At 58.3% G+C, this 455929-nt stretch carries 428 protein-coding genes, 8 tRNA genes, 2 rRNA genes, 1 other RNA gene, 10 pseudogenes and 1 riboswitch (2 of these 450 running past the window's edge); of the genes and pseudogenes, 204 read left to right on the forward strand and 245 right to left on the reverse strand.

What is annotated here, in order from left to right; translation table 11 throughout:
- From AB9N64_RS21005 to AB9N64_RS21025, 5 genes are all read left to right on the forward strand, one after another.
- Positions 1-1704 (forward strand): 23S ribosomal RNA (locus AB9N64_RS21005); it begins 1188 nt to the left of the window's first position.
- Positions 1705-1860: 156 nt separating this feature from the next.
- Positions 1861-1976 (forward strand): 5S ribosomal RNA (rrf, locus tag AB9N64_RS21010).
- A 191-nt stretch (positions 1977-2167) separates the two neighbouring features.
- Positions 2168-2827, forward strand: a complete 660-nt coding sequence (locus AB9N64_RS21015; RefSeq protein ID WP_014716779.1) for a paraquat-inducible protein A — start codon at positions 2168-2170, stop codon at positions 2825-2827.
- Positions 2814-3437, forward strand: coding sequence for a paraquat-inducible protein A (locus AB9N64_RS21020; RefSeq protein ID WP_019817033.1), 624 nt, complete (start codon positions 2814-2816; stop codon positions 3435-3437). The genes AB9N64_RS21015 and AB9N64_RS21020 overlap by 14 nt, the downstream gene beginning before the upstream one ends.
- Positions 3430-5733, forward strand: coding sequence for a PqiB family protein (locus AB9N64_RS21025; protein WP_019817032.1), 2304 nt, complete (start codon positions 3430-3432; stop codon positions 5731-5733). The genes AB9N64_RS21020 and AB9N64_RS21025 overlap by 8 nt, the downstream gene beginning before the upstream one ends.
- A gap of 186 nt (positions 5734-5919) precedes the next feature.
- Here AB9N64_RS21025 and mksF read toward each other — a convergent pair whose 3' ends face one another.
- The 3 genes from mksF to mksB are packed head-to-tail and all read right to left on the reverse strand — an operon-like array spanning position 5920 to position 10731.
- Complete coding sequence (gene mksF, locus AB9N64_RS21030; protein ID WP_014716782.1) at positions 5920-8760, reverse strand: Mks condensin complex protein MksF; 2841 nt, start codon at positions 8758-8760, stop codon at positions 5920-5922.
- Positions 8757-9464 (reverse strand): Mks condensin complex protein MksE, encoded by a 708-nt coding sequence (mksE, locus tag AB9N64_RS21035; protein ID WP_014716783.1) that lies wholly within the window; start codon positions 9462-9464, stop codon positions 8757-8759. Before mksE ends, mksF begins: the two co-directional genes overlap by 4 nt.
- Complete coding sequence (gene mksB / locus AB9N64_RS21040; RefSeq protein ID WP_014716784.1) at positions 9454-10731, reverse strand: Mks condensin complex protein MksB; 1278 nt, start codon at positions 10729-10731, stop codon at positions 9454-9456. The genes mksE and mksB overlap by 11 nt, the downstream gene beginning before the upstream one ends.
- Positions 10732-10918: 187 nt before the next feature.
- On the opposite strand from mksB, the gene AB9N64_RS21045 reads away from it, so the two are divergent.
- Both AB9N64_RS21045 and rimI read left to right on the forward strand, forming a co-directional pair.
- Positions 10919-11665, forward strand: coding sequence for a hypothetical protein (locus AB9N64_RS21045; RefSeq protein WP_014716785.1), 747 nt, complete (start codon positions 10919-10921; stop codon positions 11663-11665).
- The gene (gene rimI / locus AB9N64_RS21050) at positions 11658-12110 is read left to right on the forward strand and encodes a ribosomal protein S18-alanine N-acetyltransferase (protein ID WP_003188286.1); all 453 of its coding nucleotides are present in this window, start codon (positions 11658-11660) and stop codon (positions 12108-12110) included. The genes AB9N64_RS21045 and rimI overlap by 8 nt, the downstream gene beginning before the upstream one ends.
- A gap of 119 nt (positions 12111-12229) precedes the next feature.
- On the opposite strand, the gene AB9N64_RS21055 is transcribed toward rimI, so the two are convergent.
- Positions 12230-12634, reverse strand: coding sequence for a hypothetical protein (locus AB9N64_RS21055; RefSeq protein WP_014716786.1), 405 nt, complete (start codon positions 12632-12634; stop codon positions 12230-12232).
- A gap of 138 nt (positions 12635-12772) precedes the next feature.
- Here AB9N64_RS21055 and can point away from each other — a divergent pair, with 138 nt between their 5' ends.
- Positions 12773-13417 (forward strand): carbonate dehydratase, encoded by a 645-nt coding sequence (gene can / locus AB9N64_RS21060; protein WP_003188288.1) that lies wholly within the window; start codon positions 12773-12775, stop codon positions 13415-13417.
- Here can and AB9N64_RS21065 read toward each other — a convergent pair.
- The 4 genes from AB9N64_RS21065 to AB9N64_RS21080 all read right to left on the reverse strand — a co-directional run bounded on the left by AB9N64_RS21065 (position 13414) and on the right by AB9N64_RS21080 (position 18667).
- Complete coding sequence (locus AB9N64_RS21065; RefSeq protein ID WP_014716787.1) at positions 13414-13929, reverse strand: hypothetical protein; 516 nt, start codon at positions 13927-13929, stop codon at positions 13414-13416. The two genes, can and AB9N64_RS21065, sit on opposite strands and share 4 nt — an antisense overlap.
- Positions 13930-14064: 135 nt before the next feature.
- Complete coding sequence (locus tag AB9N64_RS21070; RefSeq protein WP_020301435.1) at positions 14065-15234, reverse strand: hypothetical protein; 1170 nt, start codon at positions 15232-15234, stop codon at positions 14065-14067.
- Between the two features lie 119 nt (positions 15235-15353).
- Complete coding sequence (acpA, locus tag AB9N64_RS21075; RefSeq protein ID WP_032902204.1) at positions 15354-17054, reverse strand: acid phosphatase; 1701 nt, start codon at positions 17052-17054, stop codon at positions 15354-15356.
- A 194-nt stretch (positions 17055-17248) separates the two neighbouring features.
- Positions 17249-18667 (reverse strand): short-chain fatty acid transporter, encoded by a 1419-nt coding sequence (locus AB9N64_RS21080; protein ID WP_032902206.1) that lies wholly within the window; start codon positions 18665-18667, stop codon positions 17249-17251.
- Between the two features lie 186 nt (positions 18668-18853).
- Between AB9N64_RS21080 and AB9N64_RS21085 the strand changes: the two genes are divergently transcribed.
- The gene (locus tag AB9N64_RS21085; protein ID WP_020301437.1) at positions 18854-20143 is read left to right on the forward strand and encodes an MFS transporter; all 1290 of its coding nucleotides are present in this window, start codon (positions 18854-18856) and stop codon (positions 20141-20143) included.
- 3 nt (positions 20144-20146) lie between these two features.
- On the opposite strand, the gene AB9N64_RS21090 is transcribed toward AB9N64_RS21085, so the two are convergent.
- Positions 20147-21517 (reverse strand): gluconate:H+ symporter, encoded by a 1371-nt coding sequence (locus AB9N64_RS21090; RefSeq protein WP_054921773.1) that lies wholly within the window; start codon positions 21515-21517, stop codon positions 20147-20149.
- Between the two features lie 217 nt (positions 21518-21734).
- Between AB9N64_RS21090 and AB9N64_RS21095 the strand changes: the two genes are divergently transcribed.
- From AB9N64_RS21095 to AB9N64_RS21110, 4 genes are all read left to right on the forward strand, one after another.
- A complete protein-coding gene (locus AB9N64_RS21095; RefSeq protein WP_038448769.1) occupies positions 21735-22640 on the forward strand; it encodes a cation diffusion facilitator family transporter in 906 nt (301 codons plus the stop codon).
- Positions 22641-22749: 109 nt separating this feature from the next.
- Positions 22750-23976 (forward strand): TolC family protein, encoded by a 1227-nt coding sequence (locus tag AB9N64_RS21100; RefSeq protein WP_014716793.1) that lies wholly within the window; start codon positions 22750-22752, stop codon positions 23974-23976.
- A gap of 19 nt (positions 23977-23995) precedes the next feature.
- Complete coding sequence (locus tag AB9N64_RS21105) at positions 23996-25102, forward strand: efflux RND transporter periplasmic adaptor subunit (RefSeq protein ID WP_103451378.1); 1107 nt, start codon at positions 23996-23998, stop codon at positions 25100-25102.
- An 18-nt stretch (positions 25103-25120) separates the two neighbouring features.
- Entirely contained in the window at positions 25121-28264 is a 3144-nt protein-coding gene (locus tag AB9N64_RS21110) for a CusA/CzcA family heavy metal efflux RND transporter (protein ID WP_073453485.1), read from the forward strand.
- Positions 28265-28323: 59 nt separating this feature from the next.
- Here AB9N64_RS21110 and AB9N64_RS21115 read toward each other — a convergent pair whose 3' ends face one another.
- The 3 genes from AB9N64_RS21115 to AB9N64_RS21125 form a co-directional block, all read right to left on the reverse strand.
- Positions 28324-29784 carry a heavy metal sensor histidine kinase gene (locus tag AB9N64_RS21115; protein ID WP_020301442.1) on the reverse strand — a complete coding sequence of 487 codons (1461 nt, stop codon included), beginning with the start codon at positions 29782-29784 and terminating at the stop codon, positions 28324-28326.
- Positions 29781-30455 (reverse strand): heavy metal response regulator transcription factor, encoded by a 675-nt coding sequence (locus AB9N64_RS21120; RefSeq protein WP_014716797.1) that lies wholly within the window; start codon positions 30453-30455, stop codon positions 29781-29783. Before AB9N64_RS21120 ends, AB9N64_RS21115 begins: the two co-directional genes overlap by 4 nt.
- Before the next feature lie 337 nt (positions 30456-30792).
- Positions 30793-32112 (reverse strand): OprD family porin, encoded by a 1320-nt coding sequence (locus tag AB9N64_RS21125; RefSeq protein WP_038448772.1) that lies wholly within the window; start codon positions 32110-32112, stop codon positions 30793-30795.
- A gap of 226 nt (positions 32113-32338) precedes the next feature.
- Between AB9N64_RS21125 and AB9N64_RS21130 the strand changes: the two genes are divergently transcribed.
- The 4 genes and pseudogenes from AB9N64_RS21130 to AB9N64_RS21145 all read left to right on the forward strand — a co-directional run bounded on the left by AB9N64_RS21130 (position 32339) and on the right by AB9N64_RS21145 (position 34720).
- On the forward strand, positions 32339-32671 hold the full coding sequence (locus AB9N64_RS21130; protein WP_014716799.1) for a DUF2790 domain-containing protein: 333 nt from the start codon (positions 32339-32341) through the stop codon (positions 32669-32671).
- A 186-nt stretch (positions 32672-32857) separates the two neighbouring features.
- Positions 32858-33496, forward strand: a pseudogene (locus AB9N64_RS21135) (PAS domain-containing protein); the annotation flags it as partial.
- Positions 33497-33652: 156 nt separating this feature from the next.
- Positions 33653-34084, forward strand: a pseudogene (locus AB9N64_RS21140) (methyl-accepting chemotaxis protein); the annotation flags it as partial.
- 60 nt (positions 34085-34144) lie between these two features.
- Positions 34145-34720: a flavin reductase family protein gene (locus AB9N64_RS21145; protein WP_072434132.1), complete on the forward strand. Its 576-nt coding sequence runs from the start codon at positions 34145-34147 to the stop codon at positions 34718-34720.
- Positions 34721-34851: 131 nt separating this feature from the next.
- Here AB9N64_RS21145 and AB9N64_RS21150 read toward each other — a convergent pair whose 3' ends face one another.
- Together AB9N64_RS21150 and AB9N64_RS21155 are read right to left on the reverse strand one after the other, a co-directional pair.
- The gene (locus AB9N64_RS21150; RefSeq protein WP_014716802.1) at positions 34852-35088 is read right to left on the reverse strand and encodes a DUF6124 family protein; all 237 of its coding nucleotides are present in this window, start codon (positions 35086-35088) and stop codon (positions 34852-34854) included.
- 445 nt (positions 35089-35533) lie between these two features.
- Entirely contained in the window at positions 35534-36343 is an 810-nt protein-coding gene (locus AB9N64_RS21155) for an AraC family transcriptional regulator (RefSeq protein ID WP_014716803.1), read from the reverse strand.
- Positions 36344-36505: 162 nt separating this feature from the next.
- Between AB9N64_RS21155 and ddlA the strand changes: the two genes are divergently transcribed.
- Complete coding sequence (ddlA, locus tag AB9N64_RS21160) at positions 36506-37603, forward strand: D-alanine--D-alanine ligase (protein WP_038448779.1); 1098 nt, start codon at positions 36506-36508, stop codon at positions 37601-37603.
- 22 nt (positions 37604-37625) lie between these two features.
- Here the strand turns inward: ddlA and AB9N64_RS21165 are convergent, their stop codons facing one another.
- The 6 genes from AB9N64_RS21165 to AB9N64_RS21190 all read right to left on the reverse strand — a co-directional run bounded on the left by AB9N64_RS21165 (position 37626) and on the right by AB9N64_RS21190 (position 42081).
- Positions 37626-37940, reverse strand: a complete 315-nt coding sequence (locus AB9N64_RS21165; RefSeq protein WP_019817027.1) for a DNA-binding transcriptional regulator — start codon at positions 37938-37940, stop codon at positions 37626-37628.
- On the reverse strand, positions 37927-38169 hold the full coding sequence (locus AB9N64_RS21170) for a hypothetical protein (RefSeq protein ID WP_197986766.1): 243 nt from the start codon (positions 38167-38169) through the stop codon (positions 37927-37929). Before AB9N64_RS21170 ends, AB9N64_RS21165 begins: the two co-directional genes overlap by 14 nt.
- A gap of 272 nt (positions 38170-38441) precedes the next feature.
- Entirely contained in the window at positions 38442-40271 is a 1830-nt protein-coding gene (gene ggt / locus AB9N64_RS21175) for a gamma-glutamyltransferase (RefSeq protein ID WP_371359656.1), read from the reverse strand.
- A 38-nt stretch (positions 40272-40309) separates the two neighbouring features.
- The gene (locus tag AB9N64_RS21180; protein WP_020301448.1) at positions 40310-41089 is read right to left on the reverse strand and encodes a PhzF family phenazine biosynthesis protein; all 780 of its coding nucleotides are present in this window, start codon (positions 41087-41089) and stop codon (positions 40310-40312) included.
- 128 nt (positions 41090-41217) lie between these two features.
- Positions 41218-41294: transfer RNA gene (locus AB9N64_RS21185), tRNA-Met, on the reverse strand.
- A 235-nt stretch (positions 41295-41529) separates the two neighbouring features.
- On the reverse strand, positions 41530-42081 hold the full coding sequence (locus tag AB9N64_RS21190; RefSeq protein WP_014716807.1) for an RNA polymerase sigma factor: 552 nt from the start codon (positions 42079-42081) through the stop codon (positions 41530-41532).
- A 264-nt stretch (positions 42082-42345) separates the two neighbouring features.
- On the opposite strand from AB9N64_RS21190, the gene AB9N64_RS21195 reads away from it, so the two are divergent.
- The 11 genes from AB9N64_RS21195 to sctU are packed head-to-tail and all read left to right on the forward strand — an operon-like array spanning position 42346 to position 52486.
- The gene (locus tag AB9N64_RS21195) at positions 42346-43410 is read left to right on the forward strand and encodes a TyeA family type III secretion system gatekeeper subunit (RefSeq protein ID WP_014716808.1); all 1065 of its coding nucleotides are present in this window, start codon (positions 42346-42348) and stop codon (positions 43408-43410) included.
- Positions 43407-45500, forward strand: a complete 2094-nt coding sequence (gene sctV / locus AB9N64_RS21200; protein ID WP_038448783.1) for a type III secretion system export apparatus subunit SctV — start codon at positions 43407-43409, stop codon at positions 45498-45500. Before AB9N64_RS21195 ends, sctV begins: the two co-directional genes overlap by 4 nt.
- Positions 45501-45537: 37 nt before the next feature.
- Positions 45538-46437 (forward strand): FHA domain-containing protein, encoded by a 900-nt coding sequence (locus AB9N64_RS21205; protein ID WP_038448786.1) that lies wholly within the window; start codon positions 45538-45540, stop codon positions 46435-46437.
- Entirely contained in the window at positions 46434-47792 is a 1359-nt protein-coding gene (locus AB9N64_RS21210) for a FliI/YscN family ATPase (RefSeq protein ID WP_014716811.1), read from the forward strand. The genes AB9N64_RS21205 and AB9N64_RS21210 overlap by 4 nt, the downstream gene beginning before the upstream one ends.
- A complete protein-coding gene (locus AB9N64_RS21215) occupies positions 47779-48207 on the forward strand; it encodes a YscO family type III secretion system apparatus protein (RefSeq protein ID WP_014716812.1) in 429 nt (142 codons plus the stop codon). Before AB9N64_RS21210 ends, AB9N64_RS21215 begins: the two co-directional genes overlap by 14 nt.
- The gene (locus AB9N64_RS21220) at positions 48204-48662 is read left to right on the forward strand and encodes a type III secretion system HrpP C-terminal domain-containing protein (RefSeq protein WP_014716813.1); all 459 of its coding nucleotides are present in this window, start codon (positions 48204-48206) and stop codon (positions 48660-48662) included. Before AB9N64_RS21215 ends, AB9N64_RS21220 begins: the two co-directional genes overlap by 4 nt.
- Positions 48659-49672, forward strand: a complete 1014-nt coding sequence (locus tag AB9N64_RS21225) for a FliM/FliN family flagellar motor switch protein (protein WP_014716814.1) — start codon at positions 48659-48661, stop codon at positions 49670-49672. The genes AB9N64_RS21220 and AB9N64_RS21225 overlap by 4 nt, the downstream gene beginning before the upstream one ends.
- Positions 49669-50322, forward strand: coding sequence for a type III secretion system export apparatus subunit SctR (sctR, locus tag AB9N64_RS21230; protein WP_014716815.1), 654 nt, complete (start codon positions 49669-49671; stop codon positions 50320-50322). The genes AB9N64_RS21225 and sctR overlap by 4 nt, the downstream gene beginning before the upstream one ends.
- Positions 50323-50329: 7 nt before the next feature.
- Complete coding sequence (sctS, locus tag AB9N64_RS21235; RefSeq protein WP_014716816.1) at positions 50330-50593, forward strand: type III secretion system export apparatus subunit SctS; 264 nt, start codon at positions 50330-50332, stop codon at positions 50591-50593.
- 10 nt (positions 50594-50603) lie between these two features.
- The gene (gene sctT, locus AB9N64_RS21240; RefSeq protein ID WP_014716817.1) at positions 50604-51392 is read left to right on the forward strand and encodes a type III secretion system export apparatus subunit SctT; all 789 of its coding nucleotides are present in this window, start codon (positions 50604-50606) and stop codon (positions 51390-51392) included.
- Complete coding sequence (gene sctU, locus AB9N64_RS21245; RefSeq protein ID WP_020301452.1) at positions 51389-52486, forward strand: type III secretion system export apparatus subunit SctU; 1098 nt, start codon at positions 51389-51391, stop codon at positions 52484-52486. The genes sctT and sctU overlap by 4 nt, the downstream gene beginning before the upstream one ends.
- Here the strand turns inward: sctU and AB9N64_RS21250 are convergent, their stop codons facing one another.
- The 19 genes from AB9N64_RS21250 to AB9N64_RS21340 all read right to left on the reverse strand — a co-directional run bounded on the left by AB9N64_RS21250 (position 52487) and on the right by AB9N64_RS21340 (position 66980).
- A complete protein-coding gene (locus AB9N64_RS21250; protein WP_240961761.1) occupies positions 52487-52852 on the reverse strand; it encodes a transcriptional regulator in 366 nt (121 codons plus the stop codon).
- Positions 52849-53052 (reverse strand): HrpT family type III secretion system protein, encoded by a 204-nt coding sequence (hrpT, locus tag AB9N64_RS21255; RefSeq protein WP_371359658.1) that lies wholly within the window; start codon positions 53050-53052, stop codon positions 52849-52851. Before hrpT ends, AB9N64_RS21250 begins: the two co-directional genes overlap by 4 nt.
- The gene (gene sctC / locus AB9N64_RS21260) at positions 53049-55190 is read right to left on the reverse strand and encodes a type III secretion system outer membrane ring subunit SctC (RefSeq protein WP_014716821.1); all 2142 of its coding nucleotides are present in this window, start codon (positions 55188-55190) and stop codon (positions 53049-53051) included. Before sctC ends, hrpT begins: the two co-directional genes overlap by 4 nt.
- A 14-nt stretch (positions 55191-55204) precedes the next feature.
- A complete protein-coding gene (locus AB9N64_RS21265) occupies positions 55205-55597 on the reverse strand; it encodes a hypothetical protein (protein ID WP_014716822.1) in 393 nt (130 codons plus the stop codon).
- Positions 55598-55813, reverse strand: a complete 216-nt coding sequence (locus tag AB9N64_RS21270; RefSeq protein WP_014716823.1) for a hypothetical protein — start codon at positions 55811-55813, stop codon at positions 55598-55600.
- A 90-nt stretch (positions 55814-55903) separates the two neighbouring features.
- Positions 55904-56497, reverse strand: coding sequence for a type III secretion system stator protein SctL (gene sctL, locus AB9N64_RS21275; RefSeq protein WP_014716824.1), 594 nt, complete (start codon positions 56495-56497; stop codon positions 55904-55906).
- Entirely contained in the window at positions 56475-57056 is a 582-nt protein-coding gene (locus AB9N64_RS21280; protein WP_236598424.1) for a type III secretion protein, read from the reverse strand. The genes sctL and AB9N64_RS21280 overlap by 23 nt, the downstream gene beginning before the upstream one ends.
- Before the next feature lie 13 nt (positions 57057-57069).
- Complete coding sequence (gene sctJ, locus AB9N64_RS21285; protein WP_014716826.1) at positions 57070-57870, reverse strand: type III secretion system inner membrane ring lipoprotein SctJ; 801 nt, start codon at positions 57868-57870, stop codon at positions 57070-57072.
- A gap of 2 nt (positions 57871-57872) precedes the next feature.
- Positions 57873-58238: a type III secretion protein gene (locus AB9N64_RS21290; RefSeq protein WP_371359659.1), complete on the reverse strand. Its 366-nt coding sequence runs from the start codon at positions 58236-58238 to the stop codon at positions 57873-57875.
- Between the two features lie 117 nt (positions 58239-58355).
- Complete coding sequence (locus tag AB9N64_RS21295; protein ID WP_014716828.1) at positions 58356-58580, reverse strand: hypothetical protein; 225 nt, start codon at positions 58578-58580, stop codon at positions 58356-58358.
- Between the two features lie 243 nt (positions 58581-58823).
- Positions 58824-59747: a sigma 54-interacting transcriptional regulator gene (locus tag AB9N64_RS21300; RefSeq protein ID WP_014716829.1), complete on the reverse strand. Its 924-nt coding sequence runs from the start codon at positions 59745-59747 to the stop codon at positions 58824-58826.
- A 321-nt stretch (positions 59748-60068) separates the two neighbouring features.
- Positions 60069-61169, reverse strand: coding sequence for a redox-regulated ATPase YchF (gene ychF, locus AB9N64_RS21305; RefSeq protein ID WP_014716830.1), 1101 nt, complete (start codon positions 61167-61169; stop codon positions 60069-60071).
- A 22-nt stretch (positions 61170-61191) separates the two neighbouring features.
- Positions 61192-61776, reverse strand: coding sequence for an aminoacyl-tRNA hydrolase (gene pth, locus AB9N64_RS21310; RefSeq protein WP_010213318.1), 585 nt, complete (start codon positions 61774-61776; stop codon positions 61192-61194).
- 167 nt (positions 61777-61943) lie between these two features.
- On the reverse strand, positions 61944-62543 hold the full coding sequence (locus tag AB9N64_RS21315) for a 50S ribosomal protein L25/general stress protein Ctc (protein WP_003188351.1): 600 nt from the start codon (positions 62541-62543) through the stop codon (positions 61944-61946).
- Positions 62544-62680: 137 nt separating this feature from the next.
- A complete protein-coding gene (locus AB9N64_RS21320; protein WP_003171603.1) occupies positions 62681-63622 on the reverse strand; it encodes a ribose-phosphate pyrophosphokinase in 942 nt (313 codons plus the stop codon).
- A 46-nt stretch (positions 63623-63668) separates the two neighbouring features.
- A tRNA-Gln gene (locus AB9N64_RS21325) sits at positions 63669-63743 on the reverse strand.
- A gap of 37 nt (positions 63744-63780) precedes the next feature.
- Positions 63781-64584 (reverse strand): 4-(cytidine 5'-diphospho)-2-C-methyl-D-erythritol kinase, encoded by an 804-nt coding sequence (ispE, locus tag AB9N64_RS21330; RefSeq protein ID WP_178114207.1) that lies wholly within the window; start codon positions 64582-64584, stop codon positions 63781-63783.
- A 49-nt stretch (positions 64585-64633) separates the two neighbouring features.
- On the reverse strand, positions 64634-65251 hold the full coding sequence (lolB, locus tag AB9N64_RS21335; RefSeq protein WP_003188354.1) for a lipoprotein insertase outer membrane protein LolB: 618 nt from the start codon (positions 65249-65251) through the stop codon (positions 64634-64636).
- A 4-nt stretch (positions 65252-65255) separates the two neighbouring features.
- Positions 65256-66980: a tetratricopeptide repeat protein gene (locus AB9N64_RS21340; RefSeq protein ID WP_014716833.1), complete on the reverse strand. Its 1725-nt coding sequence runs from the start codon at positions 66978-66980 to the stop codon at positions 65256-65258.
- 244 nt (positions 66981-67224) lie between these two features.
- On the opposite strand from AB9N64_RS21340, the gene hemA reads away from it, so the two are divergent.
- The 6 genes from hemA (at position 67225) to AB9N64_RS21370 (ending at position 72590) form a co-directional block, all read left to right on the forward strand.
- A complete protein-coding gene (hemA, locus tag AB9N64_RS21345) occupies positions 67225-68514 on the forward strand; it encodes a glutamyl-tRNA reductase (protein ID WP_003188356.1) in 1290 nt (429 codons plus the stop codon).
- Positions 68511-69593, forward strand: a complete 1083-nt coding sequence (gene prfA / locus AB9N64_RS21350) for a peptide chain release factor 1 (RefSeq protein WP_014716834.1) — start codon at positions 68511-68513, stop codon at positions 69591-69593. The genes hemA and prfA overlap by 4 nt, the downstream gene beginning before the upstream one ends.
- Complete coding sequence (prmC, locus tag AB9N64_RS21355) at positions 69594-70424, forward strand: peptide chain release factor N(5)-glutamine methyltransferase (RefSeq protein WP_069868928.1); 831 nt, start codon at positions 69594-69596, stop codon at positions 70422-70424.
- Positions 70418-71173 carry a molybdopterin-synthase adenylyltransferase MoeB gene (locus AB9N64_RS21360; RefSeq protein ID WP_014716836.1) on the forward strand — a complete coding sequence of 252 codons (756 nt, stop codon included), beginning with the start codon at positions 70418-70420 and terminating at the stop codon, positions 71171-71173. Before prmC ends, AB9N64_RS21360 begins: the two co-directional genes overlap by 7 nt.
- Positions 71166-71960 (forward strand): glutamate racemase, encoded by a 795-nt coding sequence (gene murI / locus AB9N64_RS21365; RefSeq protein ID WP_014716837.1) that lies wholly within the window; start codon positions 71166-71168, stop codon positions 71958-71960. Before AB9N64_RS21360 ends, murI begins: the two co-directional genes overlap by 8 nt.
- A gap of 111 nt (positions 71961-72071) precedes the next feature.
- A complete protein-coding gene (locus tag AB9N64_RS21370) occupies positions 72072-72590 on the forward strand; it encodes an acyloxyacyl hydrolase (RefSeq protein ID WP_073453465.1) in 519 nt (172 codons plus the stop codon).
- A 141-nt stretch (positions 72591-72731) separates the two neighbouring features.
- Here the strand turns inward: AB9N64_RS21370 and AB9N64_RS21375 are convergent, their stop codons facing one another.
- From AB9N64_RS21375 to AB9N64_RS21430, 12 genes are all read right to left on the reverse strand, one after another.
- A complete protein-coding gene (locus tag AB9N64_RS21375) occupies positions 72732-73034 on the reverse strand; it encodes a YkgJ family cysteine cluster protein (RefSeq protein WP_003188364.1) in 303 nt (100 codons plus the stop codon).
- A gap of 54 nt (positions 73035-73088) precedes the next feature.
- Positions 73089-73580 carry a DUF2878 domain-containing protein gene (locus AB9N64_RS21380; protein ID WP_371359660.1) on the reverse strand — a complete coding sequence of 164 codons (492 nt, stop codon included), beginning with the start codon at positions 73578-73580 and terminating at the stop codon, positions 73089-73091.
- Positions 73573-74844, reverse strand: coding sequence for a cyclopropane-fatty-acyl-phospholipid synthase family protein (locus tag AB9N64_RS21385; RefSeq protein WP_020302482.1), 1272 nt, complete (start codon positions 74842-74844; stop codon positions 73573-73575). Before AB9N64_RS21385 ends, AB9N64_RS21380 begins: the two co-directional genes overlap by 8 nt.
- Positions 74831-75640, reverse strand: a complete 810-nt coding sequence (locus AB9N64_RS21390; RefSeq protein ID WP_371359661.1) for a DUF1365 domain-containing protein — start codon at positions 75638-75640, stop codon at positions 74831-74833. Before AB9N64_RS21390 ends, AB9N64_RS21385 begins: the two co-directional genes overlap by 14 nt.
- On the reverse strand, positions 75637-76884 hold the full coding sequence (locus AB9N64_RS21395) for an NAD(P)/FAD-dependent oxidoreductase (protein WP_032903980.1): 1248 nt from the start codon (positions 76882-76884) through the stop codon (positions 75637-75639). The genes AB9N64_RS21390 and AB9N64_RS21395 overlap by 4 nt, the downstream gene beginning before the upstream one ends.
- Positions 76881-77663: an SDR family oxidoreductase gene (locus AB9N64_RS21400; protein ID WP_032903982.1), complete on the reverse strand. Its 783-nt coding sequence runs from the start codon at positions 77661-77663 to the stop codon at positions 76881-76883. The genes AB9N64_RS21395 and AB9N64_RS21400 overlap by 4 nt, the downstream gene beginning before the upstream one ends.
- Positions 77660-78082 carry a nuclear transport factor 2 family protein gene (locus tag AB9N64_RS21405; protein WP_020302485.1) on the reverse strand — a complete coding sequence of 141 codons (423 nt, stop codon included), beginning with the start codon at positions 78080-78082 and terminating at the stop codon, positions 77660-77662. The genes AB9N64_RS21400 and AB9N64_RS21405 overlap by 4 nt, the downstream gene beginning before the upstream one ends.
- Positions 78075-79517 carry a deoxyribodipyrimidine photo-lyase gene (gene phrB / locus AB9N64_RS21410; RefSeq protein ID WP_014716845.1) on the reverse strand — a complete coding sequence of 481 codons (1443 nt, stop codon included), beginning with the start codon at positions 79515-79517 and terminating at the stop codon, positions 78075-78077. The genes AB9N64_RS21405 and phrB overlap by 8 nt, the downstream gene beginning before the upstream one ends.
- Positions 79518-80447: a MerR family transcriptional regulator gene (locus AB9N64_RS21415; protein WP_014716846.1), complete on the reverse strand. Its 930-nt coding sequence runs from the start codon at positions 80445-80447 to the stop codon at positions 79518-79520.
- A 3-nt stretch (positions 80448-80450) separates the two neighbouring features.
- Entirely contained in the window at positions 80451-81410 is a 960-nt protein-coding gene (locus AB9N64_RS21420; protein ID WP_014716847.1) for a DUF523 and DUF1722 domain-containing protein, read from the reverse strand.
- Between the two features lie 112 nt (positions 81411-81522).
- Complete coding sequence (locus AB9N64_RS21425; RefSeq protein ID WP_014716848.1) at positions 81523-81738, reverse strand: TIGR02450 family Trp-rich protein; 216 nt, start codon at positions 81736-81738, stop codon at positions 81523-81525.
- Positions 81735-82721 carry an NAD(P)/FAD-dependent oxidoreductase gene (locus AB9N64_RS21430; protein WP_014716849.1) on the reverse strand — a complete coding sequence of 329 codons (987 nt, stop codon included), beginning with the start codon at positions 82719-82721 and terminating at the stop codon, positions 81735-81737. Before AB9N64_RS21430 ends, AB9N64_RS21425 begins: the two co-directional genes overlap by 4 nt.
- Before the next feature lie 212 nt (positions 82722-82933).
- Between AB9N64_RS21430 and AB9N64_RS21435 the strand changes: the two genes are divergently transcribed.
- On the forward strand, positions 82934-83833 hold the full coding sequence (locus tag AB9N64_RS21435) for a TIGR01777 family oxidoreductase (protein ID WP_014716850.1): 900 nt from the start codon (positions 82934-82936) through the stop codon (positions 83831-83833).
- 14 nt (positions 83834-83847) lie between these two features.
- Positions 83848-84873 (forward strand): ferrochelatase, encoded by a 1026-nt coding sequence (gene hemH / locus AB9N64_RS21440; protein WP_014716851.1) that lies wholly within the window; start codon positions 83848-83850, stop codon positions 84871-84873.
- Between the two features lie 143 nt (positions 84874-85016).
- On the opposite strand, the gene AB9N64_RS21445 is transcribed toward hemH, so the two are convergent.
- The 4 genes from AB9N64_RS21445 to algW all read right to left on the reverse strand — a co-directional run bounded on the left by AB9N64_RS21445 (position 85017) and on the right by algW (position 90009).
- The gene (locus AB9N64_RS21445; protein ID WP_371360382.1) at positions 85017-85853 is read right to left on the reverse strand and encodes an IS3 family transposase; all 837 of its coding nucleotides are present in this window, start codon (positions 85851-85853) and stop codon (positions 85017-85019) included.
- The gene (locus AB9N64_RS21450; protein ID WP_014717988.1) at positions 85850-86152 is read right to left on the reverse strand and encodes a transposase; all 303 of its coding nucleotides are present in this window, start codon (positions 86150-86152) and stop codon (positions 85850-85852) included. The genes AB9N64_RS21445 and AB9N64_RS21450 overlap by 4 nt, the downstream gene beginning before the upstream one ends.
- Positions 86153-86642: 490 nt before the next feature.
- Positions 86643-88736, reverse strand: a complete 2094-nt coding sequence (locus tag AB9N64_RS21455) for a TonB-dependent siderophore receptor (protein ID WP_371359662.1) — start codon at positions 88734-88736, stop codon at positions 86643-86645.
- Positions 88737-88848: 112 nt separating this feature from the next.
- Positions 88849-90009 (reverse strand): Do family serine endopeptidase AlgW, encoded by a 1161-nt coding sequence (algW, locus tag AB9N64_RS21460; protein ID WP_003188388.1) that lies wholly within the window; start codon positions 90007-90009, stop codon positions 88849-88851.
- Between the two features lie 101 nt (positions 90010-90110).
- Between algW and AB9N64_RS21465 the strand changes: the two genes are divergently transcribed.
- The 3 genes from AB9N64_RS21465 (at position 90111) to cysN (ending at position 93947) form a co-directional block, all read left to right on the forward strand.
- Positions 90111-90869, forward strand: a complete 759-nt coding sequence (locus tag AB9N64_RS21465) for a Nif3-like dinuclear metal center hexameric protein (RefSeq protein ID WP_014716853.1) — start codon at positions 90111-90113, stop codon at positions 90867-90869.
- Between the two features lie 252 nt (positions 90870-91121).
- Positions 91122-92039 (forward strand): sulfate adenylyltransferase subunit CysD, encoded by a 918-nt coding sequence (cysD, locus tag AB9N64_RS21470; RefSeq protein WP_016971196.1) that lies wholly within the window; start codon positions 91122-91124, stop codon positions 92037-92039.
- Between the two features lie 9 nt (positions 92040-92048).
- Positions 92049-93947, forward strand: a complete 1899-nt coding sequence (gene cysN / locus AB9N64_RS21475; RefSeq protein ID WP_003188392.1) for a sulfate adenylyltransferase subunit CysN — start codon at positions 92049-92051, stop codon at positions 93945-93947.
- Between the two features lie 193 nt (positions 93948-94140).
- On the opposite strand, the gene AB9N64_RS21480 is transcribed toward cysN, so the two are convergent.
- From AB9N64_RS21480 to AB9N64_RS21490, 3 genes are all read right to left on the reverse strand, one after another.
- Positions 94141-95040 (reverse strand): acyltransferase, encoded by a 900-nt coding sequence (locus AB9N64_RS21480; protein WP_014716856.1) that lies wholly within the window; start codon positions 95038-95040, stop codon positions 94141-94143.
- On the reverse strand, positions 95041-97140 hold the full coding sequence (gene pta / locus AB9N64_RS21485) for a phosphate acetyltransferase (protein WP_003188396.1): 2100 nt from the start codon (positions 97138-97140) through the stop codon (positions 95041-95043). It abuts the gene before it with no gap.
- A gap of 79 nt (positions 97141-97219) precedes the next feature.
- Positions 97220-97507 carry a DUF3565 domain-containing protein gene (locus tag AB9N64_RS21490; protein WP_102666761.1) on the reverse strand — a complete coding sequence of 96 codons (288 nt, stop codon included), beginning with the start codon at positions 97505-97507 and terminating at the stop codon, positions 97220-97222.
- Between AB9N64_RS21490 and AB9N64_RS21495 the strand changes: the two genes are divergently transcribed.
- Positions 97506-97991 (forward strand): peptidylprolyl isomerase, encoded by a 486-nt coding sequence (locus AB9N64_RS21495; RefSeq protein WP_003188398.1) that lies wholly within the window; start codon positions 97506-97508, stop codon positions 97989-97991. The genes AB9N64_RS21490 and AB9N64_RS21495 overlap by 2 nt on opposite strands.
- 86 nt (positions 97992-98077) lie before the next feature.
- Here AB9N64_RS21495 and AB9N64_RS21500 read toward each other — a convergent pair.
- Both AB9N64_RS21500 and rpsT read right to left on the reverse strand, forming a co-directional pair.
- A pseudogene (locus tag AB9N64_RS21500) lies at positions 98078-98164 on the reverse strand (outer membrane lipoprotein carrier protein LolA); the annotation flags it as partial.
- Positions 98165-98270: 106 nt separating this feature from the next.
- The gene (rpsT, locus tag AB9N64_RS21505) at positions 98271-98549 is read right to left on the reverse strand and encodes a 30S ribosomal protein S20 (RefSeq protein ID WP_003188401.1); all 279 of its coding nucleotides are present in this window, start codon (positions 98547-98549) and stop codon (positions 98271-98273) included.
- 253 nt (positions 98550-98802) lie between these two features.
- Between rpsT and murJ the strand changes: the two genes are divergently transcribed.
- From murJ to ispH, 6 genes are all read left to right on the forward strand, one after another.
- Positions 98803-100341 carry a murein biosynthesis integral membrane protein MurJ gene (murJ, locus tag AB9N64_RS21510; RefSeq protein ID WP_014716857.1) on the forward strand — a complete coding sequence of 513 codons (1539 nt, stop codon included), beginning with the start codon at positions 98803-98805 and terminating at the stop codon, positions 100339-100341.
- A 119-nt stretch (positions 100342-100460) separates the two neighbouring features.
- Positions 100461-101399, forward strand: a complete 939-nt coding sequence (gene ribF, locus AB9N64_RS21515; protein WP_003188404.1) for a bifunctional riboflavin kinase/FAD synthetase — start codon at positions 100461-100463, stop codon at positions 101397-101399.
- Positions 101400-101413: 14 nt separating this feature from the next.
- Positions 101414-104245 (forward strand): isoleucine--tRNA ligase, encoded by a 2832-nt coding sequence (ileS, locus tag AB9N64_RS21520; protein ID WP_019817502.1) that lies wholly within the window; start codon positions 101414-101416, stop codon positions 104243-104245.
- Complete coding sequence (lspA, locus tag AB9N64_RS21525) at positions 104238-104750, forward strand: signal peptidase II (RefSeq protein WP_014716859.1); 513 nt, start codon at positions 104238-104240, stop codon at positions 104748-104750. The genes ileS and lspA overlap by 8 nt, the downstream gene beginning before the upstream one ends.
- A 7-nt stretch (positions 104751-104757) precedes the next feature.
- Entirely contained in the window at positions 104758-105195 is a 438-nt protein-coding gene (locus AB9N64_RS21530; RefSeq protein ID WP_169855857.1) for a peptidylprolyl isomerase, read from the forward strand.
- Positions 105196-105376: 181 nt separating this feature from the next.
- Positions 105377-106324, forward strand: a complete 948-nt coding sequence (gene ispH, locus AB9N64_RS21535) for a 4-hydroxy-3-methylbut-2-enyl diphosphate reductase (protein WP_003188409.1) — start codon at positions 105377-105379, stop codon at positions 106322-106324.
- On the opposite strand, the gene AB9N64_RS21540 is transcribed toward ispH, so the two are convergent.
- Positions 106278-106859, reverse strand: coding sequence for a GspH/FimT family pseudopilin (locus AB9N64_RS21540; RefSeq protein ID WP_019817501.1), 582 nt, complete (start codon positions 106857-106859; stop codon positions 106278-106280). The genes ispH and AB9N64_RS21540 overlap by 47 nt on opposite strands.
- 196 nt (positions 106860-107055) lie before the next feature.
- Here AB9N64_RS21540 and pilV (AB9N64_RS21545) point away from each other — a divergent pair, with 196 nt between their 5' ends.
- From pilV (AB9N64_RS21545) to thiO, 5 genes are read left to right on the forward strand one after another with little or no spacing between them, the layout of a single operon-like run.
- On the forward strand, positions 107056-107538 hold the full coding sequence (pilV, locus tag AB9N64_RS21545; protein WP_014716861.1) for a type IV pilus modification protein PilV: 483 nt from the start codon (positions 107056-107058) through the stop codon (positions 107536-107538).
- Positions 107535-108242: a PilW family protein gene (locus tag AB9N64_RS21550; protein WP_014716862.1), complete on the forward strand. Its 708-nt coding sequence runs from the start codon at positions 107535-107537 to the stop codon at positions 108240-108242. Before pilV (AB9N64_RS21545) ends, AB9N64_RS21550 begins: the two co-directional genes overlap by 4 nt.
- A 5-nt stretch (positions 108243-108247) precedes the next feature.
- Positions 108248-108778, forward strand: coding sequence for a PilX N-terminal domain-containing pilus assembly protein (locus tag AB9N64_RS21555; protein ID WP_019817500.1), 531 nt, complete (start codon positions 108248-108250; stop codon positions 108776-108778).
- A gap of 11 nt (positions 108779-108789) precedes the next feature.
- Positions 108790-109194 carry a type IV pilin protein gene (locus AB9N64_RS21560; RefSeq protein WP_014716863.1) on the forward strand — a complete coding sequence of 135 codons (405 nt, stop codon included), beginning with the start codon at positions 108790-108792 and terminating at the stop codon, positions 109192-109194.
- A 59-nt stretch (positions 109195-109253) separates the two neighbouring features.
- On the forward strand, positions 109254-110363 hold the full coding sequence (thiO, locus tag AB9N64_RS21565) for a glycine oxidase ThiO (protein ID WP_014716864.1): 1110 nt from the start codon (positions 109254-109256) through the stop codon (positions 110361-110363).
- Here thiO and AB9N64_RS21570 read toward each other — a convergent pair.
- Together AB9N64_RS21570 and AB9N64_RS21575 are read right to left on the reverse strand one after the other, a co-directional pair.
- Positions 110350-110583, reverse strand: coding sequence for a PP0621 family protein (locus AB9N64_RS21570; RefSeq protein WP_014716865.1), 234 nt, complete (start codon positions 110581-110583; stop codon positions 110350-110352). The genes thiO and AB9N64_RS21570 overlap by 14 nt on opposite strands.
- 127 nt (positions 110584-110710) lie before the next feature.
- Complete coding sequence (locus tag AB9N64_RS21575) at positions 110711-111736, reverse strand: outer membrane protein assembly factor BamD (RefSeq protein ID WP_003188421.1); 1026 nt, start codon at positions 111734-111736, stop codon at positions 110711-110713.
- Positions 111737-111885: 149 nt separating this feature from the next.
- Here AB9N64_RS21575 and rluD point away from each other — a divergent pair, with 149 nt between their 5' ends.
- From rluD to AB9N64_RS21610, 7 genes are all read left to right on the forward strand, one after another.
- Positions 111886-112848, forward strand: a complete 963-nt coding sequence (gene rluD / locus AB9N64_RS21580; protein ID WP_003188422.1) for a 23S rRNA pseudouridine(1911/1915/1917) synthase RluD — start codon at positions 111886-111888, stop codon at positions 112846-112848.
- Complete coding sequence (pgeF, locus tag AB9N64_RS21585) at positions 112845-113570, forward strand: peptidoglycan editing factor PgeF (protein WP_020302967.1); 726 nt, start codon at positions 112845-112847, stop codon at positions 113568-113570. The genes rluD and pgeF overlap by 4 nt, the downstream gene beginning before the upstream one ends.
- Positions 113571-113705: 135 nt before the next feature.
- On the forward strand, positions 113706-116270 hold the full coding sequence (gene clpB, locus AB9N64_RS21590) for an ATP-dependent chaperone ClpB (protein WP_014716867.1): 2565 nt from the start codon (positions 113706-113708) through the stop codon (positions 116268-116270).
- Between the two features lie 295 nt (positions 116271-116565).
- Positions 116566-116641 (forward strand) — tRNA-Asn (locus tag AB9N64_RS21595).
- A gap of 9 nt (positions 116642-116650) precedes the next feature.
- Positions 116651-116727: transfer RNA gene (locus tag AB9N64_RS21600), tRNA-Pro, on the forward strand.
- A 5-nt stretch (positions 116728-116732) separates the two neighbouring features.
- Positions 116733-116808: transfer RNA gene (locus tag AB9N64_RS21605), tRNA-Lys, on the forward strand.
- Between the two features lie 188 nt (positions 116809-116996).
- A tRNA-Pro gene (locus AB9N64_RS21610) sits at positions 116997-117073 on the forward strand.
- 169 nt (positions 117074-117242) lie between these two features.
- Here the strand turns inward: AB9N64_RS21610 and xerC are convergent.
- Both xerC and mobH read right to left on the reverse strand, forming a co-directional pair.
- Positions 117243-118562, reverse strand: coding sequence for a tyrosine recombinase XerC (gene xerC / locus AB9N64_RS21615; protein ID WP_008432853.1), 1320 nt, complete (start codon positions 118560-118562; stop codon positions 117243-117245).
- Entirely contained in the window at positions 118559-120445 is a 1887-nt protein-coding gene (mobH, locus tag AB9N64_RS21620) for a MobH family relaxase (protein ID WP_008432854.1), read from the reverse strand. Before mobH ends, xerC begins: the two co-directional genes overlap by 4 nt.
- A gap of 205 nt (positions 120446-120650) precedes the next feature.
- On the opposite strand from mobH, the gene AB9N64_RS21625 reads away from it, so the two are divergent.
- Both AB9N64_RS21625 and AB9N64_RS21630 read left to right on the forward strand, forming a co-directional pair.
- Positions 120651-121139 (forward strand): hypothetical protein, encoded by a 489-nt coding sequence (locus AB9N64_RS21625; protein ID WP_019821334.1) that lies wholly within the window; start codon positions 120651-120653, stop codon positions 121137-121139.
- Between the two features lie 235 nt (positions 121140-121374).
- Positions 121375-121698, forward strand: coding sequence for a hypothetical protein (locus AB9N64_RS21630; RefSeq protein ID WP_008432855.1), 324 nt, complete (start codon positions 121375-121377; stop codon positions 121696-121698).
- 32 nt (positions 121699-121730) lie between these two features.
- Here the strand turns inward: AB9N64_RS21630 and AB9N64_RS21635 are convergent, their stop codons facing one another.
- Genes AB9N64_RS21635 through AB9N64_RS21655 form a run of 5 tightly spaced genes read right to left on the reverse strand, consistent with a single transcriptional unit; the run spans position 121731 to position 126379 of the window.
- On the reverse strand, positions 121731-123245 hold the full coding sequence (locus AB9N64_RS21635; protein WP_371359663.1) for a conjugal transfer protein TraG N-terminal domain-containing protein: 1515 nt from the start codon (positions 123243-123245) through the stop codon (positions 121731-121733).
- Positions 123242-123622 (reverse strand): hypothetical protein, encoded by a 381-nt coding sequence (locus tag AB9N64_RS21640; protein WP_008432858.1) that lies wholly within the window; start codon positions 123620-123622, stop codon positions 123242-123244. Before AB9N64_RS21640 ends, AB9N64_RS21635 begins: the two co-directional genes overlap by 4 nt.
- Before the next feature lie 8 nt (positions 123623-123630).
- Entirely contained in the window at positions 123631-124992 is a 1362-nt protein-coding gene (locus tag AB9N64_RS21645; protein ID WP_024073345.1) for an integrating conjugative element protein, read from the reverse strand.
- Positions 124993-125012: 20 nt separating this feature from the next.
- Positions 125013-125954 (reverse strand): TIGR03756 family integrating conjugative element protein, encoded by a 942-nt coding sequence (locus AB9N64_RS21650; RefSeq protein WP_008432863.1) that lies wholly within the window; start codon positions 125952-125954, stop codon positions 125013-125015.
- Positions 125951-126379 carry a TIGR03757 family integrating conjugative element protein gene (locus AB9N64_RS21655; RefSeq protein WP_008432865.1) on the reverse strand — a complete coding sequence of 143 codons (429 nt, stop codon included), beginning with the start codon at positions 126377-126379 and terminating at the stop codon, positions 125951-125953. Before AB9N64_RS21655 ends, AB9N64_RS21650 begins: the two co-directional genes overlap by 4 nt.
- Positions 126380-127327: 948 nt before the next feature.
- On the opposite strand from AB9N64_RS21655, the gene AB9N64_RS21660 reads away from it, so the two are divergent.
- From AB9N64_RS21660 to AB9N64_RS21680, 5 genes are all read left to right on the forward strand, one after another.
- Positions 127328-127660, forward strand: a complete 333-nt coding sequence (locus AB9N64_RS21660) for a DUF2790 domain-containing protein (protein ID WP_008432869.1) — start codon at positions 127328-127330, stop codon at positions 127658-127660.
- Between the two features lie 217 nt (positions 127661-127877).
- Positions 127878-129203, forward strand: a complete 1326-nt coding sequence (locus AB9N64_RS21665) for an OprD family porin (RefSeq protein ID WP_008432871.1) — start codon at positions 127878-127880, stop codon at positions 129201-129203.
- Between the two features lie 219 nt (positions 129204-129422).
- Positions 129423-129698, forward strand: coding sequence for a metal/formaldehyde-sensitive transcriptional repressor (locus AB9N64_RS21670; RefSeq protein ID WP_024073346.1), 276 nt, complete (start codon positions 129423-129425; stop codon positions 129696-129698).
- 11 nt (positions 129699-129709) lie between these two features.
- The gene (dmeF, locus tag AB9N64_RS21675) at positions 129710-130675 is read left to right on the forward strand and encodes a CDF family Co(II)/Ni(II) efflux transporter DmeF (protein ID WP_008437453.1); all 966 of its coding nucleotides are present in this window, start codon (positions 129710-129712) and stop codon (positions 130673-130675) included.
- A gap of 43 nt (positions 130676-130718) precedes the next feature.
- Positions 130719-130916, forward strand: a complete 198-nt coding sequence (locus AB9N64_RS21680; protein ID WP_008437450.1) for a DUF1289 domain-containing protein — start codon at positions 130719-130721, stop codon at positions 130914-130916.
- Between the two features lie 303 nt (positions 130917-131219).
- Here the strand turns inward: AB9N64_RS21680 and AB9N64_RS21685 are convergent, their stop codons facing one another.
- From AB9N64_RS21685 to AB9N64_RS21705, 5 genes are all read right to left on the reverse strand, one after another.
- Entirely contained in the window at positions 131220-131687 is a 468-nt protein-coding gene (locus AB9N64_RS21685) for a DUF411 domain-containing protein (protein WP_008437448.1), read from the reverse strand.
- A 162-nt stretch (positions 131688-131849) separates the two neighbouring features.
- Positions 131850-132902 (reverse strand): copper resistance protein B, encoded by a 1053-nt coding sequence (locus AB9N64_RS21690; RefSeq protein ID WP_008437443.1) that lies wholly within the window; start codon positions 132900-132902, stop codon positions 131850-131852.
- The gene (locus AB9N64_RS21695) at positions 132874-133119 is read right to left on the reverse strand and encodes a hypothetical protein (RefSeq protein WP_024073347.1); all 246 of its coding nucleotides are present in this window, start codon (positions 133117-133119) and stop codon (positions 132874-132876) included. The genes AB9N64_RS21690 and AB9N64_RS21695 overlap by 29 nt, the downstream gene beginning before the upstream one ends.
- 12 nt (positions 133120-133131) lie before the next feature.
- On the reverse strand, positions 133132-135036 hold the full coding sequence (locus AB9N64_RS21700) for a copper resistance system multicopper oxidase (RefSeq protein ID WP_008437439.1): 1905 nt from the start codon (positions 135034-135036) through the stop codon (positions 133132-133134).
- Positions 135037-135213: 177 nt separating this feature from the next.
- The gene (locus AB9N64_RS21705; RefSeq protein ID WP_019821302.1) at positions 135214-135420 is read right to left on the reverse strand and encodes a co-regulatory protein PtrA N-terminal domain-containing protein; all 207 of its coding nucleotides are present in this window, start codon (positions 135418-135420) and stop codon (positions 135214-135216) included.
- A gap of 386 nt (positions 135421-135806) precedes the next feature.
- Between AB9N64_RS21705 and flgB the strand changes: the two genes are divergently transcribed.
- On the forward strand, positions 135807-136220 hold the full coding sequence (gene flgB, locus AB9N64_RS21710) for a flagellar basal body rod protein FlgB (RefSeq protein WP_008437437.1): 414 nt from the start codon (positions 135807-135809) through the stop codon (positions 136218-136220).
- A gap of 30 nt (positions 136221-136250) precedes the next feature.
- On the opposite strand, the gene AB9N64_RS21715 is transcribed toward flgB, so the two are convergent.
- The 5 genes and pseudogenes from AB9N64_RS21715 to AB9N64_RS21735 all read right to left on the reverse strand — a co-directional run bounded on the left by AB9N64_RS21715 (position 136251) and on the right by AB9N64_RS21735 (position 140317).
- On the reverse strand, positions 136251-136451 hold the full coding sequence (locus AB9N64_RS21715; RefSeq protein ID WP_008437435.1) for a heavy-metal-associated domain-containing protein: 201 nt from the start codon (positions 136449-136451) through the stop codon (positions 136251-136253).
- Positions 136452-136562: 111 nt separating this feature from the next.
- Entirely contained in the window at positions 136563-138920 is a 2358-nt protein-coding gene (locus AB9N64_RS21720; protein WP_024073349.1) for a heavy metal translocating P-type ATPase, read from the reverse strand.
- 2 nt (positions 138921-138922) lie between these two features.
- Positions 138923-139168: a DUF2933 domain-containing protein gene (locus AB9N64_RS21725; protein ID WP_032899631.1), complete on the reverse strand. Its 246-nt coding sequence runs from the start codon at positions 139166-139168 to the stop codon at positions 138923-138925.
- A 94-nt stretch (positions 139169-139262) separates the two neighbouring features.
- Positions 139263-139799 (reverse strand): plastocyanin/azurin family copper-binding protein, encoded by a 537-nt coding sequence (locus AB9N64_RS21730; RefSeq protein WP_008437431.1) that lies wholly within the window; start codon positions 139797-139799, stop codon positions 139263-139265.
- A gap of 165 nt (positions 139800-139964) precedes the next feature.
- Positions 139965-140317, reverse strand: a pseudogene (locus AB9N64_RS21735) (co-regulatory protein PtrA N-terminal domain-containing protein).
- Between the two features lie 205 nt (positions 140318-140522).
- Here AB9N64_RS21735 and AB9N64_RS21740 point away from each other — a divergent pair.
- From AB9N64_RS21740 to AB9N64_RS21775, 8 genes are all read left to right on the forward strand, one after another.
- Positions 140523-141218 carry a heavy metal response regulator transcription factor gene (locus AB9N64_RS21740; RefSeq protein WP_008437429.1) on the forward strand — a complete coding sequence of 232 codons (696 nt, stop codon included), beginning with the start codon at positions 140523-140525 and terminating at the stop codon, positions 141216-141218.
- On the forward strand, positions 141215-142603 hold the full coding sequence (gene copS, locus AB9N64_RS21745) for a copper resistance membrane spanning protein CopS (protein ID WP_008437425.1): 1389 nt from the start codon (positions 141215-141217) through the stop codon (positions 142601-142603). The genes AB9N64_RS21740 and copS overlap by 4 nt, the downstream gene beginning before the upstream one ends.
- A 359-nt stretch (positions 142604-142962) precedes the next feature.
- Complete coding sequence (gene copC, locus AB9N64_RS21750) at positions 142963-143346, forward strand: copper homeostasis periplasmic binding protein CopC (protein ID WP_008437424.1); 384 nt, start codon at positions 142963-142965, stop codon at positions 143344-143346.
- Between the two features lie 3 nt (positions 143347-143349).
- Positions 143350-144288 carry a copper homeostasis membrane protein CopD gene (gene copD, locus AB9N64_RS21755; protein ID WP_008437423.1) on the forward strand — a complete coding sequence of 313 codons (939 nt, stop codon included), beginning with the start codon at positions 143350-143352 and terminating at the stop codon, positions 144286-144288.
- A gap of 74 nt (positions 144289-144362) precedes the next feature.
- The gene (locus AB9N64_RS21760) at positions 144363-144704 is read left to right on the forward strand and encodes a hypothetical protein (protein WP_073844967.1); all 342 of its coding nucleotides are present in this window, start codon (positions 144363-144365) and stop codon (positions 144702-144704) included.
- A gap of 99 nt (positions 144705-144803) precedes the next feature.
- Positions 144804-146060 (forward strand): TolC family protein, encoded by a 1257-nt coding sequence (locus AB9N64_RS21765; protein WP_008437421.1) that lies wholly within the window; start codon positions 144804-144806, stop codon positions 146058-146060.
- Positions 146057-147541, forward strand: coding sequence for an efflux RND transporter periplasmic adaptor subunit (locus tag AB9N64_RS21770; protein WP_008437420.1), 1485 nt, complete (start codon positions 146057-146059; stop codon positions 147539-147541). Before AB9N64_RS21765 ends, AB9N64_RS21770 begins: the two co-directional genes overlap by 4 nt.
- Entirely contained in the window at positions 147538-150696 is a 3159-nt protein-coding gene (locus AB9N64_RS21775) for an efflux RND transporter permease subunit (protein ID WP_008437418.1), read from the forward strand. Before AB9N64_RS21770 ends, AB9N64_RS21775 begins: the two co-directional genes overlap by 4 nt.
- A 105-nt stretch (positions 150697-150801) precedes the next feature.
- Here the strand turns inward: AB9N64_RS21775 and AB9N64_RS21780 are convergent, their stop codons facing one another.
- The 22 genes and pseudogenes from AB9N64_RS21780 to AB9N64_RS21885 form a co-directional block, all read right to left on the reverse strand.
- Positions 150802-151485 carry a DsbA family protein gene (locus AB9N64_RS21780; protein WP_008437415.1) on the reverse strand — a complete coding sequence of 228 codons (684 nt, stop codon included), beginning with the start codon at positions 151483-151485 and terminating at the stop codon, positions 150802-150804.
- Entirely contained in the window at positions 151482-151778 is a 297-nt protein-coding gene (locus AB9N64_RS21785; RefSeq protein ID WP_008437414.1) for a hypothetical protein, read from the reverse strand. Before AB9N64_RS21785 ends, AB9N64_RS21780 begins: the two co-directional genes overlap by 4 nt.
- Positions 151775-154738 (reverse strand): conjugative transfer ATPase, encoded by a 2964-nt coding sequence (locus tag AB9N64_RS21790; RefSeq protein ID WP_024073351.1) that lies wholly within the window; start codon positions 154736-154738, stop codon positions 151775-151777. The genes AB9N64_RS21785 and AB9N64_RS21790 overlap by 4 nt, the downstream gene beginning before the upstream one ends.
- Positions 154738-155166: a TIGR03751 family conjugal transfer lipoprotein gene (locus tag AB9N64_RS21795; RefSeq protein ID WP_008437412.1), complete on the reverse strand. Its 429-nt coding sequence runs from the start codon at positions 155164-155166 to the stop codon at positions 154738-154740. Before AB9N64_RS21795 ends, AB9N64_RS21790 begins: the two co-directional genes overlap by 1 nt.
- On the reverse strand, positions 155144-156634 hold the full coding sequence (locus tag AB9N64_RS21800) for a TIGR03752 family integrating conjugative element protein (protein WP_024073352.1): 1491 nt from the start codon (positions 156632-156634) through the stop codon (positions 155144-155146). Before AB9N64_RS21800 ends, AB9N64_RS21795 begins: the two co-directional genes overlap by 23 nt.
- Entirely contained in the window at positions 156624-157526 is a 903-nt protein-coding gene (locus tag AB9N64_RS21805) for a TIGR03749 family integrating conjugative element protein (protein WP_008437410.1), read from the reverse strand. Before AB9N64_RS21805 ends, AB9N64_RS21800 begins: the two co-directional genes overlap by 11 nt.
- Positions 157526-158179 (reverse strand): PFL_4703 family integrating conjugative element protein, encoded by a 654-nt coding sequence (locus AB9N64_RS21810; RefSeq protein WP_020302977.1) that lies wholly within the window; start codon positions 158177-158179, stop codon positions 157526-157528. Before AB9N64_RS21810 ends, AB9N64_RS21805 begins: the two co-directional genes overlap by 1 nt.
- The gene (locus AB9N64_RS21815) at positions 158176-158556 is read right to left on the reverse strand and encodes a TIGR03750 family conjugal transfer protein (RefSeq protein WP_008437403.1); all 381 of its coding nucleotides are present in this window, start codon (positions 158554-158556) and stop codon (positions 158176-158178) included. The genes AB9N64_RS21810 and AB9N64_RS21815 overlap by 4 nt, the downstream gene beginning before the upstream one ends.
- Positions 158557-158569: 13 nt before the next feature.
- A complete protein-coding gene (locus AB9N64_RS21820) occupies positions 158570-158908 on the reverse strand; it encodes a TIGR03745 family integrating conjugative element membrane protein (protein WP_008437401.1) in 339 nt (112 codons plus the stop codon).
- 18 nt (positions 158909-158926) lie between these two features.
- Entirely contained in the window at positions 158927-159166 is a 240-nt protein-coding gene (locus tag AB9N64_RS21825) for a TIGR03758 family integrating conjugative element protein (protein ID WP_008437400.1), read from the reverse strand.
- Positions 159163-159471: an RAQPRD family integrative conjugative element protein gene (locus AB9N64_RS21830; protein WP_178110642.1), complete on the reverse strand. Its 309-nt coding sequence runs from the start codon at positions 159469-159471 to the stop codon at positions 159163-159165. Before AB9N64_RS21830 ends, AB9N64_RS21825 begins: the two co-directional genes overlap by 4 nt.
- 157 nt (positions 159472-159628) lie before the next feature.
- The gene (locus tag AB9N64_RS21835) at positions 159629-159940 is read right to left on the reverse strand and encodes a hypothetical protein (RefSeq protein ID WP_008437393.1); all 312 of its coding nucleotides are present in this window, start codon (positions 159938-159940) and stop codon (positions 159629-159631) included.
- Between the two features lie 75 nt (positions 159941-160015).
- The gene (locus tag AB9N64_RS21840) at positions 160016-161494 is read right to left on the reverse strand and encodes a UvrD-helicase domain-containing protein (protein ID WP_008437391.1); all 1479 of its coding nucleotides are present in this window, start codon (positions 161492-161494) and stop codon (positions 160016-160018) included.
- Between the two features lie 9 nt (positions 161495-161503).
- Positions 161504-162259, reverse strand: a complete 756-nt coding sequence (locus AB9N64_RS21845) for a TIGR03747 family integrating conjugative element membrane protein (RefSeq protein WP_008437388.1) — start codon at positions 162257-162259, stop codon at positions 161504-161506.
- 18 nt (positions 162260-162277) lie between these two features.
- Complete coding sequence (gene traD / locus AB9N64_RS21850; RefSeq protein ID WP_098949604.1) at positions 162278-164494, reverse strand: type IV conjugative transfer system coupling protein TraD; 2217 nt, start codon at positions 164492-164494, stop codon at positions 162278-162280.
- A gap of 3 nt (positions 164495-164497) precedes the next feature.
- Entirely contained in the window at positions 164498-164908 is a 411-nt protein-coding gene (locus tag AB9N64_RS21855) for a hypothetical protein (protein ID WP_008437384.1), read from the reverse strand.
- Positions 164868-165152 carry a hypothetical protein gene (locus AB9N64_RS21860; protein WP_024073354.1) on the reverse strand — a complete coding sequence of 95 codons (285 nt, stop codon included), beginning with the start codon at positions 165150-165152 and terminating at the stop codon, positions 164868-164870. The genes AB9N64_RS21855 and AB9N64_RS21860 overlap by 41 nt, the downstream gene beginning before the upstream one ends.
- A 7-nt stretch (positions 165153-165159) precedes the next feature.
- A complete protein-coding gene (locus tag AB9N64_RS21865; protein WP_008437383.1) occupies positions 165160-165663 on the reverse strand; it encodes an integrating conjugative element protein in 504 nt (167 codons plus the stop codon).
- Positions 165660-166175, reverse strand: a complete 516-nt coding sequence (locus tag AB9N64_RS21870; RefSeq protein ID WP_371360396.1) for a lytic transglycosylase domain-containing protein — start codon at positions 166173-166175, stop codon at positions 165660-165662. The genes AB9N64_RS21865 and AB9N64_RS21870 overlap by 4 nt, the downstream gene beginning before the upstream one ends.
- A 27-nt stretch (positions 166176-166202) precedes the next feature.
- Positions 166203-166955, reverse strand: coding sequence for a TIGR03759 family integrating conjugative element protein (locus AB9N64_RS21875; RefSeq protein WP_024073355.1), 753 nt, complete (start codon positions 166953-166955; stop codon positions 166203-166205).
- A gap of 40 nt (positions 166956-166995) precedes the next feature.
- Positions 166996-167712, reverse strand: coding sequence for a hypothetical protein (locus AB9N64_RS21880; RefSeq protein WP_024073356.1), 717 nt, complete (start codon positions 167710-167712; stop codon positions 166996-166998).
- Between the two features lie 159 nt (positions 167713-167871).
- Positions 167872-168103, reverse strand: a pseudogene (locus tag AB9N64_RS21885) (DEAD/DEAH box helicase); the annotation flags it as partial.
- A 191-nt stretch (positions 168104-168294) separates the two neighbouring features.
- On the opposite strand from AB9N64_RS21885, the gene AB9N64_RS21890 reads away from it, so the two are divergent.
- The 5 genes and pseudogenes from AB9N64_RS21890 to AB9N64_RS21910 all read left to right on the forward strand — a co-directional run.
- Positions 168295-168600: a transposase gene (locus AB9N64_RS21890; protein ID WP_093235877.1), complete on the forward strand. Its 306-nt coding sequence runs from the start codon at positions 168295-168297 to the stop codon at positions 168598-168600.
- Positions 168597-168932, forward strand: a complete 336-nt coding sequence (gene tnpB, locus AB9N64_RS21895) for an IS66 family insertion sequence element accessory protein TnpB (protein WP_024073357.1) — start codon at positions 168597-168599, stop codon at positions 168930-168932. The genes AB9N64_RS21890 and tnpB overlap by 4 nt, the downstream gene beginning before the upstream one ends.
- A gap of 61 nt (positions 168933-168993) precedes the next feature.
- Positions 168994-170301 (forward strand): annotated as a pseudogene (locus AB9N64_RS21900) (IS66 family transposase); the annotation flags it as partial.
- Between the two features lie 578 nt (positions 170302-170879).
- Positions 170880-172541, forward strand: a complete 1662-nt coding sequence (ltrA, locus tag AB9N64_RS21905) for a group II intron reverse transcriptase/maturase (RefSeq protein WP_024073359.1) — start codon at positions 170880-170882, stop codon at positions 172539-172541.
- Positions 172542-172645: 104 nt separating this feature from the next.
- A pseudogene (locus AB9N64_RS21910) lies at positions 172646-172867 on the forward strand (transposase domain-containing protein); the annotation flags it as partial.
- A 38-nt stretch (positions 172868-172905) separates the two neighbouring features.
- Here the strand turns inward: AB9N64_RS21910 and AB9N64_RS21915 are convergent.
- Positions 172906-173868 carry an arsenic resistance protein gene (locus AB9N64_RS21915; protein WP_098949603.1) on the reverse strand — a complete coding sequence of 321 codons (963 nt, stop codon included), beginning with the start codon at positions 173866-173868 and terminating at the stop codon, positions 172906-172908.
- A gap of 93 nt (positions 173869-173961) precedes the next feature.
- Here AB9N64_RS21915 and AB9N64_RS21920 point away from each other — a divergent pair, with 93 nt between their 5' ends.
- The 4 genes from AB9N64_RS21920 (at position 173962) to AB9N64_RS21935 (ending at position 178212) form a co-directional block, all read left to right on the forward strand.
- On the forward strand, positions 173962-174396 hold the full coding sequence (locus AB9N64_RS21920; protein WP_024073361.1) for a helix-turn-helix domain-containing protein: 435 nt from the start codon (positions 173962-173964) through the stop codon (positions 174394-174396).
- 265 nt (positions 174397-174661) lie between these two features.
- Positions 174662-174793, forward strand: coding sequence for a hypothetical protein (locus tag AB9N64_RS21925; RefSeq protein ID WP_024073362.1), 132 nt, complete (start codon positions 174662-174664; stop codon positions 174791-174793).
- Positions 174794-175307: 514 nt separating this feature from the next.
- A complete protein-coding gene (locus AB9N64_RS21930; protein ID WP_024073364.1) occupies positions 175308-177767 on the forward strand; it encodes a heavy metal translocating P-type ATPase in 2460 nt (819 codons plus the stop codon).
- Positions 177768-177813: 46 nt separating this feature from the next.
- Positions 177814-178212 (forward strand): zf-TFIIB domain-containing protein, encoded by a 399-nt coding sequence (locus AB9N64_RS21935; RefSeq protein ID WP_073844972.1) that lies wholly within the window; start codon positions 177814-177816, stop codon positions 178210-178212.
- A 124-nt stretch (positions 178213-178336) separates the two neighbouring features.
- Here the strand turns inward: AB9N64_RS21935 and AB9N64_RS21940 are convergent, their stop codons facing one another.
- Complete coding sequence (locus AB9N64_RS21940) at positions 178337-178618, reverse strand: DUF411 domain-containing protein (protein WP_181125140.1); 282 nt, start codon at positions 178616-178618, stop codon at positions 178337-178339.
- A 233-nt stretch (positions 178619-178851) separates the two neighbouring features.
- Here AB9N64_RS21940 and AB9N64_RS21945 point away from each other — a divergent pair.
- Positions 178852-179696 (forward strand): annotated as a pseudogene (locus AB9N64_RS21945) (IS66 family transposase); the annotation flags it as partial.
- 761 nt (positions 179697-180457) lie between these two features.
- Here AB9N64_RS21945 and AB9N64_RS21950 read toward each other — a convergent pair.
- On the reverse strand, positions 180458-181132 hold the full coding sequence (locus AB9N64_RS21950) for a heavy metal response regulator transcription factor (RefSeq protein WP_019818115.1): 675 nt from the start codon (positions 181130-181132) through the stop codon (positions 180458-180460).
- A gap of 495 nt (positions 181133-181627) precedes the next feature.
- Positions 181628-182971 carry an OprD family porin gene (locus AB9N64_RS21955; protein ID WP_024073368.1) on the reverse strand — a complete coding sequence of 448 codons (1344 nt, stop codon included), beginning with the start codon at positions 182969-182971 and terminating at the stop codon, positions 181628-181630.
- Positions 182972-183363: 392 nt separating this feature from the next.
- Here AB9N64_RS21955 and AB9N64_RS21960 point away from each other — a divergent pair, with 392 nt between their 5' ends.
- The 7 genes from AB9N64_RS21960 to AB9N64_RS21990 all read left to right on the forward strand — a co-directional run bounded on the left by AB9N64_RS21960 (position 183364) and on the right by AB9N64_RS21990 (position 193191).
- Positions 183364-184635, forward strand: coding sequence for a TolC family protein (locus AB9N64_RS21960; RefSeq protein WP_131672237.1), 1272 nt, complete (start codon positions 183364-183366; stop codon positions 184633-184635).
- A 67-nt stretch (positions 184636-184702) separates the two neighbouring features.
- Positions 184703-185947 (forward strand): efflux RND transporter periplasmic adaptor subunit, encoded by a 1245-nt coding sequence (locus AB9N64_RS21965; protein ID WP_024073370.1) that lies wholly within the window; start codon positions 184703-184705, stop codon positions 185945-185947.
- Between the two features lie 24 nt (positions 185948-185971).
- On the forward strand, positions 185972-189124 hold the full coding sequence (locus tag AB9N64_RS21970; RefSeq protein ID WP_024073371.1) for a CusA/CzcA family heavy metal efflux RND transporter: 3153 nt from the start codon (positions 185972-185974) through the stop codon (positions 189122-189124).
- 149 nt (positions 189125-189273) lie between these two features.
- Positions 189274-189600 (forward strand): DUF2790 domain-containing protein, encoded by a 327-nt coding sequence (locus AB9N64_RS21975; protein WP_019818112.1) that lies wholly within the window; start codon positions 189274-189276, stop codon positions 189598-189600.
- 789 nt (positions 189601-190389) lie between these two features.
- Positions 190390-190809: a GtrA family protein gene (locus AB9N64_RS21980; RefSeq protein ID WP_024073372.1), complete on the forward strand. Its 420-nt coding sequence runs from the start codon at positions 190390-190392 to the stop codon at positions 190807-190809.
- Complete coding sequence (locus AB9N64_RS21985) at positions 190775-191758, forward strand: glycosyltransferase family 2 protein (protein ID WP_024073373.1); 984 nt, start codon at positions 190775-190777, stop codon at positions 191756-191758. Before AB9N64_RS21980 ends, AB9N64_RS21985 begins: the two co-directional genes overlap by 35 nt.
- Positions 191752-193191 carry a glycosyltransferase family 39 protein gene (locus tag AB9N64_RS21990; RefSeq protein ID WP_019818109.1) on the forward strand — a complete coding sequence of 480 codons (1440 nt, stop codon included), beginning with the start codon at positions 191752-191754 and terminating at the stop codon, positions 193189-193191. Before AB9N64_RS21985 ends, AB9N64_RS21990 begins: the two co-directional genes overlap by 7 nt.
- A gap of 187 nt (positions 193192-193378) precedes the next feature.
- On the opposite strand, the gene AB9N64_RS21995 is transcribed toward AB9N64_RS21990, so the two are convergent.
- The 4 genes and pseudogenes from AB9N64_RS21995 to AB9N64_RS22010 all read right to left on the reverse strand — a co-directional run bounded on the left by AB9N64_RS21995 (position 193379) and on the right by AB9N64_RS22010 (position 197681).
- Entirely contained in the window at positions 193379-193609 is a 231-nt protein-coding gene (locus AB9N64_RS21995) for a hypothetical protein (protein ID WP_019818108.1), read from the reverse strand.
- 592 nt (positions 193610-194201) lie between these two features.
- A complete protein-coding gene (locus tag AB9N64_RS22000) occupies positions 194202-195617 on the reverse strand; it encodes a heavy metal sensor histidine kinase (protein ID WP_019818107.1) in 1416 nt (471 codons plus the stop codon).
- On the reverse strand, positions 195614-196288 hold the full coding sequence (locus AB9N64_RS22005; protein WP_019818106.1) for a heavy metal response regulator transcription factor: 675 nt from the start codon (positions 196286-196288) through the stop codon (positions 195614-195616). Before AB9N64_RS22005 ends, AB9N64_RS22000 begins: the two co-directional genes overlap by 4 nt.
- A gap of 486 nt (positions 196289-196774) precedes the next feature.
- Positions 196775-197681, reverse strand: a pseudogene (locus AB9N64_RS22010) (cation diffusion facilitator family transporter).
- A gap of 854 nt (positions 197682-198535) precedes the next feature.
- On the opposite strand from AB9N64_RS22010, the gene AB9N64_RS22015 reads away from it, so the two are divergent.
- Positions 198536-199270 (forward strand): NADPH-dependent F420 reductase, encoded by a 735-nt coding sequence (locus AB9N64_RS22015; RefSeq protein WP_032873293.1) that lies wholly within the window; start codon positions 198536-198538, stop codon positions 199268-199270.
- Between the two features lie 485 nt (positions 199271-199755).
- Here AB9N64_RS22015 and AB9N64_RS22020 read toward each other — a convergent pair whose 3' ends face one another.
- The 17 genes from AB9N64_RS22020 to AB9N64_RS22100 form a co-directional block, all read right to left on the reverse strand.
- On the reverse strand, positions 199756-199980 hold the full coding sequence (locus tag AB9N64_RS22020) for a hypothetical protein (protein WP_019818103.1): 225 nt from the start codon (positions 199978-199980) through the stop codon (positions 199756-199758).
- An 83-nt stretch (positions 199981-200063) separates the two neighbouring features.
- A complete protein-coding gene (locus AB9N64_RS22025) occupies positions 200064-200669 on the reverse strand; it encodes a DUF3275 family protein (protein ID WP_019818102.1) in 606 nt (201 codons plus the stop codon).
- Positions 200670-200746: 77 nt separating this feature from the next.
- The gene (locus AB9N64_RS22030) at positions 200747-201082 is read right to left on the reverse strand and encodes a hypothetical protein (RefSeq protein WP_019818101.1); all 336 of its coding nucleotides are present in this window, start codon (positions 201080-201082) and stop codon (positions 200747-200749) included.
- Positions 201083-201156: 74 nt separating this feature from the next.
- Complete coding sequence (locus tag AB9N64_RS22035; protein WP_019818100.1) at positions 201157-201654, reverse strand: hypothetical protein; 498 nt, start codon at positions 201652-201654, stop codon at positions 201157-201159.
- 108 nt (positions 201655-201762) lie between these two features.
- Positions 201763-202299 carry an STY4534 family ICE replication protein gene (locus tag AB9N64_RS22040; RefSeq protein WP_019818099.1) on the reverse strand — a complete coding sequence of 179 codons (537 nt, stop codon included), beginning with the start codon at positions 202297-202299 and terminating at the stop codon, positions 201763-201765.
- Between the two features lie 95 nt (positions 202300-202394).
- A complete protein-coding gene (locus AB9N64_RS22045) occupies positions 202395-202646 on the reverse strand; it encodes a hypothetical protein (RefSeq protein ID WP_008437363.1) in 252 nt (83 codons plus the stop codon).
- 1535 nt (positions 202647-204181) lie between these two features.
- Complete coding sequence (gene pilM / locus AB9N64_RS22050; protein WP_019818097.1) at positions 204182-204622, reverse strand: type IV pilus biogenesis protein PilM; 441 nt, start codon at positions 204620-204622, stop codon at positions 204182-204184.
- Positions 204623-204679: 57 nt separating this feature from the next.
- Positions 204680-205117 carry a hypothetical protein gene (locus tag AB9N64_RS22055; protein WP_124356003.1) on the reverse strand — a complete coding sequence of 146 codons (438 nt, stop codon included), beginning with the start codon at positions 205115-205117 and terminating at the stop codon, positions 204680-204682.
- Positions 205050-206366, reverse strand: coding sequence for a shufflon system plasmid conjugative transfer pilus tip adhesin PilV (pilV, locus tag AB9N64_RS22060; protein WP_019818096.1), 1317 nt, complete (start codon positions 206364-206366; stop codon positions 205050-205052). Before pilV (AB9N64_RS22060) ends, AB9N64_RS22055 begins: the two co-directional genes overlap by 68 nt.
- Positions 206356-207297 (reverse strand): ATPase, T2SS/T4P/T4SS family, encoded by a 942-nt coding sequence (locus tag AB9N64_RS22065; RefSeq protein WP_008437359.1) that lies wholly within the window; start codon positions 207295-207297, stop codon positions 206356-206358. The genes pilV (AB9N64_RS22060) and AB9N64_RS22065 overlap by 11 nt, the downstream gene beginning before the upstream one ends.
- Before the next feature lie 10 nt (positions 207298-207307).
- Complete coding sequence (locus AB9N64_RS22070) at positions 207308-207823, reverse strand: type 4 pilus major pilin (RefSeq protein ID WP_019818095.1); 516 nt, start codon at positions 207821-207823, stop codon at positions 207308-207310.
- A 25-nt stretch (positions 207824-207848) separates the two neighbouring features.
- Complete coding sequence (locus AB9N64_RS22075; RefSeq protein WP_019818094.1) at positions 207849-208988, reverse strand: type II secretion system F family protein; 1140 nt, start codon at positions 208986-208988, stop codon at positions 207849-207851.
- On the reverse strand, positions 208978-210537 hold the full coding sequence (locus AB9N64_RS22080; protein ID WP_019818093.1) for a GspE/PulE family protein: 1560 nt from the start codon (positions 210535-210537) through the stop codon (positions 208978-208980). The genes AB9N64_RS22075 and AB9N64_RS22080 overlap by 11 nt, the downstream gene beginning before the upstream one ends.
- Positions 210538-210549: 12 nt before the next feature.
- Positions 210550-211122, reverse strand: a complete 573-nt coding sequence (gene pilP, locus AB9N64_RS22085) for a type IV pilus biogenesis protein PilP (protein WP_008437355.1) — start codon at positions 211120-211122, stop codon at positions 210550-210552.
- Positions 211112-212443 (reverse strand): type 4b pilus protein PilO2, encoded by a 1332-nt coding sequence (gene pilO2 / locus AB9N64_RS22090; protein ID WP_024073376.1) that lies wholly within the window; start codon positions 212441-212443, stop codon positions 211112-211114. The genes pilP and pilO2 overlap by 11 nt, the downstream gene beginning before the upstream one ends.
- Positions 212444-212446: 3 nt before the next feature.
- Positions 212447-214261 carry a PilN family type IVB pilus formation outer membrane protein gene (locus AB9N64_RS22095; protein ID WP_019818091.1) on the reverse strand — a complete coding sequence of 605 codons (1815 nt, stop codon included), beginning with the start codon at positions 214259-214261 and terminating at the stop codon, positions 212447-212449.
- Positions 214261-215418, reverse strand: coding sequence for a TcpQ domain-containing protein (locus tag AB9N64_RS22100; protein WP_019818090.1), 1158 nt, complete (start codon positions 215416-215418; stop codon positions 214261-214263). Before AB9N64_RS22100 ends, AB9N64_RS22095 begins: the two co-directional genes overlap by 1 nt.
- Positions 215419-215874: 456 nt before the next feature.
- On the opposite strand from AB9N64_RS22100, the gene AB9N64_RS22105 reads away from it, so the two are divergent.
- The 5 genes from AB9N64_RS22105 to AB9N64_RS22125 are packed head-to-tail and all read left to right on the forward strand — an operon-like array spanning position 215875 to position 219319.
- On the forward strand, positions 215875-216225 hold the full coding sequence (locus AB9N64_RS22105; protein WP_008437351.1) for a metalloregulator ArsR/SmtB family transcription factor: 351 nt from the start codon (positions 215875-215877) through the stop codon (positions 216223-216225).
- 22 nt (positions 216226-216247) lie between these two features.
- Positions 216248-217537, forward strand: a complete 1290-nt coding sequence (locus tag AB9N64_RS22110; protein WP_008437350.1) for an arsenic transporter — start codon at positions 216248-216250, stop codon at positions 217535-217537.
- Positions 217538-217546: 9 nt separating this feature from the next.
- The gene (locus AB9N64_RS22115; RefSeq protein WP_008437349.1) at positions 217547-218017 is read left to right on the forward strand and encodes an arsenate reductase ArsC; all 471 of its coding nucleotides are present in this window, start codon (positions 217547-217549) and stop codon (positions 218015-218017) included.
- Positions 218017-218751, forward strand: coding sequence for an arsenical resistance protein ArsH (arsH, locus tag AB9N64_RS22120; protein ID WP_008437348.1), 735 nt, complete (start codon positions 218017-218019; stop codon positions 218749-218751). The genes AB9N64_RS22115 and arsH overlap by 1 nt, the downstream gene beginning before the upstream one ends.
- Before the next feature lie 19 nt (positions 218752-218770).
- The gene (locus tag AB9N64_RS22125; protein WP_008437347.1) at positions 218771-219319 is read left to right on the forward strand and encodes an arsinothricin resistance N-acetyltransferase ArsN1 family B; all 549 of its coding nucleotides are present in this window, start codon (positions 218771-218773) and stop codon (positions 219317-219319) included.
- A gap of 255 nt (positions 219320-219574) precedes the next feature.
- Here the strand turns inward: AB9N64_RS22125 and AB9N64_RS22130 are convergent, their stop codons facing one another.
- The 22 genes from AB9N64_RS22130 to AB9N64_RS22235 form a co-directional block, all read right to left on the reverse strand.
- Positions 219575-221530 (reverse strand): DEAD/DEAH box helicase, encoded by a 1956-nt coding sequence (locus AB9N64_RS22130; RefSeq protein WP_024073377.1) that lies wholly within the window; start codon positions 221528-221530, stop codon positions 219575-219577.
- Entirely contained in the window at positions 221527-223407 is a 1881-nt protein-coding gene (locus AB9N64_RS22135; protein ID WP_019818088.1) for a hypothetical protein, read from the reverse strand. Before AB9N64_RS22135 ends, AB9N64_RS22130 begins: the two co-directional genes overlap by 4 nt.
- Positions 223408-223517: 110 nt before the next feature.
- Complete coding sequence (gene topA, locus AB9N64_RS22140) at positions 223518-225422, reverse strand: type I DNA topoisomerase (RefSeq protein WP_008437341.1); 1905 nt, start codon at positions 225420-225422, stop codon at positions 223518-223520.
- A gap of 99 nt (positions 225423-225521) precedes the next feature.
- Positions 225522-225719: a CrpP family ICE-associated protein gene (locus tag AB9N64_RS22145; protein ID WP_073845721.1), complete on the reverse strand. Its 198-nt coding sequence runs from the start codon at positions 225717-225719 to the stop codon at positions 225522-225524.
- A gap of 178 nt (positions 225720-225897) precedes the next feature.
- On the reverse strand, positions 225898-226323 hold the full coding sequence (locus tag AB9N64_RS22150) for a hypothetical protein (RefSeq protein ID WP_008437339.1): 426 nt from the start codon (positions 226321-226323) through the stop codon (positions 225898-225900).
- Positions 226324-226433: 110 nt separating this feature from the next.
- Positions 226434-226898, reverse strand: coding sequence for a single-stranded DNA-binding protein (locus tag AB9N64_RS22155; RefSeq protein WP_008437336.1), 465 nt, complete (start codon positions 226896-226898; stop codon positions 226434-226436).
- 15 nt (positions 226899-226913) lie between these two features.
- Entirely contained in the window at positions 226914-227453 is a 540-nt protein-coding gene (locus AB9N64_RS22160) for a DUF3158 family protein (protein ID WP_008437334.1), read from the reverse strand.
- A 5-nt stretch (positions 227454-227458) separates the two neighbouring features.
- A complete protein-coding gene (locus AB9N64_RS22165) occupies positions 227459-228184 on the reverse strand; it encodes a PFL_4669 family integrating conjugative element protein (protein WP_008437331.1) in 726 nt (241 codons plus the stop codon).
- Between the two features lie 68 nt (positions 228185-228252).
- A complete protein-coding gene (locus AB9N64_RS22170; RefSeq protein ID WP_183043793.1) occupies positions 228253-228741 on the reverse strand; it encodes a hypothetical protein in 489 nt (162 codons plus the stop codon).
- 305 nt (positions 228742-229046) lie between these two features.
- Positions 229047-230348, reverse strand: a complete 1302-nt coding sequence (locus tag AB9N64_RS22175; RefSeq protein ID WP_019816979.1) for an STY4528 family pathogenicity island replication protein — start codon at positions 230346-230348, stop codon at positions 229047-229049.
- On the reverse strand, positions 230345-231040 hold the full coding sequence (locus tag AB9N64_RS22180; protein WP_008437329.1) for a DUF2857 domain-containing protein: 696 nt from the start codon (positions 231038-231040) through the stop codon (positions 230345-230347). Before AB9N64_RS22180 ends, AB9N64_RS22175 begins: the two co-directional genes overlap by 4 nt.
- A 28-nt stretch (positions 231041-231068) precedes the next feature.
- Positions 231069-232835, reverse strand: a complete 1767-nt coding sequence (locus tag AB9N64_RS22185) for a ParB family protein (RefSeq protein ID WP_008437328.1) — start codon at positions 232833-232835, stop codon at positions 231069-231071.
- A complete protein-coding gene (locus AB9N64_RS22190) occupies positions 232832-233068 on the reverse strand; it encodes an Arc family DNA-binding protein (protein ID WP_008437327.1) in 237 nt (78 codons plus the stop codon). The genes AB9N64_RS22185 and AB9N64_RS22190 overlap by 4 nt, the downstream gene beginning before the upstream one ends.
- A 33-nt stretch (positions 233069-233101) precedes the next feature.
- Entirely contained in the window at positions 233102-234103 is a 1002-nt protein-coding gene (gene yejK, locus AB9N64_RS22195; RefSeq protein ID WP_008437326.1) for a nucleoid-associated protein YejK, read from the reverse strand.
- The gene (locus tag AB9N64_RS22200; RefSeq protein ID WP_008437325.1) at positions 234103-234342 is read right to left on the reverse strand and encodes a type II toxin-antitoxin system HicA family toxin; all 240 of its coding nucleotides are present in this window, start codon (positions 234340-234342) and stop codon (positions 234103-234105) included. Before AB9N64_RS22200 ends, yejK begins: the two co-directional genes overlap by 1 nt.
- Positions 234339-234860: a hypothetical protein gene (locus tag AB9N64_RS22205; protein WP_008437321.1), complete on the reverse strand. Its 522-nt coding sequence runs from the start codon at positions 234858-234860 to the stop codon at positions 234339-234341. The genes AB9N64_RS22200 and AB9N64_RS22205 overlap by 4 nt, the downstream gene beginning before the upstream one ends.
- A gap of 180 nt (positions 234861-235040) precedes the next feature.
- The gene (gene dnaB / locus AB9N64_RS22210; protein WP_008437319.1) at positions 235041-236390 is read right to left on the reverse strand and encodes a replicative DNA helicase; all 1350 of its coding nucleotides are present in this window, start codon (positions 236388-236390) and stop codon (positions 235041-235043) included.
- A complete protein-coding gene (locus tag AB9N64_RS22215; protein WP_008437317.1) occupies positions 236387-236605 on the reverse strand; it encodes a hypothetical protein in 219 nt (72 codons plus the stop codon). Before AB9N64_RS22215 ends, dnaB begins: the two co-directional genes overlap by 4 nt.
- Positions 236589-237308 carry an HNH endonuclease signature motif containing protein gene (locus AB9N64_RS22220; protein ID WP_020301295.1) on the reverse strand — a complete coding sequence of 240 codons (720 nt, stop codon included), beginning with the start codon at positions 237306-237308 and terminating at the stop codon, positions 236589-236591. The genes AB9N64_RS22215 and AB9N64_RS22220 overlap by 17 nt, the downstream gene beginning before the upstream one ends.
- On the reverse strand, positions 237305-238006 hold the full coding sequence (locus AB9N64_RS22225; protein WP_008437315.1) for a DUF2786 domain-containing protein: 702 nt from the start codon (positions 238004-238006) through the stop codon (positions 237305-237307). The genes AB9N64_RS22220 and AB9N64_RS22225 overlap by 4 nt, the downstream gene beginning before the upstream one ends.
- Positions 238003-238761 carry a hypothetical protein gene (locus tag AB9N64_RS22230; protein ID WP_008437314.1) on the reverse strand — a complete coding sequence of 253 codons (759 nt, stop codon included), beginning with the start codon at positions 238759-238761 and terminating at the stop codon, positions 238003-238005. The genes AB9N64_RS22225 and AB9N64_RS22230 overlap by 4 nt, the downstream gene beginning before the upstream one ends.
- 1 nt (position 238762) lies before the next feature.
- Positions 238763-239623 carry a ParA family protein gene (locus AB9N64_RS22235; protein ID WP_008437313.1) on the reverse strand — a complete coding sequence of 287 codons (861 nt, stop codon included), beginning with the start codon at positions 239621-239623 and terminating at the stop codon, positions 238763-238765.
- A 242-nt stretch (positions 239624-239865) separates the two neighbouring features.
- Between AB9N64_RS22235 and AB9N64_RS22240 the strand changes: the two genes are divergently transcribed.
- Together AB9N64_RS22240 and AB9N64_RS22245 are read left to right on the forward strand one after the other, a co-directional pair.
- A tRNA-Pro gene (locus tag AB9N64_RS22240) sits at positions 239866-239942 on the forward strand.
- A gap of 294 nt (positions 239943-240236) precedes the next feature.
- On the forward strand, positions 240237-241178 hold the full coding sequence (locus AB9N64_RS22245; protein ID WP_172832683.1) for a transposase: 942 nt from the start codon (positions 240237-240239) through the stop codon (positions 241176-241178).
- Between the two features lie 60 nt (positions 241179-241238).
- Here the strand turns inward: AB9N64_RS22245 and AB9N64_RS22250 are convergent, their stop codons facing one another.
- The 3 genes from AB9N64_RS22250 to AB9N64_RS22260 are packed head-to-tail and all read right to left on the reverse strand — an operon-like array spanning position 241239 to position 243455.
- Complete coding sequence (locus tag AB9N64_RS22250) at positions 241239-242537, reverse strand: NAD(P)/FAD-dependent oxidoreductase (RefSeq protein ID WP_014716868.1); 1299 nt, start codon at positions 242535-242537, stop codon at positions 241239-241241.
- 60 nt (positions 242538-242597) lie between these two features.
- The gene (locus AB9N64_RS22255) at positions 242598-242771 is read right to left on the reverse strand and encodes a DUF3094 family protein (RefSeq protein ID WP_014716869.1); all 174 of its coding nucleotides are present in this window, start codon (positions 242769-242771) and stop codon (positions 242598-242600) included.
- Positions 242772-242825: 54 nt separating this feature from the next.
- Positions 242826-243455, reverse strand: coding sequence for a DUF1780 domain-containing protein (locus tag AB9N64_RS22260; protein WP_003188431.1), 630 nt, complete (start codon positions 243453-243455; stop codon positions 242826-242828).
- 129 nt (positions 243456-243584) lie between these two features.
- Here AB9N64_RS22260 and AB9N64_RS22265 point away from each other — a divergent pair, with 129 nt between their 5' ends.
- On the forward strand, positions 243585-244274 hold the full coding sequence (locus tag AB9N64_RS22265; protein ID WP_038448869.1) for an energy-coupling factor ABC transporter permease: 690 nt from the start codon (positions 243585-243587) through the stop codon (positions 244272-244274).
- Positions 244275-244338: 64 nt separating this feature from the next.
- Positions 244339-244554 carry a hypothetical protein gene (locus AB9N64_RS22270; protein WP_003171680.1) on the forward strand — a complete coding sequence of 72 codons (216 nt, stop codon included), beginning with the start codon at positions 244339-244341 and terminating at the stop codon, positions 244552-244554.
- Here AB9N64_RS22270 and yacG read toward each other — a convergent pair.
- The 4 genes from yacG to AB9N64_RS22290 are packed head-to-tail and all read right to left on the reverse strand — an operon-like array spanning position 244551 to position 247439.
- The gene (gene yacG / locus AB9N64_RS22275; protein ID WP_003188437.1) at positions 244551-244751 is read right to left on the reverse strand and encodes a DNA gyrase inhibitor YacG; all 201 of its coding nucleotides are present in this window, start codon (positions 244749-244751) and stop codon (positions 244551-244553) included. The two genes, AB9N64_RS22270 and yacG, sit on opposite strands and share 4 nt — an antisense overlap.
- A complete protein-coding gene (gene coaE / locus AB9N64_RS22280) occupies positions 244748-245371 on the reverse strand; it encodes a dephospho-CoA kinase (RefSeq protein WP_032903992.1) in 624 nt (207 codons plus the stop codon). The genes yacG and coaE overlap by 4 nt, the downstream gene beginning before the upstream one ends.
- A complete protein-coding gene (locus AB9N64_RS22285) occupies positions 245368-246234 on the reverse strand; it encodes an A24 family peptidase (RefSeq protein ID WP_371359664.1) in 867 nt (288 codons plus the stop codon). Before AB9N64_RS22285 ends, coaE begins: the two co-directional genes overlap by 4 nt.
- Complete coding sequence (locus tag AB9N64_RS22290; RefSeq protein ID WP_019816978.1) at positions 246231-247439, reverse strand: type II secretion system F family protein; 1209 nt, start codon at positions 247437-247439, stop codon at positions 246231-246233. Before AB9N64_RS22290 ends, AB9N64_RS22285 begins: the two co-directional genes overlap by 4 nt.
- A 201-nt stretch (positions 247440-247640) precedes the next feature.
- Here AB9N64_RS22290 and AB9N64_RS22295 point away from each other — a divergent pair, with 201 nt between their 5' ends.
- The 3 genes from AB9N64_RS22295 to AB9N64_RS22305 all read left to right on the forward strand — a co-directional run bounded on the left by AB9N64_RS22295 (position 247641) and on the right by AB9N64_RS22305 (position 248649).
- On the forward strand, positions 247641-248054 hold the full coding sequence (locus tag AB9N64_RS22295) for a pilin (RefSeq protein ID WP_014716874.1): 414 nt from the start codon (positions 247641-247643) through the stop codon (positions 248052-248054).
- 64 nt (positions 248055-248118) lie between these two features.
- Positions 248119-248194: transfer RNA gene (locus tag AB9N64_RS22300), tRNA-Thr, on the forward strand.
- Between the two features lie 149 nt (positions 248195-248343).
- Positions 248344-248649, forward strand: a complete 306-nt coding sequence (locus tag AB9N64_RS22305) for a DUF6388 family protein (protein WP_014716875.1) — start codon at positions 248344-248346, stop codon at positions 248647-248649.
- Positions 248650-248698: 49 nt separating this feature from the next.
- Here AB9N64_RS22305 and nadC read toward each other — a convergent pair whose 3' ends face one another.
- Positions 248699-249547, reverse strand: a complete 849-nt coding sequence (nadC, locus tag AB9N64_RS22310) for a carboxylating nicotinate-nucleotide diphosphorylase (protein WP_014716876.1) — start codon at positions 249545-249547, stop codon at positions 248699-248701.
- 246 nt (positions 249548-249793) lie between these two features.
- Between nadC and AB9N64_RS22315 the strand changes: the two genes are divergently transcribed.
- From AB9N64_RS22315 to AB9N64_RS22335, 5 genes are all read left to right on the forward strand, one after another.
- On the forward strand, positions 249794-251941 hold the full coding sequence (locus AB9N64_RS22315; protein WP_019816976.1) for a DUF1631 domain-containing protein: 2148 nt from the start codon (positions 249794-249796) through the stop codon (positions 251939-251941).
- A 61-nt stretch (positions 251942-252002) separates the two neighbouring features.
- Complete coding sequence (gene ampD / locus AB9N64_RS22320) at positions 252003-252566, forward strand: 1,6-anhydro-N-acetylmuramyl-L-alanine amidase AmpD (protein ID WP_014716878.1); 564 nt, start codon at positions 252003-252005, stop codon at positions 252564-252566.
- The gene (gene ampE, locus AB9N64_RS22325; protein WP_371359665.1) at positions 252563-253399 is read left to right on the forward strand and encodes a regulatory signaling modulator protein AmpE; all 837 of its coding nucleotides are present in this window, start codon (positions 252563-252565) and stop codon (positions 253397-253399) included. Before ampD ends, ampE begins: the two co-directional genes overlap by 4 nt.
- Positions 253400-254876: 1477 nt before the next feature.
- Entirely contained in the window at positions 254877-255581 is a 705-nt protein-coding gene (locus tag AB9N64_RS22330) for a methyl-accepting chemotaxis protein (RefSeq protein ID WP_370694795.1), read from the forward strand.
- Between the two features lie 125 nt (positions 255582-255706).
- Positions 255707-256135: a hypothetical protein gene (locus AB9N64_RS22335; protein ID WP_032903996.1), complete on the forward strand. Its 429-nt coding sequence runs from the start codon at positions 255707-255709 to the stop codon at positions 256133-256135.
- Here the strand turns inward: AB9N64_RS22335 and AB9N64_RS22340 are convergent.
- Positions 256082-256858: a TatD family hydrolase gene (locus AB9N64_RS22340; protein WP_032903998.1), complete on the reverse strand. Its 777-nt coding sequence runs from the start codon at positions 256856-256858 to the stop codon at positions 256082-256084. The two genes, AB9N64_RS22335 and AB9N64_RS22340, sit on opposite strands and share 54 nt — an antisense overlap.
- A gap of 2 nt (positions 256859-256860) precedes the next feature.
- Positions 256861-257856 (reverse strand): catabolite repressor/activator, encoded by a 996-nt coding sequence (gene cra / locus AB9N64_RS22345; protein ID WP_371359666.1) that lies wholly within the window; start codon positions 257854-257856, stop codon positions 256861-256863.
- A 284-nt stretch (positions 257857-258140) separates the two neighbouring features.
- Here cra and ptsP point away from each other — a divergent pair, with 284 nt between their 5' ends.
- The 4 genes from ptsP to AB9N64_RS22365 all read left to right on the forward strand — a co-directional run bounded on the left by ptsP (position 258141) and on the right by AB9N64_RS22365 (position 265373).
- The gene (ptsP, locus tag AB9N64_RS22350) at positions 258141-260999 is read left to right on the forward strand and encodes a phosphoenolpyruvate--protein phosphotransferase (RefSeq protein ID WP_371359667.1); all 2859 of its coding nucleotides are present in this window, start codon (positions 258141-258143) and stop codon (positions 260997-260999) included.
- Positions 261000-261920 carry a 1-phosphofructokinase gene (gene pfkB, locus AB9N64_RS22355; RefSeq protein ID WP_072434169.1) on the forward strand — a complete coding sequence of 307 codons (921 nt, stop codon included), beginning with the start codon at positions 261000-261002 and terminating at the stop codon, positions 261918-261920.
- A gap of 11 nt (positions 261921-261931) precedes the next feature.
- Entirely contained in the window at positions 261932-263641 is a 1710-nt protein-coding gene (locus tag AB9N64_RS22360; RefSeq protein ID WP_014716885.1) for a PTS fructose-like transporter subunit IIB, read from the forward strand.
- A 190-nt stretch (positions 263642-263831) separates the two neighbouring features.
- Positions 263832-265373 (forward strand): alkaline phosphatase, encoded by a 1542-nt coding sequence (locus AB9N64_RS22365; RefSeq protein WP_014716886.1) that lies wholly within the window; start codon positions 263832-263834, stop codon positions 265371-265373.
- Positions 265374-265496: 123 nt separating this feature from the next.
- On the opposite strand, the gene AB9N64_RS22370 is transcribed toward AB9N64_RS22365, so the two are convergent.
- Entirely contained in the window at positions 265497-268022 is a 2526-nt protein-coding gene (locus AB9N64_RS22370; protein ID WP_371359668.1) for a PepSY domain-containing protein, read from the reverse strand.
- Between the two features lie 123 nt (positions 268023-268145).
- Positions 268146-270446: a TonB-dependent siderophore receptor gene (locus tag AB9N64_RS22375; protein WP_137270422.1), complete on the reverse strand. Its 2301-nt coding sequence runs from the start codon at positions 270444-270446 to the stop codon at positions 268146-268148.
- 205 nt (positions 270447-270651) lie between these two features.
- On the opposite strand from AB9N64_RS22375, the gene AB9N64_RS22380 reads away from it, so the two are divergent.
- On the forward strand, positions 270652-271332 hold the full coding sequence (locus AB9N64_RS22380) for a Fe2+-dependent dioxygenase (protein ID WP_003188464.1): 681 nt from the start codon (positions 270652-270654) through the stop codon (positions 271330-271332).
- 2 nt (positions 271333-271334) lie between these two features.
- Positions 271335-272078, forward strand: a complete 744-nt coding sequence (locus AB9N64_RS22385) for a tetratricopeptide repeat protein (RefSeq protein ID WP_014716889.1) — start codon at positions 271335-271337, stop codon at positions 272076-272078.
- Positions 272079-272199: 121 nt separating this feature from the next.
- Here the strand turns inward: AB9N64_RS22385 and AB9N64_RS22390 are convergent, their stop codons facing one another.
- The 5 genes from AB9N64_RS22390 to AB9N64_RS22410 all read right to left on the reverse strand — a co-directional run bounded on the left by AB9N64_RS22390 (position 272200) and on the right by AB9N64_RS22410 (position 277257).
- On the reverse strand, positions 272200-273363 hold the full coding sequence (locus AB9N64_RS22390; RefSeq protein ID WP_014716890.1) for a type III PLP-dependent enzyme: 1164 nt from the start codon (positions 273361-273363) through the stop codon (positions 272200-272202).
- Positions 273364-273807: 444 nt separating this feature from the next.
- Positions 273808-274965 carry a betaine/proline/choline family ABC transporter ATP-binding protein gene (locus AB9N64_RS22395; RefSeq protein ID WP_014716891.1) on the reverse strand — a complete coding sequence of 386 codons (1158 nt, stop codon included), beginning with the start codon at positions 274963-274965 and terminating at the stop codon, positions 273808-273810.
- The gene (locus AB9N64_RS22400) at positions 274962-275615 is read right to left on the reverse strand and encodes an ABC transporter permease (RefSeq protein ID WP_003188473.1); all 654 of its coding nucleotides are present in this window, start codon (positions 275613-275615) and stop codon (positions 274962-274964) included. Before AB9N64_RS22400 ends, AB9N64_RS22395 begins: the two co-directional genes overlap by 4 nt.
- A gap of 12 nt (positions 275616-275627) precedes the next feature.
- Positions 275628-276521, reverse strand: a complete 894-nt coding sequence (locus AB9N64_RS22405; RefSeq protein WP_282398970.1) for a glycine betaine ABC transporter substrate-binding protein — start codon at positions 276519-276521, stop codon at positions 275628-275630.
- Between the two features lie 19 nt (positions 276522-276540).
- Positions 276541-277257 carry an ABC transporter permease gene (locus AB9N64_RS22410; RefSeq protein ID WP_004372306.1) on the reverse strand — a complete coding sequence of 239 codons (717 nt, stop codon included), beginning with the start codon at positions 277255-277257 and terminating at the stop codon, positions 276541-276543.
- Between the two features lie 331 nt (positions 277258-277588).
- Here AB9N64_RS22410 and AB9N64_RS22415 point away from each other — a divergent pair, with 331 nt between their 5' ends.
- Together AB9N64_RS22415 and AB9N64_RS22420 are read left to right on the forward strand one after the other, a co-directional pair.
- Entirely contained in the window at positions 277589-279172 is a 1584-nt protein-coding gene (locus AB9N64_RS22415; protein WP_003188476.1) for a peptide chain release factor 3, read from the forward strand.
- A 226-nt stretch (positions 279173-279398) separates the two neighbouring features.
- Positions 279399-279659: a hypothetical protein gene (locus tag AB9N64_RS22420; protein ID WP_032904007.1), complete on the forward strand. Its 261-nt coding sequence runs from the start codon at positions 279399-279401 to the stop codon at positions 279657-279659.
- A gap of 73 nt (positions 279660-279732) precedes the next feature.
- Here AB9N64_RS22420 and AB9N64_RS22425 read toward each other — a convergent pair whose 3' ends face one another.
- From AB9N64_RS22425 to AB9N64_RS22480, 12 genes are all read right to left on the reverse strand, one after another.
- Positions 279733-281991 (reverse strand): TonB-dependent siderophore receptor, encoded by a 2259-nt coding sequence (locus tag AB9N64_RS22425; RefSeq protein WP_371359669.1) that lies wholly within the window; start codon positions 281989-281991, stop codon positions 279733-279735.
- A 392-nt stretch (positions 281992-282383) separates the two neighbouring features.
- Positions 282384-283355, reverse strand: coding sequence for a peptide ABC transporter ATP-binding protein (locus AB9N64_RS22430; RefSeq protein WP_014716895.1), 972 nt, complete (start codon positions 283353-283355; stop codon positions 282384-282386).
- Entirely contained in the window at positions 283355-284323 is a 969-nt protein-coding gene (locus AB9N64_RS22435) for an ABC transporter ATP-binding protein (RefSeq protein ID WP_014716896.1), read from the reverse strand. Before AB9N64_RS22435 ends, AB9N64_RS22430 begins: the two co-directional genes overlap by 1 nt.
- Positions 284324-284333: 10 nt before the next feature.
- Entirely contained in the window at positions 284334-285245 is a 912-nt protein-coding gene (locus tag AB9N64_RS22440) for an ABC transporter permease subunit (protein WP_003188486.1), read from the reverse strand.
- A 10-nt stretch (positions 285246-285255) separates the two neighbouring features.
- Positions 285256-286266 carry an ABC transporter permease subunit gene (locus AB9N64_RS22445; RefSeq protein ID WP_003171721.1) on the reverse strand — a complete coding sequence of 337 codons (1011 nt, stop codon included), beginning with the start codon at positions 286264-286266 and terminating at the stop codon, positions 285256-285258.
- Between the two features lie 76 nt (positions 286267-286342).
- Complete coding sequence (locus tag AB9N64_RS22450; protein ID WP_014716897.1) at positions 286343-287941, reverse strand: ABC transporter substrate-binding protein; 1599 nt, start codon at positions 287939-287941, stop codon at positions 286343-286345.
- A gap of 80 nt (positions 287942-288021) precedes the next feature.
- Positions 288022-289416 carry an OprD family outer membrane porin gene (locus AB9N64_RS22455; RefSeq protein WP_014716898.1) on the reverse strand — a complete coding sequence of 465 codons (1395 nt, stop codon included), beginning with the start codon at positions 289414-289416 and terminating at the stop codon, positions 288022-288024.
- A gap of 171 nt (positions 289417-289587) precedes the next feature.
- Positions 289588-291192 (reverse strand): ABC transporter substrate-binding protein, encoded by a 1605-nt coding sequence (locus AB9N64_RS22460; protein WP_032904009.1) that lies wholly within the window; start codon positions 291190-291192, stop codon positions 289588-289590.
- Positions 291193-291497: 305 nt separating this feature from the next.
- Complete coding sequence (locus AB9N64_RS22465; RefSeq protein ID WP_014716900.1) at positions 291498-293126, reverse strand: ABC transporter substrate-binding protein; 1629 nt, start codon at positions 293124-293126, stop codon at positions 291498-291500.
- 258 nt (positions 293127-293384) lie between these two features.
- Complete coding sequence (locus tag AB9N64_RS22470) at positions 293385-294986, reverse strand: ABC transporter substrate-binding protein (protein ID WP_014716901.1); 1602 nt, start codon at positions 294984-294986, stop codon at positions 293385-293387.
- A gap of 103 nt (positions 294987-295089) precedes the next feature.
- The gene (locus AB9N64_RS22475; RefSeq protein WP_371359670.1) at positions 295090-298437 is read right to left on the reverse strand and encodes a dermonecrotic toxin domain-containing protein; all 3348 of its coding nucleotides are present in this window, start codon (positions 298435-298437) and stop codon (positions 295090-295092) included.
- A gap of 180 nt (positions 298438-298617) precedes the next feature.
- Positions 298618-299331 (reverse strand): SIMPL domain-containing protein, encoded by a 714-nt coding sequence (locus AB9N64_RS22480; protein WP_014716903.1) that lies wholly within the window; start codon positions 299329-299331, stop codon positions 298618-298620.
- 205 nt (positions 299332-299536) lie between these two features.
- Here AB9N64_RS22480 and AB9N64_RS22485 point away from each other — a divergent pair, with 205 nt between their 5' ends.
- The 3 genes from AB9N64_RS22485 (at position 299537) to AB9N64_RS22495 (ending at position 303176) form a co-directional block, all read left to right on the forward strand.
- Complete coding sequence (locus AB9N64_RS22485; RefSeq protein ID WP_003188495.1) at positions 299537-300799, forward strand: ATP-binding protein; 1263 nt, start codon at positions 299537-299539, stop codon at positions 300797-300799.
- Positions 300792-301352 (forward strand): response regulator transcription factor, encoded by a 561-nt coding sequence (locus AB9N64_RS22490; protein ID WP_003171731.1) that lies wholly within the window; start codon positions 300792-300794, stop codon positions 301350-301352. Before AB9N64_RS22485 ends, AB9N64_RS22490 begins: the two co-directional genes overlap by 8 nt.
- A gap of 99 nt (positions 301353-301451) precedes the next feature.
- Positions 301452-303176: an ABC transporter ATP-binding protein/permease gene (locus AB9N64_RS22495; RefSeq protein ID WP_058409861.1), complete on the forward strand. Its 1725-nt coding sequence runs from the start codon at positions 301452-301454 to the stop codon at positions 303174-303176.
- A 195-nt stretch (positions 303177-303371) separates the two neighbouring features.
- On the opposite strand, the gene AB9N64_RS22500 is transcribed toward AB9N64_RS22495, so the two are convergent.
- Positions 303372-303809: a YhcB family protein gene (locus tag AB9N64_RS22500; RefSeq protein WP_003171734.1), complete on the reverse strand. Its 438-nt coding sequence runs from the start codon at positions 303807-303809 to the stop codon at positions 303372-303374.
- Positions 303810-303955: 146 nt separating this feature from the next.
- On the opposite strand from AB9N64_RS22500, the gene AB9N64_RS22505 reads away from it, so the two are divergent.
- From AB9N64_RS22505 to zapE, 3 genes are all read left to right on the forward strand, one after another.
- Complete coding sequence (locus AB9N64_RS22505) at positions 303956-304585, forward strand: alpha/beta hydrolase (protein ID WP_014716905.1); 630 nt, start codon at positions 303956-303958, stop codon at positions 304583-304585.
- A 16-nt stretch (positions 304586-304601) separates the two neighbouring features.
- On the forward strand, positions 304602-305957 hold the full coding sequence (locus AB9N64_RS22510; protein ID WP_019816965.1) for a tryptophan--tRNA ligase: 1356 nt from the start codon (positions 304602-304604) through the stop codon (positions 305955-305957).
- A 79-nt stretch (positions 305958-306036) separates the two neighbouring features.
- Positions 306037-307131, forward strand: coding sequence for a cell division protein ZapE (zapE, locus tag AB9N64_RS22515; protein WP_014716907.1), 1095 nt, complete (start codon positions 306037-306039; stop codon positions 307129-307131).
- A gap of 138 nt (positions 307132-307269) precedes the next feature.
- Here zapE and AB9N64_RS22520 read toward each other — a convergent pair whose 3' ends face one another.
- Positions 307270-308190, reverse strand: coding sequence for a GlxA family transcriptional regulator (locus tag AB9N64_RS22520; RefSeq protein ID WP_173647476.1), 921 nt, complete (start codon positions 308188-308190; stop codon positions 307270-307272).
- A 220-nt stretch (positions 308191-308410) separates the two neighbouring features.
- Here AB9N64_RS22520 and AB9N64_RS22525 point away from each other — a divergent pair, with 220 nt between their 5' ends.
- The gene (locus AB9N64_RS22525; RefSeq protein WP_019816964.1) at positions 308411-309547 is read left to right on the forward strand and encodes an acyl-CoA dehydrogenase family protein; all 1137 of its coding nucleotides are present in this window, start codon (positions 308411-308413) and stop codon (positions 309545-309547) included.
- A 144-nt stretch (positions 309548-309691) separates the two neighbouring features.
- Here AB9N64_RS22525 and AB9N64_RS22530 read toward each other — a convergent pair whose 3' ends face one another.
- On the reverse strand, positions 309692-310732 hold the full coding sequence (locus AB9N64_RS22530) for an NADP(H)-dependent aldo-keto reductase (RefSeq protein ID WP_014716910.1): 1041 nt from the start codon (positions 310730-310732) through the stop codon (positions 309692-309694).
- A 250-nt stretch (positions 310733-310982) separates the two neighbouring features.
- On the opposite strand from AB9N64_RS22530, the gene rplM reads away from it, so the two are divergent.
- The 8 genes from rplM to AB9N64_RS22570 all read left to right on the forward strand — a co-directional run bounded on the left by rplM (position 310983) and on the right by AB9N64_RS22570 (position 316780).
- Positions 310983-311411, forward strand: a complete 429-nt coding sequence (rplM, locus tag AB9N64_RS22535; protein WP_003188508.1) for a 50S ribosomal protein L13 — start codon at positions 310983-310985, stop codon at positions 311409-311411.
- Between the two features lie 14 nt (positions 311412-311425).
- A complete protein-coding gene (rpsI, locus tag AB9N64_RS22540; RefSeq protein ID WP_002555064.1) occupies positions 311426-311818 on the forward strand; it encodes a 30S ribosomal protein S9 in 393 nt (130 codons plus the stop codon).
- A 266-nt stretch (positions 311819-312084) separates the two neighbouring features.
- The gene (gene petA / locus AB9N64_RS22545) at positions 312085-312678 is read left to right on the forward strand and encodes a ubiquinol-cytochrome c reductase iron-sulfur subunit (protein WP_003188524.1); all 594 of its coding nucleotides are present in this window, start codon (positions 312085-312087) and stop codon (positions 312676-312678) included.
- A complete protein-coding gene (locus tag AB9N64_RS22550; protein ID WP_003188526.1) occupies positions 312678-313889 on the forward strand; it encodes a cytochrome bc complex cytochrome b subunit in 1212 nt (403 codons plus the stop codon). The genes petA and AB9N64_RS22550 overlap by 1 nt, the downstream gene beginning before the upstream one ends.
- On the forward strand, positions 313889-314668 hold the full coding sequence (locus tag AB9N64_RS22555) for a cytochrome c1 (protein ID WP_014716911.1): 780 nt from the start codon (positions 313889-313891) through the stop codon (positions 314666-314668). Before AB9N64_RS22550 ends, AB9N64_RS22555 begins: the two co-directional genes overlap by 1 nt.
- Before the next feature lie 148 nt (positions 314669-314816).
- Positions 314817-315434, forward strand: a complete 618-nt coding sequence (locus AB9N64_RS22560) for a glutathione S-transferase N-terminal domain-containing protein (RefSeq protein WP_003188529.1) — start codon at positions 314817-314819, stop codon at positions 315432-315434.
- A gap of 17 nt (positions 315435-315451) precedes the next feature.
- Positions 315452-315871 (forward strand): ClpXP protease specificity-enhancing factor, encoded by a 420-nt coding sequence (locus AB9N64_RS22565; protein ID WP_014716912.1) that lies wholly within the window; start codon positions 315452-315454, stop codon positions 315869-315871.
- Between the two features lie 159 nt (positions 315872-316030).
- Positions 316031-316780: a FadR/GntR family transcriptional regulator gene (locus AB9N64_RS22570; RefSeq protein WP_003188534.1), complete on the forward strand. Its 750-nt coding sequence runs from the start codon at positions 316031-316033 to the stop codon at positions 316778-316780.
- Between the two features lie 141 nt (positions 316781-316921).
- On the opposite strand, the gene AB9N64_RS22575 is transcribed toward AB9N64_RS22570, so the two are convergent.
- Entirely contained in the window at positions 316922-318079 is a 1158-nt protein-coding gene (locus AB9N64_RS22575) for a phospholipase (protein WP_275967783.1), read from the reverse strand.
- A gap of 233 nt (positions 318080-318312) precedes the next feature.
- On the opposite strand from AB9N64_RS22575, the gene kdgD reads away from it, so the two are divergent.
- From kdgD to AB9N64_RS22600, 5 genes are all read left to right on the forward strand, one after another.
- Entirely contained in the window at positions 318313-319224 is a 912-nt protein-coding gene (kdgD, locus tag AB9N64_RS22580) for a 5-dehydro-4-deoxyglucarate dehydratase (RefSeq protein WP_003188537.1), read from the forward strand.
- 54 nt (positions 319225-319278) lie between these two features.
- Complete coding sequence (locus AB9N64_RS22585; RefSeq protein ID WP_371359671.1) at positions 319279-320724, forward strand: aldehyde dehydrogenase family protein; 1446 nt, start codon at positions 319279-319281, stop codon at positions 320722-320724.
- A gap of 183 nt (positions 320725-320907) precedes the next feature.
- A complete protein-coding gene (locus tag AB9N64_RS22590) occupies positions 320908-322272 on the forward strand; it encodes an MFS transporter (protein ID WP_014716915.1) in 1365 nt (454 codons plus the stop codon).
- Positions 322273-322282: 10 nt separating this feature from the next.
- Positions 322283-323836 carry a galactarate dehydratase gene (gene garD, locus AB9N64_RS22595; protein WP_019816962.1) on the forward strand — a complete coding sequence of 518 codons (1554 nt, stop codon included), beginning with the start codon at positions 322283-322285 and terminating at the stop codon, positions 323834-323836.
- 187 nt (positions 323837-324023) lie between these two features.
- Positions 324024-324965 carry an AEC family transporter gene (locus AB9N64_RS22600; RefSeq protein ID WP_003188544.1) on the forward strand — a complete coding sequence of 314 codons (942 nt, stop codon included), beginning with the start codon at positions 324024-324026 and terminating at the stop codon, positions 324963-324965.
- Between the two features lie 124 nt (positions 324966-325089).
- Here the strand turns inward: AB9N64_RS22600 and AB9N64_RS22605 are convergent, their stop codons facing one another.
- The 6 genes from AB9N64_RS22605 to gatC form a co-directional block, all read right to left on the reverse strand.
- Entirely contained in the window at positions 325090-325473 is a 384-nt protein-coding gene (locus AB9N64_RS22605) for a carboxymuconolactone decarboxylase family protein (RefSeq protein WP_014716917.1), read from the reverse strand.
- Positions 325470-326549 carry a calcium/sodium antiporter gene (locus tag AB9N64_RS22610; protein WP_014716918.1) on the reverse strand — a complete coding sequence of 360 codons (1080 nt, stop codon included), beginning with the start codon at positions 326547-326549 and terminating at the stop codon, positions 325470-325472. Before AB9N64_RS22610 ends, AB9N64_RS22605 begins: the two co-directional genes overlap by 4 nt.
- 26 nt (positions 326550-326575) lie before the next feature.
- Complete coding sequence (locus AB9N64_RS22615) at positions 326576-326947, reverse strand: septal ring lytic transglycosylase RlpA family protein (protein WP_014716919.1); 372 nt, start codon at positions 326945-326947, stop codon at positions 326576-326578.
- Between the two features lie 157 nt (positions 326948-327104).
- The gene (gene gatB / locus AB9N64_RS22620; protein ID WP_005784800.1) at positions 327105-328550 is read right to left on the reverse strand and encodes an Asp-tRNA(Asn)/Glu-tRNA(Gln) amidotransferase subunit GatB; all 1446 of its coding nucleotides are present in this window, start codon (positions 328548-328550) and stop codon (positions 327105-327107) included.
- A 10-nt stretch (positions 328551-328560) separates the two neighbouring features.
- The gene (gene gatA, locus AB9N64_RS22625) at positions 328561-330012 is read right to left on the reverse strand and encodes an Asp-tRNA(Asn)/Glu-tRNA(Gln) amidotransferase subunit GatA (RefSeq protein WP_014716920.1); all 1452 of its coding nucleotides are present in this window, start codon (positions 330010-330012) and stop codon (positions 328561-328563) included.
- 16 nt (positions 330013-330028) lie between these two features.
- A complete protein-coding gene (gene gatC / locus AB9N64_RS22630) occupies positions 330029-330316 on the reverse strand; it encodes an Asp-tRNA(Asn)/Glu-tRNA(Gln) amidotransferase subunit GatC (protein WP_003188556.1) in 288 nt (95 codons plus the stop codon).
- A gap of 210 nt (positions 330317-330526) precedes the next feature.
- Between gatC and mreB the strand changes: the two genes are divergently transcribed.
- The 8 genes from mreB (at position 330527) to tldD (ending at position 341684) form a co-directional block, all read left to right on the forward strand.
- Positions 330527-331564, forward strand: coding sequence for a rod shape-determining protein MreB (gene mreB / locus AB9N64_RS22635; RefSeq protein WP_002555108.1), 1038 nt, complete (start codon positions 330527-330529; stop codon positions 331562-331564).
- Between the two features lie 169 nt (positions 331565-331733).
- Positions 331734-332771 (forward strand): rod shape-determining protein MreC, encoded by a 1038-nt coding sequence (gene mreC / locus AB9N64_RS22640; RefSeq protein ID WP_020301269.1) that lies wholly within the window; start codon positions 331734-331736, stop codon positions 332769-332771.
- Positions 332771-333259 carry a rod shape-determining protein MreD gene (mreD, locus tag AB9N64_RS22645; RefSeq protein WP_003188558.1) on the forward strand — a complete coding sequence of 163 codons (489 nt, stop codon included), beginning with the start codon at positions 332771-332773 and terminating at the stop codon, positions 333257-333259. The genes mreC and mreD overlap by 1 nt, the downstream gene beginning before the upstream one ends.
- 50 nt (positions 333260-333309) lie before the next feature.
- Positions 333310-333906 carry a nucleoside triphosphate pyrophosphatase gene (locus AB9N64_RS22650; RefSeq protein ID WP_019816960.1) on the forward strand — a complete coding sequence of 199 codons (597 nt, stop codon included), beginning with the start codon at positions 333310-333312 and terminating at the stop codon, positions 333904-333906.
- Positions 333907-333976: 70 nt separating this feature from the next.
- On the forward strand, positions 333977-335434 hold the full coding sequence (rng, locus tag AB9N64_RS22655; protein WP_003188562.1) for a ribonuclease G: 1458 nt from the start codon (positions 333977-333979) through the stop codon (positions 335432-335434).
- Between the two features lie 78 nt (positions 335435-335512).
- Positions 335513-339328, forward strand: a complete 3816-nt coding sequence (locus AB9N64_RS22660) for a YhdP family protein (RefSeq protein WP_020301267.1) — start codon at positions 335513-335515, stop codon at positions 339326-339328.
- A 48-nt stretch (positions 339329-339376) separates the two neighbouring features.
- Entirely contained in the window at positions 339377-340225 is an 849-nt protein-coding gene (locus AB9N64_RS22665; protein WP_014716924.1) for a carbon-nitrogen hydrolase family protein, read from the forward strand.
- Positions 340226-340241: 16 nt separating this feature from the next.
- Positions 340242-341684, forward strand: a complete 1443-nt coding sequence (tldD, locus tag AB9N64_RS22670) for a metalloprotease TldD (RefSeq protein WP_003188566.1) — start codon at positions 340242-340244, stop codon at positions 341682-341684.
- A gap of 45 nt (positions 341685-341729) precedes the next feature.
- On the opposite strand, the gene yjgA is transcribed toward tldD, so the two are convergent.
- Positions 341730-342251 carry a ribosome biogenesis factor YjgA gene (gene yjgA / locus AB9N64_RS22675; protein ID WP_003188568.1) on the reverse strand — a complete coding sequence of 174 codons (522 nt, stop codon included), beginning with the start codon at positions 342249-342251 and terminating at the stop codon, positions 341730-341732.
- Positions 342252-342359: 108 nt separating this feature from the next.
- Between yjgA and pmbA the strand changes: the two genes are divergently transcribed.
- From pmbA to AB9N64_RS22705, 6 genes are all read left to right on the forward strand, one after another.
- Positions 342360-343706, forward strand: coding sequence for a metalloprotease PmbA (pmbA, locus tag AB9N64_RS22680; RefSeq protein WP_371359672.1), 1347 nt, complete (start codon positions 342360-342362; stop codon positions 343704-343706).
- A gap of 147 nt (positions 343707-343853) precedes the next feature.
- Positions 343854-344249, forward strand: coding sequence for a hypothetical protein (locus AB9N64_RS22685; RefSeq protein ID WP_003188570.1), 396 nt, complete (start codon positions 343854-343856; stop codon positions 344247-344249).
- Positions 344242-345618 carry a class II fumarate hydratase gene (locus tag AB9N64_RS22690; protein ID WP_371359673.1) on the forward strand — a complete coding sequence of 459 codons (1377 nt, stop codon included), beginning with the start codon at positions 344242-344244 and terminating at the stop codon, positions 345616-345618. Before AB9N64_RS22685 ends, AB9N64_RS22690 begins: the two co-directional genes overlap by 8 nt.
- Before the next feature lie 27 nt (positions 345619-345645).
- Entirely contained in the window at positions 345646-346074 is a 429-nt protein-coding gene (locus tag AB9N64_RS22695) for a hypothetical protein (protein ID WP_014716928.1), read from the forward strand.
- A gap of 1 nt (position 346075) precedes the next feature.
- Complete coding sequence (locus tag AB9N64_RS22700) at positions 346076-346687, forward strand: superoxide dismutase (RefSeq protein ID WP_014716929.1); 612 nt, start codon at positions 346076-346078, stop codon at positions 346685-346687.
- Positions 346688-346719: 32 nt separating this feature from the next.
- Positions 346720-347613, forward strand: coding sequence for a ZIP family metal transporter (locus AB9N64_RS22705; RefSeq protein ID WP_014716930.1), 894 nt, complete (start codon positions 346720-346722; stop codon positions 347611-347613).
- A gap of 113 nt (positions 347614-347726) precedes the next feature.
- Here AB9N64_RS22705 and AB9N64_RS22710 read toward each other — a convergent pair whose 3' ends face one another.
- From AB9N64_RS22710 to AB9N64_RS22755, 10 genes are all read right to left on the reverse strand, one after another.
- Positions 347727-347999, reverse strand: a complete 273-nt coding sequence (locus AB9N64_RS22710; RefSeq protein ID WP_014716931.1) for an HPr family phosphocarrier protein — start codon at positions 347997-347999, stop codon at positions 347727-347729.
- A gap of 16 nt (positions 348000-348015) precedes the next feature.
- Positions 348016-348873, reverse strand: a complete 858-nt coding sequence (gene rapZ / locus AB9N64_RS22715; RefSeq protein WP_019816957.1) for an RNase adapter RapZ — start codon at positions 348871-348873, stop codon at positions 348016-348018.
- 2 nt (positions 348874-348875) lie between these two features.
- Positions 348876-349340, reverse strand: coding sequence for a PTS IIA-like nitrogen regulatory protein PtsN (gene ptsN, locus AB9N64_RS22720; RefSeq protein ID WP_014716933.1), 465 nt, complete (start codon positions 349338-349340; stop codon positions 348876-348878).
- A gap of 10 nt (positions 349341-349350) precedes the next feature.
- Positions 349351-349656, reverse strand: coding sequence for a ribosome hibernation-promoting factor, HPF/YfiA family (hpf, locus tag AB9N64_RS22725; protein WP_014716934.1), 306 nt, complete (start codon positions 349654-349656; stop codon positions 349351-349353).
- A 75-nt stretch (positions 349657-349731) separates the two neighbouring features.
- Positions 349732-351225: an RNA polymerase factor sigma-54 gene (locus AB9N64_RS22730; protein WP_014716935.1), complete on the reverse strand. Its 1494-nt coding sequence runs from the start codon at positions 351223-351225 to the stop codon at positions 349732-349734.
- 184 nt (positions 351226-351409) lie between these two features.
- On the reverse strand, positions 351410-352135 hold the full coding sequence (lptB, locus tag AB9N64_RS22735) for an LPS export ABC transporter ATP-binding protein (protein ID WP_003188582.1): 726 nt from the start codon (positions 352133-352135) through the stop codon (positions 351410-351412).
- Positions 352135-352668, reverse strand: a complete 534-nt coding sequence (gene lptA, locus AB9N64_RS22740) for a lipopolysaccharide transport periplasmic protein LptA (RefSeq protein ID WP_014716936.1) — start codon at positions 352666-352668, stop codon at positions 352135-352137. Before lptA ends, lptB begins: the two co-directional genes overlap by 1 nt.
- Positions 352655-353227 (reverse strand): LPS export ABC transporter periplasmic protein LptC, encoded by a 573-nt coding sequence (gene lptC / locus AB9N64_RS22745; RefSeq protein ID WP_014716937.1) that lies wholly within the window; start codon positions 353225-353227, stop codon positions 352655-352657. The genes lptA and lptC overlap by 14 nt, the downstream gene beginning before the upstream one ends.
- A gap of 8 nt (positions 353228-353235) precedes the next feature.
- Positions 353236-353760 (reverse strand): HAD family hydrolase, encoded by a 525-nt coding sequence (locus tag AB9N64_RS22750; protein WP_014716938.1) that lies wholly within the window; start codon positions 353758-353760, stop codon positions 353236-353238.
- Complete coding sequence (locus AB9N64_RS22755) at positions 353761-354735, reverse strand: KpsF/GutQ family sugar-phosphate isomerase (RefSeq protein WP_014716939.1); 975 nt, start codon at positions 354733-354735, stop codon at positions 353761-353763.
- A 310-nt stretch (positions 354736-355045) separates the two neighbouring features.
- Here AB9N64_RS22755 and AB9N64_RS22760 point away from each other — a divergent pair, with 310 nt between their 5' ends.
- The 10 genes from AB9N64_RS22760 to hisC all read left to right on the forward strand — a co-directional run bounded on the left by AB9N64_RS22760 (position 355046) and on the right by hisC (position 363073).
- A complete protein-coding gene (locus AB9N64_RS22760) occupies positions 355046-355855 on the forward strand; it encodes an ATP-binding cassette domain-containing protein (protein WP_003188590.1) in 810 nt (269 codons plus the stop codon).
- On the forward strand, positions 355855-356652 hold the full coding sequence (gene mlaE / locus AB9N64_RS22765; protein ID WP_003188592.1) for a lipid asymmetry maintenance ABC transporter permease subunit MlaE: 798 nt from the start codon (positions 355855-355857) through the stop codon (positions 356650-356652). Before AB9N64_RS22760 ends, mlaE begins: the two co-directional genes overlap by 1 nt.
- The gene (gene mlaD / locus AB9N64_RS22770; protein ID WP_003188593.1) at positions 356652-357119 is read left to right on the forward strand and encodes an outer membrane lipid asymmetry maintenance protein MlaD; all 468 of its coding nucleotides are present in this window, start codon (positions 356652-356654) and stop codon (positions 357117-357119) included. The genes mlaE and mlaD overlap by 1 nt, the downstream gene beginning before the upstream one ends.
- 11 nt (positions 357120-357130) lie before the next feature.
- The gene (locus AB9N64_RS22775; RefSeq protein ID WP_014716940.1) at positions 357131-357778 is read left to right on the forward strand and encodes a phospholipid-binding protein MlaC; all 648 of its coding nucleotides are present in this window, start codon (positions 357131-357133) and stop codon (positions 357776-357778) included.
- On the forward strand, positions 357775-358080 hold the full coding sequence (locus AB9N64_RS22780) for a lipid asymmetry maintenance protein MlaB (RefSeq protein WP_003188596.1): 306 nt from the start codon (positions 357775-357777) through the stop codon (positions 358078-358080). Before AB9N64_RS22775 ends, AB9N64_RS22780 begins: the two co-directional genes overlap by 4 nt.
- A gap of 114 nt (positions 358081-358194) precedes the next feature.
- Positions 358195-358434, forward strand: a complete 240-nt coding sequence (locus AB9N64_RS22785; protein ID WP_003188597.1) for a BolA family protein — start codon at positions 358195-358197, stop codon at positions 358432-358434.
- Positions 358435-358457: 23 nt separating this feature from the next.
- A complete protein-coding gene (gene murA, locus AB9N64_RS22790) occupies positions 358458-359723 on the forward strand; it encodes a UDP-N-acetylglucosamine 1-carboxyvinyltransferase (protein WP_003188598.1) in 1266 nt (421 codons plus the stop codon).
- Between the two features lie 213 nt (positions 359724-359936).
- Entirely contained in the window at positions 359937-360572 is a 636-nt protein-coding gene (hisG, locus tag AB9N64_RS22795) for an ATP phosphoribosyltransferase (protein WP_003188599.1), read from the forward strand.
- 128 nt (positions 360573-360700) lie between these two features.
- Positions 360701-362017 carry a histidinol dehydrogenase gene (gene hisD, locus AB9N64_RS22800; protein ID WP_014716941.1) on the forward strand — a complete coding sequence of 439 codons (1317 nt, stop codon included), beginning with the start codon at positions 360701-360703 and terminating at the stop codon, positions 362015-362017.
- A 3-nt stretch (positions 362018-362020) separates the two neighbouring features.
- Positions 362021-363073, forward strand: a complete 1053-nt coding sequence (hisC, locus tag AB9N64_RS22805) for a histidinol-phosphate transaminase (protein ID WP_371359674.1) — start codon at positions 362021-362023, stop codon at positions 363071-363073.
- Positions 363074-363200: 127 nt separating this feature from the next.
- On the opposite strand, the gene AB9N64_RS22810 is transcribed toward hisC, so the two are convergent.
- Both AB9N64_RS22810 and upp read right to left on the reverse strand, forming a co-directional pair.
- Positions 363201-364475, reverse strand: coding sequence for a uracil-xanthine permease family protein (locus AB9N64_RS22810; RefSeq protein ID WP_003188606.1), 1275 nt, complete (start codon positions 364473-364475; stop codon positions 363201-363203).
- 2 nt (positions 364476-364477) lie between these two features.
- Positions 364478-365116 carry a uracil phosphoribosyltransferase gene (upp, locus tag AB9N64_RS22815; protein ID WP_003188608.1) on the reverse strand — a complete coding sequence of 213 codons (639 nt, stop codon included), beginning with the start codon at positions 365114-365116 and terminating at the stop codon, positions 364478-364480.
- A gap of 164 nt (positions 365117-365280) precedes the next feature.
- Between upp and AB9N64_RS22820 the strand changes: the two genes are divergently transcribed.
- The 3 genes from AB9N64_RS22820 to AB9N64_RS22830 all read left to right on the forward strand — a co-directional run bounded on the left by AB9N64_RS22820 (position 365281) and on the right by AB9N64_RS22830 (position 366696).
- Positions 365281-365838 (forward strand): hypoxanthine-guanine phosphoribosyltransferase, encoded by a 558-nt coding sequence (locus AB9N64_RS22820; protein WP_153838886.1) that lies wholly within the window; start codon positions 365281-365283, stop codon positions 365836-365838.
- Positions 365839-365841: 3 nt separating this feature from the next.
- Positions 365842-366309, forward strand: a complete 468-nt coding sequence (locus AB9N64_RS22825) for a WbuC family cupin fold metalloprotein (RefSeq protein ID WP_020301262.1) — start codon at positions 365842-365844, stop codon at positions 366307-366309.
- Positions 366310-366408: 99 nt separating this feature from the next.
- A complete protein-coding gene (locus tag AB9N64_RS22830) occupies positions 366409-366696 on the forward strand; it encodes a PA4642 family protein (RefSeq protein ID WP_003188614.1) in 288 nt (95 codons plus the stop codon).
- Positions 366697-366805: 109 nt separating this feature from the next.
- Here AB9N64_RS22830 and mqo read toward each other — a convergent pair whose 3' ends face one another.
- Positions 366806-368314 carry a malate dehydrogenase (quinone) gene (gene mqo, locus AB9N64_RS22835; RefSeq protein ID WP_014716944.1) on the reverse strand — a complete coding sequence of 503 codons (1509 nt, stop codon included), beginning with the start codon at positions 368312-368314 and terminating at the stop codon, positions 366806-366808.
- Between the two features lie 728 nt (positions 368315-369042).
- Positions 369043-369276, reverse strand: a complete 234-nt coding sequence (locus AB9N64_RS22840; RefSeq protein WP_014716945.1) for a hypothetical protein — start codon at positions 369274-369276, stop codon at positions 369043-369045.
- A gap of 182 nt (positions 369277-369458) precedes the next feature.
- Between AB9N64_RS22840 and AB9N64_RS22845 the strand changes: the two genes are divergently transcribed.
- Positions 369459-370043, forward strand: coding sequence for a YajG family lipoprotein (locus AB9N64_RS22845; RefSeq protein ID WP_014716946.1), 585 nt, complete (start codon positions 369459-369461; stop codon positions 370041-370043).
- A gap of 60 nt (positions 370044-370103) precedes the next feature.
- Here AB9N64_RS22845 and AB9N64_RS22850 read toward each other — a convergent pair whose 3' ends face one another.
- Positions 370104-370313 (reverse strand): hypothetical protein, encoded by a 210-nt coding sequence (locus AB9N64_RS22850; protein ID WP_014716947.1) that lies wholly within the window; start codon positions 370311-370313, stop codon positions 370104-370106.
- A gap of 182 nt (positions 370314-370495) precedes the next feature.
- Between AB9N64_RS22850 and AB9N64_RS22855 the strand changes: the two genes are divergently transcribed.
- Positions 370496-370753 carry a hypothetical protein gene (locus AB9N64_RS22855; RefSeq protein ID WP_014716948.1) on the forward strand — a complete coding sequence of 86 codons (258 nt, stop codon included), beginning with the start codon at positions 370496-370498 and terminating at the stop codon, positions 370751-370753.
- A gap of 180 nt (positions 370754-370933) precedes the next feature.
- On the opposite strand, the gene AB9N64_RS22860 is transcribed toward AB9N64_RS22855, so the two are convergent.
- Positions 370934-372097, reverse strand: a complete 1164-nt coding sequence (locus AB9N64_RS22860) for a 1-acyl-sn-glycerol-3-phosphate acyltransferase (protein WP_371359675.1) — start codon at positions 372095-372097, stop codon at positions 370934-370936.
- A gap of 132 nt (positions 372098-372229) precedes the next feature.
- On the opposite strand from AB9N64_RS22860, the gene AB9N64_RS22865 reads away from it, so the two are divergent.
- The 4 genes from AB9N64_RS22865 (at position 372230) to AB9N64_RS22880 (ending at position 374302) form a co-directional block, all read left to right on the forward strand.
- A complete protein-coding gene (locus tag AB9N64_RS22865) occupies positions 372230-372412 on the forward strand; it encodes a CPXCG motif-containing cysteine-rich protein (RefSeq protein WP_014716950.1) in 183 nt (60 codons plus the stop codon).
- Between the two features lie 32 nt (positions 372413-372444).
- The gene (locus AB9N64_RS22870) at positions 372445-372705 is read left to right on the forward strand and encodes a putative signal transducing protein (RefSeq protein WP_014716951.1); all 261 of its coding nucleotides are present in this window, start codon (positions 372445-372447) and stop codon (positions 372703-372705) included.
- Positions 372706-372742: 37 nt separating this feature from the next.
- A complete protein-coding gene (locus AB9N64_RS22875; protein WP_014716952.1) occupies positions 372743-373363 on the forward strand; it encodes an SOS response-associated peptidase in 621 nt (206 codons plus the stop codon).
- A 120-nt stretch (positions 373364-373483) separates the two neighbouring features.
- Entirely contained in the window at positions 373484-374302 is an 819-nt protein-coding gene (locus AB9N64_RS22880) for a M48 family metallopeptidase (RefSeq protein WP_200599245.1), read from the forward strand.
- A gap of 231 nt (positions 374303-374533) precedes the next feature.
- Here AB9N64_RS22880 and AB9N64_RS22885 read toward each other — a convergent pair whose 3' ends face one another.
- The 3 genes from AB9N64_RS22885 to AB9N64_RS22895 all read right to left on the reverse strand — a co-directional run bounded on the left by AB9N64_RS22885 (position 374534) and on the right by AB9N64_RS22895 (position 377372).
- Entirely contained in the window at positions 374534-375118 is a 585-nt protein-coding gene (locus AB9N64_RS22885) for a TMEM165/GDT1 family protein (protein WP_371359676.1), read from the reverse strand.
- An 88-nt stretch (positions 375119-375206) separates the two neighbouring features.
- Positions 375207-375326: riboswitch (yybP-ykoY riboswitch) on the reverse strand.
- Between the two features lie 51 nt (positions 375327-375377).
- A complete protein-coding gene (locus AB9N64_RS22890; protein WP_014716955.1) occupies positions 375378-376376 on the reverse strand; it encodes a class I SAM-dependent methyltransferase in 999 nt (332 codons plus the stop codon).
- Positions 376377-376406: 30 nt separating this feature from the next.
- On the reverse strand, positions 376407-377372 hold the full coding sequence (locus AB9N64_RS22895) for a 2-hydroxyacid dehydrogenase (RefSeq protein ID WP_058409900.1): 966 nt from the start codon (positions 377370-377372) through the stop codon (positions 376407-376409).
- 84 nt (positions 377373-377456) lie between these two features.
- On the opposite strand from AB9N64_RS22895, the gene AB9N64_RS22900 reads away from it, so the two are divergent.
- The 4 genes from AB9N64_RS22900 to AB9N64_RS22915 all read left to right on the forward strand — a co-directional run bounded on the left by AB9N64_RS22900 (position 377457) and on the right by AB9N64_RS22915 (position 383636).
- A complete protein-coding gene (locus AB9N64_RS22900; protein WP_014716957.1) occupies positions 377457-378089 on the forward strand; it encodes a LysE family translocator in 633 nt (210 codons plus the stop codon).
- A 265-nt stretch (positions 378090-378354) separates the two neighbouring features.
- The gene (locus tag AB9N64_RS22905) at positions 378355-380037 is read left to right on the forward strand and encodes a fatty acid--CoA ligase (RefSeq protein ID WP_014716958.1); all 1683 of its coding nucleotides are present in this window, start codon (positions 378355-378357) and stop codon (positions 380035-380037) included.
- A gap of 332 nt (positions 380038-380369) precedes the next feature.
- Positions 380370-382229 (forward strand): DUF1302 domain-containing protein, encoded by a 1860-nt coding sequence (locus AB9N64_RS22910; RefSeq protein WP_003188640.1) that lies wholly within the window; start codon positions 380370-380372, stop codon positions 382227-382229.
- A 42-nt stretch (positions 382230-382271) separates the two neighbouring features.
- A complete protein-coding gene (locus tag AB9N64_RS22915; protein WP_371359677.1) occupies positions 382272-383636 on the forward strand; it encodes a DUF1329 domain-containing protein in 1365 nt (454 codons plus the stop codon).
- Positions 383637-383712: 76 nt separating this feature from the next.
- Here AB9N64_RS22915 and AB9N64_RS22920 read toward each other — a convergent pair whose 3' ends face one another.
- Positions 383713-383877 (reverse strand): hypothetical protein, encoded by a 165-nt coding sequence (locus AB9N64_RS22920; protein WP_153649474.1) that lies wholly within the window; start codon positions 383875-383877, stop codon positions 383713-383715.
- Between the two features lie 89 nt (positions 383878-383966).
- On the opposite strand from AB9N64_RS22920, the gene AB9N64_RS22925 reads away from it, so the two are divergent.
- Positions 383967-386696, forward strand: a complete 2730-nt coding sequence (locus AB9N64_RS22925) for a LuxR C-terminal-related transcriptional regulator (RefSeq protein WP_282398687.1) — start codon at positions 383967-383969, stop codon at positions 386694-386696.
- Positions 386697-386705: 9 nt separating this feature from the next.
- Here the strand turns inward: AB9N64_RS22925 and AB9N64_RS22930 are convergent, their stop codons facing one another.
- From AB9N64_RS22930 to AB9N64_RS22945, 4 genes are read right to left on the reverse strand one after another with little or no spacing between them, the layout of a single operon-like run.
- On the reverse strand, positions 386706-387263 hold the full coding sequence (locus AB9N64_RS22930) for a membrane integrity-associated transporter subunit PqiC (protein ID WP_019816952.1): 558 nt from the start codon (positions 387261-387263) through the stop codon (positions 386706-386708).
- Positions 387264-387277: 14 nt separating this feature from the next.
- Positions 387278-388927, reverse strand: coding sequence for an intermembrane transport protein PqiB (locus AB9N64_RS22935; protein WP_014716962.1), 1650 nt, complete (start codon positions 388925-388927; stop codon positions 387278-387280).
- On the reverse strand, positions 388908-389552 hold the full coding sequence (locus AB9N64_RS22940; RefSeq protein WP_014716963.1) for a paraquat-inducible protein A: 645 nt from the start codon (positions 389550-389552) through the stop codon (positions 388908-388910). The genes AB9N64_RS22935 and AB9N64_RS22940 overlap by 20 nt, the downstream gene beginning before the upstream one ends.
- Positions 389549-390139 carry a paraquat-inducible protein A gene (locus tag AB9N64_RS22945; protein WP_014716964.1) on the reverse strand — a complete coding sequence of 197 codons (591 nt, stop codon included), beginning with the start codon at positions 390137-390139 and terminating at the stop codon, positions 389549-389551. The genes AB9N64_RS22940 and AB9N64_RS22945 overlap by 4 nt, the downstream gene beginning before the upstream one ends.
- Before the next feature lie 821 nt (positions 390140-390960).
- Here AB9N64_RS22945 and AB9N64_RS22950 point away from each other — a divergent pair.
- A complete protein-coding gene (locus AB9N64_RS22950) occupies positions 390961-391326 on the forward strand; it encodes a CopG family transcriptional regulator (protein ID WP_200599243.1) in 366 nt (121 codons plus the stop codon).
- Between the two features lie 375 nt (positions 391327-391701).
- Here the strand turns inward: AB9N64_RS22950 and AB9N64_RS22955 are convergent, their stop codons facing one another.
- From AB9N64_RS22955 to AB9N64_RS22975, 5 genes and pseudogenes are all read right to left on the reverse strand, one after another.
- Positions 391702-393345 (reverse strand): DUF262 domain-containing protein, encoded by a 1644-nt coding sequence (locus AB9N64_RS22955; protein WP_200645859.1) that lies wholly within the window; start codon positions 393343-393345, stop codon positions 391702-391704.
- 259 nt (positions 393346-393604) lie between these two features.
- Entirely contained in the window at positions 393605-394354 is a 750-nt protein-coding gene (locus AB9N64_RS22960) for a hypothetical protein (RefSeq protein ID WP_371359678.1), read from the reverse strand.
- Positions 394351-395520, reverse strand: coding sequence for an AAA family ATPase (locus AB9N64_RS22965; protein ID WP_371359679.1), 1170 nt, complete (start codon positions 395518-395520; stop codon positions 394351-394353). Before AB9N64_RS22965 ends, AB9N64_RS22960 begins: the two co-directional genes overlap by 4 nt.
- Before the next feature lie 135 nt (positions 395521-395655).
- On the reverse strand, positions 395656-395979 hold the full coding sequence (locus AB9N64_RS22970; RefSeq protein WP_234452001.1) for a tyrosine-type recombinase/integrase: 324 nt from the start codon (positions 395977-395979) through the stop codon (positions 395656-395658).
- Between the two features lie 37 nt (positions 395980-396016).
- Positions 396017-396133 (reverse strand): annotated as a pseudogene (locus tag AB9N64_RS22975) (site-specific integrase); the annotation flags it as partial.
- A 668-nt stretch (positions 396134-396801) separates the two neighbouring features.
- Here AB9N64_RS22975 and AB9N64_RS22980 point away from each other — a divergent pair.
- Together AB9N64_RS22980 and AB9N64_RS22985 are read left to right on the forward strand one after the other, a co-directional pair.
- On the forward strand, positions 396802-397446 hold the full coding sequence (locus AB9N64_RS22980) for an MBL fold metallo-hydrolase (RefSeq protein WP_371359680.1): 645 nt from the start codon (positions 396802-396804) through the stop codon (positions 397444-397446).
- Positions 397447-397624: 178 nt separating this feature from the next.
- Positions 397625-398395: an OmpA family lipoprotein gene (locus AB9N64_RS22985; protein WP_019816951.1), complete on the forward strand. Its 771-nt coding sequence runs from the start codon at positions 397625-397627 to the stop codon at positions 398393-398395.
- A gap of 203 nt (positions 398396-398598) precedes the next feature.
- Here the strand turns inward: AB9N64_RS22985 and AB9N64_RS22990 are convergent, their stop codons facing one another.
- The 4 genes from AB9N64_RS22990 to AB9N64_RS23005 form a co-directional block, all read right to left on the reverse strand.
- Complete coding sequence (locus tag AB9N64_RS22990) at positions 398599-399180, reverse strand: BON domain-containing protein (protein WP_003188655.1); 582 nt, start codon at positions 399178-399180, stop codon at positions 398599-398601.
- Entirely contained in the window at positions 399177-399770 is a 594-nt protein-coding gene (locus tag AB9N64_RS22995; RefSeq protein WP_007904374.1) for a phosphoheptose isomerase, read from the reverse strand. Before AB9N64_RS22995 ends, AB9N64_RS22990 begins: the two co-directional genes overlap by 4 nt.
- A gap of 93 nt (positions 399771-399863) precedes the next feature.
- Positions 399864-400235, reverse strand: a complete 372-nt coding sequence (locus tag AB9N64_RS23000; protein WP_014716967.1) for a YraN family protein — start codon at positions 400233-400235, stop codon at positions 399864-399866.
- Positions 400235-402046, reverse strand: a complete 1812-nt coding sequence (locus AB9N64_RS23005; RefSeq protein WP_014716968.1) for a penicillin-binding protein activator — start codon at positions 402044-402046, stop codon at positions 400235-400237. The genes AB9N64_RS23000 and AB9N64_RS23005 overlap by 1 nt, the downstream gene beginning before the upstream one ends.
- A 176-nt stretch (positions 402047-402222) precedes the next feature.
- Between AB9N64_RS23005 and rsmI the strand changes: the two genes are divergently transcribed.
- The 18 genes from rsmI (at position 402223) to lpxC (ending at position 421748) form a co-directional block, all read left to right on the forward strand.
- Complete coding sequence (gene rsmI, locus AB9N64_RS23010; protein ID WP_020301255.1) at positions 402223-403128, forward strand: 16S rRNA (cytidine(1402)-2'-O)-methyltransferase; 906 nt, start codon at positions 402223-402225, stop codon at positions 403126-403128.
- A 96-nt stretch (positions 403129-403224) separates the two neighbouring features.
- An RNA gene (gene rnpB, locus AB9N64_RS23015) (RNase P RNA component class A) lies at positions 403225-403578 on the forward strand.
- 355 nt (positions 403579-403933) lie between these two features.
- A complete protein-coding gene (mraZ, locus tag AB9N64_RS23020; protein ID WP_003171868.1) occupies positions 403934-404389 on the forward strand; it encodes a division/cell wall cluster transcriptional repressor MraZ in 456 nt (151 codons plus the stop codon).
- A complete protein-coding gene (gene rsmH / locus AB9N64_RS23025) occupies positions 404386-405333 on the forward strand; it encodes a 16S rRNA (cytosine(1402)-N(4))-methyltransferase RsmH (protein WP_003188661.1) in 948 nt (315 codons plus the stop codon). The genes mraZ and rsmH overlap by 4 nt, the downstream gene beginning before the upstream one ends.
- On the forward strand, positions 405330-405623 hold the full coding sequence (ftsL, locus tag AB9N64_RS23030) for a cell division protein FtsL (protein WP_003188663.1): 294 nt from the start codon (positions 405330-405332) through the stop codon (positions 405621-405623). The genes rsmH and ftsL overlap by 4 nt, the downstream gene beginning before the upstream one ends.
- Entirely contained in the window at positions 405623-407365 is a 1743-nt protein-coding gene (locus AB9N64_RS23035; RefSeq protein ID WP_019816949.1) for a penicillin-binding protein 2, read from the forward strand. The genes ftsL and AB9N64_RS23035 overlap by 1 nt, the downstream gene beginning before the upstream one ends.
- Positions 407365-408828, forward strand: coding sequence for a UDP-N-acetylmuramoyl-L-alanyl-D-glutamate--2,6-diaminopimelate ligase (locus AB9N64_RS23040; RefSeq protein WP_019816948.1), 1464 nt, complete (start codon positions 407365-407367; stop codon positions 408826-408828). Before AB9N64_RS23035 ends, AB9N64_RS23040 begins: the two co-directional genes overlap by 1 nt.
- Positions 408821-410191: a UDP-N-acetylmuramoyl-tripeptide--D-alanyl-D-alanine ligase gene (gene murF / locus AB9N64_RS23045; protein WP_020301254.1), complete on the forward strand. Its 1371-nt coding sequence runs from the start codon at positions 408821-408823 to the stop codon at positions 410189-410191. Before AB9N64_RS23040 ends, murF begins: the two co-directional genes overlap by 8 nt.
- On the forward strand, positions 410191-411273 hold the full coding sequence (gene mraY, locus AB9N64_RS23050; protein WP_003188670.1) for a phospho-N-acetylmuramoyl-pentapeptide-transferase: 1083 nt from the start codon (positions 410191-410193) through the stop codon (positions 411271-411273). Before murF ends, mraY begins: the two co-directional genes overlap by 1 nt.
- A gap of 6 nt (positions 411274-411279) precedes the next feature.
- Entirely contained in the window at positions 411280-412626 is a 1347-nt protein-coding gene (murD, locus tag AB9N64_RS23055) for a UDP-N-acetylmuramoyl-L-alanine--D-glutamate ligase (protein ID WP_073843275.1), read from the forward strand.
- Complete coding sequence (ftsW, locus tag AB9N64_RS23060; RefSeq protein WP_003188673.1) at positions 412623-413846, forward strand: putative lipid II flippase FtsW; 1224 nt, start codon at positions 412623-412625, stop codon at positions 413844-413846. Before murD ends, ftsW begins: the two co-directional genes overlap by 4 nt.
- The gene (gene murG / locus AB9N64_RS23065; RefSeq protein WP_166406441.1) at positions 413836-414906 is read left to right on the forward strand and encodes an undecaprenyldiphospho-muramoylpentapeptide beta-N-acetylglucosaminyltransferase; all 1071 of its coding nucleotides are present in this window, start codon (positions 413836-413838) and stop codon (positions 414904-414906) included. Before ftsW ends, murG begins: the two co-directional genes overlap by 11 nt.
- On the forward strand, positions 414899-416347 hold the full coding sequence (gene murC, locus AB9N64_RS23070) for a UDP-N-acetylmuramate--L-alanine ligase (RefSeq protein WP_003188677.1): 1449 nt from the start codon (positions 414899-414901) through the stop codon (positions 416345-416347). Before murG ends, murC begins: the two co-directional genes overlap by 8 nt.
- On the forward strand, positions 416344-417300 hold the full coding sequence (locus AB9N64_RS23075) for a D-alanine--D-alanine ligase (RefSeq protein WP_014716974.1): 957 nt from the start codon (positions 416344-416346) through the stop codon (positions 417298-417300). Before murC ends, AB9N64_RS23075 begins: the two co-directional genes overlap by 4 nt.
- A gap of 4 nt (positions 417301-417304) precedes the next feature.
- Positions 417305-418174 (forward strand): cell division protein FtsQ/DivIB, encoded by an 870-nt coding sequence (locus tag AB9N64_RS23080; protein WP_032893516.1) that lies wholly within the window; start codon positions 417305-417307, stop codon positions 418172-418174.
- Between the two features lie 15 nt (positions 418175-418189).
- Positions 418190-419452: a cell division protein FtsA gene (gene ftsA / locus AB9N64_RS23085; RefSeq protein WP_014716976.1), complete on the forward strand. Its 1263-nt coding sequence runs from the start codon at positions 418190-418192 to the stop codon at positions 419450-419452.
- Between the two features lie 75 nt (positions 419453-419527).
- Positions 419528-420724: a cell division protein FtsZ gene (ftsZ, locus tag AB9N64_RS23090; protein ID WP_014716977.1), complete on the forward strand. Its 1197-nt coding sequence runs from the start codon at positions 419528-419530 to the stop codon at positions 420722-420724.
- 112 nt (positions 420725-420836) lie between these two features.
- On the forward strand, positions 420837-421748 hold the full coding sequence (gene lpxC / locus AB9N64_RS23095) for a UDP-3-O-acyl-N-acetylglucosamine deacetylase (RefSeq protein WP_003171886.1): 912 nt from the start codon (positions 420837-420839) through the stop codon (positions 421746-421748).
- Between the two features lie 173 nt (positions 421749-421921).
- On the opposite strand, the gene AB9N64_RS23100 is transcribed toward lpxC, so the two are convergent.
- The 6 genes from AB9N64_RS23100 to AB9N64_RS23125 all read right to left on the reverse strand — a co-directional run bounded on the left by AB9N64_RS23100 (position 421922) and on the right by AB9N64_RS23125 (position 431536).
- Positions 421922-423418 (reverse strand): diguanylate cyclase, encoded by a 1497-nt coding sequence (locus AB9N64_RS23100; RefSeq protein WP_014716978.1) that lies wholly within the window; start codon positions 423416-423418, stop codon positions 421922-421924.
- Between the two features lie 102 nt (positions 423419-423520).
- A complete protein-coding gene (locus AB9N64_RS23105) occupies positions 423521-424843 on the reverse strand; it encodes an OprD family porin (protein ID WP_014716979.1) in 1323 nt (440 codons plus the stop codon).
- Positions 424844-425223: 380 nt separating this feature from the next.
- Positions 425224-426588 (reverse strand): heavy metal sensor histidine kinase, encoded by a 1365-nt coding sequence (locus AB9N64_RS23110; RefSeq protein WP_019816941.1) that lies wholly within the window; start codon positions 426586-426588, stop codon positions 425224-425226.
- Positions 426578-427270, reverse strand: coding sequence for a heavy metal response regulator transcription factor (locus AB9N64_RS23115; RefSeq protein WP_014716981.1), 693 nt, complete (start codon positions 427268-427270; stop codon positions 426578-426580). The genes AB9N64_RS23110 and AB9N64_RS23115 overlap by 11 nt, the downstream gene beginning before the upstream one ends.
- A 7-nt stretch (positions 427271-427277) precedes the next feature.
- Positions 427278-430373: a multidrug efflux RND transporter permease subunit gene (locus tag AB9N64_RS23120; RefSeq protein WP_014716982.1), complete on the reverse strand. Its 3096-nt coding sequence runs from the start codon at positions 430371-430373 to the stop codon at positions 427278-427280.
- Complete coding sequence (locus AB9N64_RS23125; RefSeq protein ID WP_014716983.1) at positions 430370-431536, reverse strand: efflux RND transporter periplasmic adaptor subunit; 1167 nt, start codon at positions 431534-431536, stop codon at positions 430370-430372. The genes AB9N64_RS23120 and AB9N64_RS23125 overlap by 4 nt, the downstream gene beginning before the upstream one ends.
- Before the next feature lie 213 nt (positions 431537-431749).
- Here AB9N64_RS23125 and AB9N64_RS23130 point away from each other — a divergent pair, with 213 nt between their 5' ends.
- Both AB9N64_RS23130 and AB9N64_RS23135 read left to right on the forward strand, forming a co-directional pair.
- Positions 431750-431983, forward strand: coding sequence for a hypothetical protein (locus AB9N64_RS23130; protein ID WP_014716984.1), 234 nt, complete (start codon positions 431750-431752; stop codon positions 431981-431983).
- A 162-nt stretch (positions 431984-432145) separates the two neighbouring features.
- Positions 432146-432928 carry a transporter substrate-binding domain-containing protein gene (locus AB9N64_RS23135; protein ID WP_014716985.1) on the forward strand — a complete coding sequence of 261 codons (783 nt, stop codon included), beginning with the start codon at positions 432146-432148 and terminating at the stop codon, positions 432926-432928.
- A gap of 71 nt (positions 432929-432999) precedes the next feature.
- Here AB9N64_RS23135 and AB9N64_RS23140 read toward each other — a convergent pair whose 3' ends face one another.
- From AB9N64_RS23140 to AB9N64_RS23160, 5 genes are all read right to left on the reverse strand, one after another.
- On the reverse strand, positions 433000-433743 hold the full coding sequence (locus AB9N64_RS23140) for a YkgJ family cysteine cluster protein (protein WP_019816937.1): 744 nt from the start codon (positions 433741-433743) through the stop codon (positions 433000-433002).
- Between the two features lie 108 nt (positions 433744-433851).
- Positions 433852-434334: a GNAT family N-acetyltransferase gene (locus AB9N64_RS23145; RefSeq protein ID WP_038448969.1), complete on the reverse strand. Its 483-nt coding sequence runs from the start codon at positions 434332-434334 to the stop codon at positions 433852-433854.
- Positions 434335-434337: 3 nt separating this feature from the next.
- On the reverse strand, positions 434338-435240 hold the full coding sequence (locus AB9N64_RS23150) for a chemotaxis protein CheV (RefSeq protein WP_014716988.1): 903 nt from the start codon (positions 435238-435240) through the stop codon (positions 434338-434340).
- A gap of 135 nt (positions 435241-435375) precedes the next feature.
- A complete protein-coding gene (locus AB9N64_RS23155) occupies positions 435376-436350 on the reverse strand; it encodes a D-glycerate dehydrogenase (protein WP_014716989.1) in 975 nt (324 codons plus the stop codon).
- A gap of 84 nt (positions 436351-436434) precedes the next feature.
- Entirely contained in the window at positions 436435-437403 is a 969-nt protein-coding gene (locus AB9N64_RS23160; RefSeq protein ID WP_014716990.1) for a LysR family transcriptional regulator, read from the reverse strand.
- Between the two features lie 181 nt (positions 437404-437584).
- Here AB9N64_RS23160 and AB9N64_RS23165 point away from each other — a divergent pair, with 181 nt between their 5' ends.
- From AB9N64_RS23165 to AB9N64_RS23180, 4 genes are read left to right on the forward strand one after another with little or no spacing between them, the layout of a single operon-like run.
- Positions 437585-439096 carry an efflux transporter outer membrane subunit gene (locus tag AB9N64_RS23165; RefSeq protein ID WP_371359681.1) on the forward strand — a complete coding sequence of 504 codons (1512 nt, stop codon included), beginning with the start codon at positions 437585-437587 and terminating at the stop codon, positions 439094-439096.
- 10 nt (positions 439097-439106) lie between these two features.
- Positions 439107-441284 (forward strand): FUSC family protein, encoded by a 2178-nt coding sequence (locus AB9N64_RS23170; protein ID WP_014716992.1) that lies wholly within the window; start codon positions 439107-439109, stop codon positions 441282-441284.
- Positions 441274-441474, forward strand: coding sequence for a DUF1656 domain-containing protein (locus AB9N64_RS23175; protein WP_003188711.1), 201 nt, complete (start codon positions 441274-441276; stop codon positions 441472-441474). Before AB9N64_RS23170 ends, AB9N64_RS23175 begins: the two co-directional genes overlap by 11 nt.
- A gap of 10 nt (positions 441475-441484) precedes the next feature.
- Positions 441485-442345: an efflux RND transporter periplasmic adaptor subunit gene (locus AB9N64_RS23180; protein WP_371359682.1), complete on the forward strand. Its 861-nt coding sequence runs from the start codon at positions 441485-441487 to the stop codon at positions 442343-442345.
- Positions 442346-442802: 457 nt separating this feature from the next.
- Here the strand turns inward: AB9N64_RS23180 and AB9N64_RS23185 are convergent, their stop codons facing one another.
- From AB9N64_RS23185 to AB9N64_RS23195, 3 genes are all read right to left on the reverse strand, one after another.
- Positions 442803-443729, reverse strand: a complete 927-nt coding sequence (locus tag AB9N64_RS23185; protein WP_060766558.1) for a hypothetical protein — start codon at positions 443727-443729, stop codon at positions 442803-442805.
- A gap of 105 nt (positions 443730-443834) precedes the next feature.
- Complete coding sequence (locus AB9N64_RS23190) at positions 443835-444236, reverse strand: nuclear transport factor 2 family protein (RefSeq protein ID WP_122299224.1); 402 nt, start codon at positions 444234-444236, stop codon at positions 443835-443837.
- Positions 444229-445416: an MFS transporter gene (locus AB9N64_RS23195; protein ID WP_020301245.1), complete on the reverse strand. Its 1188-nt coding sequence runs from the start codon at positions 445414-445416 to the stop codon at positions 444229-444231. Before AB9N64_RS23195 ends, AB9N64_RS23190 begins: the two co-directional genes overlap by 8 nt.
- A 111-nt stretch (positions 445417-445527) precedes the next feature.
- On the opposite strand from AB9N64_RS23195, the gene AB9N64_RS23200 reads away from it, so the two are divergent.
- Positions 445528-446385, forward strand: a complete 858-nt coding sequence (locus AB9N64_RS23200) for a LysR family transcriptional regulator (protein WP_014716996.1) — start codon at positions 445528-445530, stop codon at positions 446383-446385.
- Here AB9N64_RS23200 and AB9N64_RS23205 read toward each other — a convergent pair.
- The 9 genes from AB9N64_RS23205 to algG all read right to left on the reverse strand — a co-directional run.
- The gene (locus tag AB9N64_RS23205; protein ID WP_122299225.1) at positions 446382-447194 is read right to left on the reverse strand and encodes an SDR family oxidoreductase; all 813 of its coding nucleotides are present in this window, start codon (positions 447192-447194) and stop codon (positions 446382-446384) included. The two genes, AB9N64_RS23200 and AB9N64_RS23205, sit on opposite strands and share 4 nt — an antisense overlap.
- A 14-nt stretch (positions 447195-447208) precedes the next feature.
- Positions 447209-447673 carry a hypothetical protein gene (locus AB9N64_RS23210; protein WP_014716998.1) on the reverse strand — a complete coding sequence of 155 codons (465 nt, stop codon included), beginning with the start codon at positions 447671-447673 and terminating at the stop codon, positions 447209-447211.
- A 273-nt stretch (positions 447674-447946) separates the two neighbouring features.
- Positions 447947-449398 carry a mannose-1-phosphate guanylyltransferase/mannose-6-phosphate isomerase gene (locus tag AB9N64_RS23215; protein ID WP_032903349.1) on the reverse strand — a complete coding sequence of 484 codons (1452 nt, stop codon included), beginning with the start codon at positions 449396-449398 and terminating at the stop codon, positions 447947-447949.
- A 186-nt stretch (positions 449399-449584) separates the two neighbouring features.
- On the reverse strand, positions 449585-450241 hold the full coding sequence (locus AB9N64_RS23220; RefSeq protein ID WP_014717000.1) for an alginate O-acetyltransferase AlgF: 657 nt from the start codon (positions 450239-450241) through the stop codon (positions 449585-449587).
- A gap of 16 nt (positions 450242-450257) precedes the next feature.
- Positions 450258-451430 carry an alginate O-acetyltransferase gene (locus AB9N64_RS23225; protein ID WP_014717001.1) on the reverse strand — a complete coding sequence of 391 codons (1173 nt, stop codon included), beginning with the start codon at positions 451428-451430 and terminating at the stop codon, positions 450258-450260.
- An 11-nt stretch (positions 451431-451441) separates the two neighbouring features.
- The gene (locus AB9N64_RS23230; protein WP_014717002.1) at positions 451442-452974 is read right to left on the reverse strand and encodes an MBOAT family protein; all 1533 of its coding nucleotides are present in this window, start codon (positions 452972-452974) and stop codon (positions 451442-451444) included.
- 189 nt (positions 452975-453163) lie between these two features.
- Complete coding sequence (locus AB9N64_RS23235; protein WP_014717003.1) at positions 453164-454273, reverse strand: mannuronate-specific alginate lyase; 1110 nt, start codon at positions 454271-454273, stop codon at positions 453164-453166.
- An 8-nt stretch (positions 454274-454281) separates the two neighbouring features.
- Positions 454282-455730 carry an alginate O-acetyltransferase gene (locus AB9N64_RS23240; protein ID WP_014717004.1) on the reverse strand — a complete coding sequence of 483 codons (1449 nt, stop codon included), beginning with the start codon at positions 455728-455730 and terminating at the stop codon, positions 454282-454284.
- Between the two features lie 11 nt (positions 455731-455741).
- Positions 455742-455929 carry the 3' portion of a mannuronan 5-epimerase AlgG gene (algG, locus tag AB9N64_RS23245; protein WP_014717005.1) on the reverse strand. The gene runs 1381 nt beyond the window's last position, so 188 of the gene's 1569 nt are visible here — the last part of the coding sequence; its start codon lies beyond the right edge, outside the window — the gene reads right to left on this strand; the stop codon is at positions 455742-455744.

Raw genomic sequence — 455929 nt, forward strand, 5'->3', positions numbered from 1 at the left:
TGTAAGCCTGTGAAGGTGAGTTGAGAAGCTTGCTGGAGGTATCAGAAGTGCGAATGCTGACATGAGTAACGATAATGGGTGTGAAAAACACCCACGCCGAAAGACCAAGGTTTCCTGCGCAACGTTAATCGACGCAGGGTTAGTCGGTCCCTAAGGCGAGGCTGAAAAGCGTAGTCGATGGAAAACAGGTTAATATTCCTGTACTTCTGGTTATTGCGATGGAGGGACGGAGAAGGCTAGGCCAGCTTGGCGTTGGTTGTCCAAGTTTAAGGTGGTAGGCTGGAATCTTAGGTAAATCCGGGATTCTAAGGCCGAGAGCTGATGACGAGTTACCTTTCAGGTAACGAAGTGGTTGATGCCATGCTTCCAAGAAAAGCTTCTAAGCTTCAGGTAACCAGGAACCGTACCCCAAACCGACACAGGTGGTTGGGTAGAGAATACCAAGGCGCTTGAGAGAACTCGGGTGAAGGAACTAGGCAAAATGGCACCGTAACTTCGGGAGAAGGTGCGCCGGTGAGGGTGAAGGACTTGCTCCGTAAGCTCATGCCGGTCGAAGATACCAGGCCGCTGCGACTGTTTATTAAAAACACAGCACTCTGCAAACACGAAAGTGGACGTATAGGGTGTGACGCCTGCCCGGTGCCGGAAGGTTAATTGATGGGGTTAGCTAACGCGAAGCTCTTGATCGAAGCCCCGGTAAACGGCGGCCGTAACTATAACGGTCCTAAGGTAGCGAAATTCCTTGTCGGGTAAGTTCCGACCTGCACGAATGGCGTAACGATGGCGGCGCTGTCTCCACCCGAGACTCAGTGAAATTGAAATCGCTGTGAAGATGCAGTGTATCCGCGGCTAGACGGAAAGACCCCGTGAACCTTTACTATAGCTTTGCACTGGACTTTGAATTTGCTTGTGTAGGATAGGTGGGAGGCTTTGAAGCGTGGACGCCAGTCTGCGTGGAGCCATCCTTGAAATACCACCCTGGCAACTTTGAGGTTCTAACTCAGGTCCGTTATCCGGATCGAGGACAGTGTATGGTGGGTAGTTTGACTGGGGCGGTCTCCTCCTAAAGAGTAACGGAGGAGTACGAAGGTGCGCTCAGACCGGTCGGAAATCGGTCGTAGAGTATAAAGGCAAAAGCGCGCTTGACTGCGAGACAGACACGTCGAGCAGGTACGAAAGTAGGTCTTAGTGATCCGGTGGTTCTGTATGGAAGGGCCATCGCTCAACGGATAAAAGGTACTCCGGGGATAACAGGCTGATACCGCCCAAGAGTTCATATCGACGGCGGTGTTTGGCACCTCGATGTCGGCTCATCACATCCTGGGGCTGAAGCCGGTCCCAAGGGTATGGCTGTTCGCCATTTAAAGTGGTACGCGAGCTGGGTTTAGAACGTCGTGAGACAGTTCGGTCCCTATCTGCCGTGGACGTTTGAGATTTGAGAGGGGCTGCTCCTAGTACGAGAGGACCGGAGTGGACGAACCTCTGGTGTTCCGGTTGTCACGCCAGTGGCATTGCCGGGTAGCTATGTTCGGAATAGATAACCGCTGAAAGCATCTAAGCGGGAAACTAGCCTCAAGATGAGATCTCACTGGAACCTTGAGTTCCCTGAAGGGCCGTCGAAGACTACGACGTTGATAGGTTGGGTGTGTAAGCGCTGTGAGGCGTTGAGCTAACCAATACTAATTGCCCGTGAGGCTTGACCATATAACACCCAAGCAATTTGCGAACTCGAGAGAGACCAGATTGCGGTGTGTGAAGACGCAATGAACCGAAAGTTCGACGCTCACAAAACACCACGATCTATCACATACCCAATTTGCTGAAGCGAGGCCAGCTGGCCACGACTCAGTACCCGAATTTCTTGACGACCATAGAGCATTGGAACCACCTGATCCCATCCCGAACTCAGCAGTGAAACGATGCATCGCCGATGGTAGTGTGGGGTTTCCCCATGTGAGAGTAGGTCATCGTCAAGATTAAATTCCGAAACCCCAATTGCGAAAGCAGTTGGGGTTTTGTTTTGGGCGCTCGAAAAGTGTCCGCCTTGTCCCCGCACGCCTGTCCGCCCCCACCTGCGACCTGACTGGCCCGACAAATTTGCACAGTTATTTCTGAGCGACACCACTAGAATAGCCACCTAACCATTATTAGAGTCAGAGCCCTATCTATGCCCGATCCGGTTGATGCCCGCGAGGTGTCGGATTTACCGCTGGACGACCTGGTGGCATGCCATGAGTGCGACTTGCTGATGCGCAAACCAACGCTCGCCCTCGGCGAAAAAGCCCAATGCCCACGTTGTGGTTACGAGCTATACGCTCATCGGCACAATGTGGTCGAGCGCAGCCTCGCCTTGGTACTGGCAGCCCTGCTGCTGTACATCCCCGCGAACTTTTTGCCCATCATGCAGCTCAATCTACTCGGGCAGTCCTCGGAGGACACCGTGTGGAGCGGCGTGGTCGGCCTGTTCGATACCGGTATGCAAGGCGTTGCCGCCGTAGTGTTCCTGTGCAGCATGGGCATCCCCTTGCTTAAGCTCCTGTGCCAATTGGCAGTGCTGCTCAGCATTCGCTGGAACATCGGTCGCAACTACGGGCTGCTGCTATACCGCATCTACCACCACATGAAGGATTGGGGGATGTTGGAGGTCTACTTGATGGGTGTGCTGGTGGCGATCGTAAAGCTCGCCGATATGGCCTCCATCACCATTGGCCTGGGTCTGGTCTGCTTCGTCAGTTTATTAATAGTCCAAGTTCTGCTTGAGGTGGTGATGTCACCTCATCAGATCTGGCAAGCGCTGTCAGGAGAGGATGACCATGCGGGCGATTGATGCAGGCATTCTGATTTGTACCGAATGCCATGAGTTGAACAAGCAGGAAGCGGATACCGATGAGCAACTCTGCACCCGTTGCGGCGCGTTGATCCATGCCCGTCGCCCTAATAGCCTTACACGCACCTGGGCACTGTTGATCACCGCCGCAATCCTGTATATCCCCGCTAACCTGTTACCCATCATGACGGTCAGCTCCCTCGGCCAAGGCGACCCCAGCACCATCATGTCGGGTGTCATCCAATTGGTGCAGCACGGGATGTTTCCTATCGCTGCCGTGGTGTTCATCGCCAGTATCCTGGTACCGACCTTCAAGTTGGTCGGCATTGGCTTGCTGCTGTTCTCGGTGCAGCGTCACCAGCCACTGTCCGCGCAACAACGCATTGTGATGTATCGCTTTATCGAATTCATTGGGCGTTGGTCCATGCTGGATATTTTCGTGATCGCCATCCTGGTGGCGGTCGTTAACTTTGGGCGACTCGCCAGTGTCGAGGCCAACCTCGGCGCTGCGGCGTTCGCCAGTGTGGTGATCTTGACGATGCTTGCCGCAGTAACTTTCGATCCCCGACTGATTTGGGATAACACGGAGTCGGACGACGACCATGAGTGATTTGCCTAAAGCTAAAACCCGCCCAGCCTCTAACTGGTCGGCCATTTGGGTGTTGCCCCTGATTGCCCTGATCATCGGTGGCTGGCTGGGGTGGCGTGCCTATTCCCAGCAAGGTATCGAGATTCAAGTTCGCTTTGAGAGCGGTGAAGGCATTCAGATCAACAAGACCGAAGTGGTCTACAAAGGCATGACCGTGGGCAAGGTCAAAACCCTGGCCCTGGATGACGAGGGCAGCAATCGCGGGGTGATCGCCACCATCGAGATGAACAAGGACGTTGAGCAGTACCTGAAGACCAACACCCGCTTCTGGTTGGTCAAGCCCAGCGTCAGCCTTGCCGGCATCACCGGCTTGGAAACCCTGGTTTCAGGTAACTACATCGCCGCCAGCCCCGGTGACGGCGAGCCCACGCGCAAGTTCAAGGCGCTCTCCGAAGAACCGCCGTTATCCGACGCCAAGCCCGGCTTGCACCTGACCCTCAAGGCCGATCGCCTGGGCTCGCTGAACCGTGGCAGCCCGGTGTTCTACAAGCAGATTCAGGTCGGCCAGGTTAAAAGCTACCTGCTGTCTGAAGACCAGAGCACCGTCGAGATCAAGGTCTATATCGAGCCGACCTACGCCAACCTGGTGCGCAAACACACGCGTTTCTGGAATGCCAGCGGCATCAGTATCGACGCCAACCTTTCCGGCTTGAAAGTGCGCAGCGAATCCCTCTCCAGCATTGTCGCCGGAGGTATCGCCTTCGCCACTCCTGAAAACCGCAAAGACAGCCCGCCCACCGACCCGAGCCTGCCTTTCCGCCTATACGAAGATTTCGATGCCGCCGCAGCGGGGATCAAGGTCAAGGTCAAGCTCACTGACTTTGAAGGCCTGCAGGCCGGGCGTACGCCGGTCATGTACAAAGGCATCCAGGTCGGCAGCCTGAAAACCCTGAAGATCGATCCGGACCTGTCCAGCGCCAGCGCCGAGCTGACCCTCGATCCATTGGCTGAAGATTACCTGGTCGAAGACACGCAATTCTGGGTGGTCAAGCCGTCCATCTCCCTGGCAGGCATCACTGGCCTGGAGGCCTTGGTCAAGGGCAACTACATCGCGATTCGCCCAGGCGACAAAGGCACCCCGCCACAACGCGAATACGTAGCCCGCGCCAAGGCCCCGCCTTTGGACCTGCGTTCCCCGGGGCTGCACATGGTGCTGCTCACCGACAGCCTGGGCTCGTTGGATGTCGGCAGCCCGATTCTGTACAAACAGGTCAAAGTCGGTTCGGTGCAGAGCTACCAGTTTTCACGCAAGAAAAAACAGCTGGTGATCGGCGTTCATATCGAGAAGGAATACGAAAGCCTGGTCAACGGCTCGACGCGCTTCTGGAATGCCAGCGGCGTCACCCTTACGGGCGGCCTCACCGGCGGCATCCAGGTCAAAAGCGAGTCCCTGGCCAGCCTGATGGCGGGTGGTATCGCCTTCGAAACGCCGGAACCGAATGTGCCATTGAAACATCGCATCCCGCGCTTTCGCCTGTATGCCGACCGTGATGCCGCCAACCAGCACGGCACTCTGGTGACCATCAAAGTCGACCGCGCCGACGGCCTGAGCGCCGGCACACCGGTGCGCTTCAAGGGGTTGGATGTCGGCAAGATCGAAAGTGTCGACCTCAGTGCCGACATGCAGTCGGTGCTGCTCAAGGCGCGTATCACTCAGGTCGCGGACCGCATTGCGCGTACGGGCAGTCAGTTCTGGGTGGTCAAGCCGGAACTGGGCCTGATGAAGACGGCTAACCTGGAGACCCTGGTCACCGGCCAATACATCGAAGTGCAACCGGCCGCGAAAAATGCCGGCCCGCAAAAGAGTTTTGTCGCCCTGGCCCAGCCGCCCGAAGCGGTGCATCAGGAGGCTGGCCTGAGCCTCACACTCAGCGCCGCCCGCCGTGGTTCGCTGAAGGAAGGGGTACCGGTCACCTACCGTGAAGTGACGGTGGGTAAAGTCACCGGCTACGAGTTGGGCCAGACCGCTGACCGCGTGCTGGTGCACATCCTGATCGAACCCAAGTACGCGCCGCTGGTACGCAGTGGCAGCCGCTTCTGGAACACCAGCGGCTTTGGCCTCGACTTCGGCTTGTTCAAGGGCGCGACCGTGCGTACCGAGTCCCTGGAAACGCTGGTGGCCGGCGGGATCGCCTTTGCCACCCCGGATGGCGAGCGCATGGGTAACCCGGCACGGCCGCAGCAGACGTTCCCGTTGTTCGACAAGTTTGAGGATGAGTGGCTGACCTGGGCGCCTAAGATTCCACTCGGTAAATAAACCGAGGCGCGGCTATCGCGGGCAAGCCCGGCTCCCATAGTTGGAATGCATACTTGCTGAAAATGCATATCCCTGTGGGAGCCGGGCTTGCCCGCGATGAGGCCCACAAACACACCGCAAATCCCAAACCGAAAAAAAGGCCGCGATCCAAAGGATCGCGGCCTTTTTGCCTTTCAGTACAACCCGTCAGACCTCATCCAGCTCCGGCTCGTCCGCCTGTACATTCATCGTCGCCTTCACCACATCATGGCGACGGATGTACTTCCAGTCCGCCTCATCGATGTAGATCCCGTTCGGCCCGCTGCCGCCTTCCAGGTCAATCGCCACCTGGGCAGAGACCTGCGGCTTTACACTCGCCAGGATCGGCACGAAGCCCAGCTGCAAGCTGGTTTCCAGCAAGGCGGCCTGGTTCTTCTCATCGATGTCTGCCGCTTCATCGAGGTAGTACGGCAACCGTACGCGACCGGCCTGGTCGCGGTCCATCAAGTGCAGCAACAGGTACATGTTGGTCAGCGCCTTGATGGTCATGGTGGTGCCGTTGGACGCAGCGCCGTCGATGTCGGTATGGATCACCGGCTGGCCGTTGACCTTGGTGATCTCGAACGCCAATTCGAACAAGTCCTTGAGGCCCAACTGGTTATGGTTGGCGGCTACCAGGCGAGCCAGGTATTCCTTGGCTTCTTCGTTCTTGTTGTCCTGTTCGGCGCTCTGGCTGAGGTCGAACACCGAGAGGGTCTCGCCTTCTTCATACTGACCGGCACTGTGGATGATCTGGTCGATATGCTTGAGGGCTTCCTTGTTCGGCGCCAGCACGATGCGAAAGCTCTGCAGGTTGGACACCTGGCGCTTGTTGATCTCGCGGTTGAACAGCGCCAACTGGTGTTCAAGGCTGTCGTAGTCGCTGCGGATATTGCGCAGGGTACGGGCGATATCGGTGACCGCCGCACGACGTGCCTTACCAAGCGTCAACGCCTCATCGGTGCGGTGCGCATAAGCGTTGATCAGCAGCTGCAGGCGACGCTCCATGTCATCTTCGCTGTCGAACTTGGCCACGCCCTTGAGACGCACCTGGGCGTACAGCGCTTCGATCTGGCCATCGGCGCGCAGCAAGCCCTGCCAACTGTCCTGATAGTCATTGAGCAGCGGCAGCAGGTTGTCCATGGAGTCGTCGACCGGGTCCATGAATGGCGTGCCGAACGGCAGGTCCGCCGGCAAGAGCTGACGACGGCGCAAGGCGTCATCCAGCGTGCGTTGCTTGGCTTCCATATCGCCGATCTGGCGGCCGACCAATTGCAGCTTGGCCGACAGTTGCTGGACGCGCTCGGTAAAGGCATCGCTGGAACGTTTCAACTCGTCCTGGGCGGCTTCCATCTGCGCCAGGTTTTCCAGCTTCTCGCCTTCTTCGGCGCTCAGGGTCTGGGTGCGGCGGAAGTCTTCCAAAGCCTTCTGGGCGTCCAGCACCTGCTGGTACAGCGCTTCGGTCTGGGTCTTGCTTGCAGCGCGGTCGGACGCCACGGCCTGCTGGGTTTTCAGTTGCTTGAGTTCTTTTTCCAGACGTTCTTTCTGGTCACGCAACGCGGCGCGGTCCGCCAGGGCTTGCAGTGCCGGCGGCTCGATGTGGGAGATATCGATGGACAGCCCCGGCACTTCAAAACGCTCGCCCTTGAAGCCATCGAGGATCTGCTCCAGGGATTTGACCCACTGGCCGTCCTCGTCCAGCGTGATGCCATGTTCGCCCAGCGGCAGGCTGAACAACGAGCTGTTGAACAGGCGCATCAGGCGCTCGACATCCTGCTGCGAGAACTCTTCGCGCAGCTTGGCGTAGCTGTTGTTGTCCGCGTGATCGAGCTGCTGCTTGACCGACTTCAAGCGCTTTTCCAGGTCGCGCAGGCGCTCGTCCAGGTCCTCGGCGCTGAACTGTCGCGACTGCGCCAAGGCGCCCGCCAGTTCATCGTGGGCGTCTTTGGCGGCGAGCAGTTGTTGCTCCAGCATCTTGACGTCATCCACCAGGGCAAAGCGATGCTTGAGCACCGACAACTCGCCCAACCAACGCTGGATGCCGCTGATTTCGCGCTCCAGGCGCATCAGCTCCTGTGTGCCGCCGCGCTGGTCGTTTTGCAGCGCGTCCTGCTCGTTGCGGTAGTGTTCGGCCTGGATGGTCAGCTCTTCCTTGCGCGCACTGGCGTAGTCCGACCAAGTGCCCAGCAATGAATCCAGCAGTGGCGACAGGCGATGCAGTTTGCCGCGCAGGGCGTCGCGCTGTTTCACGCCATTGGCCAAGGCTTCAACCAAGGGGCCGGCTGCCACCAGCGAGTTGTAGTCCTGCTCCATGCGTCGCACATCGCGGAAGGCTTCTTCACAGGCTGCGATGTAATCGACACTGCCCGAACGCAGGCTGTGTTCGAAGGCATCAAGGAACAGTTGCTTGAGCTTGGCCGCGGTGATTTCGCGCATGTGTAGCAGGTTGATAAACAGCGCGCGGAACGTCTTCAGGCTCTGCTCGCTGGTGGAGCGCAGCGGAATCAGGGTCAGGTCCAGCGGGATCGACGTATGCCCGCCTACCAGCAAGCGCCGCAGCTCATCAGGCTTGAGTTCGTAGGCTTTGAGGCCCTCGCGCTCAAGGTTGGTGAACAGCTCTTTCTGGCGCAGGCAGGTGTCGTTTTTCTGGTAGTGGGCCAGGTCCAGCTTGCCGGCGTAGGCAAAGAACTGGTGACCAAAGCCGCCGCCCGGGCCGCGGCCGACCACGCCGATGACGTGGGGGCCGTGGGGCAGCGAGACTTCTACCAGGATGTAGCTGGTGTCGGTGGCAAAGTAGAAGCGCCGTGATTGTTCCAGGGTGTACTTGCCGAAGCTCATGTCCGACATACGTGCCAGGATCGGGAACTGCAAGGCGTTGATCGAGGCGGATTTACCCAGGTTGTTGGCGCCGTACACCGACAGCGGTTCTTCCAGCGGGAACAACCCCAGGCTGTAACCGGCGGTGTTCAATAGGGCGAAGCGGCGGATGCCGTAGCGTTCCTTACTCATGCGTCGGTCTCCTGTTCTTCGGCAATGGCACGGGCCAGGGCATCTTCTTCGCTTTCCTCAGTGAAGGCGCTCAAATCCAGCGGGTCATCGGTCTTCAGCAGTTTCTCATCGCTGTCTTCGTCGATAATCACCGGTGCTGGCAGTGGCAGTACGCTGTGCACGCTGGCGGCGAGGTCGCGGTCTTGCTGCACCGACAGGCATACATCCAGGAAGCGGTGCATCGGCGGCAGGAAGCGGTAGATACCGTTGTCTTCGCTGGCAAAACCCAGTTGGGTCATGCGGCGCATGATTTTTTCTTCGAGTTCTTCCTGGGTTTGCACCTCGGCCTGGATAAACAGGTCACGGTATTTCTCCAGCAACGAAGGCAATTCATCACGGCCCAGGCTGCCGCCGTCGAGCACGGCAACCGGGTCGCGGCCTTGGTCGGCCAGGTGTTCGACGATGATGAAAGTAAACAAGGCCAGGCGCTGGGCGGTTTTGTTCACCTGCGCGGCAGCCACGGCGGTGTCCGGGACGAAGTAGTAGAAACCGCGGGTATCGCATACCAGCTCAAAGCCCAGCGCCTTGAACAGCGTGCGGTACTGGTCCTGGAAGTTCGACAATTGCGCGTACAGCTCCGGGTCGCGGCGGCTGACGTGGTAACCCTTGAACAGCTCGCGAAAGATCGGCGCCAGTTGGGACAGTTCGGATAGATCAAGATGCATAAGGCGTGCTCGCAGAATTCTCGGTGGCATCGACGCCGGCCGGGAGCAGGGCGAAGGAGCGCAGGCTGACCTGGTGCTCGTGGGTGTGGTAATCGCGACGTTCCAGGCGCTCGCGCTTGAAGCGTTTTTCCCGGGACAGGCGCGAGAACCAGTACAGCAATTCATCGGTGGCGCCGTCCGGTTCCTGCTCCAGCAGCCAGGTCATCAGGTCCGGCATTGGCAACGCGTCTTCGCAGCGTTCAAGCATTTCCTTGACCGTACGCGGTGCGCGCGGGGCTTCGCCTTTGTGCGACTTGTGCGCCTTGGGGAAACGCGCCGGTTTCGGCTCGAAATTCGCCAAGGCGTACACATAGGCTTCGACCTGGCTGGCACTGCCCAGGAAGGTACTTTGCGGCCGCGTGAACATCGGCATCGCCGCTTGCGGCACCGCGTCCAGGCCTTTGCGGCGAATCGCCGACAGGGCCAGCGCCGCACCGCGAGTCACGGCGTTATGCCGGCGTGCTTCTTCACGCAGCGGCAGCAGCAACTCCCGTGCATGGCGCAAGGTCAGCTGGGCGCTGGTTTGCATTTCGAGAATGCGTGCGTGGGTGCGCAGCAGCATGTCGTCGTCCACCAGGTGGCCAAGACGCTGTTGCTCGGTGAGCATGCGCAGCAGCACGTTTTCCACCTTACGCACGCCTTGCTCGAAGGCGCCGTCGGCGTTCACCAACTGGATCATCGGCTCGACGTATTCGTCCCAGGTCGCCAGTACTTCGGCGTAGCGCTGGCGCAACGGAATCTGGCGGTCGCTGGTCTTGGCGCGGTCAGCCACGGCGGCGAGGGCCTGTTCGTCGTTGGCAAGTTTTTTCAGCACGTCGCGCACGCGCATATCCAGCAGGCGCAGTTGCCGAGCCAGGTCATGGCCGTCGCGGATGTCGAAGGCGTCCTGGATATAACCGGCCAGGCGCTCCAGGTGGCGCAGGTAGGCTTCGATTTCCAGGCACAGGCCAAGCCGGTGCTCCTTGCGAAGATAGGCGAGGAAGTCGTGGATCTGCGCGTTGAGCTCGAAACGGTTCGGGCTCTTGGCGACAGGTACCAGGATATCCAGGCGAATCCACACGTCCAGCAGGCTGGTGATGTCCTGGGGCGTGCTGTCCAGTTGTTGGGCGGCCAATTGCGCGCGCAGCTCGCCCAGGCTCAGGGTGCCTTGGTCGAAGTGTTCGCACAGAGGCTCAAGTAAGGCCCAGTGTTCGGCGAGGGCGCGCAGGACGCGCTTGGGTTCGATCATGGGAATGGCCGGCTGGTTGGCGATTAAAAGTCGCGATTGTACTGCATCAGGCGCGGGATTTATCCACAGCCGGTCAGTGCGCAGTGGGCGATTGTGGCCGAACAGCGGTAGAATCCCCGCTCTTTACTTATCCACAAGTGGCCGAGCTGTGCTTATCGAGTCCCGACGTCGCGCTTACTTGACCGCCATGCAGGTGGTCAACTGGCTGCCCCGCACCGAACTGCCGTTTGCCGCACCATCGCGGCCCGAGTTGTTGCAGGCGCTTGAGCCCTACGAGGCGTTCGAGTCGTCGGGAGAAGAGGCGGCCGCGCCCGTGGCGGTGGTCAAACCCACCCCAGAGACGCGCCCGGCGGTCGAGCGGGCCAAGATCGAAGTGCCGCGCCCTGCGCCGGCGACCAAGGCTGCCAAGGTGGTGGAGGAGGCTGCGCCGGTGGCCAAGGCGCCCGTGGTGCCGCCGCCACGCTTTGCCCTGCAATTGCTGCGGGCCGGGCGTTGCCTGTTGCTGGTGGAACTGCCGACCGGCGAGCGTTTCCAGTCCCGCGACCCGGCCTACCTGTTGCTCAAGGACATGCTGCGCGCCGCCGGCCTGCCTGACAGTCCTCAGATAGTCGGTGAGCCGGTGCGCTGGCCGCTGCTGGTGCGCGGCACCATGGACCAGGGCCCGGAGGCCGCACGAGATTTCGTCCAGGGGTTTGTCTCGGCACGCCTGGAAGACGAGCCCTGCGTGTGCCTGTGGCTGATTGGCCTGCCCGCCGTGCGGTTTGCCGGTGAAGCCAACGCTGAGGCCTGGTACCGCGAGCTGCAGGTTGAAGGCCTGGGGTCGGTGTGGGCCCTGCCGGGCCTGGAATTATTAATGGAAGAGCCACAGCGTAAGGCTGATGTCTGGCAAGCCATGCGCCGGCTGATGGCGCGCTGGAAAACAACTGATGAGTGAGGCTTTATCCTTTCGCCCGATGACCGAGGCTGACCTCGACGCCGTGCTGAAAATCGAATACGCGGCGTTCAGCCACCCCTGGACCCGCGGGATTTTTCTCGACGGGCTGGGCAAGTACCAGATCTGGCTGATGTTCGAAGGCGAGCAGCAAGTGGGGCATGGGGTAGTGCAGATCATCCTCGATGAAGCGCACCTGCTGAACATTACCGTGAAACCGGAAAACCAGGGCCGTGGTTTGGGCCTGGCGCTGCTGGAGCATTTGATGTCGCGTGCCTATGCCGCCAATGCGCGAGAATGCTTCCTCGAAGTGCGGGACAGCAATACCGGCGCGTTTCGCCTGTATGAGCGTTATGGCTTCAACGAGATCGGCCGTCGCCGGGATTACTACCCCGCTGTGGGTGGCCGCGAAGATGCAGTCGTGATGGCCTGCACCCTGGTTGATTAAATACACAGCCCCCTATGTGCAGAGCCTCTGTGGGAGCAGGGCTTGCCCGCGATGCAGGCACCTCGGTTTTCAAGTAACGCCGCAGTGATACCATCGCAGGCAAGCCAGCTCCCATAGGGTCAGCGCTTGCCGTTCAGTGGGTCCAGATCAGCCAGTTCCGCCTCATCCAGCCCACTCCCGCCGCCAATGTCATTTTCTCCCACGACGCTCAAGTCATAGTCGGCGGCATTGTCTTCGCCTTCCTCCTGCGCATCTCGTGCGCCGTCCTCACGGATCAGCGTCTGCGGGCTCATATCGTCATCGGTGGATTCATGATCATCCGTCGAAGCGCCGGTCAGCCCGGCTTCGCGCACCCGTTCGTCGGGCATCAGATGGTCGCGCTCACGGCGCGGCAACTCGTCGCCGATTTCCGCAGTCTGGTCCTGCTCGTCAAAATCCAGCTCGCGCATCTCACCCATGCGGTCTTCGTTGTCATCGATCGGTTCCGGCTGTGTTGCGCCGTAGGGACGTCGTGATTCAGTCATGGCCAATCCTCATACTGTGGGGCTTATAGTGTGTGGACAGGCATGGCAGCCAAAAAATTCAAGCTAATTAGCGCCTGGCGTGACCCGGACGAGGGCTTGTCAGTCACAAACCTGCGCATCATTCCTGAGGCTTCCCTGATGAACGAACTACAAGACCTGCTTGATAACAACGAACGCTGGGCGGACGCGATCAAACAGGAAGATCCCGAATTCTTCGCCAAGCTCGCCCGCCAGCAGACCCCGGAATACCTGTGGATCGGCTGCTCCGATGCCCGTGTACCGGCCAACGAGATCGTCGGCATGTTGCCCGGTGATCTGTTTGTGCATCGCAACGTCGCCAACGTGGTGCTGCACACTGACCTCAACTGCCTGTCGGTGATCCAGTACGCGGTGGACGTGCTCAAGGTCAAACACATCCTCGTCACCGGTCACTACGGCTGTGGCGGCGTGCGTGCGTCGATGCAGGACCGCCAGTTCGGCCTGATCGACGGCTGGCTGCGCACCATTCGCGACCTTTACTACGAAAACCGCGATGTGCTGGCCCAGTTGCCGACCGAAGAAGAGCGTGTGGACCGCATGTGCGAGCTCAACGTGATCCAGCAGGTGGCCAACGTCGGCCACACCAGCATTGTGCAAAATGCCTGGCATCGTGGGCAGAGCCTGTCGATCCATGGCTGCATCTATGGCATCAAGGACGGTCGCTGGAAGAGTTTGAACACCACCATCAGTGGCTTCGAGCAACTGCCGCCGCAATACCGCCTGCGTCCGTTGGGCGAAGCCTAGAGCCGTTTGTTTTCGTGCCACCAGGCCAGGCCTTGGGCGTTCAACGGCTCTTTGCTGCCGGTGATCCAACCCCGGCAGTTCAGCTCGCCGCAATGGCAAGCGAACTGCCGGTACAGCGCGTCTTCGGTTATGGCGTAATCCAGGGTCAGCAGGCTGCCTGCGGTAATGGTGTTCAGGGTCCATAGTTCCATGTACGTGGTGTCCAGGAGCACGTTGGGCTTGCAGGAGTGCCGTATCAGGCCGCAGAACCAGCTATCGTACAAGTGGATACGCGACGACAGTTGCAGCGTATGCGAGCGGCGCTCGCTGACTGCGTAGCCTGAAACCAGGGCGATGCGTACTCGACTGTCAAAGTCGATGCGCGCCTTGATTCCACCCCTCTTGCCATTAGGGTATCGCACGACCTTGAATTGTGCGGTCGAGGGGTAACCCTGTTCCACCTGCAGCGTCTCAAAGGGATAGAGGCCGTCATTCACAGCCGCTTTAGCCTTATCCATGGCTCGAGTTTTCATCACTCTCCTGAACGGGGCTGCATGGACCTGCGGACCTGGCGGCCAGTCTTGCAGCAAATGGGCGCGGCCCAAGATTCGCCGAAGTGGGATCCGATTTCTACTGTCAAAGTTGACAGTAGAAACGGTTTATTCACCTTAAAGCGCAGGGGCCGTGACGGTGGGGGCGGGGGCGGCATTTCTCAGCTGTTTCAACTGCGCCTTGATGGGCGCTGTGGCGCACTTGGCGTTGGCCTGCTCGGGTGTCAGGTGGCGCACCGAGGTGTAGAACAACTCACACGTCTGCTCCTTGCGCGTGACCTGCCACGTGTTCTGGCAGGCCTTGAGCAATACATTGGCATCGCTGGCGGGCTTCTGGCCCATGCCGGCTTGCCAGCAGGCGGCGCTCAAGTCCTGGCCCATCACTTTCAAGCCGGCGTCGTCGGCTTTTTGCTCGTCACCGTCATAGCTGTCGGGGCTGGCGGCATACCAAATGTAGCTGGGGTGGTTGGCGCCCAATACCGAGACGGTTTTGCCAGGCTCCGGGCTGATCTGCGCCAGGCTCAGCACGCCCACGGTTTGCCCGTATTGTTGCTGGATCCAGCTACGCACCGGCGCGCCGAAGGCCACCATCGGCAATGCGCCGCCAGGGCGCAGGCTCAGCTCCTTGACCATGCGGGTCTGGTAGTCGGTGAAATACCCGTAGACGGTTTCCAGGTCTTTGCCGGCATTGGACGGCGCAGCGATGGGCGCGATATCGATGATGGTCTGGTACGCCGGCGTTTCCGTGGCCGGTACGCCATTTTCGCTTAACAAGGTGGCCCAGCGGTCGGTGGTGGCCGATTCCAGGTAATCCTGAGCCTGGGTCAGCGAGTAATCCGGAGGGAAGTGCAACAGCTCAATGCTTTTGCGGTTTTCCAAGGCCATGCCTAACGGCAGGAACAGGTACCAGTTGTAGGCCCATTTGCCATCGCTGTTGAGCTGGCGCGCACCTTGGTAAGCCAGGTCGGCGGTATTGAGCAGCGTGGTCAGTGGCTGGCCGTAACCGTCTGGCACGCCGCTGAAGGTCGCCATGACCTGACCGTCGTGGGTCTTCACACTGACCTTGGCCCGGCTGTAACCATCACGTTGCAGGCTCTGGTTCAAATAGTGTTCGGCGGTCTGCTCCAGTGACCATGGCCGAAAGCAGATCACGTTGCAGTTATTGGGGTACGCGAACAACTGGGTGACGCGCTGCGTGCTGCCCAGTGGCACCTCGATGTCGGCCTGTACGACCGCACTCGCCAGTAGTGCGGCGAGGGTGAAGGACAGCCTGGTCGGTTTAAACATAGTCAATTCCTTGTCAGCGAAGCCCGTCTGCGCGGGATGGAAGCCCACCTGCACACAGTAGCGGCTGACCAGGAAAATCGCGTGTTAAATCGCCCGGCATGTCGTTATTGGATAAGCCCCTACAGGCTGAACTGCAGAGCATTGCTCAGATCGCCCATGGGCTTCTGGCCGCGCGCGATCATCGCGTCATCACGCTGCTTGAGGCCGTCCAGGGTCTCCAATTGGAACACCCGGGTGATCAAACGCAGGATCGATGCCGTGTCGTACACCGTATGGTCCACCGTGCCTTTGCGGGCAAACGGCGACACCACCAGCGCCGGCACCCGCGAGCCTGGGCCCCAGCGGTCACCCTGGGGCGGCGCCACGTGGTCCCACCAGCCGCCGTTTTCATCCACGGTCACCACCACCACCATGTTTTTCCACTGCGGGCTTTCTTGCAGCACCTTCAAGGCGCGGGCGATATGGCGGTCGCCCGAGGCCACGTCGGCATAACCGGCGTGCATGTTCAGGTTGCCCTGGGGTTTGTAGAAGCTCACGGCGGGCAGCTTGCCGGACTGGGCGTCGGCGAAGAACCGGTTGGTGCTCGACTCATCGCCCAAGCCACCGTCGCGCAAGCGCTTGGCACGTTCTGCGGGGTTTTGCGGCCCTTGCTGTTTGAAGTAATTGAACGGCTGGTGGTGGTACTGGAAATTCGGGATCTTGGGGATGCCGCCGGAGTCCTTGAACTGCTCCAGGGTGGCTTGCCACGCACCGGCGTACCAGGCCCAGTCGATGTTCTTCTTCGACAGCTTGTCGCCAATATGCTCGTGGGTTTGCGGCACCAGCACATTGGGCAGGTCGGGCTTGGAATAATCCGGGTTCTGCGGGTCGCGGATCCAGGTGGGCCAGTAGGGCGGGGCCAGGGTGTTTACCCCGTAACCATCGGGTGTCAGTGCGCTGGGGCCGAATTGCGGCGGGCCGGTCATGGCGCTGGCCGGTGACGTGTCCAAGGGTTTGAGGCGTGTGCCGCGAGGGTCATCGCTTTGCAGCGTGGCGATCTGCGCTTTGGCCACCGACTGCGCGGCATTGGGATAAAACGGCGCGGTGGCGCTGATCAGGTACTGGTGGTTAAGGAACGAACCACCAAACGCGCCCTGGAAGAAGTTATCGCACAGCACAAACTCCTTGGCCACGTCCCACAGGCGCAGGGCATAACGGCTCTGGGCGTAATGGCCCATCACCAGCCCACCGGAATCACCCCAGGCGACAAAACCATCATTCTTGCCGCCGTTGATCTGCATCTGGTTCTGGTAGAACACGTGCCACAGGTCGCGGGTCACCAGGCTCAATGGCAGGTCTTCGCCCTGCGGGCCTTTGAGGGCGAAGGGTGCGTTGGGCAGGTTTTGCTGAAATTGCACTTCACTGGGGTAAGTCACCCCGTCCACCGTTTGCGGGCCGACCTGCAACACACCGCCCCAGCTCGGTGGCAGGGCAGGCAATACGCTGCCATCGCGGTCGCGCTGCTGGAAGTCCTTGGCGGTTAACGCCGACAGCGGTTGCTCCACCCCGGGGAAATCTGCAAACAGGTTGTTGAAGCTGCGGTTCTCGGCGTAGATCACCACCACGGTCTTCACCTGCTCGCGCAATGCCTTATCCAACTCCTGAGGCGTGAGCGGCCGGGTCACGGGTGGGCTCGGTGCTTCGCTGGTATTGCCGCAGGCACTCAAAGTCGCACCCACGCCCAACACCGCCGCACCGCCGAGGAAGCGCCGGCGGCTGGTGTCTACCGTCGGTTGGATGGCGGAATCGGAGGAGGGAAGGTCTTCGTGCTCATCACTCATTGCGGGGGAGTCCTTGGCGAGATGTTGCAAGATATTTCGCAGGACGGTAGCAACGGAATGTGACGGAACAAAGACAGGTTTAAGAGCGCTACAAAACAAACTGTGGGAGCGGGCTTGCTCGCGAATGCGATGGATCAGTTAATGAATCCGCTACTGACACTCCGCATTCTCGAGCAAGCCCGCACCGACCCCTTTTAAGGCATCACAGGCGGCAAATACTTCAGCGTCGTTCCCAACGCCCACAGCAGAAACAACACCAGCGGCGTATGCACCAGCAACTGCACAAATGAAAACCCGATCAAATCCCGCGCCTTCAGGCCCAGCACACCCAGCAACGGCAACATATAAAACGGGTTGATCAAGTTCGGCAGCGCCTCGGCGGCGTTGTAGATCTGCACCGCCCAGCCCAGGTGGTATTGCAGGTCATTGGCCACTTGCATCACATACGGCGCTTCGATGATCCACTTGCCGCCACCCGAGGGGATGAAGAAGCCCAGCACTGCCGAGTACACACCCATCAGCAGGGCGTAGGTGTCGTGGGAGGCGATGGAGGTGAAGAACGTCGAGATATGGTGCGCCAGGGTCTGGCCGTCGCCTCCCTTCACCACCGTCATCAGTGCGGCGATCGAACCGTACAGCGGGAACTGGATCAGCACGCCGGTGGTGGTCGGCACCGCACGGGCCACGGCATCGAGGAAGCTGCGCGGGCGCCAGTGCAGCAGCGCGCCCACCATGATGAACAGGAAGTTATAGGTATTGAGCCCCGAGATGGCGCTGATTGCCGGCTTGGTCGAGAACTCATGGAACAGCCATCCGGCCGCCAGCAACGCCAGCAGAATCGTCAGCAACGGGCTGTGTTCCAGCCATTCACCGGGGCGCGTCGGCGCCTGCGGCTTGGGCAGGTTGAAGGCCGGGTCAATGCCGCAGGCCTTGGCATCCCGGGCGCTGTTGGGGCCAGGCGCGGTGGCGTAGGCGATGATCAGCGACACTACGATCAGCGCCAGCAACAGCACGCCGGATTGCCACAAAAAAATGGTCTCGGTGAACGGGATCATCCCAGTGATCGACAGGATCGACGGCGGCAAGCTGGCCGGGTTGGCCTGCAACTGCGCGGCCGACGACGACAGCCCCAGCGCCCATACGGCACCCAGACCCAGGTACGCCGCAGCGCCAGCGGCGCGGTAGTCCATGCGCAAGTCCGTGCGTCGGGCCAATGCCCTTACCAACAAACCGCCGAACACCAGGGACAGGCCCCAGTTAAGCAATGAAGCCACCATGGAAATCAACGCCACCCAGGCCACGGCCGAACGGCCATTCTTGGGAATACGTGCCAGGCGGTCGATCAATTTTATTGCGGGTGGTGAGCTGGCGACCACGTAACCGCCGATCACCACAAAGGCCATCTGCATGGTGAACGGGATCAGGCTCCAGAACCCATCGCCAAATGCCTTGGCCGCTTCGGCCGGTGCGGCGCCCATGCCCAGGGTCGCGACGGCGACGATAATCACGGCAAGGGCGGCAAACACCCAGGAGTCAGGAAACCAGCGCTCGGCGAAGTTGGAGCAACGCAGGGCAAATCGGGCATAGCGGCTGTCTTCGATAGCATCGGCCACGAGTCTTTCCTCTTGTAGTTATTATGGGGTTTGGCAGTTTTACGGCATGTTCCTCTACGGCCATTGATTTGGGAATGTAGTTATCTTCAACGATCAATGAGGAAAACAAATATATCCGCCGCGATTGCCATCGATGGGCTCAGCTCATAACCTGCACGCCATTTTGTTTGTCTGCCGAGCCTGCACATGACTGCCACCTTTTCCCCACGGGCGCAGCGTTTTTCCCGCTCCGACTACAAAACCCTGGGCCTGGCCGCCTTGGGTGGAGCCCTGGAAATCTACGACTTCATTATCTTCGTGTTCTTTGCGCTGACCCTCAGCCAACTGTTCTTCCCCCCAGAAATGCCCGAGTGGCTGCGCCTGCTGCAAAGCTTTGGCATCTTCGTCACCGGTTACCTCGCCCGTCCACTGGGCGGCATCCTGATGGCGCACTTTGCAGACCACCTGGGACGCAAGCGCGTCTTCAGCCTGAGCATTCTCATGATGGCCTTGCCCTGCCTGCTGATCGGCGTCATGCCGACCTATGCGCAAATCGGCTATTTCGCCCCGCTGATCCTGCTGGCGCTGCGCGTGCTGCAAGGCGCAGCGGTGGGCGGCGAAGTGCCCAGCGCCTGGACCTTCGTCGCCGAGCACGCGCCGCGTCACCATCGTGGCTATGCCTTGGGTTTTTTGCAGGCCGGCCTGACCTTCGGTTACCTGCTGGGGGCGCTGACCGCCACTTTGCTCGCGCAAGTCTTCACCCCCGCCGAGATCCTCGACTACGCCTGGCGCTTCCCCTTCCTGCTCGGCGGCGTATTCGGCGTGATCGGCGTATGGCTGCGCCGCTGGCTCAGCGAGACCCCGGTATTCCTAGAGATGCAGGCGCGTCGCCAGGCCGCTGCCGAAATGCCCTTGCGCACCGTGCTGCGCGACCATCGCGCCGTGCTGCTGCCGGCGATGATCCTCACCTGCGTGCTGACGTCTGCCGTGGTGGTGCTGGTGGTCATCACCCCGACCATGATGCAGAAAACCTTCGGCATGAGCCCCAGCCACACCTTCGCTCTGAGTGCCCTGGGCATCGTCTTCCTGAATATCGGCTGCGTCCTCGCTGGCCTGCTGGTGGACCGCATCGGCGCGTGGCGCGCGGTATTGGTCTACAGCCTGTTGCTGCCGGTGGGCATTGCGCTGCTGTACGCCAGCCTGATCGCCGGCGGCGTGTGGCTCGGCGCGGCGTATGCCGTGGCGGGCCTGAGTTGCGGCGTGGTGGGCGCGGTGCCGTCGGTGATGGTCGGGCTGTTTCCGGCGCAGGTGCGGGTGTCGGGCATTTCCTTCACCTACAACATTGCCTACGCACTCTGGGCAAGTACTACACCGTTGTTGTTGATCGCGCTGATGCCAACCAGCCCGTGGATCTGCGTGGGGTATTGCGTGGTGATGGGGGCGGTTGGGGTAGCGAGTGTGGCGCTGTTTGGCAAGCGCCACACCTTGGCCGCCTGAGGGTCAGGTCAGGAAGTGCCAGAGCAACAAGGTACCCACCAACCCAACCACCGAAACAATCGTCTGCAGCACCGACCACACCCAGATCGTCTGCTTCAACTGCAAGCCAAAGTACTCACGCACCATCCAGAACCCGGCGTCGTTGACGTGGCAGAAGAACACCGAGCCGGCGCCGATGGCCAGGGCGACCAATGAGCTTTGAGTCGCCGCCAACCCGGCCATCATCGGCGCGAGGATGCCGGCGGTCGTGGTGGTGGCCACGGTGGCCGAACCGGTGGCCTGGCGCAGGGCCACGGCAATCAGCCAGGCCAGCAGCAAGTAGGGCATGTGCGCGCCTTCGGCGACTTTGCTGATGGTCTGGCTGACGCCGGCGTCCAGCAGGGTTTGCTTGAGGCCGCCGCCGGCGCCGATGGTCAGCAGCAGTACGGCGATAGGCGCCAGGGCTTTGCGCAGGGTGTTGCCGACGTCGGCGCGTGGCATGCCCGCCGCCCAACCCAGGCAGACGACCGCGGCGATTACGGCCAGGCCGAGGGCGACCAGCGGTTCACCGAGGAATTTCAAGGTCAGGGCGAGGGTGCTTTCCGGCGCCAACGCGACTTTGGCCAAGGTGCTGCCGAGCATCAGGATCACCGGCAACAGAATGATCAGCAATGACACACCGAAGCTCGGCTGGCGCGGGGCCTTGGGCGGTGCGCTGAACAAGGCGCCGATATCCGCCGGTTCATCCACGTGCAGGCGCTTGGACAGCCAGTTGCCATACAGCGGCCCGGCCAGGATCACGGCCGGCACCGCCAGGCAAAAGCCCAGCAACATGGTCAGGCCCAGGTCGGCGTGCAATGCGCCCACGGCGATCAGCGGCCCCGGATGCGGCGGCATCAAGGCATGCAGGGTGGTCATGCCCGCCAGCGCAGGGATGGCGATTTTCAGCAATGGCTGGTTTGAACGCTTGGCCATCACAAAGATGATCGGCACCATCATCACCAGGCCCACTTCGAAGAACAGCGGCAGGCCGATCACCATGGCAACCAACGCCATCACCCAGGGCAATGACTTGCCTTTGCCCAGCCCGAGCAACGTGGTGGCAATACGGTCGGCCGCGCCGGATTCGGCCATCAGCGCGCCGAGCATCGCACCCAGGGCAATGATGATCCCGGCTTCGCCGAGAATCGCCCCGGCGCCTTTACTGAACGCCTTTGCCACTTCTTCCGGCGGCAGGCCGGCGCCGACCCCGGCGATAAAGGTGCCGATCAAAATCGACAGGAAGGGCGGCAGTTTGGTCGCGCTGATTAGCACAATGATGCTGGCGATCGCCAACAGCACGCAGAGCATGAGGCGGGTGTCGTGAACCATCCACGCGGCAGTCGATAACTCCAAGACGGGACTCCTTATCGAGCAGGTTGGCTAATGTGTTTCTTTTTGTTTCAGCCTGAAAAGCATACCTGATAGCGCTCCCCCAACGCGTGCATGAACGATTTTGGTGCGCCCGAAGCTAACGACGCTCTGGCGCTCAGATGACAATTTTGCAAACCATGCCAGTGGAACTGGCCTATAGCTCTATGATCCGCCCCATCCCAACCCACGAGGACATTTCATGAGCGCAGGACACAGCCACGCCCAAGTACGCGCCGGCCACGAACGCAAGTTATGGATCGCCCTGGGGCTGACCGGCAGTTTCATGCTGGCCGAAGTCATCGGCGCCTTTGTCACCGGCAGCCTGGCGCTGTTGTCCGATGCAGCGCACATGATGACCGACGCCCTGGCCCTGGCGATTTCCCTGGTGGCGATCCAGGTCGCCAAGCGCCCGGCAGACCGCAAGCGCACCTTCGGTTATGCGCGGTTCGAGATCCTGGCGGCCGCCTTCAATGCATTACTGCTGTTCGCCGTGGCGTTCTACATCTTGTACGAGGCTTACCAGCGGCTGCAGGTGCCCGCCGAAATCCAGTCCACCGGCATGCTGGTGATTGCGCTGCTGGGGCTGGTGGTCAACCTGATCTCCATGCGCCTGCTCAGCGCTGCCAGTGGCGAGAGCCTTAACGTCAAGGGCGCCTACCTGGAAGTCTGGAGCGACATGCTGGGCTCCGTCGGCGTGATCATTGCCGCGCTGGTGATCATGTTCACTGGCTGGGGTTGGGTTGACTCCGTGGTCGCGGCCGCCATCGGCTTTTGGGTATTGCCGCGCACCTGGACGTTGCTCAAGGCGAGCATGAACATCCTGCTGCAAGGTGTGCCGGAGGGTGTGGACATCGAGCAGGTGGAGCAGGCCATCCGCAGCGTGCCGGGGGTCAGGGACGTGCACGACCTGCATATCTGGGCCCTCACCAGTGGCAAGAACGTGCTGAGTACGCATCTGGTCGCGGATGCGTCCCAGGGCACTGAGCAACAGATCCTCAGCCGAGTGACGGAGTTACTGCACGAACAGTTCGATATTTCCCACGCCACGATCCAGGTCGAGGGCGAGGGTTTTCAACATGACGATCACGACGAAGTGCATGCCTGAGCCTGGCTAACGGATTTGTAATCTTTCGCCCACGGCCCTGATAAGTACCGAAAGCTACATTGCCCCCGCTGGGAAACCTCAGCGACTTCATGGACGTGGAACTCTCGTTATGGCAATTTTTGTTAGAACACTGTTGGGGGCGGCGGCATTGGTAGTGTGGATATCCGCAAACGCCGCCCAGACACAACCCCTCACCCTCGATGCTGCCTTGCAAACCGCCTTCGCCAACAACCCGGACCTGGCGGCCGCACAATGGGAAATCGACATCGCCGAAGGCGGCCGCCAACAGGCCGGCTTGATCCCCAATCCGGTGGCCTCCTGGGACGCCGAAGACACCCGCCGCAACAGCCGCACCACCAGCATCAAACTCAGCCAGACCCTGGAACTGGGCGGCAAGCGCGGTGCGCGTATCGAAGTGGCCACCCGCGCCCAGGATGCCGCCGCGCTGACCCTGGAGCAGCGCCGCAACTTGTTGCGCGCCGAGGTCATCGACAGCTACTACGGCGCCCTGCGCGCCCAGGAACGCCTCGACCTGGCGCAACGCTCCATGACGCTTGCCGAACGCGGCCTGGTGGTCGCCAACGGGCGCGTCACTGCTGGCAAGTCGTCACCCGTGGAAGCCACTCGCGCCCAGGTGCAGGTGTCGCAAATCCGTCTGGAATTGAACCGCGCACAGATCGGCCTCACTGACGCCTACCGTCGTCTGGCCACCAGCACCGGCAGCGCCGCCACCGACTTCCAGGTCGTCGCCACGCCAAGCACTTCCGTACCGGCGTTACCCGCCGCCGCGCCATTGTTGGCACGCCTTGAGCAGACCGCCGAATTGCGCCTGGCCGAACTCAACATTGTGCAGAACGAAGCCAGCGTGGGCCTGGAAAAAGCCCAGCGCATTCCGGACCTGGACGTGTCCATCGGCAGCCAATACGACGCCAGCGTGCGCGAACGGGTGAACCTGGTGGGCGTGTCGATGCCGATCCCGTTGTTCAACCGCAACCAGGGCAACATCCTCGCGGCCACCCGACGCGCCGACCAGGCCCGCGACCTGCGCAACGCCGCGGAGCTGCGCCTGCGCACCGAAACCCGCCAGGCCCTGGACCTGTGGCAGACCGCGAATACCGAAGTGCGCGCGTTCAACCAGCAGATCCTGCCCGCCGCACAAAGTGCGGTAGACAGCGCCACCCGTGGCTTCGAGATGGGCAAGTTCAACTTCCTCGACGTGCTCGACGCCCAGCGCACCTTGATCGCGGCCCGCACCCAATACCTTGCGGCCACCGCCCAGGCCACCGAGGCCTGGGTACGCATCGAACGCATTTACGGCGACCTCGCCCGCTTTTGATTTTTCCTGGAGTCTCCTGATGAACAAAAAACATGGCATGGCGCTCGCCGTCGCCCTGGGCCTGATGCTTTCCGGCTTCGCCCACGCCGAGGAAGAAGAAGGCAAGCTCGAACTCACCGAGCAGCAGATTCAAGCCGCCGGCATCCAGTTGGCCCAGGCGCAACCGCGTGCCATCAGCACCGTGCTGACGCTGCCGGGCGAGGTGCGTTTTGATGAAGACCGTACCTCCCACATCGTGCCCCGTGCGGCGGGCGTGGTGGAGGCGGTGAAGGTCAACCTGGGCCAGTCGGTGAAGAAGGGCGAACTGTTGGCGGTGATCGCCAGCCAGCAGATTTCCGACCAGCGCAGCGAATTGGCCGCCAGCGAGCGCCGGGTCGAACTGGCGCGCACTACCTTCAAGCGCGAGCGTCAGTTGTGGCAGGACAAAATCTCTGCCGAACAGGATTACCTGCTGGCGCGGCAAACTCTGCAAGAAGCCGAAATCGCCCTGAACAATGCGCGGCAAAAAATGACTGCGCTCAGCGGCACTGCCGTATTGGCCGGCGGCAATCGTTATGAACTGCGTGCGCCCTTCGCCGGTGTGGTGGTGGAAAAACACCTGGGGGTGGGCGAGGTGGTCAGTGAAACCAGCAATGCCTTCACCCTCTCGGACCTGTCCCAGGTGTGGGTCACCTTCGGCGTATTTCCCAAAGACTTGAACAAGGTTCGCGTGGGCAAACCGGTGAAAGTCAGCTCGACGGAAATGGGCACCGAAGTGCTGGGTACCGTGGCCTATGTGGGCAACTTGCTCGGTGAGCAGACGCGCACCGCTACCGTGCGGGTGACGGTCCCCAACCCTGACGACGCCTGGCGCCCGGGCTTGTTCGTGGCCGTGCAAGTGGCCACCGATACCTACCAGGCCAAGGTGACCGTGCCGCAAACCGCTATCCAGACCGTCGAGGACAAACCCTCGGTGTTTGTGCGCACGGCGGACGGCTTTATCACCCGCCATCTTGAACTGGGCGTCAGTGAAAACGGTTACGTCGAAGTGCGTAAAGGCCTGGAGGCCGGCGCGCAGGTGGCGACGGCTGGCAGCTTCATCCTCAAGTCCGAACTGGGCAAAGGCTCGGCCGAACACGCCCATTGATCCTGCGAGTGATTCCCCATGTTTGAGCGCCTTATCCAATTCGCCATCGAGCAGCGCATCATCGTGTTGCTGGCGGTGCTGTTGATGGCCGGTGTCGGCATCGCCAGCTATCAGAAACTGCCCATCGACGCGGTACCTGACATCACCAACGTACAGGTGCAGATCAACTCGGCGGCGGCCGGTTTTTCGCCGCTGGAAACCGAGCAGCGCGTCACCTTTCCCATCGAGACGGCCATGGCCGGCCTGCCGGGCCTGCAGCAGACGCGTTCGCTGTCGCGTTCCGGTTTGTCCCAGGTCACGGTGATTTTCAAGGACGGCACCGACCTGTTCTTTGCCCGCCAACTGGTCAACGAGCGTCTGCAAGTGGCGCGCGAGCAATTGCCCGACGGCATCGAAACCGCGATGGGGCCGATTTCCACTGGCCTGGGGGAAATTTTCCTGTGGACCGTCGAAGCCGAGGACGGTGTGCGCAAAGAGGACGGTACGCCTTACACCCCCACCGACCTGCGGGTGATCCAGGATTGGATCATCAAACCGCAGCTGCGCAACGTGCCAGGCGTGGCCGAGATCAATACCATCGGCGGCTTCGCCAAGGAATACCAGATTGCGCCAGACCCCAAGCGCCTGGCCGCCTACAACCTGACGCTCAACGATCTGGTCACGGCGCTGGAGCGCAACAATGCCAACGTCGGCGCCGGTTACATCGAGCGCAGCGGCGAACAGTTGTTGATCCGCGCGCCGGGCCAGGTGGCGTCTATCGACGACATCGCCAACATTGTCATCACCACCTCGGACGGCACGCCGATCCGCGTGCGCAATGTGGCCCAGGTCGACATTGGTCGTGAGCTGCGTACCGGCGCCGCCACCGAAAACGGCCGTGAGGTGGTGCTGGGCACGGTGTTCATGTTGATCGGCGAGAACAGCCGCAGCGTGTCCCAGGCGGTGGCGAAAAAGCTGGAGGAGATCAACCGCTCGCTGCCCGAAGGTGTGGTGGCCGTCACCGTCTACGACCGCACCAACCTGGTGGAAAAAGCCATCGCCACCGTGAAGAAAAACCTCTTCGAAGGTGCATTGCTGGTGGTGGCGGTGTTGTTCCTGTTCTTGGGTAATATCCGTGCAGCGCTGATCACGGCGATGGTGATTCCGCTGGCGATGCTGTTCACCTTCACCGGCATGTTCACCAACAAAGTCAGCGCCAACCTGATGAGCCTGGGCGCGCTGGACTTCGGCATTATCGTTGACGGTGCGGTGGTGATCGTCGAGAACGCCATCCGCCGTCTGGCTCATGCGCAACACCGTCATGGCCGGTTGCTGACCCGCAGTGAACGCCTGCACGAAGTGTTCGCCGCGGCCAAGGAGGCGCGACGCGCGCTGATCTTCGGGCAGTTGATCATCATGGTGGTGTACCTGCCGATCTTCGCCCTCACGGGCGTGGCCGGGAAGATGTTCCACCCGATGGCCTTCACGGTGGTGATTGCCTTGCTCGGCGCGATGATTTTGTCGGTGACCTTCGTACCGGCGGCGATTGCGTTGTTTGTCACCGGCAAGGTCAAGGAAGAAGAAAACATTGTGATGCGCAGTGCACGCCGGGTGTATGACCCGGTGCTCAACTGGGTGATGGTGCGTCGGCCCTTGGTGTTCGGCCTGGCCGCACTCACCATCGTCGTCTCGGGTCTGGTTGCCAGCCGCATGGGCAGTGAATTTATCCCCAGCCTCAGCGAAGGCGACTTTGCCCAGCAGGCGCTGCGTGTGCCCGGCACCAGCCTGACCCAATCGGTGCAGATGCAGCAACAACTGGAAAAAACCTTACTGGCCCAAGTGCCGGAAATCGAGCGGGTGTTTGCACGCACCGGTACGGCGGAAATCGCCTCCGACCCGATGCCGCCGAATATTTCCGACAGCTACGTGATGCTCAAACCCAAGGACCAATGGCCGAACCCGAAGAAGTCCCGCGAGGCAATTATCGCTGACATCCAACGGGCCAGCGCGATTGTGCCGGGCAGCGTGTATGAGCTGTCGCAGCCGATCCAGTTGCGTTTCAACGAGCTGATTTCCGGAGTGCGCAGCGATGTGGCGGTGAAGGTGTTTGGCGATGATATGGCGGTGCTCAACCAGACTGCCGGGGAAATCGCCGAGACCTTGCAGAAGCTCAACGGCGCCTCGGAAGTGAAGGTGGAACAGACCTCCGGCCTGCCGGTGCTGACCATCAATATCGACCGCGACAAAGCCGCTCGCTTTGGCCTGAATGTGGGTGATGTGCAGGACACCATCGCCGTCGCGGTCGGTGGGCGCCAGGCCGGTACGCTGTACGAGGGTGATCGGCGTTTTGACATGGTGGTGCGCTTGTCCGATACGTTGCGCACCGATATCGACGGCTTGTCACGCCTGTTGATCCCGGTGCCGGCGCTGGCGAGTAGTACCTCGGGGCAGTTGGGCTTTATCGCCTTGTCCCAGGTTGCCAGCCTCGACCTGGTGCTGGGCCCCAACCAGATCAGCCGCGAGAACGGCAAGCGCCTGGTGATCGTCAGCGCCAACGTGCGCGGGCGCGATATCGGCTCGTTTGTCGAGGAGGCCGAAGCCGCCATCACCACCCAGGTGAAAGTCCCCGCCGGTTACTGGACCACCTGGGGCGGCCAGTTCGAACAGTTGAAGGAGGCTTCTGAACGCTTGCGCATCGTGGTGCCGGTGGCCTTGCTGTTGGTGTTCGGGTTGCTGTTCATGATGTTCAACAACCTCAAGGACGGCCTGCTGGTGTTTACCGGCATCCCATTCGCGCTCACCGGCGGGATCATGGCGCTGTGGCTGCGCGATATTCCGTTGTCGATTTCAGCGGGGGTGGGCTTTATCGCCTTGTCGGGCGTTGCGGTGCTTAATGGCCTGGTGATGATCGCCTTCATCCGAAACCTGCGCGAGGAAGGTCGCTCATTATCGGTGGCGATCCACGAAGGCGCGTTGACCCGTCTGCGCCCGGTGCTGATGACCGCGCTGGTGGCGTCCCTGGGGTTTATCCCCATGGCGCTCGCCACCGGCACCGGTGCCGAAGTGCAGCGCCCATTGGCGACAGTGGTGATTGGCGGGATTATTTCTTCGACCTTGCTGACCTTGCTGGTGCTGCCGGCGTTGTACCAATGGGCTCATCGCCGCGATGAAGAGACCGCCTGACAACCGTGAAAACGCCGCAACCCCCCTGGGGGAGCGGGCTTGCTCGCGAATGCGCCGGGTCAGTCGATACCTTTACTGACGGATACACCGCCTTCGCGGGCAAGCCCGCTCCCACAGGGGGCCAACGGTGCTTCCAGAGCCTGGGGAAACACCAGGCTGAACCGCGTAAAACGCCCAGGCTGGCTGGTGACATGAGCATGCCCCTGATGCAAATGCATGATCGATTTCACGATGGCCAGCCCCAGCCCGGTGCCGCCCTCGGCACGGGTACGGCTGCTGTCGGCGCGGTAGAAACGTTCGAACAGGTGCGGCAGGTGGTGCGCTTCAATGCCTCGCCCCGGGTTGCCCACCGACAGCGATACGCTCTGCTCGTAGGTCTCCACCAACAGCAACACGGTAGAGGCCTCGGGTGTGTGGCGAATGGCATTGGAGAGCAAGTTGGAAATCGCCCGCTGGATCATCAGCCGATCGCCCGTCACCCAGGCATCGCCGCGCAGGCTCAGGGTGATGTGTTTGTCTTCGGCACTCAGGGCAAACAACTCCATCACCCGCTGGGCTTCCTGCGCCAGGGACACCTCGGTGAATGAGGCCCGGGCCGCCGGGTGGCTGACCTGCGCCAGAAACAGCATGTCGCTGACAATCCGCGCCAGGCGTTCGAGCTCTTCGGTGTTGGATTCCAGCACCGCCTTGTATTCCTGCGGCGGGCGCTGGCGCGACAGGGTCAACTGGGCCTTGCCCATCAGGTTGGTCAAGGGCGCGCGCAGTTCGTGGGCCAGGTCATCGGAGAATTGCGAGAGTTGCTGCACCCCGGCGTCCAGGCGGTCGAGCATCACGTTGATGCCGTGGGCCAGTTCACCCAGTTCGTGGGGCAGGTTGTCCACAGACAAGCGATGGGTGAGGTCTTGGGTGGTGACTTTCGCCGCCACCTGGCTGAACTGCTTCAACGGTGCCAGGCCCCGTTGCACCAGCCACCAGGCGCCCATGCCAATCAGTATCAGCAGTAGCGGCAACGCAATCAGCGTGGCGCGCAGGTAGGCACTGAGCAATGCCTGGTCGTCCATGCGGTCCAGGGACAGCAGCACCCGCACGCGTTCACCGTTGGCCAGGCGCATCAAGCTGGAGGCACTGAGTATCTGGTTGCCGTAGCTGTCGACCCAATTGAGGTAGCCCAGGGTTTCCCGTGGCTTGAAGTCGGTGAGCAGTGGCTCCTGGGGCTTGCTGCCGACGTTCAGCAGCACGCTGTTATCGGGCGCGGTGCCGACGATGGTCAGGTGGAAATTGTCGTGGCCGATCACCAGGTCCATCAGCGAGTGCGGCCGGCCGCGAATGGCGTGGGCGTCCAGGCCCAGGGCCAGGCTGTGCTGGATCTGTTCCATTTTGCTTTCCAGGTTCTTGCGCGCGAGTTTTTCCAGCTCATGGGTGAGGGCCAGGTAGGCCAGGGTCGCCAGCAGTAACACCAGGCCCGCGCCCATCAGGCTGACCGTCAAGCCCAGGCGCATCGACAGGCTGCCGGTCTTCATGGGCGCGCTTCCAGCACGTAGCCCACGCCGCGAATGGTGTGGATCAGCTTGACCTCGCTCTGGTCATCCACCTTGGCGCGCAGGCGGCTGATGGAGACTTCGACCACGTTGGTGTCGCAGTCGAAATTCATGTCCCAGACCAGGGAAATAATCTGTGTGCGGGTCAGCACTTCGCCGGCCTGGCGCATCAGCACTTGCAACAGGGCGAACTCCTTGGTGGTCAGGTCGATGCGCCGGGTGCCGCGATAAGCGCGGTGGCGGCGCGGGTCCAGTTCCAGGTCCGAGACGCGGAACACTTCCGGCTGTGGAATGTGCTCGCTGCGACGCATCAAGGTGCGCACGCGGGCCAGCAGTTCGGGAAACTCGAACGGCTTGACCAGGTAATCGTCGGCGCCCATGTCCAGGCCCTTGATCTTGTCAGCCAGCCGGCCACGGGCGGTGAGCATCATCACGCGCTGGGTGCCGTTGCGGCGCAATTCTTCCAGTACTTGCCAGCCATCCTTGCCCGGCAGGTTGACGTCCAGAATCACCAGTTCATAGGCGTGTTGCCCTGCCAGGTGCAGGCCGTCGACGCCATTGGCGGCGCAGTCGACCACGTAGCCACTTTCGTTCAGGCCCTGTTGCAGGTAGTCGGCGGTTTTCTGCTCGTCTTCAACCACAAGAATACGCATGGGGGTTACCTCTTGAATTAGGGGGAGAGAAGGCGCCCATGTCCCTATGGCGGCGGTTTCGGAAGTGGGAAAAGTCTGAAGGCTAAAGTAGCTTTAGGGTCAACTGCGACCGTCGGTCGCATGTGTCGCAGGCAAAAAAAACGCCCCAAGCGGGGCGTTAAAAATTCATCTCTTTCCAAAGGAGCTACACAAAAGCTTCAGAGATGAATGTGCTCGGGTGAATAAGTTGAAGCGAGTATAGAAAGTTCCACTTAACGAGAAGCTGAGGCCAATATTACAATTTTGATAACTGGCTATTTGTGAACAGATGTTAGTTAATCGCGAGCGAATGTAAGGGCTACAGCACGACCAATGGGTATTCGGCAATCAGACGAACTTCTTCCAGGTCTGACTCGAACGCACTGGAGCGCACGGTGGCCTGGCGCAAGCGCAGGGACAAATCTTTCAAACGCCCACTTTGCACCACGTACTTGGCCTCGATATCCCGTTCCCAACGGCGTTGATCGGTCAAGGGGTTACCCGCTGCATCACGGCGCATATACACGGCATTGGCGTTGCTGTAGTCGGCGCCGGTGCCTTTGCCGTAGCGGGTCATGAACGACAGGCCGGGAATGCCGAACGCCTGCATGTCCAGGTCGTAGCGCAGCATCCATGAGCGCTCCTTGGGCGCGTTGAAGTCGCTGTACTGGATGGAGTTGTTGAGGAAGATCGAGTCTGACTGGCGCAGGTAATCAAAATCATCGTCGCCGTTGTTGCGCTGGTGCGACACGGCCAGGCTGTGGGCACCGACCTTGACCCCGAGCCTGGCGCTCCAGATGTTGTTGTCGAACTCGCCGAGCCGTTTCTGGCCTTCGTCCACGGCCTTGTAGTAGTTGAAGTCGCCGAACAATGACACGTCGTCGGTCAATGCGTAATTGGCATTGCTGCCGAAGTAGTACTGATCCCAGGCGTCCTTCAAGCGGCTGCTGTACAGGCTAAAGCCCAGATGGCTGTTGAGCTGGTAGTCACCGCCGAAGTAGGCGATCCAGGGCGAGTCGACCTTGCCTGCATAGAAGGTGGCAAAGCCTTTGTTCATGCCGCTTTCACTGGGCTGGCTCATGCCGCTCAGGCGCCCGCCTTGCAGGCTCAAGCCTTCCAGGCTGGTGTTTTGCAGGGTGACGCCGCGAAAGCTCTCGGGCAACAGGCGAGAGTCGCCGTAGGCCACCACCGGGGTGAGTGGGAACACGTCGCCGGCCTTGATCACGGTGTCCAGCACGCGCAGTTTCGCCGCGCCGCCGATTTTGCTGTAGCTGTCTTCCGGCTGGTTGTCGCTGTTCACCGGCAGCACGCCGAACGAGCCTTTGCCGCCGCTGCGGCCGCTGCCCGAGTCAAGCGTCAGGCCGTACATGGCGAACGCGTCCAGGCCAAAACCCACGGTGCCCTGGGTAAAACCGGATTCGAATTTGCCGATAAAGCCCTGGGCCCAGGCTTCGGAGTAACCATTGCCAGTGGGGCTGGACTGGCCTTTGCGGTCATCGCGGTTGAAGTAGAAATTGCGTGCCAGCACGTTGATGCGGCTGCCCTCGATAAAACCTTCGGGCTTGTCCTCCACCGCCAAGGCGGCCATGGGCAGTGCAGCCATCAGTGAAAAGGGAAGGGTGTAATGACGAATGCTCATGATGCGCTCCTCGGTGATGGCAGTTATCGGCTTCTTATAGAGGCGGGCGTTTTTATTGATCTGGCCCTGGCTGATAGTTGCAAACGACGGATAACAGCTGCATGGCGCGAAGATTACAATTCTGGAAACTAACGGCCATCTAACAAATAAGTAATGTTCTGGTGAACCTGGCGTCAGGGTGGGTTGGTTAATCTCGACACTGAACTTTTCAGTCGAGGAAACCGCGATGAACTTTTATAAAGCAGGTTTGGCTGTATTAACGGCTGTGTTGTCATTCGGCGCACTGGCCGAAGGGGGTGGGGATCGCACCTTTGCCCTGATGATGGAGCGCAATGAGAAAGCCATGGCCGCCTACGCCATCAAAAAAGGCAAGCCGGTGCCCGAAGTCCAGGCGTACCGCTATGGCATGGACCTGGACATTGCCAAGGTCGTCAACGTGACGCCGCCGATCCGCTCGTGCAACGCCGTGCCGTCGCGCATGACCTACGAAGACTCCAGCGGCAAGCTCAATACCCTGGAGTATCAGGTCATGGGCGTGTGCCGTAACAATGGCGGTTGAAAATATAGTTCGGCCCAGGGCTCAAGCGCTCTTCAGAAAACCCCGGCAGCGCCGATGCAAGGGAGTACACCCACCTCACTTGCCTAACGGTGCCCCATGTTCAATACCCGCCTGAAGCAGGAGCTGACCGCTCTGCGCGAAGAATTGTCGAGCTTGCTTCAGGTGAAAGAGAGCCTGGAAAGCGAAATGCTCTGCCTGACGCTGGACCCTGAAGGCCGTGTGGAGTGGGCCAATGCCAACTTCCTGCAGGAGCTGGCTTACTCGCTGGGCGAGATTGTCGGGCGCGCGATCGAAGACCTGGTGCCGGCCCACGTGCGCCAGGACGAGTTCCAGCTGCGCTTCAAGCACGCGCTGGCCCGCGGCGAACACTTTGCCGGCGCCGTGCGCCTGATGCGCGGCAATGGCAAGGAAGCCTGGTTGCGCTCAATCGTGCAGCCGGTGCGCAGTTCTGAGGGGCGCATCAAGCAGTTTTCGATGTTCTCCAGCGACCTTACTCGCACCATCGAGAGTTCGCGTGAACATGAAAACCTGATCACCGCGCTGATGCGTTCTACCGCGTTGATCGAGTTCGATCTGGAGGGGCATGTACTCACCGCCAATGACCGCTTCCTCGGCGCCATGGGTTACAGTCTGGCGCAGATCGAAGGCAAACATCACCGTATGTTCTGTGAACCACAGGAATACAACAGTGCCGAATACCAACAGTTCTGGAAGCGCCTGAACGCCGGTGAGTTCGTCGCCGCGCGCTTCAAACGCGTGGACAGCCACGGCCGCCTGGTGTGGTTGGAGGCCACCTACAACCCGGTGCTGGACGCCAATGAGCGGTTGTACAAAGTGGTCAAGTTCGCCACGGTCATTACCGACCAGGTCAACCGCGAGCAGGCGGTGGCCGAGGCCGCCAATATTGCCTACAGCACCTCGTTGCAAACCGACGACAGCGCCCAGCGCGGTACCACTGTGGTCACCCAGGCCGTGGACGTGATGCGCGACCTGGCCCAGCACATGCAGCAGGCCGGCGAAGGTATCGAGGCGCTGAATGCCCAGTCCCAAGTGATCGGCAGCATCGTCAAGACCATCAGCGGCATTGCCGAGCAAACCAACCTTTTGGCGCTCAACGCCGCCATCGAAGCGGCGCGTGCCGGTGAACAGGGGCGGGGCTTTGCGGTGGTGGCCGATGAAGTGCGGCAATTGGCGTCACGCACCAGCAAAGCCACCGAGGAAATTGTCGGTGTGGTGCGCCAGAACCAGGACATGGCCCGCGACGCGGTGGCCTTGATGGCCGACGGTCGTGCGCAAGCCGAGCAGGGCCTGGCCCTGGCGGCGGAGGCGGGTACCGTGATCGTCGAGATTCAGGACGGTGCGCAAAAGGTGGTGAGTGCGGTCGGGCAGTTTGCCAATCAGCTGTCGAGCTGACCTGTCGGGCTTGTGCTTGAGGTATCGTAGGTCTTTTCTCGCTTACAGAGCTGATCGACCATGAGCCCTACGTTCCGTCGCCCCGTCCCATTGTCCAAGGCTTACCGTTTGCTCAACCACGGGCCGACCGTGTTGGTGAGTGCAGCCCACAACGGCCAGCGCAATATCATGGCCGCTGCCTGGGCCATGCCGTTGGATTTCGAACCACCGAAAGTCGCGGTGGTGCTCGACAAGGCCACCTGGACCCGCCAACTACTGGAAGGCGCCGGCACTTTTGTGCTGCAGGTGCCTTGTGTTGCGCAGGCTGATCTGGTGCAGACGGTGGGCAATACCCGCGGCGTTGAAACCGACAAATTCGCAGCCTATGGCCTGCACACTTTCAGCGGTGAGCACACCGAGGCGCCGATGCTGGAAGGCTGCGTGGCCTGGCTGGAATGCCGCCTGCTGCCCGAGCCGCATAATCAGCAGGCCTATGACCTGTTCCTGGGCGAAGTGGTCGCGGCCTATGCTGATGAGCGGGTATTCAGCGAGGGGCGCTGGCATTTTGAGGGGCATGATGAACTGCGCACGTTGCACCATGTGGCGGGCGGAAACTTCCTGGCCATTGGTCAACCGGTTGTCGGGCGCCAGCTCTGACAGAGGCGCAAAGCCACGAAGATCAACTGTGGGAGCTGGCTTGCCTGCGATGGCATCACCTCGGTGTACCTGATGTACCGAGGTGTCTGCATCGCAGGCAAGCCAGCTCCCACATGGGGTTTATGGTGTCTTCAGGTTCGTGGCATGCACTCGAGGGTGCGGTTTACTACGGTCTTGGCCATCTCCAGCAAGTGCCATACGGCATGGATTCGGGCGCGGTCGTGGGGTTGCAGGTGATCGCAACAGTCCCACACCGTGGCCGATGCGCTGTTGATCAGATGGGAAATATAGAGTTGAGCGTCTTCGAAGCTGAGTTCTTCATTGACGACTAGGCAATCCATGGGTGGATCGGGAAGTGCTTTGGTCATGGTGTAACTCCTGATTGAGGCAGAAGCCGGCCCAGTCGCGACTAAACGAAGGGTGGCGGCTGTACGCAGGTTAGTCGACCGGCTAATCAGGAAAATCCGGCGCACCCGAGGGTGCCCTGCGCACAGCCACCATAAAACCTCATGGAGGACCATGCGCCTGATTAGAGTCCGGGCGACTAAACCCGATCACTGAAAAGGCAGTGACGGGCCGAAGACTAGCCATCGATTCCAACAGGCACAAGGCGGCAGGGATTGTCTCGGAAACGTCCAGCAATTTAAAGGGACGCAGCTTGCTGGCCCTTTACAAACCATGACCAAATGCCAGCAACGCCACCTCATCCAACTGTGGGAGCTGGCTTGCCTGCGATGGCATCAATAAGGTGTGTCTGATACACCGCGGTGTCTGCATCGCAGGCAAGCCAGCTCCCACAGTCCAACCCAGTACTCAGCGTCCGAGCATTTTCACCCAACGCGATGGCGGCATGCCGTAGGTGCTGCGAAATTGGCGGGTCATGTGGCTTTGGTCGGTAAAGCCTGCGGTCATCGCCGCATCCACCAACGATTGGCCCTGGGCCAACAAGTGGCGCACCAGGTCCAGTCGGCGCATGGTCAGGTAGCGGTAGGGGCTGGTGCCGAATAACAAACGAAAATCCCGCGATAACGCCCACCGGTCGCGGCCGGCGTGGTCGGCAATTTCATCCAGGGTGATGCTGCGGCCCAGGGCGCTGTGGATGAATTCACGGGCGCGTTCGGCCGCGATGTAGTCGAAGGATTTACGGCGGATGATGGCCCCTGACGCAGCGCTCAGCGCGTGGGCCAGGTCGAACATTGCGTCTTGCTCTTGCATCGGGTCTATCGGGCAATCCAGGCTCTGCAGCAACACTTCGCTGGCGCGGTGCAGCCGTGGGTCGGTGGACAAGCCGCCGGGGATAAACGGCAACGGCTGGCCACCGAGGATCTGCTGGATCAGCGCCGGCTCCACATAAATCATCCGATACTTGAAGCCTTCGTCGCTGCCGGCGCGACCGTCATGGGTTTCATCGGGGTGGATCACCATGGTGGTGCCAGGCAGGCTGTGGGTCGTGCCGCCGCGATAATGAAAACTCTGTACGCCGAACAACGTGCGCCCGATGGCGTAGGTGTCATGGCGATGAGGGTCGAAGGCAAAGCCGGCAAAGTACGCCTCGATACGGTCAAGGCCACTGGCGTGGGGCGCGCGGTGCAGCCAGTCGAGGGAGTGGATGGGGTTGCCCATGGTGACTTGTCACAAAAGGAGGTGGAAACACGTTAACTGAGTCTGCACCGGTTGTCTGCTGGGGTCTTGTACGATTGTGCAGGTATTGGGCAATGCACATCGGGTAGCGAATCGCTGACCACCCATGGTAAGAAGCCTTACTTTCAACAGTGAGGCCGGGTCATGAGCAAGGTGCGGGTAGGGATTATTTTTGGGGGGCGTTCGGCTGAGCATGAGGTCTCGCTGCAATCGGCGCGCAACATTGTCGATGCCCTTGATCGCTCACGCTTCGAGCCGGTTTTGATCGGTATCGACAAGGCCGGTCACTGGCACCTCAATGACACCTCGAACTTCCTGCTCAACCAGGAAAACCCGGCGCTCATCGCCCTCAACCAGTCCAACCGTGAATTGGCCGTGGTGCCCGGCAAGGCCAGCCAGCAAGTGGTAGAGACCTCTGGCCAGGGCGTGCTGGAACACATCGACGTGATCTTCCCGATTGTCCACGGCACCCTCGGTGAAGACGGTTGCCTGCAAGGCTTGCTGCGCATGGCGGACTTGCCCTTCGTCGGTTCCGACGTGCTCGGCTCGGCGGTGTGCATGGACAAAGACATCAGCAAGCGCTTGCTGCGCGACGCGGGCATTGCGGTCACGCCGTTCATCACCCTTACGCGAGCTAATGCGGCGCGCACCTCTTTTGAAACGGCCGCTGGCAAGCTCGGTGTGCCGATGTTCGTCAAGCCCGCCAACCAGGGTTCGTCGGTGGGGGTAAGCAAAGTCGGCAGCGAAGCCGAGTACCGCGCTGCCGTTGAACTGGCGTTGGGGTTTGATGAGAAGGTGCTGGTGGAATCCGCCGTCCAGGGCCGTGAGATCGAATGCGCCGTGCTGGGCAATGACGAGCCCATCGCCAGCGGTTGTGGCGAGATCGTGGTGAGCAGTGGTTTCTATTCCTACGACAGCAAATACATCGATGGCCAGGCCGCCCAGGTGGTGGTGCCGGCGGCGATCAGTCATGACGCCAGCGAGCGGATCCGCAGCCTGGCCATTGAGGCGTTTGAAGTGTTGGGCTGCGCCGGGTTGGCGCGGGTGGATGTGTTCCTGACGCAGGACGGCGAAGTGCTGATCAACGAGATCAACTCACTGCCCGGTTTTACCCGCATCAGCATGTACCCCAAGCTGTGGCAGGCGGCAGGCATGAGCTACAGCGAGCTGGTGAGCCGGTTGATCGAGCTGGCGCTGGAGCGGCATGCGGGGCGCAAGGGCTTGAAGATCAACCGCCAGTGATTGGCCCGAAGCAGTAACGCGATCAGGCGTTACTGAGTACTTCGCGAAAAACGTCCGGCCTTATGGCCGCAATATGCAGTAGCGAACGTGCTGCTCCGGAAGGTGCGCGACGCCCTTGCTCCCATTCTTGAAGGGTTCTTACTGACACGCCCAGAAGCTCGGCAAATTTGGGTTGTGAGAGCCCTGTCTTGCTTCTTGCTTCGGCAGCCTGAGTGACCTCAACGTGCTGCACGGCACCGTAACGTCCCGCTTTGACATCCTGAATGGCTGTGAGTAGTTCTTCGCCTATATTGCGTTTGGCGTCACGTTCCTTCAGTTCTTTATCAGTGAGTGGCATGGTTCATTTCCTTTGCGATTTTGTACAGGATATGTGCCGGAATATTCTCCGTGGCGCTCTTGCCATAAATCAGTAGCGCGACGACTGCTCCGCACTCCAGTTGTGTGGTGTAGATGACCCGCACTGATCCACTTTTACCCCGGCCCTCCATGCTCCAGCGTATCTTTCGGCAACCTCCCGAGCGCGGAATGACATTTCCAGCATCAGGATGGCTGGCGAGAAACGCCATGAAGATACCTTTTTCATCTTCAGTCCAATAGTCAGGCCATTGCCTGCTGAAGAGAGGGGATTCTATGAGAGTGAACACGCGAAATTCTACGTCTTTGACGTAGCCTCTGGCAAGAAAGGGCGGGCCAGAAAATCGCAGGTGAGATGGGGCTGCTCAAGAAGGTTTTTATCGCAAAAGATGACATGGCACTTTGAGTTCTGGCGCTCCGCGTAGGATTTAAGGCGTAAGGGTGCAGGTCTTTTTTTATAAGCCTGTACGGATAGATCAACACCTTAATCACCCAACGCCTCACCTTCACGCCGAGGGTCCGCGCCACCACTGAGCGTCACCTTACCCTGGGCATCCCGTGTGCGCACGATGGCCTGCACGCCGCTGGTCATCTCGATCTCGCTCAGGGCGTGGCTCTTGTCCTTGAGCGCCTGTTTCAGCGCCGGACTGAACAGCCCAGCTTCCAACTCGGTAGCACCATTGCGACTGCCAAAGTTGGGCAGGCTGATGGCCGCCTGCGGGTCGAGCTTCCAGTCGAGCATGGCCACCAGGGATTTACTCACGTACTCGATGATCTGCGAGCCGCCGGGGGAGCCGACGGTAGCCAGCAGTTCGCCCGAGTTGCGGTCGAACACCAAGGTCGGCGCCATGGCCGAGCGTGGGCGTTTGCCCGGTTGTACGCGGTTGGCTACAGGCTGGCCGTTTTCTGCGGGGATGAACGAGAAGTCGGTCATCTGGTTGTTGAGCAAAAAGCCCTGGACCATCACATGAGAGCCGAATGCTGCTTCAACCGTGGTGGTCATCGACACGGCGCCGCCCTGGTCGTCCACTGCCACCACCTGTGAGGTGGAGATGCGCAGCGGCGAGCGGTCTGGCGCATACGCTACCTGAATACCGGCGGGTTGGCCGGGCTTGGCGATGCCCATGCTGCGTTCGCCGATCAGCGTGGCGCGCTGCGCCAGGTAACTCGGTGCGACGAGGCCGGCGACGGGTACGGGGGTGAAGTCTGCATCGGCCACGTACAGCGCGCGGTCAGCAAAGGCCAGGCGCCCGGCTTCGGCGAGCAGGTGCACGGCCTCGGGTGTCGGCTCAAGCCCGGCCGGCGAGGCACTCTTGACCGGTGTCATAGGGGCGATGGCCAGGCGCGGGGTGCGGGTTTCCAGCGCCTGCAGTGTCCCGAGGATCTGCGCCACGGCAATGCCGCCCGAGGACGGCGGTGGCATGCCGCAGACCTTCCATTGTTTGTAGTCGGTGCACAGCGGTGCGCGTTGCTTGGCGGTGTAGCTCTTGAGATCAGCCTGGGACAGGCTGCCGGCATTGCGATGGCCCTGCACCTTGCGTGCGATCTCATCGGCAATCGATCCTTGGTACAACGCATCCGGCCCTTCCTTGGCGATGCGCTTGAACACCGCGGCCAGAGCCGGGTTTTTCAACAGCGTGCCGGTGGCTTTTGGCGAGCCATCGGCATTCAGGAAGTACGCCGCCATGTCGGGCGATTGCGCGATAAAGCGGTCAGCCGCGATCAAACTGTGCAAGCGTGGGGAAATGGCGAAGCCTTGCTCCGACAGGCGAATCGCCGGTTCAAACAGCTTGGCCCATGGCAAGCGGCCGCTCTTTTGGTGCGCCATCTCCAGGGCGCGCAATACCCCTGGAGTGCCCACCGAGCGCCCGCCAATCTGCGCATCCGTGAACGCCATGGGCGTACCGTCGGCCTTCAGGAAAAGACGCTCCGTGGCCCCGGCCGGCGCAGTTTCGCGGCCGTCATAAGCCTGCACGTTGTGCCCATCCCACAGCATGATGAACGCACCGCCGCCGATGCCGGAAGACTGCGGTTCCACCAGGGTCAATACCGCTTGCATGGCAATCGCCGCATCAATGGCTGAACCGCCTTGACGCAGCATTTCACGCCCGGCTTCAGCGGCCAGCGGGTTGGCGGCGGCGGCCATATGGCGCTCGGCGTGGCGGGTGCTCAGGTCGGTGCGGTAGCCCGAGCCCAGCTCTGGCGCCGGAGGCTGTTCGTTGACGGGCGTGTGGCAGGCGGTGAGGGCCAGGGTTGCGGCGATGACTGTCAGGCTGCGGCGGGAAATCAAAAACACGCGCTGAACTCCGTTCATGTTGAGAAGGTGCTGTGGTCCTTGGGCTACTGCGTTGTTTACAGGTAAATCGTGCCTTGCATGTACAGCACGGCCTTGCCGGAAATAATCACCCGGTCACCCTGCAGTTCACAGCGCAGCTGGCCCTTACGCTGGCCGCCTTGCTCGGCGCTCAATTGCGATTTGCCCAGGCGCTCGGCCCAGAAAGGTGCCAGCGACGTGTGCGCCGAGCCGGTAACCGGGTCTTCATTAACGCCCACATTCGGGCCGAACCAGCGCGAGACAAAATCAAACCGAGTGCTTTTAGCGGTCACCGCAACCCCGCGTTTAGGCAGGCCTTTGAGCCGCGCAAAGTCCGGTGTGAGAGCCGCCACCTGTGCTTCATCTTCCACCAGCACGATGTAGTCGTCGGTGCCAAACACCTCGGCGTTTTCAAGCCCCAGGGCGCTCAACATGCCGTGGGGCGGCTCGCAGCGTTCGGGTTTTTTGGCCGGAAAATCCATCGCCAGCTCATCGCCGTTGCGCGTTACCCGCAACTCGCCGCTACGGGTGGCAAAGCGCAGAACCTGCGGGGCGTCCGCCAACTTGTGGATCAATACCCACGCGGCTGCCAACGTGGCATGGCCGCACAGGTCCACCTCAACTTCCGGCGTGAGCCAACGCAACTCATAGAACTCGCCACGGGGTACAAAGAACGCGGTTTCCGAAAGATTATTCTCGGCTGCAATCTGCTGCAGTTGCTCGTCGGCCAGCCACTCAGTGAGTGGGCACACCGCTGCCGGGTTGCCGCCGAAGGGATGGTGGCTGAAAGCGTCGACTTGGTAGATGTCCAGTTGCATCGGGGCACTCCGTGTTTAGGGGAGGCAGGACACTAACAGTGGGGTTGGGGGGCGTCAAAATACAGTTGGGGAGTTTTTTTGCGCGCATAAAAAAACGGCCTACCTTTCGGTAAGCCGTTTTTAGTACTTGGTGGCTACACAGGGACTTGAACCCCGGACCCCAGCATTATGAATGCTATGCTCTAACCAACTGAGCTATGTAGCCAAGTGGCGCGCATTATTCGCTTGGAACGGCAATGCGTCAAGCGTTTTTGTTGAAAATTTTTCTACGCTTTCAACTGTTTAAGCCAAAGCGCTGATTTTGGCGACGGGCGGTGGCGAATGCACCGTGCATGAGGGGAGCGCAAGCGCTAAGCGTCTTCGAGGGTCTACTCACGGGCCCAGTCCGACAGTGTTGGGCAGATATCCCTGTCGCCCAACGCTTGACTGGCTAGTTCAACTTACTGATGCAGTGGGGTGTGGGTGACGCGCTTGAGCTGTTCGCGTGCCCGTGACAGGCGCGAGCGCACGGTGCCGATAGGAATGTCCAGTACGTCGGCGGTGTCCTGGTAACTGCCGTCGGTTTCCAGGGAGGCATACAGTGTTCTGCGCATCTCTGTGGGCAAGTGATCAATTGCGCTCAGGGTATTTTCCAGGCGTCGGTTGACCTCGAATTCCCAATCCAGGCTGTGGTTTTCTTCATGGCCATGCCACAGCGACTCGTCGAATTCGCAATGAGAGGGCTTGGCATACAGGCGCCGGAAGTGATTGCGGATCAGGTTCTGCGCGATACCGCACATCCAGGTGCTGAGCGTCGCGGTACCACTGAAGCGCTCGCGATTGCGCCAGGCCTCCAAGTAAGTCAGTTGCAATAGATCATCCGCGTCTTCCGGGTTGAGGACCCGTTTGTGAATGAAGCGCCGCAGTTTTTTCTGTTGATCGTCTGTCAGATGGAGCATGAATTGAGGCGAATTGCCACCAAGGTGAACTAAGGCTTCAATAGGGATATTCATGATTTTTTCCTTAAGGTAGACGCAGTCGAAAACGTATCGACAGGAACCCGATTGCACTGCGTGTGCCAAAGAGAAAAAATCGTTTAATAGCTTGATATACATAGATAAATATTTTGAATGGAGGTGTTTTTACGCAGACTTTTGCACGGGGGAACAGGTGCCTGTGCAAGTCTTTTCAAACCCGGCTCAGCCTCAAATTTCTATGGAACCGTATGGGTGGGCCTCGCCACACAGGGAAAACACTCTTCCTGAACTGGCCTGTCCATGAAAGTCGAATCTCGCAACGATGTGCAAACGGTCCAAAGCTCGGATCAACCTGTTATCAACACTGGCTCCGTGCCTGCACCTGCGAAGGGTGTCGACGAACTGGCCCATCTGTTCAATCAGGAAGTGGAGCTCAATAAGCTCCCGCTGGCCCATCGGCAAATGGGCGTGCGCGTGCCTGCGGCTGAAAAGCTGGTGGAGCTTTATGACCAGTTGGGTCACCCGGCCCAGGCGAGCATGGCTTCGGTTTCACGCCGAATCAGGATGCAGTTGCTGCAAAGCGCCAGTCTCGAAAAATTGCTCGACCTCGCCGGAGGCGACCCGGCGCGTGCTTTCGTGGTGCTCAAGCATGTGGTGAGCGAGGCGGACGCTGAAGTCCGTAAATCCGAAGCGGCCCTTGCACACGCAGCCATCGCCAAGCTGGAGGCGCGTTTCAAGGGCGAAATCCAGGCCGGCCTGAACATCGCCTTAACACTGCAAGCCGCCAGCGTGGACCCCGAGGAGCGCCAGGCCCTACGTGCGCTCTACTACGCCAGCGTGGTCACGCGCCAATCCCTGGCAACAATGATGCAAGCCCTGCTGGGTGTATACGGCGGTGATGGGTTTCAAGAAGGGCTTAACGTGATGCGTAAAGCTCTGGCAGACGATATTGCCGCCTTGGTGTCCTCGGTGCCTACACCATTGCTGCGCTCCTTGCTGGTGGGGCTGCGAAGCTGCGGGCAGTTGAGCGCAGTGCTGGCCAGTTGCGTGACGTGCAAGCAGCGCCTGGAGATGGAGGATGAGGCCGTTACGCTGCTGCAGCGCCTGCTCGGATATGCCAGCAGCGGCATAGGCGCCGATGAAATTCTGCGGTTGGGGAATGAGATGGGGAGTGGTTCGCCTACCAGGCAATTGACAGCTCTCAACGCGCTTTACCCTCTGATCCGGCAGTTACCTTTGGCCTTGTGGCCTGACACCAGAGTCCGTGAGGAAACCTTGTTCAAGTTTGTAGCGGTGATGGACGAACTGAACCGGATCGATGGCGGAACCCAGCGTTCTCCTGAGCTGGCCGAGGCTATGACGTGACTCTGCTGTCGACCATCAATGGCTTACTGCTCAAAGTGGCACAGCGAGCTGAAGTGCTGGGCGCTGTGGTGGTCATGGCCATTATCTTTATCTTTATCGTTCCACTGCCGACCTGGCTGGTAGATATTCTGATTGCTCTCAATATCTGCATATCTTGCCTGTTGATCGTACTGGCGCTTTATCTACCGGGCCCTTTGGCGTTCTCGTCGTTCCCGTCGATCCTGTTGTTGACCACTATGTTTCGATTGGCGCTGTCGATCGCGACCACGCGCCTGATCTTGTTGGAACAGGACGCCGGTGACATCGTTGAGGCGTTCGGTAATTTTGTGGTGGGGGGAAACCTGGCGGTGGGGATGGTGATCTTCCTGATCCTGACCCTGGTCAACTTCCTGGTGATCACCAAGGGTTCGGAGCGGGTTGCCGAGGTCGCGGCGCGATTTAGCCTGGATGCAATGCCGGGTAAGCAGATGTCTATCGACAGCGATTTGCGTGCCGGGTTGATTGACGGTGTGCAGGCGCGCGACAAACGCGATCAGCTGTCGCGTGAAAGCCAGCTGTTTGGGGCCATGGATGGCGCCATGAAGTTCGTCAAAGGCGACGCCATCGCCGGTTTGATCATCGTCGTGGTCAACCTCTTGGGCGGCTTCTCCACGGGCATGTTCCAGCACGGGTTGAGCGCTGCCGATTCCATTTCGTTGTATTCGGTGCTGACGATTGGCGATGGCCTGATAGCACAGATTCCAGCGCTGCTGATCTCTCTGACTGCGGGCATGATCATCACCCGCGTGGCGCCGGATGGACGCAAAGGCGTCAGTAACATGGGCGTCGAAATTGCTCGGCAAATGACCAGCGAGCCCAAGAGCTGGGTGATTGCCTCGGTGGGAATGCTTGCGTTTGCCCTAGTGCCGGGCATGCCTACCCTGGTGTTTATTCTTATCGCGCTGATCACCGGCTGTGTGGGTTACTACCTGGTACGCCAGCGTCAACGACAGGCAGAGCCCGCCAACGAAGCCGCCGAGGTCGTTCGACCTGAAGAGAACGGTAAAGAGGACTTGCGCGGATTTGATCCGTCGCGCCCCTACCTGTTGCAGTTTTCCCCCGTGCTGCGCGGAACGCCTGAGGTGACGGACCTGATTCATGGGATTCGCCAGGCGCGAAACTCGCTGGTCGCCAATATCGGCCTGACATTGCCGCCGTTCGAAGTTGAACTCGATGATTCCCTGGCCGCCGATGAAATGCGCTTTTGCGTGCATGAGGTGCCCATGGTCAGGGCGTCAGTGGTCAACCATGTGGCTGTTGAGCGCAAGGCGCTGACGGTTGAGCCTGAGCACGCCATACCGGGGCTGGCTGAGCGGGATGAACAGGATTGGCTCTGGTTGCCTCCTGATGACCCGCTGCTGGAGGACCCAGAGCTGGAGCGCTTCACGGCTACGCACCTGATCCTGGAACGCATGAGGCAGGCAATGATGCTCAGCGGGCCGCAGTTCCTGGGGATTCAGGAGAGCAAGTCGATCTTGAGTTGGCTTGAGCATAACCAGCCGGAACTGGTGCAGGAACTGCAGCGCATCATGCCGCTCTCGCGTTTTTCGGCGGTGTTGCAACGCCTGGCCAGTGAAGGCGTACCGCTGCGAGCAGTGCGGCTGATTGTCGAGTCGCTGATCGAGTACGGGCAGCATGAGCGTGAGCCGGAAGCCCTGGCCGACTATGCGCGCATTGCCCTCAAGGCACAGATCTACCACCAGTACAGCGAGGCCGATGGCCTGCATGCCTGGCTGTTATCTCCGCAGAGCGAAAACATCCTGCGCGAGGCGCTGCGCCAGACCCAGACCGGCGTGTTTTTCGCGCTGGACGAGAACCACAGCGCGGCCTTTATCAGTTTGCTCAACCAAGCCTTTGTACTAAGGGCCAAGAGAAAAAGTGTGATGTTGGTGGCGCAAGACTTGCGCAGCCCATTGCGGACCTTGCTGCTGGAAGAGTTCAACCATGTACCGGTGCTGTCTTTCGCTGAGTTGGGAAGCACATCCAAGGTCAAGGTCCTGGGGCGCATAGACCTGGGCCAGGAAGCCTTGATGCGGGGGGCGGCGGCATGAGCCTGCGGCCATGGTTAATACGAAGGAGGGCTCGATAATGTATGAGCTAAGGGTGCTTGATGGCCAGCGCCAGGGCGCTGCGTTGCCGTTGTTTGGCGAACAATGGAGCATTGGCGCCCAGGCAGATGCTGACTTGGTGCTGAACGATCCAGGGGTTGCCGAGCAGCATGCGTTGCTGCGCTTTTTTGAGGCTAACTGGTCGGTGCAGGCCCAGGCGGAACTGTTGTACGGGGCTGCTGGGCAAGCCATGGCGCAGATCCCGAATCTGGCATTGAACGTGCCCTTTCTGGTGGGCAGCGTAAGGTTGTGCGTCACCCTGGCGGATCAACCGTGGCCCGAGCCTGTGGCGCCGGCGGCCGCAGCGGTGCCATCGCCGGATGAACCCGTGCAGGCACTGATGTTGTCCGCCATTGCGCCCTCGCAGCAAAAGCGCTTGATCAGCCTGGTGCTGGTGATGGCGATCATCATCGCCGTAGTGGGCATGGTCTCGACAGGGGAGCATGAGGCCCAGGCTTCGCTGATGCCTGCGGTGGCTGGAAAACAGGAACTGGCCTCACCGATTGATGTGCGCCAACAGTTGGTGAAGATGCTTGGCGAGCGTGAGTTGAACCCGCGCATCGGCTTGCAGGTGATCAACGGCCAAGTCGTGCTGAGCGGGGATGTTTCCCAGGAAGATGTGGAGTTGGTGTCGCGGATGCTCAGCCGTTTTGGTGAGCAATTCGACAGTGCGGTGCCGGTGATCAGTCGTGTCCGTGTGCGCGATGAGGCCTTGCCGTTCAGGATTGTGCAGATAGTGGGCGGACCGAACGGCCACGTGGTTCTGGAAGAGGGCAGCCGGCTTTTTCTGGGGGATCAGATAGACGGCCTGCGCCTGGTGCTGATCGACAACAGCAAGGTGGTTTTCGACGGTGCGCAGCGTTATGAGGTGCTTTGGTGAGTACGCAATTGCAAGCGCGTCTCGACGCCTGGCAACAGCGCCAGGCCCAGGCGCTGAGCAGCTTTGCGCCAGTGGCGATGCGTGGTCGCATCCAGCGCGTCAATGGCATGTTGCTGCAATGCCGATTGCCTCAGGCGCGCATCGGCGATTTGTGCCAAGTGGAAAAAGGGCCGGGCGATTTCATGCTCGCCGAAATCATCGGCTTTGATCAGCAGGATGCAGTACTCAGTGCCCTGGGTAATCTGGAAGGCGTACGAGTGGGCGCTGGCGTTGAGCGCCTGGGCGTTTCGCATCGTGTGCAGGTCAGCGAGGCGCTGTTGGGCCAAGTACTGGATGGTTTCGGGCGACCGATTACGGGGCAGGGCGCCAGTGCGTTTGTCGAAGCTGAACTGCCCGATACCAGTGCGGTGCTGTGTGAAGCGCCGTTACCCACCGAGCGCCCGCGGATCAACCGTGCCCTGGCCACTGGGGTGCGTTCCATTGATGGCTTGATGACGCTGGGTGAAGGCCAGCGCGTCGGTCTGTTCGCCGGGGCCGGTTGCGGCAAGACGACCTTGTTGGCCGAGATCGCCCGTAACGTCGAATGCGACGTCATCGTGTTCGGCCTGATCGGCGAGCGAGGCCGCGAGTTGCGTGAGTTTCTCGACCATGAGCTGGATGAGCAACTGCGCTCCAAAGCGGTACTGGTGTGTGCTACGTCTGATCGCTCCAGCATGGAGCGCGCTCGCGCTGCATTCACCGCCACGGCGTTGGCTGAAGGTTTCCGGCGCAAGGGGCAACGGGTGTTGTTGCTGATTGATTCCCTGACTCGTTTCGCCAGGGCCCAGCGCGAAATTGGCCTGGCTGCCGGTGAGCCCCTGGGACGCGGTGGTCTGCCGCCTTCGGTGTACAGCTTGCTGCCGCGTCTGGTGGAACGCGCCGGGTTGACCCGTGACGGTGTGATCACAGCGATCTACACGGTGCTGATCGAGCAGGACTCCATGAACGACCCAGTGGCCGACGAAGTGCGTTCGTTGCTTGACGGCCATATCGTGCTGTCGCGCAAATTGGCCGAGCGTGGGCACTATCCGGCGGTGGATGTGCTGGCGAGCCTTTCACGAATATTGAGCAACGTCGCAGAACCTGCGGATATCCAGGCGGGCACGGCGTTGCGGCGTTTGCTATCGGCGTACCAGCAGATTGAGTTGATGCTCAAGCTGGGCGAGTACCAGCCTGGCAGCGATGCCCTGACGGACCTGGCGGTGAACAGTCGCCAAGCGGTGGATGGTTTCCTGCGCCAGGATTTGCGTGAGCCGACACCGATGGCTGTCACGCTGGAGCAACTCAAGGAGCTGACCGCCCATGTCCCATTCTGACGTACTGCTCGGTGAGGTGGAGACGCTGCGGCGCCTGCGCAGGCACCGGGCCGATCGGGCCGAGCGTGCCCTGCGTGAGGCCAAGCGTGCGCAGCAGGCCCTGCTTGCGCACATCCAGCAGGCCCAGGAAGCACTTGAACAGACTCGGCAGGAGGAAGCCCGGCAAAGTGCGCAGTTGCTCAGTCAGCATCAGGGCCAGACCCTGACCTTGAAGGGGCTGAAATCCTGGCGCGCGCAGGAACACTCCTTATCCGCCAGCACCCAGCGAGAAGAGGGGCAGCTTGAGGCGTTGCGCAGCCAACGGCCAGTAAAAGAAAGCCACGTTGGCAAAGCCCAGAGGCAAGCCACCGAATGCTTGCGACAGGTTGAAAAGTTACAGGAGTTATCACTTTTACTGGCACGGGAGCCGGCATGACTAAGGTTGCTAATAAACCCCCTCAAAGACCGCCCCTGCGTGAGCCTCGGGAAGAACGTGAGCCGGGAACAGCGGGCGTGGTGCCCTGGGAACAAGGGCGACTGTTTGCGCGGCTGTTTGCTGATGAGCGTGAGGGCACAGGGACGGGAGCCTCCTTATCGGGAAAAAAATCAGCATCCGGTATCGCCATGATCGAGGCGCTCGCCGAACAGCTGGCGCCGCGTGTATTGGCCGGTTCGCAATGGCCGTTGCAGGCAGTGTTGTACTTGCCACGTCTGGGACGGATCAATGCCAGCGTGCGCCGAGAACAGAGCGCCTGGACCATTGAGCTGGAAGCTGAACAGGGCGCCACGGCACGCTGGCTCAGTGGCGTACGACAGCAGTGTGAGGAACGTTTTGCGCAAGCGCTGGGGCGGCCAGTCAGCGTACTTGTGCCAAGCGTCGGCAACCTATGATCGTACCGCTACTGACATTCCCGTCGATCAAGAGCGACTTGGTTGCCGCACGCAACCGACTGGGGCGCGGCCTGTACCTGCCGTTCCATGTCGCGGGTCAGGCCGGTGAGCTGCGGCTTGAGCCTGGACGTGCGCCAGTTGGCAGTGAAGCGGTGTGCTTTGACACGCAGTGCGGCGTGCTGGCGCTCGCTAAGGCAGGGCCGTTGCTCAGCCTGATGGGCGAGTGTCCGGTGACCCTCGCTGGGGCCGACAACGAACCAGACTCCTGGTTCTGGGCGTTGTTCCAGTATTACCTGAGCCCCGAAGTGCGGTCGTTGTTGGGTTATGTGAGATTGCTGCACACCGAGCGACCAAGGGGGTTTGGCTGCCGCCTCACCGTGACCCTGGGGGCATCCTGGGCTGAGGGTTATGCCTGGTTGAGCCCCGAAAGCTTTTTGGCCTTGCACGAGGCGAGTTCCTGGCGGGCCACGGCTGCGCCACTGCCGTTGTCGTTTCAATTGGCAATTGCCGTGACCCTTGGGCGGTTGCGGTTACCGATTGTACAGGCCAGTAGCCTGCGGACCGGCGATGTGCTGGTGCTTGAACAGACCTTCTTCCAGGCCCTGGGCAGCGGCTATGTGCAGGTTGGCAGAGAGCGCCTGCACGGGGGCATTGACGATGACAACGGGCGGTTACGTTTCATTCTTACTTCTATCGAGGACATGTCCGTGGACGAAGATTTAGCTGTACCTCATTACTCGGGGCATGAAAACGATGAACCTGTCATGGACGTATTCGGCCCCGAGCCGTTCGATGAGTTGAGCATGACGCTGAACGTACGCTGCGGAACACTGAACCTTACCCTGGGGGAGCTGCGTAACCTCGTGCCCGGCTCGGTATTGGGCATTGCCGGTTTCGCCCCGGGCACGGCGGGACTGTATTACGGTGATCGACCCATCGGCCAGGGACAGTTGGTGGAAGTTGACGGGCGTCTGGGGTTGCAGTTGTCCCGAGTGGTGTTCGGTCGATGATTCTTCAGGGGCTGGACCCGGTAGTTCTGGCGGTATTTCTGGGGGCGTTGTCGTTGATGCCCATGCTGTTGGTTGTCTGCACAGCCTTCTTGAAAATCGTGATTGTGCTGATGATTACCCGCAATGCCATCGGCGTACAACAGGTGCCTCCAAGCATGGCCATCAACGGAATCGCCCTGGCTGCCACCTTGTTCATCATGGCGCCGGTGGGTTACGAGATCGCCGAGAACCTCAAGGCTTCGCCTCTGGACATGACCAACGTGCAAACGTTTCTGAGTACCGGCAATGAGGCCATCAACCCCTTGCGTGCCTTCATGCTGCGTAATGTGGACCCGGATGTGCTGACCCATCTATTGGAAAATACCGCACGTCTGTGGCCAGCGAAAATGGCGCAGGAGGTGCAGCGTGAGGATCTTATCCTGCTGATTCCGGCCTTTGTGCTTTCGCAATTGCAGGCGGGGTTCGAGATCGGGTTCCTGATATATATCCCCTTCATCGTGATCGACCTTATTGTTTCCAACCTGCTGCTGGCGCTGGGTATGCAGATGGTCTCGCCGATGACCATTTCCCTGCCGCTCAAGCTGCTGCTGTTCGTGCTGGTGTCTGGCTGGTCGCGGTTGCTCGACAGCCTGTTCCTTTCTTATCTCTGAGTGGCGTATGGAACCTATCGTGCTGTTCAAGCAGGGCATGTTGCTGGTGGTTGTACTGTCGGCGCCGCCGCTGATCGTGGCGGTGGTGGTGGGGGTACTGACTTCCCTGGTACAAGCACTGATGCAGATCCAGGACCAGACATTACCCTTTGGTATCAAGCTGGTGGCGGTGGGTGTCACATTGATCCTGACGGGCCGCTGGATTGGCGTTGAGTTGATCCAGCTGATCAACCTGACGTTTGAAATGATCGGCCGTTCGGCCCTGAACTGAGGCGTTGCCTGTGCTGCTTTATCTTGACTACCTGCCCAGCCTGGTGATTGGCATGGCGCGTATTTACCCCTGTGGCATTTTGGTGGCGGCGTTTTGTTTTCAGCACGTGCGAGGCCTGCCTCGGCACACCATCGTGATGGTCCTGGCGCTGCTGCCCGCGCCGGGTATTCACGCAGCTTTGGCAGGGCAGGACCCTTCAGCAATCATGCTCGGTGCGCTGATGATCAAGGAAGTGGTCCTGGGGTTGCTGCTCGGGGTGTTGCTGGCGATGCCGTTCTGGATGTTCGAGTCGGTCGGGGCACTGCTGGACAACCAGCGTGGAGCCTTGGCAGGTGGCCAACTTAACCCGTCACTGGGGCCGGACGCGACACCGATCGGGCACATGTTCAAGCAACTGGCGATTTACCTGTTGATGGCCGTTCTGGGGTTGGGCACGCTGACCCAGGTGATCTGGGACAGTTATCTGATCTGGCCACCCACCGTGTGGTTTCCGTTTCCAGCGGCTGATGGCATGAGCGTATTTGTCGGGATGCTGAGTGACACGTTCATGCACATGATGCTTTACGCTGCGCCCTTTATTGCCGTGTTGTTGCTGTTGGAGTTTGGCATCGCGTTGCTGGGCGTCTACAGCCAGCAATTGCAAGTGAGTACCTTGGCGCCACCGGTCAAATGCCTGGCGGGAATCGGTATTTTGTTGCTGTACTTTGCATTGTTGCAGGATCTTATTGTCGGGCGTATGAGCCAGCTGGGTGACCTTAAGCACTATCTGGGGCTTTTGTTCTCGGTCTCGGCATCGTGAGTGATTCGGGGGAAAAAAAGCACCCGGCGTCCGCCAAGAAACTGCGTGACCAACGCAAGAAAGGTCAGGTCGCGCAAAGCCAGGATGTGAGCAAGCTGTTGGCACTGACGGCTATCAGTGAAGTCGCCTTGTTCACTGCCGAGACCAGTTTGCAGCGCTTTCAGCAACTGATGGTGTTCCCGATGTCGCGCTTGAGCCAGCCGTTTGTGCGAGTGCTGGAAGAAGTACTGGTGGAGGGCCTGGTCATGTTTTTCTCGTTCTCTCTGCTGATGGCCGGGCTTGCAATTGCTGCGAAGCTGATTGGCAGCTGGATGCAGTTCGGCTTGTTGTTCGCCCCGCAAACGCTCAAGCTGGATTTCAATCGCCTCAACCCTATCAGCCAGATCAAGCAGATGTTTTCTGCCCAGTCTTTGATGAATCTGTTGATGAGCATAGCCAAGGCGTTCCTCCTGGGCCTGATTGTGTACGTGGTGGTTTGGCCCTCTTTGGGGGCGTTGATCAATCTTGCCAACAGCGATCTGCAGAGTTACCTACTGGCGCTGATCGCGTTGTTCCGTCACTTGCTGCATGCCTGCCTGGGGCTGTTGCTGGTGTTGGCGTTGATCGATCTGACGTTGCAGAAGCACTTCTTCGCCAAGCGTATGCGCATGACACAGGTTGAGGTCGTCAAAGAATACAAAGACATGGAAGGCGACCCTCATGTGAAGGGGCAGCGCCGTCAGTTGGCGCAGCAATTGGCCCAGGAGGAACCGAAGGTCAAACTGCCCAAGCTGGAAGAGGCAGACATGCTGGTAGTCAACCCGACGCACTTTGCGGTCGCCCTGTATTACCGTCCTGGCAAGACGCCTCTGCCCCTGCTGATCAGTAAAGGCACGGACGACGAGGCGCGAAAACTGATCGCGCGCGCGAAGGCCGCCGAGGTGCCCGTGATTCAGTGTGTGTGGTTGGCGCGTACGATCTACACCAAAAAGTTGGGAGCCAGCATTCCTCGCGAAACCCTGCAGGCCGTGGCGTTGATCTATCGCACCTTGCGCGAGCTGGACGATGACGCCAAACGCGAGACGCTGGAGCTCCCGGAGCTTGACCAGCGCTGATCAGCGAGTGGATCGTGGGTCCAGGACACTGAGACCTGCCAGCGAGAGCATCCGGCTCAGCGTCCTGTCCAGATTGCCGGGCGGTGTTGGCAGCGCGTGCCAGATCACCATGGCGCCCTGGGCATCGAGGTAGACAAAGCACCCCTCGAAGACCAGGGCCTGCTCAAAGCGGCGCTGTAATATCCGTTGCAATTGCCCGGCTTGCAACGCTTCGCGAGCGACATGCAGAGCCAGCCCCGGGCGATTGCCCGCCTGCAACGTGCACACTTTGATACCGGGCGCGAGGGACTGGTGAGCGGCAGCGCCGCTCACCAGGTCGTTCAGCACTACCTGGGGTTGGTTGCCGGGCATTTGCGTCGTGCTCATCGCTCCAGCGATACCGTCTGGTAGTCCGCGCGCTCCCCGGATGGTCCAGTCTGGACGCGCATGTGCGATGGCCACCAGATCACCATCTTCTGCGCGGTCGACTGCGGGCGTGAGCAGGAGTCGCCTTTGCATGTTGGGGTACAAGCGCTGACGAGCAGCGCCGCACCGATCAGGGTGACGCACAACAATTGATGCTTCATGGTCGGGCCTTTTTGACAGGAGTAATCAAGGTAGGGCGCGGTACGCTGAGGTGTTCATCCTTCTTCACCGGGCGCATGGCGATAAAGACTTCGGCTTCTTCTCCCGGCTTCAACCAGGCGCGTGGCCACACGGTGACGGCCAAAGTCTGCGAGTTGCTGCATTCTTTTTCATCGATGCGCACATTGCGGTTGAACTGGTTGCGCATCACCACGACGGCGACGTTGTACTCGGGGCCTGCGTACCATTGGCTGCGCTCGGTGTTCAGCGCCAGCAAGTCGCGGGGGCTGCACAGCGTGTTCAATCCCAGGGGCATGGGCGCCAACTTGAAGGCCTTGGGCACTTCTCCCGTCACCAGATGCGCCAACGTGCTGATGATGTCGCTACGCTTGATCTCGGGCTGGTGAGGGGCGTTGCGCCTGGCCAGTGGTGCAAGGGCCGTCTGCAACTCGGCCTGGTCTGCCTGAGGCAAGTAGCGGGACGGATCGGCCTGGTCGCCGATGACGCGTGGGGTGATGATGAACAGGCGTTCACGCCGATTGTTCTGCCGTTCGCTTGAAGAGAACAACGCCTTGCCCAGCAGTGGGATATCGCCCAGCAGCGGCACCTTGTTGTGCTTGTCGGTGCTTTCCGTGACATGGAATCCGCCCACCACCATTGAGCGTTTTTCCGCCATGACCGCCTGGGTACTGACGTTACCGCGGCGCACATCCAAGTTATTGAGGTCACGATTGGGGTTGGACTCATCGAACGTACCGTCCTCGATATCCACCACCAAGTGAATCTGATGGCTGCCTCGGCTGGTGATGACGCGGGGCACGACCTGCACGCTGGTACCCACGGTGACCGGCAGGATGGTTGCGTTCTGACGACCGGGTGTCAGGTACTGAGTGCGGTTGAAGTCGATCACCGCCGGTTGGTTTTCCAGGGTGAGCACGGAGGGGTTGGACACCATGGTCGCCAGCCCCTTGGCTTCCAGGGCGCGTATGTCAGCATAGAAACGGTCGCGATTCTCGATCGACAACTGCTGCGATGTGCCGGGCGCCATATTTGCACCACCACGGAAACGGCTGTTCTGAAACCCCCAGTTCACGCCGAATTCACGCAATTGGGTGCGCTCGATATCCAGAATGATCGTATCGATTTCCACCAACTTGCGCGCCACATCGAGTTGAGCGATCAACTCGCGGTACATGGCCTGGCGCTCTGGCAGGTCATAAATGAGCACCGCGTTATTGCGCATATCGGCTTCGACGCGAATGCGACTGGTGGGTGCCGGCGCCCGCGGGGTGAGTGTGGCGCCAATATCCATTGGCATGGGAGTGCTGTTTGTAGCGAGCATCTGCCCCAGCAACGGGTTGCTCAAGCGGGGAACGTTGGGTACGAGAGGGGCGGGCTGTGAGGCGGGGCGCTGGGCTAACGCAGGGGGTGTCGCGTTGGAGCGTGGCTCCAGTAAGCCCCGCACAATGCTGGAAACACCGGCAATGGTGATCTTCTGGCCGCGATAATCCACGTGGCGATCCGCTGCATTGGCAAACTTCAGCGGGAAACTCAGCACGCTCTGTTTTTCGTCCACCGAGCGGCGTTGGCTGCTGAACTGTTTGACTTGCTCGATATAGCGCCGAGGCCCTGAGACCAACACGATGCCATCGTCGGGCAACTCACCCCAACCGAAGCGGCTGTCGAGCAGGCCGATATCAGTGAGGGCTTGCTTGAGGTCGGCAATGGTCTCGGAGGAGACCTCCAGGCGCGCTGACTCTTGCTGGTCCAGAGTACTGACGTAGAGCGTGTTGTTGTACAGGTACCATTGGAAGCGATGCTCTACCCCCAGGCGGTCGAGCAATGACTGCGGGGTGTTAGCGCGTATCTTGCCATTGACGATGCCTTCCAGCAGGCCCTCGATCTGCAGCTGTGTACCGAAGGTCTGGGCGAAATCTTCGAGTACCTCGCGCACCGGCTTATGCTCGGCTTCATAAGCGTAGGCGGTGTTTTTCCATTCCGAAGGGATGGCGGCCAGCGCGCTTTGTGCTGAAACCAGCAACCAGGAAAACAAAAACACATTCCGCCAGTGGGTTCTTTTGGCTGTAACGGCAGGCGAGCCAAGGTACGAGCGATTGCCCTTATGGGTCTTGTTAGACATAGACAGTTCTCTGATTAGTACGAACGTGAACTTAGCGGGGTGGGTTTGAGGTTTTGAACTGGGCGAGCAAGTCGTGCATTGATTGCGCGCCATGTGTCGCGTTGGTTGAGCAGGGCTTCAAGGCAGCCAAGCAGGCCGGCTTCTCCACGGTCGGCGCGCAGGCTGTTAATCACCCATAGCGCTCCCGTGTCGGCTTTTTGAGCCAATGCACCTTGAAAATGATTCAAGCTGGCCGCGCCCAGGCGCAGCCAGCCTTGCAAGGCTGAGTTATCGGGTAGAGAAGAGGTCAGTTGAGCCCCCAATAAAACGGTGTCTCCCTGACGTTGCAGGGTGACTTCGTCGTCGCCCTCAAATAGAGCGATTTTTTCCTTTCCGCTGCTCAACCAGTCACTCACGAGCGCCTTCATCTACTGGAAGCTTTCAATAGTTGTTTTAAGCATTTGGTTGACGGTTTTACCGTGCTCGTTATAAAGCGCAAAGGTGACCTCTCTACGCGTTACCAAGTTGTGAAAGAGTTCGCTGTCTTCGGCGGCCAGGCTTTCTTCGAAGCCGGCTTTGAACTCCTTGTATGTCGATGTTTTATTTCGGGCAATCGAATGAGTCAGTTCTTTGAAAAAATCCATGATTTTTCCTCGGTTTTCTATTGTCGATGGATGAATTTAAACAGTCAGCTCTGAGTGATTAACATAAAGAAAGTCTCTATGTTCGTAGGATTAAATCTCGATCAAGTACTCTTTATCCTGCTTGAAAAAAGTGTCGAGCATGGCGTTCCAGCTGATACGGAAGTCGCCCTCATCTGTTTTCAGTACGAGGGTCTGAAGATGAACTGTGTCGTCGGCGCTTAACTTCCAGGCGTTGCTCTTGTGGCGTGCAAGGCTCTGCCTTATTTCCTCAAGATCAAGGGGATGACAGAGCAGCGTCGCGCTGACTTCCTGAACTTGGCTCTCCAGCAAGTGCTTTAACAGTGCTGCGAGCCTTTGCGGGGCAGTCGTCTCGCCGAGCAAGCAGCGAATGGCCTGGTTGGTTATGGAGGTCGCATAGTGTTCAAGGTTGTCGCGCATCGTTTGACGGTCGCGTTCCCATTGCTTGAGTTGTGCATCTGCGCGTTGCCAGATTTCCAATGAGGCTTGTTCAAGCATGGCCTCGCATTTTTTCTCGGCCATACTTATCAATTCGTCGGCCTGTGCCTTGGCGTGGCTCAAGAGGTGGTTGGCGTGTTCCCAATGGGCAAGCTCTTCGCGCTTGATAAGGCTTCCTCGTGCGCCGGATGCGTCATTGCGTAACTCAATAGTATGTCGGCATAACATTACTGTTTTCCTCACCTGTGCGAGACAGGGGCGTGTTGCCGCTCGCCATGGTCGTGACGCGCCAGACGACGGCCTGCCAGAGAGTGTTCAATCGGCCGCTTGCATGTTCGAGTGGGGCGTTTGCTATTTCAGCCTCGCTCACACGTGTACGGGGAAAGCGCAATCGAAGACGCTGCCAGATAGCCGGTTCAACCCAGCTATGAAGCAGTCGCAGTGGATCGGAATGTGGGGGCAGCATGGAGGGGTGCAGTGCCATGGAGAGGCGCATGCACCACTGGTGATGACTTTCACTCAATGGTGATGACGCTTCGGGATTGAATATGTGCGTGACCAATGCCAGCCCCAGGTTCAGTTGATCCGTCGTGGCCAGGGCCAACCGAAGCACGGTAGCGTGAGGCGCAGCAGGCAAGCAGGCTTTAAAACCCGTCAGGTTGTCGGGCACTGACCGGCCGTTGTAAAAAAGCCTTTCAATCGCACGATACTCCTCACCTCGCCAGTCTTCGTGGGCCTGCTTCCAGGGAAAAGCCCACCACTGAGCCCAGGCCAGTTGTTCACGCATGAGGGGGTCGGGTCTAGGTGCCATGCGTTGACCCCGCTGAGTCGCCTTTAATGGCCGGCTCCTGGGAGTGACGCTTGCGCCGCGCTTGGAGGAAGATCATGGCGGCCACGGCCGAAACCAGAGCGAGCAGCACAATCATTATGCTGGTTCGCCAGAAGCCGAGATCGTCGCCAGGCACCAGGAAGGGGCCGAAATACACCAGGCGTTGCTGTTCCTGATAAGTGGAGGCAGGTACAAACACCACAGTGAGTTTTTGCGGGTTATCCACCGCTGTGGTCATCCCGGGAATACTGCTTGCCACCATTCTGCGGACCCGCGCACGGATGTTGTCGGGATCCAGGCGTGGATCATGCTTGATAAACACGGAGGCAGATGCAGGTTGGACCGGCTCTCCTGGCGCAATGCGCTCGGGCAACACTACATGCACGCGTGCGACAATAACGCCATCGATCTTGGACAAGGTGGTTTCAAGCTCTTGGGATAAGGCATAGATGTAGCGGGCACGCTCTTCCAGGGGGGTGGAAATGACCCCTTCCTTGCGAAATGTATCCCCCATGGTGGTCCGGGCAAGTCGAGGAAGGCCTGCCGCTTCCAAGGTACGTACGGCGCGCCCGATGTCGTTTGTATTGACCGTTACGACGACGCCATCTTTGGCCGGGGTCTTTTGCGCACGAATATGTTTATCAGCCAATTCGGCGACGACCTCATTGGCTTCTTGCTCGGACAATTGGCGATGAAGTTCCACTCGGTCACCGCATCCGCTCAGTATAAAAGCCATGATCAAAACTAAAACGACACGCAGAGAGTTATTCATGCTCAGGACTGCATGTTACTGATCTTGTCGATGCACTGTGTTGTCTTGGCCAGACATTTCACCATGAGTTGTGATGTGAGTTGTGCGCTATATAACTCTCGTGGGTAAGTACTGATGGCCTCAACATCTATACCTTTTTTAGTTGAGCGGATTATTTTTGCGAAGCCATCTCTTGAGTGACTGAGGTGCTTTGAGGCCTCTGTCAAAAGGAGCGAGACTTCAGGCTTGGCAGAAGTCGTGTTGGTGGGGCGTTCAAGCATCGATGTGAAAAAACTGGCATCCATACCGTCTGGCGACTGTTCCTTGGCTGCACGGGTATGTTCCGTACTGCTGCCTTTCTGTGAGAAAGGGTCGTTTGCTATTCGCATGGCGGTTTACTCGATCAAAGTGGGCGCAGCTTTACAGGCGTACACACTGGCCTGTCGGGAGGGGGGATGATTACCTTTCGGACTAGAGAGCCTGAAAGGTAATCGATCACCCGATAATTATTGACCGGACCCCGACCGGATCAACCCTTGAATGTTTTTCACTTCAGCGCTTCTCCAGCCGTTTTTTATGGCATCAGCCTTCATCTTTTCGAAGATGCCTTCGGCGCCATCTTCGCCACCTCCAGCAAATCCGTCTCCTGTGCCTCCGTTAAATTTAGTGAATGGGTTAGACGTGTTTGCCAACGCTTGTGAATAGATCGAACCTGAGGTAATAGTTGACATATAAGGGTCCTTTGTGAATTAAGAATTGTATTCGCTGCCCGTAACATCATCATAGATATGACGCTGTTGACATATTTTGCAGCTATAATTGTGTGGCCTATAAAACGGATGCGTTCCAAAAGTTTTGAGCGGAGGTGTAACGAAATATGATCCTCAATATTTGAGAAACTATCAGCTCTTCATGTGCTGGCTCGTATCATTGAGGTTTTGACTATAAGATTTTTGAACCGGGCGTGATCAAGCTTATGCCAATGATATGTTCAATTGTTTCATTCTGTAATACAGCGTGCGCTTCGCAACCCCCAGCTCAATGGCTACGGTATCCACACAGTGTTGGTGACGGTACATCGACTCTTCAATCAACGCTTTTTCAATTTGTTGAAGGCGTGCCTTCAGGTCCGTCTGAGGGGGCGGCTGACGGCAGGCGGGCGCTGAGAGCGGCGGGAGGCCCAGGACGAACCGTTTCGCCGCCGAGCGTAGCTCGCGAACATTACCCAGCCAGGGGTGGCAGAGCAGTTCATGCAACAGGCCGTCAGAAGGCGATGGAGGTGTGCAATTGAACTGGTCTGCTTCTTCCTGAATCATCTGCAGAAACAACGGGATGATGCGCTCGCGCCGATCGCGCAGGGCGGGCAGTTCGATGTTCACGACATTCAGCCGAAAGTAGAGATCACGCCTGAAGGCGCCCTGGTCGACCATGATTTGCAGGGATTGCTGGGCCGATGCAATGACGCGCATGTCCACGGAAATGAACCGAGTCGAACCCAGGCGCTCCACCCCGCGGCACTCCAGCACACGCAGTAGCTTGGCTTGCAGGCTCAAGGGCATGCTGTCGATCTCATCAAGGTACAGAGTACCCAAGTGGGCGGCTTCGACAAATCCAGCCCTTGATTGCACTGCCCCGGTGTAGGCGCCGCTGTTGACACCGAACAGCTGGCTTTCCGCCAGGCTTTCAGGGATGGCCGCACAGTTCACGGCGACAAAATTACCTCGTCGACCCGATAAGCGATGAATCCGTTGTGCAAGCGTATCTTTGCCGGTACCCGTTTCTCCCAACAGCAGGATGTCAACGTTAAGCGCGGCAGTGTTGTTAAGTGTGGTTTCAATTTCCTGACCATCGATGAGTGAAACGTCTGTTGTATTATCCTTCTGGACGTAGGCCGACATCGATGTGTACTCCCTGTTCGCTAGTACTTCACTGTAGAAGGGCGGTGTGCAAGCGCCAACTCAGTAGAACGCAGAATATAAAAGTTGTCACCCGGCGAAGAGGTAGTTATGTGCCGGAATAATGTAGGAAAATGACTGTAAGTTTAAGTTTTTAATGTGCTCGGCTTTAGTTTGGTTAAACCGTCGAAAAAGGTAAGTAGGAAGATTCTGAGATAGTTGAGTATTTGGATATGTGTTTTTATTTGTAAGCTTAAATACCGGCCACAAAAAAGCCGATGCAATGCATCGGCTTTTTGTTCGCAGTCAATACTGCGGTGGTGCTTACACGTTAAAGCGGAAGTGCATCACATCGCCATCTTTAACAATGTAGTCCTTGCCTTCCAGGCGCCATTTACCGGCTTCCTTGGCACCGGCTTCACCCTTGAACTGGATGAAGTCGTTGTAGGCGATCACTTCGGCGCGGATGAAGCCTTTCTCAAAGTCGGTGTGGATCACGCCAGCAGCCTGTGGCGCGGTAGCACCGACCTTGACGGTCCAGGCGCGGACTTCTTCGACACCGGCGGTGAAGTAGGTCTGCAGGTTGAGCATTTCGTAGCCTGCGCGGATCACGCGGTTCAGGCCAGGCTCTTCCAGGCCCAGGGCCTCGAGGAACATGTCCTTTTCTTCGCCGTCATCGAGCTCGGCGATTTCCGCTTCGATCTTGTTGCACACCGGAACAACGATGGCGCCTTCTTCGTCGGCAATAGCCTTGACCACGTCGAGCAGCGGGTTGTTCTCGAAGCCGTCTTCGGCAACGTTGGCAATGTACATCACAGGCTTGGTGGTCAACAGGTGGAAGCCCTTGATCACGGCCTTCTCATCGGCCCCCATGTTCTTCATCAGGCTGCGCGCAGGCTTGCCTTCGGTGAAGTGCGCGATCAGCTGCTCCAGCAGGCCCTTCTGGACCACTGCATCCTTGTCGCCGCCCTTGGCGTTACGCGCGACTTTCTGCAGTTGCTTTTCACAGCTGTCGAGGTCGGCGAAGATCAGTTCCAGGTCGATGATCTCGATGTCGCGCTTGGGGTCGACGCTGTTGGAGACGTGAATCACGTTCTCGTCTTCAAAGCAGCGGACCACGTGGGCGATAGCATCGGTTTCGCGGATGTTGGCCAGGAACTTGTTGCCCAGGCCTTCACCTTTCGAGGCGCCGGCGACGAGGCCCGCGATGTCGACGAACTCCATGGTGGTCGGCAGGATGCGCTTGGGATTGACGATGGCCGCCAGTGCGTCAAGACGCGGGTCCGGCATCGGCACGATGCCGCTGTTGGGTTCGATGGTGCAGAAGGGGAAGTTCTCCGCCGCAATACCGGACTTGGTCAGGGCGTTGAACAGGGTGGACTTGCCGACGTTGGGCAGGCCGACGATGCCGCAATTGAATCCCATGGTGTTTCCCCTCGGATAAGAGTCAGGCCTTCTGGCTGTGCAGGTTTTTCATCGCACGGTTCCATTCACCGGCGAAGATATCCGGCAGCACGCCGAGGGCAAAATCGATGCTGGCATCGAGTTTTTCCTGTTCGGCGCGTGGCGCACGACCCAGGACGAAATTTGAAACCATACTGGCAACGCCTGGGTGGCCAATGCCGAGCCGCAGACGGTAAAAATTATTCTGATTGCCCAACTGCGCGATGATGTCACGCAGGCCATTGTGCCCACCATGCCCGCCGCCGAGCTTGAGCTTGGCTACGCCGGGTGGCAAGTCCAGTTCGTCATGGGCCACCAGGATTTCTTCGGGTTTGATCCGGAAGAAGCCCGCAAGCGCCGCGACAGCCTGGCCGCTGCGGTTCATATAGGTGGTGGGAATCAGTAGACGAACATCCTGACCCTGGTGCGAGAAGCGCCCGGTCAGGCCAAAATATTTGCGATCGGCCACCAGGTTGACGCCTTGGGCGTGGGCGATGCGCTCAACAAAAAGGGCCCCCGCGTTATGCCGGGTCTGTTCGTATTCGGCGCCTGGATTTCCCAGGCCAACGATCAGTTTAATGGCAGTCACGACAGGAGCCCTTCCTTTGGAGTTGTGGATAACATCGCCGTACCCAGGTGCGGCGAAAGTGGACGACACTACATCATTTACTCAAGAGTAAACGCCGCGTTATCGCCCGCTTTCTCGCTACGTTTCGGTCCGCGATGTTTCCTCAAGCTCCGGCAATACAGAGTGAATTACTCTGCAGCGCCTTCTTCAGCTTCTTCTGGAGCAACGCGTGGAGCGTGAACGTTGGCAACAGCTTTGTCATCACCGTGAGCCAGTGCGACAAACTCAACGCCTTTAGGGGCCTTGAGGTCGGACAGGTGAACGATGGCGCCGATTTCCAGAGCCGACAGGTCGACTTCGATGAACTCAGGCAGGTCTTTCGGCAGGCAGGTCACTTCGATTTCGTTCAGGACGTGAGAGATCTCGCCGCCTTTCTTGACCGGAGCTTCTTCACCCACAAAGTGCACAGGCACGATGGCGGTCAGTTTCTGGCCAGCTACAACGCGAACGAAGTCAGCGTGCATGATGAACTGCTTGGAAGGGTGACGCTGCATCGCTTTAACGATGACGTTCTGCTTGGCGCCGTCGACGTTCAGCTCGATAACGTGGCTGTAGGCAGCTTCGTTTTCGAACAGCTTGGCGATTTCCTTGGCCAGGATGGTCACGGATTCAGCAGGCTTGTTACCACCGTAGACAACGGCTGGGATGTTGGCGGCGTGACGCAGGCGGCGGCTCGCACCTTTCCCCAGGTCAGTACGCGCTTGGGCGTTCAGAGTAAATTCGTTCATGTTGTATCTCCAAAATAGCCATCATCGAGGGGCGTTTGCGACCAGCGCCGAACTCGATATGGGCAAAAAAGCCCCGCCCCAGCGGAATGCTGGGGCGGGGCGCTTTTCGTCAGTGAGGTGATCCGTTGGTTTGACCCTTAACGGAACATCGCGCTGATCGATTCTTCATTGCTGATGCGGCGAACCGCTTCGGCAACGACCGGTGCAATATCCAGTTGGCGGATACGTGCACAGGCTTGAGCTGCGGCGGACAACGGGATGGTGTTAGTCACCACCAGTTCGTCCAGCACGGAGTTCTCGATGTTTTCGATCGCTCGGCCCGACAGCACAGGGTGTGTGCAGTAGGCGAAGACTTTTGCTGCACCGTGCTCTTTCAAGGCTTTCGCCGCGTGGCACAGCGTGCCGGCGGTGTCGACCATGTCATCAACCAGAATACAGGTGCGCCCTTCGACATCACCGATGATATGCATCACTTCAGAGTGATTGGCTTTCTCACGGCGTTTGTCGATGATCCCGAGGTCCACGCCCAGGGATTTGGCAACAGCCCGTGCACGCACGACGCCACCAATGTCCGGGGACACGATCATCAGGTTTTCAAAGCGCTGGTCTTCGATGTCATCCACCAGGACGGGGGAGCCGTAGATGTTATCTACCGGAATATCGAAGAACCCCTGGATTTGGTCAGCGTGCAGGTCAACCGTGAGCACACGGTCGATACCTACCACGGTCAGCATGTCAGCAACGACTTTCGCGCTGATAGCTACACGTGCGGAGCGCGGACGGCGATCCTGACGGGCATAACCAAAGTAAGGGATTACAGCTGTGATTCGAGTCGCTGAGGAGCGGCGGAAGGCATCAGCCATCACGACGAGTTCCATCAGGTTATCGTTGGTCGGAGCGCAGGTCGGCTGAATAATGAAGACGTCTTTACCGCGGACATTTTCATTGATCTCGGCTGTAATTTCGCCGTCGGAGAATTTACCGACAGAGATGTCACCGAGAGGGATATGCAGCTGACGTACGACACGTCGAGCCAGATCGGGGTTGGCATTCCCCGTAAAGACCATCATCTTGGACACGCGCAGTACCTAGAGGCTGAGGGTAACCTGGATGAGTATTAGAAAATGGCAGGGGCGGCTGGATTCGAACCAACGCATGGCAGGATCAAAACCTGCTGCCTTACCGCTTGGCGACGCCCCTGTATCTGTTGCAACGAGTGCCTAACACTCGGTTCCTTTTAGAGCAGACTTTGCAGCTTGCGATGCAACATCGAAACGTTGCTTCCTTTTGCTACAAACCCTGTAAGGGTCTCTGTAAGAAGGGCCGAGACTTTATCAGCTTCAGCTTTGCTTGGGAAGCCCCCAAACACACAACTTCCAGTGCCGGTTAATTTTGCTTCGGTAAATTTACCTAACAAATTCAAAGCGTTACGTACCTCTGGATAACGCCTTGCTACAACCGGTAAGCAGTCATTTCGACTGTTTCCCTTGGGAACGGGGCGCACTTTAATGGGAGAAGAGTTACGTGTCAACAACGGATCTGAAAAAATTTCTGCTGTACTTACAGATACTTGCGGCACCAGCACGACATACCAAGGTTCTTCGGGCTCTACAGGGGTGAGTTTCTCCCCAACGCCTTCAGCAAATGCGGCGTGCCCCCGCACGAAAACCGGGACGTCGGCGCCCAGCGTGAGGCCCAGCGCAGCAAGGCGATCGTGGTCCCAGCCCAGTTGCCATAAGTGATTGAGGCCCAACAAAGTGGTCGCGGCATTGGAGCTGCCGCCACCGATACCCCCGCCCATGGGCAGGATTTTGTCGATCCAGATATCAATGCCAAGTGGGCAGCCGGATTGTGCCTGAAGTTTTTTGGCTGCCCGCACAATCAGATTGCTGTCGTGGGGCACGCCGTCGAATTCGGTGTGCAGTTGGATTACGCCATCCTCACGCACGGCAAAGGTCAGCTCATCGCCGTAGTCGAGAAACTGAAACAGCGTCTGCAACTCGTGGTAGCCATCTTCACGACGGCCAAGGATGTGCAGCATCAGGTTGAGCTTGGCCGGGGAGGGCAGGGTCAATTTTTGTGCGGACACGTTATTGCCCCAGTTTGCGCGGTTGCCAGTCCTTGATCACCAGCGTGACATCAAGGTCGGTGCCATGCAGCTTGATACGTTCGGGAAGCCAATAGCCGCTTTGCTCCACGTAGCTCAAATATTCGACCTGCCAGCCATCCTGCTCCAGGGTGGCGAGGCGGCTGTCGCCATTGAGGCTCAGCCGGCTCTTGCTGTCAGGTGCCGGCAGGCCGCGGACCCACCAGACCAGATGAGAGACGGGCAGCTTCCAGCCAATCTGCTGCTCCAGCAGTTCTTCCGGAGAGGTTGCCTCGTAGCGGCCCTGATTGGCCACTTCCAGGCTTACTTGCCCTGGCCTGCCAGTCAGGCGGGCTGCGCCACGACCCAGGGGGCCCGAGAGGCGAATGTCGTAGTAGTCCTGGCGTTGCAGCCAGAACAGGGTGCCGCTGCCGGAGTCTTTCGGCGCACGCACCCCGACCTTGCCCTCGATCTGCCAGCCATCGATGCTGCTGAGCTGGTCCTTGTGTTGTTTCCATTGTGCCGGGTTGCCCTGGCCTTCAACGGATTCACGGCTGCCGATGCCCGCGCAACCGGCGAGCAGGGCGATGAAACTGAAAACGATAATGTGGCGCAAGAACATAAGCTTAAAGGGTCTCGGATCCGGTCAGGCGCTTGATGGTGCTGCGCAGGATAGGGCTGTCGGGTTGTTCCTTGAGGAACTTTTCCCAGATTTGTCGGGCTTCGCGCTGCTTGCCATTGGCCCAGAGCACTTCGCCCAGGTGTGCGGCAACTTCCTGGTCCGGGAAACGCTCCAGCGCCTGGCGCAGTAAGCGCTCGGCCTCGTCGAGGTTGCCCAGGCGGTAATTCACCCAGCCCAGGCTGTCGAGTACGGCCGGGTCTTCCGGGTTGAGCGCGTGGGCCTGTTCGATCAGCACCTTGGCTTCGGCGTAGCGCGTGGTGCGATCGGACAAGGTGTAGCCCAGGGCGTTAAGGGCCATGGCGTTGTCCGGGTCACGTTTGATGATCAGGCGCAGGTCTTTCTCCAACTGCGCCAGGTCATTGCGTTTTTCCGCCTGCATGGCGCGGGTGTACAGCAGGTTCAAATCGTCGGGGTATTGCAGCAACGCCTGTTGCAATAACTTCCAGGCGCGTTCGCCCTGCTTGTTGGCCGATAAGGTCTCGGCCTGGATCAGGTACAGCTGGATCGCATAGTCCGGCTCGGCATCGCGGGCCGCGGCCAGGCGTTTTTCCGCTTCGTCGGTGCGGCCGTTGCTCATCAGGATGTCGGCTTGGCGCAACTGCGCTGGCAGATAATCATTGCCGGGGCCGACTTGGGCGTATTCAAGCAGGGCCGCCTGCGGGTCGTTGCGCTCTTCAGCGATGCGGCCCAGGTTCAAGTGCGCCGAATCCACGTGGCTGTCACGTTCGATCAGCTCTTGCAGGTAGCCCTTGGCCTCGTCCCAGGCCTTGGCTTCCAGGCACACCAATGCCAGGGAATAACGCAGTTCGTCGTCGTCCGGGTATTGCTGGACCAGGTTGGCGAACTGCACTTTGGCGTCTTCCATCCGGTCCTGCTCAACCAGCATGCGTGCATAGGTCAGGAGCAGGCGCTTGTCGCCGGGGTATTTCTTGATGCTTTTTTCCAGCAGCGGAATCGCTTCCTTGCCGCGGTTAAGGCTTTGCAGCAGGCGTGCACGCAACAGGATCGGCGCGATTTCGCCTTCTTCCGGCGGGTTCTGTTCCAAGAGGTTGAGCGCGGCGTCGGCTTCATCGTCCTGTTGCAGCAGCAGGGCCTTGCCGAAAATCAACTGGCTGTTCTTCGGATGCTTTTGCAGCAGGCGATCGAAACTCTTCATCAGGCCGTTGCGCGTGTCCTGGTCGGTGTCGGCGGCCGATAGCGCAAGAAAGTCAAAATGTGTGTCGCCCTTGCCCTGCAGAACCTTCTCCATATAGACCATGGAGTCGTCATAGCGCCCGGCACGCGCCAGTTGCACCGCCGCGGCGCGTTGGGCTTCCAGATCATCCGGCGCGTTTTTGGCCCAGATCAGCGAGGTGTCCAGCGCTGCCTGGTCGGCGCCCAGGTATTCGGCGATGCGAAACGCTCGCTCGGAAATCCCCGGGTCCTGGGTGTTGATGGCCTGGGTCACGTAATTATCCAGCGCAATATCGAAGCGATTGCGCTGGCCGGCCAGTTCAGCGGTCAGCAGGCTGTAGATCGTTTCTTCACTGAACGAGGAATAAACCTTGGGTTTTTCAGGGGCGGGAGTGCTGTCTTCCACCGGCGACGTAGCGTCCGGCGACACGGGTGCCATGGCCTGGCAGCCGCTGAGGAAGACAAAAGCGAGGAGCAACGCGGAAGATCTATTCATATAGGAAGAGGACGACTAACCTGCGGTCGGATCATCATGACACAAGCCTTCGGCCAAACATAACCGGGGCACTCGGAATACGACTATTGCTGCCTTTTGCCTTTCCTTTGTAGGCGCGAGCTTGCTCGCTCCTACAAAAGTGCATTGATAGGCATAAGATATAGGGACAATAGACGACGGTGGTTGTTCTGGATCTTTCGAAGTAGGACAATTGTCGGCTTCCCGACATCATCAGCGATATTGAATGGCCTTCCTCGCACTCGGTATTAACCACAAGACTGCCTCCGTAGACGTGCGCGAGCGCGTGGCGTTTACGCCAGAGCAGTTGGTTGAGGCCCTGCAGCAGCTCTGCCGGCTTACCGACAGCCGCGAAGCTGCGATTCTTTCGACCTGCAATCGCAGCGAGCTCTATATAGAGCAGGAACATCTCTCGGCGGATGTGGTGCTGCGCTGGCTGGCCGATTATCACCATTTGAGCCTCGATGACCTGCGCGCCAGCGCTTATGTGCATGAAGAGGATGCGGCAGTTCGTCACATGATGCGCGTGGCGGCCGGTCTCGACTCGCTGGTGTTGGGTGAACCGCAGATTCTCGGCCAGATGAAGTCCGCCTACGCCGTGGCGCGTGAGGCCGGCACCGTCGGCCCATTGCTGGGCCGCCTGTTCCAGGCCACCTTCAATTCCGCCAAGCAAGTGCGTACCGATACGGCCATCGGCGAAAACCCGGTGTCCGTGGCCTTTGCCGCTGTGAGCCTGGCCAAGCAGATTTTCAGCGACTTGCAGCGCAGCCAGGCCCTGCTGATCGGCGCTGGTGAAACCATCACCTTGGTGGCCCGTCACCTGCACGATCTTGGCGTGAAGCGCATCGTGGTCGCCAACCGCACCCTGGAGCGCGCCAGCATTCTGGCCGAGCAGTTCGGTGCGCATGCGGTGCTGCTGTCGGACATTCCCGCTGAACTGGTACGCAGTGATATCGTCATCAGTTCCACCGCCAGCCAATTGCCGATTCTGGGCAAGGGCGCGGTCGAGAGCGCGTTGAAGCTGCGCAAGCACAAGCCGATCTTCATGGTGGATATCGCCGTTCCCCGGGATATCGAGCCCGAAGTCGGCGAGTTGGACGACGTTTACCTCTATAGCGTCGATGATCTGCATGAAGTGGTCGCTGAAAACCTCAAGAGCCGGCAGGGTGCCGCCCAGGCCGCCGAGGAAATGGTCAGCACCGGTGCCGAAGATTTCATGGTGCGCCTGCGTGAACTGGCGGCAGTGGATGTGCTCAAGGCGTATCGTCAGCAGGGTGAACGCCTGCGTGATGAAGAGTTGCTCAAGGCCCAGCGCATGCTGGCCAATGGCAGTGGCGCCGAAGAGGTGCTGATGCAATTGGCCCGTGGCCTGACCAACAAACTGCTTCACGCGCCTAGCGTCCAGTTGAAAAAGCTTACCGCCGAAGGCCGCCTCGATGCGCTGGCCATGGCCCAGGAACTCTTTGCCCTCGGTGAGGGCGCGTCAGACAGCTCTTCGGATAAAAAACCGCAATGAAAGCGTCACTGCTCAATAAACTGGACGTGCTCCAGGACCGTTTCGAAGAACTGACCGCCTTGCTCGGCGATGGCGAGGTCATTTCCGATCAGACCAAATTCCGTGCCTATTCCAAGGAATACGCCGAAGTTGAGCCCATTGTGGCCACCTATAAAAACCTGCTGAAAGTCCAGGCCGACCTCGAAGGTGCCCAGGCCCTGCTCAAGGACAGCGACCCGGACATGCGTGAAATGGCCGTGGAAGAAGTCCGCGAAGCCAAGGACAAACTCGCTGAGCTTGAGGGTGACTTGCAACGCATGTTGCTGCCCAAGGACCCTAACGACGGACGCAACGTGTTCCTCGAAATCCGCGCCGGCACCGGTGGCGACGAGGCGGCGATTTTCTCCGGCGACCTGTTCCGCATGTATTCGCGTTATGCCGAGCGTCGTGGCTGGCGGGTGGAGATCCTTTCCGAGAACGAGGGCGAGCACGGCGGCTATAAAGAAGTCATCGCCCGGGTTGAAGGCGACAACGTCTATGGCAAGCTGAAGTTCGAGTCCGGTGCGCACCGCGTACAGCGGGTGCCAGCGACCGAATCCCAGGGCCGTATCCACACCTCGGCGTGCACCGTCGCGGTGTTGCCTGAGCCGGACGAACAGGAAGCCATCGAGATCAACCCGGCGGACTTGCGCGTCGACACTTACCGCTCATCCGGCGCGGGTGGCCAGCACGTTAACAAGACCGACTCGGCGATCCGTATCACTCACTTGCCGTCGGGCATTGTGGTGGAGTGCCAGGAAGAACGTTCCCAGCACAAGAACCGTGCACGGGCCATGTCCTGGTTGTCGGCCAAGTTGAACGACCAGCAGACCAGCGCCGCGGCCAACGCAATTGCCAGCGAACGCAAGCTGCTGGTGGGCTCCGGCGACCGCTCCGAGCGTATCCGCACCTACAACTTTGCCCAAGGCCGGGTTACCGACCATCGGGTCAACCTCACCCTGTACTCCCTCGACGAAATTCTCGCCGGTGGCGTGGATGCGGTGATCGAGCCGTTGCTCGCCGAATACCAGGCCGACCAACTGGCGGCGATAGGTGACTGAATGACCATCATTGCCAGCCTGCTGCGCGCCGCTGACCTGCCCGACTCGCCAACGGCGCGCCTGGACGTGGAGTTGCTGCTGGCCGCTGCCCTGGGCAAATCGCGCAGCTACCTGCATACCTGGCCGGAAAAGATCGTCAGCAGCGAAGATGCCCTGACCTTTGCCGGCTACCTGCAGCGACGCCGCAGCGGCGAGCCGGTGGCCTATATCCTCGGCCAGCAAGGCTTCTGGAAACTCGACCTGGAAGTAGCACCGCACACTTTGATCCCCCGCCCGGAAACTGAGTTGCTGGTGGAAGCTGCCCTGGAATTGCTGCCCGCCACGCCCGCCCAGATCCTGGACCTGGGCACCGGCAGCGGTGCCATCGCCTTGGCCCTGGCCAGCGAACGTCCGGCCTGGCAGGTCACGGCGGTCGACCGCGTGCTGGAGGCCGTGGCCCTGGCCGAGCGCAATCGTCAACGTCTGCACCTCAATAACGCTACGGTGCTCAACAGCCATTGGTTCAGCGCCCTGCAAGGCCACCGCTTCGACCTGATCATCAGCAACCCGCCCTACATTGCCGACAATGACCCGCACCTGGCGGCCGGCGATGTGCGCTTCGAACCGGCCAGTGCGCTGGTGGCGGGGCACGATGGTCTGGACGACTTGCGCCTGATCACCCAAGAGTCTCCTGACCACCTGAACGACGGAGGCTGGCTGTTGCTCGAGCACGGTTACGACCAGGCCCAGGCCGTGCGCGATTTGTTGCTGAACCAGGGCTTTGACGGCGTACACAGCCGCATCGATCTCGGCGGTCACGAGCGCATCACCTTGGGGCGCCGCCCGTGCTGACCGACCAGGAGCTGTTGCGCTATAGCCGGCAGATTCTGTTGCAGCCTGTCGACATCGACGGCCAATTGCGCCTGAAGCAGAGTCGCGCGTTGATCGTCGGCCTGGGTGGCCTGGGCGCTCCGGTGGCGCTTTACCTGGCCGCTGCCGGGGTGGGCGAATTGCACCTGGCGGATTTCGATACAGTCGATTTGACCAACCTGCAACGCCAGATCATCCATGACACCGACAGCGTGGGGCAGACCAAGGTCGATTCGGCCATGGGGCGCCTGAGGGCGATCAACCCTGAAGTCACCCTGGTCGCCTATCGTGCTGCGCTGGATGCCGACTCGCTGGCCGCTGCGGTCAACGCAGTGGACCTGGTGCTCGATTGCAGCGACAACTTCTCTACCCGCGAGGCGGTCAACGCGGCCTGCGTCGCCGCCGGCAAACCCCTGGTCAGTGGCGCGGCCATTCGCCTTGAGGGGCAGTTGTCGGTATTCGACCCCCGTCGCGCCGACAGCCCCTGTTACCACTGTTTGTACGGGCACGGCAGCGACACTGAACTGACCTGCAGCGAAGCCGGCGTTGTCGGGCCGTTGGTGGGGGTGGTTGGCAGCCTGCAAGCGCTGGAAGCCTTGAAGCTGCTGGCCGGTTTTGGTGAGCCGTTGGTGGGGCGCCTGTTGTTGATCGATGCGCTGACCACGCGTTTTCGCGAGTTGCGCGTCAAGCGTGACCCAGGCTGCAGCGTCTGCGGGGCAAAGCATGGTTAAGGGCGCGCCTATTGGTGTGTTCGATTCCGGCATCGGCGGCCTCACGGTGCTGGAAGAAATCCAGCAGTTGTTGCCCCACGAGTCACTGTTGTACGTGGCTGACTGCGGGCACATTCCTTATGGCGAGAAAACGCCGGCGTTCATTCTTGAGCGTTCTCGCTCGGTCGCTGAGTTTTTCCGCGAGCGGGGCGCCAAGGCCTTTGTGATTGCCTGTAATACGGCGACTGTCGCCGCCGTGGCCGACTTACGCCAGGATTACCCTGACTGGCCATTGGTCGGTATGGAGCCTGCGGTGAAACCTGCGGCCGCAGCCACGCGCAGTGGCGTGGTGGGTGTGCTCGCCACCACCGGTACCCTGCAAAGCGCCAAGTTCGCCGCCTTGCTCGACCGCTTCGCCACCGATGTGCGAGTGATTACCCAGCCGTGCCCAGGCCTGGTGGAGCTGATTGAAGCCGGCGACCTCAACAGCCCGGCCTTGCGCGCCCTGCTGCAAGGCTATGTCGAGCCGCTGCTCAGCGCCGGTTGCGACACCATCATCCTGGGTTGCACTCATTACCCCTTCCTCAAGCCACTCCTGGCGCAGATGCTGCCCCCCAGCATCATCCTCATTGATACCGGCGCCGCTGTGGCGCGCCAGCTCAAGCGCTTGCTGGGTGAGCGCGACCTGCTGGCCGCTGGCGAACCTGAAGCTACACAGTTCTGGACCAGCGGCGATCTGTGTCACCTAAGAAATATCCTACCGACACTTTGGAAACATCCTGGAGTTGTGCGAAGCTTTGGCTCGTGAAAATTTCGTGAAATAACACTGAAAAAAGCTGAACTTCTGGCTATGCGTCGGCTTCTATAGCCCGTTAGCCTGTACATAACCCAATTATTCCGTTTGCAAAGGACGTTTCACATGAAGCGCTTGTTCTGTTTGGCTGCGATTGCGGCCGCTATGTTGGGACACTCTGTTTCAGCCCAGGCCGCCGGCCTGGAGTTCGGCTTGGGGAGCACCAGCGATTCGACGCTGACCTACCGCCTGGGCCTGACCTCCGATTGGGACAAAAGCTGGATGCAGAGCAATGTCGGCCGACTGACCGGCTACTGGAGCGGCGCCTATACCTATTGGGAAGGGGACGAGCGTGCAGGCGCCAGCAGCCTGTCGTTCTCGCCGGTATTTGTGTATGAGTTTGCCGGCGAGTCGGTCAAGCCCTACATCGAAGCCGGTATCGGCGTGGCGTTGTTCTCTCGCACTCGGCTGGAAGACAACAACATCGGCCAGTCCTTCCAGTTCGAAGACCGCCTGGGTTTCGGCCTGCGGTTCAACGGCGGGCATGAAGTGGGCATTCGTGCCACGCATTATTCCAATGCCGGCATCAGCAGCAATAACGATGGGGTAGAGAGCTACTCGCTGCACTACACCATGCCGCTCTAATCTCAAGAACACTTGGCCCCCCTGTGGGAGCGGGCTTGCTCGCGAAAGCGGTGTATCAGCTAGCACATACTTAGACTGACCCACCGCATTCGCGAGCAAGCCCGCTCCCACACAAGCCCGTGATCGTCACGAAGTTCGGGGTCAGCGATAGGCCGTGGTAATACCTTCGCGCTCTTCAAGGCATTCCGGCGCCCCCATCTCGAACTCCCGGCAAATCAACGGCCGAAGCTCATAGATCGTGCACATCATCGTGTCGCGGTCCAGCGCTGCGCACCAGCCGTCGTCCAGGCGCAGCATCACCTCACCTCCCCAATCGTCGGTATCGATAAAGCGTTGCGGCACGCCGGTGTCGGTGATCAGCATGACTTCCAGCTGGCAGCAACAGGCCGCGCACGTCGAGCAGGTGACGGGTTCGGTGATTTGAATGTGAGGGATGTTGGTCATAGGCGCGCAGTGTAAGGCAAGTGCGCTAGACGCGTATGAATGCTCGGACGGGCGTCAGTATTCCAGCCTCTGTGCAACCCCGTGCAACAGCGGAAAGAGCATGGCCCATAACAGCGCCAGGCCGATCAGTGTCGGGGTGGTGCCGTACGCAAAACTCACGCCTGCCAATTGGCTGCCGGCGTAATAAGACAACGGCCCGCCCACCGCGCCTAGCAGGCTGGCCAGCCACCAGGGCCGTGCGCTCCAGGCCAGGCAATGGCGCAAGGTGGTGGCCAGCAAGGCCCATAACAGTATCAGCCACAGCGGAATCAGTGGTCCCGGCGTATTGAACTCAAACACGCCGAGCCCGCGCAGTGCTGTATCGACCAGCGTTCCCAGCACCGTCACGGCCAGAATCACTTGCCCCACTCTTGCCCAAGCACTTATCCACAGCAAGTGTGCGCCCAGTGCCGCGACGCCGATCAGCAACCAACGGCTATCGCCGCCGAGTACGCAGGCAAACCAGCCGCACTGAAACAGCACGGCATTGGCCAGGGATTTAAGCACTGAAACGCCCGAGCAGCGGCGGATTGATGGCCGCCGGTTTGGCCAGCAGCAACTGCGCGGTGCCGATGGTGCGCTCCATAAAGCCGCCTTCGCAGTAGCACAGGTAAAACTCCCACAGGCGCAGGAAGTATTCGTCATAACCGAGTTCCGCAAGACGGCCATGGGCGCGGCGAAAGTTTTCATGCCACAGGCGCAGGGTGCGAGCGTAGTGCAGGCCGAAGTCTTCCATGTGCAGCAGGTTCATGTCGGTGTCGCGGCTGACGATCTGCAGCATGTTTTGCACACAGGGCAGCGCGCCGCCGGGGAAGATGTAGCGCTGGATAAAGTCGACGCTGCGCTTGGCCTGTTCAAAGCGCTGTTCACGTATGGTGATGGCTTGCAGCAGCATCAGGCCGTCGGGCTTGAGCAACTGGGCACATTGTTTGAAATAGGTGGGCAGGAAACGATGGCCCACCGCTTCAATCATTTCGATCGACACCAGCTTGTCGTACTCACCGGTGAGGTCGCGGTAATCGCTCAGCAGCACGGTCACTTGATCTTGCAGGCCCAGCGCCTCGATACGCTGGGCGGTGTAGGCGAACTGCTCCTTGGACAAGGTCGTGGTGGTGACCCGGCAACCATAATGCTGCGCCGCATACAACGCCATGCTGCCCCAGCCGGTACCGATTTCCAGCAGATGGTCGCTGGGCTTGAGCGCCAGTTTCTGGCAAATCCGCGCCAGCTTGTTCAGCTGTGCCTGCTCCAGGGTGTCATCAGGCGTCAGGAACTGCGCCGCCGAGTACATCATGGTGGGGTCGAGAAATTCTTCGAACAGGTCGTTGCCCAGGTCGTAATGGGCGGCGATGTTTTTTTGCGAGCCTTTGCGTGTGTTGCGGTTGAGCCAGTGCAGGCCCTGAGTGAACGGCCGGGCCAGGCGTGCCAGCCCGCCTTCCATGGCGTCGAGCACCTCCAGATTGCTGACCATCACCCGCACGACGGCGGTGAGGTCGGGGCTGGTCCAGTAACCATGGATAAACGCTTCGCCAGCGCCGATCGATCCATTGGCCGCTACCAGCCCCCATACCGCCGCGTCGAGAATCTGGATCTCGCCCAGCAGGTGCGCTTCCCGTGCGCCGAAGACTTGCCGCTCGCCATCCTCGATGATCACCAACTGGCCGTGGCGCAATTGGCTGAGCTGGCGCAACACGCCTTTGCGCAACAGCGCAGCGGTCATGCCGTTGACGTTCAGGCGGTTAGCCTTGACCGATAAGCTAGGGGATTTCATGGTGGCGATCCTTGGTATACCCGACTGCGGTGCGAGAGGCGCCATCGGCGGCCTGGTGGGAAAAAATCGGTGTGCGTTTGAGCAGCAGGCGCAAGGCTTGCCAGTAGATCGCAAGGCCGGTCTTGGCGGTCATCCAGGGGAAGCGCCACAGATAGCGATGCAGGCTGGCGCGGCTCAGTGCCTGTTTTTCCAGGCTCAAGGTGGCGTCGAAGACTTTTTGCGTGCCCTGCCAATCGGCCATATGCACGCCGAGCCTGGCTGCGGGCGGGCTGAAACTCATGCGGTATTCCAGCTCGCGAGGCAAAAACGGCGACACATGGAAGGCCTTGGCCACGGCGAAATGCTGGTGCTCATCGGCGCCCAGTGCCTGGGCAGGCAGCACGTAGTGATAGCGCTCGCGCCATGGGGTGTTGGTCACTTCACACAGGATCGCGGCCAGTCGCCCGTCAGCCTCGAAGCAGTAGAAGAAACTCACTGGGTTAAAAGCCAGGCCCCAACTGCGGGCCTGGGTCAGCAGGCAGATAGCGCCCTGGGGCGTATGCCCCAGGGCCTTGCCGACTTCGTCGCGCACAGCATCGCTCAAGCTCATGCCGTGGCGCGTGAATTCCCGCAGGTAATCCTGCTGGCGGAAACCGAAAGGCGCCAGGCGACTCGTGCCAGCCAGCGGCGAGAGCCCCAGTACTTCGTCCTCTTCGCTGAGGTCCAGGTACAGCAGGCCGATGCGGTAGCGAAAGGCGTGGGCCTTGGGCTTAAACCGCCGATGGGCGATCCAGCCGCTGTACAGGGCGCTGTTCACAGGGTTTCCCCAAACGCCTGGGCCACGCGCAGAGCGCTGACCACGCCGTCTTCGTGAAAGCCGCTGGCCCAGTAGGCCCCGCAGTAGAAGGTATTGCGCACGCCGTTCAATTCTTCCCAGCGTGCCTGTGCGGCGACTGCGGCCAGGCTGTATTGCGGATGGGCGTAGGTGTAGCGCGCCAGGATCTTCAGCGGGTTGATCATCGGCGTCTGGTTGAGGCTGACGCAAAAGGTAGTGGCGCTGTCGATGCCTTGCAAGATGTTCATGTCATAGGTGACGGCGGCCTGTTGTTGCACGTTGCCCGTCAGCCGATAGTTCCAGCTGGCCCAGGCCAGTTTGCGGTCGGGCAGCAGGCGTGTGTCGGTGTGCAGCACCACGTCGTTGTCGGCGTAGGGCAGGGCACCGAGGATCTGCTGTTCGGCCTGGCTGGGGTCATCGAGCAAGGCCAGGGCCTGATCGCTGTGGCAGGCGAACACCACGCGGTCGAAGGTTTCGCTGCCGGCCGGGCTGTGGATAACCACACCCTCGTCGCTGCGTTGCACCTTATGCACAGGGCAGTTGAGCCGTATCTGTTCGCGAAAGCTGCGGGTCAGCGGCTCGATATAACAGCTGGAGCCGCCTTCGATCACGCACCATTGCGGGCGGTTGCTCACCGAAAGCAAGCCGTGATTCTTGAAGAAGCGCACAAAAAACTGCAGCGGAAACTTGAGCATATCGGCCAAGGACATCGACCAGATGGCCGCGCCCATCGGCACGATGTAATGCCGGATAAACCTGGGGCCATAGCCGCCAGCGGTGAGGTAATCGCCCAGGGTCATGTCGGCGCTGATGCGCTGCTCTTGCAAGTCCAGGGGCGCCTGGCGATTGAAGCGCAGGATATCGCGCAACATGCCCCAGAACCCCGGCGACAGGATGTTGCGGCGCTGGGCAAACAGGCTGTTGAGGTTGTTGCCGTTGTACTCAAAGCCAGTGCTTTGGTCACACACCGAAAAGCTCATCTCGGTGGGTTTGAACCTGACCCCGATCTGCTCCAGCAGACGGATGAAGTTGGGGTAGGTCCAGTCGTTGAACACAATGAAGCCCGTGTCCACCGCATAGCTTTTGCCGTCGACCGTCACCTTGGCCGTGTGGGTATGCCCGCCAATGCAGTCACTGGCCTCGAACAGCGTAATGTCGTGGCGACGGCTGAGCAGGTAGGCGCTGGTCAGCCCGGCGATGCCGCTGCCGATAATGGCGATCTTCACAGGTCGTCCTTCTTCGGTGGCGGGCTGCGCAGCATGCGTTTGCCGATGATCAGTTGCGCGCGGTTGGGCAGCTTCGACAGCGGCCACAAGGTGGCAATGAACAGGGCCGGAAAGGCGATTTCCAGCGGGCGTTTTTCCAGCTTGGCGAAGATGTGTTTCGCGGCTTTGTCGGCCGGCCAGCTCAGGGGCATCGGGAAATCATTGCGCTCGGTCAGCGGCGTGTCGACGAAGCCTGGGCTGATCACCGTGACATCGATGTTTTCTGGCGACAGGCCGATACGCAGGGATTCGAACAAGTAACGCAGGCCGGCCTTGGACGCGCCGTAGGCTTCGGCGCGAGGCATGGGCAGGTAGGTCACGGCACTGGCCACGCCCACCAGATGCGGGGTACGCCCGGCGCGCAACAGCGGCAGCGCGGCCTCGATGCAATAACTGCTCGCCAGCAGGTTGGTACGCACCACGTGCTCGATGATCGAGGCGTCAAATTGCCGGGCGTCGACGTATTCACAAGTGCCGGCGTTGAGGATCACCGTGTCCAGCGAACCCCAGACCTCGCTGATACGCTCACCGATCTCGCGCACGGTCTGGCTGTTGGTCAGGTCGCCGGCCACCACCAGCACCTGGCCTGGATATCGAACGGCGAGGGCATCCAGCGGGCCTTGGGTGCGGGAACTCAGGGCCACGTGGGCGCCGCTGTCGAGCAACTCCACGGCCAGCGCCGCACCGATACCACTGCTGGCGCCGGTCAGCCAATAACGACGGGGCGGTGTAAGGCTCATCCCATTCTCCTTTTCAGCCAACGAATAACGCGACCCAGTAGGGGGACATGTTCATAGAGCAGGGCGCCGGCATCGAAGTAGTCGCGATGGCGGTAAACCTTGTCGTGCCACATCAAATGGGAACAGCCTGGCACCTCGATCACCTGGCCGCCGGCCAGTCGTGGGTGACGAAAACGCATAGTCCAGCGCAGGTAGCCCTCGCCTTCGGCCACGGTATCGAAGCCGTGGAAGTCAAAGTTCAGCTCGCTGACGTTGCTGTACAAGTCGGCAAAGTAACGCTGCAACGCTGGCAGGCCCTGAACTTCATGCAGGGGGTCGGCGAAGGCGACGTCCTCGCTGTACAGGCGGCCGAGCAGGTGCAGGTTGTGCTTGTCCAGCGTGGCGAAGGTGTGGGCGAACTGGCGCAGGAAGTCACTCATGTTCGGCCATCTCCTGACGCGAAGGCAGCCGGCGAAATGCGGCCAAGGCACGCTCGCGAGACTGTTTCAAATCGACGATGGCACGCGGATAATCCGCCACGCCGAACAGGCCGCCAGCCGCTTCGGGGTTGTGCACTTGTTTTTTATTCAGCGCGGCCAGTTCCGGGAGCCAGCGTTTGATGAACACGCCGTCGCCGTCGAATTTTTCCGATTGGCTCAGCGGGCTGAATATCCGGAAATACGGCGCCGAGTCGGTGCCGGTGGACGAACTCCACTGCCAGCCGCCGTTGTTGGCCGCCAGATCACCGTCGATCAGGTGGCGCATGAAGAAGCGCTCGCCTTCGCGCCAGTCGATCAGCAGGTTTTTGGTCAGGAACATCGCCACCACCATGCGCAGGCGATTGTGCATCCAGCCGGTTTCCAGCAATTGGCGCATGGCCGCGTCGATGATCGGCAAGCCGGTGCGCGCCTGTTGCCAGGCGGCCAGGTCTTCGGGCGCCTTGCGCCAGGCCAGCGCTTCGGTTTCCGGGCGAAACGCGCGGTGGCGGGAAACCCGTGGGTAGCCGACCAGGATGTGCTTGTAGAACTCGCGCCACAGCAGCTCGTTGATCCAGGTGATTGCGCCGATGTCGCCGCTTTCGAACTCGCCCTGGTTGGTTTGCAGCGCGGCGTGCAAGCACTGGCGCGGCGAAACCACACCGGCGGCCAGGTAGGCAGAAAGCTGACTGGTGCCGGGCTTGGCCGGGAAGTCGCGTTCGTCCTTGTAATAGCTGATCTGCTGATCGGCGAAGGCATCAAGGCGACGGCGCGCTTCGTCTTCGCCAGCGGGCCAGAGGGCACGCAAGGTTTCGCTGGGTGTCGGGAACCCTTCGACTGCCGTTGGCACAGGGTCGCTCTTCACGCCAGGCTCGGCCTGGGCCTTTGGCGTCGGCACCCTGCGGGGCAGGGCGCTGTGCAGGCGGCTGTAGCAGACCTTGCGGAACTGGCTGAACACCTGGAAGTAGGTGCCGGTCTTGGTCAGCACACTACCCGGCTGGAAAAACAGTTGGTCCAGGTAGCTGTGGAAGGTCACGCCGTCAGCTTCCAGGGCCTGGGCCACGGCGCTGTCGCGGCGGCTCTCGTGAATGCCGTATTCCTCGTTGACGTGTACCGACTCCACCGACAGCTCGCGGCACAGTTGGCTCAGTACCGTCGGCGCCTGGTCCCAGGTCGCGGCGTGGCGGATTAACAGGGGGATGTTGAGGTTGTCCAGTGCCTGGCTCAGGTGCTGCAAGTTGCGCAGCCAGAAATCGACTTTGCACGGCGCGTCATCATGCGCCTGCCATTGCTCGGGCGTGATCAGGTAAACAGCCGCGACGGGGCCGCGCTGGCTCGCGGCCGCCAGGGCAGTGTTGTCGTGCAGGCGCAAGTCGGTGCGCAACCAGATCAGATGCATTCAGACAATTCCACGCTGGATCAATAATTGATGGGCCGACAACAGGTCCTCGGCCACGGACAACTCAGGGATGTCCTGGGTTAATACGCCCAACTCGGCGTGGTGGATGCACACCGTTGGTCCGGCAATCACGGTTGGGCAACGGATGCCGCCCAGCAGTTTGCTGAGGGCCGGCACCTGCAACGCCTTGCTCGAATACAGCAGCACCGCACGCGGTTGCAGGTGTTCCACCGCCAGGGCGAGTTCGCCCATCGGCAGCGGCCAATCGAACACTTCCACCGGGCAATCGGCACTGCTGGCCAGCCAGGCGCTGAGCCACAGGTGGGGTTCCAGGGGCAGGTCGGAATGATTGACCAGCAACAGCGGCGCGCCGTGGAGTTGACGATTGTTGTGATAGATCCGTGCGCCAAACTTGCTGCGCAGCCAGGACAGGAAGAACACCCGCTCCATCTGCGCGCCGAACTGGCCCTGCCAGCGTTGTTCCAGCTCGTTGAGCAGCGGCAGCATCAGTTGCTCGCACAAGGTGCGTGGTGGGTACAGCGCCATGGCCTGGTTGAAGGCGTCATCGACCCGGCGCTCGGCCAGTTCACTGATGGCACTCACCAAATGCTGGCGCAGGCTCTGCCACTCGTTTTCCATCGGCTCCGGGCTACCTTGGGCGGAGTCGATCAGCCCTTTGACCTGGCTGACCGGCACGCCGCGATTGAGCCAGGTGAGGATGGCCTGGATGCGTTGCACGTGTTCGGCGCTGAACAACCGATGCCCTTTGGGCGTGCGCTGGGGCACGATGAGGCCGTAGCGGCGCTCCCACGCGCGCAGCGTCACCGCATTCACGCCGGTCTGGCGCGCCACCTCGCGGATCGGCAGCCAACCGTTTTCCAGGGCCAGGGCGATGTCTTCGCCGGGTTCGTCGAGCAGGGCAGGTTTCATGGGTTAGATCGCATTACGCAGGCTGAGGTTTTCCGGGTGCGGTTGCAGGTAGGCCTGCTGCGCGATGTAGCGGTCCGGATGTTGGCGAAAGTGGTGCTTGAGCAGGGTCAGCGGCACCACCAGTGGCACGATGCCGTGGCGGTATTGGCCGATGACGGTCTGCATTTCCTGTTTGTCATCGGCGCTGATGGCCTGCTTGAGGTAGCCACTGATGTGTTGCAGCACATTGGTATGGGTACCGCGAGTCGCGCATTTTTTCAGGCCCGCCATCAGTTCGCTGAAATAGCCGTCGGCCAAAGCTTGCAGGTCAATGCCCTTACCCATGCTGCCGAGCAAGTGGCCCAGGCTTTTGTAATGCGCCGGGCTGTGGGCCATCAGCAGGTACTTGTAGCGCGAGTGAAACGTCAGCAAGCGGTGACGGGTAAGGCCGTCGGCCAATAGTTGCTGCCAACTGGCGTACACGAATACGCGGGTGAGGAAGTTTTCCCGCAGCACCGGGTCGTTCAGGCGACCGTCTTCCTCCACCGGCAGGTTGGGGTGGCGGGCACAAAACGCCTGGGCGTAAATACCGCGCCCGCCACCGTCGACGGGCGTGCCGTTGTCGCGGTACACCTTGACCCGCTCCAGCCCGCAAGACGGTGACTTTTGCATGAAAATGTAGCCGCACAGGTCGGTATGTTCCCGGGCCATTTGCTGGCCGTAATCGTCCAGTGGCTGAGTGACATTGAGCGCAGGGTTTACGCTGCCCACAGCCTGCGGTTGGTTGGGATCGCCGACCAGGCGGATCGCTTGCCGAGGAATGCCCAGGCCGATGGCAACTTCAGGGCACAACGGGACAAAATCGAAGTAGTCACTCAGGGTCTGGCTGCATAGCAGGGACTGTTTATGACCGCCATTGAAGCGCACGTTCTCACCCAGAAGGCAGGCGCTGATGGCGATCTTCGGTTTCACATGGCTGGACATAAGCAAACCTCTGCAAGAATCCTGTACAAGCTAAAAATCTTGTACAACTAAATCTCATCATAGGCTCGATGTTGTACAAGTCAAATAATTTGTACAGGTTTGTGCCGCCGCTTTATTTCCAGCCGATTTTCCAGTCTTCAGCGTTTTTCAGGGTCTGCCAGGGCAGGCGTTCGGCGCGCCGAGTAAGGATGGCCTGCAGTTCGATGTCCAGCACCGTGCCCTCGTCGTCACGGAACAACTCGGTGACCAGGAAGTGTTTTTCCTTGTGGCGAGGATGAGCTGCCGTCCATTTTGACAGCAGCAGTTTGGCGGGGTTGATGCGGTTCATTGCAGGTGCTCGATCAAGCGTCGCGCCGCTTCCTGGCCACTCAACCAGGCACCTTCCACCCGACCGGACAGGCACCAGTCGCCGCAAACGAACAAGCCCAGGTCGGCGTCGGCCAGCACACCGAACTCATGGCTGCTGGAGGGGCGTGCGTAGAGCCAGCGATGCGCCAGGCTGAACGACGGCGCGGGCATGGCGCTGTGCAGCAATTCGGCAAAGGCGCCGTGCAGGTGTTCGATCACCGCTTCCTTGGGCAGGTCTAGGTGGGCCTTGCTCCAGGCGCTGGTGGCGTGCAGCACCCAGGTGTCGAGGGTGGTGTCGCGCCCAGGCTTGCTGCGGTTGCGCGCCAGCCAGTCGAGGGGGCTGTCTTGCACGAAGCAGCCCTCCATCGGCGTATCCAGGGGCTTGTCGAACGCCAGGGCGATGGCCCAGGTCGGGTCCATTTTCACCCCGGCGGCGGCGCTCGCCAGCTTGGGCGCGGCGGCCAGCAGGGCGGTGGCTTGGGGCGCCGGCGTGGCAATGATCACGTGACTGAAAGGGCCGTGATTGCCGCCGTCCGCGTCGAGCAGGTTCCAGTGCTGCGTGCCCTGGAAGACTTCGGTGATGCGGCAACCGAACTCCACCGGCAAGTCGTCGAGCAGGGCGCGGGTGATGGCGCTCATGCGCGGTGTGCCCACCCAGCGGATCTGCTCATCGGGGGAGGGCGTCAATTGCCCGGACTTGAAGTTATACAGCTGGGGCTTCCACTGCTCGGCCCAGCCGTTGCTTTGCCAGCGCTGCACTTCGTTGACGAAGCGCCGGTCGCGGGCGGTGAAATATTGCGCGCCCATGTCCAGCGCGCCGGCGTCGCTGCGCTTACTGGACATGCGGCCACCGCTGCCGCGGCTTTTATCGAAGAGTTGTACTGCGTGCCCGGCGTCTTGTAACGCTCGGGCGGCGGAGAGACCGGCGATGCCGGTACCAATGATCGCGATGGGAACAGTCATGGGAGGCCTCGTTTTACCGTTGGGTACAGACTACGCCGACACCAATAGCTGTACAATATTGTTTTTTGGTATAAGTTTTGGCGTGCCTGATTGTGTGGCGTGACCTATGGTTAAGCTAAGGCTTGAACCCCCGTCACGCTCAATTATCAAATTGATCCCTGCTTATAAAATAGACCAGTGAGCGGCGGCGAACGTTACATGAGGAGAGTCCCATGCATATTTTGCTGACCGGCGGTACCGGCTTGATCGGTCGCCAACTCTGCAAGCACTGGCTCGCGCAAGGCCATCGCCTGACGGTGTGGAGCCGGCAACCGGAAACGGTCGCCCAGGTGTGTGGTGCGCAGGTGCTCGGGGTGGCTCGTCTACAAGAGGTGATTGGCGCGGTGGACGCGGTGGTCAACCTGGCAGGCGCGCCTATCGCCGACCGGCCTTGGACCCACAAGCGCAAGGCATTGCTGTGGAACAGTCGCATTCACCTCACCGAAACCTTGCTGGCCTGGATGGAAAGCCTGGAGCAAAAACCGGCGGTGCTGATCTCCGGTTCTGCGGTGGGTTGGTACGGCGACGGCGGCGAGCGCGAACTGACCGAAGCCAGCGGCCCGGTGCTGGATGACTTCCCCAGCCAGTTGTGTATCGCCTGGGAGGAAACCGCCCAGCGTGCCGAAGCCTTGGGCATTCGCGTGGTGCTGGTGCGTACGGGGTTGGTGCTGTCTGCCGAGGGCGGCTTTTTGTCGCGCCTGCTGCTGCCGTTCAAACTGGCGCTGGGCGGGCCGATTGGCAATGGACGGCAGTGGATGCCCTGGGTGCATATCAAGGATCAAATCGCCCTGATTGATTTTCTTCTGCACAAGCAAGACGCCAACGGTCCTTATAATGCCTGCGCGCCACACCCGGTGCGCAACCGCGAATTTGCCAAGACCTTGGGCCAGGTGCTGCACCGCCCGGCGTTCATGCCGATGCCGGCATTTGCGTTGAAGGTTGGCCTGGGTGAGTTGTCCGGCTTGTTGCTGGGCGGGCAAAAGGCTTTGCCTGAACGGCTGCAGGCCGCAGGTTTCACTTTCCAGTTCACTGAGTTGCGTGCGGCTCTGGACGACTTGTCCAGCCGCCTCTAAAGATAGGATGTTGCATGACCGATCACGCGTTGTTACTGGTCAACCTGGGTTCGCCAAAGTCCACTTCAGTGGCCGATGTGCGCAGCTACCTCAATCAGTTCCTGATGGACCCTTATGTGATCGACTTGCCGTGGCCGGTGCGGCGCTTGCTGGTGTCGCTGATCCTGATCAAGCGCCCCGAGCAATCGGCCCATGCCTATGCGTCGATCTGGTGGGACGAGGGCTCGCCGCTGGTGGTGCTGAGCCGCCGCCTGCAACAGCAGATGACCGCGCAGTGGACCCAGGGCCCGGTGGAACTGGCGATGCGTTACGGCGAACCGTCCCTGGAAACGGTCCTGACGCGCCTGGCCGCCCAGGGTATTCAAAAAATCACACTGGCGCCGTTGTACCCTCAATTTGCCGACAGCACCGTCACCACGGTGATAGAGGAAGCCAAGCGAGTGGTGCGCGACAAGCAACTGAATGTGCAGTTTTCGATCCTGCAACCGTTCTACGATCAGCCTGAGTACCTCGATGCGCTGGCGGCGAGTGTGCGCGCTTATGTGGAGCAGGATTACGATCACTTGCTGCTCAGTTTCCATGGTTTGCCTGAGCGTCACCTGACCAAGCTCGACCCTACCGGCCAGCACTGCTTCAAGGACGCCGACTGCTGCAAGAACGCATCCCCTGAAGTGCTTGCCACCTGTTACCGCGCGCAGTGCTTCAGCGTGGCGCGGGATGTGGCCGAGCGGCTGGGTTTGCCTGAGGGCAAATGGTCGGTGGCGTTCCAGTCCCGCCTGGGCCGGGCCAAGTGGATCGAACCCTACACCGAGGCGCGCCTTGAGGCATTGGCCCAGCAAGGGGTGAAGAAGCTGCTGGTGATGTGCCCGGCGTTCGTCGCCGACTGTATTGAGACGTTGGAGGAAATTGGCGATCGCGGTCGCGAGCAATTTCGTGAAGCGGGGGGCGAGGAGTTGGTGTTGGTGCCTTGCCTGAATGACGAGCCGCAGTGGGCGGCGGCGCTTAATACCCTGTGCGAACGGGCGCCGGTTGCCTTGTAATCGAGCCCTGCGGTGATCCAATTGTGGGAGCTGGCTTGCCTGCGATGGCGGCCTAACCGCGACGCTTCCCTACTTGACCCCCCGCGGACCAATTGTGGGAGCGGGCTTGAACTGGTCAAGTAATCTTGGACACCGATTAAGGTTCACGCCACCAACCTTTCCTTCGCGACCGGCGACCGGTAGTCGTTGTAGCTGTGAGGCCTGCTGATGTTGTAGCGCGAGACATAGCGCTGCACGTCTGCCTGGGCCTCATGTTCCAGTTTGTAGCCCGTTTCAGGAACCCACTCTGATTTCAAACTACCAAAGAAACGCTCCATGGGGGCGTTGTCCCAGCACTCGCCTTTACGGCTCATACTTTGTCTAAATCCGTGTTTCACAAGCTCGTTTCGGAATTTATGACTGGTGTACTGACAACCTTGGTCTGAATGAAACAACACATCCTGGGGGCGGCCGCGTAGCTCAACCGCCATGCGTAGCGCTTCGCAGGTCAGATTGGCATCAGAAATCATCGAGAACGACCAACCCACGATCCTCCGAGCGTACAAATCCAGAACGGCGGCGAAGTACATCCATCGCTTGCCGACCTTGATGTAAGTTACGTCGCCACACCACACCTGGTTAACCGCCGTTACATCAAATTTTCGCTTGAGCACGTGCGGCGCAACCAATGCCTCAACGCCCGGCGACTTGTACTTATGGCGCCTGCGCTGACGACTAGCGATGCCAGCTTCGCGCATCAAACTGCGAGCCATATAACGTCCGATACGATGCCCTTTGGCTTTTAGCTCCTTGGACAAAGTACGTGCGCCGGCCGACTCTCTGGACGCCCTGTGGTGCTTGACCAGCGCGGCTTTGAGCTTGTCCCGTTCAGGATTTGCTCTGCCCTGGCGCCGGCGCCAGGCGTAGAAACTACTACGGTTGATCCCAAACGCCCGGCAACACCTTTTAACGCCGTATTGCTCGTCCAGCTCATCGATCAGCGTGAATGATCTTTGGCGTCCAAAAGCAGGAGAGCACTGGCCTTTTTTAGGATTTCAATGTCCAGGTCTTTCTCCCTGAGTAGGGCTTTGAGCCTCTGGATTTCTCGCTGATCAGCGGTAATTGCCTTGGCCCCTACCGGGGTCGAACCCAGGCGTTCTTTCTGCACTTGATCGACCCAGCGGCGTAGAGCAGTGGGGCCGATATCTAGGCTGGCACAGACCTCAGTAACCGGCTGGCCTTCATCCAGCACCATGCTGGCAGCCTTGAGCTTGAACTCACTCGAATAAGATTTACGCATATCCAAACACCTCAGATTTGGGCGCTATCATAACGCCCGATTGAAGTGTCCAAAATCATTAGGCCAGTTCAGCTTGCTCGCGAAGGCGGCATGGCAGTCAACACAGTTGGATTGTGTACATATCCATTCCTGCGGTAACGGCTGCTTAGGGTTCCGCTTTTACAGCGGGTCACTTTGGAAAAGAGCCGGAATGCCGGCCCAGCCCAAAGTAACCAAAGGGCTCTTGCCCCACCACTCGGCACCTCGCCTAGGCTCGGTGTGCCCGAACACAGGCTTGAATCCGTGGGCCGCCGCCACGCGCCATCCATGGCGCGGGGCGGCTAACCCGGCGTCCTGCCGGGTTACCCACGAATTCAAGCCTGCGTTCGGCCAGCGTGGTTTAACGGGGCGCCTGAGATCAAGATCACAAGCAGATCAAGTTCAAGAGCGGCTCGCTTCGCATCGTGATTACCTATGGTCATCGCAGGCAAGCCACACATTTTGACTGTATCTACAGATTAAGGGTCAGGCTAACCGTGAAGTTGCGCGGCTCGCCGGGGTTGACCCAATAGTTGCTGTAGGACCGCTCGTAGTACTTTTCATTGAACAGGTTGTTGAGGTTCAGCCCCACCGTCACGTTCTGCGTGGCCTTGTAATGGGCCAGCAAATCCACGGTGTGGTAGGCGGGCAGTTCGAAGCCTGTGCCGGCTTCGCCTGAGCGGTCACCTACATAGGTGAACGCTGCGCCCAGGTCTGAGCCACGCAATGCGCCGTCCTGGAATTCATACACACCCAACACACTGCCGCTGCGCTTGGCCACGCCGAGAATGCGGCTGCCCGTGGGGATGATTTTGTCGCCCTTGGTCACTTCAGCGTCGATGTAGGCCAAGGCGCCGATCACGCGGACTGCGTCGGTCACTTGCCCGGTTACTTGCAGGTCGAAGCCCTGGCTGCGGGCCTTGCCCATGGCGCGGTTGAGGTTGGTCGCCGGGTCCAGAGTCAGCACGTTTTCCTTTTCGATATGAAAGGCCGCCAGAGTGGCGCTGAGGCGGTCGTCAAACAGCTCGCTCTTGATGCCCACCTCATAACCCACGCCTTCTTCGGGCTTGAAGGACTTGCCACCGGCATCCAGACCGCCATTGGGCTTGAACGAGGTGGAGGCGTTGGCAAACACGCCGACTTCTGGCGTGAGCTGGTAGAGCAGGCCGGCGCGTTGAGTGAAGGCGTCGTGGGTTTGGCGGCTCTTGGCGTGGTTGCGGGTGAAGTCGTCGGTGCTTTGTTCGAAGTGTTCGAAGCGCGCACCGATCATGCCGCGCAGGCGGTCGGTGAAGATGATCTGGTCTTGCAGGTTCAGTGCGTGGCTTTTGGTTTGTTCGAAGAAGTCAGTGCCGGAGCGTATGCCGTTGGGTTTGGGCTGGCCGTACACCGGTTTGTAGATGTCGATGGGATAGTCGCCAGCGATCGTCGTCACACGCTCTTTCTTGCGGTAATCCTCGTATTCGGTGCCGATCAACAGTTCATGTTGCCAACTGCCGATATCGAACACCCCGCGCAGTTCCAGCTGGGTGATGCTGTCATGCCAACCGGTGGAGCGTTCACGGTAGCGGCGATTGACGCTGTGGCCGTCTGCGTTCAACGCTCGGCTTTCCGAAGCATCGCCCCACAGGCTGCCTTGCTTGTAATGGCTGGCCAGGCGCAGTTTCCAGGCGTCGTTGAGGTGGTGTTCCAACGCCGCCTGAATGCGGTTGTTGTGGTTGCGGATATTGCCGTCGTTGGGCTCGCCGAGGAAGGTGGAATGGGACATGCCGGTGTTGGCGACGATGCCCCGGTCGAAGGTGGAGCTGTGGCGCACGAATTCGCTTTCCACCAGCAGCGTGGTGTCCGGGTCCAGTTGCCAACTGAAGGAGGGTGCGACGAACACGCGCTTGGCGTCGACGTGATCGCGAAAGCTGTGGTTGTCTTCAACGGCCAGGTTCACTCGCGTCAGCACACGCCTCTCGCTGTCCAGCGGCGTATTCACATCCAGCGCGGTGCGGTAACGGTCCCAACTGCCGGCGCTGGTCTGCAGCGTGGTAAAGGCCTCGGGCTGGGGTTTCTTGGTGACGATATTCACCGTGCCGCCGGGATCGCCACGCCCATAAAGGCTGGCGGCGGGGCCTTTGAGCACTTCAATGCGCTCGATATTCGCCGCGTCCGGGGTGCTGGGGTAACCACGGTTGGCGCTGAAACCATCCTGGTAGAACTCGGATGTGGTGAAGCCGCGCACGCTGTATTCGTAGAGGGTCAGGCCGCCGAAGTTGTTTTGCTTGGACACACCGCCGGCGAATTCCAGGGCGCGTTCAACGCTGGTACTGCCCAGGTCTTTGAGTACCGTGGCCGGAATCACGCTGATCGACTGCGGGATGTCGCGCAAGGCCGTGTCGGTCTTGGTCGCACTGGCAGAGCGGGTGGCACGGTAGCCGTCGACCGGACCGGTGGCGGATTCATAGGCGTCGGAAGTGACGCTGATGGTGTCCAGTTCCAGGGTGTTTTCTTCGGCGTAGGCAGGGTCGAGCAGCAAACCCAGGGCCAGGCCGGCCAGGGGCACAAACTTTCGAGACGACATGATAGAGCGTTCCAATAGCGATATTGAAACAATATAACATGCCTAATGAGAATGAATCGCTAAGAAATATGGCCTTACAAGCGCCCGCGAACGGGCGCGTGGGTCGCGACGGTTATTGCTCTTCTTTGACTGGCGCGGTCGCCGGTGGTGGGCGCAGGCCGATTTCCGCCGACAGTTTGATCTCCTTGCCGTTGCGCATCACCAGGATCGCCACCTTGTCGGTCGGCTTGATCCGCGCCACCTGGTTCATGGACTTGCGGCCATCACCCGCCGGCGCGCCGTCGATGCTGAGGATCACATCGCCCAGTTGCAGGCCGGCTTTCTGCGCCGGGCCGTCGCGGAAGATCCCCGCTACCACGATGCCTGGACGCCCGGTCAGGCCAAATGACTCGGCCAGTTCCTTGGTCAAGGGCTGTACTTCAATGCCCAGCCAGCCGCGAATCACCTGGCCGTGCTCGATGATCGACTTCATCACTTCCATCGCCAGCTTTACCGGGATGGCAAAACCAATGCCCTGTGAACCGCCAGACTTGGAAAAAATCGCGGTGTTGATGCCAGTCAGGTTGCCATTGGCGTCCACCAGCGCACCGCCCGAGTTGCCGGGGTTGATCGCCGCGTCGGTCTGGATGAAATCTTCGTAGCTGTTAAGGCCCAACTGGTTACGCCCGGTGGCGCTGATGATGCCCATGGTCACCGTTTGCCCCACTCCGAACGGGTTGCCGATGGCCAGCGCCACATCGCCCACGCGCAAACCGTCGGAGCGGCCGAGGGTGATGGCCGGCAGGTTCTTCAGATCAATCTTGAGTACCGCCAGATCCGTTTCCGGGTCGCTGCCCACCACACGGGCCAGGGTTTCGCGGCCGTCACGCAGGGCCACCACGATCTGGTCGGCGCCCGTGGTCACGTGGTTGTTGGTGAGGATGTAGCCTTCGGGGCTCATGATTACGCCGGAGCCGAGGCTGGATTCCATGCGGCGCTGCTTGGGGCCGTTGTCACCGAAATAGCGGCGAAATTGCGGGTCTTCAAACAACGGATGCGCAGGTTTGTTGATGACCTTGGTGGTGTACAAGTTGACCACCGCCGGAGCGGCGATGACCACGGCATCGGCATAGGTCACTGGACCCTGCACCACTGTGTTGGTCTGCGGCGCCTGTTGCAGGTTCACATCCAGTGTGGGCAGGCCCACCCACTGGGGATAACGCTGGATAATCAGCATCGCGATCAGCACGCCAGCCAACAATGGCCATCCAAAAAAACGCAGTGCCTTGAGCATCAAGTAAGTCCTGACAGGTTGCAGGGGGCGGGAGAGCGCCCATAATGTCGCGCATTATACGAGGCTGTGACGCCTGCGAACGGGATATTTAGGAGTCTTTTATGGCCGTGCCCCTTACTACCCTCGTCGAGGAAGCCGACCGCTACCTCGGCAGCGCCAAAATTGCCGATTACTGCCCCAATGGCCTGCAGGTCGAGGGCCGGCCCCAAGTGATGCGCATCGTCAGCGGCGTGACCGCCAGCCAAGCCCTGCTGGACGCCGCTGTCGAAGCCAAGGCCGACCTGGTACTGGTGCACCACGGTTACTTCTGGAAGGGCGAAAACCCATGCATCACCGGCATGAAGCAGCGCCGCCTCAAAACCCTGCTCAAGCATGACATCAGCCTGCTGGCTTACCACTTGCCCCTGGACCTGCACGCCGATGTCGGTAACAACGTGCAACTGGCTCGCCACCTGGACATCACCGTCGAAGGCCCGCTGGACCCCGGCAACCCAAAAATCGTCGGCCTGGTCGGCTCCCTGGCCGAGCCCTTGTCACCCCGCGACTTCGCCCGCCGCGTGCAGGAAGTGATGGGCCGCGAACCGCTGCTGATCGAAGGCAGCGAGATGATTCGCCGCGTCGGCTGGTGTACCGGTGGCGGCCAGGGCTACATCGACCAGGCGATTGCCGCGGGTGTCGATTTGTACCTGAGCGGTGAAGCGTCCGAACAGACCTTCCACAGCGCCCGGGAAAACGACATCAGCTTCATCGCCGCCGGCCATCACGCCACCGAACGCTATGGCGTGCAGGCGCTAGGCGACTATCTGGCGCGGCGCTTTGCCCTGGAGCATCTGTTCATCGACTGCCCCAATCCGATCTAAAGCACAGCATGAACACCGTGGGCGCTGGCTTGCCTGCGATGGCATCACCTCGGTCAGCCTGAAGGAGCACGGCGCCTGTATCGCAGGCAAGCCAGCTCCCACATTGAGCGAGTTGGGCGCCAAACTCGGCGGCATATTCATATATCGTTTCGGTCTAGCTGGCTCCCTAAATAGAAGAAGTTGCTGTGCTAGCATGCCTCGCTCGAACACGGCCCGCTGGCCGTCCATAAGATCGTTTTTCCGTGAGTAACCATGGTCGACAAACTGACGCATCTGAAACAGCTGGAGGCGGAAAGCATCCACATCATCCGCGAGGTCGCCGCCGAGTTCGATAACCCGGTGATGCTCTACTCGATCGGTAAAGACTCCGCCGTGATGCTGCACCTGGCACGCAAGGCCTTCTTCCCGGGCAAACTGCCATTTCCGGTGATGCACGTCGACACTCGCTGGAAATTCCAGGAGATGTACAAGTTCCGCGACAAGATGGTCGAGGAATTGGGGCTGGACCTCATCACCCACATCAACCCCGATGGCGTGGCGCAGAACATCAACCCGTTCACCCACGGCAGTGCCAAGCACACCGATATCATGAAGACCGAGGGCCTCAAGCAGGCGCTGGACAAGCATGGTTTCGACGCAGCATTCGGCGGTGCCCGTCGCGATGAAGAGAAATCCCGTGCCAAAGAGCGCGTGTACTCGTTCCGCGACAGCAAGCACCGTTGGGACCCGAAGAACCAACGCCCGGAGCTGTGGAACGTCTACAACGGCAACGTCAACAAGGGCGAGTCGATCCGCGTGTTCCCGCTGTCCAACTGGACCGAGCTTGACATCTGGCAGTACATCTACCTGGAAGGCATTCCGATCGTGCCGCTGTACTTCGCCGCCGAGCGCGAGGTGATCGAGAAGAACGGCACGTTGATCATGATCGACGACGACCGCATCCTCGAGCACCTGTCCGACGAAGACAAAGCCCGTATCGTCAAAAAGAAAGTACGTTTCCGCACCCTTGGCTGCTACCCGTTGACGGGTGCGGTGGAGTCCGAAGCCGAGACGCTGACGGACATCATTCAGGAAATGCTCCTGACGCGAACTTCCGAGCGCCAGGGCCGTGTCATCGACCACGATGGTGCAGGCTCGATGGAAGATAAAAAACGTCAAGGCTATTTCTAAGGGGCTGTCATGTCGCATCAATCTGATTTGATCAGCGAGGACATCCTCGCCTACCTGGGCCAGCACGAGCGCAAAGAGATGTTGCGCTTCCTGACCTGCGGCAACGTCGATGACGGCAAGAGCACCCTGATCGGGCGCCTGCTGCACGACTCCAAGATGATCTACGAAGATCACCTGGAAGCCATTACCCGCGACTCGAAGAAGTCCGGCACCACCGGTGACGATATAGACCTGGCGTTGCTGGTCGATGGCCTGCAGGCCGAGCGTGAGCAGGGCATCACCATCGATGTTGCCTACCGCTATTTCTCCACCGCCAAGCGCAAATTCATCATCGCCGATACCCCCGGCCATGAGCAGTACACCCGCAACATGGCCACCGGTGCGTCTACCTGTGACCTGGCGATCATCCTGATCGACGCCCGCTACGGCGTGCAGACCCAGACCCGTCGTCACAGCTACATCGCCTCGTTGCTGGGCATCAAACACATCGTGGTGGCCATCAACAAGATGGACATCAACGGCTTTGACCAAAGCGTATTCGAGTCGATCAAGGCCGATTACCTGAAGTTCGCCGAAGGTATCGCATTCAAGCCGAGCACCCTGGCCTTCGTGCCGATGTCGGCGCTCAAGGGCGACAACGTGGTGAACAAGAGCGAGCGTTCGCCCTGGTACACCGGCCAGTCGCTGATGGAGATCTTGGAGACTGTCGAGATCGCCAACGACCGCAACTACACCGACCTGCGTTTCCCGGTGCAATACGTCAACCGCCCGAACCTGAACTTCCGTGGGTTTGCCGGCACCCTGGCGAGCGGCATCGTGCACAAGGGTGACGAAGTGGTGGTATTGCCGTCGGGCAAGAGCAGCCGCGTCAAATCCATCGTCACCTTTGAAGGTGAGCTGGAACACGCAGGCCCAGGCCAGGCCGTGACCTTGACCATGGAAGATGAGATCGACATCTCCCGTGGCGACCTGTTGGTGCATGCCGACAACGTGCCGCAAGTGACCGACGCCTTCGACGCCATGCTGGTGTGGATGGCTGAAGAACCGATGCTGCCGGGCAAGAAATACGACATCAAACGCGCCACCAGCTACGTGCCGGGTTCCATCACCAGCATCGTGCACCGCGTGGACGTAAACACCCTGGCCGAAGGCCCGGCGAGTTCGCTGCAGCTCAACGAAATTGGTCGGGTCAAGGTCAGCCTGGACGCCGCCATCGCCCTGGACGGTTACGACAGCAACCGCACCACCGGCGCGTTCATCGTGATCGATCGCTTGACCAACGGCACGGTCGCCGCGGGCATGATCATCGCGCCACCGGTGGGTCATGGCGGCGCTGCGCAGCACGGCAGCCTGGCGCATGTCGCCACCGAAGAGCGCGCCCTGCGTTTCGGCCAGCAGCCGGCCACGGTGTTGTTCAGCGGCTTGTCGGGCGCAGGCAAGAGCACTCTGGCCTATGCGGTCGAGCGCAAGCTGTTCGACATGGGCCGTGCGGTGTTCGTACTGGACGGCCAGAACCTGCGTCACGACCTGAACAAAGGGTTGCCGCAGGACCGTGCCGGGCGTACCGAGAACTGGCGTCGTGCCGCTCATGTGGCGCGTCAGTTCAATGAAGCCGGCCTGTTGACCCTGGCAGCCTTCGTTGCGCCGGATGCCGAAGGCCGTGAACAGGCCAAGGCGCTGATTGGTGCGGACCGACTGCTGACCGTCTACGTGCAGGCATCGCCGTTGGTGTGCGCCGAGCGTGACCCGCAAGGTTTGTACGCGGCCGGTGGGGATAACATCCCTGGCGAATCCTTCCCGTATGACGTGCCGCTGAATGCCGACCTTGTGATCGACACCCAGGCGTTGTCGCTGGAAGACAGCGTCAAGCAAGTGCTGGAACTGTTGCGTCAGCGCGGCGCGATCTAAGCTTTATTGCCGCACAAAAAAGCCCGCCACCGGTTACCCGGTGGCGGGCTTTTTACATATTCTCAAATGTGGACTCGGTCAATGTGGGAGCTGGCTTGCCTGCGATGACGGACTGTCAGTTTATTGATCCTTAGCTGATCCACCGCTATCGCAGGCAAGCCAGCCCCCACATTAAATTGCATCCACATGTTGATCAGCGGCTGGCCGGAAAGTCTTTGTGCAGCTGTTCCAACAATGCATCCTTGTCTTGCCACAACTGGTTGATCCAGCCCTGGAACGCCAGTCGATATTCCCCATCCTGCTCATAATTCTTGCCGATGAATTCGGCCGGTATCTGCACCTCTTCAAAGTGCACCACCACGTCCTTCACGTTACCGCACAGCAAATCCCAATAACCTGGGCGCCCGGCGGGGTAGTGGATGGTCACATTGATCAGTGACTTGAGCTGCTCGCCCATGGCATCCAACACAAACGCAATGCCACCCGCCTTGGGTTTAAGCAGGTAGCGAAACGGTGACTGCTGCTGCGCATGCTTGCCCGGCGTAAAGCGTGTGCCTTCGGCAAAGTTGAAAATCCCCACGGGATTGTCGCGAAACTTCGCACAGGTCTTGCGCGTGGTTTCCAGGTCTTTGCCTTTCTTCTCCGGGTGCTTCTCCAAATAAGCCTTGCTGTAGCGCTTCATGAAGGGGAAGCCCAGCGCCCACCACGCCAGACCAATCACCGGTACCCAGATCAGCTCTTGCTTGAGGAAGAACTTCAGGGGGCGAATGCGCCGATTGAGCACGTACTGCAACACCATGATGTCGACCCAGCTCTGATGGTTGCTGGTCACCAGGTACGAGTGCTGGTAGTCCAGGCCCTCAAGGCCAGTCAGGTGCCAGCGCGTACGGCGCACCAGGTTCATCCAACCCTTGTTGTTGGTGACCCAGGCTTCATGGGTGTGGTTCATCAGCCATTCGCTCAGGCGCTTGGCGAACGGCAGCGCCTTGAACAGCGCCACGATAAACAGGAACGAACACAGCAGGATCGTGTTCAGCGCCAGCAACAGCGAAGCGATCACCCCGCGCACGGCGGCAGGTAGAAAATCCAGCATTTAGATATCCATGGGTCGGTTGGCGGCTTGGATCGCCGTCAGGGCGATGGTGTACACGATGTCGTCCACCTGGGCGCCTCGTGGCAGGTCATTGACCGGTTTGCGCAGGCCCTGGAGCATCGGCCCCAGGCTCACGCAATCGGCGCTGCGTTGTACGGCTTTGTGGGTAGTGTTGCCGGTGTTCAGGTCCGGGAATACAAAGACGGTGGCCTTGCCTGCCACCTGGCTGTTGGGCGCCAGTTGTCGGGCGACGTTTTCGTTGGCGGCGGCGTCGTATTGCAACGGGCCGTCGATCAGCAGCGAGCTTTGTTGTTCGTGGGCGAGCAGGGTGGCTTCGCGGACTTTTTCCACCTCCTCGCCGCTGGCCGAGTCACCGCTGGAATAGCTGATCATCGCCACCCGTGGCGTGATGCCGAACGCGGCCGCCGAGTCGGCGCTTTGCAGGGCGATTTCCGCCAGTTCCGCAGCGCTTGGGTGCGGGTTCATCACGCAGTCGCCGTACACCAGTACCTGCTCGGGGAACAGCATAAAGAACACCGACGACACCAAGGTGCAGCCCGGCGCGGTCTTGATCAGTTGCAGGGCAGGGCGAATGGTATTGGCGGTGGAGTGAATAACGCCGGAGACCAGGCCATCCACTTCGTCGAGAGCGAGCATCATGGTGGCGATCACCACGGTGTCTTCCAGTTGTTGCTCGGCCATGGGCGCGTTGAGGCTTTTGCTCTTGCGCAAGGCGACCATCGGCTCCACGTAGCGTTGGCGAATCAGGTCGGGGTCGAGAATCTCCAGGCCTTCGGGCAGGTCGATACCCTGGGCGCGGGCGACTGCCTCCACATCCGCAGGCTTGGCCAGCAGCACGCAACGGGCAATGCCGCGGGCCTGGCAGATTGCGGCGGCCTGTACGGTCAGCGGCTCGCTGCCTTCGGGCAACACGATGCGTTTGTTGGCGGCCTGGGCGCGTTGGATCAACTGGTAACGGAACACCGCCGGCGACAGGCGCATCTCCCGCGGCGTGCCGCAACGCTGGTGCAGCCAGCGCGCATCGAGGTGGCTGGCGACGAAGTCGGTGATGATTTCCGCACGCTCGCGGTCATCGATAGGGATTTCCTTGTTGAGGCTATTGAGCTGGTTGGCGGTGTCATAGGAGCCGGTGCTCACCGACAACACCGGCAACCCGGCCTGGAAGGCGCCCCGGCACAGATCCATGATGCGTGGGTCGGGCAGGGTGTCGCTGGTCAGCAGCAGCCCGGCCAGCGGCACGCCATTGATGGCGGCCAGGCTGACGGCGAGGATGATGTCATCGCGATCTCCCGGGGTCACCACCAACACGCCGGGTTTGAGCAGCTCGACGGTGTTACGCATGGTGCGTGCGCAAATGATGATCTTGGTCATGCGCCGGCTTTCGTAGTCGCCGGCGTTGAGGATCTGCGCGCCCATCAGGTCGGCCACGTCGCGGGTGCGCGGGGCATTCAGCTCGGGTTGGTAGGGGATGCAGCCGAGCAGCCGGAAATCGCCGCTGCGCAACAGCGGCGAATGCTCTTTGAGGCGCGCCGAGAAGGCTTCCATGCTTTCGTCGGTGCGTACCTTGTTGAGGATTACGCCCAGCACTTTCGGGTCTTTGGGACCGCCAAACAGTTGGGCCTGCAATTCCACACGGCCGGAAAGCTCGGTGAGCACTTCATTTTCCGGCGCCGAGACCAGGATCACTTCGGCGTCCAGGCTCTTGGCCAGGTGCAGGTTGACCCGTGCCGCGTAGCTGGCGCTGCGGGTCGGCACCATGCCTTCGACGATCAGCACGTCTTTGCCTACGGCTGCCTGTTGGTAAAGGGTGATGATCTCTTCGAGCAGCTCATCGAGCTGGCCGTCGCCGAGCATGCGCTCCACGTGAGCCAGGCCCAGGGGCTGCGGCGGTTTCAGGCCGTGGGTGCGCGCCACCAGCTCGGTGGAGCGTTCCGGCCCGGTATCGCCAGGGTGTGGCTGGGCGATGGGTTTGAAAAAACCGACTTTCAGGCCGGCCCGTTCCAGGGTGCGCACCAGCCCAAGGCTGATGGAGGTCAGACCCACACCAAAATCGGTGGGCGCGATAAAAAAAGTCTGCATGCGAATTCTCTGGAGGTGCATGGCTTGGGTGGCGCTCTATGGGTGAGTGCCTACCGCGAATCAGGCGCCAAGGTTATCGTTATTCGTGCCCTTGCGCACACCAGCCGCACGCAAAGGCCTGGCCTATTTTTTCAAGGCGTTGCGCGGGGTCGAGCACCCAGGCGCGCGACTGCCAGGGCGGTTGGTGGCGCAGGTGCTGGGTGTGGCCGCAGGACAGCTCGGCCACCCAGTGGCCATCGTCGTCCTGATGAAAACCTGTGATCGTGACCGTTGATCGGCCCCGTCCGTCCGGGTTCCGTTCGCTTTCGGGCAAATCCTTGTTTAGACTTGTCCGTTCTTCATTCTTATGCAAAAGGTCTCGCCCCATGACGATCGCCGCTAACAAGGCTGTCTCCATCGACTATACCCTGACCAACGACGCTGGTGAGGTCATCGACAGCTCCGCCGGCGGCGCGCCGCTGGTTTACCTGCAAGGCGCAGGTAACATCATCCCGGGCCTGGAAAAGGCTCTGGAAGGCAAGAACGTCGGTGACGAACTGACCGTCGCCGTAGAACCTGAAGATGCCTACGGCGAATACTCCGCCGAACTGGTCAGCACCTTGAGCCGCAGCATGTTCGAAGGTGTTGATGAGCTGGAAGTGGGCATGCAGTTCCACGCTTCCGCGCCGGACGGCCAAATGCAGATCGTCACCATCCGCGACCTGGACGGCGACGACGTTACCGTTGACGGCAACCACCCTCTGGCTGGCCAGCGCCTGAACTTCCAAGTGAAGATCGTGGCCATCCGCGACGCTTCCCAGGAAGAAGTGGCTCACGGCCACGTCCACGGTGAAGGCGGTCATCACCATTGATTGCGGTTTGATCAATCGGTATCAAAAACGCCCCGACTGGTTCGGGGCGTTTTTTTTTGCCTTGAGAATATTCCCGATCAACTTTCTGTAGGCGCGAGCTTGCTCGCGAAAAACCTTAGAACCCCGCGGGGCGCCAGGCTTCCCGCGTCATCGTTAACGATCTTCGCGAGCAAGCTCGCTCCTACAGTTTTCAGGGGCAAACAAAAATGCCCCGGACCTTTCGGTACGGGGCATTTCTTAACTGTTACGCAACCTGGGCTACGTGGCAGTTGTTACCACTTAGGCTGCAGCAGGAACGCTCAGAGCCTTGATGTGGCCATTCAGGCGGCTCTTATGGCGAGCGGCCTTGTTCTTGTGGATGATGCCTTTATCGGCCATACGGTCGATAACAGGCACAGCCAGAACGTAAGCTGCTTGAGCTTTTTCAGCGTCTTTGGTGTCGATGGCTTTGACTACATTCTTGATGTAGGTGCGAACCATGGAACGCAGGCTGGCGTTGTGGCTGCGACGCTTCTCAGCCTGTTTTGCACGTTTTTTGGCGGAAGGTGTGTTGGCCACCGTCGAGCTCCTCGAAAGACTTTTTAGGAAATAGCAAACAAAATAGGCCGCGAATCATGCCGATGACTTGACGGGTTGTCAAGGGCGGCTGATGCGAACTGCTGAGTGGTCGATCTGAAGAGGCGGGTGATTTATTTCCGGCGCTTGACCTGTAAACTCGCGAGCTTTGGCTCTGTGCTGTTGCAGGCGCGCAGTATCGCATAAGTGGGCGCGTAGTTCGCCTGCTCTTTATCTATAGGCGCAAACTCTTTCAATGAATCTGCTCAAATCGTTGGCTGCCGTCAGCTCTATCACGATGATTTCCAGGGTGTTGGGGTTCGTGCGTGACACCCTGCTGGCCCGCATCTTTGGCGCCAGCATGGCCACGGATGCGTTCTTTATTGCCTTTAAACTGCCCAACCTGTTGCGGCGGATCTTTGCCGAAGGCGCGTTTTCCCAGGCGTTCGTGCCGATTCTGGCCGAGTACAAGACCCAGCATGGCGAGGAGGCGACCCGTACGTTTATCGCCTACGTCTCAGGTTTGCTGACGCTGGTGCTGATGCTGGTAACCATCGTCGGGATGCTCGCCGCGCCCTGGGTGATCTGGGCCACGGCGCCCGGTTTTGCCAATACGCCGGAAAAGTTCGCGCTGACCACTGATCTGCTGCGGGTGACCTTTCCTTATATATTGCTGATTTCCCTGTCTTCGCTCGCCGGGGCGATCCTCAATACCTGGAATCGTTTCTCGGTACCGGCCTTTGTGCCGACCTTGCTGAACGTCAGCATGATTATTTTTGCGTTGTTCCTTACGCCGTATTTCGATCCGCCCGTCATGGCCCTGGGCTGGGCGGTCCTGGCCGGCGGCCTGGCACAGTTGCTGTACCAGCTGCCGCACCTGAAAAAAATCGGCATGCTTGTACTGCCGCGCTTGAACCTCAAGGATTCCGGCGTCTGGCGCGTGATGCGCAACATGCTGCCGGCGATCCTCGGGGTGTCGGTCAGTCAGATTTCCCTGATCATCAACACCGCGTTCGCCTCGTTGCTGGTATCCGGCTCGGTGTCGTGGATGTACTACGCCGACCGCCTGATGGAATTGCCATCCGGTGTGCTGGGCGTGGCGTTGGGCACCATCCTGCTGCCGACCCTGGCGCGTACCTACGCCAGCAAGGATCGCCAGGAATACTCACGCATACTCGATTGGGGCCTGCGCCTATGCTTTCTGCTGGTGTTGCCGTGCGCCCTGGCCCTGGGCATCCTCGCCGAACCGTTGACGGTCTCGCTGTTTCAATACGGGCAGTTCGACGCCCATGACGCCTTGATGACCCAGCATGCGCTGGTCGCCTACTCTGTCGGCCTGCTCGGCATTATCGTGATCAAGGTGCTGGCGCCCGGCTTCTACGCTCAGCAAAACATCCGTACCCCGGTGAAAATCGCGATTTTCACCCTGGTGGTTACGCAACTGCTCAACCTGGTGTTTATCGGCCCGCTGGCCCACGCCGGCCTGGCTTTGGCGATCAGCGCGGGGGCATGTATAAACGCAGGCCTGCTGTTTTACCAATTGCGTAAACAGCAGATGTATCAACCACAGCCCGGCTGGGGCGTGTTTGCGCTCAAGCTGCTGGTGGCGGTCGCCGCGATGTCGGTTGTGCTCTTTGCCCTGATGCACCTCATGCCGGCCTGGGACCAAGGTAATATGCTGGAGCGCTTCATGCGCCTGGGTGTATTGGTGGTCGCGGGCGTGGCGGTGTACTTCGGGATGTTGCTGTTGCAGGGTTTCCGCCTGCGTGATTTCAATCGCAAGTCGTTGGGATAGAGACTTTGCCGCGATAAAACGGTTGTTTTATCGATTCGACCCATTTGGCCTGCGCAGTTGCCTGTCGTCCGGGGCTGGGTGTGGTTATAATCGACCACTTTATGAGCAAGAAGCGCGTTATGCAGCTGGTTCGAGGTCTCCACAACCTGCGCCCCGAGCATCGGGGCTGCGTCGCCACTATTGGCAACTTTGACGGTGTTCACCGTGGCCACCAGGCTATCCTGGCTCGGCTGCGCGAGCGTGCGGTCGAGTTGGGCGTGCCCAGCTGCGTGGTGATTTTTGAGCCACAACCGCGGGAGTTCTTTACCCCCGAAACCGCGCCGGCCCGCTTGGCGCGCTTGCGGGACAAGCTGCAACTGTTGGCGGAGGAGGGCGTGGACCGTGTCCTCTGCCTGGCATTCAACCAGCGTTTGCGCAGCCTCAGCGCCGCCGAGTTCGTCGACCGCATCCTGGTGGACGGCTTGGGTGTACAGCACCTGGAGGTCGGCGACGACTTCCATTTCGGTTGTGACCGGGTCGGGGATTTCGATTTCCTGCAACATGCCGGCGTCAATCAGGGTTTCACTGTCGAAGCCGCGCAAACCGTCGAACTGGACGGCCTGCGCGTGAGCAGCACCCAGGTGCGTAACGCCCTGGCCGCCGCCGACTTCGACCTGGCCGAGCGTTTGCTCGGTCGCCCGTTCCGCATTGCCGGACGGGTATTGCACGGCCAGAAGCTGGCGCGCCAATTGGGCACGCCAACCGCCAACGTGCAACTCAAGCGCCGTCGTGTGCCGCTGACCGGGGTTTACCTGGTAAGCGTCGACATCGACGGCCAATCGTGGCCAGGAGTCGCCAATATAGGCGTCAGGCCCACGGTTGCAGGTGATGGCAAGGCCCACCTGGAAGTTCACCTTTTGGATTTTGCCGGTGATTTATACGACCGGCGTTTGACGGTGGTTTTCCACCAGAAGCTGCGTGAAGAGCAGCGTTTCGCCTCCCTGGAGGCGTTGAAAACGGCGATCAATGCGGATGTCGCCGCCGCCCGTGCACTAGCCGCACCTAGCGCCCATCGCTAACCGAAGAGCCTTAAATGACCGACTATAAAGCCACGCTAAACCTTCCGGACACCGCCTTCCCAATGAAGGCCGGCCTGCCACAGCGCGAACCGCAGATCCTGCAGCGCTGGGACAGTATTGGCCTGTACGGAAAGTTGCGCGAAATTGGCAAGGATCGTCCGAAATTCGTCCTGCACGACGGCCCTCCTTATGCCAACGGCACGATTCATATCGGTCATGCGCTGAACAAGATTCTCAAGGACATGATCCTGCGCTCCAAAACCCTGTCGGGCTTTGACGCGCCGTACGTTCCGGGCTGGGACTGCCATGGCCTGCCGATCGAGCATAAAGTTGAAGTGACCTACGGCAAGAACCTGGGCGCGGACAAGACCCGCGAACTGTGCCGTGCCTACGCCACTGAGCAGATCGAAGGCCAGAAGTCCGAATTCATCCGCCTGGGCGTGCTGGGCGAGTGGGACAACCCCTACAAGACCATGAACTTCAAGAACGAGGCCGGTGAAATCCGCGCCTTGGCTGAAATCGTCAAGGGCGGTTTCGTGTTCAAGGGCCTCAAGCCCGTGAACTGGTGCTTCGACTGCGGTTCGGCCCTGGCCGAAGCGGAAGTGGAGTACGAAGACAAGAAGTCCTCGACCATCGACGTGGCCTTCCCGATCGCCGACGACGCCAAGCTGGCCGAGGCCTTTGGCCTGGCAAGCCTGAGCAAGCCAGCGGCCATCGTGATCTGGACCACTACCCCGTGGACCATCCCGGCCAACCAGGCGCTGAACGTGCACCCGGAATTCACCTACGCCCTGGTGGACGTCGGTGATCGCCTGCTGGTGCTGGCCGAAGAAATGGTCGAGTCGTGCCTGGCGCGTTACGAACTAAAAGGTTCGGTGATCGCCACCACCACTGGTTCTGCGCTGGAGCTGATCAACTTCCGTCACCCGTTCTATGACCGTCTGTCGCCGGTGTACCTGGCTGACTACGTCGAGTTGGGTTCGGGTACCGGCATTGTCCACTGCTCGCCTGCCTATGGGGTGGACGACTTCGTGATCTGCAAGAAGTACGGCATGGTCAACGATGACATCATCAACCCGGTGCAGAGCAATGGCGTCTACGTGCCTTCGCTCGAGTTCTTCGGTGGCCAGTTCATCTTCAAGGCTGACCAGCCGATCATCGAAAAGCTGCGTGAAGTCGGTGCGTTGATGCAAACCGCCACCATCCAGCACAGCTACATGCATTGCTGGCGTCACAAGACCCCGCTGATCTACCGCGCTACGGCGCAGTGGTTTATCGGCATGGACAAAGAGCCGACCAGCGGCGACACCCTGCGTGTACGCTCGCTCAAAGCCATCGAAGACACCAAGTTCGTCCCGGCCTGGGGCCAGGCGCGCCTGCACTCGATGATCGCCAACCGTCCTGACTGGTGCATCTCCCGCCAGCGTAACTGGGGCGTGCCGATCCCGTTTTTCCTGAACAAGGAAAGCGGTGAGCTGCACCCGCGCACCGTCGAGCTGATGGAAGTCGTGGCCCAGCGCGTTGAACAGGAAGGCATCGAAGCCTGGTTCAAGCTGGACGCCGCCGAGCTGTTGGGCGATGAAGCGCCGCTGTACGACAAGATCAGCGACACCCTCGACGTGTGGTTCGATTCGGGCACCACTCATTGGCACGTGCTGCGCGGTTCGCACCCTATGGGCCACGAGACCGGCCCGCGTGCCGACCTGTACCTGGAAGGTTCGGACCAGCACCGTGGCTGGTTCCACTCGTCGCTGCTGACCGGTTGCGCCATCGACAACCACGCGCCGTACCGCGAGCTGCTGACCCACGGCTTCACCGTCGACGAGACGGGCCGCAAGATGTCCAAATCGCTGAAGAACGTGATCGAACCGAAAAAGATCAACGATACGTTGGGCGCCGACATCATGCGTCTGTGGGTGGCTTCCACCGATTATTCGGGTGAAATCGCCGTGTCGGACCAGATCCTGGCCCGCAGCGCCGACGCCTACCGTCGTATCCGCAATACCGCGCGCTTCATGCTGTCGAACCTGACCGGTTTCAACCCGGCCACCGACCTGCTGCCGGCCGAAGACATGCTCGCGCTGGACCGTTGGGCCGTGGACCGTACCCTGTTGTTGCAGCGCGAGTTGCAGGAACACTACGGCGAATACCGCTTCTGGAACGTCTACTCCAAGATCCACAACTTCTGCGTGCAGGAGTTGGGCGGTTTCTACCTCGATATCATCAAGGACCGCCAGTACACCACCGGCGCCAACAGCAAGGCTCGCCGTTCGGCGCAGACCGCGCTGTACCACATCAGCGAAGCGCTGGTGCGCTGGATCGCGCCGATCCTGGCGTTCACCGCCGACGAGCTGTGGGAATACCTGCCGGGCGAGCGTAACGAGTCGGTCATGCTCAACACCTGGTACGAAGGCCTGACCGAACTGCCGGCCGACTTCGAACTGGGCCGCGAGTACTGGGAAGGCGTCATGGCTGTCAAGGTTGCGGTGAACAAGGAGCTGGAAGTTCAGCGTGCGGCCAAGGCCGTGGGCGGCAACCTGCAAGCCGAAGTCACCTTGTTTGCCGAGGACGGCCTGACTGCCGACCTGGCCAAGCTGAGCAACGAACTGCGCTTCGTACTGATCACCTCCACCGCGAGCCTGGCACCTTTCGCCCAGGCCCCGGCAGATGCCGTGGTCACCGAGGTGCCGGGCCTGAAGCTCAAGGTGGTGAAGTCGGCCTTCCCTAAATGCGCCCGTTGCTGGCACTGCCGTGAAGATGTCGGCGTGAACCCTGAGCACCCGGAAATCTGTGGTCGTTGTGTCGACAACATCAGCGGTGAAGGCGAGGTTCGTCACTATGCCTAATACAGCCAGTCGTTTCGGACGTCTGGGCTGGCTCGTACTGAGCCTGCTGGTGCTGGTCATTGACCAGGTCAGCAAGGCTCACTTCGAGGGCTCCCTGGAAATGTTCCAGCAAATCGTGGTGATCCCGGATTACTTCAGCTGGACCCTGGCCTATAACACGGGTGCCGCCTTCAGCTTCCTCGCTGATGGCGGTGGCTGGCAGCGCTGGCTGTTCGCGCTGATCGCCGTGGTGGTCAGTGCCGTGCTGGTGGTGTGGCTCAAGCGCCTGGGCCGCGACGACACCTGGCTGGCTATCGCGCTGGCCCTGGTGTTGGGCGGCGCGCTGGGTAACCTGTATGACCGCATCGCCCTGGGCCATGTGATCGACTTCATCCTGGTGCATTGGCAGAACCGCCACTACTTCCCGGCGTTCAACTTTGCCGACAGCGCCATCACCGTTGGTGCAATCATGCTGGCGCTGGATATGTTCAAGAGCAAGAAAACCGGAGAAACCGTCAATGACTGATCAGGTATTGGCTGAGCAACGCATCGGCCAGAACACGGAAGTCACTTTGCATTTCGCATTGCGCCTGGAAAATGGCGACACGGTCGACAGCACCTTCGACAAAGCCCCGGCGACCTTCAAGGTTGGCGACGGTAACCTGCTGCCTGGTTTTGAAGCGGCATTGTTCGGGTTCAAGGCGGGCGACAAGCGCAACCTGCAGATCCTGCCGGAAAACGCTTTCGGCCAACCCAACCCGCAAAACGTGCAGATCATCCCGCGTTCGCAGTTCGAAGGTATGGACCTGTCGGAAGGTTTGCTGGTGATCTTCAATGATGCGGCCAATACCGAATTGCCCGGTGTGGTTAAAGCCTTCGATGATGCGCAAGTGACCATCGATTTCAACCATCCGTTGGCCGGTAAAACCTTGACGTTTGATGTTGAAATCATCGACGTTAAAGCGCTCTAACTGACGAAACCGGTTCCTGTGGGGCTGGCTTGTGTGGGAGCTGGCTTGCCTGCGATAGCATCACCTAGGTGTATCTGATACATCGAGTCGTTTGCATCGCGGGCAAGCCCGCTCCCACAGATGCTTATTCTATAGAGCTGAGTTGATCCAATTTCTTGGCCTGCAAGGCACGAGGCACAGCATGCAAATCAAACTCGCCAACCCCCGTGGCTTCTGCGCTGGCGTGGACCGGGCGATCGAAATCGTCAACCGCGCCCTGGAGGTCTTCGGGCCGCCGATTTATGTGCGCCACGAAGTCGTGCATAACAAGTTCGTGGTCGAAGACCTGCGCGCACGCGGTGCGATCTTTGTCGAAGAACTCGATCAGGTACCCGACGACGTTATCGTCATCTTCAGTGCCCATGGCGTGTCCCAGGCCGTGCGTACCGAAGCGGCTGGCCGTGGCCTTAAAGTGTTCGATGCCACCTGCCCGCTGGTGACCAAGGTGCACATCGAGGTGGCCCGTTATAGCCGCGACGGTCGCGAATGCATCCTGATCGGCCATGCCGGTCACCCGGAGGTCGAAGGCACCATGGGCCAGTACGACGCCAGCAACGGCGGCGCCATCTACCTGGTGGAAGACGAAAAAGACGTTGCCAACTTGCAGGTACACAACCCTGATCGTCTGGCTTTCGTCACCCAGACCACCTTGTCCATGGACGATACCAGCCGCGTCATCGACGCCCTGCGCACGCGGTTTCCTGCTATTGGCGGCCCCCGCAAGGATGACATCTGCTACGCCACGCAAAACCGCCAGGATGCGGTCAAGCAACTGGCGGACGAATGCGATGTAGTGCTGGTGGTCGGCAGCCCTAACAGTTCCAACTCCAACCGCCTGCGCGAGCTGGCCGAGCGCATGGCCACACCGGCGTACCTGATCGACGGCGCCGAAGATATGCAGCGCAGCTGGTTCGACGGTGTCGAGCGTATCGGCATCACGGCGGGCGCCTCCGCTCCGGAAGTACTGGTGCGCGGTGTGATCCAACAGTTGCAAGCCTGGGGTGCCACCGGCGCCGATGAGCTGGCGGGCCGTGAAGAAAACATCACGTTCTCCATGCCCAAGGAACTGCGGGTCCGCTCGCTGCTCTGACGGCCAGGGTGCTGGAATAGCCTCGGCATAATGCCTGTTCGGTCTTGTCACTGCGCAGGCTGATGCGCCCGCTGGGGGCCAGCACGATCTGATACAGGCTCTGTGCCTGGTCCTTGTCACACACATGTACGGTGCCGGCACGAAATCCCCCGCCGGCAAACACCGGCTCCCCCAGGCCGCTGAAGCGCACCTGGCTCGTAACCGGGCCATTCCCGGCCACCGACACGCGCCCATTGCCCTCGCGCTCCAGCAATACTGGATTGTCGTCATCCAGGTGGCCGCGCCCACTCACATCCAGTATCACGCGCCATCCCAGGCTCCAGTCCTCGTCCTTTGCATGAATGACCACCGCCCGGTTGCGCGCGATGGCCTCGGTGCGTGCGTAGCGCAGCCCGGAGGCGAGTGCTTGGGCCGCGTTTTGTCGTTGTTGCGATTCAAGCAAGCCCTTGAAACCGGGTACGGCCAGTTGCGCGAGAAAACTGGTGACGATCAGCCCCAGCAGCATTTCAATCAGGGTGAATCCTTTTTGTTTCATGTGCGTTCCCTCCATGGGCACGAGTGGGTTTTCTAGGTATAGCGCTTGGTCCTTGGCGCTGGATGATGGCCTTTATGTCCAAAGTATTTCCCTTTGTTCCGGGAGCAGCGCCGCTCGAAAACCGACGCTAGTCTTGGGTCGCACAGCAGGCCTTGCCTGCTTTTTTCTCCGGCCTTCGACATGGATGACGACGGAAATGCCTGCCTGCCAGAACCGATTCCTGCGCGTTGCTCACTTGCGCCAATCCGGCATGACACTGGTCGAGGTGCTGGTCGCGCTGTTGATTTTGGCGATCGGCCTGATGGGCGCTGCGGTGCTGCAACTCAACGCGCTCAAGTACACCAACAGCGCCAGGATGACCAGCCAAGCCAGTTTTATTGCCTACGACATGCTCGACCGCATTCGCAGCAATGCTGGCGCCGATTACACATGGGGCCGGGCGGAGCTGGCGCCACCCAGCACTGCCACCGCCAGCGTACGTGACCTGGACCTGCACGATTTCGAAGCCAATATCATGGGTTTTGCCGGCGAGGATGCCAAAGGATCAGTGGTGGTGAACGGGCACGAGGTCACCATCAGCATCAGTTGGGCGGATGCTCGGGCAGCAAATCGCCCTGGGGCGCGGGAAACCTTCACCCTGACCAGTCGCATCAGCAATGAACAGGGAGTGTCGCAATGAAGCGTCTTGGGCGAGGTTTCAGCCTGGTGGAAGTGTTGCTGGCGCTCGCCATCGGGTTGGTCATGATACTGGGGGCAAGCCAGATACTGATCAGCTCGCGATTGACCCATGCCAGCCAGCAGGCCGCCATGGTGCTGCAGGATGATGCGCGCTTTGTGCTGAGCAAGATCACCCAGGATATTCGCCAGGCGGGCATGCTGGGGTGTTTGGCCGTGGCGGCTATCGACAATGCTCCGGTTGCCTTTGATCGGCCGATAAGCTGGGAAGCGGCAGGGAGTGCGAAGTCATTGACGCTGGTGACCGCGAATGTCGGCGATGGCGTCGGCAGGCCTGACTGGACAGTGTTGTCCGACTGCAAGGAGGCGGCCAGGGCTTATGCAGGCACGCCACCCGGCGCCGAGCCCGGCCAACTTCGCTTTGGCATACGCCAACTTACCTACACCTACGAATCGGGCCAGTTGAAGATCAGTACCCCGGCGGCGCCGGCCAGGGCGGTATTGATGGATAACGTAAGGGCATTCGACGTCAGCTTCGGCATGGCAGCCACCTCGGCATCAACAGTTGTGGAGCGCTATGACAGCCATCCCGCCGATGAGTCGCTGATACGTAGCGTGCGCATCCTCATGACCCTTCAAGACCCCGCTGGGCGGGTGAAGGACCAGACCTATAGTGTCGTGGCGGCACTGCGAAATCGGCTGGGGTAGGGGCAATGATCATGCATGGCGGCATTCATGTACGGCAGACCGGGATGGTGCTGCTGATCAGTCTGGTGTTCCTGTTGGTGCTGTCGCAAGTGGGACTGTCATCAATACAGGCTGCGGTCTCCCAGCAAAAAGTCGCGAGCAGCCTGTGGCATCGCAATCAATCGTTTCAATCTGCCGAAAGCGGCCTGAGATTGGGGGAGTCGACCGTGCAAAAGGTTGGCCAGGCGATGCCTGTCTGCCACTCGATCATCCGTTGTGCGCCGCCTGCTGAAGCGTCTTCCTTGACGGCGGCCGGGACGAACCCGGTCTCGGCGGTCACCTGGCTCGCCTTGAAGGATGGGTTTTATGGCATTCAATCTCTTGGGGAAGGTGCAGGGCTTGCTCATTTACCCCCCCAAACCTTAGGCACACTTTTTCGTGTCACCTCGGTCGGGCTTGCGGGGCAAACGCGCACGGTGCTGGAGACGGTCTATGCACGGGTGGAGGAGGGCGGCCGCGTCAAGTTTCGACGGGTCTTATGGCGGCAACTTCAATAAGGAGCAATCGGATGGGCAAGGAGAGCCAGGGTTTTACCCTGATTGAGTTACTGATCGTCGTGGCGATCATCGCGTTGCTGGCCGGGATTGCGTATCCCGGGTACCTCAGCCAGGTGAAGAAGGTGTATCGGGCGCAGATCGTCGCGTTGTTGAGCGAACAGGCCCAGCACCTGGAGCGTTCTTATACGAGGAATGGCACTTTTATTGATGCAGGCGACGTCAGCGCGGGCAATGATCATTATAGAATCAGTACCGTCCTCAACCCTCAGGATTTTGACCTGCTCGCCACTCCCGCTGCGGACTCGGTCATGGCGAACGACGCATGCGCAGCATTCAGCTTGACCAGCACCGGTATGCGCGGCAACCCGGGAGCAGGGCCTGAAATGTCGCCCAAGGTCTGCTGGGGGCAAGGATGAGCGTACTTGAAGCGTGGGCGCCGGGCGCGCCTTTCCCTGTTTATCGGCTGGATCAAATGATGGCTAAGCAACAGCAAGTGGTGATTGTCGGCGGCGGAGTAATCGGGCTGTTGACGGCGTACAACCTCGCCAGTGAGGGCCAGGCGGTCACGCTGCTGGAGCGCGGTGGGCTTGGGCAAGAGTCTTCCTGGGCGGGCGGTGGGATTGTCTCGCCCTTGTACCCGTGGCGCTATAGCCAGGCGGTCACTGCCTTGGCCCATTGGTCCCAGGATTTTTACCCGCAACTGGCGCAACGGCTGTTTGCAGCGACCGGCGTCGATCCAGAGGTACATACCACGGGGTTGTATTGGCTCGACCTGGATGACGAAGCGCAAGCACTGGCCTGGGCTGCCCGTGAAGGGAGACCGTTGAGCAAGGTGGACGTATCTGCGGCCCATGACGCGGTGCCGGTGTTGGGGGGCGGCTATTCTCAGGCGATCTACATGGCCGATGTGGCCAACGTACGCAACCCGCGCCTGGTCAAATCACTGAAGGCGGCCCTGCTGGCGTTGCCGAACGTGACGATTTGCGAGCAATGCGATGTGTCGGGTTTTGTGCTCGGCGACGGCAGGGTGGTGGGTGTGAATACCGCTACGGGCCAGGTTTTGGGGGATCAGGTGGTGCTCGCGGCCGGCGCCTGGAGCGGACAATTGTTGGGTACGCTGGGCTTGGGGCTACCCGTGGAGCCGGTCAAAGGCCAAATGATCCTGTACAAATGCGCGTCCGACTTTTTATCCAGCATGGTCCTGGCCAAGGGGCGTTATGCGATTCCCCGGCGGGATGGGCACATCCTGATCGGCAGCACGTTGGAGCATGAAGGATTCGACAAGACGCCAACCGACACCGCGCTGGAAAGCCTCAAGGCGTCTGCGCTGGAACTGATTCCCGCCTTGGCGGACGCCGAGGTGGTCGGGCATTGGGCCGGTTTACGGCCTGGCTCCCCCGAAGGTATACCGTTTATCGGTGAGGTCCCTGGCTTCAAGGGGTTGTGGCTCAATTGCGGGCATTACCGCAATGGTCTGGTACTCGCACCGGCATCTTGCCAGTTGTTCACCGACTTGCTGCTGGCGCGGGCTCCGATCATCGATCCAGCGCCTTACGCCCCCGCAGGTCGCCTCAACGCTGAATAGACTTTGGCCCTTGTTCCAGATGCGCCTGGGTGCAGTACCATTCCTGGCGTGAACTCAGTGCGCGGTCCTGCGGCAGGTGCACGCCACAGTGGGCGCAACGCACCATCAGGGCCGCATCCGGTTCGGCAGGCCGTTGCTGATGGGAGGCATTTTTTTTGAATTTGCGCCAGAACCATACCGCGGCAGCAATGACGGCAATCCAGAACAGTAGACGAAGCATGATGGGCAGTTTCTCGACAAGGAATGCGCCAGTTTAGCCAAGGTGGTCACGGGCGCACAGGGCAATAAATACTCGCTCATAAAAAAGGGAGCTCCTTCAGAGCTCCCTTTTGCGTTGCGTCGAACAATCAGTCGAACACACCGAAGGTCATGTAGCTGAACCACGAGCGGTCCTGGTTGTTGCCCAGGGCTTGCGGCTCTTCTTCTTCGATCACGTCACCGTTCTCGTCGTGCGGCTTGAGATCCGAAGGAATAGCGTCCTTGGCGTCCTGGTACATCTTGATCACGTCCTGGTTGGCGCGAGTTTCACCCGGCGGCAGTGGTGGACGGGACTCGATCAGGCCCAGGGTGTACTTGCTCAGCCACGAACGGTTGTCCGCTTCGGCAACCTGAGGCACGAACTGGCCGTCTTTCAGGCTAGGGTGGTCGGGGTAGTTGAGCTTCAGGGTTTCCAGGCTGGTCGTCGCCAGTGTGTCCAGGTGCAGACGCTGGTAAGCCTCGGTCATCACGGCCAGGCCGTCACCCACGGACGGGGTTTCCTGGAAGTTTTCCACCACGTAGCGGCCACGGTTGGCGGCGGCCACATAAGCCTGACGGGTCAGGTAGTAGTGGGCCACGTGGATCTCGTACGAAGCCAGCAGGTTGCGCAAGTAGATCATGCGCTGCTTGGCGTCCGGCGCGTAGCGGCTGTTGGGGTAGCGGCTGGTCAGCTGGGCGAACTCGTTATAGGAGTCGCGCGCAGCACCCGGGTCGCGCTTGGTCATGTCCAGCGGCAGGAAGCGCGCCAGCAGGCCAACATCCTGGTCGAACGAGGTCAGGCCCTTCATGTAGTAGGCGTAGTCCACGTTCGGGTGCTGCGGGTGCAGGCGGATGAAACGCTCGGCAGCGGACTTGGCAGCTTCCGGCTCGGCGTTCTTGTAGTTGGCGTAGATCAGCTCAAGCTGGGCCTGGTCGGCATAGCGGCCGAACGGGTAACGCGACTCCAATGCCTTCAGCTTCGCTGTGGCGCTGGTGAAGCTATTATTGTCCAAGTCTGTCTGAGCTTGCTGGTACAGCTCGACTTCGCTCAGGTTTTCGTCGACGACGTCCTTTGTTGACGAGCAAGCAGCAGTCATGGCGAGGATGGCGATCAGCAGCAGGTGTTTCACTTGCATGGCGGCTTGCGTCCCTATGACGGCCGCTGTCTTGGGCGGGGCCGTCCTGTTATGATGAGCGCCCCGTTGAAAGCCTCGGGGCAAAAGACGCCGTATTTAACCACAAGCGCGCAGCCGAAACCAAAGGCTACGCCACGCCTAGTCTGAGCATGTCCGATAAAATTGAACTTCGCGCAGAGGTGCCGTCCGAATTGGGCGGCCAACGCCTCGATCAAGTCGCCGCACAATTATTCGCTGAGCACTCGCGCTCGCGCCTTTCCGCCTGGATCAAAGACGGCCGCCTGACTGTGGATGGAGCGGTTATCCGCCCGCGAGACATAGTCCATGGCGGTGCGATTCTTGAGCTGACTGCCGAGCAGGAAGCCCAGGGAGAATGGGTTGCTCAGGACATCGAGCTGGATATCGTCTATGAAGACGACGACATCCTGGTCATCAACAAACCCGCAGGCCTGGTGGTTCACCCGGCCGCCGGGCACGCTGATGGCACCTTGCTCAATGCCCTGTTGCACCACGTGCCGGACATCATCAATGTGCCGCGCTGCGGCATTGTTCACCGTCTGGACAAGGACACCACCGGCCTTATGGTGGTGGCCAAGACCATTCAGGCGCAGACGCAACTGGTTACGCAATTGCAGAGCCGGAGCGTCAGCCGCATCTATGAGTGCATTGTGATCGGCGTCGTTGTGGCCGGTGGCAAAATCAACGCACCCATTGGTCGTCACGGCCAGCAGCGCCAGCGTATGGCGGTGATGGAAGGTGGCAAGCAGGCCGTCAGCCACTACCGTGTGCTGGAGCGTTTCCGTTCCCACACCCATGTGCGGGTCAAGCTGGAAACCGGGCGTACCCACCAGATTCGCGTGCACATGGCGCACATCAACTTCCCGTTGGTCGGCGACCCGGCCTACGGTGGCCGCTTCCGTATTCCGCCGGCGGCCAGCCAGACCATGGTTGAGTCGCTCAAGACGTTCCCGCGCCAGGCACTGCATGCACGCTTCCTGGAACTGGATCATCCGACGAGTGGTAAGCGCATGAGCTGGGAATCGCCACTACCGGACGATCTGGTCTGGCTGCTGTCGCTGCTCAAGCAGGATCGCGAGGCGTTTGTCGGATGAGTGACTGGCTGATACCTGACTGGCCCGCGCCGGCTCGGGTAAAAGCCTGCGTCACCACCCGTGCGGGCGGCGTCAGCCTGGCGCCGTTCGACAGCCTCAACCTGGGCGATCATGTCGAGGACAGCCTCGAGGCCGTCCTTGAGAATCGCCGTCGCCTGAGTGAGGCCTTCGATATCCAGCCTGCCTGGTTGCGTCAAGTCCATGGTACTCGCGTGGTTGAGGCCGATCCGGGCCGTACTGTCGAGGCTGACGGTAGTTGGACCAGCACCGCTGGCATCGCCTGCACATCCATGACCGCTGATTGCCTGCCTGCGCTGTTCTGTGATCGAGCGGGCACCCGGGTTGCCGCAGCCCATGCCGGTTGGCGTGGTTTGGCGGCCGGCGTGCTGGAGGCCGCTTTCGAAAGCCTGGATAGCGCACCCGAAGACGTTCTGGTCTGGCTCGGCCCTGCCATTGGCCCACAAGCCTTTGAGGTCGGCCCGGAAGTGCGTGAAGTGTTCATGCAGCAACTGCGTGCCACCGCTGAGGCCTTTGTTCCCAGCCACAACCCTGGCAAGTACCTGGCCGACATTTACCAGCTGGCGCGCCTGCGTCTGGCCGCGCGCGGTGTTAGCGCTGTGTATGGTGGCGGTTTGTGCACTGTGACCGACCCGCGTTTCTTTTCTTATCGCCGAAGCCCACGTACGGGCCGATTCGCCTCCCTTATCTGGCTTGAACGCTAGACTGTCCTGACCTGTATCAACCGTCTGCCGCTTGAAACGCCCAGAATCCACCCCATCTATAAGGGTATCTGGCAGGTTTCTTCATTCAGGATGTGTTTGTTCATAGCTCCGGCCTGCTCAAAAGGAAGGTGACTAATGCGTATTGATCGTTTAACCAGCAAATTACAGTTGGCGTTGTCCGACTCTCAATCTTTGGCAGTGGGCCTCGACCACCCGGCCATCGAACCTGCACACTTGATGCAGGCACTCCTGGAACAGCAGGGTGGCTCTATCAAACCCTTGCTGATGCAGGTGGGCTTTGACGTCAACAGCCTGCGCAAGGAGTTGAGCAAAGAGCTCGACCAACTGCCGAAAATCCAGAATCCCACCGGGGACGTGAATATGTCCCAGGATCTGGCGCGCCTGCTCAACCAGGCCGACCGCCTGGCCCAGCAGAAAGGTGACCAGTTCATCTCCAGTGAATTGGTGTTGCTCGCCGCCATGGACGACAACAGCAAGCTCGGCAAGTTGTTGCTGGGCCAGGGCGTGAGCAAAAAGGCCCTGGAAAACGCCATCAACAACCTGCGTGGCGGCGAAGCGGTGAACGACCCCAACCACGAGGAGTCGCGCCAGGCCCTGGACAAATACACCGTCGACCTGACCAAGCGTGCCGAAGAAGGCAAGCTGGACCCGGTGATTGGCCGTGACGACGAAATCCGTCGCACCATTCAGGTATTGCAACGTCGCACCAAGAACAACCCGGTGTTGATCGGTGAACCTGGCGTGGGTAAAACCGCGATTGCCGAGGGCCTGGCTCAGCGCATCATTAATGGTGAAGTGCCGGACGGCCTCAAAGGCAAGCGCCTGCTGTCTCTTGATATGGGCTCGCTGATTGCCGGAGCCAAGTTCCGGGGTGAGTTCGAAGAGCGCTTGAAATCCTTGCTTAACGAATTGTCGAAGCAGGAAGGGCAGATCATTCTGTTTATCGACGAATTGCACACCATGGTCGGCGCCGGTAAGGGCGAAGGCTCCATGGACGCCGGCAATATGCTCAAGCCCGCCTTGGCGCGGGGTGAGTTGCACTGCGTCGGTGCAACTACGCTTAACGAATACCGTCAGTACATCGAAAAGGACGCAGCCCTTGAGCGTCGCTTCCAGAAAGTTCTGGTGGAAGAACCCAGCGAAGAAGACACCATCGCGATCCTGCGGGGCCTGAAAGAGCGCTATGAGGTCCACCATAAGGTGGCTATTACCGACGGTGCGATCATTGCGGCGGCCAAGTTGAGCCACCGCTATATCACTGATCGTCAGTTGCCGGACAAGGCTATCGACCTGATCGACGAAGCGGCCAGCCGCATCCGTATGGAGATCGATTCCAAGCCGGAAGTGCTTGATCGCCTGGATCGGCGCCTGATTCAACTGAAAGTCGAATCCCAGGCGCTGAAGAAAGAAGAAGACGAAGCGGCCAAGAAGCGTCTGGAAAAACTCCAGGAAGAAATTGTTCGCCTGGAACGCGAGTATTCGGACCTCGAAGAAATCTGGACCTCGGAAAAAGCCGAAGTACAGGGTTCGGCGCAGATCCAGCAAAAGATCGAGCAGTCCCGTCAGGAACTGGAAGCGGCGCGCCGTAAAGGCGACCTGAACCGCATGGCCGAGTTGCAGTACGGGGTGATCCCGGACCTGGAGCGCAGCCTGCAGATGGTCGACCAGCACGGCAAGCCTGAGAACCAGTTGCTGCGCAGCAAGGTGACCGAGGAAGAAATTGCCGAAGTGGTCTCCAAGTGGACCGGTATTCCCGTGTCGAAGATGCTCGAAGGCGAGCGCGACAAGTTGCTGAAGATGGAAAGCCTGTTGCATCAGCGCGTCATCGGCCAGGAAGAGGCAGTGGTGGCGGTGTCCAACGCGGTACGGCGTTCCCGGGCAGGTTTGTCCGACCCGAACCGTCCAAGCGGCTCGTTCATGTTCCTCGGCCCAACCGGTGTGGGTAAGACCGAGTTGTGCAAGGCCCTGGCCGAGTTCCTCTTTGATACTGAAGAGGCCATGGTGCGGATCGATATGTCCGAATTCATGGAGAAACACTCGGTGGCTCGTCTGATCGGTGCGCCACCAGGCTATGTGGGTTACGAAGAGGGCGGTTATCTGACCGAAGCCGTACGGCGCAAGCCTTACTCGGTGATCCTGCTGGATGAGGTCGAGAAGGCGCACCCGGATGTGTTCAACATCTTGCTGCAGGTGCTGGAAGATGGTCGCTTGACGGACAGCCACGGGCGCACGGTGGACTTCCGCAATACGGTGATCGTGATGACCTCCAACCTGGGCTCGGCTCAGATCCAGGAATTGGTGGGTGATCGTGAAGCCCAGCGTGCGGCGGTGATGGATGCGTTGACCACGCACTTCCGTCCGGAATTCATCAACCGGGTCGACGAAGTGGTGATCTTCGAGCCTCTGGCGCGGGATCAGATCGCGGGCATTACCGAAATTCAGTTGGGCCGCCTGCGTAGCCGTCTGGCTGAGCGCGAGTTGGACCTGGAGTTGAGCAGCGAAGCGTTGGACAAGCTGATCGCGGTCGGTTACGACCCAGTGTATGGCGCACGGCCACTCAAACGTGCGATCCAGCGCTGGATCGAGAACCCACTGGCGCAGCTGATCCTGTCGGGCAGCTTTATGCCTGGCACCCGCGTCACGGCGACGGTGAAAGACGACGAAATCGTCTTCCATTAAGGCCTGCGCTTGGCGCAACCAGAGAAGGCCCCGCATTGCGGGGCCTTTTTTTTCGATAGGGCGTTGAACTGTAAGGCAAAGGCTTGTAAAGTGCGCCCCGCAGCAACGTCAGCCCACGGGTTTCTTCTCCCCAAGAAGAAATCAGAAAGAAGCGCAAATCATTGTCTTAAAAGCAATTTAAAGGGTTGACAGGGGTTTTTAAGATTGTAGAATAGCGCGCCTCAGAGACACTAACGTAGCGATACGGACAGGGTCGAAGAGGAAGCAACACAGCAGTAACTTTGAAATATGTAGTTCCGTGATAGCTCAGTCGGTAGAGCAAATGACTGTTAATCATTGGGTCCCAGGTTCGAGTCCTGGTCACGGAGCCAATTTCAAACCGGGGTATAGCGCAGTCCGGTAGCGCGCCTGCTTTGGGAGCAGGATGTCGGGAGTTCGAATCCCCCTACCCCGACCATATTTGGGTCGTTAGCTCAGTTGGTAGAGCAGTTGGCTTTTAACCAATTGGTCGTAGGTTCGAATCCCACACGACCCACCATTTTTGAGACCAGTTGACGCTGGAATCAAATCTTAGAATCAGAGGTTCTAGCTCTGATAGAGGCGGTTTTACGGTTTTGGAAAGTGTTACAGCACTTAGATATCGCCGTAGACATGCAGCCGTCTGAGGCGAACAGTAGTTTCGGTTCGTCATGATGTCAATGTGCATAGGCTTTGCGATGCGCATTCCGGGGTATAGCGCAGTCCGGTAGCGCGCCTGCTTTGGGAGCAGGATGTCGGGAGTTCGAATCCCCCTACCCCGACCATATTTAATGAAAAAGGCGTCTTTATGACGCCTTTTTTTGTGCCTTGAGCAAAGTCGTACCGTTCGTCTGGAAAAAATCCGGATTTCGACCTGGTTCTTTATTCCGGGCATGCGAAAGCCTCTGGCCAACCAGAATTCCCTATAGCCAGTGCGCTTTGATTATGAGCGTACTAGGGCGATGCTCTGGAAAATGATGAGCTTCGCATTGAATGCTCAGTTGAGGTGCGTTTCCTGAATGTGCCGACACCAAGCCCGCTCGCCATTAGCGTCAATAGTAGACTCTGCTCTACTTGATCTACTGGTGGGTCCATAGAGCATGTCATTGACTCGCGATGCAGTTGCGCAGATGCGAGCTCGAGAGCCTTCTGTAGCGCGCTTCGGCCAGTCGACTTGGTCCGCCGATCAATACTGACCTCTGTGCTGCTAGATTGTTGTGGAGCTGGCAGCTTCTTGGGCTCTGGTTGAGCGGTTTCCTGTGAATGCACACCTATTTTGGCGGGTAAGGGGGCAGAGGGTTTGCCACTTGGATCAACCCGTGTCACTCGGCTCAGAGCGCCCTGAGCCCGACTCCGCTCATGTAGAACAGCACGCATATGGTCGTAGTCCGCCTCTATGTAATTCATCGTTGTCGCTAGATTCGAATGATTCAGCAGGCTTTTCGTGAGATGAATGTTTCGCTCAGGCTGCTTCATCAAGTCTGTTGCTAATGTGTGCCTGAAGCGGTGAGGGGTCATGCGCACGCCGATCTTATCGGTGAGCTTGCCGTACATTGACTCCACCTGGTCGATGTTCATTTCCTTGCCATGGAAGTGACGAGAGAATCTGTTGACGTTGAACAGCTGATCGTCTGGTGAAAAACCGATTTTCTCGGCCTCCCCCAAGATCCTGGATAAGTGTGGAGCGAGTCCTTCCATAATGGGGAGGAAAAACTCCCGATGGGTCTTCTCTGTTTCACCGCGGACCAAGATCATCTGGCTGTCCCAGTCGATATCTTTGTAACGCAGGCACAGCAGGGCATTCAGACGTATGCCTGTGTAATAAAACATCTCGAAGACGCTGAGCCAGAACCAGGCAGGTGTGATCTGGCTACGTTCATGCGTACAACGTTCTTGGCCTACAAGGGATATGAGCCAGTTGCGTGCTCGTTGGATGGCGTCTCCATTGATTGTCTTGCTGGCTCGCTTTGGTGGGATAACGCTGGTTTTCTTGAATGGGTTGATCGTGGTATGGGTCATCAGGCCGTGTTCTATGGCGTAGCCCCAAACAGTTCGAAGGTGATTTGAATAGGTGTTCCAGCTGCGTTTGGATAATCCGTTCTCAAGGACTTTTTTTCGCCATGTCAGAACCGCACGATGATCGATCTCCTCAACTGAGGCCGTTCGGAAATGCTTGAGTAGTGCTTTGGTCGAGGCGCGATAGATCTTTGCACTGGCAGGCCGCAGATCATGGGCAAAGATGTATTCCTCCGTCAGATTCGAGGGCGTCGTCATTGTGGCGGCTCCGTTGCTTCTGACTTCAAGGACAGGCTGATATTGTCGAAAGGGACCTCAGAGAAGATTGTTCGCGGGTCTAGTAGTAAGTACCCCTTGAGCTGCTTGGATTTTCGAGGTCCAACAACGTCACAGGTCCAAATATTCAAACTCTTATGCGTTTTTCGATGAAGTTTCTGTTTCTCGAAACTACGTTGAACCAGCTGCCAGGCGCTGACTTGCTGTACTTTGGCTTGCTGTTCGATATGGGGGAATTCAAGGACGTAGCGTTTGAAAATTCCAGGCGTTACCAGCATAGCGGTCCCTGCTACGGTATGAACCAGCGCTTTGGTATCGTTGATAATGATGGTCCGGGATGCGATGCCTTTCTTAAGCCATTCAACAAATCCCTGACCGATCTCGGTGTTATTGCTAGGCATCGGAGTGACTTCTTCGATTATTGCTAAAGGCGCACCTCCTTGATTGGAGGTTTGGGAAGGCTGGATTTCATCCAGTTTCGGAGGCGCGGTATGTGCCGCTGAGACCGCTTTGTTTTTGGTGTCTTCTGATGGCTCATTGATGTTACCAAGGAGCGCCAGTAGCTCGTCAAATTCATCTGTACTGCTCGAGGAATGCTGAGGTAGTTCGAACGGTGATGGCTGTGCCGGTGCTAAAGGCGCCGGCACAGGGCTGGATTGAATTTCCGAAGGCAACTTTTTGGCCGGTGTGGCGACGGTATTTTCAGCTGCAGAGTCTTCTACCGGGTTGCCAGCTTCTACCTCAAGAGTCCCAGCGTAAGCTGTGGGCCGATCACTTGGATCATTCCAGATCAGTGCCGGTGAGAGCTTCAGCAGGGTGAAGGTGTTTCGCCAGCCACGACCATTGTCTATCGTGGCTTTCCAGATTGCCTTGTCTTGGGCATTGGTTTGGATTACCCCCTGATCTTGCAGCATGTTGAAGAAAGGCGCATTCGTACTGGGTACACCTTCAACGCCTTTGGTCAGCAAATAGGCTCGCAATTGATCAGCAATAGGCTTGCTAACCAGCCAAAGAGCATCCTGTGTCAGCCATCCATCTGACGGTCCATCGGGTTGATTCAGTTTGAATGTATCTCGGACCAGGTGACGCAACCCATCTGCTAATTGACGCTGCAAAGACTGTTTGGGCGCGGACAGCGCGCGGGCTGGATTTCCACCGAGCTCCTGTGCGACGGACGCCTGATCGGCCTTGACCACGATCTCTCCCAAAATGCCGGCATGTTCGTACTGACCAGCCAAAATGAAGATTAACTGCGACCACACTTCGGGGAAATTACTGAGCCAATCTAAGATTTCTGAGGAGAGGATCTGCGCGTAGATCAGTGCGGCAGCGGCTCCGTGAAGTTGGTAGTTGCGTCCTTTCACGTAACGGAATCGATAGGGACGATCGATTGGGCCGTGCCACGGGTGCCAGGTTTTACCTCCTGCCAGCTCGACGTGCACGTCGACGGCGATCTTGCCGAGGTCGTGTATCAGAGCGCCGTAAGCCGCGGCGGCAGTCCAGGCCTCAGCCTGTGCTGATTGAGACTCCGGCGGTGCGCCTATAGGAAGCAGGTAGCTCTGTCGAATTTTCAAGGCATAGGCGACGATTTCAAGCCCGTGATCCAGCATGCCGCCAGGGTGTGCATGATGGTGGTTTTGCGAAGCAGGGAGCTGCTGGACCAACTCCGCGTAGCGCTCAAGTGGACGCCTATAGAGCTCGACAAACTGTGAGCGAGATAACGATGCGCGCTGCCAAATGTTCTCCAGTAGTTTCTGACGGCGCGGCGATGCCAGTAGTGCTTGGCTAGAGGCCGGCTGTATAAAACCGTTAGGGGAGGGGCTTTGGGCGGGTAGCGCTTTATTGCGGCGGAAAATAGAGAACATCGCCTGCTCCGTAAATGATTCATGGGGCAGGCTTTTCTCCTATCAAAGGGGGGGCGAGCAAGGGGAAAGGATCACTGGTTGCCTCGGGTATTTCTTTTGGCGAAGAGCCATCTTTCTATGGTGGTGACGGAGAAAGGAATGCAGAATTATCGTCGTTTCGGTCTAAGGGCACGGGGCCGCAGATCGACTATGTGAGGAAAAAATGATGGTTTCACTTCGCTACGCTACGAAATCAACCTCAGATAATGTTTGGGCACTTTGTGATTTGATACGTGACAATAAGTGTGATGAGATCATTCTTTTTGCTAGTGTAGGGAATGATCTTGATGATGAGGAAGCAAGGTGGGACAACAACCTTCCTCTGGTTGTCGCCTTAGCTAAATATATTATTCCTCACGTTGATAGCGTCTTGGTCATTTTTGATGGAGTGTTTCTAACCGCTGCGCGTTCCGCTCGTTATGGTGAAGTACGTGAACTGCTGGATGTAGCTATTGCGTCTGACAAGGTTTATTACTCTGGGCAGAGAGCCCCACTTACTAGCGAAATGACTCCTGACGAGGCTGTTTCAACTCTTATTAATTTAGGTTCTATCCAACCGTTGACGGTTGAGTCCAGAGCTGAATACTTTTCTTTGCTTAGTAATTTTACAGAAGACGAGTTAGTTGAAGTTTATTCGACTCGCGAGATGCGTTGATGAGATTGGACCTTTTTCCCGCTGAAAGCGGCCCTTTCGGGTAAGGCTTTTACCCTTGTGAACCATTCCATTCGCTTCTACAAAACCTTTTACCTTTTGGGCCATTTTTGTTGTGAAAGGGGGGCATCTGGTGCTGAAGGCAAAGGCCGTTTGTCTCATGATCTTGCAGCATAGAAAAATCGGTATTATAAGTAATGTCAAATCGCCCCTAGACCGGGTAAGAAGGAGACGCACCATGACCGCACAGACCTCTCAGGGAGTAGCAAGTCGCTTAGGCTATGGCCTGGGTCAGGCTGCGCGCCTCGTTTGGTGCAGTCAGAACCGTACCCTGCGTTGGGTCAAGCGTCTGGTTGTGGCTGCCGTACTCCTATATTTTTCTGCAGACATTTTCAGCGGGATTATCAGCGTTGCAGTATTTACCTTGGTTTTGGGTGGAGGGCTCTGGGCGTTGAATCACAGACCTACGCCTCGCAGAAACCAGATAGAGTATGGTCAATGCTATGGCCCCGATGGCTATGGGTACTATGTTGCTGGTCAACGTGTAGACGACGATGATTAAGGGTCTCATATCAATGATATGAGACCCTTACGTTACATAACGCTACGTTTGACAGTATTCACCCCTTCCTGACCTGCCTTTTGAACATCTTTTGTTCCGCTGGTAAGGCCTTCCAATGCTTTTCCTGCGCTCACCCCTGCCCATCCCAGCGCGCCCGTCCAAAACACTGGCAGGATGATGAACATCGAGCCCATCACGAAGTTTAAGATTGCGTCCTGGGTGGCAGTGTTCAAACCCATCACAGGATCAAATGATAAATGCGGAGAACCGGCTCCATATAAAGCGTCCAATATCGTGGTATCGACCCATCTAGCCAGTTGAAACCAAAAGTCCACGAATATCAGAGCGAAAAAAACAACGGACATAGTCATGGCCACTTTTAGTTGGTAAGCCCCGACGATTAGCACCAAGGGAATGCAAATCACCATCGCCATTTTCAAGAACGCCATGACCATCGGTAGCGCCTGGCGAACCATGTCCATCGCTGGAAAATAGGCCATAGATCCTAATGCAACCCCGAGAGTCCCCGCTGCCCGGGCTGCACCATTCCACACAGTTCCGTCGATTTGTCCCCCGTAGTCCGTATAAACATCCCCTTTCACCTGGTTCGACGGCGAGACCAGTTGCCGGACAAGCGAGTCAGTGACTTCGTCCGGGGACAACCACTTTGCCCAGCCGAGCATTTTGGTCATGAGGTCCGGCGACACTTGAGCCTTGATACGGTCCCGCAGTCCCACTCCGCTATCTGACCACCATTGTTTGCAAGTTGGATAGCCCCCACCTCCACCCACTTGTGGTAAACCCACATCACGAGATGCGTTATAGGGCCATGATGCCCTTGGAGTTTTGGAGTAGTCCGTGTCGTAATAACCCGAGGTGTTCAATAAATAGTGCGAACCAATCCAGCTGAGTTCCTGCGCAAAACGAGGGTCATTCCCTTGCGCTCCCAATTCGGGTTGGCGCATGAATAATCTGGCACGGGAGGGTCCATAGCAATCGTGCGTAAAGTCGCCAATTTCCTGAGCCAATAGCGGGTTGTTGATCTTGGTGTTGCTAACTTCCATGCGTACTTGCCGTAAATCAGTCCCGCAGGGAATTGCTGCTACAGCGCCATTGGTTAATCCCTTTGATAATGCATGCATTAATGCCCACCACATGGGCATCTGGGCACTCTTTCCTGCCAGTGAGCTGAATGTTGTGTTCCAGCCTGTGTCTGTGGGTTTAGGTAAGTTGTATTGACATTGCTGAGCTCTACTCTGGTCAAATGCCAAGGTATCAAAACTCACATTGACGGCTGGTACAGCGAAGAATGCGACTACGATGTAGCCAACGTAGATATTTGTTTCGATACGTGCCAGTGAGAGAACGCCTTTGTTGCCCTCATCGGCCCCCTCACCACGGACTTTCAGCCACTCTCGAATAACGATGATGCAGAAGGGGAGGGCGAATAGACCGGTATCTGAAATCATCGCCCAGATACCATTGTTGATGATCCAACCGACCAACGTCAGGTAGTACTCTAAATAGTCATTGGTGTAGAGCGTCACAGAACACCCCCTGCCTGATACAGCACCTTGCTCAGTTCAACCATCAGAAATAATAAGATCACCATTATCTCGATCTTCAACAGGCCTTTGCGCCGTTTCGAGCGTTCTGAGTTCGATAACCGTACCTTGAATTTGAACCAGGCAACGGTCAGTGCGATATAAAGCATTAGGCGCCAGGTAAAGAGCGGCCAATAGTGGTCGGTGCGCCAGGCTTGCCATTGCTCGGCGCTGTCGAACATGTTCATCAGGACAGCGCTGAGTAGGACTACGAGGGCGGCAGTCGCGAGCAAAACACCCAGAACAAGCAGAATGCTCCTCCCGGTTCGTCGAACCAGCGAACGGTTGGGAGCGGCGACAGGCTCCTGTATTTCGGTCATGGCCTTTCTCACTGTTTGTTCTGGGCGGGTGACTGCAACTGGTCCAATCGATTCGTTTCTGGGGCTCCCGGGGACACGCCACGAGAGTCTTCTGCCCGTGCTTTGCTGCGTTCAATGATGGTCAGAGGCGAGTTCTTCGCGAGCTGCTGACGCATGTCCAGTTCCATTTTGAGGTTGCCGATCTCCTGTTGCAGCGAGGAGCTCTGCTGGCCGACTGCCTGGACGGCGAGGTCATTAGCCGCGACGTTCGGTTCCCGACTGCCTGCCATCAAGGTGCGCTGTAGGGTCAGAGCTTTCTCCAACACATCGGACAACGCGACTTCGGAGGCAAGCCGGCGAGCGAGTACGTCCTGGTCGCGCTCATCCTTGAGTGCTGCTACAACGCCTCGGGTGATGGGTAACGAGTTGCTGCTCGCTGCTTCCAGGTTTTCTAGCGACAGCGTTTTGCTTCCGCTCAGCAGTTCCTGCAGGGCCTTCAGCTTGGTGTCGTACGTTTCCTGGATCAGCGGCGTGAGGCCGACGCCTGCGGCTGTCACCGTTTTAGGGCAACTGTCACAGGTCTGCTGTTGTTGTTCACCCAGGACACGATTGGCAAAGGTGGTGGCTTCCTGGGGCGATGACCAGACATTGCACACCATGCCGTTGTTGCAGTTCGCTTTACTGATGGATGCGGTGTCGCCGGCCGCGCGCTTGTTCAGAAGGTTGTAGCCCGCCTTGGTGACGTCGCCTACGATACGAATTGGCTTCTGACCGGAACCACCTGCTCTATCACCACCAACCCAAGTGACGCCATCGTTTCCACCTTTCTTTTCGACTTGTTCCACCGCCGACACTGCGTCTGTGTTGGATGTTAGCGCCTGACTCATAGCCTGACCTTCAGCAAGCTTGCCCCAGCCCATTTGGTTACCGGCGATATCCGCCATCTTTTCGCCAATGGCGCGGCAGGTGCCTTTGGAGCGGTCGAAGTCCAGGCGGGCCTGCAAAATGCCGTTGGTGATGAGGTTGTATAGCGCCGGGTTCGCACGTTGAAGAATCAGTGCCGGCAGCGAAGCCACGGCGCTGGTGGCGCTCTGTACCACCGAGCTCATGATGTTTTTGAAGCCGGAAGTGGCACCATTCAATTGGTTTTCAAGGGTTGTGCTCAGGCTCATGTTTCCGCAGATTAGATTGGTATTCCAACCGCCTCCCACAGAAATACTATCCATGTTGCCTGCGCTCCCCATGGTGACTGCGTTGCCGCCGCCAATGCTATACAGCACGTTGTCCCCAATGACGCTTCCGGAGGAGGAGACGTTGATTGGATCAGCAGAGAGCGCTATTGCACTGCTGAGGCTGCAGGCGAGCCCTATCGCCAAGGTAGTGAGTTTCATGCTTTGCTCCGATCGCTGTTTCATTGGAAGTCCGTACTGCCGAGGAAGGTCTGTCCTCGACGCTGGCAACACGAATAAGGGCGCCAGAGTGCCCAGGCGTAGCCGCCATCCTGCGCATCGATGTTCGGATCGATGGTGGGAAAGGTTGCGCAAGTCGGGTTGAGGACTGGGGTGAGCTCTTGCCACTTACCAGTGGAGGCGTCACCTTCGCGTAGCGGCCCTGCGGGCCAGTAACCGGGGTAGGGAAGGGCGAGCATCGGCAAGTAGACATGGACCTGGCCTGGGCGGGTAACCACGTCGCCGGCACGCTGCGCAATAACTGCGCCCGTTTTGTAGTCGTCAGTCTGGTTAAGGAAGCCGCTACGCGGGTAGACGTTCCCCCAGCTGCTTGCTGAGAGCAGGCTACCGACTTCGCGCATGCCCGGAATGAGTGCTTCGGGGTATACGGATTCCGGGACGCCGTATCGCCAAGCAATGGGGTCAAGGGTGCTCAGAAAGTAAGGCACAAGCGGTAAGGTTGCGCCTTTGCATACATAGCCCGAGGCGCTGGCAAACTGACTCAACGCCGCACCACCTGGATGGCCGATGACATCGGCTTCCTTAAATTTGATGATGTTGTTCTCTGCAACGTGATTGGTAGTGCCGTCGTTGCCCGCTTGGGCCATCGGATTCGGGGTGCCAAGAGGTGACATCTCTATCCAAGGGTTCATCCCGGTATTCGCATATGCAGACACCACAGCGTCCGGTACGTAGTGACGAACCTTGGTCGAGGTTTTGACTTTGCATCCGAATGGCGTGCAGAGCAGCCAATAGCAGATGCCGACCACTTTGTACTCCAGGCAGGTTGGTGACAGGGTCGAGGCAATAATCGCTGCCGAGTTGATCGCAGCCGATGCACTGAATGACAGGCTGAAAGTGATAGCCAGCGACAAAGGCCGGATCGCAAAACGTGAGCGTCTCATCGTGACAGGCTCCGTGCTCGTTCAATCAACGCGACGGCTTTAGCTGCGTCAGGCTCGCCGTACACGACGTAGCGACGATCTACGACCACGGCTGGGAGTTTTTCGACTCGCAGGCTCCAGGCGTCTATGACGCCCTGCTGGGCTTGGGCCAACTCGTTTTGCAGATGCTTCCCTGCAGGGCTGACAAGGTAGCGTTGAATGGCCGCTTCTGCCTGGCGTGGATCGGCGGGTAGTTGGTTGGAAAGTTGTTCTTCAAGGCGCTGCTGATCATCCAGGAAGATGACGCGAGCGCCAGAAGGTGCGGATACTGGATGTGCTCGGTTTGTAATGACCCACGTCTCCGCGTGGGACGCAGTTGACAAGAACAGTAGCAGTGAAAACAGCCAGCGCCGCGTTTCGCTAATGTGGGTAAGGATCTGGAGCATGGCACCGTACCTGATATGGATTCAGGTACAGAAGACCGGATGGCTGTCTTGAGCGCAGTAAGAAATAGGAATTTGGAAGCTTTGGGTATTTGAGAGCGACGAATTCGTGTGGGTTGGATTAGAGATGGCACTTGGTCGGCTCAAATTGACGACGCAGTGAGTACGCAGTTAACTGGCTATCCACACAGCAAGAGTTCAAGCCAAGTTTATGAGGCGACCCTTCTTGGCCCCATCGCCGCCGATGGTCCACAGTACGCCAGTCGGACGAGTCTCGCCACCGCCCCACGACATAACGAAAAATCACTTCTATTGAAGCTTCGGGCGACATCAACGGCAAAATGCTCGCCCTGCCGATATCGTCAGCGGGTTTGGTCGTGCTGGAGAAAACAACCTCAAGATTCGAAGGCTTTATCTTTATCCTTGGGCAGGCAGTAGTTTGTGCTGTCCTGCTTGAGATCCTTCACGATCAAATGTTGCAAACGGAGCGCCTGCTGCACAGCTTCAATGTCATCTTCGATGACGTTAAGGATAAGATAAAAACCTATCCTCCGAGACCGTATTGCTGTTAAAGACCATCCTGCCGATTGCGTTTTCGGTGCTCTACGTAGTGCCTAATTTCCGCAGCCCATGAGGCTTTTGTGACACGTTCGTAGTCTCATTTAGCTACGCCCAAACGATTCATCCGCCTGTAGCGGTCAAAGCCGCTTTTCATAATAGGAAGATATGCATTTTTATAAAAAATCTCTAGATGCTCCAGGTGGGATACGAGTTGATTTCTGATGGTCGTATGATGCATTCAGCGTGCTCTGCCAATAAAGCTAAACTTTAAATAGTTGAACTCACGAGCTCTACGAGAGGCCTTACAGATATGTAATATTCGCGGCAGCTTCCTGAAAGGCATCACTGGTTATCCTCTAGTCAGAAGTAAGTGAGCACTAGGAGAAAATCATGAAATTATTAAAAGTTGTTTTTGCCGCTTCCATCTTGACCATGTCTTCTTTGGCCATGGCTGAAGGAGGTGGTGACCGTGTTTATGGTCGAATGATGCAAGAGAACCAGAAGGCGATGGAGCAGTACGCCTTAGAAAACGGAAAGGCGACACCTGAAGTTGTTCATTATGAATACGGAATGAACCTCGATGTCCAGAAGGTAATCAGTACCACTCAAGCCAATAAAACCTGTGGCGTAGCCCCTTCGCGCATGACCTATGAAGATTCGGCGGGCAAGCTCAACACCTTGGAATACAAGGTTATGGGTACTAACTGCCCTCACGGAAGTTAATTAGCGTTAGCCCTGACTGCGCAAGGTTGTTCGGTATGTTTTGAGCCTGCTTGCTGTTCGCTGACACAGAAGTAATTTTCAGGTCACGCTGGAGTTATCTATTGTATGAAATTATGTCTGCCGGCACGTAGGAGAAATCCTCACGTGCTGGTGGCTTTTATAATTATAAAAAATATTTCATAAAGAAACTCTGCCAAGCTAAAGCCTGGAGTGTTAAATGAACAATAAAAGCATTTATGGTCTTTCTCTCATTTCCCTTGGCATGAGCATGGGGCAAGTTGCAGTAGCTGTGGAGCAAAAGCCTGAAGGGTTCATTGAGGGGAGCACCTTTAGTATTCTCAATCGGAATCTCTATCTCAATCGTGATTATCGAAAGGGTCAATCAAGCCCCACGGGCAATGGTTACTCAGCCGAATGGGCTCATGGCATCATTGGCCGATTCGAATCAGGCTTTACTCAAGGTACCGTAGGCTTCGGCATTGATGCGTTTGCAATGGAAGGCCTCAAGCTCGATTCAGGTGATGGTCGCTCGGGAGCCCGTAGCTCAGTCGATGTCTTGCCGCACAATAGCAAAGGCCAACCTGAAGACTCCTACTCAAAAGTAGGCGGGGCCGCAAAAGTGCGTTTCCTGGATACAGTCGTCAAGGTAGGCGACGTATTTCCATCGACGCCTGTCGTTGCCTATGGGGATTCCCGACTTCTCCCGGAGAGTTTCCGGGGTGCAACGTTCACTAATACCAGCATCAAAGGCCTGACCCTTCAGGGGGGCCGGCTGCATGCGATGAGCCAACCCAATTCCAGTAGCATGCGTGACGGCTTTTCAACTTTTTACGCCGGTGTAGTAGATGCTCCATGGATCGCTTATCTAGGGGGCGATTACACGGTCAATGAACACGTAGGTGTGAGTCTTTACACCAGCCAATTCAAGGATGTGTGGAACCAATACTACGCGGGCACCACATTGAGCTATCCACTCTCAGAAAGCGTATCGCTAATTGGCGGCTTTAATTACTACCGAGCGGTTGATGAGGGTGAAAAACTTCTGGGAAGCTTCGATAACAAGATCTGGAGCGGCAAGACCGGGGTCAAATTCGGAGCGCACGCCGTGACCGTTGGTTACCAGCGCAATAATGGTAACGACGACTTTGACTACCTTCGCCAGTCCGACTCAATTTTTTTGGATAACTCCATTCAGTACAGCGATTTCAACTCACCGAAAGAGCAATCCTTGCAGCTGCGCTACGATCTAGATATGCAGGCTTTCGGCATCCCCGGTCTGAGCTTCATGACCCGCTACGCTAAGGGTTGGGATGCGGACTATTCCAACGCAAACAGCGTGTACATGCGTCGCGGAGCGGACGGTGCCCCATTGCAGGACCAAAAGCGTTGGGAGCGAGACATCGAGGCTAAGTATGTCATCCAGTCAGGCTCACTGAAGGACATGTCTTTACGTGTCCGCCAAGCAACGACACGAGCTACCGATTTCGAATCTGATTTGGACGAGGTCAGACTGATTGTTGAATATCCACTGCAACTCCTTTAACGGGCATTAGCCATCGGCATCAACTGTCCGGTATCCCCGATACACCCCGTCTCCTTGTTTCTCCTTTGGTTTGGAGACGGCTTAGGCGCCCTAGTGGCGCCTTTTTTTGTGGATTGAAGAAACTGTTGGTATATCCATCCCGGCGGCGAGCGTCCCTGGGGTTGTATGGCTGATTGGAACGTGTGAACATACTCTCAATATAGGTAGGGGGGGTATGGTATGGGTCATATGAGATCAAGCAAAGACAATCTTCTTAAGCGTGTAAAGCGAATCGCTGGGCAAGTCCAGGCGATTGAGCGAGCACTCGACTCTGATGATGACTGCTCGAAAACCCTGCTTTTGGTCGCTTCTGCCCGTGGCGCTATCAATGGGCTGATGGATGAAATTATCGAAGACCACGCTCGTGAACACGTTGCGAATCCGACACTCAGCAACGAAGAAAGAGCGAAAGGCGTCGATGAGCTTCTCGAAGCCATTCGCCGCTATTCCAAATAGGATTTGCCCAGATGAGTAATTCGTACACCGACTATTCCCACGACCATATGTTCCTGGGGAAATCACATGAAGAAAACGCCAAGCGAACCTTGTGGGTAGTGGCTCTGACCGTCGTAATGATGGTTGCTGAAATCACCGCAGGTTATCTCACTGGCTCAATGGCGTTGCTTGCTGATGGATTTCACATGGCAACACACGCTGGAGCACTTGGCATAGCCGCAGCTGCTTACGGTTACGCAAAAAGACATGCCTCAAATGCTCGCTACAGTTTTGGAACTGGCAAGGTTGGAGACTTGGGTGGCTTCGCATCTGCTCTGATTTTGGGACTGGTCTCTTTGGGAATTGCCGGAGAGTCGCTATTTCGTCTCTTTCAACCGACTCAAGTGCAATTCGGGACAGCGACTCTTATCGCAATTGTCGGATTAGCAGTGAATGTGGTGAGCGCGCTTTTGCTGTCTGGCGGTCATAATCATCACCATGGGCATGACCACGGCCAAGATGAATCTCACCATGCACATGGTCATGACAATAATCTGCGCTCTGCTTATATTCACGTCATTGCAGATGCACTGACTTCGGTTCTGGCCATCGCAGCACTGCTTGCTGGTCGTTACCTTGGTTGGGTCTGGCTCGACCCTGCAATGGGGATTGTGGGTGCAGTTGTCATCGCACGCTGGGCTTGGTCGTTGATGCGGGTGACTGCGAGTGTATTGCTAGACCAGACAGATGATCATGTCGCTGAAGAGATTCGTGAACTGGTTGAGCGACAGGGAGATGCTTCGATCATAGATCTTCATGTCTGGCAGGTAGGGCCGCAAGCCCGCGCCGCTATTGTGAGTGTTCTAGGCAGCCCAGCAGTGAATGCACAAAACATACGAGAACGGCTTGCGACAGTTCATGAGATCACTCATCTGACAGTTGAGTACCGCACGAAGCCGGGCGCTGTTTCACCCGATCAGGTCGCCGTTCAGGCTTAGCAATGAGCCCGTAGTTCGCATAAGTTCGCCGAGGAATTGACCAATGGCCAAGGACATCGAGAATCCGTGTACTTCTGTCTGCCAGTTGAACAGCGAACTGTGCGTCAGCTGCGGTCGCACCAAGGAAGACATCAGAAAATGGAAACGAATGAAGCGTCCAGAAAAAATGGCCGCTGTACAACGCGCGACCCTGCGTCTGAAAAGCCTGCAAAAAAAGAACTCTCAAACCACTGTAATTTAACTTTTCTACGCTTTCAGCCGAGACAGATGTCCAGATTCGGAAAGGCAAGCTGAGTGGCAACGCCACCCGAACTTAGCACTATCGTGGTCAGATGCGCAGTGCTTGTCAGCAGACGGAGCATGGCGTCATCTCAAATTGTTATTGAGGACAGCGGTACGGGGTTATCCGATTCGGCGCAGGCGCGCCTTTACAGCTTGTTGCTGATCGTCCTTTGCGTATTGCTTGAGAATGAAATCAACATAGCATGTCCCGCTGCATGGCCATGAGCTGGGACCATGCTGTGGCCGAATGGATGAGGTGGGATTAGTTTGCGGGGTATTCAGCAATGACCTGATCTACGCCGGCTTTGGTCAGGCCGATTATTTGGTAGGTCTCATGTACTCCGTCGACTTCCATTCCTGGAGAACCTGCTGGCATTCCAGGAGCAGCGATCCCGAGAAGGTCGTCACGCTTACTCATCGCAATTATTTGCTCAACTGGCACATGACCTTCAACAAACTTCCCGTTGATCATCGCAGTGTGACAAGACGAGAGTCGTGGAGCGACACCTAGATCTTGTTTGACAGCACTCATGTTGGTTTCTACATGATCAATGACGGTGAAGCCATTGGCCTCAAGATGCTGAATCCATTTTTTGCAGCATCCGCAGTTTGCATCTCGATGCACATCGATGGTCAGGGCCTGCGCCGCTTGAGCCGTTGAGCCGATGAACAGCGCAGCGAATGTTGCAATACGCAGAAATCGACTTGAAAGTCGGAAGCTACCTGTCATGAATATTTCCTTTTCCCTTGGAGACGGCGAGATGTTCTACGAAGCAATAGAACCCCACTCAAGCGTTCATGCCGCTGCAAAGGTTACATTGAAGGATCTACTTTAGAGTCGGGGAGCCAACTCCCCGATCATTTGAATTCGTAGGGCTAGTGCTCAAATCGCTCAGAACCACATCCGAATACCAGCTACAAACCGGGCCTCGTTTGTCTTTTCCCCTTCATCGCTGGCTAGGTCAGCCGTCTTACCATATGAGCGATTCCAGCTAACACCAATGTAGGGTGCGAATTGACGAGTAATTTCGTAGCGCAACCGCAGGCCTAGTTCGGTGTTGGCCAATCCAGATCCTATGCCGCGCTGAGGATCATTTTTCCCGTACAAGTTTACTTCGGCGGTCGGCTGCAAGATCAGGCGATTGGTCAACAGGATGTCGTAATCGCCTTCAAACCGAGCTGCGGTTTGACCGTTCTCACCAATATAAGCAGTCGCTTCAGCTTCAAAGTTATAGAGGGCCATGCCCTGAATACCGAGCGCTCCCCATGTTTGAGGTGACCCAGGTTTGAAGTCTTGTCGAATGCCGGTGACGACATCCCACCAAGGACCGATGGCGTGTCCCCACAGAGCCTGAAGTTCAGCGTTCTCGGTTACGCCATTGGTACGTTCGCCTTCCGAACGCAACCATAGGCGATCGACGTCACCGCCGATCCACCCTTTTGCATCCCAAGCCAGCGCACTACCGTTGTCAGCGTCTTGGTACTCAAATTTATCCAGGAGGATGAACGAGTTAATTTTTTTATCGTGCACACCATGGCCTGGTAAGTCTGGAAAAGCGGCGGCCCGGTCAGCGTCGGTAAGTACGGGGATTGGGGTTCGGCTTGTGGTAGTCGCCCCTCCATCCATGCTTTCCATACCGTCCATTTGCCCGTTATCGCTGTGATCCATAGCCCCCATCTTGCTATGGTCCATGGCTCCCATTGAGCCGTGGTCCATCTTGGAGTGATCCATCGCGGCATCTTTCGGTTTGGCGGGTTTGGATTTTTGTGCAGTTGAAGACTTTGCGTCCGCACTTGATGGCATCGCCATCGACGGATCCATCTCTTCAGCGGCTTGAGCCATGAAAAAGAATGCTGGACCGGTAGAGACTGCAAGTGCCATCAGCGTTGGGCGTAAAAACTTACTGGTCATGATCTCAATCTGCCTTTTTGGTTTTTTGGTCATGATCCATCGACTCATGGCTCATCTGGCTATGGTCCATCGCCCCGTGATCTAGCTTCGAATCGTTTGCCGTTGCTGGCTTGTCCGTTGCTGTAACAGGAACAGTGGTTGAATGGTCGCTGCCATTTTCCTCTGCCAGCACCGTGGACGAGAGTCCACCCAGCAGGACAGCGGCAAAGAGGCAACCCACGAGGGAATTACGATTTCGGTATGTGCTCACAGATCGTCTCCTTTACTCATCAACCCGTACTTCACGGAACATGCCCATTTCCATATGGAAAAGCAGGTGACAGTGATATGCCCAACGGCCTAAGGCATCAGCGGTGACTCGATAGCTGCGTTTGGTACCTGGTGGCATATCGATCGTGTGCTTGCGCACCATGAACTTGCCGTTCTCGTCCTCAAGGTCACTCCACATGCCGTGAAGGTGGATGGGGTGTGTCATCATGGTGTCGTTCACCAAGGTGATGCGCAGACGCTCGCCATACTTCAGGCGCAGCGGTTCGGCGTCAGAGAATTTGATGCCGTTGAACGACCACGAAAACTTCTCCATGTGACCGGTCAAATGAAGCTCGATGGTACGATTTGGCTCGCGGCCGTCAGGGTCTTGGAAAGTGCTTTTCAAGTCGGAGTAAGTGAGCACTCGACGACCATTGTTCCGCAAGCCTATGCCCGGATCACTTAGCTTTGGCGTTGGATTCATGGCTTGCATATCAACCAGGGGATTGTTGGTTTCAGAGGCAGGGTGTGTCTGCATTTCTCCACCCATACCACCCATGCCAGCCATCCCTGACATATCACCATTGCCCATCCCAGCCATCTTGCTGTGATCCATGCCCGCCATGTTAGTCATGTCACCGCTGTCCATGCCGGTCATCCCGGTCATGTCACTTTGGTCCATACCGGTCATCTTGCTGTGGTCCATGCCCGCCATGCCCGCCATGCCGGACATGTCACCTGGTGTCTTCTCTGCGCCGCCCATACCAGCCATGCTGCCATGGTCCATACCAGCCATACCGCCCATCCCCATGTCATCCATAGTGACGATTGGACGTGGATCTATAGCAGGTACCTGAGCAACTAGCCCTTCACGAAGAGCGAGGGTTCCGCGTGCATAACCCGTCCGATCCATAGACTGGGCGAAGATGGTGTAAGCCTCTTCACTGGCAGGCTCTACGATCACGTCATACGTTTCAGCTACGGCGATGCGGAATTCGTCAACACTCACTGGGTTGACGTGTTGGCCGTCGGCGGCCACAACGGTCATTTTCAAACCAGGAATGCGGACGTCGAAATAGCTCATCGCCGAGCCGTTGATAAAGCGTAGTCGTAGCTTCTCACCCGGCTTGAAAATACCGGTCCAGTTACCGTTTGGCGCCTGGCCATTCATGAGATAGGTGTAAGTATCTGCGCTGACGTCTCCAAGGTCGGTTGGGCTCATGTTCATTTCAGCCCACATCTTCCTGTCAGCTACTGTAGCTGACCAACCTTGCTTACTGACATCGTCGATAAAATCACCAACGGTGCGTTTATGGTGGTTGTAGTAGCCCGACTGTTTCTTAAGCTTGGCCATGACGCGACTAGGATCTTCATCGGTCCAATCAGTCAACATCACCACATAGTCGCGGTTGTATTGAAAAGGTTCAGGCTCTTTCGAGTCGATAACGATTGGCCCGTAAACCCCTGCCTGCTCCTGTAAGCCCGAGTGGCTGTGGTACCAGTACGTACCATTCTGATGAACCTTGAACTTGTACTCGTACATGCCGTCGGGTGCGATGCCATGGAAACTCAAGCCAGGTACACCGTCCATATTGGCCGGCAGAATGATCCCGTGCCAATGGATTGAGGTGTCTTGGTCCAGGCGGTTTTTTACACGCAGGGTGACTGTCTCTCCTTCGCGCCAACGCAGCAAAGGTCCTGGCAATGATCCATTGATGGTCATGGCTGTTCGCGGCGAGCCGGTAATGTTTACAGGTGTTTCACCAATAAACAGATCAAATTCATTGCCGGTGAGTACGCTCGGCAGACCTGGACTTGTCACCGCCCATACTGGAGTGCGCCAAAGGCCAAAGCCGCCGAGAATGCCACCAGCGGCCAAGCCTTTTACGAATGTCCGTCTAGAGGTTTTGGAATGCATGCCGTTTATTTCCAATCAGTCAAAAGGGAAGCCGTGCGAAACAACCGATCATGAGTTGCCCGGATCAGCTTTGCCCACCGTCACAAAAGACAAACTCTTACGGCAAGCGAGCTCAGAAATTGCCACATTTAAACCACCGCAGTGATTACATTTCTGTCAGCTTGGAGGGCTAGCTATTTAGCAATTCTTGTGATCCATCGCCTTGGCTTTGCTTTCAGCGACGGGATGTTGGGCATTTTGCGTTTGAGCTACTCGGTACGATTCCATCGAATTATTCCTGGCCACTTCCATGCGTGCGAAAGTCCGGTCACCACCCCCTTCAGCCATAGCCAAAGAAGAGACGGTCAGAGCCGCGATGACGAACAAGGTTTTGATAGGGTTCATTTGGGGGGCCTCGGATGATTATTGGTGACCCCTGAATCCACATCAGTCGTTGACTCTAGGGGGTGAGCTTGAGGCTCAATAGGACTATAAGACTCATCCCCTGTCAGGAAGCTTAGGCCAATATTACAGTTGTGTCAGGTTGCGATATTTCTCTTGAGATGCAGAGTGATTAGTCCGTAAGGTCTAAGCTATCCAACGACACATAACCTCCATCCACCATCTAAAATTTACCTGTGCGGCGTTGTAAGTTTCCGGTCACTGCACGATGGCGTGGCGTTTTTTGAGTTTTTCGCTGAAATCATACATCGGCTCGGACGCACTACGTTAAGCACTTGAGTGTTCGATAGGTGGGAATTAAATGGCAGCGTAACTAAAGGTGGCCACCGGTGAGTATTAATTTTGACAAAGCGCTTGGCTCCGCAGAAAGAGCATTACGTTTTCGCAGCCAACGAGCTGAGGTACTTAGCAATAATATCGCTAATGCCGACACTCCTAACTTTAAGGCCAGGGACTTGGACTTTTCTGCTGTACTGGCTAGCCAAACAAAAGGAGGTTTGGCTACTCCGTTCTCTTTAAAAACAACAAACCCAAAACATATTGCCGTAAACGAATTAGTAAGTGATATTCACGGCGGTGCTTTGCTTTACAGTACGCCGAACCAACCTTCCATTGATCAAAATACTGTGGATCAACAGGTCGAGGTCGCAAAGTATACGGAAAATGAAATTCATTTCGAAACCGCCTTTACTAGATTAAATGGAGCATTTAAGGGGCTACTTAAAGCTCTGCGAGGTGAATAATAAACTTTACCCAGCGAGGGAATCAGCGCCTCAGGCGCTGATTTGGGAAGGGAAACCGAGTGCTTCGACAGTTTTACGGACTTGCTCTGGGTTTTCACTGCTTTCAACGCTTACCTTACCTGCTGCGCGATCCACGGAAATCATAGCCTCGCTGTCCAGTGACTGAATTGCTTTGGTGATTTTGCTGACGCAGCTACCGCAACCAATGCCTGATACGTTTAAGACGAACATGGTTATTCCTCTTGTGCTGAGCAGTCTATTTTCACCGCAACAACAAGATCAACGTTGACACCACGGTAAGGTCAAGAGTTATGTATAGCGGGCTGTGAGCATCGGTTACGCTCATTCAATTCGGGTATTCCTCAGCCTCAAAGCATTGAAAACTACAGACGCAGAACTGACGCTCATGGCTAACGCAGCAATCATTGGAGACAGAAGGTGCCCCGTCAGTGGATAGAGCAGGCCTGCGGCGAGGGGAATACCCATTGAGTTGTAAAGGAAGGCGAACCCCAAGTTTTGCCGCATGTTTTTTACCGTTGCAACCGAAAGTGCCCGTGCCCGTAAAATCCCCATCAGGTCGCCTTTTACCAGCGTGAGCTGCGCGCTATTCATCGCGACGTCAGTCCCTGTACCCATGGCAATGCCCACATCTGCTCGCGCCAAGGCCGGTGCGTCGTTGATACCGTCGCCGGCCATGGCAACCTTTCGACCGGATTGCTGGAGGTCCGCCACCAGGCGCTCCTTGTCCTGAGGTTTCACTTCACCATGAACCTCTTCAATACCCATCTCCTTGGCGACAGCACGTGCGGTGGTGAGCCCGTCTCCCGTGGCCATGATGATTTTTACGTTATCAGCCTTAAGCTTGGTGACTGCTTCTTTAGAGGTCGGTTTTATCGGGTCTGAGACCGCTAGTAATCCTGCCAAGACCCCGTCAACTGCTAGATAGATGATGCTGATGCCTTCAAGGCGCAACAACTCTGCACGTTCTTGTAAGACCTTTGTGCTCACGCCGGCAGCTTCCATCAGTGCAGTGTTGCCCAGCTGTACTTTCTTGCCATCAACGAGACCACTCACCCCAATCCCTGAGCCGGACTCAAACGATTCAGGCTTGGTGAGCGCAATATTTTCAGTTCGGGCGTGATCGACGATGGCGTGTGCCAAAGGATGTTCGCTGCCTTGATCAAGGCTAGCGGCCAGTTGAAGCACATCGCGTGGGTTGAAATCTGGTGTGGCCTCCACACTGTGAAATACCGGCCGTCCCTCTGTCAGGGTTCCCGTTTTATCGACAATCAGTGTGTCGATCTTGCAAAGGTTTTCGATGGCACTGGCATCTCTGAACAGCACACCCATACTGGCGGCTTTACCCGTCGAAACCATGATCGACATGGGCGTTGCCAGACCCAGAGCACAGGGACAAGCGATGATAAGCACGGCGACAGCGTTGATCAGGCCGAAGACCCAGCTGGGTTCCGGGCCGAACAGTCCCCAACCTATGAGGGTCAGCAACGCAATCGCGATAACCGCCATCACAAAGTAGCCGGCGATCGAGTCGGCCATTCGTTGCATGGGCGCTTTGGAGCGTTGGGCTAGTGCGACCATTTGTACTATCTGCGACAGCATGGTGTCAGCGCCGACCTTTCGCGCCTCCATCACCAAGCTTCCATGAGTATTAAGCGTGGCACCGATCAGACTATCCCCTGCTCTTTTCATGACCGGCACAGGTTCACCAGTGAGCATGGATTCATCCACCGCACTTTCTCCCTCGAGTACAGAGCCATCAACTGGCACTTTTTCACCAGGTCTGACCCGCAAATGGTCTCCCAAGTGAACATGGGTAAGAGGAATGTCTTCCTCCTGACCATCGGCGTTGATCCTGCGTGCAGTCTTGGGAGATAGGCCAAGAAGGGACTTAATGGCGGCGGAGGTTTGTGACCGTGCTTTGAGCTCAAGAATCTGCCCAAGCAAGGTGAGCGAGATGATGACCGCAGCGGCTTCGAAGTAGACGCCGATGCGTCCATCTTGCATGAAGGTGGTGGGAAAACTTTGGGGAAATAGGGTTGCCGCGACGCTGTAAAGATAGGCTGCGGCAGTACCTAAACCAATCAGAGTCCACATGTTTGGACTGCGATTTCTAACGGATGCTATGCCTCTTACAAAAAAGGGCCAACCTGCCCATAAGGTGACCGGAGTGGCAAGAGCGAACTCGATCCAGTTTTGAACCGAACCATGGAAGATTTGTAATGAGTGACCCGCCATGGCTAGAAGGGCCACCATTACGGTTAAAGGCAGCGACCACCAAAAGCGGCGGGTGAAATCCAGGAGCTCGGGTTTGTCATCGTCATCAAGCGCGGGCATGACGGGCTCTAATGTCATGCCACATTTAGGGCAATTGCCGGGCCCTGGCTGTCTTATTTCCGGGTGCATAGGACAGGTAAACTCAGTGGCTACCTGTAGCGTGGGCTCTATAGCGGCGCTGCTGGGTTCAGCGCTGGGATGATTACCAATGTAGCGTTCTGGATCTGCCCGAAATTTCTCTTGGCATTTCTGGCTACAAAATTGATACGTCTGTCCTTGGTAAGACTCGCCAAATTTACTTGGAGGTATAACCGCCATACCGCACACCGGGTCGCGTAGACCACCGTCATTGGGTGAGGCAGCGTGGGCGGGACCGTGATCGTGGTGGCTCGGTGGAGTGGGCATAGCTATTTCTCTTCCTTGTTGGTTCCTGCCTGATCGCCATGGTCATGTCCGCCATGTCCATGTCCAAAAAAATGCATCAATGGACAGATCAACAGGATGAGGTAGGGCAAATACGGATAAACGTGGGTGAAATGTTCCCGCACCCCGTAAAAGGCACCGATCGCAATGAGCATGATCAGTACAACGCCTGTTTTGCGCCTCCAAAATGGTGGGGAGGTGCTTCCAGCCGGATGCTGATGCTTATCCATGATCTAGACCCCGTGTGTGAGCGTGTTGCTCTGATCTCTGCCTCAGAGCATAGCGAACTCTTGCGTCGACGCGGTTTTAGCGGTCGGTTCAGGCTTACTTCAAGTCAAATTGACCGACCATCCCCGACTGGTAATGACCTGGCACGTTGCAGGCAAATTGAAGTCCAGTTGTGTTGTTGAAGGTCCAGATCAACTCCTTGGTTGCCCCTGGCTCGATCAGCACGCTATTCGGGTCGTTGTGTTCCATTCCAACCATCTTCATGCCTCCCATGCTATGGCCCATGTTGCCCCACATTTTTCCAGTTCCGGTGGGTGTAAGCGTTCCATTCTGGAACATGCTCGCCATTTCTTTTTGGTGCGCCGCGTGAGCAGCGGCTTGGCCGATATTGAACTCGTGCAGCAACGCCCCTTTGTTGTGAAGTACAAAGCGAACCGTTTCACCGGGCTTTACGTCGATGCTTTTAGTTTTGAAGAAAATATCACCCATCTCTACATCAACCGTGCGAGTGACCTCTGAGGCGACTCCAGGCTGACCGATATCCTCTTTCCCATGACCTACGCTGGCCATCGCCGTAGCGCCGAGGAGTAGGGTGATTGCCGCAATAACTGGAGTAATGAGCTTAGTTTTCATGGTGACCTCGAGAGCCAGTGGAAAATACTAGCTATGCTAAAGGGATAGAGCTGAGCGTTAACTGACTTGAACACTACATTTCTGTCAGTTTTCCTGAGAAAACACGGCGCCCAGATGACGCCGTGTCTAGTGGGCGGTTCAGAGAGCCCCGTAGGAGTTATTCGGTTACTGATGGTTCTCAGAAAGCATCAGTTTGTGCTCGCGCTGCATTTGGTTCAAAACGTCATCAACATGGCGTCGTGTTTTTCCATCCAGGCGAGATGTTCCTGAGGTGACATTGATGCTTTTGGATGATCTAGATGAAGCTGGCCCATGATCTCGCCCAGTATTTTCATATGCTCGGCCATGTGAACATGGCGCTGCCCTTCAGGAGCTTTTTCAGCTTGTACCAAGGTCGCTTCGGCTTTATCGCGCAGGCTTTCCATGCGCTCCATAATCCGATCTGCACCACCTTCAGCCAACGCAGATGCTGAGATGAGTATCGAACTAGCAAAGAATAGGACTTTTAAACGGTTCATGAGGAAGCTCCTTTTTGATTTGTTTTCCGGCTCCTCTAGCTTTCATGGTTAAGAGTCGGTCGAGCACCAGAAAGTACTCATGCTCGAACCCTAGACAGCACTCGCTGACATCTACCTGAAGCCAATATTACTTTTCTGTCAGTTGCTGGTTGGCAGAGGCATTTCATTGCAGACTCAGCCTCACAATTATTCGAGAGCCATCCCCATGAGACTTCTGGTTGCGGAAGACGAACCCAAAATAGGTATTTATTTGCAGCAAGGACTCACCGAGGCGGGGTTCAATGTTGATCGTTTTACCAATGGCAAAGACGCGCTTCAGCACGCCTTGAGCGAGGCGTATGACCTGCTGATTCTCGATGTGATGATGCCTGGGCTGGATGGCTGGGAAGTACTTCAGAAAGTGAGAGCATCCGGAAAAAATGTCCCTGTGCTTTTCCTCACGGCGCGAGACCGAGTTGAGGATCGGGTAAAAGGACTTGAGCTGGGGGCTGACGATTACCTGATCAAACCCTTCGCATTTTCTGAATTGCTGGCTCGCGTCAGAACGCTGCTGCGTAGAGGTACCACTGCCCCCTCCCAAACCCATATGAAATTGGCTGATTTGGAGGTGGACCTCCTCAAACGCAGGGTTATCCGCGCAGGCAAACGTATAGATCTAACGGCCAAAGAGTTTGCGTTGCTCGAATTGCTGCTCCGTCGTCGAGGTGAGGTTCTGCCCAAGTCGCTTATTGCTTCCCAGGTCTGGGACATGAACTTTGACAGCGATACTAACGTCATCGAGGTTGCTGTCAGGAGGCTCAGAGCAAAGATTGATGATGATTTTGAGGTCAAGCTTATCCACACCTCTCGAGGCATGGGGTACATGCTGGATGCGCCGGATTCGGGGACGGGGTCGGAATGAAGCGAATGTCCCTGACTACGCGCATGAGCCTGATGTTCATGCTAGCTGTAACGGCTGTGCTCACCGTCGCTGGACTCAGTTTTAACAACCTCAGCCGGCATCATTTCAAGATGCTGGATCAGCAGGCGCTGAACGAAAAGCTTCACTCGACGCAAAGAATTTTGACTGGGTTGAACAGCATTGATCAATTCAGTGATGTTAAGCCTGAGCTGGAGGCACTGCTTGGTGCTCATCGTGATTTGACAGCTCTTATCATCGATGGTGACGGTAAGCTCCTGTTTGCTGACCCAGGTCCGATCGTAGTTCCTGAAGACTTCCGAACGGTCACAAACAGCAATGTCTGGGAGTGGCGAGACCAGGAGCAGATATTTCGAGGCGTGACGGCGCAAGCCATAGTGACGGGGCAGGACAAGCCATTGACAGTGATGTTGATCTTTGATGTTACTCAACATATGGCCTTCTTCGAGACGCTTGAACGATGGTTTTGGATAGGACTGGTGATAAGCGCGCTGGTCAGTGCTGCACTGGGCTGGATGGTAGCGCGTAGTGGACTACGACCTATTCGCCTAGTCACTCAGGTAGCAGCTTCGATGTCAGCTAAATCGCTCAAAGAGCGTATTCCATTAGGTCCCGTTCCCCAAGAGCTCCAGCAGATGGTGCTCTCGTTCAACGCAATGTTATCTAGACTGGACGATGCGTTTGTTCGTTTATCGAACTTCTCTGCGGACATTGCTCACGAATTACGGACACCCGTTAGCAATTTGATGACTCACACTGAAGTGATTTTATCTAGAAAAAGAAATATTGAGGACTACGAGGACAATCTGTACTCAAATCTTGATGACTTGAAACGTATGGGACGTATGATTGATGACATGCTTTTTCTAGCGAAATCAGATAACGGTCTAATTACACATGAAAACAAACCGATTGACCTGGTAGCAGTAGTAGAGAAATTACTCGAGTACTACCGTTTGCTGGCTGATGAGCGAGGGATCGACCTGAAGGTCACAGGCAGGGGTAGCGTCCGAGGTGACGTACTCATGCTCGACAGGGCCATCTCTAATCTGCTCTCAAATGCGCTCCGGTACACCCCCGAAGGAAAGTGTATTACTGTCGATATTCGGCAGAAAGGAACTTCAATATCAGTCTCTGTGGAGAACCCGGGAGAGCCCATTGCGTCCGAGCATCTTGAAAAGCTGTTTGATCGATTTTATCGCGTGGACCCAGCTCGCAGAGAAGGAAGTCCAAGTAATGCAGGGCTAGGTTTATCGATTACTCGATCTATCATTGAAGCGCATGACGGAAAAATATGGTGTACGTCGTTAAACGGAATAACAGCCTTTCATATTGAACTCCCATGTGCTGATGCAAGAAAGGTCTAAGACACCTTGTTCATATGTATGCAGGCAACATGTGGTTAGCTCAATAGGATCGTTTTTGGATGAGAGAAAACTCTTGGAGCGTTCCAAAGAAAGTCGCGTATTTGGCGCCGTATCCGGGCAGATCAGTGCCAAAAACCCGCCCCAAGCTGACTGAAATGTAATCGAACAGTTTGCGTTCATGTGGCATCGTGTACTCGCACTGTGACGTTGGAAATCTTGTGATTCCTCCCTGTCCAGCCGGCCCTAGAACACGGAATTTGCTAGGTATTCGTCAGTGGTTTTAACGAGCGTCAAAAAGTAAAAAACTAGATATTCCCTAAAAACCTAGAACCAACAGCTTTTGCTGTCAGGAGTCTTGCATGTCATTCCTTAAAACTACCACCGTAGCTGTTGCGCTGACTGCGGGTTTGCTTCTGAGTGCAGTTGCTCAGGCGCATCCAAAGCTGGTTTCTTCTACTCCCGCTGAAGGATCGGATGCGGCGGCTCCGTCTAAAATCGAACTGCACTTTTCTGAGAATCTAACGACTCAGTTCTCTGGTGCAAAGCTGATTATGACCGATATGCCTGGTATGCCGAATTCACCTATGGGCGTAAAAGCTAACGTGGCAGGTGGCGGTGATCCGAAGACGATGGTTATTACACCCGCATCGCCATTGACCACGGGTACTTACAAAGTCGAATGGCGTGCCGTTTCCTCGGACACTCACCCGATTACCGGCAACTTTTCTTTCAAAGTGAAATGATTCATGAGCGACTCATTAAATATCGTTGTTCGCTTTGCTCTTTATTTCGACCTGATGCTGTTATTTGGACTGGCAATTTTTGGTCTTTATAGCCTCAGGGGAAAAGAAAGAATATCGGGAACAGTTTTGAATTTTGAGTCGCTTCTTTACAGTACTTCTGCTGTAGGTGTAGCTCTGTCCCTTGCCGCCATGTTGTTACTTGCGAAAGCAATGAGTGGCGTGTCGGGTTTCATGGAGCTACATCACCATATCTTTCAAATGGTTCTCATGGGGACTGACGTCGGTTTGACCTGGATGGTCCGAATAGGGGCGTTGGTGACGGCCATTATTGGCGTTTCCCTGAACAAGCGCTTTCCAACACTGAGTCTTTGGATTGTCACTGTCTGTGGCGCGATTGCGCTAGCGACGCTGGCATGGACAGGGCACGGAGCAATGGACGAGGGGAGCCGTCGCTACTGGCACTTTATTAGCGATATCTTCCATCTTTTGGCCGCAGGCGGTTGGTTGGGTGCGCTAGCGGCATTTGCCCTGCTGCTGCGTTTGAAATCACTGAAAGGTGAGCGAGAAGCACGAATTCTTGCTCGGGTACTGACAGGGTTTGAATCGGCCGGCGCGGTGATTGTAGTGATCATCAGCATTACGGGAGTGGCGAACTACCTATTTATCGTTGGGCCAAATCTCGATGAGGTGATGCTCAGCACTTATGGCGAGTTGCTATTTTTGAAGGTCCTGCTCTTTGCCGGGATGATCGTATTAGCGACGCTCAACCGTTTTCACCTAAGCCCGCTCTTGGAACGTTCTGTTCGAAATGGAGACTATGCTGTCGCGGTCAATGCCTTGCGCCGTAGCATGAAGCTCGAATTTTCAATGGCAGTCATCATTATTTGTCTAGTCGCATGGTTAGGTACTTTAAGCCCGGTCATGGAAATGAGCGCGGCATAGCGGTTGGTGATGGCCGACTAAGGAGTCTCAAGGGTGAATTGTAAGGGCCATTTGCACCGTCTACACTCCAGCTCATGAAACGCTACCTGCGGTTTTGCCTAATTTTCCTGATTAGCTTGGCGCTTCCCCTCAGCGGGATGGCGGGTGTTCAGACATCGATTGAACCATGCCCGATGAAAACCATGGGCATGGCGATGATGGATGGTATGGGGCAAGACTGCTGCCACGACATGAAAAGTCCCACCGAGCATGGCAAACCTTGTAAGCCCGGTCAGGAATGCAAAACTGGCGGCATGTTGCAAGTATCGATCATCAAGCCTCCTATCACCCTGTCCAGTCCTCTCATTCTATCATTCTCCAGCCATTTCCCGCTCGTACAAACCTCTTCAGGGGTATGGCGACCCCCACGTACTTGATTCCTGTACCACACTGAGCCTCATTCCGCGTTAGCGGGATGGCATATCTGCGCGCATGTCTTATGAAGCGCGCGGTGGATCATCACAGGAATCGTGAACATGAACTCCAAGTGCTGTTGCACAGGTTGGTCCTTCCTGGCCGGCCTGGCGGCAAGCGTACTTGCATTGCCGAGCTTCGCTAGCGCATTGACATTCGATGAAGCGCTGCGTCTGGCCGAAAACAATGCACCATCGTTGACCGCACAAGACGCCAAAATTCAAGCAGCCACTAGCGCGGCCATTCCCGCCGGCGAACTACCCGATCCCAAGCTACTGCTGGGCGTGCAGAACTACCCCATTGGTGGACCCGACAGATGGAGCATCGACCAGGACTTCATGACCATGCAAGTGGTCGGGATTAGGCAGGAGATGCCCAACAGCGACAAGCGCAAAGCACGTATCGAGGTCGCGGATGCGGCTGTTGATCGAGCGTCAGCCGAGCGTCGAGTGGCGCGTCTGAACGTCCGACAGTCCACGGCATTAGCCTGGATCAGAAGCTACTCGGTTGAGCGTAAAGATGCGTTGTTCCAGGACTTCTACAAAGAAAACCGTCTTCTGACCGATACCGTCAGAGCTCAGATTGCGGGTGGCCGAGCCCAACCCGCCGATGCGGTGACACCTAAACAGGAAGCTGCTCAACTGGCTGAGCAGCAGGATGATTTAGTTCGTCAACGTGCACAGGCCCGGGCCGCCCTCAAGCGCTGGATTGGCCCTGCCGCCGATGACAAACCGGTAGGCGGTTTGCCTGATTGGCCTATTGAGACCTCAGGTTACTCCCATAAGCTGCAACATCACCCCGAATTAGCGGCTTTTGTGCCGATGACCCGTGAAGCACAAGCCAAGATCCGTGAAGCTGAGGCGGAAAAGCAGTCTGACTGGAGCTGGGAATTCGATTATCAGCACCGAGGCCAACAATTCGGTGACATGGTCAGCGTGCAGTTTTCATGGGATCTCCCGCTGTTCCCTAACTCTCGGCAAAACCCCAAGATTGCGGCCAAGCACGCCGAACTAAACCAGCTTGAGGCTGAGCGCGAAGCCCTGTCACGCGAGCATACCCAGCAACTGGAGGATGAGTTGGCTGACTACGAGCGCCTCAATCGTGCAGTCAGCCGTAATCAGGAAAGCTTGTTGCCGTTGGCTAAAGAAAAGGTCGAACTCACGATGGCCAGCTACCGCTCCGGCAAGGGTGATTTGAACTCGGTTGTTGCCGCCCGACGCGAACTCATCGAAGCCCGTCTCAAGCAGGTTGACGTTGAAGAGCAACGTGCCCTGACCAGCGCTCGCCTGTATTTCTCTTACGGGGAGTCCGCTCAATGATTTTTAAATTATGGAAAGGGACTTTAATCATCGGCATCTCGATTGCCTTGGGTGTTGCCGGGGGTTACTGGTTAGCCCAACCGCGAATGAGCGGAGTAGCTGGTGTCGTACCGGATCATGAACCCAAAGCCTCTGCCGATCGAAAAGTTCTGTATTGGTATGATCCCATGTACCCACAACAGAAATTCGATAAACCGGGTAAGTCACCCTTCATGGACATGCAGATGATCCCTCAATACGCAGATACCAAGGGGGACAGCGCTGCCATTCGAATTGATCCAAGCCTGACTCAGAACCTTGGTGTGCGACTGGCTAGTGTCAGTCGAGGCGTATTTGCCTCGACACTGAACGTGGTAGGTGTGCTGGCCTTCAACGAACGGGACGTTGCAGTCATTCAGGCCCGTACAGCGGGTTTTGTCGAGCGTGTGTATGCCCACGCACCTGGTGATGTGCTGAAAGCGAATGCCGCCTTGGCAGATATCTTGGTGCCGGAGTGGGCAGCTGCTCAGGAGGAATTTCTCGCCCTCAAGCGTAGTGGCGATGCTGGCTTGCTGACAGCGGCCCGGCAGCGACTGCGGCTAACCGGAATGCCACTTACGTTAATTGCTCAAGTTGAGCGCACTGGCAAAGTTCAATCGAACCTGACGCTGACCAGCCCTATTGGTGGTGTGCTTCAAGAGCTGAGTGTGCGTGAAGGTATGACGGTGGCCGCAGGCGAGACGTTGGCTCGTGTTAATGGTTTGAGCAGTGTCTGGCTGGCCGTGGCTGTACCAGAGGCGGAAGCTGGGTCAATCGTAGTAGGGCAAGCAGCTGAAGCGCGTTTATCCGCATTCCCTGGAGTTGTGCTCAAGGGCGTCGTCAGTGCGATTCTTCCGGAAACCAGTTCGGACAGTCGCACACTTCGCGTTCGAGTTGAGTTACCCAATCCAGATGGCCGACTCAGACCAGGTTTGACCGCACAGGTAAGCCTCAATCGTTCAACGGAGCAAAGTGTTCTGTGGGTGCCGAGCGAGGCCGTCATTCGTACCGGTCGACGTGCGTTGGTCATGCTCTCTGAAGACGCTGGTCGATATCGCCCGGTGGAGGTGCAGCTAGGCCAGGATAACGATGGCAAGACGGCGATATTGAAAGGCTTGGAAGAGGGGCAGAAAGTGGTGACCTCTGGCCAGTTCCTGCTCGACTCGGAGGCCAGTCTCAAGGGCGTTGTCGCAAGCTCATTGGACGTTTCGCCATCTACTATGCCCGTTGGCGCTTTGCATGAGGCCGATGGTCAGATCGTTGAGATCAACGACAAAGAAGTCACGCTCGCCCACGGTCCCTTCAAGACATTGGGTATGCCAGGCATGACGATGACTTTCCCTCTCGCCACTCCTGCTCTGATGAAGGGCCTAAAAACGGGCGACAAGGTTCGGATCGCTGTTAGCCAGACGGACGATGGTCTGCGTGTTGAACGTCTGGAACGCTCTGGGGGCCAGCCATGATTGCGGCCCTTATTCGCTGGTCGGTGGCCAACCGCTTTCTTGTGTTGCTGGCGACGCTGTTCGTCACGGCATGGGGGATCTGGGCGGTTCAAAGTACGCCCATCGATGCATTGCCAGACCTGTCGGATGTTCAGGTAATTATCCGTACACCTTACCCAGGCCAAGCCCCACAGATCGTCGAAAACCAGGTGACCTATCCACTGGCAACCACCATGCTCTCGGTACCTGGGGCCAAGACTGTGCGCGGTTACTCCTTCTTTGGCGACAGCTTCGTTTATGTGCTGTTCGAAGACGGAACTGACTTGTACTGGGCCCGCTCGCGGGTGTTGGAATACCTGAGCCAGATACAAAGCCGCCTACCAGCCAGTGCTAAGCCAGCCTTAGGACCTGATGCCACTGGCGTTGGCTGGATTTTCCAGTACGCGTTGGTTGATCGCAGCGGTGGGCACGATCTGGCGCAACTGCGAGCCCTACAGGACTGGTTTCTCAAATTCGAGCTCAAGACGCTGCCGAACGTTGCGGAAGTTGCCACCGTAGGTGGCATGGTCAAACAGTATCAGGTCCAGCTCGATCCGCTAAAGTTGGCGAACTTGGGTATCACGCAGTCTGAGGTGACCGAGGCGATCGGCAAAGCCAATCAGGAAACCGGTGGAGCCGTGCTGGAAATGGCGGAGACAGAGTTCATCGTACGAGCTTCCGGCTACCTAAAGACGCTCAATGACTTTCGCGCCATCCCGCTCAAACTGGGCGCGGGCAGTGTGCCGGTCACGTTGGGCGATGTTGCCACGATTCAGTTAGGGCCTGAGATGCGTCGAGGCATTACCGAACTCGACGGTGAAGGTGAGACCGTCGGCGGCGTGGTGATTCTGCGCAGCGGGAAGAATGCTCGTGAAACCATTGCGGCGGTCAAAACCAAACTCGACGAGCTGAAAAGCAGTCTGCCGGCGGGGGTTGAAATCGTCACCACCTACGACCGCAGCAAGTTGATTGATCGTGCCGTGGAAAACCTCAGCCACAAGCTGATCGAAGAGTTCATCGTCGTCGCGTTGGTCTGCGGAATCTTTCTCTGGCACCTGCGTTCATCTCTGGTGGCAATCATTTCCCTGCCGGTTGGGGTGCTGATCGCCTTCATCGTGATGCGCTATCAGGGTATCAACGCCAACATCATGTCCCTTGGCGGGATTGCCATCGCCATCGGCGCTATGGTCGACGCTGCCGTGGTGATGATTGAAAATGCCCACAAGAAGGTCGAGGCTTGGCACGTGGCCAATCCTGGGGAGGAACTGAAAGGTGAACGTCATTGGCACGTGATGACTGAAGCGGCTGCCGAGGTAGGACCTGCATTGTTCTTCTGTCTGCTGATCATCACCCTGTCGTTCATTCCGGTGTTCACGCTGGAGGCTCAGGAAGGACGTCTATTCGGTCCATTGGCGTTCACCAAAACCTACGCTATGGCCGCAGCGGCTGGACTGTCGGTAACTCTCGTACCGGTGTTGATGGGGTATTGGATTCGTGGACGAATTCCCAATGAGCAGCAGAATCCGCTAAATCGCTGGTTGATCCGGATCTACGAACCCGCTCTGGACGCCGTATTACATCGACCTAAAATAACGCTGCTGGTTGCGTTGCTAGTCTTTGTCAGCGCGTTGTGGCCGATCTCTCGTCTGGGTGGTGAGTTTCTTCCCCCGCTGGACGAAGGGGACCTGCTCTATATGCCATCAGCTCTGCCTGGATTATCGGCGCAGAAGGCCGCGCAACTGCTTCAACAGACTGACCGTCTGATAAAGACAGTTCCAGAGGTCGAACACGTTTTCGGCAAAGCCGGCCGCGCTGAAACCGCGACTGACCCAGCACCTTTGGAAATGTTCGAAACCACCATCCAATTCAAACCACACGAACAGTGGCGCCCAGGCATGACCCAGGAAAAGCTCGTTGAGGAGCTAGACCAAGCGGTGCGTGTCCCAGGATTGACCAACATCTGGATACCGCCGATTCGTAACCGCATCGACATGCTGGCCACTGGCATAAAAAGCCCTATTGGTGTGAAGGTTGCCGGTACCAACCTGACGGAGATCGATGCCGTCACCCAAGCCATCGAACGTGTTGCCAAGGATGTCTCAGGTGTGAGTTCAGCGTTGGCCGAACGACTGACCGGTGGCCGCTATATTGATGTGGATATCGATCGTAAAGCTGCGGCCCGCTATGGGTTAAATATTGCCGATGTGCAATCGATCGTGGCCGGCGCAATCGGCGGTGAAAACGTCGGGGAGACGATTGAAGGGTTGGCTCGTTTCCCAATTAACGTACGTTACCCTCGTGAGTGGCGGGATTCACTCGGCGCTCTGGAGCAGTTACCTATCTATACCCCTCTAGGCAGCCAGATCACTCTTGGCACCGTTGCGAAGATCAAGGTCAGCGATGGTCCGCCGATGCTTAAGAGTGAGAACGCCCGACCTTCAGGCTGGGTGTATATCGACGTGCGGGGACGGGATATTGCTTCGGTAGTCGCCGATCTACGACGGGTCGTCAGCGAGCAGGTTAAGTTGCAGCCTGGTATGAGCCTGAGCTACGCAGGACAGTTCGAATTTCTCGAAAGGGCCAACGCACGACTCAAGCTGGTGGTGCCTGCCACGCTGTTGATCATCTTCGTGCTGCTTTATTTAACCTTTGCTCGCTTCGATGAGGCCTTGCTGATCATGGCCACTCTGCCATTCGCACTGACTGGTGGGGTATGGTTTCTCTATCTATTGGGATTCAACCTGTCGGTCGCCACTGGTGTCGGCTTTATCGCTTTGGCCGGTGTTTCTGCCGAATTTGGCGTAATTATGCTGCTTTATCTGAAGAACGCCTGGGCTGAGCGTGAAGACCTCGGCGATAGGACCGAGCACGGGCTGATGGCCGCGATTCGTGAAGGCGCTGTCCAGCGCGTTCGGCCCAAAGCCATGACTGTGGCTGTCATCATTGCTGGCTTGTTACCCATTTTGCTGGGCAGCGGGACCGGCAGCGAGGTGATGAGCCGAATTGCGGCACCCATGGTTGGAGGCATGATTACCGCGCCCTTGCTGTCGCTGTTTGTCATTCCGGCAGCCTATCGACTGATGCGTCGCCGGCACCTCTCAGTTGAGCCCATCAATCCTCAAGAAAAAGTCGTATGAAACTGACCCTGATTGCAGTTGCAAACACCGTATTTGCGCTGTCTCTTTCGGCCCACGCGTAGGACATGCCGGGCATGAAAATGTATGAATGGAATGCAAGCTCATTTAATGACAATGGCTAAGTGATTTAACGTTCGACTTTTGCAGAGCGTCGCAGCTCTTTTTTTGAGCCAGCCAATCACGAGCTGATAATAACAATACCCCGTCAGCTGGTCCCTCAAGCTTTACGGAGCTGCCAGTCGTGTTGTCTTTAATTATCACAGTAGGAGTTGCCGTAATGCCCGCTTTGAGGGCCTCCTCGACCTGTTGGCCAACATGCCGGGCGATCACTTTGTCGGTAGCTGCACAGGACAATAAGTCCTGGTAAGTAACATCAACGACGTTCAGATGCCCATTGAAACCCTCACCGTTGCTACGGGTCCGGTCAAAAATCTGGTCAATGGCTTGCCAGAAGGCAGGTGCGCCACCAAGCGCCCCCGCACATTCAGCGAGCTTGGCTTCGTGTAATGCGGTCGGACCGTGCACATCCAGTGGCAGATGATGCCACTGCAGGTTTACATCCTTCTGCTGCTGTATCCAGGTTTTCAACGCAGGTGTGTACGTCTTGCAGTAGGGGCACTCCAGATCCGCGAACTCAGTCACAGTCCAGCGTGCTTTGGAAGGACCAAACAACCACGGGCCTGTGTTGTGCGGGGATGGTATCTCACTTCGAGTGAGGGCTAAGCAGGCCATCGATGTGCCTGCCAAAACGCACCCCAGCATCAACCAATATTTGCGAAGGCCTATCATGCCCGAGCCTCTGCTGGCTTCGATGAAAGCAGCGCTTGTTTACGAAGGGCCTCAAGAAGAGCGTTCTCAGCATTCTCGGGTTGTGGGTGCTGTAGCAGCCAATTGGCTAACACCGCGTGAAGTTGGGACTCGATGTCACGACGATCCACCGCACGAACCAAAACCTGTTGCAGTTGCTCTATCAAAACGGGGGCACACACCTCAAGGGTTTGAAGGGCGTCTTCACCCGGTTGTTCAAGCAGCTGGGTCAGACTTTCTATAAGGTTCTGGGTCAGGGAATTCAATGCTCTCATGCTTGGCGCTCCAAGGCCGTGACTTGCTCGGGGAAAGTAATGATGTGAGGTTCGATACCGCGATAGCGGTCAAGCGTTGCAGCAACTTCAATGGCCGCATCCAGCTCGCTGCAGCCTTTGGCTTGCATGATGTCGAAGCGTTGCTTTTTCTCTTCCGGCTCGGTCATGGCCAGGGCCAGATACAAACTCGGTGGTACCGCCCGGAATAACATTTCCATGCTTTTGGACAACACGACGCCCTCGGTGAATTTGCCGCTTTCTTTACGCGCTGACAGCATCATCGACTTCTGTGCAGGAGTCAGTTCACGAAACCGCGCGATCTTCTCCACCTCATCAGGCGGCATGTTTAAGCACATCCACCACTCGATCATGTTGAGCAGGGCTGAGGCCTCTGGCGGCACGTCGTCAACGTTCTGGGTGGCCATCCAGAACCAGGCGCCGAGCTTTCGCCACATTTTGGTAATCTTGACGGAGTAGGGGGATAGGAGTGGGACCTTCAACTGGATGTGGCCTTCGTCGGTGAAGCAGATCAGCGGACGGCCTTTAAACTGGTCACGCTCGGCAATGTTGTTGACCGTGTTGAGCAGGGAAATATAAGCGATGGCCATCTGTGCGCTATAGCCTTCTCGCGCATAGGTGGCAAGGTCGACAATGGTAATGTCCGCTTCTGGCCATGGGGTGCCAGGACGGTTGAACATGTCGCCTTCGGTGCCCATACAGAACATGGACAAGGCTTCCGCCATCTCCAAGAATCGTGAGCTTCGGGCGTCTGGAATACCGGGCTCGAGTCCCATTTCTCGCAGCGCTTCACGGATATCTTCCGGCAGAACGATACGTTGCTCCGTCACGCATTTTTTCGCTGCATTCAGTATGCATTGGCGGATGGCGCTACGGTCGGCACGAGTAAGACGGGCATCCTCTTTTTCTTCACCACCGGTGATCATCAGCCTGGCCGCAATTTCCATCTCGCCCAGGATGTCGCGTTGTTCATCCTCGGTCTGGCTAGTCAGATGTTCGTCCGACGCCTCAAGATCATCAGCTTGGATAATCTTCACGTTTTGGCTGGGTTCGATGAGCTTCACGGCATCAGCGAATGGCGCGAGGCTGACACCCGATCCAGGTGCAAGTCGAACCCGGTTTACCGTCAAACCCAACTTTTTGGCGAAATCACCGAGTAAGCCGAAGCTGTTGCCAGCCTCCACAATGAATAGACGTGGCCGATAGATGGCGATGATTTGGCTAAGGATGTTTGTCGCGCTGGCCGATTTACCTGAACCCGTAGGCCCGAAAATGAACAAATGCGCGTTCATCTGCCGGTCCAGCTTGTTCAGCGGGTCGAAGGTTATCGGCGCTCCCCCACGGTTAAACAGGGTAATACCCGGGTGCCCGGTTCCGGTCGACCTACCCCAGACGGGGGCCAGGTTCGCAATGTGTTGGGCGAACATCAGTTGTGCGTACCACTCCAGTGCTTTGCGCGCATTGGGGTCGAAGTTGCCGGGTAGCCATCTAAGGTAGGAGTTCAGCGGTGCCACTTCATCCCGAGGTTCCACCGGCTCCATGCCCGCACCCAGCAATGCGCTGCTGAGTTGCAAACTGCGTTCGTGCAGCTGGGCATCATCTTTACCCCGCAGGTAAAACGCTACGCTACCTCTGTACAGCTTGTGCTTGCGCCCGAGCAACTGACGGGCGGTGGCGACGTCTTCGCGTGTCAGGATCGAGGCCTGAGTGTCTCCAACTGCCTTGCGTGAAAGCTGTTCCAGATGCCCTTCGAGAATGTCCTGCGGGGTGATCACGAGAGTGATACAGAGAATGGTGTCCTCTGGCATTTTGTCGAACAGTGCGTTGAGCGCATCACCGCCCTTTCGGGTTTCACCGGTTAAGTGCCCGGTCTTGGGAGCATCCCTCAAGCGGTCAAGCATCACCACCTGATGGGGAAGGCCGTCGAAATACCACAGACCTTTCTCTATATCTGACAGTGGTTCGCGATAAAACAGGTTTTGCGAGAAGTCAGTGCCGCTGGCGAGCGGCAGCTCGCCCTCTGCAGCACCAGGTGCTTGCTTGCACACCAATTCGTAGAAGCGGCGAATATCTGCATCGGCAGGGCCAAGATGATCGGGACGTGGATTGAACCAATGAATCAGCCAATGGCGAATGGCGTGGCCATCCATGCGATGGGTTTTAATGCCGGCGTTCGCCAAGCCGCCCACCAAGCGATCGCAGATGATTTTCAGGTAAGGACCTGGTGCCTGGCCTCGCACATCCGCTTGCGCGCCTTGGGTACGGCGGTAGACAACAACACGGACGCGGCGCTGTTGGCCCCTCCAGGGCAGTTGGCTGACCTTGGTGTCTTCAAACAGCCCGCCTGGTTTGGAGATGGATTCCAGGTGTTGCTTCATCAGCTTCAAATAAAGCTCGGTGAATGCACTGCCTTGTGCGCGTGGTTGAACGTAGTCATGCAGTTGCTGAAGGTAATCGTCCCAGCTGGTTTCGTCCTGGGCATAGAGCTGAACCACCCAGGGTGAGGTTTCAAGCTCGTCGAAGGAGTCCTGGAGGGCGTTTTCCAGGGCGTCGCGGGCCTTGCGTAACCATTCGGGATCCCGACCTTCAGTACCAATCGGTGTCAGCTCAAAAAAGGCAGCACGAGACACGCCGTCTTCCAATAGCATGGCTTTTTCTGCAGGCAGGTAATCTACCCACGGCAGTAGGTCTACGAAGGAGGGGTTGACGTGGTATAGACGGTCAGCATCAGCGGTTGTGGCTGGCTTTTTCTTTGGGTTACGCCAATCGCTCGGCGAGGGAATACCCATGGCAGCAAGGCGTTCGTAGTAACGCTCTGTAGCAGCCTCAAACGTCTCGGTTGCTGGTCCCTGCACATCGTCAGATAACGGCGAACCTGGTGTTACGCCAGGTTCCACACGCTCTGTCGCCCGTCGCGTTTTGAATCGTTCAAAAAAACCCATCAATATGCCTCCGTGCGTTCGCCAGGCATGGCGTATTGCACCCGCTGATACAGCGGAAACACCGTGGTGTAGCCTGGGATCGGTGCCGGGTCTGAACCCGCTAAATGAGGAAAGACGTACATCACCAGGTCGGGATTGGGTAGGCGTTTAAATTGGCTGTAGATCTCGTTTTGTGCGGTACGTGTGAACATGGTGTTGTCTGTTTCCCTCGTCTCCAGAGGCCGACGAAGATCTTGGCGTGCATCGAGCAATTGGCGGCTGCTCGAGCTGCTTGAGCCGCTGGAGCCTTGATCCCAAACGTCCATCATTGTGCGGTCCCCATGGGGGAGCAATTCGTCTTTGTTGGTGGAACAGGCCGAGGCGAGTAGGGCGATGGCCAGGTATGCACCTAGTTTTAAGCCATGATTAGTCAAGCGCAGTCGAAACATGACGGGCTCCTGAGCGATAGTTGACCTTGCGGCCATTGAGTTCGTAATCGATGGTCAGTTGCTGGTCCAGGTGCACAGCTATCTTTGCCCCGGGTTGTACATACACCGCTGCGAAGGCTTGCCCGTAGAGTTTGTTGACCCAGCTGGAGACGTCATTGACGCCCTGGCCAATAATTTTGCCCATGGCTTCACTGCCCGAGCCGCCGACAGAACCGATGGTCCCGGACTGAGGGTTTATAAAAGAGCCGCTGTTTCCATCTGACTTGATGAGGGAGGCAGCACCTGCGCCGGCGGCGGTAATCAGTACCTGCGAGCCAATGTATTGCGAGGCGTTGCTTTTGCGGTCGCCACTGATACAAGGAATGCCATAGGCATCGCTTATCCAGCCCAGGCCACCCTGAATGGTGGTTTGGTTGCCATTGTTCTGATTGTTACTATTTTGACTGCTATTCGTTTCTTCCTGAGGTTGTGGCAGCGTGCGCACAGTGCCGTCATTGAAGACGAACGTCAGGCTTTTGATCTGACCGCGTACGCAAGACAGGGTCCAATCGCCGGAAGCCGTTCCGCTGGCCACCGCGCCGGCGACGTCGGGCAAGTCGATGCCGTTGGCCGTGAGATTGTCCGGCCCGATCAATACCTTGAACGGGTAGGGGTCGTTGACAGTGCCGTCAATGGGCACCCGGCCGATCAGCGCGGACATGGCCACCGAACCCATCAATGTCGAGTTCTGCGGCAAGGTGTAGACCTTGCGCACCTGTTTGCGGGCCTCCTGTGGCGAGATTTCATTCGCAACACTTTGAGCGCCCGTGCGCAGTGCATTTTGTCCTCGGTCCACGGACTCGCCAAAAGAGGTCGGGAAGTTGAAGCCGCTTGCCGTTTGATTTGTCCCTGCAGCGATGGGCTTGCCGTTGACATCGACCGGCGTTGCGTCCTGCGGCTCTATCCAAACAACGTCCGCGCCAGGTCCGCCTTTGAAGCCTTGACCGTCACCTGGCTGAACGCCGAAGCCGATCGGCAAATCAGATCCAGACTCATTGCCACTGCCCGATTTGCTGCTCAGGGTATTGTACTGCTGCTGCAGTGTGTCCAAGAGGGTTTGGCTCTGTTGTTGCGCCTCCTGCTTCATCGTTTGCTGAACGTTCTGCAGTTTGTTATCGACGTTGAGGTCGATGTTCTGCAGGCGTTTTTGCAGCTCGATGTTCTGTTGCTTTAGTTCGTCATTGTTCTTCAAAGCATTGGAGACTTGGTCCTTGAGTTGTCTGCTTTCCACGACAATGGTGCGCAATGTGTCGCTGGGTGTATCTCCGTCAACCCCAAGCTTTTTAGCCTCCTTCGTACTAAGTACAACCGTTTCCGGCGCATGAACCTGTTGGTCGGCACTTTCGCGATTGAATAATTTGACCACTACGTATATCGCCAGGATCGCGAACGGTATGACCAGGTATTTAACAAGTGGATTACTCTTCACGACGGCCTCCCTTCGGATCGATCTGGCTGATGGCGGCCGGCAATAACGATTCGGCTAGACCATGACCACGGGTCACCAAGTAGACCGTCGAGGTGTCGCTGGAATCACCTTTGGCGCCAAGGTAGGGATGCTGAAAAGTCGCGGTGACAAAGTCACCCATCAGGTCACGCGGATCCAATGTGAGGTTTTGGGCGCTTGTGTTACGTAGCTTCACCGCCGTGACCCAATACTCGTCTAACCGCCACGACCCCAACGCAGAGGCTTCGACCGGCAATATCGGCATTAGGGTGGTGAGGTCCAAACCGCGCTTCAGATTGATCTGAGCAATCCCCTCCACGGGCTCAACGGTGCGTAGGGGCGCGTAAAGCATCTGTGCGGCATAGCGCGTCATGACCACCGGAAGAGGGGTCTCACGACGCGGTTTCGGCGCGTCCTCATCCTCCTCGGCTTGAGCGCTGGCTTGGGCCGTGGAAGAAGTTGAATGGTTGCTTGTAGGTTTGGCGTTGACTTGGCCGTAACGCGGGGCGGGACTGTCCCCGGCTACAATTTTAGCCGGCTCGGATGCGACCTGATTTGGTTTCCCTACCGTTGCGATGATATCCACGAGCATGATCTCACCGGAGTTCATGTTCTGCAGCTGTAAGCGAGTCGGTTCAATCGGCTCTTTCGCCAACAGGTAGAGGGCACCACCGGTGCTCTGCACGCGCAGTTTGTCGACGAGGTTACGAGGCAGACCCACCCGTACGTTTTGGTCCACAAAGACAATACGCTCCTGACCCACGATCAAGGGCAGTGCTATAGGGATACGATCCCAGCGCAGGATTTCGACGGCGTTGGCCAACCCGCAGAAGTGAAGGGCTACGAGCCCGATGATCAGTAGGCGGCGTGTCATCATTTGCCTCCTGCTCTGGTCGTTTCTGCGGAGACTTCGATGCGTTGTGGATTACTGCTATAACAGTCCCAGGCCAAGCCGAATGGGTTTTTTTCGGGATCGACGTCGAATCGGATAATTCTTAACGGATAGCGAGCAAATGCCCGCTTTACGCGCTCCCCGCCGTAGTGCTCGTCAGCGGTGATGTCCAGGTTGACGGTCCAGTCATTGATGCTGTGCTGTTCAATATGTTGCTCAGACTTATCGTCGATGCCTCTGCCTGGAATTTCAAATACACCCCGCTCACGTTTGCGCAGTTCCCCGCTATTGCGGCGTAGCTCGAAATCTTTCTGCAAGTAGGCTTTGCAGCTGGGAGTCAGGTAGCTTTCCAAGCGGGTAATGTTGTCCTCGTAGTCGGTTTCACCGTCAACGGGCCAACGGTTCATCTGCTGAAAAATGTACAGACCGAAGGCGTATACCGACTCCGGTGGAATATCCCACCACTTACGGGTGCTACCTGAACGTAGATCTGGAGGTACATGAACAGTTAGGTCACGCGGTGCGCTCTGCCAGCCATAAGCCATGTACAGACCCAGGGCAATGAGAAAACCAATGACCATGCGCAGGCTGTTAATGTGGGCCAGTTGGGCGTCTACTTTTTTACGGTAAGTCATTGAACCTCCGTTCGATGACAGGTCCACGCACCTGTACGAGTAATCAGCAGGGCTTTATTCCAGGTAGGAAAGAACCGCGCGATGTTCAATTGCATCTGGCGGTATAGCCATGTATCAGGTCGGCCGCGTTTCCACCGACGCAAGAAACGACTGGCAAGAAACAGCCCTAGGACAGCACAGAGCATGGCGGCGCCGATGATAAGTGCCCAAATCTGGGTCAATATCGCGGCCGGAATACCGATAACCAGCCCTGCGCCGGTGCTCAACGCCAAGGTGGCCCACATTTCGTCAGCGGTAAGGCCGCCCATGATGACTGGCTGATTGTTCAATCGCACAGGGAGGAAAATCAGGGTCCCATCGTCTGAGAGTTCTGTCATGGCCACGGCTCTTTTAAAGAATATTTGAAGCCTTGGTGACCAGAAAAATGGCGACACCGAGGATGGCGACGCCAACGGCGGCTGTCGCCCCCAGATCTCCCCATTTTTTCTTGCCAAGTTGAATTTCGTGGTAGGTGCCGAAGGCATGCCAAGCAACGCCACTGAAAATGACTGCGCAGATGATGAGGCCAAGCAAAGTAAAACCGTCAAAGGCGTAGTTCTGCATGGTTTGCATCAGGTTAGAGCCTTCCCCCCGGGTAGGAGGCTGAGACTGCGGAAGAGCCGCCATGGCCAGTTGGGGGAGAGCAAGCAACCCGATCAGCATGCGGCCCGGTTTTAAGAATGAAGTCATGGTGTATCTCCCATAGGGTCAACTAAGAACAAATGTGGTGAGGATCATGCAAAGCAGTAGGATGCGGACGAGCGAGGTCGAGGCAATCGTTCGATCAAGGTTGCCAGTGGCCCATCCTCGGTAGCAGCTCCAGATAGCCCAGGCGCCCCACATAAAGATGATGGCTACAGCGACGCCGACGAAAAACAGGTAGCTCGTCGAGGCAGGAAATCCTCCTGCCGCTTGAAACGCAGCAGCCTGAGCGCCGCTCATGCTCATGGCTTGCGTCCTTCGGTCGTGTATTGGCCTGACAGCTCAACAGGATCACGAGGCTGGGCTCGGGTTGGGGTTAGATAGCCCTCCAACCCATGACGAATTCGAGCGATATCACCTGCTAGACGCTGGTAATCGAAGAAGTAACGCTTGCCAGGTTCGTCGGCCACTTGAGCGCTACGACGTGCGGTGTCCTCTAAGGCATTCAACTGGCGGATCATCACGTCCAGGTTGGCCTGTTCGGAGGCTGAAGCAGCGGTCGCATGAGAGACAGGCAGGCCGCATCCAAAAAGTGCGATGAGGCCTGGCAAGGCAAGTCGGCAAGTGAGTGCAGTGAGACGCGGGTACTGGATCACGGCTGGGCTCTAGTCATTCCTGATGCCGTCAGCTTGCCGTGATCAAGCTATGGTCGCCGCAAGAAAACCATATTCAGGACTGTAAGGATTTCTTCTGACGGTACTGACACCATCAATCACAGTGGATAGGGCGTTTGAAGAACAGCAGATACCCGATGGGCAAGGCGAATCCGTAAGCCCAGCCTTGGGCGTTTTGATTGCCAACCTTGACTTCTCCTTTGACCACGGGCTGCACGCTGACCAGCTCCCAGCCTTCGCTGCCTAATTGAGCAAGGCGGTTTTGACGTTCAGAATCTTCCAGAAAACCCTGGGTGTCGGGTTCAGTGGTGGGCTCTTCGGACTTGAACATGAAGAGCTTTTTGGTTCTGACAACGTACTGAAAGGGAGAGAACTCAGTGTGGTATTCAAATTTCTGACGGCCCATGGCGACGTCCTCAATGTGCAGAGCTACCAGGGTTTCAATAATAAGCGCGTGCCAGCAATCTGAAATAGTTTGTTGCTAAGCGCGTGATTTCTGAGGTTGGAGTGCAGAGGTCCGAGCATCGACATAGCGCTGCATGATAGAAAGCACCATTGAGTTCAACGCTAGGATCTTCATCCCTCGCGTCACCGCCACGTACAGCAAATTCAACTCGTCATCTTTACGACCTTGATCGATATCGGGTGAAAGCGGATCAGCGCTAAAGTCGTCATACAGGCTGACAAAGTCCCACTCCAGCCCCTTGGCCTTGTGCCCAGTCGTGAGTGTCACGGTGGCGTCGAGCTCGTTATCTACAGAGCGGGAACGTAGGGTTTGGATCCGCTGGGGCAGGTCCGGATAGGCTGTAATGATCTTGATCGATCGCAACATCTCCGTATCCTGGCTTACCTCGGCTATTTCCACGTACTGTGAAAAGTCCCGGTAATCTCTCAACAGCCTGCGGTTCTGCACCTCATGGTTACGGTTGCGGCTGAATAGGTATAAATCTTCCAGATCGCGTAGCGAGTAGCTGTCGATACCGCCGACCCAGAAAATCTTGGGGTTGCTTGCGACCAGCTGCAGGGCGTTCTCGATGACGCCGGTCACGGTACGATGGATAAACGTGCGATGCGGTAGCTCTTCAGGCAGAGCCCGTTTAACCAGGGTATTGCAACCTAACCCCTGCAGCTTTCGTGTCTCACCCTTGTAAAAAAGAATGATGTTGGCCACATGCGCGACGGCAGGGCCGAAGCGAAAGCTTTGGGTCAGGTAGTGACGTTCGGCGTCGGCCATCCAGTCGCTGTTGAGCGCATCTTCTGCGCCGCGGAAGCGATAGATCTGCTGGTGGGGATCGCCGACTGCCACCTTGCGGACCCGTTGTATTTTTACTATGTCGGCAATAACTGGGTTCACGTCTTGACCTTCGTCGAGCAGAATGGCGTTAAATCGTTCGCTCAGGTCGGGCTTGCTTAGCTGATACAGCTTCAAGTAAGCGTCATGGGTGATCGACATTGCTGTGTCCTGCAGATCGATCATCCGGTTCCAGATGGTTTTAGCCACGTTTAAAGCATTGTTCAGGAAACGTTCCTGGGCACTTGTGAGCATTCGTTGCCCCTGGAATCTGGGAAAATGCACACGGCCCAACTCGTCATCGGCGCTGGCCATGAAGTTGTTAAGCGTGCTGAGGACATCCCGCACGAGCTCCCAGTCCTGGGTGTTGATGGCCCTTGCGATGTCCGTCAGGCGTAAGTTATTGGTCTGCTTGGTGGCGTACTGACTGCCATAGACTGCATATGCGAGGCCATGCGCCGTCTTACACACCACGTTTCTGCGTGGAAAGCGGCCCCTGGCAGCGAGCTCGACGGATTTGTTGTAGCAGAGGTAGAGCATTTTCACCGAGGCGTGTTGTGTGGCGTAGCCCACCAGTGTGGTGGTTTTGCCGGTACCGGCAAAAGCCTGAACCAGTAGCTTGTCAGCCGTGGAATGGATGATGGGCTGCTGTTCTTGTGTCCACTGCATGGGCAGCTCCTAAAGGTATTTTTTGAAGCTTGAAACGGTGATGTAAACGGACACACCCAACAGCACGGCGCAGGGCAACAGAATCAAAAGGGGGCTGATGCTGATGGGGATGGCCAGGTAGACCGTCCAGGGCACGATGGTCAGCGGAATGATCGTCCCCCGGGCTTTGTGATACAGGTAACTTGACTCGCGGCCGGAGCCGAATTTTCGTAGATCACGCCGCACCAGGCCATCGACCAAGCCAGTGAACGCCGCCAGTGCGAACAGCGGAATCGTCAACGTCAGAATGACCATTCGCACACAGAAGGTCAGGACTGTGTATAACGCGGCTAAGCCATAGTCCTGGAATTTGATCATCGCCCGACCGAGTTCGTAGCGAAGGTTCAAGGTTCCCGTTTGTTGTGGTGATGTTGAGCGAGCGTACTGTGTCAGTGCATTTATATTGTCCTGCATGCCGGTTTTCACCATCAGCCAGTCATAGACCGTTTGTGCCAGCCAGGTTGCCGTACGCCCCGGTTCTTTGATGACAACGCTGTGCAGCAGATCCTGGGACAGCCAGCCCAGTTCATGTTGGAACATCTGCTGAGCATGTTTCCAGCCGGCATCCGGCCAGAACGTGTACATGCAAAGCCATTCAACGACGATGGCGCCGAGCAAGGAGCCGAACATCACCCCCAAGAAATGAAAAGGGGTAGAGAACAGCATGCCCAGGAAGTTTTTTTGACCTTCCTGCTGTTGCTGGGCTTTTTCCGCGATATCGGCCATGGCTCTGTTCCTTCAAGCCTATGCGGCTTTTCCGTTATTGGCCATCTGGCGGAAGTCGTCTACCAAGTCATCAGGAAGCGACTCACTTAGTGCGTCATATCCCGGTGCTTGCCACCAGTCGCTGCTGGTTCCGGATCCTTTACGCATGCCCTCAACCAAGGCCTGAAGATCCTTGGGCATCACTTCATCGGGATCGCTTGCCGGCAACGGCATACGAATCTTCCACAAATTCCCGCCCTCTATCAGGGCAAAGCATTGCCCCTTGGGTAGGGCAACCACATGCGCCGGTTCGATCATCGGTACGCTGACACTTTGGATCTGATCGTGAGTGTTAGAGGTGAAAGCGGTGTTGCCGTTAATAGCGTCGTTTGCACTGCTTGCTGGTGTACTGGTAAACACCTGGACCTTTGGCAACTGGTTGCTCAGCAGCTCGGCGGTTGCAGTCTCACGTACACGTAACATGAACAGGTTGTTGAAGTTACCGATGACTTGGCCAGCTTTAGCCCGGTTACCGATTTTTGCCTCAATATCGCTCATGGTTTGGGTATAGGCCGTGACCTGCATGCCGGCACCACCGCCTTTGTTGATCATCGGTATGAATTCATCGCCCATCAGTTCGTTGAATTCGTCCGCATGTACGTTAATTGCTACCTTGCCGCCGGTGGCCCCGGGCAAGCCATCATCGATGCCAAACTTATAGATGTGACCCGCAACTGACACCAGGTCGCTGAACATCGAGTTGCCCACCGCTGCAGCTACCTCTGTATCAGATAAAGCGTCCAGGCCGACATAGACCACTGCCCGTTTGCGGATGATCTGCATCCAGTCAAAGATTGGTCGTGGGTCCTCAAGATCCATGTAGTCGGGAGATAGCAGCTCTGCAATCCGGCCTGTGGTCAGTTTTTCCAGCAATGGCAGAAGGCTGGCCACGATCTTGTCGAAATAGGTTTTGTCATAGCGTACGGCTGATCGCAGACCCTCCATCACTGGGTCGGAGATGCGTTGCTGAGTGAGGTACATGTCCAGGGCCACCACGCGTAGCGGTCGATCCTTCATGGCGAAACTGAGGTTCTTACGATCGATCTTTCCTTCCAGCTCAACGATGGTTTGCCAGGCTTTGGGATCATTTTCAGCAAAGTGCTTCTGCGCATACTCAATAAACAGCGCGTCAATGTTTGTCACATGCTTGAGGATCTGTTCATAGTCCGGCCGACGTCCCAGTGCCACGAGGGCGCGCGCGATGATGTTGACGAAACGCCAGGCGAATTCCCGGAATGCCGCGGAATTGCCTTCCCCCGAAAGTTGGCCGGCAATGCGGGTGGCAACCTCCGAGATCCGACCAAACCGGCCGACGGCGTTGTAGCGAGCGGAGTGATCGGGCCAGCCTAGGTGGAACACGTAGAATTCCTCCAGTCGGTTTGCGCGCTTGCATTCGATGTACATGCGCTTCAGGAGGTCTGCGTCGCCTTTAGGATCGAAGACAATCACCACTTCGCGGTCCAGGTCCATTTCTACATTGCGCTGGCTTCGATGAACGGGTTGCACGCGGCGCCCCATATGAACGCGGCGCCGGGGGCTACGGCGGGTACGCCTGATGTCTTGGGTGATAAACAACTCTGCCAAGCGGGTTTTTCCAACACGAGTAGTCCCCAATACAAGGGAGTGTCCAACCCGCTCACCCAGTGGCAGGCTGACATCCGCTTCGTTCGGCTCTATACCGTGTAAGCGCGGTAGCCCCCCGACTGGAGGAAGTGGACGCGCCGGGTTAAATGGCACATCCCACGAGGTAGCCTTTGACAGCAATTTGAGTGGAAAGGGTGCGAACTCCAGACGCTCCTCAATTCTGCGAGCAAAGGTATAGATAGACGTGGGCTCGACATACTCGGCGTACTTTGGGAGGTAAGTCTCCATCAACCGCTGAGTATGTTTTTGGGTCCAGCGAAAGCCTTTACCGATGAATAGCCGCTCATTGCTGACCGGCATGTCTTTGCTGGTCATGGTGTAGTGGGGTAGGCGCCGAATATTGCGCCGGTAACGCAGCACTACCAACGCTTGTTTGAGGCGGACGAACCCTAGACCCAGAAAGCCTGTACCGGCAACCATGCCGAATAAAGGCGTCAGAGCAACCGCCCAGGGCGCGAAAATACAGAGCAACGCCGCAGCGGCACATACGCAAACTGTGTACAGCTCAACAGCAGGGCGTAGTAACGACTCAATGGTGTAGGAGGTGGTCATGGATCACTTCCTATGAGTGAAAGGGGACAATGGCCCCACTGTTTCGAAATGGAAAACGACTGGCTTGCCTGTCTCAGCGATCAGCCCATAGGACTTGGCCAGGCGGTATATGGGGTGGTAGCTGTTAAGGGAGTTGACGTGTCCAGCAATGCGCTCTCGCCAGACTTCTAGTGGCATCGCTGCCTTGCTCAAATTACACGGCACGCACGCGGGCATCATGTTGCTGATGGCGTGGTTCTCTGGCCGCCCCAAAATGATGGCACCGGAGTACTTGCCGTCCACCCTCTCTGGTTCTCGCCATACTGCTTCCATGTGGTCCGCATGCCACCGGTCACCCAACAGCACACCGCAGTATGCGCAATGGCCCGCGAATTTAGCGTGAAGCTCGCAGCGTTGCTTCTTGGTCAGCTTCATGGGGCCGGGATCCTCCTTTCATGCGTGATGATGAATTGGCCAACTCTTGCCTCGCTTGCTCAACTGCCTCGGGCAGTCGTTCTTTTAGCCGCTGACATAGCTCCACCTCGTCACCAGGTACGCGGGCGATGACGGTGCCGCCATAGAGCTTGGCGACATAGGTGACCTGTTCAAAAAGCAGTTGGCCTGCTCGTGGGTCATCTGGTTGCTTGATGACCAAGGTGATGTGCGTAAGAGAGGCCATACCCTGGTTACTGCTGGATCGTTGTGGCAGTGATCAACAGCGGGTAATGCTGGACTCCCAAGCGCTGTGCCAGATCATTTGATGGAGCCGGGACCAACTGTAGATTTCCTGCCCATCGTTGGATTTCGGCAAACCGCTCGGCGCTGGCCACGTTAACCACAAGGCCCACTGCCTGCAGTTGCTGTAACTGATCGCGGCGCTGTGATAACCACTTTCTGGAGCTTTCATCGTCGCCTACAAGAAACAATGGTTGCAGGCCAGGTGCATTGATTACCCGGCCCTGTACCTGCCCGGGTGTCAGTTGGTCAGAGCGCACTGGAAACGAGCCTTGCCCACGCACACCAATATTCTCTGACTGTGCTGACTGCTCAGTAGGTTCTGGAGCCAAGTACTGGTAGTAGGGCAGAGCGGAAACACCCCCTCGGTCTTCAACAACAATCAGCGAGGTGGCATGCACTGCCATGGGGGAGGCCAAAGACAGCAAAACAGGCAGATGCAGCAATCTATTCATGGATTATTCGCCATCAGGTTGATACCGGTGACCCGGCTGAGGTGTTTGGCAAAAGCTCGTCGGTATCGGGCAGCGGGTTCGCCTCCGGCAGGGCGGTGGTACCGACCAGCAGCGGTGATCCAGTCGCCTCCTTTGGCTTTTTGCTCAGCCAGGATCTGGGCCGTAACCGAGAGGTTTTTGTACGGATCCAGCCCTTCGCAGGGATAGCTATAACGGTGGCCGTTGGCACCGATGTTGGTTTGTCCAAGCCCGACGTCGACTCTATTTGGGCCTGCGGTCTGAAGGGCGATCATCAACGCTCTGCAAGCATCGCTGCGTGTCGCAAAGCGATATCCGGCGCCGGCGACATTCAACGTCCAGGGCCAGGGGACGATCTGGCCGCGAAGTCGGGTGCCACTCTCTTGCAGTGCAACGGAGTACAGCACCTCGGACGGAACGCCGGCAGGCAGGGCAATCAACTGATAGGCCGGTGGCGGAACCTCGGCACCGTTAGCAAATGCCGCGGTGAGCAGTAGCCCCCCCCGTTAAAGCCGCGCGAATTACAGACGCTGCCATTGTCCATTCACCTCGCGTACCACGGCCGGCAGCTCACCGCCGAGTCCAAGGCCAAGCCATCGACCGGCATCGTGATTCAATGTGATCTGTCGGCTTCTCACGCTGGCCGGTTCGACTCCAGCCAAGATGGCCCAGCGGCGAATTATTTCGTCATCACCTTGACTACCAACGAAGTACAGATCAAAGGACTGTTTCTGGTTTTGTAAGTCTTTGACGCGGTCAATACATGCGTTGCAACTGTCTTGAACAAAAACGGCTAGTCGTCCAGTGCCTTTCACAGCAGTTAACGCTCCCGAGCCAGGAGCAGATGCAGGGTTGGACGATAGTTGGATGACTTTTTCATTGGGGTAAAGACGTGCGAAGGCTTGGTCATAGGCCCTTTGGTACGCCAGTTCCTTATCGATACGCTGTCGCTCGGCTCGCACCTGCAGCTCTGCATAGCGTCGCCGCTCCTCCTCCGACTTCGCTTCGATGCCAAGTGCTGTCAGAGGATCCAGGCCTGGCGAATAGATTCCGCGAGGACCCTCCATCACAGTTTGAAAACGGGACCATTCTTGGGGGGTCAATCCCCACTCGCGGGCGAGTTCTGTCTGACTTGCTCCTTGAGAAGAGTTGTGAACTTCACTGTTCTGAGTGTTCGAGATCGACGTTGATTGCCCCGAAGCCGCATGACAGCCGTATGCAAACGCGAAGGTGGCCAAGCCTGCAATGAAACCCAAAATGTTCCTGGGCTTCATTGTTTTCGAGGAAGTGGTAGGGGAGTGCATAAAGGAGGTCCTATTGCGCGACGGTTACGGTTTGAGGTGTTCCGGCCACGTCAAAGCGTGCGGATCTTCCGTCCAGCGCGTTGAGTCGCCAGGCGGTGCCCGCCACAGCGTCACCAGGTCGGATAAGGTAAATTTGATTCAACTGCGTGCTGCCAGGCGGTGCTACGGACAAAAAGCGTTCACCGCCGCGATACTCGATACCGACAACGGTAAAAGGGGGTGTTTGCGGTGTGACAGTGGCGGTAGCGGGCGGTTTTGGCCGCTTTGGTTGGCGGGCAACGGGCTTAGGCTTGGGCTTGAGGGGCACAGCAGTGGTTTGTTTGATGCGTGACTGACTGAGTTCTTGAAGACGGCTATCGAGTGTTTCGACGCTGGCTTTGAGGACTAGCAATTCACCAGCAGACGCAGCATTTTGAGAGATTTCTTGCGCTGACTCCGTCGCTTGCTTTGCATACGCTTGTGCGGCATCAATTCGATTCGATAAAGCCTGCTGCCCGGCTCGGAAGTCCTCGTTGGTCACCAGGTGGTTGCCGGCTACCGTGCCCAGTCGCTCATCGACTTTGCCAAGCCGCGTCAACAACGCATCGAGCGACTCTTTGTCTGCAGTCGCAGCCAAGCTGGTGCGGAGTTGGGAGAGTTGATGATGCTCATAACACAGAATGCCTGCCAATAATGCAAGGCACAGACTGAGTATCGCTGTGGTTCGAGTAGGGCGTGGTAGGTTCATGGGCGTCCTCGCGCAAAAGCGAATACACCCTCTCAAACCAGTCTCTTAGGTGCATCAGGAAATAGGTTTTCCAGGACGCATGGTTTTTGAAGTGTCGAGTTGGCCGCTGGTAAATTGGGATCGTTATAAAAAAATGGCCACCCGAAGGTGGCCGTCAAACTATGAAGCAATGAGCTGCCTTGCAAGTGTCATTTCAACTGAATCACCATCTTGGTTCAGCGAGTCGAGACCAGAATCTGGCACATCTCCCGACGTGCTTTGAATCACGGCGATTTTCTTGGCCATCAACTGCAGGCAAGTAATCTGAGAGCTGCCGGCATAGCCAAAAAAACACCCTCACTGGCTGCTTTTGCCCAATCCGCCATCACCGTCGAAATGCCTGTTGCAAGGTGTTGGGTAAAGCCATATACCGTAGCCCCACTGCGCGGAGTAAAGTCTTAAAAACCCGTGATAATGATCTGCGGAGTCAGAATAAAGTGGGTAACCGTCCGGCCAGGTCATCTACCCAGCTCTGCAAAGCGAAGACATGGTGTGCATTTAAATTAAGTGGACACCAATTCTAGCCTTTCAAGCGGGTATTTCATGCAGCCAACACGCCGTTCCTATTCCAAATCCTTCAAAGCCCAGATCATTCAAGAGTGCGCCCAACCAGGCGCTTCGATTGCCAGCGTCGCGCTCGGCCATAGCCTCAACGCAAACCTCGTCCACAAATGGATTCGGCTGCAAACGCAGAAAATTCCGGCACACCCACCTGCGGGGGCGAACTCCCATCCAGCATCATCGAATATCTGCGTTGAAATACAGCACCCGCGCGCCATCATCAAAGTGGACTGGCCCACTGAAAGTGCTGCCGCCTGCGCGACTTTTCTTCGAGATATTCTGCGATGATTCACATCGACTCCATCTGGCTCGCCACCGAACCGATGGCCATGCGCGCAGGCACCGAAACGGCGCTAGCCAAGGTGATCGCGGTGTTCGGTGCGGCGCAGCCGCACTGCGCTTATCTGTTCGCCAACCGCCGCGCCAATCGCATGAAAGTGCTGGTGCATGACGGCTTCGGAATATGGCTGGCGGCGCGCCGGTTAAACCAAGGCAAGTTCCACTGGCCTGGCATCCGCCATGGTCCTGAGATGGAACTGGATGCCGAGCAACTTCAAACGTTGTTGCTGGGGCTGCCATGGCAACGCGCAGGTTCTGGAGGCTCGATCACACTGCTTTAACGGCAGCCATTAGCCTATCGGTCTATCGTCGCGAAACGCCCGCTCTGGCAAAGTCCGGCGTATGACTTCTTCGCCCAATCTCGACCAACTGTCTCCCAATCAACTGCGCGTCCTCGCAGCGCAGTTGCTCTCGCAAGTCGACACTATGGGCAAGAAAATCAACCGTGATCAAACAGTCATTGAGAAACAGACCCACGAGATCGCCCAGCTCAAGCGTTTGAAGTTTGCCAAGCGCAGCGAGCAGATGAATCCTGAACAGGCCAGCCTGCTAGATGACCTGATCGATACTGATATCGCGGCGATTGAGGCCGAGCTTCAGGCGTTGCAAATAGCACCAGAGGCGACCGAGGAAAAGCTAAGGCCCAAGCGCACGGCATTGCCGGCAGAATTTCCGCGAACGTTGATCCATCACGAACCGGACAACACTCACCGCCCATGCGGCTGCGCCCTGAAGCGCATCGGTGAGGACGTTAGCGAGAAGCTGGACTACACGCCCGGCGTGTTCACCGTCGAACGCCATGTCCGTGGCAAGTGGGTCTGCGATAACTGCGAAACGCTGATCCAGGCACCGGTTCCGCCGCAGGTCATTGATAAGGGCATCCCGACTTCGGGCCTGCTCGCACACGTCATGATCGCCAAGTTTGCTGACCATCTGCCGCTTTACCGTCAGGAATCGATCTTAGGTCGAGCGGGCTTGGCGATTCCACGTTCAACCTTGGCTCAATGGGTTGGCGTGACCGGAGTTCAGTTGCAGCCGCTGGTCGATGCGCTGCGCGAAGTAGTGCTTGGGCAACAAATCATCCACGCAGATGAAACACCGGTGCAGATGCTCATGCCGGGAACAAAGAAAACCCACCGCTCCTATGTGTGGTCCTACGCTACCAGCCAGTTCTCGGATGTGGCAGCGGTGGTTTATGACTTCAGCCCCAGTCGCGCCGGAGAGCATGCTCGCGACTTCCTTCAGGACTGGAATGGCAAGTTGGTCTGCGACGATTTTGGCGGCTACAAGGCCAGCTTTGAACTCGGCGTGACCGAGATCGGCTGCATGGCCCATGCACGGCGCAAGTTCTTTGAACTGCACGCTACGAATAAAAGCACGCTCGCCGAGCAAGCCCTGCGCTATATCCAGTTGTTGTACGAAATCGAAAGAGAAGTCAGAGACCTGGAGCCGGATTTACGGCGCCGAATACGGCAAGAAAAAGCCGTACCGGTGAAGGATAGGCTGCATGCCTGGATGAACGCGCAGCGTGATCTTGTGCCCGAAGGTTCGGCCATCAGCAGAGCGCTCGATTACAGCCTTAAACGCTGGGCAGCGCTGTCGCGCTACCTCGATGACGGGGCGGTTCCCATTGATAATAATTGGGCGGAGGTGCGACACGAAGTCGCTTAATGAAGTTGTTCCCCCTTGGTGGGAACCACCCGTGTCACCGGGTGAATCTAGAAGGCTGAATCAAGAGCGCCTTCGACAATGTTACGAGGCGCCGCAAGGTGCGGGGTACCAATCGTGAGAGGCGTACCCTTCTGGCAGCCATGGCCGGACAAGTGCTAGATAGTTGGTATGGTGAACACACGTGAATCTGCGCAACGATCGTTAAATTAAGCGAGCGGAAATGGCTTACACGCTCGAACCAAAATGGTAATGGAGGTGGGAACTGCGTCTTTCTACTACGCATTCGTGACCCACATGCCTCCCGGTCGATAGCAGGCACCTAACCCGACGCACTTCAGTAAGCGGAACGTGGAAATCCCGTATCGCTCCCGTCAGGGAAAGCCGTTTGTAAAAATTGCCCATGGCGGTGCGGGCGAAGGAACGAGGAAAAAGCGAACGCCGTCCTGTAATGGGTTGGATAGAGGTTGAAACATCACTTCACGCGAAAGCGGGCAGACGTCCTCATGGTCTCTCTTCACACGAGAGTAGGTAGAACCCTTTCAACGGAAGGAGAGCAAATGAACGCAGCAGCATTGGCGTGTGCACCTTCCGGCACGTCGTGGGACAGCATCGATTGGATCGCCGTACAACGTCGTGTCAGAGGGCTGCAAGCGCGTATTGTGAAGGCTGTACAAGATGGCAGACATAACAAGGTGAAAGCCCTGCAATGGCTGCTGACTCACTCGTTCAGTGGCAAGGCATTTGCTGTGAAACGGGTGTCTGAAAACAAAGGCAAAAATACCCCCGGCGTGGACAAGGTTACTTGGAATACGCCTAGGGCCAAGCTCGGCGCGATAGAGTCGTTGACGCGGCGAGGTTACTCGCCGCTCCCGCTTCGGAGAGTGCTTATTCCGAAGAAAAACGGCAAAACGAGACCTCTTGGAATTCCCGCGATGAAATGCCGGGCCATGCAGGCGCTTCATCTGCTGGCTCTGGAACCGATAGCGGAAACTACCGGCGACCCGAACTCTTATGGGTTCAGGCCGGAACGCTCAACTGCGGATGCCGTCGCACAGTGCTTTGGTGTGCTGTCACGAAAAGCAAACGCGGAATGGGTGTTAGAGGGCGACATTCAAGGCTGTTTCGACAATATCAGCCATGACTGGTTGATCGCCAACATTCCCATGGACAAGGCGATTTTGCAGAAATGGCTCCGGGCTGGTTATGTCTACCAAAAGCAGCTATTCCCCAGCCACGCCGGAACCCCGCAGGGAGGCATCATATCCCCGGGGTTGGCGAACATGACGCTGGATGGGTTGGAAGCGATGCTGGCGAAGAGATTTCCCAACGCGAAGTGGACAGCCCGAAAAATGCGCGTGGTGCGTTATGCAGATGATTTCATCATCACTGGTTGTTCGAAAGAATGGCTGGAGAATGAAGTCAGGCCCGCCGTGGTTGAATTTCTGGCAGAGCGTGGACTTGTCCTCTCTCCGGAAAAAACCAAGATAACGCACATAGGGGACGGGTTCGACTTCCTCGGATGGAACCTGCGCAAGTACAACGGCAAGCTCCTGATCAAGCCGTCCAAGGCGAACATCGGGGCTCTACTTGCCAAGCTGCGAGAGTTGATCAAGACCAACAAAACGATACGACAGGCTAACTTGATAGGTTTGCTCAACCCGGTTCTACGGGGCTGGGCGAACTATCACAGTCATGTCGTCGCCAAGAAGGTCTTCAACCAGGTGGACAGCGCAGTGTGGGAAATGCTCTGGCGATGGGCGGTACGTCGCCACCCTCGCAAGACACGCCGATGGGTGAAGGATCGGTATTTCAAAGTACAAGGGGCGCGCCGTTGGGTGTTCTCGTGTACTGAAAAATCCGCCGATGGTCGGAAGCGTCAGTACACGCTAGTAGACGCCTCAGACACACCGATTGTGCGACATATCAAGATTAAGGCTGCTGCCAACCCTCACGACCCTGCATGGGATGAGTACTTCGAGTCCCGCTGGGGCAAGAAGATGCTCACTTCCGTTAAAGGTCGAGCCAAGCTGTATCGGGTATGGGTGCAACAGGGCGGCAGGTGCTGCGCCTGCTTCAAGCCGGTGACCAAAGACACACCGTGGCACAGTCGCCATATTGTGAAGCTAGGTCATGGCGGGACGGACGCTGCGGCTAATCTTGAGATTTACCACCTGCGTTGCCCACGAGATGTGCAATTTGCCAATGTCGACGATGTATAACCGGGTGCCCAATGGCGCCTTAGCAGAGGCTTGAGCCGTGTGCTGGGAAACTCGCATGCACGGTTCTTAGGGGGTTGGACGCGGGCAACCGCGTCTGACTACCCGACAACCAGATCCGGCCATGGGCTCTTGGGCGCAAGAACTGGCTCTTCGCCGGGTCGCTACGCAGCGGAAAACGGGCTGCGGCGATCATGAGCTTGATCCAGTCAGCGCGGCTGAATGGCCATGATCCGTACGCCTATCTAAAGGATGTTCTCACGCGCCTGCCGACGCGGCGCGCGAGTGAGATTAACAAGCTGCTGCCGCACAGGTGGGCACCTGTTTAATCGCGCAGGGTGTTTTGTGCTTATGTCTTCCCTGGCATCTACATTTTGCGCCACACCAAAGCAGGAATTGCTCGGATGTAAATTAGTTCGCTGACCAACTCAATCAGCGTTTGAGTAATCACTGCTGCCGCAGCGAGCCCTCTGATTTCCTCGGGCAAGGCCAATGCCAATGGTAGAACTACCAATGAGTTTCGTGTCGAACTGCTGAAAGCGACAGATCTTGCCGTGCTAGCCGGTAACTTAAACGCCCGAGACACCAGCGCACCCACCACGGGTGCCAAGAGCATGAAACCAATGTAGACGGGAATAACAGGCAGCAGCTTGTCCATGTCTCTGACCACCGTTGAAATCTGAGAGCCGATCACTACGACCAATACAGCCGCCATAGCTGGCACAGGCATCCAAGCCCATACATTGTTCCAGCCCTCAACGATGCGTGACCCCTTTGCCCCGGCAGCTGTTGCTACTGCCAAGACCAAGGGTAAAGCGATCAGCACTACGAAGGCCTCAACAAATGGGCCGACCGATATAACCACCGCCGAGTCATCACTCACCATGAAGGCTAGATAGAGGGGTAGTAGCACAAGCTGAAGCACGAGTAGTAATGGTGTTGCCGCCAGAGTCAGTTTGGAGTCGCCCTTACCGATATGGGTAAACACAACAACATAATCGATACAAGGCGTCAGCAAGACCAATAGTGCGCCCACCAAAATCGCCGGGTGGTCGGCTAGGCCCATCGTCAACGCCCAAACCAACAGGGGGATGGCGACGAAATTGGCGGTCAGCAGCGCGGTCATGAAACGCTTGTTTGCAAGCCCTTTGCGAAGATCCAAGAATGGGATCTGCAGAAACATGGCGTACATCAGCACAGCGATGGCTGGTGTCACCAACGCACCTAACGCTTGAGAGGCATCAGGTGCGAGCAGGCCCCCGATAGCCGCGACAATGACCGCGACGAAGTAAACGGGAATCTGGTTCTTCTCTAGCTGTTCTCTGTCCACGGAATGCCCTTAAAACGCGTGAAATCATTTTTCGATTGAGCAGGTTAATATCTGTAGCTACTACAGGTTCAAGAAAATGCTTGGGGAGTTTGGATGTCAGGAATCGGAGCGCTGTCGAAATCAACGGGTTGCCACATTGAAACGATTCGCTACTACGAGAAAATAGGCCTTCTCCCTCCGGCCCTACGGTCGACAGGGCGGCATCGAATCTATACCGAAAAGCATCGGTCACGACTCATCTTCATCAGGCAGAATCGTGAACTGGGCTTTCCACTCGACGATATCCGCGAACTCATTGCGCTCGCGGCAGATGCTGATCGTCCGTGTGCTGATGCGTTGTCGGTGGTCAAGAAGCACTTGGCAGAAGTGGAATCTAAGGTAGCTAAGCTCCTGCAGATCCGGATAGAGCTGCTCTCAATGGCAGGCACGTGTGAGTCAAGATGCCTAGGCTCGAACACTCCAGACTGTACGATTATTGAGTCACTGTTCGAACCCGCTGCTGGGGCTCGCTCTGGTTGCTGCTCCTAGACGAGTCAAGAGCATAGGGGAGCAAGCTGCCATTGAAACCGAATAGCGCGATAGTCTCGACAGGGTCTTTCGAGCGTCCGTCTACACCAAACGGGCTGGTGCAAGATGTGTTCGGCAGACGCTTACTAAAGTGGTGCGCCACTGCTGGCATAAAAATATCAAGCTATAGTGTTTGGGGCCCTCAATCTCGTGACCGTACTGAGCGAACGCTTACACGGCAGACGTTTGCCAGGGCATATACCTATCAACTGAAGGAGCAAGTTCTATGGCCATCAAACCTGGGCCCAAGCCAATTGCCGAATCAACCGGCAAGACAGACCAGCGTCGCCGTGTAACCCCCGAGAACAAGCCTAAGCATCCCGACCTGGACGTGCATAAGCACAAGAAGGGTGATTGATGAGACCCCGCCAGACATGGCGGGGTTTTATTCTCGGTTAGCAGGTGTCACCGGATTTCCAGTGGGCATCTCCTAATTAATGCCGAAAAGCTTGTAGTAGGGTTGTTGAGGAGGACATGCTGGTGCGACTGTGTCGAGGAGCTTTCTGGATATTTCTACCCTTAACCCTGTCGGCTACCGATGGTAATGAGCGCTTAGAGAGGTCTACAGCCGACACATGCCAATGGCGTCGAAAACCATCATGGCGGATTTCTCCAAACGTTTACTCGTAGGCTTCACAACGCGATTGACGACTTGCTCGATATGCATGACTCCCAGGGTGAAAGCTGAGTGGGCATTTGAGGTGCTGACCAACCTGGCTGATGCATCGCAGCATGCAGCTATCAGGCGCTCGCACTGAGGGACGTAGACTCGAGCGGCGCCCTCGGCCCAGTCGAAATTTCAAACTCATTGCTTGACACTGTAGCTACTACAGGCTGTTCAATGACGCCATATCCTTATTGGTAGATGCGTCATGAGCCAGGAAAACCCGTCGAAAGCCAAATTGCACCTCGTGCCGAAGTCGGACGATTGCTGTTCTGCTGACCCCCGCGAGACCTTCGCCAAACAGGTTCATTCTCGTGCACATCATGTTGAGCATGGGCCTGATCACGCCGAGAGCTTGGGCAGAACGGGATCGCATGCGTGCGGTTCGAAGGATTCTCAGCCTTGTGGAGCCAAGTCCACCGACCATAATCAAGACCATAGCGCACACGATCATGGCACTTCAGCTCAAGCCCATTCCGATGCCGACCATTGCTGTTTGAGCAAAGTGGATTCCGCAGGGGCGGTGACTTCACATTCGGCCATGGCTGAGCCAGAAGGCACGACCCTGGTTCGGTATCGCATTGATAAGATGGATTGCCCTACCGAAGAGCGGCTAATTCGTAATCGCTTAGAGCCGATGCCTGGCATCGCACGACTTGATTTCAATCTGTTGGATCGTGAGCTGACAGTGCATCATCGCTTGGATGATCCGAAGGCGATAGTCATCGCTTTGACCGCGCTGGATATGGGGCCCAATCTCATCGAGGCCGGCGCAACCCCGAATGCCATTTCACCTGCTCTGACGACGCGCTTGAAAGGGCTGCTGGCGGTCAGCGGTCTAGCTGCCATCGCCGCTGAAGTGATCGCTTGGACGACCGGACAGGAGGGTTCTTTGCCTGTAATGTCCTTGGCTGCGCTGTCCATTCTTACTGCTGGTCTACCAACTCTGAAGAAGGGGTGGATCGCTGTAAAGAACTTCACATTGAACATCTACTTCTTGATGTCTTTGGCTGTCTTGGGTGCCATGGTGATTGGCAAGTGGCCGGAAGCCGCGATGGTGGTTTTCCTTTTCGCTATTGCCGAAGCCATCGAAGCACTCTCACTTGAGCGAGCGCGTAACGCGATTAAATCGCTGACTGCATTAGCTCCTGAGACTGCGGAAGTCATGACCGAAGCTGGCTGGAAAGAACACCCGGTTGAGAATGTCGTTCTCGGCAGCCGTATTCGTGTTCGCACAGGGTCGCGGGTACCGCTGGATGCGAGGGTGGAATCTGGTCGTGCTGCTCTCGACCAAGCCCCTATCACTGGTGAAAGCTTGCCAGTAGATAAGGCAGAGGGGGATCCGCTATATGCTGGCAGTATCGTGACAGACGGCGTCGTGGAGGCGACTGTCACGGCAGTCGCTGGCGAAAGTACGCTCGCTCGTATTGCTGCCGCGATTCAGGATGCGCAGTCTCAGCGGGCGCCGACGCAGAGGTTCGTTGACCAGTTCGCACGGTATTACACCCCAGCCGTAGTGGCGGTGGCATTTCTTGTTGCCGTTTTAGGCCCAGTGCTGCTTGGTGGTACGTGGGGTGAATGGTTGTATGAGGCCCTGGTGTTGTTGGTCATCGCGTGTCCTTGTGCCTTGGTCGTCTCAACGCCTGTCACTGTTGTGAGTGGTCTTGCCGCAGCCGCACGGCATGGAATCTTGATCAAGGGTGGTGCCTACCTGGAAAGCGGGCGCCTGCTGAAGGTGGTTGCTCTGGATAAAACAGGCACGTTGACTCAGGGCAAGCCAGTTCTGACTGACTCAGATATATTCAGTGACTTGTCTATCGAGAAGGCAACTTTGATTGCTGCGAGTCTTGATGAGCAAAGTACCCACCCAGTAGCGAAAGCATTGGTCAATGGGTGGAAATCGCAGCAGCCTGGCGCTGTGGCTCTGCCTGTCAGTGACTTCAGTGTGCTAAATGGCCGAGGCGTGAAAGGCACGATCGACGGTCATCTTTGGCATCTAGGCAACCATCGTTTGGTTGAGGAGTTGGGCGTGTGTTCTTCGGAGCTGGAGGCCAGACTTTCACGGCTTGAGGAAACTGGCAAAACGGTGATCGTGCTATGCGGCAATAGCGGCCCCGCCGCGATATTCGCGGTCGCAGACACAGTCCGACCGGAGAGTGTTGAAGCTGTGGCTGCTTTGAAGGCTTTGAACGTGGTTCCAGTAATGCTGACTGGGGATAATCCTGCGACGGCGAGGTCGATCGCTGAGCAATTGGGCATCGAGGATGCCCGTGGAAATCTGATGCCAGAGGACAAGCAGACTGCAGTCGCTGAACTCAAACGCAGATATGGCGCCGTTGGGATGGTTGGTGACGGCGTTAATGACGCCCCCGCCTTAGCGCAATCCGATATAGGTTTCGCAATGGGAGCCGCAGGGACAGCGACAGCTCTCGAAACAGCTGACGTTGCGATCATGGACGACGACCCTCGAAAAATCGCGTACTTTATCAGCCTGAGTCGCCGATCCGCCTCGGTTCTAAAGCAAAACATCATTTTGGCTCTGGGCATAAAAGTTGTCTTCTTGGCGTTGGCTCTCTCTGGTTTCGCGACATTGTGGATGGCCGTTTTCGCCGACATGGGGGCGAGCTTGCTCGTCGTATTCAATGGCTTGCGGCTGCTGCGTCGGTGAAATGGCTGCTGCGTTTTATATAGCTCATTCGCTGGAGGAGAGAACCATGCACTGCCCAGTTTGCAAAGAAGTACTGTTGGTAATGTCGGAACGTCAAAACGTTGAAATCGACTATTGCCCGCAATGTCGAGGTGTTTGGCTTGACCGGGGAGAACTCGACAAGATCATCGAGCGTAGCCAGCAGGAAGAACAAGAAGCTCGTTTTCTTCCACAGAGCGTATCTCAGTCGCTGCAAGGTACACCTCCGTCTGAACCTGTGTATGCCCAGCCGTCTTCTGGCCACCATGACAACAAACGCGGCACTAAGCACGGCCACTCCGCGCCGCAGCCTGGTCACGGTGGTGGTTGGCGGGACGGATATCAGAACGGCCATCAGAATCAGTCGAGGCATCAGGAAGAGCAGGTTTATCATAAGAAATCGTTTTTACGGGAAATTTTCGACTAATATTTGCTTGGATACAGCGATCCGCTAATCAGACTCCAGCCGGAAGATTTGATCAGCCGGCTGTAGCTTTTTCGAAACCCGGTATCCGGTATTCAACCAGTTTAGTAGAGCGGTTCCTCAGCCACTAGCGGGCCCGAAAATCCTGTAAAACCGTCTCTCCCCTTGACTTGCTCATCCCAATTACCGGGTAGGCGCTGCGTCGGTCACCTGACTCCATTCCGAGCGATCCCACGGGCATACCGAAGGCAGCTATTCCGTCCAGATTGGCTCGTCGACTTAGTTCAGCAATTTGTGTGACCGGAACATGGCCTTCGACGAATTTCCCACTTACAACTCCCGTGTGGCACGACGCCAGATTTACGGGTACGCCGAGCTTCTCGTTCATATCGCTAATGTTGTTTTCCATATAGTCGACCACTCCTTCAGATAAGCGATCCACCTGGTCCAGCAGCCACAGTTAGGGGCTTTGTAGACGGCAATTGATTACGCTGCCTGTAACAATGAGGCTGCATTTAGCGTTGCAACGAGTGCAATGACTTGAACGGTCTTTTTGAATGAATTCATGGCTGATGCTACTTAACGAAGAGAAAGAGAGGAGGAGTTAGCGTGCATAGCCTCACCGACGGTGGCCAGATGGCCGTGACTGGGGTTCAGTTCCAGCCGCTGGTTGATGCGCTGCGCGACGTGGTTCTCGGGCAGCAGATTATTCAAGCCGATGAGACACCTGTGCAAATGCTCATGCCGGGAACTAAGAAAACCCACAGTTCTTATATTTGGTCCTATGCCACCAGCCAGTTCTCGGACGCGGCAGCGGTGGTTCACGACTTCAGCCCTAGCCGCGCCGGAGAACACGCTCGCAACTTCCTGAATGACTGGAAGGACAAGCTGGTCTGCGATGATTGTGTCGGTTACAAAGCCAGCTTCGAACTAGACGTGACCGAGATCGGGTGAATGGCTCATGCGCAACGTAATTTCTTTGAGCTGCACGCTAAGAATAAAAGCACGCTTGCGGAGCAAGCTCTGCGTTATATCCAGTTGTTGTACGAAATTGAAAGCGAAGTCGCGATCTGGGGCCGGATTTACGACTCCGAATACGGCAAGAAAAAGCTGTACGGGTGATGAATATGCTGCACGCCAGGTTGATTGCCTAGCGTGACCTCGTGCCTGAAGTCTCAGCCATCAGCAGAGCACTCGATTACAGTCTCGAACGCTGGGCAGCGCTGTCGCGCTACCTCGATGACGGGGCTGTACCCATAGACAATAACTGGGCAGAGAACCAGATCCGATCATAGGGCCTTGGGCGCAAGAACTGGCTCTTTGCAGGGGCCTTACGCAGCGGAAAACGTGCGGCAGCGATCATGAGTCTGATCCAGTCTGCGCGCCTGAATGGTCATGATCCGTATGCATATCTGAAGGATGCTCTCACGCGGCTGCCGACGCAGCGGGCGAGTGAAATCGATCAGTTGCTGCCGCAATCTTTTTAATCACGCAAGGCGTGATGCCCGGACGCTTATGGCGATACTCAAGCTAATGCAAAAGTTCTGACGATTGAGCAAGTGTGACGGCTTAACCCGACGGCAAGGGGAGGTGTCGAATATCGTCAACCATCAACGCAAAACGCCGTAATCGTTTCAATATGTAGCTTTCACTGTAGAGTTTAAAAGCGTTATGCAATGAGCTTGCAAGGTATCTAGAGAGCCGGAGTGATTCACTTGCTCGCCTTCAGAGATCATAGAGTATGCGACCTTTAAGTCACGACCGTATTGTCCACTCCATGGCATGCTTAGGCTTCATGCCCCGGTAGATTTATCATATCCACACGCAACTACATGGATATGTGCGCCGTGGCACCGTCACGTAGTTCGTCTCACCAGATTATGAGAGTATCAACTGATAAAAATCCACGTTCCTTGAACTACACTTTATCATCGGCAACTACGTTACTCACAAATACCTAAAGTGAAAGCGGGTCTGAACGCTTCCACATACATTGGACACTGAAATCCAGCTTGTGGATAAGCATTATCGAGCGCTGTTTCGGGGGGGTATGGTGTTTTTTCGCACCACGGTTTTGGACCGGTAGGCGAGTTGAAAGCTTCGATTAGCAAGTTTTTTGCGCGCCGAAATGTATATCCGACGCGGTAGGCCAGAAGCGCCAAGTGAAAGACAAACTTGGATGAAACCTGAAGTGCCCGTGAGTCGGCGAAATCACAGGAGCGTATGTGATTGCTTCAAGAACAGCACGCTAGCGTTTTTCTAGAACATATCCTACGCCTCTGAGTGTATGTATCAGTTTGTTTTCAAAAGGATCATCCATCTTGGCTCTTAATCTTCTAATTGAAACTTCTACAACATTTGTATCGCAGTCGAAATTCATGTCCCATACCTGAGATATGATCTGTGTACGACTCAGGACAATTCCCGTATTTCTCATTAAATAGTGCAGAAGTGCGAATTCCTTCGTTGTTAAGTCGATACGCTGACCGTCTCTAAACGCCCTATGACGGCTTTGATCCAGCTCCAGATCGGCTACGCGAATGATCTCAACAGATGCTGGATTATCAGACCTGCGCATCAGTGCGCGAACTCGAGCAAGCAGTTCCGGGAATTCAAAAGGCTTAATTAGGTAATCATCTGCACCATTCTCTAGTCCTCTGATTTTATCAACCAAGCGACTTCGAGCAGTAAGCATCATAATTCTACAAAGACAATTGTTTCTTCGCAACAATTCAAGTACCTGCCACCCATCCATCTCCGGCAGGTTGATATCTAGGATGATTAACTCGTACATATGTTGTTTGGCCAGAAAAAGCCCGTCGTATCCGGTATGTACGCAATCCACGATATAACCGCTCTCCGTAAGGCCTTGGCGCACATATTCGGCAGTTTTTACTTCGTCCTCAATTACCAGAATTCGCATTGGATTTTGTCTCGATATGACTGAGCTGTTTTAACTACGCGAATGCGCTGTCATCATTGGCAGGAATGATAATTCAAAACCACTTGGGTGGGGGCTAAATAACGTACTTGTAATCAGTGAGCAATACACTTGATAACATCGCGATATATTATATCGTGGCTCGGACCAACCAGTTGCGGGTTATTTCTCTACTGCTGAATTGACCTTATGAAATGTTGGGTTGTTTTTTTTATTATGGCCATTTTATTCCGTGCAGATGAGGGCGATTTTTCTCATGCTGAAGAAGGCGGTCACTGGTGCAGTCATGAACTCCATCGGGACGCGGTGCGCGTACTCGAAGATTTACTCGAATTTTAGGTAAAAAAAAGCGCCCCAGGGGGGCGCAAAATATTCACCTTTTACCAAAGGAGCATTTAAGCAACTCAAGGTGAATTCTTTAAGCTCGCTATTTTTGTTTTAGGCGAGTCACATGAATAAATCGATCTTGTTTAGGGCTCACAGTATCGAAAGTGGATATTCAACGATCAGGCGTACTTCATCCAAGTCCGATTCGAATGCAGTGGCACGAGTATTTGCTTGACGTAATCGCAAGGAAAGATCTTTCGCCGCACCTGTTTGTACGACGTATTTGACTTCAATATCACGCTCCCAACGTTTTTGATTCGTGAGCGGATCGCCGTTACCATCAGTGCGCATATAGAATTGATTGGCGTTCGAATAGTCTGCACCAGAACCTCTGGCATAACGAGTCATGAACGATAGCCCCGGAATACCGTAGCTGGTCATGTTCAAGTCGTAGCGCAGCATCCAAGAGCGTTCCTTCGGTGAGTTGAAGTCGCTGTACTGTATTGAGTTGTCAACGAAGATTGAGTCTGATTGACGAAGGTAGTCGAAGTCGTCATCGCCATTGTTTCGCTGATGAGACAGTGCAAGAGTATGCGCACCGTACCGGACGCCGAGCTTGGCGCTCCATATATTGTTGTCGAATTCGCCCAGGCGCTTCTTGCCTTCATCTACGGCTTTGTAGTAGTTGAATCCGCCGATAAGCGTCAAATCATCGCTGAGTGGGTAAGTGAGGCTGCTACCGGCATAGTATTGATTCCAAACATCCTTCAATTGGCTGGCGTAAAGGCTCACCGTGATGTTGTCGTTGACTTGGTAATCACCGCCGCCGTACCCAATCCAAGGCGAGTTGACCGGGCCGGCATAAAATGTGGCAAAGTTATCGTTCAAGTTGCTGGAACCAGGCTGGCTCATCGCATGCAGTCGACCACCCTGCAAGGTTAGGCCTTGAATGCTACTATTTTCGACCGTCACGCCGCGGAAACTTTCAGGGAGTAAGCGAGAATCTCCCGATGCCACGACGGGTGTTGCGGGGAAAACATCTCCAACCTTTACGACAGTATCAAACAGCCGAAACTTCGCTGCTCCACCCACCTTAGTGTATTCATCACGTGCTTCGCCGTCACCGTTAACAGGCAGCACGTCAAAGCTGCTACGGCCACCGTTGCGCCCGCCACCAGTATCAAGCTTGATGCCAATCATTGCAAACGCATCTATACCAAAGCCCACAGTGCCCTGCGTAAAACCAGAGTTGAATTTAGTGATTATCGCATGTGCCCAAGCTTCGGAATAACCGTTGGTATTGCCTTTGCCGCTGTTGAAAGTCGGCGCAGATGCATCACGATTATCACGATTGAAATAGAAGTTGCGGTTTAGAACAGTAAGGCTGCTACCTTCAATAAAACCTTCTGGTTTACCTTCCGCTTGTGCCGTGAGGGCATAGCTTCCAGAAAAAGCTGAAACCGCAGCCAAATACAAAGTTACTTTGTGTCTCATGCGATGCTCCTTTGATTACGGCAGTTTTTATTATGATTTACCTACGCGGGTATAGTCTGTTGTTTTGGCCCGGTGGAGCACTTAGAATAGCGCCTGGGTCATATTTGCAGATCAAAGATAACGAGTCGGTGACGGGGTGATTACAATTCTGTTATCAGGTATTTCCACCGTTGCAGGGCTTCCAGAATCTTTTTCACTAAATCCCTGCGTTTCGCCTGAAAGCTTTCTATTTCGACTATCCCCCCAGGGTTTCTAACGAAATTGTAATTTTATAGCCACCCCTCTGATAGTGATCGCTGATTAGAGTGCCATCACCTGATCCAGAGGAGCTTGGCAGCTGTTTAGGCGTTCTCGCCAAGCTTTATCAAAGTTTGTGCATGAGGACTATCAAAGTGCCCTGGTATAATCACATTGCTTTATCTAAAACCCCCATCTTTCCTTTGAAAGTCTTTGTGTTCTGTATGGTCTTGTCTGGATTGTGGGTGCCTGCCGCATTTGCCCAGAGTCTCAGTCTGGCTGAAGCGCTTTCGACGGCAATAGACGCTAACCCCGATCTTGCAGCAGCACGTCAAGAGATCGGAATCTCTGAAGGAGTGCGCAAGCAGGCTGGACTCATCCCCAATCCTGAAATTTCTTATCAAGTAGAAGACACCCGTCGTAATACCAGCACGACGACTGTCGCGCTTAGTCAGCCGTTAGAGTTGGGTGGCAAGCGACGTGCTCGTGTCGAGGTTGCAACCTACGGTCAAAGCGTCGCGCAGTTAGAGCTGGACCGTCGAGTCAATAGCCTTCGTGCAGATGTTGTTCAATCTTACTACGCTGCTTTGAGAGCTCAGACCGGCTTGAATCTGGCAAAACAATCATTGGAGCTCACCGAACGCGGTCTGCGCATCGTCGATGGACGGGTGCGTGCCGGTAAGTCCTCGCCGGTGGAAGCCACGCGCGCTCAGGTGCAACTGGCTGAAGCCAAGTTACAGGTAAGGCGCGCTGAAACCTTGAAGTCAACGGCTTACCAGCAATTGGCCCAGTTAATAGGCAGTTCGGTCACTGCATTTGATCGTCTTGACTCGCCAGACCTATCTCCCGGCAAGCCGCCGCAAGCTACAGAATTACTGGCGAAGCTCGATCAAACCGCAGATATGCGTCAAGCGCTTGCTCAAATAGATAAGAGCGATGCCTCACTAGGCGCGGAAAAGGCGCAGCGCATCCCGAATCTCACGGTGAGTGTTGGTAGCCAATACGACCGCTCTATTCGCGAGAGGGTCAATGTCGTGGGGCTGTCGATGCCTTTACCGCTGTTTGATCGCAATCAGGGCAACATTCTTTCCGCTTCTCGCCGCGCAGATCAGGCCCGAGACCAGCGAAACGCTGTTGAGCTCAGGCTACGTTCCGAAACTCAAACCGCAGTGAATCAGTGGGCTACCGCCATGCAGGAGGTCGAGTCCTATGACAAGACGATCCTGCCTTCAGCTCAACAGGCCGTGGATACCGCAACTCGTGGATTTGAGATGGGCAAATTCGGTTTCATCGAAGTGCTGGATGCTCAGCGCACCTTGATAGTTGCTCGTGGCCAGTACCTCGACTCTTTGGCGGCTGCGACCAATGCGCGTGCTCAAGTGGAAAGGGTGTATGGCGACGTCGGCTTGACTGCCAATACGCGCTGAACAGGCCAGGCATTTTCCTTGTATGCGTCTTTGAATAAGCCGGTACCTAAGATCAGCAGGAGTAGCAATGGATAACAAACGCAAGATCGCGCTCGCGGTAATCGCTGTGGCAGTCCTCGGATTTGGCAGTTTCGCCTGGAACTCCAGTTCCGAGCAGCCTCCAGTCAGTAAGGCCGAACATGGCACTGAAGATGGCCATGAGAGAACTGCTGTAGCACCTGCTAAAGACGGGGGGGATGAAGGTCACGGTGAGGAAGGCCACAGCGAAAATGCCAATGAGGAAGAGGGCAAGATGACGCTTAGCGCCGAGCAGATTGAGGCTGCGGGCGTCGTTCTGGAAGCAGCTGCTCCCCGTGAGATTAGCACTATTGTGACTTTTCCTGGCGAAATACGGTTTGATGAGGACCACACCGCACATGTGGTACCTCGCGTTCCTGGAGTTGTTGAAAGCGTTCAGGCGAACCTGGGCGAGTCGGTCAAGAAGGGCCAAGTCCTTGCGGTGATTGCCAGTCAACAGATCTCGGATATGCGCAGTGAGCAACAAGCTGCACAGCGACGTGTTGAGTTGGCACGCTTGACTTTTGACCGCGAGAAGCAGTTGTGGCAGGACAAAATCTCCGCCGAGCAAGATTACCTTCAGGCGCGACAAGCTTTGCAAGAAGCTGAAATATCACTGGCCAACGCTAAGCAAAAGGTCGGAGCAATCGGCGCTTCGGTCAATTCTGCAGGCGGTAACCGCTATGAACTGCGTGCGCCTTTCGACGCAGTTGTAGTGGAAAAGCACCTGACCGTCGGTGAGGTGGTCAGCGAGGCAACCAATGCTTTCATCCTGTCCGATCTTAATCAGGTGTGGGCAACTTTCGCGGTTCCTCCTGGCGATCTCGGAAAGGTCGTGACTGGCCGCTCGGTAAAGGTTTCTTCTCCTGACATGAAGGCTGAGGTCGAGGGCAAGGTGGGTTACGTAGGCAGCCTTTTGGGCGAGCAGAATCGTGCAGCGCCCGTCCGTGTCACTCTGACCAATCCCAATGGGGCCTGGCGACCGGGGCTGTTCGTGAGCATCGCAGTCACGTCACAAACTGATCAAGTTGCTGTAGCTGTTCCAGAGTCAGCGGTGCAGACCGTCGAGGAAAAAACTGCAGTTTTCGTGAGGACCACTGAGGGCTTCGACACTCGCAGGGTAACTCTAGGTCGCCGTGCCGGTGGCTATGTGGAAATAACCGAAGGCCTCCAATCGGGTGCCCAAGTGGCAACCAGTGGCAGCTTCACGCTCAAGTCTGAGCTTGGCAAAGCGTCTGCCGAGCATGGCCACTGATGCGAATTTACAGGATGATTTCTTATGTTTGAACGTATCATCAGATTCGCCATTGAGCAGCGCATCGTAGTAATGATCGCAGTTCTAATCATGGCCGGTATAGGTATCTACAGCTACCAAAAACTGCCCATTGATGCGGTGCCTGATATCACAAACGTCCAGGTGCAGATTAACACTGGCGCCCCTGGTTACTCGCCGTTGGAAACCGAACAGCGGATCACGTTTCCAGTTGAAACGGCCATGGCCGGTCTTCCGGGCCTTCAGCAAACCCGATCCCTATCTCGCTCCGGCTTGTCACAGGTCACCGTGATCTTCAAAGACGGTACTGACATCTTTTTTGCCCGCCAACTCATTAACGAGCGTTTGCAGGTTGCAAAGGAACAGTTGCCAGATGGGGTCGAGGCCGTCATGGGGCCTGTATCCACCGGGCTTGGTGAAATCTTCCTGTGGACCGTTGAAGCGGAAGATGGCGCACTCAAAGAAGATGGTACTCCTTACACTCCCACCGACCTGCGAGTGATCCAGGATTGGATTATCAAGCCGCAGCTGCGCAACGTCCCTGGTGTTGCCGAGATCAACACCATCGGTGGCTTCGCCAAGCAGTTTCTGATTGCGCCGGACCCGAAGCGGTTGGCTACCTACAAGCTGACACTTAATGACCTGGTAGTTGCATTGGAAAGCAACAACGCCAACGTGGGCGCCGGTTACATCGAGCGTAATGGTGAGCAGTTGCTCATTCGTGCGCCGGGTCAGGTAAGCAATATCGAAGATATTGCCAACATCGTAATTACCAGTGTAGATGGCACGCCGATTCGCATCAGCAACGTTGCTGAAGTCAGCATCGGTAAAGAACTGCGAACGGGGGCTGCTACTGAGAATGGTCGCGAAGTAGTACTCGGTACCGTATTTATGCTGATTGGTGAAAATAGTCGTACAGTGTCCCAAGCTGTGGCCACCAAATTGACCGACATCAACCGCACCCTGCCGAAGGGCGTGGTTGCTGTGACCGTTTATGACCGTACCAACTTGGTTGAAAAAGCCATTGCGACGGTGAAGAAGAACTTGGTGGAAGGCGCGATTCTGGTAATTGCTATTCTCTTCCTGTTCCTCGGCAACATCCGCGCAGCACTGATCACCGCAATGGTGATCCCGCTGTCCATGCTATTTACCTTCACAGGTATGTTCAACAACAAGGTTAGTGCAAACCTAATGAGTTTGGGAGCACTCGACTTTGGCATTATTGTAGATGGTGCCGTGGTTATAGTAGAAAACGCGATCCGCCGACTGGCTCATGCGCAACACAAGCATGGTCGCATACTCACCAAAGCAGAACGCTTCCATGAAGTCTTTGCCGCTGCAGGTGAAGCTCGCCGGCCACTGATATTTGGCCAGTTGATCATCATGGTAGTGTATCTGCCGATCTTCGCCCTAACCGGCGTCGAAGGAAAAATGTTCCACCCCATGGCATTCACTGTCGTAATGGCGCTGCTGGGGGCAATGATTCTTTCCGTAACCTTTGTTCCTGCTGCTATCGCCATGTTCATCACTGGCAAGGTCAAGGAAGAGGAGGGCGTGGTAATGCGCACCGCCCGACAGCGCTATGAGCCGATACTGCAATGGGTTCTTGGGCACCGGAACATTGCGTTCTCGGCTGCAGTAGCTCTGGTCGTACTTAGCGGTATACTTGCAAGTCGTATGGGTAGCGAGTTCATTCCCAGCCTTAGTGAGGGCGACTTTGCGATGCAGGCTATGCGAGTGCCCGGAACGAGCCTTACTCAGTCCGTCGAGATGCAACAGCGCCTGGAGAAAGCGGTAATAGCGCAGGTCCCAGAAGTAGAGCGGATGTTCGCACGCTCGGGTACTGCAGAAATCGCATCTGATCCAATGCCGCCTAACGCCTCTGACGCCTACATAATGCTTAAGCCTCAGGATCAGTGGCCAAATCCCAATAAGCCTCGTGATGAGCTGATCGCTGAGGTGCAGAAAGCCGCAGCAGGTGTCCCGGGAAGCAACTATGAGTTGTCCCAGCCGATCCAGTTGCGTTTCAACGAGCTGATTTCGGGCGTGCGTAGTGACGTTGCGGTGAAAGTTTTTGGCGATGACATGGACGCGCTCAACAGCACCGCCAACAAAATCGCGGCATCGCTTAAAGCGGTACCGGGCTCATCGGAGGTCAAGGTTGAGCAGACTTCCGGCCTTCCTGTGTTAACCATCAACATCGACCGCGAAAAAGCAGCACGCTACGGTTTGAACATCGCGGATGTGCAAAACTCAATTGCTATTGCTGTGGGTGGCCGCCAGGCAGGTACATTGTATGAGGGCGATCGTCGGTTCGATATGGTGGTGCGACTGCCTGAGACCGTGCGCACTGACGTAGCGGGTATGTCCAGCTTGCTGATTCCTGTGCCTGCTAATGTTGCTCAGGATGCTAATCAGATAGGGTTCATTCCTCTGTCCCAAGTCGCTAATCTTGACTTGCAGTTGGGCCCGAACCAGATCAGCCGCGAAAATGGGAAACGGCTGGTAGTAGTTAGTGCAAACGTTCGAGGCCGTGACCTAGGCTCGTTCGTTGAAGAAGCGACTAAGTCGCTGGCTACTGTGCAGATCCCAGCAGGCTACTGGACTACCTGGGGTGGCCAGTTTGAGCAGTTGCAATCAGCAGCCAAGCGTCTGCAGATCGTTGTTCCAGTCGCATTGCTTCTGGTCATGACACTGCTGTTCCTGATGTTCAACAACTTGAAGGATGGCATGCTGGTCTTCACCGGAATTCCATTCGCACTCACCGGCGGTGTAGTTGCACTGTGGTTGCGGGATATCCCGCTGTCTATCTCGGCGGGAGTTGGCTTCATTGCGCTGTCCGGTGTGGCAGTTCTAAACGGCCTGGTTATGATTTCTTTTATCCGCGGGCTGCGGGAGGAAGGACGTACCCTCCGGCAAGCGGTAGATGAAGGCGCGTTGACACGGTTAAGGCCCGTTCTGATGACAGCCCTAGTCGCATCCCTCGGATTTATCCCGATGGCTCTCGCAACAGGTACCGGTGCTGAAGTTCAGCGGCCACTGGCGACAGTGGTGATTGGCGGGATTCTTTCGTCTACCGTGCTTACTCTGTTGGTGCTTCCTGCTCTGTATCAATGGGCACACCGCAAAGATGATGATGGTGATGAAGCGGGTAGCTGATAGCCCATAACAGAAGCCCACAGCAACGTTGTGGGCTTTTCATTCTGGATATTGTTGTCACCTTTCAAAATTGTAAGTTTACCGTCATGCCGGTGATGCCTGTGAGTTGATAAGGTTACTCCCAATAAGATTGATATTGAGAGGACCTTATGAAAAAGCTTATCATTGCGGCAGCCCTAGCTGTTTTGCCTATAGTTTCACAAGCTACTACGTTTTCCGAAAAGAAGCAGTTGCAATATATTCAGGAACATCAGAACGCCGTGGCTAGCTATGCGGCGAAAAATAATAAGCCAATACCAGAGATTCAGGACTACAAGTATGGAATGAAGATTGATGTTGCAAAATTTGTGCGTCAGTCCCAGGATCCCCGTACTTGCGAGGTGTATCAACGGTTGATGACCTACGAAGACTCGCGGGGTGAGCTTAATACGATTCGTTATTCTTTGTTTTCCCAATGTGTCAACAACAAAAATTGAATGCATCGATAGGATTTTTAGAGGCCATAGAAAAACGCCAGGCGATGCCTGGCGTTTTCTATGGTCCTTGACATGTTTTAACCAAAGATTGTCAGTCCTTGCCCCCCTCCCCAAAAGTAAGTCAAGTCCAGCTAAAAAATTTAGGCCGGCGAATTTGCACTCAGAAGCAGCGAATTTTGAAAAAAACTGATTTCTGTGACATCCAGGCAAAGCATGAGCACTGACTCAGTCGAAGTGCGGCTTGATAAGGGTGTTTATTGGAAAGTTTATAATTGGCTCGGGGCTTAGGCTTACTTAAAGACTTAACTCCGGATAATTGCTTTAGGTGAGTCCTCAGGCTTTGAACGAAAAACGAAAGTCGATGGTGTGGCAGCAAGTTCTGGGTCGTACTAGCTTGCTACCCAACCAAAAATAAACACTGAATATATGGGCTTAGCTCGACGACACGTACGTTTAGCAGGTTGCTTCTTGTTTAAACTGATGGGCGCTCGTGAGAAAATGGATCACTGGTTGGTAAGTTGATACTTAATTGGTGTAATTATTGGTGTCGTTACTGGTTTTCATGTTTTGAGAAAGTGCTTAATTGTCCAAGATCTAAAGTGCCATCATGTATATGCTCTTATCAGAATTGTAATCTCTGGATCATGCTAGAGTTATTTGTTCAGTTTATTATTAGGGTTTTTTGGTGTTTGTTGGGTGGCACAGCTATTGTCGAGGTGCTGCATCATTTAGTTCTGAAATTACATGCAGTTCACTTTTTTTTCACTTCGGGTTGTTTAGTCTTTGTAGATGGAAAATACAAGCATGTCGATCATAGCTTTGCTTATTCGTTATCTAGGCATTGGATTCGTAGCAACCGGGGGGCACTATTTTGTATTTCTCCTGCTTATTGTAAATGGAGTTACTGATCCAGTGTTAGCCAGCGTTGGCGGAGGCGTGATAGGTGCTATTATTAGCTATATTGGTAATAGAAGGCTCAGTTTCGTGGCGACGGGAATTTATAAGCTTCAACCTATCAGGTTTGTACTTGTCTCGTTGGCAACTAATATCGGTAATGGTGTAGGTATGTGGGTTCTGATTAAATTCAATCTCTCACCGCTTGTCTCTCAGATTTTAGTGACTTTAACCCTAACTGCGCTCGGATTCACTGCGCATCGTTTCTGGACATTCAATCATGCGGACATCACATCGGCTTTCCGAACGCGCTGACCCCTTGTTAACAATAGTGGTTCCTTGCTTTCAAGAAGAGCAAACCATTCCGGAATTTCACAAGCGCATCACCAGAGTTGTAAAGCGCCTGCCTGTTTCGTGCGAGATTCTCTATGTCGACGATGGTAGTAGCGATCAAACTGCAGACCTACTTCGACACTATCAAGATGGATCAAATGTACGATGCCTGTTCCTAAGTCGGAACTTCGGAAAAGAGGCTGCGTTAAGTGCAGGGATCGACCATGCACGCGGTAGCGCATTGATCTTCATTGATGTCGACCTTCAGGATCCACCTGAACTCATCTCGAGTATGGTATATCATTGGCAGATGGGTTACGACGTTGTGAACATGCAACGCGACTTGCGAACTGGCGACTCCTGGCTAAAACGCACGAGTGCACGTAGCTATTACTGGATCATGCAGCGCCTGGTGGAGAAAGTTGATCTTCCGGTGGATGTCAGTGACTTCCGTCTGATTGGTCCTGCTCCATTGGCCGCCTTAAGAGCGCTGGACGAACGCTCCAGAATTCTTAAGGGTTTGATCGGCTGGGTAGGCTTTCGCACCATTGAGTTACCCTACAATCGCACTTCCCGTCATGCCGGCAATACCAAGTGGAACGCCGCTAGCCTGCTGGACCTAGCCATCGAAAGTATTCTCAGCTTCTCCCGCAAGCCGCTTCGTATATTCAGTCTCATTAGCTTCAGTTTCTTTGTCTCCAGCATCTGCTACCTGCTCGCAGTACTGGTAGCAGGCTCCTTTGACATCCATCACCTGCTTGTCGGAATTGCTTCATTCATGTGCGTGGGTGTTGCACTGGTGGGCGAGTACGTAGGCGTAACGCTCGCGGAGGTCAAACGCCGCCCCCTTTATTTTCTAAATAGTAATAATGAAGCGCGACCCATGACTATTCATCCTCCGGCTTCCTCACTCGAGGGTAAGAAATGCTGAATTTGAAAAGCGAGCGAACATTGTGGTTCATCCTGAGTTCGATTCTGCTTTTGCGTCTCCTGGGGCTGGGCGTATATCCCCTGATGGATACCTCTGAAGCACGCTACGCTGAAATGGCACGCAAGATGGTTGAACTGAGTGACTGGGTGACTCCGATGTTCGATTACGGAGTTCCATTTTGGGGCAAGCCACCGCTGTCTTTCTGGACCCAAGCGGCGAGCATGACGGTATTCGGCACCAATGAGTTTGCTGCTCGATTCCCAGCCTGGTTTCTCCACTTGGCAAGCTGCTTCATCATCATCAGGCTCGCGACACAGGAGGTATCGCGCAAGGCGGGCATTTGGGCAGCCATCATCTTTTCCGGCACGGCGCTGGGCTTGGTGTCCAGTGGTGTTGTGCTGACTGACCCCGTTTTATCGTTCTCGATCCTGTTGGCCAGCTATGGTTTCTGGCGTTGGATGAAGTGCGCAGGCAAAGGGGATGCCTACCTTATGTTCTTAGCTCTCGGCTTGGGCCTGCTTGCTAAAGGGCCACTGACCTTGGTACTGATGGGCGCGCCAGCATTTTTTTGGATCGTCATCTACAAGCAATGGAATCGGGTATTGAGGCTTCCTTGGGTAACGGGGATTGCTCTCATGTTAGGTATATCAGTGCCTTGGTACATTGCAGCCGAAATGAAGACGCCGGGTTTCCTTGAGTATTTTTTTGTCGGCGAGCACTGGAGCCGATATGTTGTAAGTGATTGGGCCGGGGATCTCTACGGGAGTGCTCACGCCAAGCCCTACGGCACCATATGGATTCAGCTTGGCTTAGCGTTGCTTCCTTGGACTTTCTTTCTACCCCTCGTTATTAGCAGGCGTGGGACGATGCAGCGCTTCGATGTATACCTTTGGCTTTGGGCATTGGCGACACCTGTTTTCTTTACTTTCTCTGGTAACATTCTCTGGACCTATCTTCTTCCTGCTCTGCCTGCATGGACGCTACTCCTTGCCGAATGTATCAGCGAAGTGGGCAGAAAGACTGCTTGGGCTGCTGCAGCGAGCGCTCTGATGCTGCCAGTCGCGGGCGCCGGTATTATCTATAACGGTGTGCTTGAGGATCGTCCTCAGAACCAGCGAGATTTAGTGCAGGCCTGGCTGGATGTGCAGTCGTCTCAATCGGGCCCCCTGATTTATCCTGGCCGCCGCTCGTATTCGTCGGAGTTTTATAGCCGGGGAATGTCCAAAAGCATCAAAGATCCTGACAAGTGGCCTCGCGACAGATCGTTCTACCTTTCCAGGCGTTTGCGCGACAGCGATTCTGATCTACCTGTAGACGTTGGTTGCAAAATAATCACTGAAACGAACGCGAGCCAACTGCTTCTATGCCGCTGGAAGGACACTGCACAGGATGGTGAAAATATTCTAGGAGATAGTGCTACTGGCTCCCGTTGAAAGTAAGAGCCCGGCGAAGAGAGTATTTAAATTTCTAGCTGCTTTTCAGTTTAAAGTGAATAATCCATCTCAGGATTTATCTTTGATGCTGAAAAATTATTTAATAAGTACAATTAGGGAGAGGTTGCTAAAAAGCCAGATATTAATCTGGCTTTTTGTCGATGGCTTTGATCGTGTTAATTGTTTTTTACTGTCTCTTAGTTGTCGACTTGCTGCTAATGCCCTTAGGTTCTTTCTGTTTTTCTTGAGCAATTTTCTGCTTACTTTTCTCCGATACATCAGGACCCCATAGACGAGCTTGCTCGGCTCGGAAGTTATCTTTGAAATTTTTGGTTCGCTCGAAACCGTCTTCAGCAAAAGCGGAACTCATAAATCCAGTCAGTACGATACCAATAGAGAGGAGTTTTATGAATTTCATTGTGCCCTCGATGTTTACTAGGTCTGCTTAACTAGCAGCCTTTGTGGTTTGATAGTTTAGGATTTTGAAGCTAACAGCAGGGTGAGGGAATCATTACAATTTCGTAATTTATGCGTTTGGTGAAACGGTATAAATTTTGTGTTTGTGAAAGCTCCGAAGCAGGCTATTTTTCTTTCATAACCTTTAATGTGATATCTAAGCCATTGATGTTTTTGGATTTTTTGCCACTAGTGGAAGCTAGCCATAAACGATCTAAAGACTGTGTAGCAGCGATTGGATATTTTTGTTTACGCATCGAAGCTAACGGCTAGATTAGCTGGCATCTCAAATGCGGCGCCGTTGGCGGTTAGTCAAACTGGCTGTCGAATTTTTTTGACTCCGTCTGTGGTTCACTCAGAGGGGCGTGAAAGAGTTTAAGGCGCGTGCCGATAAGGTCGCGTTATATGTGGCTGCTCGCCATATTTTCGGGTAGGGCTGCCTTCCCCTCTAGACGTCGAGCTAAAGACCAAAACAATACGGCAGCCCTCAGGCATTAAAGCTTTCAAGTAAAAAAGAGAGCTCTTCTAAAATCGGCCCCCTCCATATACGGGACCTAGGCTGCGCCCATTTGCGTTTGCTTCATTTGGGTGTCGGGAAAGTTGAGGTGAAACCAGGTAAAATTCTGATCAGTCACTTCTACGCTCGCAGAACCCTGATGCAATCCCATAATTGACTGTACTATAGCTAGGCCCAGACCCGTACCACCTTCATTTCGTGCTCGGCTTTTGTCTACACGGTAGAACCGCTCGAACAAATGCACCTGGTGTTCCTTGGCGATTCCGCGCCCCGGGTTACCAACACTCAAGGTAGTTCCGTTAGCACCGCGTTGAACTTTCACGTAAACCGTCCGGCCTCTTGGGCAGTAGCGAATCGCGTTCGAGACAAGGTTCGAGATGGCTCGTTGAATCATTATCTGATTGCCACGCACCACGCCATTTCCTGTGAGCTGGAGTTGTATTTCGCCTTCTTCGGCCGTAATGCTGAAGAGGTCGCAGACCCGCTGAATTTCGTCGAGCAAACAGACATTTTCGAATTCTACCATTGACGCGGGGTGGCTGACCTGGGCTAGAAATAGCATGTCGGAAACCATTCGACTCATGCGGTCCAACTCTTCCGTGCACGACTCCAAGACTTCTCGGTACTCAGGAAGAGACCTTTCCCGGGTCAGCGCAACCTGAGCCTTACCCATGAGATTGGACAAAGGTGCACGCAGTTCGTGAGCAAGATCGTCCGAGAACTGCGATAGCTGCTGAACCCCATCATCTAGACGCATCAGCATGATATTGATTCCATCGCCGAGCTTCTTCAGTTCTGCCGGCATCCCCTTCGTTGGTAGGCGATGATCAAGGCTCTCGGTGGAAATTTTCGAGGCAATCCTCAAGAACTTGGTCAGAGGCAGTAGTCCTCTGCGCACAGTCCACCATCCAATGGCCAAGATCAGCAAGAGAATAAGAGGCGAGACCATCAGCGCCCAGGTTAGCAATGCATCGAGCAGGGCTTGGTTGGCTGACTGGTCCATGGTCATGAACACACTAACTTCGGTTCCATCGCCTAGATTCATTACTCGCGAAGCGCTAAGTAGCGGGCGACCCGTGGAGTCACGCCACTCGTGCTGTTTAACCTGCTCGGTTGGCTTGAACTTGTGCACTTCCAGGTTGACTGCCTTCGAACCTATTGAGAGCAGTGGAGTTTGCGTTTGTCCTGACTCAAAGATGCTGACGTACAGATTATTGTGCCCCATGACCAAGTCAACTAGCTGGTGCGCGTCTGGATTGACATCAGCGATACTAGTGATAGCGGATAGGTTGTGAGTCATACCCGCCATTTTCACTTCGAGGTCCATTCGGGAGTTTCTCTCGAGAGCTTGGCTCACCATCACATACCCAAAGGTGGCGAAAAGGAGGAGCAGCGCTGCGCTCATCAAACCGACTTTGAATCCCAGCTTCACAGCCAGACTGAACGGCCTCATGCGCGCTCCTCCAGAACGTACCCTATGCCTCGAAGTTTATGTATGAGCTTGGTCTCAAATGGATCATCGATCTTCGAGCGTAATCGCCGGATAGAGACGTCAATAACGTTATTATCGCAGTCAAAGTTCATGTCCCATATCAGCCAGATGCTCTGAGAGCGTGTAAGTGCTTTGCCAGCTCGACTAATGAGAAGGTGCAGGAGAGCAAATTTCTTGGTGTTGAGGTCTATGCGTGTAGATCCACGGAACACCCGATGGCGCACAGAGTCGAGCTCTACATCCGAAATTCTCAGCGCGTTTTTCTCAAAAAGCTCGTCGCCACGTCTTTGCAGCGAGCGCATGCGAGCAAGCAGCTCGGGAAACTCGAAGGGCTTGACGAGGTAGTCATCTGCGCCACCGTCCAAACCCTTGAGCTTGTCGTTGGTTCGTCCCCAGGCAGTCAGCATAATGACGCGGACCCGGCTGGTTTCTCTAATGACTTCCAAAAGGTCCAAGCCATTGATGTCAGGGAGGTTCACATCGAGAAGCAGAAACGAATAAATATTAGTATTGAATAAGTGAGCGGCATCAACACCATTGTTTGCTATATTTACGATGTACCCGCTTTCAGAAAGGCCCTGCTGAAGGTATTCTACGTTTTTGGTTTCGTCTTCCACAACTAGAACGCGCATAACTTATCTCAGGATGTGAGTAAAATAATAGTCCAATCGGCCGCCAGTGTGGTTATACGCTGATTGGTAGTACTGCTGTGTGCTTGGTGTTTAATTTCATTATTTATTTTCATGCGCATTACATTAACTCAATAATAACTGATCCTAGCGCGAATTGGCTAAATGCGCGTAAGCTTTGCAAATTTGTAATTTTTGCGCAATATTATTGATAGTTATGATAAATTGATTGTTTGGAATAATCGAGAATCTGTCAATGGTAAGGTTTTTAAGGCCAAAGCTGGCGGATGCCTTCAGTGCGCGTAGCAGGCGAATCTGCCTGAAGGCTCCTTTAATATTGGCCGCCGGTCAACTCGATTAGTCGTTAAATTTAGAGGTGGCAGTAATGCATATTTAAAAGCGCGTATAGTCTTGGGGAACGCATCTTAAGTCGATTTTTCTTAGGGCTTCTGCCTGCAAATACAACAATTAGCGTCATCAAAAAAACGACTAGTGTGAAGTCTTCGGAGCATTATCATGAAAGGCTGCTTGCTCCATTTGAATCGTGCAGTGATGAATTTCGAACGATTTACTCACCGCGTCAATGACTGATGCGAGAATAACATCTCGATTTAATGAATCTCGCACGACTACGTGCGACGTCAGGATATTGCGGCCACTACTTAGAGCCCAAACATGCAGATCATGGACCTCCATGACCCCATCTACTCCAAGTATCAGGGACTCTATTTCCGCAATATTGAGATTGTCGGGTACCCCTTCCATAAGTACCCCCCAAGCTTTCGCGCAACAACTGCCAAGTACGTGGAAACACCCATATACCGATTGCTACGGCGACAATCGTATCGACCCAGCTCCAACCTGTAAATCGGATGACAAGTGCCGCTATGATCACGCCCAATGAACCAAGCATGTCGCTCCAGACTTCAAGATAGGCTCCCTTGAGATTCAGACTTTCACTGCTGGCAGAGGAGAGCAGACGCATCGATATCAGGTTCACAAAAAGACCCCCAATTGCGATCCACATCATCGCACCGGTAGCAATCTCCGACGGTACTAGCAAGCGCTGATACGCCTCGTACAAAATGTAGGCAGCGACCATAAAGAGTAATAAGGCATTGAACGTTGAGGCTAGGATCTCTATGCGAGCATATCCAAAAGTCCGTTTCTGGTCCGCTGGCCGCTTGGCTATTTGGAGAGCAATCAGTGAAATTGCCAGAGCAGCAGTATCTGTGAGCATATGTGATGCATCAGACAGCAGGGCTAGGCTGCCGGTAACGCATGCTCCGATAACCTCCGCAATCATAAAAATACCAGTCAGGGCAAGCGCCATGAGTAGTTTTTTCTGGTGTCCTTCACGTAGAGCGGCACCGCCATGAGCGTGATTGGATCCCACATGCTTCTCCTTGCCTAATGTAGTGGTTGGCTTCAATCTAGATTCTCATCGCTACAAACAAAAACACAAATATGGATCCTACCTTTCAGAACGGCTAATAAAACTCATTTAAACTAATTGTAGTTTAGGATGAAAGTATGTTGTTGGTATGCGATTTTTTGCAGACCTGCGTCTCCTCTAGCCGGCGATACGGTGCTAGTCAACAGCCTACTTTGACACGGCTCAAAAAAAGAAGGTTCCGCTGGGATTGTGTCAGAATTGTAATTCTGCTGTAGCTATCTCGTTATCCGTCGTCAAAAATAATACGGCTAGCTAAAAATTTACGCTACGTAGCGGTGTCGCTAAGCACAGACACGAAATTACCTCAAACTCCTCGCAACGCTGCTGAGTAACATAATTACCTAGTTTTTTAACGCCGGCCGCGGTCAATATTTTCATCGCAAATTCTGATTCCTTAATCACTGAACTATCTCGTAAGGAAGAAACCGCGGGTTTTGAAATGATGCTCGGCGATACGGAGCTCGAGAGTGCCGTTCGATGTGAGGGGTTAGGTCGATGACACCGTTGAGATGCGGAACGGACTGAGGCTTAACCATTAACACCGATTGTCGAAAGTGGTCGTCGCTACCGACCCAAAAGGGGCGAATGGCGGTAATTTGGATGCCGCTAGACGCTGGCATCGTGTGCCGATTACCGACAGCGTAACCTTTCATTCTTGAAGAGTCGTATTTACCTGAGTCAAGCGACATGCGTGCTCACCCCAGATCGCAGCGGCTTTGCGACACGCTTGATTCATTCGCACACCTAGCCAGGTAGCAACTTGAATATTGGTTGTGGGTGAGGAGGTTATTGAAGTGAAAATCGGAGTTAGCGGCGCCGGCAATATTGGGGCTACCCTTGCCCGCAAGCTCGTCGCGTGCGGCCATGAAGTTAAGCTGGCAAATTCGAAAGGCCCCGAAAGCCTTCAAAACCTGGTCAGTGAAATCGGCGCACACGCTGTGACCAAGGAAGAGGCAGTGTCCGAGGTAGGCGTTGTGATCCTCTCGATACCCTTCCCAAAATATCCAGATCTCAAACAGACGTTAAAGAATGTCCCCGAGAAAGTCGTTGTCATTGACACGTCCAATTACTATCCGGGACGCGACGGGGCAATCATAGAAGTTGACGACGGCAAGCCCGTGAACGTTTGGGTAAGCGAGCAGTTTAGCCGCCCGGTCATTAAGGCTTGGAACGCCGTCCTTGCAGCGACTCTTGCCGACAATCGGCAACCAACTGGATCTTCGACACGCATTGGCTTACATGTAGCAGGGGATGACACTCATGCAGAGGCCGTCGCGCAGGATCTCGTTGAGGATACGGGCTTTATCGCGCTTGCCGCTGGTAGCCTTGAAGATTCGTGGCGTCAGCAACCAGGAACACCAGCCTACTGCACCGAGCTAACATTGCCGGAGCTGAAGATGGCGCTGGAGGCGGCAGACAAGGTACGGGCACCTCAAAACCGAGACGCACTTATCGCAAAATTTATGGTTCCCGGCAGTCAGTTTACAGATGAGCAAATTGTTGCCACAAATCGCGCTAGGACGGCCTGACTACCGGATTAGGCGGGATTCTTTGCTAGAATTTCGCCTAATTGATCTAGTCGCTAAACTCATCTCTTTACGTAAACAGGGCACTGCAGACGCGTGCCTAACTCAGCGTCTGGATGAGGCCGCGAATTTCCTAACCTGTCCTGTATCGCGGCCTAGGCCACGTCACGTTGTTCAAGCATCCGCTCAATCTCAGCGCCAGCTAAAGCGTCGCAAGCGTGCGGCGTGGTCTACTACCGATCTCAACTATTAAGGCGTTGGCGTCAGGAAGGCGTGTTTACCGGACGCTTACCTTCAAGGAATTCCGGGCAACACAGAAACAAGAACGCCGATTTGATTGATGATGTTCGTGCGAGCAAACACATCTAACAAACCGGCGTTCTTATGTGCGATATTATACTTTTCTTCCTTTTTGGGAGGGCTTTTCTGTCGTTAACACAAAGCCTGATGGTGATGCCCTCCAGATCGATCTGACTCCCCGCGCCAAACTAGACCGTCTCGTTTTGAAATAGTGGGCTGTGCCCAGTGAGAAAGATTTGCCCCAGGTATTTGGGGCGAAGGGCAACGGCGCCATCGGCTTGTTCTGCCGTCATTTCGAGCTCCTCTACGAAGAAGTCCCAAAGCTCCTCATTCGTCGATACCTCGTTATTGGCGAGCTGATCTTCGATGTTTTCAAGGATTTGTTGGGTCAGGTTATTGAAGATTAGATTCATGTGCTGCTCCTGTTGAGTCGAGGAGCGCCCAGGAGGGAGCCTCTCATGAATGTGCCGATTGGCTTGGCGTATCGCCGGCATCGTTAGGTATTGGAGATATTCCATACCTGCAGTTTGAAGTTGTGTAAATAGCCGAGCTCCGAGAGCCGACTGCACTGTTGGCGTAGTTGCTGACGATCAACAGTTGTGTCCAGCCTGACTGTATAGCTTAGAGGCCAGATTGTGCCGAACAACTCGGCATCTGCCTCGAGGTCGTTGGTTGCGCCGGTCGGGGTCATCCCGAACGGGGCATCCTCTTTTGATACCTGTTTATTGGTGGCCGGTAGGGCGGGCGGATTATTACGCTGCACAGGCTTGGAGAGGTTGGAAGAAGACTCTTCATCCATAGGGTCAGGCTCGTTTGGCGAGAGCCTGGCGGCGTCTTCTGGTGTCAGATTGTCGACGTCGTCGAGGCTCATGCTTTCCAGCCTTGCACGGATCTCAACGATCAGGCGGCCTGCTGTGGAGTAATACGAAGGACGGATCTCCGTTATCAGAAAGTCGCCTCGGTATTTGCCTTCATCGTACTGATCGAGGAGTGCGTCTTTGATCACGAACTCACCGATAGAGGTCGAAAGCCGTCCGACGTTGAATTCGCCATTACGGCCGCTGATGGTACGGATGGCCAGTTGGCCGGGGATGTTGATCATGGGCAGCTCCACACTGCTACGAATGAAAAAAGCCCGACAGGTGTCGGGCTTTGGGCAGTGCTGTGATTGTCGAAGGATTACGGGCAAGAAGTATGAGTTTCTTCCTTGAGTGAGATGTACAGATAGAAAACGCCTGGCGGTGATTCTATACGGTCAAGTTTTAGGTCCAGCCAGACTCGATCAGTGCTATTGCCGGCAGGCAATAAACGATAGAGGCCGAAATGGATCTGTGTGCTGTCAGGTTGCAAGTGCAGTTCTCGGTAGGCCTCCAGGACAACTTCGCCCAGTCGCTCACTGACAACACTTGCATCCTGAGGGTTTTCAATATGCACCGCTTCCTGCCAGGCCCGGGGTGTTAAAACGACCGGGAGCTTGAGCAGGTCAGACGACACGAGGTTAGTGGTGCTTTGCATGTTTATCTCCAGGTGTGAGAAACCACCCGGCCCGTCCGGGAAGTGGTTTCCCGGTTAGGTATGTTTTGGTTATGTCAGGACCAGCACACGTGGCGTTGTGTCCAGAGGTTGAGGTCAAAAGCTTGTTTCGCGGCATATTCGCTGCGGTAGTATTCTTCGGACTCCCTTGATACCGGTTCAAACTCATCAGCGGTACCAATGTAATAGCCCGCAGCGCTCTTCAGTATTTGGAGGGGGTACTCGATACCGCACTCGGCGAATGCAAGTTTCCCGTATGCAAAATCCGACACAATGTATGGTTCCGGTGTTATTAGCTGCTGCTGGTCTTCTTCAGTAAAGCGTGACCAACCGCCACCATTAATGGCCGCGTTCACTCCTTCGCCCCAAGCTCGACTGAGCGCAGGAACGGTTTTGAACAGCTCGGGTACGATCGGCTGGCCGGCGCGGTACGCGTCGGCACCCAGAATATGAGCCTCGATCTCAGCCTCATATTGGGTAATCTCGTCGCCATAGATTTCCGCTTTTGCATAAGCAACGCGTATATCGAGAGATTGCGTAAATAACGTGTTCATAAAGGTGAGTCTCCAACGGACGAGAATCACCGTGCCCGGAAGGGAGGTGTTCCCTGCGGACTTTGATAATAATGAAGGCACCCGAAGGGTGCCTTTCAACAAAGTGAATCAAGATGCCGTACGCTGCTGTTTAGCGGGCGTTGGCTTGGATTGTTCCTCTGCTACTGGCTCGGATGCTTCTTCGCTTGCGAGCTGTGCTTCAGGTTCCGCTTCGCCGTCTTCAACAACTGGTTCTACTTCACGAGGCTTTGCTTCATAGACGGTTTGGCCATCCACCTTGATCCAGCCGATAAACAACAGGCGTCCCTTGAGGCTTGCTCCAGGTTGACCTTTTTTATCGCCTTTCTCGTAGGTAAATGCGTCGGTCCAGATATCACCGATGCGGAAGCTCACAAGGACCTTCTTTCCGGCTTCAACGGCTGCTTGGCTGCGACGAATCAGCTTTTCAGCTTCAGCGCCGACCACGTTGCAGTCGATATAGGAATACTCGGCATCATCCATCGAGCCGCGCAGAGCCGCAACGGTAACTGCCATGAATGGCTTACCTTTGCCGCGAGGTTTCACTTCACGGATACGGTTGAGATAACCGATACCAGTGGTGTGAAGGTCGAAGAATTTTGCTTCGTTGGATTGATTAGTGCTCATGGTGATTCTCCAGTTTCGAAATAACAGAAAGCGGAGAAACACTTCGCCCTAGGGGGAAAGTATTCCCCGCGAGGGTGGGTGGAGCTTAAGGTTGTTTAATGCATCAGCTTCATTGCAGCAATCATTACACCGACAGCTGCAGACAACATGACGCCCATGCGAATGGTGAGCTTGACTTCAAGCTGTGAAATCTCAGATTTGAACTCTGCAGCAAGAGCAGTTAAATCTGCCTTGGTAGCCAAACGTGAAAGCATGTCGGTCTCCAAAGCTTCAATAACAGCATTTGCCTTCTGTTCCGGGACGTTAATCGAAATCAACGCCTGGTAGAGAGCCAGTTCAGTTTTCATCAGACCTCCAAAAGTGAGAGGCCTGCCCTGACGGGGTAGGCCCGTCATGGGTGGGAAAGGTGCTTCCATCGACTCAGTCGACTGATCGCGCTACCGGAAGCTATGGCGATCTTGGGAGTGGATCAATGCAGAAAACCGCATCGTAGTCTTGCGGATCCAGACTACTTGGGCATGTTGCTGACGACGTCAGCGATACATGTGCAGATCATGGAAATACGATTGTCGCTTGTCAAGCCCCTACCGTGAAAACTCTGAGGAAACCTTCCCTTTGGGAAGGCTCCCTACAGAGGCGAAGGACGCAGACTTAGCAAGTTGCTGGCACCAACGAGCGTGCAGCTGGCTTCTTACGCGGTTTCCGAGCTGGCTTTTCGACCACTCGAGTGTTAGCCGCGTACCAAAGGTTCAGGTCGACACCTTTACGAGTTATTGCCGGTACATGATCCATCTCACGTACGAGACGCTCAGGTACGCAGGGCGGTGGAAGCAACGGAGCTGCTTTGGTATGGATAGCTGTGGGCGCAGCGCTGGTTTTCTTTACCGCACGCAGAAACTGTCGCGTGATGGTGCCAAGCGCGAAACCGAAGCCATAAGCAAGTTTGGACATGGTGATTCTCCTGCAGGTTGAATGCGGAGAACCCACTGACCCCGTTGGGGAAGTGATTCCCCGCGAGGTGAGTTGCATAAGGTGCTTCCATCGACGATTGTCGACCGACCGCGCTACCAGAAGCTCAGCGGTCTTGGGCGGATCTGACACGAACATCGTGTCGCAGTCTTCAAGATCCTGACTGCCTGGGCATGATGCTGACGACGTCAGCAAAGCACGTCCATATCATCGAAGGGGGGATGGTGATGTGTCAAGCGGAGAGGGATATTTCGCGGAGGGCAAAGAAGGTTCAGGTCGACAGGAGAAGCTACCGAGAGTAGCTGGGTCAACAGTCACTCTCGGATGTAGTAAGTAGCGTCTTTCAGAAAAAAATACCACCTGTGCGGGATGAAGGCGTTGTTGATCCCTGGGCTGTGATCTGAACGTCTTACTTCCAACACCTGGCCGATTATCGTGGCTGAGGCCAGCTAGCATAAGGCACGCATCCGCGCACAAAGGGAGCCCTGCGTTTCGCCGGCGGGCCACCGGCAAGGAAAAGCAGCTACCAATAGGTAGCCTGATCATCCTTTGCAAGATGATCAGGCTACCTATTGTGTGAGCTTTAAAAAGTGTGGGCCACAACACCAGTGTGGCCCTTAGACTACGGTGCTTCGAACCTCAACAGAGCCCTATGTGCCTTTGAACTCGCAATTCACGAGTTAGACGGCTGCGTGTCTGGCTTGAACAGGGAGACACAGGGAGAGCTCTGAACCAGGTCCGCACGCCCTTCCCGGAGCTATGCGTGCTTTGGGGTTGGTGATGAGGCAAGCCGCATCACCGGGCGCTACTGATGACCGCCAGTAGCCAACGGGGTGGAAACGTTGTTGTGATCATTATGTTGATAGGCCGGAGCTTATGCAACCCGGCGCCTTTCAAAGTCGGTCGACTCAGACTAATTGACTGCGACGACCGCACCTTCGGGAACAGGGGACGGAATTGCTATACCGGTCGCCCCAGTTATCTGTGAAATCAGCATTCCTGAACGCTTTAAACCAACGGTAGTTGTCTTTGTCAGGTCTACCAGCACAGAAGGCAAGCCTGACGGTGCAACCCCATCAAAATAAGTATAGGCCGTTCCTGATGAGATGTAAGAACCTACGCCCACAGGTTTCACAAACCACCCAGGTAGGTTGAGCGCAGAATCGCTCGGTACTCCGCTGAAGCCCGGGTTGGCCTGGGCATATTCGGTAGCGGCAGATCGGTACACCAGAAAGCCGCGACCCAGTGAGTCGAGGGTAGCGTAGTCGGATGTACGTTGGTCCTGATGTTGGTTCTCCATGAAAATGCTGGAGGCAATGAGCACAATCATCAAAACGAGCCATTGCATTGTCATGATATGAGCTCCATCCACAAAATGGTGGTTGTTACCACCTACGCGTCAATAACAAAACTATTTCGTGAGGATAATCAATGTTAAGCAAATTCCTACTAGGCCAAGCGCAATGACAGTCCACTTTGCGGCTCGCTTGATGCTCATTGGTTTGCGTTGTGGATTGATTAATTCCATAGTGGCGATCTTTTTTACTAAATAACGACCAGAGGCCGTTGGTTGTAACTTGTAAGTGAACTCGCCGACCTCGAATGCCTCTTTTTCTTCTAGTGCGCGACGCCATAGCACAGTTGAGCATATCCTGCTTCGGGTGCTTAGCCAGGTCTGTAATTCTCCAGCACTATACTCAACGTTATTCTCAAGCGTCTGCACTGCAATAATCCCCATAAACATACTATAAAACGTTTTTGAAATTTTATAAATGGATGCTTTATTTGAAGCAGCTCCAATAGAAAAGACCTGGCCAGGAAAGTCGAGATGTGGAGAGAAACCATCCACTTGCATTTCTGAAGATGTACCCAGTCTCACTATCCCCGATGCCAAAAGCGCCAGTTAAAGAGCATGACTTCCATGTAGTGTCGCCAAGGGAGCAGGTCACACTTCCTCTGGCAGGCGCCTGGCAGGTGCCCTGGATCAGCTGGAATTCCCACCCACCTGGTCTTTTCCATAAGCCTTGTTCGCAGGACAACGTTATTCCCGCGGCGCTTTTTGCAAGAAGGGTTCGGTCACTGCACTGTTGCCCCTCGGTAGCTATGCCTCCCAGGGACAAATATTCATTTGTCTGAATGCGATCATAGGCCGTTATCTTGCCCGTCGAGGTTATCTTTCCACCCCATAGTTCACCTCCGGTTGAAAAGTTTTTGTCGTTATAAACTTGGACCCAGTTGGGGCTATTTTGATAAATCCCGCCTCCCCATTTTTCGCTGTACCAGCCTGTGTCACCACGTGTTCTGAACCAACCACCTGTGCTGGTATCACCGGTAATGGTTGCAGTAGCGGCATTAACATTGGCTGTGGCGATAACGTTTCGAGCTGTAATGTCGGCGTTAGCTGTTATGTTGCCTGACGCTGTGATACTTCCTGCGTTGTTAATATTGTGGTTGCCCATCGTGATATCAGTATTCATCGTGTTGAATTCTGGATGATTGGGCACTGCGTTTCGATATAGATAGTCATTAGCCAACGCTCCATCCATAAGAAAAAGTGCGCTAGCTGTATGTCCTGGGCCAGGAGCTATAGCATAGTTACTTAGTGCTACCTGCCATCCACCCCGCACGCCCTGGACGATGTTCGGATTGGCAGAAGAGATGAACCCACCAGGTCCTCCGAGATTTTCAGCGATGGTTCGAATACCCATTTCAGGAATCGTCTGCCCACCTGTAGTAACCACAATCACTTCCAGTTGATTGGCGTTGGGTTTCCGGGCGAGGCCGACAATGGTCTGCCCAAAGGCGTTAGTGGGGCTATAACCTGCAGGAAGGTAGTTGGTGTTGACGAGCATCGGAACGGTTATTTGCACCGGTACGGTTGCTGCCGCGTTGGCCAGCACCACGCTGTAGTTATCCTTCAGATATTTGGCCAATGCCTCTGAAATGGTTCTCTGTTGATCAGCCGCAATTCGATAGTCCTGAGAATCCATCTGCTTGATTTGCCATGCGATCGCCAAAGTGACGACAACGGAGAAAACGGCCAATCCGATCGCCATGTCCAAGCTCAAGAACCCCCGCTGCTTGATCCTACTGGTCATTCCAGAGACTCCTTGATGATTGGTGAGCGATGTCGTGATCGAGCATCGTGATCTTTCCTGCATGGACTTTCTCTCGGATGCCCGGTCCGTCATCGCCTGTGAAAAGCAGGCTCTGCAGGGTTAATCGACGACTTCCTTCGTTGCCACTTGATAAGGACTGGTGAAGAACAGCCACCAACCCCTTGGAGAGCAGCTCTCGGGCGTTATTGAGTAACGGCTGAGCCAGGGCTGATATACGTTCAATGCCTTGAGTAACGCTGCCGGCATGACCTGTGCTGATAATGAGATGGCCATTGATCGAGGCTTGAATTACTTGTGCTGCTGTCGAGCTGTCGCGAATTTCTCCCACGAACAGGAAATCGGCTCTTGTGCGCAGCGCTAGGATCAAAGCTTCCTCGTATCCCCCCATCCGGCGAGAGACCGGAACTTGAATGCAGCGCCCACTCCCATGCCTGCCATTCAAAAATGGTTCTGGAGGATCCTCTACAGCCACACAAATGCCTCCCCAGGCCTCGAGACGTGCTTTCACCAGTGATGCAGCACTTGAGGTTTTCCCTGTGCCCATTTCCCCACAAATAAATATCAGGCCGCGTACCGTGTCGCTCATCAGCGCGTCCTGCAGATAGTCGGGCAGACCCAGCATGTCCAATGGACGGATCTGGACTGAGGATTTGCTTACGACAAACACAGGCTTGCCATTCAAATCCAGCAACTGGGTTACACGAAGGACGACGCCATCTTCAATTAGGGCGAACTCTGGATCCTGGGTTGCCTTGTGCTTTTCCTCGCACTGCGCCCGTAAGCGCTCAAGGTCTGCCCGCCATTCGGCGGGCGCTTCAACCCTTCGTGCCTGCCCAGGGAGACCTTTGGCGTCGGCAAATCCATCGCCGAGGTACAGGTCGACGAATTCAGCATCAGAGATCACGCTCACACTGAGTTCCTTAGTACGAAGTCCAAGCGATGGTATTGGCGTCCGAGGAGCAGCTGGTCGCAGCTGCCACCGCAGTGATTTCGCCGGCAATTGCAGTGCCGCCATTGATCGCCGTCGTTGTCTGTTTGTCCTTGGCCATGTTCGAGGCAAGGGTGATGCAGGCATTTTTCGGAAGGTTGGATTCTGTGATGGTGAAGGTCATGCCGTTGCTCATTACGGTCACTGCGCCGTTCCAGCGGTTGGACAGGGCATTACCGTTGATGCTCATGCCGCCAGTTGCCTCGAGGTTGATCAAAGAAGGCGCCAAGTTGGTGCCTGCCGTGGCGTAGCCCGTGGTGCTTTTCAGTCGTTTGGTATTGCTCAGCAACGTGCCGAGATTGCTCTGTTCAATGGTGACGTCCGAGCTGCCGAACGTTCTGTAGCCCATGAACACGATGAAACCAAGTGCCACCGCGATCAGCATCAACCAGAACATCCCGTCCAGGGAGAGAAATCCGCGTTGGTTGTTTTGAGTGTTTGTTGGCATTTCCAGTACCTCATTTAGGTTTGATTTAAAGCGTTGCAGTCACATTGCCGGCCAACTGGAAGATCCCGACCACTACCAGAATCATCATGACCCCCATGGCCATGGAGGACATGCCGATAAGAGATTTGGCGATGGCTTCGACGCGCTGAAGCGTTTGCTCCAGCCACCGGTTGGAAAACCGTTCCATCGACTCAGCGAAGCCTTTGCGGGTGGCGAGCACTTCCAGAAAATGCATCGCCATGGGGTCTGGGAATTGATGACCCGCAAGCTTCAATGCGGTACCGAAGTTTTTGCCGGCGCTCACTCCGTAATGAATGGCGCTCAGGCGCTCTTTCAACCATGGAGAGGCATTGCGTTGAAGAGAGGTCAGCGCATCTAGTTGGTTGATGCCGGAGCGCAGCATCACAGCCATGTTGAGCAGAAAGATCGATCCGTGGAGCGCCTTGTAGACTGACCAAGGCGGGAGCCTCTCTGCTCGGACTCGCAGGACCTGGAGCAGCTTGTTCAACTGCAGCTTCCACGAAGGGCTGGCGGCCGTAATCTGAAGGCCGCAAAACACGGGTAGAGTGATGATCGATATGAGGATAAAGACGATTACAGCTATCAGCGTCACTAGCCCGTAGTGGGTCACGAAATTCGATAGGGCATAGAGGAAGGCCGGCACGCCGGTCCACGCCTCGGGGTTGGAGCGTCGTGTCATGGAGGGCACCATCCACACTGCAATCACATACAGCAACGCCGCCATGACGCTCCACACCATGGAGGGGAAAACGGTGGCGGACGCTACGAGTTTGCTGATCCGCTGACGTACTTCGATGATCCTCACGCAGTCCCGAAATGCCTGCACCAGGTTGCCGGTGTCTTCCCCGGAAGCGATCAAAGAGTTCTCGTCATAGGGAACCCAGCCTTCGCAGGAAATGCTCAGCGATTTCCCACCTTTTACCGATTGCGCGATATCCCTGCAGGCAAGGGACACTGGATGGAGCTTCTGCCCGTTATCGCTGAATGCTCTGGCCACCGTGTGCAGTGCGTCTTCAAGCGACACACCATCCTCAAGGATGCCCATCAGGCTCTCGTAGAACTGGATTCTTTCGTTTTTGCCAAACTGCTTGGCATAGAAGGTCTCTGCCCAACGATTCAGCATCGCTCTGACGTCACTCAGCATGAGCGAGCTCCAGGATTTGCCGGTCAAAGTCCAACGGCCCCACCGTCATTTCGGCGTGGCGGGGGTCTACTAATCCTTGTTTCAGTTTGATGATCGTGTGTGCGGTCTTGGTAATACCGCCCATTTCCTTGACCCAGTGGCGACGTGCCGCACTTGCACCCTGCCCATTGAAAACGCGCATGAATTCAAGGTCGGTGAGCAAAGTTTCCGCAACCACCGTGCGACCGGTGATGCCCAAGCCTTTGCAATGCGGGCATCCCGGTCCTTTGAGGTAGGTCTCATCAATCGCTTCCAAATCGCGCAAGTGCTGCACCAGCGCACTGTTGAGCTGCCCGAGATGCTCGCGTGCGGGGACGCGGCAGTGGGAACACAGCACGGGCAAGAGGGATTGATTGACCACGCTTGTCATCAGTGCAGGATCAGTAACCAGGTGTCGGTCTACACCCATGTCGATCAGTCGTTGAAGAGCTGCTACAGCGTTGTTGGTGTGCAGTGTCGTCAGCACCAGGTGACCAGTCATACCGCCGCGGAAAGCCGCTTGTGCTGATGCAAGGTCCCGGATCTCCCCATACATGAGAATGTCAGGGTCGAGTCGCATGGAATTGGTGATCCCGTCATTCCAGGTTTCACCGGCGCCCAGCGGTGACTGATTGGCGAGAAGTGGATATTCAGGTGGATCTTCCATCGTCAGAATGTGTTTTGTTCCACCGCACTCTTCGTGCAAGAGGTTCAGGTTTACCTGCAGCGACTTCGATTTGCCGGAACCGGTGGGTCCAGTGATCAGGTTCACCCCATAAGGCAAGCTGCGGATGCGGCTGAATGCATCAATTTGCTGCGTCAGGAAACCGAGATCACTAAGCGTCATTTTGGTTTTGTCGTCATACAGCAGACGCAAAACCATCAGAGGGCCATCTACGAGCGGCCGAGTGGCGACTCGGGCACCGAACAAACCGAGTTGGTCGACATAGGCGCGTTTTACCCTGGCGTCCTGGCTCACCTGCGGCTGGTAGTGGTCTTTCGCGACATCGCACATGCTGTTGTAGAGGGACGAGCAGAGCTCCATGCCCACCTGGCTCTGGTGCTGTTCTGCCTCCCACAAGAGCCCGTGGATGCGAAAGAAGATTCGAGTGATATCGTGACCTACGACAAAGTGGACGTCGCTGGCATTGCGCCGGTGGGCTTCTCCTAAAAGCTGCACCACCTGGGCCTGGCGCTTCGTCTCAGTCGCCGATAGTGCTTTACCATTTGCATCATCATTGGCGCGGTAGAGTGCCTTGATTGTGCTCATCGAGCAGACCTTGACCTCAAAGTGGTGATTTTCGTGTTCCAGCTGGTCCTCGAATGCCATGACATAGGCATCCGTTTGGTGTTGGGCTGACACATACAAAATCCCATCGCTGGTCAACGCACATAGTTGACGCAGCTCGGGTTTCAGCTCAAACGGTCCACCAGGGGCCGTCAGCAGTATTTGGTGCGACGTCAGTAGGACTGCAGCAGACTCATCACTGTCAGGCTCTATGACATCTGGTTTTTCAGTCAGGATCGTCATCGAACTTCTCAATCAACGTTGGCCAGGGATCAGCCCAGGCGGCATAGGTGCTGATGGGGTAATGCTGGGGGCTGAATTGTTAACGTTGCTCAAGCTGGCCGGGGGCGTACTGGAAAAGCCGAGGGGGTAGCGCTTACCGCCACGCTCGAGGGTCACGTTTTCGACGGAGAGGATGGCCATGCGATAGCCACCGGGTAACTCCCGAGATGAGGCATCTGCGTCTACTTCAAATCCGCTGCTGTAGAGCAGAGTCGCACGCAGCCGTTTTGCTGAGCCGAATACCGCTTTCACGACAGGCAAGTCAGACTGTGTATCACTGCTGTGCGCCGAGGCTGCAGCCGGCTGTGTGAGGTTTCCTTGAGAAAAAAACACAGTTGACGGCTGCGTCGTCGCACTTTGGTCTTCGCCCTTGATCGATCTTTCGGCCTTGGCCTTCTCGGCTTTGGCATTCAACAAGATCGTCTGGCTTTGAATCTGGGCCAGCTCGCCGACGTTCACCCCAGATAGGGTGTTCTCATCTGCCCAGCTCGATGGTGCCCCTAACGCAAGGATGGAGCACAAAAAGCACAGCGCTTTATTTCGCATATAGGTCACCTATTACTGACCAGACAAGGTGGCCGGTCTCATATTTGGTTGTGATTTCGCGCAGCCGTAAGCCCTGACTGGGTGCGCCGGATAATGAGTCCAGCGGCGTAATGCCAGTGGCATAGCTCAGCTCGAATTGCTTCCATTGAGGCGGTGGGGGCGGCGGTGGCGCAGGTTGGCCCGGTATCGCTGGTTGAATGGGCACAACGACCGGCACTTCTTTCAGCACTGGGGTTTGAGTGAAGCTGTGCAGCCAAGACGACAGGTTCGCCAACATCACGATGGCGTCTTTTAGAGGCTCATCACCGGCTGCGGGTAGAGAGATGTCGAATTTCAACGTGGCCGAGTTGCCCTCGTCAAAGAAGGCCGGCCGATCAGAAAAGTGGCCCTGCGTCGCCTGTATCAGTTTGTCGGCCGTGCTATTGCCCGAGCGCTTATAGGAGGACAAAACCTGTGCGCCGTCGCAGACGGCACTCGTGAACTGCCATCCCTGAATGGACAGAGGCAACTGATAAATGACGTTGCTGCAACCCTCCAGGAAATCTGCAACAGATGGACGTTTGGCCCAAGGGTGTTCAAGCGCTTGGGGCGTCTGTTCCATACCGGATTCTTTTTGCAGTCTGGCCAACTCTGCCAGGCGTTGCTGTTCAGCCTGGAAAGCCGCCTCTTTGGCTATCTGGTCCTGATGGTTCTGCCATTGAGCCCATCCGATGATGCCGGCAGCGATCAGCACGCCAAGAACCGCCAGCTGTACAAGTTCTGGTTTGGATAGCCCAAAGACGAGTGGCCGTAGCCGGTACTCGCGTTTTAGATGCGACGGCTGAAGCAGCTCTGCCACGTCCAGTGGTTGACCGCCCATATCGAACTCTGGGGGCAGGTACTCGTTGTCGAAGTTGATCCCACGACTGCGTTGTTGCGCGACTCGGCGGCGGACCTCAGCACCAGTGCCGATCATGTCGCAGCCAGAGATCACGCCACCTTGATACACAGCAACGAGGGCATATTGGTCAATCTCGCTTTCAGTTTTCCAGGCCGCGATCCATGAGTCCCCCAGCTGTCCAGCCAGGGTGGCCGCGAGCGAGTACATCCCTTTGATGACCTCCTCGCTGCGCGCTACAAAACCTGCCTGAATAATGGCTGGTGTTCTTCTAATGGCGACAATGTCGAGGTGGTGCTCACGACCGTACTGGCGCGCTTCCTTCATGTGCCCGGTGACACTACCCAGCGGATGCCAGCGCAGACCGGTGACAAATGATTTTCCACGATACTGGAGTACCTGGACTCGAGCAGAGCGTGCATTTTTTGAGGTTTCCGCAACCATGGCTTACCCCTTGGAACCTGTGCAATGCAGCAGTGGGGTAGGGCAAGAGCCCCAAGGCTCGTTGGCAGCAGGTGAAATCACCGCGCTGGGGCTGCCTGTGTCGCTATCAACAACAGGAGTAATCAGCACTACGAGTACGCTGTGCCCTGTGGTGCGGACACGGCTGCCGCCCAAACCGAAGAATCCAGGATCCCCTACGCCAGACTTGGTTGCGTTTTCGCTGTTCTCCTCAAAACCAGTCAGTACGAGGGTTTGACCGCTGCGCAATTTGACCTTGGGCGACAGATTCTTGGTGTCGTAATCCGCTGTCTGGACACTGGAGCCGTTGCTCGTAAAAGTGGTGAAGGTCGGTTTGCTACTCATGCTCAGGGTGATCATCAGCAACATGTTGTCCTGGTCGATGATTCGAGGGAGCAACATCATGTTGAAGCCGCTGGTGATAGTCGCGGGGGTGAGCGAAGTAGACGATCCAACGGAAGCCGTAGTGGTTGTCGAGCTTGATGCGACATAGCTCTTTACGTTGCCGATCTGGATGGGTGCCGGCTGCAGATTCAGCGTGGTGACCGACGGCGAGCGAACGTTCGAGATTCGGCCCTGTTCGGAAAGTGCTTTGATGATTAAGTTGGAGCCAGCCCAAGGAGACTTCGACGTGTCCAAAATACTCAACGAGCCCGACACCGCGCCCGTGCTTATGCCGGTGGTGGCATTCTTCAGCGAAAAGCCCCATTTGTTGCTCAAGGACGTATAGACAGCCGTCCAGTCCAGGCCGGTCTGGTCTGTGTCGGTGAGAGTTACCTCGAAAACTTTGACGTTGAACAACACCTGACGGGTGATACTGCTGTTGATCGAATTCAGGTATTTAGCAACGTTTGAGAGTACTTCTGGTCGATCACTTACCGTCAGGGTGCCAGTGGAACGCGAGAGGAACATCCGACCTTGGGGCTGTTGGCTCAGCATCGCCTTGACGTTTTTTTCAATGTCTCCGATCAGCGAGGTCTTGATGGTAACGGTGGTGCTCTGGTTGCTGCCTGATTCACCCGATGCACCTGTCGACGAAGATCCGCCGCCACCACCACCGGAACTGCTCCCGCTGCCTGTAGCGGTCAGCAAGCCCGACTTCACTGTGCTTTCAATGACCTGGTCATCACCAAATGCCCAGACGTCGAACGTCTTGGTGTCGAAGTAAGTGACATGCACGCTTCGATCATCGGAGGAATAATTCCACGCTAAGCCCAACTGGGAGGTCGCTTGATTCAACAACCCTGACAGCTTGCCGCTGTACTTAATGGGGAATGTGTTGGGTGCAGTCAGCCCAATCGAATTCATTGAGCGGGCGTTGCTCGGAACATTGCCGATGACGCCGGCGGGCATGAAGTTGGTCAGGTTGTCGGCAGAGCCCAAACCAGGTGGAACTGCAGGTCCTGAGTTGCCCTGCGTCGAACTGGAAAGGACACTTGGGTCGATTGCGTCAGGGGCTACGATGACCGGTACACCACATTCACTAGTGATGTACTGCGCGATCTCAGCGATCCCAACGTTATATGAGGGGCGATAGGTGATGTCGCAATCCATGGTCAGCGGTAAACCACGCTTGGCGACCAGCGGTTTTTTGGACACCCATGGTTTGTCGCTGAACACCACCGTAGCGCGCGCGGACTCTTGCTGCTGATTTCTCAGAAATCGGCTGTATTGAGAGGCTGTCGCAGCGTCATTTTCAGCTCGGCTGGCCGATTCATTCACACGCTGCAGCGAACAGGAACTCACCAGTGCGACGATAAGTGACAAGGCTGTGCTTTTGATCCAGAGACGAGCAGTCATCATTTGTTCCTCTCTGTAATAAAAATCAGCCGCTGTGAGGAGTTACTGTCGACCACATCGACCAGAAAGGACCGTGGAGCCGAGTCGTAGAGAGGGAAAATCGACCCAATGGCTTCTTGGAAACTGCCCTCAAATCGAAGTGGAGCGTCAATTGAGTAATCCAAATCATCGACCTGCCACATCAGTTTCCAGCCCGCTTTTTCAGCCCAGCCTTCGACGGTTTGACGAAGGGTTGAGCCAGTTGAAGCCGTCCATGTCTGGGCCAGCGGCTTCGGCGCTGCAATGTCCGTCGCAACCGGCTTTGGCGCTGCAGAAACTGCGGACGGCGCGGTGACCAGTTTCGGAGTTGAAGCGGCCTTGGCATCTGGGTTGCTGGACGAAGTCGAGGCCGGACTCTGAGTCGGCAAGGCAGACGTTTGTTTTGTAGAGCCATCCTTGGTAATCACCGTAGGAGGGGCCACGGTTTTGGCTGGTGCAGCGTTCGCCACAGGGGTAGCGGCTGATGCCGTTGTTGTGAAAGGCGCTGTTTGGGGAACGGCGGCGACTACTACTTGGCTGCCCGCATCATTGTTATTGCTCTTCGCTGCGATAGGCTGTGCAGCTGTCGATGTGTTGAGTTGAGCAATCTGAGTTGATGCAGGACGTGGAGAGTCCGGGAGCTGGTAGCCAGGGCGCAGGACGTAGCACACCTGACGGTTGACCTCGTCGACCTTCACCTGCCAGGCCGGACCTGCGAGCACCTGCAGGGTGTTACGCAGGGTCATAGGGCCAAGTTTATATTGGGCTGCTGGGAGTGGTCGGGTGTAAAGGATGTTGACGTGGCCAGAGTCTGCCGAGCAAAGCGTATAACCTGAACGGTCCACCACGTACTGCATGGCCTCATGCACATTTGGGTGCATGTTGGCTGGAATGCTGATGTCGATAATCTGAGCCATCAGGTCACGTTGGCCAGAATCTGGCAGCGTGCTGACGAGGGTGTAGCGGCCATAGCGCACTACTGGTTCTTTTTCAGGAACGGCGCCGCCAGGATAGAGGTCTGGCGTCAACATGTCCGGATTGCGACTGCTGTCGAAAGCGGGCTTGGGTGTCTGCGCCGTTTGGGTCGTGCAACTGGCGATTAACGCTAGAAGCGAGAGCGTGGTGACGTGCCTGATCATGTGCCGAGAGGCCCCCTGTAATGATAGGGGAACGGTGACAGGCTGGTACCAGCTGCGCAGTAGGAAATAGAAAACTACGTCTATAGGTATTTATAGGCTATACAAAGATGACGCGACCGAGGTGGAAAATTACCTAGTATCTGATCACCCATTTCCATTCACGCTGAGCATTCATTTGCATTCACGCTGACCACTCAATTGCATTCGACCTGACCAGCTATCCTGCCATTACGCCTAGAGTAATGAATCCAAAATCGCGTTCAGCGAACATCCATTCGAACATCAAATCTCCGTCCGCGTGCTGAGGCGATTGTTAATCCCTCCTGGTCGTTACCCTGTGGTCGACCGGTGAGCATTGATCCCCATCGTTAACTCCCGCCACAGGCATTTGTGCAAGCAGGCTGAACGTGGTTAAATCTGCATATTCGATTATCCACATATGCAGAGCGATTGCTTATGAGCCTTACACCACACACATTCTTCAAGTGCTTGGGTGATGAAACTCGCGCCCGGATCATGCTCATGCTTTCGGCTGAGGGTGAGTTGTGCGTGTGCGAGTTAATCTGGGCACTGGACGATAACCAGTCGAAGGTCTCCAGGCATCTTGCCCAACTGCGTGCTTGCGGGTTACTCGCAGATCGGAGGCAGGGTCAGTGGGTTTACTACCGGCTGCATCCCGAGCTTGAACAGTGGGCACTGGATGTTCTGAACGTCACTACGCAGGCACACCAGTCCTGGGTTAACGACCATCAAGGACGGCTGGCTTCCATGGAAGACAGACCCGTGCGCCAAGCCTCCTGCTGCTGACATCCTGATCTGGAACATACTCATGCTCATCGCAGCATCGATTTTCGTAGTTACGCTCGTCTTTGTTATCTGGCAACCCAAGGGGTTAGGTGTCGGCTGGAGCGCGGCAGCGGGTGCCGTTCTGGCACTACTGACTGGCGCCGTAAGTCTAGGGGATGTGCCGGTTGTGTGGCACATCGTCTGGAACGCTACCGCGACCTTCATTGCTGTGATCATCATCAGTTTGTTGCTCGATGAAGCGGGATTCTTCAAATGGGCGGCGCTTCATGTCGCTCGCTGGGGTCGGGGCAAAGGCGGACGTCTGTTTGCGCTGATGATCCTGCTCGGTGCAGCCGTTTCGGCACTGTTCGCCAATGATGGAGCCGCACTGATTCTGACCCCAATCGTCATCGCGATGCTGACGGCGCTTCGCTTCAGCCCGGCATCCACCTTGGCATTCGTGATGGCCGCAGGCTTCATCGCTGATACCGCCAGTCTGCCGATGGTGGTGTCCAACCTGGTGAACATCGTTTCGGCAGACTTTTTTGGCGTGGGTTTCGGTGAATACGCTTCTGTCATGTGGCCAGTGAACCTAGTGGCCGTGGCCGCGACACTGTTCATGCTCTGGATGTTCTATCGCAAGGACATTCCCGCCCAGTACGACGCGGATCAGCTTGAGGCCCCGGAGTCGGTGATTCGAGATCGGGCGACCTTCATTGCTGGCTGGTGGGTACTTGGCCTGCTGCTGGTTGGTCTGTTCGCACTGGAGCCGTTAGGTATCCCCATCAGCGCTGTTGCTGCTGCGTGTGCAATGATCCTGCTGGTCATCGCAGGTAAAGGCCAAATCATCTCCACGAGAAGGGTCATCAAGGACGCGCCCTGGCAAATTGTCGTGTTTTCGCTGGGCATGTATCTGGTGGTCTATGGCCTGCGTAATGCTGGCCTAACCGACTCGCTCTCGGGGCTGCTGAACATATTTGCCGAGCATGGCCTATGGGCCGCTACCTTGGGCACCGGTATCACCGCTGCGCTGTTGTCCTCGATCATGAACAACATGCCGAGTGTGCTTATCGGCGCTCTGTCCATTCAGGGCAGCGACGCTACAGGACTGGTACGTGAGGCCATGATCTACGCCAACGTCATCGGTTGCGATCTTGGCCCCAAGATCACGCCCATCGGAAGCCTGGCCACGTTGCTGTGGCTGCATGTGCTAGCGCAGAAAAATATCCGCATCACCTGGGGTTACTACTTCAAAGTCGGCAGCATCCTCACCCTCCCTATCTTGCTGGTAACGCTGGTGGCACTGGCGTCGCGGCTGAGCATCCCTGTCTAGGAGAAACCCATGAAAGTGCTATTTATGTGTACGGCAAACAGCTGCCGGAGCGTTCTCTCGGAGGGGTTGTTCAACCACCTGGCCCCGAGCGGTTTTAACGCCGTCAGTTCGGGCAGCTTCCCAAGCGGACAACTGAATCCACGCGCCGTGAGTACGTTGCAAGCGCTTGGTATCGACACCACAGATCTCTACAGCAAAGGCTCAGAGGTGTTTTCGGACTCACCACCGGATGTGGTGATCACCGTGTGTGATAAGGCTGGAGGCGAACCCTGCCCGGTCTATTTCGGGCCTGCTGTCAAAAGCCACTGGGGCCTCGCCGACCCTTCCGATGTAGAAGGCACAGACAGCGACATCCAAGCCGCATTTGACGCGACCGTCGTCCAGATTAAAAAGCGTTTCGAGGCATTCTTCAGCTTGGATCATTCGGCGCTCACACCGCAGGAACTGAAGCGCGAGCTAGATCAAATAGGTGAACTGTAATGGACGAATTTTCCTCGGAAAGCAGCCTGGATCTACCTAATCTGGATCAGTCGCTAATCGACTTCGTCACACTGGATCGCCTGCAAGGCAACGAGCAACCGACTCACAAACCACGCATCTTGTTGCTGTATGGCTCAACCCGTGAGCGCTCTTTCAGCAGGCTGCTGACCCAAGAGGCCGCGCGCATCCTGACCCTAATGGGAGCCGAGACCGTCATCTTTGATCCCTCGGGTCTGCCTCTCCCTGATGACGCTCCGGAAGACCATCCAAAGGTTAAAGAGCTGCGGGATCTGGTTCTGTGGTCAGAGGGACAGGTGTGGTGTTCGCCAGAGCGTCACGGTGCAATGTCTGCTGTATTCAAAGCCCAAATAGACTGGATACCTCTCACGTTGGGCGCTGTCCGCCCCAGCCAGGGCAAGACGTTGGCCGTCATGCAGGTCTGCGGTGGATCACAGTCCTTCAACACGGTAAACCAGCTTAGGATCCTCGGGCGCTGGATGCGGATGATCACCATCCCAAACCAGTCGTCAGTACCCAAAGCCTTTCTGGAGTTCGACGACGCAGGGCGTATGAAGCCATCCGCCTACTACGACCGTGTTGTGGACGTGATGGAGGAACTGATGAAGTTCACGCTGATGGTTCGGGGCCGGGAAACGTATTTGGTAGACCGCTATTCGGAGCGCAAGGAAAGCGCCGAAGCACTCTCGAAACGAGTCAATCAAAGATCGATTTGAGCGACCAAGGGGATAGAGGATGAGCAACACCACAGTAAGGATTGCGCAGATTTCGGACGCTCAAGCCATCCAGGCAATTTACGCACCGATGGTTGAGCATACGGCGATTTCGTTTGAGCTTGAGCCGCCCACAGTCGAAGAGATGGCCAAGCGGATTGGGTCGACTTTGCCGACTTACCCGTATCTGGTAGCGGAGCGAGACGGCCAGCTCATCGGCTATGCATATGCCAGTCAGCACCGGGCTCGTGAGGCCTATCGCTGGTCGGTCGACGTCACCGTTTATATATCGCCAGAAGCGCACCGTAGCGGGGTCGGCCGGGCACTGTATGGCGTGTTGCTGCCGACATTGAAAAGGCAAGGGTTTCACGCAGCCTTTGCCGGGATCGCGCTGCCAAACGATGGCAGCGTGGGGCTGCATGAAGCACTAGGCTTCGCTCACATCGGTACGTATCCAGAAGTAGGATTCAAGCATGGCGCTTGGCATGATGTTGGATATTGGCGTATCGCGCTGGATTCAACGAGTCCGCCAAAACTGTCCGTGCCTTTCAGTGAGATCAGTCTCTTCTGAATGGGTCTCGACGGCCATTATGAGCGATGGGAAGATTCTAATACGTAACAAAGTCAATTATGTTCGACTCCTCGAAATGAATACGAGCAAAGTGGGTAAAATCGAAATAGATTTGCCACTTTCGGAAGTTTGCAGATATCGAACGAAACTATTGTTGCCGATGGGGAGGCCTATTAGATTCCAGAAAACAAAAGTAATGGTTCCAAGTACGTTTACAAGGTCTCAGCCACTAAGAAGCAGTGATATACCGCAGATCTACAAATTGGTCGCCAATGCTTGTCTCGCGTTGCCGGCCGCGTCGGGCTCAATGAGGTCACTTGCCAACTGACGCTTATCCTGCAGCATTTGCCAAAGCATCTGGTCGATTGTGTTTTCCACCAGCGGGATTTTCACCACGACCATGCGCAATTGCCCATTGCGGTAGGCCCTGTCCTCAGCCTGGTCCTGCAGTCCAGGCGTCCAGGGGAGGCCCAGGAACATCACATAGTTGGCCGCAGTGAGGTTGTTGCCGGTGCCGGCAGCGGAGGTAGTGGCGGCAAAGACGCGGGTTTCTGGATCACTTTGGAATTGATCGATCGCCTTCTGCCGTTTGCCTACAGAGTCACTGCCGACAACCGTGACGCACCCGTACTCAGCTTGCTTGCACCGAGTGCGAAGTGTTCCTACCGTATCCTTGAACTCACAGAACAAGATTACTTTGTCCTCCGCGTCCAGTTCGCACAGCAGATCCATTACGACACGAATCTTTACCTGCTCAAGCAACTGACGCAGTGATCCCAACCTGGCGAGGCTAGGCCTGTCTTCGAGCCGAATTTGATCGTATTGCTTGCGCTCTTCAGCAGTGAGTTCGATGGGTAAAGTTTGGCGCTGTTTGCCCTTGAGACCGGGCAAGACATCCTTGCGTCGACGGAGCATCCAATCGCCGATTGCGCCCCGCAGATTCATGCGGAAATCCTGACTGCCGGCGAACTGTTCGCAGAATTCTTTCAAGGGCAGTTTCCCAACGGGGTGGCCGGATAGCCGTAGCAGCGTGTGCAGCTCAGATTCTCGGTTGAGGACTGGCGTACCCGTCAGCAGGTAACGGTTGGGTATCTTGGCGGCAATGTCGAAGCCGTGACGTGTCCACGCGGCGGTCGGCTCTTTCAGGCGGTGCGCCTCGTCGATGATCATCACTTCAAAGTGTCCTGCATGCAGAACAAAATCGCCAAGGCGTTCGTAGTTGGTGATAATCCATTGCGAAGAGGGATCAAAGACCTGTTGGCCGATAGTGGCCTTGGGATACACCATCTGGATTTCGCGTTGCCAGTTGATGATCAACGTCGACAGGGTGATAACCAAGATGGGTCTATTAGCTGCTCGGATTGCAGCGGCAATGATTGCTTGGCGAGTTTTACCAAGCCCCATGTCATCCGCAAGCAAGGCGCTTGTGCGCTGTAGCAAGTGCCGGATGCCTGCCGGTTGATGGTCCAGTAAAGAATAACCAGCCAATGCCTGGTTAATCTGTTCGGTAGTGGACCCGGTGCGCTCGATTGAGGGCACCGCGGCTAAATACACATCGGTTGAGGTGCTATCGTCAGCCGCTTTTGCTGCGCGCTCTTGTGGCGGTCCACCAAGACTGATGCGGGTGATTTCATCAGCTGGAACAACGGATCCGTCGGTCAGCAGCTCTTGCACGGTGTCGAGGATTTCGAACTGATCCTCCGACAATCCAAGCTCCAGGATCAAGTTGCTTCGCACCACTTCCGCACCAGCGTCAATGCGCCAGGACTTGGAATGCCCGAGAAACACGCCGTGCATGCGCCTTGAAACGGCGACCGCGCCAGGATGGTAGTCACCTGACAGCAGGATCCCGCCCTGAACGAGTGGAGCTATCCGAAAGGTCAGCCCCCACGTGAATGCCTGCCGATCTGGGTCGTTTTGTGCGGCTGTGATTTTATGTGAAAACGTCTCCCAACTTTCATTGAAACGGTCCTCGGACAACTCCATCAAACGGTGGAAGAGCACATCCAGGTCATCCAGCAACTTGCCTTTTGGTAATCGCCAATAGCGATGTTGAGGATGCTCGGCACGCCGAATATAGAAACCATTACGTTCGAGAAACAGCCGGTTCGCACCCTCAACGTATTGCATTAAGACCCCGAAGTCATAGCCGTCAAAAATGACTTTTTCGACCAGGTCCTGCCGGCGGTTCATCAGACGTGGACGACTCATGTCCTGCTCAATCGTTGGTTGATCCATTCCGCACAGGCCTGGGCATGCATTTTTTTCCGGTTTCGATTTGTATAGCGCGACATGGATAGTGTTTGGTCGGGCCATTCCAGGTTAATGGCGAGCTCACCCGATTTGATCTTTGCCCAAAACCATTGATAGGCCCGGTCAACCCTGGAGCCCGACTTAGGTGTGCGATTGCGGAGCCCTCTCAGTTGTATCGTCACCAGGTGTTTGGGAGTCAATTTTGCTAACGTTTCGCCCCAGGCACTTTCATCCATTTGGATTTCTGCAGAGGCCAACGATTTCCCGTTTTCGCGAACCGAAAAAAGACGGCAGATGCCCCGATAAGCACTGTAGTCGTAACCATCAATGCAATGGCCCAGCGCTCGATGTTCCGCATCAAGATCGGCGGGGCACTTCAGTTCGATAATTTGCAGCCCATTTGGACTCACGAGGGGTGTGCTGGTTGAATAAAGCAGCGGCTTCCAGGGCGTTAAAGAGTCTGTTCTTGTTTGTGGATCTACTGCATCTAAAGCCTCACGGATGTCTATCAACGCGAGGTGAAAGCCATTCACCAAGCTGGCGATCTGGTGATAGGAAGCAGTAGCAATGAAGCTTTTGAGTTTCTGCAGTGCTTCACCAGAAGCTGGTCCGTCGCTCTCATCAACGTTGTTAAAGAGCTCGTTCAGGTCTCGAAAGTCGTCGGCGATTTTGGACCAATTGTCGTCCGACCAATCAGTTGGACACCCTGACAGCAGCCTGTTCCAGTCCTGCGTTTGATCCAGCAGTTGATACGGGATTTTATCCAGCAGCGCGAAGAGAGTGATCCAGTGCGCTTTTTTAAGAGGACGGCGATTGCCCAGTGAGGCTCCCAGCAGCAGTCGATGCCAGGGTCCTTGTGGCCCCTCGCGGCTGATACGGGTCAATGCACTGCCGGTATCGAATACCCGCTGTTGACCCAGGTAGCGCACTGCAGCGCGCGGCGCCTGTAGCAGCCAAGCCAGTGTGTCGGAAAGGGGGAGGCCCGCGTCGGCTATGCGACCTACCAGGCACTCTTCAGCGGAAATCAAATAACGGTCCTCACTCCAGTATGGGCGCCACGCCTGAAGTTCATCCCATGGGCAGTTCATGTATACCTGCTGCTGCCCATCCCACGGCCACGGCCATTGATCTGCTAGTACCAGAAGTGGAATCAGTACTGGCTGGGCTTTTAGGGCCTGAAGGCGGCGTTTTCGGTCACCTTGAGCCAGCCAGTTATAGAGCTTGGGTGAGGGACATTGCGCTGAACGAATGGCGAATAAAAGCTCTTGGTCCAGACACTGGCAAAACTGCTTCAGCGTGCTGCCAATCTGCTTCAGGTAAAATCGGGTGCGGGGATTGAAGTACCGATTGTTGCTCGCCGTCCAATCGAAGCCGCGGCGATTAAAGCTTCCTAGATCTTCAATCGAAAGGGCTTTCGCCCTCTCTCCAGCAGACTTGCAGAAGGAGGTCAGTAGGACGTCTGCATACCAGCGTTTTTCAAACCTGAGCAGTAGCTGCTGGGCCACCATTGCGGTGGGTTTTCTCTTATGCACGCGGTCCTTGCTGAAGATTTTGCAGGCCTTAACCTGATGACCATCGAAGTACTGGAGGTGATCGCCGATTCTGGCCAGGAGCCGCCGTGTTTGATCATCTGTAGAGGGCAGGGCTACGCACCAGCAACGAGTATGGACAGTGGAACTCAGATAGGTATCGATGAAGGAGGTCAGCTGGGAGGGCGGTACGTTAAATTGTAAAGCCCAGGTCTGGGCGACTTCAATTTGCCGGTCTGAGAACTTCTCCAGCTTCGGCGCTAAGATGCGCAGCCCCACCACCGATTGTCTCTTCTGTACGCTCACCCATGACCTCCTCTGCAATTTCGCAGAGGACTGTCAGGTATAGGAATGGTGGGCTTCTAGGGTTAATGCGTAACGGCGTTGTCGGTGATTTATATCGGCAATGGCAGAAGTCACACCCCTCTGGGTTTATTGAGATCTGGTTTGCCATTCAAGTTTGGAAAACTCACCTTGCATCCATTCGATTTGAAGCCTGTGCAACCCCAAAAGTCATAGCCACCGCCCCCTTTTTTTTGTCGCCTTGCGAGGGGTTGATTGCACTTGGGACAGTTGAAAGCGCCACCTGCTGTGGCTGGGCGTGGAGCGGACGCCATCGGCACACTCGGCATTCCACGTTGCTGAGACAGTTCCTCTTCCAGGCGTCTATGCAGACGCGCAACGACAGCTCCATAGGTGTCTTGGCCCTGGGCGACTTTGTCCAAATCCCGCTCCAGCTCCCTCGTAAAATCGAGCTCCACGAAACTGTAGAACCCTTCCAGCTTCGCGATTGTTTCCTCCCCCAGCGGCGCCGGTACCAGCTTGCGGCTTTTTTCCTCAATCATTCCTTTGCTGGTGATGTTCTTCAAGATCGAGGCGAACGTGCTGGGACGACCAATACCGCGGCGCTCCATTTCTTTGATTAGACTGGCCTTGGTGTAGCGGGATGGCGGCTGAGTTTTCTTCTTCAGCAGTTCTCCGTTGTGCACAGAGATGATCTGTTTTGGTGTGAGTGCAGGAACTGGGTTGCTCGCTGCTCCATCTTCCTCATCGTCTGTGTCATCGCCCTTGAGCAGTTTCCGCCACCCAGGATGAAAAAGGGTTTCACCAGTTGCATTGAATCGCAAAGCCTTACCATTTGGGCCAACCGCGAGCAGTTTTACAGCACGCACGTCGAATACCGCCGCTTCGATCTGGCTGGCCAGCGCCCGGACCCAAATCAACTTGTACAGGGCGAGTTCCTCGTCGTTCTCACCAGCTTTTGTATCAGCCCAATGCGTCGGGGTAATAGCGGGGTGGCCTTCCTGCGCGCCTTCGGCGGCCTTGAATGTACGTCGCTCGTCGACGGTCTTCAATCCGATAGATCTAGCTACGGTTCTAATATCCTCCATGGCCTCGTCTGGTACGTTGGGATTATCCGTCCTGTGGTAGGTGATCACGCCTTGTTCATACAATCGCTGGGCGACTTGCATGGTCTTGTCCGGGTCCCATTTCAAGGCGTTGCTGGCTGCTTGTTGAAGGGTGGAAGAGATGAAGGGCGCGGGTGGGTGGCGCTCGGCCTTGCGGTCTTCACAGGACTCGACGACGACATTACGTGTGCCGGCGACGAGTCGGGCCAGGTTGGCATCTTGAACGTAAGGAAAGTCTTTGCTCGCGAAATCCGGTACCGGTTGCCAGTCTGCATACCAGGTGGTGCCCTGATTCATATCCACAAAGTTCAGACGCACACCGAAGTGGTTGATTACCTGAAAGTTGCGGATCTCGCGCTCGCGCAAAACCACCAGGTATACGGCAGGCGATTGCACGCGGCCTGCAGAGGTGGGCTTGCCCATCAGTCGGCGTAGCTCCTGAGTCACCAGGTAACCCACCAAACGATCAAGTACACGCCGGCATTCTTGTGACGCGACTCTGTTCAAATCGATTTGGCGAGGATTGGCTAGAGCCTCTGCGACACGCTTCAGGGTGATTTCATTGAAGGTGATGCGTTTGTAGGATTTGACCGCCAGTACCTGCTGGATGTGCCAGCTGATGCTTTCACCTTCGCGATCCGGATCGGTTGCGAGGTAGATTTCATCGGCCTGTTTAGCTGCGGCCTTGATGGTCCGCACGGCCTTGGCGCTCTTATCCAGGATCTCGTACACCGGTGTGTAATTTTTGCGGACGCCTGTGGTGATCATGCTGTCGTCCTGCCCTCTGGCGGGCAAGTCACGTATGTGCCCACCACTGGCGACAACCAACCAGTGTTCGCCTGGGCGCAGTTTCTTCATCATTGGCTGAAGCTTTTTCAGCTTCCCAGGTGCCTCGATGATCAATAGCTTCACGGTGTGCCCCTTCTCAATTATGCAGAGCGGGACTGTCACGTCATGGCAGGTAAGGCTTCAATGGGAAATGGTCAATGCACAACGGGAGGCTTTTAGCGGCTAGAGGTCCAGCGTCAGCTGCTGTTCCTGGGCAAAGCCCTTTAGCCACGACGCGCGCATCGCAGGATGGTGGTAAGGGCAGTCATACACCCGTAGCCCTTTTCGGGCGGCGTCAGCACCGGCTATTTGAACGGCAGTATGGGGGTTATTGAATTGCCGCCTATCTGCTGGTTTCAAAGAAGTTCGAGATTGCGCCATTGGCTATCGGTCCCCGAAGAACAGATCTATCAGACAGTAACATCACGAATAGCGCATTTTTTTGCATCAAAAACGGAAGTTTTAAACTTCTGTGCTTGAGATAGCCGAATGGAAGTGTGACTCAACCTGAAAGTTAACGAATGGCGCGATTTTTTGCCAACCAATTGGCGGTTTGATGTCAATTCGAAGCTGGCTCGTCCGTCCAGTTCGCAACTCTGATCCACGCGATGAAGTCCTGAGTGGATTGTCCGCTTTGAACACGTAGTTGTTCCAGCTTGCCGTATAAGTGTTCAGTCATTTCGTCGTCGTCGTCAAAGTCGACGCGGTATTCAGTATCTAAGCGGTATTCATCGAGCAAGGTGTTGATAAATCGGCGGGCTTGCCAGGTATCAAGGTCTGTCTCTCCACGGCCCCCCATCAGATACTCTCCCGTTCGCCACCCAACTGGAGCCCATGATGCTCGGTTTATGTCCAGGGTGAGCCCGTAGTAGTCCGGAGCATTCACCTCGCTTTCATCAAAGTAAGCCCAGTAAACACGGCCTAAAGCTGGGTGCTCTGCGCCAATGACAACGTACCCTGTTGGGTCCCTCAAAACTTCATCCATCGGCACGTCCTAATTTGTAGTGGTTCTCTAATGAGGTCGGGGGAAACGATGAGCTGTTTCCCCCAACACCGACAGCTACACGAATGGGCCGAAAAATTAAGCCCCTGTTTTCAGAATTGCGGTGGATCGGTATCTGGATATTCATCCGGGCCTGGAGCTGGCTGCGGCCGCGATTCGGGTCTGTTGGACTGTTGCGAATTCTGGTTTTGCGAAGGCGCCAGATTCACCATGGTCACGCGGTGTGGCAGCATGCCGACCCGGCTGGCCTGGATTTTCAAAGCTTCGAATTCGCCATCGTCGTTCTTCCAACGGTCCATAACGGCGCGACCGGAAACCAGCACTCGCATACCTTTCTGGAACAGTTGCGAATAATGCTCGGCGTCCTTGTGCCACCACTCCACATTCGCCCAAAAACCGCCACGATCTTCGTAGCCGCCTTTGCCATCCGGAATCGAATTGTCGAAGTAAACGTTGGCTCGCATGAGTCGACGTGGGTCTTTATTGCCGTTGGGGAATTCTTTGAATTCCGGTGCAGAACCGATATTGCCTTCCCAGCCTTGTACGGGCGTGCCCATGAGTATTCTCCGAGGTTATTGGTGTTGCGTTGGGTTGTTGAGCTGCTGCAGGCGAGCGGTATACACGGCCTCTGCCTGGCCCATTTTTTCTGCGCACTCGGCGGCCTGTTTGGTGATCGAGTGCAGCAAACTCATTTGCATATTCAAGGTGATGCGCTGCAGCTCCATCACGTAAAGATCCTGCAGCATGGATTCCGGTGTTCTGGGTGAGCCCATCATTTCTGCCCAAACCCCTACGCCCATCCGCCGATCTGTCACCTGCTGCCATCTCAAAAACTGGGTGCCGGCTTGGGTGTTCTGCTCAGTCAACCGCACTGGAACTAGGGTGAATGGATATCGGCGGGCCTGGCTCAGCACTTCCTGGGCAAGAGCTTTTAAGTCCGATTCTTGAGCTCGGCAAAGATCGGCAAATTGGGTCAGCTCCCCCTTACCTTTAAAAGGCTTTAAAAGGCCCTTTAGTGAGGCAGCCTGTTGCAGTCGCTGAAAGGCTTCCTGTTGCAGTGGCCGGAAGGCGGTCTGTTGCAGCGACCCATCATTGGAGGGAATCTGGCCCATGCTCTTTAACCCTCAACGGGGTCATCGAGATGATCATCCGTCTCGGTTTGCTGCTGACCGCGGATGATCGGTGGCGCGAAATTCGAACGGCGGGTGCCTTCCAGGATGTCTTGTGGCAGCTCACCGTACCGCTCGTACATTTTGCGGGCTGCTTCAGCCTTGGCATTGTTTGCAGCGAAGTCGTCGCGGGCAGCGCCTGAGTACTTATAGATCTGGGCCAGACCAAACAGTCTCCGCAGTACCGCTGCGCCTTCGTCGATCCAGGTTTCCATATCGTGGCGCCCGACAAGGCCAACGTGCTGGGCCAACAGAATGCGTCTGACAATTTCGTCGTAGTTCGTCAGCAGGTACACAGCCTGAAATCCCAGGGGATTGGAGATGTACAGCGGGAGGCTGACAGGCTGGATCGAGAGGTTTTCGCTAATGCTGATGGCCGGTGGAAGAGAGGCCATGGCTGTGTCCAGGCGATCTTCGATGGTCTTTAACGCTTCCTTGGAATCGTTGATCTTTTCCTCGAGGAGGATCATCCACCAGTCAGAGTAGGGATCATCCTGTTGGGCGCCTCGAGACATTCGATTGACGACAGTGCAGAACCCTGACAGACCAATGATGCCGGCTTTGAGGTCATTTTTAGGGCGCCCCATCCATATACGAGCGGCGTGGTGAGTGTGAAGGGTGAGCTTCACATCGCTGCGCAGTGAACCGATGTTGAGCCGGAAGTTATCAGCCATGGTGCAGTGTTTCCTTGGGAAGAGGATTGACGTACCCATGCTGCAATTTGGCTATAGGAGACGCAGCATTAAATACGTAGCCCGATGGAAGGGGATTTGTTGAGGCTTCTATATAGGAAGAGCTGAAACTCGCCGGTGCGGACCGAATCCCTTGCGTGGCGGCCACCTCCGGTGCCGGATGCTGTCAGGGTGTTGTGGGCCACAACACTTGCCATGTCGCCGGCACGGATGCCGGATCCTGCCAAGGTGGTGCGGGCCGCACCACTTATATGGCTGCCACCTCCGGTGCCGGATGCTGTCAGGGTGTTGTGGGCCACAACACTTGCCATGTCGCCGGCACGGATGCCGGATCCTGCCAAGGTGGTGCGGGCCGCACCACTTATATGGCTGCCACCTCCGGTGCCGGATGCTGTCAGGGTGTTGTGGGCCACAACACTTGCCGTGTCGCCGGCACGGATGCCGGATCCTGCCAAGGTGGTGCGGGCCGCACCACTTATATGGCGGCCACCTCCGGTGCCGGATGCTGTCAGGGTGTTGTGGGCCACAACACTTGCCATGTCGCCGGCACGGATGCCGGATCCTGCCAAGGTGGTGCGGGCCGCACCACTTATATGGCGGCCACCTCCGGTGCCGGATGCTGTCAGGGTGTTGTGGGCCACAACACTTGCCGTGTCGCTGGCACGAATGCCGGATCCTGGGCAAGTGATTTGGGCCGAGTCACTTGCGTGGCGGCCGCGGCGTATTTCGGTTCCTGTCAGGGTGTTGCGGGCCGCAACACTTGCTGTGTAGCTGGCACAGATTCCGGTCACGACCGCTTCGCTCTGGGCCGCGTTACCACGATATTCTGGTTGTCCACCTGACATCATGGATGTGTACCCCGATTAGGCTTCAGCAGATGCAGCATTCCGCTGAGTGTGTGTTTTGCGGTTTGTATCGACTCAGGGCTACGCGTCTGCGTTAGCGTCTTCGTCGGCTGCTCTGCGCCCTCTGGCGGGGCTGAAGCGTCTTGACGCTCGGGGCTCGCTTTTGCCTTGTCGTCAGGGTTCCATTGGCTGTTGAAATCGCCGCGAACGGCCATGCCGACGAGCGTCATTAAGTATCCAAGCGGGTTTCGGACCCCTCCCGAGTCACAGCGGTGGACCCATTGTTTGATGAGCGCGGTTTTCAACTCTGCTGGAACCTTTTGCAGCGCCAGGACCGCGTTCTGTTTTTGCTCGACCGGTAGTCGATGCAGTGCACCGAGCAAATCGGCAGCGATGTCGTTTGGTGTGGGCGGTACATGTACAGAGCTTTTACAAACATCTTTGTGTGTATCTGTATACGTACTATATGAGTTCGGATGCCGAACTAAGTCCGAACTCAGTGATTTACGGCTGAGTTCGGCATCCGAACTCTGCTCCAAAGCGATTCGCTCTTCGCCTTTTTCACTGAGTTCGGTATCCGAACTCAGTGGAGATAGAGCTATATTTTGCTGAGTTCGGATTCCGAACTCAGTCGCTTTAAGAACGACTGGAGCCTGCGCTTTGGTCCAGGCCTGGCTATTCATGCGGGATTCGATGATGTCCAGCCTGCTAGGTAAGCGTTGGCCAACATCAGGATCAGCTGCAAATTCCTTCCAGGCAATTTCTGCCACTTCGCGAATCACCTTGGTCTGGTGCTGCATTGACTGCGCGAGTAGCTGCAAGTAGTCCTTGTCGAACTCTATAGCTTCGGCCGGTGTGACCGGTTCGTCGTGAAGCAGGTAGACGTTGCCTTGCACTTGTCCACTCAGATCATTGCGCACCCGTCGCCCCAGGCTAAGCCAACGGGTGAGACGTAAGGTCACTAATGCTTTTGATACAGTTTCACGCGAGGCAGGCCTACCGGGTTGCATACCCAAATATGGCCGCAGTTGGTCATAGGTAGGGAACGCCGTAAGGCCGTCGTCATTGATCAGTAGGCGAAATACCTGCCAGGTGTTTCTTTCAAGCGGGGTTAAGCGATCATCCAAAAGCAATCGGCGAGGAACCGTTTCGTGTGGGTTCCCGCTGAAAATAATTCCGGAGTAGGGGGAAGACCCTTCAATCCCCGGAGGCGCCGACTCTTTTTTCTGAAGCAAATGAGCTTCAAGGTGACCCGAGGCCGAGTCTAAAAGCGTCGACAAGGGAAGCCGAGACAACCTCATAATACAGAGTCACCTTCCACCGATGTCGCTGCAGGCTGTGCAAGTCGTTGAGAAGACACAAGCTGTAGCCTTCTCGGAAGGCCAGGGTTTGCAGGAGGGTAAAGCCCTTCCTTTATCCAGGACTGAATGCGATGCCAGATGATGGCCAGGCTGAGGTTTTCGTGGGTCTCATCTGGGCTAGTATCCTGTGGAGCATTGAGTTCCTCGGCGACCAACATGGCGATGTCCAGCAACGCGAGACTGTCGCCAAGCTCTACCTGATGCTCTTGCATTAGGTGCGTCCATCGGTACCAAAGCTGAGCGTCCATCTCCTCACTGAATTCGCGCCAACGGCCACGACGTGCCGTCACGCCGATCATTAGGCGTTGAAGGGCCACATCCTGCGGAGACAGCCCGAAGAACTGTTGCAGCATTTGAGTGGTCGCGCCAAGTCGCAGCGCACGTTCAATCATGCGCACTTCTTCATCAGAACGCTGCGCGCCTGACAGTAGTTTTTTTACCATGTCCCCATCAATGGTGACGTTGCACCAAGACACGGGAGTGTTAAGCAGCAAGCTCAGTACTGAAGGTTGTTGGAGCTGAGCCAATATCTCTGGCTCCAGGCCCATTTCGATGCAGCGCCGAAGTTGGCCATTACGCATGTGATGAAGCACCTGTGACAGGATTGCTTCATTTATTGGTGTCTTGGACATGACGACTCCCCCTTGTAGAGTCCGTGTGTTAACTGGCTGAATTCGGACCGTTGTTGGCGACTGACTGGATTTCCAGGTCAATCAAACGTCTTGCGAGACGAATAATGCGGAACAGCTTCACTAGAGCGCCGTCGCTGAGACGGCATTCACTTTCAGGGGGCTGATCTTTTGTGTGAGGCTGGCCCAGTAAGATCTGGCCCAGTCCGGCTGCGAACTCAAAGTCAGCCAACGCGTCGATTTGAAGCTTGGGTTGCTGCTGAATCATTTTCAGTACGATGGCCATCGAGCCGCTCAAAGACTGGAGCAGCGTCAAGGTATGTTGGGCTGTGGCAGTAATTTCGACTTCCGCTTCGGGGTGTCGGTAGCTGAACCCGACGCCACCATCGATATCGATAAATTGACCTGGGGCTTTGACCGAGCTGGCTATTTCGCGAGCCAATTGAGCGATGTGCTGACGCAGGGTCGCGGTATTGTCTATTTCGCGTTCGATGTACCAAAGGTCAGAAATGGGATTGAGTCCGCCAGCTTGAACAGGGATGGCCACCAAGGCATTGGAGGCGAAGTCGGGCAAGACCTCACCGTCAAGCGCAGCGAGCTCCCGTTTCATCTTGTCGACTCTGGGAGAAGTCTTCACAGGGCTCGCAACGTGCCCATCGATACGTGCTTGGCGCTCTTGTGGGCTCATTTGCTCCTGCGGAGTTGGGGCCAGTTGCTGTTGCACCCCTTGAGGTGAAGGACTCTCTTTGGAGGGCGTCGTCTTATGTGTGCTGCCCCCCGAAGTAGTAGGGGGTAGTTGTAGAGGGTTCTGATTAGCCTCAATGCCATTGTTCGAAACGTTAAGTTGAGTCCCCCCCTCAAATTGCGATGCAGGGTACTGTGGCAGCTCAAGAACCGGCGTAGACCGGCGCAATTGGTCCTGGTTCTGAGTGATTTCCAACAGTATTTGCTCGTAGCCGAGGTTCAGCGGCTTTTTAAGGTGATCTATCAGTTCGTCCTGAAATCGCTGGAATAGAAATTCTTCAGCGTCGCCCTCAAACTGGGACAGTACATCTTGGAAAAGCGTATCGAAATCAAGGTGCTGCTCCTGCTCTTGATAATTGCGATCCCAGCACTGAAGAGCTGTTTTGCGCAAAGACAGAAGCTTTATGATTCTGTCTACTCCCAGTCCAGAGTACAGCGCGCCTGGAATTGCTGGCAGTAAGTACCGAATGGTGTCGTGCATACGACTCAAGTGAGACGCGGAGACCGGGTAGCCATCCGCTGACAGCCGCCGTGAAAGCTCACGTAATGAGATAGACTCCCCTGCCTCTGTTTCATACAGCGCTCTCGCTTTGTCGACCCCAATAGCCCGCTCAATGAACAGGAGCTGGCCTTGGAGGTCGTTTTCAGCCAAGTGGCCGGTGAGCGAGATGATTTCGCCCCGAACGGCGTCCCAGGGTCGAAATAGGCAGTGAAACTTGAAGTACTTCTCGTCGCCGGTCTCACGATACAACTCGTTTAAAATTGCCAGGCGAGTGTTGCCGCCGTTGCGGATCCGGTACTTATCTTCCCCAGGTTTACGAGTGACGGGAGGTGGCGTATCGAGTCCCCGATTTCGTATCGACTCTTTAATTTCATCGTACTTCGGGTTACGAGTCGTCCTTGGGTTTTCGTCATACGGCAGCGTTTCGTCGAGAGTCAACAGCATGGGGGTATCGACGATGGGGTCGCTCATTCGCGCTGCCACCGGCGACTTCGATTCAAACGCCGGCAGCAACAGCTTATCTTTCATGGTTTGGGCCAAAGACGCTTTCATACTCTGGCTCCTGGCTGCTCATAAGCCGGGCTTGCCGCCAAAAGCTGGTCAATGATTTTCAAAGCACGATCCAGAGCAGCTTCAAGTTCGGCAGTTGTCTCCAGCCGATAAACAATTTCTGAGTTCATCGACCTGGCGTTTTCACGTGCTTCCAACGCGATGCGTTCGCGCATCCCGTCGGGCAGGCGAATAACGAATTTTTCTTCATGCAGACGCTGTGGTTTGTTACTCATGGTGGGCTCCGATGCCTAGGGTAGAAAGTGTGTTCAGCGACGTTTCAACTGATCAGTGAGTTGGGTAGGTAACCCCTTGATGACTAATGAATTGGACGCCTCGTCGTACTCGATCTTGTCCCCTAGCAGATGCGCTTCAAAACTGATGGACAAGCCTTCGGCACGGCCGGTGAACCGACGGAATTGGTTGAGAGTGCGTTTATCCAGGGGGATTTCCGGCGACAGGCCGTAGTCCTTATTGCGGATATGGTCGTAGAACGCCTTGGGGCGATCTTCATCGATCAAGCCTGACAGTTCCTCCAGGCCCATGGGTTCACCGAGCTTGGCCTGGCTGGTGGCGTAGTCCACCAGGGCCTTGGTTTTCTCGCGGGCCGATTCGTCTGGCAGGTCTTCGTTTTCAACGAAGTCGCTGAACGCCTTGAGGAGGGCGCGGGTTTCGCCCGGGCCGTCGACGCCTTCCATGCAGCCAATGAAGTCGCTGAAATACCCCGAGATCTTCTTACCGTTTTTGCCTTTGATGTACGAGATGTACTGCTTGGATTGCTTGTTGTTCTGCCACTCGGACAAGTTGATACGCGCTGCCAGGTGCAACTGGCCAACGTCCAGGTGGCGTGAAGGAGTGACGTCCAGATCGTCAGTAACCACCACGCCTTCACTGTGGTGGAGCAGGGCGACAGTTAGGTAGTCGGTCATGCCTTGCTGGTAATGGGCAAACAGTACGTGGCCACCGGTGGAGAGGTTGGACTCTTCCATCAGCTTTTGCAGATGCTCGACCGCCGTGTGGCTGAAGGCGGTGAAGTCCTGGTCACCTTCAAAGTACTGCTTTAACCAGCCGCTAAACGGGTGCGCGCCGGACTCGGCATGGAAGAAACCCCAGGCCTTGCCTTGTTTGGCGTTATAGCTCTCGTTGAGGTCGGCAAGCATGTTCTCGATGGCGACCGATTCGGATAGCTCCGAATCGCGTGCCTGGAGAACAGCAGGTGTGCCATCGGGTTTTTTGTCGATCAGGTGGACGATGCAATGACGGATAGGCATTAGATTGCCTCCTGCGAGTGTAGGGTTTGAGCTCGATCAGCACGACGAATACGGGCTTTGGCGTTGAGGCCTGAGCGGTAATCGCTTGCGGTTGATGAGGTGTAAATCGATCCAAGGCCAGATTTCGTGAACTTGATATGGCCACCTTGAGTGCGAGACACCGTCCAGCCATTCGCTTCAGCAAACTTCACGAGTACACGAAGGCTCTCGCTTTTTCCGCGTAGGAGATTGGTGGTCATAGCTCTGCATCCCTGTCTGCCAGAACGTTACCGGTCTGGATCGCGATGATTTCAGCCTGATCGCCAGGAAACTTGGTACCGAGCTCATGCAAAAAGTGACGCGTAGCCTCACGTGCTCCAGGCACGCGGAACACCACGCTGCAGTGCTGAACTTCCGCGGGGTGTTGCAGGTGAGACATGACGGCCACTTTCAGCGAGCAGCACTGGAGGTAGCGGGGCACCCAAACCGACCAGAAGTAGCTGGATAGCAAGGCGCCCGCACAGAGCAGTTCAACGGTAATTGTTGCGCTGGGCGTGTTGGTCAGCTCGACGTAGCCGAGCTTCTCAAACTCCAACAGATCCTCACGCATGCTCATTGGGACCACGGTGCTGTGGTCACGAGCAAGGCGGCCGATCGCTTGAGCTAATGCGTCGAGCTCCACCGGGTTGATCCCAGATTTATGGGCATGAGCCACAGCAGAGGCTTCGAACACGGCACCGGCATGGATACTAGGAAATAGCTCGGCGCTACTGTGCATCCGACACCTCCTGAAGCTCCTCGATGTCATAGCTATTGCAAGTAGGGCAAATAAGCTCGTCCACTTCACCGCCGGGTAAGGCTGGAGCGCCACTCACTTGATGTTTCGGGTGGTGGCTATCGCATTGAAGGCACCAGTGAGTGATGCGTACGAGAGTATTCATCGCTGAGGTGTGCTTTTTCATAGTTGAGCCCCTTGCCAGCCGGCGTTGGGACTGAGGTTGGCAAACCGGGTCTGATTGGCGATGAAGGCTGTTCGTACGGTCCCAGTTGGGCCGTTACGCGCCTTGCCGAGAATGATTTCTGCAATGCCTTTGTGTTCGCTCTGAGGGTGGTACACCTCGTCCCGGTAGACGAACATAATCAGGTCCGCGTCCTGTTCAATCGCACCGCTATCACGCAGGTCTGCGTTGATCGGACGCTTATTTGGCCGTCGCTCCAGTTCTCGGTTGAGCTGGGAAAGCGCAACCACCGGGCAATTCATCTCTTTCGCTAGGGCCTTGAGGGACTGGGATATAGCGCTGATCTCGTTGGCCCTGTTTTCCTGACCTGGGCAGCGCATGAGCTGCAGGTAATCGATCAGGATCAAGCTCGGGTGTCCGAAGCGACGAGCTGCTCGACGAGATTTAGCTCTGATTACTGCAGGCGTGAGCGCTGATGAGTCGTCGATGACCAGCCGCTCTCCATAGCCATTAATACGAGAAACCGCTGCAGTCAGCTTCGGCCAATCATCATCATCGAGCTTGCCCTTCAATAGCCTGCCCAGATCGATATGGCCTAGGATGCCCATCAATCGATACATCAGTGCTTTGGCCGGCATTTCCATGCTGAAAACCTGAACTGTACGATCAAGCTTTGCCTGCAGAGCCGTATCTATGAAGTTCAAGGCCAGAGAGGTCTTCCCCATAGACGGGCGCGCGCCGAGGATGATCAGGTCGGCTTCTTGAAAACCCGACGTCAGCTCGTCCAGGTCCTCCAGGCCTGAAGGCAGGCCGGTCACGGTGATATTGCCGTTGAAATGTTCGTCTATTTGTTCGACGACGTTCGTCAGGCATTGGTTGATATTGACGAATTCCGTTGCGCTCTTGCCTTCACCCAGAGCGAACAGTTGCTGTTCAATTGATTCTTGAACATCCTCCGCACTTGCCAACGGGTCTGTCGCCTCGCGAGAGCATTGGTATCCAAGGGACATGAGCTGTCTGAGCCGAGAGCGATTACGCACGATGGATGCGTAATGCTCGATGTTGGCTACAGACGGCGTGTTTTTGGCCAGCTCGCCCAGATAGCTCAGCCCTCCGGCTTCGTCTGGCTCCTCCAACGCGTTGTGGACGGTGACGATGTCGAACGGAATGGACTTGTCAGCAAGGCTTGCCATTGTCCGGAACAGCAACCGATGGTCGTGTCGGAAAAAATCAGAGGCATCCAGTTTGTCTGCGACGAGATCCCAGGTGTTGTTGTCGAGCAGTAGCCCACCTAACACACCTTGTTCAGCCTCTACGGAGTAGGGAGGTGAGAGGTCAAGGTGATTCATTTCCCAGACTCCTGGCCTATCTGAAGAAAACCACTCCCGTTGCGTGCCCCCAGGGCTTTGACCATGTCGACTTCAACCTTCGCTGAATTGATCATGACCTGAGCAACCTCGGCAACCGCTTTGGCCCGTTCGATTTCCATTGGTCTTTCTGGGTCCAGGAGGCTCTCGATCGCGACGAACAGGTGATTACGTAGATCTTCAATCTTGTTCTTCATGTTCAACCTCCCGGATGGTGCGTTTGAGTTTGCCGATAGCGCGTATTGCGGATTTCAGCTCTTCCGGATACCGATGAATGGTGTTCCGACGCATACGTTCTGCTCTCGTCAGCAACTCCAGGTTATTCAGGGCTATATGGGCCTTGTTGCCGTCCTTGAAGCACACGCACATGTTTATAGGGACTGGTCCGTGATGCTCCTCCCAAAGCAGTACATGCACGGCTTTCCAGTCAACGGGTGGGTAACCGGTATCGGTGATTTTCTTCTGCTGATAACCGTCAGGAGTTGTGCGCAGGCTGCCAATAGGCAGCCAGTTCCCCGGTTTATTGCCGGCCTTAAACTGCGTCTGAGTCATACGGCCAGAGGAGGGGAGCCCCTTAAGGCCCTTATTCCATGGGACGGATCCCTTGGGAAAGCGGAATTCTGCGCCCAACTTGCCGTCAAGCCGGCCACAGAGACTACTGCGAAGAAACTCGGCGCTTTTGCTCAAGCCCAGCCGTTTGGCTTTGGCATAGACCTGATAGACGCTGAGCCCCAATTCGGCGGCTAGGACCTGAGTCGGTTCATTGGGATAGCGGGCAATGAGCGAGCGCTCTTCTGCCTCACTCCAAACATGGTGTTTGTGAACCGGGGCAAGCCCAAGTTGGGATCTGGCTTGTTCCAGCGCCGCCATGGCCAAAGGTGAAAGCGAATGAGTTCTCATTGGCTCCCTCCATGCCCAAGGGCTCCTTGTGACTGCTGTCCGACACCACGATGCAGCCTGGCATGCTTGCCCTGGTCCCATCCCGCTTGCAAAGAGCGGGTGTCATGACCTTTGGCTTCGATGGGCTTGATAATGGCTAGCGTTAGTTTTGGATGATGCCATTCCAGGTAGGCTTGGATCTCCAGCGCAGTGTTTTCGTCTATCCCACCTGCAAACTGGTTCACCTTAGAGGCGACGGCATTGAGCCAGCCCTCGGCAAACAGTTGGCCGCGGTGACGTTTGGTTTTCAGTTGGCAGCGCTTCTGCTGGGCAACATGAGCTCGTCGGGCTGCGACAAGCTGGTGATGCAGCGTTGAATAGGTGTGAGCTGCCAGATCGGGTGAAATACCTTTCCCCAAGAACTTGAAGGACCAGCCAAGTAGCGGATTGAAATACGCCAAGTGGCTGCAATCGAAGGCTTGGGAACAGATTGAGGCCAGGTTGTGCAGCCAATCCTGCGGTGCCCGACGGGTTTTGGTACCCACAATGGATTCTTCGATTGTATGGGCAGCGACTTCGGTGTGTTCCAAGTTGTACTGATTCATCAAATGGCGAGCTTGACGAAGTGCAATTTCCACTTCGTTTGGGGCAGCGCCTTGTGACTTGGCCAGCGCCATGAGTTTGGCGACCTTGCTGAGGACTTTTTGCTTGTCCATCATTCACCCCCTTCCTGTTGGAGGCGGGGGGAGAGCGCCTCTGACCACAGGCGAAGTGTTTCTTCCTCATCAGCAGAGAGGTGAGTCCGGGCAAGGCAGTCCGCAACCTTCTGTTTCAGGGCATCAAGGCGGTCTTGAACACTTGACCCATCGTCGTAAGCAATCTCTTGCTCAACAGCTTGCACAACGTCATTACGAAGAGAGAGAACCGTGCTTATCCAAAAAGCACTTGGGCTGGTCCAGCCAATGAGCTTTCGAGTTCTGGCAGGCGACAGGTAATCACGGAGCCTGAGATTGAACTCCCTAGGGGAATAACCATTCCTGAAAACGTCTGCTCGATTAAGCGTCAGCGCTGTTTTAAGAATATCTAGAAGAGGGTCCAAAGCCGTTGGCTCAGGAGCAAAGGGTTCTAAATATGTTTCAGCTACCAGGCGTTTGGCTTCGGCATATCGACTTTGCTGACGGCGTTTGGCTTGGTTTTCGTCGCGGCCGCGCTTTTCCTTCGCGTGCTTAATGTTCGAGTTCACTGACTCGATAAGCTTCGCGGCGTCCTGCAAAAGCTGAAGCTGGTCAACGCTCAACTGAGCGCCAATCCGACCGGGTAATTGGTAACCGCTTGTCAGGGCTCGGATTTCTCGTGCGGTTCCACTGAGCTTGGCTTGCAAGCTGCGCAATTGCTGAGCGCTGTAGTACTTGCCAACCTCTAGGATGAGGTTTGCAGTAATACTGCGGGCGTCGGTAATGGAGGGCTTCGCCATTTCAACGACCCTCCCTCACCAAGTTAGCTACCTTTTCCTCGGTCATGGCCTCGAAGCGGTCACGCCATTCTGGAAAAAGCTCAATGGCCAATTGGCGGATCACGACAAGGGCTGCAGGGGATATGCGGTTGGAAGGCTGTCTGTATTCCAAGCGGTGTACTGGGACGCCCAGGGATGAACTGTTACGAAACACCACTGCGGAGGGGACGACGCATTCCAGAACGTTGATTTCGTCATTGTCCTGGAAAATTTCCCGTACCGACTGCTCGATCATTTGCGCGTCGGTGGTTTGGTCGAGATTGTTGACGACGATCCGCACAGGAGGGATTTTCATGCCCAGGCGCCCATAGGCGCGCAGGCCGTCCAGCATCTGCATGGATCCCCGGCTGAACTCCCGTGCAGCGAGCATATTGGGCGGAAGTGGGGATATGACCAAATCAGAGGCTAGGACCACCATTTCGAGCATTGCCGACCTGGCGCCTTGGGTGTCAATCAGTACCAGGTCGAAATGATCTTTGAAGCCCGGCATCAGGTTGGCGAGTCGCAACCGTCCGTCAGGTGCTTGCAGGATCAGGCTGTTCAGTTGGTTGTTGATGTCGTTGGAAATGACAAGCGACAGGTTTGGTATCGTGGTGCTGGATATGATCTTGGCTGATTCGGTGATATTGAATGCCAGCAGGTCGTAGATGCCTCCTTGAGCTTCATCGACCAATTGGTAATACGAGGAGAGCGAAGGCTGTGCAGGATCTAGGTCGATCATGAGCACGCGCAGGCCTGCATCCGCACAAAAAGCGCCGAGGTTGGCCTCGATGGTAGTTTTGCCTACGCCGCCTTTGGTCGAAACGACCGCAGAGATTTTCATGGTTTGGAGCCTCTAATGTGGGTTCATTAGAGGCTGCGAGGCCACGGAAACAGCTATGTGTAGCGAACACGATCCTGGGCTATGAAGCACTAAAACCAATTGTCTTTTAACCAATTGGTCGTAGGTTCGAATCCCACACGACCCACCATTTTTGAGACCAGTTAACGCTGGAATCGAATCTTAAGATCAGAGGCCAAAAGCGCTGATCGGAGAAGGCGACTGAAAGGTCGCCTTTTTATTACCGGGGTATAGCGCAGTCCGGTAGCGCGCCTGCTTTGGGAGCAGGATGTCGGGAGTTCGAATCCCCCTACCCCGACCATATTAAAAATCCTCGTATCGAAAGATACGGGGATTTTTTTTGTGCTCGCAAATTCTGAATTCACCGCAAAATAAAGTGGGAGCGGGCTTGCTAGGACTTGAAGGGAGGAGAAGGGACAAAGCCCGATTCTGACTGTTGACGCAGTACAGACCGTGGGAGATTTCGCCCCTCCTCCTTTCACCCAAGCGCCGATAAAGAATGCATCTGGCTATGACCGACGATAGGAACAAGCCTGCGCCTCTGGGTGAGCCCTTCAAGTGCTCAAAACCTTAGCCCGGAGGAAGCCCCATGGCAATGCCAGTTTCTGTCTCAAAGCCAATCGTAGGCGTCGATGTCGCTAAGAATGAACTGGTGATTTATCACGCTGAAGTCGATCTGTTAGAAACAATCCCAAACACCAAAGCCGCTATCAAAAAATGGCTGAAGGCCTTGTCCTGCAAAGTGGCCATCGCAATTGAAGCCACCAATATCTACCACTTGGAGTTTGCTGATCTAGCTCATGAAGCTGGTTGCGTGGTTTACATGGTTGGAGGTTATGAGCTCAAGCATTACCGCGAAAGCGTGAAGATCCGGGCCAAGACCGATGCTTTGGATGCCAAGTTGCTCGTCCGCTATTTGAGAAAGGAGGCAGACGAACTGCGTCCCTGGACACCTCCATCACCGCTGTATCGCCATCTTCTAAGCCTGTTTCGTCGGCGCGCAGCCTTGGTTCAGGCGCGCGTCAGCCTGACGCAAAGCTGGGCGAACGAGCCGCTTCTTAAGGCCTCGTTTGCCGAGCAGGTGAAGTCGATGCAGAGACTGGAAGGGTTAATCGAAAAAATGATCAGTGACTGCCTGAAAGAAGCAGGTTTACTGGGTCAGTTGAAGCGTTGCTTGAAAGTCGAAGGTATCGGTTTTTTGACTGGCGCGCGTTTGATTGCCACCTTCCAACGGGGAGAATTCAGGAATTCGGACGCGTTTATCGCCTTTCTTGGTATGGATTTGCGCGTCAACAAGTCAGGACAGAAGGATGGTCGTCGTAGTTTAAGTAAGCGCGGCGACTCAGAAGCTCGGCGCCTGCTGCATAACGCAGCGATGGCGGCTAGCCGAACAGAGACATGGAAAGCGTTTTATCAAGCACAGAGGGCGCGAGGCTATAGCACCACACAGGCGCTGGTAATACTGGCCCGCAAGCTTGCTAGGGTGGTGTTCGCTCTGCTGAAAGGGCAAAGCGAATATCAGCCAAAAGTTGGTTGAGGGTTGCCCCTCAACCATAGAATCTCCCACATTTACCAGGCCTCCGTCGAGACCAGGTTGTTAATGCAATTTAAGGCGTGGCTCGGTGCCGCGGCCGATCTTGCTGCCCAGCATCAGCATCGCCGTGCGGAAGAACCCATATAGCGCCATCTGGTGCATGCGGTACAGCGACACGTAGAACATCCGCGCCAGCCAGCCTTCCAGCATCACACTGCCCGTCAGATTGCCCATCAGGTTACCCACCGCGGAAAAGCGCGACAGCGAGATCAGCGAGCCGTAGTCGGTGTACTTGTAGGTCGGCAGCTCCTTGCCTTCGATTCGTAGCTTCAGCGACTTGGCGAGCAATGAGGCCTGTTGGTGAGCCGCTTGGGCCCGTGGCGGTACATTGCGGTCGGTGCCCGGCTGCGGGCAGGCGGCGCAATCACCAAAGGCGAAGATATTTTCGTCGCGGGTTGTTTGCAGGGTTTGCAGGACTTGCAGCTGGTTGATGCGGTTGGTTTCCAGGCCGTCGATGTCCTTGAGGAAACCGGGGGCGCGGATACCGGCCGCCCAGACCTTGAGGCTGGCCGGAATCACCTGGCCGCTGCTGGTGATCAAGGCGTCGGCAGTTACTTCACTGACCGCCGAGTTGGTCAGTACCGTCACCCCTAGTTTTTCCAGGGTCTTGTGCACTGGCCCACCGATCCGCTCCGGCAGTGCAGGTAATACCCGCGGGCCGGCTTCGATCAGGGTGATGTGCATGTTTTCTGGCTTGATACGGTCAAGGCCATAGGCAGCCAGTTCATGGGCGGCGTTATGCAGCTCGGCGGCCAGCTCGACCCCGGTGGCACCGGCGCCCACGATGGCGACGCTGATCTGTTCAACGGCGTCGGTCTGCCCGGCATGGGCGCGCAGGTAGTGGTTGAGCAGTTGCTGATGGAAGCGCTCGGCCTGCTTGCGGGTATCGAGGAACAGGCAATGTTGCGCTGCGCCCTCAGTGCCGAAGTCGTTGGTAGTACTGCCTACCGCAATCACCAGGCTGTCATAGCCCAGCACGCGGGCAGGCACCAGTTCGCGGCCTTCTTCGTCGAGGGTGGCGGCCAGCTGGATTTTCTTCTGCTCACGATCAAGCCCGCTCATACGGCCCAGCTGGAACTCGAAGTGGTTCCATTTGGCTTGGGCGACATAGTTGAGTTCGTCTTCCGAGGAATTCAGCGAGCCGGCCGCCACTTCGTGCAGTAACGGCTTCCAGATGTGGGTCAGGTTGGTGTCGACCAGCGTGATGCTGGCCTTGCCACGCTTGCCCAGAGTCTTACCCAGGCGGGTAGCCAACTCCAGGCCGCCGGCACCGCCGCCGACGATAATAATACGATGGGTCATGGGGATATCTCGCAAGGCTAAAAGAAATCGGAGCAGTTACCCTCGCGAGCGCCAGGCGGCTCATAGCGTCAGGTAACTCAATAGGCGGCTCAGCGCACCGAGCCCGATTACCACGACCAGCACCACGCAGAGGAGCAGCCACGGCCGGAAAGGCTTGCGCTCGACTCTGTGCTGGGTAAGTCGCAGGTACTCTTCGACACGCTCTTGGTCATCGGGTTTCAGGCGGCTGGTCATAAAGGCCTCGTCAGGTAGACGTTGCAAAGGGGCGCCACGTTACAGCCAGGGGCATCAAAGGCTGATGCCGACATCAAACACTATGCTGCGGCCCAGGTTGTTGCGCAAGAAGTCCGGCGCGTCGGGATGTGCAAACAGCACCCTGGCAAAGGTTGGCCCCACCAGTGACAGCGAGCGCCAGCCTTGGCGCAGGTATTCGGTCGGCGGCGGAAAATGGCTGTTGAGGTCCAGCACTTCGCGTTTGAGGCTGGTAAACGCAATGAGGTCCAACTCCCCCAGGTCCATGCCGCGTTCTTTGTAGTTGTGGGCTTTTTTACGCAGTGTGGGGGCCAGGCGCAGCAGGAATTCATGGGCGGGAATGCGCCGTGGCTTGGCTTCGCGCCGTACCAGTTGGCTCAAGGAGAAAGCACTGCGCCTGCGCAGCAACTCATCGCGCCACTCGTCGTTCAGGCGACGGCCCTCGTCCAGCACAAAAAAGACCTCGAAGCTGGCGTCGCGAAACAACACGTCGGGCGGCTCCTGGCCCGCAGCGTGAAACTCTTCGACGCGGTAGGGCACGTTCAAGCCTTGCAGCAGGCGCTGGCAGACCCAACGCTCACGCTCCCACTTGCGGGCATTGGACAGAAACGCATTGGCTTGTTCGGCTGCTACGGTGAGCAGGCGCAAATAATCTGAGTCATCCATAGTCGCAGCTTAGCGTTCAAATGATGACCACAGGAAGTCTTGCCTTAAAAACGCGGGTGTAGAATGCTGATGTGGAGCAGGCCCAGGGACGAGGTGTGTGATGAGGTTTTTGGTAAAGGCAGAGCATCCGTGATCAGTGCAGCGGTTCTGGCACCCCAGACGCTCGGCCTCGGCTGGCTGGTGTATGCGCCCGTGTTGATGTGGGCGATGCTGCGCTCGCCATGGGTGGAGCTGTTTGCCGACCGTCGGCGCCAGCATTTGCTGTTCGGCACGGTGTTCGCGCTGTTCATGCTGTGGCTGGTGCGACGGGATTTCGATACCGGCGTGTCCTACCACTTTATCGGCATGACCGCCGTGACCTTGCTGCTGGATTGGCCGCTGGCAATCGTCGGTGGCTTTGCCGCCCAGCTTGGCTTGATGCTGTTGGGGCGCCAGGATCTGGCCGCGCTTGGCGTCAATGGCCTGCTGCTGATCGTGCTGCCGGTGCTGGTCACCGAAGGGTGCGCGCTGTTTGTAGAGCGGGCGCAGCCGCGAAACCCCTTTGTGTATATCTTCTGTTCGGGCTTTTTTGCTGCCGCCCTCTCGGCATTGCTATGCCTGTTGGCCGGCTTGGGCTTGTTGTGGTTCGACGGTCTTTTTGCGATGCCTGAGTGGTTGGAAGATTTTGTCGGTTACCTGTGGCTGATCATCTTTCCCGAAGCCTTTATCAACGGCATGGTCATCAGCGCGCTGGTGGTGTTTTGCCCGGAATGGCTGGAGACGTTCAACCGCACTCGCTACCTCTCGGCGCCGTGGAAGGACGACGATTCGCGGCGTTGATCCAGGTCAAATGCCAGGCCGCGGCGCGGGTCCATGCTCTGCAAAATTTTCAGGAGCACGGACAATGAGTGTGTACGAGTGGGCACGGCAGGAGTTGCGCAGAAGCCAGGATGCAGCGCAGGAAATCGGTTTTGACCCCGGCTTGACCTTGCGGGCCATGCTCAGTGCGGTCGTGCAGCAAAGCAAGGGTGTACGCAGTTTTGAAGACCTGGCCGACGAGTTGCAATACCTTGCAGAGAACCTCGACGACCAGCAGGAATATGCCTTTATGCGCCCTTAGTGGCGTGGCGGCAGGTCTTCGGAAAACAGTTCATCTTCGGCGTCGGGGGCCACGGGAATCTTGTGTTCTTCAGCGGCCCAGGCGCCCAGGTCGATAAGCTTGCAACGGTCCGAGCAGAACGGTCGGTTGAGGTTGGTCGCTTTCCATTCCACGGGTGCACCGCAGGTTGGGCAGTCGACGGTCAAGGGTTGGCTCATGATCGGCCTCCACGCAAAGTAAGGTAAAAGTGGTGCAGTCGCTCGACCTCGCCGTGCAGCCAGGCGAGGTCCTTATCGTTGACCAGCACGTCATCGGCATGGTTCAGGCGGTCTTCGCGGCTGGACTGGGCCTTGAGAATCGCCTGCACCTGTTGTTCGCTGATGCCGTCGCGCTGCAGGGTACGCTGAATCTGCAGTGATTGCGGCACGTCGATCACCAGGATGCGCTGGGTCATGCTGTACTGCCCGGACTCGATCAGCAGCGGCGACACCAGGATCGCGTAGGGCGATTGGGCGCGTGCCAGGTGGCTGCGAATTTCCTCGGCGATCAGCGGGTGCAGCAAGGCTTCCAGCCACAGGCGCTCTTGCGGGACCTCAAAGATCAGTTTGCGCAGCGCGGCACGGTCCAGTTGGCCGTCGGCTTGCAGCACGTCGCTGCCGAAGTGTTCGGCGATGCGTGCCAGGGCCGGGCGGCCAGGCTCGACCACCCAGCGCGCGGCGTGATCGGCATCCACCAGGTCGATGCCCAGCTTGATAAAGTGCTCGGCCGCAGCACTTTTGCCGCTGCCAATGCCGCCCGTGAGCCCAAGAATCCAGGGTGTTGCAACAGAAGTGGTCATCTGAAACCGACAGACTGCAAATAGAAGTCGGTTATTTGACCACCCCAGAGCAATGCAATCCAGCCGGCAATTGCCAGGCAGGGGCCAAACGGCATCGGCGCTGACACCTGGGCCTTACGCAAACGCAGCAGGATCAGCCCGGCAAGCACGCCCAGCAGCGAGGCCATCAGCAGGGTCATCGGCAGAATCTGCCAGCCGCCCCAGGCTCCCAGCAAGGCCAATAACTTGAAGTCGCCATGGCCCATGCCGTCTCTGCCGGTGGCCATCTTGAACAGCCAGAACAGGCACCACAAGCTCATGTAGCCGATAACCGCGCCCCACACTGCATCGGACAGTGGCGTCAACAGGTCAGCACTGTTGAGGATCAGCCCCAGCCATAGCAGCGGCAGCACCAGCACATCCGGCAGCAGTTGGTGGTCCAGATCAATCAGGCTCATGCCCAGCAAGCCCCAACTCAACAGCATCACCGCGCCGGCTTGCCAGCCGAAGCCGAAGTGCCAGGCGACAGCGGTTGAGATCAGCGCGCACGCGAGTTCGGTGAGGGGGTAACGCAGGCCGATGGGCTCACGGCAGTGGGCACAATGCCCCCGGAGCAACAGGTAGCTGAGCACCGGGATATTTTCCCAAGGCCGAATCGGTTGATCGCAGCGCGGGCAGCAGGAGTTCGGACGCATCAGGTTATAGGCCGGCCCACCGGGCTCGGCTGGCAAGTCGAGAATCTCATGGGCCTGGGCACGCCATTCCCGCTCGAGCATTTTGGGCAGGCGCCACGCCAGCACATTGAGGAAGCTGCCGACGATCAGGCCCAACACCAGCGCCAGGCCAACAAACGCCCAGGGATGTTCGCTCAGCAGCAGGCTCAAAATGCCGTCCCCAATTGGAACACCGGCAGGTACATGGCCACTACCAGCGCGCCGACAATCCCTCCCAATACGACCATGATCAGCGGCTCCATCAGGCTGGTGAGGTTGTCGACCAAGGTATCCACGTCTGACTCGTAGTGGTTCGCGACTTTTTCCAGCATGCGGTCCAGGGTGCCGGACTCTTCCCCGATTGCGGTCATCTGGATCGCCATGCCTGGGAACAGGCCGCTGTTATGCATCGATTGATTCAACTGCATGCCTGTGGATACATCGTGGCGCATACGTTCGATTGCCTGTTTGAAGGGGCCATTGCCGACGGCGCCGGCCACCGAACCCAATGCCTGTACCAGAGGGACGCCCGCCGCAAAGGTGGTGGAAAGTGTACGAGCGTAGCGGGCGACCGCAGATTTGTGCAGCAGTTTGCCTGCCATGGGCACTTTCAACAAACCTGCTGCCCACCAATGGCGAAACCCCGGGTAAGTACGGTAGGCGTGGCGCCCCACAACCAGCGCCGCGCCCACACCCAGCCCCAGCATCCACCACGCCTGTTGCAGCAGTTCCGACAGCGCGATGACCCCCAGGGTAAACCCCGGCAATTGGCCGTTGACCCCGGCGAACAAGTTCTGGAATTGCGGCACCACATGGATCAACAGCACTGTGCTCACCCCTGTGGCAATTACCAGTACCGCGAAAGGGTAGGTCATGGCTTTCTTGATCCTGGTTTTGAGCCGTTGGCTTTTTTCCAAATGAATCGCCACACGCTCCAGCAGGGTTTCCAGGGCGCCGGCCATTTCGCCAGCCGCCACCAGATTGCAGTACAGCTCATCGAAGTGGCGGGGATATTGACGCAGGGCAGCGGCCAACGGGTGGCCGCTGGCAATATGCTGTTTCAACGCCTTGACCAGTTCGCGCAGTTGTGGGTTTTCGACGCCTTCGCTGATGATGTCGAAGGCGTGCAGCAGCGGGATGCCGGCTTTGAGCAAGGTGGCCAACTGGCGAGTGAACAAGGCGATATCTGCAGGCGTTATTCGCGTCTTGAAGATGTGTAAACCATAAGATTTCTTGCGCACACGCTCAGGGCAGATCCCTTGCTGGCGCAGTTGTAGCTTGATCAGCGCAAGGTTATGGCCGGCGATTTGCCCGGACACCCGGCGCCCTTTGCGGTTGATGCCTTCCCAGGCATAAATTGTCGACGTGTCGTTCATGTGAGGTTGACGCACCCAGGTCGTGAAGAATTTATAGCTTAGTCAGGCGGCGGATTCGGACAGGCTGGCGCTAGGCGATAAAATGTCAGATTGTGCGTCTCGCAGGCGATGGACTGCGTGGGGATGAGTACACTGGCGCCGTTGCACACTACGGGGCGCAGGACGTGCCTTGTCATGGTTCTATTCTGGAGAGTGAAAGAGATGCGTCAAAAAGGTTTTACCTTGATCGAGTTATTGATCGTCGTGGCAATCATCGGCATTTTGGCCACCATTGGCCTGCCCATGTACACCAAGCACCAGGCCAAGGCCAAGTTCACCGCGGGGTTGGCTGAAATCAGCGCGTTAAAGGCCGGCTATGAGGACGTCATCAACCAGGGCACCACGCCGACCCTTTCCCTCATCGGGGGCACCAGCCCTACCGCCAACTGCGCGATCGAGGTGACAGGCGATGTGGCCTCGGGCGCAGGCACCCTGCGTTGTGAAATCCTCGATGCACCCGCGCCCGTGCTCGGCAAGACCATCACCTTGACCCGCAGCGCCACCACCGGCTGGAGCTGTGCCACCACGGTAGAGCCGCAGTACGCTGCCAAGGGCTGCGGCGCCAACGGCGCGTGACAGTCGCCGGGCGGTGAGCGAGCAAGTTGCTGCATGCCCAATGCAGTGCTAGCTTTAGCCCACCGCCCGTGTAGCTCAGCCGGTAGAGCAGCGCACTCGTAACGCGAAGGTCGCAGGTTCGATTCCTGTCTCGGGCACCACAGGCACCACTGTTTCAGCGGCAATGTTTTCAGATGATCCCAGAATGGTTCTGAAGGCCAGGTGAGCCGGGCATTTGCGCCCGCTCTTTTGTAACTGCGCAACCTTGAAGACCCAGATGCATTCCCATTCCTCGATCTAAGAGAACAATATGACCACGACCGAAATGACCCAGGCCGCTCGGCACGAACAAGCACTCAAGCACTACCTTGAGGACACGCCGCAGCTTAAAGAAGAGATCAAGGACCTGAGTGCCGACGATCAGCGCGACCAGATTCAGTGGGCATTCGAAGATGAGGCCGAGAGTCAGGGCTACCAGCCTTGGGAGCTGACCCTCAAGTACACCTCGACACCACAAGAGTTCGAAGCTGCGCGGTTGGCCTTGCACAAAGAGGCGGCCGAGGTGCTGGGTGTCGATTGGGAAGAGTACTGCGAGATGAATAATCTTGTAGTTTAAAAGCAGCCTGTAGGAGCGAGCTTGCTCGCTCCTACAGTTACGGCATCTTTCAGATACTGAGGCGCATCGACAGGTCCACCGCCTTCACATCCTTGGTCATCGCACCGATGGAGATGTAGTCCACGCCGGTTTCAGCGATAGGCAGCAAGGTGGTTTCATTGATCCCGCCGCTGGCTTCCAGTTTGGCCTTGCCGGCGTTCAGGCGCACGGCTTCGCGCATGTCGTCCAGGCTCAGTTCATCCAGCATGATGATGTCGGCACCCGCCGACAGGGCTTCACGCAACTCCTCCAGGTTTTCCACTTCGATTTCCACGGGCTTGCCCGGCGCGATCTTGTGGGCGGCGGTGATTGCTTGGGCAATACCACCGCAGGCGGCGATGTGGTTTTCCTTGATCAGGAATGCGTCATACAGCCCGATGCGGTGGTTGTGGCAACCGCCGCAGGTCACCGCATACTTCTGCGCCAAACGCAGGCCGGGCAATGTCTTGCGGGTATCCAGCAGCTTGACCTGGGTGCTGGCGACAAAGTCCGCCAAAAATTGCGCACGGGTGGCAACCCCTGACAGCAATTGCAGAAAATTCAACGCGCAACGTTCACCACTGAGCAGCGAGCGGGCAGGGCCCTCAAGGTGGAACAACGCCTGGTTGGGGCTCACCCGTTCACCATCAGCCACCTGCCAGTGCACGGCAACCCGAGGGTCCAGTTGACGAAACACTGCGTCCACCCACGCCGTGCCGGCGATAACAGCCGCCTCACGGGTAATGATCGTGGCCTTGGCCAGCCGTTCGGCCGGGATCAACTGTGCGGTGATGTCACCACTGCCGATGTCTTCCAGCAGTGCGCGGCGCACGTTGGCTTCGATTTCGGCGGTGAGGTCGGCAAGACGGAGGTTCGGCATAACAGGCTCCACAAACAAAGTGCCTCGATTATAGGGCCAGCGTGCGTTCTAACCCAGGCTCGCCACTCATTTACCGCACAAAGTCAGAGTGTGCTGGCGCAACTGCCCTCGTTTGCAAGATAATCTCGCGCCTTGCAATTGGCGTCATAGCTTTGACGTCTTGGTGGTGATCGGGGTATTTGCAGTGCCTGCCGGGCCTGCGCTCCGTCTCTCCACCTCTCAAAACCGCCGTTTCAGGAGGCCAGGATGCACAATGACGGGAAGGTGGTGCCTATCAACAGGGCGCAGGCCACGCCATCGCCGCTCGCGCGCCTGCCGGTGGTGTTGCTGCAGGTGCGTGACAAGGCTGCGCAACAGCTGCAGCAAGGCTTGCAGGAACTGTTCGATAACGCCGACGACACCCTGTTCGAAATGGCCGAAAAGGCCCGTAGCACCGTCGACCATCATATTTTTTTCGAGGCCATGCGCGACCTGCGCCTCAAGCGCAAGAACTTCGAGCGCGTGTTCATGGAGCAGCTGTTCGTGGCGTTCGCCAACCTTGGCCAGGCCCGGTGCAGCGGGGCACACCTGGTGCCGGTGGTGTCTTATGAGGAGGTCCCCGGCACCGGCGCCGATGACGTGGAAAAAGCCGTGGCCCTGGAGGCGATGCTCGGTCGTGTGCATCACCGTGATGGTTTGGCGCTGGGGCAGTTGAACGCGCGCGTAAGTGCATTGCTCGGCAGGCGCCTGGACGATCCTGAAAACCCATTGGGCCCGGCGCGGTTGTGCGAGTTTTTCCTGCAAGCAGGGCGCAGCCTGGGGGTGGAAATCCGCGTCAAGCTGGTCATGCTCAAGCTATTTGAGAAATACGTGCTCAGTGACGCAGACTTGTTGTATGGCGAGGCCAACCAATTACTGATCGCCACTGGCGTATTGCCGGAACTCAAGGCGCTCCCATCCCGTCGAGCCGGCGGACGTGCGGCCCGGGAGCACCAGCATTGCACCGGCCAGGCGATGGCCGACCCGCCGCTGGATAAAAGCGGCCAGCAAGCGTTCAGTGCCTTGCAGAAGTTGCTGGTAGCCGTGCGTGGCAGCGTGGCCCCGACCCTTGAAGCCAGCGCCGAACCGCAACCCGTTGTCAGCCGCGATCTGCTGCGTCTGCTGTCGCATCTGCAGCAATATGTACCGGAGCCGGAGTGCGAGGACGATTTCGACCTGCGCAACCAGCTGGAACAGCTGCTCACCCGGGTCAGTGTCAAAAGTGGCAAGTCGCGGGTGTTAGAAGAAGCAGACGAAGATGTGATCAATCTGGTCGCCATGCTGTTCGAGTTCATGCTCGATGACAGCAGTGTGCCGGACGCTTTCAAGGCGCTGATCGCTCGCTTGCAGATCCCGCTGCTGAAAGTGGCGGTGCTGGACAAAAGTCTGTTCAGTTGCGCGGAGCATCCCGCGCGGCGCTTGCTCAATGATATCGCGAGCGCCGTCATCGGCTGGAGTTCGCCCCATGACCACACACGGGACAACCTCTACCTGTGTATCGAGCAACTCGTACAGCGCTTGCTGAATGAGTTCGTCGAAGACCCGACGATTTTCTCCCAGTTACTCACCACCTTCAGCGAATTCATAGCCCAAGAGCGCAAGCGCAGCGAACGCCTTGAGCGATATACCCGTGACGTCGAGCAAGAGCATCTGCATATCAAGGTGGCGCGCCAGCGTGTGGCGCACGTGCTCAATCGACGGCTCGTGGGCGAAACCTTGCCGCAATCGGTGCTGCAATTTGTACAGCAGGCCTGGAGCCAGGTGCTGTTAGTGGCCGTTCTCAAGCACGGTGAACACTCGCTGCAGTGGCAGACGGCGCTGCGTACCCTGGATGAATTGGTCTGGAGCGTCGGCCTGCGTGAAGACACCGAAGCGGGCCGGCGTTTGCTCGAGCAATTACCCGGGCTGCTCAAGGCATTGCGTAGTGGGTTGGCCGATGCGGCGTTCGATCCTTTCAGTACCCGCGAGTTCTTCCTGCGGTTGCAGGCCATGCATGTTGAGCCGCTCGACAGTGAGGCGCTGGTTGAAGTCCGTGAGCCTTTTGCCCTGTGGGCTGGCCCGCCGGCTGCCGACGAACCACTGCCCCCTGATGACCCCGACCTGCTCAAGGCCCAGCAGTTGCGCGTCGGTGACTGGGTAGCGTTGCTGCAAAATGAAGCCGGTAACCTGCGCTGCAAGTTGACCGCAATCATGCCGCCCGCCGATACCTATATTTTTGTCAGCCGAGCGGGTCTTAAGGTGCTGGAGAAAAGCGCGGGCCAGTTAGCCTTGGCGTTCAAGCAGGGCGCCCTGCATACCTTGAATGATGGCCCGCTGTTCGAACGTGCACTGGCCGCCGTAGTGGGCGACCTGCGGCAACTCAATCGCGGCAAGTGATCGCAACCGCAGGGTGGAACGCGGCATACTGGTCACACCTCGTCTCATTCAAGGAGCCTGTATGCAGTTGGACCCCGCCAGCGGTTGGTGCCAGGGCATTCGTCATTGCCCTTCGCCCAACTTCAACGAGCGCCCTGAAGGCGAAATCTCGCTGTTGGTGGTGCATAACATCAGTTTGCCTCCGGCGCAGTTCAACACCGGTAAGGTGCAGGAGTTTTTCCAGAACCGCCTGGATATCTCAGAACATCCCTACTTTGAAGGGATTGCCAGCCTACGGGTGTCTGCGCATTTTCTGATTGAACGTGACGGCACTGTGACGCAATTTGTTTCGTGCCGTGACCGGGCCTGGCATGCCGGTATTTCCGTCTTTGAGGGGCGCGAGATCTGCAACGATTTTTCTCTGGGAATCGAGCTGGAAGGTACGGATGACCTACCGTTCACCGATGCCCAGTATGCGGCGTTGATCGACCTGGCACGCCAACTGTTGGCCGCTTACCCCGCGATCACCCATCAACGTATTTGTGGTCACAGCGACATCGCTCCGGGTCGCAAGACCGACCCGGGCCCCGCTTTTGATTGGATGCGCTTTCGCAGCGCCCTGCAGGATGGAGGACACGAACGATGAGTTTCCTGGTGTTGGTGCTGGCGGTATGGATCGAGAAGTTCTCGGCCTTGCGCCTGCGGTTGCAGCGCGACGGTGGATGGCTGCGTGAGCTGACCAAGCTGGAATCGAGCCCGCGCATGGGCAAGCGGCCCTGGTTGATCCTGCTGGTATTGGTGCTGCTGCCGGTGGCGTTGCTGGCGTTGTTGTTGCTGGTCCTGGAGCCAGTGGCCTATGGCCTGTTGGCATTGCCGGTGCACTTGCTGGTGGTGATCTACAGCCTGGGCCGTGGCGATCTATTGGCCGGGCTGGGGCCGTTTCGCGATGCCTGGCGGCGCGGTGACCTGCAAGCGGCCGAGCATGTGGCCGAACGCGACCTCAAGCTTGGCGCCGACAGTGGCGAGCAACTGCTGGAGCGTGTTCAGGGCTACCTGCTGTGGCAGGCGTATCAAAGCTTTTTCGCGGTGATTTTCTGGTATTTCCTGCTGGGCCCGGTGGCCGCCCTGGCGTACCGCCTGTTGGCGCTGGCCAGCGAAAACAGCCAGAACCCCTTGGTGGCCGAGCGCGCCACGCAATTGCGCCACGCGTTTGACTGGTTGCCGGTACGCCTGCTGGCGGCCAGCTTTGCCTTGGTGGGCAATTTCGTCGGGGTCAGCCGGGTGATGCTCCACGAACTGCTGAGCTGGGACATCAGCGCTGCCCAACTGATGGAAAAAGTCGGCCTGGCCGCCGCGGAAATTCCTCCCCCCGTGGTGGGGGCCGATGGCATCAACAGCCTGGATCGCCTGTGGGAGCTGCTGCTACGTGCGGCAGTGCTGTGGTATGCCGGGTTTGCCATCTGGACGGTGTTGCCCTGAGTAATAGCGGCGGGGTGCATCCATCACTCCCGCCGTTAACCTTACGTTACAAAACTCCCTTTCGAATTGAGCTATACAGATAGAGCGCCAAATAGTGGCTATCTGCCGTCGCCCTGCGCCTCAATAAAAATAAAAGAAGGGGAGGTCACCTGTGAAGAGCTTGCTTTATCCCGCCGTCGCGCTGATGAACCGCCTGAGCTTCGGCATGAAGTTCAGCCTGATCAGCGTGCTGTTCCTGCTGCCGATGCTGGCGACCAACTATTACCTGGTGCGCGACTCGTGGCGCGAATACCAGGGCACCCGCGTCGAACTGCAAAGCCTTGACCTGCTCGGCAGCAGTCTGGCGTTGCGTCGGGAGTTGGAAACCCTCAACAACCAGGTACAGATCAACGCCACCCTCGGCCAGTCAGGCAAAGCGGCAGACCTGGAGGCCAGGATCAGCGCCTTGGAAGCCAGTGTAGTGGAGCGCTTGCAGGGCTTGCACGCGATCGCGACCCAGCCCGAGCACGTTGCCGTCTTCGACAGTAAGCGCGATGAGTTGATCGCTGCGTTCAAGGCTCAGCAACAGGAAACCTCGTTGCTCAACAAAGCAGCGTTGATCGGCAAGTTACTCAACCAGGCCCAGATGTTCAGCCAGATTATTGCCAGCCAGGCCGGCTTGAACCGTGATCCGCAAAGTGATCTGCGCCAGCTCAGCGACCTGGTCACCACCGTCACCCCTCAGGTCACCCAGGCCTTGGGTGAAGGCCGTGCGATGGGCGCGTACTCCCTGGGGCAGGGCTTTATCAATTCGTCCTCCAGTACCCGTTTTGACGAACTGCTGCAGCAGCTGGAAAAACTCCATGGTGAATATGGCCTGAAGCTGCAGGACGCGCTGGGCGCCAGCAAGGCCGCGCACGCCGCCCTCGAGGTGTCGGCGCAAGCCAGCCAGGCGAGCCTCAAGCAAGGCAGTGAGTTTTTCGAAGAGCAGGTGGTGATGGCCGAAACCCTCGACGCGCCTTGGCAGGGGTTTTATGACGGCGTCAGCCAACTAATGGCCAAGACCTATCAATTGGATGACGCCACCCTGGCGTTCCTCGGGCAGCAGTTGCAGCAGCGTCTGGCGCAGAACCGTCTGCACATGGTGTTGCTGGTCACGGCCCTGGCGACGGTGTTTGCGCTGATTTTCTATCTCTATGCCGGTTTCTTTGTTTCCACTCGCACCACCTTGCGCCGCCTGGGGGCGATGATGGACAAAGTGGCGGCGGGCGATATGACCGTCACTTTCGTTGCGCAAAGCCGTGACGAATTGGGCGACCTGGGCCAGGTGTTCAATGGCACCGTGGCCAAGATTCATGACCTGATCGAGCGCGTTGGGCATACGGTCAGCCAGGTGGAGTTGCAGGCCGGCCAGGTGCAGGCGGTGTCGGCACAGAGTAACCAGGCGGTGTCCGGCCAGCGCAGCCAGATCGAACAAGTAGCGACGGCGATGAACCAGATGTCCGCCACCGCCCAAGAGGTGGCGCGCAGCGCGGCGGCGGCGGTCAGCAGTGCCCAGAGCGTCAATGATGAAACGGTCAGCGGGCGTGCGCTGGTGCAATCCCAGCAAGGCGGCATCGCACGCCTGGCGGCGGAGATCGACGATTCGGTGCGGGTGATCAACCAGCTGGCAGCCGACAGCCAGTCCATCAGCAGCGTTTTGGAAGTGATCAAGAGCATTGCCGAGCAGACCAACCTGCTGGCGCTCAACGCGGCCATCGAAGCCGCGCGCGCCGGTGACCAAGGGCGCGGGTTTGCGGTGGTGGCCGACGAGGTGCGCACTCTGGCTCGGCGCACCCAGCACTCTACCGAGGAAATCGAGCAGATGATCAGCCGCTTGCACAGCGGCGTCGGCGCGGCGGTAAAGGCTATGGGCAGCAGCCATGAGATGGCCAATGGCACGGTGGGGCAGTCGGAAAAAGTCCAGCAAGCCCTGGAAAATATCCTGGGAGCGGTAGGGATGATCGTCGACCAGAACCAGCAGATCGCCGCCGCCGTGGAACAGCAAACGGCGGTCGCCCACGACATCGACCAGAACATTGTCGAAATCAACCGTGCTGGCGAGCATGCAGCGCAAGGCGCCCAGCACACGGAAGCGGCCAGTCGGCAGTTGGCAATCCAGGTGGTTGAGTTGAAGCAATTGATTGGTGCGTTTCGGGTGTAGGGAGGTTCTGAAGGATGTAGCTACCGACCCTGTGGCCGATGTCTTGATTTGCCTGGGCGTGTTTTATCGCGGCGTGAATAGGTGAAAATTTATTTCATCCGTCACGGTCACGAGGAGACACGACGATGGCCGCTGCAATCGGTATCAAAGGGCATTGCGCCCAGTGCGACATGACGTTTGAACTCAAGCCTTGGCAACTGAATGCCATTGCCATTGATGTGCCTTTTGACTGTACGTATTGCCACTCGGGGTTGCAGTTGGGGTGCGCCAAGCAGTTGCGGCAGTTCAGGGCCCTGGACCAATGGGCGCTGGTGCGGCCGAGCATGATCATGCTGACATGCGCGACCTTGCTGGTGGCCTTGTTCGCTGAATGGTTGGGGCTGCTCAGTGTGATCGGGCAACTGAACGTTTCGCTGGTCGCCGTGCTGATCCATTTGCTGGTGGTGCGCTATGCCCGGCATCGACAGACAATGATCTTGAAGTTGCAGGTGATCAGTCCGCTACCAGTTGAACAGCTCGCACGCATTGCGTGTGCTCGTCTCAGCGAGCAATAGAGGGCTGATACCCATGCGCTCGGCCAGGGCCGTGCAGATATCTGGCAGATGCTGCGGGCTATTGCGCTGGTTGGGGTACATGGCCGGAGCCATATCCGGCGCATCCGTTTCCAGCACCACGGCGTCGAGAGGCAACTGGGCCAGTACCCGGTGCATGCGCAGCGCCTGGGGCCAGGTGGCCGCGCCGCCCAGGCCCAGTTTGAACCCCAGCTTGATGTACTCGCGCGCCTCTTCAGCGCTGCCAGCGAACGCGTGGATGATGCCGCCTCTGGGCACGCGGATGCGCTTGAGGGTGGCAATCACGGCGGCGTGGCTGCGGCGAACGTGGAGCAAGGCCGGCAGTTGGAAATCCACCGCGAGTTTCAGTTGGGCTTCAAATAACTGTTGCTGGCGCTGGTGGTCCAACTGTTCGAGAAAGTAATCCAGGCCAATTTCGCCCACGGCGCACAGTTGCCGGTGGCCATGCAGGCGCGTCAACCAGTCGCCGAGCTCCAGCAGGTCGGCGGGGCGATGCTCATCGAGATACACCGGGTGCAAGCCGAAGGCGGCGAACAAGCCTTCGTCCTGTTGCACCAAGTCCCACAGCCGCTGCCAATTTTTCTGGTACACCCCCAGCACCACCAGGCGCCGCACGCCGAGTTCACGGCTGTGGGCAAGGACGTGCGAGCGATCCTGGTCGAAGTCCTCGAAGTCCAGGTGCGTGTGGGTGTCGATCAGCTCCACGCTCAGGCCTCGTGGATACGCTGCTTGAAGGTCCGGCCAATCGCATGCACGCCGGGTTGGTACTGTTCTTCTTCAATGGCGGCCAGGGCCAGGCGCAGGGCGGTCTCGGCAATCACTTGATGTTGCTGGGCCATGGCGTTGACCGGCAGCGGGAGGAAATCCAGCAACTGGGTATCGCCGAAGGTGCCCAGGCGCAGGGGACGTGACTTGAGGGGGAAGTCATGCAGCGCATCAAACACGCCTTGCAGCAGTACGTAGGAGGTGGTTACCAGCGCGTCCGGCAAATGCCCCAGGCGTTGCAGCAGTTGCTCCATCAGCTCTCGGCCGCAGTCACGACTGAAGGCTTCGCCCTGTTCGATAATCACTTCGCCCGTAAAGCCTTGCAGCGCATCACGGAAACCGGCGGTACGTGCCTGGCTGATGCTCAGCTCGGGCCGCGCGCCAATCAGTGCGATCTGCTTGGGCAACGGTTGCAGCAGGCTGCTGGTGAGTTGCCTGCAGGCCTGGTGGTCGTCGCTGACCACGGAGCAGAACTGGTTCGGCTCCATCTCCCGGTCGATGGCAATCACCGGCAGCCCCTTGGCCTGCAGCTCGCGATAGCTGTCATCGCTGGCTGGCAGGCAACTGGCGACGAACAACGCATCGCAACGCCGCGCCCGGAACAGTTGCAGCAGTTGGCGTTCGCTTTCCGCTTCATCATCGGAGCTGGCGATCAGCAACTGATAGCCCCGCGCCCGTGCTCCTTGTTCCAGCAGTTTGGCGATGCGTGCGTAGCTGGGGTTTTCCAGGTCTGGCAGGATGAACCCCAAGGTTCGCGTATGCCGGCTGCGCAGCCCGGCGGCTTGAGGGTTGGGGGTAAAGCCATGGGCTTGGACCACGGCACGCACACGCTCAACGGTTGCGTTGCTGATGCGCTGCTGTTCGGCCTTGCCGTTGATGACATAGCTGGCGGTGGTAACGGACACACCGGCCAGACGTGCGATATCACTGAGTTTCAAACCGGGATTTCCTTGTTTTTTGGCGCTCGCCCCGACATTTTGTCCAATCGTAACCGATTCCAGCATTCGACCAATGTCCCACAGCAAGCGCCGAGTGGCCCTTCAAGCTTGCGCAATTAACGCGTAATCTGCCATAAATTCTAGATTAAACGTTTCAGCAAGCGTATTTTTACGATGTTCGCCACTGAGTGACCACTGCCAATTGACCGCTCAGTCAGTTAATTTTGAACCTATTTACCTACAACAATACCTAGTGCGCCCGTCGCACTAACTAGGAGAACGGCATGCTTGAGCTCACTGTAGAGCAGATATCCATGGGCCAGGTGGCTGTGGATAAATCTGCTGCCTTGCACCTGCTCGCTGACAAACTGGTGGCCGATGGCCTGGTTGCCGAAGGTTATCTCAGTGGCCTGCAAGCCCGTGAAGCCCAAGGCTCGACCTTTCTCGGCCAAGGCATCGCTATACCCCACGGCACGCCAGAAACCCGCGAGCAGGTGTTTTCCACTGGTGTGCGCCTGCTGCAGTTCCCCGAAGGGGTGGACTGGGGCGATGGCCAGATCGTTTACCTGGCGATTGGCATCGCGGCTAAATCCGATGAACACCTGCGCCTGTTGCAACTGCTCACCCGTGCCCTCGGCGAAACCGACCTGGGCCAGGCGTTGCGCCGTGCCGGCAGCGCCGAAGCGCTGTTGAAACTGTTGCAAGGCGCGCCCCAGGAACTGGCGCTGGATGCGCAGATGATCAGCCTGGGCGTGTCGGCCGATGATTTTGAAGAGTTGGTGTGGCGCGGTGCGCGCCTGCTGCGCCAGGCCGACTGCGTGAGCAATGGCTTTGCAGCCGTATTGCAGCAGGTCGACGCGCTGCCCCTGGGCGATGGCCTGTGGTGGTTGCACAGCGAGCAGACGGTCAAGCGTCCGGGCCTGGCCTTTGTGACGCCGGACAAACCCATGCGTTACCTCGGCCAGCCCCTGCACGGCCTGTTCTGCCTGGCGAGCCTCGGTGAAGCGCACCAGACCCTGCTTGAACGCCTGTGTGCCTTGCTCATTGAAGGGCGCGGCCAGGAGTTGGGGCGCGCCACCAGCAGCCGCGCGGTGCTGGAAGTGCTGGGCGGTGAACTGCCGTCGGACTGGCCCAGCGCCCGTATTACCCTGGCCAACGCCCACGGCCTGCACGCGCGCCCGGCCAAGATCCTGGCGCAATTGGCGAAAAGTTTTGATGGCGATATCCGCGTGCGCATCGTCGATGGCGCGGTGGGCGCCGTGTCGGTCAAAAGCCTGAGCAAGTTGCTCAGCCTCGGCGCACGTCGTGGTCAGGTGCTGGAGTTCGTGGCCGAGCCGACGGTGGCCGGTGATGCACTGCCCGCCCTCTTGGCCGCCGTGCAAGAGGGCCTTGGCGAAGAGGTCGAGCCCTTGCCCACCGTGAGCGCACAGCCAGCACAGGTCGATATCGAACCGGTGCTCAGCGCGCCACTGAGCGGTAGCCAACTCCAGGCCATTGCCGCCGCACCGGGTATCGCCATCGGCCCGGCCCATATCCAGGTGCCGCAAGTGTTCGATTACCCGTTGCGCGGTGAGTCCGCCGCCGCCGAACGCCAGCGTCTGCACACGGCCTTGAGCGAGGTGCGCACGGATATCCAGGGCTTGATCGAGCGTAGCCAGGCCAAGGCCATCCGCGAGATTTTCATCACGCACCAGGAAATGCTCGACGACCCGGAACTCACCGACGAAGTCGACACCCGCCTCAAGCAAGGCGAAAGCGCCGAAGCCGCCTGGATGAGCGTGATCGAAGCCGCCGCCAAACAGCAGGAAGCCTTGCAGGATGCCTTGCTGGCCGAGCGTGCTGCCGACTTGCGCGACATAGGCCGCCGCGTGCTGGCCCAGTTGTGCGGCGTCCAAAGCGTGCAGGAACCGAGCGAGCCCTACATCCTGGTGATGGAAGAAGTCGGCCCTTCGGACGTGGCGCGCCTGGACCCGGCCCGCGTTGCCGGCATTCTCACCGCCCGGGGCGGCGCCACCGCTCACAGCGCCATTGTCGCCCGCGCTTTGGGCATTCCGGCCTTGGTCGGCGCTGGCGCTGCGGTGTTATTGCTCAACGCGGGCACGCCGCTGTTGCTCGATGGCCAGCGCGGCCGCCTGCATGTGGACCCCGACGCCGCCACCCTGCAACGGGCCACCGTGGAGCGCGACAGCCGCGAGCAGCGCTTGCAAGCCGCTTCGGCCCAACGCCATGAACCGGCGCTGACCCGCGACGGACACGCCGTGGAAGTGTTCGCCAACATTGGCGAAAGCGCCGGGGTGGCCAGTGCCGTGGAGCAGGGCGCCGAAGGCATTGGCCTGCTGCGCACCGAACTGATTTTCATGGCCCACCCCCAGGCGCCGGACGAGGCCACCCAGGAGGCCGAATACCGTCGCGTACTCGACGGCCTCAATGGTCGCCCGTTGGTGGTGCGCACCCTGGATGTGGGCGGCGACAAGCCTTTGCCCTATTGGCCGATCGCCGAAGAGGAAAACCCCTTCCTGGGTGTGCGCGGCATTCGCCTGACGTTGCAACGCCCGCAGATCATGGAAGCGCAACTGCGGGCGCTGCTGCGTGCTGCGGATAACCGCCCGCTGCGCATCATGTTCCCCATGGTCGGCAGCGTGGATGAGTGGCGCGCCGCCCGGGACATGACCGAACGCCTGCGCCTGGAGATCCCGGTGGCGGACCTGCAACTGGGGATCATGATCGAAGTGCCCTCAGCCGCGTTGCTGGCGCCGGTCCTCGCCAAGGAAGTCGACTTCTTCAGCGTCGGCACCAACGACCTGACCCAATACACCCTGGCCATCGACCGCGGCCACCCGACCCTGTCGGCCCAGGCCGATGGCTTGCATCCGGCAGTCCTGCAACTGATCGACATCACCGTGCGCGCCGCCCATGCCCACGGCAAATGGGTAGGTGTGTGCGGCGAGTTGGCGGCGGACCCGCTGGCGGTGCCGGTGCTGGTCGGCCTGGGCGTGGATGAGTTGAGCGTGTCGGCCCGCAGCATTCCTGAAGTGAAGGCGCGGGTGCGTGAATTCAGTCTGAGCGAGGCCCAGGGCCTGGCGCAACAAGCACTGGCAGTGGGTTCGCCCGCCGAAGTGCGTGCCCTAGTGGAGGCCGTGTAGATGGCAAATATTCTGACCCTGACGCTGAACCCGGCGTTGGACCTCACGGTACGTCTGGCGCACCTGCAACCCGGTGAGGTCAATCGCAGTGAAGCGATGCTCACCCACGCCGCGGGCAAGGGCGTGAATGTGGCGCAAGTGCTGGCGGACCTAGGCCATTACGTCAGCGTGGGCGGTTTTCTCGGCAGTGCCAACCCCCAGGCTTTCAATGCGCTGATCAAGCGCCGTGGGTTTGGCGATGCCTTCATCCGGGTTCCCGGCGAAACCCGGAGCAATATCAAGATTGCCGAACAGGATGGGCGTGTCACCGACATCAATGCACCGGGGCCGCTGGTGACTGAAGAGGCGCTAAAAGCGCTGCTCAAGATGGTCGCGATCATTGGCCCGGAGTTCGATGCGGTTGTGGTGGCCGGTAGCTTGCCGCGCGGCGTCAGCCCGCAGTGGTTTAAAGGTTTGCTGGAGGCGTTGAAAGACCTCGGGTTGAAAGTCGCCCTGGACACCAGCGGCGAAGCGCTGCGCCTGGGGTTGGAGGTTGGCCCGTGGCTGGTCAAACCCAATACCGAAGAGTTGGCCGAGGCCTTGGGTAACGCCACCGATGCCATCAGCCGCCTGCATCAGCAAGGCGTCGAACATGTGGTGGTCTCCGACGGGGCCGCAGGTGTGACCTGGTACCGCCCGGGTGCGGCGCTGCATGCCACGCCGCCCAAGGTGGCAGTGGCCAGTACCGTGGGTGCCGGCGACTCGCTGCTGGCCGGGATGCTCCACGGTTTGCTCAGTGGCGACACGCCGGAGCACACCCTGCGCCGGGCCACGGCGATTGCCGCGATGGCGGTGACACAGATCGGTTTTGGCATCAGCGATGACGCGCAGTTGGCGCATCTCGAAAGCGGCGTCGAAGTACGCACGCTGACAGAACAATAAGAGGGTTTGTGATGAAGTTAGCCATTGTAACCGCCTGCCCGAACGGCATGGTCACCAGTGTGCTGTGCGCCCGCTTGTTGGACGCCGCCGCCCAGCGCATGGGCTTGCACACCAGTGTTGAAGTCGTCGATGTGCAGCGTCCGGAGCGCCAGTTGTCCCAGGCGACGATTGATGATGCCGAGTGGGTGCTGCTGGTCAGCAGTACCCCGGTGGATATGCAGCGGTTTGTCGGCAAGCGTGTGTTCCAGAGCACGCCGGCCCAGGCGTTGGCGGATGTCGAAGGCGTACTGCGCCGGGGCGCCGAAGAAGCCCAGGTGTATGTCGCCGACGCCGCCCCGGTGGCGGCCAAGGCTGCGCCGCGTATCGTCGCGATTACCGCGTGCCCCACCGGTGTGGCCCACACGTTCATGGCCGCCGAAGCCTTGCAGCAGACTGCTCAGCGCCTGGGTTATGACCTGCAGGTCGAGACCCAGGGCTCGGTGGGCGCTCGCACGCCGTTAAGCCCGCAAGCGATTGCCGATGCCGATGTGGTGTTGCTCGCGGCGGATATCGAAGTGGCCACCGAGCGTTTCGCCGGCAAGAAGATTTACCGCTGTGGCACCGGCATTGCCCTCAAGCAATCCGAAGCCATCCTCAACAAAGCCCTGGCCGAAGGCGCGGTGGAAAGCGCGGCCGGCGGTGCACCGGCCAAGGCGGAGAAAACCGGCGTCTACAAACACCTGCTCACCGGCGTGTCGTATATGTTGCCGATGGTGGTGGCGGGGGGCTTGCTGATCGCCTTGTCGTTTGTCTTCGGCATCCATGCTTTCGAGCAGCCCGGCACCTTGGCGGCGGCGCTCAAATCCGTGGGTGACCAGGCGTTCCTGTTGATGGTGCCGCTGCTGGCGGGCTACATCGCCTACTCGATTGCCGACCGTCCTGGCCTTGCGCCCGGCATGATCGGCGGGCTGCTGGCGGGGACGCTGGGGGCTGGGTTTATCGGCGGCATCCTGGCCGGTTTCGTCGCCGGATATTGCGTCAAGCTGATCAGCCGCACGGTGCAACTGCCTCAGAGCCTGGAAGCGCTCAAGCCGATCCTGATCATCCCGTTATTGGCGAGCCTGTTTACCGGCTTGGTGATGATCTACCTGGTGGGCCCACCGGTCGCCCGCTTGCTCACGGGCCTGACGGATTTCCTCAGCACCATGGGCACCACCAACGCGGTGCTGCTGGGCATTCTGCTCGGCGGCATGATGTGTGTGGATTTGGGCGGGCCGATCAACAAGGCGGCGTATGCGTTCTCGGTTGGCCTGCTGGCCGCGTCGAGCGGCGCGCCGATGGCCGCGACCATGGCCGCCGGCATGGTGCCGCCGATTGGCATGGGCATCGCCACGTTGCTGGCCCGGCGCAAGTTCGCCCAGACCGAGCGCGAGGCCGGCAAGGCGGCGATGATCCTGGGGCTGTGCTTTATCTCTGAAGGCGCGATTCCCTTCGCCGCCAAAGACCCGCTGCGCGTCATTCCGGCCAGCATCGCCGGTGGCGCGTTGACCGGTGCGCTGTCGATGTACTTCGGCTGCAAACTCGCCGCGCCCCATGGCGGGTTGTTTGTGCTGGTGATTCCGAATGCGATGAACCATGCGTTGTTGTACTTGTTGGCGATTGTGGCGGGCAGTGTGTTGACCGGTTTGGTGTATGCCGTGCTCAAGCGACCGGAAGCGGCCGAACTGGCCGTGACTGCCTGACACTGGCAGAAAATGTGGGAGCTGGCTTGCCTGCGATAGCCTCGACGGGGTTTGCCTGATACACCGAGGTGCTTGCATCGCAGGCAAGCCAGCTCCCACAGGTGAACTCGACCGTTCTGCTAATCGGTGTCACATCCGCTTCATCCCATCATGCTTTAGTGGCCCTTTTGATACTCAAGAGGGCACCTGCATGAGCCACTTCGATCTCGGTCGCCGCCGTGTGATGCAAGCCGTGGGCGCTGGCCTGTTGTTGCCTGGCCTGGCGCCGGCGGTGATCGCTTCGGTGAAGGACCGACCCCAACTCACTGACGGCGTGCAATCGGGCGACCTGCAGGGCGATCGCGCAATGATCTGGAGCCGCAGTGACCGCCCGGCGAAGATGGTGGTGGAGTGGGATACCCGCAGCGTGTTCAGCAACCCGCGCCGATTCGTCTCGCCCCTAGCCGACAGCCGCACCGACTTTACCGCCCGTGTCGAGCTCACCGGGCTGCCGGTCGACCAGGCGATTTTCTACCGCGTGCATTTCGAAGACGCCCAGACTGGCATTGCCAGTGAACCCTGGTTCGGCCACTTGCGCAGCGTGCCGCAACAGCGGCGTGACATCCGTTTTGTGTGGAGCGGCGACACTGTCGGCCAAGGCTTCGGCATCAACCCCGACATCGGTGGCATGCGCATCTATGAAGCCATGCGCCTGCGCCTGCCGGACTTTTTTATCCACAGCGGCGACACCATCTATGCCGACGGCCCGGTCCCCGCGCAGCTCACCACTGAAGGCGGGCGCATCTGGCGCAACATTACCACCGAAGCCAAAAGCAAAGTCGCGGAAACCCTCGATGAATATCGCGGTAATTACCGCTACAACCTGCTGGATGAAAACGTGCGCCGCTTCAATGCCGAGGTACCGCAGATCTGGCAGTGGGACGATCACGAGGTGATCAACAACTGGTCATCGAGCAAGCAGTTGGATGAGCGTTACCAGACCCGCGACATCAATACCTTGGTGGGCCGTGCCCGCCAGGCCTGGCTGGAATATTCACCCATGCGCCGACAGAGCGCCGACGGTGGCGGGCGCATTTATCGCAAGCTCAGTTATGGGCCGCTGCTGGATGTGTTTGTGTTGGATATGCGCAGCTATCGTGGGCCGAATGATGACAACCTGGGCGCGGAAAAACCCTTCCTCGGGCGGGAACAGTTGGACTGGCTCAAACGCGGGCTCAAGGCCTCGCAAGCGCAGTGGAAGGTGGTCGCCGCCGACATGCCCATCGGTCTGGGCGTGCCCGACGGTGAAGTCAGCCCCGGCGTGGCGCGTTGGGAAGCGATCGCCAATGGCGACCCTGGCCCGGCGCAAGGGCGTGAGCTGGAGATCGCCGAACTGCTGGGGTTCCTGCATGAGCATAAGGTGCGCAACCACGTGTGGCTGACGGCCGATGTGCATTACTGTGCAGCGCATCACTATCACCCTGACCGTGCGACGTTCCAGGATTTCGAGCCGTTCTGGGAGTTTGTGGCAGGGCCGTTGAATGCTGGGAGTTTCGGGCCCAACCCACTGGATAAAACCTTTGGCCCGCACGTGGTGTTCCAGAAGGCGCCACCGGCGCAGAATACCTCGCCGTTTGCGGGCTTTCAGTTTTTTGGTGAAGTGCAGATAGATGGGCAGACGGCGGAGTTGACGGTGATGCTACGGGACTTGGACGGGGTTTCAGTGTTCGAGCAAAAACTGCAACCGGCCTGATCGTTCCCACGCTCTGCGTGGGAACGCATCCTGTGACGCTCCGCGTCACGCCGTCAAGAGCGGACGCGGAGCGTCCAGGGCGGCATTCCCACGCGGAGCGTGGGAACGATCAAATTAGCGGGGTCAGTAGACATCCCGACGATAGCGGCCCTGTTCGATCAGGCGCTCCAGCGCCTCCTTGCCCAAGATGTCTGCCAGTGCCTGATCCACCCCCGTCGCCATCCCCTGCAAGCTGCCACACACATAAATCGCCGCGCCATCCGCCAGCCATTTGCGCAGCACATCCGCTGACTCGCGCAGGCGATCCTGTACGTAGATCTTCTCCTCTTGATCGCGGGAAAATGCCAGGTCCAGCAGGGCCAGGTCTCCACTGGCGAGCCAGCCTTGCAGTTCGTCCTGGCACAGGTAGTCGTGGGCGATATTGCGCTCGCCGAACAGCAGCCAGTTTCGCTGCTGGCCGCCGGCAATACGCGCCTTGAGCAAGCTACGCAGGCCCGCCAGGCCGGTGCCGTTGCCCAGCAGAATCAGTGGCACAGGCGCGTCGGGCAAATGGAAGCCGCTGTTGCGCCGCAGGCGCAGGCTGATGGCCGAGCCGAGGGCGGCGTGTTCAGTCAGCCAGCCAGAGCCAAGCCCCAGGCTGCCGTCGGGGTGGCGTTCCTGGCGCACGATCAACTCCAGCACGCCGTCGCTGGCAATCGAGGCGATGGAGTATTCGCGCATGCCCAGTGGGACCAGCGCGTCCACCAACGCCTGGGCGTGCAGGCCGACCAGGTGCGTGCGGTTGTCCGGCAGTTGGCGCGTGGCCAGGGCCTGATCAAGGGTGTGGGCCACGCCGTCGATCACCACACCGTCGCTGCCGACCAAGCCCAGGCCGGCCAGGAAGTGTTCGATGGCCCAGGGGCAATTGCGCGGCAGGACTTCCACCAGGTCGCCGGCCAGCCAGCTGTGTGCAGACGTGGATGTGAGGCCCAGCAGGTAGACGGGCGAGCCGACACTGTCGGGGTTGAGCAGGGTGCGTTGGCTCAGGGTCCAGTTTTCGTACTGGGCCGTCGGCCAGGCCGCTGCCGGCGCATGCCCGGTGAGCTGGCCCAGTTGCTGTTGCCAGGTGTGCAGGGCCACTGCGTCGCCGCTGTCGACTTCCACCGGGGCAAACAGCGGGGTGCCGCCCTGGTTGGTCAGCCAGAAATGCAGGCGCCGGGCAAAGCCGCAAAAATGTTCGTACTGCCGGTCACCCAGGGCCAGCACCGAGTAGTTCAAGCCTGTGAGGGGCTGCGAATGGCCGAGCACGCTGCGCTCGAAACCTCGGGCGCTGTCGGGAGCTTCGCCGTCGCCAAAGGTACTGACCACAAACAGCGCGTTCTGTGATTGGCTGAGGTCGTCGCGGCTGACACTGCCCAGGGGCTGCACCTTCACCGCCAGGCCCGCAGCCTGCAGTTGCCCGGCCGTTTGCCAGGCCAGTTGTTCGGCAAAGCCGCTCTGGCTGGCGAAGCCGATCAGCCAGGCCGGGGCATTGCTGTGGTTATCTGTCAAACCTTTGCGGGCATCGCGGACCTGGCGCTTTTTGCGGCGTCGGTCGAGGTACAGCAGCCAGCCCGTGATGAAAAACAGCGGCATAAGCAGTGAGCTGACGGTGAGGACGATGCGCCCGACCAGGCCGAAATAGCTGCCGGTGTGCAGCGCATACACACTGGTCAGCAACTGCGCCTTGAGGCTTTTGCTGGCGTAGCGCTCGTGGGATTTGACCTCGCCGGTGGCCGGGTCCAGGTTGATCTGGTTCAGCGCACGGTCATGGGGCGATGAAGTGAGCAGGTAATACACGGTGGCCGGTTGCCCGGCGACCGCGGGCATCCGAATGTTGTAGGCGCTCAAGTCGGGGCCGGCGTTGCTGTAGATGCTGCTCCAGATTGCGTCATAGTTGGCCACCGGAGCCGGGCCTGCGGGAGCCGGGCCGCGCTTACGCATGCGCTCGTTCTGCGGCGCGTCGGACAGCAGTTTGGTCACGCCACGGTTGTACCAGTCGTAGGACCAATACAGCCCGGTCAGCGCCGCCAAAAGATAAAACAACAGGCACCAGGTGCCGAATACCGAGTGCAGGTCCCAATTGAAGCTGCGGCCCTTTTTGCGCCAGTCCAGGGTCAGCCAGACGCGCCAGCTTTTCACCTGGCGCGGCCAGCGCAGGTACAGGCCGGAGAGGCAGAAAAACAGCAGGATCAGGGTGCAGGCGCCGGTGATATTGCGCCCGGTATCGCCGATGGCGAGGAAGCGGTGCAATTGCAGGATAAAACCGAACAGGTCCTGGCCGACCGCGTCACCCATGTAGTCGCCGGTGTACGGGTCAAAGTAGCGCATCTGGCCACGGCGCTCGCCCGGTGGCGGGGTGAAGGACACGCGGCCGGCGTTGCCGCTTTCACTTTCTACCCACAGCATGGCCACGGTCTTGCCTTCGGCCGCTTCCAGCTTGCGTACCAGCTCGGCGGGCGGCAGTACACCGGCCTCGCGTTTCTGCACGCTCAACACGGTGGGGTTGAGCGCCCGCAGGATCTCGTCCTGAAACGAGTACGCGGCCCCGGTGACCCCCATCAAGGCCAGCACCAGCCCGGCCGTGATGCCGAAGAACCAATGCAACTGGAACAGGGTTTTCTTCAACACGTCGGAGCGCCTCGCTTAGCTGGATATCTGATCACGGCGCGCATTATGCCGTGAGTTGCCTGGGAACACGCAAAAGCCCCACGCATCCGATGTGTGGGGCTTCTGGCTGGAACTTTACCGCTTTTAGAAGTGGAAGCTGGTGGTCAACAACGCCGTACGCCCCGCCGCCTGGTTGGCGAAATGCGTGGAGAAGGCCTTGTCGTAGTAGGTTTTGTCGGTCAGGTTCTGCACGTTCAGTTGCAGGTCGACGTTCTTGGTCAGCTTGTAGCTGGCCATGGCGTCGTAGCGGGTGTAGGAGGGTACATACACTGTGTTGCCGACATCGCCGTAAACCTCATCGACGTAGAAGGCGCCGCCGCCGACGGTCAGCTTGGGCGTGATCTCGTAGGTGGTCCACAGGCTGAAGGAGTTCTTCGGCGTGTTGGGCATCTGATTGCCTTTGTTGGAGCCCGCACTCACGACACCGTTACGCCCGTTGAGGCCGGATTTGACCAGTTCGCTGTCCAGATAGCTGTAGCCCGCAAACACCTGCCATTGTTCGGTGATTTTGCCGCTGGCGGACAACTCGATGCCGTCGACCTGAGATTCACCGGCGTTCTGGTAGGTGAGTGCATCCACCAGGATGCGGGTGTTTTTCTTCTCGGTGCGGAACACGGCTGCGGTCAGGGACAGGCGGTCGTGGAACAGGTCCCATTTGGTGCCCAGTTCGTAGTTGACGGTTTCTTCTGGCTGCAAGTCGCTGGTGGCAGCACCGGCAGACAGCGGGTTGCCGTCGGAACCTTCGCCTATCAGGCCACCGGCTGGCGTGGCCGATGTGGCGTACGAGGCGTAGATGCTGCCGTTCTCCACCGGCTTCCAGACAAGGCCGGCCTGCCAGTTAAAGAACTGACTGTCGTCCTTGATCTTGCTGCGGGCTTTTACCGTCGCGCTCGGCACTGCGTTGGTGTTGGCTTCGGTGTCAAAGGTGTCGTAGCGCAGGCCCACGTTCAGCAGCCATTTCGGATCGAGCTCGATAGTATCGAACACGTACGCGGCGCGGCTGGTGGCTTTGGTGTTGGTGCCCATATAGTTGCGCGCAATGCTGCCGTTCCAGGCGTCGTCCGGGTTCGGGTTGCTCAGCGACGTGCACTGGCCGCCCAGGCTGCCCTTGGCCGTTGTGCACACTGGGTTGGCGTTAGGGCTGACGGTGTAGCCGCTGACACGGGTTTCTTCACCGGTGAACTCCAGGCCAGTAGAGTAAGTGTGCTTGAAGCCCAGGGCCTGGAAGCTGCCAAACAGGTCAGTCTGGTTGGTGGTTGTGGTCGTGGTGGAGACACGGCTGTTGGCGCGACGCCAGACGGTGCCGTAGCGGTTGACGTTGAACTTGCTGTCATCCGGCTGGGTGAGCACATAGTCCTGGCCGGTGCTGCCGTGGCGCAGGGTGTTCTTGAGCGTCATGTTGTCGTTCAGGTCGTGCTCGATGGAGACCGTGCTGATGTCGGCGCGGGTCTTGCGGAAGTCACGGCTTTTCAAACCGTAGAAGTTGTTGCTGTCGCCGCCGTCGTTGGGTTTGTCATGCGCGTGGGCCGTGGCGGTCGCTGAGCCATAGCCATACGGAATCCCCGAATCCGGCAGGTCATCGCTTTCCATATGGTAATAGCTGAGGTTGACGCGGGTCGGCGTGCCCAGGCCAAACGTCAGCGACGGTGCCACGCCCCAACGGTCGTAGTTCACCGCGTCGCGGCCAGCCACGTTTTGTTCATGGCTCATCAGGTTCAGGCGGAATGCCGCGCTGTCGTCCAGGAACTGGCGGTTCACGTCGAGCACGTAGCGGCGGGTCTGGTCGGAGCCGTAGGTAAAGCCGCCGTTGGTGAAGTCCCGCGCTTGTGGGGTCTTGCTCACCAGGTTGAGGCTGCCACCGGCCGAGCCACGGCCGCCGAACGAAGAGTTCGGGCCTTTGCTGACTTCGATGGACTCGATGTCGAAGATCTCGCGGCTCTGGCCGCCGGTATCGCGTACGCCATCGAGGTAGGTATCGCCCTGGGCATCAAAACCACGGATGAACGGACGGTCGCCCTGAGGATTGCCACCTTCACCGGCACCGAAGGTGATACCCGGTACGGTGCGCAAGGCGTCCTGCAACGAGGTGGCGGCGGTGTCCTTGAGGACTTGTTGCGGCACCACAGTGACCGAACGCGGCGTGTCCACCAGCGGCGCGGTGTACTTCTGCGACGAGGCTTTTTCCACCTGGTAGGAGGTGTTGTCCTGCTCCTGGCCGGTGATGTTGGTGGCGCCGAGGGAGATAGGGGTGCGCTCGCCTTTTTGCTCGGTGTTTTCCGCTGCCTGCGCCATGTGGGCGGCAGAGCTGGCGCTGAGTGCAACGCCGATGGCCGAGGCCAGCATACGCGGTGAACTGGCGGTTGTTATTAGTGTAGTGCGCGACATGACGTGTCCCTTCCCCAAGGATGTGAGGCCGCGGAATATAGGGCCAACAAGACTTTGTATCAATTGCGAGATATTGCTATTCGCATCGAATTTACATTCTTTACACTTTTTTGTTACGGATTTTGCGCTCTCGTTCGTCCCCGTGTTTTACAGGGAGGATAAGAATCAATACCATTGGCGCCTCTCTGATCGCAGGTATTGCCTCATGTTGCTGCACATTCCCGGCCTGTTCTCTCGCGAGGAGGTGCTGCGCATTCGCCAAGCCCTGGAAGAGACCGAATGGGCTGACGGCAAAATCACCGCCGGGCACCAGTCGGCCAAGGCCAAGCACAACCTGCAATTACCCGAAGGCCACCCCCTGGCCAAGGAAATCGGCGCGGCGATGCTGGAGCGGTTGTGGAGCAACCCGCTGTTCATGTCGGCCGCGCTGCCGCATAAAGTCTTCCCGCCACTGCTCAACTGCTACACCGCTGGCGGCAGTTTCGACTTTCATATCGACAACGCGGTGCGCCAACCCAAAGGCAGCCATGAGCGCGTGCGCACCGACCTTTCGTCCACGTTGTTCTTCAGCGACCCCGACGACTACGACGGTGGGGAACTGGAGATCCAGGACACGTTCGGCCTGCAGCGGGTCAAGCTACCCGCCGGCGACATGGTGCTGTACCCCGGCTCCAGCCTGCACAAAGTCAACGCGGTGACCCGTGGCGCGCGTTATGCCTCGTTCTTCTGGACCCAAAGCCTGGTGCGCGAAGACAGCCAGCGCACCTTGCTGTTTGAAATGGACGGCGCGATCCAGCAACTGACCCGCGACGTGCCCGACCACCCTGCGCTGATCCAGCTCACCGGCACCTACCACAACCTGTTGCGCCGCTGGGTCGAGGTCTGAGCATGGGCTTTTTATTGCGCCGCGAAGAAGTGCTCAATGTCGAACAATTGCAGAGCATGCTCGATGACTCCCCGGTGCGCGCCGCCCAGGCCATTCTGATCGCGGCCAAGGCAGGCGTGGTCGATGCCCAGGCCCTGCTCGGGCAAATTCTGCTGGAAGGGCGCGGCATCGCACGCGATGAAGCATTGGCGCTGCGCTGGTTCCAGATTGCCGCGCAGGGCGGGCACCTGATGGCGCGCAATATGATCGGGCGTTGCCGCGAGCATGGCTGGGGCTGCGCTGTCGATGAAGCCGCCGCAGCACGGGAATATCGTCTGGCGGCACACGCCGGGTTGGATTGGGGGCAATACAACTACGCCAACCTCTTGGCTACCGGCCGTGGCGTTGTTGAAGACCAGGCGCAAGCACTGGCGCTGTATCGCCAGGCTGCCGAACAGGGCCATGCCAAGTCGATGAACCTGCTCGGGCGTTACCTGGAAGACGGGCAGCATTGCCCCAAGGATGTTGAGGCGGCCGTTGAGTGGTACCGCCGCTCAGCCGAGGCAGGTGATTTTCGTGGGCAGTTCAGCCATGCGGCGGTGCTGGCAGGCAGCGGCCAGGTCGACGCGGCGCTGGAGTGGTTGCACAAGGCGCTGGCAGGCGGGAATCTCAAGTTTCTGCAAACGGCACACAAGGCGCTGGCACGGGCGGATGACCCGCGAATTCGCGCCATGGCCGAGTTGTACCAGCAACGAGCTACGAGCTGATCGTTCCCACGCTCCGCGTGGGAATGCCGCCCTGGACGCTCCGCGTCCGCACTTGAGCGCGTAACGCAGAGCGTCACAGGAGGCGTTCCCACGCAGAGCGTGGGAACGATCGGGGGTGGGGTTAAACGTAGAAGGATTTCAGCGGCGGGAACCCATTGAACTCAACCGCGCTGTAGCTGGTGGTGTAGGCACCGGTCGACAACCAGTACAGACGATCACCAATGGCCAGGTTCAACGGCAGGCCGTACTTGTAGTTTTCGTACATGATATCGGCGCTGTCGCAGGTCGGGCCGGCGATGACCACTTCTTCCATCTCGCCTTTCTTCTCGGTCCAGATCGGGAACTTGATGGCTTCGTCCATGGTTTCGATCAGGCCGGAGAACTTGCCCACATCCGTGTACACCCAGCGCTCGACGGCGGTACGGGACTTGCGCGCCACCAGCACCACTTCGCTGACCAGGATGCCGGCGTTGGCGATCAATGAACGGCCTGGTTCCAGAATGATTTCCGGCAGGTCGTCCCCGAAGTCTTCCTTGAGGAAGCGGATGATTTCTTCAGCGTAGGTTTCCAGGCTGTTGGTGCGGGTGATGTAGTTGGCCGGGAAGCCACCGCCCATGTTGATCAGCTTCAGGTGGATGCCGTCTTCTTCTTTGAGGCGTTCGAAGATCACCTTGACCTTGGCGATGGCTGCGTCCCACACGCTGATGTCGCGCTGTTGCGAGCCGACGTGGAACGAGATGCCGTAAGGCACCAGGCCCAGGTCGCGGGCGAGGATCAGCAGGTCCATGGCCATGTCGGTCTGGCAGCCGAATTTACGCGACAACGGCCAGTCAGCAGTGGTCGAGCCTTCGGTGAGGATACGCACATACACTTTCGAACCCGGCGCGGCCTTGGCGATGTTGCGAAGGTCGGCTTCGGAGTCGGTGGAGAACAGGCGCACGCCCTTCTCATAGAAGTAGCGGATGTCCTTGGATTTCTTGATGGTGTTGCCGTAGCTGATACGGTCGGCGCTGACGCCGCGGTCCATGACCTTGTCCAGCTCATAGATCGAGGCGATGTCGAAGCTCGAACCCTTGTCTTTCAACAGGTCGATGATCTCAACGGCCGGGTTGGCCTTGACGGCGTAATACACCTTGGCGAATTCGAAACCGGCGCGCAGGTCGTCGTAGGCCTGGCTGATCATCGCGGTGTCGATCACCACGAACGGGGTTTCTTGCTTGTCGGCGAACGCCTTCATTTTGTCAAAAGTGGCGCGCGCGAAATAATCTTCGACGTTGATCGACATGCTGGGAACTCCTAAGGGCAAACTAATTTGATCAATGGGTGCAAATGAACGTCCTCCGTATCCCCACTTTGGTTCGCCTACTTCCCAAGGCATGTCGCCGAAAGCAAAAAGGCCATGGGGTAAGCTGCCCTTGGCCTTGCTGTCTCGTCGTCAGTACTTGAGCCGGATGGATCGTTTCCAGCATGGACGTTCGGCGCGAACTTTAGGGCTTGGCGGGCGTGGGATCAACTAAAAATGTCGCGTTTTTGCACGCGTTCGTCGCGCGGCCGCGTGCAGCTACTTATGTAACCGACCGGTGTGACGGATTGATGTTCCCCGGATGGGGCCAATCAGATGGATTTGCGGTGTATTCATCGCAGGCAAGCCAGCTCCCACATTTGAACTGCATTCTTATGCTGGAATGCATTCCCCTGTGGGAGCTGGCTTGCCTGCGATAGCGATCTATCAAGCCAAAGCAGTTTCGGCAGGCGAGACAATGCTGGTCTTGCCGCCACGGGATTTACCGGAACTCAGGTACTCGGCAATCGACTCCTGGGTCACTTCACCCAGGAACACGCGCTCGGCATCCATCACCGGCAACCACGAACGGTTGAACTCGTACATGCGCGACAGCAGGATGCGTAAATGCTCGTCGTACGCCGCCGTGGCATTGAACTCGCGCAGGTACTGGCCGCAGGTGCCGGCCTGGCGGTGCAGGTCGCGACGGCGTACGTAGCCCAGCGCCTTGTTCTCCGAACAGGTGACCACCACATAGCGGCGGTCGTGCTCGTCCATCAATTCCAGCGCATCGGCCACGGGTGTTTCCGGGCTCACCGACGGGGCGTTGTCCGCCGCGTCTTCGGCTTTTACCAGCAGCAGGCGCTTGAGGGTGCTGTCCTGGCCCACGAAATTGCTGACGAACTCGTCGGCCGGGTGCGCCAGCAGCGTGTCCGGGTGGTCGATCTGCAGCAGCTTGCCGGCGCGGAAGATGGCGATCTTGTCACCCAGCTTGATGGCTTCGTCGATGTCATGGCTGACCATGATCACGGTCTTGTTCAGCGCGCGCTGCATCTCGAAGAACTCGTTCTGGATCATCTCGCGGTTGATCGGGTCGACCGCGCCGAACGGCTCGTCCATCAGCAGCAGCGGCGCATCCGCCGCCAGGGCGCGGATCACACCGATGCGCTGTTGCTGCCCACCCGACAATTCACGCGGGTAGCGATGCAGGTACTGCTTGGGCTCCAGCTTGATCATGCTCATCAATTCGCGGGCGCGGTCGTGGCATTTTTGCTTGTCCCAACCGAGCAGCTTGGGCACCACCACGATGTTTTCTTCGATGGTCATGTTGGGGAACAGGCCGATCTGCTGGATCACGTAGCCGATGTTGCGACGCAGGGTCACCTCGTCGAGGTCGGTGGTGTCTTCGCCGTTGATCAAAATCTTGCCCGAGGAGGGCTTGATCAGGCGGTTGATCATCTTCAGCGTGGTGCTCTTGCCGCAGCCCGAGGGCCCCAGGAATACGCAAATTTCGCCTTCGTTGACGGTCAGGCTTACATCGTTGACGGCGGTGACGGTCTTGCCGTTGCTTTGAAAAGTCTTGGACAGGTTTTGAAGTTCGATCATTTGAGCAATCCTTTTGGAGTCAGCGAGCGTTGCAGCCATTGCAGAAGCAGGTCGGCGAAGATGGCCAGGAGACTGACCAGCACGGCGCCGACGATCAGCATCGACATATCGCTGCGGCTGATGGAAGCCAGAATAAGTACACCCAGGCCACCGGCACCGATGGTGGCGGCGATGGTCATCACACCGATATTCATCACCACGGCGGTACGCACGCCAGCGAGAATCACCGGCACCGCAATCGGCAGTTCGACCATGCGCAGGCGCTGGCCGAAGGTCATGCCGATGCCGCGTGCGGCTTCGCGAATGCCTGGCTCTACGCCGGTGAGGGCCAGGTAGGTGTTACGCATGATCGGCAGCAAGGAGTACAGGAACACGGCGGTGATCGCCGGCATTGGCCCCAGGCCCTGGCCGAACTTGGAGTAGAACGGCAGCAGCAGGCCGAACAGTGCAATGGATGGCACCGTCAGCAGCACCGTGGCACTGGCTTGCAGGGGGCCTGCCAGGGTCGGAAAACGCGTCATCAGAATGCCCAGGGGCACGCCGATAAAGATCGCGAGGATCACGGCGATGCCGACCAGGGTGATGTGCTGCCAGGTCAGGTGCAGGACTTGGGCCCAATCAAGATGGGAAAAGGCGTTCAAAAATTCCATGTCTTCTCCTTTTTAGTTGATTGGATGTTGGCGCAGGAAATCGGCGGCAACGGCGGACGGGCTTTCATGGTCGACGTCGACCCGTGCATTGAGCTGGCGCATGGTTTCGTCGTCGAACAGGTGGGCCAAAGGCTTGAGTTCGGCGGCCAGTTGCGGGTGTTTGTCGAGGTATTCCTGGCGGATCACCGGGGCTGCGGTGTAATCCGGGAAGTAGTGCTTGTCGTCTTCGAGCAGCTTCAACTTAAAGGCGTTGAGGCGCCCGTCGGTGGTGTAGACCAGTCCGGCAAACACCTGGCCATTACGCAGGGCGGTGTAGACCAGGCCCGCGTCCATCTGCCGGGTGTTTTTGCGCGTCAGGTTCATGTCGTACAGCTTGACCATGCCCGCCAGGCCGTCGGAGCGGTTGGCGAACTCGGTGTCCAGGGCGACCAGGCGCTGTTCCTTGATGTCCTCGGCCATGGCTTTGGTGAGATCGCTGATGCTGTTGATCTCGGGATGTTCCTCAGCAACTTTCTCCGGCAGTGCCAGGGCGTAGGTGTTGCTGAAACGCGACGGCGACAGCCAGACCAAGCCTTTTTTCGCATCGAGTTCTTTGACCCGAGCGTAGGACTGCTCGCTGTCGAGTTTCTCGTCGATATGGTTGTAGGCCACCAGCGACACGCCGGTGTATTCCCATATCAGGTCCAGTTGCCCGCTTTCCTGGGCACTGCGCGCCAGGTTGCTGCCCAGGCCGCCGGTCACGCGGGCGTCGTAGCCCTTGGTGCGCAGGTATTGGGAAGTGATTTCGGCGAGCAGGGTCTGCTCGGTGAACACCCGGGCGCCGATGCGGATCACGGGTTTTTCGGCGGCTTGCGCAATACCTGCAAGCAGCAGGACGCAGCCTAATATCAAGCTCAGTTTTTTCATGTGAATTCCTTTACCGGGCTTAAGACGGGCGTAACCCGCGTTCCAGCCAGAGGCGGCTAGCCATGGTCACCAGGCCATCAAGCAGCAATGCCAGCAGCGCGGTACACGCGGCGCCGAGCAACAGTTGCGGCTGATTGTTCAGAGCGATGCCGGGGAAGATCAGGCTGCCCAGGCTGTTGGCGCCAATCAGGAACGCCAGCGGTGCGGTACCGACGTTGATCGCCAGGGCCACGCGCACACCGCCGATGATGATCGGCACGGCGTTGGGCAGCTCCACGCGAAACAGCACCTGGCGCGGCGTCATGCCGATGCCGGTGGCGGCTTCCTTGAGGGAGCCCTGAACGTTTTTCAGGCCTTCGTAGGTGTTGCGTACGATGGGCAGGAGCGAGGCAAGGAACAGCGCGAAGATGGCCGGGCCGCTGCCGATGCCGAGGACGCCGAGGGCGATGGCCAGTACGGCCAGGGGAGGGACGGTGTTGCCGATGTTGAAGATCTGCATGAAACGTTCTGCGCGCCCGACCATGTTGGGTCGGCTGAGCAGGATACCGGCGGGGATGCCCACAATCAGGGCTGCCAGCATGGAGACTAGGACGAGAATCAGGTGAGCTTGCAGGTAAAACAACAAATCGTCGCGGTACAGTTCGATCGTGTTGATGCCGATCCAGTGGACCAGCAGGGCCAGGAGCGCGACGACAACCGCGCCTCCTATCAGCCCTTTGCCATAGCGAATAGCCACAGGCGGACTCCTTTTTTTCTTTTGTCGGCGAACACATTTCCGGCGGCACTGCCATTCCTGGCTGCCTCTGAATGAGTTCGCGAAAAGCAACTCGCCGATACTGGCAATGCAGTATGCGATCGAGCCATGAGCGCAGCCTCGTCAGGCTAACTTGCTGATATTTCAGCCCCTGTTCCGAGTGCGATAGCAGGGGAGTGGACGTCTCGACCTTTTAAAAGGTTCCACACTTGGGCGCATTTAGCCACCCCCAATGGGCTCAACGGTGGTCCGTACCCTCGCGTTTGCGCTATACTCGCCGCCCTTTTTTGACTCACCTGCCAGGCGATTTCCCATGACCCACCAGGCCGCCGAAGTCGCGAAACGCCGCACTTTCGCCATTATTTCCCACCCCGATGCCGGTAAGACCACCATCACCGAAAAGCTGTTGCTGATGGGCAAGGCGATCGCGGTGGCCGGCACGGTGAAATCGCGCAAATCCGACCGCCATGCCACCTCCGACTGGATGGAAATGGAAAAACAACGGGGTATTTCCATTACCACGTCGGTCATGCAGTTCCCGTATCGCGAGCACATGATCAACCTGCTCGACACCCCGGGGCACGAAGACTTCTCCGAAGATACCTACCGCACCCTCACCGCGGTGGACTCGGCGCTGATGGTCCTCGACGGCGGTAAAGGCGTCGAGCCACGTACCATCGCGCTGATGGACGTGTGCCGTCTGCGTGATACGCCGATTGTCAGTTTCATCAACAAACTCGACCGCGATATCCGCGACCCCATCGAGCTGCTGGATGAAATCGAAGCCGTCCTGAAGATCAAGGCCGCGCCCATCACCTGGCCGATTGGTTGCTACCGCGACTTCAAGGGCGTGTACCACCTGGCCGACGACTACATCATTGTCTACACCGCCGGCCACGGCCATGAACGCACCGAAACCAAGATCATCGAGAAGCTCGACTCCGACGAAGCCCGTGCCCACCTGGGCGACGAGTACGATCGTTTCGTCGACCAGCTGGAACTGGTGCAGGGCGCCTGCCATGAGTTCAACCAGCAGGAATTCCTCGACGGCCAACTGACGCCGGTGTTCTTCGGTACCGCGCTGGGCAACTTCGGTGTCGACCACGTGCTCGACGCCGTCGTGGACTGGGCGCCAAAACCCCTGGCCCGCGTTGCCAACGAGCGCACCGTGGAACCGGTGGAAGAGAAATTCACCGGCTTCGTGTTCAAGATCCAGGCGAACATGGACCCCAAACACCGCGACCGTATCGCCTTTATGCGCATCTGCTCCGGCAAGTACGAAAAAGGCATGAAGATGCGCCACGTGCGCACCGGCAAGGACGTACGCATCGGCGACGCCCTGACGTTCTTCTCCTCCGAGCGTGAACAGCTGGAAGAGGCGTTTGCCGGCGACATCATCGGCCTGCACAACCACGGCACCATCCAGATCGGCGACACCTTTACCGAAGGCGAAGCCCTGGGCTTCACCGGCATTCCGCATTTCGCCCCGGAACTGTTCCGCCGCGTGCGCCTGCGTGACCCGCTCAAGTCCAAGCAACTGCGCCAAGGCTTGCAGCAATTGGCCGAAGAGGGCGCCACCCAGGTGTTCTTCCCCGAGCGCAGCAACGACATCATCCTCGGCGCCGTGGGTGTGCTGCAGTTCGATGTGGTCGCCAGCCGCTTGAAAGAGGAATACAAGGTTGAGTGTTCGTATGAGCCGATCACCGTGTATTCGGCGCGCTGGATTGATTGCAGCGATAAGAAGAAGTTGGAAGAGTTCTCCAACAAGGCCGTGGAAAACCTGGCAATCGACGGCGGTGGTCACCTGACCTACCTGGCGCCGACGCGGGTGAACCTGGCGTTGATGGAAGAGCGCTGGCCGGATGTGAAATTCCGCGCGACCCGCGAACACCACTAAGGTTTGAGCGGTTCAGAGAATGTGGGAGGGGGCTTGCCCCCGATAGCGGTGTGTCAGCCAGTGTATTGGGCTCTGACACTCCGTAATCGGGGGCAAGCCCCCTCCCACATTTTGACCTCCTAAAGGCTGGGGATTGGCGGTAATCCGGCATCGCGACTAGCGTAAACGCTGGTGGCAGTTAATGACTGCCGTGCGGGGCCCATTTACTGACTGGACGGAATCGATCATGAGTATTTTTCAACGAATAGTGCTGTTGATGAAAGTGCTGGTGCTGTTGTCGTTGGGGATGTCGACGGCCTGGGCGCATAACCCGGTACCGAGCGCAGCGGTGGTGACCAGTGGTCAGGCATCGCACTTGCAGTTGGCCAAGTCCGAAGCCGAACCAGGCGATCAGGGCCAGGGCGGCAGCGAGGGTGATGATGACTCTACTACCGACGAGCCCGACAGCGACGACGCAGACGCAGACGAAGGCGATAGCCAAACGTAGGCTCGCTAGAAAGAAAGCGCCTCCCGCCAGCCTATAGCTGGTGGGAGGCGCTTTTCAGACCTCAAACAATGCCTTAGAACGATGTAGTCACCGACGCGAAGTAAGCGCGGCCCGGTTCATTGTAGGTCTGGGCACCGGCGTCGTCGGCGTTACCTTTGCGAGACAGGCGCTTGTCCAGGAGGTTGTTGATGCCCACGCGTACGCTCAGGTTTTTGCTGAATTCGTAGCCGCTGCTCAGGCCCATCAACCCGTACGGGTCGACGTCCTGCTGGGCGCTGCGCTCGTAACTGCTGGCGCTGCGTGAGTTGAGCGTCGGTGCTTCTTGTTTGCCGTAATAGGTGCCGCTGACCTGGAATGACAGCTTGTCAGTGGCTTGCCAATCCAGCGTGGTGTTGACGGTGTACTTGGGGATGATGCTCAAGGGCTCGCCGGTGTCCTTGTCCTTGGAGTCGATCATGTAGGTCAGGTTGGTATTCAAGTCCAGATCATCGCGCAGGCTGATGAACAGGTTGCCTTCAACGCCCTGCACCAAGGCGGGCCCGCTGTTTTCCCACTCCAGCACGCGGCGACCGTTGCCCAGGCGGAAGGCCGCCTCGTTACTGGCGTTGATCTTGTTCTTGTAGTCATTACGGAAGTACGTCGCACTGGTACGCCAGGTGCCCTTGTCGAAAGCCAGGCCGATTTCCTTGTTGACGCTGATTTCCGGCTTCAGGTCGCGATTACCCACCAGGTAGCAACCGCCCATGTTGGCTTCGCTGGCGTTGCAGCCATTGCCACGGCTGTACAGCAAATAGTTCGGGTTGGACTGGTACAGGTTGGGTGTTTTATAGGCGCGGGCGATGCCACCCTTGATGCTCAATTCATCGGTCAACTGGTGCGAGGCGTTGAAGCTGGGGCTCCAGTTGCCGCCGTATTCCTCATGGTCGTCGAAGCGCAAGCCAGGCGTGATGACAGCCTTGCTGCCTAGCTCGATGTTGTCCTCGGCAAACAAGGCGTAGCTCGAGGCGGTGGTCTTGGTGCTGTTGCGGCTCACGCCCGGGATGGCGGGGACGCCGCCGGTGCCTGGGTCATAGCTTTGCGGGCGCAACGAGCCTGGGTCGTTCATCGACTCGTAGAGGTACTCGCTGCCCAGGGTCAGCACCTGTTCGGCACCGACGCTCAGGGGCAGGTTGACCTCGGCGGTGGCCCGAGTGTTGCGCAAGCGCGACTCGAAACGGCCTGCGCTGGCAGACGGCGCACCCTCGCCAGAACCGGCCAGGCCTTCATTGAGGCGTTCGTTGCGGGTCAGGTCGTGGGTTAGCGAAGCCAGGGTCGAGCCCCAGTCGAACTCGCCGCGGTGCGTGGCCGAAAAGCTGCTGCGTTGAATCACACTGGTTTCCTTGCCCACCAGGCTTTCCACGAACGCGCCACCGCCGTTGAGCATGGTATCGCCGGCGAAAATATTGCCCTGGCGGCTGTAGCTGGCTTCCAGGTCGAGGGTTTGCTCGGGGGTGAACTGCCAGCTCAGCAAGCCGTTCACGTCTTTATTGCGCACGCCCTCGCGGCCGGCCACCAGCGAGTCTGGGGTCGCCTGTGCTGCGCGGTTGATGTCGGCGTCATCGGCGTCGGTCTTGTTCAGGCCGCCATAGACGCGGAACGCCAGTGTGTCGGTCAACGGGCCGCTGAGGTTGAAGTTGGTGCGTTTGCTCGCGCCTTCGGCATCGTTTTCGGGGAAGGCGGTGTAGGCGGTCAGCGAGCCGTGCAGTTGGTCGGTGGGGCGTTTGGTGATGATGTTGATGACACCGCCCATGGCACCGGAGCCATAACGGGCGGCGGCCGGGCCGCGCAGGATTTCAATGCGTTCGACTTCTTCGGCCGGCACCCAATTGGTTTCGCCACGGGTATCGCGGTCGCCGCTCCAGCCATAACGCACGGCGTTTCGGGAGGTGGACGGCTTGCCATCGATCAGGATCAGGGTGTTTTCCGGGCCCATGCCGCGCAGGTCGATTTGGCGGTTGTTGCCACGGCTGCCGCTGGAACTGTTGCCGGTCAGGTTCACGCCCGGCTCGCGGCGGATGATCTCCGACAGGTCGTTGGTGGGCGGGCGTTTCTTGATGTCTTCGGCGGTGATGATCGACACACCGGGCGCCTGCTTGAGTTCTTCGGCAGCGGTGCCCAATACACGCGTTTCGCCCAGCACCAGGGCTTGGGGCGTGCCATCCACCGGCAGGTCTGTCGCTTGGATCGGCACTTTATCGCGCTCTTTTTCCACACTCTGCGCCAGCAGCGCGGGGGACGAAAGGGTAGCGATAAACGCCAGCGAGAGATGGCTGAGCCTGAATTGAGACGACATGTCCACAAAGTCCTTTAGGAGGGGCGATTGAACGAGAGGCGTCTGAATTTTTGTCGTGCATCCAGCGCTCTCCGTGCGTCGTAATGGTATTGATTCTCAAACAGAAGTAAATTGCATTTACAATCTATACACTTTTCGAAACGCTCTGGCTCAATGTTTTCAGGGCTTTTGGCATGGGTTCAAACGGTATGTTTTTTGTTACAACCGCGCAAAAAAAAGCCCCTCCAGCCAGACTGATGCGCAATCTGGCGGGAAGGGCGATGGAACTCGATATTACGCATTACCCCTGTGGGGCGGGCTTGCTCGCGAAGACGGTGTGTCAGCAACCCATCTGTAGCTGAACCCACGCATTCGCGAGCAAGCCCGCTCCCACAGAGGGAAACAATGTTGCTTCAGGCCACGAATTGCTCCGCGTAGTGACAAGCCACCTGCCGGTTATCCAACGGCCGCAACAGCGGCTCCTCACTGCTGCAGCGCTCGGTCGCATACGGGCAGCGCTTGTGGAACGCGCAACCCGGCGGCGGGTTCAGTGGGTTGGGCAGTTCGCCGACGATCTTGATCTTTGGCTTGCTCGGGTCCGGGTGAATGGTCGGCGTGGCCGACAGCAGCGCCTGGGTGTAAGGGTGCAGCGGGCGTGCGTAGATGTCTTCCTTGGGGCCCACCTCAACCGGGCGGCCGAGGTACATCACCATCACATCGTCAGCTACGTGCTGTACCACCGCCAGGTTGTGGGAAATGAACACGTAGGCGGTGTTGAATTCCTGCTGCAAATCCATGAACAGGTTAAGCACCTGTGCCTGGATCGACACGTCCAGCGCCGAGGTCGGTTCGTCCGCCACCAGCACCTTGGGTTGCAGCATCATTGCCCGAGCCAGGGCGATACGCTGGCGCTGACCACCGGAGAACATGTGCGGGTAGCGCTGATAATGCTCAGGGCGCAGGCCCACTTGCTTCATCATCGCCTGCACTTTTTCGCGGCGCTCGGCAGCGGACAGGTGGGTGTTGATCAGCAGCGGTTCGGCCAGTTGATCGCCGACTTTCTGGCGAGGGTTCAACGAGGCATAGGGGCTCTGGAACACCATCTGCACGTCTTTGCGCAATTGCTTGCGCTGAGCCTTGTTGGCGCCGGCCACTTCTTGCCCGGCGATTTTCAACGAGCCCGACGAGGGCTCTTCAATCAGCGTCAGGGCGCGGGCCAGGGTGGATTTGCCACAGCCCGACTCGCCTACCACGGCGAGGGTCTTGCCGGCTTCCAGCTCAAAAGACACACCATTAAGAGCACGCACGGTGGCATGGCCCTTGAAGAGGCCACGGGACACTTCGTAGTGACGGGTGAGGTCGCGGGCGGTAAGTACGACGGCCATTACGCCACCTCCTGGTTCAACGGGTAGAAGCAGCGGGCAAGGCTGTTGCTTTTCGGATCGAGGCCCGGCCGCTGGGCGCGGCAGGAGTCCTGCACATACGGGCAGCGCGGCGACAGCAGGCAACCCTGCGGACGGTCATAGCGGCCCGGCACGATGCCCGGCAGCGTGGCCAGGCGCGTGGCGCCCAGGCTGTGCTCGGGAATCGCCTTGAGCAACGCTTCGCTGTACGGGTGTGCCGGAATGTCGAACAACTGCGGCACCTGGCCGACTTCCACTGCCTGACCTGCGTACATTACGCAAACGCGCTGGGCGGTTTCAGCCACTACCGCGAGGTCATGAGTGATCAGCACCAGGCCCATGTTCTGCTCTTTTTGCAGGGCCAACAGCAGCTCCATGATCTGCGCCTGGATGGTCACGTCCAACGCAGTGGTCGGTTCATCGGCGATCAGCAGTTTCGGTTCGCCGGCAATCGCCATGGCGATTGCCACGCGTTGGCTCATACCACCGGACAATTGGTGCGGGTAGGCATCCATACGGCTGGCAGCGCCTGGGATCTCGACCTTTTCCAGCAGCTCGATGGCGCGTTTGCGTGCTTGTTTGCCGGACATTTTCAAATGCAGGCGCAGCACTTCTTCGATCTGGAAACCCACGGTGTAGCTGGGGTTCAGCGCGGTCATCGGATCCTGGAACACCATCGCCAGGTCTTTGCCGACGATCTGGCGGCGCTGGCGGTTGCTCAACTTGAGCATGTCCTTGCCGTCGAAGTTCAGCGCATCGGCGGTCACGATGCCGGGGTGCTCGATCAGGCCCATCAGCGCCATCATGGTCACGGATTTACCCGAGCCCGACTCGCCAACGATTGCCAGGACTTCGCCCTTGTCGACGGAAATGTCGAGGCCATCGACCACCGGCACGGCGGTCTTGTCGCCGAAGCGCACGTTGAGATTCTTGATTTCTAACAGTGACATGGGAATCTCCTCAGGCGGCGTTCTTGAGTTTCGGGTCCAGCGCATCGCGCAGGCCGTCACCCATCAAGTTGATTGCCAGCACGCTGAGCAAAATGGTCAAGCCAGGCAGGCTCACCACCCACCAGGCGCGTTCGATGTAGTCGCGGGCCGAAGCCAGCATGGTGCCCCACTCAGGGGTTGGCGGTTGTACGCCAAGGCCGAGGAAGCCCAGGGCCGCGGCATCGAGAATCGCCGAGGAAAAGCTCAAGGTCGCTTGTACGATCAGCGGCGCCATGCAGTTAGGCAGCACGGTGATGAACATCAGGCGTGGCAGGCCGGCGCCGGCGAGGCGGGCGGCAGTCACGTAGTCGCGGTTCAGTTCGCCCATCACGGCGGCGCGGGTCAGGCGCACATAGGATGGCAACGACACGATGGCGATGGCGATCACGGTGTTGATCAGGCCAGGGCCGAGGATGGCCACAATCGCCACGGCCAGCAGCAGCGATGGCAGGGCCAGCATGATGTCCATCAAGCGCATGATGGTCGGGCCGAGCAAGCGCGGGAAGAACCCAGCGAACAGGCCCAGCAGGATGCCCGGGATCAGCGACATCACCACCGACGATAAACCGATCAGCAACGACAGGCGCGAGCCCTGGATCAGGCGCGAGAGCAAGTCACGGCCCAGTTCGTCGGTGCCCAGCAGGAACTGCATCTGCCCGCCTTCCAGCCAGGCCGGTGGCGTGAGCAGGAAGTCGCGGTATTGCTCGCTGGGGTTATGCGGCGCAACCCACGGGGCGAAGATCGCGCAGAACACGATCAGCAACATGAACAGCAGGCCGGCAACCGCGCCTTTGTTCTTGGAGAAGGCTTGCCAGAATTCTTTGTACGGGGACGGGTACAGCAGGCTCTGATCGACTGCTGACACTTGAGTAGGTGTGGTCATGGTCATGATCTCAGCGCTGGTGACGGATGCGTGGGTTGGCGAAGCCGTAGAGGATATCCACCACGAAGTTCACCAGGATCACCAGGCAGGCGATCAGCAGAATGCCGTTTTGCACCACCGGGTAGTCCCGCGCGCCAATGGCTTCGATCAGCCATTTGCCGATGCCGGGCCACGAGAAGATGGTTTCGGTCAGTACCGCACCGGCCAGCAGCGTGCCGACTTGCAGGCCGACCACAGTGAGCACCGGGATCAGCGCGTTACGCAGGCCGTGCACGAACACCACGCGCGCCGGCGATAGGCCCTTGGCCTTGGCGGTACGGATGTAGTCCTCACGCAGCACTTCGAGCATCGACGAACGGGTCATGCGCGCGATCACCGCCAGCGGGATGGTGCCGAGCACGATGGCTGGCAGGATCAGGTGGTGCAACGCATCCCAGAACGCGTCCGGCTCGTCGGCCAGCAGGGTGTCGATCAGCATGAAGCCGGTGCGTGGCTCGATGTCGTAGAGCAGGTCGATACGCCCGGACACCGGGGTCCAGCCCAGGCTCACCGAGAAGAACATGATCAGGATCAGGCCCCACCAGAAGATCGGCATCGAATATCCCGCCAGGGAGATGCCCATCACCCCGTGGTCGAACAGGGATCCTCGTTTGAGTGCCGCGATCACCCCGGCCAACAGGCCCAGAATACCGGCGAACAACAGCGCGGCCATGGACAGTTCCAGGGTCGCGGGGAAGAGGGCGGTGAACTCGGTCCACACGCTGGTGCGAGTGCGCAGCGATTCGCCAAGGTCGCCCTGGGCGAGCTTGCCGACGTAATCCAGGTATTGCGCATACAGCGGCTTGTTAAGGCCAAGGCGCTCCATTGCCTGGGCGTGCATTTCGGGGTCAACCCGTCGCTCGCCCATCATGACTTCTACGGGGTCGCCTGGAATCATGCGAATCAACGCAAAGGTCAGCAACGTGATGCCGAAGAACGTGGGGATCAATAACCCCAGTCGGCGGGCAATAAAACTAAACATCTTGGTGTGTACCTCAATCAGCCGGTTAGGCAGGTCCGGCACCGTCAGTGTCGACGGTGCCGAGCGTTTTTCTTATTTACTTCACCTGGGTGGTGGCGAAGTTATTGGTAGTCAGAGGGCTTTGGGTATAACCCTCGACGTTCTTGCGCATGGCGGTAAACATTTTCGGGTAGGCCATGGGGATCCACGGTTGGTCCTTCTCGAAAACGGCCAAAGCTTGTTCATAGAGTGCGGCGCGTTCGGCGGGTTCAGCGTCGGCGCGGGCCTTGTCGATCAAGTCTTGAAACTCTTTGTTACACCAGCGGGCGTAGTTTTCGCCGTTTTTCGCTGCGTCGCAACTCAGGTTAGGGGTGAGGAAGTTATCCGGGTCGCCGTTATCCCCGGCCCAGCCTGCAGAAACCATGTCGTGTTCGCCGGCTTTAGCGCGCTTGAGCATTTCGCCCCACTCCATGACCTTGATATTGACCTTCAGGCCAATCTGGGCCAGATCCGCCTGCATGCGCTGGGCGCCGAGCATCGGGTTGGGGTTGGTCGGGCCGCCGCCGTTACGGGTAAACAGGGTGAACTCGGTGCCTTCCGGTACGCCGGCTTCCTTGAGCAGGGCGCGCGCCTTGTCCAAGTCGCGAACTGGGTTTTTCAGCTTGTCACTGAAGCCCAGCAGGGTCGGCGGGTACGGCCCGGTGGCATCGACGGCGTTGCCTTTGCCGTACAGCGATTCGTTGTAGCCCTTTTTATCGAAGGCAATATTGATCGCGTGACGTACCCGCGCATCGCTCATGTACTTGTGGGTGGTATTCATGGCGGTGTAGCTGGTGGTCATCGCCGCTAGTTCCGCCACTTTCAGGTTGGGATCAGCCTTGGCGCTGGGTACATCATCGGGCTTGGGATACAGCGCGATCTGGCATTCGTTGGCCTTGAGCTTTTGCAGGCGCACATTGCTATCGGTGGTGATTGCCAGAATAAGCGGGTCGGCCGGCGGCTTGCCACGGAAGTACTCCGGGTTGGCCTTGAAACGCACCTGGGCATCTTTTGCGTAGCGGTTGAAGATGAACGGCCCGGTGCCGATGGGCTTGGCGTTCAGGTCATCGGTCTTGCCGGACTTGAGCAACTGGTCGGCATATTCGGCGGAGTGAATCGAGGAAAACGCCATGGCCAGGTCGGCCAGGAACGGGGCTTCAGGACGGGTCAGGGTAAAGACGACGGTGTGATCGTCGGTTTTCTCTACGCTCTTGAGCAGTTCTTTAAAGCCCATGCTTTCGAAGTACGGATAGCCCACGTTGGACTTTTTATGCCAAGGGTGATTCGGGTCCAGCTGGCGCTGGAAGCTCCAAAGCACATCATCGGCATTCAGGTTGCGCGTGGGTTTGAAATAGTCGGTGGTGTGGAACTTGATGTCGTCACGCAGGTGGAAGGTGTAGGTCAGGCCATCGGCGCTGATTTCCGGCAGGTCTTTGGCCAGGGCAGGCACCACTTCTGTGGTGCCGGGCTTGAAGTCCACCAGGCGGTTGAACATGGTTTCAGCGGCGGCGTCAGCGGTCACGGCAGTGGTGTACAGGACCGGGTCGAAACCTTCCGGGCTGGCTTCGGTGCAGACCACCAGCGGTTTGGCCGAAACGCCGATCGCCACGCTCAACAGCGCAGCGGCCATGGCGGCTTGTAGTGGGAGCATTTTCATTCAGAGCCCTCTGCAATCGATGGAACCAGAAAAGCGTAGGCGGCAAGCTCGTCCTGAGCTCGCCGCCTGCCTGGCACTAATTAAAGGATGTTGAACGGGATTGTGGTAACCAGACGGAACTCTTTGATGCTGCCGTCGGACTGGAACTCGCTGCCACGGTGCTCAACATAGGTTGCGCGCACGGTGGTGGCTTTGAGCGGGCCGCTCTGCAGCGCGTAAGAGGCGCCTACACCGTATTCCTGGTGCTTCTCGCCGTCCTGGGACTGGATGCCGTCATAGGCAAACTTGGCCCGGCCATTGTTGCCGGTGTAGTGGGTGCCGTCGATGCCCCAGCCGCGTGCCGAGTAGGCGTTGAACTTAAGGCCAGGTACGCCGTATTCAGCCATGTTGATGGCATAGGCGATCTGGAAGGATTTCTCGTTCGGGCCGTTGAAGTCAGACGTCAGGGAGTTGGCCAGGTAGATACCGTTGGTTTCGTGCAGGTAGTCGAAGTACTCGTTACCGTTCACTTGCTGGTAGCCAAAGGTCAGGCTGTGTGCCTGGTGAGTCAGGCCCAGGGAGAGGGAGAAGGTATCGTTGTCGATTTCCCCCATCTCTTTTTTGCCTTCATCGACAGTCTTGTAGTAGTTGAAGCCGGTGGTCAGGCCCAACTGCTGCGCGTCGCCCAGCTCGTGGGTGGCGCCGAAGTAGTACTGGTTCCAGAAGTCCTTCACGTTAGCGGCGAAGAAGCTGGTCTTCAGGCTTTTCAGCGGCTGGTAGTTCACACCCAGGGTCGACACTTTGTCGGTTTCTGCGCCATTGCCGTATTCGGTACGGAATTTCGACAGGCTCTGCTCGCTACGTGGGGAAACGCGGTCGAACACGCCGCCCTGGAACGACAGGTTGCTGAACTCTTCGCTGTTGAAGCTCACGCCCTGGAAGCTCGAAGGCAGAGCACGGTTGCCGATGGTGTCGACGATGCCGCTGCTGAAGTTCTGGCGACCGGCGGTCAGTGTGGTGTTGGACACACGGAATTGCACGTTGGCCAGGCCCAGTTTGCTCCACTGGTCTACGGCGTCACCGTTGGAGTCGGCCAGGGTACGGTTGGAGCCGCCTTTGATATCACGCTTGCTGCGGTCCAGTACCAGGGCGTTGTACACCGCCACTTCAGTCTTGACCCCAACGGTGCCCTGGGTGAAACCCGAGCTGGCGTTGAGGATGGTGCCTTGGACCCAGTTGGTACGGTTGCGATCGGTCAGGGTCTGGCCGTGTTTCTGGTACGAGAAGGTGCCCCCGCGGTATTTGCTTTCATGGGAGTACCAGTTACGCGTGGTGCCGCCCAGGCTGAAATCTTCGATAAAGCCTTTGGCCTCGCTTTGGGCGCTGGTGCCGGCCAGGGTGGTAGGAACGAAGTCCTGGCTTTGCGTTTCAGCGTAGGCGGTGGCCGTGATACTGCTGATGGCCAAGGCCAGAAGCGCTTTGCTGCTCAGTTTCATGGGTGAAGCTCCTTTGGTTCTCTTTTTTAATGCCGGTCTTTTTGGGTGATCCGGCTATTGGGTGTGGAACTTGTTCAAGCTATTGCAAACGTTTGGCGTAGGAAAATTCCCAACAAAAGCCTGCACGTTTGCCGGGGAGCTGATTTCGCTCCCCGCCATCCGGTTATTTTCTTATGGGTTGATGCTGACGCCCGAGAACACGTTGCGGCCGAAGGGGCTTACCTTGAAGCCTTCGACTTTGGCGCTTAACGGCTGGTTGACCGTCGAGTGGGCGATGGGCGTGATCGGCACCTGCTGCTTGAGCAGTTGCTGCGCCTGTTTGTACAGAACAGTCCTTTGTTCACGGTCGGTCACGACCTTGGCTTGCTTGATCAGCTTGTCGTACGCCGGGTCGCACCACATGGAGTAGTTGTTCCCGCCGATGGCGTCGCAGCTGTAGAGGGTGCCGAGCCAGTTGTCCGGGTCACCGTTGTCGCCGGTCCAGCCGATCAGGCTGACATCGTGCTCACCGTTCTTGGTGCGTTTGATGTACTCGCCCCATTCATAGCTGACGATCTTGACCTTGAGACCGATCTTGGCCCAGTCGTTCTGCAGCATTTCCGCCATCAGCTTGGCGTTGGGGTTGTACGGGCGTTGCACCGGCATGGCCCACAGGGTGATCTCGGTGCCTTCCTTGACGCCAGCGGCCTTGAGCAACTGCTTGGCTTTTTCCGGGTCGTAGGCGGCGTCCTTGATGCTGTCGTCGTAGGACCACTGCGTGGGTGGCATGGCGTTGACCGCCAGTTGCCCGGCGCCCTGGTACACAGCATTGAGGATGCTCTGCTTGTTCACCGCCATATCCAGCGCCTGGCGTACTTCCAACTGATCGAACGGCTTGTGGCGTACGTTGTAGGAGATATAGCCCAGGTTGAAGCCCGGTTTGGTCAGCAGTTGCAGGTTCGGGTCGGTCTTGAGGGCTTCGACGTCGGCGGGGCGTGGATGCAGGGTCACCTGGCATTCGCCGGCCTTGAGCTTCTGCACGCGCACCGAGGCGTCGGTGTTGATGGCGAAGATCAGTTGGTCCAGCTTGACGCGGCTCGGGTCCCAGTACTGTTTGTTGCCCACGTAGCGGATCTGCGAGTCTTTCTGGTAACGCTGGAACACGAAGGGGCCAGTGCCGATCGGCTTCTGGTTGATGTCGCTGGGCCGGCCTTGCGTGAGCAACTGCTCGGCGTATTCCGCCGAAAGGATCGCGGCAAAGCTCATGGCGATGTTCTGCACGAAGGCTGCGTCGACCGTGTTCAGCGTCATCACTACGGTGTAGGGGCCGGTTTTCTCGACCTTGGCGATGTTCTTGTTCAGGCTCATCCCGTTGAAGTACGGAAACTCGGTGGGGTAGGCCTTACGGAACGGGTGCTCGGGGTCAAGCATGCGGTTGAAGGTGAACAGCACGTCGTCGGCGTTGAAGTCTCGCGTCGGCTTGAATTCCTTGTTGCTGTGGAACTTCACCCCTTCACGCAGGTGGAAGGTGTAGGTCAGGCCATCAGGGGAAATATCCCACTTGGTTGCCAGCCCAGGGACGACGTCGGTCGCGCCTTTTTCGAACTCCACCAAACGGTTATACAAAGGCTCCGCCGCATCGTTGTCGGTAGCGGTGGTGTATTGCGCAGTGTCAAACCCTGCCGGGCTGCCTTCGGAGCAGAACACCAGGCTCTTTTTCTCGGCGGCTTGGCCCATGGTGGCCATGGCCAGCAGGCTGGTGGCAAACAGAGCGGATACAACGGTGGTATGGCGCATGACGATCCCGGTCCTTGTTTGTAGTTATCAACAGCGAGCCTACCTGCTGGCGTGCAGCCAGGCAGACCTCACTGATCCCACACACAGCAAGTGCCCTTCCCAGAGTGATGCCTCTGCTGTCCTACGACCTTATGGGGCGTTGACCTTGCAGTAAATGCGTCAATTCTGACTGACCTTGTAGGCAACGGAGGCACGGGTCGCAGTTCATTGCTGTAAGACGGCAACGCTTGCAAACGTAGTCTGTTTCCTAAGGTCCAGGCGGATGGAATAACGGCGACGTTATGAAACGTCGCCGTTATTGGTCCTTACTTGCCGCTGACGCTAACGCCGTAGAAGGAATTCAAGCCAAACGGGCTGATCTTGAAGTCCTGCACGGTATTACGCATGGGTTGATACACCGTCGAGTGCGCGATAGGTGTGTAAGGCAATTCGCGTTTAAGCAGCTGTTGCGCCTGTTTGTACAGTTCGGTGCGCTTGGCGACATCCGTGGTCGATTTGGCCTGGCTGATCAGGTCGTCATACTGTTTATTAACGAACTTGGAGAAGTTGTTACCGTTCAACGCCGGGGACGAAAACAGGGTGCCCAGCCAGTTGTCAGGGTCACCATTGTCACCGCTCCAGCCGATGATCATCGCCTGGTTCTCGCCACCTTTGGAACGCTTGATGTACTCGCCCCACTCGTAGCTGACGATGTTGACCTTCAGGCCGATCTGTTTCCAGTCGCTCTGCAGCATCTCGGCCATCAGCTTGGCGTTCGGGTTGTACGGACGCTGAACCGGCATGGCCCAAAGAGTGATCTCGGTGCCTTCCTTTATGCCAGCCTCCTTGAGCAGTTCCTTGGCTTTGGCAGGGTCGTACTTGGCGTCCTTGATCGTAGTGTCGTACGACCATTGGGTGGGTGGCATGGCATTGACGGCCAATTGCCCAGCGCCCTGGTACACGGAGTCGATGATCTGCTGCTTGTTCACCGACATGTCCAAAGCCTGGCGAACCCGCAGGTCAGCCAGCGGGTTTGGCGTCGTCTGGCCCTTGAGCACAGGCATCACGTTGTAGGCGATGTAGCCCAGGTTGAAGCCGGCCTGGTGCGGCATCTTCATGTCCTTGTCCGCTTCCAGCGGCTTGATATCGGCCGGGCGAGGATAGGCTGTGATCTGGCACTCGTTCTTTTTCAGTTTCTGGATGCGTACTGAAGGGTCCGTGGAGATTGCGAAGATCAGGTTATCGATCTTGACGTCTTCAGGCTTCCAGTATTCCTTGTTGCCGGTGAAGCGAATGTTGGAGTCTTTCTGGTAGCTCTTGAACACGAACGGACCAGTGCCGATCGGCTTCTGGTTGATGTCGGCGGCCTTGCCTTCCTTCAACAGTTGGGCGGCATATTCGGCCGACTGGATCGATGCAAAGCTCATCGCGAGGTTCTGGATAAACGCCGCGTCCACGGTGCCAAGGGTGAACTTGACGGTGTGGTCATCGACTTTCTCGATGTTCTTGATGTTCTTGTCCATCTCCATGTCCGAGAAGTACGGGAACTCGGTAGGGTAGGCCTTACGGAACGGATCGTCTTTATTGATCATTCGGTTGAAGGTGAACAGTACGTCGTCAGCCGAAAATTCACGAGTAGGCTTGAAGTACGGGGTGGTATGGAACTTGACGCCTTCGCGAAGGTGGAAGGTGTACGTCAGGCCATCCGGGGAAACGTCCCAGCTGGTGGCCAGGCCAGGAACGACGGCGGTGCCGCCACGTTCGAACTGGCTCAGGCGGTTGAACATGGTTTCGGCCGAGGCATCGAAGTCTGTTCCGGTGGTGTACTGGCCTGGGTCGAAACCGGCCGGGCTCCCTTCGGAGCAGAACACCAGGTTAGTTGCCGCAAGGGCTACGGGGGCTGCGGCCATAAGGCCAGCGCTCACTAATAACGGAAGGACTGCGTGTTTAAGCATGTTGGCCTCATGATTTGTTGTCATTTTTGGTGGTGAGGGCGACCTCGTGAGTCGGCCTGCGGATACTTATGCAGGCGCCATACCCAATGCAAGATGCAGAGCGGTTGCAAAGGGAAAACTGTGGTACGAACGTACAGGAATGTCGCAATTATGAAAGTTTCGACACAAAAGTGCTTATTTGGAGGGTTTTTTCGGTGCAAATGGCGCACCAAAAATGCCCATCCGAGGCGTCTAGCGCACTCGGTTGGGGCATTGATGTTACTTATCTAGACCCACGCCGTAGAAGGGCGTCAGTCCAAACGGACTGATCTTGAAATCCTGCACTTGCTTGCGCATAGGCTGGAAAACCGTCGAGTTTGCAATGGGCGTTATAGGTACTTGTTCCTTAAGGATTTTCTGGGCCTGTTGATACCACTTGATGCGCTGCTCGCGGTCGCTGCTGACCTTGGCTTGTTGCACCAACTTGTCGTAGGCCGGGTTACACCATTTGGCATAGTTGCTGCCCTTGACCGCGGCACAACTGTAGAGCACGCCTAGCCAGTTATCGGGGTCGCCGTTGTCGCCGGTCCAGCCATAAATCATTGCATCGTGCTCGCCGTTTTTGGCGCGCTTGATGTACTCGCCCCACTCATAGCTGACGATGTTGGCCTTGATACCGACCTTGGCCCAATCCTGTTGAATCATCTGCGCGGACATCCGTGCATTAGGATTCGAGGCGCGTTGTACGGTCATCGCCCACAGGTTAATGGTGGTACCTGGTGCAACCCCTGCTTCTTTTAGTAGCAACCGGGCCTTGGTCGGGTCGTAGGGCGCATCGTGTATCGTGGGGTCATAAGACCACTGCGCGGGAGGCAGTGCGTTCTGCGCCAATTGTCCGGCGCCCTGGTAAACGGCCTTGATGATGGCGGGCTTGTCGATGGCCATGTCCAGGGCCTGACGAACCTTGAGTTGATCCAGCGGCGGGTGAGTCACGTTATAGGCCAGGAAGCCCAGGTTGAAGCCTGCTTGTTGCAATACGCGCAGGTTGGGGTCTTGCTTCATCATTTCGATATCGGCAGGGCGCGGGTAACCGCTGACCTGGCATTCGCCTGCCTTGAGTTTCTGCAGGCGCGCGGCGGCGTCCGGGGTGATGGCGAATATCAGGTTGTCGAGCTTCACATCCTCGGGTTTCCAATACTGTTTATTGGCCACATAACGGATCTGCGAGTCCTTCTGATAACGCTTGAACACAAACGGCCCGGTACCGACCGGTTGCTGGTTGATCTGCTCGGCCTTGCCTTGTTTCAACAACTGGGCGGCGTATTCGGCCGATTGAACAGAGGCAAAGCTCATGGCCAGGTTTTGCACGAACGAAGCATCGACAGTGTTCAAGTTGAACCGCACAGTGTGCTCGTCGAGTTTTTCGACGCTTTTGATCGTGGTGTTCAAACCCATGTCGGTGAAGTAGGGCGATTCGGACGGGTAGGCCTTGCGAAACGGGCTGTCGGCATCGAGCAAGCGATTGAAGGTGAACAGCACGTCATCGGCGTTGAAATTGCGGGTCGGGATGAAGTAGTCGGTGGTGTGGAACTTGACCCCGTCACGCAGGTGGAAGGTGTACGTCAGGCCGTCCTTCGATACATCCCAGCTTGTCGCCAGACCAGGTTCTACCTCGGTGCCGCCACGCTTGAACTGGGTCAGGCGGTTGAACACGGTTTCGGCGGAGGCATCAAAATCGGTGCCGCTGGTGTATTGGCTGGGGTCGAAGCCGGCGGGACTGGCTTCGGAGCAATAGACCAGGGTGGTGGCGGCCTGGGCCATGGGCATACAGGCCAGCAGGCTTGCGGCGATCAATAGTGGTTTGAAGGCGATTCTTTCCATGGAGACCCCTGAAATGGCAAGCATATTAGGCTGCCCAAACAAAAACGGCGGTTACCGAGGTTACCGCCGTTCAGGTGTTTCAGGTAAGGGGCCATTAGCCGGTTTATGCATTTACTATGTAGGTGACCTCGACCTTGGTAGGAGCATCTTTATCGATCGCATAGGCACCGTCCAACTCGTTACTCTCCCGTATCGTGAAGGTCCTGTTGATTGTTAACTTTACACCCGGAGCATTTTGGATATTTTTATCGGCGTTAGAGAAGTGTCCTTCAGAAGTCATATGGACCTTGGCCAGGTTGTTCGAGGGATCGTATTCAATCTGAAACTGGGTATTGTCAGCCTTAAAAAAATAGCCCTTCTGCAGAGTCACCTCTTCTTTGTTCAGGTCAAGTTCGTGTAGGTCAACGATAGCGGGCCCGGCAGAGCCTTGATGAGCCACTTCGGAGATGCGAGCCCGCAGATCGGCATTGGGAATTGCCGCTTCGAACTGCGCAATCCTTGCTTGCTTGGCACCCGCCGTCGTGTCTGCTGTTGCGTTCAGCTCAGTAGTCACTGACAAGGCGTTTTCGGTAGTGGTGACAGTGTAAGGATTACGATCGATATCCTTGACGAAGGCGGGCGAATACTCGCTGGCACCGTATTCCGTGGTGTGTGCTATCTCTTCCGGCAACAAGGTAAAATTCGGTTCTTCAAGGGTCCACGAGGTGATGAGCTTTTTTTTAATTATTCCTTCTTCCTCGATGTGACTGAAAGAGAACTCGTAGTTGGTTCCCGCTTTGTTCTTCAAGATTTCATCGAACTGTTCGGCACCGGCTATTTTTTTTCCATCGATATCGACAAATTCATCGGCAAAAGTGGGTGGGGACTTCAGGTCATCACTCGGCGTTGGCGAAACTGGACGACGTAGCCATGCAAACAACCCAGCACCGTCGCCGGGCGCGCGAGCCCATTCGCCATCGCGCCCGGGTGTTATTACCGTCAGCCCTGCGCGAGTATCCGGGTCAATAATTTTGGCAAATGAGTCGCCGGTCCTGTAGCGCCCGGATATTTCAAAGACCTTGCTCGTCCCTGTTTCATCAGTAAGGCGTACGAATTGGCGGAACGCCCCGGTGTCGTCAGTCATTCGATAAACCCCCAGTGCATCTCGGGTGGCATTTTTTATCAATGCCTCACCCTCAGGGACCGCATATTTGGCCAGCGGGATGAGTGACCGGGAGTCAGGCAGGGGCTGTGGAGCAGGTTTGCCAGCGCGCGTACCCCCGGACGGTCCCGGTTGTGGTTCCGCGACTTCATTGGCGGGGGTTGGGGTAATCGGTTCACCCAGTGGTAATTCTTTTTCGGGAGGCAATGCAAAAGGGTCTTCGGGGACTGAGCTGGCTCCGACCGAGAAGAGTGTGTTCAGTAAGCCATCGAACGCCTTGGAGGCACCCTCGTCACGCTCTTGCACTGTGTCGCCAGACGAGGTTTTTTCTGCGCCCAGCGCCAATTCGGTCAATCCTGTCACGACGGCTACCGCGGCCACGGGTGCGGCAATCGGCGCAAGTTTGGCCAATAAGCCAGCCGCCACGGTAATGTCGTTGAGCCAGGTGTCTCGAGTCTCTTCGCTGTTTGACTTGATGACCACGTCAGCATCGCTTTTCATGCGCTCCTGGGTGGTGGTCGCCAGGGTGGTAAATAAGTCGCCGGTAATTTTCGAGTGGCTTGCATCGATTGCCGGTCCCTTCAGTTCGCCGCTGGCCATTTTCTTCAGGTGTGTATCCAAGCCATCTTTCGTTTCGCCTACGTGGGTGAACCACAGGAGGGGCATAAGTACTTTCGCCGCTCTGGCGGCAAAAACGGCGGTTTGGTCCTGGCGATAAATCATCGGGAAGTGACTCGCCAAGGCCTCACTTTTTTTCGGATCTTTTGCCTGATCAATCAGCCATTGTTCCAGCTTTTGCGCAGAGTCGAACCTGATAAACGCCGGCTCGGCGCCTGGGATGTAAAGCACTTGCCGGCCACCGTCGCCCGCGCTGAATCGCACAATGTCGCTGGAGGTAAAACCGTGGATGCTCAAGGCATTCGCCTGTACAGGGGCTTTTATCGGTGTTTTGGCTTTGAGTTGGTCGACGCTGATCGGTGCATTTTCATCCAGGGGCAGGTCGGGTACTGCTGCCATCACCATCTTGTAGTCGTCACGAGTGAATTGGTGTTCGGGTGCTTGCAGCGCACGTTCAACTGCAGGCCATGCTTGAGCTGTCTTGAATTGTTTGCGGGCCTGGAAGGTGAACTCGCCTTTGATCGCCGTCTGGTAGCTATCGGAATGAGAGTTCCAGAAGTTGTCGATCTTCTGGGTCATTTGGCTCTGGAAGTCAGTCTTCCAGCTTTCATGCATCACTTGCGACGGTTTGAGGTCGATCTGGTTGTGCTTGCCGTAGCCGCCTTTTTCGCTTTGCCCAGCAGGTTGGGTATACAGCCCCGCTTCCAGGTCCAGGTTGCCGGGCACCCAATCGTGCTCGGAGAAGTTTTTCAGCAGGGCGTCGGGCAGGCGCAGCGAAGACCAGGGCTCTTGGAATGTGTGTTCCCAGCCGGTCGCCGTGTCTGCACTTTCGCCACCTTTGAAACGGTTCAGGTACACGGTGTCGGAGTCGATAGGTTTGCCCGTGAGTTTGAGCAGCAGGTCATCCGCCCACTTTTTGGCCTCTGCCCGCGTATTGGGCAGGTTGTTGGCGACGTCAACCGCCAAACGCTTGTAAGCCAACGCCTGTGGTGCGGTGCTGTAGTAATTGGCGGCATTGTGTTTTTGCACTTGCAGCGCTTGTGAAGAGCGGCTGCTGGCAGGGCGCAGGCGGTCATTGGCGGGGATAGGGTCGAAGCTGTCTTTATGTTCCAGATACCTTATTTGTGTTCGAGCCTGGGACAGCGTTTGGGGAAGGGACACGCCTTCAAAGTTGGCCACCACTTTTGCACTGACCTGTATGGAGTCCTTACCCAGCCTCACACGCAAATCACCGTTATTGCCAGGGGCGATAACTTTTGCGGTCTCCAGCAAGGGGCCTGAAATTTGTCCCCAGCCTGATGTATCCGAGAGATGGAAGGTTTTCGTTTTGCCCTCGATCTCGGCGGACAAGGTACCTGTAGACGGGTTGATTGAAAGCAAGGTGTCCGGGGCGAAGTGTTGTTCGCGCAGCCAGCCCTGTACCACGGCGTTTTCCACATGCATGCGATACAGCCCGAGCCATTGGCCCAGAGTGCTTTGGGGCGGCACGGTTATCAGCCCGGCATTGCCGTGCAACACCTTGCGTTGTACGGCCTCGAGGTAGGCCTTGAGCAGTGCTGTTTCATCGGGTTGGACAGCCTTTGGCGTGGGCGGTGACGATGCCGGCGTCGCCTGAGCTTGAGTGTTGGATGTCGCAGTAGCGACGGCGAGGGGCAGCGATAACGAGGGGGTTGGATCGAGTGATAGGGACATGAATTCGGCTCTCATTGTATGAATAAATGCCAGCACAGCCCTCCCTGGTAGCTATGGCAGTAATGAGTCGTGAAAACCGGACACTTGATTCCTACGAGATGTGCTGCCGTATATGACGGCGCGCGTGCGCGCAAAAAAAGCGCAATCCCGTGGGGCTGCGCCTTTGTTCTGTCTAAAAAGTTACTGTAAAACTTCGATCACACCATCGGCACTCATGCTGACCTGGCTGGTACCTGCTTCCACTTCCGGCGTCGGTGCTGAATCGGCCATCGCGGCTTTCATCATCATGCCGCCATTGCGGGCGTAGGGCATCGGGTAGCCATTGGTGTTGAAGTTCAGGTTGACGATCTTGTAGCCCTTGCCACCGAGTGCATCGGTCGCCAATTGTGCGCGCGCCTTGAATGCAGCCACGGCGTCTTTGAGCAGCGCATCTTCGCTGGCCTTGCGCGTGGCATCGGCGATGGCGAAGTCCATGCTGTCCATTTTCAACGTGTTCAACAGCTCGCCGGTGAGCTTGGACAGCGCCGGGAAGTCCGCGCTTTCCAGGCGCAGCTCGGCGCGTTCACGCCAGCCGGTGATCTTCTGGTTCTTGCTGTCGTAGATCGGGTAGCTGTTGCGGCTGCCCTGGCGCAAGGTCACGCCTTTGACTTCGCGCGCCTGGCCCAGGGCCTGGTTCAGGGTGGTGGTGATTTCGGCCGCGAGCTTGGCCGGGTCGGCGTTTTGCGATTCGGTGTAAAGGGTGACGATCATCTTGTCGCGGGCCACTTCCTGGCTGGCTTCGGCGCGCAGGGAGATCTGGTTGTAATGCAATGCATCGGCGGCCATGGCCGGCAGGCTGGCCAGGGCGCTGGCGCTGAGGGTAATGATGGCTGCACTGCGAATGAAACGAGACATGGAAGCTCCTTGAGATAGTCGTGCTCGGTATGACTGTAGACGTTGGCACTGGGTTCTTCGGGTTTACACATTACCTACAAGTTATGCCGGCGCCGACGAACGGTCATTTACCCGGCCTGCGTCAAAGAGCCACACACGCCGTGCCAGCAGGTCTGCTTCGTTTATACTCGTGCCGATCCGCCTGCAGCGCTCAACGGGAGAGCTCATGCTCGCCGCCGTAAAACTGACTTCCGCCACTCGCCAGAACCTTTGGCGCCTGACGTTCATTCGCACCCTGGTATTGGCCGCACAGGCTGGTTCCGTCGGGCTTGCCTATTGGTTCGACCTGCTGCCGCTGCCCTGGCTGCAACTGGCCGTGACCCTGGGTTTTTCCACCGTATTGTGTGTGTTCACCGCCATTCGATTGCGTACCACTTGGCCGGTGACCGAGTTGGAATATGCTCTGCAACTGGCCTGTGACCTGTTTATCCACAGCGTGTTGCTGTACTTCTCCGGTGGGTCCACCAACCCCTTCGTCTCCTACTACCTGGTGCCTTTGACCATCGCTGCCGTCACCCTGCCGTGGCGCTATTCGGTGGTGCTGTCGGGGATTGCGCTGACGCTGTACACCCTGCTGTTGGCGCAGTTCTACCCCTTGCAGACGTTCCCCATCGCCCGGGAAAACCTGCAGATCTACGGAATGTGGTTGAGCTTCGCCCTGTCTGCGGCAGTCATCACCTTCTTTGCCGCGCGCATGGCCGAAGAACTGCGCCGCCAGGAAGAACTGCGCGCCATTCGCCGTGAAGAAGGCCTGCGTGACCAGCAGTTGCTGGCTGTCGCCACCCAGGCCGCAGGCGCTGCCCATGAGTTGGGCACGCCGCTGGCGACCATGAGCGTGCTGCTCAAGGAAATGACCCAGGACCATCACGACCCGGCCCTGCAGGACGATTTGAGCGTGCTGCAGGAACAGGTCAAGCAGTGCAAGCTGACGTTGCAGCAACTGGTGCGCGCCGCTGAAGCCAATCGCCGTCTGGCGGTCGAAATGCAGGACGTCACCCAGTGGCTCGATGAGGCGCTCAACCGCTGGCACCTGATGCGTCCCGAAGCCAGTTACCGTTTCAACCTGCTGGGCCAAGGCAGCGTGCCGCGCATGGCGCCACCGCCGGACCTGACCCAGGCGCTGCTCAACTTGCTGAACAATGCAGCCGACGCTTGCCCTGAAGGCCTCGGCGTGCAGTTGGACTGGGACGCGGAAAACGTCACCATCAGCATTCGTGACCACGGCGCGGGCGTGCCGTTGGCCATTGCCGAGCAGATCGGCAAACCCTTCTTTACCACCAAGGGCAAAGGCTTCGGCCTGGGCCTGTTTTTGAGCAAGGCCAGCGTGACCCGCGCGGGCGGCTCAGTGAAGCTCTATAGTCATGAGGAAGGTGGCACGCTCACCGAGCTGCGCCTGCCCCGTGTCGCACGAGGAGATATCGATGAGTGACGAGATCCAAGTCGAAGGCGAAGAACTGCCGCACCTGTTGCTGGTAGATGACGACGCGACCTTTACCCGCGTGATGGCGCGCGCCATGAGCCGGCGCGGTTTTCGCGTCAGCACTGCAGGCTCTGCCGAAGAGGGCCTGACCATCGCCCAGGCCGACCTGCCGGACTACGCCGCCCTCGACCTGAAAATGGACGGCGACTCGGGCCTGGTACTGCTGCCCAAGCTGCTGGAACTCGACCCGGAAATGCGCGTGGTGATCCTCACCGGTTACTCCAGCATTGCCACCGCCGTCGAGGCGATCAAGCGCGGCGCTTGCAATTACCTGTGCAAACCCGCGGATGCCGACGACGTGCTGGCCGCCTTGCTGTCCGAGCATGCCGACCTCGACACCCTCGTGCCGGAAAACCCGATGTCGGTGGACCGCCTGCAGTGGGAACACATCCAGCGCGTGCTGACCGAGCACGAAGGCAATATCTCCGCCACCGCCCGCGCTTTGGGCATGCATCGGCGTACCTTGCAGCGCAAGTTGCAGAAGCGCCCGGTACGACGCTGAACGGCGACTGAACAACTCGCTTCAGGCTGCACGGACGCACGAACCGATCCCCTATGATCGGTTCAAACGCCTGTGACTTTTTCCTACCGAGCCTGAACGATGAATCAGAATGCTGAATATCGCGCGGTCAACGACGCGGTGCGTGGGCAATTCTTCCGCCGAACCTGGGCGATGATCACACCCTATTGGCGCAGTGAAGAGAAGGGCAGGGCCTGGCTGCTGCTGGCCGCAGTGATTGGCCTGTCGCTGTTCAGCGTGGCGATCTCCGTGTGGATCAACCACTGGTACAAAGACTTCTACAACGCCCTGGAGAAGAAGGACACCGCGGCCTTCTGGCAGTTGATCGGCTATTTCGGCGGGATCGCGGCGGTGGCGATACTCGGCGCGGTGTACCGCCTTTACCTGACCCAGATGCTGACGATCCGCTGGCGCGCCTGGCTCACCGAAAAACACTTCAGCCGTTGGCTGGCCCACAAGAATTACTACCAGCTGGAGCAGGGCGGCTACACCGATAACCCGGACCAGCGGATTTCCGAAGACCTCAACAACTTTACGTCCGGCACCTTGAGCCTGGGCCTTGGGTTGCTGCGTAACGTGGTCAGCCTGGTGTCATTCTCGATCATCCTGTGGGGTGTCTCGGGCAGCATCGAAGTGTTCGGCATCACCATTCCCGGCTACATGTTCTGGTGTGCGTTGCTGTACGCCGCCGTGGGCAGTTGGCTGACGCACCTGATCGGCCGGCGCTTGATTGGCCTGAGCAACCAGCAACAACGCTTTGAAGCGGACCTGCGTTTTTCCATGGTGCGGGTGCGTGAGAATGCCGAAAGTATCGCCCTGTACAACGGCGAGCCGAATGAAAGGCAGCGCCTGAGCACCCGCTTCGGCAAAGTCTGGCAGAACTTCTGGGACATCATGAAAGTGTCCAAGCGCCTGACCTTTTTCACCGCCGGCTACAGCCAGATCGCAATCATCTTCCCCTTTATCGTCGCCGCGCCGCGCTATTTCACCGGCAAGATCGAGCTGGGCGAGCTGATGCAAATCAACTCGGCGTTCGGCAACGTGCAAGAGAACTTCAGCTGGTTTATCAACGCCTATTCGGAGCTGGCGACATGGCGCGCCACCAGCGACCGTCTGCTGAGTTTCCAGCAGGCCATGAGCGACAACGAGCAACGCACGCCGGCGATCGACGTGCGCCCTGAAGGCGAGCGCCTGGTGATCAAGGACCTGGGCATGGACCTGGCCGACGGCCGTCACCTGCTCACTGATGCCGACATGACCGTGGAGCCTGGCGAGCGCGTCATGCTCAGCGGGCGTTCCGGCAGCGGCAAGAGCACTTTGCTGCGGGCGATGGGGCATCTGTGGCCCGCCGGTCATGGCAGCATTCGCTTACCGGCGACGCGCTATCTGTTCCTGCCACAGAAGCCTTACTTGCCGATTGGTACGCTCAAGGCCGTGTTGAGTTATCCACAGGACGACAGCGTCTATCCGGCAGAACGTTATGCACAGGTCCTGGAGACTTGCCGCCTGCCGCACCTGGTCAATCGCCTGGATGAAGCCAACCACTGGCAACGCATGCTCTCGCCGGGTGAGCAACAGCGCCTGGCCTTTGCCCGTGCGCTGTTGTTTGCACCGCGATGGCTGTACATGGATGAGGCAACCTCGGCCATGGATGAAGAAGACGAAGCAACCTTGTACCAGGCGTTGATCGATGAGTTGCCGGGGTTGAGCATCGTCAGCGTCGGCCACCGCAGCAGCCTCAAGCGTTTCCATGGGCGGCATGTGCGCATCGACGGTGGGCGGTTGCAGGAACAACAACCGACCTGAACGCGTGCGCGCTCGATGTGGGAGCCGGGCTTGCCCGCGATGGCGGAGTGTCTGAGGCAGGTGTGTCAACGGGCACGCCGCTATCGCAGGCAATCCAGCTCCCACAGGAGGCGGTGTTGTCTGATGATTCAGGCACCTAATAAAAAGCCCGGCTGATCATCGATCAGCCGGGCTTTTTTATTGCCCGAAGATGACTTACTTCTTCAAGCCGTAATGCTCATCCAACATGCCTGGAGCGTTCGGCGTCTTTGGCGCGTAGTCCCGTGGTGGCTCCTGGTTTTCCCGAGGCGGGGTCAGGCGTTCCCGTGGGGTTTGCGGTGCATCGGAATGCAGCGCGGCCAGCAGGCGCTGGCGGGTGATGTCGTCGAGGGCCAGGCGGTTAGCGCCATCGGCGAGGTGATCCTGTACTTCCTGGTAGCTCTGGGTGAGCTTCTTGACCAGGGTCGCGGTGCTGTTGAAGTGGGTAACAACCTCGTTCTGATAACTGTCAAAACGTTCCTGAATGTCATCCAGCTGACGCTGCGTGCGGTTAGGCGCGGCATTCGGCAGCAGGCGGGCAACCAGGAAACCAATGGCGACACCGGCAACCAGGGCAAGAGTCGGCAACAACCAAACTAAGAGCGAGTGTTCCACGAGTCCTTCCTCTATAAACGGCTTTGCTTTACGTTAACGGCTCAAACCTGCGCTGTATACCGCGATTAAGCTCGCAATGATGCCATGCACAGACTTTTAGCTAGACGAGTCGACCCCTTGAGAGGTCACGGAGTTCATCCTTGCTCATGCGTGAAACCCCCGTTTTGATCGATGGCCCGGTGGGCCAATTGGAAGCCCTGTACCTGGATCACCCCGAACCACGTGGCCTGGCGCTGGTTTGCCACCCTAACCCGGTGCAGGGTGGCACCATGCTCAATAAAGTCGTCTCGACCCTGCAACGCACTGCCCGCGATGCGGGTTTGATTACTTTGCGTTTCAATTACCGGGGCGTGGGTGCCAGTGCCGGTACTCACGATATGGCCACCGGTGAGGTCGACGATGCTGAAGCGGCCGCCACCTGGCTGCGTGAAAAGCACCCGGACCTGCCGATCACCTTGCTCGGTTTTTCCTTCGGCGGTTACGTGGCTGCCAGTCTCGGCGGGCGTTTGGAGGCCAAGGGCGAAAAGCTCGCGCACCTGTTCATGGTGGCTGCGGCGGTGATGCGCCTGGGCGAGTCGGACGTGCTGCCCCAAGGCTGCCCATTGACCCTGATCCAGCCGGAAAGCGACGAAGTGGTCGACCCGCAAGTGGTCTACGCCTGGTCCGCCGCCCTGAAACGCCCCCATGAGCTGCTGAAAGTGGCAGAATGCGGACACTTTTTTCATGGCAAGCTGACCGATCTCAAGGATCTGGTGCTGCCACGCCTTTCGAATTGATGACAAGCGATCACCCATGACGACCCGTACCCGTATCCTCACCGGCATCACCACCACCGGCACGCCGCACCTGGGCAACTACGCCGGTGCGATTCGCCCGGCGATCCTCGCCAGCGAAGACGCGAATGCCGATTCCTTCTACTTCCTGGCCGACTACCACGCCCTGATCAAATGCGATGACCCGCAGCGCATCCAGCGCTCGCGTATGGAAATCGCCGCGACCTGGCTGGCCGGTGGCCTGGATGTGAACCGGGTGACTTTCTACCGCCAGTCGGACATCCCGGAAATCCCCGAGCTGACCTGGCTGCTGACCTGCGTTGCCGCCAAGGGCCTGCTCAACCGCGCCCATGCCTACAAGGCCTCGGTGGACAAGAACGTGGAGAACGGCGAAGACCCGGATGCGGGCATCAGCATGGGCCTGTACAGCTACCCGGTGCTGATGGCAGCGGACATCCTGATGTTCAACGCGCACAAGGTGCCGGTGGGCCGCGACCAGATCCAGCACGTGGAAATGGCCCGCGACATCGGCCAGCGCTTCAACCACCTGTTCGGCAACGGTAAAGAATTCTTCACCATGCCCGAGGCGCTGATCGAAGAAAGCGTAGCCACCTTGCCGGGCCTGGATGGCCGCAAGATGTCCAAGAGCTACGACAACACCATCCCGTTGTTCACTAGCGCCAAGGACATGAAGGACGCGATCTCGCGGATCGTCACCGACTCCCGCGCGCCAGGCGAACCCAAGGATCCGGACAATTCGCACCTGTTCACCCTTTACCAGGCGTTCGCGACCAAGGCCCAGGAAGCCGAATTCCGCGGTCAGTTGCTAGACGGCCTGGGCTGGGGCGAGGCAAAGAACCGTCTGTTCCAACTGCTCGACGGCCAGCTCGGCGAAGCGCGCGAGCGTTACCACCAACTGATGTCGCGCCCATCGGACATGGAAGACCTGCTGCAGGTCGGCGCCAAGAAGGCCCGCGCTGTGGCGGCACCGTTTCTGGCCGAGCTGCGTGAAGCGGTGGGCCTGCGTTCGTTCGTCAACCAGGCGGCGGCGCCGGTCGCCACCAAGAAAAAAGCCGCGAAGGCTGCGCGGTTTGTGAGCTTCCGTGAAGCTGACGGCAGCTTCCGCTTCCGCCTGCTGGCCGCTGATGGCGAGCAACTGCTGCTGTCGCGTAACTTTGCCGATGGCAAAGCAGCCGGCGCGGTGACCAAGCAACTGCAAAGTGGTGATGCGCTGGACGTGCGCGCCGAGGCCCTGGGCTTCAGCGTATGGCTGGACGGCGCCGCAGTCGCTGACAGTGCCGAGTATGCCGATCAAGCATCGCGTGACGCGGCCATCGAAGCCTTGCGCGTTGCGTTGACCCCAATCGAGGATTAACCCGACCAAGGGTTGATTGCCATTATCCAGGGCCGTCGTTACAGTGTCGGCCCGTTTTTGTTGCCTTGCTAACGAAATTATGACGCCCCTAGAACGATATCAAGCTGATCTGAAACGCCCCGAGTTCTTCCACGACGCGGCCCAGGAAAATGCCGTGCGTCATTTGCAGCGCCTGTACGAGGACCTCGTGGCCGCGTCGCAAAGCAAGCCAGGGATGTTCAGCAAGCTGTTTGGCAAGAAAGACCACACGCCGGTCAAGGGCCTGTATTTCTGGGGCGGCGTGGGTCGGGGCAAGACTTACCTGGTAGACACCTTCTTTGAAGCGCTGCCGTTCAAGGAAAAAGTGCGTACGCACTTCCACCGCTTCATGAAGCGCGTGCACGAAGAGATGAAGACCCTGCCGGGCGAGAAAAACCCGCTGACCATCATCGCCAAGCGTTTCGCCCAAGAGGCCCGGGTGATCTGCTTCGATGAATTTTTCGTCTCCGACATCACCGACGCCATGATCCTTGGCACCCTGATGGAAGAACTATTCAAGAACGGTGTGACCCTGGTGGCCACATCGAACATCGTGCCCGATGGCCTGTACAAGGACGGCCTGCAACGTGCACGCTTCCTGCCGGCCATTGCGCTGATCAAGCAGAACACCGATATCGTCAACGTCGACAGCGGCGTCGACTACCGCTTGCGTCATCTGGAGCAAGCCGAGCTGTTTCACTTCCCGCTCAACGAAGCAGCACACGAAAGCCTGAAGAAAAGCTTCCGTGCGCTGACGCCGGAATGCACCCAGGCGGTGGAAAACGACAAGCTGATGATCGAGAACCGCGAAATCATCGCGTTGCGCACCTGCGATGACGTGGCCTGGTTCGAGTTCCGCCAACTGTGCGATGGGCCACGCAGCCAGAACGATTACATCGAGCTGGGCAAGATCTTTCACGCCGTGATCTTGAGTGGTGTGGAACAGATGGGCGTGACTACCGACGATATCGCCCGACGGTTCATCAACATGGTCGATGAGTTCTACGACCGTAACGTCAAGCTGATCATCTCGGCGGAAGTCGAACTCAAGGACCTCTATACGGGCGGCCGCTTGAACTTCGAATTCCAGCGCACCTTGAGTCGCCTGCTGGAAATGCAGTCCCACGAGTTCCTGTCGCGCGGCCACAAGCCTTAAGCAATCTCCGGCTCAATGGAGAGCTAATGTGGGAGCCGGGCTTGCCCGCGATGGCGGTGTATCAGTCAATTATAGGTTGGGTGATACACCGTCATCGCAGGCAAGCCAGCTCCCACAATGGCTTGTGTTGGCCTGGAGTCAGGCGGCCTGCTGAAATTGCTGGCGATACTGGTTCGGCGACAACTCCGTGTGCTGCCTGAACAACCGCGCAAAGAAACTCGCATCGTCGTAACCCACCTCGTAGCTGATGGTCTTGATGCTCTTGCGGCTGCCCGAGAGCAAGCCCTTGGCCGTTTCGATGCGTAGGCGCTGCAGGTAGTGCAGCGGCTTGTCACCGGTGGCGGTCTGGAAGCGGCGCATGAAGTTGCGGATGCTCATGCCGTGTTCCCGGGCGACGTCTTCAAAGCGGAATTTGTCGGCAAAGTGCTCTTCAAGCCAATGCTGGATCTGCAGGATGATCACGTCCTGATGCAGCTTCTGCCCGCCAAACCCGATCCGCCCCGGTGAATAGTTGCGCTGCACTTCATAGAGAATGTCGCGGGCCACCGCCTGGGCGATGTTGGCGCCGCAGAAGCGTTCGATCAGGTAGATATAAAGGTCGCAGGCCGACGTGGTGCCGCCGGCGCAATACAGGTTATCGGCATCCGTGAGGTGCTTGTCCTGGTTGAGCTGCACCTTGGGGAAGCGCTCTGTGAAGGCATTGAAGAAGCGCCAGTAGGTGGTCGCCTCCTTGCCATCGAGCAGCCCGGCTTCGGCCAGCCAGAACACCCCGGTGGCCTCGCCGCAGAGTACGGCGCCGCGGGCGTGCTGTTCGCGCAGCCACGGCAGCACCTGCGGGTAGCGGGAGCACAGGGCATCGAAGTCGTCCCAGAAGGCCGGCAGCACAATGATGTCGGCGTCTTCGAGGCCGCCGTCCACTGGCATGATCACATCGCTGAAGCTGCGCACGGACTGGCCGTCGGGGCTTACCAGGCGCGTTTCGAACCCTGGGGTCAGGCCCAGCCCTTGCTGTTTGCCATGGCGCAGGCTGGCGAGATGGAAGAAATCCTTGGCTTGCATGAGGGTTGAAGCGAATACCCGATCAATGGCCAAAATGCTGACGCGCCGCAACGGCGTGGAGATTTGGTTAGACATAATTTCATTTATTCTTATAGGGGAAAGTGGTCACCAGACGGCTGGATCGTCTTATTTTTTGTCGCATGTGTCCAGTGTCCCGTGACGCCTTCGGGGCATAGGCTCTGTGGGCTCGTCCTTGTCCGACAATCCACGCAGGTGACCCATGATCCCCAGAACCTTGTTCAGCTCGGAGCACGAACTCTTCCGTGAGAGCGTACGCACTTTCCTCGAAAAGCATGCCGTGCCCTTCCATGGGCAATGGGAAAAGCAGGGCTATATCGACCGTAACTTGTGGAACCAGGCGGGGGAGGCGGGCATGTTGTGTTCCCACCTGCCAGAGGAGTATGGCGGGCTGGGCGCGGACTTTCTCTATAGCGCGGTGGTGATCGAAGAAGTCAGCCGCCTGGGTTTGACCGGCATCGGTTTTTCCCTGCATTCGGATATCGTCGCGCCCTACATCCTGCATTACGGCAGTGAAGCGCTGAAGCACAAGTACCTGCCCCAGTTGATCTCCGGAGAGAGGGTCACAGCCATTGCCATGACCGAGCCGGGCGCCGGTTCCGACCTGCAAGGGGTCAAGACCAGCGCAGTGCTGGACGGTGACGAGTATGTGATCAACGGCTCCAAGACCTTTATCACCAACGGTTACCTGGCCGATCTGGTGATTGTCGTCGCCAAGACCGACCCCAAGGCGGGCGCCAAGGGCACCAGCCTGTTCCTGGTGGAAGCCGACACGCCGGGCTTCGACAAAGGTAAGCGCCTGGAGAAAGTTGGCATGAAGGCCCAGGACACCTCGGAGCTGTTCTTCCAGGATGTGCGCGTGCCCAAGGAAAATCTGCTGGGCCAGGCGGGCATGGGCTTTGCCTACCTGATGCAAGAGTTGCCGCAAGAACGCCTGACCGTGGCGATTGGCGCGCTGTCCTCAGCCGAAGCGGCGTTGCAGTGGACCCTGGACTACACCCGTGAGCGCAAGGCGTTCGGCAAGGCGATCGCCGACTTCCAGAACACCCGGTTCAAGCTGGCGGAGATGGCCACCGAGATTCAGATTGGCCGTGTGTTTGTCGACCAGTGCATGGCCTTGCATCTGGAAGGCAAGTTGGACGTGCCCACGGCGGCGATGGCCAAGTACTGGGCCACCGACCTGCAGTGCAAGGTGCTCGATGAGTGCGTGCAGTTGCATGGCGGCTACGGCTTCATGTGGGAATACCCGATTGCCCGGGCCTGGGCGGATGCGCGGGTGCAGCGCATTTATGCGGGGACCAATGAGATCATGAAGGAGATCATTGCGCGGGCACTTTGATTGTTAGGTGCTCTTGATTGATCGTTCCCACGCTCCGCGTGGGAACGCCTCATGTGACGCTCCGCGTCACGACTCTGAAAGCGGACGCAGAGCGTCCAAGGCGGCATTCCCACGCATAGCGTGGGAATGATCAGTGCGGATCAATCAAGGTGCTGGGTTTGGATGATCCTTCTGAATCGCCTCAATCCCTTCCAACACTTCTTTCGATAATTTCATGTCGGCACTGGCGATGTTGCTGTCCAGTTGTTCCAGCGATGTGGCCCCAATAATATTGCTGGTCACAAACGGTTGCTGCGTCACAAACGCCAGCGCCATCTGCGCCGGGTCCAGGCCATGTTCCCGCGCAAGAGCCACATACCGGCTGCACGCCGCTTCCGATTGCGGGTTGAAGTAGCGGCTGAAGCGGCTGTACTCGGTCAGGCGCGCCTTGGCCGGGCGAGCGCCATTTTCGTACTTGCCACTGAGCATGCCGAACGCCAAAGGCGAATAGGCCAACAAGCCGCACTGTTCACGAATGGCAACCTCCGCCAGCCCCACTTCAAAACTGCGGTTGAGCAGGTTGTAGGGGTTCTGGATCGACACGGCGCGCGGCCAGCCGCGAGCTTCGGCCAGGGCGAGGAACTTCATGGCGCCCCACGGCGTTTCGTTGGACAGGCCAATGTGGCGGATCTTGCCGGCCTTTACCTGTTCATCCAGGGCTTCGAGCGTTTCCTCCAGTGGGGTGAGGTCGTCTTCGTCCTTGTGCTTGTAGCTCAACTGGCCGAAGAAGTTGGTGCTGCGCTCCGGCCAATGCAGTTGGTAGAGGTCGATCCACTCGGTCTGCAGGCGCTTGAGGCTGGCGTCCAGGGCTGCGGCGATGTGCTTGCGGTTGTGGCGCAGGTGGCCATCGCGGATATAGTCGATGGTGTTGCCGGGGCCGGCGATCTTGCTGGCGAGAATCCAGTCGGCGCGGTCGCCACGGCTTTTGAAGTAGTTGCCGATGTAGCGCTCGGTGGTGGCGTAGGTGTCGGCCTTGGGCGGCACCGGGTACATTTCTGCGGTGTCGAGGAAGTTGATCCCCGCGGCCTTGGCCCTTTCGATCTGCGCGAAGGCCTCTGCCTCGCTGTTCTGCTCGCCCCAGGTCATGGTGCCCAACGCGATCGCGCTGACATTCAGATCGGTGCGGCCCAGCTGTCGGTAATCCATCGGGTACTCCTTCGGGGTAAAACAATCATAAAAGCAGGTTGAATTTTTTTTCGCAATCTGCATAATTGCCCACCTCTTTCTGCAGTGGAAGTGATGCGCCGCCTGCCGAAGAATCTTGCCGTTGAACGGACGCGCCGACCCGAGCCCCCGATAGCGTCTGTATCCGGCTGCCTTTGACCTTGTCAAAGTACGCACTATTCAGTAAGATCCGCCGTCTAAATTTACAGGCGGCCCCTGAGGCTATTAAAGAATGACAACTTTTACTGCAAAACCGGAAACAGTTCAGCGCGACTGGTTTGTCGTCGACGCCGCTGGTCAGACCCTGGGTCGTCTGGCCACTGAAGTCGCCAGCCGTCTGCGTGGCAAGCACAAGCCTGAATACACCCCGCACGTTGATACCGGCGACTACATCGTCATCATCAACGCTGAGCAGGTTCGTGTAACCGGCAACAAAGCAAGCGACAAAATGTACTACCGTCACTCCGGTTTCCCAGGCGGTATCAAGTCTTCCAACTTCGAAGGCCTGATTGCCAAGAAGCCTGAAGCCCCGATCGAAATCGCGGTCAAAGGCATGCTGCCTAAGGGCCCACTGGGTCGCGATATGTTTCGCAAGCTGAAAGTCTATGCGGGCGCTGTACACCCTCATGCTGCTCAGCAGCCCCAAGAACTGAAGTTTTAACGGAATAGTTCATTATGTCGGCGACTCAAAATTACGGCACTGGCCGTCGCAAAACCGCAACCGCACGCGTTTTCCTGCGTCCGGGCACTGGTAACATCTCGATCAACAACCGCTCCCTGGACAACTTCTTCGGTCGCGAAACTGCCCGCATGGTAGTTCGTCAGCCGCTGGAATTGACCGAGACCGTTGAAAAGTTCGACATCTACGTCACCGTTATCGGTGGCGGTGTAAGTGGTCAAGCTGGCGCAATCCGCCACGGTATCACTCGCGCTCTGATGCAGTACGACGAAACCCTGCGTGGCGCTCTGCGCAAAGCTGGCTTCGTGACTCGCGATGCTCGTGAAGTTGAACGTAAGAAAGTCGGTCTGCGTAAAGCGCGTAAGCGTCCGCAGTACTCGAAGCGTTAATTCGCTTTACGTTCCACAAAAACGCCCAGCCTCCTCACGGAGCTGGGCGTTTTTTATTGCCTGCGATTTATGCACATTTTTCGCCGTGACAACTTGCCACATCCGTAGACCCCCTATACTACAAGGCCTGGAGGCGGAGTCCCGGGCAATTCCCTTGTCATACGTGGGGCTTTTCATTACCATCCGTCAAAATTTTTATAAGTAAAGATTCAACACTTAGTAGACGCCTGATTTAACAGGCCAAAAAGCTGATGGGAGAGGACTGAATGAGCAATGACGGCGTGAATGCAGGCCGGCGTCGCTTCTTGGTAGCAGCCACATCCGTGGTGGGTGCTGCAGGAGCGGTGGGGGCTGCGGTCCCGTTCGTGGGGTCATGGTTTCCCAGTGCCAAGGCGAAAGCCGCAGGTGCACCGGTGAAGGTGAATGTCAGCAAGATCGAGCCAGGCCAGCAGATGATTGCTGAGTGGCGCGGCCAGCCGGTTTTCATTGTTCGTCGTACCGAGGAAATCCTGGGGAATCTGAAGAAGATCGAAGGCCAGCTGTCTGACCCGACGTCCGAAAAGTCCGACCAGCCCGCCTACGCCAAGAACGAAGCGCGTTCGATCAAGCCAGAAATTCTGCTGCTGGTTGGTCTGTGTACCCACTTGGGTTGTTCACCTACCTTCCGCCCGGAAGTGGCGCCTGTCGACTTGGGCAAAGACTGGGTCGGCGGTTATTTCTGCCCGTGCCACGGTTCCCACTATGACCTCGCCGGCCGCGTCTACAAATCCCAGCCTGCGCCCCTGAACCTGCCGGTTCCTCCTCACAATTACGAATCTGACGACATCATTGTCATTGGCCTCGACAAGGAGAACGCGTGATGAGCAAGTTCATGGATTGGGTGGATGCGCGCTTCCCCGCCACTAAAATGTGGGAAGACCATCTCAGCAAATATTACGCGCCGAAAAACTTCAACTTCTTCTACTTCTTCGGCTCCCTGGCGCTGTTGGTGCTGGTCAACCAGATCGTCACTGGCGTGTGGTTGACGATGAGCTACACGCCGTCGGCGGAAGAGGCGTTTGCCTCTGTCGAATACATCATGCGTGATGTCGAGTACGGCTCGATCCTGCGCCTGTTGCACTCCACCGGTGCGTCGGCGTTCTTTATCGTCGTCTACCTGCACATGTTCCGCGGCCTGCTCTACGGCTCGTACCAGAAGCCCCGTGAGCTGGTGTGGGTCTTCGGCATGTTGATCTATCTGGCACTGATGGCCGAAGCCTTTATGGGCTACCTGCTACCTTGGGGCCAGATGTCGTACTGGGGCGCCCAGGTGATCATCTCGCTGTTCGGCGCAATCCCGGTGATCGGCAACGACCTGACCCAGTGGATTCGTGGTGACTACCTGATCTCCGGCATCACCTTGAACCGCTTCTTCGCCTTGCACGTGGTGGCCTTGCCGATCGTGATCCTGGGCCTGGTGGTCTTGCATATCCTGGCGCTGCACGAAGTGGGTTCCAACAACCCGGATGGCGTGGACATCAAGAAGCACAAGGACGAGAACGGCATCCCGCTGGATGGCATTCCGTTCCACCCGTACTACACCGTGAAAGACATTGTCGGCGTGGTCGTGTTCCTGTTTGTGTTCTGCTCGATCGTGTTCTTTTTCCCGGAGATGGGCGGTTATTTCCTGGAGAAGCCTAACTTCGAACAGGCCAACGCCTTCAAGACACCTGAGCACATTGCCCCGGTCTGGTACTTCACGCCGTTCTACGCGATCTTGCGCGCGATCCCCGACAAACTCATGGGCGTGATCGCCATGGGCGCGGCCATCGCGGTGCTGTTCGTGCTGCCGTGGCTCGACCGTAGCCCGGTCAAGTCAATGCGCTACAAAGGCTGGCTGAGCAAGATCTGGCTGTGGGTGTTCTGCATTTCGTTCGTGATCCTGGGTGTGTTGGGTGTATTGGCGCCCACCCCTGAGCGGACGTTGCTGTCGCAGGTCTGCACCTTCCTGTACTTCGCCTACTTTATTCTGATGCCGTTCTATACCCGGCTCGAGAAGACCAAACCGGTTCCGGAAAGGGTGACTGGCTGATGAAAAAATTACTCGTTGCATTCGTGCTTGCGGCACTGCCGCTACTGTCCTTCGCTGCCGAACATGGTGCGCAGCTGGAAAAAGTCGATATCGATGTGTCTGACAAAGCCGCCATGCAGGATGGGCTGCGTACATTCACCAACTACTGCATGGGGTGCCACAGCGCCAAGTTCCAACGGTACGAGCGCGTTGCCGATGACCTGGGCATTCCCCATGAAGTGATGCTCAGCCACGCGGTGTTCACGGGTGCCAAGATCGGCGACCACATGAACATCGGCATGCAACCGGCCGACGCCAAGACCTGGTTCGGCGCCGCACCGCCCGACCTTACTCTGGTGGCCCGTGTACGCGGTACCGACTGGCTCTACGGTTACCTCAAATCCTTCTACGAAGACCCTGCACGCCCCTATGGCGTGAACAACAAAGTCTTCCCGAACGTCGGCATGCCGAACGTTCTGGTCGGCCTGCAGGGGCGCCAAGTGGTAGGATGCAAGCAGGTTCAGGTCGTTGAAGACGGCAAGAAGCAATATGATCCGTTGACCGGCACGCCGCTGACCCATGAAGCGTGCGATCAACTGACCATCGTGCCCAAGACCGGTACGCTGAACGAAGAGCAGTTCGACGAGAAGGTCAAGAACCTGGTGACCTTCCTGGCCTACTCGGCCAACCCGGTCAAACTGCAGCATCAGCGCATCGGTACCTACGTCTTGCTGTACCTGGCTTTCTTCTTCGTATTCGCTTATTTGCTCAAGCGTGAATACTGGAAGGATGTGCATTGATCCAACCGTAAGCAATTGCTGTTAATCTTGCGCGCCCAGCGGCATCTCTGAACACGTAGCGCCGGTTTGAACCGGTCGTTACAGGGATGCTTTCTGGGCGCGCTCGTTTTTGAGCTTTCGATAATTTCAACAAGCGAGGAGGACCGCCATGGGCGTGACCAACCGGTTGGCCTGTTACTCCGACCCCGCCGACCACTATTCCCACCGAGTACGCATCGTGCTCGCAGAGAAGGGTGTCAGCGCCGAGATCATCAGTGTGGAGGCGGGCCGTCAGCCGCCGAAGCTGATCGAAGTGAACCCTTACGGCAGCTTGCCCACCCTGGTCGATCGTGACCTGGCGTTGTGGGAGTCGACCGTGGTGATGGAATACTTGGATGAGCGTTACCCTCATCCGCCTTTGCTGCCGGTGTACCCGGTGGCGCGTGCCAACAGCCGCCTGCTGATCCATCGGATCCAGCGTGACTGGTGCGGGTTGGTGGATGTGATCCTGGATTCGCGTTCCAAAGAAGCCGCTCGTGTGCAGGCGCGCAAGGAATTGCGCGAGAGCCTCACCGGCGTTTCGCCGTTGTTCGCCGATAAACCTTTTTTCCTCAGTGAGGAACAAAGCTTGGTGGATTGCTGCCTATTACCCATACTCTGGCGCTTGCCGATTCTGGGCATTGAACTGCCACGGCCGGCCAAGCCGTTGCTTGATTACATGGAGCGCCAGTTTGCGCGTGAGGCTTTCCAGGCAAGTCTGTCTGGTGCCGAACGCGATATGCGCTAAGGCTTAAGGAGCCGTTGATGAACTCCAGTCGACCTTACCTGGTCCGCGCGCTCTATGAGTGGATTGTGGACAACGATTGCACCCCGCACATGCTGGTCAATTCCGAATTTCCTGCGGTTCAGGTACCCCAGGGTTTTGCCAGTGACGGGCAAATTGTGCTGAACGTATCGCCCAGTGCCGTGCGCCACCTTCACATGGACAACGAAGCGGTGAGCTTCGAAGGGCGTTTCGGCGGTGTGCCCCATACGCTGTTCGTGCCCATCGGCGCCATCCTCGGGATCTACGCCCGGGAAAATGGCCAGGGCATGGTGTTCGATCTGGAGTCGCCTTTAGAGGATGACGAAACGATCGAAGGCGAAGACGGTGATGATGTACCGCCACCGGATACCGAGCCGCCGCGCCCTAGCGGTCGGCCAAGCTTGAAAGTGGTGAAGTAGGCGGATTTCGCTTACAGACCCATCTGAAAAATGCCCCGACGTCTGTCGGGGCATTTTTTTTGCGTGAAGGATATGGATGAAAGTCGCGCCAGAACGGTGATCGTACAACCACCATGGGCTATGATGCGGTCTTTAGTTCGTCGAGAAAGATGGTTCATCATGGAAAACGCCAGCGCCGCCCCACGTCTTCCCCGCAAGCGCCGCAGCCTTGCCCAGGAATTGGTCACGGTGTTGTCCGAGCAGATCCGCGATGGCCAGCTCAAACGCGGCGACAAGTTGCCCACCGAGTCGGCGATCATGGACGCCCATGGCGTCAGCCGGACGGTGGTGCGTGAAGCCATCTCGCGCCTGCAGGCGGCGGGGCAGGTCGAGACTCGCCATGGTATCGGCACCTTCGTGCTGGACACGCCAAGCCCCAGCGGTTTTCGCATAGACCCGGCCACGGTGGTGACCTTGCGTGATGTGCTGGCGATTCTGGAGTTGCGTATCAGCCTGGAAGTGGAGTCTGCGGGCCTCGCGGCGCTGCGTCGCAGCGATGAGCAACTGGCGGCCATGCGTGCGGCCCTCGATGCCTTGAATGAAAGTGCGGCCCACGCCGGCGATGCGGTGGCGTCGGACTTTGCCTTCCACCTGGAAATTGCGCTGTCTACCGGCAACCGCTACTTCACCGACATCATGACCCACCTGGGCACCAGCATCATTCCGCGTACCCGCCTGAATTCGGCGCGCCTGGCCCATGATGACCAACAGCACTACATGAGCCGCTTGAGTCGCGAACACGAAGAGATCTACGAGGCGATTGCCCGCCAGGATTCGGATGCGGCACGGGCGGCGATGCGCTTGCATTTGACCAACAGTCGCGAGCGACTGCGCCATGCCCATGAAGAGGCAGAGGCGCAGCGGGGCTGATCGTTCCCACGCTCTGCGTGGTAACGCCTCTATGGACGCTCCGCGTCCCGATGCGCGTGAATTTCTCAAGCCCTCGCAGGGTGACGCGGAGCGTCATAGGCTGTATTCCCACGCAGAGCGTGGGAACGATCATGCCAGCCGTTAGTTGGCGGGTTGGTTTGGCTTGTAGTCCTTAAGCAATAAGTACGTACTCCATCCCCACCAATCATTGGTCCAGTGCTTGTCGTTCAAATCGTTGACGTCCTTGCGCCGCAGCACCTTGTCCCCCTCTATCTTGAACAGCGGCGAGAAGTTATTCGCCGGGTTCTGCGCGGCGTTCAGGTCGGGCACATACAGCGGTGCCTTGAACTCAGCCGGGGAGGGCGCGATGCCGCTGATGAAGGTTTCGAAGATTTCATCTGCCGAGGCCTGTACCGCCCGTTTGACCTGCACGCGATTGTCGGCGTCAATGCTGTCGAAGTAGCGCTTGTCGCCGTAGGCATGCCACTGAGCGCCCATGGCATTGCGCACCTTGAGCCCGAATTTACTGTCTTCATCGTGCATGAAGCGGCTGATCAGCGAGCCGAGTTCTCCAGGCGTCACCACCGCTGCCAGTTGTTTGCGCGGTACCCGCAGGTGGCCGGCGGAAAACAGATCGGTCAAAAAGTGATCGGCAAAGCTGTTCATGGCGTAAGCCAATTCCAGGGCCTGGTCGGTGCCGGTCTGATGGGCCACCACTGCCTGTTGCAGTGCTGCCGTATGGCCGGCCATGTAGGCCGACAAGGCCCACTCACCGAAGTGGTCGGCGTTGTCGGCTGCCAGTTTCAAGTAGCGGCCCAGTGGCACGAGGGCCGAAACAGCGCTGCCGCCGCCGGTGATGCGGTTCCACTCCTCGGACAACGTATCACCCAGGGCGTCGTAGGCTTCGTGCGGCTGTTTGCCGTCCTTGATCGCCTGGTTGACGGCGTTGATCTCCTTTTGCATCACCGCCAGGATCTTCTGCGCTTCTTGCCGTGAAGCGGGCAACACGGCGAGAGAGTTGAAAGCGGCGGTGAAGCGTTGCACGCGCTCGGACGGGGAGTTGCCATCGCTGATCGGTTGGCCGGGGATGCCATAGAAGTCGCCGCCCAGGGCGATTACTTGACCATAGGTCAGCGCGAGCCCGTTGGGCAGGTGCAGTTCGACTTGGCGCGCAGGGATGGCCGGGGCGTCCTTGCTGAAGCGAAGCAGGGTGTCATCGCCGATGGCGGTGTGTTCACCGCCTTCGAAGCGCAGGGTTGGCGGGTTTTTTTCGGGTGCTGCGAGTTCAAGACCTGACATGTTAGCTCCTTGCTATGTCGTAGGAATCTTCCGTGATAACTGTATACATATACAGGTATATGGATCATAGGTGAGAAATTTCCTACGTCAAGAGCCGCGTCTTAAGCCTTCGCAGGAGTACGCCGGATGAATTGCAGTTGACGAATTTATTTATAGTTGTACGATGACGTACGACATCATCAAAACCAACAACAACCTTTCGTTAGAAAGTCTTCGCCCAGGGTGTTCGAATAATGAATCCACAAGAACTGAAGTCCATCCTCTCCCACGGTCTGCTGTCTTTCCCGGTGACCGATTTCAACGCCCAGGGTGATTTCCACCAGGCGGGTTACATCAAGCGCCTGGAATGGCTGGCCCCTTATGGCGCCAGCGCCTTGTTCGCCGCGGGTGGCACAGGTGAGTTTTTCTCCCTGGCGGCCAGCGAATATTCCCAGGTGGTGAAAACCGCCGTGGATACCTGCGCGTCCAGCGTGCCGATCCTGGCCGGTGTGGGCGGTGCTACCCGCCAAGCCATCGAGTACGCCCAAGAGGCCGAACGCCTCGGCGCCAAAGGGTTGCTGCTGCTGCCGCACTACCTCACCGAAGCCAGCCAGGACGGGGTTGCCGCCCACGTTGAAGCCGTGTGCAAGTCGGTCAAGATCGGCGTGGTGGTGTACAACCGCAATGTCTGCCGCCTGACCGCACCGCTGTTGGAGCGCCTGGCCGAGCGCTGCCCGAACCTGATCGGCTACAAGGATGGCCTGGGCGATATCGAGTTGATGGTGTCGATCCGCCGTCGCCTGGGCGACCGTTTCAGCTACCTCGGTGGTTTGCCGACTGCAGAGGTTTACGCCGCAGCCTACAAGGCCCTGGGCGTGCCGGTGTACTCCTCGGCGGTGTTCAACTTCATCCCCAAGACGGCGATGGATTTCTATCACGCCATTGCCCGCGAAGATCACGCCACCGTCGGCAAGATCATCGACGATTTCTTCCTGCCGTACCTGGATATCCGTAATCGCAAGGCCGGTTACGCGGTGAGCATCGTCAAGGCCGGTGCGAAAATCGTCGGTTATGACGCCGGCCCCGTGCGCACGCCACTGACCGACCTGCTGCCGGAAGAGTACGAAGCCCTCGCCGCGCTGATCGACAAGCAAGGCGCGCAATAAATTATCCACAAGGCCGCTGAGCAATCAGCGGCCTTTTGCGTCAGGAGAAGATTCGTGTCCCAAGCAAAGCGTTTTGAGAACTACATCAATGGCCAATGGGTAACCGGCGCCGACTACTGCACCAACATCAACCCCTCGGATGTGTCCGACGCCATTGGCGAATATGCCAAAGCCGACGTGGCCCAAGTCAACGCGGCCATCGACGCTGCCCGCGCCGCGTTCCCGGCGTGGTCCACCTCCGGTATCCAGGCGCGTCACGATGCGCTGGATAAAGTCGGCAGCGAGATTCTCGCCCGTCGTGAAGAACTCGGCACCCTGCTGGCCCGGGAAGAGGGCAAGACCCTCCCCGAAGCCATTGGTGAAGTGACCCGCGCCGGCAATATTTTCAAATTCTTCGCCGGTGAGTGCCTGCGCCTGTCGGGCGATTACGTGCCTTCGGTGCGCCCGGGCGTCAACGTTGAAGTGACCCGCGAAGCCCTCGGTGTGGTGGGCCTGATCACCCCGTGGAACTTCCCGATCGCCATCCCCGCGTGGAAAATCGCTCCGGCCCTGGCCTACGGCAACTGCGTGGTGATCAAGCCTGCCGAACTGGTGCCGGGCTGTGCCTGGGCCTTGGCCGAAATCATCTCCCGCGCCGGCTTCCCTGCCGGTGTGTTCAACCTGGTGATGGGCAGTGGCCGTGTGGTCGGCGACGTGCTGGTCAACAGCCCGAAAGTCGATGGCATCAGTTTCACCGGGTCTGTGGGTGTTGGGCGTCAGATCGCCGTCAGCTGTGTATCGCGCCAGGCCAAGGTGCAGTTGGAAATGGGCGGCAAGAACCCGCAGATCATTCTCGACGATGCCGACCTCAAGCAGGCTGTCGAGCTGTCGGTACAGAGTGCGTTCTACTCCACCGGCCAGCGTTGCACCGCCTCGAGCTGCTTGATTGTCACCGCGGGGATCCACGACCAGTTTGTCGCCGCCATGGCCGAGCGCATGAAGTCGATCAAGGTCGGCCACGCTTTGCATAGTGGTACCGACATTGGCCCGGTGGTGTCCCAGGCCCAGTTGGATCAGGACATGAAATACATCGACATCGGCCAGAGCGAAGGCGCCCGGCTGGTGAGCGGTGGCGGCCTGGTCACCTGCGACACCGAAGGCTATTACCTGGCGCCCACACTGTTTGCCGACAGTGAAGCGGCGATGCGCATCAGCCGTGAAGAGATCTTCGGCCCGGTGGCCAACGTGGTGCGCGTGGCGGACTACGAGGCGGCGCTGGCAATGGCCAATGACACCGAGTTCGGCTTGTCGGCCGGCATCGCCACCACCTCGCTCAAATATGCCAACCACTTCAAGCGCCACTCCCAGGCTGGAATGGTGATGGTCAACCTGCCGACGGCGGGGGTGGACTACCACGTTCCATTTGGTGGCCGTAAGGGCTCATCCTACGGTTCGCGTGAGCAAGGTCGCTATGCGCAAGAGTTCTACACCGTGGTGAAAACCAGCTACATCGGTTCGTAACACGCAGCACCCCGTGGCACCGGCTCCAGGTGGGAGCTGGCTTGCCTGCGATAGCCTCACCTCGGTCTCGCTGACACACCGAGGTGCCTGCATCGCGGGCAAGCCCGGCTCCCACATAGTGCGGTTTCCACGGCAAAAAAAATGATTACCCGCAAAAAAAATAATTAGTGGGAGTACTTCTACATGCAAGCGACCAAGCCGACCCATGTCCGCTATTTGATCCTGCTCATGCTGTTCCTGGTGACCACGATCAACTACGCCGACCGGGCCACCATCGCTATCGCCGGCTCCAGCCTGCAAAAAGACCTCGGTATCGACGCGGTCACCCTCGGTTATATCTTCTCTGCATTCGGTTGGGCCTACGTGGCCGGGCAAATTCCCGGTGGCTGGCTGCTCGACCGTTTCGGCTCGAAAAAAGTCTATGCCCTGAGCATCTTCACCTGGTCGCTGTTCACCGTGCTGCAAGGCTATGTCGGTGAGTTTGGCGTCTCCACTGCGGTGGTCGCGCTGTTCATGCTGCGCTTTATGGTGGGCTTGGCCGAGGCGCCGTCGTTTCCGGGAAATGCCCGTATTGTTGCGGCGTGGTTTCCTACGGCGGAACGCGGCACTGCGTCGGCGATCTTCAACTCGGCCCAGTATTTCGCCACGGTGTTGTTCGCGCCGTTGATGGGCTGGATCGTCTATCGCTTTGGCTGGCAGCACGTCTTTATCGTGATGGGCGTGATCGGCATTGTTTTCTCGCTGATCTGGCTGAAAGTTATCCACAGCCCGCGCCAGCATCCGATGATCAACGAGGCCGAGTTCAATCACATCGCCGCCAATGGCGCGATGGTCGATATGGATCAGGACAAGGGCAAGGGTAAGAAAACCGACGGGCCCAAGTGGGATTACATCCGCCAGCTTCTGACCAACCGCATGATGCTTGGCGTCTACCTGGGCCAGTATTGCATCAACGGTATCACCTACTTCTTCCTGACCTGGTTTCCGGTGTACCTGGTGCAGGAGCGTGGCATGACCATCCTCAAAGCCGGCTTCATTGCCTCGTTACCGGCGATCTGCGGCTTTATCGGCGGGGTGCTCGGCGGGGTGATTTCCGACTACCTGCTGCGCAAAGGCCATTCGCTGACCTTCGCACGCAAGGCGCCGATCATCGGTGGCCTGCTGATTTCCAGCAGCATCGTGGCGTGCAATTACGTGGACATCGAATGGATGGTGGTGGGCTTCATGGCCTTGGCCTTCTTCGGCAAAGGCGTTGGCGCATTGGGTTGGGCGGTGGTGTCCGACACCTCGCCGAAACAAATCGCCGGGCTCAGTGGCGGCTTGTTCAACACCTTCGGTAACCTGGCGTCGATCACCACACCGATTGTGATTGGCTACATCATCAGCACCACTGGCTCGTTCAAATGGGCGCTGGTGTTCGTCGGCGCCAACGCGCTGGTGGCGGTATTCAGCTACCTGGTGATTGTCGGCCCGATCAAGCGCGTGGTGCTCAAGGAGCCGCCCACCAAAGGCCCGGAGTTGACCAACCTTTCTCAAGCGCATTCCTGAGGTTCGTGTGATGCAGTTGATTGAACATGCCGACTCGCCGCGCTCGATACGTTTGCACGAGCGCGACAATGTGGTGATCGTGGTGAACGATCAAGGGGTACCCGCCGGTACCGAGTTTCCCGACGGCCTCGTCACCGTGGATTTCATCCCGCAGAGCCACAAGGTGACCCTGGAAGACATCCCCGAGGGCGGCCAGATTATTCGCTACGGCCAGACCATCGGTTATGCCCTGGCGCCGATTCCGCGCGGCAGTTGGGTGCAGGAGGACCAGTTGCGCATGCCCACCGCACCGCCGCTGGACAGCTTGCCGCTGTCCACCGAGGTGCCTGAAACCCAGGCGCCCCTGGAGGGGTTTACCTTCGAGGGCTATCGCAATGCAGACGGCACCGTGGGCACGCGCAATATCCTCGGCATTACCACCACCGTGCAATGCGTTACCGGCGTGCTGGACCATGCGGTCAAGCGCATCAAGGACGAGTTGCTGCCCCAGTACCCGCATGTCGATGATGTGGTGGCGCTGACCCACAGCTACGGCTGCGGCGTGGCGATTACGGCGACGGATGCCTATATCCCCATCCGAACCGTGCGCAACCTGGCGCGCAACCCCAACCTGGGCGGCGAGGCCTTGGTGATCAGCCTGGGCTGCGAAAAGCTTCAGGCAGGGCAGGTGATGCACGATAACGACAGCTCCGTGGACCTGAGCGAGCCATGGCTGTATCGCTTGCAGGATTCCAGCCACGGCTTTACTGAAATGATCGAGCAGATCATGGCCCTGGCCGACGTGCGCTTGAAAAAACTCAACCAGCGTCGCCGCGAAACCGTGCCGGCCTCCGAGTTGATCCTGGGCATGCAGTGCGGCGGCAGCGATGCGTTTTCCGGCATCACCGCCAACCCGGCGCTGGGGTATGCCTCGGATCTGTTACTGCGTGCCGGCGCGACGGTGATGTTTTCCGAAGTGACTGAAGTGCGCGATGCGATTTACCTGCTGACCTCACGCGCGCAGAACCAGGACGTCGCCCGCGAGCTGGTCAGGGAAATGGACTGGTACGACCGTTACCTGGCCAAGGGCGAGGCAGACCGCAGCGCCAATACCACGCCGGGTAACAAGAAGGGCGGGCTGTCGAATATTGTCGAAAAGTCGTTGGGCTCCATCGTCAAATCCGGCAGCAGTGCCATCAACGGCGTGCTTGGCCCTGGTGAGCGCTTCAAGGAAAAGGGCCTGATCTTTTGCGCCACACCGGCCAGTGATTTTGTCTGCGGCACCTTGCAACTGGCAGCGGGGATGAACCTGCACGTGTTCACCACCGGGCGCGGCACGCCGTACGGGCTGGCGATGGCGCCGGTGGTGAAGGTCTCCACCCGCACCGAGCTGGCCCAGCGTTGGCCGGACCTGATCGATATCGACGCCGGGCGCATTGCCACGGGGCGGGCGAGTATCGAGGAGTTGGGCTGGGAGCTGTTCCACTTCTATCTGGATGTGGCCAGCGGCAAGAAGCAGACCTGGGCAGAGCGGCACAAGCTGCATAACGACATCACGCTGTTCAACCCGGCGCCGATTACCTGAGACCAGGCGCTAACCTGTGGGAGCTGGCTTGCCTGCGATAGCGGTGCATCAATTATGAGTGCATCGGCTGACATATTGCCATCGCAGGCAAGCCAGCTCCCACATTTGAATGGCGTTGCCCACACGAACCCGCTCGGACTGGCTTATCATTAGCCAACTAACGACGCCCACCAAGGTTCTCCCCGGCATGCTGGCAATCTTCCTCACCACCCTCACCATCACCGCGCCGGTGTTTGCCATGCTGTTCCTGGGCGTGTTTCTAAAGCGCATCAACTGGATCAATGACAACTTTATCCACACCGCATCGTCCCTGGTGTTCAACGTCGCCATGCCGGCGCTGCTGTTCCTTGGCATTCTGCATGCCGACCTGCACTCGGCGCTCAAGCCGGGGTTGCTGATCTACTTTTGCGTCGCCACCCTGGTGAGCTTTGCCATGGCCTGGGGCTGGGCAATCTTTCGTTGCAAGCGCGAAGACCGAGGCATCTACGCCCAAGGCGCGTTTCGTGGCAATAACGGGGTCATCGGCCTGGCGCTGGCGGCCAGTATGTACGGCGACTACGGTATATCGCTGGGCGCGATCCTCGCCGCGCTGGTGATCCTCTTTTACAACACGCTGTCGACCATTGTGCTGGCGGTCTATAGCCCAGTGATCAAGTCCGACCCGTGGAGCATCTTCAAAAGCGTATTGGCCAACCCGCTGATTATCAGCGTGATCGTCGCCACGCCGTTCGCGTACTTCCAGATCGGCGTGCCCGGCTGGTTGGAGAAGTCCTTGCAGTACCTGTCGGACACCACGCTGCCGTTGGCGTTGATTTGCATCGGCGGCACCTTGTCCATGGCCGCGCTGCGCAAGAGCGGCAACATGGCGTTGAGCGCGAGCCTGATGAAGATGATCTGGCTACCAGTGATCGCCACGTTGGGCGCTTGGTTGCTGGGGTTCCGGGGGCCGGAGTTGGGGATTCTGTTTCTGTATTTCGGCGCGCCCACGGCCGCCGCGAGCTTTGTAATGGCCAGGGCGGCGGAGGGTAATCATGAGTTGGCGGCCGCGATTATCGTGATCACCACGTTGATGGCGGCGGTGACCACGAATATCGGGATTTTTGTGTTGCAGGCGGGTGGTTGGATCTGAAATAGGCGGGCAGGTTGAGGCCCCATCGCAGCGATGCGGCGACCCGACAAGCCAGCTCCCACATGTGGATGTGTGAATACACTCAAGTGTGGGAGCTGGCTTGCCTGCGATAACTATCTGGCAGTCACTGCTGATCCGCCTGATACGCCTCAATCACTTCCTGCGCCGCCCGAAACGCATCAATCGCCGCCGGCACCCCGGCATACACCGCGCAATGCAGCAGCGCTTCGCGGATCTCCTCCACCGTACAGCCATTATTCAGTGCACCGCGCACATGGCCCTTGAGTTCCTGCGGGCACTTGAGGGCGGTGAGGGCGGCGAGGGTGATCAGGCTGCGGGTCTTGAGCGGCAAACCCTCGCGGTTCCAGACGCTGCCCCACGCGTGCTCGTTGACGAAGTCCTGCAGCGGCTGGGTGAACGCCGTGGCATTGCCCAGGGCGCGGTCGACGAACGCATCGCCCATGACCTGGCGACGTACTTCAACCCCGGGTTTTTTCTGATCGGTCATTGCGATTCCCTCTTGTGTTGGCGGTGCCAGGCGCGCAGTGAGGTGAACAACAGCAAAACCACTAACGCTGGCAGGACGTAATACAGCATCAATTGTTCAAGCTTGTTGGCCAGCGGCATGCCCGTGGTGAAGGCCATGACATGCAGCCCGTACGCCAGGTACAGCCCCAGCAGCACCAGCCCTTCGATACGTGTTACCCGATAGCCGGTATAGAACACCGGCAGGCACAGGATGATGGCGCCGAGCATCACCGGTAAATCGAAGTCCAGGGCGTTGGGTGATACCGAAAGCGGTGTCGGCGCCACCAGTGCGGTAAAACCCAGCACGCCGAGCAGGTTGAACAGGTTGCTGCCGATCACGTTGCCTACGGCAATCTCCCGTTCGCCACGCAACGCGGCGATCAGCGACGTGGCAAGGCACGGCAGCGAGGTGCCGACGCCGATCAACGTGAGGCCGATGACGCGCTCCGACAATCCGAGATCGCCCGCCACCTCCACCGCTGCGCCGAGCAACAAATGCCCGGCCAGCACCAGCACCAGCAAACCGCCGAGCATCAGCAGCACACTGCTCAGCCATGGCGCCTTCGCCACGGTGTCCAGAGTGCGCGGGCGGCGGGAATGACGTGTCTGGTAGTGCAATACGCCTAGGTAGGCCACCAGCGCCACCAGCAGCACGGCGCCATCGAAGGGCGTCAGCATTTCATTGGCGGCGAGGATAAACACCAGCAGGCCGGCGACGATCATCACCGGGATATCCACGCGCACCAGCTGCCGCGAGACCCGCAGCGGAATGATCAGTGCGGACAAACCCAGGGTCACAAGGATATTGAAGATGCTGCTGCCTATGACGCTGCCTACGGCAATGTCCGTGTTGCCGGCCAGCGTGGCCTGAAGACTGACGGTCATCTGTGGCGCACTGCTGCCGAAGGCGACGATGCTCAAGCCGATGATCAGTGGCCGCACCTTGAGGCTCGCCGCCAGGCGTACCGCGGCGCGTACCAGGATTTCAGCGCCGATGATCAGCAAGATCAGGCCGCCCACCAGTTCGAGCAGGCTCCAGGGTGAGAGGGCGTTCAATCCGAAAATGCTCAAGGCTGCCTCGATCAGTTGTTCAGGGCTTGCACGCGTACCCGTGCGGTACCGCTGCGCAGCATGCGCAACTGCTCGGCAGCCTTGCGTGAAAGGTCGATCAGGCGCCCACGGGTATGCGGGCCGCGATCAGTGATACGCACCACGACAGAACGGTTGTTGTCGAGGTTGGTCACCTTGACCTGGGTGCCGAAGGGCAGGCGCCGATGGGCGGCGGTCAAGGCGTTCTGGTTGAAAGGTTCACCGCTGGCGGTTTTCTTGCCATGGTGCTTGGCGCCGTAATAGGACGCGGTGCCGGTTTCGTCGTAGCCGTTGGGGTCGATGAGGCCGCTGGCGCAACCGGCCAGCAGGGAGGACAGGGCCAGGAGGCCGAGTAGACGCTTCATTGTCAGGAAGTCCCAGATGTAAATGTGGGAGCTGGCTTGCCTGCGATAGCATCGGCTCGGTGTAACTGAAACACCGAGGTGCCTGAATCGCAGGCAAGCCAGCTCCCACAAAAGGTCGGGGTGTAGGTGAAACTCCACTCCGACCATTTCACTGCAATCAGCCTTCGAGCTTGCTTTTGAGCAGTTCGTTCACCTGTTGCGGGTTGGCTTTGCCCTTGGAGGCTTTCATCGCCTGGCCGACAAAGAAGCCGAACATCTTGCCGCGCTTGGCTTCGTCTGCCGCACGGTATTGCTCGACCTGCTCGGCATTGGCCGCGAGCATCTCATCGAGCACGGCCGAGATGGCGCCGCTGTCGGTGACTTGCTTGAGGCCACGCTTCTCGATGATCTCGTCGGCATTGCCTTCACCGGCGGCCATTGCTTCGAACACGGTCTTGGCAATTTTGCCGGAGATGGTGTTGTCCTTGATGCGCAGCAGCATGCCACCCAGTTGTTCGGCGGTGACCGGCGCTTCGTCGATTTCCAGGCCCTGTTTGTTCAACAGGCTGCCCAGCTCGACCATCACCCAGTTGGCCGCCAGCTTGGCGTCGCCGGCAATGCTCACGACTTTTTCGAAGTAGTTGGCTTGTTCACGGCTGGAGGCCAGGACGCTGGCATCGTAGACCGACAGGCCGAACTGCTCCTGGAAGCGCTCGCGTTTTTGCTGCGGCAGTTCCGGCAGGGTGGCGCGGATGTCATTGAGGAAGGAATCCTCCAGCACCACCGGCAACAGGTCCGGGTCGGGGAAGTAACGGTAGTCGTTGGCTTCCTCTTTGCTGCGCATGGCGCGGGTTTCGTCTTTGTTCGGATCGTACAGGCGCGTTTGCTGGATCACCTTGCCGCCGTCTTCGATCAGCTCGATCTGGCGACGTACTTCGCTGTTGATCGCCTTCTCGATGAAGCGGAACGAGTTGACGTTCTTGATCTCGCAGCGGGTGCCGAACTCGACCTGGCCCTTTGGGCGGATCGACACGTTGCAGTCGCAACGCAGCGAGCCTTCGGCCATGTTGCCGTCGCAGATGCCCAGGTAGCGCACCAGCGCGTGGATGGTCTTGACGTAGGCCACGGCTTCCTTGGCGCTGCGCATGTCCGGCTCGGACACGATCTCCAGCAGCGGCGTGCCAGCACGGTTCAGGTCGATACCGGTAGCGCCCGGGAATTCTTCGTGCAGGCTTTTGCCGGCGTCTTCTTCCAGGTGCGCACGGGTGACGCCGACGCGCTTGATGGTGCCGTCTTCCAGGGGAATGTCCAGGTGGCCCTTGCCGACAATCGGCAGTTCCATCTGGCTGATCTGGTAGCCCTTGGGCAGGTCCGGGTAGAAGTAGTTCTTGCGCGCAAACACGTTGTGCTGGCCGATCTCGGCGTCAATCGCCAAGCCGAACATCACGGCCATGCGCACCGCTTCCTGGTTCAGCACCGGCAATACGCCGGGCATGCCCAGGTCGACCAGGCTGGCCTGGGTATTGGGTTCGGAGCCGAACGTGGTGGCGCTACCGGAGAAAATCTTCGATTGGGTGGCGAGCTGGGTATGAATCTCCAGCCCGATCACAACTTCCCATTGCATAGTGTTCTCCTCAGAAGCCGGTAGGGGTGCGGGTGTGCCAGTCGGTATTCAACTGGTACTGGTGCGCCACATTGAGCAGGCGGCCTTCCTGGAAATACGGGGCGAGCAATTGCACGCCCACCGGCAGGCCATCGACGAAACCTGCGGGCATGGACAAGCCCGGCAAGCCCGCGAGGTTGGCGGTGATGGTGTAGAGGTCTTCCAGGTACTCGGCGATCGGGTCGCCGGTCTTGGCGCCGATCTTCCACGCCAGGTTTGGCGCGGTCGGGCCGAGGATCACATCGACTTCTTCAAAGGCGGCCATGAAGTCGTTCTTGATCAGGCGACGGATCTTTTGCGCCTTGAGGTAGTACGCGTCGTAGTAGCCGGCGGACAGGGCATAAGCACCGACCATGATCCGGCGCTGCACTTCACTGCCGAAGCCTTCGCCGCGGGAGCGTTTGTACAGGTCGGTGAGGTCTTTCGGGTTCTCGCAGCGATAGCCGAAGCGCACGCCGTCGAAACGCGACAGGTTGGAAGAGGCCTCTGCTGGCGCGATCACGTAGTAGGCGGGAATCGCGTGCTGGTTGTTCGGCAGGCTGATTTCCTTGATCACGGCGCCAAGCTTTTCGAGCTCTTTGATGCTGTTTTGCACCAGTTCGGCGATACGCGGGTCGAGGCCGGCGCTGAAGTATTCCTTCGGCACGCCGATGCGCAGGCCCTTGATCGAGGTGTTCAGGCTGGCGCTGTAGTCCGGCACTGGCTCGTCGATGCTGGTGGAGTCCTGTTTATCGAAGCCTGCCATGCCTTGTAACAATATTGCGCAGTCTTCAGCCGTGCGTGCCAGAGGGCCGCCCTGATCGAGACTTGAGGCGTAGGCGATCATGCCCCAGCGGGAAACGCGACCGTAGGTCGGCTTCAGGCCGGTGAGGTTGGTGAAGGCGGCTGGCTGGCGGATCGAACCGCCGGTATCGGTGGCGGTAGCGGCCGGCAGGAAGCGCGCGGCCACTGCCGCCGCCGAACCACCGGACGAACCACCCGGGACGTGTTCCAGGTTCCACGGGTTTTTCACCGCGCCGTAGTAGCTGGACTCGTTGGCCGAACCCATGGCGAATTCGTCCATGTTGGTCTTGCCAAGGGTCACGGCGCCGGCGGCGGCCAGCTTGGCGACCACAGTGGCGTCGTAGGGCGCCTTGAAGTTGTCGAGCATCTTCGAGCCGCAGCTGGTGCGAATGCCCTGGGTGCAGAACAGGTCCTTGTGGGCGATCGGTGCGCCGAGCAGCGCACCATTCTCACCGTTGGCGCGACGGGCGTCGGCGGCCTTGGCCTGGCTCAGGGCCAGCTCCTCGGTGAGGCTGATGAAGCTGTTGACCTTCGGATCGAGCGCGGCGATACGCGCCAGCAAGGTCTGGGTCAGCTCTTCGGAAGAAAACGATTTGTCGGCGAGACCGCGGGCGATCTCGGCCAGAGTCATGTGATGCATGAAAGGCTCTTTCCCTTTAGTCGATGACTTTCGGAACCAGGTACAGGCCGTTTTCGACCGCTGGCGCGATGGACTGATAGGCCTCGCGATTATTGCGTTCGGTCACGACGTCTGCGCGCAGGCGCTGGCTGGCTTCCAGTGGGTGAGCCAGGGGCTCGATGCCGTCGGTATTCACGGCCTGCATTTGGTCGACCAGCCCGAGAATGCTGTTCAGGGCTGCGGTGGTCTGTGGAAGATCGGCATCATTAAGGCCAAGCGAGGCCAAATGTGCGATTTTTTCCACGTCGGAGCGTTCAAGCGCCATGGGATTCTCCAGTGGAAAACAGAACGGAGGGCGTCCGTGTGTTAGATTGTCGGAACACTACCGCATTTCTACGGTCATAAGGCCGCGATTGTGGGGGTTGGTGCACAGAAAGTCGGCCAATTTAGCACATTGGCGCCTTGCCCAAAATCCCTGTCGTTGTTAGAGTTTGCCGCACTTTTTTACCCACGCGTTGCCTAGGGTCCTTTCCCCATGTTCAAGAAACTGCGTGGCATGTTTTCCAGCGATCTCTCCATTGACCTGGGCACTGCCAACACCCTTATTTACGTGCGCGAGCGCGGAATCGTTCTGAATGAGCCATCGGTTGTGGCCATTCGGACCCATGGTAATCAGAAAAGTGTCGTTGCCGTTGGCACCGAGGCCAAGCGCATGCTCGGCCGTACACCAGGCAATATTGCTGCCATTCGTCCGATGAAGGATGGCGTGATCGCCGATTTCAGCGTCTGCGAAAAGATGCTGCAGTACTTCATCAACAAAGTTCACGAAAACAGTTTCCTGCAGCCCAGCCCTCGCGTGCTGATCTGCGTTCCGTGCAAGTCCACCCAGGTGGAGCGTCGTGCCATCCGTGAATCGGCCCTTGGCGCCGGTGCCCGTGAAGTATTCCTGATCGAAGAGCCGATGGCGGCTGCGATCGGTGCCGGCCTGCCGGTGGAAGAAGCGCGCGGTTCGATGGTGGTGGATATCGGTGGTGGTACTACCGAAATCGCCCTGATTTCCCTGAACGGTGTGGTGTATGCCGAATCCGTGCGCGTGGGCGGCGACCGCTTCGACGAAGCGATCATCACTTATGTGCGTCGTAACTACGGCAGCCTGATCGGCGAATCCACCGCCGAGCGCATCAAGCAGGAAATCGGCACCGCTTACCCAGGCGGCGAAGTGCGCGAAGTCGATGTGCGCGGTCGCAACCTGGCCGAAGGCGTTCCACGTGCCTTCACCCTGAACTCCAATGAAGTGCTGGAGGCTCTGCAAGAGTCCCTGGCCACCATCGTTCAGGCGGTGAAAAGTGCCTTGGAGCAATCGCCGCCGGAGCTGGCTTCCGATATCGCCGAGCGTGGCCTGGTACTGACCGGTGGTGGCGCCTTGTTGCGCGACCTCGACAAGTTGCTGGCCCAGGAAACCGGCCTGCCGGTGATCGTCGCCGAAGACCCGTTGACCTGCGTTGCCCGTGGCGGTGGTCGTGCGCTGGAAATGATGGATAAACACACCATGGACCTGCTCTCCAGCGAATAAGATTGCCTGGATGGTTCATGCTTCGTCGGCAGGCAGCACTTTGCAGTGCTGCCTGTTGGCGTTTATCTTCTTCAATCTGCATCCAGGCCGGTTTGATGCCGTATGAATAAAGAGAACATTTGCCTGGGAGGAGCGGCTTATTAAACCGCTTTTCGCCAAAGGCCCCTCATTGGGTGTGCGCTTATTGGTGCTGACCGTGCTTTCGGTCGCGCTGATGGTGGTCGATGCCCGCTTTGCACTGCTCAAGCCGGTGCGCAGCCAGATGTCGCTGGTGTTGATGCAGACCTACTGGATCACCGACCTGCCGCAACGTCTCTTCCAGGGCGTGTCCAGCCAATTTGGCAGCCGCACCGAACTGGTCGCCGAGAACGAAAAACTCAAGACTGAAAACCTGCTGTTGCAGGGGCGCATGCAAAAGCTGGCGGCCCTCACCGAGCAGAACGTTCGGCTGCGCGAGTTGCTCAATTCTTCCGCACTGGTCAACGAAAAGGTCGAGGTGGCCGAACTGATCGGCATGGACCCCAACCCCTTTACCCACCGCATCATCATCAACAAGGGTGAGCGCGACGGTGTGGTGCTTGGTCAGCCGGTGCTCGACGCCCGTGGCCTGATGGGCCAGGTGGTGGAGTTGATGCCCTACACCTCGCGGGTGCTGTTGCTGACGGACACGACCCATAGCATTCCGGTACAGGTCAACCGTAACGGTTTGCGCGCGATTGCCAGCGGCACCGGTAACCCGGAACGCCTGGAACTGCGCCATGTGGCCGACACCGCTGACATCAAGGAAGGCGACCTGTTGGTCAGCTCTGGCCTGGGCCAGCGCTTCCCGGCGGGTTATCCGGTGGCGACGGTCAAAGAGGTGATCCACGATTCCGGCCAGCCGTTCGCTATCGTTCGGGCGGTACCGACTGCCGCGCTGAACCGCAGCCGTTACCTGCTGCTGGTGTTCAGCGACAACCGCACCCCGGAAGAGCGCGCTAACGACGCTGCCCAGGCCCAGGAAGCGGAGGATCAGCAGAATGGCACCGCGCCTATCGTGCCGGCCACGGTGCCAAAACCTGCTTTTGTTGGTCCGCCTGCACCCGCGCCAGCCACGTCACCTGCACCGGCAGCACCTGTGGCAACGCCGGCCAAACCTGCCGCGCATAACGCGCGCCCAGCTAAACCGACCGCCGCTCCGGCCACCACACCGCAGAGGGGGGACTAATGGCGGGTACTCATTCACGCAATGGCTGGATCGTCTGGCTGACCTTCGCCATCGGCTTGCTGCTCAGCGTTTCGCCGCTGCCGCAGTTCATGGAAATCCTGCGCCCGCTCTGGCTGGCCTTGTTGCTGGCGTTCTGGTCATTGAACCTGCCGCACAAGGTGGGCATGGTCACGGCCATGTGCCTGGGGTTGGCCGAAGATGTGCTGTATGGCACCTTGCTGGGCCAGAACGCGTTGATCCTGACACTGATTACCTTCCTGGTGCTGTCGTTGCAACAGCGCCTGCGCATGTTCCCGATGTGGCAGCAGTGCCTGGTGATCCTGGTGATCTTCGGCCTGGCGCAGTTGGTGCAACTGTGGCTGAGCGCCTTGACCGGCAACCGTCAGCCTACGCTGGCGTTGGTCTTGCCGGCGCTGGTCAGTGCATTGTTGTGGCCCTGGATCAGTTTTGGCCTGCGCGGGCTGCGTCGGCGCTATAAAATCAATTGAATGGTTGCGAGGCTCTGCCTGGTTATCGAACTCAACAGGGAGAGGCTGCAATGAATTCGCTTTACCTGGCCTCGGGCTCCCCGCGGCGACGTGAGCTGTTGACCCAGATCGGTGTGCCCTTCACCGTGGTCAGCGCCGCTATTGATGAAACCCCTCTTGCCAACGAGCCTGCCGTTGCCTATGTCGAGCGCCTTGCGCGCGGCAAGGCGACGGCGGGTTTTATTGCGCTTGGCCATACCTTGGGCGCCTGTGTATTGGGGGCCGATACGGCTGTGATCGTGGATGGCCAGATCCTGGGCAAGCCCGTTGACCAGGCCGATGCGCTGGCGATGCTGATGGCACTTTCCGGTCGAGAACATGAAGTGCTCACCGCCATTGCCCTGACTGACGGCCAGCGTTGCGAAACCCGATGTGTAAGCAGTCGTGTACGTTTTCGCGAGGTGTCTGTTCAGGAGGCTACCGCCTACTGGCACAGTGGTGAACCGCAGGACAAGGCCGGCGGCTATGCTATCCAGGGGTTGGGTTCGGTGTTCGTTGCCGGGCTCAATGGCAGTTATTCCGCGGTGGTGGGCCTGCCTGTGTGCGAAACCGCGCAACTCCTGGCGCAATTCGGCATACCCTGTTGGCAAAACCTTACCGTGTGCTGAACGCCGTATTCCAGCGCCAAGCCTTAAGCGACCGGTCACTATTGTGAAAACGCCTGAACGAGACCCAGCCATGAGTGAAGAGATTCTGATCAATATCACGCCGATGGAATCGCGCGTGGCGGTGGTAGAGAACGGTGTTCTGCAAGAAGTGCATGTCGAACGCACCCAAAAGCGCGGGATCGTCGGCAATATCTACAAAGGCAAGGTGGTGCGTGTATTGCCGGGCATGCAGGCGGCCTTCGTCGACATCGGCCTGGACCGTGCAGCGTTTATCCATGCCTCGGAAATTTCCCTGCGCGAGGGCCCTGCGGTGGAAAGCATCAGCGCTCTGGTGCACGAGGGCCAGAGCCTGGTGGTGCAAGTCACCAAGGACCCTATCGGTTCCAAGGGCGCCCGCTTGACCACCCAGTTGTCGATTCCCTCGCGCTACCTGGTGTACATGCCGCGCACTGCCCATGTGGGCATTTCCCTGAAGATCGAAGATGAAGCCGAGCGCGAGCGCCTGAAGAAGGTGGTCAGCGACTGCGTCGCCGCCGAGGGCATCAAGGAAGCGGGTGGGTTTATCCTGCGCACCGCCGCAGAAGGCGCTGGCGCTGACGAGATCCTCATGGATATTCGCTACCTGCGGCGCCTGTGGGATCAGATCGACGCGCAGATCAAGACCATCGGCGCGCCCAGCGTCATCTATGAAGACCTTGGCCTGGCGCTGCGCACGCTGCGCGACCTGGTCAGCCCGAAGATCGAGAAAATTCGCATCGACTCGCGGGAAACCTTCCAGCGCACCACGCAATTTGTCGCTGAGTTGATGCCAGAAATCGCCGATCGCCTGGAACACTACCCCGGCGAGCGGCCGATATTCGACCTGTATGGCGTCGAAGACGAAATCCAGAAAGCCCTGGAACGCAAGGTGCCACTCAAGTCCGGCGGCTACCTGGTGGTAGACCCGGCAGAAGCCATGACCACCATCGACGTCAATACCGGCGCATTCGTGGGCCATCGCAACCTTGAAGAGACCATCTTCAAGACCAATCTCGAGGCGGCTACCGCTATTGCCCGCCAACTGCGCCTGCGCAACCTGGGCGGCATCATCATCATCGACTTCATCGACATGGAAGATGAAGAGCACCAGCGCCAGGTGCTGCGTACGCTTGAGAAGCAACTGGAGCGCGATCACGCCAAGACCAACATCATCGGCATCACCGAGTTGGGCCTGGTGCAGATGACTCGCAAGCGCACGCGTGAAAGCCTGGAACAGGTCCTGTGCGAGCCGTGCAGCAGTTGCCAAGGGCGCGGCAAACTGAAGACCCCGGAAACGGTTTGCTACGAGATTTTCCGCGAGATCCTGCGGGAGGCACGCGCCTATCAGGCCGAAGGTTATAGAGTACTTGCCAATCAGAAAGTGGTGGATCGCCTGCTGGACGAAGAGTCCGGTAACGTCGCCGAACTGGAAAGTTTTATCGGTCGCACGATTCGCTTCCAGGTCGAAACCATGTATTCCCAGGAACAATACGACGTGGTGTTGCTCTGATCCCCAACTGTGCACTTTCTTCGAGACCGGCAGACCTTGATCTGCCGTCCGCTAACTGTTTTTTGAGGGTCGCCTGACATGGAGCGTCTGATACGCTTTTTTGCCGCTTTGACCCGTTGGGGCCTGGGCCTGTGTGCGTTGTCGCTGGTATTGGCGGCGGTGTATGTGAGCCTGGGGCGCGAACTCACCCCGCTGGTGGCTGAATACCGCGCCGAAGTCGAGGCCAAGGCCCAGGCTGCGCTGGATACGCCGCTGCACATCGGTAGTCTTGAAGGCCGTTGGAGCGGGTTTGCCCCGGTATTGCTGGCCCACGACGTCATGGTCGGCGAGGGCAGCAGTGCCTTGCGCCTGGACCAGGTGGAAGTGGTGCCGGATATGTGGGCCAGCCTGATGGCCCGCGAAGTGCGTATCGCCCATCTGCAAGTCAGTGGCTTGCAACTGAGTGTCAAGGAGAACCAGGACGGCCGCTGGACCCTGCAAGGCTTGCCGGTGCAGGACGACCAGCCGTTGGACCCGCAACAACTGCTGACGCGCATGCAAATGGTCAAGCGCGTGTCGGTGCTGGACAGCCAGGTGACCCTGCAACCCTTCGACCAGGCACCAGTGACCGTGACCTATGTGGGCCTGAGCCTGCATACCGGCATGAGCCAGCAGCGTCTGGATGCTCGCCTGACATTGCCCGATGGCCAACCGTTGGCGGTCAGCCTGCGCAGCCGCATTCGCGCCAGTCAGTGGAAAGACGCTGAGGTCGATGCCTACCTGAGTTTGCCGCAAAGCGACTGGGCCAAGTGGATTCCCGCCAGGCTGACCCAGCAATGGAAGCTGACGCAATTGAAGGCCGGCGGTGAGTTTTGGCTCAGTTGGGCCAAAGGCACGGTGCAAAGCGCGGCGGTACGCCTCAATTCGCCTCAAGTGAAGGGCAGCTACGCCGACCGTAAGCCGGTGCACCTTGAAAACCTGGCCCTGACCGCCTACCTGCAACGCAGTGACACTGGCCTCAAGGTGCTGTTTGATTCCCTGGCGATGAACATTGGCGAAACCCGCTGGGAGTCGCGCCTGCAATTGCAGCAAAACCTGGCGACCGACAAAGAACAGGAGGTGTGGAAATTGCAGGCCGACCGTCTCGACCTGGCCCCCATTACCCCGCTGCTCAACGCCTTGGCGCCGCTGCCGGACGGTTTCGCCAAGGCCGTCGAACACCTCAAAGCCACTGGCCTGTTACGCAATGTGCTGGTGGACTTCCGACCGCAAGACACCACCGACCGAAAACTCAGTTTTGCCGCCAACCTGGAACGTGTCGGCTTCGATGCCTACTTTGGCGCGCCAGCCGCACGCAATGTGTCCGGCAGCATCAGTGGCGACCTGGGCCAGGGCGAGTTGCGCATGGACAGCAAGGACTTTTCCTTGCATCTGTATCCGATCTTCGCCAAGCCGTGGCAGTACATCCAGGCCAATGCACGCCTGACCTGGAAGCTGGACAAGCAAGGCTTCACCCTGATCGCCCCATATATCAAGGTACTGGGCGAGGAAGGCAAGGTGGCGGCGGACTTCCTGATTCGCCTGCATTTCGACCACAGCCAGGAAGACTACATGGACCTGCGGGTCGGCATGGTCGATGGCGATGGCCGTTTCACCCCCAAGTACCTGCCCGCCGTGTTGAGCCCGGCGCTGGATGAGTGGTTGCGCACGGCGATCCTCAAGGGCGCGGTGGACGAAGGCTTCTTCCAGTACCAGGGTTCGCTCAGCCACAATGCACTGCCCGCGTCGCGCAATATCAGCCTGTTCTTCAAGGTGCATGATGCCGAACTCGCCTTCCAGCCGGGCTGGCCGCACGTGAACAAGGTCAATGGCGAAGTGTTTGTCGAGGAGAGCGGCGTACGCATTCTGGCGAGCAAGGGCCAATTGCTCGACACCCAGGTCAAGGATGTCTACGTCAATATCCCCCACGCCCCAGCGGGCGGGGACAGTCATCTGCTGCTCACGGGCGGGTTCTCCGGCGGTTTGGGCGACGGCCTGAAGATCCTTCAAGAAGCGCCGATTGGCACGGCGTCTACGTTCGCTGGCTGGAAAGGCGAGGGCGACCTGCAAGGTAGCCTGGACCTGGACGTACCGCTGGCCAAAGGCACTGAGCCCAAGATCGTGGTGGACTTCAAGACCGACAAAGCGCGCCTGCAATTGGCGGAACCGCCGCTGGACCTGACCCAGCTCAAGGGTGATTTTCGCTTCGACAGCGCCAAGGGCCTGAGCGGGCAGAAGATCTCGGCCCAGGCGTTCGACCGCCCCATCACGGCGCAGATCTTTGCCGAAGGCAAACCGGGTAATATCAGCACGCGGGTGACTGCCAATGGCCAGGTCACCGTCAAGCGCCTTACGGACTGGTTGAAAATCAGCCAGCCGTTGCCGGTCTCCGGCGATATTCCGTACCAGTTGCAAGTGATCCTCGACGGCGCGGACAGCCAATTGATGGTCAACTCCAACCTCAAGGGTGTCGCGGTGGACCTGCCGGCACCGTTCGGCATGCCGGCCAGCCAAGGACGTGACAGCACCTTCCGCATGACTTTGCAGGGCGCTGAACGCCGTTACTGGTTTGATTACGGCGAGCTGGCTAACTTCACCTTTGCTGCGCCGCCGGACAAGTTCAATGATGGCCGTGGCGAACTGTTCCTCGGCGACGGTGATGCCGTGCTGCCCGGTGCCAAGGGCCTGCGCATTCGTGGCGTGCTGTCGGAACTGGATATCGATCCCTGGAAGAAACTTGTGGATCGCTACGCGGGCAATGATCCGGGTGGCAACGCCAAGCAACTGCTCAGCGGTGCGGACTTCAAAGTGGGCAAGCTGACCGGGTTTGGTACCCAGTTTGACCAGGTCAGCTTGCAGCTCGATCGCAAACCAGCGGCCTGGGGCCTGCAACTCGATAGCCAGCAAGCCAAGGGCGCGGTGAACCTGCCGGACGCCAAAGGCGCGCCGATTGCGGTCAACCTCAAGTATGTGAAATTGCCTGCGCCAGACCCGACCGCGCAGGCGGACGAAAACGCGCCGGACCCGCTGGCCGATATCGACCCCAAGAGCATTCCGGCACTGGATATTGCCGTCGACCAGCTGTTCCAGGGCTCGGACCTGATCGGGGCCTGGTCGCTGAGGATCCGCCCGACCGCCAAGGGCCTGGCCTTCAATAACCTCGACCTTGGCCTCAAGGGCATGCTGCTCAAGGGCGCTGGGGGTTGGGAAGGTGCGCCAGGCGCCAGCAGCAGTTGGTACAAGGGCCGCCTCGATGGGCGCAACATTGCCGACGTGCTCAAGGGCTGGGGTTTTGCGCCTACGGTGACCAGCGAAGACTTCCATCTGGACGTGGATGGCCGCTGGCCGGGGTCGCCGGCCTGGGTCGGGCCCAAGCGGTTTTCCGGCAGCCTGGATGCCGCGTTCCGTAAAGGTCAGTTCGTCGAAGTGGAGGGCGGGGCCCAGGCATTGCGAGTGTTTGGCCTGCTTAACTTCAACTCCATTGGCCGGCGTTTGCGTTTGGACTTTTCCGACTTGTTCGGCAAGGGCTTGAGCTACGACAGGGTCAAGGGCTTGTTGGCCGCCAGTAATGGCGTGTTCGTGACCCGCGAGCCCATCACCATGACCGGGCCTTCCACCAATCTGGAGCTTAACGGCACCCTGGATCTGGTTGCCGATCGCGTCGACGCCAAATTGCTGGTCACCTTGCCTGTGACCAACAACCTGCCGATTGCGGCGCTGATTGTCGGTGCGCCGGCCATTGGTGGTGCGCTGTTTTTGATCGACAAGCTGATCGGTGACCGGGTTTCGCGCTTCGCCAGTGTGCAATACAAGGTGCAAGGCCCCTGGAAGGATCCAAAAATCACCTTCGACAAGCCATTTGAAAAGCCAAACTGAGAGCCTGTGGAGTAGCATGGCCCCATGCCCTGTATGGAGTGTCGGCCCATGTCCTTTGCGGTAATTCAAATGGTCAGCCAGAGTGACGTGCTGGCCAACCTCGCCCAGGCGCGTCGCCTGCTGGAGCAGGCGGCGGCCGATGGCGCGAAACTCGCGGTGCTGCCAGAGAATTTCGCCGCCATGGGGCGCCGCGATGTGGCCGACATTGGCCGCGCCGAGGCGTTGGGGCAAGGCCCTGTGCTGCCCTGGTTGAAACAGGCCGCCCGCGACCTCACCTTATGGATAGTGGCCGGCACCTTGCCGCTGCCACCCAAGGACCAGCCCCACGCCAAACCCAATGCTTGCTCGCTGCTGATCAACGATCAGGGTGAAATCGTCGCTCGCTACGACAAACTCCACCTGTTTGATGTGGACGTAGCGGATGCTCGCGGTCGTTATCGCGAATCTGACGACTATGCTTTCGGTAACCAGGTGGTGGTGGCGGATACGCCGGTGGGCCGTGTGGGGTTAACGGTGTGTTACGACCTGCGTTTCCCCGAACTGTACAGCGAGTTACGTGCGGCGGGGGCTGAACTGATTACCGCGCCCTCGGCCTTCACGGCAGTGACCGGGGCTGCGCATTGGGATGTGCTGATTCGCGCACGTGCCATCGAAACCCAGTGCTACCTGCTGGCAGCTGCCCAGGGCGGTGTGCACCCAGGCCCACGGGAAACCTTTGGCCACGCGGCGATTGTCGACCCTTGGGGCCGAGTGCTGGCGCAACAGGATCAAGGCGAGGCGGTGTTACTGGCCGAACGCGATAGCAGTGAACAGGCGTCGATACGGGCGCGCATGCCGGTGGCCAATCACCGGCGCTTTTTCTCGCAGGGCGCGCAGCGGCCTGCTTCAGAACGATGAATTTAAGGCCAAACCTATGAGCGAGTTGTTGTCCTCAGTCAGTGATCACCTCCTGGCACCCGGTGGCGTGACCATCGAAAGCCTGCAAACCGTGCTCGGCGATCTGGCCGGGCCGGGTATCGATGCGGCTGACCTGTATTTCCAGGGGCAGATTTCCGAGTCCTGGGCGCTGGAAGATGGGATCGTCAAGGAAGGCAGTTTCAACCTTGACCAGGGCGTAGGCGTTCGCGCGCAATCGGGTGAGAAAACCGGCTTTGCCTACAGCAATGCGATCACCCTGGAGGCCCTGGGCCTGGCGGCGCGTGCCGCCCGTTCGATTTCCCGTGCCGGGCAGAATGGCACGGTGCAGGCGTTCAGTACCCAGGACGTGGCGCAGTTGTATGCGCCGGATAACCCCTTGGAAGTGATCAGCCGTGCGGAAAAGGTCGAGCTGCTCAAGCGAATCGACGCAGCCACCCGCGCCTTGGACCCGCGTATCCAGCAAGTGACCGTGAGCATGGCGGGCGTGTGGGAGCGCATCCTCGTGGCGTCCACAGACGGTGGGCTGGCGGCGGATGTACGGCCGCTGGTGCGTTTCAATGTGAGTGTGATCGTCGAACAGAACGGGCGCCGCGAGCGCGGTGGGCATGGCGGCGGCGGGCGCACCGACTACCGTTATTTCCTCGCTGACGACCGTGCCATGGGCTATGCCCGTGAGGCGCTGCGCCAGGCATTGGTCAACCTGGAAGCGATTCCGGCACCCGCCGGCACCTTGCCGGTGGTGCTGGGCTCGGGTTGGTCTGGCGTGTTGCTCCACGAAGCCGTGGGCCATGGCCTGGAAGGCGATTTCAACCGCAAGGGCAGTTCCGCCTACAGTGGGCGCATGGGCGAAATGGTTGCGTCCAAGCTGTGCACCATTGTCGATGACGGCACCCTGGCCGGCCGCCGTGGTTCGCTGAGTGTCGATGACGAAGGCACGCCGACCGAATGCACCACCCTGATCGAAAACGGCGTGCTCAAGGGCTACATGCAAGACAAGCTCAACGCGCGCCTGATGGGCGTGGCGCGCACCGGTAATGGTCGTCGTGAATCCTATGCGCATCTACCAATGCCGCGCATGACCAACACCTACATGCTCGGTGGCCAAAGCGATCCGGCAGAAATCATTGCCTCGGTAAAACGCGGTATCTACTGCGCCAACCTCGGCGGCGGCCAGGTGGACATCACCAGCGGCAAGTTCGTGTTCTCCACCAGCGAGGCGTACCTGATCGAAGACGGCAAGATTACCGCGCCGGTCAAAGGGGCGACGCTGATTGGTAACGGCCCGGAAGCCATGAGCAAGGTGTCGATGGTCGGTAACGACCTGTCGCTGGACAGCGGGGTGGGCACGTGCGGCAAGGATGGGCAGTCGGTGCCGGTAGGTGTCGGCCAGCCAACCTTGAAAATTGATGCGATCACCGTGGGTGGTACGGGATCGTAGGAACGCAAGCTTCGGGTGGCGAAGACCGCCACCCGGGGAAGAGGATCAGCGCAGGCCGCGTTGAGTCTCGTCCAGCTCACGGATGTATTTGAAGATTTTACGGCTGGTGGCCGGCGCCTTGTTATGCGCCAGCTCGTGCTGGGCCTGACGGATCAGGGAGCGCAATTGTTGGCGGTCCGCGTCCGGGTAGTCCAGTACGAATTTCTCCAGCACCGCGTCATCGCCCGAGATCAGGCGGTCACGCCAACGTTCCAGGTTGTGGAAGCGTTCGTTGTACTGGCGAGTGGAGGCATCGGTTTGATCGAGCAAAGTCAGAATGGCGTCAATGTCTTGGTCGCGCATCAGTTTGCCGATAAACGAGATGTGCCGTTTACGCGCGATATTCGCGGTGTGCTTGGGCGCATCCGCCAGGGCCCGACGCATTTCGTCGGTCAGTGGCAGTTTGGCGACCAAATCCTTTTTGAGCGTTGTAAGGCGCTCGCCAAGGTCAACCAGAGCATGCAGCTCACGTTTGACCTGGGTTTTGCTTTTCTCCCCATCGAGGGAGTCGTCGTAAGAATCAACCATGGTGGCAGTCCGCAAAGAAACGCCGCCATGATAACCAGTCGGGGGCCGCTTGTCCGGCCCGGTCGCTCGATGGCCATTACCGAAAGCAGAATTTGAGTGGAGAAAACCATGAGTGCAGCCCAAAGCGTCGGTCCACAAGCGTTACCGGCACTGCAGGAACAAGTCGAGCAGATCCTTGCCGAGGCCAAGCGCCAGGGGGCCAGCGCCTGTGAAGTGGCGGTGTCGCTGGAGCAAGGGTTGTCGACTTCGGTGCGCCAGCGGGAAGTGGAAACGGTTGAATTCAATCGCGACCAAGGGTTTGGCATTACCTTGTATGCGGGCCAGCGAAAAGGCTCGGCCAGCACTTCCGCCAGTGGCCCTGAGGCGATTCGCGAGACCGTCGCCGCAGCGCTGGCGATTGCCAAGCACACCTCCGAGGATGAAAGCTCGGGCCTGGCCGACAAGGCGTTGATGGCCAAGGATGTGCAGGATTTTGACCTGTTCCACGCCTGGGATATCACGCCTGAGCAAGCCATCGAGCTGGCGCTGACCTGCGAAGCGGCAGCCTTCGATGCCGATGCCCGCATCAAGAATGCGGACGGCACCACCTTGAGTACCCATCAGGGTTGCCGCGTCTATGGCAACAGCCATGGCTTTATCGGTGGCTATGCGTCCACGCGTCACAGCCTCAGTTGCGTGATGATCGCCGAAGCCAACGGGCAGATGCAGCGTGATTACTGGTATGACGTAAACCGCCAAGGCGATTTACTGGCAGACCCTGCAAGCATTGGCCTGCGTGCGGCGCAACGGGCTGCGAGCCGCCTGGGCGCGCGCCCGGTGCCGACCTGCGAAGTGCCTGTGCTGTTTTCCGCAGAGCTGGCCGGTGGTTTATTCGGCAGCTTCCTCGGCGCGATTTCCGGTGGCAACCTGTATCGCAAGTCTTCGTTCCTGGAAGGCGCCATCGGCCAGAAGCTGTTCCCTGAGTGGCTGACCATCGACGAGCGCCCGCATCTGATGCGCGCGATGGGCAGTTCGTCGTTCGACGGCGATGGCCTGGCGACCTATGCCAAGCCGTTTGTCGAGCAAGGTGAGCTGGTGTCCTATGTTCTGGGCACTTATGCCGGTCGCAAGCTGGGCCTGCCAAGCACCGCTAACGCAGGCGGCGTGCATAACCTGTTCGTGACGCACGGTGATGAAGACCAGGCGGTGTTGTTGCGGCGGATGGGGCGTGGGTTGCTGGTGACTGAATTGATGGGCCATGGCCTGAACATGGTCACCGGTGACTACTCGCGTGGTGCGGCGGGCTTCTGGGTGGAGAATGGCGAGATTCAGTTCGCCGTCCAGGAAGTGACCATCGCGGGCAATATGCGCGATATGTTCAAGCAGATCGTTGCCGTGGGTAACGACCTTGAACTGCGCAGCAATATCCGCACGGGTTCGGTGCTTATTGAACGCATGACGGTCGCTGGCAGCTAATCCCTCCCGCACGTTCTGAAAGGCGCGCCATCGCAAAGATGGCGCGCCTTTTTTATTGCGCCTCTTTTGACAGGATTAATGGGCTACTCTTGTTTTGATTCTCAATATCATTTAATAATAAATATCATTACCGAATGAGTGTGTCTCATGAGTTCTGTCTTGCATGAGGATCCCTATCTGGAAAGCTGGCGTTGGATGAGCCGCCAGATTCGCTGTGGCCTGGATCCCAATGAACCCCGCCTGATTGAGCATTACCTGAACGAAGGTCGGTACCTGGCGTGTTGCACCGCAACCCATCCGTGGACCATCGCTGAAACCTCATTTCGTTTGTTGATCGACACCGCCGCTGATGTCGCCTTGCCCTGGCATTGGCGCTCTCTGTGCCTGGACCAGGCCTGGCGACCACTGCGCGACCTGGAAAAACTCTCCCACTGTGCCTGCCGCCTCAAGCGCTGGCAGACCTTTGCCTGGCAATTGGCGAGCTGCGAATTACTGCCTTCGATTTCCGTTTCTGACTTGGTGCAAGGATCTAATGATGAGTAACACCCGTATCGAACGCGACAGCATGGGCGAACTGCATGTGCCGCAAGAAGCTTTGTATGGCGCACAAACACAGCGTGCGGTGAACAACTTTCCGATCAGTCATCAACCCATGCCGGCGCAATTCATCCGCGCGCTGATCCTGGCCAAGACAGCCGCGGCCAAGGTCAACGTCGACCTCAAGCAACTCAGCGAAGGGCAGGGCAAGGCTATTGTCGATGCTGCCCAAGGATTGCTGGAAGGCGACTACATGCAGCACTTCCCGGTGGATATCTTCCAGACCGGCTCCGGCACCAGCTCCAACATGAACGCCAATGAAGTGATCGCGACCCTTGCCAGCCGTTTGCTGGGCGAGGCGGTCAACCCCAACGATCATGTGAATTGCTGCCAGAGCAGCAACGACATCATCCCCACCACCATCCACGTCAGTGCCGCGTTGGTGCTGCACGAGCAAACGTTGCCGGCCCTGCTGCATCTGGTGCAAGTCATCGAGCGAAAAGCCGAGGCGGTTCACCCGTTCATCAAGACCGGCCGCACGCATTTGATGGACGCCATGCCGGTGCGCATGAGCCAGGTGTTGAACGGCTGGGCGCAGCAGCTCAAGGCCAATATCGGTCACTTGCAGGACCTGCTACCGGCGCTGCAAGCATTGGCTCAGGGCGGCACGGCGGTCGGTACCGGGATCAATGCGCACCCCGAGTTTGCCGGGTGTTTCAGCCAGCAACTGAGCCTGTTGACTGGAGTGAAGTTCACACCCGGCAAGAACCTGTTTGCGCTGATTGGCTCCCAGGACACCGCCGTTGCGGTCTCTGGTCAGTTGAAAGCCACGGCGGTGTCGCTGATGAAGATCGCCAATGACCTGCGCTGGATGAACTCCGGGCCATTGGCCGGCCTGGGTGAAATCGAACTGGAGGCGCTGCAGCCGGGCTCGTCGATCATGCCGGGCAAGGTCAACCCGGTCATCCCGGAAGCGACCGCCATGGTGGCCGCCCAGGTTATCGGCAATGACACAGTGATCACGGTGGCCGGTCAGTCGGGCAATTTCGAGCTGAATGTGATGCTGCCGATCATTGCCCAAAACCTGCTCAGCAGCCTGGAGTTGCTGGCCAATGCCAGCCGGTTGCTGGCGGACAAGGCCATTGCCAGCTTCAAGGTCAACGAACCCAAGCTCAAGGAAGCGCTGTCACGCAATCCGATCCTGGTCACCGCACTTAACCCGATCATCGGCTACCAGAAAGCCGCTGAAATCGCCAAGAAGGCGTATCAGCAAGGCCGCCCGGTGATCGATGTCGCCCTCGAACACACCGACCTGCCGCGCAGCCAACTGGAAGTCCTGCTGGACCCGGAAAAGCTCACCGCCGGCGGCGTGTAATCAACGACCCCGCTTTGGAGGCTCACCATGGAGCACTGGAAACGCACGATCGAACGGGCCAATCGCTGCTTTATGGCAGGCGAGTTGGTTGACGCTCGCGAGGCCTATCTGCAAGCCCTGGCCCTGGCCCAAGTGTTGTTCGAACGCTGGGCGGATGCTGACGAAGCAGTGGCGGCTTGCGTCATTTCCCATCACAACCTGGCGGACCTGCACTTGCGCCTGAACCAGCCTGAGGAAAGCGCGGAATACCTCTGCGCTATCCATCAGCGCCTCTTACAGACCATGCAGAACCCGCGACTCAGCCCGTCACTGCGCGAGGCCGCGCTGCGCCAAAGCAGCAAGACCTACGTCGAGCTGCTGAATTTCATCAGCGATCACGGCGAATACCCACGCACTCATCGGCTGCTGGGCAGTGCTGCGACGCCAACGTCCACGTCCCACTATGGAGCACATTGATATGACCTATACCTTGCCGGCCTTGCCTTACGCCTACGACGCCCTCGAGCCGCATATCGACGCGCAAACCATGGAAATTCACTACACCAAGCACCACCAGACCTACATCAATAACCTCAATGCTGCGGTCGAGGGGACTGAGTTCGCCGGCTGGCCGGTGGAGAAGCTGGTGTCCAGCGTCCAAACATTGCCGGAGAAATTACGCGCTGCTGTGGTCAACCAAGGAGGCGGGCATGCGAACCACTCGTTGTTCTGGGCAGTCATGTCACCGACAGGGGGCGGCAAACCCGAGGGCGCGCTGGGCAAGGCTATCGACGAGCAATTGGGTGGTTTCGACAGCTTCAAGGAGGCGTTCACCAAGGCGGCCTTGACGCGATTCGGCAGCGGTTGGGCCTGGCTGAGCGTTACGCCACAAAAAACGCTGGTGGTGGAAAGCAGCGGCAACCAGGACAGCCCGCTGATGAGCGGCAATACGCCGGTGCTGGGCCTGGACGTCTGGGAGCACGCTTACTACCTGCAATATCAAAACCGACGACCGGAGTACATCAATGCATTCTATAGCGTCATCAACTGGCCGGAGGTTGCCGCGCGCTATCAGGCCGCTTTGGCCTGACATTCACTCCATAACAAGATCTAAGGCCGACTATGGGCACTCAAACACTGGCGATCGGTAGCGTGCGAATGTTTCGTTATGCGTTTGGCACGCTGCTGCTATTGGCAGGTACTGCGTTATTGGTGGCCCATGGGCTGGCCTGGTTGAACCTGGAACCGCGCATACTGCGTGCTTTGCAGGGTGGGGCGATCTGCGCGCTTGGCACGGCGCTGGGCGCGGTGCCGGTGTTGGTGATTCGGCGCATGCCGATGGCGCTTAGCGACACCCTGCTGGGCTTTGGTGCCGGTGTGATGCTGGCGGCGACTGCGTTTTCTCTGGTGGTACCGGGCATCGCCGCCGCCGAAAGCCTGGGACTTTCACCTTGGGGCGCCAGTGGCTTGATCAGCTTCGGCATCATGCTCGGGGCGTTCGGCCTGTACCTCGTAGACCGCAAGGTTTCTGGCGCCAGCCCGGAAATGCTGGTGGGTACACCGGATAAACCGGTTATCCCGCCGCGTATTTGGTTGTTCGTGTTTGCCATCATTGCGCACAACATTCCGGAAGGCATGGCTGTTGGGGTTTCTGCGGGCGGAGGCATGGCGGATGCCGACAGCCTCGCCATGGGCATTGCCCTGCAGGATGTGCCTGAAGGGCTGGTGATTGCGCTGGTATTGGCTGGGGCGGGAATGTCGCGGATCAAAGCCTTTTTGATTGGCGCTGCATCAGGCTTGGTTGAGCCGGTATTTGCGGTGCTCTGTGCATGGCTGGTGAGCCTTGCCGAAGTGTTGTTGCCGCTGGGTTTGGCGTTGGCCGCCGGGGCAATGTTGCTGGTCGTGACTCATGAAGTCATCCCCGAGTCGCGCCGCAATGGCCATGAAAATCTCGCCAGCCTTGGGCTGTGCCTCGGGTTTTGCCTGATGATGGTGATGGATACGGCGTTAGGCTGAGGGTGGTTCCCTGTAGGAGGGAGCCTGCTCGCAAAAAAAACTGAGAGCACTGCGTTAACCAGGATGCCCGCGTTATCGTTGACGTTTTTCGCGAGCAAGCTCCTACAGTAGGGTTATTCGCCTTCGTCGAAATAGTTGTTGATCAACGCGACCAGTGCGGCCATTGCTTCGTCTTCTTGCTCGCCTTCGGTGCGCAGATGGATTTTGGTGCCTTTGCCGGCCGCCAACATCATCATCGCCATGATGCTTTTGCCATCGACCATGGACTCTGGCGTACGCCCAGCACGGATCTGGCAGGGGAACTGCCCGGCCACGCCGACGAATTTAGCCGACGCCCGGGCGTGCAAGCCCAGCTTGTTGATGATTTCAATTTCCAGAGCAGGCATCGCGCAGGTGTTCCTTTCAACTCAGGTCGCGGTGGCGAACCTGGACGTTCTTGAGGGTTTGTTGCAGCACCTGGCCCAGCCGTTCAGTCAAATAGACCGAGCGGTGGTGGCCGCCGGTGCAGCCAATGGCAATGGTGACATAGGCTCGATTGCTGGCGGCAAAGCGCGGCAACCATTTGAGCAGGTAGCTGGAGATGTCCTGGAACATCTCTTCCACATCCGGTTGTGCGGCCAGGTAGTCGATCACAGGCTGATCCAGCCCGGACTGATCGCGCAACTCCGGCTTCCAGTAAGGGTTGGGCAGGCAGCGCACATCGAACACTAGGTCGGCATCTACCGGCATGCCGCGCTTGAAGCCAAATGACTCGACCAGAAACGCCGTCCCCGGCTCAGGCTGGTTCAGCAGGCGCAGCTTGATCGCGTCGCGCAACTGATACAGGTTCAGATTGGTGGTGTTGATCTTCAGGTCGGCCAGGTCAATGATCGGCCCGAGCAGCTTGGTCTCGTCCTCGATGGCTTCGGCCAGGGAGCGGTTGGCGCTGCTGAGGGGGTGGCGTCGACGGGTTTCGGAGAACCGCTTGAGCAAGGTCTCTTCGTCGGCATCCAGGTACAGCACATCGCAATGAATGTGCTTGGCACGCACTTCTTCCAACAGTTCCGGGAACCGCGAGAGGTGGCTAGGCAGGTTGCGCGCATCAATCGAGACCGCCACCAGCGGCTGCGCCAATTCGGTATGGATCAGTGCGCGTTCCGCCAGCTCTGGCAGCAGGCCGGCGGGCAGGTTGTCGATGCAATAGAAGCCGTTGTCCTCAAGCACATTGAGGGCGGTGCTCTTACCCGAGCCGGAGCGACCGCTGACGATGATCAAACGCATGATTACTGCCCGTTTTGTTCATCCAGGACAACTTGGTACAACGCTTCATTGCTGGAGGCGCTGCGCAGTTTGTCGCGTACATCCTTGCGGTCCAGCATGCTGGCGATCTGCCGGAGCAGTTCCAGGTGCGCATCGGTGGCGGCTTCCGGGACCAGCAGCACGAAGAGCAGGTCGACCGGGGCGCCGTCGATGGCGTCGAAATCAATGGGGTGATCCAAGTGCAGCAAGGCGCTCACAGGTGTTTCACAGCCTTTGAGGCGGCAGTGCGGAATGGCGATGCCGTTGCCAAAACCGGTGGAACCGAGTTTTTCACGGGCAATCAACGCTTCGAAGACATCTTGCATCTCCAGATCCGGCACTTCGCGTGCGATCAGGTTGGCAATTTGTTCGAGGGCTTTTTTCTTGCTGCCGCCCGGCACGTTCACGAGGGAACGGCCGGGGGTCAGGATGGTTTCAAGTCGGATCATGGGGGGAGAGTTAACGACCTGTACCTTGCATCAGGTGCAGATTCTTTTCCTTATGCTTTATGAGTTGGCGGTCGAGCTTGTCGTAGAGCGAGTCAATTGCCGCGTACATGTCTTCATGTTCTGCATTGGCAACGAGCTTGGCATTCGGTACGTGCAGGGTGGCCTCGATTTTCTGCTTGAGCTTATCGACCTCCATGGTGACCTGCACGTTGGTGATCTTGTCAAAATGTCCCGCAAGCTTGTTCAGTTTGCTCTCGGTGTATTCACGCAGGGGCTTGGTGACTACCAGCTGGTGTCCACTGATGTTGACTTGCATACAGCTTCTCCTTCGTTGCCAGTGCATAAGGCGGTGGGCAGGAATACCCACCACTGGAACGCTGTGGCCCGCCCGTCACATCAAACGCTTACGCTCGCTGGATGGCGCGATCCCTAGGGACTCGCGGTACTTGGCGACGGTTCGACGGGCGACCTGAATGCCTTGTGCCTCCAGTAAACCAGCGATCTTGCTGTCACTCAACGGCTTTTTCTGATTTTCAGCGGCAACCAGTTTTTTGATGATCGCGCGGATCGCCGTGGACGAGCATTCACCGCCTTCAGAGGTGCTGACGTGGCTGGAGAAAAAGTATTTCAGCTCATAAATACCCCGTGGGGTATGCATGAATTTCTGCGTGGTAACCCGGGAAATCGTCGATTCATGCATGCCGACGGCTTCGGCGATGTCGTGCAGCACGAGAGGCTTCATGGCCTCGTCGCCGTACTCCAGAAAACCGCGCTGGTGTTCGACGATCTGGGTTGCGACTTTCATCAGGGTTTCGTTGCGGCTTTGCAGGCTCTTGATGAACCACCGCGCTTCCTGCAACTGGTTGCGCATGAAGGTGTTATCGGCGCTGGTGTCGGCGCGGCGCACAAAACCTGCGTATTGCGGGTTGACCCGCAGGCGCGGTACCGACTCCTGGTTCAGCTCCACCAGCCAACGTTCGTTGTCCTTGCGCACGATGACGTCGGGCACTACGTATTCGGCTTCGCTGGATTCGATCTGCGAGCCTGGGCGCGGGTTGAGGCTTTGCACCAGCTCGATGACCTGGCGCAAGTCATCTTCCTTGAGCTTCATACGGCGCATCAGTTGGCTGTAGTCGCGACTGCCCAGCAGGTCGATGTAGTCACTGACCAGGCGTTGCGCTTCGGTGAGCCATGGGGTCTTGGCCGGCAATTGGCGCAGTTGCAGCAACAGGCACTCGCTGAGTGTGCGGGCACCAATGCCGGCGGGCTCGAATTGCTGGATGCGGTGCAGGACGGCTTCGATTTCGTCCAGTTCGATATCCAGTTCCGGGTCGAAGGCCTCAAGGATCTCCTCGAGGGTTTCGTCCAGGTAGCCCTGGTTGTTGATGCAGTCGATCAGGGTGACCGCGATCAGGCGATCGGTATCGGACATCGGCGCCAGGTTCAGTTGCCACAACAGGTGGCTCTGCAGGCTCTCGCCCACCGACGTACGGGTGGTGAAGTCCCACTCGTCATCATCGTTGCTCGGCAGGCTGCTGGCGCTGGTCTGGTAGACGTCTTCCCACGCGGTGTCCACGGGAAGCTCGTTGGGAATGCGTTCGTTCCAGTCGCCTTCCTCCAGGTTGTCCACCGTCGGGGCGGTTTCCTGATAGGAGGGTTCCTGCACGTCGGGATTGGGTTTTTGCTCGATGTTGTCGGCCAGCGGGTCTGCATTATCGAAGTCGTCGCCTTCTTCCTGGCGTTCGAGCATCGGATTGGACTCCAGGGCCTCCTGGATTTCCTGTTGCAGGTCCAGGGTCGACAATTGGAGCAGGCGGATGGCCTGTTGCAGCTGCGGTGTCATCGTCAGCTGCTGGCCCATTCTCAGGACTAGCGATGGTTTCATGGCAGGGGCTTAACACCTTATTCGCCGGCGCAATGCGCCATCCACGACAGGGCGCGTGAGCGCCAAACATAAGCAAATTATATGCCTGATCTCGGGGCCTTTGCCTAGAGCGCGGTAACAATAAAAAAACCGAGGTTTCCATTGACTCCCGCGCGCTCCAGGGAAAAGCGCGATACCCCTGTGTTTACAGGCGGAACTCGTGACCCAGGTACACTTCCTTCACCAGCTCGTTAGCCAGGATAGTCTCGGCATCGCCTTCGGCAATCAGCTGACCATCGTTGACGATATACGCTGTTTCGCAGATATCGAGGGTTTCGCGCACGTTGTGGTCGGTGATCAGCACGCCAATGCCCTTGGCCTTGAGGTGATGGATGATCTGCTTGATGTCACCCACCGAAATCGGGTCGACACCGGCAAAGGGTTCATCCAGCAGGATGAATTTCGGCGCGGTCGCCAGGGCGCGGGCGATTTCCACGCGGCGGCGCTCACCACCGGACAGGCTCATGCCGAGGTTGTCGCGAATATGGTTGATGTGGAATTCCTGCAGCAGGCTTTCCAGCTCCTGGCGGCGGCCATCGCGATCGAGTTCCTTGCGGGTCTCGAGAATCGCCATGATGTTATCGGCTACCGACAGTTTGCGGAAGATCGACGCTTCCTGGGGAAGATAGCCAATACCTGCCCGTGCACGACCGTGCATGGGTTGATGGCTGACATCCAGGTCGTCGATCAATACACGACCCTGGTCTGCCTGGACCAGCCCGACGATCATATAGAAGCAAGTGGTTTTGCCGGCACCGTTGGGGCCGAGCAAACCGACGATCTGGCCGCTGTCGATCGACAGGCTGACGTCGCGTACCACCTGGCGGCTTTTATAGGCCTTGGCCAGATGCTGGGCTTTCAGGGTTGCCATTACTCGGCCTTCTTCTTCGGCTGGATAACCATGTCGATGCGCGGGCGCGGTGCAGTGACCTTGGAGCCGTTGGCGCGACCGGCGTTGGCGATCTGCTTGACGGTGTCATAGGTGATCTTTTCACCTTCGGTCGAGTTGCCGTCTGGGCTCAGTACCTTGGCCTGGTCGATCAACACGATACGATTCTGCTGGGCGTGATACTGGATAGTCTTGCCGTAGCCCTTCATCGGGCCGGTGTCGGTAGCGGACTGCTTCTGCTCGAAATAAGCCAGGTTGCCCACCGACGTCACCACGTCAATGTCGCCTGCCTGGGTGCGCGTCAGAGTCACCGTGTTGCCGGTAATCTTCATCGAGCCCTGGGTGATGATCACGCCGCCTGTATAGGTGGCAACACCTTTCTTGTCATCGAGCTGTGCATCGTCAGCCGAAATATGGATCGGTTGCTGGCTATCGTTCGGCAGAGCCCAGGCGCTCACGCTTCCCAGTGCTGCGCCCAGACCGAGCAAAATAGGGAGGGTTTTAACGAGCCTCATACTGTCCTCTTACGTTCGATAGCAGGTGTATCCTGCTTTCTTTCAAATACGCTTTCATTCCCTTGCCAGTCGATACACCGCCAGCGCCGTCGATTCTAACGTCTTGCTCGGTCTGCGCATATTGCTTCTGTGGGAATACGGTCATGCGACTGCTGGTAATGATGGTGTCGCGGTTCTGCGCGTCTGTACGTGCGACGCGAACCGAGTCGATCAGTTCAACTTCGGTGCCATCCGGGTTGACCTCGCCACGCTTGCTGGTGACGTGCCAGGGAAATTCGGTGCCGCGATACAGGTTCAGGTCCGGATTGGTCAGCAGGCTGACTTCGGAAGCCTTCAAGTGCTCGACCTTGTCCGATGTCATCTCATACTGCACCTTGCCGTCAGGCAGGTACTGAATGCTGTAGGCATTGGTGGCGTAATAGTCGATAAGACCTTCGTCAACCTGCGCAACAGGCTTGTCGAGAAAGCGCTCCGGGCTGATATTCCAGTAGCCCACCGCCAGGAGCAGCGCGGCGATGACCCCGAATAACAGGAAGTTGCGAATCTTTTTGCTCAGCATATAACGCTCTATAGGTAGGCGGCGTGGGCCGCTTCAAGACTGCCCTGGGCACGCAGGATCAACTCGCAGAACTCGCGGGCGGCACCTTCGCCGCCACGGGCGGTGGTGATGCCATGGGCGTGTTCGCGGACAAACGCCGCGGCATTCGCGACGGCCATGCCCAGGCCCACCCGGCGAATCACCGGCAGGTCTGGCAGGTCGTCGCCCAGATAGGCGACCTGTTCATAGCTTAGGTTGAGTTGGCCAAGAAGCTCGTCCAGCACCACCAGTTTATCCTCGCGGCCCTGATACAGGTGAGGAATACCGAGGTTTTGTGCGCGGCGTTCCACAACCGGTGTTTTTCGACCGCTGATAATTGCGGTTTGCACGCCCGCTGCCATCAGCATTTTGATGCCTTGGCCATCGAGGGTGTTGAAGGTCTTGAATTCGCTGCCGTCTTCGAGGAAGTACAGGCGGCCATCCGTCAGCACGCCGTCAACGTCGAAAATCGCCAGTTTGATGTTTTTACCGCGTTGCATCAGGTCGCTGATCATTTACATCACTCCTGCGCGCAGCAAGTCGCCTAGGTTTAGGGCCCCGATCGGCCGATCATCGTGGTCGACCACGATCAGTGCGCCTATCCGGTGGTCTTCCATGATTTTCAACGCTTCAGCCGCGAGCATTTCGGCGCGGGCGGTCTTGCCGTGAGGGGTCATCACGGCGTCGATGGTCGCGGTATGGATATCAATGGTGCGGTCAAGGGTACGACGCAGGTCGCCGTCGGTGAATATCCCGGCCAGCCGGCCATCGGTTTCGACGATGGCGGTCATGCCCAAGCCCTTGCGCGTCATTTCCATCAGCGCATCCCGAAGCAGAGTGCCGCGTGGAACGCTCGGCAGCTCGGCGCCGCGATGCATGACATTTTCCACTTTCAGCAGCAGGCGACGGCCCAGTGCGCCACCCGGATGTGAAAATGCGAAGTCCTCGGCCGTAAACCCGCGGGCCTCCAGCAATGCCACCGCCAGGGCATCGCCCATTACCAGCGCGGCGGTGGTGGAGGAGGTGGGCGCCAGATTCAGTGGGCAGGCTTCGTGGGTCACGTGCACGTTCAGGTTGACGTCGGCAGCCTTGGCCAACGTTGACTCAGGGTTACCTGTGAGGCTGATCATCTGGATGCCCAGGCGCTTGATCAGCGGCAACAGGGTCACGATTTCGTTGGTGGTGCCGGAGTTGGACAGCGCCAAAATCACGTCATCCTTGGTGATCATGCCCATGTCGCCGTGGCTGGCTTCGGCCGGGTGCACGAAAAACGCAGTGGTCCCCGTGCTCGCCAAGGTCGCCGCGATCTTGTTGCCAATGTGGCCGGACTTGCCCATGCCGACCACCACAACGCGGCCCTTGCTCGCCAGAATCATCTCGCAGGCGCGCACGAAATCCGCGTCGATATGGGCCAGCAAGCCTTCTACGGCTTCAAGCTCAAGGCGTATGGTGCGTTGTGCGGATTGAATAAGGTCGCTGGATTGGCTCATGTCTGAAATCGTATAGCCTGACGAAAAGTCGGCGATTATAGCGGTAATGATCGATTCCCTCACGCAAGTTCGTCAGGCTTTGTGCGCGGGATAACTGAAAAGCACCGTGGGCAACATAGCAAGCAACGTTTTTTCCCTGTCTCAAATCTGAACCAGCGCTGTTCCGGCCTTGGGCGCTCTGTACCAGCAGTGATATAGTTCGCCGCCAGTTCGGTCCGCCCAACCCATGTGCTCAACTATTGCGCATCTGTTGAAAACCAAAGTCGCACACATGGTGTCTGAGTGAAAGGCTGCATCCCAAGGAGATTAGATGAGTGCCGATAACGCCTACGCGGTCGAGCTGAAGGGTCTTACCTTCAAGCGCGGGACGCGCAGCATCTTCAATAACGTCGATATTCGCATTCCTCGCGGCAAGGTCACGGGCATCATGGGGCCTTCCGGTTGCGGCAAGACCACCCTGTTGCGCCTGATGGGCATGCAATTGCGCCCCAGTGCCGGGGAAGTGTGGGTCAACGGCCAGAACCTGCCGACGCTGTCACGCAGCGATCTGTTCGATGCGCGCAAGCATATGGGCGTGCTATTCCAGAGCGGCGCGCTGTTTACCGACCTCGATGTGTTCGAAAACGTGGCCTTCCCGCTGCGGGTGCACACCCAGCTGTCCGATGAAATGATTCGTGACATCGTGTTGCTGAAGCTGCAGGCCGTAGGCCTTCGCGGCGCCATCGACCTGATGCCGGACGAGTTGTCCGGCGGCATGAAGCGCCGTGTCGCCCTGGCGCGGGCCATTGCCCTCGACCCACAGATCCTCATGTATGACGAGCCATTCGTGGGGCAGGACCCGATCGCCATGGGCGTGTTGGTGCGCCTGATCCGCCTGCTCAACGATGCACTGGGAATCACCAGTATCGTGGTCTCCCACGACCTGGCCGAAACCGCGAGCATTGCCGACTATCTGTATGTAGTCGGTGATGGTCAGGTGCTGGGGCAGGGTACGCCTGAAGAGTTGATGAACGCCGATAACCCGCGCATTCGCCAATTCATGACCGGCAACCCCGATGGCCCGGTGCCTTTTCACTTTCCGGCGGCGGACTACCGCTCAGATCTTCTGGGGAAGCGCTGATGCGCAAGACATCTCTTATCGAGAAGGTTCGCCTTTTCGGTCGTTCGGGCATCGACATCGTCGAAGTGCTGGGGCGTTCGACCATTTTCCTGTTTCACGCCTTGCTGGGGCGCGGCGGCATCGGCGGCGGCTTTGGCCTGCTGGTCAAGCAACTGCACTCGGTGGGGGTGATGTCCCTGGTGATCATCGTGGTCTCCGGCGTGTTCATCGGCATGGTGCTGGCCCTGCAGGGTTTCAATATCCTGTCCAGCTACGGCTCGGAGCAGGCGGTAGGGCAGATGGTGGCCCTGACCCTGTTGCGTGAGCTTGGCCCGGTGGTCACCGCCTTGTTGTTCGCTGGGCGTGCGGGCTCGGCGTTGACCGCTGAAATCGGCAATATGAAGTCCACCGAGCAGCTGTCCAGCCTGGAAATGATCGGCGTGGACCCGCTCAAGTACATCGTTGCCCCGCGCCTGTGGGCCGGCTTCATTTCCCTGCCACTGCTGGCAATGATCTTCAGCGTGGTGGGTATCTGGGGTGGTTCGTGGGTGGCGGTTGACTGGCTGGGGGTCTACGACGGCTCCTACTGGGCCAACATGCAAAACAGCGTGACCTTCACCGGTGACGTGCTCAACGGCATTATAAAGAGCATCGTCTTTGCCTTTGTGGTGACCTGGATTGCCGTATTCCAAGGCTATGACTGTGAGCCCACTTCAGAGGGGATCAGCCGTGCCACCACCAAGACCGTTGTGTACGCCTCGTTGGCGGTACTGGGCCTTGACTTCATTTTGACCGCCTTGATGTTTGGAGATTTCTGATGCAAAACCGCACTGTGGAAATCGGTGTCGGCCTTTTCTTGCTGGCTGGCATCCTGGCTTTACTGTTGTTGGCCCTGCGAGTCAGCGGCCTGTCGGCCAGCCCTACCGCCGATACCTATAAACTTTACGCGTACTTCGACAATATCGCCGGTTTGACGGTCAGATCCAAAGTGACCATGGCCGGTGTCACCATCGGCAAAGTCACGGCAATCGATCTGGATCGCGACAGCTTTACCGGTCGGGTGACGATGCAACTGGACAAGAAGGTAGATAATCTGCCAACTGACTCCACGGCATCTATCCTCACTGCGGGTTTGCTGGGCGAGAAGTACATCGGGGTCAGCGTGGGCGGGGAAACAGCCCTGCTCAAGGATGGTTCGACCATCCACGACACACAGTCGTCGCTGGTGCTTGAAGACCTGATCGGAAAATTTTTGCTCAATACGGTCAATAAAGACGCCAAATGAGGAATCTGTTCATGATCTCTACCTTGCGACGTGGCCTGCTGGTACTGCTTGCAGCATTGCCGATGATGGCCAACGCGGCAGGTTCTGCCCACGATTTGGTGCAGGACACCACCAGCAAAATGCTGGCTGACCTCAAGGCTAATAAAGAACAGTACAAGCAAGACCCTTCCAAGTTCTACAACGCGCTCAACACGATCGTTGGCCCTGTGGTCGATGCTGAAGGCATCTCCAAAAGCATCATGACGGTCAAGTATTCGCGCAAGGCTACGCCTGCGCAGATGCAGACGTTCCAGGAAAACTTCAAGAAGGGTCTGTTCCAGTTCTACGGCAACGCTCTGCTGGAATACAACAACCAGGGCATTATCGTTGATGCGCCCAAGGACGAGTCGGGCGACCGTGCTGAAGTCGGGATGAAAGTCTCCGGCAGCAATGGCGCCGTGTACCCTGTGTCCTACACCCTGACGAAGATCAACGGTGAGTGGAAGCTGCGTAACGTGATCATCAACGGTATCAACATCGGCAAGCTGTTCCGTGATCAGTTCGCCGACGCGATGCAGCGCAATGGCAACGATCTGGACAAGACCATCAACGGTTGGGCCGGTGAAGTGGCCAAGGCCAAGGAAGAAACCGACAAAGCTGCCGGGAAGCCTGCGCAATGACCGAGTCGGCTGTTCGTATCGGCGACGCCGGCGAGCTGTTCCTCAGCGGCGTGCTGGATTACCGCACCGGGCCTGACCTGCGCAAGCAGGGCCAAGCGTTAATCAAGGCCAGCAAAGCGCCAGAGCTGGTGCTTGATTGCTCGGCGGTGACCAAGTCCAGCAGCGTCGGCCTGTCGTTGTTGCTGTGCTTCATGCGTGATGCCGAGGCGGCGAAAAAACCGGTCAGTATCCGTGCGTTGCCGGAAGACATGCGCGAAATTGCCGAAGTTTCCGGTTTGACCGAGCTGCTGGCGCATCCCTGATACACATTATTAAAGAAGCCCCCCGTCAGAGTCCTGCTATGCGGGGTTCGCAGGCGCGGGGCTTTTTTGTATGATGTGCGACCCGTGCGCACTGGGCGCCGATAGAGGTTGAGCATGCAGGCCCTAGAAGTTAAGAGCTTCCTTGAAGGAAAGCTGCCTGAAACGACTGTAGAAGTCGAAGGCGAAGGCTGCAATTTCCAGCTGAACGTGATTAGCGATGAACTGGCGGCATTGAGCCCGGTCAAGCGTCAGCAGCAGATCTATGCCCATTTGAACCCATGGATCACCGATGGCAGCATCCATGCGGTCACTATGAAATTTTTCAGCCGCGCGGCCTGGGCCGAGCGCACCTGAGCCCCCAAGGCGTCGAGATTCTTATGGATAAATTGATTATTACCGGCGGTGCCCGCCTTGATGGCGAGATTCGCATTTCCGGTGCGAAAAACTCCGCCTTGCCGATCCTGGCAGCGACCCTGCTGTGCGATGGCCCGGTGACTGTGGCCAACCTGCCGCACCTGCACGACATCACCACCATGATCGAGCTGTTCGGTCGCATGGGCATTGAGCCGGTGATCGACGAGAAACTGGCCGTCGAAATTGACCCACGTACCATCAAGACCCTGATTGCCCCGTACGAACTGGTGAAAACCATGCGTGCGTCGATCCTGGTGCTGGGCCCGATGGTTGCCCGTTTCGGCGAAGCCGAAGTAGCCTTGCCTGGCGGTTGCGCCATTGGTTCGCGTCCGGTCGACCTGCACATCCGTGGCCTTGAGGCCATGGGCGCAGTCATCGACGTCGAAGGCGGCTACATCAAAGCCAAGGCGCCGGAAGGCGGCCTGCGCGGCGCGAACTTCTTCTTTGATACCGTCAGCGTCACCGGTACCGAGAACATCATGATGGCCGCTGCCCTGGCCAACGGTCGCAGCGTGTTGCAGAACGCCGCACGCGAGCCGGAAGTGGTCGACCTGGCCAACTTCCTCAACGCCATGGGCGCCAAAGTTTCCGGCGCTGGCACTGACACCATCACTATTGATGGTGTAGAGCGTCTGCACACCGCCACCTACAAAGTCATGCCTGACCGCATCGAGACCGGTACCTACCTGGTTGCCGCTGCCGTGACCGGTGGCCGTGTGAAGGTCAAGGACACCGATCCGACCATCCTGGAAGCCGTCCTGGAAAAACTCAAGGAAGCCGGCGCAGAGATCACCACCGGCGAAGACTGGATCGAGCTGAACATGCACGGCAAGCGGCCAAAAGCCGTCAACGTGCGTACCGCTCCGTACCCGGCGTTCCCGACCGACATGCAAGCGCAGTTCATCTCCTTGAACGCGATTGCCGAAGGCACCGGTGCTGTGATCGAGACCATCTTCGAAAACCGCTTCATGCACGTGTATGAACTGCACCGCATGGGCGCCAAGATCCAGGTCGAAGGCAACACCGCCATCGTCACCGGGATCGACAAGCTCAAGGGCGCGCCAGTCATGGCAACCGACCTGCGTGCCTCGGCCAGCCTGGTAATCTCGGCACTGTGCGCCGAAGGTGACACCCTGATCGACCGCATCTACCACATAGACCGTGGTTACGAGTGCATCGAAGAGAAACTGCAGATGCTCGGCGCGAAGATTCGCCGCGTACCGGGCTAGTCCCCGCTGCCCTGTAGGAGCGAGCTTGCTCGCGAAGGCCTCATGTGCACCGCGTTGACTCTGAATAAACGCGTTATCGTTGACGTTCTTCGCGAGCAAGCTCGCTCCTACAAACACTGGTTTGTTTCAAATCGAGGCTGTTATGGCCTCGATCTGTGTCTGGCGCCGTTTGCGACCGGACAGCAATAGCCTGATGAAGGACTGACATTTCCCATGTTGACCATCGCACTGTCCAAGGGCCGCATCCTTGACGACACGTTGCCGCTTCTGGCTGAAGCGGGCATCGTGCCGACCGAGAATCCGGACAAGAGCCGCAAGCTGATCATCCCCACGACCCAGGACGACGTGCGCCTGCTGATCGTGCGGGCTACCGACGTGCCGACCTACGTTGAACATGGCGCCGCCGACCTGGGTGTTGCCGGCAAGGACGTGCTGATGGAATACGGTGGCCAGGGCCTGTACGAGCCTCTGGACCTGCGCATCGCCCTGTGCAAGCTGATGACCGCTGGCCGCGTGGGTGATGTCGAGCCCAAGGGCCGCCTGCGGGTCGCCACCAAGTTCGTCAACGTTGCCAAGCGCTATTACGCCGAACAAGGCCGTCAGGTCGATATCATCAAGCTCTACGGCTCCATGGAGCTGGCACCGCTGATCGGGCTGGCCGACAAGATCATCGACGTGGTCGACACCGGCAACACCCTGCGTGCCAACGGTTTGGAGCCCCAGGATTTTATCGCTGACATCAGCTCCCGCCTGATCGTCAACAAAGCATCGATGAAGATGCAGCACGCCCGTATTCAGGCGTTGATCGACACCCTGCGCAAGGCAGTGGAGTCTCGACACCGCGGTTGACTCACCCGCGTAGCTGAAGAGCTGCGCCCGTCTATCCGCCTCATAGCCAGAATTCTCAGGTGCCCAAGCGGAAACGACTGCTAGTTTAGGGCGCCTGAGTTTTTGCCAATTCTATTGAGGCCCTCGCTATGACCACGTCCACTGCAATTGCCCGACTCAACGCTGCCGACCCGGATTTCGCCCATCATCTGGATCATCTGCTGAGCTGGGAAAGCGTGTCTGACGACTCGGTCAACCAGCGGGTGCTCGACATCATCAAGGCCGTGCGTGAGCGCGGTGATGCTGCGCTGGTGGATTTCACCCGCCAGTTCGACGGCCTGGACGTGCAGTCCATGGCTGACCTGATCCTGCCGCGTGAACGCCTGGAGCTGGCGCTGACGCGCATCACCGCACCGCAGCGCGAAGCCCTCGAAGTCGCTGCGGCGCGGGTACGCAGCTATCACGAAAAACAGAAGCAGGACTCCTGGAGCTACACCGAGGCCGACGGCACTGTGCTGGGCCAGAAGGTCACGCCACTGGACCGCGCCGGCCTGTACGTGCCGGGCGGTAAGGCGTCGTATCCATCGTCGGTGTTGATGAATGCGATCCCGGCCAAAGTCGCCGGCGTGACCGAAGTGGTCATGGTGGTGCCGACCCCCCGTGGCGAGATCAACGAGCTGGTGCTGGCTGCCGCCTGCATCGCCGGTGTCGACCGGGTATTCACCATTGGTGGCGCCCAGGCCGTTGCAGCGCTGGCCTATGGCACCGAAAGCGTGCCGAAGGTCGATAAAGTGGTCGGTCCCGGCAATATCTACGTCGCGACTGCCAAGCGCCATGTGTTTGGCCAGGTCGGTATCGACATGATCGCCGGGCCCTCGGAAATCCTCGTGGTGTGTGACGGCCAGACCGACCCGGACTGGATCGCCATGGACCTGTTCTCCCAGGCGGAGCACGATGAAGACGCCCAGGCGATCCTGGTCAGCCCCGATGCCGAGTTCCTCGACAAGGTCGCCGCCAGCATCAATAAGCTGCTGCCGACCATGGAGCGTGCCGAGATCATCGAGAAGTCGATCAACGGCCGTGGTGCGCTGATTCTGGTGCGTGACATGGAGCAGGCCATTGAGGTGGCCAACCGCATCGCGCCGGAGCACCTGGAGCTGTCCGTGGCGGACCCACAGGCCTGGTTGCCATCGATCCGTCACGCTGGGGCGATCTTCATGGGCCGTCACACCAGCGAAGCCCTGGGCGACTATTGCGCCGGCCCCAATCACGTGTTGCCCACCTCCGGCACTGCGCGTTTCTCGTCGCCGCTTGGGGTGTACGACTTCCAGAAGCGCTCGTCGATTATCTTCTGCTCGCCACAAGGCGCTTCCGAGCTGGGCAAGACCGCCTCGGTGCTGGCCCGTGGTGAATCCCTCAGCGCGCACGCACGCAGCGCTGAATACCGCATCGTCAAGGGAGCGTAAGGCATGAGCAAATTCTGGAGCCCTTTCGTCAAGGACCTGGTGCCTTACGTACCCGGTGAGCAACCGAAGCTGACCAAACTGGTCAAGCTCAACACCAACGAAAACCCCTACGGCCCATCCCCCAAGGCGCTGGCGGCAATGCAGGCCGAGTTGAACGACAACTTGCGCCTGTACCCGGACCCCAACAGCGACCTGCTCAAGCAGGCCGTGGCCAGGTATTACGGGATCGATGCCGGCAAGGTGTTCCTCGGCAACGGTTCTGACGAAGTCCTGGCGCACATCTTCCATGGCCTGTTCCAGCACGATCTGCCGCTGCTGTTCCCGGATATCAGCTACAGCTTCTACCCGGTGTACTGCGGCCTGTACGGCATTACGTTCGACGCGGTGCCACTGGACGAACAGTTCCAGATTCGGGCAGCTGACTATGCCAGGCCCAACGGCGGGATCATCTTCCCCAACCCTAACGCGCCCACCGGCTGCGTACTGGCGCTGGACGCGGTGGAGCAGATCCTCAAGGCCAGCCCGGACTCGGTGGTGGTGGTCGATGAAGCCTATATCGACTTCGGCGGCGAAACTGCCATCAGCCTGGTCGACCGTTACCCGAACCTGCTGGTGACCCAGACCCTGTCCAAATCGCGCTCACTGGCCGGTTTGCGTGTGGGCCTGGCTGTGGGCCACCCAGACCTGATCGAGGCGCTGGAGCGGGTCAAGAACAGCTTCAACTCCTACCCGTTGGATCGGTTGGCGATTGTTGGCGCGGCGGCCGCGTTTGACGACCGTGAATACTTTGAGAAAACCTGCCAGTGGGTGATCGACAGCCGCAACCAGGTCGTCGCGCAATTGGAAGCTAAGGGATTCGAGGTGTTGCCATCGGCAGCGAACTTCATCTTCGCCCGTCACCCGCGGCATGACGCTGCAGGGCTGGCCGCCAAGTTGCGTGAGCAAGGGGTGATCGTGCGGCACTTCAAGCAGGAGCGGATTGCCCAGTTCCTGCGGATCAGCATCGGGACGCCGGAGCAGAGCCAGGCGCTGATCGACGGGCTCGGTGAGCTCTAACAGACGCTGAAAATCAAATGTGGGAGCTGGCTTGCCTGCGATGACGGTGTAACAGTCGACCTATCTGTCGTTTGATACACCGCTATCGCAGGCAAGCCAGCTCCCACACTGATTTGCGTTTAGTCAGTTACAGCAGCGGCTCATCCGGCTTCTTGTTCTTCCAGCCATCATTGCCCGGTAGCAGCAAGTTCAAACCAATTGCCACCACTGCACACAGGGCGATGCCCTTGAGGCCGAAATCATCCGGGCCGGTGCCGGTACCCACCAGCACACCGCCAATCCCGAACACCAGGGTTACCGACACAATCACCAGGTTGCGCGCCTCGCCCAGATCGATCTTGTGGCGAATCAGCGTGTTCATCCCCACCGCGGCAATCGAGCCGAACAGCAGGCACAGAATCCCGCCCATCACCGGCACCGGGATGCTCTGCAGCAGCGCGCCGAACTTGCCGATGAACGCCAGGCTGATGGCAAACACTGCCGCCCAGGTCATGATTTTCGGGTTGTAGTTCTTGGTCAGCATCACGGCGCCGGTCACTTCGGCGTAGGTGGTGTTCGGCGGGCCGCCAAACATGCCGGCAGCCGTGGTGGCGATACCGTCACCCAGCAGCGTGCGATGCAGGCCAGGCTTTTTCAGGTAATCGCGGCCGGTCACGCTGCCTACCGCAATCACCCCCCCGATATGCTCGATCGCCGGGGCCAGGGCCACCGGGACGATAAACAGGATGGCCTGCCAGTTGAACTCCGGCGCGGTGAAGTGGGGCAGGGCGAACCAGGGGGCGGCGGCGATCTTCGCCGTGTCGACCACACCAAAGTAGAACGACATGGCAAAACCCACCAGCACGCCGGAAATGATCGGCACCAGGCGGAAAATGCCCTTGCCGAACACCGCCACGATCAAAGTGGTAAGCAGCGCTGGCATCGAGATCAGCATCGCCGTCTGATAGTGGATCAGCTCTGCACCGTCGCCAGACTTGCCCATGGCCATGTTGGCGGCAATCGGCGCCATGGCCAGGCCGATCGAGATAATCACTGGGCCAATCACCACGGGCGGCAGCAGCCGGTCGATAAAACCGGTGCCCTTGACCTTCACGGCCAGTCCCAGGAACGTATAGACGAAACCCGCCGCCATCACGCCGCCCATGGTCGCCGCCAGGCCGAACTGGCCCTTGGCGAGAATGATCGGGGTGATGAACGCGAAGCTCGATGCCAAAAATACCGGCACCTGCCGCCCTGTCACCACCTGGAACAACAACGTGCCCAGGCCTGCGGTAAACAGCGCGACGTTTGGATCAAGACCTGTGATCAGCGGCATCAACACCAACGCGCCAAATGCTACGAAGAGCATTTGTGCGCCAGACAGGATCTGGCGCCAAAGCGGGTCGTTGAATTCATCCTGCATGCTCACGCGTCCTTCTGCTTGGTGCCGAAGATCTTGTCACCGGCATCGCCCAGGCCCGGGATAATGTAGCCGTGTTCATTCAGGCGCTCATCGATGGATGCGGTGTAGATCTGTACATCCGGATGGGCCTTCTCGACGGCGGCGATGCCTTCGGGCGCGGCCACCAGCACCATGGCGCGGATGTCCCGGCAACCGGCTTTTTTCAGTAGGTCGATGGTGGCGACCATGGAACTGCCGGTGGCGAGCATCGGGTCGATGATCATGGCCAGGCGCTCGTTGATTTCCGGGACGAGTTTTTCCAGGTAGGTGTGGGCCTGCAGCGTTTCTTCATTGCGGGCCACGCCCACGGCGCTGACCTTGGCGCCCGGAATCAGGCTGAGTACACCTTCAAGCATGCCGATACCGGCGCGCAGGATAGGGACGACGGTAATTTTCTTACCGGCGATTTTCTCCACCTGTACGGGACCGGCCCAACCGGGGATCTCGTAGGTTTCCAAGGGCAAATCCTTGGTGGCTTCGTAAGTGAGCAACGCTCCGACTTCCTGAGCAAGCTCACGGAAGTTCTTCGTGCTAATGTCGGCACGGCGCATAAGGCCGAGTTTGTGTCGGATCAGCGGGTGGCGGATCTCGCGAGTGGGCATAGGAAAGGCTCCGGCGGCGGGCAAAAAAACCGGCCTAGATTAATCTATCCGAGGGTGTTGTCCTATAGACATCAAGTACGTTAGTCCATAAAGGCTTGATTGGAGCGCACGAGAAGCGTACCTTCGCCCGCTTTTCTTGCCACAGCACCCCCTTGGAGAGCGCCATGTCTGCTGATCTCGAGCATATCCGTCAAATCATGCACGAGGCTGACTGCCTGTACACCGAAGCGCAGGTCGAAGCAGCAATCGCCAAGGTCGGCGAGCACATCACCCGCGAAATGGCCGACACCAACCCGGTGGTCTTCTGCGTGATGAACGGTGGCCTGATCTTCGCCGGTAAATTGCTGACTCACCTGCAGTTCCCGCTGGAAGCCTCTTACCTGCACGCCACCCGCTATCGCAATGAGACCAGCGGCGGCGACTTGTTCTGGAAGGCCAAGCCGGAAGTGTCGTTCATCGACCGCGATGTGTTGATCATCGATGACATTCTCGATGAAGGTCACACCCTGGGCGCTATCATCGATTTCTGCAAACATGCCGGCGCACGCAAAGTGCACACCGCCGTGCTGATCGACAAAGACCACGACCGCAAGGCGCGCCCAGAGCTGAAAGCCGACTTTGTCGGGTTGCCGTGCGTCGACCGTTATATCTTCGGGTATGGCATGGACTACAAGGGCTACTGGCGTAATGCCAATGGCATCTACGCCGTTAAAGGAATGTAATCGATGGCCCGCTTTCTTGATCAGACGCTGTTTGCCGAGTTGGCCGAGAAAGCGGCCGCCAATCCCCGTGGTCGTCAAAACGTTAACTTCCATGAGATGCAAGAGCCTTGTCATCGCATGGCGGTGGGTTTGCAGCCCAGCACCTATGTACAGCCTCACCGTCACCTGAGTGCCGATAAGGCGGAGACGTTGCTGGTGCTCAAAGGGCGTCTGGGAATCCTGATTTTCAGCGAGACGGGGGAAGTGTTGAGCACGCGTGTGTTGGAAGCGGGCGGGGAATGCCAGGGCGTCGACCTGTCGCCCGGCGTGTTCCATGGCCTGGTAGTGCTTGAGCCGGACAGCGTGATGTTTGAGTGCAAGGCTGGCCCTTACCGCGCTGTGGGTGAGGGTGAGCTGGCCGACTGGGCTCCCCGTGAAGGCGAGGCAGGTATGGCTGAGTATCATCGCTGGATGCTTGCCCAGTTCGACTGAGCAAGCCCCGTCCCACATTGCTTTCTCACCGCTTTCGAAGCCGGCGTCGCGCAGGTAGACTTCAAGCCCCGTGTAAATGTCTGCAGGCTGGAGTCGGTAATGCGTAAAGATAAGAAACAGGTGATTGGCGACGAAATCGGTGACGACCAGATCAAGTTGTTCCTGGACTTCGAGCCGGTTGATGCGACGTCGCCGTCCCTGCACAAACTGATCAAGGCCTATCGCGGCCTGCGTATCGACGACTTCGAGCGTTTCCTGGGCTTTTTCAAAGAAGCAGGCCTGGACCTGGACGGCAAGGACGAGCATGGCCAGACCTTCGTCGACCTGATCAAAGACCAGCGCAACGCCGCCGAATACATCGAGCTGATCGACAACGCCCGCGGCTGATTATCCGAGCCACAAAAAAACGCCCCGGCCTCATGAGAGGCCGGGGCGTTTCGCGCTCGTTCCCACGCTCTGCGTGGGAATGCATTCTGTGACGCTCTGCGTCACGACCTCACGCGTAGCTTTCAGCCTCGTTGCTTTGCTCCACCAGCTCCAGGCTGATGTTGTTCTGCGTGTTGAGCTTGCGATACAGCTCGGCGTCCGTCTCCAGCACTTTCTCGCGTGCCGGGAAGATCTCATGCAGCTTGGTAGCCCATTCGCCGGCGGCTTTCTCCGGGAAGCAGCGCTCGATCAGCTCCAGCATGATCGAGACCGTGACCGAAGCGCCTGGAGACGCGCCCAGCAGTGCCGCAAGCGAACCGTCCTTGGCCGCGACCAGTTCGGTGCCGAACTGCAGCACGCCGCCTTTCTTCGGGTCTTTCTTGATGATCTGCACGCGCTGGCCGGCCACTTCCAGGCGCCAGTCTTCGGCTTTCGCCTCGGGGTAGAAGCGACGCAGGGATTCCAGGCGCTGTTCCATGGACTGGCGCACTTCGCTGACCAGGTACTTGGTCAGGTCCATGTTGTCGCGGGCCACGGCCAGCATCGGGCCGATGTTGCCGGCGCGAATCGACATCGGCAGGTCAAGGAACGAGCCGTGCTTGAGGAACTTGGTGGTGAAACCGGCGTATGGCCCGAACAGCAGGGATTTCTTGCCATCCACCACGCGGGTGTCCAGGTGCGGCACGGACATCGGCGGCGAGCCCACGGCAGCCTGGCTGTAGACCTTGGCCTGGTGCTGCTTGACCACTTCCGGGTTGTCGCAACGCAGCCACTGGCCGCTCACCGGGAAGCCGCCGAAGCCTTTGCTCTCTTCGATGCCCGAAGCCTGCAGTAACGGCAGCGCCGCACCGCCAGCGCCGAGGAACACGAACTTGGCATCGACGTCGCGGCTGTTACCGCTGTTGACGTCCTTGATGCTCACGGTCCAGCCTGCGCCGTTGCGCTTGAGGCCGGTTACGCGCTTGCAGTACTTGACCTGGGCGTCTGGCGAACTGGTCAGGTGGCTGAGCAGCTGATTGGTCAGGGCGCCAAAGTTGACGTCGGTGCCGTTCATCACGCGGGTGGCGGCGATTTTCTCGTCGAGCGGGCGGCCCGGCATCATCAACGGCATCCACTCGGCCATTTCGCTGCGGTCTTCGGTGTAGTGCATGTCCGAAAACGCGTGGTGCTGGCTGAGGGTCTCAAAGCGCTTCTTGAGGAAGGACACGCCTTTGTCGCCCTGCACGAAGCTCAGGTGCGGCACCGGGCTGATGAACGACTTGGACGAGCCAAAGGTGCCTTTCTTGGTCAGGTAAGCCCAGAACTGCTTCGACACCTCGAACTGGGTGTTGATGTGCACGGCTTTCTTGATGTCGATGGAACCATCGGCGGCCTGTGGCGTGTAGTTCAGCTCACACAGCCCGGCATGGCCGGTGCCGGCGTTGTTCCACGGGTTGGAACTCTCCGCGGCACCCGAGTCCATCAGCTCAACGACTTCCAGCGTGAGGCTGGGGTCGAGCTCTTTGAGCAGTACGGCCAGGGTGGCACTCATGATGCCGGCCCCTACCAGTACTACGTCGACTGCTTCGTTATGCGCCATTTAACGCGTCTCCAAAATCTGCAGCACCAAATTGACGGCATGGCTGCCAGGAGTGACGGGGCGATTCACGTGTTGCCCCAGGTTACCCATGGCCAGGATCGCCATGTCCGTTTCGCAATTCTTTGCAACTTCAGCACACGCTTCCTGCCGGGCTAATCTGCCTATGAACGCATTCATGGGCGCCTGTGGCAATTCGACTTATGGTCAAAGCGTGCGATTCGTGCAACCAATCCGTAGCGGACAGGCTCAAGCTCCGGTTTTTGAGGCGTGCTCGATCCTGTGTAATTGGGCTGACCCAGACGCTGATGGTGCTTGTACAAACGCCAAACTATTCATTTGCTCGCCACACTCTTGTGAAGTTGTGAAAACCCGTTTTTTCACGCTCTTTTGAAGACGTGAACCTCAAAAAAGGGCTGCCCCAGCCTGGCACCTGGCCCGTAAACCTCTGCCGACACGCGGCAAAACGGGCAAACAACTCAAGTGGCCGAGCGCAATGGCAGCTCTGGCAGATTCGATAAAAGACGGGGTGGTTTGCAAAGGAAACAGCAAGCACGCCAGCTTCACTCGATCTGTGTGGGCGGCTCTCTGTGGGCGATTTTGGGGGCTAATGCCTGGGCATTAACGATGCTGCGGGGCCCGATCAGGAGACGTCCTTATAATCGGGGGGAGATTGTAGCGAAGAACGCCAAGGAAATGGGCGTGTTTTATGACTTTTATTCGGGTCCCGGTCAGGAGGCCAACGCTTGCCGATGTTGTGCGCGAAAAACCTGCGGGCTGACCCGGGCGCTGGCCGGCAGTGGGCGGTGCATCCAGCCCAGGTGAGTCTCGGTCACTTCCACCCAGCCTTCACCGACGGGCGGCAGGCTGCACTGCTTGAATGCCTGGCAATGGCCTTTGGCATCGAGCAAGGCAAAGTGACGATGGCGGGTGTGTGACATGAACAGGGTCTTGAGAAGGCGCATGGCTGTGTACCTGGTGTGTTACATGCTTGAAGGTTGCCAGTGTGGCATGACACTGGGGTGACGAATTTATGCGAATTTGTAATTTGCACCGGGGCTTCAGTCGTCGTTCAGGATCGCTGGTGAGTGGCGCGCGTGCACCGTTATACTGGCGACCTGTCTGCACCTAGTCCTGGAGAAATGCGATGTTGCAACGCCTGTTGTTCGGTTTGATCACTGTGACCAGTTTGACCCTTGTCGGCTGCGCCAACAGCCCGCAACAACTCAGCCCGCAACCTAAAGTCACTGCGCCGTTGGCTGCGGTAGGCCATGGCCAGCCGGTGTCGGTGCGCGTGGTCGACGGTCGTCCGTCGCCGACCCTGGGCTCGCGTGGCGGCCTGTACCCGGAGACCGCACTGATTTCGGTGACCGGCCAGGATGTGCTGCCCAAGTTGCAGGCCCAGGCTGAAGCTGCTGTGCGTTTGTTGGGCTTTACGCCGACCAACTCGCCAGGCGTACCACAACTGACCGTGACCCTGGCCGAGCTTAAATACCAGTCGCCCAAAGATGGCCTGTATGTGACCGAGGCTTCCATCGGCGCCACCTTCAAGTCTGACGTCAGTGCCGGCACCCGCCGTTACAGTGGCCGCTACGCCGCCTCGCTCAACCAGCGTTTCGGCATGTCGCCCAACCAGGAAACCAACACCAAGCTGGTCAGCGACGTGCTCAGCGATGCCCTGACCCGCCTGTTCAAGGACCCAAGCATCGGCCAACTGCTCAGCGCGCAATAAGCCGCTCACAAAAAAACCGGGCTCATCGCTGAGCCCGGTTTTTTTATGCCTGTGGTTTTGTCATGCCGCCGTATCGACATAAAAGTCCAGCATGCTCACGCCGGTGAGTACATCCAGCTCCGGCAGATCGGCATGCTGGTGCCCGCCGAGGGCGCAATACACCAGCCAATGGCGGTCCTGAACGTTGAACGCGAGGCTGCCGATCAGCGCCTCCTGTTCATCGCTCTGGGCGATCAGATACAGCCGATCCTGGTTTTGCGCATGCAGCATGACAAGCTCCTCAAGCGTCGAAGGGCAACAGAGTGGCTTGTTAAGGTGACGTTCAGGTGACGGCGTAAATTACTGGATACATTAGCCGTCCATGGGGAAGGAGCATTAAAGGCGCAGGAGGCGACTGTCGTTCAGGTGTGTATCTGGACTGATACCCGAACACTGGTTCACCGAGGTTTGCGATGGCGCTGCCCGCACTGCTCATTAATATTGTTGCCCTGTTGGTTGCCTGCTCGGGCGCCTGGGTGCTGTTCATCACCCGCCTGCATGCACAGCGTGCGATGGCCGACCTGGCCCTGCGCAGCGAAGAGCGCGCTATCGACCAGCCGATGCTGTTTCTGGATACACGCACCGAACGGGCGCATCGCCTGGCGTACCGCGTCGGTTTTGCTTGCCTTGGCCTGGCCCTGGCCATCTCCTGGCTCAGCACCCACTTCTAATTCCACTGCAAAACCAAATGTGGGAGCGGGCTTGCCCGCGAAGGCGGTGTATCAGCCGCTGAATCTTTAACTGACCCACCGCTATCGCAGGCAAGCCAGCTCCCACACTGGCCATGTACTGCCCACAGAATCAGCGCCTGCCCCATATCCCCTGTGGGCTCACATATTTGGGTTGGGTGTTTATAGAGGGATCCCAGCCTTGACTCGGTATTGGTTGCGTACCGGCGTCGCATACTGCACCACCAGATAAGGCCGGTGCTCCGCCGGGCACTCGTTCAAGCGCCGCTCCCATTCCGCCTTGGCCTTGGCCAGCTCATCGGCAGGGAATACGTCCGCCGCCTTGGGCACCTGCAATTGCGGGTCGGCGTCACTCCACTGCGCATATGCCAGGTAGTGCACCGGGAACAACCGATAGCCGCCCAGGATCTGCCGGTCCATTTCCACGGCCAGCAGCTTGGTGTCTTCGAAACGCTCGGTGATCGGCGGCGCAAAGTTCACGTGCACCCGGCCTTTATAGCCGGTAATGCCCAGGGCAATGCTCACATCATCCTCGCCCGGTGCCTTGCTGTAGGTACCGGTGGTGGCGCGGATATACAACTCGCGGGCTTTGGCGGCATCGCAAGGGTCGTACTCGTAGCTGATGGACACCGGCGTCAGGTTCAACGACTGGATGACCTCGGCAAATGGCTCGTCCTTGCGGCTGACGTGGAACATCTTGAGGATCGCCGATTCGGTACGGTCATCGCCATCCTTGGCCCGGCCTTCAGCCTGGGCAATCCAGATCGACTGGCAGTCGTTGCGGATCGAATGGTTGATGTAGGCCGACAGCAGGTTGTAAGCCGCTATCTTCTCCTTTCGCCCGGTGATCGAACGGTGCACGATGAAGCTCTTGTTCAAGCGCATCAGGTCGCTGACAAACGGCTTTTGCAGCAGGTTGTCGCCGATGGCGATGCGCGGCGTCGGCAGGCCGGCGTGGTACACGGCGTAGTTGACGAAGGCCGGATCCATCACGATGTCGCGGTGGTTGGCCAGGAACAGGTAGGCGGTGCCGGATTTCAGTTGCTCGACGCCGGTATAGGTCACGCCGTCGGTCGCCCGGTCAATGGTGTGGTCAACGTAGTACTCGACCTTGTCCTGCAGCGTGGCCACGGTGGTGACGCCAGCGAACTCACGGCGCAGTTTGCGCGCGATCATTGGCTTGAGCAGCCAGCCCAGGGCGCCTGCAAAGCGCGGGAAGCGGAAGTGGGTCAGGATGTCCAGAAAGGCCTTGTCACTGAACAGGCGCGCCAGCACTGCCGGGACTTCGCTGTCGTTGTAAGGTCGGATGGTATCGAATTCGCCCATCATGCTCTCTTGTTAGAAACGGCTAGGGTAAGTAAAAGGAAATGTCAGGGTGCGGTCCGAATAAGGGGCCGGCCAAGAATAGCCCTGTAAATAGACCGGCGATTATACGCACAAGTCACCTGGGAGACTGCGATGCTCGAAACTGCGCTGTACGATTGTCCTTATTGTGGCGAAGAGGTCGAGACAACGGTGGATTTGTCCGGTGGTGACCAGACCTATATAGAAGACTGCCAAGTGTGTTGCCGGCCGATCACATTCGACCTGCAAGTTCATGGTGAAGAGTGGATGCTTGAAACCCGCAGCGAAAATGAATAATGCGCAGCGGGAACGAATAAAAAGGTACGCCCATGCAGCGAGTCTACGAACCGGAAAACCTGATGGAGGGCGAGTTGCTGCAGCAGATGCTTGCCAGTGAAGGCATCGAGGCGCATCTGGTGGGGCGCCACCTGCTCGGCGGCACGGGCGAGTTGCCGATCTTCGGCTTGCTGGGGCTGGAGGTCGATAACGATCAGGCGGCTGTTGCCCGCGAGCTGATCACTGCCTATATCGGCGCGCAACCGTTGCCCGGCGACGAACCCGACAGCTTCCCCGACGTATTGGTCTGTTAGGCTGTCGGTCGGTTTACCCCAAGAGTCGTGTTGCCCCATGTGTGGACGTTATGCCCTGTTTCGCTGGAACCCTGCCTTTGCTGCCTTGCCCGGCTTCCCCGCGGATCAGCAGGCCCAGTGGAACATTTCCCCCAATGATTCGGTACTGATCCAGCGCCTGAGCGAAGGCCAGCTCACCCTGGCGCGTGCCCGTTGGGGCCTTACGCCGCCTTGGCTGACAGACCTGTCGCGTACCCCAGCCCATGCCCGCGCCGAAACCCTGGCCGAACAACCGATGTTCCGTGAAGCGTTCCGCCAGCGCCGCTGCCTGCTGCCGGCCAACGGTTTCTACGAATGGCGCGGCACCCAGCGCAAGCGCCCGTATTGGCTCACGCCGGGGGAGGGCTCCACGTTGTTCTTTGCCGCAGTGTGGGAAGCGTATCCGGTGCAGGAGCAGGTATGGCTGAGTACGGCGGTGGTTACCCAAGCGGCGCAAAGTCAGCGCCGGCCATTGATCCTGGACGCGGCAGCGCAGGCCGCCTGGCTCGACCCCGAGACACCGCTGCATGTATTGCAGAGCCTGCTGGCGGCTGAGCCTGCCGTGCTGCGCGAGCGGGTGCTGGCCAATATGGTCAACGATCCGAAGCTCAATGGGCCCGAGTGCCTGACCCCGGCGTGAGCTTTGCCAGTCCGGTCGCGTTCGGATGTATCTGAAATTCAGCGGTTAAACGTCTGGTGTATCTGGCGCAGATACCAATGACCGCCTACGATACGCGCCATGTTTTCAGGGAGCGTGTTCATGAAGAAGTCATTGGTGGTAAGCGGTTTGGTTGCAGCGATGCTGCTGGCGGGTTGTCAGTCGGTCAATACCACCAGCGGCGGCGCCGTTGGGGTGGAGCGCAAGCAGTACATGTTCAGCATGCTGTCGAGCCAGGAAGTCGACCAGATGTATGCCCAGTCTTATCAGCAGACCCTGGGTGAAGCCAGCAGCAAAGGGGTGTTGGACAAGACCAGCGCCAACGCCAAGCGCGTGCAGGCCATTGCCAAGCGCCTGATCGCCCAGGCTCCGACTTTCCGCGCGGATGCGGCCCAGTGGAACTGGGATGTTAACCTGATCAAAAGCGATGAGATGAACGCCAACTGCGGGCCTGGCGGCAAGATCCTGGTGTACAGCGGCTTGATCGACAACCTCAAGCTCACCGATGACGAACTGGCCGCCGTGATGGGCCATGAAATCGCCCACGCCTTGCGTGAGCACGGCCGAGAAGCCATGTCCAAGGCTTACGGTATCCAGATGGCCAAGCAGGGCGCCGGGGCAATATTCGGTCTCGGCCAGGACAGCCTGGCACTGGCCGATACCGTGGCCAACTACGGCATGACCTTGCCCAACAGCCGCAGCAATGAAAACGAAGCCGACCTGATCGGCCTGGAACTGGCCGCCCGCGCTGGTTACAACCCGAACGCGGCCATCACCTTGTGGAGCAAGATGGCCAAGGCTTCGGAAGGCGCACCGCCGGAATTCATGAGCACGCACCCGGCTTCCGACAGCCGCATCGCGTCCTTGCAGGCGGCGATTCCGAAGGTAATGCCGCTCTACCAGCAGGCCAAGAAGTCCTGATCGACGCCCTGTGGCAGCGAGTTCGCTCGCGAATGCGGTGTTGCAGTGACTCATTCAGTGACTGATACCTCGCCTTCGCGGGCAAGCCCGCTCCCACAGGGTCCTATGCCAGGCGCTGATTCTGGACCACTGTGGGAGCTGGCTTGCCTGCGATAACGCCCGTTCAGCAACAGATTCAGTGACTGATACGCCGCTATCGCGGGCAAGCCCGCTCCTCCCGCCCTGATCGGTTTACAGCCAGCCGCTGCTCTGCATGGCCTTGTACACCGCAATAACCGCCAGCACGAAGAACGCCGTAGCCGCCAAGCGACGAATCAAGGTCAGCGGCAGCTTCTCCGCGGCAAAATTCCCCGCCAGCACCACCGGAACGTTGGCAATCAACATGCCCAGGGTGGTACCGATAATCACCAGCCAAAGTTCCGGGTATTGCGCCGCCAGCATCACCGTGGCGATCTGGGTCTTGTCACCGATTTCGGCGAGGAAGAATGCAATCAAGGTGGTCAGGAAGGGCCCGAACTTACGGGTGGTACTGGCTTCGTCATCATCGAGTTTGTCCGGCACCAGAGTCCACAGCGCCGTGGCGCAGAAGCTCGCGGCGAGGATCCAGTGCAGCACCGCATCCGAGAAGAAACTCCCGAACCAGGCGCCCACGGCACCGGCCGCCGCATGGTTGGCCAGGGTCGCGGCGACGATACCGGCGATGATCGGCCAGGGCTTGCGAAAGCGCGCAGCAAGGATGAGTGCGAGCAGTTGCGTCTTGTCGCCGATTTCGGCCAAGGCAACGATTGCGGTAGGAACGAGTAGTGAATCCAGCATCAGGTAGTTTCCAGGGGCGGGTCGACACGGCTATGACACGTACAGCCTTCCCGCCCCGGGTAAGGTGTGCGTGTCATAGGTCTTGTCAAACCCCGGTCCGTCTGTGCGGACTCCTGGGTCGCATACGCCATGGTCTGCTGACCAAGTATGTTGACGTATGCCGGACGAGCATGGCGCTCGTGGGAGACTACTCCCCTAGGACGCTGCGGATTCTGCCTAGGCAAAACCCATTCGGCAAGCGTTCTTTTTCAAACCTTCGTCAGGGGCGCTTGGCGCGGTAAATGCGAAAACCGTTGCCTTCGGCCTTGATTGCGCAGATGCCCAAATGCTCTTCGATCAGTGGCTGGTACTTCAGGAAACTATTGGCGACCAGGCGAAGTTCGCCACCTTTTGCCAGGTGTTTCGCCGCTTTTCGCAGCAGGTTCTCCGTGGCGAAATAATCGGTGTGCACGCCGACATGGAACGGCGGATTGCTCAAAATCGCGTTCAAACCCATGGGCGCGGCGTCGATGCCGTCACCGGTCAACACATCAGCTTCCAGGCCGTTCGCTGCCAGCGTCAGGCGACTGCTGGCGGCGGCGAAGGCATCCACATCCAGCATCGTCACGGTGTTATGCGGGTAGCGGCGTTTGACCGCAGCCCCCAACACCCCGGCGCCGCAACCGAAATCGAGCAGGTTGCCGCTGGGCAGCTTGTCCAAGTGCTCCAGCAACAACTCGGTGCCGCGGTCCAGGCGACCATGGCTGAACACCCCTGGCAAGCTCACCACCTTCAGCGGGCCTTCGGCCAGCGGTACGTCGAAGACCTGTGCCAGGCTCTCAAGCTCCACGGCGTGCGGCGCGTTGGCGACGGTGACCTGCCACAGCTGGCAATGCCGTGCACTATCGAGCTTGCGCGGTTTGCCGAACGGAACCATCTGTTTGGCGGCGCTTTCGATACCCCCCTTTTTCTCGCCCACCAGAAACAGCTCAGCGCCAGGCAGGCGCGCGGCCACGGCGTTGAGCAGGTAGTCGGTGAGGTCTTTGGACTTGGGCAGGAAAATCACCGCCGCATCAAAGGCGCGCTCTGGCACCGTCACGCCAAACTGGCTGCGCTCTGCGAAGCGCGCATCGAGCGCCGCTTGGTCACCGGCATGCCAGCACCAGCCGTGGGCATTGGGCAGGCGCCCAAGCAAATCGTCGGCAGGCAAACCTACGAGCAGCAGGTTGCCTTGAAAAAGTTCGGCCTGGCGAAGCAGTACTTCACTGCGCGGATCCATAGTCTGCTCCTTGAAAAGGGGCGCAGTTTATCAACTGACGACGCGCAGCGGGGCGCCGTTGAAAAAGCCCTGGGCGTTTTCCGTGAGCTGGCCGACGATGCGCTGCCGCGCTTCGCGACTGCCCCAGGCGTTGTGGGGCGTGACGATCAAGCGTGGAATGTTTCCCGCCAGCAGCGGATTACCAGTGACTGGCGGCTCGACACTCAACACGTCAGTCGCGGCGCCGCCAAGATGACCACTGCGCAGCGCGTCGGCCAGGGCCTGTTCATTGATCAAGCCACCGCGTGCGGTGTTGACGATAAACGCGCCGGGCTTGAGCAGCGCCAGTTCACGGGCGCCGATAAAGTCGCGGGTGTGTTCATTGAGTGGGCAATGCAGGGTCAGCGCATCGACCTGGGTCAGCAATTCGTCCAGCGGCACACGGTCGGCGCGGGCAGGGCGCCCAGGTATCGCGCCGAGCACCACGCGCATGCCGAACGCTTCGGCCAGGCGTGCCACGGCACTGCCCAATTCACCGTGGCCGAGCAGGCCGAGGGTTTTGCCTTCCAGTTCGACGATCGGATGGTCCAGCAGGCAAAACTGTTTGGCCTGCTGCCATTTGCCAGCGGCCACATCCTGTTGATAGTCCTTCAAGCGCGTGGCGAGGTTGAGCAGCAGCATGATCGTATGTTGTGCCACCGACGGCGTGCCATAGCCCTGGCAGTTGCTCACGGTGATGCCGTGGGCGCGGGCCGCTTCAAGGTCGATATTGTTGGTGCCAGTGGCCGACACCAGGATCAGTTTGAGCTCGGGGCAGGCGGCCAGGGTTTGCGCCGTGAGCGGGATTTTATTGCTGATGGCGACTTGGGCGCCCTGCAAGCGCTCCAGCACATTTTCTGGCGTGGTCTGTTCAAACAACTGAAGCTGGCTGAAGCAGTCATGCAAACCGCTGAGGTCGAGGTCGCCCAAGTCCAGGGAAGGGTGGTCGAGGAAGACGGCGCGGCGATTGTTCATGATCAACTGTACCTTTTGCGACGAGGTTCGAAGGCGTAATCTGCCGAGCCTATCAGATGAAATAATCAGTTACTTAATGGAGTGAGCATGTACGTCGCCGAGTTTTTGACCGTAGCCTTGATTCACTTGTTGGCAGTGGCGAGCCCCGGCCCGGATTTCGCCGTGGTGGTGCGTGAAAGCGTGACCCACGGCCGCCGTGCCGGAACCTGGACGGCCTTGGGCGTCGGTTCGGCGATTTTCCTGCATGTGGGTTACTCGTTGCTGGGTATCGGCTTGATCGTGTCCCAGTCTATTGTGCTGTTCAATGCGTTGAAGTGGGCCGCAGCCGCGTACCTGCTGTACATCGGCTTCAAGGCCCTGCGCGCTCAGCCGGCCAAGCCTGCAGCCGAGGGCGAGTTGCACCGTGAAGCGGGCGAGCGCACCCCACGCGGCGCGTTTACCGCAGGCTTTGTGACCAATGGCTTGAACCCCAAGGCCACGCTGTTCTTCCTGTCGCTGTTCACCGTGGTGATCAACCCCCACACACCGCTGGCGGTACAGGCTGGTTACGGTGTGTACCTGGCGGTGGCCACGGCCCTGTGGTTTTGCCTGGTGGCCATGTTGTTCAGCCAGCAGCGCGTGCGCGCCGGGTTTGCAAAGATGGGTCATTGGTTTGATCGGACCATGGGCGCGGTGTTGATTGCCATCGGGGTGAAGCTGGCCTTTACCAGCATGAAATAATCACTTTTCTCAAGTCAGCACAGTCCAAATGTGGGAGCGGGCTTGCTCGCGAATGCGGTGGTTCAGTCAAAGATATACTGGCTGACACTCCGCATTCGCGAGCAAGCCCGCTCCCACATTGGGTCTCATTAGGTCCTCGGTAATGGCGTAACGCTAGCATTTGCTGGTCCCTGCAAATCATTCCTTTGGCTGATTTGGCTGAAACATAAGCGCTCTACAGTGCAGGTCTTCAAGCCAAGACCGTGCAGTCATTAAAGGGATTCTTATGTTGCAGACCCGTGTTATCCCGCCCGCAGAAGGTGCGTACCAGTACCCGCTGTTGATCAAGCGCCTGTTGATGTCCGGGACTCGCTACGAGAAGACCCGAGAAATTATCTACCGCGACAAGCTGCGCTACAGCTACCCGACGCTGATCGAGCGCGTTGCGCGCCTGGCCAATGTGCTGACCGAAGCCGGGGTCAAGGCTGGTGATACTGTGGCGGTGATGGACTGGGACAGCCACCGTTACCTGGAGTGCATGTTCGCCATCCCGATGATCGGCGCGGTGATTCACACCATCAACGTGCGCCTGTCGCCAGAACAGATTCTGTACACCATGAACCACGCCGAAGACCGCTTTGTGCTGGTCAACAGTGAGTTCGTGGGGCTCTACCAGGCCATTGCCGGGCAGCTCACCACCGTCGACAAGACCTTGTTGATTACCGATGGTGACACCCTCACCGCCGAGCTACCCAACCTGGTGGGTGAGTATGAAACCCTGCTGGCCGCGGCCAGCCCCATCTATGACTTCGAGGATTTCGACGAAAACTCGGTCGCCACCACCTTCTACACCACCGGCACCACCGGTAACCCCAAGGGCGTGTACTTCACCCACCGGCAACTGGTGCTGCACACCATTGGCGTGGCGACCATCATGGGCAGCGTCGACAGCGTGCGCCTGCTGGGCACCAACGATGTGTATATGCCGATCACGCCGATGTTCCACGTACACGCCTGGGGCTTGCCGTATGTGGCGACCATGCTCGGGCTCAAACAGGTGTACCCCGGCCGCTACGACCCCGAATACCTGGTGGAACTGTGGCGCAAGGAGAAGGTGACGTTCTCCCACTGTGTGCCGACCATTCTGCAAATGGTGCTCAACGCCAAGGCTGCGCAGAACGTGGATTTCGGCGGCTGGAAAATCGTCATCGGCGGCAGCGCCCTCAACCGTTCGCTGTATGAAGCTGCCAAGGCTCGTGGCATTCAGCTGACCGCTGCGTATGGCATGTCCGAGACCGGGCCGCTGGTGTCCTGCGCTCACCTCAATGATGAGCTGATGGCCGGCAGCGAAGATGAGCGCACCACCTACCGCATCAAGGCCGGTGTGCCGGGCCCGTTGGTCGAGGCGGCAATCATGGACACCGACGGTCGTTTCCTACCCGCCGATGGCGAAACCCAGGGCGAACTGGTCCTGCGCGCGCCGTGGCTGACCGAGGGTTACTACAACGAGCCGCACAAGGGCGCCGAGCTATGGGCCGGTGGCTGGCTGCACACCGGTGATGTGGCCACGCTGGATGCCTTCGGTGTGATTGATATCCGCGACCGCATCAAGGATGTGATCAAGACCGGCGGCGAATGGATCTCTTCCCTGGCACTCGAAGATCTGGTCAGCCGCCACCCGGCGGTACGGGAAGTGGCGGTGGTGGGCATTGCCGACCCGCAATGGGGCGAGCGGCCCTTCGCCTTGTTGGTGGTGCGTGAAGGGCATGTGATCGATGCGCGAGAGCTCAAGGAACACCTCAAGCCTTTTGTCGAGCTGGGCCATTTGAGCAAGTGGGCGATCCCGAGCCAGATCGCCGTTGTTACTGAAATTCCCAAGACCAGTGTCGGCAAACTCGACAAGAAACGTATCCGTGTCGACATCATCGAATGGCAGGCCAACAACAGCACGTTCCTGTCCACGCTCTAAACCCTCTCGCCGCGCCCGTTCGGGCGCGGCAATGCTCTATATCAAGCCTTTACTTGTGATTTGCCGAATTTCAGCCATCCTTCCCGCGTCGACCTTCGTCGGCGTGGCGAAAGGGTTGTGGCAGACAGGTTGGTGATGCAAATCACACTTTAGAGGGATCAAGCACTACCCCCCTCTGGCTATAGTCCCTTTCAGAGTTTTTCGCGGATGTTGCGCTTCGAGCCATGGAGGCTCGGTGGCGATGCGGCATTGGAATCGTTGTATCCCGGCCGTTACATCTGAAGAAAGGGCTCACTGCCATAACAATAAAATATGCACATGGAGTAGCGTCGATGACCTCAGTAAACCAGTTCTGGCGCCGGGCAAGACTGCCCCTGGCCGTCAGCCTCGCTTCTACGCTCGCCGGGCCGGCATTCGGCGTCAGTTTCAACATTGGTGAAATCGAAGGGAGCTTTGACTCGTCGCTTTCCGTGGGGGCGAGCTGGTCCACGGCCAAACCCAATCGTGACCTGATCGGTGCCAACAACGGCGGCAAGGGCCTGTCCCAGACCTCCGATGACGGCCACTTGAACTTCAAGCGCGGCGAGACGTTCTCGAAGATCTTCAAGGGCATCCACGACCTGGAACTGAAGTACGGCGACACCGGTGTGTTTGTGCGGGGCAAGTACTGGTACGACTTTGAACTCAAGGACGAAAGCCGTCCGTTCAAGGACATCAGCGACAACAACCGCAAGGAAGGCGCCAAGTCTTCGGGCGGGCAGATTCTCGACGCATTCGTCTACCACAACTACTCGATTGCCGATGCGCCGGGTTCCGTGCGTTTTGGTAAGCAGGTGGTGAGCTGGGGCGAAAGTACCTTCATCGGCGGCGGCATCAACTCCATCAACCCGATCGACGTGTCGGCGTTTCGCCGTCCGGGGGCCGAGATCAAGGAAGGCTTGATCCCAGTGAACATGTTCTACGTGTCCCAGTCGCTCACCGACAACCTGTCGGCCGAGGCGTTTTACCAGCTGGAGTGGGACCAGACCGTGACCGATAACTGCGGCACGTTCTTCTCGCAGCCGGACGTGATCTCCGATGGTTGCAGCAATAACCTGCGGGTACTGAACAAGCGTTCGACCATTCCTGCCGCCGCCCTGCCGACCCTGGGTGCCTTGGGGGTGGACGTGAACAGCGAAGGCGTGCTGGTGCGCCGTGGGCCGGACCGTGATGCCCGCGACAGCGGCCAGTTTGGCGTGGCCATGCGCTACAACTTCGAACCGCTGGATACCGAATTCGGCGCCTACTTCATGAACTACCACAGCCGTGCGCCGATCTTCAGTGCGCAGGGCGCGCCATCGGCGGCCTACACGCGTCCGCTGGGGCCACTGGGGGCCTTGCGACCGTTGATCGTGGCGGGTAGCTCGAACTACTTCGTCGAGTACCCGGAAGATATTCGCCTCTACGGCCTGAGCTTCTCCACCACCTTGCCTACCGGCACCGCCTGGAGCGGTGAGTTGAGCTACCGTCCGAATGCGCCGGTGCAGTTGAGCACCACTGACATTCTGTTCGCCGGTGTCACGCCGATCCCCGGCTTTGGCAATGCGTCCGTGCTCAAGGGCACGCCGGGCCAGGACCTGCACGGCTACAACCGCAAGGAGGTCACCCAGTTCCAGACCACCTTCACGCACTTCTTCGACCAGGTCATGGGCGCCAGCCGCCTCACCACCGTCGGTGAAATCGGCGTGACCCACGTGGGTGGCCTGGAAAGCAAATCCCAGGCTCGTTACGGCCGCGACCCGGTGTTCGGCCCAGGCACGCTGCCAGGTGGGTTCTGCAACGCCCTCAACAACTCCACCGCCAACGGCGCCGGCTTGCCCAACGCTGCTGGCCTGAACACCAACTGCAACAACGACGGCTATACCACCGCAACGTCCTGGGGCTACCGCGCCCGTGCCATCTGGGAATACCCGGACGTGTTCGCGGGCGTGAACCTCAAGCCCAACGTGGCCTGGTCCCATGACGTCAAAGGTTACTCGCCAGGCCCTGGCGGCAACTTTGAAGAAGGTCGCAAGGCGGTCAGCCTGGGCCTGGATGCCGAATACCAGAACACCTATACCGCGAGCCTGGCGTACACCAACTTCTTTGGTGGCAAGTTCAGCACTGTGGATGACCGCGACTTTGTCGCCTTGAGCTTCGGCGCCAACTTCTAAGCACACTCTTTTCAAGTGGCATGTATTCAGGAAGACCAGAGCATGAAAATAACAAAAAGTCTGTTGCACGTGGGTGTGCTTGGGCTGTCGATCCTGGCGAGTAACGTCATGGCGGCAGTCTCGGCAGATGAAGCCGCCAAGCTCGGCACGACCCTGACCCCGATGGGCGCCGAGATGGCCGGTAACGCGGCCGGCACCATTCCAAAATGGTCGCCATTGCCGACCAATGCCGGTGCGGTCGACGCCCGTGGTTTCCTCGCCAACCCGTATGCCAGCGAGCAACCGCAGTTCACCATCACCGCGCAGAACGTCGAGCAGTACAAAGACAAGCTGGCCCCCGGGCAATACGCGATGTTCAAGCGTTACCCGGACAGCTTCAAGATGCCGGTGTACCCGACCCATCGCGGCGCCACCGTGCCGGCCGAGGTGTTTGCCTCGATCAAGAAAAACGCCACCACCACCAACCTGGTGTCCGGCGGCAACGGTCTGGAAAACTTTGAAACCGCCGTCCCGTTCCCGATTCCCAAGAGCGGCGTTGAAGTGATCTGGAACCACATCACCCGTTATCGCGGTGGCAGCGTGACCCGCCTGGTTACCCAGGCCACCCCGCAAACCAACGGTTCCTACAGCCTGGTGTATTTCCGCGACCAGTTCGTGTTCCGCGACAAGATGAAGGACTTCGATCCGAAAAACCCAGGCAACGTGCTGTTCTACTTCAAGCAGCAAGTTACCGCGCCAGCGCGCCTGGCCGGTGGTGTGCTGCTGGTGCACGAAACCCTGGACCAGATCAAAGAACCGCGTTCGGCCTGGGTCTACAACGCCGGGCAGCGCCGTGTGCGTCGGGCGCCGCAAGTGTCCTATGACGGGCCGGGTACTGCCGCCGACGGCCTGCGCACCTCCGACAACCTCGACATGTACAACGGTGCGCCGGACCGCTACGACTGGAAGCTGGAAGGCAAGAAAGAAATCTACATTGCCTCCAACAGCTACAAGATCGACGATCCCAAGCTCAAGTACGCCGATATCATCAAGGCTGGCCACATCAACCAGGACCTGGCTCGCTACGAGCTGCGCCGTGTCTGGCACGTGGTCGCCACCTTGAAGGAAGGCCAGCGCCACATCTACGCCAAGCGTGACTTCTACATCGACGAAGACACCTGGCAGGCAGCGGTGATCGACCACTACGACGGTCGTGGCCAACTGTGGCGCGTCGCCGAGGCCCATGGCGAGAACTACTACGACAAGCAAGTGCCGTGGTACGCCCTGGAAACCCTCTACGACCTGCAGTCCGGCCGCTACCTGGCCCTGGGCATGAAGAACGAAGAGAAGCAGGCCTATGACTTCGGCTTCACCGCCAGCACCAGCGACTTCACCCCTGCGGCCCTGCGCCAGGACGGTGTTCGCTAACCTCTGCTGATGCTCTCTGAATGATCGCTCCCACGCTCTGCGTGGGAGTGCTTCCTGTGACGCTCTGCGTCACGCCTCAAAAGTCGACGCGCAGCGTCGAAGTCTGCATTCCCACGCAGAGCGTGGGAACGATCATTCCTGGATGGGCGCGTTTTTTTTTGTGCTTCGCGAGCAAGCTCGCTCCTGCTTCTTGCTTGGCGGCTGGAAGGGATATTTCTTGTCGCAGTTCTTTTTCAGCCATTTGTTGCAAAGATCTACAATCCCGCCGCTTTTACCGCTAGTCTGCGGACATCTGCAATGCCGACAACAGCCTTCTACAAGAGCCCGGCGATGACTGATCTGTCCCGAACCCATGGGCCTGCCAGTGTGGTGATGCCGACCCTGGAAGGCCGCTTTTACCGGCCCCCGCTGCCTGACGGCTACGTGCTGCGCCCGCGCCTGTGCGAACGGCTGAATGCGGGCCTTGATGGGCGACTGTTGCTGGTCAGCGCGCCCGCGGGGTTCGGCAAGAGTTCGTTGGCGGTGGAGTTCTGCCAGGGCTTGCCAGCCCAGTGGCAAAGCCTGTGGTTGGGCCTGAGCCCTCGTGACAGTGACCCCGGCCGTTTCCTGGAGCGGCTGCTCGACGGCTTGCAACAGTATTTTCCGCAACTCGGCGCCCAATCCCTGGGGTTGCTGAAAATGCGCCAGCGTCACCAACCCTTTGCCTTCGAAGAATGGCTCGATGGCCTGCTCGACGAACTGGCCGTGCACCTGTCTGCACGTTCGCCGTTATTGCTGGTGCTGGATGACTATCACCTGGCCCAGGGCCCGGTGCTGGATCGCTGCCTGCAGTTTTTTCTCAATCATTTGCCTGATGGCCTGGTGGTGCTGGTCACCAGCCGGCAGCGTCCGGACTGGCACCTGGCACGCCTGCGTCTGTCGCGACACCTGTTGGAACTGCATGAGCAAGACCTGCGCCTGACCCATGACGAATCCCTGGCGGTGCTGGATGGACACGGCAATGCATTGCGCGGTGAGGCGTTGGAAAACCTGATCCGTCGTAGCGAGGGCTGGGTCGCCGGCCTGCGCTTCTGGTTGTTGGCGGCCTCCGAAGCCGGCAGTGAGGGCGCCTTGCCGCAAAGCCTGCACGGTGGCGAAGGGCTGATTCGCGATTACCTGCTCGAAGAAGTCATCGACTGCCTGCCCGCAGAAGTGCAAGCGTTCCTGTATGACACCGCACCTCAGGAGCGTTTTTGCAGCGAATTATGCGACGCCGTCCGCGAGGCCCATGACAGCGCAGAAATCCTGCGCTATTTGCAGGCTCATCAAGTGTTCCTGGTGCCGTTGGATGAGCAAGGGCACTGGTACCGTTATCACCATTTGTTCTCCGACCTGCTGCGTACCCGCCGCGAGAAAAGCGCCACCTTGCCGCCGGCCAGCCTGCACTTGCGCGCCTGTCGCTGGTTTAACACCCAGGGCTTGATCGACGAGGCGGTGGAGCAGGCGCTGCGGGCCGGGCATCTGGATGTGGCGGCGAATCTGGTGCAGAACCTGTCCGAAGAGCAACTGCTGGCAGAGCAGAACATCGGCATGCTGCTGCGCTGGAAGATGGACTTGCCCGACAGCCTGCTGATCAGCACGCCGCGTTTGATCGTGCTGTACAGCTGGGCGCTGGGGCTCGCATGCCAATTGGATGCAGCGCAGGAGCTGTCCAGCTACCTCAGCCGCTTCCTGCCGGCGCCATCGGCCACCGCGCAAAAATCCATGTTGGCCCAATGGTTGGCGCTGAGCGGGATTATTGCCCGTGGGCGCGGAGACCGTGAGCTGACCCAGCGCTATTGCAACGAAGCGTTGGAAAGCTTGCCGCCAAAGCGTTACGGCCAGCGCCTGATGTGCCTCTCGACCCTGTCCAACCTGGCGATCGTCGATGCCGACCTGTGGCGCGCTCGTGGTCTGAACCGCGAATCGTTGGAGCTGGCGCAGCGCGTCGGTAACCCCTTGTTTGAAGCCTTGGCCCATTACGACCGGGCGCGGGTGCTGCAGGCGCGGGGGGAGATCCTGCGTTCCCTGGATGAAGCCCGCCAGGGCCTCGAGCGCCTGCATGGGCTGGCGCCCCAGCGCCTGTATGCCGTGCGCGCACGCCTGTCGCTGTACGAGGGGTACCTGCTGCTGGTGCGTTACCAGCCCGAAGCCGGCCTGGCGCGTTTGCGCGCCGGCCTGGCCGAGGCCCGTGCCTGCCGCGATATCAGCGTGCTGATCGGGCACTGCGTCATCGCCAGCTTCGAAGGGCGGCGTGGGGAGTTTGCCCATGCTTTTGCCGAACTGGCCGAGGCCGAGCGCTTGATGCACATCTGGGATGTGCCGCCGATCTATTACCTGGCGATGATCACCCTGATCAAATGCGAGTTGTGGCTGGCCCAGGGGCGCACTGACCTGGCCGACGCCTGGCTGGCCCGCCTGGGGCAGACCTACAACGGCGAGCACGCTGCGGCCGCCCCCGAGTTTCATCCGCACTTGCCGCAACATATCGAGCTGCAACAAGCCGCGCTCGATGCCACGCGCCATCAGCCCGACAGCGCGCTGCAACGCCTGGAAGCGCTGGCCCAGCAGGCTCATGACAGTGGGCGCCAGATGATTGCCCTGATGGCGCTGGTCCAGCAGGTGCAGTTACTTCTGGATAATGGCCAGGAAGCCAAGGCCAGGCCGGTGTTCGCCCGTGCCCTGGAAGCCGGTTCGGGTGGTGCGTTGCAGCCGTTTCAACGGTTGTTGGAGGGTTACCCGCAGTGGATGCGCGAGCAGTTGGGCAAGGATTCCCATGGGCTGCTCAATCAGAGCTTGCTGGCGTTGCTGCCCCAAGTCAGCGCAGTTGAAGCCGCACCTCAACAGGAAACCCTCAGCACCCGAGAGCTGGCGGTGCTGCAACTGATTGCCCAAGGCTGTTCAAACCAGGAAATCAGCAACCAGTTGTTCATCTCTCTGCACACGGTGAAGACCCACGCCAGCCACATCAACAGCAAGCTCGGCGTGGAGCGTCGTACCCAGGCAGTAGCGCGGGCCAAGGCCATGGGCTTGTTGGCCTGAGCCCTGGGTTTATGGCGTGGTCGGGCAGCCTTTGAGTGAGGTGTCGACGGTCTGATTGATCAGCGCCGCGAAACGCTTGAGGTTGTTCTGATGCGCCACCACCAACTCGTCGATGCTCGGCCCGGCAGGAGATTGCAAGGTGGTGCGGCAGGTCAAGGCCGGGCGATCGCCATTGACTTGCCTCAGGCGCCAGCGCACATCGAGCAATGCGTACTGCCCCGGTACCGAGTCAAACCGCTGCACGTCTACGCGTAAAGCCACGGCTTGCCGGGCATTGCTGTTGGCCAATTGATCGACCAAGGCGCTCCTCAGTTCATCGGCGAGGGTGGCGGCCCACCACTGGGTTTCAAGAATCGCCAGGCCGCTGTCGCCCTGGCGGATCACTATCTGCGCGCGGTCGACCTGAGGCGGCACGCTGATGCTCTCAATGCGCACACCGCCGGCCTCTGCTCGCGTACTCGGGCTCAAGTGCGCCGGGGTCAGGGTATGAAAAGCGATGGGTTCACTGCGACAGGCACCGAGCAGCAGCAGGGCGCTCAGTAACGTGATCTTCAACGGCAATGTCATGGCGGCTCCAATGGTCATTTGCGGGGTGGCCCTTGCAGGTCCGTCGGTGCGGCGTTATCGGGGCGGCCGCGAATCAGCGACTCCGGATGCCGGCCCAGATAATCCGAAAGCTCGCGCAGGGAACGCGACATGCGCCCCAACTCGTCGAGGGTCTGGGTCAGTTGTTCACGCTGCGGCGAGTCTTCGGCCAGGGTTGAACTGGCCGATTGCAGGGTCTTGCTCACGTCGGCCAAGGTCGTTTGCACACCCGGCAGCGTCTTGGCGTTGAATTGCGCCAGGCCCTTGCGCAGTTCGACCAGGCTGGCGTCGAGGTTGCCGGCAATACGCTCGACAGGCAGTTGGCTGATCTTGTTGACGATGCCTTCGAACTTCTCTTGCAGCTGTTCCAGGTTGCCCGGGATGGTGGGGATGCCCACGGGGCGCTGGTTCGGGTCGAACGCGACTTTTTCTGCCTTGGGGTAGAAGTCCAGGGCGATGTAGAGCTGGCCGGTCAGCAAGTTACCGCTGCGAGCCTGGGCGCGCAGGCCGTTTTCGATGAAGGTCCCGATCAGGCGTACGCCGGCTGCCTCATCGTCAGGGTTATTGTTCATGGCCTTGAGCAGCTTGGTGTGAGCCTCGCCGAGCAGTTGCGGGTAGATCACGATGCCGACATTGACCGGGAAGGTGCGTTTCTTTGCATCGAAATCCAGGTTGATCGATACAACCCTGCCGAACTCGACGCCGAGGAACTCCACCGGTGCGTCGACTTTCAGCCCGCGCAGGGCCTGATCGAAGCGCAGGACCATGTATTGCCCCTTGCCGTTGGGCGGGGCGAGGGCGCTTTGCTGGTCTTCGAACAATTCAAAGCTGCGACTTTCTTCGGCCGGTTTGTCATTGGGGTTGTAGGGCGGCGCCTGGAAGGCAATCCCCCCCATCAACATGGACGACAAGGATTCGGTTTTCAGCGCAAAGCCATTGGCACCGACGCTCAAGTCGACGCCGCTGGCATTCCAGAACCGCGTGTTCTCGGTGATGTACACATCATTGGGCGCATGCACGAAGATTTCGACATTCACGCCCTTGCCCTCGTTGTCCAGCTCATAGGCCACCACCTGGCCCACCGGGATCTTGCGGTAATAGACGGGGGAGCCGATGTCCAGGGAACCCAGGGCCTGGGTGTGCAGGGTGAAGCGCTTGCCCGGCTCGCCGTAGGTGATGGGCGGCGGGTTTTCCAATCCGGTGAAGTGCTTGGCGCGGGTCTCGGATTGACCGATGTCCGCGCCGATATAGTCGCCGGACAACAACGTGTCGATGCCCGACACGCCGCCTGCGCCAATGCGCGGGCGCACCACCCAGAATTTCGAATCTTCGCGGGTGAAGCTTTCGGCCTGTTTGACCAGTTCGACGGTGGCATTGACGCTTTTCTGGTCATCACTCAGAGCTACGGCGGTTACTTGGCCGATCACCACGTTGCGGTATTTGACCTCGGTTTTGTTGGCAACCAGCCCGCTGCCGGTCTTGAAGTTGAGGACGATGGTCGGCCCTTGTTGCATGACGCTGTGAATCACCAGCGAGATCCCCACCAGTACGGCGACAATCGGCACGATCCAGACCAGCGAGACACTGAAACGACGCGTCTTGATCACGGGTTGCCCCGCAGGGGTGTCAGCCTTGGATGAGCTCATCCGAGGTCTCCTCGTTATGTGGGTTTTCCCAGATTAGCCGGGGATCAAAGCTCATGGCCGCGAGCATCGTAAACACGACCACCAGGCCAAAAAACAGAATGCCCAGGCGCGGTTCTATCGTGCCCAGGGCTTGAAACTTCACCAGTGCGGCCACCAGGGCGACCACGATGACATCGAGCATCGACCAATAGCCGATCAGTTCGATAAACCGAAACAGCTTCGAACGCTCCTTGCGCGCCCACTGGCTATTGCGCTGCACAGTGACCAGCAGCAGCCCCAGCGACAGGAACTTGATGCCCGGCACGGCAATGCTGGCGATGAAAATGATCAGCGCAATGTCCCAGGCGCCATGTTGCCAGAACTCCAGCACGCCGCTCATGATGGTGCTGTCTGCGCCCGAGCCGAGCATGGTGGTGTTCATCACTGGCAATAAATTGGCCGGGACATAAAAGGCGAGGGCGGTGAGCATGTAGGCCCAGGTTCGGGTCAGGGACTGCACCTTGCGCCGATGCAGCGCGGCGCCACAGCGGTCGCACTCGGTGGGCTCAAGGCGCATGTCGCAGGGCTGGCCGCAGGTGTGGCACAGGCACAGGTTCAGCTCGCGGGCGGTGGGCGGTGAATTCATACGGTGTCCCACAGGTCGCGCACATCGCGCCCGGCAATGCGGATCAGCAACAGGCTCAGGGCGGCCAAGGCGAACAGGCCGGTGCCTGGGATCACATCCAGCATGCCGGCCAGCTTGAACACCGCGACCATCGCGCCCAATAGGCACACCTCCAGCATGCTCCAGGGCCGGAGTGCTTCGAGCCAGCGCATGCACAGCTTGAACGCCGGCGAGCGCCTGCCGGCCAAGGCGAAACTCAGCACCCAGATCAGCAATAGCAGCTGAAACACCGGCGCGATAATGATGGAAATCGCCGCTACCAAGGCAATGAACGTGATCGGCCCCAGGCTCAGTGCAACCACTGAGTCCCAGAGGGTGGCGCTGTTTTTCAAACCCTGCAGGCTGATGCTCATCACCGGATAAAAGTTGGCGAAGGTCCACAGCACTGCGGCAGTCACCGTCAGGGCGAGGCGTTGCTGCACCGACAAGCCGTTATAGCGCTGCAGTACGCCCGAGCAACGTACGCATAGGGCTTTTTGATGTTTGGCGAGCGTGACTTTCTCGTACACGCAGTCGCAGTGCTCGCAGATGATCTGTTGATTCGCCATGGGTGTTGCTCCAAATGCGACTGACTGCAGCGGGGGATTTCAATGGCGCGTGTGTAGCTTAGCAGCGGATAGGCCGCGCAATCGACTCCTTCCAGAGCAGGGGCAAGCTACACCATACTGCACTTGGAACGCGCCAGAGAGCTTGCAGGACACCCATGACTATTGAAAAACAACCGTTGATTCGCGAAACCTTTCCCGTCGGCCCGTTGCAGTGCAACTGCACAAATGAGCGGAACCGTAAGTAATTGAATTATAGTTGAAATTAAATTTTTTCAATTTAAATCATATAGTTGTGTGGTTGCATGGTAGTGCAGTGTGAAGCGGAATTCAGCAGTACTTTGCTTTTTTTGTGTGCCGGATTTGTTCCACGCATTGCGACTGATTGAGCAAAGGCCCGCTAGCTCGAGGCTACCTTGTATGGGCGATTGGAGGACGTTGAGGCATGGCTGGCATAGCATGTTCTCGGTAGTGAGTTTGCAACGCCTGGTGCCGAGCATCATCGCGCTCGGCCAGGGCGTCCTACTAACACCTCGCAAATCGCTCGGCAACGCCGTTCGGCAAAATGAGATCCTGGGGTTCTCTTTCTGACCGAGTGGAACAATTAATAGCGCGTAACCATGCGCGATAACGATTTCAAAATCCAAGCGCGAAACTGCGCAGTTTTACGCATAGAGAGACGGCAAAATGCGTGTTGTAGGCCTACGCTGCTCCGCAACTAGGGTCGCCACCGCCTTGCCTTATTCGCCTTTGGCTCAACGGACAGTCTTGCTCTGCGAGGCTTATCGTCGGTGCCGTGACTCAAAAAGCAGAAATGAAAAAGCATGGAAACAGAGCAAAAGCCAAGGACACGGCGGGAGCTTCCACCGACCAAGGTTGAGGTGTCTGATGAAGAACGGGGCGTGATTCAGGAGCGGCCCGATCAGACGGACTTGTCCCTGTCTGCTTACCTCTTGGCCGTTGATATGAACACCCCAATAAAGTCTGTCGTTGACCTGACCGCCGTCGCCGACTTGGCCAAGGTCGCTGGCGACCTTGGGCGGGTCGCGGGCTTATTGAAGTTGTGGCTGGGCGAGAAGCGTGGGCAGGGAGCACCGGCGGTGGACGATGACGCCATGATGGTAAAGTTTCGTGAGCTACTAGGAGAAGTGAGGTCGCTTATGAGCAAGGTTGTTTACGGGTCGAGTTAATTCTTAGCGTTAAAGGGTTTATTGTATGCGGAGTTGGATAAGTCCCTGGAGGGTTTGTGCGCGACAAGTTTCGGGGGTGAAATCATGGTGAGCCATTACCGTGAGCGACCGATAGAGGCGGCGGCGATGCGCCATGCTCGACTGTTCGATGGTGAGCTGGGGGAGTGGCGTATTTTTTTGTCATGTCCGGCGAGCACTCCTCAGATGCTGAATGTGTATAAGTTTTCCACCTCTTGTAGTATACCAATATGGGTATCATGGGGAGTTTTGAAAGGCCCCCCGTAGATGAATCGCTGAATGATTTTCTCAAGAACGATACATCTGCAGTAGGGGCGGTGAAGTTAATACAATTACATTTATACCCAAACCAATGGGTTAGACCTCAGCCCGGGCAACGCAAGAAGTCCACTCATCATGATCCCATTGCTCCATTGCGGTAGCCCTATTTTTCAGAAAACTTTCCAAATCACCTGAGCGGAGAGATTGAAGGCTGTGGTAGTCAATAAAGTGAGCGGCTAATGCATCCTCAGAGTAGTCCGGCCCATGTTTAAGTCTTTCTCGAAAAATAGTGTCGGTTTCGGGTGATAGCAAGAAGCGATTTCCTGGTCCTTGAATCAGTTTTTTCAAGGATGGTGTAGCCCCTTTAGGTGTTGTAAATATTCGTACTAGTGCATCTCGACCATGTTCCGTTAAAAGCTTTCTTCCTGATGTGATTTGGCCTGATGCGTCCGTGAGATTTTTTTGATTTGCAAGTCTAAGTGTGAAAAGACGGACTCTAGCAGACCTAAAGTCGAATCGGTCTGGTAGCTTGGACTCTCTAGTCCATGACACATTTATATTGTTCTTTACCAAGTTTTCGAGAGCTTCTGTTTCAAAGCGTACATCTCGATAAGCAGCGGTTGCGAATACTTCCGACCAGCTTGTTCTCCAAAGCCATAATTCGAACTGGGGTTTAGGTATGTTGGTTAGTGCTAGTTTATCAAGTATGCTCGCAAGAATTACAATTTGGAGTATGTATGGTTGAAGGTCGTCATGCGATACACCGATATCATTAGCCAACCAGTCTATTATTTGCTTGATTGAGTTGCTTGCCCTGTCGAGAAGTGATGCGTCGTCGGATAGTTTTTTTACAAGCTCGGTTTGTCCTGCTTTCGTGACGTCTAAGCCTGTAAGCCCTTTGCAGACTTGTAGATATAGCCCTTCATCGATATGTCGCCACCCTGCAGGTAGATCGCGACGCCTCTGGGAGATTTGATCTCTCAAGTCAAAGTCATCTCTCCAAGTTAGAGCCGCAACAAGATGTGCCTCACCCATCGGAGTTCCGAGGCTGTTGATGCGTTGAAACGTTCTCGCAGCAAGTTCGAGATCGTCGGAAACCATTACTACGATGGGGACACGACACTGCTGAAAACGATAAGACAGTTGATCCGCACGCTCTTCCCAGTCTTCTAAGTCTTGATCGGTCCAGCCTTCATGTTCGGCTCGCTTTCGAAGGTCCCGCATGTGTTTGTTTACCAACCGTCCATCTAGCAACGTCCATAGGGGAAGCAGGGGCTGTTTGGTTCTACCTCGGTCTGCTTTGCGTCGGAAAACAAAGTCATTTTCTAGTAAGTTATACTGAATATCCCAATCAATGCTTTCACTATCCTGGTCGTCGCTAATCTGGCTTGGTTGGAGTGGCTGAAGTAGAAGGCCTAATAATGTTGAAACCCGCTGGTGACCATCTAAGAGGTACTGCCATCCTGTTGCGGGTGCAATGTCAATAATAGAGGGGATATTGTGGGGGCCTACATTTCCGAAGGAGGCTAGTTTGAATTTTACTGTTCGCCAAACGAGTAGGCTCCCAATGGGCATGTTGTCGCGAATAGATCGAAGAAGATCTAAGCGTTGCGAATCCATCCATACAAATGGTCGTTGAAAGCGCGGCACCCGGATGTGCCCTTTTTGAACATCTTCTAGCAAGCTGCGCAGGCTAGGGTTCAAGTTCTCTGATGCGAGAGCGGTTAAGCCTTCTGACATAAATATCTCACTTATAGCAAACGCATTAGCTGTGGCACGGCGCGCAATGCTTCTTGTCGTGCATCCTGATCCCAGTCAAACTCTATTGCCTCTGAGGCACTGTAGCGATCTGCTACCTTTCTGCCGAGACCATCATGAAGTAGTTCTTTGTCCTCTGGGCTCACGTTGGCATATAAATTTTTTGCGCGATGCGCGTTCTCAACTTTCGCATCATCTTTGAATCCTTTTTTTATATTGAAGTGCCATTGTTCTTGCCTGCTTAGTCGAAAAAGGCATCTACAGTTTCAATTTTTAATGCGGAGACTTGGGTCATCTCTTGCTTTGGCATATAAGACTCTATAAACCGTCTGTTGAGTCTCCAGTAACCACCAATTGCAGCTTCGGTTACAACTTTTTCGGTAGTAAATCCCTGGCACGCTTCTGGAGCTTGAGGCGCCCAATCAGGATTTAGTTCGTCTGGATGACGACGATCACTATCAAAGAGCACAAAGGTTCGAAGTCTTTTTGTAACTACGCTCGCTCGTTCGGCTATGCGCTGGGTTAGGTCGCTACCGCCACCGTGAAGTGGTTCCGCCCAACGAGCGTCTATGGCTCGTTGTAGCTTTACCCTTTCTGAGCTGCGAATGATACGTCTCAAAAAATGCCAATCGTTGTTAGCATTTTCCAGTAGAATTCCAAGTGGTTCTTGAAGTAGATTTAACGCATCGTTTATGTTTAAAGTTGCTGAAAATTTGTCCCAGTTAGCAGGGGTGTCAGTAGCCGTTATGCGAACCGTGGCAGTATTTATAGAAAGAGTTGATGATGATCTAATCGACAGCAGTAGAGCCTGTTGGTAGATGGCGCGTGTCGGAGGGTCAAGAGTATCTAGCCAACGAGAAGCCTCGTCGGTAGAGGCTGCAATGAGAACGTGCCTCCCCTCTGCTGCAAATCCAAATAATTTATGTAGTTTGATAACGTCCGCTGTTTTTGATGAGGTGTCGATTACACCATCTGATAATATGGCTATCATGATTTAACTGCAGAAAGTTGCATGGTGATAAGGTCTTGGCCGAGTTGTACGGCCTCTGCAAAGGCGCCGCTCAAAGTGGAGTTTTCTGCTTGACCTTTTTCGTTAAAATCTACAGAAATTGCATCGCTGGTTCCATCTTGAAGGGATTCGATCCAGTAGACACGAACAAGCTCCGGAGCGATTTCGCCTTTGGCAATTGCTAGTTGTATGCTTGTTAGTAGTACCTCGGAGTGAGTCTCAACGAGGATTTGTGGGGTGTTAGAACTTTTTACCGTGGTTATTAGTTGTCTTGCTAGCTCCGCCTGAGCGCGTGTATGTAAGTGTAGTTCTGGTTGCTCTAAACATAATAGTTTTGGGCCGCCCGTGCGTGCGCGGGCAAGTGCGACTAGAACTGGCAGAACTTGTGAGTAGCCCTCTCCTGTATCGCACAGGTCTACTCGGACATGTGGGCTGCCAGTTGGTTGAACAATGACGCGCCATATGCCGTCAGCCGGGTTGTCTAGAATAAGTTGTTCATTTAGTTCATTAAAGAAACTATTTGTCGCCTCTAGAACTGGGTTTGCGGTGCTTTTCAATTGTGCTGAAACTAGATGCTCAACCGCGTCAGAGCCATTCGGGTTTATAAGAGGCTGTGCATCACCACTGGAAATTGTTGCTCTGGGAACTCGGCTACGAACTCCACCTATCCACTGCACTTGATCTCTGATCTCAAGCAGATTCTCGCGGGCCCTGGTTAGGCCATCGGGAAGCGGTACTCCATTTTTTTTCTCTGGGAGTAGCCCTAGCCATTTACGAGCTGATGGATCATTTATTTCTCCGTCAATTACTAGCGATTCTATTTCCTGCCAGCGGCCTTGGAGATCACCTTTGATCTTCCATTCCGCAGTGAGTTCTTGCGGTTCTTCCCAGCTAAGCGAAAAAGACAGAGCGTCTCGCCCCGTTGCTTTGGACACTAGGGATGGCCATGTCGCTTGGCGTCCGACCTCCCCCCCTAGCCAGATCGGTGAGCCACCAGTTCTAAGTGACTCTGCGACTAGCGGTAAAAAGCGGAGTAATGCGCTTTTTCCTCCACTATTCCAGCCAAAGAAAAGCGTTAATGGACGCAATTCAATATCTTGTTTTCGCGAAAAGGATCGATAGTTTTCAACTGAAAATGACTTGAGCATTTGAGTACTGAAGAGTCCGTTATCTGATTCGGTAGGGCACGAATTTTTTTTGAGGTTCGTGCAGCGGCCTATCTCTTGATACTAGGGTGCGTTTCGGCTGAATGGAAGGGGTTTGGGCTTTTGCTTTGAACGGTTTCAGCTCAGCTTCCTTGCAAGGTCTTCTATTTTGGGGTGGTAGTAGCGCATCAGCGTCCGAGCGTCCTGGTGCTCCATGATCTTTGTGAGCTCATGTAGTGGGAAAATTTCCGCCAGGCGCGAGGTGGCTTTATGGCGTAAATCGTGGAGACGCAAATTTATCAGAAACGGATCAGCGCTGATGCGCTTGTCGATTTTCTCCTGGGATGTTTTTTTGTTTGAGATGAAGCGATAGGCCTCTTGCATAGGCGTTGCGTGCGTCGCTAATAGCATCTGCAAATGCTTTGGTGATTGAGTCGGGCCGGCTTTTAAAGCAGCGACCATCGTCACGCTCAGTAAGGCTTTTCAGTATCTCAACTGCCTTTCTTGAGAGTGGAACTCCACGGGAAGAGCCGTTTTTGGTCATCGGTAGCAGAGCGACTGGTTTATGAATATTAACGTCGGCACTTTGTAAGTCGGCCATTTCGCTGCGACGCATCGCTGTCTCCACTGCGGAGATTATAATTTTTTGGGAGCTCGGCCGAGCGAGAGTGGCGGAAACTCATCTCGAGTTCGTCCAGGTGCTCGTGCAACAAATCACCATCTTTAGGTATCCACACATCAGTACTTAGCATTCGTCGCTCACGGGCATTATCAACGCATGGTTGACGGATGAGGTCGACCGGGTTACTCAATGACGCCATGCGCCATTCTTTGCGGGCAATTGTGAAGACATGAGAAACCAAGGCCAGTTCTCGGCGCGCTGTAGACGCTGCAATACCTTCTTCGAGGCGCGTGTCGTATCGGCTCCACGAATGCTGGCAAGTGATCTGAGAGCTACCGGGGGGGGGCGTTGTATAGCCTGGATTCGTGAGAGCTTTGACTTGCTGCTTCGCTTTTGGCTAGTCACCTCTTTTGCGTAAAATTCCAAAGCGTTAGTGAAAGAAGTCGATTCAGCTTCACTACGACTGACAAATATCCCCGCGTTCCTGCTCAATCATGATCGCCCACTTTTTCGCATCCGCTTGGGTATTGAATGTGCGTGTCTGTTGGGGCCACCTTTTACGTCTGATTTGAGCGTGCCAGTGGTGGGGCCTTTCTTCCTAAACGTCGCCATCGCTTTTCGGACGGTGCCAAAAATGTGCCATTAATTTCACAGGAACACCTATGGAAGCCGCAAGGTCCGCGTTAATACGAGAAACCTTCCCCGTCGGCCCGTTGCAGTGCAACTGCACCATCATTGGCGACCCGATCACTAAAAAAGCCATCGTCGTCGACCCCGGCGGCAATCACGAGTTGATTCTGGCGCGCCTTGATGCGCTGGGCCTGAAGGTGGTGAGCATTATCCACACCCATGCTCACCTTGATCATTTCCTGGCTTCCGGCCAATTGAAGGAAAAGACCGGTGCTACGTTGCACCTGCATAAGGATGATCAATTTCTGTGGGACAACCTGGAAATGCAATGCCAGATGTTTCGCGTGCCCTACGTCCCGGTGCCGTCTCCGGATCGCTGGCTGGAGCATGACGAAGAACTGGCCTGCGGCTGCGGCGTGGCCTTGCACACCCCAGGGCATACACCGGGCTCGATGAGTTTCTGGTTTGCCGACGCCAAGCTGTTGATCGCCGGCGATACCTTGTTTCGTCGCGGGGTAGGGCGTACGGATTTATGGGGCGGCGACCAGGCGACGATTGTGCGGTCGATCAAGCAGCGCCTGTATACGCTGGACGAAGGCGCGACGGTGGTCACTGGGCATGGGCCGGATACGTTGCTGGGCGATGAGATGCGGGAGAATCCTTTCGTGCGTGCGTGATGGGTTGTCGGCTCTGATACAAGCCGGTACAGACACACAGGCACAGGCCCGAGCCAAAGACAGCTATGCTTTACGCACCCCTGCACGGAATTTTTGCCGTTTGTCGCGTTCCAAACTCGGCACAGGTCCATTGCCAATGTCCTCTGCATCACAGAATGCAAAAGTAGGAGCTTCCTTCATGTTCACTCCGCGTCGTCTGCTTGTTGTCGCTACCGCCGTAGCCCTGTTGTCTGGCTGCGCTTCACCTAACCCTTATGACGGCAGCCAGGGACAGGCCAGCAATGGTTCCGAAAGCGGCATGAGCAAAACCGCCAAGTACGGCGGCCTCGGTGCGCTGGCTGGCGCATTGGCCGGTGCAGCCATCGACCATAACAACCGTGGCAAGGGCGCGCTGATTGGCGCAGTCGTTGCGGGTGCCGGTGCGGCGGGCTACGGCTACTACGCCGACCAGCAGGAGAAAAAACTGCGCGAAAGCATGGCCAATACCGGGGTTGAGGTGCAGCGCCAGGGCGACCAGATCAAGCTGATCATGCCGGGTAACATTACGTTCGCCACCAACTCGGACGCGATCTCCAGCAGCTTCTATCAGCCGCTGAACAACCTGGCCAACTCCCTCAAGCAGTTCAACCAGAACACCATCCAGATCGTTGGCTACACCGACAGCACCGGTAGCCGTCAACTGAACATGGACCTGTCCCAGCGCCGTGCGCAGAGCGTGGCCAACTACCTGACCTCCCAAGGTGTCAACGGTGCCAACCTGAGCGCACGCGGGGCCGGCCCGGATAACCCGATTGCCAGCAACGCCGACGTGAATGGCCGTGCCCAGAACCGTCGTGTCGAGGTCAACCTCGGCCCGATCCCTGGCCAGCAATACGGCCAGCCTGGCCAGCAGCAGGCGCCACAGCAGAACAACCAGTTCCAGGGCAACCCGTACCAGCAATACCAGTAAACCCCTGGGCACTAAAAAGGGCGCCGTGCAGTCAATGCACGGCGCCCTTTTTTGATCGTTCCCACGCTCTGCGTGGGAATGCCCGCTCGGACGCTCCGCGTCCTACTCTTGGCGCAAAAGCTGAAGCGTGTGCGGTGACGCGGAGCGTCACGGGATGCGTTCCCACGCAGAGCGTGGGAACGATCAGGCACCTTCGATCTACATCAGTCGATGTATTCGAACACCTTCACGATCTTCTGCACGCCCGACACGCCCTGTACCAGGTTGGCGGCGCGGGTGGCTTCTGCCTGGGTCAGCAGGCCCATCATGTAGACGATGCCGTTATCGGTGACGATCTTGATCCGCGAGCCTGGCACTGCACTGTCGGTCAGCATCTGGGCCTTGATCTTGGTGGTCAGCAGCGCATCGTTGCTGATGGCCAGCAGAGTGATCGGGTCCATGACCTGCAGTTCGTTGTGGACCTTCTTGACGCGTTGCACGCCGGCGGCGGCTTGCTCGGCCTGGGCCTTGAGGTCGGCGCGCGGGGTTTGGCCTGCCAGCAGGACCACACCGTTGAAGCTGGTCACCACGATGCGCGAGGCACCGTTGCCCAGGTCGGTAGCCGCCTTGGCGACGTTGACCTTGACCTTGGTTTCGATCAGCGAATCATCGATGGTGCTGCCGAAGGTACGTGTGCCACGGTCGTCCTGGATAGGGGTGTCCCGTGTAGCGGTGATAGCCGAGCTGCAGCCGCTGATGGCGACGCACAGCGTGATGGCCAAAAGACTGAGGCGATTAACGGTCATTCTTCACTCCCGAACAGTTGGCTGTCGATCAGATCGCACAGGCAGTGGATCGCCAGCAGATGAACTTCTTGGATGCGTGCAGTGACATTGGCCGGGACGCGAATCTCCACGTCCTCCGGCAGCAGCAGCGAAGCCATGCCGCCGCCGTCGCGACCGGTCAAGGCTACGACAATCATTTCGCGATCATGTGCGGCCTGGATCGCTTGAATAATATTGGCCGAGTTGCCGCTGGTGGAAATCGCCAGCAATACATCGCCCGGCTGGCCGAGGGCGCGGATCTGCTTGGAGAAGATTTCGTTGTAGCTGTAGTCGTTGGCAATCGAAGTGATCGTCGACGAGTCGGTGGTCAAGGCAATAGCCGGCAGGCTCGGGCGCTCACGTTCGAAACGGTTGAGCAGCTCGGAGGAAAAATGCTGGGCATCGCCAGCCGAACCGCCATTGCCGCACGAAAGCATTTTGCCTTCGTTGAGCAAGGCATTGACCATCACCTGGCTGGCTTGCTCGATGTGCGGTGCAAGTACGTCCATCGCCTGTTGCTTGGTGTCGATGCTGGCCTGGAAAAGCTGGCGAATTCGGGATTGCATGTCCATCTGTGTGACCTTAAGTAGCGCGGCTGTTTGGCACAGGTAATGTGCAGCCCGCAAAGCAAAGAGCAAAAATGAGTGGTGAAGGTGCCCGGCGAATCAGCTGTCAAAGGCATTTTTGAGCCAGGTCAGATCAGCTGTGCCTGACGGGGTGCTTTCCATGGCAACCACATCGAAACGGCAGGGGCAGTCAGCCCAGCGATGCTCTTTTTGCAGAAAAAACTGCGCAGCGAGTATCAGCTTTTGACGCTTGCGCCCGTCGATACTGGCGAGCGCGCCACCCCATTGTGCGTGTTTTCTGTAGCGGACTTCGACGAATACTACTGTATCGCCGTCAAGCATGACCAGATCAAGCTCGCCGCGTTTACATAACCAGTTCTGCGCCAGAAGGCGCAGACCCTGTTGTTGCAGGTAGTTGAGTGCATGCAGTTCGGCATCCTTGCCGCTGTGTGCGCTGGACCGCTCGGGCATCAGCGTGGGGTATCGGGCAGGCGCTGAATGTCGCCGCCGACGAACTTCGCCCACGGCATCTGGCGATCAACGCGCTGGTTGGCGCTGATGCCCAGGTTGCCCGAGAGGCCGTCGACACGGGTGTCCGGCAGTGCCTTGAGCTGGCCCAGGCGTGGCGCCAGGCGGTAGGCATCGACGCCCATCGCGTAGAGGCGGCCCAGGCTGCCATTGGCTTGCGGCCATTGCGCGGCGACCTGGTTGCGCAGTGGGTCGGTGGTATTAAGCAGCCAAGGGGTTTCGCAGAACATCACGTTGGTCATGTCCAGGTACTGGTTACGATCACCGCTGGCGCTGTACACGTGGGAGGTTGCGTATACCGGCACATCCCCGGCGTACTGGAAGTTCAGGGTCGGCTTGATCTGCTGGGCCAGTTGCGGCGTGACGGCCAGGAAGATGAACTCGATGTCCTGGCGACGCGAAGGCTGGGCGGCGACGTCGGTACCGACTGTGCTTTGCAGGCTCTTGGCGCGGCCTTCGCTCTTGCGCAGTTGGAACAGATCGGCGATCTGCTGGGCCAGGGCCACAGGTTGGTCGACATATTCAACGCCCATGACGGTGCCGCCATTGGCTTCCCAATCCTGGCGGAACGCCTTGTAGACACGCTCACCCCATTCGCCACGGGGCACCATGGCGGCGGCGCGATGCAGGCCATCGGCACGGGCACGGCGCGACACTTCGCGGGCTTCGTCTTCAGCGGCCAGGCCGAATTGGAACAACTGCGCCGGGCCCTGATCGGTCTCGCTGTAGTTCAGGGCCAGGGTGGTGATAGGTAGTTGCGGGCGCGCGCTGAGTTGCTTGACCAGCGGTTTTTCCAGCGGGCCGACCACCAGTTGCACACCGGCGGCCTGGGCCTTGGCATAGAACTCGTCGAGGGAGGCCAGGCGCGAGCTGTCATAGAACTCAATGACCGGCGGCTTCTGCCCGGCTTGCTCAGCCTGGTAGTGCGCCGCCATGAAGCCTTCGCGCAGCGCTTTGCCCACAGCAGCCAGCGGACCTTCCTGCGGCAGCAGCAGGGCAATCTTGTTCAGGGGCTGGCTGGCCAGTTCCTTGAGCTTGGTCAGCGGTGCTGGCAGTTGCACTGCCGCCGGGTGCCCTGGGTTCTGAGCGCGCCAGGTGTCGATGGCGGCTTGTTGTTGCTCCAGCGTACCGGCGCCCTTGACCGCCTGGGCCAGAGTGATCCAGCCATCGAGGGTCGGGTTGCCGGTAGCTTGCAGCTGTTCGGCTGGCAGCGCGGCAATCAATACCCAGATAGCCTCGTGGTTGCTGCTGGCAGCTTCAGCCGTCAGCAGGGGCGCCATGGCCACCCGCTCGCGAGCGGCGGCGAGGGTCTGGCCGTCGGCTTCATAGGCGCGTGCATGTACGGTACCGGTGCGGATCTGCTGGTCGGTCGGCAGTTCCTTCAGGTTTTGCAGGCTAGGGTGGTTCAGCGCTGCCAAGGCCGCCTTGGGCTGGTTGCGCCCCATGGCCAGTTCTGCGGCCAGGGTGCTGGCAAATACTTGCGCGGCTGGCTTCAGGGCATCCAGGGGCACTTGCGCAAGGATCTGCGAGGAGCGGCCGGGATTGTTCTGCTGGTAGGCCAGGTCCGCCGCGCTCAGGCGCAGCAACGCGGCTTTTTCTGGCGTCTTGGCGTTCGTCGCCTGTTCGAGCAGTTGCTCGATACTGGCATCGGGCGTGCGTGGCAGTTCGCCAAGACTGGAGGAGGGCGAACTGGCGCAAGCGGCCAGCAAGGCAGCGAGGCAGAGGGCGGAGAGCAGCCGCAGGCAAGCGATCATGTAAGTGTTCCTGATACCGATCAAATTAGCGTGGAAGTGTACCCAAGCACTGGCCCAGGCGCGATGTTCATGGCGTTAAACCGTGGATTTAGGTCGTGCAAATGTTGCCAATAGCTGACGGTGGCTGAAACGGCATCGGCCGTGATGGCATATTTTCAAGGCGTCTACGCGCTACAATGTGGCTTTTGCCAACCATCGAGGTGTGCGCTTTGACTGCTCCAGGTCCTTTGAATTCCACTGCTGGCTCGCTTTTTGTGGTGGCGACGCCCATTGGCAACCTGGACGACATCAGTGCCCGGGCGCTGAAGGTGTTGCGCGAGGTGAAATTGATCGCGGCAGAAGACACGCGGCACTCCCAACGGTTGATGCAGCATTTTGGTATCAGCACGCCATTAGCGGCCTGCCACGAACACAACGAACGTGAAGAGGGTAGCCGCTTTATCACGCGTCTTTTGGCGGGTGATGACGTGGCGCTGATTTCCGACGCGGGCACGCCCCTGATTTCCGATCCTGGTTACCATCTGGTCCGCCAGGCGCGCGCCGCTGGTATCAATGTAGTGCCTGTTCCAGGAGCCTGCGCGCTGATTGCTGCATTATCGGCCGCCGGGTTGCCCTCGGACCGCTTTATCTTCGAAGGCTTCCTGCCCGCCAAGGCCGTAGGGCGTCGGGCGCGTCTGCAGGCACTTAAAGAAGAGCCGCGCACCTTAATCTTTTATGAGGCCCCGCATCGCATTCTTGAATGCCTGCAAGACATGGAGCTGGTGTTCGGCGGCGAGCGCCTGGCCTTGTTGGCCCGGGAGTTGACCAAGACCTTCGAAACCCTCAAGGGGTTGCCGCTGGAGGAACTGCGAGCGTTTGTCGAGGGCGACAGCAATCAGCAGCGCGGCGAATGCGTGGTGCTGGTAGCAGGCTGGACCGCGCCGGAGAATGAAGACGCGGTGGGCAGCGAGGCCATGCGCGTCCTCGATTTGCTGCTCAAGGAAATGCCGCTCAAGCGCGCCGCCGCTCTGGCGGCGGAAATTACTGGCGTTCGCAAGAATGTGTTGTATCAGGTCGCGCTGGATAAACAGAAGGCCGAATAGTTCCGGGACCAAATCTGTATTTCGTCTGAACGTGATGGCAATGCTGCACTTTTAATACTTGTCCTCAAGCCGCCGTCCCGTTAACCTTCGCGGCGGAGAGTCGATTGGACAGTCGCTGCCCTCTATGAAAATTAGGGGGGGGAGGAAAGTCCGGGCTCCATAGGGCGAAGTGCCAGGTAATGCCTGGGAGGCGTGAGCCTACGGAAAGTGCCACAGAAAATAACCGCCTAAGCACTTCGGTGCCGGTAAGGGTGAAAAGGTGCGGTAAGAGCGCACCGCACGACTGGCAACAGTTCGTGGCTAGGTAAACCCCACTTGGAGCAAGACCAAATAGGGTCCCAAGGCGTGGCCCGCGCTGGGACCGGGTAGGTTGCTAAAGATGTCCAGTGATGGCCATCGTAGACGAATGACTGTTCAAGACAGAACCCGGCTTACAGATCGACTCTCCACCTTTTTTCCTTGCGTTCGAATCTCGTGCGCAAACCCGGTAGTAACGCAAGAATCCCTCCCTGCCAAATCATTGGCAGATGCATCTTCGTAATACCAAAAAAATCTTACTCTTAATAAATTACTTTAACTTTGCGCTCTAGCTCTTTGAGCTATTTGCTGTTGTTGAGTCAAAAACATCGCAAAACTCTCGTTTCTCCTCCTTTTACTCTCCTAAATCTCCGTTCTGTAAGGCTTTTCCTTGAATACGCGCCTTGACGGTGTGGTAGGCGCATTCCTATAGTGTGCGCAAGTGGCGGAAAGTGGCACAAAGTGGGTTTTTTGAACGTAAAACGCTAAAATTTGGAGAAACGCATCTGTGTTTCGCGGAGCTAACGCTATCAGTCTCGATGCAAAAGGCCGTCTCGCTATGCCGAGCCGGTATCGTGACGAGCTCATTTCGCGAAGTTCGGGGCAGTTAATCATTACGATTGACGCCGTTGATCCCTGTTTGTGTGTTTACCCCCTCGATGAGTGGGAGTTGATTGAAACCAAGTTGCGCGCGCTGCCTTCATTGCGTGAAGAAAACCGCCGACTCCAGCGTTTGCTGATCGGTAATGCCGTCGACCTTGAACTCGATGGCAGTGGTCGTTTCCTGGTGCCGCCGCGACTGCGCGAGTACGCCAAGCTCGACAAGCGCGCAATGCTGGTAGGCCAACTGAACAAGTTCCAATTGTGGGACGAAGATGCCTGGGATGCTGTGTCTGCAGCGGACCTGGCTGCTATTCAACAACCGGGCGCCATGCCTGATGAACTGCGTGATTTGATCCTGTGACTATTGATAGCGGCTTTAACCACATCACCGTACTGCTTGACGAAGCCGTCGAGGCTCTCGCCGTACGCGCGGATGGCTGCTATGTCGATGGCACATTCGGCAGGGGCGGGCATAGCCGGTTGATACTCAGCCAGCTCGGGTCCGACGGCAAACTCCTTGGGTTCGACAAAGACCCTCAAGCGATTGCCACCGGGCAAGCGCTAGCGGCCGAAGACGGCCGCTTTGTCGTTGTGCAGCGCAGCTTTGCCGAGCTGGGGGCCGAAGTTGCCGAGCGCGGCATGGCGGGCAAGGTGGCCGGGGTTCTGCTCGACCTGGGCGTGTCTTCGCCACAGCTCGATGACCCGGAGCGCGGCTTCAGCTTCATGAACGACGGCCCCCTCGACATGCGCATGGACCCTACCCGTGGGGTCAGTGCCGCACAATTCATCGCCACCGCGCCGGTGGAAGAAATCGCCCGTGTGTTCAAGGAATACGGTGAGGAGCGCTTCGCCGGTCGAATGGCGCGTGCCGTGGTCGAGCGCCGCGAAATCCAGCCGTTCGAACGCACCGCTGACCTGGCCGAAGTGCTGAAAGTGGCCAACCCTGCCTGGGAAAAGGGCAAGAACCCGGCTACCCGCGCGTTCCAGGGCCTGCGTATCCATGTCAACAACGAATTGGGCGATCTGGAGGCCGGCCTCGAAGCCGCTCTGGATGCTTTGGAAGTGGGCGGTCGCCTGGTGGTGATCAGCTTCCACTCCCTGGAAGACCGCATCGTCAAGCTGTTCATGCGTCGCCTGGTCAAGGGCGAATCCGATAACCTGCCGCGCAACCTGCCGGTGCGTTTCGAAGCCTTTGTGCCGAAAATCAAAATCCATGGCAAAGCGCAGTTCGCTTCCGAAGCCGAACTCAAGGCCAACCCACGTTCCCGTAGCGCCGTCATGCGTGTTGCGGAGAAATTGCGGTGAGCAAGCTTTTCGCCAAGCCCCTCCCGGGCGGCAGCTTCTTTATGTTGCTGCTGTTTGTCGGCGTGCTGGTATCCGCGATTGCGGTGTCCTACAGCGCCCACTGGAACCGCCAGTTGCTCAATACCCTGTACGGGGAATTGAGCGTGCGTGACAAAGCCCAGGCAGAGTGGGGCCGGCTGATCCTTGAGCAAAGCACCTGGACGGCTCACAGCCGTATCGAAGTGCTGGCCACTGAACAATTGAAGATGCACATCCCTGGCGCGGCTGAAGTTCGCATGGTGGCGCCATGATGAAACTCGAAGGGGCACTCTACCCGTGGCGCTTTCGCCTGATGCTCGGCTTGCTGGCATTGATGGTGGGGGCGATTGTCTGGCGCATCTTCGACCTGCAGGTCGTCGACCGCGACTTCCTGATCGGCCAGGGTGACGCCCGCAGCCTGCGGCATATTCCGATTCCTGCGCACCGTGGCCTGATCACCGACCGTAACGGCGAGCCTCTGGCCGTCAGTACCCCGGTGACCACCCTGTGGGCCAACGCCAAGGAACTGCAAGTTGCCAAGGACAAGTGGCCTGAACTGGCCGCTGCCCTGGGGCAAGACCGCAAGGCCCTGACCGAGCGCCTGGAAGCCCAGGCCAACAAAGAATTCATCTACCTGGTGCGCGGGCTTACCCCTGAGCAAGGCCAGCAAGTGCTCGACCTTAAAATCCCCGGTGTCTACGGCATCGAGGAGTTTCGTCGTTTCTACCCGGCCGGTGAAACCACCGCGCATATGGTCGGCTTTACCGATATCGATGACCATGGTCGCGAAGGTGTCGAACTGGCCTACGACGAATGGCTGGCCGGCGTTCCCGGCAAGCGGCAGGTCATCAAGGATCGGCGCGGCAGACTGATCAAGGATGTCCAGGTCACCAAAAACGCCAAGGCCGGCAAGCCTCTGGCGTTGTCGATCGATTTGCGCCTGCAATACCTGGCCAACCGCGAACTGCGTAACGCGATCATCGAGAACGGCGCCAAGGCCGGCAGCCTGGTGATCATGGACGTGAAGACCGGCGAGATCCTCGCCATGGTCAACCAGCCGACCTACAACCCGAACAACCGTCGCAACCTTCAGCCGGCGATGATGCGTAACCGCGCGATGATCGACGTGTTCGAGCCGGGCTCGACCATGAAAGCGATCTCCATGAGCGCTGCCCTGGAAACCGGCCGCTGGAAACCCAGCGACAAGGTCGAGGTTTACCCAGGCACCTTGCAGTTGGGCAAGTACACCATTCGTGACGTGTCCCGCACCGAGGGGCCAGTGCTGGACCTGACCGGCATCCTGATCAACTCCAGTAACGTCGGCATGAGTAAGGTGGCCTTCGATATCGGCGGCGAGACTATTTATCACTTGGCGCAAAAGATCGGCCTGGGCCAACCCACCGGCCTCGACTTCCCGGGCGAGCGGGTCGGTAACCTGCCGAACTACCGCGAGTGGAGAAAAGCCGAGACTGCCACGCTGTCCTACGGCTACGGCCTGTCGGTGACCGCCATCCAGTTGGCCCACGCGTTCTCTGTATTGGCCAATAACGGCCGTATGGTTCCGCTGAGCCTGATCCACGTCGACGAAGCGCCAAAAGCCACCCAAGTGATCCCGGAAAACGTCGCCAAGACCATGCAAGGCATGCTGCAACAAGTGATCGAGGCACCGCGCGGCGTATTCCGCGCCCAGGTGCCGGCGTACCACGTTGCTGGCAAGTCCGGTACGGCGCGTAAGACCTCGGTGGGCACCAAGGGCTATGCCGAAAACTCCTACCGTTCGCTGTTCGCGGGCTTCGGCCCGATGAGCGACCCGCGCTACGCCATCGTCGTGGTCATCGACGAGCCTAGTAAAGCCGGCTACTTCGGTGGCCTGGTTTCGGCGCCGGTGTTCAGCAAAGTGATGTCCGGCACCCTGCGCTTGATGAATATCACGCCGGACAACCTGCCGCCGACGCAACAAGCCAACGCTGGTCCACCGGCTGCCGCTGTCAAAGCCAATGGAGGGCGCGGCTGATGTCTCTTAGCCTGAACAAGATTTTTGCCCATGCCGGCCACGATCTGCTGATTCGTGAGCTGACCCTGGACAGTCGTAATGTACGCGCCGGCGACCTGTTCCTGGCGGTACCTGGCGGCAAGCTCGATGGCCGTGCGCATATCGCCGATGCCCTGCAACGCGGTGCGGCTGCGGTCGCCTATGAAGTGGAAGGCGCCACCGTGCTGCCGATCACCGATGTGCCGTTGATTCCGGTCAGGGGCCTGGCTGCGCAGCTTTCTGACATCGCCGGGCGTTTCTATGGTGACCCGAGCCGCCAGCTCAACCTGGTGGGCGTGACGGGCACCAACGGCAAGACCAGCGTGACCCAATTGGTCGCCCAGGCTTTGGACCTGCTGGGTCAGCACTGCGGCATCGTCGGCACCCTGGGTACCGGTTTCTATGGCGCGCTGCAAAGCGGCCTGCACACCACGCCAAACCCGATTGCCGTGCAAGCGACCCTGGCCGACCTGAAAAAGGCCGGCGCCAAGGCGGTTGCCATGGAAGTGTCTTCCCATGGCCTGGACCAAGGGCGTGTCACTGCTCTGGCCTTTGACGTGGCGGTGATGACCAACCTGTCCCGCGATCACCTCGACTACCACGGCACTATGGAGGCGTATGCTGCCGCCAAGGCCAAGCTGTTTGCCTGGAATGACCTGAAGTGCCGGGTGGTCAACCTCGACGACGCGTTTGGCCGCCAACTGGCGGGCGAAGACAGCGATGCGCGCCTGATCAGCTATAGCCTGCAAGATGCCAGTGCCTACCTGTATTGCCGCGAAGCCCAATTCAATGATGAAGGCGTGCGCGCCACATTGGTGACGCCGCAGGGCGAGCACCACTTGCGCAGCACCTTGCTCGGGCGGTTCAACCTGAGCAACGTGCTCGCCGCTATCGGTGCATTACTGGGCCTGGACTACGCCCTGGATGAAATCCTGCGGGTACTGCCGAAGCTGGAAGGCCCGGCCGGTCGCATGCAGCGCCTGGGTGGCGGCACGCAACCGCTGGTGGTGGTCGATTACGCCCACACACCGGATGCCCTGGAAAAAGTCCTCGAAGCCCTGCGCCCACATGCCAAAGGCAAACTGCTGTGCCTGTTCGGTTGCGGCGGTGATCGCGATCGCGGCAAGCGCCCATTGATGGCCGAGATCGTCGAGCGTTTGGCCGACGGCGTACTTGTCACCGACGACAACCCGCGCAGCGAAGACCCGAGCCAGATTTTCGACGACATCCGTGTCGGTTTCAAAGACGCCTCCAAGGTTACGTTTGTGGCTGGACGCGGCGCCGCCATTGCCCAGCTGATCGCCAGTGCCGGCGCGGACGACGTCGTGGTGCTCGCGGGTAAAGGCCACGAGGACTATCAGGAAATCAACGGTGAGCGCCATGCCTTCTCCGATCTGGTCGAGGCGGATCACGCCCTGACCGCCTGGGAGGTCGCCCATGCTTAAGGCGATGACGTTCAGCGAACTGGCCCAGGCCCTGTCGGCCCGTGTGCTGTCGAACGACTGCACATTCACCGGCGTCAGTATCGACAGTCGTAACATCCAGTCGGGGCAGCTGTTTGTCGCCCTGGCCGGCCCGCGTTTCGATGGTCACGACTACCTCAACGACGTTGCCGCCAAAGGTGCCGTCGGTGCCCTGGTACAGCGTGAAGTGGCCGATTCTGCCCTGCCGCAATTGCTGGTAGCCGACACCCGCCTGGCCCTGGGCCAACTGGGTGCGCTTAACCGTGCTGCTTTTGATAAGCCGGTGGCGGCCATTACCGGTTCCAGCGGCAAGACCACGGTCAAGGAACTGCTTGCTGGCGTCTTGCGTACGCGCGGGCCGGTACTCGCGACCCGTGGCAACCTGAACAATGATTTCGGCGCACCGCTGACCCTGCTCGAACTGGCTCCGGAACACACGGCGGCAGTGATTGAACTGGGGGCTTCGCGCATCGGCGAAATCGCCTATACCGTGGCGCTGACCCAGCCTCACGTGGCGATCATCAACAACGCCGGTACCGCCCATGTCGGTGAGTTCGGCGGCCCGGAAAAAATCGTCGAAGCCAAGGGCGAAATCCTTGAGGGCCTCGACGCCTCGGGCACTGCGGTACTGAACCTGGATGACAAGGCGTTCGAGACCTGGCGTGTACGCGCTGCCGGTCGCAAGGTCCTGACGTTTGCAGTGCTGAATGCCGCAGCCGATTTTCACGCCTCCAACATCAATGTCGATGCCCGTGGCTGCCCGTCCTTCACCTTGCACACTCCGCAAGGTGATGAGCACGTACAGTTGAACCTGCTGGGCAACCATAACGTCGCCAACGCCTTGGCCGCCGCCGCTGCCGCCCATGCCCTGGGTGTGTCGCTGTTCGGTATTGCCACGGGCCTGGGCGCGGTGCAGCCGGTCAAGGGCCGCACTGTGGCGCAACTGGCTGGCAACGGCATGCGCGTGATTGATGACACTTACAACGCCAACCCGTCCTCCATCAATGCCGCTGTGGACCTGCTCAAAGGCTTTGATGGGCGCAAGGTGCTGGTGCTGGGCGATATCGGCGAACTGGGCGATTGGGCTGAACAAGGCCACCGTGAAGTCGGCGCCTATGCCGCCGGCAAAGTGGACGCGCTCTATGCCGTTGGCACGAACATGGCTCATGCGGTCAACGCTTTCGGCCCCGGCGCGCGGCATTTCGCCAGCCAGGCCGAGCTGATCCAGGCGTTGACGGCGGCTGAACATGACAAACACACAACCATTTTGATCAAGGGATCGCGCAGCGCGGTGATGGAAAACGTCGTCGCAGCCTTGTGTGGCTCAAGTACGGAGAAACATTAATGCTGCTGCTGCTGGCTGAGTATCTGCAACAGTTCCACAAAGGCTTCGCGGTCTTCCAGTACCTGACCCTGCGCGGGATTCTGGGTGTGCTGACCGCGTTGTCTTTGTCGCTGTTTTTAGGGCCGTGGATGATCCGCACCCTGCAGAACCTGCAAATTGGTCAATCGGTTCGTAACGACGGCCCGCAGTCGCACCTGTCCAAGTCTGGCACTCCGACCATGGGCGGCGCGCTGATTCTGTCGTCCATTGGCGTCAGCACCTTGCTGTGGGCCGACCTGCATAACCGCTACGTGTGGGTGGTGCTGCTGGTGACCCTGCTGTTCGGCGCCATCGGCTGGGTGGATGACTACCGCAAAGTGATCGAGAAAAACTCCAAGGGGCTGCCAAGCCGCTGGAAGTATTTCTGGCAGTCGGTGTTCGGCCTGGCCGCCGCGATCTTCCTGTACACCACCGCGCCAAGTGCCGTGGAAACCACCTTGATCATCCCGATGCTCAAGGATGTGAGTATCCCACTGGGTGTCGGTTTTGTGGTGCTGACCTACTTCGTGATCGTCGGCTCCAGCAACGCGGTGAACCTGACCGATGGACTCGACGGCCTGGCGATCATGCCGACGGTGATGGTGGGCGGCGCGCTCGGCATCTTCTGCTACCTCTCCGGTAACGTGAAATTCGCTGAATACCTGCTGATCCCGTATGTACCGGGCGCCGGTGAGCTGATCGTATTCTGCGGTGCGCTGATCGGTGCCGGCCTGGGGTTCCTGTGGTTCAACACCTACCCAGCACAAGTCTTCATGGGCGACGTCGGCGCACTGGCGCTGGGCGCGGCCTTGGGCACCATCGCGGTGATCGTTCGCCAGGAAATCGTGCTGTTCATCATGGGCGGCGTGTTCGTGATGGAAACCCTGTCGGTGGTCATCCAGGTGGCGTCCTTCAAGTTGACCGGGCGCCGCGTGTTCCGCATGGCGCCGATTCACCACCATTTTGAACTCAAGGGCTGGCCTGAGCCACGCGTGATTGTCCGCTTCTGGATCATCACCGTGATTCTGGTACTGGTCGGCCTTGCCACCCTGAAACTGAGGTAGAAACGAGTGTCCCTGATCGCTTCAGACCACTTCCGCATCGTTGTCGGCCTCGGCAAGAGCGGCATGTCCCTGGTTCGCTTCCTGGCGAACCGGGGCACGTCGTTTGCCGTGGCCGATACGCGGGAAAATCCACCGGAGCTGGTCACGCTGCGCCGTGACTACCCGCACGTGGAAGTGCGTTGTGGCGAGCTGGATGTCGAGTTTCTGTGCCGTGCCGACGAGCTCTACGTGAGCCCGGGCCTGGCCCTGGCGACACCGGCCCTGCAAGCGGCTGCGGCCCGTGGCGTGAAGCTGTCTGGCGATATCGACCTGTTCGCACGCAACGCGAAGGCGCCGATCGTGGCCATCAGCGGTTCCAACGCCAAAAGCACCGTCACCACTCTGGTCGGCGAGATGGCGGCTGCGGCGGGCAAGCGTGTGGCCGTCGGCGGCAATCTTGGCGTGCCGGCACTGGATTTGCTCAGCGACGACGTCGAGTTGTACGTGATGGAGTTGTCGAGCTTCCAGCTGGAAACCACCCACGACCTGGGCGCTGAAGTGGCGACGGTATTGAACGTCAGCGAAGACCATATGGACCGCTACAGCGGCCTGCCGGCTTATCACTTGGCCAAGCACCGGATCTTCCGTGGCGCCAAGCAATTTGTCGTCAACCGTCAGGATGCCCTGAGCCGTCCGCTGATAGGCGAGGGCATGCCCTGCTGGACCTTCGGCCTGGGCAAACCGGACTTCAAAGGCTTCGGCATTCGTGAAGAGAGCGGCGAGAAGTACCTGGCGTTCGAATTCCAGAACCTGATGCCGGTACGCGAACTGAAAATCCGTGGCGCACACAACCAGTCCAATGCCCTGGCGGCCTTGGCGCTCGGTCACGCGGTTGGCCTGCCGTTCGACGCCATGCTCGCGAGCCTGCGCACCTTTGCCGGGCTTGAGCATCGCTGCCAATGGGTGCGCGACCTCAATGACGTCAGCTATTACAACGACTCCAAAGCCACCAATGTCGGTGCAGCCCTGGCGGCCATCGAAGGCCTGGGGGCCGATATCGACGGCAAGCTGGTGCTGATCGCCGGTGGTGATGGCAAGGGTGCCGACTTCAAGGACCTCAAAGCTCCAGTGGCCGCCCATTGCCGCGCCGTGGTGCTGATGGGCCGCGATTCGGACCTGATCGCCGCCGCCCTCGGTGACGCTGTACCGCAAGTACGCGCAGCTTCCCTGGACGACGCCATTGCCCAGTGCAAAGCCCTGGCCCAGCCTGGCGATGCGGTGTTGCTGTCGCCCGCGTGCGCCAGCTTCGACATGTTCAAGAACTATGAAGAGCGCGGCCAACTGTTCGCCCGCGCCGTGGAGGCTTTGGCATGAGCCTCAACCTGAGAAACATCATCAAGCCATACCCGTCGCCGATCATTACCGGGCGCGGCATCGACCTCGATTTCCCGATGCTCGCCGGTTGCCTGGCGCTGCTCGGCCTGGGCCTGGTGATGATCACTTCGGCGTCCTCCGAAGTGGCCGCCGTGCAGTCGGGCAACACGCTGTACATGATGATCCGCCACCTGGTGTACCTGGTGATCGGCCTGGGCGCCTGCATCGTCACCATGATGATTCCGATTGCCACCTGGCAGCGTCTGGGTTGGCTGATGCTGATCGGTGCGTTCGGCTTGCTGGTCATGGTGATCGTGCCCGGCATCGGCCGCGAGGTGAACGGTTCGATGCGCTGGATCGGCTTCGGCGCGTTCAACGTGCAGCCGTCGGAAATTGCCAAAGTGTTCGTGGTGATCTACCTCGCCGGTTACCTGGTGCGCCGTCAGAAAGAAGTACGCGAAAGCTGGATGGGCTTCTTCAAGCCGTTCATCGTGCTGCTGCCCATGGCTGGCCTGCTGCTGATGGAGCCCGACTTCGGGGCCACGGTGGTGATGATGGGCGCCGCCGCCGCGATGCTGTTCCTGGGTGGTGTCGGGCTGTTCCGCTTCACCTTGATGGTGGTGCTGGCCGTCGCGGCGGTGACCATCCTGGTGCAGGCGCAACCCTACCGGATGGCGCGTTTGATCACCTTTACCGACCCCTGGTCCGACCAGTTCGGCTCCGGCTACCAGTTGACCCAGGCGCTGATCGCCTTCGGTCGCGGCGAGTGGCTGGGTGTGGGCCTGGGCAACAGTGTGCAGAAGCAGTTCTACCTGCCGGAAGCCCACACCGACTTCGTGTTCTCGGTATTGGCCGAAGAGTTGGGTGTGGTGGGTTCGCTGTGCACCGTGGCACTGTTTGTATTCGTCTGCGTGCGCGCCATGTACATCGGCTTGTGGGCCGAGAAGGCCAAGCAGTTCTTCGCCGCCTACGTGGCCTATGGGTTGGCTTTCCTGTGGATCGGCCAGTTCCTGATCAACATCGGCGTGAACGTCGGCCTGCTCCCGACCAAGGGCCTGACCTTGCCGTTCCTCAGTTACGGCGGCAGTTCGTTGGTGATTTGCTGCGCCTGTCTCGGTTTGTTGCTGCGTATCGAGTGGGAGAGTCGCACCCACCTGGGCAGCGAAGAGATGGAGTTCAGCGAAAGCGACTTCGCCGAGGAGCCGACCCATGGGCGCTAACGTGCTGATCATGGCGGGCGGCACCGGGGGCCATGTGTTCCCGGCCCTGGCTTGCGCCCGTGAATTCCAGAACCGTGGCTACACCGTGCACTGGCTGGGTACGCCCCGTGGCATTGAAAACGAATTGGTGCCCAATGCCGGCTTGCCGCTGCATTTGATCAACGTCACCGGCCTGCGTGGCAAGAGCAAGTTGTCATTGCTCAAGGCACCGTTCGTGTTGCTCAAGGCGGTCATGCAGGCGCGCAGGATCATTCGCGAGTTGAAGCCGGTGTGTGTGCTCGGCTTTGGCGGTTATGTGACCGGCCCTGGTGGTGTTGCGGCGAAACTCGCGGGTGTGCCGGTGATCGTTCACGAACAGAACGCCGTCGCCGGTACTGCCAACCGTCTGCTAGTGCCGTTGGCTGCGCGGGTGTGTGAAGCCTTCCCGAAAACCTTCGCCGCCTCCGACAAGCTTCGCACCACCGGTAACCCGGTGCGTACCGAACTGTTCATGGCCATTGCGCGTGACGCGCTGGCGGGGCGCAAGGCTCACCTGCTGATCCTGGGCGGAAGCCTGGGCGCCGAGCCGCTGAATAAATTGCTGCCTGAAGCCGTTGCGCAACTTCCTGAGGATGTGCGCCCGGAGATCTTCCACCAGGCCGGCAAGAACCACGATGAAGTCACCGCCGCGCGTTATCGCGAGGCCGGTGTAGAGGCCAATGTACAGCCCTTCATCAAAAACATGGCCCAAGCCTATGGCTGGGCCGACCTGGTGGTCTGCCGCGCTGGTGCGCTGACCGTCAGTGAACTGGCGGCCGCCGGTCTGCCGTCCTTGCTGGTGCCTTTGCCCCACGCCATCGACGATCACCAGACCCGCAACGCCGAATATTTGGCCGGGGAGGGCGCTGCCTTCCTGCTGCCGCAAAGAACGACTGGCGCCGCCGATTTGGCCGCACGCCTGACCGAGGTTTTGATGCAACCGGAACGACTCAACAGCATGGCGAGCACCGCAAGCCGCCTGGCCAAACCTGACGCAACCCGCACCGTGGTCGATATCTGCCTGGAGGTGGCCCATGGTTGAGAATCAGAAAGCCATGCCGCAACCCGAGATGCGCCGCATCCGTCGTATTCACTTCGTCGGTATCGGTGGCGTGGGCATGTGCGGGATTGCCGAAGTGTTGCTGAACCTGGGCTACCAGGTGTCCGGCTCGGACTTGAAAGAGTCGCCGGTCACCGAGCGCCTGAAGTCCTTTGGCGCGCAGATCTTTATCGGCCACCGTGCCGAGAACGCTGCCGAGGCCGATGTGCTGGTGGTGTCCAGCGCCGTGAACACCTCCAACCCGGAAGTGGCCACCGCCCTTGAGCGCCGTATCCCTGTGGTGCCGCGTGCCGAGATGCTCGCCGAGCTGATGCGCTATCGCCACGGCATCGCCGTCGCCGGTACCCATGGCAAGACCACCACCACCAGCCTGATCGCCTCGGTGTTCGCCGCCGGTGGCCTGGACCCGACCTTCGTCATCGGTGGCCGCCTGAATGCAGCCGGTACCAATGCCCAGCTCGGCACCAGCCGCTACCTGATCGCCGAAGCCGATGAAAGTGATGCGAGCTTCCTGCACCTGCAACCGCTGGTCGCCGTCGTCACCAACATCGACGAAGACCACATGGCGACCTACGACGGCGACTTCAACAAGTTGAAGAAAACCTTCGTCGACTTCCTGCACAACCTGCCGTTCTATGGGTTGGCGGTGGTGTGCCTGGACGACCCGGTGGTGCGTGAAATCCTGCCCCAGGTCAAACGCCCTACCGTGACCTACGGCTTCAGCGAAGACGCCGACGTGCGCGCAATCAATGTGCGCCAGGAAGGCATGCAAACCTTCTTCACCGTGCTGCGCCCCGATCGCGAGCCGCTGGACGTGTCGGTGAACATGCCGGGCAACCACAACGTGCTGAACTCTTTGGCGACCATCTGCATTGCCACCGATGAAGGCGTCAGCGATGAAGCCATCGTCGAGGGCCTGTCGCGCTTTGCCGGTGTGGGCCGTCGCTTCCAGGTCTACGGCCAACTGCCGGTTGAAGGTGGTGACGTGATGCTGGTGGACGACTACGGCCACCACCCGACCGAAGTTGCGGCCGTTATCAAGGCCGTGCGCGGCGGCTGGCCGGAGCGCCGGCTGGTGATGGTGTACCAGCCGCACCGCTACAGCCGCACCCGTGACCTGTACGACGATTTCGTCAATGTACTGGCCGATGCCAACGTGCTGCTGCTGATGGAAGTCTACCCGGCCGGTGAAGAACCGATCCCGGGCGCTGACAGCCGCAAGCTGTGCAACAGCATCCGCCAGCGCGGCCAGTTGGACCCGATCTACATCGAACGTGGCGTGGACCTGGCGCCTATCGTCAAGCCGCTGCTGCGTGCCGGTGACATCCTGCTGTGCCAGGGCGCCGGTGATATCGGTGGCCTTGCGCCCAAGTTGCTGGCGAGCCCGCTGTTTGCAGCCGCCGCCAAGGGGAAGTCGAAATGACCACTGATTACGGCTCCCTGTTTTCCACCCTTGCGCCTGCCGACTTCGGTCGCGTGGCCGTGTTGTTCGGCGGCAAGAGCGCCGAGCGCGAAGTGTCGCTCAAGTCCGGCAATGCGGTGCTTGAGGCGCTGCAAAGTGCTGGCGTGAATGCCTTCGGTATCGATGTGGGCGATGACTTCCTTGCCCGCCTGCAGGCTGAAAAAATCGACCGCGCCTTTCTCATTCTTCACGGCCGCGGCGGTGAGGACGGCAGCATGCAGGGCCTGCTCGAATGCGCCGGCATCCCTTACACCGGCAGCGGCATCCTCGCATCGGCCTTGGCGATGGACAAGTTGCGCACCAAGCAGGTGTGGCACAGCCTGGGTATTCCGACCCCACGTCACGCCGTACTGTGCAGTGAAGACGATTGTATTTCTGCGGCCAAGGAACTGGGCCTGCCTTTGATCGTCAAACCAGCCCATGAAGGCTCCAGTATCGGCATGGCCAAAGTGAACTCGGCCGCCGAATTGATCGACGCATGGAAAGCGGCAAGTACCTACGATTCGCAAGTGTTGGTGGAACAGTGGATTTCCGGTCCCGAGTACACCATCGCCACCCTGCGTGGCCAGGTATTGCCGCCCATCGCTTTGGGCACGCCCCACACTTTTTATGACTACGACGCCAAGTACCTGGCTTCCGATACTCAGTACCGGATCCCATGCGGCCTCGAAGCAACCAAGGAACAAGAATTGATGGACCTCACGGCGAAAGCCTGTGAGGCGCTGGGTATCGCCGGTTGGGCGCGGGCAGACGTGATGCAGGATGACCAAGGGAATTTCTGGTTCCTTGAAGTCAACACCGCACCGGGCATGACCGACCACAGCCTGGTTCCCATGGCAGCCCGTGCCGCCGGTCTGGATTTCCAGCAGTTAGTGCTGGCGATCCTGGCCGACAGCATTGAGCCAAGAGGCTAAACACATGAACGGCGCATCGCTTCGTCATCAGCCCCCACAAGCACCGAGCCGCAAGCCGGTGCCACGGGGTGCAAGCCGAATGGTGGCTAAAGAGCCGATGTCTTCGCGCCTGCCAAAAGCCAACTTTGGTTTTATCAAGGCGCTGTTCTGGCCGGTGCTGCTGGTGGTGCTGGGCTTTGGCACGTACGAAGGCGCGCAGCGTCTGTTGCCGTATGCCGACCGGCCGATCACCAAGATCAGCGTGCAGGGCGACTTGAGCTACATCAGCCAGCAAGCGGTACAGCAGCGCATCGGCCCATACCTGGCGGCGAGCTTCTTTACCATCGACCTGGCTGGCATGCGCTCGGAGCTGGAACAGATGCCGTGGATCGCCCACGCCGAAGTTCGCCGTGTATGGCCGGACCAGGTCACGATCCGCCTGGAAGAACAACTGCCCGTGGCCCGTTGGGGCGATGAAGCGCTGTTGAACAACCAGGGCCAGGCGTTCACCCCGCGTGAGCTGGCCAATTATGAACACCTGCCGCAGCTGTTCGGGCCGCAGCGGGCGCAGCAGCAAGTGATGCAGCAGTACCAGGCCTTGAGCCAGATGCTGCGGCCACTGGGCTTCTCCATTGCACGCCTGGAATTGCGTGAGCGGGGCAGCTGGTTTTTGACGACCGGGGCAGGCAGTTCCGGCCCGGGCATCGAGTTGTTGCTGGGACGCGACCGCTTGGTGGAAAAGATGCGCCGCTTTATTGCCATCTATGAAAAAACCTTGAAAGAACAGATTACGAACATTGCGAGCGTCGACCTGCGTTACGCCAACGGCCTGGCCGTCGGCTGGCGTACACCGGCTGCGCCCACGGCAGCACAACCCGCTGTCGCGAAGAATTAAGAAGAGGCAGGACCCATGGCAAACGTGCAAAGCGGCAAAATGATCGTCGGTCTCGATATCGGCACCTCCAAGGTGGTGGCGCTGGTGGGCGAGGTCGGGGAAGACGGCGCGATCGAAATCGTCGGTATTGGCACGCATCCGTCCCGGGGCCTGAAGAAGGGCGTGGTGGTGAACATCGAGTCCACCGTGCAGTCGATCCAGCGCGCTATCGAAGAAGCGCAGCTGATGGCCGGTTGCCGGATTCACTCGGCGTTCGTCGGCGTGGCGGGCAACCACATCCGTAGCCTGAACTCCCACGGCATCGTGGCGATCCGCGACCGTGAAGTCAGCTCGGCCGACCTTGAGCGCGTCCTCGACGCCGCCCAGGCCGTGGCGATCCCGGCGGACCAGCGCGTGCTGCACACCCTGCCGCAGGACTACGTGATCGACAACCAGGAAGGCGTGCGCGAGCCCCTGGGCATGTCGGGCGTTCGCCTGGAAGCCAAGGTTCACGTGGTGACCTGCGCCGTCAACGCCGCACAGAACATTGAAAAATGCGTGCGCCGCTGCGGCCTGGAAATCGACGACATCATTCTCGAGCAGTTGGCCTCGGCCTACTCGGTACTGACCGACGACGAAAAAGAGCTGGGCGTGTGCCTGGTGGACATCGGCGGCGGCACCACCGACATCGCGATCTTCACCGAGGGTGCGATTCGTCACACCGCCGTGATCCCGATTGCCGGCGACCAGGTCACCAACGACATCGCCATGGCGTTGCGCACACCGACCCAGTACGCCGAAGAAATCAAGATCCGCTACGCCTGCGCCCTGGCCAAGCTGGCCGGTGCCGGTGAGACCATCAAGGTGCCAAGCGTGGGTGATCGTCCACCCCGCGAGCTGTCGCGCCAGGCCCTGGCCGAAGTGGTCGAGCCACGCTACGACGAGCTGTTCACCCTGATTCAGGCTGAACTGCGCCGCAGCGGCTACGAAGATTTGATCCCGGCCGGCATCGTGCTGACCGGTGGTACCTCGAAGATGGAAGGCGCGGTCGAGTTGGCCGAAGAGATCTTCCACATGCCGGTGCGCCTGGGCGTGCCCCATGGCGTGAAGGGCCTGGGCGACGTGGTGCGCAACCCGATTTATTCCACCGGTGTGGGCTTGCTGTTGTACGGGCTGCAAAAGCAGACCGACGGCATTTCCCTGTCGGGCCCGAGCATCCGTGACAGCTACCGCAGCGATGACGATGAGAAAGCGCCGCTGCTGGACCGGATCAAAAGCTGGGTACAAGGCAATTTCTAAAGATTTACCGCGACACCGCAACACCCGCAACAAGCAGTAGGCGAAAAAACTAGAGAAAATGAAAGGAGAGGGAACATGTTCGAACTCGTAGACAACATCCCCGCTAGCCCGGTTATCAAAGTAATCGGTGTCGGCGGTGGCGGCGGCAACGCTGTCAACCACATGGTCAAGAGCAACATTGAAGGCGTTGAGTTCATCTGCGCCAACACTGATGCCCAGGCGCTCAAAAGCATCGGCGCGCGGACCATCCTGCAATTGGGCACCGCGGTGACCAAAGGCCTCGGCGCTGGCGCCAATCCGGAAGTCGGCCGTCAAGCCGCCCTGGAAGACCGCGAGCGTATTGCCGAAGTGCTGCAAGGCACCAACATGGTGTTCATCACCACCGGCATGGGCGGCGGTACCGGTACCGGTGCTGCACCGATCATTGCCGAAGTGGCCAAGGAAATGGGGATTCTGACCGTTGCTGTCGTGACGCGTCCGTTCCCGTTCGAAGGCCGCAAGCGCATGCAGATCGCCGACGAAGGTATCCGTCTGCTGTCTGAAAGCGTCGACTCGTTGATCACCATCCCCAACGAGAAACTGCTGACCATCCTGGGCAAGGACGCAAGCCTGCTGTCTGCGTTCGCCAAGGCTGACGATGTACTGGCCGGTGCCGTTCGCGGTATCTCCGACATCATCAAGCGTCCGGGCATGATCAACGTCGACTTTGCCGACGTTCGTACGGTCATGAGCGAAATGGGCATGGCGATGATGGGCACTGGCTGCGCCAGCGGTCCGAACCGTGCACGCGAGGCCACCGAAGCGGCCATCCGCAACCCGTTGCTCGAAGACGTGAACCTGCAAGGCGCACGCGGCATCCTGGTGAACATCACCGCCGGTCCCGACCTGTCCCTGGGTGAGTACTCCGACGTGGGTAGCATCATCGAAGCCTTCGCGTCCGAGCACGCCATGGTCAAGGTGGGTACCGTTATCGATCCGGACATGCGCGACGAACTGCATGTAACCGTGGTTGCGACCGGCCTGGGTGCGAAAATCGAGAAGCCTGTAAAGGTCATCGACAACACCCTGCACACTAGCCAGGCCAGCCAGGCAACTGCTGCCCCAGCCCCTGCTCGCCAGGAACTGCCGTCGGTGAACTACCGTGACCTGGACCGTCCGACCGTGATGCGCAACCAGGCTCAGGCCGGTGCTGCCGCGTCCCGTAGCCCGAATCCGCAAGATGACCTGGACTACCTGGACATCCCGGCATTCCTGCGTCGTCAGGCCGATTAATGGAATGTATCAGGGCTATGAAGGTGATTGGTGTTCAGCAAAGGTCTGGTCTGTTATTATCGCCAGCCTTTGTTGATACCAGTTCGCAATTTGCGCTGAAGCGGTCCAAGCCATGATTAAACAACGCACCCTGAAGAATATTATCCGTGCCACAGGTGTAGGTCTGCACTCCGGGGAGAAGGTATACCTGACCCTCAAGCCCGCACCTGTCGACACCGGCATCGTGTTTGTTCGTGCCGACCTGGACCCTGTGGTGCAGATTCCTGCTCGCGCGGAAAACGTTGGCGAAACCACGATGTCGACCACTCTGGTCAACGGTGACGTCAAAGTGGACACGGTGGAGCACTTGCTCTCGGCCATGGCTGGCCTGGGCATCGATAACGCCTACGTCGAGCTCTCCGCGTCCGAAGTCCCGATCATGGATGGCAGCGCTGGACCCTTCGTATTCTTGATTCAATCTGCCGGCCTGGAAGAACAGGACGCAGCCAAGAAGTTCATTCGCATTCTGCGGGAAGTGACAGTAGAAGACGGCGACAAGCGCGCCACCTTCGTCCCGTTCGAAGGCTTTAAAGTGAGCTTTGAGATCGATTTCGATCACCCGGTATTCCGTGACCGCACCCAAAGTGCAAGCGTGGATTTTTCCAGCACTTCGTTTGTAAAAGAAGTCAGCCGCGCCCGTACCTTTGGTTTCATGAGTGACATCGAGTACCTGCGCAAGCACAACCTCGCACTCGGCGGCAGCGTGGAAAACGCCATTGTGGTCGACGCGGATGGTGTACTGAACGAAGACGGCCTTCGCTACGAAGACGAATTCGTGAAGCACAAGATCCTCGATGCAATCGGTGACCTCTACCTGCTGGGCAATAGCCTGATAGGCGAGTTCAAAGGCTTCAAGTCGGGCCACGCCCTTAACAACCAGCTGCTGCGCAAGTTGATTGAGCAGACAGACGCTTGGGAAGTCGTGACCTTCGAAGATGCCAGCACCGCACCGATCTCTTACATGCGTCCCGTTGCGGCGGTGTAAGTAACAACTCTCTTTCTTTAGTTTTGAAAGGCTGCCTTCGGGTGGCCTTTTTTTATGCCTGACGAATATCCAAATGTGGGAGCTGGCTTGCCTGCGATAGCGGTCGGCCAGTTAGCTTATAGATAGCTGCCCCACCGCCATCGCAGGCAAGCCAGCTCCCACACCTGACCTCATCAGTTTGAGGTCTTTGAAACATCCACTATCCGGTTACGGCCGCTGTGCTTGGCCTGATACAACGCTTGGTCAGCCTTGAGCAGCAGGTCTTCAAGGGAAATACGGCTGTGCTTTTGCCAAGTACTCATGCCGATGCTCACCGTGATTGGTTGCTCATCCCCGGCCTTGCGCGGCAAGTGCTGGACCCCCTTGCGGATATGCTCGGCGATCACCCACGCCCCCTTGGCGTCGGTATTGGGTAACACCACCGCGAACTCCTCTCCGCCATAGCGCGCCGCCAGGTCGGCAGGGCGGCGGATATGGCTGGCGATCACCTGCGCGACTGCGCGCAACGCCTCATCGCCGCCCTGGTGGCCGTGGCGGTCGTTGAAGGCCTTGAAGTGGTCCACATCGATCATCAGCACACTCAACGACTCGATGGAGCGTTGTGCCCGGTCCCATTCCAGCCGCAAGCGTTCGTCCAGCGTGCGGCGGTTGGCCAGGCCGGTAAGGGCGTCGGTGGCTGCCAGTTCTGACAGCACCTGTTCGGCGCGATGGCGACGGCGCAGCTCCATGCACAGTGCCCAGGTCAGCCACAACAGGCCCACGCACAACACTCCGGTCGCGATGCTGACCAGCCACGCCGCACGTCGCCAGGGGGCGAACATTTCATTGCTGGACAAGGCCACTGCCACGATCAGCGGCAAGTTGCCCACATTCGAAAAACTGTAGAGCCGTGCCTGGCGATCGACACTGGAGATACTTTGGAAGCTGCCGTCCCGTTCGCGCAGCATGCGCGCCACATTCGGGCGCTGGCTCAGGTCCTTGTCGACGATATCTGCTTCCAGCAGAGGCTCTTGCGCCAGCAGGATGCCTTGGTGGTTGAGCAGGTTGATGGTGCTGTTGCTGCCGATGTTCAAGCTGCTGAACAACTGATGAAAGTACGACAGGCGCATGGACGCGACCGCCACTCCCAGGAAGCGCCCATCCGGTGACGAAACGCGACGGCTGAACGCGATGCGCCAGGGGTCGGCACACTGGCAGCGCGCCATGAACGGACGGCTGATATACAGGCCCAGGTCGGGGTTGGTGCGGTGCGCCCGAAAGTAGTCCCGGTCGGCAAAGTTACCCAGTTTGGGCGTGAGCAGGGAGGAATCGGCAATCACCTCGCCAGCCGGGTCCAACAGCAGGATATCGCCCTTGTAGGGCGCCGCTGCGGAACGATCGAACAGCACCAAATGACGGATGCTCTCTGAAACGTCTTGCAGGTCGGTGCGCTCGGTGGCGCTGATCAAGCCTTTGAGGGCCATGTCGTAAAGTTCGACATTGCGCAGCACGTCAGCGTCGATCAATTGAGTGATGGTGTTGGCGGTGCGCTTGGCCGTCTGCAGGGTGTTGGCATGTTCACGAATCAGCAGCGCAGTGACGACCCCCACGATCAGCAACACCGTGAGCGTGCTGCCCAGGATCAGCAGGCGCTCCGGGCGGCGGTTGGGGCGGGTAGGGCTTGAACTCATCGGGCACACTTCTGCATTGAGAATGCCCTTAGCGTAGTAGCAACTCTTAAATATGGCGCAAAGCCAACCTGTAGGAGCGAGCAAGCTCGCTCCTACCTGTACTCAGAACACGTTGATCGGGTAGTCCACGATCACACGGTATTCATCCACATCCCGGTCCACCGCCGAGTAGCCATTGCTGCCGCGATTGGTCGCCCATTGCAGGCGCACGGCCAAGTCCTTGGCCTTGCCGCCCTGCACCACATATTTCAGGTCGATATCGCGCTCCCAGTGCTTGGCATCCTTGCCATCGGCGCTGTACCAGTTGCTGTAGCCGCGACTGTTGGGGTCGACCTTGGTCAGGTCGGTCTTGCCGCTGATGTAGGACACGGCGGACGTCAGGCCGGGCACGCCGAGGCCGGCAAAGTCGTAGGCGTACTTGAGCTTCCAGGAGCGCTCATTGGGCCCGTTGAAATCCGAGTACTGCTGGGAGTTGTCCAGGTACACGCTGTCGCCCTGGGTGATGTAATCGAACGGCGTGTTGCCATTGACCCGCTGATAAGTCGCTGTGACGCTGTGGTTACCCACGCCCACGGTGAAATGCAGGCTGTAGGTGTTGTTGTCGATATCCCCCAGCAGCGATTGACCGGTGTCCTGGGTATGGTAGTAGTGCAGGCCGGGCGTCAGGCTGACCAGGTCGTTCAGGGCGTAGGTGTATTCCAGGTCGTAGTAATACTGGTGCCAGACGTCCTTGAGCTCGGACGCGTACAGGTTGCTGGTCAGCCCCTCGATCCCGCTGAACGACACGCCAGCCCAGTCCAGGTGCTGGCTGTCGGTGTTGGCGGGCAGCGTGCCGTAGCTGGTACCAATACGCCGATGGCCGCTCTGGTTATAGAGCTTGGTGAAACTGGCCTGGCCACCTTCGAACATCCAGCCGTCAAAGCTGTGGTTGGTCAGGCTCACGCCACGGAAAGTCTGCGGCAACATGCGTGTCATGCCGCCGGCGATCACCGGGTTGTTGAGGAACAGGTCGCCGGCTTTCAGTTCGGTGTCGAAGGCGCGCAGCTTCAAGGTGCCGCCAGCCGTCGAGAACGAACCCGGCGCTTTGCCGTTGCCGCTGCCATACGGAAGGATGCTGGAACCATCCGTACCGCCACCGCCGTCGAGCTTGAGGCCGAACATGGCATTGACGTCCAGGCCCAAGCCGATGGGGCCCTGGGTGTAGCCGGATTCGAAGGTGCCGATAAAGCCCTGGCCCCACTCCTTGCTGTCATCGGTATGAATATCGCGCCGGTCGCGGTTCATGTAGTAGTTGCGGGTGTTGATCGTGAGGTGTGAACCCTCGACGAAGCCTTCGACGGGCGGGGCGTCTGCCGCGTGGGCAAGCGGGATGATCGTTGCTGCGATTGCGAGGAATAACGGGGTGAACGTCAGCGAGTTCTTCACCGGTGGAGCTCCTTTGGTCAATCATGAACGGCCAGTGTCGTGGGGTGTGCCCGGCCTTTTTTCACGGCAAAAAAAAGCCGCTGAAGTCAGCGGCTTTAAGACAGATTCCCAGTGTAGAGCCCTGGAAATAAGTCGAGGGAAATTCGGGTGAGTGGTCAGCTGTCTTTGCCGTCGCGCTCATCGATGCGTCAAAGTAACGCAGGGGAGCGGTGCGATACAGAGTGTAACAAGATAATAACTATTGCCCAAATCGCAACAGTGAGGGCCATGGGATCTTCTGTGGGAGCTGGCTTGCCTGCGATGCAGACACCTCGGTATGCCAGGCCTACCGTGGTGATGCTATCGCAGGCAAGCCAGCTCCCACATTTTGACCGAGTTGTTTAGATCGGCAGGGTGATACCAAACGTATTGCCACCGCCTTCGCTGCGCACAAACACATCCCCGCCATGCATCAACGCAATCGCCTTGACGATCGCCAGCCCCAACCCGTGATTGGCCCCGCTGTTGCTGCGCGAGGCATCCACCCGATAGAAGCGTTCGAACAGGCGTGGCAAGTGTTCGCTGGCAATCGCGTCGCCGGGGTTGGTCACGCCGATTGCCACCTGCTTCTCCTGCACCTGGATATGCACGTCGATAATCTGTCCGGGTGCGGTGTGTTGCACGGCATTGCTCAGCAGGTTGATCAGCGCACGCCGCAGGTGGGCTTTTTCGATCTGCACCAGGGCATCGCCGTCCACGCGCACCTGAACCTGGGCGTCTTCGAGGATAAAATCCAGATAGTCGAGGGTGGTGGCCACTTCATCGGCCAGGGAGCATTCGATCAGCTTGGTGGCTTTGCTGCCCTGATCGGCGCTGGCAAGGAACAGCATGTCGTTGATGATCGAGCGCAGCCGTTCCAGCTCCTCCAGGTTCGATTGCAGCACCTCAAAATAGTGTTCGGCCGAACGCCCGCGTGTCAGCGCGACTTGGGTCTGGCCGATCAGGTTGGTGAGCGGAGAGCGCAGTTCATGGGCAACGTCGGCGTTGAACGATTCCAAGCGCGAATACGCCTGTTCAACCCGGTCGAGGGTGGCGTTGAATGAATTGACGAATTGGCTCAGCTCGGGCGGTAAGGGTGACAATTGCAGGCGCCCGGAGAGTTTCGGCGGCGCAAGCTTTTGCGCTTCATCCGAGAGTTTGCCCAAGGGCTTGAGGCCTATACGCGCGACCCAGAACCCCAGCAGTGCCGCCAGTATTACACCCACCAGCGCGAGGCTGATCAACGCCACCAGCAAGTGATGCTGGGTGGCGCGGAAGTTCTCCGTGTCGATGGCAATCATAAAGCGCAACGCCGGGCGTTGGTCCTTGGCTGCAAATTGGCTGACCAGCACCTTGAAGGGATAATCGTGACCCGGCAGGCGCAGGTCGCGCTTACCTGTGGCGCCTTCGGCAAAGGCGCGAATCTGCGCGTCCGGCTCACCGTATTCGTAGCTCGGGTCGCTGCTGACCACCCAGAAACGGATGCGCTTGTCTTCTTCCCCCAACAGCTTGAGCTTGGACCTGATCTTGGCCCAATGTTCCGGCGTGCCGAAGCGATTGATCGACGATTCCAGCACGCTGTAGCGCGCATCCAACTCGGCACCTGGCAACAGCCCCAGGCCACGGTCGACCTGCTGGTACAGCGCGCCGCCGATCAACAGAAAGATCAGCAACGCCACCAGGGTGAACATGCCACTCAGGCGCAGGGCGATGGAATTAGCGACCACTGTGGTTTTCCTGCATGCGGTTTTCCAGCACATAGCCCATGCCACGAATGGTGTGCAGCAGCTTGTGTTCGAACGGCCCGTCGAGCTTGGCGCGCAGACGCTTGATCGCCACTTCCACCACGTTGGCATCGCTGTCGAAATTGATGTCCCAGACCATCTCGGCAATCGCGGTCTTGGACAGGATCTCGCCCTGGCGTCGCGCCAATACGCTGAGCAGCGAGAACTCCTTGGCGGTCAGGTCCAGGCGTACACCGTTGCGGCTGGCCTTGCGGCTGATCAGGTCGATCCACAGGTCGGCAACGGTGACCTGCACCGGTTCATGGCCGCCGCTGCGGCGGGTCAGGGCTTGCAGGCGGGCCACCAGTTCCAGGAACGAAAACGGCTTGCCCAGGTAATCGTCGGCGCCTTCGCGCAGGCCGCGGATGCGGTCTTCAACGCGCTCGCGAGCGGTGAGCATGATCACCGGCGTCTGCTTGCGGGCGCGTAAGGCGCGCAGTACACCGAAGCCATCCAGCCCGGGCAGCATCACGTCGAGCACGATCACTGCGTAATCGTTTTCCAGCGCCAGGTGCAGGCCCTCGATGCCTTCACGGGCGACATCGACGGTGTAGCCTTGCTCGGTCAGGCCGCGGTGCAGGTAGTCCGCGGTTTTTTCTTCATCTTCAATAATCAGGACGCGCATGACCGCCTCAGTGTGTGGTCGCCAGCGTCAGCGCTGGTTTGGGCCTGTGGAAAAAACGTTCAAGGTACAAGTATATGACCGGCGTGGTGAACAGCGTCAGCGCCTGGCTCACCAACAAGCCACCGACCACCGCGATGCCCAGCGGCTGGCGCAGTTCCGCCCCAGGGCCTGCGCCGAGCATCAACGGCACGGCGCCGAGCAACGCGGCAAGGGTGGTCATCATGATCGGCCGGAACCGCGTGACGCAGGCTTCATAAATCGCATCTTCGGGTGGCAGCCCGCGTACCCGCTGCGCCTCCAGGGCGAAGTCGATCATCAAGATACCGTTTTTCTTCACGATGCCGATCAGCAGCACCAGGCCGATCAAGGCCATGATCGAAAAGTCCTGGCCCAGCAGCCACAGCATGACCAGCGCACCGAGGCCCGCCGAGGGCAGGGTGGAAATGATCGTCAGCGGGTGCACAAAACTCTCGTACAGCACACCCAGAATAATGTAGACCGCCACCAGCGCCGCGAGGATCAGCCAGGGTTGGCTGGCCAGCGAGCTCTGGAACGCCTGGGCCGCACCCTGGAAGTTGCCGATGATTGTGCTCGGCATCCCGATTTCGTTTTTGGCCTGGTCGAGCATGATCACTGCATCGCCCAGGGCTACGCCGGGCGCCAGGTTGAACGACAGGTTGGCAGCAGGGAACATGCCGTCATGGCTGATGGACAACGGCCCGACCGTGGGCGGGTCGACTTTGGCCAAGGCCGACAACGGCACCATCTCGTTGGTCAATGGCGAGCGCAGGTAAAAGTAGTCGAGGCTTTCGGCCTTGCCGCGCTGTTGGCTGTCCAGTTCAAGTATCACTTGGTACTGGTTGATCTCGGTCTGGAACTCGTTGATCTGGCGCTGGCCGAAGGCGTCGTACAACGCCTGGTCGACATCGGTGGCGGTCAGCCCGAAACGTGAGGCGGCCTGGCGGTCGATGCTGATATGGGTGATGCTGCCGCCCAGTTGCAGGTCGTTGGACAGGTCGCGAAACGCCGGGTTGGCGCGCAGTTTTTCGGTGAGACGCTGGGTCCAGGTGTTCAGCGTCGGGCCGTCGTTGCTCTTGAGCACGTATTGGTACTGGGCGCGGCTGGGGCCGGAGCTCAAGTTGATGTCCTGGCCGGCGCGCAGGTACAGCACGATGCCAGGCACCTTCGCCAGTTGTGGGCGGATGCGGTCGATGAACTGGCTGGCGGACACATCGCGCTCACTGCGGTCTTTCAAGGCGATCCAGAAGCGGCCGTTGGCGATGGTCTGGTTGCTGCCGGTAACGCCCACCGAATGGGAAAACGCCTGCACCGCCGGGTCGGCCTTGACGATCTCGGCCAGAGCCTTGTGCTTGCCGACCATGTCCTTGTACGACACGTCGGCCGCCGCTTCGCTGGTGCCGAGCACGAAACCGGTGTCCTGCACCGGGAAGAAACCCTTGGGAATAAACACATAACCGACCACAGCCAGGGCCAGGGTCACCCCGAAGATCGCTGCCATGCTGCGTTGATGCGCCAGCGCCCGGCGCAGATTGCGCGCGTAGCCGGCCAGCAGGCGTTCGCTGAAGGTGGGTTTGGCGTGGGCAGGATGGCTCGGTGCGCGCATGAACAAGGCGGCCAGGGTCGGGGCCAGGGTCAGCGAAACCACCACCGAAATCAGGATGGTCGCGGTGGCCGTCAGCGCAAACTCCTTGAACAACCGCCCGACCACGCCGCCCATGAACAGCAGCGGAATAAACGCCGCCACCAGCGAGAAGCTGATGGACACTACGGTAAAGCCAATTTCGCCGGAGCCCTTGATCGCCGCTTCACGTTTGCCCAGGCCAGCCTCCAGGTGCCGATGGATGTTCTCCACCACCACAATCGCATCGTCCACCACAAAGCCCACGGCGATCACGATGGCCACCAGGGTCAGGTTGTTCAGGCTGAACCCCATCACATACATCAGGGCGAAACTGGCTACCAGCGACACACCCAATACCGCAGACACAATCAGCGTCGCCGACAGTTGACGCAGGAACAATGCCATCACCGCCACCACCAGCAGGATGGCGATCAGCAGGGTCATTTCCACTTCATGCAGTGAGGCGCGGATAGTCTTGGTGCGATCGGTCAACACGCTGACCTGCACCGAGGCTGGCAACATGCCTTGCAGGCGCGGCAACTCGGCCTGGATGCGGTCGACGGTGTCGACGATGTTGGCGCCAGGCTGGCGTGAAATCACCAGGTTCACCCCTGGCGTATCGCCGGACCAGGCTTGCACGTAGGCGTTTTCCGAACCATTGATGACCTTGGCGATATCGCGCAGTTGAACCGGCGCACCGTTCTTGTAGGAAACGATCAGTTGGCCGTATTCCTCCGGGTGAAACAGCTGGTCGTTGGTCGACAGGGTGGACACGCTGTTTTCGCCATAGATCGCGCCCTTGGCCAGGTTCAGGCTCGACTGCTGGATGGCCAGGCGTATGTCGGCGAGCGTCAGGCCGATGGCCGCGAGCTTGTCGGGCGACGCCTGCACGCGGATCGCCGGGCGTTGCTGGCCGGTGATGTTGATCTGGCCGACGCCGTCGATCTGGCTGATCTGGCGCGCCAGCAGGGTTTCCACGTAGTCGCTCAGCTCGGTGCTGGGCATGCTGCTGGAACTGACACTGAGGATCAACACCGGGCTGTCCGCCGGGTTGACCTTCCTCCAGGTGGGCAAGCTCGGCATGTCGCTGGGCAACTTGCCGGACGCGGTGTTGATCGCGGCCTGGACTTCCTGGGCGGCGGTGTCGATGCTTTTTTCCAGGGTGAACTGCAGGGTCAAGAGGCTGGAGCCCAAGGCGCTGCTGGAGGTCATCTGGGTCATGCCGGGGATGGCACTGAACTGCACCTCAAGAGGCGTGGCCACCGATGAGGCCATGGTGTCCGGGCTGGCGCCGGGCAGTTGCGCGGTGACCTGGATGGTCGGAAATTCCGCTTCCGGCAGTGGCGCGACGGCCAGGTTCGGGAAGGCAATAATCCCCAGCAACACCAGGGCGAAGGTCAGCAACAGGGTGGCGACCGGATGGTCAACGCACCAGGCCGAGGGCGACCGGCTTGCACTCATGGTTGCACCTGGGCGTTGGCGGTGTGGATCGCTTGCGGCGGCTCCTTGAGCACCTCCACCTGCGCACCGGCCTTGAGCCGCGATTGCCCATCGCTGACCAGCACATCGCCGGCCTGCACGCCTTTGATGATATTGATGTCGCTGTTCTGGTAGGCGACTTGCACCGGCACCACCTCGACTTTGTCAGCGCTTACGCGGTACACGAAATGTGAGTCCAGCCCGCGCTGCACCACGGTCGGCGGTACCACCAGGGCGTTCTTGTCGAGGGCCGTCTGGACCTTGATGGTCACCAGTTGCCCCGGCCATAGCTTATGCGCCGGGTTGCTGAACTCGGCCTTGGCCCGCAGGGTGCCGGTGGTGGAACTGATCTGGTTGTCGATCAGGCTCAGGTGGCCTTCGCCGAGCAGGTCGCCGGTCTGGTTGTCGGTGTCGGCGCCCAGGTAGGCGTCGACGGTGGCCCGGGTGGGGGCGGCAATCAGGCCCTGCAAGGTCGGCAGCATCTGTTGTGGCAGGGAGAACTCAACGGCAATCGGGTCGAGCTGCGTGACGGTAAACAGCCCCTGGGTGTCGCTCATGCGCAGGAAGTTGCCTTCGTCCACGTTACGGATGCCCACGCGGCCGCTGACCGGGGAGCGAATCTGGGTATAGGAAAGTTGTACCTGAGCTGCATCAATGGCCGCTTGATTACCTTGCGCAGTGGCCTTGAGCTGGTTGACCAGCGCCTGTTGCTGGTCATAGGTCTGTTTGGACACGCCGTCGTCGATGCTCAGCGCTTTGTAGCGCTTGAGATTGACCAACGCCACTTGCAACTGCGCCTGGCTTTCGCCCAATTGCGCCCTGGCCTGGTCGAGGCTGGCGCGGATCGAACGGTCATCGATGGTCGCCAGCAAGTCGCCGGCCTTCACCGATTGGCCCTCCTTGACCAGCAACCGGGTGAGGATGCCGTCGATCTGCGGGCGAATCACCACACTGTGCAACGACAGCACTGAGCCGATGCCGCTGATGAACCTGGGAACGTCCTGTTGCGCGACGCTCACCACCCGTACCGGGATCGCTGTGGGCGCAGCCAGCCGGGGCTTGGCAGGCCGTGTTACGGCCCAGGCGGCCACCGCTAGTATCAAGAGGACGCCCACCATCAGGGCCGTGTTTCGTTTTATCTGCATGGGAGGCGCCGGACGCAGTTGCACGCTTTAAGCCGCAAGCTGCCAGTTGAAGGTTGGGTAGCTGCTTTATAGCCCGGTAATACGGTCAGCACGGTGACGCGAAACTGACAGCCGCGACAGCTAGCGCGTTTTACTTGTGGCTTGAAGCTTACCGCTTGCCGCTTTGCCCCCGTATACTCGCGCTTTTACACCTATAGCTGCGCCGGAGCCCCTATGACTTCCCCAACCCAACCCCCTGTCGACGCGGCTGACCTCGTCGATTCGGCCACCGCCGACGGCGTTGAAAAAACCGAGATCCCGGCGTTTAAGTTCCCCTTCAAACCGGGCGAGCTGGCTGGCGCCAAGAATGCCAGCCAGCCCTGGTACAAAGGCGGCGCCAAGAACGGCCATACCAAGACGCCGGGCATGGCGCCTCCGGGCACTCGCCGGTCCATGGGTAAACGCTGAGATTAAAACCGTAGGTGCGTTATAGGCTGTTACCTACATTGCCCGTAGAAATTTCTGCTTGTAGGTCCGCGACCGATTCTTGAAAGCTTGCACAGCGTTTGCTTCGTCCCGATGACGCTCATCGGGGCGTGGTGAGTCAGCTTTCCGGAAAAGGACATTCCCGTGGCCCTGATACACCTCTGTGCGGTGCTCGTCCTCTTGCTCTCGTCGACTGCGGTTGCCGTCGACGTGCAACCGCGGCGTGAAATCCGTTTCGCCGTTGCCGCGCATTTCCCGCCTTTTCAAAGCCGCAATTCCCAAGGGCAATTGGTGGGGCTGAATATCGAACTGGGCAATGCCCTCTGCGAGCAGCTCAACGTGCGCTGTACCTGGGTTGACCAGGTCGTGATGGAAAACTTCCCGGCCCTTGAAGCCAGGCAGTTCGACGCGATCATGGGCATGGCGCCCACCTGCCGTCGGCGCAAACGGGTGAGTTTCACCGATGACCTCTACCCGATCACCACGCGGCTGGTGGCGCGTAAAACCTCAGGCCTGCGCCCTGATCGGCGCTTGCTCAAGGGCAAGCGGGTCGGGGTATTGGTGCGCAGTAATCGTGAAGCCTACGCCCTGTCGCAGTGGGCGCCGGCGGGAGTGATCATCAGGAGTTTCTGGCTGAACGACCAACTGGTGCAGAGCCTGGTTTCGGGCGATATCGATGCGACCCTGCAAGGCGTCGTGGAGATCCGTGAAGCCCTGCTCGACACGGCCGATGGCCTGGACTTCGACTTCATGGGCCCGCCTGTGTCGTCTGGCCTGCTGGGTAATAGCGTGGCGATCGCGGTGCGAAAAACCGATACCGCGTTGCGTAATGAGCTTAATCATGCGCTTGAGCAACTGATGCAGAATGGCGAATACCAACGCATCCTCCAGCCCTATCGCCTCGGTGTATTGCCCGCCCGTCCATGAGCGCTAATGGGTGTGCAGCTTTGCACCCGAAGTTGAGTTAGATACCCATACCGTCATGAGGCCGCAGCGGCTTAAGCCGCCCTCAACGAGATAAACGCATAATTGGCTGGCACCTCAGTGGCAATTTGCGCTCCGGCATCCAGCACCTGTTCGGCGACGTCCATCCCGGACACATGAAACACCCATTCATTGGTCACCGCCGGCTGTTCAACCGCCTGTTCAATGGCCTGGGCAAACGCCTGCATATCCGGCAAGTACGCGGTAAACCCGTCGCCCTTGAGCGCGGTCGTGCGGATGCCGAGCAACGCGCACACCGCTTCTTTGGTCTGCACGTCATCACGGTCGGCCTGGCGTGAGCGGCGAATCAGTTCGGCCAGTTGTGCGTCCATCAACTCGCCACCGACGATCAGCGCGGGGCCTTGCTCCCAGGATTCGGGCGGGCAGTCCTTGGCGCTCGGGTTCAGCGGGATATGCGGGTTGATCTCCATCGGGTAGATGCGGCACACCAGCGGGCGCCGTTCGTAGATGCGGCAGCGGTTGTCTTCGTCAAGATTCCGGCAGCGTCCGGCGTTGTAGGCGGCAAAGGTAATTGCCACAAACGCCTCGGTATTGCCGCTGGGCACGACCACTGAGCGGCGCTCGGCGTGTTCCCGTTGTTGCAGGGGCAGGCCCAGGCCATTGCCGAGAAAGCCCTCGACCAGAACGATGACGTTGCCGCCGTCCGCCGCCCAGCTGCGGGCTTCTTCGAGGGTCAGGGGCACGTGATGGTCGCTGCAGCATTTACCGCAACCGACGCAGGAAAAGTGTGTGTTCATGGCGGATCTGTCACCAGGCAAGGTCAGAGGGCACGCTTGAGGGGTGACGGGTTTTTACCTTTATCTACCGCTCAGGGGCTCTGGAAGCAAGTTATGCGCCAGTGAGGATCAGCCCTTGGATACGACGTCGCGCAGCACAAACCGCATGCCCGCACTTTCGTACAGTTGCCGGGCGCGCAGGTTGCTCTCCAGCACCTTGAGGTCGACATAGGGTTCGCTGCGCTGCTTGAACACCTGGAAGCTGTGCAGCAGCAAGGCGCGGCCCAGCCCTTGGCCTTGGGCACAGGGGTGTACGGCCAGGTTCTTGATAAAGGCGCTGGTCCAGCATTGTGCCACTGCGAGAATACCGTCGCGGTTACTCGCCACCAGACACAGCGTCGGGTCGTAGTCGGCATCGGTGACGAACTGCTGGCGCCACTCCTCCAGGTGGCCGACACGGCCGCCGCCCTGGTCCTGGGTCATGCGCAGCACGGCATGGATCGCCGGAGCTAGCTCATCGCGATAATGATCCAGCCGGGTATTCGCTGGCCACTGCGGGGCGGGCAGGCTGCCGGTGAGGTCGCGACGCAGCAACTGGTAATACTCGGCCAAGGCTTACAGCCCCTTTTGCGCCACGGTTTGCGCGGCGACCACCAGGCATTTGGTCAGCTCTGGGGATGAGAACTTGGTGAGCACCGAGTCGGCGCCGGCCAGGCGCGCTTTTTCGCTGTTCATCGCACTGTCCAGAGAGGTGTGCAACAGCACATAGAGGTCCTTGAAATCCGGGGTTTCGCGCAGGGTGCGGGTGAGGGCGTAGCCGTCCATCTCAGACATCTCGATGTCCGACACCACCACGTTGATCTGTTCAACCGTGCCTTGCAGTTCCAGCAACACGTCGATGGCTTCCTTGGCGCTGCGGGCGGTGTGGCAGGTCAGGCCGAGGTTGCGCAGGGTGTGTACCGATTGCTGCAAAGCCACCTGGCTGTCGTCCACCACCAGGATGCGGGCGTTGCCCAGCACTTCGGCTTCTTCCATGGTCAGGTCGGTCGGCGCCGCTTCAATCGGTGCCGGGGCGATGCCATGGATGACTTTCTCGATATCCAGCACCTGCACCAGGCCACCTTCCACCTGGGTCACACCGGTGATAAACGCCCGATTGCCGCCGGAGCCGTAGGGCGGCGGGCGGATATCGGTGGTCAGGCAATGCACGATCTTGCTTACCGCCTGAACATGCAGGCCCTGCTTGGAACGGCTGACATCGGTGACGATCAGGCAGCCGCCGTCCGGGTCTTGCAAAGGCATTTCACCCAGGGCGCGGCTCAAGTCGATCACCGACAACGAAGCGCCGCGCAAGGTGGCGATGCCTTTGACGTGCGGGTGGGACTCCGGCAGCTTGGTCAACGGCGGGCAGGGGATGATCTCACTGACTTTCAACAGGTTGATGGCCATCAGCTTGCCGCTGCGCAAGGTAAAGAGCAGAAGCGAGAGTGAGTCTGCGCGGGCTTTGGTGGTGGACATAAAAACCTTCTGTGGATCAGGGATGACGATCTATAGAGAGTTATCGACTTGGCTGGCCTGGGCTTTAACCGGATTTTTGTGTCGGGCACTGTTTATGTGGGCGCTGGCAAGCCAGCTCCCACATTAAGTCCAATATCAGCCCTTCCAGGCCTGTGGGTTCACCAGATCCTGCGGGCGTTGGCCCAGCAGGGCGCTGCGCAGGTTGTCCACGGCGCGGTTGGCCATGGCTTCGCGGGTTTCACCGGTGGCCGAACCAATATGCGGCAGGGTCACCGCATTGCTCAGCTGGAACAACGGCGATTCAGCCAGCGGTTCCTTTTCATACACATCCAGCCCGGCGCCACGAATGCGTTGGGTTTGCAGGGCTTCGACCAGCGCTGGCTCATCCACCACCGGCCCACGGGAAATATTGATCAGAATCGCGCTGGGCTTCATCAACCCCAGCTCCCGAGTGCTGATCAGGTGATGGGTCTTGTCGCTCAACGGCACCACCAGGCAGACGAAATCCGCCTCGGCCAGCAACTGCTCCAGGCTGCGAAACTGCGCGCCCAGTTCCTGCTCCAGCGCGGTCTTGCGGCTATTGCCGCTGTAAATGATCGGCATGTTGAAGCCCAGGCGCCCACGCCGGGCCACGGCCGCGCCGATATTGCCCATGCCGACAATGCCCAGGGTCTTGCCGTGCACATCGCAACCAAACAAAGGCGCGCCCACGCTGGCTTTCCATTGGCCGGCCTTGGTCCAGGCGTCCAATTCGGCCACGCGGCGGGCGCTGCTCATCAGCAACGCAAAGGCCAGGTCGGCAGTGCTCTCGGTGAGCACATCGGGGGTGTTGGTGAGCAGGATCCCGCGCTCGGTGAGGTACGGCACGTCGTAGTTGTCGTAGCCCACCGACACGCTGGACACCACCTCCAGCTTGCTTGCGCTTTCAAGCTGCTCGCGGCCCAGCTTGCGGCCCACGCCGATCAAGCCATGGGCATGGGGCAGGGCTTCGTTGAACTGTGCGTTGATGTCACCCAGCTTGGGGTTGGGCACGATCACCTCGAAATCCTGTTGCAGGCGTTCGATCATGGGCGGGGTGATACGGCTGAAGGCCAGGACAGTCTTTTTCATTGCAGAACTCCACTCAACATGTGGGAGCTGGCTTGCCTGCTCCCACAATGAATTTATAGGGGGCGGGGAAGCAGCATGCCAAAATCAGTTCGCCATCCGCACGCTACCCACACCACCGCTCAACTCATACGCCACCAACTCCGCCTGGTGCGCCGCCAGAATTTCCGGCAACGAACCGCGCAGGTATTCCACCCAGGTTTTGATCTTTGCATCCAGGTATTGGCGCGAGGGGTAGATGGCGTACAGGTTCAGCTCCTGGGAACGGTAGGTCGGCATCACTCGCACCAGCGTGCCATTGCGCAGCCCTTCGATGGCGGCATACACCGGCAGCAGGCCGACGCCCATGCCGCTGGTGATCGCGGTTTTCATCGCGTCGGCCGAGTTCACCAGGAACGGCGAGCTGTTGATCGCCACGCTTTCCTGGCCTTCAGGGCCGTTGAAGGTCCATTTGTCCAACTGGACCACTGGGCTGACCAGGCGCAGGCACGCATGGTTGAGCAAGTCCTGGGGCCGCTGTGCGCAGCCCTTGGCCTTGACGTAGTCCGGCGAGGCGCAGGCGATGCTGTAGGTGATGCCCAGGCGCTGGGACACGAAACCTGAGTCCGGCAGCTCGCTGGCCAGCACGATGGACACGTCGTAACCCTCATCGAGCAAATCCGGCACGCGGTTGGCCAGGGTCAGGTCGAAGGTCACGTCGGGATGGGTGCGGCGGTAGCGGGCAATGGCGTCAATGACGAAATGCTGGCCGATGCCGGTCATGGTGTGCACTTTCAACTGCCCGGCCGGGCGCGCGTGAGCGTCGCTGGCCTCGGCCTCGGCCTCTTCGACGTAGGCGAGGATCTGCTCGCAGCGCAGCAAATAACGTTTGCCGGCTTCGGTCAGCGCGATGCGTCGGGTGGTGCGGTTGAGCAAGCGGGTTTGCAGGTGGGCCTCAAGGTTGGAGACCGCGCGCGAGACGTTGGCCGTGGTGGTGTCCAGTTGCACGGCGGCGGCGGTGAAGCTGCCGGCTTCGGCCACACAACTGAAGGCGCGCATGTTTTGCAAAGTGTCCATGGAGTGTTCTCAAGGGAGATAGCAAATTGTGACAGAAAGTTACGCTTTCAGTGATCCCTACCAACGGATTATCGCCTGAACGGTAACAAAGATTCACAGGAATACCAGCTTATCGTCCTCCCTGGCGCCGCCTAGAATTGCGCCACCTCTCCCGCAACACCCTCTCAGGAATTCGCTTGCCGTGCCGCGTCGCATCAGCAGAGAGCTGAAGACTCTCAGTGTTTGGGCTTTAACGTCAGTCATCAGCGGTTGCATCGGAACCGGAGGAATCGCCCCGCAAGGCCAGGCGATCAACGCCAATACCCTGGCCACCGACGCCGCGATCCAGAGCGCCGACCGCGACGCCCACTGGCCCACCGCCCAATGGTGGCGGGCCTACGGCGACCCGCAGCTCAACCGTTGGGTCGAACTCGCCACCCGCAACAGCCCCAGCCTGGCCGTGGCCGCCGCCCGTGTGCGGCAAGCCCGAGCGCTGGCCGGCGTGGCCGAGTCGGCCGAGTCGCTGCAGGTCAACAGCGACACCACCCTCAAGCGTCACAACTGGCCGAAGGATCAGTTCTACGGCCCCGGCCAATTGAGCGGCGCCAACACCTGGGACAACAATTCGTCCCTGGGCCTGAGCTACGCCCTCGACCTGTGGGGCCAGGAAAGCAACACGACCGAACGCGCCGTCGACCTGGCGCACATGAGCGCCGCCGAAGCGCGTCTGGCCCAGCTCGAGCTGCAAAATAACGTGGTGCGCGCCTATATCCAGCTGTCGTTGCAGTACGCCAACCGTGACATCGCGGCCGCCACCCTGGCCCAGCAACAGCAGATCCTAGACCTGGCCAACAAACGCCTGGCCGCTGGGATCGGTACTCACTTTGACGTCAGCCAGGCAGAAACCCCGCTGCCGGAAACCCATCGCCAACTGGATGCCCTGGACGAGGAAATCGCCCTGAGCCGTAACCAACTGGCGGCGTTGGCCGGCAAAGGCCCGGGGGAGGGCGCGCAGTTGCAGCGCCCGACCCTGGCCCTCGCCGCGCCGTTGAAATTGCCCTCCAGCCTGCCCGCGCAATTGCTCGGCCAACGCCCGGACGTGGTCGCCAGTCGCTGGCAGGTAGCGGCCCAGGCACGGGGTATCGATGTGGCTCATGCAGGCTTCTACCCCAACGTCGACCTGGTCGGCAGCCTCGGCTACATGGCCACCGGCGGCGGTATGCTGGAGTTTCTGGCCGGCAAGAAATTCAACTACAACGTCGGCCCGGCGATCACCTTGCCGATCTTCGACGGCGGCCGTCTACGTGCGCAATTGGGTGAAGCCAGTGCCGGCTACGACATCGCGGTGGCCCAGTACAACCAGACCCTGGTCAATGCGCTCAAGGGCATCAGCGACCAGTTGATCCGCCGCGAATCCATGGACAAGCAATCGGTTTTTGCCGCGCAGTCGGTGGCCTCGGCGCAGAAAACCTACGACATCGCCATGATCGCCTATCAGCGTGGCCTCACTGATTACCTCAACGTGCTCAACGCCCAAACCTTGTTGTTTCGCCAGCAGCAGATCGCACAACAGGTGCAGGCGGCACGCCTCAGCGCCCATGCCGAGCTAGTGACCGCCTTGGGCGGCGGCCTCGGTGCTGGCGATGATGTGCCCACGGCTGCCAAGACACTCCCAAGCAAGACTCCGGCGGCGCTCGCCGTGTTTGATCACTGAGTAGGCCTTGATGACTCCCTTGCCTGCACCGCTGCGCTGGCTGCATTCCCTTGAGTGGCGCCGTGGTTTTTTCGACTGGGCACGCAGTGATGGCGTGACCTGGGTGTATATCTTCAAAGTGCTGGTCGCTGCGTTCCTGACGCTGTGGCTGGCGATGCGCCTGGAACTGCCGCAACCGCGCACGGCGATGATCACCGTATTTATCGTGATGCAGCCCCAGAGCGGCCAGGTGTTCGCCAAGAGTTTCTATCGCTTCCTCGGGACCTTGGCAGGCTCGGCGGTGATGGTGCTGTTGATCGCTTTGTTTGCGCAGAACACCGAACTGTTCCTCGGTGCGCTGGCGATCTGGGTGGGCATTTGCACCGCTGGCGCCACGCGCAATCGTAACTTTCGCGCCTATGGGTTCGTGCTCGCCGGCTACACCGCGGCGATGGTCGGCCTGCCGGCCCTGGCCCACCCGGACGGCGCCTTCATGGCGGCGGTGTGGCGGGTGCTGGAAATCTCCCTGGGGATACTGTGCTCGACACTGGTCAGCGCCGCCATCCTGCCGCAGACCTCCAGCGCCGCCATGCGCAACGCGCTGTACCAGCGCTTCGGTGTGTTCGCGCTGTTTGTGACCGATGGCCTGCGCGGGCGCAGCCAACGCGAAGGTTTCGAGGCCAGCAACGTGCGCTTTATTGCCGAAGCCGTGGGGTTGGAAGGCCTGCGCAGCGTCACCGTGTTCGAAGACCCGCACATGCGTCGGCGTAACGGGCGGCTCAGTCGCCTTAACAGCGAATTCATGAGCATCACCACGCGCTTCAACGCCTTGCACCAATTGCTTGAACGCTTGCGCGCCGATGAGGCCGACCATGTAGTGGCAGCGATCAAGCCCGGCCTGCAAGACCTGGCCGAAGTGCTCGACGGCTTCTCTGGCCGCGCCCTCACCAGCTTGGATGCCGCGCGCCTGGTCAACCAACTGAGCGCCTACAAGGACGGCCTGCCCGCCAAGGTGCGTAGCCTGCGGGCGAGCTTCCAGGAAGACAACCCGACGGACGCCGAGCAGTTGGATTTCCACACTGCCTACGAGCTGCTGTACCGCTTCGTCGACGACCTGCACAACTACGCGCAAACCCACGCGTCCCTGGCCGAGCATCGCCATGCGCGGGAGGATTGGCACGAAGCCTACACGCCAAAGACCAACTGGTTGGCCTGTGCCGCTGCCGGTGTGCGCGCCTCGTTTATCTTGGTTGTGCTGGGCAGTTACTGGGTGGCCACGGCCTGGCCCAGCGGCGCCACCATGACCCTGATCGCGGCGGCCACGGTGGGCCTGTCTGCTGCCACGCCCAACCCCAAGCGCATGGCGTTCCAGATGGCCTGCGGCACCTTGATCGGCGCCTTGGTCGGCTTTGTCGAAATGTTCTTCGTGTTTCCCTGGATCGACGGTTTCCCGCTGCTGTGCGTGATGCTGGCACCGGTGATCATCTTCGGGGCCTTTCTGTCTTCACGCCCGCAATACGCCGGTGTGGGTGTGGGCCTGTTGATCTTCTTCAGCACCGGCTCGGTGCCCGACAACCTCACGGTCTATAACCCCTACACCTTTATCAACGACTACATCGCCATGGTCATCGGCATGCTGGTATGCGCGGCGGCGGGGGCGATCATTTTGCCGCCCAACAGCCGCTGGTTGTGGCGCCGCCTGGAGCAAGACCTGCGTGAGCAGGTGGTGTATGCCATCAGCGGCAAGCTCAAGGGCCTGGCGTCGAGCTTTGAAAGCCGCACCCGCGACCTGCTGCACCAAGCGTATGGCCTCGCGGCCGGCCAGCCGCAGGTGCAACGCGATTTGCTGCGCTGGATGTTCGTGGTGCTGGAGGTCGGCCACGCGATCATCGAACTGCGCAAGGAGCAGGCGATTTTGCCGGTGCACCCGGCGTATGCCGAGTCGCAGCCGTGGCGCCAGGCGATCCGCGTGATGGGACGCTCGCTGGTGCGGCTGTTCCTGCAACCCAGCGCCAGCAACCTGGAGCGCGGGTTAATTGCCGTCGACCATGCGATCAGCCGCGTGCAGGCCACCGACGAACCCTTCGCCCCGCACTTCGACACCTCGGCCCTGCGCCGGGTGAAGAGCTACCTGCACTTTATTCGCACCTCGTTGCTCGACCCGCAATCGCCTCTGGCCGCCCTCAAAGGAGCCCCGAATGCCTCGTGAAATTGCATTCCACGGCATCTATATGCCGACCATGACCCTGATGTTCTTGATCGCAGCGGGGCTGGCCTGGGCGGTTGACCGCTTCCTGGCCGGGTTCGACCTGTACCGTTTCTTCTGGCACCCGGCGCTGCTGCGCCTGAGCCTGTTCGCTTGCCTGTTCGGCGCCCTGGCGCTGAGCGTCTACCGTTGAGAATGCCCCGATGAAAAAGTTTTTCAGCCTGCTCGCCACCTTGCTGGTGCTGGCGTTGGCGATCTGGATTGGCCGCACGTTGTGGGTGCACTACATGCAAACGCCGTGGACCCGCGATGGTCGCGTGCGCGCCGACATTATCAATGTGGCGGCTGACGTTACCGGCGAAGTGGTGGACGTGCCGGTACGCGATAACCAGTTGGTGAAAAAAGGCGACCTGCTGATGCAGATCGACCCCGAGCACTACCGCATTGCCGTCAAGCAAGCGCAATCGCTGGTGGCCTCCCGCAAGGCCACTTGGGAAATGCGCAAGGTCAACGCGCACCGCCGCGCCGACCTGGACGCGCTAGTGATCTCCAGGGAAAACCGCGACGACGCCAGCAACATCGCCGACTCGGCCCTGGCCGATTACCAGCACGCCCTGGCGCAACTGGAGGCCGCCGAACTCAACTTGAAACGCACGCGAGTGCTGGCGGCGGTGGACGGTTATGTCACCAACCTCAACGTGCACCGTGGCGACTATGCGCGTATCGGCGAAGCGAAGATGGCTGTGGTGGATATGAATTCGTTCTGGGTGTATGGCTTCTTTGAAGAAACCAAACTGCCCCATGTGAAGGTGGGCGACAAAGCCGATATGCAATTGATGAGTGGCGAGACACTCAAGGGGCACGTGGAAAGCATCTCCCGTGGCATCTACGACCGCGACAACCCCGAGAGCCGTGAACTGATCGCCGATGTGAACCCGACCTTCAACTGGGTGCGCCTGGCTCAGCGCGTGCCGGTGCGGATTCACATTGATGAAGTGCCGGAAGGCGTGTTGTTGGCGGCAGGGATTACCTGCACCGTGATTGTGAACTCGGCGCCAAACTGAACAGTGGGACTAAGGGAATGGCGCGTTTGCCCTGATTTTGCGCCGACGCTTTACCCTCAATATGCTGGTGTATCGGCGATGATTCTTCGAATTTAGGATCAGGATGTAGAGCAGGGATGTGATCAGAGGGGATAAGTTGAGCAGTGTCGCTGGGTGACTAGCTAGGTAGCTTATCGCGAGCAGGATATTCACGATGGCGATAGGTATGAGTATTCGAGGCGCATGCCTGAATCCTTCACACAACATCACCTGGCCTACGAAAAAAATCAGACAAAGTGCCATACCGGTTCCGAACGAAAACTCAGTCGGTAGATGATTGGCTTTTGCGTAGTACGACAGGCTGAGTGCCATGTTTATAGCAATATTGTTCAGGCCAAGCAGCAGAGCGCTACCGAATGACGGTAAGAATCGATAGGCGTAACGGCGCCAAATTCGATATTCACGGAAGGGATCGACGCTATAAGTCATATTCTGAGAGTTCTTCATACAGGGCGATGATTATGTGGTTTATGTTTCCGAAAAAGGTGCTGCTGCCAATGGCCAAGGTAGCTCCCACTTGGTCTTTTATTTGAGTGAGAATGCCCAAACGCAATTGCGGGTTGGTGTAGCGTTTGGGTAATTGTCCGGAGAGTTGTTTGAGGTGAATTATTTCGCGAGGATGGCGAGGGTTCTGCAGTCGTAGAACTTCGGCTGTTAACTTTGCACGTTCTTGGCGGCTCATGTGTCTCAATATGTCTGTCAAATTACGCCCGGTCGAATGTTTGATGGCCATTACTGTTCTGACTGTAGCGAACGTGGTTGTACCTGCGCCGACCAATGAAATTGTATCCAAGGCAACGGTCATTGCCTGGTACCAGCTTAGGCTGTCGTAGTAGTCATTCTTTGCGGGGTTGATTAATTCGTTGGTGGTTCTCCATGAACTATTTGCACACTGCAAGGCGCTGGCACCCGTAGCGCTGTAAGCAATGTAGGTCACGGTTAGACTGGTACCACCACTGAATGGCGCTGCCGCGATTCCCGTTTTCGCAATGATGAAGCCAACCACTGCCCCTGCGCAGGAAGTCGCCAGCCCCGATGCTTCCCGCCATAGCTGAGATTCACGAGGCGAGTTCGCCGTCAATTCTGCATAGTCGTCGGCAGTCATCACTGGCTCCGCTATCTCCCGCAGAATCACCCGCTTGGGCTTGATACTGCACAGCGGTACAAACTCACGCAGCACTGTTACCTGATAATCACTGCCGATATGCACTACGCCGGCTCCGACGATGGCCGGGTCGGCGTCGATGGTTCGATAGAGTTTGGGCAGATCCAGCCGACTGATCAGTCGCTGGCGAGTCGTGGTGTGCGCATCCGGCACACCGCTTCTCAGGAAATCGCTGGGCATCCTTTCACCTGTGCTTAAGCAGAGGTGAAAGAGCCTGGGGATAGCTTCCTTGTAATGATGTCAGGCCGTTCGCTGTTTGTTGTAGGAAGCGGCTGGGCGGTTATCTCATGGTGCTACAAAAGTCTCGTGCAAGTGCCGCCACAACAACGCACCACTGGCCTGCTTTTCGAACACCACGGTAGCGCGGCGGTCGGTCTGAGTGCCGCTGTCGTCAATCTGATGCTCGCGATACGTCACCGTGGCGCCGCGCGCATGGCGGTCGATGCCGGTCATTTCACTCAAGGTGATTTTCAACCCCGGACGCATCCCGCCCAGGCGCGTAAACAACGCATTGACCCCGGCCCTGTTGACCCGCGTACCGGTGGCGGGCGCGATCATGCTGAACTCGGGTGAGAAGCGCGCGAGCAGATTTTCCAGCGTGCCCTGAGGCGCAACCCCGGCAAACCATTGCTCGATCTCGACGTGGGTCTGGATCACTTCTTCGAAAAAATCGCTGTAGTCAATCATGCTTGGGCTCGCTGCAAGGGTGAAGCAGCGTGCGTACTCTGGAAGCATCCAGGCGCAACACTGCGAAAAGCGGCAACAGGGTCAGAGCTGCCGCCATCGTGAAGGTTATGGCGAAGGAATCCAAGGCCGACAGTATTGCACTGAGCACGGCGGCGCCGACGCAGAAGCTTACTTGACGGTTCATGTTCCACAACGCACTGGCGTGGCCCATGCGCTCGGCGGGAATATCCAGAAAGGCCAGAGTTTGCGCAGTGCTGCTGCACAGGCTGCCGCCCAGGCCCATCAAGACGTAGGCCGCAATAATCAGCGCGGGCTCGTTGAGCAACAGGATGCCAGCGCATTGCAGCGCCATGCCCGCCAGCAACAAGGGTTTGGGGCCGCAGCGATTGAAGAGTTTTTTGCTCAGGTAGATTGCCACTGCCGAGGCCAGCGCCCAGGGCAACATCAGCGCGCCGGTTTGGGTGGCGTCATAGCCCAAGCTGCGCACATAAAGGATGGCGATCAGACTGGTGCCGATAAACACCCCGGGTATGCACAGGTAGACGAGCATCGCCACGCGCAGCATCGGACTGGCAACCTGTTTGAAAATGCTGCTCAGGTCCAGAGGTGGGCGCACGCGGGTGGGCGCGTCGGGTTTTATCCACAACAAGGCCAGCAGCAGGGTCACCAAGGCCAGTGGCAAGTTGGCGTAGAAAATCCAGCGCCATGCCACAGTGTCGACAATCACCCCACCCAATGCTGGCGATAGTGCCGGCACCAGCAACGCCACAGACATCACCCGCGCCGTCAGCTGGCTGCGCTCGGCGGCGGGGAAGTGCCGGTAAGCCATGGCCTGGCCCACGGGAATCAGCAAACCGCCACCGAGCCCTTGCACTGCGCGCCAGCCTATCAACGCCTCAATGGAGCCAGCCTGGCCCACCATCACCGAGGCGCCGGCGAACAGCAGCAGGCTGGAAGCGATCAGGGTGCGCTCGCCCATGAGCGCCGCCAACCACACACTCAAGGGGATGATCACTGTCAGCCCGAGCATGTAGGCATTACTGATCCACGCCAACTGTGTGACCGAGGCGTGCAGCTCGCGGGCGATATCCGGGTAGGCGACGGTGGCAACAAACATGTTCACCAGGTCCAGGGCAAAACCCAATAAAAAGATCCAGGCGACTTTCGAGCGGTAGGTCATGAACGCGTTCCTGCAAGTGAAGCCGGCAGGGTAGGCCGCAAGCAGGGTTTGGGATACGCCGGTTTGCCTGCTAGTTTGTCAAAAATATTTTGACAAAGGAGGGCGTCCATCATGGTCAGCCTGGACCGTTTTGACACTTTCAAGGCTGTGGTCGAGGCCGGCTCGCTCACTGCTGCTGCGGACCTGCTGGGCCAGACTCGCGCCGTGGTCAGCTTCAACCTCAAGCGCCTGGAGGCGGAACTCGGCGTCACCCTGCTGACCCGCAACACCCGCCAACTGGCGCTCACTGATGCCGGCGAACGCTTTTACCTGCGCTGCACGCGCATGCTCGAAGAGGCCCGCCTGGCGGTAGAAGAAGCCCGCAGTGAGCATGCTCAGCTCAAGGGCACGCTGCGCATCACCACCACTGTCGAATATGCCCTGGCCGTCGTTGCCCCGGCGGTAGAAGCCTTTCGCCGCCTGCACCCGGACCTGAATATCCACTTATCCACATCCTCCACCCATGCCGACCTGATCTCCGAGCGTTTTGACGTGGCGATTCGCCTGGGGCGCCTGCTGGACTCCAATCATCGGGCGGTGCAGTTGTCGACGTTCGATGTGTTTGCTGTTGCGGCACCGCAGTTTGCCGGGCTTCAGACCCTGGAAGAGCTGGAGCAGATCCCCCGGTTGGGCCATGGCCGCTTGACCGAACTGAGCGTCACCGACCCGGCGGGCATTCAACATCAATACCGTGCCGGGCCTGCTGCGTTGGTGGCTGATAGTGCGGCAGTGCTCCAGGCATTTGCTGTGCGCGGCCACGGTGTGGCGATTCTGCCGCAATGGCTGGTGCAGGAAGACTTGGAGGCCGGACGGCTGGTGCGTGTGCTGGCGGATCATCGCTTCGCCCCCCAAGGGGTCTACGCGATGTACCCGGATACCCGGCACCTGCCGCTGAAGGTGCGGGCGTTTATTGATTTTATGAAGGGCTAGAGGCTGCCACTCAAACCAAAGCGCTTCTTCAACACCATCTCCAGCAACCCCTTTGGCAACAGTGCCGCCATCAATGGCAACGCGCGGCTGCCGTTGCCCGAACGCAACAGGCGTGGCGGTCGCACGTGCTGCACCGCCTTGAGCACGTCTGCAGCAAATTCACTGGCCGGGGTTGGCTTGTCCTGGGACGCTTGGCTGCGTGCCCGAATGCCCTCGCGCAACGGCCACCATGGTGACTGTTCGTGGATCAGCAATTCGGCTTGGGCGCCGGCATTCTTTGCAAAGCTTGTATTGATCGCACCAGGCTGCACTTCCATCACCTGCACGCCAAACGGTGCCAGCTCCATGCGCAGGGCGTCGCTTAACGCATGCACAGCGGCTTTGGACGCGCAGTAGGCGCCGGCAAACGGCGTCACCAATACGCCGGAAACGCTGCCGATATTCACCACCAGGCCCTTGTTGCGGCGCAGGGCGGGAAACAAGGCCTGGGTCACGCCGACGATGGAAAACACATTGGTTTCGAATTGGCGTTGCATCGCCTCGGTACCGCCGTCGAGCAATGGGCCCATGGCGCCGTAGCCAGCGTTGTTGATCAGCACATCCAACTCGCCCCACTGCTCGGACAAGCGTTGCAGGGCGGCGCTGTCGTTGACGTCCAGTTGTAGGGAATTAAAGCCTGCGGCGGTAAGCGCGGCGACATCATCGGGTTGGCGGGCGCTGGCCCATACCTCGAAGCCTGCGGCTTTGAACGCATCGGCAAGGGCGCGGCCGATGCCGCTGGAACAACCGGTGATCAGTACGTTGGGCATGCATCATTCCTTTGTCAGTCCGAGAAACTGCCTTGCAGGTGCTCGGCGCGAAATTCCAGGGTTTGTGGGCGATAGCCGGGACGCAGCGGCGGGGTGGGCAGGCAGTCATCCCAGGTGGCGCCCGCCTGCAACTCGCCGGGGCCGCGATAGCGTGGGGCGGCGTAGACATTGTCGGCCAGGTTGACCGTATCGCCCGGTGCATAGGCGGCGACGCGCCAGCGCAGTTCGGTCAGTGGCACGTCGTTGCCGTTGTTCAGGGTCAGTTTTAAAGGACGGTCGGCCGGGCATTCCTGTGGGGCGTAAGTAATGCGCAGCTCAAGGCGAGCCAATTGCGCGGCTTCGCGGTTGTCCAGCCATACCACCCAGACGGCGACGAAACCCAAGCCAACGGCAGCGGCCAACGATACCGGCAGCGCCTTGGCCGGGTAGCGCAGCAGCAGGATCAGCCAGGTGATGATCAGGAGAACGCCGAAGAACATGGAGACCACCTCGAATAGGGAACCAGCATCCTAACTTAAGCTTAGGTGGGATTGGTTACCTTGAGCATTGTGTTGGCCGGGCAGACGCCATCGCAGGCAAGCCAGCTCCCACATTCGACCGCATTCTAAAGTGGGCGCGCGGTCAACTGTGGGAGCTGGCTTGCCTGCGATGAGGCCTGTACAGTCACCACAAACCCCAAAAAAAAGCCCCCACCCAACCCACTGCGGATAGGGGACGCAATGGGCTGGGCGAGGGCTTCTTGTACGACTGTTTTACTGCGCGATAGTTTTCACCGACACGCCACGTTCAACCGGTGTCGAGCGCCCGTAGATATCTTCGAAGCGCTCGATATCGTCTTCCCCCAGATAGCTGCCCGATTGCACTTCGATGATCTCCAACGGGATCTTGCCCGGGTTGCGCAGGCGGTGCACCGAGGCGATCGGGATGTAGGTGGACTGGTTTTCGCAGAGCAGGAACACGTTGTCGTCACAGGTGACTTCGGCGGTGCCGCTGACCACGATCCAGTGTTCGGCGCGGTGGTGGTGCATCTGCAGCGACAGGCACGCGCCCGGCTTGACCGAGATGTGCTTGACCTGGAAACGCCCGCCCATGTCCACCGAGTCGTAGGAACCCCACGGACGATAGACTTCGCAGTGGTTCTGGGTCTCGCTGCGGCCTTGCTCGTTGAGGGTGTTGACCATCTGCTTGACGCCCTGGACCTTGTCCTTGTGGGCAATCATCATCGCGTCTTTGGTTTCCACCACCACGATGTTGTCCAGGCCGATCACCGACACGAGTTTGCCGTTGCCATGCACCATGCAGTTGCGGCTGTCCTGGATCACCACGTCGCCTTTGCTCACGTTGCCGTTGGCGTCTTTATCGTTGACCGCCCACAGCGAGGCCCAGCAACCCACATCGCTCCAGCCAGCGGCCAAGGGCACGACGCAGGCGCGTTGGGTTTTTTCCATCACGGCGTAGTCGATGGAATTGTCCGGGCAGCAGGCGAAGGTGGCGTCGTCGAAGGTCACGGTATCGGCGGTCTGCTCGCTGCGCTCCAGGGTCAGCACGCAGGTGTCGTAGATGTCCGGGTCATGCTTTTTCAGCTCTTCGAGGAAGCGGCTGGCACGGAACAGGAACATGCCGCTGTTCCAGAAGTAGCCACCGCTTTTGACGAACTCGACCGCACGTTTTTCATCGGGTTTTTCCACGAACTGTTGCACGCGGCTCACGCCTTCAGGCAGCAGCGAATCGTTGGTGGACTTGATGTAGCCGTAGCCGGTCTCCGGGCGGGTGGCCGGCACGCCGAACAGTACCATCTCGCCCCGCTCGGCGGCCACGGTGGCCAGGGCCAGTGCGCGTTGCAGGGCTTTCTGGTCGTCGATCACGTGGTCGGCGGGCAGTACCAGCATCAAATCGTCACGGCCTTCGTTGACCAGCATCATCGCGGTCAGGGCCACGGCCGGCGCAGTGTTGCGGCCGAAGGGTTCCATCAGGATGCGCTGGCAGTCGAGCTTGCGTGCGCTCAGTTGCTCGTTGACGATGAAACGGTGATCTTTGTTGCAGACCACGATGGGGGCGTCCATGCCTTCGAACACCAGGCGCTCCAGGGTTTGCTGGAACAAGGTGTGCTCGCCGGTCAGTGCCAGGAACTGCTTGGGGAATTGTTTACGCGAAAGCGGCCAAAGACGTGAGCCGCTACCACCGGAAAGGATTACTGGGATCATGGTGTTTCTCCTTGAATCGATATGGGTCAGAGCTACGAAGGTTTGTCGTTTCACTCTTGTTTTTGTCTCGGTCCTGAGTTGAGCCCCGGTCAGTGTGGGAGCTGGCTTGCCTGCGATGGCGCCTACAAGACCGCCATCGCAGGCAAGCCAGCTCCCACAAGGGGGCGTGTCAACTCAGGGAAATAATCAGCGGGTCGACACTGGGCGTTTCACCCACACTGGCGACAGGCTCGAACCTGAACCGGTGACGTACAACACCGCCGCTTCACCGCGTTCCAACGCAACCGGCTTCACATCACCGACTTTCTTGTCACCGTCATACAGCGCCAGGCTCACTTTCACCGGGTTGATCTCACGCTCGCCACGGCCCTTGGCGGCCACCGACTTGACCACATCGGTCTTGCCGTCGGCGGTCTTCAAGGTCAGGGCCTTGTCGCTGAGGTTCTGTACGCGCACCAGGGATTTCTGCTTGTTCTTGAACGGTGGCTCTTCGATCAACTGCGGCTGGCCGCTGCCGCTGTTGACCAGGGTGTAGTAGTGGTCGGCGGCCAGCTTGACCGGCAGGGTCTGGCTGCCGACCTTGGCGCTGTAGTCACCGCCCGGCATGAAGCTGAAGTCGCTGCTGGCCAGTGGCGCAACGTCGCTGAGGTTGGTGCTGCCGACGGTGGCGCTGACTTCCTGGTTGCTGGCGTTGTAGATACGCACAAAGCTGGAGCCTTTTGGTGCAGTCGGGCCGTATAGGGCGGCGTCACCGGCAGCGAAGGCCGACAGGGATACGACGCTCAGGCCTGCTGCGATAGCCAGGGTTTTAGCGAGACGACGAGGAGTAGTAGTGAAAGTCATGTGAGTTACCTCTCTTTCAGTTTTGCGCCCGGTCGGGCGTCTCGGATTTAGGTGTGTTGATTGCCATGTTCTGTTGGCGCGAACCGGCTTGTTTAAGCTGCGCAACCCAGGCTGGGTCGGCATCACCGATTTCGTTGTTGATAGGCAGATAACGTTCAGGAAACTCCCAGATCAGCACCTGAGGCGGGCTGTTCTTGAAGTCGTCACTTTTGAGGTAGCTGAGCATCGGCAGGATCGGGCCGTGGCCATCTTCGGCGTAGCTGACCACGTCGCTGTGCAAGGCTTGTTTGAGCGCACCCACGAAGTTCCAGTTGGGGTTGGCGCTGTAGCTGGTGCCCACCAGGGCCACCGGGGTTTCGCTGTCGCTGAACAGCGCGTCATCACCTTTCTCTTCGGCCAGGTGGGTGACGCGTTTTTCCAGCGGCTCTTTAGGTGGCATCAGGTTTTCGAACAGCGGGTCCAGGGGCAGGAACAAACGCAAGTCACCTTTATGTGGCTCGGTTTTCTCAGCCTCGGTGACAAAACGCTGCGGCTCGCCGCTCAGTGGGGTTTTGTCGGCAATCGCCTTGGCCAATTGCTTGGCGGCGACTTCGGCACCGTCCGGTGTCCAGTGAGTATCGGTGCGCAGGAACACTTGCTTGCCGGCGAGCTTGGCCTGTTGCAGCGGGCCGAGCAGATCTGGAGCTGGAATGTTGTCCGCCGCCACTCGGGCATGGAAGTCCTGGTACAGGTTGGCGTGCACGCTGGCCGGTTTGACTTCACCCAAATGCTCCGGATACAGGCGTACCTTGGCCGGCACGATCGCCATCACCAGTTGGATACCCTGGGCCTTGAGCTTCTGGCGCACGCCTTCGACCAGCGCGTAGTTGCCTTGCAGGTTCTGGTCTTCGTTGACGGCGGGGTTGAATTCCTCGTCGCTGTACAACCAGTGATCGCGGCCCAGCACCACGCCAGGGCGGCCTTCATTGAACAACTTGTAGTCCAGCGCCGCCCACAGGTTGGTGCCCAGGCGCTTGATCGGGAACTCGTCGTCGTAGTGGGTCTCGACGGCTTTGGTCCAGCGACCGTTGAGCACGGTGGCATCGGCGTTGGTGCTGAAGCCAAAGAAGCTGCGCAGCGACCAGGCGCCAAGTGCCAGCAACAGCACCAGGAACAGGCTTATGTAGAGGACGCGTAATGAACGGGTCATGGTCGGCTCCCTCAGAATTGGAAGTAAAGGAACGGCGAGAAACTCTGCGCCGACAGTTTCAGGATCGACGCCACGAACAGCAGAAGCACCGCCGCGCGCATGGCGTAGCGTGGCCAGTCAGCGGTCCAGTAGGCCGGTTGCACGGCAGCGTCACGGCCCACGCTGAAACCGGGCTCGTGGATGCTGCCAGGGTTGTCGCCGGGTACGGCCTTGATCAGGCTCGGGTCGGCTGGCTTGGCCTTGTCGGCAGGGCGGTTGGTGTAGAAGTCGCGCAGGCCGAAGAACGCCAGCGTTGCATAGGCCACCACCAGGGTTGCCACTTGCAGGCCGGTAAGGTTGGCGCGGTTGAGTTCCGACAGTGACCACTCGCCAAAGCTGAACATCGCACCGTACATACGCCCGGCAACGTGCAGGTTTTCGGCGCGGAAGATCACCCAGCCCATCACCACCAGCAGGAAGGTGAAGGCCCAGCGCAGCACATTGAAACTGCGGGGCGCGGTGTTCAGGCCGATGGCTTTTTCAATCGCCAGCCACATGCCGTGCCAGGCGCCCCACACGATGTAGGTGATGTTCGCGCCGTGCCACAGGCCACCGAGCAGCATGGTCAGGAACAGGTTGCGGTAAGTGGTCAGGGTGCCTTTGCGGTTGCCGCCCAGGGTGATGTACAAGTAGTCACGCAGCCAGGTGGACAGGCTGATGTGCCAGCGCCGCCAGAACTCGGTGATCGACTGGCTGATGTAGGGCTGCTTGAAGTTTTCCATGAAGCGAAAACCCATCATCAAGCCCAAGCCAATGGCCATGTCGCTGTAGCCGGAGAAGTCGAAGTACAGCTGCGCGGTATAGGCCAGCGCGCCGAGCCAGGCATCGCCTGTAGTGGGGTTTTGCAGGGCGAAGCAATGGTCGGCCACCACCGCCAGGGTGTCAGCAATAAAGACCTTCTTGATGAAACCCTGCATGAACCGCGTGCAGCCCTCGGAGAATTTATCCAGGGTGTGGGTGCGGTTGTTGAACTGATCGGCCAGGTCGCGAAAGCGCAGCACGGGACCGGCGATCAGGTGCGGGAAAATCGCCACGAACGCCGCAAAGTCGATGAGGTTGCGGGTCGCCGGGGTGTCGCCACGGTACACGTCGATGATGTAGCTGATGGACTCGAAGATGTAGAACGAGATCCCGATCGGCAACAGCACGTGAGTGAGGATGAACGGCTCCAGGCCTGCCGACTTCATCATTACATTGATGCTGTCGACGCCGAAGTTGGCGTACTTGAAGTAGCCGAGGATGCACAGGTCGACCGCCACCCCGAGCAACAGCCAGCGCTGCGCCGGCTTGGTGCGTACACCGGCGGCACCGACCTTGAGGCCGATCCAGTAGTTCCACAGCGTGACGGCCGCGAACAGCGCCAGGAAGTCCACTCGCCACCAGGCGTAGAACACGTAGCTGGCAATCAGCAGCAGCAGATTGCGATAGCGTTGCCCGCTCAAATAGTACAAGCCGAGAAAGATCGGCAAGAACAGAAACAGGAACACATTGGACGAGAAAACCATCCCGATCTCTCCATGTTTAACCAACAGTCAAGGGCCAGAGCCCCCCCAAACCCCCCCACGATGTCGGGGGAGGCTGTGATCGTTCCCACGCTCTGCGTGGGAATGCCTCTTGTGGCGCTCTGCGCCACGCTTTGGGACGCACAGCGTCCCGTGCTGCATTCCCACGCAGAGCGTGGGAACGATCAGCGACTAGCTGCCTTTGTTGCCTTTTTCATGCGCCGGGTCGTAGACCTTGGTCAGGTCACCGCCCAGGCGGAAGGTCTTGAACGGTTGCATGCCATGCTTGCGTTCGATCACATCCGGTGCGCAGGTGTAGAGGGTGCAGAAGGGCTCAAGCCAGGCAAATTTCATGTCTTCCTTGAGGTCCTTCATGTCCTGCTCTTTGCCGTTCTTCTGCTCGAAGATGTCCGGGTCTTTCACCCCGGCCAGCACCTTGTCGCCCAGGCGCTTGAGCGCGCTGTTGTTTTCCTGGCGCAGGTCCACGCCGTTGACCAGCGCAAAACTGGCGATCATCGACAGCGGCGGCAGCGCGTAGTTGTGGTACGACAGGGCGCGTTGCTGGCGCTTCAATTCGTTCGGCAAGAAACCCTGGTCATCGACCTGGTTCACGCCGACCTTGTATTCCTTCACCGCCCAGTCAAACAGGTCGCGGCGGTTGGTAGCGATGGACGTTGCCATCACCGACCAGGCGGCCCAGTACGAGTGGTTGTTAGTTTTTTCCAGGGGCAGGTTGTCCCAGTCGCTCACCACCTGGTCGGCCAGCTTGTTGAACCAGGCTTCGATCTGCTGGGCTTCCTGCGGGTGCTTGGCCAGTGGCTGCGACTCGGAGAACTTCAGGCGCACATAGGCCGAGGCCATGCTGCCCAGCGCCCATTTGCGCATGGACTTGCCGGTGTGATTGAAGTCCTTGGACATCAACGCATCGGCCTTGGCCCATGACACCAGCCAGTTCAGGGTGCATTCGAGCTGCTGTGGACGGCCGTCGCGCATGAACTGCATCACCCGTTTGCTGGTGTCTTTTTCCAGCTTGGTGATGTCGGCGGTGCTGTCGCGAAAGGCTTTTTCCGACTGCACATTCAGGGTCGAACGGGCCTTGTCGGAACCTTCGTACTTACTGCGAAACTGCAACGGCCCGGTGTAGGGCGTTGGCATGCTGTCGCAATCATTCTTGAAGTCGCCGGTCTTGAACGCTTCGATCGGTGCGAAATAGCCCTGGGGTGGACGCAGTGGCGCCGCTGCATTGACGGAACCTGCGAACATGGCCAGGCCCAGCAGGCCAGGGAGCAATAACTTTTGCATAAGTAACCTCACTTCCCGAGTTGGGCGGTCTGCTGACCACCGCTTGGGAATACGTTGCGTGTGCAAATTTTCGCTTCAACCTTCTGCGCCGCAGCGCCCGCTTCGGGGCCCTGCACTTCCACGGCCAGCAAGTTCTGCGAGGCCCAGTCTTCATCGGTGCGCAGTTCAAAGGCGAAACGCCCGTCTGTATCGGATGTTTCGGGTTTCTCGATCTTGATGTCCTCGTGGCGCCCGTTCATGTACCAGAGGGTGGCTTGCAAGGTTTTCACCGACGGATCGGCGAAGCGGATATCCACCTGATGGTTGGCGTTGCGCAGGTCTTTGTTCGCGCTGTTGACCATCAGTTCGTTTTTGCCCGGTTTGAGCGTGGTGCTGGCCGACATCTGCGCGGTCTTGCCTTCGCAACCGTTGTCCAGCAGCGCCATCATCTGGCGGTAGATGGTTTCCTGGTCGAGACGGTACAGCGGCGAGAATTCCCAGATCAGGATCTTCGGCGGGGTCTTCTGGAATTCGTCGCTGCCCAGGTACTGCAGCATCGAACCTTCCAGGCCACCGCCGGGGAAGGCGACGTTGAGGATGTCGGCCCCGATTTCCTCTTCCAGGAAACCGGCGAAGTTGTAGTTCTTGCCACTGTGGCTGGTGCCCACCAGCGTGATCTGCGGGTTGCCCGAATCGCCGAACAGGTCGCCGTCACCGGCTTCGCCCTTGGGCTCGGTGGTGAACTGGTCCATGTACTGGATCGCATAGCTGGTGCCACACAGTTGCCCGGCCATGTTGTGCAGGGTGCCGGTCTTGCCCATGCGGCCCGAGCGCTTGGTCTCAAACTCACGCTTGGGAATCTCGGCATATTCCGGCATCTGCTTGACCTTGGCCGCGACGATTTTCGCGGTGCGCTGGGCGCCGTATGGGGTCCAGTGCTGGTCGCCACGGAAGTAGAAATCGTGGGCTGGCAATTCATCCGGCAGTTGTTCGTTGGTCAGCGGCGACAGGTCTGGTACCACGTAGCCCATCTTGGCGAAGCGGCCGAGCATGGTTTTGTAGTTGCCCAGGGCCTTGTCGAAATCGAACGAGGCTTTCTCCGCGGGGTTGAGCTTGTTGCGGTTCACCAGGCCACGGGTTGGCTGGTAGACCACCACCAGTTCCACGCCCTTGCTCTTGAACGCATCGTGCAGCTGCTGCATGCGCTTGTAGCCGGCCGGGGTGGTGTCGAACTCGGTGCGCAGGTCTTCCTGGGTACGGAACAGCCAGTCGCCCTGGGCTTGCACCAGGGTGGTGAAGTTCTGCTGGTAGCGCGTGGTGTAGTTTTTCGCGTCATGGGCGGCCGGGCACAGGCTGCAGCAGGGTTCAGCGGTGAAGGTAGGAGCTTTGACTTCATCGGCGCGTACGCCCTGGCTGGCCGCCAGCAGGCCGAGGGTCAGACCCGAGAGGCTCAGCAGTTTGATCATGTGTGGGTGCATAAGGGTCATCCTCAGTCCTGCAATTCGGTCTGGCGTTCGACGGGGTCGATCAGCACGGCTTTCTGCTGGCGCACCAGCAGGTCGAGAATTTCTTCCTGGCGGTCACCCAGGATGCCGGAGAAGCTGATGCCGCTGGATTTGGTCGGCGCCAGCATCGACACGCGATACAACTCGATACTCAACGGCGAGTCGATGGACA

The organism is Pseudomonas sp. KT_2_4 (assembly GCF_041410225.1).
Taxonomy (GTDB): Bacteria; Pseudomonadota; Gammaproteobacteria; order Pseudomonadales; family Pseudomonadaceae; genus Aquipseudomonas; species Aquipseudomonas paracarnis.

Bases quoted from the DNA above. Each gene is read 5' to 3' on its own strand.
- pilV (WP_019818096.1), bottom strand. From the start codon at position 206,366: ATGACCAGTAGGATCAAGCAGCGGGGGTTCTTGAGCTTGGACATGGCG.
- AB9N64_RS21265 (WP_014716822.1), bottom strand. From the start codon at position 55,597: ATGAAGGCGCTCGTGAGTGACTGGTTGAGCAGCGGAAAGGAAAAAATC.
- ispE (WP_178114207.1), bottom strand. From the start codon at position 64,584: ATGCTGCACATCCTTGGCCGTCGTGAAGATGGCTACCACGAGTTGCAG.
- AB9N64_RS22990 (WP_003188655.1), bottom strand. From the start codon at position 399,180: ATGACCGTTAATCGCCTCAGTCTTTTGGCCATCACGCTGTGCGTCGCC.
- AB9N64_RS21370 (WP_073453465.1), top strand. From the start codon at position 72,072: ATGAAGCGCTTGTTCTGTTTGGCTGCGATTGCGGCCGCTATGTTGGGA.
- AB9N64_RS21155 (WP_014716803.1), bottom strand. From the start codon at position 36,343: ATGGGCAACCCCATCCACTCCCTCGACTGGCTGCACCGCGCGCCCCAC.
- AB9N64_RS22945 (WP_014716964.1), bottom strand. From the start codon at position 390,139: ATGGCGAATCAACAGATCATCTGCGAGCACTGCGACTGCGTGTACGAG.
- AB9N64_RS22430 (WP_014716895.1), bottom strand. From the start codon at position 283,355: ATGGCCGTCGTACTTACCGCCCGCGACCTCACCCGTCACTACGAAGTG.
- AB9N64_RS21225 (WP_014716814.1), top strand. From the start codon at position 48,659: ATGATCGTACCGCTACTGACATTCCCGTCGATCAAGAGCGACTTGGTT.
- arsH (WP_008437348.1), top strand. From the start codon at position 218,017: ATGGACGAATTTTCCTCGGAAAGCAGCCTGGATCTACCTAATCTGGAT.
- AB9N64_RS21055 (WP_014716786.1), bottom strand. From the start codon at position 12,634: ATGACTGAATCACGACGTCCCTACGGCGCAACACAGCCGGAACCGATC.
- AB9N64_RS22650 (WP_019816960.1), top strand. From the start codon at position 333,310: ATGAATTCGCTTTACCTGGCCTCGGGCTCCCCGCGGCGACGTGAGCTG.
- AB9N64_RS21170 (WP_197986766.1), bottom strand. From the start codon at position 38,169: ATGGCGTTTCTCGCCAGCCATCCTGATGCTGGAAATGTCATTCCGCGC.
- AB9N64_RS22910 (WP_003188640.1), top strand. From the start codon at position 380,370: ATGACCTCAGTAAACCAGTTCTGGCGCCGGGCAAGACTGCCCCTGGCC.
- AB9N64_RS22260 (WP_003188431.1), bottom strand. From the start codon at position 243,455: ATGGATGACTCAGATTATTTGCGCCTGCTCACCGTAGCAGCCGAACAA.
- AB9N64_RS22575 (WP_275967783.1), bottom strand. From the start codon at position 318,079: ATGTCAGGTCTTGAACTCGCAGCACCCGAAAAAAACCCGCCAACCCTG.
- AB9N64_RS22145 (WP_073845721.1), bottom strand. From the start codon at position 225,719: ATGGCGCAATCTCGAACTTCTTTGAAACCAGCAGATAGGCGGCAATTC.
- AB9N64_RS22705 (WP_014716930.1), top strand. From the start codon at position 346,720: ATGGGCACTCAAACACTGGCGATCGGTAGCGTGCGAATGTTTCGTTAT.
- AB9N64_RS21195 (WP_014716808.1), top strand. From the start codon at position 42,346: ATGAAAGTCGAATCTCGCAACGATGTGCAAACGGTCCAAAGCTCGGAT.
- AB9N64_RS22130 (WP_024073377.1), bottom strand. From the start codon at position 221,530: ATGAGTCGTCCACGTCTGATGAACCGCCGGCAGGACCTGGTCGAAAAA.
- AB9N64_RS22230 (WP_008437314.1), bottom strand. From the start codon at position 238,761: ATGGCGAAGCCCTCCATTACCGACGCCCGCAGTATTACTGCAAACCTC.
- nadC (WP_014716876.1), bottom strand. From the start codon at position 249,547: ATGCCGAACCTCCGTCTTGCCGACCTCACCGCCGAAATCGAAGCCAAC.
- AB9N64_RS21690 (WP_008437443.1), bottom strand. From the start codon at position 132,902: ATGACCAAAAAACCAAAAAGGCAGATTGAGATCATGACCAGTAAGTTT.
- mreB (WP_002555108.1), top strand. From the start codon at position 330,527: ATGTTCAAGAAACTGCGTGGCATGTTTTCCAGCGATCTCTCCATTGAC.
- AB9N64_RS21665 (WP_008432871.1), top strand. From the start codon at position 127,878: ATGAACAATAAAAGCATTTATGGTCTTTCTCTCATTTCCCTTGGCATG.
- AB9N64_RS21375 (WP_003188364.1), bottom strand. From the start codon at position 73,034: ATGACCAACATCCCTCACATTCAAATCACCGAACCCGTCACCTGCTCG.
- AB9N64_RS22125 (WP_008437347.1), top strand. From the start codon at position 218,771: ATGAGCAACACCACAGTAAGGATTGCGCAGATTTCGGACGCTCAAGCC.
- AB9N64_RS21555 (WP_019817500.1), top strand. From the start codon at position 108,248: ATGATCATGCATGGCGGCATTCATGTACGGCAGACCGGGATGGTGCTG.
- AB9N64_RS21450 (WP_014717988.1), bottom strand. From the start codon at position 86,152: ATGCGTAAATCTTATTCGAGTGAGTTCAAGCTCAAGGCTGCCAGCATG.
- sctL (WP_014716824.1), bottom strand. From the start codon at position 56,497: ATGTTATGCCGACATACTATTGAGTTACGCAATGACGCATCCGGCGCA.
- AB9N64_RS22530 (WP_014716910.1), bottom strand. From the start codon at position 310,732: ATGGATTACCGACAGCTGGGCCGCACCGATCTGAATGTCAGCGCGATC.
- AB9N64_RS21920 (WP_024073361.1), top strand. From the start codon at position 173,962: ATGTCAGGAATCGGAGCGCTGTCGAAATCAACGGGTTGCCACATTGAA.
- AB9N64_RS22375 (WP_137270422.1), bottom strand. From the start codon at position 270,446: ATGTCGCGCACTACACTAATAACAACCGCCAGTTCACCGCGTATGCTG.
- AB9N64_RS21130 (WP_014716799.1), top strand. From the start codon at position 32,339: ATGAACTTTTATAAAGCAGGTTTGGCTGTATTAACGGCTGTGTTGTCA.
- AB9N64_RS21015 (WP_014716779.1), top strand. From the start codon at position 2,168: ATGCCCGATCCGGTTGATGCCCGCGAGGTGTCGGATTTACCGCTGGAC.
- AB9N64_RS22215 (WP_008437317.1), bottom strand. From the start codon at position 236,605: ATGAAGAACAAGATTGAAGATCTACGTAATCACCTGTTCGTCGCGATC.
- pgeF (WP_020302967.1), top strand. From the start codon at position 112,845: ATGAGTGACTGGCTGATACCTGACTGGCCCGCGCCGGCTCGGGTAAAA.
- AB9N64_RS22820 (WP_153838886.1), top strand. From the start codon at position 365,281: ATGTCTGCTGATCTCGAGCATATCCGTCAAATCATGCACGAGGCTGAC.
- AB9N64_RS21940 (WP_181125140.1), bottom strand. From the start codon at position 178,618: ATGGAAAACAACATTAGCGATATGAACGAGAAGCTCGGCGTACCCGTA.
- AB9N64_RS21625 (WP_019821334.1), top strand. From the start codon at position 120,651: ATGGTTTCACTTCGCTACGCTACGAAATCAACCTCAGATAATGTTTGG.
- murJ (WP_014716857.1), top strand. From the start codon at position 98,803: ATGAATCTGCTCAAATCGTTGGCTGCCGTCAGCTCTATCACGATGATT.
- AB9N64_RS21125 (WP_038448772.1), bottom strand. From the start codon at position 32,112: ATGAGCATTCGTCATTACACCCTTCCCTTTTCACTGATGGCTGCACTG.
- AB9N64_RS22185 (WP_008437328.1), bottom strand. From the start codon at position 232,835: ATGAAAGCGTCTTTGGCCCAAACCATGAAAGATAAGCTGTTGCTGCCG.
- AB9N64_RS21490 (WP_102666761.1), bottom strand. From the start codon at position 97,507: ATGGGGCGAGACCTTTTGCATAAGAATGAAGAACGGACAAGTCTAAAC.
- AB9N64_RS22460 (WP_032904009.1), bottom strand. From the start codon at position 291,192: ATGCGCCATACCACCGTTGTATCCGCTCTGTTTGCCACCAGCCTGCTG.
- AB9N64_RS22980 (WP_371359680.1), top strand. From the start codon at position 396,802: ATGGAAGCCGCAAGGTCCGCGTTAATACGAGAAACCTTCCCCGTCGGC.
- AB9N64_RS22165 (WP_008437331.1), bottom strand. From the start codon at position 228,184: ATGGCTGATAACTTCCGGCTCAACATCGGTTCACTGCGCAGCGATGTG.
- AB9N64_RS23185 (WP_060766558.1), bottom strand. From the start codon at position 443,729: ATGCCCAGCGATTTCCTGAGAAGCGGTGTGCCGGATGCGCACACCACG.
- AB9N64_RS22830 (WP_003188614.1), top strand. From the start codon at position 366,409: ATGCGTAAAGATAAGAAACAGGTGATTGGCGACGAAATCGGTGACGAC.
- AB9N64_RS21455 (WP_371359662.1), bottom strand. From the start codon at position 88,736: ATGTCGTCTCGAAAGTTTGTGCCCCTGGCCGGCCTGGCCCTGGGTTTG.
- AB9N64_RS22155 (WP_008437336.1), bottom strand. From the start codon at position 226,898: ATGGGCACGCCCGTACAAGGCTGGGAAGGCAATATCGGTTCTGCACCG.
- AB9N64_RS22985 (WP_019816951.1), top strand. From the start codon at position 397,625: ATGTTCACTCCGCGTCGTCTGCTTGTTGTCGCTACCGCCGTAGCCCTG.
- AB9N64_RS22360 (WP_014716885.1), top strand. From the start codon at position 261,932: ATGAAGTTAGCCATTGTAACCGCCTGCCCGAACGGCATGGTCACCAGT.
- AB9N64_RS21465 (WP_014716853.1), top strand. From the start codon at position 90,111: ATGGCCGTGCCCCTTACTACCCTCGTCGAGGAAGCCGACCGCTACCTC.
- AB9N64_RS22810 (WP_003188606.1), bottom strand. From the start codon at position 364,475: ATGCAGGATGAATTCAACGACCCGCTTTGGCGCCAGATCCTGTCTGGC.
- AB9N64_RS22750 (WP_014716938.1), bottom strand. From the start codon at position 353,760: ATGATCAGCGACCTGATGCAACGCGGTAAAAACATCAAACTGGCGATT.
- AB9N64_RS23180 (WP_371359682.1), top strand. From the start codon at position 441,485: ATGAAAAAGTTTTTCAGCCTGCTCGCCACCTTGCTGGTGCTGGCGTTG.
- AB9N64_RS21825 (WP_008437400.1), bottom strand. From the start codon at position 159,166: ATGAGCATGAGCGGCGCTCAGGCTGCTGCGTTTCAAGCGGCAGGAGGA.
- AB9N64_RS21985 (WP_024073373.1), top strand. From the start codon at position 190,775: ATGCGGACATCACATCGGCTTTCCGAACGCGCTGACCCCTTGTTAACA.
- AB9N64_RS22590 (WP_014716915.1), top strand. From the start codon at position 320,908: ATGCAAGCGACCAAGCCGACCCATGTCCGCTATTTGATCCTGCTCATG.
- AB9N64_RS22775 (WP_014716940.1), top strand. From the start codon at position 357,131: ATGATCTCTACCTTGCGACGTGGCCTGCTGGTACTGCTTGCAGCATTG.
- copD (WP_008437423.1), top strand. From the start codon at position 143,350: ATGAGCGACTCATTAAATATCGTTGTTCGCTTTGCTCTTTATTTCGAC.
- AB9N64_RS21435 (WP_014716850.1), top strand. From the start codon at position 82,934: ATGCATATTTTGCTGACCGGCGGTACCGGCTTGATCGGTCGCCAACTC.
- AB9N64_RS23140 (WP_019816937.1), bottom strand. From the start codon at position 433,743: ATGAACACACACTTTTCCTGCGTCGGTTGCGGTAAATGCTGCAGCGAC.
- AB9N64_RS22685 (WP_003188570.1), top strand. From the start codon at position 343,854: ATGAGTTCTGTCTTGCATGAGGATCCCTATCTGGAAAGCTGGCGTTGG.
- AB9N64_RS21425 (WP_014716848.1), bottom strand. From the start codon at position 81,738: ATGAACCGCATCAACCCCGCCAAACTGCTGCTGTCAAAATGGACGGCA.
- AB9N64_RS21065 (WP_014716787.1), bottom strand. From the start codon at position 13,929: ATGAAAACTCGAGCCATGGATAAGGCTAAAGCGGCTGTGAATGACGGC.
- AB9N64_RS21385 (WP_020302482.1), bottom strand. From the start codon at position 74,844: ATGAAATCCCCTAGCTTATCGGTCAAGGCTAACCGCCTGAACGTCAAC.
- AB9N64_RS21835 (WP_008437393.1), bottom strand. From the start codon at position 159,940: ATGGGCCGTCAGAAATTTGAATACCACACTGAGTTCTCTCCCTTTCAG.
- ddlA (WP_038448779.1), top strand. From the start codon at position 36,506: ATGAGCAAGGTGCGGGTAGGGATTATTTTTGGGGGGCGTTCGGCTGAG.
- upp (WP_003188608.1), bottom strand. From the start codon at position 365,116: ATGCCCACTCGCGAGATCCGCCACCCGCTGATCCGACACAAACTCGGC.
- AB9N64_RS22225 (WP_008437315.1), bottom strand. From the start codon at position 238,006: ATGATGGACAAGCAAAAAGTCCTCAGCAAGGTCGCCAAACTCATGGCG.
- AB9N64_RS22255 (WP_014716869.1), bottom strand. From the start codon at position 242,771: ATGACCAGCCGCCTGAAACCCGATGACCAAGAGCGTGTCGAAGAGTAC.
- AB9N64_RS21205 (WP_038448786.1), top strand. From the start codon at position 45,538: ATGTATGAGCTAAGGGTGCTTGATGGCCAGCGCCAGGGCGCTGCGTTG.
- AB9N64_RS21740 (WP_008437429.1), top strand. From the start codon at position 140,523: ATGAGACTTCTGGTTGCGGAAGACGAACCCAAAATAGGTATTTATTTG.
- rpsI (WP_002555064.1), top strand. From the start codon at position 311,426: ATGTCGGCGACTCAAAATTACGGCACTGGCCGTCGCAAAACCGCAACC.
- AB9N64_RS21790 (WP_024073351.1), bottom strand. From the start codon at position 154,738: ATGGGTTTTTTTGAACGATTCAAAACGCGACGGGCGACAGAGCGTGTG.
- lptB (WP_003188582.1), bottom strand. From the start codon at position 352,135: ATGGCAACCCTGAAAGCCCAGCATCTGGCCAAGGCCTATAAAAGCCGC.
- AB9N64_RS22660 (WP_020301267.1), top strand. From the start codon at position 335,513: ATGGAGCGTCTGATACGCTTTTTTGCCGCTTTGACCCGTTGGGGCCTG.
- murC (WP_003188677.1), top strand. From the start codon at position 414,899: ATGGTTGAGAATCAGAAAGCCATGCCGCAACCCGAGATGCGCCGCATC.
- copS (WP_008437425.1), top strand. From the start codon at position 141,215: ATGAAGCGAATGTCCCTGACTACGCGCATGAGCCTGATGTTCATGCTA.
- AB9N64_RS21925 (WP_024073362.1), top strand. From the start codon at position 174,662: ATGGCCATCAAACCTGGGCCCAAGCCAATTGCCGAATCAACCGGCAAG.
- AB9N64_RS22425 (WP_371359669.1), bottom strand. From the start codon at position 281,991: ATGTCGTCTCAATTCAGGCTCAGCCATCTCTCGCTGGCGTTTATCGCT.
- AB9N64_RS21970 (WP_024073371.1), top strand. From the start codon at position 185,972: ATGTTTGAACGTATCATCAGATTCGCCATTGAGCAGCGCATCGTAGTA.
- AB9N64_RS21990 (WP_019818109.1), top strand. From the start codon at position 191,752: ATGCTGAATTTGAAAAGCGAGCGAACATTGTGGTTCATCCTGAGTTCG.
- cysD (WP_016971196.1), top strand. From the start codon at position 91,122: ATGGTCGACAAACTGACGCATCTGAAACAGCTGGAGGCGGAAAGCATC.
- phrB (WP_014716845.1), bottom strand. From the start codon at position 79,517: ATGCATCTGATCTGGTTGCGCACCGACTTGCGCCTGCACGACAACACT.
- AB9N64_RS22885 (WP_371359676.1), bottom strand. From the start codon at position 375,118: ATGCTGGATTCACTACTCGTTCCTACCGCAATCGTTGCCTTGGCCGAA.
- AB9N64_RS22940 (WP_014716963.1), bottom strand. From the start codon at position 389,552: ATGAATTCACCGCCCACCGCCCGCGAGCTGAACCTGTGCCTGTGCCAC.
- AB9N64_RS23215 (WP_032903349.1), bottom strand. From the start codon at position 449,398: ATGATCCCAGTAATCCTTTCCGGTGGTAGCGGCTCACGTCTTTGGCCG.
- AB9N64_RS21495 (WP_003188398.1), top strand. From the start codon at position 97,506: ATGACGATCGCCGCTAACAAGGCTGTCTCCATCGACTATACCCTGACC.
- AB9N64_RS21420 (WP_014716847.1), bottom strand. From the start codon at position 81,410: ATGTCCAGCCATGTGAAACCGAAGATCGCCATCAGCGCCTGCCTTCTG.
- AB9N64_RS22465 (WP_014716900.1), bottom strand. From the start codon at position 293,126: ATGCTTAAACACGCAGTCCTTCCGTTATTAGTGAGCGCTGGCCTTATG.
- clpB (WP_014716867.1), top strand. From the start codon at position 113,706: ATGCGTATTGATCGTTTAACCAGCAAATTACAGTTGGCGTTGTCCGAC.
- hisC (WP_371359674.1), top strand. From the start codon at position 362,021: ATGAGCAAATTCTGGAGCCCTTTCGTCAAGGACCTGGTGCCTTACGTA.
- AB9N64_RS22045 (WP_008437363.1), bottom strand. From the start codon at position 202,646: ATGAAAACTGAACTGGCTCTCTACCAGGCGTTGATTTCGATTAACGTC.
- AB9N64_RS21315 (WP_003188351.1), bottom strand. From the start codon at position 62,543: ATGAACGAATTTACTCTGAACGCCCAAGCGCGTACTGACCTGGGGAAA.
- AB9N64_RS23120 (WP_014716982.1), bottom strand. From the start codon at position 430,373: ATGAGTGCAAGCCGGTCGCCCTCGGCCTGGTGCGTTGACCATCCGGTC.
- AB9N64_RS22880 (WP_200599245.1), top strand. From the start codon at position 373,484: ATGAAGAAGTCATTGGTGGTAAGCGGTTTGGTTGCAGCGATGCTGCTG.
- AB9N64_RS21550 (WP_014716862.1), top strand. From the start codon at position 107,535: ATGAAGCGTCTTGGGCGAGGTTTCAGCCTGGTGGAAGTGTTGCTGGCG.
- AB9N64_RS21220 (WP_014716813.1), top strand. From the start codon at position 48,204: ATGACTAAGGTTGCTAATAAACCCCCTCAAAGACCGCCCCTGCGTGAG.
- AB9N64_RS22330 (WP_370694795.1), top strand. From the start codon at position 254,877: ATGTCCGCCACCGCCCAAGAGGTGGCGCGCAGCGCGGCGGCGGCGGTC.
- rsmI (WP_020301255.1), top strand. From the start codon at position 402,223: ATGTGGCTTTTGCCAACCATCGAGGTGTGCGCTTTGACTGCTCCAGGT.
- AB9N64_RS22565 (WP_014716912.1), top strand. From the start codon at position 315,452: ATGAACTCCAGTCGACCTTACCTGGTCCGCGCGCTCTATGAGTGGATT.
- thiO (WP_014716864.1), top strand. From the start codon at position 109,254: ATGGCTAAGCAACAGCAAGTGGTGATTGTCGGCGGCGGAGTAATCGGG.
- AB9N64_RS22025 (WP_019818102.1), bottom strand. From the start codon at position 200,669: ATGATCAACATCCCCGGCCAACTGGCCATCCGTACCATCAGCGGCCGT.
- AB9N64_RS22700 (WP_014716929.1), top strand. From the start codon at position 346,076: ATGACCTATACCTTGCCGGCCTTGCCTTACGCCTACGACGCCCTCGAG.
- AB9N64_RS21575 (WP_003188421.1), bottom strand. From the start codon at position 111,736: ATGCAAGTGAAACACCTGCTGCTGATCGCCATCCTCGCCATGACTGCT.
- AB9N64_RS21875 (WP_024073355.1), bottom strand. From the start codon at position 166,955: ATGAAGCCCAGGAACATTTTGGGTTTCATTGCAGGCTTGGCCACCTTC.
- AB9N64_RS21630 (WP_008432855.1), top strand. From the start codon at position 121,375: ATGACCGCACAGACCTCTCAGGGAGTAGCAAGTCGCTTAGGCTATGGC.
- AB9N64_RS22405 (WP_282398970.1), bottom strand. From the start codon at position 276,521: ATGAAAAAACTGAGCTTGATATTAGGCTGCGTCCTGCTGCTTGCAGGT.
- AB9N64_RS22205 (WP_008437321.1), bottom strand. From the start codon at position 234,860: ATGCACAGTAGCGCCGAGCTATTTCCTAGTATCCATGCCGGTGCCGTG.
- AB9N64_RS22450 (WP_014716897.1), bottom strand. From the start codon at position 287,941: ATGAAAATGCTCCCACTACAAGCCGCCATGGCCGCTGCGCTGTTGAGC.
- AB9N64_RS23200 (WP_014716996.1), top strand. From the start codon at position 445,528: ATGGTCAGCCTGGACCGTTTTGACACTTTCAAGGCTGTGGTCGAGGCC.
- mksF (WP_014716782.1), bottom strand. From the start codon at position 8,760: ATGAGTAAGGAACGCTACGGCATCCGCCGCTTCGCCCTATTGAACACC.
- AB9N64_RS22855 (WP_014716948.1), top strand. From the start codon at position 370,496: ATGGCGCTGCCCGCACTGCTCATTAATATTGTTGCCCTGTTGGTTGCC.
- mksB (WP_014716784.1), bottom strand. From the start codon at position 10,731: ATGATCGAACCCAAGCGCGTCCTGCGCGCCCTCGCCGAACACTGGGCC.
- AB9N64_RS21935 (WP_073844972.1), top strand. From the start codon at position 177,814: ATGCACTGCCCAGTTTGCAAAGAAGTACTGTTGGTAATGTCGGAACGT.
- yacG (WP_003188437.1), bottom strand. From the start codon at position 244,751: ATGAGCCAACCCTTGACCGTCGACTGCCCAACCTGCGGTGCACCCGTG.
- AB9N64_RS22860 (WP_371359675.1), bottom strand. From the start codon at position 372,097: ATGGGCGAATTCGATACCATCCGACCTTACAACGACAGCGAAGTCCCG.
- AB9N64_RS22510 (WP_019816965.1), top strand. From the start codon at position 304,602: ATGACGACCCGTACCCGTATCCTCACCGGCATCACCACCACCGGCACG.
- AB9N64_RS23195 (WP_020301245.1), bottom strand. From the start codon at position 445,416: ATGACCTACCGCTCGAAAGTCGCCTGGATCTTTTTATTGGGTTTTGCC.
- AB9N64_RS21400 (WP_032903982.1), bottom strand. From the start codon at position 77,663: ATGAGCCTTACACCGCCCCGTCGTTATTGGCTGACCGGCGCCAGCAGT.
- ptsN (WP_014716933.1), bottom strand. From the start codon at position 349,340: ATGATCCGACTTGAAACCATCCTGACCCCCGGCCGTTCCCTCGTGAAC.
- AB9N64_RS22850 (WP_014716947.1), bottom strand. From the start codon at position 370,313: ATGCTGCATGCGCAAAACCAGGATCGGCTGTATCTGATCGCCCAGAGC.
- pilV (WP_014716861.1), top strand. From the start codon at position 107,056: ATGCCTGCCTGCCAGAACCGATTCCTGCGCGTTGCTCACTTGCGCCAA.
- mlaD (WP_003188593.1), top strand. From the start codon at position 356,652: ATGCAAAACCGCACTGTGGAAATCGGTGTCGGCCTTTTCTTGCTGGCT.
- AB9N64_RS21340 (WP_014716833.1), bottom strand. From the start codon at position 66,980: ATGAATAGATCTTCCGCGTTGCTCCTCGCTTTTGTCTTCCTCAGCGGC.
- hpf (WP_014716934.1), bottom strand. From the start codon at position 349,656: ATGCAAGTCAACATCAGTGGACACCAGCTGGTAGTCACCAAGCCCCTG.
- AB9N64_RS21640 (WP_008432858.1), bottom strand. From the start codon at position 123,622: ATGACCGAAATACAGGAGCCTGTCGCCGCTCCCAACCGTTCGCTGGTT.
- AB9N64_RS21110 (WP_073453485.1), top strand. From the start codon at position 25,121: ATGTTTGAGCGCCTTATCCAATTCGCCATCGAGCAGCGCATCATCGTG.
- AB9N64_RS21770 (WP_008437420.1), top strand. From the start codon at position 146,057: ATGATTTTTAAATTATGGAAAGGGACTTTAATCATCGGCATCTCGATT.
- AB9N64_RS22170 (WP_183043793.1), bottom strand. From the start codon at position 228,741: ATGGCAAGTGTTGTGGCCCACAACACCCTGACAGCATCCGGCACCGGA.
- AB9N64_RS22505 (WP_014716905.1), top strand. From the start codon at position 303,956: ATGCGTGAAACCCCCGTTTTGATCGATGGCCCGGTGGGCCAATTGGAA.
- AB9N64_RS21730 (WP_008437431.1), bottom strand. From the start codon at position 139,799: ATGAAAACTAAGCTCATTACTCCAGTTATTGCGGCAATCACCCTACTC.
- xerC (WP_008432853.1), bottom strand. From the start codon at position 118,562: ATGACGACGCCCTCGAATCTGACGGAGGAATACATCTTTGCCCATGAT.
- AB9N64_RS22825 (WP_020301262.1), top strand. From the start codon at position 365,842: ATGGCCCGCTTTCTTGATCAGACGCTGTTTGCCGAGTTGGCCGAGAAA.
- AB9N64_RS21890 (WP_093235877.1), top strand. From the start codon at position 168,295: ATGCAGCCAACACGCCGTTCCTATTCCAAATCCTTCAAAGCCCAGATC.
- AB9N64_RS21415 (WP_014716846.1), bottom strand. From the start codon at position 80,447: ATGAAACCTGCCCTGCTCGACGAACCCGGCGAAGACATCGCCCTGGCC.
- AB9N64_RS22905 (WP_014716958.1), top strand. From the start codon at position 378,355: ATGTTGCAGACCCGTGTTATCCCGCCCGCAGAAGGTGCGTACCAGTAC.
- AB9N64_RS22020 (WP_019818103.1), bottom strand. From the start codon at position 199,980: ATGAATCTAATCTTCAATAACCTGACCCAACAAATCCTTGAAAACATC.
- AB9N64_RS22400 (WP_003188473.1), bottom strand. From the start codon at position 275,615: ATGGAATTTTTGAACGCCTTTTCCCATCTTGATTGGGCCCAAGTCCTG.
- ribF (WP_003188404.1), top strand. From the start codon at position 100,461: ATGCAGCTGGTTCGAGGTCTCCACAACCTGCGCCCCGAGCATCGGGGC.
- AB9N64_RS21655 (WP_008432865.1), bottom strand. From the start codon at position 126,379: ATGCTCCAGATCCTTACCCACATTAGCGAAACGCGGCGCTGGCTGTTT.
- AB9N64_RS21840 (WP_008437391.1), bottom strand. From the start codon at position 161,494: ATGCAGTGGACACAAGAACAGCAGCCCATCATCCATTCCACGGCTGAC.
- AB9N64_RS21760 (WP_073844967.1), top strand. From the start codon at position 144,363: ATGAAACGCTACCTGCGGTTTTGCCTAATTTTCCTGATTAGCTTGGCG.
- AB9N64_RS22490 (WP_003171731.1), top strand. From the start codon at position 300,792: ATGAGTGACGAGATCCAAGTCGAAGGCGAAGAACTGCCGCACCTGTTG.
- AB9N64_RS21845 (WP_008437388.1), bottom strand. From the start codon at position 162,259: ATGGCCGATATCGCGGAAAAAGCCCAGCAACAGCAGGAAGGTCAAAAA.
- AB9N64_RS22890 (WP_014716955.1), bottom strand. From the start codon at position 376,376: ATGGATCCGCGCAGTGAAGTACTGCTTCGCCAGGCCGAACTTTTTCAA.
- gatB (WP_005784800.1), bottom strand. From the start codon at position 328,550: ATGCAATGGGAAGTTGTGATCGGGCTGGAGATTCATACCCAGCTCGCC.
- lptC (WP_014716937.1), bottom strand. From the start codon at position 353,227: ATGCTGAGCAAAAAGATTCGCAACTTCCTGTTATTCGGGGTCATCGCC.
- AB9N64_RS22730 (WP_014716935.1), bottom strand. From the start codon at position 351,225: ATGAAACCATCGCTAGTCCTGAGAATGGGCCAGCAGCTGACGATGACA.
- AB9N64_RS23220 (WP_014717000.1), bottom strand. From the start codon at position 450,241: ATGACTTTCACTACTACTCCTCGTCGTCTCGCTAAAACCCTGGCTATC.
- AB9N64_RS22000 (WP_019818107.1), bottom strand. From the start codon at position 195,617: ATGAGGCCGTTCAGTCTGGCTGTGAAGCTGGGATTCAAAGTCGGTTTG.
- AB9N64_RS23230 (WP_014717002.1), bottom strand. From the start codon at position 452,974: ATGGTTTTCTCGTCCAATGTGTTCCTGTTTCTGTTCTTGCCGATCTTT.
- rplM (WP_003188508.1), top strand. From the start codon at position 310,983: ATGACAACTTTTACTGCAAAACCGGAAACAGTTCAGCGCGACTGGTTT.
- AB9N64_RS21045 (WP_014716785.1), top strand. From the start codon at position 10,919: ATGCAGGTGGTCAACTGGCTGCCCCGCACCGAACTGCCGTTTGCCGCA.
- AB9N64_RS21165 (WP_019817027.1), bottom strand. From the start codon at position 37,940: ATGCCACTCACTGATAAAGAACTGAAGGAACGTGACGCCAAACGCAAT.
- acpA (WP_032902204.1), bottom strand. From the start codon at position 17,054: ATGAGTGATGAGCACGAAGACCTTCCCTCCTCCGATTCCGCCATCCAA.
- AB9N64_RS22475 (WP_371359670.1), bottom strand. From the start codon at position 298,437: ATGTCCCTATCACTCGATCCAACCCCCTCGTTATCGCTGCCCCTCGCC.
- dnaB (WP_008437319.1), bottom strand. From the start codon at position 236,390: ATGAATCACCTTGACCTCTCACCTCCCTACTCCGTAGAGGCTGAACAA.
- ileS (WP_019817502.1), top strand. From the start codon at position 101,414: ATGACCGACTATAAAGCCACGCTAAACCTTCCGGACACCGCCTTCCCA.
- AB9N64_RS22920 (WP_153649474.1), bottom strand. From the start codon at position 383,877: ATGGCTGAAAAAGAACTGCGACAAGAAATATCCCTTCCAGCCGCCAAG.
- ptsP (WP_371359667.1), top strand. From the start codon at position 258,141: ATGCTTGAGCTCACTGTAGAGCAGATATCCATGGGCCAGGTGGCTGTG.
- AB9N64_RS21930 (WP_024073364.1), top strand. From the start codon at position 175,308: ATGAGCCAGGAAAACCCGTCGAAAGCCAAATTGCACCTCGTGCCGAAG.
- hemA (WP_003188356.1), top strand. From the start codon at position 67,225: ATGGCCTTCCTCGCACTCGGTATTAACCACAAGACTGCCTCCGTAGAC.
- AB9N64_RS22995 (WP_007904374.1), bottom strand. From the start codon at position 399,770: ATGGACATGCAATCCCGAATTCGCCAGCTTTTCCAGGCCAGCATCGAC.
- pmbA (WP_371359672.1), top strand. From the start codon at position 342,360: ATGAGTGCAGCCCAAAGCGTCGGTCCACAAGCGTTACCGGCACTGCAG.
- AB9N64_RS21765 (WP_008437421.1), top strand. From the start codon at position 144,804: ATGAACTCCAAGTGCTGTTGCACAGGTTGGTCCTTCCTGGCCGGCCTG.
- AB9N64_RS22965 (WP_371359679.1), bottom strand. From the start codon at position 395,520: ATGCTCAAGTCATTTTCAGTTGAAAACTATCGATCCTTTTCGCGAAAA.
- AB9N64_RS22150 (WP_008437339.1), bottom strand. From the start codon at position 226,323: ATGGATGAAGTTTTGAGGGACCCAACAGGGTACGTTGTCATTGGCGCA.
- AB9N64_RS21020 (WP_019817033.1), top strand. From the start codon at position 2,814: ATGCGGGCGATTGATGCAGGCATTCTGATTTGTACCGAATGCCATGAG.
- AB9N64_RS22305 (WP_014716875.1), top strand. From the start codon at position 248,344: ATGACCACGACCGAAATGACCCAGGCCGCTCGGCACGAACAAGCACTC.
- AB9N64_RS21725 (WP_032899631.1), bottom strand. From the start codon at position 139,168: ATGGATAAGCATCAGCATCCGGCTGGAAGCACCTCCCCACCATTTTGG.
- AB9N64_RS22105 (WP_008437351.1), top strand. From the start codon at position 215,875: ATGAGCCTTACACCACACACATTCTTCAAGTGCTTGGGTGATGAAACT.
- hisG (WP_003188599.1), top strand. From the start codon at position 359,937: ATGTTGACCATCGCACTGTCCAAGGGCCGCATCCTTGACGACACGTTG.
- mksE (WP_014716783.1), bottom strand. From the start codon at position 9,464: ATGCATCTTGATCTATCCGAACTGTCCCAACTGGCGCCGATCTTTCGC.
- AB9N64_RS22180 (WP_008437329.1), bottom strand. From the start codon at position 231,040: ATGTCCAAGACACCAATAAATGAAGCAATCCTGTCACAGGTGCTTCAT.
- AB9N64_RS22605 (WP_014716917.1), bottom strand. From the start codon at position 325,473: ATGACCGATCAGAAAAAACCCGGGGTTGAAGTACGTCGCCAGGTCATG.
- AB9N64_RS21430 (WP_014716849.1), bottom strand. From the start codon at position 82,721: ATGACTGTTCCCATCGCGATCATTGGTACCGGCATCGCCGGTCTCTCC.
- mlaE (WP_003188592.1), top strand. From the start codon at position 355,855: ATGCGCAAGACATCTCTTATCGAGAAGGTTCGCCTTTTCGGTCGTTCG.
- AB9N64_RS23035 (WP_019816949.1), top strand. From the start codon at position 405,623: ATGAAACTCGAAGGGGCACTCTACCCGTGGCGCTTTCGCCTGATGCTC.
- AB9N64_RS22600 (WP_003188544.1), top strand. From the start codon at position 324,024: ATGCTGGCAATCTTCCTCACCACCCTCACCATCACCGCGCCGGTGTTT.
- AB9N64_RS22970 (WP_234452001.1), bottom strand. From the start codon at position 395,979: ATGGTCGCTGCTTTAAAAGCCGGCCCGACTCAATCACCAAAGCATTTG.
- AB9N64_RS21095 (WP_038448769.1), top strand. From the start codon at position 21,735: ATGAGCGCAGGACACAGCCACGCCCAAGTACGCGCCGGCCACGAACGC.
- AB9N64_RS22110 (WP_008437350.1), top strand. From the start codon at position 216,248: ATGCTCATCGCAGCATCGATTTTCGTAGTTACGCTCGTCTTTGTTATC.
- ftsZ (WP_014716977.1), top strand. From the start codon at position 419,528: ATGTTCGAACTCGTAGACAACATCCCCGCTAGCCCGGTTATCAAAGTA.
- ampE (WP_371359665.1), top strand. From the start codon at position 252,563: ATGAGTTTCCTGGTGTTGGTGCTGGCGGTATGGATCGAGAAGTTCTCG.
- AB9N64_RS22925 (WP_282398687.1), top strand. From the start codon at position 383,967: ATGACTGATCTGTCCCGAACCCATGGGCCTGCCAGTGTGGTGATGCCG.
- AB9N64_RS21115 (WP_020301442.1), bottom strand. From the start codon at position 29,784: ATGAAGACCGGCAGCCTGTCGATGCGCCTGGGCTTGACGGTCAGCCTG.
- gatA (WP_014716920.1), bottom strand. From the start codon at position 330,012: ATGCATCACATGACTCTGGCCGAGATCGCCCGCGGTCTCGCCGACAAA.
- murF (WP_020301254.1), top strand. From the start codon at position 408,821: ATGCTTAAGGCGATGACGTTCAGCGAACTGGCCCAGGCCCTGTCGGCC.
- AB9N64_RS23115 (WP_014716981.1), bottom strand. From the start codon at position 427,270: ATGCGCGTCCTGATTATTGAAGATGAAGAAAAAACCGCGGACTACCTG.
- AB9N64_RS22290 (WP_019816978.1), bottom strand. From the start codon at position 247,439: ATGAACGACACGTCGACAATTTATGCCTGGGAAGGCATCAACCGCAAA.
- AB9N64_RS21660 (WP_008432869.1), top strand. From the start codon at position 127,328: ATGAAATTATTAAAAGTTGTTTTTGCCGCTTCCATCTTGACCATGTCT.
- AB9N64_RS22760 (WP_003188590.1), top strand. From the start codon at position 355,046: ATGAGTGCCGATAACGCCTACGCGGTCGAGCTGAAGGGTCTTACCTTC.
- yejK (WP_008437326.1), bottom strand. From the start codon at position 234,103: ATGCCTATCCGTCATTGCATCGTCCACCTGATCGACAAAAAACCCGAT.
- AB9N64_RS22870 (WP_014716951.1), top strand. From the start codon at position 372,445: ATGCAGCGAGTCTACGAACCGGAAAACCTGATGGAGGGCGAGTTGCTG.
- AB9N64_RS21150 (WP_014716802.1), bottom strand. From the start codon at position 35,088: ATGACCAAAGCACTTCCCGATCCACCCATGGATTGCCTAGTCGTCAAT.
- AB9N64_RS21480 (WP_014716856.1), bottom strand. From the start codon at position 95,040: ATGCTGGATTTTCTACCTGCCGCCGTGCGCGGGGTGATCGCTTCGCTG.
- AB9N64_RS22115 (WP_008437349.1), top strand. From the start codon at position 217,547: ATGAAAGTGCTATTTATGTGTACGGCAAACAGCTGCCGGAGCGTTCTC.
- AB9N64_RS23125 (WP_014716983.1), bottom strand. From the start codon at position 431,536: ATGCAGATAAAACGAAACACGGCCCTGATGGTGGGCGTCCTCTTGATA.
- AB9N64_RS22100 (WP_019818090.1), bottom strand. From the start codon at position 215,418: ATGATCAGGCACGTCACCACGCTCTCGCTTCTAGCGTTAATCGCCAGT.
- AB9N64_RS22435 (WP_014716896.1), bottom strand. From the start codon at position 284,323: ATGTCACTGTTAGAAATCAAGAATCTCAACGTGCGCTTCGGCGACAAG.
- AB9N64_RS21215 (WP_014716812.1), top strand. From the start codon at position 47,779: ATGTCCCATTCTGACGTACTGCTCGGTGAGGTGGAGACGCTGCGGCGC.
- rapZ (WP_019816957.1), bottom strand. From the start codon at position 348,873: ATGCGTTTGATCATCGTCAGCGGTCGCTCCGGCTCGGGTAAGAGCACC.
- AB9N64_RS21680 (WP_008437450.1), top strand. From the start codon at position 130,719: ATGGCCAAGGACATCGAGAATCCGTGTACTTCTGTCTGCCAGTTGAAC.
- AB9N64_RS22245 (WP_172832683.1), top strand. From the start codon at position 240,237: ATGCCAGTTTCTGTCTCAAAGCCAATCGTAGGCGTCGATGTCGCTAAG.
- AB9N64_RS23040 (WP_019816948.1), top strand. From the start codon at position 407,365: ATGTCTCTTAGCCTGAACAAGATTTTTGCCCATGCCGGCCACGATCTG.
- yjgA (WP_003188568.1), bottom strand. From the start codon at position 342,251: ATGGTTGATTCTTACGACGACTCCCTCGATGGGGAGAAAAGCAAAACC.
- garD (WP_019816962.1), top strand. From the start codon at position 322,283: ATGCAGTTGATTGAACATGCCGACTCGCCGCGCTCGATACGTTTGCAC.
- AB9N64_RS23150 (WP_014716988.1), bottom strand. From the start codon at position 435,240: ATGTCCACCACCAAAGCCCGCGCAGACTCACTCTCGCTTCTGCTCTTT.
- AB9N64_RS23000 (WP_014716967.1), bottom strand. From the start codon at position 400,235: ATGCCCGAGCGGTCCAGCGCACACAGCGGCAAGGATGCCGAACTGCAT.
- AB9N64_RS22440 (WP_003188486.1), bottom strand. From the start codon at position 285,245: ATGACCACACCTACTCAAGTGTCAGCAGTCGATCAGAGCCTGCTGTAC.
- AB9N64_RS23160 (WP_014716990.1), bottom strand. From the start codon at position 437,403: ATGGACACTTTGCAAAACATGCGCGCCTTCAGTTGTGTGGCCGAAGCC.
- AB9N64_RS21180 (WP_020301448.1), bottom strand. From the start codon at position 41,089: ATGCAACTGGACATCTACCAAGTCGACGCTTTCAGCCACCATCCCTTC.
- AB9N64_RS21025 (WP_019817032.1), top strand. From the start codon at position 3,430: ATGAGTGATTTGCCTAAAGCTAAAACCCGCCCAGCCTCTAACTGGTCG.
- AB9N64_RS21100 (WP_014716793.1), top strand. From the start codon at position 22,750: ATGGCAATTTTTGTTAGAACACTGTTGGGGGCGGCGGCATTGGTAGTG.
- AB9N64_RS23075 (WP_014716974.1), top strand. From the start codon at position 416,344: ATGACCACTGATTACGGCTCCCTGTTTTCCACCCTTGCGCCTGCCGAC.
- rng (WP_003188562.1), top strand. From the start codon at position 333,977: ATGAGTGAAGAGATTCTGATCAATATCACGCCGATGGAATCGCGCGTG.
- AB9N64_RS22005 (WP_019818106.1), bottom strand. From the start codon at position 196,288: ATGCGCGTTCTAGTTGTGGAAGACGAAACCAAAAACGTAGAATACCTT.
- AB9N64_RS21820 (WP_008437401.1), bottom strand. From the start codon at position 158,908: ATGACTTCATTCTTAAAACCGGGCCGCATGCTGATCGGGTTGCTTGCT.
- AB9N64_RS21720 (WP_024073349.1), bottom strand. From the start codon at position 138,920: ATGCCCACTCCACCGAGCCACCACGATCACGGTCCCGCCCACGCTGCC.
- AB9N64_RS21975 (WP_019818112.1), top strand. From the start codon at position 189,274: ATGAAAAAGCTTATCATTGCGGCAGCCCTAGCTGTTTTGCCTATAGTT.
- AB9N64_RS22095 (WP_019818091.1), bottom strand. From the start codon at position 214,261: ATGACTGCTCGTCTCTGGATCAAAAGCACAGCCTTGTCACTTATCGTC.
- pilO2 (WP_024073376.1), bottom strand. From the start codon at position 212,443: ATGGTTGCGGAAACCTCAAAAAATGCACGCTCTGCTCGAGTCCAGGTA.
- AB9N64_RS22470 (WP_014716901.1), bottom strand. From the start codon at position 294,986: ATGGAAAGAATCGCCTTCAAACCACTATTGATCGCCGCAAGCCTGCTG.
- AB9N64_RS22030 (WP_019818101.1), bottom strand. From the start codon at position 201,082: ATGCAAAGCACCACTAACCTCGTGTCGTCTGACCTGCTCAAGCTCCCG.
- ftsA (WP_014716976.1), top strand. From the start codon at position 418,190: ATGGCAAACGTGCAAAGCGGCAAAATGATCGTCGGTCTCGATATCGGC.
- AB9N64_RS22570 (WP_003188534.1), top strand. From the start codon at position 316,031: ATGGAAAACGCCAGCGCCGCCCCACGTCTTCCCCGCAAGCGCCGCAGC.
- ispH (WP_003188409.1), top strand. From the start codon at position 105,377: ATGCAAATCAAACTCGCCAACCCCCGTGGCTTCTGCGCTGGCGTGGAC.
- AB9N64_RS23155 (WP_014716989.1), bottom strand. From the start codon at position 436,350: ATGAAAAAGACTGTCCTGGCCTTCAGCCGTATCACCCCGCCCATGATC.
- prfA (WP_014716834.1), top strand. From the start codon at position 68,511: ATGAAAGCGTCACTGCTCAATAAACTGGACGTGCTCCAGGACCGTTTC.
- traD (WP_098949604.1), bottom strand. From the start codon at position 164,494: ATGACCACCTCCTACACCATTGAGTCGTTACTACGCCCTGCTGTTGAG.
- AB9N64_RS22555 (WP_014716911.1), top strand. From the start codon at position 313,889: ATGAAAAAATTACTCGTTGCATTCGTGCTTGCGGCACTGCCGCTACTG.
- AB9N64_RS21295 (WP_014716828.1), bottom strand. From the start codon at position 58,580: ATGTCAACTATTACCTCAGGTTCGATCTATTCACAAGCGTTGGCAAAC.
- AB9N64_RS22915 (WP_371359677.1), top strand. From the start codon at position 382,272: ATGAAAATAACAAAAAGTCTGTTGCACGTGGGTGTGCTTGGGCTGTCG.
- AB9N64_RS23130 (WP_014716984.1), top strand. From the start codon at position 431,750: ATGACTTCCCCAACCCAACCCCCTGTCGACGCGGCTGACCTCGTCGAT.
- AB9N64_RS21860 (WP_024073354.1), bottom strand. From the start codon at position 165,152: ATGGCCTCTCTTACGCACATCACCTTGGTCATCAAGCAACCAGATGAC.
- AB9N64_RS22200 (WP_008437325.1), bottom strand. From the start codon at position 234,342: ATGACCACCAATCTCCTACGCGGAAAAAGCGAGAGCCTTCGTGTACTC.
- pilM (WP_019818097.1), bottom strand. From the start codon at position 204,622: ATGACAATGCAATGGCTCGTTTTGATGATTGTGCTCATTGCCTCCAGC.
- AB9N64_RS22875 (WP_014716952.1), top strand. From the start codon at position 372,743: ATGTGTGGACGTTATGCCCTGTTTCGCTGGAACCCTGCCTTTGCTGCC.
- AB9N64_RS22070 (WP_019818095.1), bottom strand. From the start codon at position 207,823: ATGCCAACAAACACTCAAAACAACCAACGCGGATTTCTCTCCCTGGAC.
- AB9N64_RS23080 (WP_032893516.1), top strand. From the start codon at position 417,305: ATGAACGGCGCATCGCTTCGTCATCAGCCCCCACAAGCACCGAGCCGC.
- can (WP_003188288.1), top strand. From the start codon at position 12,773: ATGAACGAACTACAAGACCTGCTTGATAACAACGAACGCTGGGCGGAC.
- AB9N64_RS23225 (WP_014717001.1), bottom strand. From the start codon at position 451,430: ATGACCCGTTCATTACGCGTCCTCTACATAAGCCTGTTCCTGGTGCTG.
- murI (WP_014716837.1), top strand. From the start codon at position 71,166: ATGGTTAAGGGCGCGCCTATTGGTGTGTTCGATTCCGGCATCGGCGGC.
- mraY (WP_003188670.1), top strand. From the start codon at position 410,191: ATGCTGCTGCTGCTGGCTGAGTATCTGCAACAGTTCCACAAAGGCTTC.
- AB9N64_RS21280 (WP_236598424.1), bottom strand. From the start codon at position 57,056: ATGCGTGAACAACTGGCCTGGGCTCAGTGGTGGGCTTTTCCCTGGAAG.
- AB9N64_RS22455 (WP_014716898.1), bottom strand. From the start codon at position 289,416: ATGAAACTGAGCAGCAAAGCGCTTCTGGCCTTGGCCATCAGCAGTATC.
- sctR (WP_014716815.1), top strand. From the start codon at position 49,669: ATGATTCTTCAGGGGCTGGACCCGGTAGTTCTGGCGGTATTTCTGGGG.
- AB9N64_RS22075 (WP_019818094.1), bottom strand. From the start codon at position 208,988: ATGCTGAGTGACGTCAGAGCGATGCTGAATCGTTGGGCAGAGACCTTC.
- hisD (WP_014716941.1), top strand. From the start codon at position 360,701: ATGACCACGTCCACTGCAATTGCCCGACTCAACGCTGCCGACCCGGAT.
- AB9N64_RS22335 (WP_032903996.1), top strand. From the start codon at position 255,707: ATGGCCGCTGCAATCGGTATCAAAGGGCATTGCGCCCAGTGCGACATG.
- AB9N64_RS23240 (WP_014717004.1), bottom strand. From the start codon at position 455,730: ATGCACCCACACATGATCAAACTGCTGAGCCTCTCGGGTCTGACCCTC.
- ftsW (WP_003188673.1), top strand. From the start codon at position 412,623: ATGAGCCTCAACCTGAGAAACATCATCAAGCCATACCCGTCGCCGATC.
- AB9N64_RS21805 (WP_008437410.1), bottom strand. From the start codon at position 157,526: ATGACACGCCGCCTACTGATCATCGGGCTCGTAGCCCTTCACTTCTGC.
- AB9N64_RS22395 (WP_014716891.1), bottom strand. From the start codon at position 274,965: ATGATCGAACTTCAAAACCTGTCCAAGACTTTTCAAAGCAACGGCAAG.
- AB9N64_RS21955 (WP_024073368.1), bottom strand. From the start codon at position 182,971: ATGAGACACAAAGTAACTTTGTATTTGGCTGCGGTTTCAGCTTTTTCT.
- AB9N64_RS21685 (WP_008437448.1), bottom strand. From the start codon at position 131,687: ATGACAGGTAGCTTCCGACTTTCAAGTCGATTTCTGCGTATTGCAACA.
- lolB (WP_003188354.1), bottom strand. From the start codon at position 65,251: ATGTTCTTGCGCCACATTATCGTTTTCAGTTTCATCGCCCTGCTCGCC.
- AB9N64_RS22755 (WP_014716939.1), bottom strand. From the start codon at position 354,735: ATGAGCCAATCCAGCGACCTTATTCAATCCGCACAACGCACCATACGC.
- zapE (WP_014716907.1), top strand. From the start codon at position 306,037: ATGACGCCCCTAGAACGATATCAAGCTGATCTGAAACGCCCCGAGTTC.
- AB9N64_RS22315 (WP_019816976.1), top strand. From the start codon at position 249,794: ATGCACAATGACGGGAAGGTGGTGCCTATCAACAGGGCGCAGGCCACG.
- AB9N64_RS22035 (WP_019818100.1), bottom strand. From the start codon at position 201,654: ATGAACACGTTATTTACGCAATCTCTCGATATACGCGTTGCTTATGCA.
- copC (WP_008437424.1), top strand. From the start codon at position 142,963: ATGTCATTCCTTAAAACTACCACCGTAGCTGTTGCGCTGACTGCGGGT.
- AB9N64_RS22495 (WP_058409861.1), top strand. From the start codon at position 301,452: ATGAATCAGAATGCTGAATATCGCGCGGTCAACGACGCGGTGCGTGGG.
- AB9N64_RS21815 (WP_008437403.1), bottom strand. From the start codon at position 158,556: ATGACAGAACTCTCAGACGATGGGACCCTGATTTTCCTCCCTGTGCGA.
- mqo (WP_014716944.1), bottom strand. From the start codon at position 368,314: ATGGCGCATAACGAAGCAGTCGACGTAGTACTGGTAGGGGCCGGCATC.
- rimI (WP_003188286.1), top strand. From the start codon at position 11,658: ATGAGTGAGGCTTTATCCTTTCGCCCGATGACCGAGGCTGACCTCGAC.
- AB9N64_RS22445 (WP_003171721.1), bottom strand. From the start codon at position 286,266: ATGTTTAGTTTTATTGCCCGCCGACTGGGGTTATTGATCCCCACGTTC.
- pta (WP_003188396.1), bottom strand. From the start codon at position 97,140: ATGCAGACTTTTTTTATCGCGCCCACCGATTTTGGTGTGGGTCTGACC.
- AB9N64_RS22785 (WP_003188597.1), top strand. From the start codon at position 358,195: ATGCAGGCCCTAGAAGTTAAGAGCTTCCTTGAAGGAAAGCTGCCTGAA.
- sctS (WP_014716816.1), top strand. From the start codon at position 50,330: ATGGAACCTATCGTGCTGTTCAAGCAGGGCATGTTGCTGGTGGTTGTA.
- AB9N64_RS21705 (WP_019821302.1), bottom strand. From the start codon at position 135,420: ATGAACCCTATCAAAACCTTGTTCGTCATCGCGGCTCTGACCGTCTCT.
- AB9N64_RS21105 (WP_103451378.1), top strand. From the start codon at position 23,996: ATGAACAAAAAACATGGCATGGCGCTCGCCGTCGCCCTGGGCCTGATG.
- AB9N64_RS23170 (WP_014716992.1), top strand. From the start codon at position 439,107: ATGACTCCCTTGCCTGCACCGCTGCGCTGGCTGCATTCCCTTGAGTGG.
- AB9N64_RS22900 (WP_014716957.1), top strand. From the start codon at position 377,457: ATGTACGTCGCCGAGTTTTTGACCGTAGCCTTGATTCACTTGTTGGCA.
- AB9N64_RS22960 (WP_371359678.1), bottom strand. From the start codon at position 394,354: ATGATAGCCATATTATCAGATGGTGTAATCGACACCTCATCAAAAACA.
- AB9N64_RS22080 (WP_019818093.1), bottom strand. From the start codon at position 210,537: ATGACGATCCTGACTGAAAAACCAGATGTCATAGAGCCTGACAGTGAT.
- AB9N64_RS21190 (WP_014716807.1), bottom strand. From the start codon at position 42,081: ATGAATATCCCTATTGAAGCCTTAGTTCACCTTGGTGGCAATTCGCCT.
- AB9N64_RS21795 (WP_008437412.1), bottom strand. From the start codon at position 155,166: ATGTTTCGACTGCGCTTGACTAATCATGGCTTAAAACTAGGTGCATAC.
- AB9N64_RS22950 (WP_200599243.1), top strand. From the start codon at position 390,961: ATGGAAACAGAGCAAAAGCCAAGGACACGGCGGGAGCTTCCACCGACC.
- AB9N64_RS22930 (WP_019816952.1), bottom strand. From the start codon at position 387,263: ATGACATTGCCGTTGAAGATCACGTTACTGAGCGCCCTGCTGCTGCTC.
- AB9N64_RS23205 (WP_122299225.1), bottom strand. From the start codon at position 447,194: ATGCCCAACGTACTGATCACCGGTTGTTCCAGCGGCATCGGCCGCGCC.
- kdgD (WP_003188537.1), top strand. From the start codon at position 318,313: ATGAATCCACAAGAACTGAAGTCCATCCTCTCCCACGGTCTGCTGTCT.
- ggt (WP_371359656.1), bottom strand. From the start codon at position 40,271: ATGAACGGAGTTCAGCGCGTGTTTTTGATTTCCCGCCGCAGCCTGACA.
- AB9N64_RS22520 (WP_173647476.1), bottom strand. From the start codon at position 308,190: ATGCAAGCCAAGGATTTCTTCCATCTCGCCAGCCTGCGCCATGGCAAA.
- AB9N64_RS22560 (WP_003188529.1), top strand. From the start codon at position 314,817: ATGGGCGTGACCAACCGGTTGGCCTGTTACTCCGACCCCGCCGACCAC.
- AB9N64_RS22040 (WP_019818099.1), bottom strand. From the start codon at position 202,299: ATGAGCACTAATCAATCCAACGAAGCAAAATTCTTCGACCTTCACACC.
- AB9N64_RS21070 (WP_020301435.1), bottom strand. From the start codon at position 15,234: ATGTTTAAACCGACCAGGCTGTCCTTCACCCTCGCCGCACTACTGGCG.
- AB9N64_RS21855 (WP_008437384.1), bottom strand. From the start codon at position 164,908: ATGAAGCTGACCAAGAAGCAACGCTGCGAGCTTCACGCTAAATTCGCG.
- lspA (WP_014716859.1), top strand. From the start codon at position 104,238: ATGCCTAATACAGCCAGTCGTTTCGGACGTCTGGGCTGGCTCGTACTG.
- cysN (WP_003188392.1), top strand. From the start codon at position 92,049: ATGTCGCATCAATCTGATTTGATCAGCGAGGACATCCTCGCCTACCTG.
- AB9N64_RS21775 (WP_008437418.1), top strand. From the start codon at position 147,538: ATGATTGCGGCCCTTATTCGCTGGTCGGTGGCCAACCGCTTTCTTGTG.
- AB9N64_RS22710 (WP_014716931.1), bottom strand. From the start codon at position 347,999: ATGCCTGCTCTGGAAATTGAAATCATCAACAAGCTGGGCTTGCACGCC.
- AB9N64_RS22935 (WP_014716962.1), bottom strand. From the start codon at position 388,927: ATGAGCTCATCCAAGGCTGACACCCCTGCGGGGCAACCCGTGATCAAG.
- AB9N64_RS23005 (WP_014716968.1), bottom strand. From the start codon at position 402,046: ATGATCGCTTGCCTGCGGCTGCTCTCCGCCCTCTGCCTCGCTGCCTTG.
- AB9N64_RS22695 (WP_014716928.1), top strand. From the start codon at position 345,646: ATGGAGCACTGGAAACGCACGATCGAACGGGCCAATCGCTGCTTTATG.
- AB9N64_RS21670 (WP_024073346.1), top strand. From the start codon at position 129,423: ATGGGTCATATGAGATCAAGCAAAGACAATCTTCTTAAGCGTGTAAAG.
- AB9N64_RS21715 (WP_008437435.1), bottom strand. From the start codon at position 136,451: ATGTTCGTCTTAAACGTATCAGGCATTGGTTGCGGTAGCTGCGTCAGC.
- AB9N64_RS21540 (WP_019817501.1), bottom strand. From the start codon at position 106,859: ATGAAACAAAAAGGATTCACCCTGATTGAAATGCTGCTGGGGCTGATC.
- AB9N64_RS22380 (WP_003188464.1), top strand. From the start codon at position 270,652: ATGTTGCTGCACATTCCCGGCCTGTTCTCTCGCGAGGAGGTGCTGCGC.
- AB9N64_RS21405 (WP_020302485.1), bottom strand. From the start codon at position 78,082: ATGAGTGACTTCCTGCGCCAGTTCGCCCACACCTTCGCCACGCTGGAC.
- AB9N64_RS22955 (WP_200645859.1), bottom strand. From the start codon at position 393,345: ATGTCAGAAGGCTTAACCGCTCTCGCATCAGAGAACTTGAACCCTAGC.
- AB9N64_RS21145 (WP_072434132.1), top strand. From the start codon at position 34,145: ATGAGCCCTACGTTCCGTCGCCCCGTCCCATTGTCCAAGGCTTACCGT.
- tldD (WP_003188566.1), top strand. From the start codon at position 340,242: ATGAGCGAGTTGTTGTCCTCAGTCAGTGATCACCTCCTGGCACCCGGT.
- AB9N64_RS21965 (WP_024073370.1), top strand. From the start codon at position 184,703: ATGGATAACAAACGCAAGATCGCGCTCGCGGTAATCGCTGTGGCAGTC.
- AB9N64_RS22175 (WP_019816979.1), bottom strand. From the start codon at position 230,348: ATGAGGTTGTCTCGGCTTCCCTTGTCGACGCTTTTAGACTCGGCCTCG.
- ychF (WP_014716830.1), bottom strand. From the start codon at position 61,169: ATGGGATTCAATTGCGGCATCGTCGGCCTGCCCAACGTCGGCAAGTCC.
- hrpT (WP_371359658.1), bottom strand. From the start codon at position 53,052: ATGAAGCATCAATTGTTGTGCGTCACCCTGATCGGTGCGGCGCTGCTC.
- AB9N64_RS22665 (WP_014716924.1), top strand. From the start codon at position 339,377: ATGTCCTTTGCGGTAATTCAAATGGTCAGCCAGAGTGACGTGCTGGCC.
- ltrA (WP_024073359.1), top strand. From the start codon at position 170,880: ATGAACGCAGCAGCATTGGCGTGTGCACCTTCCGGCACGTCGTGGGAC.
- rluD (WP_003188422.1), top strand. From the start codon at position 111,886: ATGTCCGATAAAATTGAACTTCGCGCAGAGGTGCCGTCCGAATTGGGC.
- AB9N64_RS23175 (WP_003188711.1), top strand. From the start codon at position 441,274: ATGCCTCGTGAAATTGCATTCCACGGCATCTATATGCCGACCATGACC.
- hemH (WP_014716851.1), top strand. From the start codon at position 83,848: ATGACCGATCACGCGTTGTTACTGGTCAACCTGGGTTCGCCAAAGTCC.
- AB9N64_RS21290 (WP_371359659.1), bottom strand. From the start codon at position 58,238: ATGCGAATAGCAAACGACCCTTTCTCACAGAAAGGCAGCAGTACGGAA.
- AB9N64_RS23235 (WP_014717003.1), bottom strand. From the start codon at position 454,273: ATGCAAAAGTTATTGCTCCCTGGCCTGCTGGGCCTGGCCATGTTCGCA.
- sctJ (WP_014716826.1), bottom strand. From the start codon at position 57,870: ATGAATAACTCTCTGCGTGTCGTTTTAGTTTTGATCATGGCTTTTATA.
- AB9N64_RS22295 (WP_014716874.1), top strand. From the start codon at position 247,641: ATGCGTCAAAAAGGTTTTACCTTGATCGAGTTATTGATCGTCGTGGCA.
- AB9N64_RS21980 (WP_024073372.1), top strand. From the start codon at position 190,390: ATGGAAAATACAAGCATGTCGATCATAGCTTTGCTTATTCGTTATCTA.
- lpxC (WP_003171886.1), top strand. From the start codon at position 420,837: ATGATTAAACAACGCACCCTGAAGAATATTATCCGTGCCACAGGTGTA.
- AB9N64_RS21880 (WP_024073356.1), bottom strand. From the start codon at position 167,712: ATGAACCTACCACGCCCTACTCGAACCACAGCGATACTCAGTCTGTGC.
- murA (WP_003188598.1), top strand. From the start codon at position 358,458: ATGGATAAATTGATTATTACCGGCGGTGCCCGCCTTGATGGCGAGATT.
- pilP (WP_008437355.1), bottom strand. From the start codon at position 211,122: ATGCGAAATAAAGCGCTGTGCTTTTTGTGCTCCATCCTTGCGTTAGGG.
- sctC (WP_014716821.1), bottom strand. From the start codon at position 55,190: ATGTCTAACAAGACCCATAAGGGCAATCGCTCGTACCTTGGCTCGCCT.
- pfkB (WP_072434169.1), top strand. From the start codon at position 261,000: ATGGCAAATATTCTGACCCTGACGCTGAACCCGGCGTTGGACCTCACG.
- AB9N64_RS22270 (WP_003171680.1), top strand. From the start codon at position 244,339: ATGAGTGTGTACGAGTGGGCACGGCAGGAGTTGCGCAGAAGCCAGGAT.
- AB9N64_RS22485 (WP_003188495.1), top strand. From the start codon at position 299,537: ATGCTCGCCGCCGTAAAACTGACTTCCGCCACTCGCCAGAACCTTTGG.
- AB9N64_RS21950 (WP_019818115.1), bottom strand. From the start codon at position 181,132: ATGCGAATTCTGGTAATTGAGGACGAAGTAAAAACTGCCGAATATGTG.
- AB9N64_RS22390 (WP_014716890.1), bottom strand. From the start codon at position 273,363: ATGTCGATCAACGTCGAAGATTATTTCGCGCGCGCCACTTTTGACAAA.
- algW (WP_003188388.1), bottom strand. From the start codon at position 90,009: ATGCTCAAGGCACTGCGTTTTTTTGGATGGCCATTGTTGGCTGGCGTG.
- AB9N64_RS22160 (WP_008437334.1), bottom strand. From the start codon at position 227,453: ATGGGCCAGATTCCCTCCAATGATGGGTCGCTGCAACAGACCGCCTTC.
- AB9N64_RS22250 (WP_014716868.1), bottom strand. From the start codon at position 242,537: ATGACCCATCGTATTATTATCGTCGGCGGCGGTGCCGGCGGCCTGGAG.
- AB9N64_RS22415 (WP_003188476.1), top strand. From the start codon at position 277,589: ATGACCCACCAGGCCGCCGAAGTCGCGAAACGCCGCACTTTCGCCATT.
- AB9N64_RS22220 (WP_020301295.1), bottom strand. From the start codon at position 237,308: ATGAGAACTCATTCGCTTTCACCTTTGGCCATGGCGGCGCTGGAACAA.
- AB9N64_RS21650 (WP_008432863.1), bottom strand. From the start codon at position 125,954: ATGAGACGCTCACGTTTTGCGATCCGGCCTTTGTCGCTGGCTATCACT.
- prmC (WP_069868928.1), top strand. From the start codon at position 69,594: ATGACCATCATTGCCAGCCTGCTGCGCGCCGCTGACCTGCCCGACTCG.
- AB9N64_RS22780 (WP_003188596.1), top strand. From the start codon at position 357,775: ATGACCGAGTCGGCTGTTCGTATCGGCGACGCCGGCGAGCTGTTCCTC.
- AB9N64_RS23100 (WP_014716978.1), bottom strand. From the start codon at position 423,418: ATGAGTTCAAGCCCTACCCGCCCCAACCGCCGCCCGGAGCGCCTGCTG.
- AB9N64_RS22365 (WP_014716886.1), top strand. From the start codon at position 263,832: ATGAGCCACTTCGATCTCGGTCGCCGCCGTGTGATGCAAGCCGTGGGC.
- AB9N64_RS21780 (WP_008437415.1), bottom strand. From the start codon at position 151,485: ATGATAGGCCTTCGCAAATATTGGTTGATGCTGGGGTGCGTTTTGGCA.
- AB9N64_RS23190 (WP_122299224.1), bottom strand. From the start codon at position 444,236: ATGATTGACTACAGCGATTTTTTCGAAGAAGTGATCCAGACCCACGTC.
- AB9N64_RS21300 (WP_014716829.1), bottom strand. From the start codon at position 59,747: ATGTCGGCCTACGTCCAGAAGGATAATACAACAGACGTTTCACTCATC.
- AB9N64_RS22420 (WP_032904007.1), top strand. From the start codon at position 279,399: ATGAGTATTTTTCAACGAATAGTGCTGTTGATGAAAGTGCTGGTGCTG.
- AB9N64_RS22235 (WP_008437313.1), bottom strand. From the start codon at position 239,623: ATGAAAATCTCTGCGGTCGTTTCGACCAAAGGCGGCGTAGGCAAAACT.
- AB9N64_RS21570 (WP_014716865.1), bottom strand. From the start codon at position 110,583: ATGCTTCGTCTACTGTTCTGGATTGCCGTCATTGCTGCCGCGGTATGG.
- AB9N64_RS22480 (WP_014716903.1), bottom strand. From the start codon at position 299,331: ATGTCTCGTTTCATTCGCAGTGCAGCCATCATTACCCTCAGCGCCAGC.
- AB9N64_RS22865 (WP_014716950.1), top strand. From the start codon at position 372,230: ATGCTCGAAACTGCGCTGTACGATTGTCCTTATTGTGGCGAAGAGGTC.
- AB9N64_RS23210 (WP_014716998.1), bottom strand. From the start codon at position 447,673: ATGTTCTTCGGCGTTCTCCTGATCATCACCTGGCTGATCCTGCTGCTG.
- AB9N64_RS22690 (WP_371359673.1), top strand. From the start codon at position 344,242: ATGAGTAACACCCGTATCGAACGCGACAGCATGGGCGAACTGCATGTG.
- AB9N64_RS22190 (WP_008437327.1), bottom strand. From the start codon at position 233,068: ATGAGTAACAAACCACAGCGTCTGCATGAAGAAAAATTCGTTATTCGC.
- AB9N64_RS21700 (WP_008437439.1), bottom strand. From the start codon at position 135,036: ATGCATTCCAAAACCTCTAGACGGACATTCGTAAAAGGCTTGGCCGCT.
- AB9N64_RS21810 (WP_020302977.1), bottom strand. From the start codon at position 158,179: ATGACTTACCGTAAAAAAGTAGACGCCCAACTGGCCCACATTAACAGC.
- AB9N64_RS22525 (WP_019816964.1), top strand. From the start codon at position 308,411: ATGATCCCCAGAACCTTGTTCAGCTCGGAGCACGAACTCTTCCGTGAG.
- AB9N64_RS21865 (WP_008437383.1), bottom strand. From the start codon at position 165,663: ATGAATAGATTGCTGCATCTGCCTGTTTTGCTGTCTTTGGCCTCCCCC.
- lptA (WP_014716936.1), bottom strand. From the start codon at position 352,668: ATGAGGCTCGTTAAAACCCTCCCTATTTTGCTCGGTCTGGGCGCAGCA.
- mreD (WP_003188558.1), top strand. From the start codon at position 332,771: ATGGCGGGTACTCATTCACGCAATGGCTGGATCGTCTGGCTGACCTTC.
- coaE (WP_032903992.1), bottom strand. From the start codon at position 245,371: ATGACCACTTCTGTTGCAACACCCTGGATTCTTGGGCTCACGGGCGGC.
- mobH (WP_008432854.1), bottom strand. From the start codon at position 120,445: ATGTTCTCTATTTTCCGCCGCAATAAAGCGCTACCCGCCCAAAGCCCC.
- AB9N64_RS21785 (WP_008437414.1), bottom strand. From the start codon at position 151,778: ATGAGAGCATTGAATTCCCTGACCCAGAACCTTATAGAAAGTCTGACC.
- AB9N64_RS22840 (WP_014716945.1), bottom strand. From the start codon at position 369,276: ATGCGCCTTCTCAAGACCCTGTTCATGTCACACACCCGCCATCGTCAC.
- AB9N64_RS21270 (WP_014716823.1), bottom strand. From the start codon at position 55,813: ATGGATTTTTTCAAAGAACTGACTCATTCGATTGCCCGAAATAAAACA.
- AB9N64_RS21250 (WP_240961761.1), bottom strand. From the start codon at position 52,852: ATGAGCACGACGCAAATGCCCGGCAACCAACCCCAGGTAGTGCTGAAC.
- AB9N64_RS22385 (WP_014716889.1), top strand. From the start codon at position 271,335: ATGGGCTTTTTATTGCGCCGCGAAGAAGTGCTCAATGTCGAACAATTG.
- dmeF (WP_008437453.1), top strand. From the start codon at position 129,710: ATGAGTAATTCGTACACCGACTATTCCCACGACCATATGTTCCTGGGG.
- AB9N64_RS21995 (WP_019818108.1), bottom strand. From the start codon at position 193,609: ATGAAATTCATAAAACTCCTCTCTATTGGTATCGTACTGACTGGATTT.
- petA (WP_003188524.1), top strand. From the start codon at position 312,085: ATGAGCAATGACGGCGTGAATGCAGGCCGGCGTCGCTTCTTGGTAGCA.
- AB9N64_RS21645 (WP_024073345.1), bottom strand. From the start codon at position 124,992: ATGAAACTCACTACCTTGGCGATAGGGCTCGCCTGCAGCCTCAGCAGT.
- AB9N64_RS22550 (WP_003188526.1), top strand. From the start codon at position 312,678: ATGAGCAAGTTCATGGATTGGGTGGATGCGCGCTTCCCCGCCACTAAA.
- AB9N64_RS22615 (WP_014716919.1), bottom strand. From the start codon at position 326,947: ATGAAGCGTCTACTCGGCCTCCTGGCCCTGTCCTCCCTGCTGGCCGGT.
- AB9N64_RS22845 (WP_014716946.1), top strand. From the start codon at position 369,459: ATGTTGCAACGCCTGTTGTTCGGTTTGATCACTGTGACCAGTTTGACC.
- AB9N64_RS21085 (WP_020301437.1), top strand. From the start codon at position 18,854: ATGACTGCCACCTTTTCCCCACGGGCGCAGCGTTTTTCCCGCTCCGAC.
- gatC (WP_003188556.1), bottom strand. From the start codon at position 330,316: ATGGCGCTTGAACGCTCCGACGTGGAAAAAATCGCACATTTGGCCTCG.
- murG (WP_166406441.1), top strand. From the start codon at position 413,836: ATGGGCGCTAACGTGCTGATCATGGCGGGCGGCACCGGGGGCCATGTG.
- AB9N64_RS21560 (WP_014716863.1), top strand. From the start codon at position 108,790: ATGGGCAAGGAGAGCCAGGGTTTTACCCTGATTGAGTTACTGATCGTC.
- AB9N64_RS21120 (WP_014716797.1), bottom strand. From the start codon at position 30,455: ATGCGTATTCTTGTGGTTGAAGACGAGCAGAAAACCGCCGACTACCTG.
- ampD (WP_014716878.1), top strand. From the start codon at position 252,003: ATGCAGTTGGACCCCGCCAGCGGTTGGTGCCAGGGCATTCGTCATTGC.
- tnpB (WP_024073357.1), top strand. From the start codon at position 168,597: ATGATTCACATCGACTCCATCTGGCTCGCCACCGAACCGATGGCCATG.